This window comes from Ruegeria sp. HKCCD7181 (genome assembly GCF_057221055.1).
Map to the genome: position 1 here is coordinate 1 of NZ_JBWVBC010000003.1, position 452,922 is coordinate 452,922.

At 56.3% G+C, this 452,922-nt stretch carries 432 protein-coding genes, 6 tRNA genes and 5 pseudogenes (1 of these 443 only partly in view); 271 read left to right on the plus strand and 172 right to left on the minus strand.

The window, feature by feature from the left end:
- Positions 1 to 613: 613 nt before the first annotated feature.
- A tRNA-Thr gene (locus AC2TCY_RS06755) sits at positions 614 to 689 on the minus strand.
- 179 nt (positions 690 to 868) lie between these two features.
- On the opposite strand from AC2TCY_RS06755, the gene AC2TCY_RS06760 reads away from it, so the two are divergent.
- The 17 genes from AC2TCY_RS06760 to AC2TCY_RS06840 all read left to right on the plus strand — a co-directional run bounded on the left by AC2TCY_RS06760 (position 869) and on the right by AC2TCY_RS06840 (position 18,923).
- Entirely contained in the window at positions 869 to 1,744 is an 876-nt protein-coding gene (locus AC2TCY_RS06760; RefSeq protein WP_480846376.1) for a hypothetical protein, read from the plus strand.
- Between the two features lie 358 nt (positions 1,745 to 2,102).
- Positions 2,103 to 3,266, plus strand: coding sequence for a putative lipid II flippase FtsW (ftsW, locus tag AC2TCY_RS06765; protein ID WP_480846377.1), 1,164 nt, complete (start codon positions 2,103 to 2,105; stop codon positions 3,264 to 3,266).
- Positions 3,266 to 4,363, plus strand: coding sequence for a UDP-N-acetylglucosamine--N-acetylmuramyl-(pentapeptide) pyrophosphoryl-undecaprenol N-acetylglucosamine transferase (locus AC2TCY_RS06770; RefSeq protein WP_480846378.1), 1,098 nt, complete (start codon positions 3,266 to 3,268; stop codon positions 4,361 to 4,363). Before ftsW ends, AC2TCY_RS06770 begins: the two co-directional genes overlap by 1 nt.
- Positions 4,360 to 5,769: a UDP-N-acetylmuramate--L-alanine ligase gene (gene murC / locus AC2TCY_RS06775; RefSeq protein WP_480846379.1), complete on the plus strand. Its 1,410-nt coding sequence runs from the start codon at positions 4,360 to 4,362 to the stop codon at positions 5,767 to 5,769. Before AC2TCY_RS06770 ends, murC begins: the two co-directional genes overlap by 4 nt.
- Positions 5,770 to 5,848: 79 nt before the next feature.
- Entirely contained in the window at positions 5,849 to 6,097 is a 249-nt protein-coding gene (locus tag AC2TCY_RS06780; RefSeq protein WP_480846380.1) for a DUF2484 family protein, read from the plus strand.
- On the plus strand, positions 6,094 to 6,360 hold the full coding sequence (locus AC2TCY_RS06785) for a DUF2484 family protein (protein ID WP_480846381.1): 267 nt from the start codon (positions 6,094 to 6,096) through the stop codon (positions 6,358 to 6,360). The genes AC2TCY_RS06780 and AC2TCY_RS06785 overlap by 4 nt, the downstream gene beginning before the upstream one ends.
- A gap of 24 nt (positions 6,361 to 6,384) precedes the next feature.
- Complete coding sequence (locus tag AC2TCY_RS06790; RefSeq protein ID WP_480846383.1) at positions 6,385 to 6,678, plus strand: hypothetical protein; 294 nt, start codon at positions 6,385 to 6,387, stop codon at positions 6,676 to 6,678.
- Positions 6,675 to 7,601, plus strand: coding sequence for a UDP-N-acetylmuramate dehydrogenase (gene murB / locus AC2TCY_RS06795; protein WP_480846385.1), 927 nt, complete (start codon positions 6,675 to 6,677; stop codon positions 7,599 to 7,601). Before AC2TCY_RS06790 ends, murB begins: the two co-directional genes overlap by 4 nt.
- A 110-nt stretch (positions 7,602 to 7,711) precedes the next feature.
- Positions 7,712 to 8,629, plus strand: a complete 918-nt coding sequence (locus AC2TCY_RS06800) for a D-alanine--D-alanine ligase (RefSeq protein ID WP_480846386.1) — start codon at positions 7,712 to 7,714, stop codon at positions 8,627 to 8,629.
- Entirely contained in the window at positions 8,617 to 9,624 is a 1,008-nt protein-coding gene (locus AC2TCY_RS06805) for a cell division protein FtsQ/DivIB (protein ID WP_480846387.1), read from the plus strand. Before AC2TCY_RS06800 ends, AC2TCY_RS06805 begins: the two co-directional genes overlap by 13 nt.
- Before the next feature lie 8 nt (positions 9,625 to 9,632).
- Positions 9,633 to 10,967 carry a cell division protein FtsA gene (ftsA, locus tag AC2TCY_RS06810; protein WP_480846388.1) on the plus strand — a complete coding sequence of 445 codons (1,335 nt, stop codon included), beginning with the start codon at positions 9,633 to 9,635 and terminating at the stop codon, positions 10,965 to 10,967.
- Between the two features lie 37 nt (positions 10,968 to 11,004).
- Entirely contained in the window at positions 11,005 to 11,376 is a 372-nt protein-coding gene (locus AC2TCY_RS06815; protein ID WP_480846390.1) for a hypothetical protein, read from the plus strand.
- A gap of 345 nt (positions 11,377 to 11,721) precedes the next feature.
- Positions 11,722 to 13,338, plus strand: a complete 1,617-nt coding sequence (gene ftsZ, locus AC2TCY_RS06820) for a cell division protein FtsZ (protein ID WP_480846391.1) — start codon at positions 11,722 to 11,724, stop codon at positions 13,336 to 13,338.
- Between the two features lie 213 nt (positions 13,339 to 13,551).
- On the plus strand, positions 13,552 to 14,472 hold the full coding sequence (gene lpxC, locus AC2TCY_RS06825) for a UDP-3-O-acyl-N-acetylglucosamine deacetylase (RefSeq protein ID WP_480846392.1): 921 nt from the start codon (positions 13,552 to 13,554) through the stop codon (positions 14,470 to 14,472).
- A gap of 126 nt (positions 14,473 to 14,598) precedes the next feature.
- Positions 14,599 to 15,462 (plus strand): outer membrane protein assembly factor BamD, encoded by an 864-nt coding sequence (locus AC2TCY_RS06830; protein ID WP_480846393.1) that lies wholly within the window; start codon positions 14,599 to 14,601, stop codon positions 15,460 to 15,462.
- A gap of 36 nt (positions 15,463 to 15,498) precedes the next feature.
- Positions 15,499 to 17,148, plus strand: coding sequence for a DNA repair protein RecN (gene recN / locus AC2TCY_RS06835; RefSeq protein ID WP_480846394.1), 1,650 nt, complete (start codon positions 15,499 to 15,501; stop codon positions 17,146 to 17,148).
- Between the two features lie 89 nt (positions 17,149 to 17,237).
- Positions 17,238 to 18,923 (plus strand): chloride channel protein, encoded by a 1,686-nt coding sequence (locus AC2TCY_RS06840; protein WP_480846396.1) that lies wholly within the window; start codon positions 17,238 to 17,240, stop codon positions 18,921 to 18,923.
- Here the strand turns inward: AC2TCY_RS06840 and AC2TCY_RS06845 are convergent, their stop codons facing one another.
- The 7 genes from AC2TCY_RS06845 to pepN all read right to left on the minus strand — a co-directional run bounded on the left by AC2TCY_RS06845 (position 18,924) and on the right by pepN (position 28,302).
- Positions 18,924 to 20,291 (minus strand): DUF3179 domain-containing protein, encoded by a 1,368-nt coding sequence (locus tag AC2TCY_RS06845; protein ID WP_480846397.1) that lies wholly within the window; start codon positions 20,289 to 20,291, stop codon positions 18,924 to 18,926.
- A gap of 128 nt (positions 20,292 to 20,419) precedes the next feature.
- A complete protein-coding gene (locus AC2TCY_RS06850; RefSeq protein ID WP_480846398.1) occupies positions 20,420 to 20,875 on the minus strand; it encodes a DUF4177 domain-containing protein in 456 nt (151 codons plus the stop codon).
- An 80-nt stretch (positions 20,876 to 20,955) separates the two neighbouring features.
- On the minus strand, positions 20,956 to 22,212 hold the full coding sequence (gene pepT / locus AC2TCY_RS06855) for a peptidase T (protein ID WP_480846399.1): 1,257 nt from the start codon (positions 22,210 to 22,212) through the stop codon (positions 20,956 to 20,958).
- Between the two features lie 95 nt (positions 22,213 to 22,307).
- The gene (gatB, locus tag AC2TCY_RS06860) at positions 22,308 to 23,819 is read right to left on the minus strand and encodes an Asp-tRNA(Asn)/Glu-tRNA(Gln) amidotransferase subunit GatB (RefSeq protein ID WP_480846401.1); all 1,512 of its coding nucleotides are present in this window, start codon (positions 23,817 to 23,819) and stop codon (positions 22,308 to 22,310) included.
- A 113-nt stretch (positions 23,820 to 23,932) separates the two neighbouring features.
- Complete coding sequence (locus tag AC2TCY_RS06865; protein WP_480846402.1) at positions 23,933 to 25,114, minus strand: hypothetical protein; 1,182 nt, start codon at positions 25,112 to 25,114, stop codon at positions 23,933 to 23,935.
- Between the two features lie 198 nt (positions 25,115 to 25,312).
- Positions 25,313 to 25,753 carry a hypothetical protein gene (locus AC2TCY_RS06870; protein ID WP_480846403.1) on the minus strand — a complete coding sequence of 147 codons (441 nt, stop codon included), beginning with the start codon at positions 25,751 to 25,753 and terminating at the stop codon, positions 25,313 to 25,315.
- Positions 25,750 to 28,302, minus strand: coding sequence for an aminopeptidase N (gene pepN / locus AC2TCY_RS06875; RefSeq protein ID WP_480846404.1), 2,553 nt, complete (start codon positions 28,300 to 28,302; stop codon positions 25,750 to 25,752). The genes AC2TCY_RS06870 and pepN overlap by 4 nt, the downstream gene beginning before the upstream one ends.
- 213 nt (positions 28,303 to 28,515) lie before the next feature.
- Here pepN and AC2TCY_RS06880 point away from each other — a divergent pair, with 213 nt between their 5' ends.
- The 3 genes from AC2TCY_RS06880 (at position 28,516) to AC2TCY_RS06890 (ending at position 32,578) form a co-directional block, all read left to right on the plus strand.
- On the plus strand, positions 28,516 to 30,648 hold the full coding sequence (locus AC2TCY_RS06880) for a malate synthase G (RefSeq protein ID WP_480846405.1): 2,133 nt from the start codon (positions 28,516 to 28,518) through the stop codon (positions 30,646 to 30,648).
- Between the two features lie 60 nt (positions 30,649 to 30,708).
- Positions 30,709 to 31,134: a GlcG/HbpS family heme-binding protein gene (locus tag AC2TCY_RS06885; RefSeq protein ID WP_480846406.1), complete on the plus strand. Its 426-nt coding sequence runs from the start codon at positions 30,709 to 30,711 to the stop codon at positions 31,132 to 31,134.
- 664 nt (positions 31,135 to 31,798) lie between these two features.
- Positions 31,799 to 32,578 (plus strand): gamma-glutamyl-gamma-aminobutyrate hydrolase family protein, encoded by a 780-nt coding sequence (locus tag AC2TCY_RS06890; protein WP_480846959.1) that lies wholly within the window; start codon positions 31,799 to 31,801, stop codon positions 32,576 to 32,578.
- Positions 32,579 to 32,627: 49 nt separating this feature from the next.
- On the opposite strand, the gene AC2TCY_RS06895 is transcribed toward AC2TCY_RS06890, so the two are convergent.
- Positions 32,628 to 34,868 carry a xanthine dehydrogenase family protein molybdopterin-binding subunit gene (locus tag AC2TCY_RS06895; RefSeq protein WP_480846408.1) on the minus strand — a complete coding sequence of 747 codons (2,241 nt, stop codon included), beginning with the start codon at positions 34,866 to 34,868 and terminating at the stop codon, positions 32,628 to 32,630.
- A 3-nt stretch (positions 34,869 to 34,871) separates the two neighbouring features.
- A complete protein-coding gene (locus AC2TCY_RS06900; protein WP_480846409.1) occupies positions 34,872 to 35,336 on the minus strand; it encodes a (2Fe-2S)-binding protein in 465 nt (154 codons plus the stop codon).
- A gap of 101 nt (positions 35,337 to 35,437) precedes the next feature.
- Here AC2TCY_RS06900 and AC2TCY_RS06905 point away from each other — a divergent pair, with 101 nt between their 5' ends.
- Positions 35,438 to 36,016 (plus strand): TetR/AcrR family transcriptional regulator, encoded by a 579-nt coding sequence (locus AC2TCY_RS06905; protein WP_480846410.1) that lies wholly within the window; start codon positions 35,438 to 35,440, stop codon positions 36,014 to 36,016.
- Here AC2TCY_RS06905 and kynU read toward each other — a convergent pair.
- Positions 36,009 to 37,202, minus strand: coding sequence for a kynureninase (gene kynU / locus AC2TCY_RS06910; RefSeq protein WP_480846412.1), 1,194 nt, complete (start codon positions 37,200 to 37,202; stop codon positions 36,009 to 36,011). The two genes, AC2TCY_RS06905 and kynU, sit on opposite strands and share 8 nt — an antisense overlap.
- A gap of 195 nt (positions 37,203 to 37,397) precedes the next feature.
- On the opposite strand from kynU, the gene AC2TCY_RS06915 reads away from it, so the two are divergent.
- The 6 genes from AC2TCY_RS06915 (at position 37,398) to AC2TCY_RS06940 (ending at position 44,052) form a co-directional block, all read left to right on the plus strand.
- Positions 37,398 to 37,847 carry a methyltransferase family protein gene (locus AC2TCY_RS06915; RefSeq protein ID WP_480846413.1) on the plus strand — a complete coding sequence of 150 codons (450 nt, stop codon included), beginning with the start codon at positions 37,398 to 37,400 and terminating at the stop codon, positions 37,845 to 37,847.
- A gap of 131 nt (positions 37,848 to 37,978) precedes the next feature.
- Entirely contained in the window at positions 37,979 to 39,550 is a 1,572-nt protein-coding gene (locus tag AC2TCY_RS06920; protein ID WP_480846414.1) for a Re/Si-specific NAD(P)(+) transhydrogenase subunit alpha, read from the plus strand.
- A gap of 13 nt (positions 39,551 to 39,563) precedes the next feature.
- Complete coding sequence (locus AC2TCY_RS06925; RefSeq protein WP_480846415.1) at positions 39,564 to 41,018, plus strand: NAD(P)(+) transhydrogenase (Re/Si-specific) subunit beta; 1,455 nt, start codon at positions 39,564 to 39,566, stop codon at positions 41,016 to 41,018.
- A gap of 85 nt (positions 41,019 to 41,103) precedes the next feature.
- Positions 41,104 to 41,460 (plus strand): VOC family protein, encoded by a 357-nt coding sequence (locus tag AC2TCY_RS06930; protein ID WP_480846417.1) that lies wholly within the window; start codon positions 41,104 to 41,106, stop codon positions 41,458 to 41,460.
- A 107-nt stretch (positions 41,461 to 41,567) separates the two neighbouring features.
- Positions 41,568 to 42,845, plus strand: coding sequence for a DUF3422 family protein (locus AC2TCY_RS06935; RefSeq protein WP_480846418.1), 1,278 nt, complete (start codon positions 41,568 to 41,570; stop codon positions 42,843 to 42,845).
- A gap of 70 nt (positions 42,846 to 42,915) precedes the next feature.
- Entirely contained in the window at positions 42,916 to 44,052 is a 1,137-nt protein-coding gene (locus tag AC2TCY_RS06940; RefSeq protein WP_480846419.1) for an MFS transporter, read from the plus strand.
- Positions 44,053 to 44,059: 7 nt separating this feature from the next.
- Here AC2TCY_RS06940 and AC2TCY_RS06945 read toward each other — a convergent pair whose 3' ends face one another.
- From AC2TCY_RS06945 to AC2TCY_RS06955, 3 genes are all read right to left on the minus strand, one after another.
- Positions 44,060 to 45,040, minus strand: coding sequence for an ABC transporter permease (locus AC2TCY_RS06945; protein WP_480846421.1), 981 nt, complete (start codon positions 45,038 to 45,040; stop codon positions 44,060 to 44,062).
- Positions 45,033 to 46,040 carry an ABC transporter permease gene (locus AC2TCY_RS06950; RefSeq protein ID WP_480846423.1) on the minus strand — a complete coding sequence of 336 codons (1,008 nt, stop codon included), beginning with the start codon at positions 46,038 to 46,040 and terminating at the stop codon, positions 45,033 to 45,035. Before AC2TCY_RS06950 ends, AC2TCY_RS06945 begins: the two co-directional genes overlap by 8 nt.
- Before the next feature lie 95 nt (positions 46,041 to 46,135).
- Positions 46,136 to 47,842, minus strand: coding sequence for a peptide ABC transporter substrate-binding protein (locus AC2TCY_RS06955; RefSeq protein WP_480846424.1), 1,707 nt, complete (start codon positions 47,840 to 47,842; stop codon positions 46,136 to 46,138).
- Between the two features lie 286 nt (positions 47,843 to 48,128).
- On the opposite strand from AC2TCY_RS06955, the gene AC2TCY_RS06960 reads away from it, so the two are divergent.
- Genes AC2TCY_RS06960 through AC2TCY_RS06980 form a run of 5 tightly spaced genes read left to right on the plus strand, consistent with a single transcriptional unit; the run spans position 48,129 to position 54,678 of the window.
- The gene (locus AC2TCY_RS06960; protein WP_480846425.1) at positions 48,129 to 49,949 is read left to right on the plus strand and encodes an ABC transporter ATP-binding protein; all 1,821 of its coding nucleotides are present in this window, start codon (positions 48,129 to 48,131) and stop codon (positions 49,947 to 49,949) included.
- Positions 49,950 to 49,954: 5 nt separating this feature from the next.
- Positions 49,955 to 51,121: an acetylornithine deacetylase gene (gene argE / locus AC2TCY_RS06965; protein ID WP_480846426.1), complete on the plus strand. Its 1,167-nt coding sequence runs from the start codon at positions 49,955 to 49,957 to the stop codon at positions 51,119 to 51,121.
- Positions 51,122 to 51,146: 25 nt separating this feature from the next.
- The gene (locus AC2TCY_RS06970; RefSeq protein ID WP_480846427.1) at positions 51,147 to 52,313 is read left to right on the plus strand and encodes a M20 aminoacylase family protein; all 1,167 of its coding nucleotides are present in this window, start codon (positions 51,147 to 51,149) and stop codon (positions 52,311 to 52,313) included.
- A gap of 15 nt (positions 52,314 to 52,328) precedes the next feature.
- Complete coding sequence (locus AC2TCY_RS06975) at positions 52,329 to 53,492, plus strand: M20 aminoacylase family protein (protein ID WP_480846429.1); 1,164 nt, start codon at positions 52,329 to 52,331, stop codon at positions 53,490 to 53,492.
- 22 nt (positions 53,493 to 53,514) lie between these two features.
- The gene (locus AC2TCY_RS06980; RefSeq protein WP_480846430.1) at positions 53,515 to 54,678 is read left to right on the plus strand and encodes a M20 aminoacylase family protein; all 1,164 of its coding nucleotides are present in this window, start codon (positions 53,515 to 53,517) and stop codon (positions 54,676 to 54,678) included.
- A gap of 49 nt (positions 54,679 to 54,727) precedes the next feature.
- On the opposite strand, the gene AC2TCY_RS06985 is transcribed toward AC2TCY_RS06980, so the two are convergent.
- Both AC2TCY_RS06985 and moaA read right to left on the minus strand, forming a co-directional pair.
- Entirely contained in the window at positions 54,728 to 56,053 is a 1,326-nt protein-coding gene (locus AC2TCY_RS06985) for a 3-deoxy-D-manno-octulosonic acid transferase (RefSeq protein ID WP_480846431.1), read from the minus strand.
- Position 56,054: 1 nt separating this feature from the next.
- Positions 56,055 to 57,062: a GTP 3',8-cyclase MoaA gene (gene moaA / locus AC2TCY_RS06990; protein WP_480846432.1), complete on the minus strand. Its 1,008-nt coding sequence runs from the start codon at positions 57,060 to 57,062 to the stop codon at positions 56,055 to 56,057.
- A 90-nt stretch (positions 57,063 to 57,152) separates the two neighbouring features.
- On the opposite strand from moaA, the gene AC2TCY_RS06995 reads away from it, so the two are divergent.
- The gene (locus AC2TCY_RS06995) at positions 57,153 to 57,569 is read left to right on the plus strand and encodes a hypothetical protein (RefSeq protein ID WP_480846433.1); all 417 of its coding nucleotides are present in this window, start codon (positions 57,153 to 57,155) and stop codon (positions 57,567 to 57,569) included.
- Here AC2TCY_RS06995 and AC2TCY_RS07000 read toward each other — a convergent pair.
- From AC2TCY_RS07000 to glmU, 4 genes are read right to left on the minus strand one after another with little or no spacing between them, the layout of a single operon-like run.
- Positions 57,557 to 58,246, minus strand: coding sequence for a DNA alkylation repair protein (locus AC2TCY_RS07000; protein ID WP_480846434.1), 690 nt, complete (start codon positions 58,244 to 58,246; stop codon positions 57,557 to 57,559). The genes AC2TCY_RS06995 and AC2TCY_RS07000 overlap by 13 nt on opposite strands.
- Positions 58,243 to 58,788, minus strand: coding sequence for a pyridoxamine 5'-phosphate oxidase family protein (locus tag AC2TCY_RS07005; RefSeq protein ID WP_480846435.1), 546 nt, complete (start codon positions 58,786 to 58,788; stop codon positions 58,243 to 58,245). Before AC2TCY_RS07005 ends, AC2TCY_RS07000 begins: the two co-directional genes overlap by 4 nt.
- Positions 58,789 to 58,791: 3 nt before the next feature.
- On the minus strand, positions 58,792 to 60,615 hold the full coding sequence (glmS, locus tag AC2TCY_RS07010; protein ID WP_480846437.1) for a glutamine--fructose-6-phosphate transaminase (isomerizing): 1,824 nt from the start codon (positions 60,613 to 60,615) through the stop codon (positions 58,792 to 58,794).
- Positions 60,616 to 60,618: 3 nt separating this feature from the next.
- Positions 60,619 to 61,971 (minus strand): bifunctional UDP-N-acetylglucosamine diphosphorylase/glucosamine-1-phosphate N-acetyltransferase GlmU, encoded by a 1,353-nt coding sequence (glmU, locus tag AC2TCY_RS07015; RefSeq protein ID WP_480846439.1) that lies wholly within the window; start codon positions 61,969 to 61,971, stop codon positions 60,619 to 60,621.
- Between the two features lie 132 nt (positions 61,972 to 62,103).
- Here glmU and AC2TCY_RS07020 point away from each other — a divergent pair, with 132 nt between their 5' ends.
- The 3 genes from AC2TCY_RS07020 to AC2TCY_RS07030 all read left to right on the plus strand — a co-directional run bounded on the left by AC2TCY_RS07020 (position 62,104) and on the right by AC2TCY_RS07030 (position 65,338).
- Positions 62,104 to 62,775: an HAD-IA family hydrolase gene (locus AC2TCY_RS07020; RefSeq protein WP_480846441.1), complete on the plus strand. Its 672-nt coding sequence runs from the start codon at positions 62,104 to 62,106 to the stop codon at positions 62,773 to 62,775.
- 39 nt (positions 62,776 to 62,814) lie between these two features.
- Positions 62,815 to 64,005, plus strand: a complete 1,191-nt coding sequence (locus AC2TCY_RS07025; RefSeq protein ID WP_480846442.1) for a DegT/DnrJ/EryC1/StrS family aminotransferase — start codon at positions 62,815 to 62,817, stop codon at positions 64,003 to 64,005.
- Between the two features lie 169 nt (positions 64,006 to 64,174).
- The gene (locus tag AC2TCY_RS07030) at positions 64,175 to 65,338 is read left to right on the plus strand and encodes an isovaleryl-CoA dehydrogenase (protein WP_480846444.1); all 1,164 of its coding nucleotides are present in this window, start codon (positions 64,175 to 64,177) and stop codon (positions 65,336 to 65,338) included.
- 50 nt (positions 65,339 to 65,388) lie between these two features.
- Here the strand turns inward: AC2TCY_RS07030 and AC2TCY_RS07035 are convergent, their stop codons facing one another.
- Positions 65,389 to 65,994: an OmpW/AlkL family protein gene (locus AC2TCY_RS07035; protein ID WP_480846960.1), complete on the minus strand. Its 606-nt coding sequence runs from the start codon at positions 65,992 to 65,994 to the stop codon at positions 65,389 to 65,391.
- Between the two features lie 136 nt (positions 65,995 to 66,130).
- On the opposite strand from AC2TCY_RS07035, the gene AC2TCY_RS07040 reads away from it, so the two are divergent.
- The 33 genes from AC2TCY_RS07040 (at position 66,131) to AC2TCY_RS07200 (ending at position 95,383) form a co-directional block, all read left to right on the plus strand.
- A complete protein-coding gene (locus AC2TCY_RS07040; RefSeq protein ID WP_480846445.1) occupies positions 66,131 to 67,657 on the plus strand; it encodes an AMP-binding protein in 1,527 nt (508 codons plus the stop codon).
- Positions 67,654 to 68,130, plus strand: a complete 477-nt coding sequence (locus AC2TCY_RS07045) for a hypothetical protein (protein WP_480846447.1) — start codon at positions 67,654 to 67,656, stop codon at positions 68,128 to 68,130. The genes AC2TCY_RS07040 and AC2TCY_RS07045 overlap by 4 nt, the downstream gene beginning before the upstream one ends.
- A 55-nt stretch (positions 68,131 to 68,185) precedes the next feature.
- Entirely contained in the window at positions 68,186 to 69,793 is a 1,608-nt protein-coding gene (locus tag AC2TCY_RS07050) for a carboxyl transferase domain-containing protein (protein WP_480846449.1), read from the plus strand.
- Between the two features lies 1 nt (position 69,794).
- On the plus strand, positions 69,795 to 70,220 hold the full coding sequence (locus AC2TCY_RS07055; protein ID WP_480846450.1) for an ASCH domain-containing protein: 426 nt from the start codon (positions 69,795 to 69,797) through the stop codon (positions 70,218 to 70,220).
- A 6-nt stretch (positions 70,221 to 70,226) separates the two neighbouring features.
- Positions 70,227 to 72,158, plus strand: a complete 1,932-nt coding sequence (locus tag AC2TCY_RS07060; RefSeq protein ID WP_480846452.1) for an acetyl/propionyl/methylcrotonyl-CoA carboxylase subunit alpha — start codon at positions 70,227 to 70,229, stop codon at positions 72,156 to 72,158.
- A 78-nt stretch (positions 72,159 to 72,236) separates the two neighbouring features.
- Positions 72,237 to 73,091 (plus strand): hydroxymethylglutaryl-CoA lyase, encoded by an 855-nt coding sequence (locus AC2TCY_RS07065; RefSeq protein WP_480846453.1) that lies wholly within the window; start codon positions 72,237 to 72,239, stop codon positions 73,089 to 73,091.
- A gap of 9 nt (positions 73,092 to 73,100) precedes the next feature.
- Positions 73,101 to 73,883, plus strand: a complete 783-nt coding sequence (locus tag AC2TCY_RS07070) for a crotonase/enoyl-CoA hydratase family protein (protein ID WP_480846455.1) — start codon at positions 73,101 to 73,103, stop codon at positions 73,881 to 73,883.
- 193 nt (positions 73,884 to 74,076) lie between these two features.
- Complete coding sequence (locus AC2TCY_RS07075; protein ID WP_480846456.1) at positions 74,077 to 74,442, plus strand: NADH-quinone oxidoreductase subunit A; 366 nt, start codon at positions 74,077 to 74,079, stop codon at positions 74,440 to 74,442.
- Entirely contained in the window at positions 74,433 to 74,966 is a 534-nt protein-coding gene (locus tag AC2TCY_RS07080) for a NuoB/complex I 20 kDa subunit family protein (protein ID WP_010442777.1), read from the plus strand. Before AC2TCY_RS07075 ends, AC2TCY_RS07080 begins: the two co-directional genes overlap by 10 nt.
- 11 nt (positions 74,967 to 74,977) lie before the next feature.
- Positions 74,978 to 75,583 (plus strand): NADH-quinone oxidoreductase subunit C, encoded by a 606-nt coding sequence (locus AC2TCY_RS07085; RefSeq protein WP_480846457.1) that lies wholly within the window; start codon positions 74,978 to 74,980, stop codon positions 75,581 to 75,583.
- A complete protein-coding gene (locus AC2TCY_RS07090; RefSeq protein ID WP_480846458.1) occupies positions 75,583 to 75,753 on the plus strand; it encodes a hypothetical protein in 171 nt (56 codons plus the stop codon). The genes AC2TCY_RS07085 and AC2TCY_RS07090 overlap by 1 nt, the downstream gene beginning before the upstream one ends.
- Before the next feature lies 1 nt (position 75,754).
- A complete protein-coding gene (locus AC2TCY_RS07095; RefSeq protein ID WP_475159136.1) occupies positions 75,755 to 75,880 on the plus strand; it encodes a hypothetical protein in 126 nt (41 codons plus the stop codon).
- Positions 75,880 to 77,103 (plus strand): NADH-quinone oxidoreductase subunit D, encoded by a 1,224-nt coding sequence (locus tag AC2TCY_RS07100; RefSeq protein WP_480846460.1) that lies wholly within the window; start codon positions 75,880 to 75,882, stop codon positions 77,101 to 77,103. Before AC2TCY_RS07095 ends, AC2TCY_RS07100 begins: the two co-directional genes overlap by 1 nt.
- Before the next feature lie 53 nt (positions 77,104 to 77,156).
- Positions 77,157 to 77,363, plus strand: a complete 207-nt coding sequence (locus tag AC2TCY_RS07105; protein WP_480846461.1) for a hypothetical protein — start codon at positions 77,157 to 77,159, stop codon at positions 77,361 to 77,363.
- Between the two features lie 29 nt (positions 77,364 to 77,392).
- A complete protein-coding gene (gene nuoE, locus AC2TCY_RS07110) occupies positions 77,393 to 78,493 on the plus strand; it encodes an NADH-quinone oxidoreductase subunit NuoE (RefSeq protein WP_480846463.1) in 1,101 nt (366 codons plus the stop codon).
- Positions 78,494 to 78,525: 32 nt separating this feature from the next.
- Positions 78,526 to 78,753: a DUF5337 domain-containing protein gene (locus AC2TCY_RS07115; RefSeq protein ID WP_480846464.1), complete on the plus strand. Its 228-nt coding sequence runs from the start codon at positions 78,526 to 78,528 to the stop codon at positions 78,751 to 78,753.
- Positions 78,754 to 78,759: 6 nt separating this feature from the next.
- Positions 78,760 to 80,058, plus strand: a complete 1,299-nt coding sequence (gene nuoF, locus AC2TCY_RS07120) for an NADH-quinone oxidoreductase subunit NuoF (protein ID WP_480846465.1) — start codon at positions 78,760 to 78,762, stop codon at positions 80,056 to 80,058.
- Positions 80,059 to 80,063: 5 nt separating this feature from the next.
- Positions 80,064 to 80,480 (plus strand): MAPEG family protein, encoded by a 417-nt coding sequence (locus tag AC2TCY_RS07125; protein WP_480846466.1) that lies wholly within the window; start codon positions 80,064 to 80,066, stop codon positions 80,478 to 80,480.
- A gap of 514 nt (positions 80,481 to 80,994) precedes the next feature.
- Entirely contained in the window at positions 80,995 to 81,399 is a 405-nt protein-coding gene (locus tag AC2TCY_RS07130; RefSeq protein WP_480846467.1) for a DUF5333 domain-containing protein, read from the plus strand.
- Positions 81,400 to 81,402: 3 nt separating this feature from the next.
- Positions 81,403 to 83,424: an NADH-quinone oxidoreductase subunit NuoG gene (gene nuoG, locus AC2TCY_RS07135; RefSeq protein WP_480846468.1), complete on the plus strand. Its 2,022-nt coding sequence runs from the start codon at positions 81,403 to 81,405 to the stop codon at positions 83,422 to 83,424.
- A 71-nt stretch (positions 83,425 to 83,495) separates the two neighbouring features.
- Complete coding sequence (locus tag AC2TCY_RS07140; protein WP_480846469.1) at positions 83,496 to 83,639, plus strand: hypothetical protein; 144 nt, start codon at positions 83,496 to 83,498, stop codon at positions 83,637 to 83,639.
- The gene (gene nuoH / locus AC2TCY_RS07145) at positions 83,632 to 84,669 is read left to right on the plus strand and encodes an NADH-quinone oxidoreductase subunit NuoH (RefSeq protein ID WP_480846470.1); all 1,038 of its coding nucleotides are present in this window, start codon (positions 83,632 to 83,634) and stop codon (positions 84,667 to 84,669) included. Before AC2TCY_RS07140 ends, nuoH begins: the two co-directional genes overlap by 8 nt.
- Before the next feature lies 1 nt (position 84,670).
- Positions 84,671 to 85,165, plus strand: coding sequence for an NADH-quinone oxidoreductase subunit NuoI (nuoI, locus tag AC2TCY_RS07150; RefSeq protein WP_480846471.1), 495 nt, complete (start codon positions 84,671 to 84,673; stop codon positions 85,163 to 85,165).
- Positions 85,162 to 85,572: a carboxymuconolactone decarboxylase family protein gene (locus tag AC2TCY_RS07155; protein WP_480846473.1), complete on the plus strand. Its 411-nt coding sequence runs from the start codon at positions 85,162 to 85,164 to the stop codon at positions 85,570 to 85,572. The genes nuoI and AC2TCY_RS07155 overlap by 4 nt, the downstream gene beginning before the upstream one ends.
- Entirely contained in the window at positions 85,569 to 86,171 is a 603-nt protein-coding gene (locus tag AC2TCY_RS07160) for an NADH-quinone oxidoreductase subunit J (RefSeq protein WP_170400321.1), read from the plus strand. Before AC2TCY_RS07155 ends, AC2TCY_RS07160 begins: the two co-directional genes overlap by 4 nt.
- Positions 86,171 to 86,575 carry a hypothetical protein gene (locus AC2TCY_RS07165; RefSeq protein WP_480846475.1) on the plus strand — a complete coding sequence of 135 codons (405 nt, stop codon included), beginning with the start codon at positions 86,171 to 86,173 and terminating at the stop codon, positions 86,573 to 86,575. The genes AC2TCY_RS07160 and AC2TCY_RS07165 overlap by 1 nt, the downstream gene beginning before the upstream one ends.
- 51 nt (positions 86,576 to 86,626) lie before the next feature.
- Positions 86,627 to 86,932 carry an NADH-quinone oxidoreductase subunit NuoK gene (nuoK, locus tag AC2TCY_RS07170; protein ID WP_005984024.1) on the plus strand — a complete coding sequence of 102 codons (306 nt, stop codon included), beginning with the start codon at positions 86,627 to 86,629 and terminating at the stop codon, positions 86,930 to 86,932.
- A gap of 6 nt (positions 86,933 to 86,938) precedes the next feature.
- A complete protein-coding gene (gene nuoL, locus AC2TCY_RS07175; protein WP_480846476.1) occupies positions 86,939 to 89,125 on the plus strand; it encodes an NADH-quinone oxidoreductase subunit L in 2,187 nt (728 codons plus the stop codon).
- Positions 89,125 to 90,666 carry an NADH-quinone oxidoreductase subunit M gene (locus AC2TCY_RS07180; RefSeq protein ID WP_480846477.1) on the plus strand — a complete coding sequence of 514 codons (1,542 nt, stop codon included), beginning with the start codon at positions 89,125 to 89,127 and terminating at the stop codon, positions 90,664 to 90,666. The genes nuoL and AC2TCY_RS07180 overlap by 1 nt, the downstream gene beginning before the upstream one ends.
- 15 nt (positions 90,667 to 90,681) lie before the next feature.
- Entirely contained in the window at positions 90,682 to 92,124 is a 1,443-nt protein-coding gene (gene nuoN / locus AC2TCY_RS07185) for an NADH-quinone oxidoreductase subunit NuoN (protein WP_480846478.1), read from the plus strand.
- 54 nt (positions 92,125 to 92,178) lie between these two features.
- Positions 92,179 to 92,928 (plus strand): biotin--[acetyl-CoA-carboxylase] ligase, encoded by a 750-nt coding sequence (locus tag AC2TCY_RS07190; RefSeq protein ID WP_480846961.1) that lies wholly within the window; start codon positions 92,179 to 92,181, stop codon positions 92,926 to 92,928.
- 11 nt (positions 92,929 to 92,939) lie between these two features.
- Positions 92,940 to 93,719, plus strand: a complete 780-nt coding sequence (locus tag AC2TCY_RS07195) for a type III pantothenate kinase (protein WP_480846479.1) — start codon at positions 92,940 to 92,942, stop codon at positions 93,717 to 93,719.
- Positions 93,716 to 95,383: a ribonuclease J gene (locus tag AC2TCY_RS07200; RefSeq protein WP_480846480.1), complete on the plus strand. Its 1,668-nt coding sequence runs from the start codon at positions 93,716 to 93,718 to the stop codon at positions 95,381 to 95,383. Before AC2TCY_RS07195 ends, AC2TCY_RS07200 begins: the two co-directional genes overlap by 4 nt.
- Positions 95,384 to 95,387: 4 nt before the next feature.
- Here AC2TCY_RS07200 and AC2TCY_RS07205 read toward each other — a convergent pair whose 3' ends face one another.
- Both AC2TCY_RS07205 and AC2TCY_RS07210 read right to left on the minus strand, forming a co-directional pair.
- Entirely contained in the window at positions 95,388 to 96,089 is a 702-nt protein-coding gene (locus tag AC2TCY_RS07205; protein WP_480846481.1) for an NUDIX hydrolase, read from the minus strand.
- Entirely contained in the window at positions 96,086 to 96,484 is a 399-nt protein-coding gene (locus AC2TCY_RS07210) for a DUF983 domain-containing protein (protein ID WP_480846483.1), read from the minus strand. Before AC2TCY_RS07210 ends, AC2TCY_RS07205 begins: the two co-directional genes overlap by 4 nt.
- A 223-nt stretch (positions 96,485 to 96,707) precedes the next feature.
- On the opposite strand from AC2TCY_RS07210, the gene AC2TCY_RS07215 reads away from it, so the two are divergent.
- Genes AC2TCY_RS07215 through AC2TCY_RS07230 form a run of 4 tightly spaced genes read left to right on the plus strand, consistent with a single transcriptional unit; the run spans position 96,708 to position 98,612 of the window.
- Positions 96,708 to 97,175 (plus strand): EF-hand domain-containing protein, encoded by a 468-nt coding sequence (locus tag AC2TCY_RS07215; RefSeq protein ID WP_480846484.1) that lies wholly within the window; start codon positions 96,708 to 96,710, stop codon positions 97,173 to 97,175.
- 6 nt (positions 97,176 to 97,181) lie between these two features.
- Positions 97,182 to 97,796 carry an RNA polymerase sigma factor gene (locus AC2TCY_RS07220; protein WP_480846485.1) on the plus strand — a complete coding sequence of 205 codons (615 nt, stop codon included), beginning with the start codon at positions 97,182 to 97,184 and terminating at the stop codon, positions 97,794 to 97,796.
- Complete coding sequence (locus AC2TCY_RS07225) at positions 97,789 to 98,142, plus strand: hypothetical protein (RefSeq protein ID WP_480846486.1); 354 nt, start codon at positions 97,789 to 97,791, stop codon at positions 98,140 to 98,142. Before AC2TCY_RS07220 ends, AC2TCY_RS07225 begins: the two co-directional genes overlap by 8 nt.
- Complete coding sequence (locus AC2TCY_RS07230) at positions 98,139 to 98,612, plus strand: periplasmic heavy metal sensor (protein ID WP_480846487.1); 474 nt, start codon at positions 98,139 to 98,141, stop codon at positions 98,610 to 98,612. Before AC2TCY_RS07225 ends, AC2TCY_RS07230 begins: the two co-directional genes overlap by 4 nt.
- A gap of 7 nt (positions 98,613 to 98,619) precedes the next feature.
- On the opposite strand, the gene AC2TCY_RS07235 is transcribed toward AC2TCY_RS07230, so the two are convergent.
- On the minus strand, positions 98,620 to 100,020 hold the full coding sequence (locus tag AC2TCY_RS07235) for a diguanylate cyclase (protein ID WP_480846488.1): 1,401 nt from the start codon (positions 100,018 to 100,020) through the stop codon (positions 98,620 to 98,622).
- A gap of 89 nt (positions 100,021 to 100,109) precedes the next feature.
- On the opposite strand from AC2TCY_RS07235, the gene AC2TCY_RS07240 reads away from it, so the two are divergent.
- From AC2TCY_RS07240 to AC2TCY_RS07260, 5 genes are all read left to right on the plus strand, one after another.
- Positions 100,110 to 100,394 (plus strand): DUF3572 domain-containing protein, encoded by a 285-nt coding sequence (locus tag AC2TCY_RS07240; RefSeq protein WP_480846489.1) that lies wholly within the window; start codon positions 100,110 to 100,112, stop codon positions 100,392 to 100,394.
- Positions 100,395 to 100,413: 19 nt separating this feature from the next.
- The gene (locus tag AC2TCY_RS07245; protein WP_480846490.1) at positions 100,414 to 101,106 is read left to right on the plus strand and encodes an HAD family hydrolase; all 693 of its coding nucleotides are present in this window, start codon (positions 100,414 to 100,416) and stop codon (positions 101,104 to 101,106) included.
- Positions 101,107 to 101,226: 120 nt separating this feature from the next.
- The gene (locus AC2TCY_RS07250) at positions 101,227 to 102,786 is read left to right on the plus strand and encodes a trimethylamine methyltransferase family protein (RefSeq protein ID WP_480846491.1); all 1,560 of its coding nucleotides are present in this window, start codon (positions 101,227 to 101,229) and stop codon (positions 102,784 to 102,786) included.
- A gap of 119 nt (positions 102,787 to 102,905) precedes the next feature.
- A complete protein-coding gene (locus AC2TCY_RS07255) occupies positions 102,906 to 103,493 on the plus strand; it encodes a heme NO-binding domain-containing protein (RefSeq protein WP_480846492.1) in 588 nt (195 codons plus the stop codon).
- Positions 103,490 to 104,482 (plus strand): diguanylate cyclase domain-containing protein, encoded by a 993-nt coding sequence (locus tag AC2TCY_RS07260; RefSeq protein WP_480846493.1) that lies wholly within the window; start codon positions 103,490 to 103,492, stop codon positions 104,480 to 104,482. Before AC2TCY_RS07255 ends, AC2TCY_RS07260 begins: the two co-directional genes overlap by 4 nt.
- Positions 104,483 to 104,497: 15 nt before the next feature.
- Here AC2TCY_RS07260 and AC2TCY_RS07265 read toward each other — a convergent pair whose 3' ends face one another.
- The 8 genes from AC2TCY_RS07265 to AC2TCY_RS07300 form a co-directional block, all read right to left on the minus strand.
- Positions 104,498 to 105,193, minus strand: coding sequence for a CbiX/SirB N-terminal domain-containing protein (locus tag AC2TCY_RS07265; protein ID WP_480846495.1), 696 nt, complete (start codon positions 105,191 to 105,193; stop codon positions 104,498 to 104,500).
- A 76-nt stretch (positions 105,194 to 105,269) separates the two neighbouring features.
- The gene (locus AC2TCY_RS07270) at positions 105,270 to 106,202 is read right to left on the minus strand and encodes an AEC family transporter (protein WP_480846496.1); all 933 of its coding nucleotides are present in this window, start codon (positions 106,200 to 106,202) and stop codon (positions 105,270 to 105,272) included.
- Between the two features lie 59 nt (positions 106,203 to 106,261).
- The gene (locus AC2TCY_RS07275) at positions 106,262 to 107,059 is read right to left on the minus strand and encodes an MBL fold metallo-hydrolase (protein ID WP_480846497.1); all 798 of its coding nucleotides are present in this window, start codon (positions 107,057 to 107,059) and stop codon (positions 106,262 to 106,264) included.
- Positions 107,056 to 107,862, minus strand: a complete 807-nt coding sequence (locus tag AC2TCY_RS07280) for a TatD family hydrolase (protein ID WP_480846499.1) — start codon at positions 107,860 to 107,862, stop codon at positions 107,056 to 107,058. The genes AC2TCY_RS07275 and AC2TCY_RS07280 overlap by 4 nt, the downstream gene beginning before the upstream one ends.
- Positions 107,859 to 108,980, minus strand: coding sequence for a DNA polymerase III subunit delta' (locus AC2TCY_RS07285; RefSeq protein WP_480846501.1), 1,122 nt, complete (start codon positions 108,978 to 108,980; stop codon positions 107,859 to 107,861). The genes AC2TCY_RS07280 and AC2TCY_RS07285 overlap by 4 nt, the downstream gene beginning before the upstream one ends.
- Positions 108,973 to 109,614: a dTMP kinase gene (tmk, locus tag AC2TCY_RS07290; protein WP_480846502.1), complete on the minus strand. Its 642-nt coding sequence runs from the start codon at positions 109,612 to 109,614 to the stop codon at positions 108,973 to 108,975. The genes AC2TCY_RS07285 and tmk overlap by 8 nt, the downstream gene beginning before the upstream one ends.
- Positions 109,611 to 110,777, minus strand: a complete 1,167-nt coding sequence (locus AC2TCY_RS07295) for a D-alanyl-D-alanine carboxypeptidase family protein (RefSeq protein WP_480846503.1) — start codon at positions 110,775 to 110,777, stop codon at positions 109,611 to 109,613. Before AC2TCY_RS07295 ends, tmk begins: the two co-directional genes overlap by 4 nt.
- A 17-nt stretch (positions 110,778 to 110,794) precedes the next feature.
- The gene (locus AC2TCY_RS07300) at positions 110,795 to 112,117 is read right to left on the minus strand and encodes an SPOR domain-containing protein (RefSeq protein ID WP_480846504.1); all 1,323 of its coding nucleotides are present in this window, start codon (positions 112,115 to 112,117) and stop codon (positions 110,795 to 110,797) included.
- A gap of 205 nt (positions 112,118 to 112,322) precedes the next feature.
- Between AC2TCY_RS07300 and AC2TCY_RS07305 the strand changes: the two genes are divergently transcribed.
- Positions 112,323 to 112,412, plus strand: a tRNA-Ser gene (locus tag AC2TCY_RS07305).
- 522 nt (positions 112,413 to 112,934) lie between these two features.
- The gene (locus AC2TCY_RS07310) at positions 112,935 to 113,318 is read left to right on the plus strand and encodes a Rap1a family protein (protein ID WP_480846506.1); all 384 of its coding nucleotides are present in this window, start codon (positions 112,935 to 112,937) and stop codon (positions 113,316 to 113,318) included.
- Between the two features lie 181 nt (positions 113,319 to 113,499).
- Here AC2TCY_RS07310 and AC2TCY_RS07315 read toward each other — a convergent pair whose 3' ends face one another.
- Both AC2TCY_RS07315 and AC2TCY_RS07320 read right to left on the minus strand, forming a co-directional pair.
- Complete coding sequence (locus AC2TCY_RS07315) at positions 113,500 to 114,135, minus strand: LysR substrate-binding domain-containing protein (protein ID WP_480846962.1); 636 nt, start codon at positions 114,133 to 114,135, stop codon at positions 113,500 to 113,502.
- Between the two features lie 45 nt (positions 114,136 to 114,180).
- Positions 114,181 to 114,345 (minus strand): annotated as a pseudogene (locus tag AC2TCY_RS07320) (helix-turn-helix domain-containing protein); the annotation flags it as partial.
- An 86-nt stretch (positions 114,346 to 114,431) separates the two neighbouring features.
- Here AC2TCY_RS07320 and AC2TCY_RS07325 point away from each other — a divergent pair.
- Complete coding sequence (locus AC2TCY_RS07325; protein ID WP_480846508.1) at positions 114,432 to 114,899, plus strand: c-type cytochrome; 468 nt, start codon at positions 114,432 to 114,434, stop codon at positions 114,897 to 114,899.
- A 13-nt stretch (positions 114,900 to 114,912) separates the two neighbouring features.
- Positions 114,913 to 115,800: a c-type cytochrome gene (locus AC2TCY_RS07330; protein WP_480846509.1), complete on the plus strand. Its 888-nt coding sequence runs from the start codon at positions 114,913 to 114,915 to the stop codon at positions 115,798 to 115,800.
- Between the two features lie 555 nt (positions 115,801 to 116,355).
- Here AC2TCY_RS07330 and acnA (AC2TCY_RS07335) read toward each other — a convergent pair.
- The 9 genes from acnA (AC2TCY_RS07335) to AC2TCY_RS07375 all read right to left on the minus strand — a co-directional run bounded on the left by acnA (AC2TCY_RS07335) (position 116,356) and on the right by AC2TCY_RS07375 (position 126,326).
- On the minus strand, positions 116,356 to 118,953 hold the full coding sequence (acnA, locus tag AC2TCY_RS07335; RefSeq protein ID WP_480846511.1) for an aconitate hydratase AcnA: 2,598 nt from the start codon (positions 118,951 to 118,953) through the stop codon (positions 116,356 to 116,358).
- Positions 118,954 to 118,992: 39 nt separating this feature from the next.
- Positions 118,993 to 119,466: a ribonuclease E activity regulator RraA gene (rraA, locus tag AC2TCY_RS07340; protein ID WP_480846512.1), complete on the minus strand. Its 474-nt coding sequence runs from the start codon at positions 119,464 to 119,466 to the stop codon at positions 118,993 to 118,995.
- Positions 119,467 to 119,473: 7 nt separating this feature from the next.
- Complete coding sequence (otnC, locus tag AC2TCY_RS07345; protein WP_480846513.1) at positions 119,474 to 120,112, minus strand: 3-oxo-tetronate 4-phosphate decarboxylase; 639 nt, start codon at positions 120,110 to 120,112, stop codon at positions 119,474 to 119,476.
- A complete protein-coding gene (gene otnK / locus AC2TCY_RS07350) occupies positions 120,109 to 121,386 on the minus strand; it encodes a 3-oxo-tetronate kinase (protein WP_480846514.1) in 1,278 nt (425 codons plus the stop codon). The genes otnC and otnK overlap by 4 nt, the downstream gene beginning before the upstream one ends.
- On the minus strand, positions 121,380 to 122,063 hold the full coding sequence (locus tag AC2TCY_RS07355; RefSeq protein WP_480846515.1) for an aspartate/glutamate racemase family protein: 684 nt from the start codon (positions 122,061 to 122,063) through the stop codon (positions 121,380 to 121,382). Before AC2TCY_RS07355 ends, otnK begins: the two co-directional genes overlap by 7 nt.
- A gap of 90 nt (positions 122,064 to 122,153) precedes the next feature.
- Positions 122,154 to 123,239, minus strand: a complete 1,086-nt coding sequence (locus AC2TCY_RS07360; RefSeq protein WP_480846517.1) for an isocitrate/isopropylmalate dehydrogenase family protein — start codon at positions 123,237 to 123,239, stop codon at positions 122,154 to 122,156.
- A 50-nt stretch (positions 123,240 to 123,289) separates the two neighbouring features.
- Positions 123,290 to 124,831, minus strand: coding sequence for a tripartite tricarboxylate transporter permease (locus tag AC2TCY_RS07365; RefSeq protein ID WP_480846518.1), 1,542 nt, complete (start codon positions 124,829 to 124,831; stop codon positions 123,290 to 123,292).
- A 12-nt stretch (positions 124,832 to 124,843) separates the two neighbouring features.
- Complete coding sequence (locus AC2TCY_RS07370) at positions 124,844 to 125,275, minus strand: tripartite tricarboxylate transporter TctB family protein (protein WP_480846519.1); 432 nt, start codon at positions 125,273 to 125,275, stop codon at positions 124,844 to 124,846.
- Between the two features lie 64 nt (positions 125,276 to 125,339).
- Positions 125,340 to 126,326 (minus strand): Bug family tripartite tricarboxylate transporter substrate binding protein, encoded by a 987-nt coding sequence (locus AC2TCY_RS07375; protein WP_480846520.1) that lies wholly within the window; start codon positions 126,324 to 126,326, stop codon positions 125,340 to 125,342.
- A gap of 393 nt (positions 126,327 to 126,719) precedes the next feature.
- Between AC2TCY_RS07375 and AC2TCY_RS07380 the strand changes: the two genes are divergently transcribed.
- From AC2TCY_RS07380 to AC2TCY_RS07390, 3 genes are all read left to right on the plus strand, one after another.
- A complete protein-coding gene (locus tag AC2TCY_RS07380; RefSeq protein WP_480846521.1) occupies positions 126,720 to 127,661 on the plus strand; it encodes a GntR family transcriptional regulator in 942 nt (313 codons plus the stop codon).
- Positions 127,645 to 128,061 carry a methylglyoxal synthase gene (locus AC2TCY_RS07385; protein ID WP_480846523.1) on the plus strand — a complete coding sequence of 139 codons (417 nt, stop codon included), beginning with the start codon at positions 127,645 to 127,647 and terminating at the stop codon, positions 128,059 to 128,061. The genes AC2TCY_RS07380 and AC2TCY_RS07385 overlap by 17 nt, the downstream gene beginning before the upstream one ends.
- Positions 128,062 to 128,383: 322 nt before the next feature.
- Complete coding sequence (locus AC2TCY_RS07390; protein WP_480846524.1) at positions 128,384 to 128,821, plus strand: hypothetical protein; 438 nt, start codon at positions 128,384 to 128,386, stop codon at positions 128,819 to 128,821.
- Positions 128,822 to 130,223: 1,402 nt separating this feature from the next.
- Here AC2TCY_RS07390 and AC2TCY_RS07395 read toward each other — a convergent pair.
- On the minus strand, positions 130,224 to 131,216 hold the full coding sequence (locus tag AC2TCY_RS07395) for a hypothetical protein (RefSeq protein ID WP_480846525.1): 993 nt from the start codon (positions 131,214 to 131,216) through the stop codon (positions 130,224 to 130,226).
- A gap of 189 nt (positions 131,217 to 131,405) precedes the next feature.
- Here AC2TCY_RS07395 and AC2TCY_RS07400 point away from each other — a divergent pair, with 189 nt between their 5' ends.
- The 3 genes from AC2TCY_RS07400 to AC2TCY_RS07410 are packed head-to-tail and all read left to right on the plus strand — an operon-like array spanning position 131,406 to position 134,004.
- The gene (locus AC2TCY_RS07400) at positions 131,406 to 131,957 is read left to right on the plus strand and encodes a PepSY domain-containing protein (protein WP_480846526.1); all 552 of its coding nucleotides are present in this window, start codon (positions 131,406 to 131,408) and stop codon (positions 131,955 to 131,957) included.
- 50 nt (positions 131,958 to 132,007) lie between these two features.
- Positions 132,008 to 132,655: a response regulator transcription factor gene (locus tag AC2TCY_RS07405; RefSeq protein ID WP_480846527.1), complete on the plus strand. Its 648-nt coding sequence runs from the start codon at positions 132,008 to 132,010 to the stop codon at positions 132,653 to 132,655.
- Positions 132,655 to 134,004, plus strand: a complete 1,350-nt coding sequence (locus AC2TCY_RS07410) for an ATP-binding protein (RefSeq protein ID WP_480846528.1) — start codon at positions 132,655 to 132,657, stop codon at positions 134,002 to 134,004. The genes AC2TCY_RS07405 and AC2TCY_RS07410 overlap by 1 nt, the downstream gene beginning before the upstream one ends.
- A 64-nt stretch (positions 134,005 to 134,068) precedes the next feature.
- Here AC2TCY_RS07410 and AC2TCY_RS07415 read toward each other — a convergent pair whose 3' ends face one another.
- Positions 134,069 to 134,908: a helix-turn-helix transcriptional regulator gene (locus AC2TCY_RS07415; RefSeq protein ID WP_480846530.1), complete on the minus strand. Its 840-nt coding sequence runs from the start codon at positions 134,906 to 134,908 to the stop codon at positions 134,069 to 134,071.
- A 536-nt stretch (positions 134,909 to 135,444) separates the two neighbouring features.
- Between AC2TCY_RS07415 and AC2TCY_RS07420 the strand changes: the two genes are divergently transcribed.
- The 10 genes from AC2TCY_RS07420 (at position 135,445) to AC2TCY_RS07465 (ending at position 146,187) form a co-directional block, all read left to right on the plus strand.
- On the plus strand, positions 135,445 to 135,624 hold the full coding sequence (locus AC2TCY_RS07420; RefSeq protein WP_480846531.1) for a Flp family type IVb pilin: 180 nt from the start codon (positions 135,445 to 135,447) through the stop codon (positions 135,622 to 135,624).
- 137 nt (positions 135,625 to 135,761) lie between these two features.
- Positions 135,762 to 136,721: a Flp pilus assembly protein CpaB gene (cpaB, locus tag AC2TCY_RS07425; protein WP_480846533.1), complete on the plus strand. Its 960-nt coding sequence runs from the start codon at positions 135,762 to 135,764 to the stop codon at positions 136,719 to 136,721.
- 9 nt (positions 136,722 to 136,730) lie between these two features.
- Entirely contained in the window at positions 136,731 to 138,269 is a 1,539-nt protein-coding gene (locus AC2TCY_RS07430) for a TadE/TadG family type IV pilus assembly protein (protein WP_480846535.1), read from the plus strand.
- 15 nt (positions 138,270 to 138,284) lie between these two features.
- Positions 138,285 to 138,782: a TadE/TadG family type IV pilus assembly protein gene (locus AC2TCY_RS07435; RefSeq protein ID WP_480846536.1), complete on the plus strand. Its 498-nt coding sequence runs from the start codon at positions 138,285 to 138,287 to the stop codon at positions 138,780 to 138,782.
- A gap of 50 nt (positions 138,783 to 138,832) precedes the next feature.
- Complete coding sequence (locus AC2TCY_RS07440) at positions 138,833 to 139,426, plus strand: TadE/TadG family type IV pilus assembly protein (protein WP_480846537.1); 594 nt, start codon at positions 138,833 to 138,835, stop codon at positions 139,424 to 139,426.
- Positions 139,426 to 140,652 carry a CpaE/TadZ family protein gene (locus AC2TCY_RS07445; protein ID WP_480846539.1) on the plus strand — a complete coding sequence of 409 codons (1,227 nt, stop codon included), beginning with the start codon at positions 139,426 to 139,428 and terminating at the stop codon, positions 140,650 to 140,652. Before AC2TCY_RS07440 ends, AC2TCY_RS07445 begins: the two co-directional genes overlap by 1 nt.
- A 12-nt stretch (positions 140,653 to 140,664) precedes the next feature.
- A complete protein-coding gene (locus tag AC2TCY_RS07450; protein ID WP_480846540.1) occupies positions 140,665 to 142,056 on the plus strand; it encodes a TadA family conjugal transfer-associated ATPase in 1,392 nt (463 codons plus the stop codon).
- Positions 142,053 to 143,021, plus strand: a complete 969-nt coding sequence (locus tag AC2TCY_RS07455; protein WP_480846541.1) for a type II secretion system F family protein — start codon at positions 142,053 to 142,055, stop codon at positions 143,019 to 143,021. Before AC2TCY_RS07450 ends, AC2TCY_RS07455 begins: the two co-directional genes overlap by 4 nt.
- Before the next feature lie 14 nt (positions 143,022 to 143,035).
- Positions 143,036 to 144,022, plus strand: a complete 987-nt coding sequence (locus AC2TCY_RS07460) for a type II secretion system F family protein (RefSeq protein WP_480846543.1) — start codon at positions 143,036 to 143,038, stop codon at positions 144,020 to 144,022.
- 797 nt (positions 144,023 to 144,819) lie between these two features.
- A complete protein-coding gene (locus tag AC2TCY_RS07465) occupies positions 144,820 to 146,187 on the plus strand; it encodes a sulfatase-like hydrolase/transferase (RefSeq protein WP_480846544.1) in 1,368 nt (455 codons plus the stop codon).
- A gap of 395 nt (positions 146,188 to 146,582) precedes the next feature.
- Here AC2TCY_RS07465 and AC2TCY_RS07470 read toward each other — a convergent pair whose 3' ends face one another.
- The 4 genes from AC2TCY_RS07470 to AC2TCY_RS07485 form a co-directional block, all read right to left on the minus strand.
- Positions 146,583 to 147,182 (minus strand): GNAT family N-acetyltransferase, encoded by a 600-nt coding sequence (locus AC2TCY_RS07470; RefSeq protein WP_480846545.1) that lies wholly within the window; start codon positions 147,180 to 147,182, stop codon positions 146,583 to 146,585.
- 317 nt (positions 147,183 to 147,499) lie between these two features.
- A complete protein-coding gene (locus AC2TCY_RS07475) occupies positions 147,500 to 147,961 on the minus strand; it encodes a CoA-binding protein (protein ID WP_480846547.1) in 462 nt (153 codons plus the stop codon).
- The gene (locus tag AC2TCY_RS07480) at positions 147,962 to 148,330 is read right to left on the minus strand and encodes a 2Fe-2S iron-sulfur cluster-binding protein (RefSeq protein ID WP_480846548.1); all 369 of its coding nucleotides are present in this window, start codon (positions 148,328 to 148,330) and stop codon (positions 147,962 to 147,964) included.
- Positions 148,327 to 149,682, minus strand: coding sequence for a selenium-binding family protein (locus AC2TCY_RS07485; protein ID WP_480846549.1), 1,356 nt, complete (start codon positions 149,680 to 149,682; stop codon positions 148,327 to 148,329). Before AC2TCY_RS07485 ends, AC2TCY_RS07480 begins: the two co-directional genes overlap by 4 nt.
- Positions 149,683 to 150,270: 588 nt before the next feature.
- Here AC2TCY_RS07485 and AC2TCY_RS07490 point away from each other — a divergent pair.
- From AC2TCY_RS07490 to AC2TCY_RS07505, 4 genes are all read left to right on the plus strand, one after another.
- Positions 150,271 to 151,221 (plus strand): ABC transporter substrate-binding protein, encoded by a 951-nt coding sequence (locus AC2TCY_RS07490; RefSeq protein WP_480846550.1) that lies wholly within the window; start codon positions 150,271 to 150,273, stop codon positions 151,219 to 151,221.
- A gap of 83 nt (positions 151,222 to 151,304) precedes the next feature.
- Positions 151,305 to 152,342, plus strand: coding sequence for a quaternary amine ABC transporter ATP-binding protein (locus AC2TCY_RS07495; RefSeq protein ID WP_480846551.1), 1,038 nt, complete (start codon positions 151,305 to 151,307; stop codon positions 152,340 to 152,342).
- Positions 152,335 to 153,924 carry an ABC transporter permease gene (locus tag AC2TCY_RS07500; protein WP_480846553.1) on the plus strand — a complete coding sequence of 530 codons (1,590 nt, stop codon included), beginning with the start codon at positions 152,335 to 152,337 and terminating at the stop codon, positions 153,922 to 153,924. Before AC2TCY_RS07495 ends, AC2TCY_RS07500 begins: the two co-directional genes overlap by 8 nt.
- Before the next feature lie 55 nt (positions 153,925 to 153,979).
- Positions 153,980 to 154,960 (plus strand): arginase family protein, encoded by a 981-nt coding sequence (locus tag AC2TCY_RS07505; protein WP_480846555.1) that lies wholly within the window; start codon positions 153,980 to 153,982, stop codon positions 154,958 to 154,960.
- Here AC2TCY_RS07505 and speB read toward each other — a convergent pair.
- Complete coding sequence (gene speB / locus AC2TCY_RS07510) at positions 154,947 to 155,927, minus strand: agmatinase (RefSeq protein ID WP_480846556.1); 981 nt, start codon at positions 155,925 to 155,927, stop codon at positions 154,947 to 154,949. The two genes, AC2TCY_RS07505 and speB, sit on opposite strands and share 14 nt — an antisense overlap.
- Positions 155,928 to 156,036: 109 nt before the next feature.
- Positions 156,037 to 157,557 (minus strand): trimethylamine methyltransferase family protein, encoded by a 1,521-nt coding sequence (locus AC2TCY_RS07515; protein WP_480846557.1) that lies wholly within the window; start codon positions 157,555 to 157,557, stop codon positions 156,037 to 156,039.
- Positions 157,558 to 157,744: 187 nt separating this feature from the next.
- Between AC2TCY_RS07515 and AC2TCY_RS07520 the strand changes: the two genes are divergently transcribed.
- The 4 genes from AC2TCY_RS07520 to AC2TCY_RS07535 all read left to right on the plus strand — a co-directional run bounded on the left by AC2TCY_RS07520 (position 157,745) and on the right by AC2TCY_RS07535 (position 163,901).
- Positions 157,745 to 160,180 (plus strand): GcvT family protein, encoded by a 2,436-nt coding sequence (locus tag AC2TCY_RS07520; RefSeq protein WP_480846558.1) that lies wholly within the window; start codon positions 157,745 to 157,747, stop codon positions 160,178 to 160,180.
- 137 nt (positions 160,181 to 160,317) lie between these two features.
- Positions 160,318 to 161,304 (plus strand): LysR family transcriptional regulator, encoded by a 987-nt coding sequence (locus AC2TCY_RS07525; RefSeq protein ID WP_480846559.1) that lies wholly within the window; start codon positions 160,318 to 160,320, stop codon positions 161,302 to 161,304.
- A 168-nt stretch (positions 161,305 to 161,472) separates the two neighbouring features.
- Positions 161,473 to 162,777: a histidinol dehydrogenase gene (gene hisD, locus AC2TCY_RS07530; RefSeq protein WP_480846560.1), complete on the plus strand. Its 1,305-nt coding sequence runs from the start codon at positions 161,473 to 161,475 to the stop codon at positions 162,775 to 162,777.
- Between the two features lie 143 nt (positions 162,778 to 162,920).
- Positions 162,921 to 163,901 carry a sterol desaturase family protein gene (locus AC2TCY_RS07535; RefSeq protein ID WP_480846561.1) on the plus strand — a complete coding sequence of 327 codons (981 nt, stop codon included), beginning with the start codon at positions 162,921 to 162,923 and terminating at the stop codon, positions 163,899 to 163,901.
- 62 nt (positions 163,902 to 163,963) lie between these two features.
- Here AC2TCY_RS07535 and AC2TCY_RS07540 read toward each other — a convergent pair whose 3' ends face one another.
- Entirely contained in the window at positions 163,964 to 164,608 is a 645-nt protein-coding gene (locus AC2TCY_RS07540) for a TetR family transcriptional regulator C-terminal domain-containing protein (protein WP_480846562.1), read from the minus strand.
- Between the two features lie 190 nt (positions 164,609 to 164,798).
- On the opposite strand from AC2TCY_RS07540, the gene AC2TCY_RS07545 reads away from it, so the two are divergent.
- The 10 genes and pseudogenes from AC2TCY_RS07545 (at position 164,799) to AC2TCY_RS07590 (ending at position 176,237) form a co-directional block, all read left to right on the plus strand.
- The gene (locus AC2TCY_RS07545; RefSeq protein ID WP_480846563.1) at positions 164,799 to 165,662 is read left to right on the plus strand and encodes an ABC transporter permease; all 864 of its coding nucleotides are present in this window, start codon (positions 164,799 to 164,801) and stop codon (positions 165,660 to 165,662) included.
- Positions 165,659 to 166,453, plus strand: a complete 795-nt coding sequence (locus AC2TCY_RS07550; RefSeq protein ID WP_480846564.1) for an ABC transporter permease — start codon at positions 165,659 to 165,661, stop codon at positions 166,451 to 166,453. The genes AC2TCY_RS07545 and AC2TCY_RS07550 overlap by 4 nt, the downstream gene beginning before the upstream one ends.
- A gap of 20 nt (positions 166,454 to 166,473) precedes the next feature.
- The gene (locus tag AC2TCY_RS07555) at positions 166,474 to 167,574 is read left to right on the plus strand and encodes an ABC transporter ATP-binding protein (RefSeq protein ID WP_480846566.1); all 1,101 of its coding nucleotides are present in this window, start codon (positions 166,474 to 166,476) and stop codon (positions 167,572 to 167,574) included.
- 18 nt (positions 167,575 to 167,592) lie between these two features.
- The gene (locus AC2TCY_RS07560; protein ID WP_480846568.1) at positions 167,593 to 168,648 is read left to right on the plus strand and encodes an ABC transporter substrate-binding protein; all 1,056 of its coding nucleotides are present in this window, start codon (positions 167,593 to 167,595) and stop codon (positions 168,646 to 168,648) included.
- Positions 168,649 to 168,740: 92 nt separating this feature from the next.
- Positions 168,741 to 170,807 carry an FAD-dependent oxidoreductase gene (locus AC2TCY_RS07565; RefSeq protein WP_480846569.1) on the plus strand — a complete coding sequence of 689 codons (2,067 nt, stop codon included), beginning with the start codon at positions 168,741 to 168,743 and terminating at the stop codon, positions 170,805 to 170,807.
- A gap of 8 nt (positions 170,808 to 170,815) precedes the next feature.
- Entirely contained in the window at positions 170,816 to 172,015 is a 1,200-nt protein-coding gene (locus AC2TCY_RS07570) for an aromatic ring-hydroxylating oxygenase subunit alpha (protein WP_480846571.1), read from the plus strand.
- A 25-nt stretch (positions 172,016 to 172,040) separates the two neighbouring features.
- Positions 172,041 to 173,609 carry a trimethylamine methyltransferase family protein gene (locus AC2TCY_RS07575; protein ID WP_480846572.1) on the plus strand — a complete coding sequence of 523 codons (1,569 nt, stop codon included), beginning with the start codon at positions 172,041 to 172,043 and terminating at the stop codon, positions 173,607 to 173,609.
- A 4-nt stretch (positions 173,610 to 173,613) separates the two neighbouring features.
- Positions 173,614 to 174,186, plus strand: a pseudogene (locus AC2TCY_RS07580) (malonyl-CoA decarboxylase domain-containing protein); the annotation flags it as partial.
- Positions 174,187 to 174,191: 5 nt separating this feature from the next.
- Positions 174,192 to 175,706 carry a malonate--CoA ligase gene (locus tag AC2TCY_RS07585; protein ID WP_480846573.1) on the plus strand — a complete coding sequence of 505 codons (1,515 nt, stop codon included), beginning with the start codon at positions 174,192 to 174,194 and terminating at the stop codon, positions 175,704 to 175,706.
- A 123-nt stretch (positions 175,707 to 175,829) separates the two neighbouring features.
- A complete protein-coding gene (locus AC2TCY_RS07590) occupies positions 175,830 to 176,237 on the plus strand; it encodes a universal stress protein (RefSeq protein WP_480846575.1) in 408 nt (135 codons plus the stop codon).
- Positions 176,238 to 176,333: 96 nt separating this feature from the next.
- Here the strand turns inward: AC2TCY_RS07590 and AC2TCY_RS07595 are convergent, their stop codons facing one another.
- Positions 176,334 to 178,724, minus strand: a complete 2,391-nt coding sequence (locus AC2TCY_RS07595; protein ID WP_480846577.1) for a fatty acid cis/trans isomerase — start codon at positions 178,722 to 178,724, stop codon at positions 176,334 to 176,336.
- A gap of 339 nt (positions 178,725 to 179,063) precedes the next feature.
- On the opposite strand from AC2TCY_RS07595, the gene AC2TCY_RS07600 reads away from it, so the two are divergent.
- The 3 genes from AC2TCY_RS07600 (at position 179,064) to AC2TCY_RS07610 (ending at position 182,220) form a co-directional block, all read left to right on the plus strand.
- Positions 179,064 to 180,620, plus strand: coding sequence for a trimethylamine methyltransferase family protein (locus AC2TCY_RS07600; protein ID WP_480846578.1), 1,557 nt, complete (start codon positions 179,064 to 179,066; stop codon positions 180,618 to 180,620).
- 137 nt (positions 180,621 to 180,757) lie between these two features.
- On the plus strand, positions 180,758 to 181,489 hold the full coding sequence (locus tag AC2TCY_RS07605) for an SDR family NAD(P)-dependent oxidoreductase (protein ID WP_480846579.1): 732 nt from the start codon (positions 180,758 to 180,760) through the stop codon (positions 181,487 to 181,489).
- Positions 181,486 to 182,220 carry an SDR family NAD(P)-dependent oxidoreductase gene (locus AC2TCY_RS07610; RefSeq protein ID WP_480846581.1) on the plus strand — a complete coding sequence of 245 codons (735 nt, stop codon included), beginning with the start codon at positions 181,486 to 181,488 and terminating at the stop codon, positions 182,218 to 182,220. The genes AC2TCY_RS07605 and AC2TCY_RS07610 overlap by 4 nt, the downstream gene beginning before the upstream one ends.
- Before the next feature lie 21 nt (positions 182,221 to 182,241).
- On the opposite strand, the gene AC2TCY_RS07615 is transcribed toward AC2TCY_RS07610, so the two are convergent.
- The 4 genes from AC2TCY_RS07615 to AC2TCY_RS07630 are packed head-to-tail and all read right to left on the minus strand — an operon-like array spanning position 182,242 to position 186,716.
- Positions 182,242 to 183,582: an NAD(P)/FAD-dependent oxidoreductase gene (locus tag AC2TCY_RS07615; protein WP_480846583.1), complete on the minus strand. Its 1,341-nt coding sequence runs from the start codon at positions 183,580 to 183,582 to the stop codon at positions 182,242 to 182,244.
- Positions 183,579 to 185,075 (minus strand): aldehyde dehydrogenase, encoded by a 1,497-nt coding sequence (locus AC2TCY_RS07620; protein WP_480846584.1) that lies wholly within the window; start codon positions 185,073 to 185,075, stop codon positions 183,579 to 183,581. The genes AC2TCY_RS07615 and AC2TCY_RS07620 overlap by 4 nt, the downstream gene beginning before the upstream one ends.
- 5 nt (positions 185,076 to 185,080) lie before the next feature.
- Positions 185,081 to 185,998 (minus strand): dihydrodipicolinate synthase family protein, encoded by a 918-nt coding sequence (locus AC2TCY_RS07625; protein ID WP_480846585.1) that lies wholly within the window; start codon positions 185,996 to 185,998, stop codon positions 185,081 to 185,083.
- 7 nt (positions 185,999 to 186,005) lie between these two features.
- Positions 186,006 to 186,716, minus strand: coding sequence for a GntR family transcriptional regulator (locus tag AC2TCY_RS07630; RefSeq protein ID WP_480846587.1), 711 nt, complete (start codon positions 186,714 to 186,716; stop codon positions 186,006 to 186,008).
- 144 nt (positions 186,717 to 186,860) lie between these two features.
- Between AC2TCY_RS07630 and AC2TCY_RS07635 the strand changes: the two genes are divergently transcribed.
- The 4 genes from AC2TCY_RS07635 to AC2TCY_RS07650 all read left to right on the plus strand — a co-directional run bounded on the left by AC2TCY_RS07635 (position 186,861) and on the right by AC2TCY_RS07650 (position 190,953).
- Entirely contained in the window at positions 186,861 to 187,949 is a 1,089-nt protein-coding gene (locus AC2TCY_RS07635; RefSeq protein WP_480846588.1) for a quaternary amine ABC transporter ATP-binding protein, read from the plus strand.
- A gap of 11 nt (positions 187,950 to 187,960) precedes the next feature.
- Complete coding sequence (locus AC2TCY_RS07640) at positions 187,961 to 188,914, plus strand: ABC transporter permease (RefSeq protein ID WP_480846589.1); 954 nt, start codon at positions 187,961 to 187,963, stop codon at positions 188,912 to 188,914.
- A gap of 20 nt (positions 188,915 to 188,934) precedes the next feature.
- Positions 188,935 to 189,924 (plus strand): glycine betaine/L-proline ABC transporter substrate-binding protein ProX, encoded by a 990-nt coding sequence (gene proX / locus AC2TCY_RS07645; RefSeq protein ID WP_480846590.1) that lies wholly within the window; start codon positions 188,935 to 188,937, stop codon positions 189,922 to 189,924.
- 72 nt (positions 189,925 to 189,996) lie between these two features.
- Positions 189,997 to 190,953: a GlxA family transcriptional regulator gene (locus AC2TCY_RS07650; protein WP_480846591.1), complete on the plus strand. Its 957-nt coding sequence runs from the start codon at positions 189,997 to 189,999 to the stop codon at positions 190,951 to 190,953.
- Between the two features lie 245 nt (positions 190,954 to 191,198).
- Here AC2TCY_RS07650 and AC2TCY_RS07655 read toward each other — a convergent pair whose 3' ends face one another.
- Both AC2TCY_RS07655 and AC2TCY_RS07660 read right to left on the minus strand, forming a co-directional pair.
- On the minus strand, positions 191,199 to 192,308 hold the full coding sequence (locus AC2TCY_RS07655; protein ID WP_480846592.1) for a mandelate racemase/muconate lactonizing enzyme family protein: 1,110 nt from the start codon (positions 192,306 to 192,308) through the stop codon (positions 191,199 to 191,201).
- A gap of 116 nt (positions 192,309 to 192,424) precedes the next feature.
- A complete protein-coding gene (locus tag AC2TCY_RS07660) occupies positions 192,425 to 192,631 on the minus strand; it encodes a BCCT family transporter (protein ID WP_480846963.1) in 207 nt (68 codons plus the stop codon).
- A 609-nt stretch (positions 192,632 to 193,240) separates the two neighbouring features.
- On the opposite strand from AC2TCY_RS07660, the gene AC2TCY_RS07665 reads away from it, so the two are divergent.
- The 4 genes from AC2TCY_RS07665 to AC2TCY_RS07680 all read left to right on the plus strand — a co-directional run bounded on the left by AC2TCY_RS07665 (position 193,241) and on the right by AC2TCY_RS07680 (position 197,814).
- Positions 193,241 to 194,365: an extracellular solute-binding protein gene (locus AC2TCY_RS07665; protein ID WP_480846594.1), complete on the plus strand. Its 1,125-nt coding sequence runs from the start codon at positions 193,241 to 193,243 to the stop codon at positions 194,363 to 194,365.
- Between the two features lie 117 nt (positions 194,366 to 194,482).
- On the plus strand, positions 194,483 to 195,595 hold the full coding sequence (locus tag AC2TCY_RS07670; protein WP_480846596.1) for an ABC transporter ATP-binding protein: 1,113 nt from the start codon (positions 194,483 to 194,485) through the stop codon (positions 195,593 to 195,595).
- Positions 195,596 to 195,607: 12 nt separating this feature from the next.
- Positions 195,608 to 196,528: an ABC transporter permease gene (locus AC2TCY_RS07675; protein WP_480846598.1), complete on the plus strand. Its 921-nt coding sequence runs from the start codon at positions 195,608 to 195,610 to the stop codon at positions 196,526 to 196,528.
- Positions 196,525 to 197,814 carry an ABC transporter permease gene (locus AC2TCY_RS07680; protein WP_480846599.1) on the plus strand — a complete coding sequence of 430 codons (1,290 nt, stop codon included), beginning with the start codon at positions 196,525 to 196,527 and terminating at the stop codon, positions 197,812 to 197,814. The genes AC2TCY_RS07675 and AC2TCY_RS07680 overlap by 4 nt, the downstream gene beginning before the upstream one ends.
- A gap of 314 nt (positions 197,815 to 198,128) precedes the next feature.
- Here the strand turns inward: AC2TCY_RS07680 and AC2TCY_RS07685 are convergent.
- The 6 genes from AC2TCY_RS07685 to AC2TCY_RS07710 all read right to left on the minus strand — a co-directional run bounded on the left by AC2TCY_RS07685 (position 198,129) and on the right by AC2TCY_RS07710 (position 202,966).
- Positions 198,129 to 198,203, minus strand: a tRNA-Glu gene (locus tag AC2TCY_RS07685).
- A gap of 24 nt (positions 198,204 to 198,227) precedes the next feature.
- Positions 198,228 to 198,302 (minus strand) — tRNA-Glu (locus AC2TCY_RS07690).
- A 109-nt stretch (positions 198,303 to 198,411) separates the two neighbouring features.
- Positions 198,412 to 200,154, minus strand: coding sequence for a single-stranded-DNA-specific exonuclease RecJ (gene recJ, locus AC2TCY_RS07695; RefSeq protein ID WP_480846601.1), 1,743 nt, complete (start codon positions 200,152 to 200,154; stop codon positions 198,412 to 198,414).
- A gap of 91 nt (positions 200,155 to 200,245) precedes the next feature.
- Positions 200,246 to 201,229, minus strand: a complete 984-nt coding sequence (gene glpX, locus AC2TCY_RS07700; protein WP_480846602.1) for a class II fructose-bisphosphatase — start codon at positions 201,227 to 201,229, stop codon at positions 200,246 to 200,248.
- Positions 201,230 to 201,300: 71 nt separating this feature from the next.
- The gene (locus AC2TCY_RS07705) at positions 201,301 to 202,587 is read right to left on the minus strand and encodes a homoserine dehydrogenase (RefSeq protein ID WP_480846603.1); all 1,287 of its coding nucleotides are present in this window, start codon (positions 202,585 to 202,587) and stop codon (positions 201,301 to 201,303) included.
- Positions 202,588 to 202,717: 130 nt separating this feature from the next.
- Positions 202,718 to 202,966 carry a hypothetical protein gene (locus AC2TCY_RS07710; RefSeq protein ID WP_480846605.1) on the minus strand — a complete coding sequence of 83 codons (249 nt, stop codon included), beginning with the start codon at positions 202,964 to 202,966 and terminating at the stop codon, positions 202,718 to 202,720.
- A gap of 100 nt (positions 202,967 to 203,066) precedes the next feature.
- On the opposite strand from AC2TCY_RS07710, the gene AC2TCY_RS07715 reads away from it, so the two are divergent.
- Positions 203,067 to 203,654 (plus strand): TetR/AcrR family transcriptional regulator, encoded by a 588-nt coding sequence (locus AC2TCY_RS07715; protein ID WP_480846606.1) that lies wholly within the window; start codon positions 203,067 to 203,069, stop codon positions 203,652 to 203,654.
- Between the two features lie 21 nt (positions 203,655 to 203,675).
- On the opposite strand, the gene AC2TCY_RS07720 is transcribed toward AC2TCY_RS07715, so the two are convergent.
- Complete coding sequence (locus AC2TCY_RS07720) at positions 203,676 to 204,587, minus strand: pirin family protein (RefSeq protein WP_480846607.1); 912 nt, start codon at positions 204,585 to 204,587, stop codon at positions 203,676 to 203,678.
- A 149-nt stretch (positions 204,588 to 204,736) separates the two neighbouring features.
- On the opposite strand from AC2TCY_RS07720, the gene AC2TCY_RS07725 reads away from it, so the two are divergent.
- A complete protein-coding gene (locus AC2TCY_RS07725) occupies positions 204,737 to 205,207 on the plus strand; it encodes a hypothetical protein (protein ID WP_480846609.1) in 471 nt (156 codons plus the stop codon).
- Between the two features lie 5 nt (positions 205,208 to 205,212).
- Here the strand turns inward: AC2TCY_RS07725 and AC2TCY_RS07730 are convergent, their stop codons facing one another.
- Genes AC2TCY_RS07730 through AC2TCY_RS07740 form a run of 3 tightly spaced genes read right to left on the minus strand, consistent with a single transcriptional unit; the run spans position 205,213 to position 208,104 of the window.
- On the minus strand, positions 205,213 to 205,809 hold the full coding sequence (locus AC2TCY_RS07730; protein WP_480846610.1) for a TadE/TadG family type IV pilus assembly protein: 597 nt from the start codon (positions 205,807 to 205,809) through the stop codon (positions 205,213 to 205,215).
- Complete coding sequence (locus AC2TCY_RS07735; RefSeq protein ID WP_480846612.1) at positions 205,784 to 206,401, minus strand: TadE/TadG family type IV pilus assembly protein; 618 nt, start codon at positions 206,399 to 206,401, stop codon at positions 205,784 to 205,786. Before AC2TCY_RS07735 ends, AC2TCY_RS07730 begins: the two co-directional genes overlap by 26 nt.
- A complete protein-coding gene (locus AC2TCY_RS07740; RefSeq protein WP_480846613.1) occupies positions 206,398 to 208,104 on the minus strand; it encodes a Tad domain-containing protein in 1,707 nt (568 codons plus the stop codon). The genes AC2TCY_RS07735 and AC2TCY_RS07740 overlap by 4 nt, the downstream gene beginning before the upstream one ends.
- A gap of 423 nt (positions 208,105 to 208,527) precedes the next feature.
- On the opposite strand from AC2TCY_RS07740, the gene AC2TCY_RS07745 reads away from it, so the two are divergent.
- From AC2TCY_RS07745 to rpoD, 8 genes are all read left to right on the plus strand, one after another.
- A complete protein-coding gene (locus AC2TCY_RS07745) occupies positions 208,528 to 209,958 on the plus strand; it encodes a Glu/Leu/Phe/Val family dehydrogenase (RefSeq protein WP_480846614.1) in 1,431 nt (476 codons plus the stop codon).
- An 850-nt stretch (positions 209,959 to 210,808) separates the two neighbouring features.
- Positions 210,809 to 212,062: a sarcosine oxidase subunit beta family protein gene (locus AC2TCY_RS07750; protein WP_480846615.1), complete on the plus strand. Its 1,254-nt coding sequence runs from the start codon at positions 210,809 to 210,811 to the stop codon at positions 212,060 to 212,062.
- A gap of 56 nt (positions 212,063 to 212,118) precedes the next feature.
- The gene (locus tag AC2TCY_RS07755; RefSeq protein WP_480846616.1) at positions 212,119 to 212,382 is read left to right on the plus strand and encodes a sarcosine oxidase subunit delta; all 264 of its coding nucleotides are present in this window, start codon (positions 212,119 to 212,121) and stop codon (positions 212,380 to 212,382) included.
- The gene (locus AC2TCY_RS07760; RefSeq protein WP_480846618.1) at positions 212,379 to 215,312 is read left to right on the plus strand and encodes a sarcosine oxidase subunit alpha family protein; all 2,934 of its coding nucleotides are present in this window, start codon (positions 212,379 to 212,381) and stop codon (positions 215,310 to 215,312) included. The genes AC2TCY_RS07755 and AC2TCY_RS07760 overlap by 4 nt, the downstream gene beginning before the upstream one ends.
- A complete protein-coding gene (locus AC2TCY_RS07765) occupies positions 215,305 to 215,850 on the plus strand; it encodes a sarcosine oxidase subunit gamma (RefSeq protein ID WP_480846619.1) in 546 nt (181 codons plus the stop codon). The genes AC2TCY_RS07760 and AC2TCY_RS07765 overlap by 8 nt, the downstream gene beginning before the upstream one ends.
- Before the next feature lie 34 nt (positions 215,851 to 215,884).
- Complete coding sequence (locus AC2TCY_RS07770) at positions 215,885 to 216,181, plus strand: hypothetical protein (protein ID WP_480846620.1); 297 nt, start codon at positions 215,885 to 215,887, stop codon at positions 216,179 to 216,181.
- A gap of 80 nt (positions 216,182 to 216,261) precedes the next feature.
- Positions 216,262 to 218,211: a DNA primase gene (gene dnaG, locus AC2TCY_RS07775; protein WP_480846621.1), complete on the plus strand. Its 1,950-nt coding sequence runs from the start codon at positions 216,262 to 216,264 to the stop codon at positions 218,209 to 218,211.
- Between the two features lie 113 nt (positions 218,212 to 218,324).
- Positions 218,325 to 220,316 (plus strand): RNA polymerase sigma factor RpoD, encoded by a 1,992-nt coding sequence (gene rpoD, locus AC2TCY_RS07780; RefSeq protein WP_480846622.1) that lies wholly within the window; start codon positions 218,325 to 218,327, stop codon positions 220,314 to 220,316.
- Between the two features lie 189 nt (positions 220,317 to 220,505).
- Here the strand turns inward: rpoD and AC2TCY_RS07785 are convergent, their stop codons facing one another.
- Together AC2TCY_RS07785 and AC2TCY_RS07790 are read right to left on the minus strand one after the other, a co-directional pair.
- Positions 220,506 to 221,498, minus strand: a complete 993-nt coding sequence (locus tag AC2TCY_RS07785; RefSeq protein WP_480846623.1) for a helix-turn-helix domain-containing protein — start codon at positions 221,496 to 221,498, stop codon at positions 220,506 to 220,508.
- Between the two features lie 303 nt (positions 221,499 to 221,801).
- Positions 221,802 to 222,005 (minus strand): hypothetical protein, encoded by a 204-nt coding sequence (locus tag AC2TCY_RS07790; protein ID WP_480846984.1) that lies wholly within the window; start codon positions 222,003 to 222,005, stop codon positions 221,802 to 221,804.
- Between AC2TCY_RS07790 and AC2TCY_RS07795 the strand changes: the two genes are divergently transcribed.
- From AC2TCY_RS07795 to ribD, 6 genes are all read left to right on the plus strand, one after another.
- Positions 221,979 to 222,323 (plus strand): thiol-disulfide oxidoreductase DCC family protein, encoded by a 345-nt coding sequence (locus tag AC2TCY_RS07795; protein WP_480846964.1) that lies wholly within the window; start codon positions 221,979 to 221,981, stop codon positions 222,321 to 222,323. The two genes, AC2TCY_RS07790 and AC2TCY_RS07795, sit on opposite strands and share 27 nt — an antisense overlap.
- On the plus strand, positions 222,313 to 222,873 hold the full coding sequence (locus AC2TCY_RS07800) for a DUF4166 domain-containing protein (protein WP_480846624.1): 561 nt from the start codon (positions 222,313 to 222,315) through the stop codon (positions 222,871 to 222,873). Before AC2TCY_RS07795 ends, AC2TCY_RS07800 begins: the two co-directional genes overlap by 11 nt.
- A gap of 78 nt (positions 222,874 to 222,951) precedes the next feature.
- The gene (locus AC2TCY_RS07805; protein ID WP_480846625.1) at positions 222,952 to 223,347 is read left to right on the plus strand and encodes a hypothetical protein; all 396 of its coding nucleotides are present in this window, start codon (positions 222,952 to 222,954) and stop codon (positions 223,345 to 223,347) included.
- 19 nt (positions 223,348 to 223,366) lie between these two features.
- A complete protein-coding gene (locus AC2TCY_RS07810) occupies positions 223,367 to 223,777 on the plus strand; it encodes a secondary thiamine-phosphate synthase enzyme YjbQ (RefSeq protein WP_480846627.1) in 411 nt (136 codons plus the stop codon).
- A gap of 121 nt (positions 223,778 to 223,898) precedes the next feature.
- The gene (gene nrdR / locus AC2TCY_RS07815) at positions 223,899 to 224,369 is read left to right on the plus strand and encodes a transcriptional regulator NrdR (protein ID WP_480469369.1); all 471 of its coding nucleotides are present in this window, start codon (positions 223,899 to 223,901) and stop codon (positions 224,367 to 224,369) included.
- Positions 224,366 to 225,466: a bifunctional diaminohydroxyphosphoribosylaminopyrimidine deaminase/5-amino-6-(5-phosphoribosylamino)uracil reductase RibD gene (gene ribD / locus AC2TCY_RS07820; protein WP_480846628.1), complete on the plus strand. Its 1,101-nt coding sequence runs from the start codon at positions 224,366 to 224,368 to the stop codon at positions 225,464 to 225,466. The genes nrdR and ribD overlap by 4 nt, the downstream gene beginning before the upstream one ends.
- Here ribD and AC2TCY_RS07825 read toward each other — a convergent pair.
- From AC2TCY_RS07825 to AC2TCY_RS07835, 3 genes are all read right to left on the minus strand, one after another.
- A complete protein-coding gene (locus tag AC2TCY_RS07825; protein WP_480846629.1) occupies positions 225,463 to 227,463 on the minus strand; it encodes a capsular polysaccharide biosynthesis protein in 2,001 nt (666 codons plus the stop codon). The two genes, ribD and AC2TCY_RS07825, sit on opposite strands and share 4 nt — an antisense overlap.
- Before the next feature lie 3 nt (positions 227,464 to 227,466).
- On the minus strand, positions 227,467 to 228,600 hold the full coding sequence (locus AC2TCY_RS07830) for a polysaccharide biosynthesis/export family protein (RefSeq protein WP_480846630.1): 1,134 nt from the start codon (positions 228,598 to 228,600) through the stop codon (positions 227,467 to 227,469).
- A gap of 92 nt (positions 228,601 to 228,692) precedes the next feature.
- Positions 228,693 to 229,991 (minus strand): capsule biosynthesis protein, encoded by a 1,299-nt coding sequence (locus tag AC2TCY_RS07835; protein ID WP_480846631.1) that lies wholly within the window; start codon positions 229,989 to 229,991, stop codon positions 228,693 to 228,695.
- 131 nt (positions 229,992 to 230,122) lie between these two features.
- Between AC2TCY_RS07835 and AC2TCY_RS07840 the strand changes: the two genes are divergently transcribed.
- Positions 230,123 to 230,710 (plus strand): riboflavin synthase, encoded by a 588-nt coding sequence (locus tag AC2TCY_RS07840; RefSeq protein ID WP_480846633.1) that lies wholly within the window; start codon positions 230,123 to 230,125, stop codon positions 230,708 to 230,710.
- Between the two features lie 2 nt (positions 230,711 to 230,712).
- On the opposite strand, the gene AC2TCY_RS07845 is transcribed toward AC2TCY_RS07840, so the two are convergent.
- On the minus strand, positions 230,713 to 231,501 hold the full coding sequence (locus AC2TCY_RS07845) for a phosphatase PAP2 family protein (RefSeq protein ID WP_480846635.1): 789 nt from the start codon (positions 231,499 to 231,501) through the stop codon (positions 230,713 to 230,715).
- A 595-nt stretch (positions 231,502 to 232,096) separates the two neighbouring features.
- Between AC2TCY_RS07845 and ribB the strand changes: the two genes are divergently transcribed.
- The 4 genes from ribB to AC2TCY_RS07865 are packed head-to-tail and all read left to right on the plus strand — an operon-like array spanning position 232,097 to position 234,616.
- On the plus strand, positions 232,097 to 233,218 hold the full coding sequence (gene ribB, locus AC2TCY_RS07850) for a 3,4-dihydroxy-2-butanone-4-phosphate synthase (RefSeq protein WP_480846636.1): 1,122 nt from the start codon (positions 232,097 to 232,099) through the stop codon (positions 233,216 to 233,218).
- Positions 233,219 to 233,220: 2 nt separating this feature from the next.
- Complete coding sequence (locus AC2TCY_RS07855; RefSeq protein WP_480846638.1) at positions 233,221 to 233,772, plus strand: 6,7-dimethyl-8-ribityllumazine synthase; 552 nt, start codon at positions 233,221 to 233,223, stop codon at positions 233,770 to 233,772.
- Positions 233,769 to 234,251 (plus strand): transcription antitermination factor NusB, encoded by a 483-nt coding sequence (gene nusB / locus AC2TCY_RS07860; protein ID WP_480846639.1) that lies wholly within the window; start codon positions 233,769 to 233,771, stop codon positions 234,249 to 234,251. The genes AC2TCY_RS07855 and nusB overlap by 4 nt, the downstream gene beginning before the upstream one ends.
- 59 nt (positions 234,252 to 234,310) lie before the next feature.
- Positions 234,311 to 234,616: a hypothetical protein gene (locus AC2TCY_RS07865; protein WP_480846640.1), complete on the plus strand. Its 306-nt coding sequence runs from the start codon at positions 234,311 to 234,313 to the stop codon at positions 234,614 to 234,616.
- 214 nt (positions 234,617 to 234,830) lie between these two features.
- Here the strand turns inward: AC2TCY_RS07865 and AC2TCY_RS07870 are convergent, their stop codons facing one another.
- Entirely contained in the window at positions 234,831 to 235,256 is a 426-nt protein-coding gene (locus tag AC2TCY_RS07870) for an SRPBCC family protein (RefSeq protein WP_480846641.1), read from the minus strand.
- The gene (locus AC2TCY_RS07875) at positions 235,249 to 235,572 is read right to left on the minus strand and encodes an ArsR/SmtB family transcription factor (protein ID WP_480846642.1); all 324 of its coding nucleotides are present in this window, start codon (positions 235,570 to 235,572) and stop codon (positions 235,249 to 235,251) included. The genes AC2TCY_RS07870 and AC2TCY_RS07875 overlap by 8 nt, the downstream gene beginning before the upstream one ends.
- 115 nt (positions 235,573 to 235,687) lie before the next feature.
- Here AC2TCY_RS07875 and AC2TCY_RS07880 point away from each other — a divergent pair, with 115 nt between their 5' ends.
- Entirely contained in the window at positions 235,688 to 236,119 is a 432-nt protein-coding gene (locus AC2TCY_RS07880; protein ID WP_480846966.1) for an MmcB family DNA repair protein, read from the plus strand.
- Between the two features lie 4 nt (positions 236,120 to 236,123).
- Here the strand turns inward: AC2TCY_RS07880 and AC2TCY_RS07885 are convergent, their stop codons facing one another.
- Positions 236,124 to 236,312 carry a DUF6324 family protein gene (locus tag AC2TCY_RS07885; RefSeq protein ID WP_480846643.1) on the minus strand — a complete coding sequence of 63 codons (189 nt, stop codon included), beginning with the start codon at positions 236,310 to 236,312 and terminating at the stop codon, positions 236,124 to 236,126.
- 78 nt (positions 236,313 to 236,390) lie between these two features.
- Here AC2TCY_RS07885 and AC2TCY_RS07890 point away from each other — a divergent pair, with 78 nt between their 5' ends.
- The 6 genes from AC2TCY_RS07890 to AC2TCY_RS07915 all read left to right on the plus strand — a co-directional run bounded on the left by AC2TCY_RS07890 (position 236,391) and on the right by AC2TCY_RS07915 (position 240,501).
- Entirely contained in the window at positions 236,391 to 236,873 is a 483-nt protein-coding gene (locus AC2TCY_RS07890; RefSeq protein WP_480846644.1) for an N-acetyltransferase family protein, read from the plus strand.
- Between the two features lie 47 nt (positions 236,874 to 236,920).
- Positions 236,921 to 236,997 (plus strand) — tRNA-His (locus AC2TCY_RS07895).
- 87 nt (positions 236,998 to 237,084) lie between these two features.
- On the plus strand, positions 237,085 to 238,104 hold the full coding sequence (gene dusA / locus AC2TCY_RS07900; protein ID WP_480846645.1) for a tRNA dihydrouridine(20/20a) synthase DusA: 1,020 nt from the start codon (positions 237,085 to 237,087) through the stop codon (positions 238,102 to 238,104).
- Between the two features lie 28 nt (positions 238,105 to 238,132).
- The gene (locus AC2TCY_RS07905; RefSeq protein ID WP_480846646.1) at positions 238,133 to 238,957 is read left to right on the plus strand and encodes a sulfite exporter TauE/SafE family protein; all 825 of its coding nucleotides are present in this window, start codon (positions 238,133 to 238,135) and stop codon (positions 238,955 to 238,957) included.
- Positions 238,951 to 239,736 carry a hypothetical protein gene (locus tag AC2TCY_RS07910; protein ID WP_480846647.1) on the plus strand — a complete coding sequence of 262 codons (786 nt, stop codon included), beginning with the start codon at positions 238,951 to 238,953 and terminating at the stop codon, positions 239,734 to 239,736. The genes AC2TCY_RS07905 and AC2TCY_RS07910 overlap by 7 nt, the downstream gene beginning before the upstream one ends.
- Before the next feature lie 36 nt (positions 239,737 to 239,772).
- A complete protein-coding gene (locus AC2TCY_RS07915; protein WP_480846648.1) occupies positions 239,773 to 240,501 on the plus strand; it encodes a SpoIIAA family protein in 729 nt (242 codons plus the stop codon).
- A gap of 581 nt (positions 240,502 to 241,082) precedes the next feature.
- On the opposite strand, the gene AC2TCY_RS07920 is transcribed toward AC2TCY_RS07915, so the two are convergent.
- Genes AC2TCY_RS07920 through ccmI form a run of 3 tightly spaced genes read right to left on the minus strand, consistent with a single transcriptional unit; the run spans position 241,083 to position 243,021 of the window.
- On the minus strand, positions 241,083 to 241,316 hold the full coding sequence (locus AC2TCY_RS07920) for a DUF1289 domain-containing protein (RefSeq protein WP_480846649.1): 234 nt from the start codon (positions 241,314 to 241,316) through the stop codon (positions 241,083 to 241,085).
- A gap of 17 nt (positions 241,317 to 241,333) precedes the next feature.
- Entirely contained in the window at positions 241,334 to 241,798 is a 465-nt protein-coding gene (gene ruvX / locus AC2TCY_RS07925; RefSeq protein ID WP_480846650.1) for a Holliday junction resolvase RuvX, read from the minus strand.
- Positions 241,795 to 243,021: a c-type cytochrome biogenesis protein CcmI gene (gene ccmI / locus AC2TCY_RS07930; protein ID WP_480846651.1), complete on the minus strand. Its 1,227-nt coding sequence runs from the start codon at positions 243,019 to 243,021 to the stop codon at positions 241,795 to 241,797. Before ccmI ends, ruvX begins: the two co-directional genes overlap by 4 nt.
- A 178-nt stretch (positions 243,022 to 243,199) precedes the next feature.
- Here ccmI and AC2TCY_RS07935 point away from each other — a divergent pair, with 178 nt between their 5' ends.
- Entirely contained in the window at positions 243,200 to 244,444 is a 1,245-nt protein-coding gene (locus AC2TCY_RS07935) for a sarcosine oxidase subunit beta family protein (RefSeq protein WP_480846652.1), read from the plus strand.
- Between the two features lie 2 nt (positions 244,445 to 244,446).
- Here the strand turns inward: AC2TCY_RS07935 and AC2TCY_RS07940 are convergent, their stop codons facing one another.
- A complete protein-coding gene (locus AC2TCY_RS07940) occupies positions 244,447 to 244,608 on the minus strand; it encodes a hypothetical protein (protein ID WP_480846654.1) in 162 nt (53 codons plus the stop codon).
- Between the two features lie 50 nt (positions 244,609 to 244,658).
- On the opposite strand from AC2TCY_RS07940, the gene AC2TCY_RS07945 reads away from it, so the two are divergent.
- The 5 genes from AC2TCY_RS07945 to AC2TCY_RS07965 all read left to right on the plus strand — a co-directional run bounded on the left by AC2TCY_RS07945 (position 244,659) and on the right by AC2TCY_RS07965 (position 249,950).
- Positions 244,659 to 244,988 carry a sarcosine oxidase subunit delta gene (locus AC2TCY_RS07945; protein ID WP_480846656.1) on the plus strand — a complete coding sequence of 110 codons (330 nt, stop codon included), beginning with the start codon at positions 244,659 to 244,661 and terminating at the stop codon, positions 244,986 to 244,988.
- Between the two features lie 43 nt (positions 244,989 to 245,031).
- Complete coding sequence (locus tag AC2TCY_RS07950; protein WP_480846658.1) at positions 245,032 to 248,046, plus strand: sarcosine oxidase subunit alpha family protein; 3,015 nt, start codon at positions 245,032 to 245,034, stop codon at positions 248,044 to 248,046.
- Complete coding sequence (locus tag AC2TCY_RS07955; RefSeq protein ID WP_480846659.1) at positions 248,039 to 248,605, plus strand: sarcosine oxidase subunit gamma; 567 nt, start codon at positions 248,039 to 248,041, stop codon at positions 248,603 to 248,605. The genes AC2TCY_RS07950 and AC2TCY_RS07955 overlap by 8 nt, the downstream gene beginning before the upstream one ends.
- 241 nt (positions 248,606 to 248,846) lie before the next feature.
- The gene (locus AC2TCY_RS07960) at positions 248,847 to 249,326 is read left to right on the plus strand and encodes a hypothetical protein (protein WP_480846661.1); all 480 of its coding nucleotides are present in this window, start codon (positions 248,847 to 248,849) and stop codon (positions 249,324 to 249,326) included.
- A gap of 180 nt (positions 249,327 to 249,506) precedes the next feature.
- Positions 249,507 to 249,950, plus strand: a complete 444-nt coding sequence (locus AC2TCY_RS07965) for a hypothetical protein (protein ID WP_480846662.1) — start codon at positions 249,507 to 249,509, stop codon at positions 249,948 to 249,950.
- A 59-nt stretch (positions 249,951 to 250,009) separates the two neighbouring features.
- Here the strand turns inward: AC2TCY_RS07965 and AC2TCY_RS07970 are convergent, their stop codons facing one another.
- Positions 250,010 to 250,771, minus strand: a complete 762-nt coding sequence (locus tag AC2TCY_RS07970) for an FkbM family methyltransferase (RefSeq protein WP_480846663.1) — start codon at positions 250,769 to 250,771, stop codon at positions 250,010 to 250,012.
- Positions 250,772 to 250,872: 101 nt separating this feature from the next.
- Between AC2TCY_RS07970 and AC2TCY_RS07975 the strand changes: the two genes are divergently transcribed.
- Entirely contained in the window at positions 250,873 to 251,472 is a 600-nt protein-coding gene (locus AC2TCY_RS07975; RefSeq protein WP_480846664.1) for a superoxide dismutase, read from the plus strand.
- 282 nt (positions 251,473 to 251,754) lie between these two features.
- Positions 251,755 to 252,207, plus strand: coding sequence for a host attachment family protein (locus AC2TCY_RS07980; RefSeq protein ID WP_480846665.1), 453 nt, complete (start codon positions 251,755 to 251,757; stop codon positions 252,205 to 252,207).
- A 41-nt stretch (positions 252,208 to 252,248) separates the two neighbouring features.
- Here the strand turns inward: AC2TCY_RS07980 and AC2TCY_RS07985 are convergent, their stop codons facing one another.
- Positions 252,249 to 252,800, minus strand: coding sequence for an LOG family protein (locus tag AC2TCY_RS07985; protein ID WP_480846666.1), 552 nt, complete (start codon positions 252,798 to 252,800; stop codon positions 252,249 to 252,251).
- A gap of 126 nt (positions 252,801 to 252,926) precedes the next feature.
- On the opposite strand from AC2TCY_RS07985, the gene AC2TCY_RS07990 reads away from it, so the two are divergent.
- The 4 genes from AC2TCY_RS07990 to AC2TCY_RS08005 all read left to right on the plus strand — a co-directional run bounded on the left by AC2TCY_RS07990 (position 252,927) and on the right by AC2TCY_RS08005 (position 257,152).
- Complete coding sequence (locus tag AC2TCY_RS07990) at positions 252,927 to 254,309, plus strand: LysM peptidoglycan-binding domain-containing protein (RefSeq protein ID WP_480846668.1); 1,383 nt, start codon at positions 252,927 to 252,929, stop codon at positions 254,307 to 254,309.
- A 79-nt stretch (positions 254,310 to 254,388) separates the two neighbouring features.
- Positions 254,389 to 256,194, plus strand: coding sequence for an ABCB family ABC transporter ATP-binding protein/permease (locus tag AC2TCY_RS07995; RefSeq protein ID WP_480846669.1), 1,806 nt, complete (start codon positions 254,389 to 254,391; stop codon positions 256,192 to 256,194).
- A 52-nt stretch (positions 256,195 to 256,246) separates the two neighbouring features.
- Positions 256,247 to 256,654 carry a DUF2147 domain-containing protein gene (locus AC2TCY_RS08000; RefSeq protein ID WP_480846671.1) on the plus strand — a complete coding sequence of 136 codons (408 nt, stop codon included), beginning with the start codon at positions 256,247 to 256,249 and terminating at the stop codon, positions 256,652 to 256,654.
- 174 nt (positions 256,655 to 256,828) lie between these two features.
- On the plus strand, positions 256,829 to 257,152 hold the full coding sequence (locus tag AC2TCY_RS08005; RefSeq protein WP_480846673.1) for a hypothetical protein: 324 nt from the start codon (positions 256,829 to 256,831) through the stop codon (positions 257,150 to 257,152).
- Positions 257,153 to 257,201: 49 nt separating this feature from the next.
- On the opposite strand, the gene AC2TCY_RS08010 is transcribed toward AC2TCY_RS08005, so the two are convergent.
- The gene (locus tag AC2TCY_RS08010) at positions 257,202 to 260,993 is read right to left on the minus strand and encodes an efflux RND transporter permease subunit (RefSeq protein WP_480846674.1); all 3,792 of its coding nucleotides are present in this window, start codon (positions 260,991 to 260,993) and stop codon (positions 257,202 to 257,204) included.
- Positions 260,990 to 262,219, minus strand: coding sequence for an efflux RND transporter periplasmic adaptor subunit (locus AC2TCY_RS08015; RefSeq protein ID WP_480846675.1), 1,230 nt, complete (start codon positions 262,217 to 262,219; stop codon positions 260,990 to 260,992). The genes AC2TCY_RS08010 and AC2TCY_RS08015 overlap by 4 nt, the downstream gene beginning before the upstream one ends.
- A gap of 224 nt (positions 262,220 to 262,443) precedes the next feature.
- Between AC2TCY_RS08015 and AC2TCY_RS08020 the strand changes: the two genes are divergently transcribed.
- The 5 genes from AC2TCY_RS08020 (at position 262,444) to AC2TCY_RS08040 (ending at position 267,804) form a co-directional block, all read left to right on the plus strand.
- Positions 262,444 to 263,115 carry a hypothetical protein gene (locus AC2TCY_RS08020; RefSeq protein WP_480846676.1) on the plus strand — a complete coding sequence of 224 codons (672 nt, stop codon included), beginning with the start codon at positions 262,444 to 262,446 and terminating at the stop codon, positions 263,113 to 263,115.
- A gap of 46 nt (positions 263,116 to 263,161) precedes the next feature.
- A complete protein-coding gene (locus AC2TCY_RS08025; RefSeq protein WP_480846678.1) occupies positions 263,162 to 264,484 on the plus strand; it encodes a PQQ-like beta-propeller repeat protein in 1,323 nt (440 codons plus the stop codon).
- A 48-nt stretch (positions 264,485 to 264,532) separates the two neighbouring features.
- Complete coding sequence (der, locus tag AC2TCY_RS08030; RefSeq protein WP_480846679.1) at positions 264,533 to 265,996, plus strand: ribosome biogenesis GTPase Der; 1,464 nt, start codon at positions 264,533 to 264,535, stop codon at positions 265,994 to 265,996.
- A 164-nt stretch (positions 265,997 to 266,160) separates the two neighbouring features.
- Positions 266,161 to 267,147 (plus strand): fatty acid desaturase, encoded by a 987-nt coding sequence (locus AC2TCY_RS08035; RefSeq protein ID WP_480846680.1) that lies wholly within the window; start codon positions 266,161 to 266,163, stop codon positions 267,145 to 267,147.
- Positions 267,148 to 267,237: 90 nt separating this feature from the next.
- A complete protein-coding gene (locus AC2TCY_RS08040) occupies positions 267,238 to 267,804 on the plus strand; it encodes a helix-hairpin-helix domain-containing protein (RefSeq protein ID WP_480846682.1) in 567 nt (188 codons plus the stop codon).
- A 51-nt stretch (positions 267,805 to 267,855) separates the two neighbouring features.
- On the opposite strand, the gene serS is transcribed toward AC2TCY_RS08040, so the two are convergent.
- Positions 267,856 to 269,151, minus strand: coding sequence for a serine--tRNA ligase (serS, locus tag AC2TCY_RS08045; RefSeq protein ID WP_480846684.1), 1,296 nt, complete (start codon positions 269,149 to 269,151; stop codon positions 267,856 to 267,858).
- An 88-nt stretch (positions 269,152 to 269,239) separates the two neighbouring features.
- Positions 269,240 to 270,901: a mechanosensitive ion channel family protein gene (locus AC2TCY_RS08050; protein ID WP_480846685.1), complete on the minus strand. Its 1,662-nt coding sequence runs from the start codon at positions 270,899 to 270,901 to the stop codon at positions 269,240 to 269,242.
- A 202-nt stretch (positions 270,902 to 271,103) separates the two neighbouring features.
- Here AC2TCY_RS08050 and yajC point away from each other — a divergent pair, with 202 nt between their 5' ends.
- The 10 genes from yajC to AC2TCY_RS08100 all read left to right on the plus strand — a co-directional run bounded on the left by yajC (position 271,104) and on the right by AC2TCY_RS08100 (position 278,011).
- Positions 271,104 to 271,388, plus strand: coding sequence for a preprotein translocase subunit YajC (gene yajC, locus AC2TCY_RS08055; RefSeq protein WP_480846687.1), 285 nt, complete (start codon positions 271,104 to 271,106; stop codon positions 271,386 to 271,388).
- 33 nt (positions 271,389 to 271,421) lie between these two features.
- Positions 271,422 to 273,083: a protein translocase subunit SecD gene (gene secD / locus AC2TCY_RS08060; protein ID WP_480846688.1), complete on the plus strand. Its 1,662-nt coding sequence runs from the start codon at positions 271,422 to 271,424 to the stop codon at positions 273,081 to 273,083.
- A 1-nt stretch (position 273,084) separates the two neighbouring features.
- Entirely contained in the window at positions 273,085 to 274,053 is a 969-nt protein-coding gene (gene secF / locus AC2TCY_RS08065; RefSeq protein WP_480846690.1) for a protein translocase subunit SecF, read from the plus strand.
- Complete coding sequence (locus AC2TCY_RS08070; protein WP_480846692.1) at positions 274,046 to 274,792, plus strand: TSUP family transporter; 747 nt, start codon at positions 274,046 to 274,048, stop codon at positions 274,790 to 274,792. Before secF ends, AC2TCY_RS08070 begins: the two co-directional genes overlap by 8 nt.
- A 9-nt stretch (positions 274,793 to 274,801) precedes the next feature.
- A complete protein-coding gene (locus AC2TCY_RS08075) occupies positions 274,802 to 275,155 on the plus strand; it encodes an Mth938-like domain-containing protein (protein ID WP_480846693.1) in 354 nt (117 codons plus the stop codon).
- Positions 275,156 to 275,222: 67 nt separating this feature from the next.
- On the plus strand, positions 275,223 to 275,837 hold the full coding sequence (gene ccmA, locus AC2TCY_RS08080; protein WP_480846695.1) for a heme ABC exporter ATP-binding protein CcmA: 615 nt from the start codon (positions 275,223 to 275,225) through the stop codon (positions 275,835 to 275,837).
- Positions 275,834 to 276,490, plus strand: a complete 657-nt coding sequence (ccmB, locus tag AC2TCY_RS08085; RefSeq protein WP_480846697.1) for a heme exporter protein CcmB — start codon at positions 275,834 to 275,836, stop codon at positions 276,488 to 276,490. Before ccmA ends, ccmB begins: the two co-directional genes overlap by 4 nt.
- A 60-nt stretch (positions 276,491 to 276,550) precedes the next feature.
- Positions 276,551 to 277,324 (plus strand): heme ABC transporter permease, encoded by a 774-nt coding sequence (locus AC2TCY_RS08090; protein WP_480846698.1) that lies wholly within the window; start codon positions 276,551 to 276,553, stop codon positions 277,322 to 277,324.
- Positions 277,321 to 277,479, plus strand: a complete 159-nt coding sequence (ccmD, locus tag AC2TCY_RS08095) for a heme exporter protein CcmD (RefSeq protein ID WP_480846699.1) — start codon at positions 277,321 to 277,323, stop codon at positions 277,477 to 277,479. Before AC2TCY_RS08090 ends, ccmD begins: the two co-directional genes overlap by 4 nt.
- Positions 277,472 to 278,011, plus strand: coding sequence for a DsbE family thiol:disulfide interchange protein (locus tag AC2TCY_RS08100; protein WP_480846701.1), 540 nt, complete (start codon positions 277,472 to 277,474; stop codon positions 278,009 to 278,011). Before ccmD ends, AC2TCY_RS08100 begins: the two co-directional genes overlap by 8 nt.
- Positions 278,012 to 278,029: 18 nt before the next feature.
- On the opposite strand, the gene AC2TCY_RS08105 is transcribed toward AC2TCY_RS08100, so the two are convergent.
- From AC2TCY_RS08105 to acnA (AC2TCY_RS08115), 3 genes are all read right to left on the minus strand, one after another.
- The gene (locus AC2TCY_RS08105) at positions 278,030 to 278,731 is read right to left on the minus strand and encodes an SDR family NAD(P)-dependent oxidoreductase (protein ID WP_480846967.1); all 702 of its coding nucleotides are present in this window, start codon (positions 278,729 to 278,731) and stop codon (positions 278,030 to 278,032) included.
- A gap of 160 nt (positions 278,732 to 278,891) precedes the next feature.
- Complete coding sequence (locus AC2TCY_RS08110) at positions 278,892 to 280,394, minus strand: BCCT family transporter (RefSeq protein ID WP_480846702.1); 1,503 nt, start codon at positions 280,392 to 280,394, stop codon at positions 278,892 to 278,894.
- Between the two features lie 121 nt (positions 280,395 to 280,515).
- Entirely contained in the window at positions 280,516 to 283,206 is a 2,691-nt protein-coding gene (acnA, locus tag AC2TCY_RS08115) for an aconitate hydratase AcnA (protein WP_480846704.1), read from the minus strand.
- Positions 283,207 to 283,432: 226 nt separating this feature from the next.
- Here acnA (AC2TCY_RS08115) and AC2TCY_RS08120 point away from each other — a divergent pair, with 226 nt between their 5' ends.
- Positions 283,433 to 284,131 carry a DUF1223 domain-containing protein gene (locus AC2TCY_RS08120; RefSeq protein WP_480846705.1) on the plus strand — a complete coding sequence of 233 codons (699 nt, stop codon included), beginning with the start codon at positions 283,433 to 283,435 and terminating at the stop codon, positions 284,129 to 284,131.
- Here the strand turns inward: AC2TCY_RS08120 and AC2TCY_RS08125 are convergent, their stop codons facing one another.
- From AC2TCY_RS08125 to purB, 4 genes are all read right to left on the minus strand, one after another.
- Positions 284,132 to 285,055: a lysophospholipid acyltransferase family protein gene (locus AC2TCY_RS08125; protein WP_480846706.1), complete on the minus strand. Its 924-nt coding sequence runs from the start codon at positions 285,053 to 285,055 to the stop codon at positions 284,132 to 284,134.
- Between the two features lie 96 nt (positions 285,056 to 285,151).
- Positions 285,152 to 286,246 carry a flagellar motor switch protein FliG gene (locus tag AC2TCY_RS08130; protein WP_480846707.1) on the minus strand — a complete coding sequence of 365 codons (1,095 nt, stop codon included), beginning with the start codon at positions 286,244 to 286,246 and terminating at the stop codon, positions 285,152 to 285,154.
- Positions 286,247 to 286,313: 67 nt separating this feature from the next.
- A complete protein-coding gene (locus AC2TCY_RS08135; RefSeq protein ID WP_480846708.1) occupies positions 286,314 to 286,856 on the minus strand; it encodes a tetratricopeptide repeat protein in 543 nt (180 codons plus the stop codon).
- Between the two features lie 377 nt (positions 286,857 to 287,233).
- Positions 287,234 to 288,538 (minus strand): adenylosuccinate lyase, encoded by a 1,305-nt coding sequence (gene purB, locus AC2TCY_RS08140; RefSeq protein ID WP_480846710.1) that lies wholly within the window; start codon positions 288,536 to 288,538, stop codon positions 287,234 to 287,236.
- An 88-nt stretch (positions 288,539 to 288,626) separates the two neighbouring features.
- Here purB and AC2TCY_RS08145 point away from each other — a divergent pair, with 88 nt between their 5' ends.
- From AC2TCY_RS08145 to AC2TCY_RS08165, 5 genes are all read left to right on the plus strand, one after another.
- Positions 288,627 to 288,959 (plus strand): hypothetical protein, encoded by a 333-nt coding sequence (locus AC2TCY_RS08145; protein WP_480846711.1) that lies wholly within the window; start codon positions 288,627 to 288,629, stop codon positions 288,957 to 288,959.
- Positions 288,959 to 289,378, plus strand: a complete 420-nt coding sequence (locus AC2TCY_RS08150; protein ID WP_480846713.1) for a DUF6314 family protein — start codon at positions 288,959 to 288,961, stop codon at positions 289,376 to 289,378. Before AC2TCY_RS08145 ends, AC2TCY_RS08150 begins: the two co-directional genes overlap by 1 nt.
- A 76-nt stretch (positions 289,379 to 289,454) precedes the next feature.
- Positions 289,455 to 290,042: a biotin transporter BioY gene (locus AC2TCY_RS08155; RefSeq protein ID WP_480846715.1), complete on the plus strand. Its 588-nt coding sequence runs from the start codon at positions 289,455 to 289,457 to the stop codon at positions 290,040 to 290,042.
- Positions 290,043 to 290,184: 142 nt separating this feature from the next.
- Positions 290,185 to 290,745, plus strand: a complete 561-nt coding sequence (locus tag AC2TCY_RS08160) for a hypothetical protein (protein ID WP_480846717.1) — start codon at positions 290,185 to 290,187, stop codon at positions 290,743 to 290,745.
- Between the two features lie 10 nt (positions 290,746 to 290,755).
- Positions 290,756 to 291,088 carry a hypothetical protein gene (locus AC2TCY_RS08165; RefSeq protein WP_480846718.1) on the plus strand — a complete coding sequence of 111 codons (333 nt, stop codon included), beginning with the start codon at positions 290,756 to 290,758 and terminating at the stop codon, positions 291,086 to 291,088.
- 43 nt (positions 291,089 to 291,131) lie between these two features.
- Here the strand turns inward: AC2TCY_RS08165 and AC2TCY_RS08170 are convergent, their stop codons facing one another.
- The gene (locus AC2TCY_RS08170) at positions 291,132 to 292,346 is read right to left on the minus strand and encodes a bifunctional alpha/beta hydrolase/OsmC family protein (RefSeq protein WP_480846719.1); all 1,215 of its coding nucleotides are present in this window, start codon (positions 292,344 to 292,346) and stop codon (positions 291,132 to 291,134) included.
- 243 nt (positions 292,347 to 292,589) lie between these two features.
- On the opposite strand from AC2TCY_RS08170, the gene AC2TCY_RS08175 reads away from it, so the two are divergent.
- Positions 292,590 to 292,784, plus strand: a complete 195-nt coding sequence (locus AC2TCY_RS08175) for a hypothetical protein (RefSeq protein ID WP_480846720.1) — start codon at positions 292,590 to 292,592, stop codon at positions 292,782 to 292,784.
- 4 nt (positions 292,785 to 292,788) lie between these two features.
- Here AC2TCY_RS08175 and dddP read toward each other — a convergent pair whose 3' ends face one another.
- The gene (gene dddP, locus AC2TCY_RS08180) at positions 292,789 to 294,132 is read right to left on the minus strand and encodes a dimethylsulfonioproprionate lyase DddP (RefSeq protein ID WP_480846721.1); all 1,344 of its coding nucleotides are present in this window, start codon (positions 294,130 to 294,132) and stop codon (positions 292,789 to 292,791) included.
- A gap of 124 nt (positions 294,133 to 294,256) precedes the next feature.
- Between dddP and AC2TCY_RS08185 the strand changes: the two genes are divergently transcribed.
- Positions 294,257 to 295,000, plus strand: a complete 744-nt coding sequence (locus AC2TCY_RS08185; protein ID WP_480846722.1) for a heme-dependent oxidative N-demethylase family protein — start codon at positions 294,257 to 294,259, stop codon at positions 294,998 to 295,000.
- Positions 295,001 to 295,035: 35 nt separating this feature from the next.
- Here the strand turns inward: AC2TCY_RS08185 and AC2TCY_RS08190 are convergent, their stop codons facing one another.
- From AC2TCY_RS08190 to AC2TCY_RS08210, 5 genes are all read right to left on the minus strand, one after another.
- Complete coding sequence (locus AC2TCY_RS08190; RefSeq protein ID WP_480846723.1) at positions 295,036 to 295,941, minus strand: hypothetical protein; 906 nt, start codon at positions 295,939 to 295,941, stop codon at positions 295,036 to 295,038.
- 198 nt (positions 295,942 to 296,139) lie between these two features.
- On the minus strand, positions 296,140 to 296,934 hold the full coding sequence (locus tag AC2TCY_RS08195) for a lytic murein transglycosylase (protein WP_480846725.1): 795 nt from the start codon (positions 296,932 to 296,934) through the stop codon (positions 296,140 to 296,142).
- Between the two features lie 90 nt (positions 296,935 to 297,024).
- Positions 297,025 to 297,303, minus strand: coding sequence for a hypothetical protein (locus tag AC2TCY_RS08200; RefSeq protein WP_480846726.1), 279 nt, complete (start codon positions 297,301 to 297,303; stop codon positions 297,025 to 297,027).
- A gap of 138 nt (positions 297,304 to 297,441) precedes the next feature.
- Complete coding sequence (gene glnA / locus AC2TCY_RS08205; protein WP_480846727.1) at positions 297,442 to 298,848, minus strand: type I glutamate--ammonia ligase; 1,407 nt, start codon at positions 298,846 to 298,848, stop codon at positions 297,442 to 297,444.
- Positions 298,849 to 298,881: 33 nt separating this feature from the next.
- The gene (locus AC2TCY_RS08210; protein WP_480846729.1) at positions 298,882 to 299,220 is read right to left on the minus strand and encodes a P-II family nitrogen regulator; all 339 of its coding nucleotides are present in this window, start codon (positions 299,218 to 299,220) and stop codon (positions 298,882 to 298,884) included.
- Between the two features lie 168 nt (positions 299,221 to 299,388).
- Between AC2TCY_RS08210 and AC2TCY_RS08215 the strand changes: the two genes are divergently transcribed.
- From AC2TCY_RS08215 to tig, 3 genes are all read left to right on the plus strand, one after another.
- Complete coding sequence (locus AC2TCY_RS08215) at positions 299,389 to 301,044, plus strand: NAD(P)H-hydrate dehydratase (protein ID WP_480846730.1); 1,656 nt, start codon at positions 299,389 to 299,391, stop codon at positions 301,042 to 301,044.
- Positions 301,045 to 301,354: 310 nt separating this feature from the next.
- Entirely contained in the window at positions 301,355 to 302,479 is a 1,125-nt protein-coding gene (locus tag AC2TCY_RS08220) for a porin (RefSeq protein ID WP_480846731.1), read from the plus strand.
- A 183-nt stretch (positions 302,480 to 302,662) separates the two neighbouring features.
- Positions 302,663 to 303,994 (plus strand): trigger factor, encoded by a 1,332-nt coding sequence (tig, locus tag AC2TCY_RS08225; RefSeq protein ID WP_480846733.1) that lies wholly within the window; start codon positions 302,663 to 302,665, stop codon positions 303,992 to 303,994.
- Between the two features lie 102 nt (positions 303,995 to 304,096).
- On the opposite strand, the gene AC2TCY_RS08230 is transcribed toward tig, so the two are convergent.
- The 6 genes from AC2TCY_RS08230 to rpsF all read right to left on the minus strand — a co-directional run bounded on the left by AC2TCY_RS08230 (position 304,097) and on the right by rpsF (position 307,928).
- Complete coding sequence (locus AC2TCY_RS08230) at positions 304,097 to 304,951, minus strand: acyl-homoserine-lactone synthase (protein WP_480846734.1); 855 nt, start codon at positions 304,949 to 304,951, stop codon at positions 304,097 to 304,099.
- A gap of 119 nt (positions 304,952 to 305,070) precedes the next feature.
- Positions 305,071 to 305,772: an autoinducer binding domain-containing protein gene (locus AC2TCY_RS08235; protein ID WP_480846735.1), complete on the minus strand. Its 702-nt coding sequence runs from the start codon at positions 305,770 to 305,772 to the stop codon at positions 305,071 to 305,073.
- A gap of 279 nt (positions 305,773 to 306,051) precedes the next feature.
- Positions 306,052 to 306,537 carry a transglycosylase SLT domain-containing protein gene (locus tag AC2TCY_RS08240; protein WP_480846736.1) on the minus strand — a complete coding sequence of 162 codons (486 nt, stop codon included), beginning with the start codon at positions 306,535 to 306,537 and terminating at the stop codon, positions 306,052 to 306,054.
- A 152-nt stretch (positions 306,538 to 306,689) separates the two neighbouring features.
- Positions 306,690 to 307,307 carry a 50S ribosomal protein L9 gene (gene rplI, locus AC2TCY_RS08245; RefSeq protein WP_480846737.1) on the minus strand — a complete coding sequence of 206 codons (618 nt, stop codon included), beginning with the start codon at positions 307,305 to 307,307 and terminating at the stop codon, positions 306,690 to 306,692.
- A 12-nt stretch (positions 307,308 to 307,319) separates the two neighbouring features.
- Complete coding sequence (gene rpsR, locus AC2TCY_RS08250; RefSeq protein ID WP_005982441.1) at positions 307,320 to 307,547, minus strand: 30S ribosomal protein S18; 228 nt, start codon at positions 307,545 to 307,547, stop codon at positions 307,320 to 307,322.
- Between the two features lie 27 nt (positions 307,548 to 307,574).
- Entirely contained in the window at positions 307,575 to 307,928 is a 354-nt protein-coding gene (gene rpsF, locus AC2TCY_RS08255) for a 30S ribosomal protein S6 (RefSeq protein ID WP_039970775.1), read from the minus strand.
- A 269-nt stretch (positions 307,929 to 308,197) separates the two neighbouring features.
- On the opposite strand from rpsF, the gene AC2TCY_RS08260 reads away from it, so the two are divergent.
- The 3 genes from AC2TCY_RS08260 (at position 308,198) to AC2TCY_RS08270 (ending at position 310,307) form a co-directional block, all read left to right on the plus strand.
- Entirely contained in the window at positions 308,198 to 308,716 is a 519-nt protein-coding gene (locus tag AC2TCY_RS08260) for a hypothetical protein (RefSeq protein WP_480846739.1), read from the plus strand.
- A 35-nt stretch (positions 308,717 to 308,751) separates the two neighbouring features.
- Positions 308,752 to 309,432: a YceI family protein gene (locus AC2TCY_RS08265; RefSeq protein ID WP_480846740.1), complete on the plus strand. Its 681-nt coding sequence runs from the start codon at positions 308,752 to 308,754 to the stop codon at positions 309,430 to 309,432.
- Between the two features lie 290 nt (positions 309,433 to 309,722).
- Positions 309,723 to 310,307, plus strand: a complete 585-nt coding sequence (locus AC2TCY_RS08270) for a YceI family protein (RefSeq protein ID WP_480846741.1) — start codon at positions 309,723 to 309,725, stop codon at positions 310,305 to 310,307.
- Positions 310,308 to 310,363: 56 nt separating this feature from the next.
- Here AC2TCY_RS08270 and AC2TCY_RS08275 read toward each other — a convergent pair whose 3' ends face one another.
- Positions 310,364 to 311,590 carry a cytochrome b/b6 domain-containing protein gene (locus tag AC2TCY_RS08275; RefSeq protein ID WP_480846743.1) on the minus strand — a complete coding sequence of 409 codons (1,227 nt, stop codon included), beginning with the start codon at positions 311,588 to 311,590 and terminating at the stop codon, positions 310,364 to 310,366.
- Between the two features lie 175 nt (positions 311,591 to 311,765).
- On the opposite strand from AC2TCY_RS08275, the gene fabD reads away from it, so the two are divergent.
- The 7 genes from fabD to mltG all read left to right on the plus strand — a co-directional run bounded on the left by fabD (position 311,766) and on the right by mltG (position 318,106).
- Entirely contained in the window at positions 311,766 to 312,704 is a 939-nt protein-coding gene (gene fabD / locus AC2TCY_RS08280) for an ACP S-malonyltransferase (protein WP_480846744.1), read from the plus strand.
- A gap of 42 nt (positions 312,705 to 312,746) precedes the next feature.
- Positions 312,747 to 313,484, plus strand: a complete 738-nt coding sequence (fabG, locus tag AC2TCY_RS08285; RefSeq protein ID WP_480846745.1) for a 3-oxoacyl-[acyl-carrier-protein] reductase — start codon at positions 312,747 to 312,749, stop codon at positions 313,482 to 313,484.
- A 211-nt stretch (positions 313,485 to 313,695) separates the two neighbouring features.
- On the plus strand, positions 313,696 to 313,929 hold the full coding sequence (locus AC2TCY_RS08290; RefSeq protein WP_008756330.1) for an acyl carrier protein: 234 nt from the start codon (positions 313,696 to 313,698) through the stop codon (positions 313,927 to 313,929).
- Between the two features lie 140 nt (positions 313,930 to 314,069).
- On the plus strand, positions 314,070 to 314,609 hold the full coding sequence (locus AC2TCY_RS08295) for a GNAT family N-acetyltransferase (RefSeq protein WP_480846746.1): 540 nt from the start codon (positions 314,070 to 314,072) through the stop codon (positions 314,607 to 314,609).
- A gap of 123 nt (positions 314,610 to 314,732) precedes the next feature.
- The gene (locus AC2TCY_RS08300; protein WP_480846747.1) at positions 314,733 to 315,476 is read left to right on the plus strand and encodes a 1-(5-phosphoribosyl)-5-[(5-phosphoribosylamino)methylideneamino]imidazole-4-carboxamide isomerase; all 744 of its coding nucleotides are present in this window, start codon (positions 314,733 to 314,735) and stop codon (positions 315,474 to 315,476) included.
- A gap of 206 nt (positions 315,477 to 315,682) precedes the next feature.
- On the plus strand, positions 315,683 to 316,948 hold the full coding sequence (fabF, locus tag AC2TCY_RS08305) for a beta-ketoacyl-ACP synthase II (protein ID WP_480846749.1): 1,266 nt from the start codon (positions 315,683 to 315,685) through the stop codon (positions 316,946 to 316,948).
- Complete coding sequence (gene mltG, locus AC2TCY_RS08310) at positions 316,949 to 318,106, plus strand: endolytic transglycosylase MltG (RefSeq protein ID WP_480846750.1); 1,158 nt, start codon at positions 316,949 to 316,951, stop codon at positions 318,104 to 318,106.
- Positions 318,107 to 318,194: 88 nt separating this feature from the next.
- Here mltG and AC2TCY_RS08315 read toward each other — a convergent pair whose 3' ends face one another.
- Together AC2TCY_RS08315 and AC2TCY_RS08320 are read right to left on the minus strand one after the other, a co-directional pair.
- Positions 318,195 to 319,457 (minus strand): DEAD/DEAH box helicase, encoded by a 1,263-nt coding sequence (locus AC2TCY_RS08315; protein WP_480846751.1) that lies wholly within the window; start codon positions 319,455 to 319,457, stop codon positions 318,195 to 318,197.
- A gap of 355 nt (positions 319,458 to 319,812) precedes the next feature.
- Positions 319,813 to 320,370 (minus strand): cytochrome b, encoded by a 558-nt coding sequence (locus AC2TCY_RS08320; RefSeq protein WP_480846753.1) that lies wholly within the window; start codon positions 320,368 to 320,370, stop codon positions 319,813 to 319,815.
- Positions 320,371 to 320,576: 206 nt separating this feature from the next.
- Between AC2TCY_RS08320 and AC2TCY_RS08325 the strand changes: the two genes are divergently transcribed.
- The 20 genes from AC2TCY_RS08325 (at position 320,577) to AC2TCY_RS08420 (ending at position 336,961) form a co-directional block, all read left to right on the plus strand.
- Positions 320,577 to 321,314, plus strand: coding sequence for a LytTR family DNA-binding domain-containing protein (locus AC2TCY_RS08325; protein ID WP_480846755.1), 738 nt, complete (start codon positions 320,577 to 320,579; stop codon positions 321,312 to 321,314).
- Between the two features lie 606 nt (positions 321,315 to 321,920).
- On the plus strand, positions 321,921 to 323,291 hold the full coding sequence (locus AC2TCY_RS08330; protein ID WP_480846968.1) for a DNA-packaging protein: 1,371 nt from the start codon (positions 321,921 to 321,923) through the stop codon (positions 323,289 to 323,291).
- Between the two features lie 91 nt (positions 323,292 to 323,382).
- Positions 323,383 to 323,925, plus strand: a complete 543-nt coding sequence (locus AC2TCY_RS08335; RefSeq protein WP_480846756.1) for an Imm26 family immunity protein — start codon at positions 323,383 to 323,385, stop codon at positions 323,923 to 323,925.
- A gap of 36 nt (positions 323,926 to 323,961) precedes the next feature.
- Positions 323,962 to 324,312: an immunity protein Imm33 domain-containing protein gene (locus tag AC2TCY_RS08340; protein ID WP_480846757.1), complete on the plus strand. Its 351-nt coding sequence runs from the start codon at positions 323,962 to 323,964 to the stop codon at positions 324,310 to 324,312.
- A 103-nt stretch (positions 324,313 to 324,415) separates the two neighbouring features.
- Positions 324,416 to 325,579 (plus strand): phage portal protein, encoded by a 1,164-nt coding sequence (locus tag AC2TCY_RS08345; RefSeq protein ID WP_480846759.1) that lies wholly within the window; start codon positions 324,416 to 324,418, stop codon positions 325,577 to 325,579.
- Positions 325,572 to 325,790: a GTA head formation protein, RCAP_rcc01685 family gene (locus tag AC2TCY_RS08350; RefSeq protein ID WP_480846761.1), complete on the plus strand. Its 219-nt coding sequence runs from the start codon at positions 325,572 to 325,574 to the stop codon at positions 325,788 to 325,790. Before AC2TCY_RS08345 ends, AC2TCY_RS08350 begins: the two co-directional genes overlap by 8 nt.
- Before the next feature lie 26 nt (positions 325,791 to 325,816).
- Positions 325,817 to 326,362: an HK97 family phage prohead protease gene (locus AC2TCY_RS08355; protein ID WP_480846762.1), complete on the plus strand. Its 546-nt coding sequence runs from the start codon at positions 325,817 to 325,819 to the stop codon at positions 326,360 to 326,362.
- 35 nt (positions 326,363 to 326,397) lie between these two features.
- Positions 326,398 to 327,576 carry a phage major capsid protein gene (locus AC2TCY_RS08360; protein WP_480846763.1) on the plus strand — a complete coding sequence of 393 codons (1,179 nt, stop codon included), beginning with the start codon at positions 326,398 to 326,400 and terminating at the stop codon, positions 327,574 to 327,576.
- 175 nt (positions 327,577 to 327,751) lie between these two features.
- A complete protein-coding gene (locus AC2TCY_RS08365) occupies positions 327,752 to 328,351 on the plus strand; it encodes a head-tail connector protein (RefSeq protein WP_480846764.1) in 600 nt (199 codons plus the stop codon).
- Positions 328,348 to 328,686, plus strand: coding sequence for a phage head closure protein (locus tag AC2TCY_RS08370; protein ID WP_480846766.1), 339 nt, complete (start codon positions 328,348 to 328,350; stop codon positions 328,684 to 328,686). The genes AC2TCY_RS08365 and AC2TCY_RS08370 overlap by 4 nt, the downstream gene beginning before the upstream one ends.
- A complete protein-coding gene (locus AC2TCY_RS08375) occupies positions 328,683 to 329,096 on the plus strand; it encodes a DUF3168 domain-containing protein (protein WP_480846767.1) in 414 nt (137 codons plus the stop codon). The genes AC2TCY_RS08370 and AC2TCY_RS08375 overlap by 4 nt, the downstream gene beginning before the upstream one ends.
- Before the next feature lie 20 nt (positions 329,097 to 329,116).
- Positions 329,117 to 329,530 carry a phage major tail protein, TP901-1 family gene (locus tag AC2TCY_RS08380; RefSeq protein ID WP_480846768.1) on the plus strand — a complete coding sequence of 138 codons (414 nt, stop codon included), beginning with the start codon at positions 329,117 to 329,119 and terminating at the stop codon, positions 329,528 to 329,530.
- Positions 329,531 to 329,534: 4 nt separating this feature from the next.
- Entirely contained in the window at positions 329,535 to 329,855 is a 321-nt protein-coding gene (locus AC2TCY_RS08385) for a gene transfer agent family protein (RefSeq protein ID WP_480846769.1), read from the plus strand.
- Positions 329,852 to 330,061: a rcc01693 family protein gene (locus AC2TCY_RS08390; RefSeq protein ID WP_480846770.1), complete on the plus strand. Its 210-nt coding sequence runs from the start codon at positions 329,852 to 329,854 to the stop codon at positions 330,059 to 330,061. The genes AC2TCY_RS08385 and AC2TCY_RS08390 overlap by 4 nt, the downstream gene beginning before the upstream one ends.
- On the plus strand, positions 330,048 to 330,710 hold the full coding sequence (locus AC2TCY_RS08395; protein WP_480846772.1) for a phage tail tape measure protein: 663 nt from the start codon (positions 330,048 to 330,050) through the stop codon (positions 330,708 to 330,710). The genes AC2TCY_RS08390 and AC2TCY_RS08395 overlap by 14 nt, the downstream gene beginning before the upstream one ends.
- Positions 330,711 to 330,725: 15 nt before the next feature.
- Positions 330,726 to 331,358 carry a phage distal tail protein, Rcc01695 family gene (locus AC2TCY_RS08400; RefSeq protein ID WP_480846773.1) on the plus strand — a complete coding sequence of 211 codons (633 nt, stop codon included), beginning with the start codon at positions 330,726 to 330,728 and terminating at the stop codon, positions 331,356 to 331,358.
- A complete protein-coding gene (locus tag AC2TCY_RS08405; protein WP_480846774.1) occupies positions 331,355 to 332,245 on the plus strand; it encodes a DUF2163 domain-containing protein in 891 nt (296 codons plus the stop codon). The genes AC2TCY_RS08400 and AC2TCY_RS08405 overlap by 4 nt, the downstream gene beginning before the upstream one ends.
- Positions 332,242 to 332,688 carry an NlpC/P60 family protein gene (locus AC2TCY_RS08410; RefSeq protein WP_480846776.1) on the plus strand — a complete coding sequence of 149 codons (447 nt, stop codon included), beginning with the start codon at positions 332,242 to 332,244 and terminating at the stop codon, positions 332,686 to 332,688. Before AC2TCY_RS08405 ends, AC2TCY_RS08410 begins: the two co-directional genes overlap by 4 nt.
- Positions 332,688 to 336,656, plus strand: a complete 3,969-nt coding sequence (locus tag AC2TCY_RS08415; protein ID WP_480846778.1) for a baseplate multidomain protein megatron — start codon at positions 332,688 to 332,690, stop codon at positions 336,654 to 336,656. Before AC2TCY_RS08410 ends, AC2TCY_RS08415 begins: the two co-directional genes overlap by 1 nt.
- 8 nt (positions 336,657 to 336,664) lie before the next feature.
- Entirely contained in the window at positions 336,665 to 336,961 is a 297-nt protein-coding gene (locus tag AC2TCY_RS08420) for a DUF7742 family protein (protein ID WP_480846780.1), read from the plus strand.
- Here the strand turns inward: AC2TCY_RS08420 and AC2TCY_RS08425 are convergent.
- Positions 336,942 to 337,280 carry a TraR/DksA family transcriptional regulator gene (locus tag AC2TCY_RS08425; protein ID WP_480846782.1) on the minus strand — a complete coding sequence of 113 codons (339 nt, stop codon included), beginning with the start codon at positions 337,278 to 337,280 and terminating at the stop codon, positions 336,942 to 336,944. The genes AC2TCY_RS08420 and AC2TCY_RS08425 overlap by 20 nt on opposite strands.
- Positions 337,281 to 337,366: 86 nt before the next feature.
- Between AC2TCY_RS08425 and cysE the strand changes: the two genes are divergently transcribed.
- Positions 337,367 to 338,176: a serine O-acetyltransferase gene (gene cysE, locus AC2TCY_RS08430; protein WP_480846783.1), complete on the plus strand. Its 810-nt coding sequence runs from the start codon at positions 337,367 to 337,369 to the stop codon at positions 338,174 to 338,176.
- Between the two features lie 414 nt (positions 338,177 to 338,590).
- Here the strand turns inward: cysE and AC2TCY_RS08435 are convergent, their stop codons facing one another.
- Genes AC2TCY_RS08435 through pdhA form a run of 3 tightly spaced genes read right to left on the minus strand, consistent with a single transcriptional unit; the run spans position 338,591 to position 342,291 of the window.
- Positions 338,591 to 339,898, minus strand: coding sequence for a pyruvate dehydrogenase complex dihydrolipoamide acetyltransferase (locus tag AC2TCY_RS08435; RefSeq protein ID WP_480846785.1), 1,308 nt, complete (start codon positions 339,896 to 339,898; stop codon positions 338,591 to 338,593).
- A gap of 14 nt (positions 339,899 to 339,912) precedes the next feature.
- Positions 339,913 to 341,286: a pyruvate dehydrogenase complex E1 component subunit beta gene (locus AC2TCY_RS08440; RefSeq protein WP_480846786.1), complete on the minus strand. Its 1,374-nt coding sequence runs from the start codon at positions 341,284 to 341,286 to the stop codon at positions 339,913 to 339,915.
- Between the two features lie 15 nt (positions 341,287 to 341,301).
- Entirely contained in the window at positions 341,302 to 342,291 is a 990-nt protein-coding gene (pdhA, locus tag AC2TCY_RS08445; protein ID WP_480846787.1) for a pyruvate dehydrogenase (acetyl-transferring) E1 component subunit alpha, read from the minus strand.
- A 167-nt stretch (positions 342,292 to 342,458) separates the two neighbouring features.
- Here pdhA and AC2TCY_RS08450 point away from each other — a divergent pair, with 167 nt between their 5' ends.
- Positions 342,459 to 343,151, plus strand: coding sequence for a hypothetical protein (locus AC2TCY_RS08450; RefSeq protein WP_480846788.1), 693 nt, complete (start codon positions 342,459 to 342,461; stop codon positions 343,149 to 343,151).
- A 59-nt stretch (positions 343,152 to 343,210) separates the two neighbouring features.
- Here AC2TCY_RS08450 and AC2TCY_RS08455 read toward each other — a convergent pair whose 3' ends face one another.
- On the minus strand, positions 343,211 to 343,510 hold the full coding sequence (locus tag AC2TCY_RS08455; RefSeq protein ID WP_480846790.1) for an FtsB family cell division protein: 300 nt from the start codon (positions 343,508 to 343,510) through the stop codon (positions 343,211 to 343,213).
- Between the two features lie 165 nt (positions 343,511 to 343,675).
- Positions 343,676 to 344,866: a phosphoglycerate kinase gene (locus AC2TCY_RS08460; RefSeq protein WP_480846791.1), complete on the minus strand. Its 1,191-nt coding sequence runs from the start codon at positions 344,864 to 344,866 to the stop codon at positions 343,676 to 343,678.
- Positions 344,867 to 344,999: 133 nt separating this feature from the next.
- Between AC2TCY_RS08460 and AC2TCY_RS08465 the strand changes: the two genes are divergently transcribed.
- Positions 345,000 to 345,506 (plus strand): peptidylprolyl isomerase, encoded by a 507-nt coding sequence (locus tag AC2TCY_RS08465; RefSeq protein ID WP_480846792.1) that lies wholly within the window; start codon positions 345,000 to 345,002, stop codon positions 345,504 to 345,506.
- Complete coding sequence (locus AC2TCY_RS08470) at positions 345,499 to 346,047, plus strand: peptidylprolyl isomerase (RefSeq protein WP_480846794.1); 549 nt, start codon at positions 345,499 to 345,501, stop codon at positions 346,045 to 346,047. The genes AC2TCY_RS08465 and AC2TCY_RS08470 overlap by 8 nt, the downstream gene beginning before the upstream one ends.
- A 46-nt stretch (positions 346,048 to 346,093) precedes the next feature.
- Here the strand turns inward: AC2TCY_RS08470 and aqpZ are convergent, their stop codons facing one another.
- The 7 genes and pseudogenes from aqpZ to AC2TCY_RS08505 form a co-directional block, all read right to left on the minus strand.
- Positions 346,094 to 346,783, minus strand: coding sequence for an aquaporin Z (gene aqpZ / locus AC2TCY_RS08475; RefSeq protein ID WP_480846795.1), 690 nt, complete (start codon positions 346,781 to 346,783; stop codon positions 346,094 to 346,096).
- Positions 346,784 to 347,251: 468 nt separating this feature from the next.
- Positions 347,252 to 348,070, minus strand: a complete 819-nt coding sequence (locus tag AC2TCY_RS08480) for a DUF2189 domain-containing protein (RefSeq protein ID WP_480846797.1) — start codon at positions 348,068 to 348,070, stop codon at positions 347,252 to 347,254.
- A gap of 239 nt (positions 348,071 to 348,309) precedes the next feature.
- Positions 348,310 to 348,810, minus strand: coding sequence for a bactofilin family protein (locus tag AC2TCY_RS08485; protein WP_480846799.1), 501 nt, complete (start codon positions 348,808 to 348,810; stop codon positions 348,310 to 348,312).
- Positions 348,800 to 350,125: a DUF5930 domain-containing protein gene (locus AC2TCY_RS08490; protein WP_480846970.1), complete on the minus strand. Its 1,326-nt coding sequence runs from the start codon at positions 350,123 to 350,125 to the stop codon at positions 348,800 to 348,802. The genes AC2TCY_RS08485 and AC2TCY_RS08490 overlap by 11 nt, the downstream gene beginning before the upstream one ends.
- A 178-nt stretch (positions 350,126 to 350,303) precedes the next feature.
- Positions 350,304 to 350,498: pseudogene (locus AC2TCY_RS08495) on the minus strand (DUF455 family protein); the annotation flags it as partial.
- A 374-nt stretch (positions 350,499 to 350,872) separates the two neighbouring features.
- The gene (locus AC2TCY_RS08500) at positions 350,873 to 351,679 is read right to left on the minus strand and encodes a ferritin-like domain-containing protein (protein WP_480846972.1); all 807 of its coding nucleotides are present in this window, start codon (positions 351,677 to 351,679) and stop codon (positions 350,873 to 350,875) included.
- Between the two features lie 592 nt (positions 351,680 to 352,271).
- Positions 352,272 to 352,529: a helix-turn-helix domain-containing protein gene (locus AC2TCY_RS08505; RefSeq protein WP_480846800.1), complete on the minus strand. Its 258-nt coding sequence runs from the start codon at positions 352,527 to 352,529 to the stop codon at positions 352,272 to 352,274.
- A gap of 137 nt (positions 352,530 to 352,666) precedes the next feature.
- On the opposite strand from AC2TCY_RS08505, the gene AC2TCY_RS08510 reads away from it, so the two are divergent.
- Positions 352,667 to 353,005: a hypothetical protein gene (locus AC2TCY_RS08510; protein WP_480846802.1), complete on the plus strand. Its 339-nt coding sequence runs from the start codon at positions 352,667 to 352,669 to the stop codon at positions 353,003 to 353,005.
- Positions 353,006 to 353,197: 192 nt separating this feature from the next.
- Here AC2TCY_RS08510 and AC2TCY_RS08515 read toward each other — a convergent pair whose 3' ends face one another.
- The 6 genes from AC2TCY_RS08515 to AC2TCY_RS08540 all read right to left on the minus strand — a co-directional run bounded on the left by AC2TCY_RS08515 (position 353,198) and on the right by AC2TCY_RS08540 (position 357,986).
- On the minus strand, positions 353,198 to 353,401 hold the full coding sequence (locus AC2TCY_RS08515; protein ID WP_480846803.1) for a hypothetical protein: 204 nt from the start codon (positions 353,399 to 353,401) through the stop codon (positions 353,198 to 353,200).
- A 469-nt stretch (positions 353,402 to 353,870) separates the two neighbouring features.
- Positions 353,871 to 354,686 carry a hypothetical protein gene (locus AC2TCY_RS08520; RefSeq protein ID WP_480585028.1) on the minus strand — a complete coding sequence of 272 codons (816 nt, stop codon included), beginning with the start codon at positions 354,684 to 354,686 and terminating at the stop codon, positions 353,871 to 353,873.
- 33 nt (positions 354,687 to 354,719) lie between these two features.
- Entirely contained in the window at positions 354,720 to 355,457 is a 738-nt protein-coding gene (locus AC2TCY_RS08525) for a hypothetical protein (protein WP_480593645.1), read from the minus strand.
- Between the two features lie 95 nt (positions 355,458 to 355,552).
- A complete protein-coding gene (locus AC2TCY_RS08530; protein WP_480593643.1) occupies positions 355,553 to 357,226 on the minus strand; it encodes a sulfatase-like hydrolase/transferase in 1,674 nt (557 codons plus the stop codon).
- A 14-nt stretch (positions 357,227 to 357,240) separates the two neighbouring features.
- Entirely contained in the window at positions 357,241 to 357,396 is a 156-nt protein-coding gene (locus AC2TCY_RS08535) for a plasmid mobilization protein (protein ID WP_170680733.1), read from the minus strand.
- A gap of 455 nt (positions 357,397 to 357,851) precedes the next feature.
- Positions 357,852 to 357,986, minus strand: a complete 135-nt coding sequence (locus AC2TCY_RS08540) for a hypothetical protein (RefSeq protein ID WP_480846986.1) — start codon at positions 357,984 to 357,986, stop codon at positions 357,852 to 357,854.
- 192 nt (positions 357,987 to 358,178) lie between these two features.
- Here AC2TCY_RS08540 and AC2TCY_RS08545 point away from each other — a divergent pair, with 192 nt between their 5' ends.
- Positions 358,179 to 358,460 (plus strand): helix-turn-helix domain-containing protein, encoded by a 282-nt coding sequence (locus AC2TCY_RS08545; protein ID WP_480846974.1) that lies wholly within the window; start codon positions 358,179 to 358,181, stop codon positions 358,458 to 358,460.
- A gap of 124 nt (positions 358,461 to 358,584) precedes the next feature.
- On the opposite strand, the pseudogene AC2TCY_RS08550 reads toward AC2TCY_RS08545, so the two are convergent.
- Positions 358,585 to 359,681: pseudogene (locus AC2TCY_RS08550) on the minus strand (IS3 family transposase); the annotation flags it as partial.
- 298 nt (positions 359,682 to 359,979) lie between these two features.
- Entirely contained in the window at positions 359,980 to 361,101 is a 1,122-nt protein-coding gene (locus AC2TCY_RS08555) for a linear amide C-N hydrolase (protein ID WP_480846805.1), read from the minus strand.
- Between the two features lie 481 nt (positions 361,102 to 361,582).
- Between AC2TCY_RS08555 and AC2TCY_RS08560 the strand changes: the two genes are divergently transcribed.
- A complete protein-coding gene (locus AC2TCY_RS08560; RefSeq protein ID WP_480846806.1) occupies positions 361,583 to 362,491 on the plus strand; it encodes an alpha/beta hydrolase in 909 nt (302 codons plus the stop codon).
- Positions 362,492 to 362,707: 216 nt separating this feature from the next.
- On the opposite strand, the gene AC2TCY_RS08565 is transcribed toward AC2TCY_RS08560, so the two are convergent.
- Positions 362,708 to 363,643, minus strand: a complete 936-nt coding sequence (locus AC2TCY_RS08565; protein WP_170519261.1) for a LysR family transcriptional regulator — start codon at positions 363,641 to 363,643, stop codon at positions 362,708 to 362,710.
- 113 nt (positions 363,644 to 363,756) lie between these two features.
- On the opposite strand from AC2TCY_RS08565, the gene AC2TCY_RS08570 reads away from it, so the two are divergent.
- Positions 363,757 to 366,183: a GcvT family protein gene (locus tag AC2TCY_RS08570; RefSeq protein ID WP_480846808.1), complete on the plus strand. Its 2,427-nt coding sequence runs from the start codon at positions 363,757 to 363,759 to the stop codon at positions 366,181 to 366,183.
- Positions 366,180 to 367,733: a trimethylamine methyltransferase family protein gene (locus AC2TCY_RS08575; RefSeq protein ID WP_170519255.1), complete on the plus strand. Its 1,554-nt coding sequence runs from the start codon at positions 366,180 to 366,182 to the stop codon at positions 367,731 to 367,733. Before AC2TCY_RS08570 ends, AC2TCY_RS08575 begins: the two co-directional genes overlap by 4 nt.
- A 248-nt stretch (positions 367,734 to 367,981) precedes the next feature.
- On the opposite strand, the gene AC2TCY_RS08580 is transcribed toward AC2TCY_RS08575, so the two are convergent.
- Both AC2TCY_RS08580 and AC2TCY_RS08585 read right to left on the minus strand, forming a co-directional pair.
- A complete protein-coding gene (locus AC2TCY_RS08580) occupies positions 367,982 to 368,713 on the minus strand; it encodes an NAD-dependent epimerase/dehydratase family protein (protein WP_480846809.1) in 732 nt (243 codons plus the stop codon).
- A 328-nt stretch (positions 368,714 to 369,041) separates the two neighbouring features.
- Positions 369,042 to 370,616 (minus strand): arylsulfatase, encoded by a 1,575-nt coding sequence (locus AC2TCY_RS08585; protein ID WP_480691749.1) that lies wholly within the window; start codon positions 370,614 to 370,616, stop codon positions 369,042 to 369,044.
- 114 nt (positions 370,617 to 370,730) lie between these two features.
- Between AC2TCY_RS08585 and AC2TCY_RS08590 the strand changes: the two genes are divergently transcribed.
- Entirely contained in the window at positions 370,731 to 371,672 is a 942-nt protein-coding gene (locus tag AC2TCY_RS08590; protein WP_480846811.1) for a LysR family transcriptional regulator, read from the plus strand.
- 274 nt (positions 371,673 to 371,946) lie between these two features.
- On the opposite strand, the gene AC2TCY_RS08595 is transcribed toward AC2TCY_RS08590, so the two are convergent.
- Positions 371,947 to 372,810, minus strand: a complete 864-nt coding sequence (locus tag AC2TCY_RS08595) for a LysR family transcriptional regulator (protein ID WP_480846813.1) — start codon at positions 372,808 to 372,810, stop codon at positions 371,947 to 371,949.
- A 116-nt stretch (positions 372,811 to 372,926) separates the two neighbouring features.
- On the opposite strand from AC2TCY_RS08595, the gene AC2TCY_RS08600 reads away from it, so the two are divergent.
- The 6 genes from AC2TCY_RS08600 (at position 372,927) to AC2TCY_RS08625 (ending at position 375,894) form a co-directional block, all read left to right on the plus strand.
- Positions 372,927 to 373,253 (plus strand): DUF2218 domain-containing protein, encoded by a 327-nt coding sequence (locus tag AC2TCY_RS08600; protein WP_480846814.1) that lies wholly within the window; start codon positions 372,927 to 372,929, stop codon positions 373,251 to 373,253.
- A 13-nt stretch (positions 373,254 to 373,266) separates the two neighbouring features.
- Positions 373,267 to 373,737: an ester cyclase gene (locus tag AC2TCY_RS08605; protein WP_171188037.1), complete on the plus strand. Its 471-nt coding sequence runs from the start codon at positions 373,267 to 373,269 to the stop codon at positions 373,735 to 373,737.
- A 64-nt stretch (positions 373,738 to 373,801) separates the two neighbouring features.
- A complete protein-coding gene (locus tag AC2TCY_RS08610; protein WP_480846816.1) occupies positions 373,802 to 374,293 on the plus strand; it encodes a nuclear transport factor 2 family protein in 492 nt (163 codons plus the stop codon).
- A 24-nt stretch (positions 374,294 to 374,317) separates the two neighbouring features.
- Positions 374,318 to 374,860 carry a luciferase domain-containing protein gene (locus tag AC2TCY_RS08615; RefSeq protein WP_480846818.1) on the plus strand — a complete coding sequence of 181 codons (543 nt, stop codon included), beginning with the start codon at positions 374,318 to 374,320 and terminating at the stop codon, positions 374,858 to 374,860.
- Between the two features lie 183 nt (positions 374,861 to 375,043).
- A complete protein-coding gene (locus AC2TCY_RS08620; RefSeq protein WP_480846975.1) occupies positions 375,044 to 375,586 on the plus strand; it encodes a protein-methionine-sulfoxide reductase heme-binding subunit MsrQ in 543 nt (180 codons plus the stop codon).
- A gap of 14 nt (positions 375,587 to 375,600) precedes the next feature.
- A complete protein-coding gene (locus tag AC2TCY_RS08625; RefSeq protein WP_480846819.1) occupies positions 375,601 to 375,894 on the plus strand; it encodes a PepSY domain-containing protein in 294 nt (97 codons plus the stop codon).
- Positions 375,895 to 376,169: 275 nt separating this feature from the next.
- Here the strand turns inward: AC2TCY_RS08625 and AC2TCY_RS08630 are convergent, their stop codons facing one another.
- The gene (locus tag AC2TCY_RS08630; RefSeq protein ID WP_480846821.1) at positions 376,170 to 376,742 is read right to left on the minus strand and encodes a TetR/AcrR family transcriptional regulator; all 573 of its coding nucleotides are present in this window, start codon (positions 376,740 to 376,742) and stop codon (positions 376,170 to 376,172) included.
- A gap of 69 nt (positions 376,743 to 376,811) precedes the next feature.
- Between AC2TCY_RS08630 and AC2TCY_RS08635 the strand changes: the two genes are divergently transcribed.
- The 5 genes from AC2TCY_RS08635 (at position 376,812) to AC2TCY_RS08655 (ending at position 380,225) form a co-directional block, all read left to right on the plus strand.
- Positions 376,812 to 377,693: an oxidoreductase gene (locus AC2TCY_RS08635; protein ID WP_480846822.1), complete on the plus strand. Its 882-nt coding sequence runs from the start codon at positions 376,812 to 376,814 to the stop codon at positions 377,691 to 377,693.
- 52 nt (positions 377,694 to 377,745) lie between these two features.
- Entirely contained in the window at positions 377,746 to 378,549 is an 804-nt protein-coding gene (locus tag AC2TCY_RS08640) for an SDR family NAD(P)-dependent oxidoreductase (protein WP_480846823.1), read from the plus strand.
- 66 nt (positions 378,550 to 378,615) lie between these two features.
- Positions 378,616 to 379,062 (plus strand): hypothetical protein, encoded by a 447-nt coding sequence (locus AC2TCY_RS08645; protein ID WP_480846824.1) that lies wholly within the window; start codon positions 378,616 to 378,618, stop codon positions 379,060 to 379,062.
- A gap of 22 nt (positions 379,063 to 379,084) precedes the next feature.
- The gene (locus tag AC2TCY_RS08650) at positions 379,085 to 379,564 is read left to right on the plus strand and encodes an SRPBCC domain-containing protein (RefSeq protein ID WP_480846825.1); all 480 of its coding nucleotides are present in this window, start codon (positions 379,085 to 379,087) and stop codon (positions 379,562 to 379,564) included.
- The gene (locus AC2TCY_RS08655) at positions 379,554 to 380,225 is read left to right on the plus strand and encodes an NAD-dependent epimerase/dehydratase family protein (RefSeq protein ID WP_480846826.1); all 672 of its coding nucleotides are present in this window, start codon (positions 379,554 to 379,556) and stop codon (positions 380,223 to 380,225) included. The genes AC2TCY_RS08650 and AC2TCY_RS08655 overlap by 11 nt, the downstream gene beginning before the upstream one ends.
- A gap of 297 nt (positions 380,226 to 380,522) precedes the next feature.
- Here the strand turns inward: AC2TCY_RS08655 and AC2TCY_RS08660 are convergent, their stop codons facing one another.
- From AC2TCY_RS08660 to AC2TCY_RS08695, 8 genes are all read right to left on the minus strand, one after another.
- Positions 380,523 to 382,280 carry an adenylate/guanylate cyclase domain-containing protein gene (locus AC2TCY_RS08660; protein ID WP_480846827.1) on the minus strand — a complete coding sequence of 586 codons (1,758 nt, stop codon included), beginning with the start codon at positions 382,278 to 382,280 and terminating at the stop codon, positions 380,523 to 380,525.
- A gap of 690 nt (positions 382,281 to 382,970) precedes the next feature.
- Positions 382,971 to 383,264: a hypothetical protein gene (locus AC2TCY_RS08665; protein ID WP_480846828.1), complete on the minus strand. Its 294-nt coding sequence runs from the start codon at positions 383,262 to 383,264 to the stop codon at positions 382,971 to 382,973.
- Between the two features lie 54 nt (positions 383,265 to 383,318).
- A complete protein-coding gene (locus AC2TCY_RS08670; protein ID WP_480846829.1) occupies positions 383,319 to 384,608 on the minus strand; it encodes an AAA family ATPase in 1,290 nt (429 codons plus the stop codon).
- Between the two features lie 4 nt (positions 384,609 to 384,612).
- A complete protein-coding gene (locus AC2TCY_RS08675) occupies positions 384,613 to 385,110 on the minus strand; it encodes a hypothetical protein (protein ID WP_480846831.1) in 498 nt (165 codons plus the stop codon).
- Positions 385,103 to 385,525: a hypothetical protein gene (locus AC2TCY_RS08680; protein WP_170795806.1), complete on the minus strand. Its 423-nt coding sequence runs from the start codon at positions 385,523 to 385,525 to the stop codon at positions 385,103 to 385,105. Before AC2TCY_RS08680 ends, AC2TCY_RS08675 begins: the two co-directional genes overlap by 8 nt.
- A gap of 17 nt (positions 385,526 to 385,542) precedes the next feature.
- Positions 385,543 to 385,636: transfer RNA gene (locus tag AC2TCY_RS08685), tRNA-Ile, on the minus strand.
- Between the two features lie 380 nt (positions 385,637 to 386,016).
- A complete protein-coding gene (locus AC2TCY_RS08690; protein WP_480846833.1) occupies positions 386,017 to 386,532 on the minus strand; it encodes a hypothetical protein in 516 nt (171 codons plus the stop codon).
- 209 nt (positions 386,533 to 386,741) lie between these two features.
- Entirely contained in the window at positions 386,742 to 386,972 is a 231-nt protein-coding gene (locus AC2TCY_RS08695; RefSeq protein ID WP_480846834.1) for a DUF1192 family protein, read from the minus strand.
- Positions 386,973 to 387,252: 280 nt separating this feature from the next.
- Between AC2TCY_RS08695 and AC2TCY_RS08700 the strand changes: the two genes are divergently transcribed.
- The 4 genes from AC2TCY_RS08700 (at position 387,253) to AC2TCY_RS08715 (ending at position 392,230) form a co-directional block, all read left to right on the plus strand.
- The gene (locus tag AC2TCY_RS08700; protein ID WP_480846835.1) at positions 387,253 to 388,443 is read left to right on the plus strand and encodes an ABC-three component system protein; all 1,191 of its coding nucleotides are present in this window, start codon (positions 387,253 to 387,255) and stop codon (positions 388,441 to 388,443) included.
- A complete protein-coding gene (locus AC2TCY_RS08705; protein WP_480846837.1) occupies positions 388,436 to 388,939 on the plus strand; it encodes a three component ABC system middle component in 504 nt (167 codons plus the stop codon). Before AC2TCY_RS08700 ends, AC2TCY_RS08705 begins: the two co-directional genes overlap by 8 nt.
- Positions 388,940 to 388,956: 17 nt before the next feature.
- Entirely contained in the window at positions 388,957 to 390,870 is a 1,914-nt protein-coding gene (locus tag AC2TCY_RS08710) for a DUF3732 domain-containing protein (RefSeq protein ID WP_480846976.1), read from the plus strand.
- Between the two features lie 256 nt (positions 390,871 to 391,126).
- Positions 391,127 to 392,230, plus strand: a complete 1,104-nt coding sequence (locus AC2TCY_RS08715; RefSeq protein WP_480846838.1) for an RES family NAD+ phosphorylase — start codon at positions 391,127 to 391,129, stop codon at positions 392,228 to 392,230.
- Between the two features lie 418 nt (positions 392,231 to 392,648).
- Here the strand turns inward: AC2TCY_RS08715 and AC2TCY_RS08720 are convergent, their stop codons facing one another.
- Genes AC2TCY_RS08720 through AC2TCY_RS08735 form a run of 4 tightly spaced genes read right to left on the minus strand, consistent with a single transcriptional unit; the run spans position 392,649 to position 398,159 of the window.
- Entirely contained in the window at positions 392,649 to 393,050 is a 402-nt protein-coding gene (locus tag AC2TCY_RS08720; protein ID WP_480846840.1) for a hypothetical protein, read from the minus strand.
- Positions 393,047 to 395,137, minus strand: coding sequence for a hypothetical protein (locus AC2TCY_RS08725; protein WP_480846841.1), 2,091 nt, complete (start codon positions 395,135 to 395,137; stop codon positions 393,047 to 393,049). The genes AC2TCY_RS08720 and AC2TCY_RS08725 overlap by 4 nt, the downstream gene beginning before the upstream one ends.
- A complete protein-coding gene (locus AC2TCY_RS08730; protein WP_480846842.1) occupies positions 395,134 to 396,711 on the minus strand; it encodes a hypothetical protein in 1,578 nt (525 codons plus the stop codon). Before AC2TCY_RS08730 ends, AC2TCY_RS08725 begins: the two co-directional genes overlap by 4 nt.
- Positions 396,708 to 398,159: a tyrosine-type recombinase/integrase gene (locus AC2TCY_RS08735; RefSeq protein WP_480846843.1), complete on the minus strand. Its 1,452-nt coding sequence runs from the start codon at positions 398,157 to 398,159 to the stop codon at positions 396,708 to 396,710. The genes AC2TCY_RS08730 and AC2TCY_RS08735 overlap by 4 nt, the downstream gene beginning before the upstream one ends.
- Before the next feature lie 444 nt (positions 398,160 to 398,603).
- Here AC2TCY_RS08735 and AC2TCY_RS08740 point away from each other — a divergent pair.
- Positions 398,604 to 398,687: pseudogene (locus AC2TCY_RS08740) on the plus strand (AAA family ATPase); the annotation flags it as partial.
- Between the two features lie 484 nt (positions 398,688 to 399,171).
- Here the strand turns inward: AC2TCY_RS08740 and AC2TCY_RS08745 are convergent.
- A complete protein-coding gene (locus AC2TCY_RS08745; protein WP_480846977.1) occupies positions 399,172 to 399,852 on the minus strand; it encodes a ferritin-like domain-containing protein in 681 nt (226 codons plus the stop codon).
- A gap of 89 nt (positions 399,853 to 399,941) precedes the next feature.
- Positions 399,942 to 400,403 (minus strand): peroxiredoxin, encoded by a 462-nt coding sequence (locus AC2TCY_RS08750; protein WP_480846845.1) that lies wholly within the window; start codon positions 400,401 to 400,403, stop codon positions 399,942 to 399,944.
- Between the two features lie 81 nt (positions 400,404 to 400,484).
- On the opposite strand from AC2TCY_RS08750, the gene AC2TCY_RS08755 reads away from it, so the two are divergent.
- The 4 genes from AC2TCY_RS08755 (at position 400,485) to AC2TCY_RS08770 (ending at position 406,995) form a co-directional block, all read left to right on the plus strand.
- Positions 400,485 to 403,838 (plus strand): YhdP family protein, encoded by a 3,354-nt coding sequence (locus tag AC2TCY_RS08755; protein WP_480846846.1) that lies wholly within the window; start codon positions 400,485 to 400,487, stop codon positions 403,836 to 403,838.
- A gap of 44 nt (positions 403,839 to 403,882) precedes the next feature.
- Positions 403,883 to 404,929 carry a tRNA preQ1(34) S-adenosylmethionine ribosyltransferase-isomerase QueA gene (queA, locus tag AC2TCY_RS08760; protein WP_480846979.1) on the plus strand — a complete coding sequence of 349 codons (1,047 nt, stop codon included), beginning with the start codon at positions 403,883 to 403,885 and terminating at the stop codon, positions 404,927 to 404,929.
- Between the two features lie 105 nt (positions 404,930 to 405,034).
- Positions 405,035 to 406,309, plus strand: coding sequence for an MFS transporter (locus tag AC2TCY_RS08765; RefSeq protein ID WP_480846847.1), 1,275 nt, complete (start codon positions 405,035 to 405,037; stop codon positions 406,307 to 406,309).
- A 107-nt stretch (positions 406,310 to 406,416) separates the two neighbouring features.
- Positions 406,417 to 406,995, plus strand: coding sequence for a DUF924 family protein (locus AC2TCY_RS08770; protein ID WP_480846848.1), 579 nt, complete (start codon positions 406,417 to 406,419; stop codon positions 406,993 to 406,995).
- On the opposite strand, the gene AC2TCY_RS08775 is transcribed toward AC2TCY_RS08770, so the two are convergent.
- Positions 406,992 to 407,426, minus strand: a complete 435-nt coding sequence (locus AC2TCY_RS08775; RefSeq protein ID WP_480846849.1) for a hypothetical protein — start codon at positions 407,424 to 407,426, stop codon at positions 406,992 to 406,994. The two genes, AC2TCY_RS08770 and AC2TCY_RS08775, sit on opposite strands and share 4 nt — an antisense overlap.
- A 218-nt stretch (positions 407,427 to 407,644) precedes the next feature.
- On the opposite strand from AC2TCY_RS08775, the gene lpdA reads away from it, so the two are divergent.
- Positions 407,645 to 409,039 (plus strand): dihydrolipoyl dehydrogenase, encoded by a 1,395-nt coding sequence (gene lpdA / locus AC2TCY_RS08780; protein ID WP_480846850.1) that lies wholly within the window; start codon positions 407,645 to 407,647, stop codon positions 409,037 to 409,039.
- A 57-nt stretch (positions 409,040 to 409,096) separates the two neighbouring features.
- Here lpdA and AC2TCY_RS08785 read toward each other — a convergent pair whose 3' ends face one another.
- Complete coding sequence (locus AC2TCY_RS08785) at positions 409,097 to 410,482, minus strand: M20/M25/M40 family metallo-hydrolase (RefSeq protein WP_480846851.1); 1,386 nt, start codon at positions 410,480 to 410,482, stop codon at positions 409,097 to 409,099.
- A gap of 318 nt (positions 410,483 to 410,800) precedes the next feature.
- On the opposite strand from AC2TCY_RS08785, the gene hemA reads away from it, so the two are divergent.
- From hemA to AC2TCY_RS08805, 4 genes are all read left to right on the plus strand, one after another.
- Positions 410,801 to 412,024: a 5-aminolevulinate synthase gene (gene hemA, locus AC2TCY_RS08790; protein ID WP_480846852.1), complete on the plus strand. Its 1,224-nt coding sequence runs from the start codon at positions 410,801 to 410,803 to the stop codon at positions 412,022 to 412,024.
- 129 nt (positions 412,025 to 412,153) lie between these two features.
- Positions 412,154 to 413,368 (plus strand): helix-turn-helix domain-containing protein, encoded by a 1,215-nt coding sequence (locus AC2TCY_RS08795; RefSeq protein WP_480846981.1) that lies wholly within the window; start codon positions 412,154 to 412,156, stop codon positions 413,366 to 413,368.
- A gap of 71 nt (positions 413,369 to 413,439) precedes the next feature.
- On the plus strand, positions 413,440 to 414,561 hold the full coding sequence (gene ispG, locus AC2TCY_RS08800) for a flavodoxin-dependent (E)-4-hydroxy-3-methylbut-2-enyl-diphosphate synthase (RefSeq protein WP_480846853.1): 1,122 nt from the start codon (positions 413,440 to 413,442) through the stop codon (positions 414,559 to 414,561).
- A 101-nt stretch (positions 414,562 to 414,662) separates the two neighbouring features.
- Positions 414,663 to 415,235 (plus strand): hypothetical protein, encoded by a 573-nt coding sequence (locus AC2TCY_RS08805; RefSeq protein ID WP_480846854.1) that lies wholly within the window; start codon positions 414,663 to 414,665, stop codon positions 415,233 to 415,235.
- Positions 415,236 to 415,277: 42 nt separating this feature from the next.
- Here the strand turns inward: AC2TCY_RS08805 and AC2TCY_RS08810 are convergent, their stop codons facing one another.
- Together AC2TCY_RS08810 and AC2TCY_RS08815 are read right to left on the minus strand one after the other, a co-directional pair.
- Positions 415,278 to 416,036 (minus strand): DsbA family protein, encoded by a 759-nt coding sequence (locus tag AC2TCY_RS08810; protein WP_480846855.1) that lies wholly within the window; start codon positions 416,034 to 416,036, stop codon positions 415,278 to 415,280.
- Positions 416,033 to 417,412 carry a M48 family metalloprotease gene (locus AC2TCY_RS08815; protein WP_480846857.1) on the minus strand — a complete coding sequence of 460 codons (1,380 nt, stop codon included), beginning with the start codon at positions 417,410 to 417,412 and terminating at the stop codon, positions 416,033 to 416,035. Before AC2TCY_RS08815 ends, AC2TCY_RS08810 begins: the two co-directional genes overlap by 4 nt.
- On the opposite strand from AC2TCY_RS08815, the gene AC2TCY_RS08820 reads away from it, so the two are divergent.
- From AC2TCY_RS08820 to AC2TCY_RS08830, 3 genes are all read left to right on the plus strand, one after another.
- On the plus strand, positions 417,411 to 418,574 hold the full coding sequence (locus AC2TCY_RS08820; RefSeq protein ID WP_480846858.1) for a pyridoxal phosphate-dependent aminotransferase: 1,164 nt from the start codon (positions 417,411 to 417,413) through the stop codon (positions 418,572 to 418,574). The two genes, AC2TCY_RS08815 and AC2TCY_RS08820, sit on opposite strands and share 2 nt — an antisense overlap.
- A gap of 66 nt (positions 418,575 to 418,640) precedes the next feature.
- A complete protein-coding gene (locus AC2TCY_RS08825) occupies positions 418,641 to 419,861 on the plus strand; it encodes an N-acetylmuramoyl-L-alanine amidase (RefSeq protein ID WP_480846859.1) in 1,221 nt (406 codons plus the stop codon).
- Between the two features lie 95 nt (positions 419,862 to 419,956).
- The gene (locus tag AC2TCY_RS08830) at positions 419,957 to 422,446 is read left to right on the plus strand and encodes a penicillin-binding protein 1A (RefSeq protein ID WP_480846860.1); all 2,490 of its coding nucleotides are present in this window, start codon (positions 419,957 to 419,959) and stop codon (positions 422,444 to 422,446) included.
- Here the strand turns inward: AC2TCY_RS08830 and AC2TCY_RS08835 are convergent.
- Positions 422,440 to 423,273 (minus strand): aminoglycoside phosphotransferase family protein, encoded by an 834-nt coding sequence (locus AC2TCY_RS08835; RefSeq protein WP_480846861.1) that lies wholly within the window; start codon positions 423,271 to 423,273, stop codon positions 422,440 to 422,442. The two genes, AC2TCY_RS08830 and AC2TCY_RS08835, sit on opposite strands and share 7 nt — an antisense overlap.
- A gap of 77 nt (positions 423,274 to 423,350) precedes the next feature.
- Here AC2TCY_RS08835 and prfB point away from each other — a divergent pair, with 77 nt between their 5' ends.
- The 3 genes from prfB to AC2TCY_RS08850 all read left to right on the plus strand — a co-directional run bounded on the left by prfB (position 423,351) and on the right by AC2TCY_RS08850 (position 426,878).
- Positions 423,351 to 424,478, plus strand: coding sequence for a peptide chain release factor 2 (gene prfB, locus AC2TCY_RS08840; protein WP_480846863.1), 1,128 nt, complete (start codon positions 423,351 to 423,353; stop codon positions 424,476 to 424,478).
- Positions 424,479 to 424,669: 191 nt separating this feature from the next.
- Positions 424,670 to 426,067, plus strand: coding sequence for an amidase (locus tag AC2TCY_RS08845; RefSeq protein WP_480846864.1), 1,398 nt, complete (start codon positions 424,670 to 424,672; stop codon positions 426,065 to 426,067).
- A gap of 28 nt (positions 426,068 to 426,095) precedes the next feature.
- The gene (locus AC2TCY_RS08850; protein ID WP_480846865.1) at positions 426,096 to 426,878 is read left to right on the plus strand and encodes a DUF2189 domain-containing protein; all 783 of its coding nucleotides are present in this window, start codon (positions 426,096 to 426,098) and stop codon (positions 426,876 to 426,878) included.
- 16 nt (positions 426,879 to 426,894) lie between these two features.
- Here the strand turns inward: AC2TCY_RS08850 and AC2TCY_RS08855 are convergent, their stop codons facing one another.
- The 3 genes from AC2TCY_RS08855 to AC2TCY_RS08865 form a co-directional block, all read right to left on the minus strand.
- Entirely contained in the window at positions 426,895 to 427,608 is a 714-nt protein-coding gene (locus tag AC2TCY_RS08855) for a helix-turn-helix domain-containing protein (RefSeq protein WP_480846866.1), read from the minus strand.
- A 301-nt stretch (positions 427,609 to 427,909) separates the two neighbouring features.
- Positions 427,910 to 428,470, minus strand: coding sequence for an acetolactate synthase small subunit (gene ilvN / locus AC2TCY_RS08860; RefSeq protein WP_480846867.1), 561 nt, complete (start codon positions 428,468 to 428,470; stop codon positions 427,910 to 427,912).
- Positions 428,471 to 428,534: 64 nt separating this feature from the next.
- Positions 428,535 to 430,286 (minus strand): acetolactate synthase 3 large subunit, encoded by a 1,752-nt coding sequence (locus AC2TCY_RS08865; RefSeq protein WP_480846869.1) that lies wholly within the window; start codon positions 430,284 to 430,286, stop codon positions 428,535 to 428,537.
- A gap of 424 nt (positions 430,287 to 430,710) precedes the next feature.
- On the opposite strand from AC2TCY_RS08865, the gene AC2TCY_RS08870 reads away from it, so the two are divergent.
- Together AC2TCY_RS08870 and AC2TCY_RS08875 are read left to right on the plus strand one after the other, a co-directional pair.
- Positions 430,711 to 431,556: a HalD/BesD family halogenase gene (locus AC2TCY_RS08870; RefSeq protein WP_480846870.1), complete on the plus strand. Its 846-nt coding sequence runs from the start codon at positions 430,711 to 430,713 to the stop codon at positions 431,554 to 431,556.
- A gap of 50 nt (positions 431,557 to 431,606) precedes the next feature.
- Complete coding sequence (locus tag AC2TCY_RS08875; protein ID WP_480846872.1) at positions 431,607 to 431,996, plus strand: bleomycin resistance protein; 390 nt, start codon at positions 431,607 to 431,609, stop codon at positions 431,994 to 431,996.
- Between the two features lie 73 nt (positions 431,997 to 432,069).
- On the opposite strand, the gene AC2TCY_RS08880 is transcribed toward AC2TCY_RS08875, so the two are convergent.
- Together AC2TCY_RS08880 and AC2TCY_RS08885 are read right to left on the minus strand one after the other, a co-directional pair.
- Positions 432,070 to 432,714 (minus strand): response regulator transcription factor, encoded by a 645-nt coding sequence (locus tag AC2TCY_RS08880; protein ID WP_480846873.1) that lies wholly within the window; start codon positions 432,712 to 432,714, stop codon positions 432,070 to 432,072.
- A complete protein-coding gene (locus AC2TCY_RS08885; protein ID WP_480846874.1) occupies positions 432,714 to 434,147 on the minus strand; it encodes a cache domain-containing protein in 1,434 nt (477 codons plus the stop codon). The genes AC2TCY_RS08880 and AC2TCY_RS08885 overlap by 1 nt, the downstream gene beginning before the upstream one ends.
- Before the next feature lie 247 nt (positions 434,148 to 434,394).
- Between AC2TCY_RS08885 and AC2TCY_RS08890 the strand changes: the two genes are divergently transcribed.
- The 3 genes from AC2TCY_RS08890 to AC2TCY_RS08900 all read left to right on the plus strand — a co-directional run bounded on the left by AC2TCY_RS08890 (position 434,395) and on the right by AC2TCY_RS08900 (position 438,896).
- Positions 434,395 to 435,477: a TRAP transporter substrate-binding protein gene (locus AC2TCY_RS08890; RefSeq protein ID WP_480846875.1), complete on the plus strand. Its 1,083-nt coding sequence runs from the start codon at positions 434,395 to 434,397 to the stop codon at positions 435,475 to 435,477.
- Positions 435,478 to 435,597: 120 nt separating this feature from the next.
- Positions 435,598 to 436,524, plus strand: a complete 927-nt coding sequence (locus AC2TCY_RS08895) for a TRAP transporter small permease subunit (protein ID WP_480846876.1) — start codon at positions 435,598 to 435,600, stop codon at positions 436,522 to 436,524.
- Between the two features lie 17 nt (positions 436,525 to 436,541).
- Entirely contained in the window at positions 436,542 to 438,896 is a 2,355-nt protein-coding gene (locus AC2TCY_RS08900; protein ID WP_480846878.1) for a TRAP transporter large permease, read from the plus strand.
- 313 nt (positions 438,897 to 439,209) lie between these two features.
- On the opposite strand, the gene AC2TCY_RS08905 is transcribed toward AC2TCY_RS08900, so the two are convergent.
- The 11 genes from AC2TCY_RS08905 to AC2TCY_RS08955 form a co-directional block, all read right to left on the minus strand.
- Entirely contained in the window at positions 439,210 to 439,611 is a 402-nt protein-coding gene (locus tag AC2TCY_RS08905) for a VOC family protein (protein WP_480846879.1), read from the minus strand.
- On the minus strand, positions 439,608 to 440,429 hold the full coding sequence (locus AC2TCY_RS08910) for an arginyltransferase (RefSeq protein WP_480846881.1): 822 nt from the start codon (positions 440,427 to 440,429) through the stop codon (positions 439,608 to 439,610). Before AC2TCY_RS08910 ends, AC2TCY_RS08905 begins: the two co-directional genes overlap by 4 nt.
- Positions 440,430 to 440,505: 76 nt before the next feature.
- A complete protein-coding gene (locus AC2TCY_RS08915; protein WP_480846883.1) occupies positions 440,506 to 440,937 on the minus strand; it encodes an RDD family protein in 432 nt (143 codons plus the stop codon).
- A 64-nt stretch (positions 440,938 to 441,001) separates the two neighbouring features.
- Positions 441,002 to 441,427: a DUF2852 domain-containing protein gene (locus AC2TCY_RS08920; protein ID WP_480846884.1), complete on the minus strand. Its 426-nt coding sequence runs from the start codon at positions 441,425 to 441,427 to the stop codon at positions 441,002 to 441,004.
- A 243-nt stretch (positions 441,428 to 441,670) separates the two neighbouring features.
- The gene (locus tag AC2TCY_RS08925) at positions 441,671 to 441,982 is read right to left on the minus strand and encodes a hypothetical protein (protein ID WP_480846886.1); all 312 of its coding nucleotides are present in this window, start codon (positions 441,980 to 441,982) and stop codon (positions 441,671 to 441,673) included.
- Positions 441,983 to 442,101: 119 nt separating this feature from the next.
- On the minus strand, positions 442,102 to 444,108 hold the full coding sequence (locus AC2TCY_RS08930; RefSeq protein WP_480846887.1) for a glycosyltransferase: 2,007 nt from the start codon (positions 444,106 to 444,108) through the stop codon (positions 442,102 to 442,104).
- A gap of 53 nt (positions 444,109 to 444,161) precedes the next feature.
- Positions 444,162 to 445,238 (minus strand): glycosyltransferase, encoded by a 1,077-nt coding sequence (locus AC2TCY_RS08935; protein ID WP_480846889.1) that lies wholly within the window; start codon positions 445,236 to 445,238, stop codon positions 444,162 to 444,164.
- Positions 445,239 to 445,249: 11 nt separating this feature from the next.
- Positions 445,250 to 445,573, minus strand: a complete 324-nt coding sequence (locus AC2TCY_RS08940) for a hypothetical protein (RefSeq protein ID WP_480846891.1) — start codon at positions 445,571 to 445,573, stop codon at positions 445,250 to 445,252.
- Between the two features lie 78 nt (positions 445,574 to 445,651).
- Complete coding sequence (locus tag AC2TCY_RS08945) at positions 445,652 to 447,724, minus strand: hypothetical protein (RefSeq protein ID WP_480846892.1); 2,073 nt, start codon at positions 447,722 to 447,724, stop codon at positions 445,652 to 445,654.
- A gap of 549 nt (positions 447,725 to 448,273) precedes the next feature.
- On the minus strand, positions 448,274 to 449,278 hold the full coding sequence (locus tag AC2TCY_RS08950) for a radical SAM protein (RefSeq protein WP_480846893.1): 1,005 nt from the start codon (positions 449,276 to 449,278) through the stop codon (positions 448,274 to 448,276).
- A 585-nt stretch (positions 449,279 to 449,863) separates the two neighbouring features.
- On the minus strand, positions 449,864 to 450,985 hold the full coding sequence (locus AC2TCY_RS08955) for a linear amide C-N hydrolase (protein ID WP_480846894.1): 1,122 nt from the start codon (positions 450,983 to 450,985) through the stop codon (positions 449,864 to 449,866).
- Positions 450,986 to 451,465: 480 nt separating this feature from the next.
- Between AC2TCY_RS08955 and AC2TCY_RS08960 the strand changes: the two genes are divergently transcribed.
- Positions 451,466 to 451,855, plus strand: a complete 390-nt coding sequence (locus AC2TCY_RS08960; RefSeq protein ID WP_480846896.1) for a DUF4440 domain-containing protein — start codon at positions 451,466 to 451,468, stop codon at positions 451,853 to 451,855.
- Positions 451,852 to 452,922, plus strand: the start of a protein-coding gene (locus AC2TCY_RS08965) for a [protein-PII] uridylyltransferase family protein (protein WP_480846897.1). Its footprint extends 1,722 nt past the window's final position; only the first 1,071 of its 2,793 coding nucleotides appear in the window; its start codon is at positions 451,852 to 451,854; the stop codon falls past the right edge of the window. The genes AC2TCY_RS08960 and AC2TCY_RS08965 overlap by 4 nt, the downstream gene beginning before the upstream one ends.

Consider the following 452,922-nt stretch of genomic DNA (forward strand, 5'->3'; position numbering starts at 1 on the left):
GGGAGACCTAACGAGGGTGCCTGTAACGGGAATAGAACACAGCCCCCGGGCACCACTTTTCTCCAAGAAAAGCAATGTGTTGGCGGTGTGGCCGCTGTTGCACCTCGTTGGTTGATTGCCCGAGACGGTACCGGGACTGCGAATTCGCACCTTACTTTCCATTTATTCGATTGCAAGGAAGATGGCTTTGTCCGGAAAGATCGATCAGGCCGTCAGCAACTTGGCCTGATCGTGGAAGGTATCCTATACGCTACTCAACCGGTTCCGGTTGAACAAATTGAATTCCCATCCAGTCGAGTTCTTCTCGCAGCACGTCTGCAAAGAAACCGAGACCATTCAACAAGTCCGCAGGATCCAGAGCGGCGACCCATTTGCAAATTCAACCTTGTGATCGTCGAGCACGCTTAATGTCGTATGAAGCTCCCAATTCAGGCGTCATGCGACACAGGTGTCCGGTGAAGTAAACAAGCCGCCGAATGATACAGATTCTAAACTCAGCAAGGCGTACTGGGGAAGTGTGCACGACTTGTGTGGCAATCTGTGTGACAGTTTTGGGGTTACTCTGCTGAAAACCTACAAAATTTACGATTTTTGGAGGATTTTCTCTTGAAAATGGTGCCCCCACACGGACTCGAACCGCGGACCTACTGATTACAAATCAGTTGCTCTACCAGCTGAGCTATAGGGGCACTTGGCGTGGATTACTGATTCAGCACAGAGTCTGCAAGCCCGAATTTCAGACATTGTTAGCCTCAGACGGATTTTTTTCTAACCCGCTGCCGAACCGCTTTTGGGGGTGCGTTTGACTGCGTTATGCGCAGGCTGTAACTCGGACAGAGACGCTTGAGAAATTGGGGCTAAATCAAACATGCATGTGGCTATTCACGCCGGCGCTTTGTTTACCGATGAGGGGCGGCTCATCAAGCTGCTCCAGGCGAATGCTGCGTTAGTTGGCCAAAATGGCGGTTCATTTTGGGGTCCTCGACGCTACAAGCAGATATTCGGACCGGTTCTGAACGTGCCTGGCGGCGGCGACCCAGAACCCAATACGCTTTCGCGCTTCTTATCGCTCATGCCCGAAGGACGTGCTGTTGATCGGGCGATTCTGTCCTGCGCCGCTTTCATCGGAGAGCAATCGTCGGTTATTGACGGCGGTCAGCTCTATCCTCTGGCCGGTAAACGCATGGCGCATTTGGGCCATCTGTTGGACGGTTTTCCCGTTGAGTTATTTATTAGCTTACGTAATCTCGGCACCTTCATTCCAAGGGTGCTGATGTGGCTTCCCGAGCAGGAACGCCGCAATGTCCTCAGCACAACCGATCTGAGCTGTCTCAGCTGGCTGACCGTGATTGAAGATATTCGTGATCTAGCTCCTGACATCAAAATCACCTTATGGAGTAACGAAGATTCTCCGCTGATTTTGGGTGACATACTGCGTGCCATGGTAGGCTTGCCGGACGACACTCCGTTAACAAACGAGTACGGATTGCTGTCTTCCTTATTGTCGGATTCCGGCAAACACCAGTTGCGTCAGTTGATCGAGCATGAGCCGACACAACGTGGCAAAAAGTTGCGCGATGCGCTGGTCGGAGTTTTTCAGGCGCACGCCTTGCCGGAAGCGATCGAAGAAGAATTGCACTTGCCGGGTTGGAGCGAAGAAATCGTCGAGGCCTTCACTGAGCTTTACGAACAGGACCTGGCGCGTCTGCAGAACATGCCGGACATTCGGTTCCTGAAGCCGTAATGAAGTGGGGCGGAAAACTCGGTCGAGTGACAGTGCGTTCGACGCGCCAATTGGGTGACCGGAGCCTGACTAGAGTTTTGGTGTCGATGCTCATTAACCCTTAACGGCTGACAAAAAAACGAAGCGGCTAGGCCTCATTTCGAAGCGTTACACGTGAAGCGGCTTTGGGCGTACGCTCTGTTTCGATCGGAAGTCTGGCACAACGGCAGGCTGTGATCCTGCGTTGGTCATCCGCGAGGTGGTTGTTTTTTTGCAGGGCTGCTCATTCAAGAAGCTGGCCTGAACGCGAATTTCGCTGTAGACTCTCAATCAGATCCCGAAAACGGGACGTTGACGAGGCAGATAGTGGCGGTATCTCATGACTGAGATGGTGTATGGCGCGGTCCAGAACCAGCGCGGCGAACCGATTCTACCAAAATGGTGGCGGACGATTGATCGCTGGACGATGTCCTGCGTGCTGATCCTGTTTGTCATCGGGCTGTTGCTGGGGCTAGCTTCATCGCCGCCTCTGGCAGGGCGGAACGGGTTCGATCCATTCCACTATGTCGAACGCCAGGCGCTGTTCGGCGGGTTGGCGCTGATTGCTATGCTTCTGACCTCGATGATGTCGCCCACTTTGGTGCGGCGTCTGGCTGTTCTGGGCTTTTTGGCAGCGTTCGTCGCATTGGTTTTCCTACCGATCTTCGGCACCGATTTCGGCAAAGGTGCTGTGCGGTGGTATTCGCTCGGCTTTGCCTCGCTTCAGCCATCGGAATTTCTGAAACCCGGCTTTGTCGTGGTCGCTGCGTGGCTATTGGCTGCGTCGCAAGAGATAAACGGCCCTCCGGGGCGGCTGTGGTCCTTTGCCCTGTGCATGGCCATCGTTGCCATGTTGGTGATGCAGCCCGATTTCGGTCAGGCGTGTTTGATCCTGTTTGGTTGGGGTGTGATGTATTTCGTGGCCGGAGCGCCCATGCTGCTATTGGTCGGTATGGCGGGTTTCGTCGTTCTTGGCGGAATGTTTGCCTATTCGAACTCGGAACACTTTGCCCGGCGTATCGACGGCTTTCTCAATCAGGAGGTCGACCCAACCACCCAACTTGGCTACGCTACAAACGCGATCCGCGAAGGCGGACTGTTCGGTGTCGGCGTGGGTGAAGGGCAGGTGAAATGGTCTTTGCCGGATGCGCACACCGATTTCATCATCGCTGTCGCAGCCGAGGAATACGGCCTGATCTTGGTGCTGATCATCATCGCACTCTATTCGATCATCGTGGTTCGTTCGTTGCTGCGCCTGATGCGGGAACGCGACATGTTCATCCGTCTTGCGGGTACCGGTCTCGCCTGCATGTTCGGTGTTCAGGCGATGATCAATATGGGCGTCGCAGTTCGCCTGCTGCCTGCAAAGGGTATGACACTGCCGTTTGTCAGCTACGGCGGCTCATCCCTGATTGCCGGTGGCATCGCGGTTGGAATGCTGCTGGCGTTTACCCGAAACCGCCCGCAGGGCGAACTTGGCGATATTCTGCGCGGAAGAGGATAATGGGGAAACCTTACCTTTTGATTGCGGCTGGCGGTACCGGGGGCCATATGTTCCCCGCTCAGGCGTTGGCCGAGGCGATGCTTCACAAGGGCTGGCGGGTGCGCCTGTCCACCGATGCGCGTGGTGCGCGTTATACCAGCGGCTTTCCGCATTCCACCGAAATTGTCGAGGCGTCTTCTGCCACCTTCGCGCGCGGCGGGCTGGCTGCAAAGGCGATGGCAGGTCCGAAAATCGCAGCGGGCGTCACCAGCATGGCTTACCAGATGATGCGCGACAGGCCGGACGTGGTTGTAGGGTTTGGCGGTTACCCGTCCATCCCGGCGCTGGGCGCAGCGACCATGCTTAAGATCCCTCGCATGATCCACGAACAGAACGGCGTTCTGGGCCGGGTGAACCAGCTGTTTGCTACCCGCGTCGCGCATGTCGCCTGCGGCGCCTGGCCTACTGACCTGCCCGAAGGCGCGAGTGGCGTTCACACTGGCAACCCGGTGCGCGCCGCAGTATTGGACCGTGCGGCTGCGGGATATATCCCGCCGGGTGAGTATCCGATGTCGATACTGGTGATGGGTGGCTCTCAGGGGGCGCGAATCCTCAGCGACAAGGTGCCCGGCGCCATTGCAGCGTTGCCCGATGGGCTGCGCGCGCATGTCCGCGTTGCCCACCAGGCGCGCGATGAAGATGGCCAGCGTGTCACCGCGTTCTACGCAGATCACGGTATCCTGGCCGAGGTGAAACCTTTCTTTCAGGATGTTCCTCGCCGTATGTCCGAGGCGCAGCTGGTCATCTCCCGCTCGGGTGCTTCCAGTGTCGCCGATATCTCGGTCATCGGTCGCCCGTCGATCCTGATCCCCTTCGCTGCTGCTGCTGGCGATCACCAGACCGCCAATGCACGCGGACTGGTGCAGGCAGGGGGGGCGATCATGATCCCCGAAAACGCGCTTGACGTTCCGGCGCTGACAGAGCAAATCACCGCCGTTCTGACAAACCCCGAAGCCGCACAAAAAATGGCCCATGCCGCCCTGTCGGTCGGGGCGCCCGATGCCACCGAGCGTCTGGTCGCCCTCGTCGAGCAATTGGCGCAGAAGGAGACCACATGAATCCAGCAACCAAACTGCCGCAAGACGTAGGGCCGATTCACTTCGTTGGGATTGGCGGGATCGGGATGTCGGGCATTGCCGAGGTTTTGCTGAATCTGGGCTATCGGGTTCAGGGGTCCGACCTCAAGGCCTCGAAGATCACTGACCGTCTGGGGGGGCTGGGCGCCGAAATTTTCGTGGGGCAAAAAGCCGAGAACCTAAAGAACGCCGCCGTTGTCGTCACTTCGACCGCGATCAAGCCGGGTAACCCGGAACTGGATGAAGCACGCGCGCAGGGCCTGCCGGTTGTCCGCCGTGCCGACATGCTGGCGGAACTGATGCGCCTGCGCTCGAACATCGCCATCGCCGGGACGCATGGCAAGACCACCACGACGACCATGATGGCCGAGTTGATGGTGGCAGGCGATTTTGACCCGACCGTGATCAATGGCGGCATCATCCACGCCTATGGTTCGAATGCGCGAATGGGGCAGGGCGAATGGATGGTGGTCGAGGCTGACGAAAGCGACGGTTCCTTCAACCGCCTGCCAGCCACAATTGCCATCGTTACCAATATCGACCCCGAGCATATGGAGCATTGGGGCGACTTCGATAAGCTGCGCGACGGCTTTCACGAGTTCGTTTCGAACCTGCCGTTCTATGGCCTTGCTGTCTGTTGCACTGACCATGCCGAGGTGCAGGCGCTTGTAGGGCGCATCACAGATCGCCGCGTACGTACCTATGGATTCAACGCGCAAGCCGATGTTCGCGCCGAAAACCTGACGTACAAAGGCGGCGTCGCGCATTTCGACATCCACCTGCAGTATGAAGACAAAATGATTGAAGGCTGCACTTTGCCGATGCCCGGTGATCACAACGTCTCGAACGCTTTGTCGGCTGTGGCCGTTGCTCGTCATCTGGGTATGAAAGCGTCGGAAATCCGCGAGGCGCTGGCAAATTTCGGCGGGGTGAACCGCCGTTTCACCAAGGTCGGCGAGATCGACGGCGTTACCATCATCGACGATTACGGCCACCACCCGGTCGAAATTGCTGCCGTTCTTAAGGCCGCCCGTCAAGCGACAGATGGCCGCGTGATTGCAGTTCACCAGCCGCACCGCTACTCGCGCCTGTCAAATCTGTTTGACGATTTCTGCACCTGCTTCAACGACGCCGACGTTGTGGCTATCGCCGAAGTATTCGCCGCTGGTGAGGATCCGATCGAAGGGGCTGGTCGAGATGACCTCGTGCAAGGGCTTATCCGCCATGGTCATCGCCACGCACGGGCCTTGTTGGATGAAAATGACCTCGAACGCCTCGTACGCGAGCAAGCTCGTCCCGGCGACATGGTTGTTTGTCTCGGTGCCGGTACCATCAGTGCCTGGGCGAATGGGTTGCCTGTGAGATTGCAGAGGAAACAAGCCGTTTGACGTTGTGGGCCATTTGGGTGCACAACTTTGGGATGTGATTTCGCGCTTGCGATAACCAGCAACGGGCTCGGAGGGGCGAATGCAATTATCTGTCGTCTTTTCAGCCCTTTGGGTTATTTTCGCTACCATCGTGGCGATGCTGCCGATGCGCATGCAATTCCCTCCGGGCCTGATTCTGCTGATTTGTGCTCCGGTTCTGATTGTCTGGTTGGGCTATGATTATGGCTGGTTCATCTCGGTTCTGGGCTTCGCCGGTTTTGTCTCGATGTTCCGCAATCCCATCCGGTATTACTGGCGCAAATGGACCGGACGAGAGGTGCCGGAATGAGCTGGTCGATTGCGCTTGCCGGTCTGTGGGGGTTGGTCGCCAACGTGTTGGCGATGATTCCCAGTAAAGACAACCATTGGACCCGCGCCTATTTTCTGATTGCCGTGGGAGTGCCAATTCTGGGATTTGTCACCTATGAGAACGGTCCCTGGATCGGGTTGGTCGTTCTGGCCGCCGGCATGTCTGTGCTGCGTTGGCCGGTGATTTACATGACCCGTTGGACAAAGACGAAAATGCAGGGCATGAAGGCGACCGACAAATAGCTGGCCAGCTTCAGGAGAACCGCCATGGTGAACGCCACCACACTTGCATATTTGCCTCTCATTTCTTTTGTCCTCGGTGCGGGCGCGGGCTTCGTCGCGGGGCGCTGGATCGGTCTACGCGGCCTGTTGTGGTTGATCGGTTTGACTTCGGCGGCTGGTTTGGTCCTGATCGTCATGCTGGCAAGCATTGGAACGGGTGAAGAAGAAAAAGCCTTTGGACCCCTTGTCTGGCTGACCGCCGGTGTCCTTCCCTTCCTGTTCGCCGTAATCATGGGCGGAGTAGGCGGGCGCAGCCTGGCGGCACGGGCGGGCGCATGAACTTGATGCCTACTACGCGCGGTCGCTTGTCCGAGGCGCGAAAGCTGTCGGATATTACATGGCTGCGCGTTGGTGGACCGGCGGATTATCTGTTCCAACCTGCGGACATCGATGATTTGCAAACATTTCTGCGCGCCTTGCCCGACGAAACTCCGGTTTTTCCTATGGGCGTGGGGTCGAATCTTATCGTTCGCGATGGTGGTTTGCGCGCTGTAGTTATCCGCTTGGGGCGCGGGTTCAACGATATCTCGGTTCAGGGTAACACGGTTACCGCAGGCGCTGCCGCGCTGGACGCACATGTGGCGCGCAAGGCGGCGGATGCGGGGGTTGATCTGACTTTTCTGCGCACTATTCCCGGTTCCATTGGCGGAGCGGTTCGAATGAACGCAGGCTGTTATGGCAGCTATACGGCTGATGTTCTGCGCAAGGCGACTATCGTCACGCGGCAAGGAGAGGTCGTGGATCTTGCGCCCGAAGACCTGAACTTCCGCTACCGCCAATCCGACCTGCCAGATGGCGCGGTGTTGATATCGGCCCAGTTCGCCGGCCCTTCAGGCGATCCTGAAGAATTGCACGCCAGAATGGAAGCTCAGTTGAGAAAGCGCGATGAAACCCAGCCAACCAGAGATCGCAGCGCCGGGTCAACTTTCCGCAACCCGGCCGGGTTCTCTTCTACAGGCCGGGCCGATGACGTGCACGACCTCAAGGCATGGAAGGTGATCGACGATGCCGGGATGCGCGGCGCAATCCTGGGCGGCGCGCAGATGAGTGAAAAGCACTCGAATTTCCTGATCAACACCGGCGATGCCTCGGCCGCGGACCTCGAAGGTCTGGGCGAAGAAGTGCGAAAAAAGGTTTACGAAACAAGCGGCATCACGCTAGAGTGGGAAATCATGCGGGTCGGTGATCCGCTGACAGATTGAAGCCCCGACCGTTAGACCAAAAACAGGCAATTCAGGCGACGGATCAAAGGCATAACGCAGTACGGACCACCACATAAGGTCCGGGGACATTGAGGCGCACGAACGTGGGTATGTCGAGCAGGACAAACCCCAAAGTGGCGGTATTGATGGGTGGGCCCTCGGCGGAACGCGAGGTGTCTCTCAGCAGCGGGCGCGAATGCGCAGCCGCCCTCAGGGGAGAAGGCTTTGAAGTGGTCGAGCTGGACGCGGGTCCCGACCTCTATGCACGCCTATTGGATATCAAACCGGATGTGGTTTTCAACGCCCTGCACGGCCGCTGGGGCGAAGATGGCTGTGTGCAGGGTCTGCTGGAATGGATGCGCATTCCGTATACGCATTCCGGGGTTCTGGCCTCAGCGCTCGCCATGGACAAACAGCGCAGCAAGGAAATCTACCAGACAGTAGGTCTGCCGATTGTACCCAGCGTGATCGTTCCCAAGGTCGAAGTGATCGAGGTTCACGTCATGGAGCCGCCCTACGTGGCCAAACCCAACAACGAAGGTTCCAGCGTTGGCATCTATATCGTGCACGAAGGGTCCAATGGTCCGCCACAGCTCTCGGAAGAGATGCCGGATCAGGTGATGGTAGAGAAATATGTTGCAGGCCGCGAACTGACAGTAACGGTGATGGGAGACCGCGCCCTGACCGTGACTGAAATCATGACCGACGGCGGCTGGTACGACTACGACGCCAAATACAAGCCCGGCGGCTCGTGGCACGTGTTGCCTGCCGATATTCCGCAGGACATCTTTGACCGCTGCATGGATTATGCCGTGCGTGCACATGACGCGCTGGGATGCCGGGGTGTCAGTCGAACGGACTACCGCTGGGATGACAGCAAAGGGGCGGGCGGGTTGTTCCTGCTGGAAACCAATACGCAGCCCGGCATGACGCCCACGTCGCTGGCCCCCGAGCAGGCAGCCCATCTGGGCATGACGTTTGGCCAACTCTGCGCCTGGATGGTGGAGGACGCCTCATGCGACCGTTGACCGCCACCCGTGCGCCAGTCATCCACCGGGCCAAACCTCTGGCAGGGCCAGATGCGGATTTCCGGTCGGCTGCAGCGGCAGAGCCTGAGGTGCAACCAAAGTTTCGACTACGCGGAGGCAGGTTGTTCGGTCGTTCGGCTGGGCGATCCGATCCAGCCCCGTCGCGCCTGAGCTATCGGTTCCAGCGTTGGATGCTGACGCCAGGTATTCGGCGAGGATTGAAAATCGGCCTGCCTGTCCTGGTCATGGTATCGGGGATTGGTCTCTACCTGGCGTCGGAAGAGCGGCGCCATGCGCTTGAGGCATATGTGGCCGATATTAAGACCTCGATTCAGGAACGCCCTGAATTCATGGTTAACCTCATGGCAATCGACGGTGCGGGCACCTGGCTCTCGGATGATATCCGCGAAGTTGTTCCGCTGGATTTCCCCGTCAGTTCCTGGGACCTGGATGTCGAGCTGATCCGCGACACGATCACAGGTCTCGACCCAGTGAAATCCGCGACAGTCCGAATACGTCCTGGAGGCATTCTTCAAGTCGATGTTGTCGAGCGGCAACCGGTCATTGTCTGGCGAACTCGCGACGGAATTGAGCTGCTGGACGACACCGGTGCTCATGTAGATCGCGTCGCGTCGCGTGCCGACCACGCGGGCTTGCCGCTGATTGCGGGCAAGGGCGCGGATCAGCATGTTCCGCAGGCGCTTGAGGTTCTGAAGACCGCCAGCAATCTGGGCAGCCGTGTTCGCGGTCTTGTGCGCATTGGCGAACGGCGTTGGGATCTTGTTCTGGATCGCGGTCAGCGCATCATGCTGCCGACCGATCGCCCGGTTCGTGCGTTGGAACGGGTGCTGGCAGTGAACGAAGTACAGAACCTTCTGGAACGCGACGTTGCCGTGGTCGACATGCGGCTCGGGCAACGACCGACAATCAGAATGAACAAAACAGCCAGCGAAGCCTGGTGGAATACAAAAGTTACAGTGGATAACGGGCAATAACGACAATGATGACCGATCTTTATCAGTCCCAACGCGCCATGCGCCAGATGCGCCGGCAGGCGATGCAGCGGGGCGTCGTCGCCATTCTGGATGTTGGCAGCTCGAAGATCGCCTGCCTTGTACTGCGTTTCGATGGCGCAGGTTCGCTGAGCGAGGACAACGCCATCGGTTCGATGGCCGGGCAGACCGGGTTCCGCGTGATCGGTGCGGCAACCACACGGTCGCGTGGCGTGCAGTTCGGCGAAGTCACCGCCATGCAAGAGACCGAACGCGCCATCCGCACCGCACTGCAAGCGGCGCAGAAAATGGCCGATATTCGCGTGGATCATGTCATCGCCTGTTTTTCGGGGGCAAACCCCCGCTCTTACGGGTTGGACGCGCAGGTCGATTTGGAAGGGCAACTGGTTACCGAAGCCGAGGTTGGCCGGGTTCTGAACGCCTGTGATGTGCCGGATTACGGGGTAGGGCGCGAAGTACTGCATGCGCAGCCCGTGAATTTTGCGCTCGACAACCGTTCGGGGCTGACCGACCCGCGCGGGCAGTTGGGGCAGTCGCTGGCGGTGGACATGCACATGCTGACTGTGGACGCTGTTTCGATTCAGAACATCGTCCGCTGTATCAAGCGCTGCGATCTGGAGCTGGCTGGTATTGCGAACTCGGCCTACGTCTCGGGCATCTCGGCGTTGGTCGAGGATGAGCAGGAGCTGGGTGCAGCCTGCATCGACATGGGCGGTGGTACGACCAGCGTGTCGATTTTCATGAAAAAGCACATGATATATGCCGATTGCGTGCGGATGGGTGGCGATCACGTGACCTCGGACATTTCGATGGGGTTGGGTGTTCCAGCTGCGGTGGCCGAGCGGATTAAAACCTTCAACGGCGGTGTTCATGCAACCGGCGCCGACGACCGCGATTTGATCGACATTGGTGGCGACACCGGCGATTGGGAGCACGATCGCCGTACCGTCAGCCGCGCTGAACTGATCGGCATCATGCGTCCCCGTGTCGAGGAAATACTGGAAGAGGTCCGTATCCGACTGGATGCCGCAGGCTTTGACCATATGCCGAGCCAGCAGATCGTCCTGACTGGCGGTGGCAGCCAAATCATGGGTCTTGACGGGTTGGCCAGCCGGATCCTGGGTCAGCGTGTGCGCCTGGGCCGCCCGCTTCGCGTCCATGGCTTGCCGCAATCTGCAACCGGACCCAGCTTTTCGTCGGCTGTCGGTCTGAGCTTGTTTGCAGCGCATCCGCAGGATGAATGGTGGGACTTCGAGATCCCGGTAGATACGTATGCGGCCCGCCCGTTTAAGCGCGCTGTGCGCTGGTTCCGTGACAACTGGTAGGGCGCTTTGCAGAGCTCTGGGAGCATGGCTCGTCGCGATGCCCGCGTTTGCGATGGCTCAGACGGCGATCTCACCAGAAGCGTTTCTGAATGCAGCGGTCGGCAAAACCCTGCAATTCTACGAGGTGCGCAGCGGCGATCTGGTCGGAACCGAAGAATTCCTAAGCCGCACAGTCTCGGTCTGGCGCATGCCGAACCGGGATTGCGTTTATGGTCAGATCACAACGCCGAACGGACAGATCTGCTTTCTCTATGACGATGACCCCGACAGAGTACCCGTCTGCTGGTGGCCATTTCTGCATCAGGATCGCCTGATGGTGCGGCTGGCCACTTTTGCAAACGCAGAGATTCAGGAAGTGCGCAATATCTCAGAGCAGGGGCTAAACTGCCCAAGTGCCCCAATCAGTTAAAGAAATGGGTTGCGGCTGACGGGTTTATCCCTCAAAATATCCACAAGGCCCGCAAGAGGCCCGCGGCAGGACACCGAGCAGTTTTGCGCGATAATCGAAAAACTAAATCACATGACGTGTCGCCTGATCCGTGATGTCGCGACCGCTTGTGTTGTGCCGGGTTAGTGTTGTCCCGCAACATCTGGCGATGAAAGCGAAATGCCGCTGTTTTGCGCCTTAATTCCTCCATATTTTGTGGATTTGCGCGATTTTTGGCGTGACGTTTGGGGATTCGAAATGTAGAATCGAACTTGGATAGGTAAGAAAAACACCGCTTTGGCGGGTCAAAAAACAGGCGGACAGAGCATGACATTGAATCTTTCGATGCCCGGGCACGACGAACTGAAGCCTCGGATTACAGTATTTGGCGTAGGCGGTGCAGGTGGCAACGCCGTCAACAACATGATTGAAAAACAGCTGGACGGCGTCGATTTTGTGGTCGCCAACACTGACGCGCAAGCATTGCAGCAAAGCCAGTCTTCGGCGCGGGTGCAGCTGGGGGTTAAAGTAACCGAAGGTTTGGGCGCAGGTGCGCGACCCACCGTTGGTGCAGCAGCAGCTGAAGAAAGCATCGAGCAGATTGTTGACCACCTTGCTGGCGCGCATATGTGCTTCATCACCGCAGGCATGGGCGGGGGCACTGGTACAGGTGCCGCTCCGATCATCGCACAGGCCGCGCGGGAACTGGGTGTGCTGACTGTTGGTGTTGTGACCAAGCCTTTCCAGTTCGAGGGCGCCAAGCGGATGCGTCAGGCTGAAGATGGGGTCGAGTCGCTGCAAAAGGTTGTCGACACGCTGATCATCATTCCGAACCAGAACCTGTTCCGTCTCGCCAACGAAAAAACCACCTTTACCGAAGCATTCTCGATGGCTGATGACGTTCTGTATCAGGGTGTCAAAGGCGTGACCGATCTGATGGTTCGCCCGGGTCTGATCAATCTCGACTTCGCCGACGTTCGCGCGGTGATGGACGAGATGGGCAAGGCAATGATGGGTACAGGTGAGGCCACCGGTGAAGATCGCGCTGTTCAGGCGGCTGAAAAGGCGATTGCCAACCCGCTGCTGGACGAAATCAGCCTCAAGGGCGCCAAGGGCGTGCTGATCAACATCACCGGTTCGCACGATCTGACCCTGTTCGAACTGGACGAGGCTGCCAACCGTATCCGCGAGGAAGTAGACCCCGAGGCCAACATCATCGTAGGCTCGACGTTGGACACCGTGATGGAAGGCGGCATGCGGGTCTCGGTTGTGGCCACCGGTATCGACGCAAACGAAAAGCACGAAGAAGTGCCGGTCGCCCGCCGCTCGATGTCGGCACCTTTGACGCGTACTGTTTCGGCGGAAGAGACCGCACAGGCAGAGGCTCCAGCTGCTGAGGCCGCTGCATCCGAAGGGGACAGTAACATCGCGCCCTCGCTGTTTGAATCGATCGAAGATGTCGAGTTCAATCCCGGGTGGAGCGATGAGCAGCCCGCAGCCGTTGCGCAGGATGATGATGGCCTGCCGCCGCCGGCCTATCAGCCAGCCGTGGCGGAATTTGAACCGCAGCCAGAAGCTGAACAGGCTGCGCCAGAGAGCTTTGTAGCGCCTCGTGGCCAGTTGCCTGGCACACCGTCCCCCGAAGCGCTTCAGCGTTTGCAGGCAGCAGTAAAGAACGTTCCTGCTGCCCGGGCGCGGATGGCAGCCGAGCAGCCACAAGAACCTGCGGCTCAGCCCGAGCAATCAGCCGAAGATCGCCCCCGTTTCGGGTTCAATCGTCTGATCGACCGGATGACAGGTCACGCGGCGGATACACCGGCTCAGCCAGTGCGCCAGCAACCTTCTTTCCGCCAAGCTGACGCTACGGCACCCGCTCGGGAAGAGGCCGACCCCGAGCAGGATCGCATCGAAATTCCCGCCTTCCTGCGCCGTCAGGCCAACTGATACCGGTCACAAAATCTCATTGAAGGGCTGCCATTTGGCGGCCCTTTCTTGTTGTAAAACAGCCTGTTGGGGGGCGGTAAGCAGGGTTTTGCCGATCTGTTACATGCATGTTTCATTCGGTTACAAAGAGTGAGTTGAGCCTTGGCGCCCTCTTCCTTAGTTGGAGTGCAACACAGCCCGATGAAGGCTGGACACCACTCGCTGAGGTTCACATTGCAACATACGCTCAAATCTTCAGTCACGTTCAATGGCGTCGGGCTGCACAGCGGCAAGCCTGCGACGATGGTTCTGAAACCGGCAGCTGCCGGGCACGGAATCTGGTTCAAACGGACTGATATCGAGCTGGGCAATGCGCTGGTTCCTGCGATCTATGACATAGTCGAACGTACACCGCTTTGTACGCGTTTGGTCAACGATGCGGGTGTTTCGGTGTCGACTGTTGAGCACATCATGGCCGCTCTGGCCGGTTGTGGCATCCACAACGCACTGATCGAGATTGATGGGCCCGAAGTTCCGATCATGGACGGGTCGTCGGTCGAGTTTGTGCGTGGCATTATGGCCAAGGGCGTGCGCCGTCAGGCCACGCCGGTTCTGGCCTACGAGGTCCTCAAACCAGTAATGGTAGAGCGGGAAGGCGCACGAGCCTGGATCGTTCCGTCCGACGGGCTCGAAATCGAATTCCACATCGACTTTGAAGACGATGCCATCGGCAGCCAGACCAAAACGCTGGATATGCGCAACGGAACGTTTGCACGCGAACTATGTGATAGTCGCACCTTCTGCCGTCGCACCGATGTTGAAGCGATGCGCGAAAACGGGCTGGCCCTGGGTGGAACGCTGGACAACGCTGTCGTTGTGCAGGGCGATGAAGTCCTGACCCCCGGTGGGTTCCGCCACGCCGATGAAGCCGTGCGACACAAAATGCTGGACGCTTTGGGCGATCTGTATCTGGCAGGCGGACCGATTCTAGGACGATTTACTGGTGAAAAGTCCGGCCATTCGATGACGAACACCCTGCTGCGCAAGCTGTTCGAAACGCCCGGTGCGGTGCGTCCGGTGCTGTGCACCCCCGAACAGGCTGCACTTTTGCCGGGGCAGGGCCTTGTACGCAGCGAAATTCCACAGGTTGCGTGATCTGATCACCTTGAAAGACAATTGCGTCACAGCGCGCATAAGGCGTTTTGCACCGGAATTTTATGTGCTAGACCAAGGCCCGATCCGGGGCGAACCCCGTTAAGCAAGACGACAAGGATGGGCGGAATGGTTGGCACCAAAGCGGCAGTCAGATTCGCAGGCGCGGTTCTTCTGGCAGCAACTTTGACGGCATGCGGCGGTGCCGGAGGCCTGTTCGGCAACAAGGGCGCCGATCGCACTCAGAACCTCGAAGGGTACACTCCCGAACAGATTTACACACGCGGCGAATACGAGCTGTCACAGAATCGCTCGGATGATGCGGCTTGGTATTTTTCCGAAGTCGAACGTCTGTACCCATATTCCGATTGGGCAAAGCGAGCGCTGATCATGCAGGCGTTTTCGTTCCATGCGGACGGGAACTATGCCGAAAGCCGCGCAGCAGCTCAGCGGTATATTGATTTTTATCCCGCCGATGAAGATGCGGCATATGCCCAGTATCTGCTGGCGCTCAGCTATTATGACCAGATCGATGAGGTCGGGCGCGATCAGGGTCTGACCTTTCAGGCGTTGCAGGCGCTACGCACGGTGATCGAGGTTTATCCCGACAGTGAATATGCAACCTCGTCGGTTCTGAAATTTGACCTGGCCTTTGACCATTTGGCCGGCAAGGAAATGGAAATCGGACGCTACTATCTGCGTCAGGATCACTACACTGCCGCAATCAATCGGTTTCGTGTCGTGGTCGAGGATTTCCAGACGACGTCCCACACAGCCGAGGCGCTCTATCGTCTGATCGAGGCATATCTCTCGCTGGGTCTGGTGGATGAGGCGCAGTCGGCTGGTGCGATTCTGGGTTACAACTACCAATCGTCTGAATGGTACGATGCAGGGTATCAGTTACTGACATCGCGCGGTCTGGACCTCAAGAGCCGCGGTAACAATTGGCTCAGCCAGATCTACCGCCAGACGATCAAAGGTGAGTGGTTGTAATCGCCATGGCTTTTGGCTTGGGACGCTAAAGACCCGATGCTGCGCGCCCTTGATATCCGCGACATGCTGATTATTGACCGGTTGGAACTAACGTTCCAGCCGGGCTTGAACGCTTTGACCGGCGAAACCGGCGCGGGAAAGTCGATCCTTTTGGATTCGCTTGGATTCGTTTTGGGATGGCGCGGTCGCGCCGAATTGGTACGGCAGGGCGCCGCGCAGGGGGAAGTGGTAGCTGAATTCGAGCTGCCTGATGATCACCCTGCTCATGCCGTGCTGGCTGAGGCCGGTTTGCCCGGTGGCGAGGAACTGATCCTGCGCCGCGTCAACACGGCTGAGGGTCGCAAGACCGCCTGGGTCAACGACCGTCGCTGCTCGGGCGAAGTCCTGCGGGCGCTGTCGGAAACTCTGATCGAGTTGCACGGTCAGCATGATGACCGCGGCCTGCTAAACCCGCGCGGCCATCGCGCGATGCTGGACGCATACGCCGAGGCCGAGGATCGACTGGCCACCGTTCGCACAACATGGAACGAAATGTCCCGCACCCGTAAGGCACTTGCCGAGACCGAAGCGGCACTTGCCGCCGTTCGCAGCGAAGAGGAATTCCTGCGCCACGCGGTCGCTGAACTGGATCAACTTGACCCACAGCCAGGCGAAGATGCGGATCTCGACGCGCGCCGCCGCATGATGCAGGGGGCGGAACGTATCCGTGATGATGTTGCTCGGGCGTTTGTCCTTTTGGGTGGCGACGGAGCCGAGGGCGCTTTGGCGGATGCTGTGCGCTGGCTCGAAGGTGTTTCTGACAACGCTAATGGCCAGCTTGAGGACCCAATCGCCGCCCTGGGTCGCGCCCTGATCGAATTGGGCGAGGCACAGGACGGGGTAAACGACTGCCTTCAGGCGCTGGACTTCAACCCGGTGGAACTGGAACAGGCCGAAGAACGCCTGTTTGCAATCCGGGCCCTGGCCCGCAAGCACAATGTAGTCCCGGATGAGCTGGGCACATTTGCCGAAACCCTGCGAAACCGCCTGAGCCGACTTGAGGCCGGCGATGCCGATCTGGTGGAAAAGCGGGCTGCGGTAGAGGCTGCTCAGACAGCGTATAACGATGCTGCGCGGGCCCTCAGCACCGCGCGCCGTCAGGCTGCCGGGCAATTGGATGCCGCCGTCATGGCCGAACTTGCACCGTTGAAAATGGAACGCGCAGTCTTTCAGACGGAACTCACCCCTACCGATCCCGGCCCCGAAGGTACCGATGCCGTCGCCTTCACCGTTGCGACCAACCCGGGCGCGCCCTCTGGGCCGTTAAACAAGATCGCGTCGGGCGGCGAACTCAGCCGCTTTCTGTTGGCGCTCAAAGTTTGCCTGACAGGTGACGACAGCGCCCGGACAATGATTTTTGACGAAATCGATCGTGGCGTTGGTGGTGCGACGGCAGATGCGGTGGGTCGACGGCTGGCGTCGCTGGCTCAGGGCGGGCAGGTGCTGGTGGTGACGCACTCACCACAGGTTGCCGCCCGCGCGGCGCATCATTGGCGCGTTCAGAAACAGGTGGCGAACGGGCAGACATTGTCGACCGTCCTGCCATTGTCGGACGCCGACCGTGTAGATGAAATCGCCCGAATGGTTGCGGGCGACACGATCACCGAACAGGCCCGTGCCGCCGCCCGCGCATTGCTGGACGCTTGAAACCACACCTGCTGCAAAAGCGCGTGATCCGACTTTTCTATGCCCCTCGCGTGGCTTAGTAAGAGGTACGAGATGTCCGAAGGGCTCAGATGACCCAATCCACCCGCACTGTTCTGCGTAATCAGTTCAATCAGGCCATCGCGGCGCTAAAAGACGCGTGGCGGGTTTTGCGACACCGCGGTCCCAGCCAGGTCCAGTTCTGGTTCATTGCGCTGGCCATCGGGGTTGCGGCGGGTTTCATGGCCTTGGGATTCCGAAAAGCCATCGCTGGTCTGCAGGCCTATATCTACGATACCGAAGACATATTGCTGCTGCACAGTCACGCCGAGAAACTACCTTGGATACTGATCCTGATTACTCCCATTATCGGCGGGCTGGTCGTGGGGGTTATCCTGCACAAGTTTACCGATGACGGGCGCGTTCGATCCGTTGCCGACGTGATTGAAGGGTCAGCTCTCACTGACGGTCGGGTCGAAACCAAGGCGGGCATCGCCTCGTTCCTTGCCTCGCTCATAACACTCAGTTCAGGCGGATCGACAGGACGCGAAGGGCCCGTTGTGCATATGGCAGGCGTGATCTCGACCTGGGTTAGCAATCGCATCCATGCAGACGGTATCACCGGGCGCGACCTGTTGGGATGCGCCGTTGCAGCCGCCGTATCGGCCAGTTTCAATGCCCCGATCGCCGGGGCGCTTTTCGCGCTCGAAGTCGTGTTGCGTCACTTCGCCGTGCATGCATTCGCCCCCATCGTCATTGCATCGGTTGCGGGGACCGTGATCAACCGTCTGGCGTACGGCGACGTGACTGAGTTCACGCTGGAAACCCCCGGGTCGCTGCAATTCTATGTCGAGCTACCGGCCTTTCTGATCTTGGGCCTGATCTGCGGACTGGTTTCCCTGCTGCTTATGCGGTCTATCTTTTTCGCTGAAGACATAGGCTCGCATATCCAAAACCGGCTGTCTCTGCCGCGCTGGTTACGCCCTGCAGTGTCGGGGGCCATGCTTGGGCTTCTGGCGATCTGGTTCCCACACATCATCGGCGTTGGGTACGAAACCACAACCCGCGCGCTGGCCGGCGATCTATTGCTGACCACAGCGATACTTTTTGCTGTGGTTAAAACAATAGCAGTGGCCATCACTATGGGCGGGCGCATGGGGGGCGGGGTCTTTTCGCCGTCGCTCATGATCGGCGCACTGACCGGGTTGGCCTTTGGACTAATTGCCACCGGCCTGCTACCGGACGTTTCAGGCACCCACACGCTTTATGCCTTTGCCGGAATGGGGGCCGTGGCGGCGGCAGTGCTGGGCGCGCCAATTTCGACCACACTAATCGTGTTTGAACTGACCGGAGACTGGCAAATCGGTCTGGCCGTCATGGTATCGGTTTCGATGTCCACTGCACTTGCTTCGCGGCTTGTGGACCGTTCATTCTTCCTGACCCAGCTAGAGCGGCGCAACGTTCACCTTGCCGCGGGCCCGCAGGCCTATCTGCTGGCGATGCTGCGCGCGGGCGCGGTAATGCGGCCCATAGGGGATCCGCGTTCGATCACCAAAGACGAGGCGCAAGCGTTGATTGAACAGGGCCTCTGCGTTGAAGCCAGCGCCACGCTTGAAGCCGCCATGCCCTATTTTGACCGAGCGGACGTTCCCTGTATTCCGGTTGTCGTCAGGGACAAAAACGGTGGTGAAGACCCCGTCGGAGCGCTCTTTCATGTCGATGCGCTCAAGGCTTATAACCGGGCGTTGGCGGCGACGGCGGCCGAGGAACACTCGTAATCAATCGCCATAAACGCTTGCAGCATCTCCCAGATAATTGTTCCAGGCAAACCAGTACGAGATGTGGCCAGCGACCCGCGGCAGGCGCACGCCATCCGGGCTAACCAAGGCCCCTTCGGTCACTGTCCAGATTTGACCCACCTCATCCTGCAATCCGTCGGCCGACGCCTCGAACCGGTGCGAGGCGCGTTCATAGGCCCTGACAGTTCGCTTGGACGGATCGCCTATCAGGATCAATGGGCGGCCTGCAATGGCGTCGTTGAGTACCGGCTTGCCCTTGAATACCTCAAGTGGCCACGCTCTGGCGGCCCCGAATTGGCGCACGGCAAAAACGTAATCTTTTTGGCGGTGCGTGGATTGATCGACCAATGCCGGGAACATCAGGTCGTTTGAGGCGAAATAATCCCGGTACACCACGCCAGATCCATAATTGCGTCGATGCCCCGTTTTCAAGGACAACACCTTTGTGCTGGGGTGAGAGGTCTTCCAACTGCCCCATTCGGTGATAACGACCGGGCGCTGATTAAGTTCGATACCGCTGTCAGCCAAAGGGCCAACGACTGGCTTACCGGTATACTGGTTCCACAACGAATGGGTCTCGCGATCGAACATCAACTTGTTGGATCGATAGAGAAACCCGGACGAGCCGAAGATCAACGGCTTCTGCCGCCCAGCCACTTGGGTTTCAAACAGAATGCCCGACCCGCAAAGCGTACAATAGGCCAACGCAACCGGGACGTCGCCGATCACTTCGTTGAACATCTCATGCCAGCCCATAATCCGCAGCGGATAGGCCCGAATATCACCTCTGATCGCTACGCCGAAAACCAAGTCGTCATCTTTCAGATAGGTGGCGGATTTCGCAGAAATCAGCTTAGGATTGTCCAGTGACGGGATGCCATCCTTAGCGACCCCGCCCCATGCGATTTCTTCAAACCGGATCTTCATTCGGTTGCGTTGTAGGTACTCCGGGCGCAGGAAAAGGTCGAAATCCTGATCGATGCCAAGCAGCACTTCACGCTTGAAGGGGATGAGCGACGGATGCGGTACGATCTGTGGGTTGCGCTCTTGCCAAAGCATCCATTCGAACCAGTCTGTTCCCAGGTTCTGGCCTGCCAGCGCGTCCATCACCTTGGCGATGTCGCGCTCGCGCCGCCTGCCGTACCGCATTGCCGTCAGCAGTGCGGGAACCACATCCGGATTGCCGCGCTGGGTCAGGAAGGCCATGCCCGCTTCGAAATCAGCGCGACTACCGAAGAGAGTAGACCGAACGGCTTTGAGTACCGGGTCCTCTTGCGCCCTGAGCCCACCCGGAGAGATGAGACCGGCTCCTAGTAAACCTGCAAATTGGCGACGCGTGACTGACATGGCATCCTCCCAAGGGTTCCATGCCCAGCTTGCACGTTTTTTCGCTCACATTCACACCACAGCCGCGTGACCGTGGCGTGACGGGGCTTGGCTCAGAGCCACAATTGGTTAGTGCTGGGTAAACCCTGTCAGGTTTTTTCGGCTGCGCCCTCATCGTCCTGCGCGTGTTCGCCGCCGGATGATCTAAGCGTCAGAGGTGGGTCTTTCACCTCGGCTGCAATGGGGGCAGGGGCAGTTACCGTAGAATCTGCATCTTCGCTGGCCTCACCCGGCCCGGGGACGGGGCGGACTTGCGGGGCTTCCGCGTCCTCGACCAGATTGTCGGTTGGTTCAAGCTCGGCAACAGCTGGCTCCAGTGCCCGGCGGAACACCAGTACATTGCGCCAATTCACGGCCGATCCGGTTAGGCCAGCGCGTTCCTCGCTGGGCAGCAACTCGGCGCGTTGATATTCCCAGCCGTCCTGACCCATCTTGTTCAGCAGTTGCTCGACCGAGTTGGCGAACCGCCCTTCCGGAGTCTTGACGCCCTTGGCCTTGGTGCCCTTTTGCGGGGCGGGAACAACTTTGTATTCGTAGCGCTGCATCAATAGGTCCTGATTTCCATTTCCCGGCACGTTATCATTTTGTAGCGCAGGTAAAAGCGAACTTCACGTACAGGCGAAATTCAGCCCGCACTGTTGCCGGAACCCTGCGCTGCCTTGCCGATCAGAGACAGGCACAGCTCGGTTGCCAGCGCCATATCCTGCACGGAAATCCACTCCAGCGGTCCGTGAATGCACTGCATGCCCGTGAAGATATTGGGGCAGGGCGTGCCGAATTCGGTTAAACGTGAGCCATCCGTGCCACCGCGGATCGGAACCGAAAGAGGCTCGACTCCCAATTCGCGGCACGCATCACGGGCCAAATCGACCGGTGTCATATCTTTTTCCAACCAATAGCGCATGTTGCGATATTGGTGGTAGACCTCGCAGGAAATCTCGGCACGTGGTTCGGTGGCCTGTACGGCGGCGCAGACCTGTCGCACCAAATCGCCCTGCGCCTCCAGCGCGTCCAGTTCGAAATCGCGCAGGATCAGCTTGATCTCCATCTCGGATGACCCGCCATTCATGTCAGTGACATGAATAAAACCTTCACGTTCGTCAGTCACCTCTGGCGTCATCGTCGCCTGAGGCAGGGTCTGCACGATTTTCGCGGCCAGATGCGCTGCATTAACCATCTTGCCCTTAGCTAGGCCGGGGTGGATCGATACACCGGTAATCCGGATCACCGCACGGTCGGCCGAAAAACTTTCATACTCAATCTCGCCGACTTCGCCGCCATCCAGCGTATAAGCGAAATCTGCACCCAAATCATTGGGTAGTTGCTCGGTCACGCCGCGCCCGATCTCTTCGTCCGGGGTAAAGGCAACGCGAATCGGGCCGTGGGCGCTGTCTTTGTTCTTCAGAAGATGTTGCGCCAGAGTCATCAGGATCGACACTCCCGCCTTGTCGTCAGCGCCCAGCAGGGTGGTGCCTGAGGCGGTAATCAGATCATGCCCCATTTTCTCTGCCAGATAAGGATGATCTTTAGGAGACAGCACCAATTCGGGGTCGTCGGGGAAAGTGATCTCGCCGCCGTTGTAACCCTTGATCACCCGCGGTTTGACCCCGGTTGCATTAAACTGGGGCGCGGTATCCACATGAGCAAGAAACCCGATGGTTGGCCCGGGGGCAGTACCCGGTATGGTCGCCACCACAACGCTGTCACCCGTGATCTCAACGTCCTGTGCGCCCATTTCGGTGAGTTCCTGTTGCAGCAAGTTCAGCATGTCGAGCTGGATTGCACTGCTGGGGGTCGAGGCCGAGGTCTCATCGCTTTGACTGTCGATGGCCGCATAGCGCACCAATCGGGTTTCAAGTTCCTGATCAAATCTGTTCTGCATGATACCTTACCTCTCTGGTGTCGATGAAAGAGCGCAAAAAGAAACGGAGTCAAGCCGATGGCCTGACTCCGAAAAACCCTTCAACGATAAGGGGATTACGACCCCAGCTTTTTGCTGACCAATTCGTTAACGGCCTTCGGGTTCGCCTTGCCGCCGGTGGACTTCATCACCTGACCGACGAACCAACCCGCCAGTTTCGGGTTCACCTTGGCTTTTTCGACCTGGGCCGGGTTGGCGGCGATGATCTCGTCCAGGGCCGCCTCGATCGCGCCAGTGTCGGTCACCTGCTTCATGCCCCGCTCTTCAACGATCTGAGCCGGATCACCGCCTTCTGTGTAAACGATCTCGAACAGGTCCTTGGCAATCTTGCCCGAAATGGCGTCGGATGCGATTAGGTCGATTACGCCACCCAACTGCGCCGGAGATACGGGCGACTCGGTAATGTCGTGGTCTTCCTTCTTCAGACGGCCGAACAACTCGTTGATGACCCAGTTCGCGGCCAGCTTGCCGCTGCGACCCTTGGCGACTTCCTCAAAATACGTGGCCGATTCCACTTCGGCAGTCAGAACCGAGGCGTCATAGTCGGTTAGCCCGAACTCACTGATAAACCGCGCTTTCTTGTCATCTGGCAGCTCTGGCAGCTTGGCGGCGATGTCGTCCACCCATGCTTGTTCGATCTCAAGCGGCAACAGGTCGGGGTCAGGGAAATAGCGGTAGTCATGCGCCTCTTCCTTCGACCGCATTGAGCGTGTCTCGCCTTTGTCCGGATCGTATAGGCGGGTCTCCTGATCTACCTTACCACCGGCTTCGACGATGGCGATCTGGCGACGTGCTTCGACCTCGATGGCCTGCTGGATGAACCGCATCGAGTTCATGTTCTTGATTTCGCAGCGCGTGCCCAGATGCGAGAAATCCTGCGTTTCCTGATACTTCTCGTATGCACCGGGCAAACAGATCGACACGTTCACGTCCGCGCGCAGGTTGCCGTTTTGCATGTTGCCGTCACAGGTGCCCAGATAGCGCAGGATCTGACGCAGCTTGACGATATACGCGGCGGCCTCTTCGGGGCCGCGAATGTCGGGGCGCGAGACGATCTCCATCAGGCAAACGCCCGTGCGGTTCAAATCAACGAAGGACATATGAGGGTCCATATCGTGGATCGATTTACCCGCGTCCTGTTCCATGTGAATGCGTTCGATCCGCACTTTCCGAGCGGTACCGTCACCCATTTCAACCAGTACTTCGCCTTCGCCCACGATGGGGTGGTAGAGCTGGGAAATCTGGTATCCCTGCGGCAGGTCGGGGTAGAAATAGTTCTTGCGGTCAAAGGCCGACTTCAGATTGATGTCCGCCTTCAAGCCCAGACCGGTCCGGACCGCCTGTTCGACGCAATACTCGTTGATCACCGGCAGCATTCCCGGCATCGCCGCGTCCACGAAGGCCACGTTCGAGTTCGGTTCGGCCCCGAATTGGGTCGACGCGCCCGAGAACAGTTTGGCATTGGACGAGACCTGCGCATGCACCTCCATCCCGATTACCAGTTCCCAATCGTGCTTGGCCCCGGCAATGGTTTTGGGTTTGGGCATTTCGTATGTCAGGTCGAGCATGGCGCGCCTCATTTCCGCAGAAGTCTAAGCCTGCGTATTAGGCCCGCCAGACCCAAGGGGCAAGGGGGAATGGGTGCAAATCGTTGAATTCCCACCGCTCAGAAACGGAGCATTCAGTTGCTGGAAAACTGCAACCCAGTGGGCGTGAAGGTTACGCTTTTCCCGCTGCGTAGCTCGTCGCGGAATAGATTGGCAATTGCTCGCATCGCGTCGCGGTGACCTCGTGCGGCGAAACGCTCGGGCGAATGGATGCGGACGCTGTTGTTGAACCCATCTGCTGCGTGGGCCCAGATCAGCGGATGCAGCTCGGTTAGATGATCCCGGATCAACCAGTCGGCGGCTTCACAGATCCGCAATCGAGCGTCATCAGCCTGATCGTTCTGGCCCATATCTTTCTGCAAGGTGATCGCGCAGTAAGCCGCCAACAGGTTGATCATTTGCTGATCCGGACGGCGGGCCACTATGTCTTGCAGACCTTCAAGAAAATACTCGACATCCACGCGTGCACAGGCTTCTGCATCCAGCGCGATCGCATCAAATTGTACCCAAGTATAACCTCCGGCGCCCCAGATACCATGCGTGCGTGCAGCATTCCGCAAGGCCTGAACCTCAAGTTCCTGATAGCCGCCGAACAAGCTGGGCAACAGGTGACTGCCCATAGCACGCATGTGCCGATAGTTGTGCGGATCCAACGCGATCAGGGCCTCAAACTTGTCGGCTACGCGGGTCTGAGCTCGGCTCTGACCTGCAAGAAGGGCGCATTCTGCTGCGGCAATCGCCGGGCTATCCGGTGCGGCGGCGCGGCAAGCGGGAATAAGGGCAGCGGCCCGGTCGAAATGAGCTGCGCAACGCGACCAATGCTGTGGGTGCAACGACGTCTCCCGCGTGGTACCGCGCCATGCCCAGGCCAGATCGATATGCGCAAGCGCGACGACAAGTCCGATCATCGGATCACCTTCATGATCCAACAATTCAGTCTCAAGTTCTGAAATTCCGCATAGCAGGTCATAGTCGATGATAGCGGCGCCTTCGGACAGCGCATGTTCAACGGCCGTCACGACGTCGGCCCGGGCGCCATAGGCCAGCAAGTCGGCAACGGGTTGCCCGCATGGCGCTATTTTGCGCGCCTGATCTGCAGCGTGCATTTCCTGCGACAACTCGGTCCACAAGTCCTGACGAGCCAGATGCCGCCCGCGCTCAATCGCCTGACGACCGACCAGCTCATCCGATCCCGGTTTTGCGACCGGAATGTTGAGCTTTCCATCTTCATAGAGAAGGGCTGCCTCTCTGGGCACTGGTATTTGCGGTACCGCAGAAGGAGCTGAGCCAGAAATGCGGGCAGAAAACGCCCTGATAGACCGAAACATGGCGAAACTCGAACTTGAACAAACTTGTAACCCATCCAGTTTGACCAAAATTCGTGAAAAATTCAAGAAAATGCAGTGTATTCTGCCTGACTTTGGGACAAACCGGCGCCAAAAGGGGGGATCGTTTCAAAATATCAGGAAATGATGGCGCTCTACAGCGAAACCAGCTTCTTGCAGGATGTCCTCAAACTGACGATGCGGTGGAAGTGACTCGTCCGGCAGTCTCACCCTTTTGCCGGACTGAAGGATCGCCGAGACGCGGACGGAAAGATCCCAGCGGGTGTCGAACCTGAACCGATCAATCTCTGACAGGTCAAGCTCTCCTTGCCGGTTGCCGGTGTACCAGTGAATGGTATTGGGGCCCAAGACGAGGCCCGCGCTGGTGTCCCGCGCTATATCTAAAACGGCTGGCAGGGTAGGCAGCGCCAACAGCGCCATCAGCCACCAGGCGGCACCCAGAAATATCACCAATCCGATCAGCACAGCATAAACGAAGATCAGGATCACAACCGTGTAGGATGAGCGATTCCTGCGCGTGTACGTGAACGGGTTCAAATCGTCTGTCATGCGTCCAAAATGCGCGATACCATTTCGGTTGTATCCCGCGACAGGTTTGGAGTTTCCGCAATGCGGGTCAGTTGCTGACGCATAAGCGTCTGCCGGCCCTCATCATATCGTTTCCAAGTCTGGAAAGCGCTGCACATCCGGGCTGTGGTTTGTGGATTTACCGGATCCAGTCGGATCAACCAATCCGCCAGCAAGGCATAGCCCGACCCGTCGCTGCGGTGAAACCCTGCATGGTTCATGGCCAGAGATCCCATCAAAGCCCGGAACCGATTGGGGTTTTTCCAGTTGAAATCCGCATGCTTGGTCAAGTTGCGTGCGATATCCGCAGCAGTCTCCGGGTGGGCCATCGACACCTGCAACGCAAACCACTTGTCCACCACCAACCGATCATGCCGCCATTGCTCAAAAAATGCCGCCAGTTCTGCTTCGCCTTTGCCCGCGCGCAACAGGCAGGACAGGGCCGTCAGCTGCAAGGTCATGTTGTCAGCGTTGGCAAAGCCTTCGGCCGCCTTGACCCCGCCGTCCAACCGAGACGTCAGCGCCAGAGCAGCACTGCCAAGCGCCCGTTTGCCCGATTGCTCGGCGTCAGGGCTGTATGGGGCAGCTACCACTGTTTCACCATGCAGGCGCGGCAACAGATCCTGAACATGCTGCGCTGTGGCTTGACGCAATGTCTCGACCGCGGTCCAGATTGCCATCGGATCCGGCGTTTCGCCCTGTTGATGCAGCTCAGCAGCCAGTTCCGATTGGGTCGGAAGGCCTAGCATCAATGCGCGGTAGGCCGGGTCCAGACCGTCGTCGCGCAAGACAGCTAAAAGCCCCTCCAGATAGTCCGCATTCGGAGCGGTATCCGTAAGGATCATTCCAATCAGCGCGTCCTGCGCCAAGGAGCGTCCGGCTTGCCAACGATTGAACGGATCGGTGTCGTGTGCCAGCAGAAAGGCACGCTCTGCGCTGGACTGATCCTGTTCGAGTATCACGGGCGCCGAGAATTCCCGCAGGATTGACGGCATAGGCTTAGCCGTGAGCCCGGTGAAGGTGAAGCGTTGCTCAGCTTCCGTTAATTCCAGGATTTCAGTTTCGCGTACTTCATCGCCGTTTGCGCCCAGTAACCCCACCGCCACGGGAATCACCTGAGGCAGCTTGTCCGACTGGCCCGGAGTCGGCAGCGTTTTTTGACTGAGTGTTAGCGTATACGTACCGTCGGCCCATTCTTCGGCTACCGACACACGGGGGGTGCCGGACTGGCTGTACCAGCGTTTGAACTGGCTGAGATTGCGGCCCGTGGTATCTTCGAACACTTTCAGCCAGTCTTCGATGGTGCAGGCCTGCCCGTCATGGCGTTCAAAATAGAGATCCAGTGCGCGCGCGTACGCCTCATCGCCCACCAGCCGCTTGAGCATTCCGATAACCTCGGCACCTTTTTCATAGACCGTCGACGTGTAGAAGTTGTTGATTTCCTGAAAACTCTCGGGCCGGACGGGGTGCGACAAGGGGCCGTTATCCTCAGGGAACTGGCGTGCCCGCAAGTCTATCACGTCGTGAATTCGTTTGACCGGGGCCGAACGCATGTCCGAGGTGAATTGGGCATCGCGGAACACGGTCAGCCCTTCTTTCAGGCACAGCTGGAACCAGTCGCGACAGGTGATGCGGTTGCCGGTCCAGTTGTGGAAATACTCATGCGCTATGATCGCTTCGATCCGTTCGAAATTGGCATCGGTCGAGGTTTCAGGGCTGGCGAGAACAGCGGATGAGTTGAAGATGTTCAGCCCCTTGTTCTCCATCGCGCCCATGTTGAAATCGTCGACGGCGACGATGTTGAAGACATCCAGATCGTATTCGCGGCCGTATACGTCCTCGTCCCACTTCATGGACTTTTTTAAGGCTTCCATGCCAAAGGCGCATTTGTTTTCGTCGCCGGGGCGAACCCAGAGGTTCAGTTCAACTTCACGACCAGTGCGTGTAGTGAATTGGCCAGGATGAGTGATCAGTTCACCGGCCACCAACGCAAACAGATAGGCCGGTTTCGGCCATGGGTCGGTCCATTCAGCCCAGCCATTACCGCTGCCCGTAGGGTTCCCGTTCGACAGTAGAACCGGCAGATCACCGTTGATACGCACAGTGAACGTTGACATAACGTCTGGCCGGTCGGGATAGTAAGTGATCTTGCGGAAACCTTCCGCCTCACACTGGGTGCAGTACATGCCGTTCGACATGTATAGCCCTTCGAGCGCGGTGTTGTTGCCGGGATCAATCTCGACCACGGCCTCCCAGACGAAAGGGCCATCTGGGACTTCGACTGTCAGGCCCTTGTCCGTTACTTCGGGTGCAATTTCAGCCTCATCAATCGATGCCCGGATCAGTTTCAGGTCTTCGCCATGCAAAAAGAATGTCTTGTCCGCGGCTTCGGGGTTCGGACGAAAGGCAATGCGGGACGTCACTCGGGTGGCGTTCGGGGCAAGGTCAAACACCAAGTGGACGCTGTCGACCACATAACCGAATGGCGTGTAGTCTTTCAGGAAAATGGTTGTGGGGGCAGCATCGCGCATTGGGGGGCCTCGCATCGGTTGTTGCTGGCGCGACGTTATGGACTCTGGTCCTGGGCTGCAAGCGATGCGGGCGCTTTGGCGTCGGATGGGTGGTTCTTTCGAAATGACCCACGGGAATTTCGCCGAACCGAGATGTGCCGAGTTGCCTATCGGAAATATTCGTCCTAATTGAAGTCCGTATACAGTGGCACACAATCGCGGGAGAAGGCGAAAATGAGCGGCAGAGAAACCCGGAACGGGCTGCAGATTGCCTGGGAGCTGGCGGATTTCATTGAAAACCGGGCATTGCCGGGAACCGGTGTTTCGACCGAGAAAGTCTGGGCTGGTCTAGCGCGCATGGTGGAGGAGCTTGGCCCAAAAAACCGCGAATTGCTGGCAAAACGGGCTGATCTTCAAAGCCGTATCGATGGCTGGCATGTCTCGCACAAGGGACAGAAGCATGACGCCGTCGCATATGAGGCGTTTCTGCGTGACATTGGATATCTGGTCGAGGAGGGCTCGGGTTTCCAGATCGAAACCGCCAATGTCGATCCCGAGATCGCCCTGATACCCGGGCCGCAATTGGTTGTGCCGATCACCAATGCCCGCTTTGCCCTGAATGCTGCAAATGCCCGATGGGGCAGCCTGTATGACGCGCTGTACGGCACTGATGCGATGGGAGACTTTCCTGTGGCCGGTGGTTACGATGCTTCGCGCGGTGCCCGTGTCATTGCGTGGGCCAAGGCATTTCTGGATGAGGCGGTACCATTGGCACGTGGCTCGTGGGCCGATGTCACAGACGTAAGCGTCAACGATGGTGTTTTGACTCCCGCTCTTGTGGATGCTGGCAAGTTCGTTGGTTTTGGTGGCAATGCCGATGCGCCTGAGTTCGTGCTGTTTAAGAATAATGGCTTGCACATTCAGGTCACTATCGATCCGTCCAGCAACATCGGTGCATCCGATCCGGCGGGTATCTCAGATGTACTACTGGAATCAGCGCTGTCCACGATCATGGATTGCGAAGACTCTGTGGCCTGTGTTGATGCTGCCGACAAGGTTGTGGCCTATGACAACTGGTTAGGCCTGATGAAGGGCGATCTGATGGAGGATGTGACCAAAGGCGGCACAACCTTCACCCGCAAGCTTTCAGATGACCTGACATACACAACTGCTGACGGCGCGCCTGCCGCGCTCAAAGGCCGCTCGCTGATGCTGGTGCGGAATGTTGGACACCTGATGACCAACCCTGCGGTTCTTGACAGTGAGGGCAACGAGATCGGCGAGGGGCTGATGGATGCGCTTTGCACAACGCTGATCGCCATGCATGACTTGAAGCATGACGGAGGAAACTCGGTCGCAGGCTCGGTCTATGTTGTGAAACCCAAAATGCACGGGCCCGAGGAAGTCGCGTTCTCGGTCGAAATATTCGATATGGTCGAAGACATACTTGGTCTGCCACGCAACACCGTGAAACTGGGAATCATGGATGAGGAACGCCGGACCTCGGTGAACCTAAAGGAATGCATCCGAGCTGCGAAATCGCGTGTAGCCTTCATCAACACCGGCTTTCTGGACCGGACCGGTGACGAGATTCACACTGCGATGGAAGCCGGTCCGGTGCTGCCCAAGGGCGATATCAAGAACACGCCGTGGATTGCGTCCTATGAGGATCGCAACGTCGATATCGGTCTGGCTTGCGGCCTGAAAGGCAAGGCGCAGATCGGTAAGGGTATGTGGGCGATGCCTGACCGGATGGGCGAAATGCTCGAGGCCAAGATCGGGCATCCTATGTCGGGCGCGACCTGTGCGTGGGTGCCATCTCCGACGGCGGCCACACTGCATGCGACCCACTATCACAAGGTTGACGTTCTGACGCGTCAGAACGAAATCACGGATGGTGGGCCTCGCGGTACGTTGGACGATCTGCTGACCATTCCGCTGCTGGGTGGCCGCAACCTGGGAAGTGATGAGATCACCCGCGAGATCGAGAACAACGCACAGGGCATTTTGGGCTATGTCGTGCGCTGGGTCGATCAGGGTGTTGGTTGTTCGAAAGTGCCGGATCTCAACGATATCGGCCTGATGGAAGACCGCGCAACCTGCCGGATTTCCTCACAGGCGCTGGCCAACTGGCTGCATCACGGAGTGATCAGTCAGGCGCAGGTCATGGAGGCGATGCAAAAAATGGCCGCTGTGGTTGACCGCCAGAATTCTTCGGACCCGGTCTATCGGCCCATGGCGCCGGGTTTCGATGGCATCGCCTTTCAAGCGGCCTGTGATTTGGTGTTCCGAGGCAGGGTACAGCCATCGGGCTATACAGAGCCTGTCCTCCACGCGCGCCGGTTGGAGTTGAAGGCCAGTCAGTGATAGTAGCGGGGCAAGACCCGAGACACTTTGCAAGAACACATCAGGTAGAGGAACACCCACATGGCAGTTTCATTGCGGAAGGCCCGCACCATAATTCGCAAAACCCTTGAAAACGGGCGCGAGAAAGAGCTGAAGCCTTTATCTATCGTCGTGCTGGATGCCGGTGGTCATGTCATCGCATTCGAACGTGAAGACGGCGCGGCCCCGGGGCGGTTCGCAATTGCGCACGGTAAGGCATTTGGCTCGGTCATGCTGGGTATGGCAGGAACGGCGCAAATGCAGCGGGCAGAAGGCCAGGCCTATTTCATGGCAGCCGTGAACGGTGTGTATGGCGGTCAGGTCATACCGGTACCGGGCGGTGTTCTATTGCGCGACCGCAAGGGAGAGGTGATTGGTGCAGTGGGTGTGACAGGTGACACCTCGGACAATGACGCCGCTGCCGCCTTGGCGGGGATCGAGGCCGCAGGATTGACCGGCGAAATCTGAATGCTTGATCAGTTTTAGTCTGCGGTGCGGTTAAACCATGGCCGCGCCGCAACTCGTGACGCAACAGAATTTACAATAACATCGCCAAACATTTCAGCCAGGTGGTGAATGCTTGGAAACAGGAACGCCGGGTCGATGGCCGTATTCAGGGTCAGCGTTGGATGAACAAAACAGTTTTACGTAGATAGCAGAAGGCCAGCCACGCTATCACCGCGTGGAAAGATGGAAGTGCAATAACCTCCACAATGTCCTAAGTCTAATTCACGCCCTGACACTGATTTATCAGTCCGCGCATAGACTCGAAGTAGGTGCAATTTGTGAAAAGCCATAGTGATTTTGCACGTCGAACGGCAGTTTGCGGATCACCGAAAGCCCGGCGCTGAGCGCTAGCCGCCAGATAGAGTTGTCAGCAACAGATCCAGAACTCCAGCCAATAGGACGCGGTCGGGCGCAACAGAGCGGCCCGTCAACACAAGAAATAGGACTGTTGCAAAGTGCCCAATTGGTTCGCCTTTTGCCTCAATAACCGTTTTTGAGGTCATATCTTTGATGCAGTTATGCAGATGTTGAGAAATTCACAGTGCAAGCTGCGTCCACGCACTTTGAAACATCACGCGATTTTGGCATTAAGGTTCGAGCCGTCTCGAAACTGGGAGAGGATTACATAATGCGTCCGATTGTTGGAATAATCGGCAATTCCTACCTGATGAACGATCAGTATCCGACCCATGCGGGCGGAACGATGAATTCGGATGCCGTGTCCAACGTGGCTGATTGTATCCCGTTGTTGATCCCCGCCGATCCGCGTTTTGTCTCGGTTGAGGAGTTGTTGGAGGTCTGCGACGGTTTTCTACTGACCGGTGGTCGCCCCAATGTCCACCCTGAGGAATATGGCGAAGCTGCAACCGCCGCGCATGGCGATTTTGACCGGGCGCGGGATGCCATCACTCTACCACTGGTGCGAGCCTGCGCCCAGCGTGGCCAGCCATTTTTCGGGATTTGCCGTGGATTTCAAGAAGTCAACGTGGCCATGGGGGGAACCCTGTATCCGGAAATCCGCGATCTTCCAGGGCGCCAGAACCACCGCATGCCGCCCGATGGAACGCTGGAAGAGAAATTCGCCCTGCGGCACGTCGTGACCCTGACTGAAGGTGGCGAGTTCCATCGGTTGTTTGGTGCTTGCGAGGTGATGACAAACACGTTGCACGGGCAGGGCATCAAAACCGTTGGACAAAATATCGTCGTCGATGGTCACGCGCCGGACGGGACCCCCGAGGCAATTTATATTAAGGATTCCCCGGGCTTCACCTTGTCTGTGCAATGGCACCCGGAATGGGACGCGGCAAACGACCCCGTGTCTCGCCCGCTGTTCGAGGCCTTCGGTGATGCGGTGCGAGCCTGGGCGAACTGCAGTCGCAAAACACATCTGAAGCGACTGGCTTGACCGCGGCGGAAAGACCGGCCCGCTGGAAAGACCGGTCCTTCGGGCTTCGTTAAACCAGCAAGTTGAACTGCTTGTTCAACGGCAATTTGCGCGCTCGTTCGCCGGTCAAATCGAACAGAGCGTTGCCGAGTGCGGGCATGGATGGCGGCGTGCCCGGCTCGCCAGCGCCCCCCATATGCTTGTTGGTTTCCAGCACGCGGACCTCTGTCATCGGCGTCGAATGCATGCGCAGCGCGTCATAGTCAGGGAAGTTGTACTGCTCGACCTCGTCGTCGGCGAATGTGATCTCGCCGTGGGCGGCGGCGGACAGACCATAGATCATGCCACCGATCATCTGAGCCTCGACTGTGGCTGGATCCAGCGCGAGGCCCATGTCGCATGCGATCCAGGCCTTGTTGATGCGGATTGTTCCGTCCTCATCCACTACCTCGATCACCTGCGCGACAGGTGTGCCGAAGCTGTAGGTCAGCGCCACTCCGCGTCCGACACCATCGGGAGTTTTGCCTGTCCAGCCGGACATCTCTTGCACGGCTTTAAGGCAACCGGCGGATGGGGCGTGTTCATTGCTGGTAAGCTCCAGCCGGAATTCCAGAGGGTCGCGGCCCGCAGCATGGGCCATTTCATCCAGAAATGTCTCGTGGAAGAATCCGTTATGGCTGTTACCGACTGAACGCCAAAAACCAACAGGAACCTGCAAGTCCGCGATATGGCCGCTGATACGGTAGTTCGGCACGGCATAGGGTTGGTTGAATAAGCCCTCGACCAAAACTTTGTCTGGGCCACCACCAGCCATGCCGGTCATCCGTTCAACTGCCTGATGGGTGCAGGACTGCGAGGCGACTTTGCCGTCAATCAGCACAGCCTTTCCGCCCTTGACCGCTCCGCGCATCCGGGCCATCGCGCCGGGGCGGTAGAAGTCATGACGCATGTCCTCTTCGCGGCTCCATGTGGTTTGAACCGGCGTGCCGGGCATCGCCATGGCGACACGGGTTGCGATCACGCCAAAATCAAATTCACCGCGCCGTCCGAATCCACCACCAAGATAGGTGGTGTGCACCTCGACTGCTTCTGTGTCTAGATTTGCAGCACCTGCGATTTTCATTTGCATAAAGGTTGGGGCCTGATTGCCGCCCCAGAATTCCAGTCGGTCGCCCGAGTAAAGCGCTGTGGCGTTCATCGGCTCCATCGTGGCGTGTGCCAGATAGGGAACCGAGTATTCCGCCGTGATTACCGTTGCGCCTTCGGGAAATACCTCGACATCGCCGTCGTCACGCATGGTCGAATTGGGCTCCTCATCGAACGCCTTGGCGATTTGTTCGAACAGACCATCAGTCTCTGGCGGGTAGGGAGCCTCGCCCCAGTCCACGTCAATCGCCTCGACCGCCTGCATTGCCAGCCATGTGTTGCTGGCAATGACTGCGACGCCGGTGCCCAGATCGACAACCTTTTCTACGCCCGGCATCGTCTCCGCTGCGCTGGCATCAAAGCCGTTCATCTGGCCGCCCAGCTTTGGGTTCATGCGGACCGAGGCGAATCTCAGCCCTTCAGGCCGAACGTCAATTCCAAATTCAGCAGTACCAGTCGACTTGCCCGGGATGTCGATGCGCGGCTGAGATTGGCCCAGCAGACGCCAGTTGGCAGGGTCGCGCAGCTCGACCTCGGGCGGTTCGATCTGGCCTGCGGCCTCGGCGAGATCGGTGTACGGGATGCGGGTGCCATCCGGAGCAACCACCGCGCCGTTTTCGGTTTCCAGTTGCGCACGGTCTACGCCCAATTGATCCGCAGCGGCTTGTTTGAGAGTCTCACGTGCGGTGGCGCCAGCCATCCGCATCCGCTCGAACCCATCTTTCATTGACGTCGATCCGCCGGTGACGTGAAGGCTTAGAACCTTGCCGATCACACCCAGAGCCTCGCCCAGATTGTGCTGAAAATCCGAAACGTCATAGCCTTTGTTTGGCAGACCTTCTCCGATCATCGCCGTATTGTAATAGGCCGCGGCCGCCGGGCCATGCAGAACGCGGATCTGGTCGAGTTCGACGTCCAGTTCCTCGGCGATCAGGGCGGCCCAGGTGGTCATCACTCCCTGACCCATTTCCGCACGCGGCGCGAACAAGGTAACGCCCTGCTGATCGATCAGCACAAATGGGCTCAGCGCGGTCTCGCCCTTGCCCGGTTTAAGGGGGTTGGCTGCTGGGCGGGTGACGTAATAAGCGCCAAAAGCAACACCGCCGATAATTGCGGCCGAGCCGATCAGAAAGGTGCGGCGAACGATTTTTCCAATGCGTGCCATGATTCAGACCTCCTTCAGCTTTGCTGCGGCGTCGTGGATGGCGGCGCGGATACGGGGATAGGTGCCGCAGCGGCACAGGTTGCCCTGCATCGCCTCGTCGATCTCGGCATCGGTAGGGGTTGGGTTGTCCGACAGAAGGGCAGCGGCTTGCATGATCTGGCCAGACTGGCAGTAGCCACATTGCGCGACCTGATTATCGACCCAAGCCTTTTGGATTGTGGCCATCGTGTCCGGTGTGCCCAGCCCTTCGATCGTGGTGACGTCACCCCAGACATCGGATAGCGCCACCTGACAAGAGCGCACAGCTTCCCCGTCGATGTGAACAGTGCAGGACCCGCAGGCGGCGACGCCGCAGCCGAATTTCGTACCGGTCAGGCCGACCTCGTCGCGCAGAACCCACAACAGGGGGACATCATCAGGCAGATCGACCTGATGGGCTGTTCCATTGATCTTAAGGGTGGTCGCCATGGCGCACCTCTTTTTGGCTGTGACTGACTGTCTGACATAATTAGCGTAAAGTGTCATTGTGTCAATTGACAAAATAAACAAAAAATGTCAGGGGTTCGACTATGACAAACGTTAGTGAAGATCCCAGACAGGCTGCGATCCTGAATTCGGCATTTCAGGCCTTTGCAACCTACGGTTTTCGAAAAACCTCGATGGATGACATTGCCAAGGGGGCCGGTATGTCGCGGCCTGCTGTTTATCTGCATTACAAGAATAAAGAGGCGATCGTTCGTGAGCTTACCCGGCTGTATTATGGCCAAAAGACCCTTTCAGTGACCGAGGCGCTGGGTGGGGAGGGAACCGTGCCGGAAATTTTGGCACGGGCGATTCAAGTGCAATCCGAGGGTATGGCAGATATTCTGGCCTCCCCTCACGGGCTTGAAATGCTGGACGCCACAAAATCCATGTCTACGGATATTGTCCAGGATGGAGAGGCCAAATTGACAGGCCTTTATGCGGACTGGCTGCGGCGTGAAGATGTCGCCGGCCGCGTGCATCTTCCCGTCGGGCCGGATGAGACGGCCGGGACAATTACTGCGGCTCTAAAGGGGATCAAGATGACAGCCTCAGGAGCCGAGGAATTTGAGCTAAGAATCTCTCAATTGGCGGCGTTGTTGGGCGCCGGGTTGGAGGTCAGGTAACGCGCTGTCGGATTTTGTATTCCGGTTTGTCCCATAGCTTGTTGCCGATGATGTCGGCCAGAATATCGACGGCCTGTTCCACGTCGCTTTCTTCAATATAGAGCGGTGTGAAACCGAACCGCATGATGTCGGGCGCGCGGAAATCCCCGATTACACCGCGTTCAATCAGAGCCTGCATTGCGGCGTAACCTTCTGCAAAGCGGAACGAGATCTGGCTGCCGCGCCGGTGTGGATCGCGCGGGCTGGCCAGCTCCAACTCGGGACAGGCAGCTTCAACTCGGGCGACGAACAGTTCGGTCAGTTCGATGGACTTGGCGCGAATGTCGGCCATATTGGTCATGTCCCAGATGTCCATCGCCGAAGACAACGCTGTCATCTGTATCACCGGTGGAGTACCGACCCGCATCCGTTCAATTCCTGCGCCGGGGCGGTAATCCAGATCAAAAGCAAAAGGCGCCTCATGCCCCAGCCAGCCCGAAAGCGCCGGGCGGACCCGGTCCGTCAGGCGAGGAGCAATATAGATGAATGCAGGCGCCCCTGGCCCACCATTGAGGTACTTGTAAGTACAACCCACGGCAAAATCCGCATTGCAGCCAGACAAGTCCACAGGAATTGCACCGGCAGAGTGCGCCAGGTCCCAAACTGTCACCACGCCATTCGCATGGGCCAGTTCCGTCAGTGCTTTCATGTCATGTATGCGTCCGGAGCGGTAATCAACCTCGGTCAGCATCAAAACGGCCATGTCTTCGGTAATGTGCGAGGCGACATCCTCGGGATTGACCACGCGCAACTCGTAGTCATCCCCCAATGATCGCAACAGCCCGTCGGCCATATAGAGATCGGAAGGAAAATTGCCGTTATCCGACAGCACCACCTTGCGTCCCGGATTCAGTTCCAGCGCCGAAGCGACGGCCTGATAAACCTTGATCGACAATGTGTCGCCAACCACAACGCTGCCCGGTTCCGCCCCGATCAACCGGCCGATCCGGTCGCCGAGCCCAGTAGGGAGAGCCATCCAACCCGCTTTGTTCCAGCCGGTGATCAGCATCTGCCCCCATTCTTGGCTCAGCATGTCCTGAACTTTCGCACCCGCCGCTTTAGGCAAAGGGCCCAGAGAGTTCCCGTCCAGATAAATCATCCCTTCAGGCAGGTCGAACATGGCCTTTGTTTTGCTGAAATCGGTCATGGGGTCTCGCGCGTTTTGTGTAGACAAGTCTGATCTGTCACCGGCGTACCCGATCCTTCTTGGCCTGTCCATCGGTGTGCCGGCCACGGGCTGCGAGTGCTGCGACACCCTGAGCTTTTGCCTTCGCAATCAGAAAGCGGTAGGACATGACACGAAAGCGACATGCTTTGCGAGATTTTGCAACAGGAGGACATCATGCGCCGGATCGATATTCCGCCCGTCTGGTTGATCGGCTTTGCGTTGCTGGCCTGGTTGCAAGGACGCATGTTGCCGCTTGGCTTGTCGCTTGAGGGCGCTGTTACCAACTTGCTCAGCGGGTTGCTTATCGGTGCGGGGATTATTTTGGCAATTATGGCGATTGTCGAATTTCGTCGACATCGCACGACTGTAATCCCGCACGAGACACCTTCGGCCATGGTGCAGTCGGGCATCTACAAGCGCAGCCGAAACCCAATCTATCTGGGCGACGTGCTGATCCTGGCTGGGCTCATACTTCGATTTGATGCGGTATTGTCGCTTGTCCTGATACCCGTATTTGTCTGGGTATTGGAGCGGCGCTTTATCGTGCCGGAAGAGAACCAATTGCGCCGAACATTCCGGGTTGATTTCGCCCGGTACGAACGCCAGACGCGTCGATGGATCTGAAGTTGTGCGAAATTTGACACAACATGGGAATTGCTGCGCTTGCGAAATAATCTTTCGCAAGATACATCGTCTCTGGAACAACAATACCGACGACCTGCGCGAACGGACACGAAATTAAGGAGATCGCACCGGTGAAGATAGGAACACCAAAAGAGGTTTTTGACGGGGAGAACCGGGTTGCGATGACTCCGGATTCAGCGCGTCAATTGCAAAAGCTGGGATATGAATGCTTGATCGAGAAGGGGGCCGGCGCGGCCGCAGGGTTCTCGGATCAAGCCTATGAGGAAGCCGGTGTCGAGGTCATCAAGACCGCCGCGTCGCTTTGGAAGGCTGCAGATATCGTTGCCAAGGTGCGTCAGCCCAACGAAACCGAGCTGAAGCGTCTGACCAAAGGCAAGACGTTGATTTCGTTCTTCAACCCGGCCGGGAATGAAGAGGGAATGGCGCTGGCCAAATCCAAGGGCGCCAATGTGATTGCCATGGAAATGGTCCCGCGCATTTCGCGCGCGCAGAAAATGGATGCGCTGTCTTCCATGGCCAACATCGCGGGTTACCGCGCGGTGATCGAGGCGGGCAACAACTTTGGCCGCTTCTTCACCGGTCAGGTGACGGCTGCTGGCAAGGTGCCTCCTGCCAAGGTGCTGATCGTCGGCGCCGGTGTGGCGGGTCTTGCCGCGATCGGGACGTCCACCTCGCTGGGTGCGATCACCTACGCGTTCGACGTGCGCCCCGAAGTGGCCGAGCAGGTCGAATCCATGGGTGCCGAGTTCGTTTACCTGGACTTTGAAGAGGAACAGCAGGATGGCGCGGCCACCGGTGGCTATGCCAGCGTCCAGTCCGAAGAGTTCCGCAACGCGCAATTGGCCAAGTTCCGCGAACTGGCACCCGAGGTGGACATCGTCATTACCACGGCCCTGATCCCCAACCGCCCGGCACCGAAGCTGTGGCTTGAGGATATGGTCAAAGCGATGAAGCCGGGCTCGGTGATTGTTGACCTTGCAGCCGAGCGCGGCGGCAACGTCGAAGGCACCGTACCGGATGAGAAGGTCGTGACCGACAATGGTGTGACCATCATCGGCTATACGGACTTCCCCAGCCGGATGGCGGCGCAGTCCTCGTCTTTGTATGCGACCAATATCCGGCACATGATGACGGACCTGACGCCCGAAAAGGACGGGCAGGTCAATCATGACATGGAAGACGATGTGATCCGTGGCTCGACCGTGACGTATGAAGGCGAGATCACCTTCCCGCCGCCGCCGCCCAAAGTGCAGGCGATTGCGGCGCAGAAAAAGCCCGAGGTCAAGGAATTGACGGCGGAGGAGAAAAAGGCGCAGGAGATTGCGGCCTTCAAGGCGCAAACCAAGCAACAATTCACTCTGTTGGGTGTCGGCGGCGCGTTGATGCTGCTGGTGGGGCTGATTGCTCCGGCCAGTTTCATGCAGCACTTCATCGTCTTCGTGCTGGCAATCTTTGTGGGCTTCCAGGTGATCTGGAACGTCTCGCATTCGCTGCACACACCGCTGATGGCGATCACCAACGCGATCTCGTCGATCATCATCGTCGGGGCGCTTATGCAGATCGGATCTGGGTCAGTCCTTGTCGTTCTGCTGGCGGCACTGTCGGTCTTCATGGCCGGGATCAACATCTTTGGCGGCTTCCTCGTAACCCGGCGCATGCTTGCCATGTTCCAGAAATCTTAAGGAGGCCGGGCACATGGAATTTGGCTTCACCACTGCCGCCTACGTTGTCGCGGCTGTTCTGTTCATCCTGTCCCTTGGCGGCCTGTCGAACCAGGAAAGCGCCAAGCGCGCGGTCTGGTATGGCATCGTCGGTATGGCGCTTGCGGTTTTTGCCACGCTTGTCGGCCCCGGTGCGGGTCGGTGGCTGCTATCGTTGCTGCTGATCGCAGGCGGTGGCCTGATCGGTCAATACGTGGCGCAGCGGGTGCAGATGACCGAGATGCCGCAGCTTGTGGCGGCTATGCACTCGCTGGTTGGTCTGGCGGCTGTGTTCGTTGGCTACAATGCACATTTTGAGGTCCTGAACGTCGCCGAAATGTTCGCGGTCTCGGATGCATCGAAGGACGTTCTGCTCACGGGTCTCGGAGGGTTTGCCCAACTGATCGCCAAGAAGACCCCGGCCGAAGTGTCGATCCTGCATGTCGAGCTGTTTCTGGGCATCTTCATTGGTGCGATCACCTTTACCGGCTCGGTCGTGGCCTATGGCAAGCTGGCGGGCAAAGTGACCTCGGCGGCGACCAAATTGCCCGGTGGTCACGCGCTGAACGCGGCTGCGGCTGGATTGTCGCTGATCTGCCTGTTCTGGTACACGGCATCGGGCGGCTTCTTCCCGCTGTTCCTGATGACGCTGGCGGCGCTGTTCATCGGTTATCACCTGATCATGGGCATCGGCGGCGCCGACATGCCGGTGGTTGTGTCGATGCTGAACTCGTATTCGGGCTGGGCGGCGGCGGCCATTGGCTTCTCGCTGGGCAATGACCTGCTGATCGTGGTGGGCGCGCTGGTGGGCTCGTCGGGTGCGATCCTGTCTTACATCATGTGCAAGGCGATGAATCGTCACTTTGTCAGCGTGATCCTGGGCGGTTTTGGCGGCCCACAGGGCGAACAGATGGCGGTCGAGGGCGAGCAGATCGCCATCGAAGCAGACGGTGTTGCTGCAGCCCTGAACGACGCTGACAGCATCGTCATCATACCCGGTTATGGCATGGCCGTGGCGCAGGCGCAGCAATCGGTCAGCGAGCTGGTTCGCAAGCTGCGCGCCAAGGGCAAGAATGTCCGCTTTGCGATCCACCCCGTTGCGGGTCGTCTACCCGGCCACATGAACGTGCTGCTGGCCGAGGCGAAGGTGCCGTATGACATCGTTTTGGAAATGGACGAGATCAACGACGACTTCCCGGATACGGATGTGGCGATTGTCATTGGATCGAACGACATCGTGAACCCTGCGGCGCAGGAAGATCCCAACAGCCCCATTGCCGGCATGCCGGTTTTGGAATGCTGGAAGGCAAAGCAGGTCTTCGTGTCCAAGCGCGGTCAGGGCACGGGTTACTCGGGTATCGAAAACCCGCTGTTCTTCAAGGAGAACACGCGCATGTTCTACGGGGACGCAAAAGCCTCGCTTGATAAACTCCTGCCAATGATCGACTGATCTGCGGCATGATCACCAAAGAAAGGCGCTCTATACGGGCGCCTTTCCTGTTTTTGATATACCTTCGGAACACAGGAGGTGGATCATGGAAAAAGTAAACGGCATTGGCGGTCTGTTTTTCCGCACGCGCGACCCCGAAGCGCTGAGCACCTGGTACGAAAAACACCTCGGCGTCAATCACTACGACCCTGTGCCATGGAAGCAGCGTGAGGGGTACACAGTCTTTGCCCCGTTTGCGCAGGACACCGAATATTTCGGACGCAGCGAGCAACAATGGATGATCAATTTCCGGGTTGATGATCTGGCGGCCATGATCTCCCAGTTGGAAGCCGCCGGAATCGCGGTCGAAACCCGCGCCGAATGGGACAGTGAAATTGGAAAGTTCGCCCGCATTCACGATCCCGAGGGAAATCCGATTGAACTCTGGGAGCCAAATCAATGAGATAGCGGGCTTGTATACCGATGTATTCCTGTAAGTGTATGAAATAAAAAGAGAATTGATGTATTGTGCATGTGTCGTATAGTGCGTCGGACGAAGCGGAGCCCTAAATGACGCCAATAGACGACCATCCCCTGCGCTATGCGCTGGCCAATGAACTGCATGCACGGCCTTTCCCGGTGGCGACAATGCCGTGCACGGTGGTTTTTCTGGCGATCAAGAAACCGGAGGCCGCTGCCGCACGGGATCGCCGTGAGGATTTGGAGCACCTGATCAATCTTCTGGATCGTCACGGCGCACAGCACCCTCAGCCGGATGCCACGCACTACGCCGGTCAGATCGGGCGCCATTGGCTGAAGTGGGAGCAGCATACCGAGTTCGTGACCTACACCGCGATTGCCCAGAACGTGAGTGATCGTGCGTTCAACCCGGCCGATTTCGAGGTCTTCCCGCCCGATTGGCTGACGGCCAGTCCGGGCCAGCGGGTCACCTCCGCAATGGTGCGTGTGATAGAACGTGAGGAGGACGAGGTAGTAAAGTCCAAACTGACGGATTGGTTTGAACCGGAAAGCCTCGCCGTCGCCCGTGTGCTGGATGACACCGCCGTTTGCGCCAGCGATTTTCGTATTGATCCGGCGGGACATATGCGCTTTGCACTGTTTGTGAGCGAAGGCACCGGAGAGCGCAGGACCGGGCGGATTGTTCAGCGCCTGTGCGAGATCGAGACCTACAAAGCGATGTCCATGCTGGGTTTTGCGCGTGTTAAACAGCTGATGCCCCGTATCGGAAAGCTGGACGAAAAGCTGACCCGCTTGATGGGGCAGATGACCGATAACTCGGCGCATCCTGACGAACTGTTGCAGGATTTGCTGTCGACATCGATCGAGCTTGAAACTCTTTCAGCCCAATGCTCATTCCGGTTCGGGGCTACGGGCGCTTATGAGGCCATCGTCAACCAGCGGATCGAGGTCCTGCGCGAAGAACGGTTTGAAGGTGGTCAGAACTTCGCCGATTTCATGATGCGCCGCTATGATCCTGCCATCCGCACCGTGAAATCCACGGAACGCCGCCTTCAGGCGCTTTCGGACCGGGCCATTCGAGCGGGAGAGCTGCTGCGAACGCGCGTGGATGTGGAACGCAGTGCGCAGAACCAAGCGTTGCTAGAAAGCATGGACCGACGCGCCGATCTGGCCCTGCGCCTGCAGCATACGGTCGAGGGATTGTCTGTCGTGGCCATCAGCTACTACGCGGTCTCACTGGTCAGCTATCTTCTTTATCCGCTGACCAAAGTGGGGATCAGCAAAGGGATACTGACAGCGGCCGTCACGGTCCCTGTGGTTCTAGGGGTTTGGTACGGAATCCGCCAAATACGCAAGCGGCTGGAATAAGCACCGTTTGCCAAACGCCTTCAAGCCTGTAGAACAGGCCGCGTTTTGGTGAATTCGGTGAGGGCAATCTTTGATCGGTATTTTGGCCGCATGGCGGGCTGTCGCCGCCATGTTCATCCTGAACGGTGCACTGTTTGGTATCTGGGCATCGCGCATTCCCGCCGTGCGTGACCGTCTGGAATTGACACACGAGGCGTTGGGCTATGGCCTGTTGTTCATGGCAGCCGGGGCCGTTTGTTCTTTTCCGATCACCGGGCGACTGACAGACCGCTTCGGCGCAGTAGCCATCACGCGTGCCGTTGCGGTTCTTTACACGTTCTCTCTGGTATTGTTGGCACTGGCTGGAGAGGTCTGGACGTTGGCCGCCTTCTTGTTCGTCTTCGGTGCCTTTCACGGCTCAATGGACGTGGCGATGAACGCCTGGGCGGCAGAGGTCGAGCGAGCCTATGACAAGCCATTGATGTCCTCGTTTCACGCGATGTGGAGCCTTGGGGCAGGGTTGGGGGCGCTCAGCGGGTATGTCGCGGTTCAGATGGGCTTGACGGTTATCCTTCATTTTCTGCTGGCCGGAGGTGTCGTCGTCGGGCTTGCTCTTGCTTTGTCGTGGGTGCGCTGGACGTCAAGGCGCTCTGAACTGTCCAAGGGGTCGGTTTTCGCATTGCCATCCGGCGCCTTGGTTCTGGTCGGGCTTACCGCTCTATGCGGAGCACTTGGCGAAGGCGCCGTCGCGGATTGGAGCGCTATTTTTCTGCGCGATGTTACAGGAGCGGCAGAAAGCATCGCAGCACTGGGCTATGCAATCTTTTCGGTAACGATGGTGGCGTTCCGTCTAGCAGGTGGCGTTGTGATCGCCCGTTTTGGGCCAGCGGCTACGGCCCGGTTCGGTGGTATATGCGCTGCGTTTGGTGTGTTTTGCGTAGTGTCCGCTGCAGCTCCGCATCTGGCGCTGGCTGGATTTGCGTTAATGGGGGTGGGCTATGCCGTGATCATGCCGCTGGCGTTCAGCCGTGCAGCCAGTGATCCGGCGGTCCCGCCGGGGCAGGCAATCGCCAGTGTTGCCACGCTGGGATACGGTGGGTTGCTGATCGGGCCGCCGCTGATCGGGATATTGGCTGAGTTGCTGACCCTGCGACTGGCCTTTGCGGTACTCTTGCCGCTGGCGGTGGTGATCGTGGTGTTAGCCGGCGCGCTGAGGCGCGCCGACTGAGTTTGTTTCAGCGTCCGCGAATGCGCGGGTCCAGCGCGTCGCGCAGACCGTCGCCCAGGTAATTGACGCTCAGCACAGTCAGCGAAATCGCCAACCCGGGCCAGAACACGCGCTCGGGGTATTGCTGCAGGTAGTCGACGCCATCAAACAGCAGGCGGCCCCATGTCGGGAAGTCAGGCGGGAACCCAAGCCCCAAGAAGGACAAAGCGCTTTCAGTGATAATCGCCGTGGCAATGCCCAGCGTTGCGGACACCATGATAGGCGACAGCACGTTGGGCAGGATATGCCGGGTGATGATCTGCGAGTTGCTGGTGCCGATCGAACGGGCGGCCAGCACGAACTCACGCTCCTTGATGGCCAGCACGTCGCCGCGCACAATCCGTGCTGTAGGCATCCACGATGTGATCCCGATGGCGCAAACGATCAGGATGAATATCCCGCGCTCCAACCCGAAGGCCGCAGACAAGGGCTCGCGGAACAGCAGCATCATCACAAGCAGCAGCGGCAACAGGGGCAGGGCCAGGAACAAATCGGTGAGGCGCATTAGCGGACCGTCCAACCGCTTGAAGAACCCGGCCACAACGCCAATGAAAGAGCCTAGGAACAGGGCCAGCAGCATCGCAGTGATACCAACTGAAACCGACGTTTGGCCGCCTGACATCATTCGTGCCATGATATCGCGACCCAGCTGATCGGTACCAAAGGGATGGGCGAGGCTTGGCCCCTGATTGCGTGCCCGGATATCGATCTGTGTTGGATCGATGGTCCACAAGTAAGGCCCCAGATAGACGGCGGCGACGATGAAGATGAACAACACCGCGCCCAGCATCGCGCCCTTATGCGTCTTGAACTGATCCCAAACGTCGCGCCATTGGCTGCGGGGTGGGGTGGCCAGCTCCTCCATCACGTCTGCGGTGGGCAGGGCCGTTGAAGCGGGTGCGAGCCCTTCGTCGGGGACCAGCGTGTCGGTGTGATCCTTATCAGTCATAGCGGATCCTCGGGTCCAGAATGCCATACAGAACGTCTGCGATCAGGTTGAACAGAACGATCAGAACAGCAAAGATGAAGGTCAGGGTTTGCACCATCGGAAGGTCATTGGCCTGAATTGCGCCAATCAACAGTTGACCGATGCCGTTTACCTTGAACACCTGCTCGGTGATGATTGCGCCGCCGAAGATGGCGGGAATACCCAGCGCGATTACGGTCACCACCGGGATCATCGAGTTGCGCAGAACGTGCACCATGACGACGGTATATTCACTCAGCCCCTTGGCGCGGGCGGTGCGGACATAGTCCTGATTGAGGTTATCCAGCATGGACGCCCGCATAAACCGGCTGAGCTGCGCAGTGATCTGAAGGGCCAAAACCATGACAGGCATGATCATCTGTTTCAGCTGCACGACAAAGCTGTCCCAGCTGTTCACAACAAGTGTGGTGTCATAGATCGACGGGAACCAGCCCAGCTGCACCGAAAAGATCACGATCACCAGAACGCCCGAGAAGAACGGCGGCACCGAGAACCCAACCATGGAAACGAATGTCCCCATTTGATCGAACCAGGAGTACTGGCGGTAAGCAGAGTAGATGCCGATGGGAAGGGCGATCAGGATGGCGACCACATAGGCGGTGCCGACAACCCACAGGGTTTGCGGGATACGCTGAACCACGATGTCCATGACGGGCGAGCGGGTCTGCCACGAAATCACACGCAGATCACCTTCTGAGAAGGTTGTGCCGAACATTGCGTCGACCAGCACCTGCGGTTCGATCCAGAAGAACTGCACGATCCATTTCCAGAACCGGATATGCATCGGCTGACCGAGGCCAAGCGCCTCGCGCATCTTCTCTTTGACTTCGGGCGGAACAGTGAGCGGTACCTGCGCCATCGGATCGCCTGGTGCGAGCTCGAGGAGCAGGAAAATGACGAGGCTGATGAACAAGAGCGTCGGAACGGCCAGGATCAGTCGTCTTATAGTGAAGTTGAGCATTAAGAGGCGCCTTTGTATGCGTCTTCTTGTTGGTGGAGTATGCGAAATACCGCGCCCCGAACAAGATCAGGGCGCGGTGTATGCAAGACTAGCGCTTACGAACCGGTTTTGCGATACCAATCAGCAGCGTTCCACAGTTCGCTGTCCCACACGTTCAGAACAACACCACCAAGCGTGTTCGAATGTGCCGACAGACGGCCACGGTGCACCAGCGGGATCATACCGCCGTTTTCAACCATGATGTCATTCAGGCGACGGGCGATTTTCGCACGCTCGTCCGCGCCAGCAGTTTCGGCCAGCTGACCATGCAGCTTGTCGAACTCTTCGTTGCAGAAGCGGCTAATGTTTTCACCCTGCCACTGGCTTTCCGGCTTGGGTGCTTTGTCGCACAGGCCGTTGCCCAGATAGGATTGCGGGTCTGTGCCGTTGAAGGTGTTGGCGTACATCTCAACGTCAGCATAGAACTTCTGGAAGGTGTCAGGCGAACCCGGGTCACCACCGAAGAAGACCGACGCGTTGATGTTGCGCAGCTCGGATTCGATACCGATCTGGCTCCACCATTCTTTGATCAGCGCCTGGAAGTCCTGACGAACAGCGTTGGTCGAGGTCTGATAGACGATCTTCAACGGAACGCCGTCCTTTTCGCGCACACCGTCGCCATCGGAATCAACGATACCTGCATCATCTAGCAGCTTCTTCGCGCCTTCGATGTCCTGTGTGTCACAGGTGAACGTGTCCGAATTAACTGCAGCCGGGGCCGGAACCCAGTTACAGGTGACCTGACCGGCCTGACCATAGCCGATTTCCACCAGCAGCGGACGGTCGATGGCCATCGACATCGCCTTGTAAACCGCAGGATCCGTCAGGAACGGGTGCGGATGCTTGGCAGTCGAACGTTCGCCTTCCGGGAGATCGGATGACGGGTTGGTCTGGTTCAGCATGATACGCTCGACCAGCGGGCCGAAGCCTGCAACCGGAGTACCCTTGCCGCCTTCCTGCATTTGCTGGATTACTTCAGGTGCCAGCTGCAGGTTCCAAGCATAGTCGAACTCGCCAGTTTCCATGACGGCGCGACCCGCCGCAGTTGCATCGCCGCCACCCTTGAAGGTCAGCGTTGCGAAGGCCGGTTTTGCCGGATCGCGGTAGTTTTCGTTGGCCTTCATGGTGATCACGTCGTTCGGCTTGAACTCGGTGACGACAAAGGGTCCGGTGCCGATCGGGTTGAAGTTCTCGGTCGTGCATTCGGGGGCTTTCGCGCCCACGCAGTCAGCGAACTGTGCAGCCTGAATGATCGGGCTTTCACCGCCTACGAAGGGGCCATAGGGGAACGGAGTCGGCGCGTCGAAAGTGACTTTTACGGTCAGATCGTCGACGGCTTCTACATTGGTGACGCCTTCAAATTTGGTAACCTGCGCGCAGCCGCCTTCGGGGTGCATGCAGTAATCGGCCGTAAACTTTACGTCAGCCGAGGTGAACGGCGTGCCATCCGACCAGGTGATTCCCGGAGCGATTTTCCAAGTGATCGAGGTCAGATCTTCGCTGACGCCGCCATTCTCAACCGTCGGAATTTCAGATGCCAGAAATGGCACCATGTTGCCGTCTTGGTCGTAACGGGCCAGAGGCTCGATCACCAGCGAAGCCGATTCCACATCCTTGGTACCGCCTGAAAGAAACGGGTTCAGGATCGAAGGTGCCTGCCAGTAAATGATGCTGACATTGCCGTCCGATCCGCGCTCGGCAAAGGCCATCGGGGCCATAGCCGTGCTGGCGATCGCACCAAGCAAAAGGGTTTTGATTTTCATCATACACTCCATGTTGGACACTTACGTGTCTCGATTATCTCCGCGAGGCCTGCGGACTAGGCGTTGCCGAACTGGGTGGCAAGGTATTGAAAAAAAACGAAAACGAAATTTACGCTTCGTGTTTTCCGCCCTCTCCCAAAAACGGTTACGCGGCGTATCGAAACAGAGTTTCTGAAAATTGCAAGCCTTGCCGCAGCGAAATTCTGCAATGCGTTTGACTTTTCCCGTCTCGCCGCCTTAGCGTTTGGCAACCAAAAAAACATAAGCCGCCAAGGGGAGCGTGCACGTGCTGGATCAGCCAATTGCCCAGATCAAGAAACTACGTGTAGAATTTCAGACAAAGGACGGACCTGTCGTTGGGGTCGAAGACGTCTCCTTTGAGGTACACCCAGGCGAAACCGTTTGTATCGTTGGCGAATCGGGGTCCGGTAAATCGGTATCCTCGCTGTCGCTGATGCGATTGGTCGAGTTCGGCGGCGGCGAAATTGCCGACGGTCAACTGCTGTTTGATCGGCGCGACGGCGAAGAGATGGACCTGTCAAAGGCTGATCAGGATCTGATGAAACAGATTCGCGGTAACGAGATCGGAATGATCTTTCAGGAACCGATGACGGCTTTGAACCCTGTGTTTACGGTCGGCCGGCAACTGACCGAAGGGTTGCGAATCCACAAGGACCTGAACAAAGCTGACGCTGAGGCGCGGGCTCTTGAATTGTTGCGTCAGGTTCGAATCCCCGAGCCCGAGCGGCGTCTGAAGCAGTATCCGCACGAATTGTCCGGTGGGATGCGTCAGCGCGTGGTGATCGCAATGGCGATGGCATGCGAGCCGCGCTTGCTTATTGCGGACGAGCCGACGACGGCGCTCGACGTGACTATTCAGGCCGAGATTCTCGCGTTGATGGACCGCCTCAAGCGCGAAACTGGCACGGCGGTGATGTTTATCACCCACGACATGGCTGTCGTTGCGCAGATGGCTGACCGGGTTGTGGTTATGTTCCGCGGCAACAAGGTCGAAGAGGGGTCGGTCAACGAAATCTTTGAAAATCCGCAGCACGACTACACCAAATCCCTGCTGGCGGCGGTGCCGAAACTGGGCGAGATGCGCGGCAAGGCCGCGCCCGAGCCGATGAAGTTGCTGGGCGTCGAAGGGCAGAATACCGACCCGATCCCCGGCACCGAAGAGGTGCTGCTGACGGTCAAGAACCTGACCACAAGGTTCCCGGTCAAGGGCGGGTTGCTGCGCCGCACCATCTCGAACGTGCATGCGGTTGAGGACGTGTCGTTCACGCTGAACCGGGGTCAGACGTTGAGCCTGGTGGGCGAATCCGGCTGTGGCAAGTCGACGGCGGGTCGTTCGATCCTGCGGCTGGTCGAACCCCTGACGGGTGAGGTCAACCTGGACGGCGTCGATATCATCGGGCTCGATCAAAAGGGGTTGCGGCAGGCGCGGCTCGACATGCAGATGATCTTTCAGGACCCGTTCGCCTCGCTCAATCCGCAGATGCAGCTTATCGATCAGGTGGCCGAGCCGATGCGGAACTATGGCGTTGCGTCTGGCTCCGAATTGCAGGACCGGGTCGCGAACCTGTTCGACAGGGTGCATCTGCCGCGCAGCTTCATGCGCCGCTTCCCGCACGAGATGTCGGGTGGTCAGCGCCAGCGGATCGCCATTGCGCGTGCTCTGGCATTGAACCCCAAGCTGATCATTGCGGATGAGGCGGTCTCGGCGCTGGATGTGTCCGTACAGGCGCAGGTTCTGAACTTGATGATGGAACTGCAATCCGAGCTTGGCCTCAGTTATTTGTTCATCAGTCACGACATGGCCGTGGTCGAGCGAGTCAGCCACTATGTGGGCGTCATGTATCTGGGGCGGATCGTCGAACTGGGGCCACGTGCACGTGTCTTTGAAAACCCACAGCACGCCTATACCCAGGCACTGATGAAGGCGGTTCCGATCGCCGATCCGAACAAACGCAAATCGGAAAAAGATTTGAATTTCAAACCGATCCCGTCGCCTATTCATCCGATCGGATACACGCCGGAGCCATCAAACTACCGCGAAGTCGAGCCGGGCCATTTTATCCTGACCACTGACAGCGGGTATTAATCCCTATGGCAGATCGCCTGTCTCCGCTTGAGATCATGACCAAGCTGATCTCATTCCCAACGGTGAGCCGTGTCAGCAACCTGCCGCTGGTGGATTGGGTCGAGGACTACTTGCGCAGCCACGGGATTGAATCCCACCGCTGGCCGGATCCGGATCAACCGCACAAGGCTGCTCTGTATGCCCATGTCGGCCCTTGGACGGAGGGCGCGGTTGTGTTGTCCGGTCACACTGACGTGGTGCCCATAGACGGTCAGCCATGGGATACGGACCCGTTCGTGGTTACCGAAAAGGACGGCAAGTATTTTGGCCGCGGCACCTGTGACATGAAAGGCTTTGATGCGCTTGCCATCTGGGCTCTGGTCGAGGCACAGCACGCCGGCGTAAAACGCCCTCTGCAATTGGCGCTGAGCTTTGACGAAGAGGTCGGATGCACCGGCGCCCCTCCGATGATCAAGGCAATGCAGGGCGTTGTGCCCAAGGGGTCGGCCGTGATCGTTGGTGAGCCGTCGATGATGAAGGCCGTCACGGGCCACAAAGGTGGCTTTGGCTACGACACGCATGTAGTCGGATTTGAAGTTCATAGCTCGATCATGCATACCGGTGTGAACGCGATCATGGAGGCCGCGCCGCTGATCGACTGGGCAAACGCGCAGAATGTCAAGAACATGGCCGCCGAGCCCAGCGAAATTGCCGCGATTTTCAACCCGCCCTGGACCACGTGCCATGTTGGTATGATCGAAGGAGGCACGGCCCATAACATAACCGCCAAAGACTGTCGGTTCATGATGGATTTCAGGGTGGTTCCGGGTGAAGAAGCCGCCGAATGGCGCACAGCTTACATGGATCGTGTGAAAGCTGCCGAGGTTCGGATGCAGGTCGTCCATCCAGAGGCCCGCATTGAAGTTTCGGAAACCTTTGCGGTGCCCGCATTGGTTCCGGAACAAGATGGTGAGGCAGAGGCACTGGTGCGGTCATTGACTGGCGATAATGCCACGCACGTCGTAAGCTATGGCACGGAGGCTGGCCAGTTTCAGGAGGCCGGGTATTCCGCTGTGATTTGCGGCCCGGGCGATATTGCGCAGGCTCACCAGCCGAATGAGTTCATCACCATCGCGCAATTTAACGAAGGCCAGAAATTCATGGAACGTCTGGTGCAGAGGTTAACTCATTAACCAGAACATCAAGAGGAGATCGAAAATGCCCGTCAAGAACCGGCTTGCCGAAATGCATGGTGAGATCACCAAATGGCGCCGTTATCTGCATGCGCATCCTGAGCTGATGTACGACGTGCACGAGACGGCGGGGTTTGTCGTGGATCGCCTTAAGGAATTCGGGGTTGATGAGATCACTCCTGGCATCGGCCAAACCGGTGTTGTCGCGGTGATCAAAGGCCGCGAAGACACCAAGGGCCGCGTGATCGGCCTGCGAGCCGATATGGACGCACTTCCAATCGAAGAAGCGACCGGGCTGGACTATGCATCGACTGTTTCTGGCAAAATGCATGCCTGCGGGCATGACGGTCATACGTCGATGCTGTTGGGGGCCGCGCAATACCTGGCCGAGACGCGGAATTTTGACGGGACGGTTGTGCTGATCTTTCAACCGGCTGAGGAAGGCGGCGCCGGTGGGTTAGCCATGTGTCAGGACGGTTTGATGGAGCGTTGGGGCATTCAGGAAGTCTATGGTATGCATAATATGCCGGGTATGCCTGTTGGAGAATTTGCGATCCGGCCCGGTGCTCTGCTGGCCTCGTCGGATGAATTCGAGATCGTTGTAACTGGCAAGGGCGGCCACGCGGCGGCACCCCATGATGCAGTTGATACAACGCTTGTTGCGTCTCATATTGTGGTGGCTTTGCAATCGGTTGTGTCGCGAACTGTTGATCCAATCAAGCGTGTCGTGCTGACCGTCGGGACGTTTGAAACCGACAGCGTTGCATCGAATGTCATAGCGCATACCGTTCGGTTGCAGGGCACCGTCAGAACTCTCGATCCCGAATACCGGACTATCGCGGAAGAGCGCGTGCGCCGGATTGCCGAAGATACGGCTTCGGCCTTTGGGGCCTCGGCGCAGATGACATGGACACCCGGTTATCCGGTGACGATGAATTCCGAGACCGAAACCACCTATGCCGCAGAAGCAGCGCAGGCGGTATCTGGCAAGGTCAATGACAGCACCGATCCGATCATGCCCTCAGAAGATTTCGCCTACATGCTTGAAGAACGGCCCGGAGCCTACATCTTTATCGGGAATGGGGACACGGCCATGTGCCACCACCCGGAATACAATTTCGACGACGACGCCATTCCTGCCGGCTGCAGCTGGTTTGCTGAGCTGGTGGAACGACGATTGCCCGTCGCATAAATAAGGGAGAATGCCATGCCGATCAAAAACCGCCTTGCACAGATGCATGAAGAAATAACTGGTTGGCGGCGTGACATTCATCAGCACCCTGAAATCCTATATGACACCCATCGCACCAGCGCGTTGGTGGCCGAAAAGCTGAAAGAGTTCGGATGCGATGAGGTCGTAACCGGGATCGGACGCACTGGTGTCGTAGGCGTGATTAAAGGCAAGACCGATACGCAAAGCCGCGTGATCGGGTTGCGCGCCGATATGGACGCGCTACCGATGCAAGAGCAGACCGGTCTGGACTATGCTTCGAAAACCGAAGGTGCGATGCATGCCTGTGGGCACGACGGCCATACGGCCATGGTTCTCGGGGCTGCGAAGTATCTGGCCGAAACCCGGAATTTCAACGGCACTGCCGTGGTGATCTTTCAGCCCGCCGAGGAAGGCGGAAACGGGGCCGAGGCCATGTGCAAAGATGGCATGATGGATCGTTTCGGCATTCAAGAGGTTTACGCCATGCACAACGTGCCGGGCGTACCCACCGGTCAATTTGCAATTCGGCCTGGTCCATTACTGGCTGCAGCGGATGAGTTCGACGTTCATCTGGAAGGGCGCGGCGGCCACGCGGCGAAACCACACGAAACCGTCGATACAACCGTGATGCTGTCCCAGCTGATCGTTGCGTTGCAGACAATCGTGTCGCGCAATGTTGATCCGATATTGCAGGCGGTACTTTCCGTGACTTCGGTTGAAACTTCGTCCAAAGCTTTCAACGTTATACCGCAGTCGGCGCAGGTTCGGGGTACTGTACGTACCCATTCCAACGAAATGAGGGATCTGATCGAAAAGCGGTTGAACAAGGTCGTGGAAGGGATTGCCAACACCTTTGGCGGCTCTGCCAAGGTAACTTACACGCGCGGCGTTCCCGTCACGATCAATGCCGAAGAGCAGACGGGTTTTGCTGCCGAGGCCGCCGTCTCGGTCGGTGGCAGCTGTGATGAGGCTCCGATGGTGATGGGGGGCGAGGATTTCTCGTTCATGCTGGAAGAACGCCCCGGCGCATTTATTGTGTTGGGTAACGGCGACAGCGCCGGGCTGCACCACCCCGAATACAACTTTAACGACGAGATCATCCCCGTGGGGTGTTCTTGGTTTGCCGAAATGGTCGAGCGCCGGATGCCGGCTGCTTGAGAGATCGCAGGAGAGAGTAGAGATGCCAGTAAAAAACCGCTTTGCCGAATTGCAGGATGAAATCACCGCGTGGCGGCGCGACATACACGAAAACCCCGAGATCCTGTTTGAAACCCATCGCACTAGTGCTTTGGTCGCCGACAAACTGAAAGAGTTCGGCTGTGACGAGGTCGTGACCGGCATTGGCCGCACCGGTGTCGTAGGTGTGATCAAGGGTAAGGCCGACACCAAGGGTAAGGTTGTCGGCCTGCGCGCCGATATGGATGCGTTGCCTATTCATGAGGCAACGGGGCTCGACTATGCCTCAAAAACCGATGGGGCTATGCATGCCTGCGGTCATGACGGACACACAGCGATGCTGCTCGGCGCGGCGAAATACCTGTCGGAGACGCGCAATTTCGACGGGACCGTCGTGGTCATCTTCCAGCCAGCCGAAGAGGGCGGCGGCGGTGGCCGAGAGATGTGCGACGATGGAATGATGGACCGTTGGAACATTCAGGAGGTCTATGGGATGCACAACTGGCCGGGTAAACCAGTTGGCAGTTTCTCGATCCGTCCTGGGTCTTTCTTTGCGGCGACCGATCAGTTCGACATCACGTTCGAGGGGCGGGGCGGTCATGCCGCGAAGCCACATGAGACGGTGGATACGACCGTGATGACTGCTCAGGCGGTTTTGGCGCTTCAGACAATCTCTTCGCGCAATGCAGACCCGATTGATCAGGTGGTGGTGTCGGTAACCTCGTTCGAGACCTCGTCAAAAGCGTTCAACGTCATTCCGCAGACCGTTCAGATCAAGGGTACGGTTCGCACCATGAGCAAAGAGATGCGCGATCTGGCCGAGCAGCGGATCAACGAGATTTGCAATGGTGTCGCCGCAACCTTCGGGGGCACGGTGGATGTGACTTACATTCGTGGCTATCCGGTCATGGTGAACAGCGACGAGCAGACTGAATTTGCAGCTGACGTCGCACGGTCCGTGTCCGGTGATTGCGAAGACGCGCCGCTGGTCATGGGGGGCGAGGATTTCGCCTTCATGCTCGAAGAACGCCCGGGCGCTTACATCCTTGTGGGCAATGGCGATACTGCGATGGTGCACCACCCGGAATATAATTTTAACGACGAAGCGATCCCTGCTGGCTGTAGCTGGTGGGCCGAGATTGTCGAGCAGCGGATGCCGGCAGCCTGATCGAAAGCTTGGATGCGAGGGATCAACCCCTCGCACTCCCTATGACGACTTAGCCACGTGAAGATGGATCTTGCGCGGCGGTAAGGGTCAGCGCCTGACACAGAGTGTCGGTGACCTCATCCAAAGCAGATTTCTGTGTGTTGACGCAGGTCTGTGCCCCATTACGGGCCGCTGCAAGCGCGTTGTTGTCTGATAGCCACAGGGCGATGGCTTCGTTCAGTTCGACTGCCGTGCGCGCTTCGACGGCTCCACCGGTTTCAATCAGCGGGGCAAAGGTTTCGGCGAAGTTGAAATAGCCGGGTCCGGTGATGACGGCGGCCCCAGCCTGTGCGGGCTCAAAGGGGTTGTGGCCGCCGATTTCCTTCAGTGAACCACCTAGAAAAACAATGGGGCATAGGGCATACCAAGTGCCCAATTCACCCAGCGTATCCGCGACGTAAACCTGTGTTTGCGCGGTGATCGGCTGACCTTTGCTTCGCAAGGCGCCAGTCAAAGTCGCATTAGAGATAAGGTCTGTAACCTCGTCCCGACGCTCTGGGTGGCGGGGGATCAGCAGCAGCAGCAGGTCCGGCCAGCGTTTTAGCAGTTCGGCGTGGGCGGCCAGAACGGTTTCTTCCTCGCCAGCGTGGGTCGAACTGGCGATCCAAATCGGACGGCTTGCTATCTGGGACTTGATCTCAGTCAGCGTCGCATCATCGACCGGCAAAGGGTCGGACATGGCCTTGAGGTTGGTTCCGGGGCGCACGCGATCGGCAGGCGCGCCCATACTGAGAAGATTGGCTGCCGTCCTGTCATTCTGTGTCAGAAACACCCGAAATTTGTTCAGAAGAAAGCGCGCGGTCTTGGGTCGTTTCTTCCACCCGGCTACGGATTTCTCCGACAAGCGAGCATTTAGCAATGCCAAAGGCATGTCCCGTTCCGCGCTTTCAACGATCAGCCGTGGCCAGATCTCGCTTTCGACGAATATCCCGGCGTCCGGTTGCCAATGATTCAGAAACCGACGCACAGGGCCCGCAGTATCCAGTGGCGGATACTGATGCCGCGTACGTGGTGGCAACCGTTTTTCGATCAACGCGGCAGAGGTAGGCGTGCCCGAGGTGATCAGAAACTCGGCATCGGACAACCGGTTTCCCAAGCGAGTTATCAAGCTGAGAACAGAGAGGCTTTCTCCGACGCTGGCCGCATGAAACCAGATCAGGCGACCAGTCGGGCGGGGCAGGCTGGCATGGCCAAGCCGTTCTCGTTGACGTTGGGCGGGAACGCCTGCCGTTTCCAACTTTTTGCGAACCGTGCGCCAGACCAGTGGCGACAGTAGAGAAGTTGCCGTGCAATAGGTCTTGTAGATCAGCGTCGGACGCGTGTCCCCTGAGGGCATATCATCCGCCTGTATGGCTCATGTGGCGCGTCATCTGACCATCGACCGCTTGGCGGGAGTAATCGAAATCATGTCCCTTGGGCTTGAGATTGATGGCCGCGCGGATCGCGTGTTCCAGCGGTTCCTCGGTGTTTGGATGATCGCGTAGCGCACCGCGCAGATCGGCCATATCTTCCTGTCCAAGGCACATGTACAGCTCGCCCGTGCAGGTCAGGCGCACGCGGTTGCAGCTTTCGCAGAAATTGTGGGACAGCGGTGTGATGAAGCCGATCTTCTGACCTGTTTCCTCAAGCCGGACGTAGCGCGCAGGACCGCCTGTGCGTTCGGCCAAATCGGTCACGCTATAGTGGTTTTCGTATTCCTTGCGCACATCCTTGAGCGACCAATACTGATCCAGACGGTCTTCGTTTCCGATGTCGCCCATCGGCATAACCTCGATCCAGGTCAGATCCATATCACGCTCGGTACACCATTCGGTTATTCGGGGCAGCTCTTCTTCGTTGAAACCTTTCAACGCCACTGCATTGATCTTAATCCGCAGACCGGCTTTTTGGGCCGCGTCGATGCCATTCAACACCTGTTTCAGACGACCCCAACGGGTGATATTGGCGAACTTGTCTTCGTCCAGCGTATCCAGAGAAACATTCACCCGACGCACCCCGGCGGCATAAAGATCATCCGAGAACCGGTGCAGCTGCGAACCATTGGTGGTCAGCGTCAGCTCTTTCAAAGCGCCACTTTCGAGGTGTCGGGTCATGCTGTTGAAAAACGTCATGATGTTGCGGCGTACCAAGGGCTCGCCCCCGGTGATGCGCAGCTTTTCAACGCCCATGTGGACAAAGGTCGAGCACATGCGGTCAAGCTCTTCCAGCGTCAGCAGGTCTTTCTTCGGCAGAAAGTTCATGTTTTCCGACATGCAATAAACACAGCGGAAATCGCAGCGGTCCGTGACGGAGACGCGGAGATAGGTGATGGCGCGGGCAAACGGGTCGATAAGCGGAGCTGTCATGGCCCATAGGTAAATCGGCAACCCCACCGCGGCAAGAGCGATCTGCGCTTTGGTCTGGTACAGATGGGCGCAGGTCGATAGAAATCGGGCATGAGATATGCGCTGTTGTCACTGATATTTTTGGTTTCGGGCTGCGATGCGGTTCGCTCAACTTCGGATCGGTTGTTCGGCGGCGCCGAACCGCAGCCAGATACCGTGCCTGTGGTGGCCGAGGCTGAACCCCAGGCTCAACCCGTAGTTTCTGCTGAAACCGGCTGGACCGGGGCCCGGAGAACGATTGCTGGGTTGGGTGATCCAAATACGCCCGGCCGCTGGCTGCAAACCCCTTTGGTCGAAAGCGAAATCAACGGTCGAATTGTTGTGCCGAAAACCGGTGCGCAGGCTTACGTAGCCCTGGTCCCGGCACCAGGCCCGGCAGGAGGCGGAAGCCGATTGTCGCTGGACGCGATGCGCGCGTTGTTGCTGCCGTTTGACGAACTGGTCGAGCTTGAAGTTTATTCCAACTGATCGCGCAGGTACTTGCCAGCTTCCTTGCGGGCAAAGGGTTTCATGGCGTCGCCGTACTTATTCAAGAACGAAATCACACGCGCCGGGTCATGTTTGGAAAGCTCGCGTAGCCACCAGGCTATTGATTTTTGAATGAACCAATCCCGGTCGGGGACATAACCTGCTGCCCATTCCAGAATGCGGTCGCGTCGAAGAAGGTCTTCGGGTTTGGGATGGTTCTGCTTGGTCCAGGGCAGGGTGGCAACCAAAGCTGCACGACGGGTCCACATGTGATCCGATCTTGTCCAGGCTTCGACCTGATCCAGACGGGCTGGGTCGGCAGTCAGTCGTTTCTGCATGGCCATGCAGGCGTGATCGGCCACCGCCCAAGCGTCGAAGTCCGGCAGCCAGCTTTGAGTTAAATCCCAGACTGCGTCATCCGGCCTGATCCGTGCCTGTGTCAGTAGCTTGGCAGCAGCCAGTCGACCCTCGTGGATGTTGGTTCGCCACAAGGCCTCGGCCAATGTTACCCGGTCGGGTACCGACAATTCCTGCCGCCATGACTTGGTCAAATCGTTCAGAATCGGGTTTGCGATGCCCAGATAGGAGCGCTTGACCTTGTGATAGGCAGCCATTTGCACAGCGCGTTCCGGGTCGGCATGTGCCTTGATCTGATCCAGATAGCCGTCCGGTATCATTTGACAGGAGCCCCGGTGGGTTTGCCGTCGATGGTATTTTGGTTCTTTTCAACCCAATAGGCCCGGATATCGTCGTCCGACTTGCCATCCACCCATTTCTGCATCGTGTCCCGATCCGATTTGTACTCCATGAACGGCACGGCATAGCCACAGGACGTCTGCACGAGGTCAATCGACATGTCATATATCTGGCGTGCGCTGCGGTGATCAGGGAAATGCTCGGCAAGCTCGGCCCAGCCGTCATCTGTGGTGTGGATCGTCCGTGCGGTCCCATAAGTGCGCAGGATCAGCGGGCGGGTTGTGAATGAGCACCACATCAGGGTCATACGGTTGGTTTCAAGCAAGTGCCCTGCTGTTTCATTTCCACTTCCGGTCAGGTTCATCCAAGCAATTCTGTTCGGTCCCAGAACGCGCAACGAATCCATGCCCTTGGGAGAGATATTGACCCGTCCCTCAGGCCCCGCGGTTCCAACAAAGAACATGTGCTGTTCTTCGATGAACTTACGATGGACACCGTCCAGTTCCGGGAATTGCTTGGCCACCTGTCACTCCACCGTCACGGATTTTGCCAGGTTACGAGGCTGATCCACATCCGTGCCCTTGGCAACAGCGGTGTGATAGGCAAGCAATTGCGCGGGCACTGAATACAGGATCGGGGTCAGGCTTTGGTGGATATGAGGCATTCTTATCGTGCTCCAGACGCCATCCTCGGCCTGTGAGATACCGTCATCATCCGAAACAAGGATCACCTTCCCCTTGCGTGCCATCACCTCCTGCATGTTCGAAACGGTCTTGTCGAAGACGGCGTCGCGCGGGGCCATGACGACGACCGGCATATGCTTGTCAATCAAGGCGATGGGGCCGTGTTTCAATTCGCCGGATGCATAACCTTCGGCGTGTATATAGCTGATTTCTTTCAATTTCAGCGCGCCCTCCATCGCCAACGGGTACATTAGTCCGCGCCCTAGAAACAGGACGTCGCGCGCCTCGGACAAGCGTTGGGCGGATTTCCGGATGGCGGGGTTCTGGTCCAGCGCGGTGTTCAGAACCGAGGGCAATCCGCGCAGGGCTGCGGCGTGATCGGCCAGTTCCTCGTCGGTCAGGGTGCCCCGGTCGGCTGCCGCCTTCAACGCCAGCATCAGCAAAACACTCAGCTGGCAGGTAAATGCCTTGGTCGAAGCGACACCGATCTCAACACCCGCGTGAATCGGCAGCGCGATATCGCTTTCCCGGGCAATCGAGCTTTCGGGGACATTTACGACCGAAACGATCTTGTCCGCTTTGCCTTCGCAGTAGCGCAAGGCTGCTAGTGTATCTGCCGTTTCGCCGGACTGGCTGACGAACAATGCCAGCGTGCGGCCGGGGATCGGGGGTTCACGATAGCGGAACTCGCTGGCGATATCGACCTCGACCGGCATTTTGGCCAGCTGTTCGAACCAGTATTTGGCGGTTAGACAGGCATAGAATGCGGTACCGCAAGCCACCATGGTCAAGCGATCCAACTTAGTGAAGTCCAGATCAGCATCTGGCAACACCACACTGCTGCCTCCGGTCGGCAAGTAGGACCGGATCGCCTCGGCTACAACGACAGGCTGCTCGGCGATTTCCTTTGCCATGAAGTGCTTGTGGCCGCCCTTGTCGGTGCGCGTCTGGTCCAGTTTGATCCGGCGGATTTCGCGGTTGGCGATTTCACCGGCCTCGTTGCGAATTTCCAGCGAAGTGCGTGTCAGAACCGCCCGGTCACCTTCTTCCAGATAGGTGATCCGATCTGTGAGCGGCGCCAGCGCAATCGCATCGGATCCCACGAACATTTCGCCATCGCCGTGACCGACCGCCAGGGGCGATCCCTTGCGTGCTGCAACGATCAGATCGTCCTCACCATCGAACAGAAAGGCCAGCGCGAAGGCTCCGTTCAGACGATCGATTGTTTTGAACGCTGCTTCCACGGGCGACAGACCAGTACGCATATAGTGTTCCGTGAGAAGGGCGACCGTTTCGGTGTCTGTCTCCGTCTTGAAATCGATTCCGTTCTCGGCCAGTTCCTCACGCAATTCTCGGTAGTTCTCGACGATACCATTATGCACCACGGCCACTGGCCCGGCTTTGTGGGGGTGAGCATTGCTGACCGAAGGGGCGCCGTGGGTAGCCCAGCGTGTATGGCCGATGCCGGATTTGCCGGGCAGGGGTTCATGCACCAGCAAATCGCTGAGGTTGACCAGTTTTCCGACAGCGCGCCGCCGCCCGAGCTGGCCTTTGTTGACCGTCGCGATACCTGCACTGTCGTATCCACGGTATTCCAGCCGCTTTAGTGACTCGACCAGAATGGGGGCTGCCTCGTGCTGGCCCAATACGCCTACAATTCCACACATAATTCAGGCTCCTTTGTCGCGGCGAGCCTTTTTCGCCTTTAACATTTCAAACAATTTACGAGCATAACCGGATTTGTTGTCCTGCCGGGCGCGGGCCACGGCAAGGGCATCGGGTTCGACATCCCGCGTCACTACCGTGCCGGTCGCAGTCATTGCGCCGTCTCCCAATGTGACGGGTGCAACCAGCATCGTGTTGGACCCGACAAAGACACCTTCGCCAATGGTTGTTTTGTGTTTCATCACCCCATCGTAGTTGCAGGTGATCGTACCGGCTCCGATATTTGACGCCGCACCAACCGAGGCGTCACCGATATAGCTGAGGTGATTGACCTTGGCGCCTTCGGCAATCTCGGCATTCTTGATTTCGACGAAATTTCCGATGCGTGCGTTTTCAGCCAGTTCCGCACCCGGGCGCAGACGCGCGTAGGGGCCCACAATGGCACCGCGGCTGACATGGCAGCCTTCGAGATGGGAAAAGGCTCGGATCGTTGCACCACTTTCGATGGTTACCCCGGGGCCGAAAACTACGTTAGGTTCGATCACGGTGTCGCGGCCGATGATGGTATCTGCGGCCAAATATACCGTTTCGGGAGCCATCAGAGTTACGCCCAGATCCAGCAGCTCATTGCGTGCCCGGGCCTGGAATACGGCATCGGCAGCAGCGAGGTCTGCCCGCGAATTGATGCCCAGTGTCTGCGCTTCGTCACAGGCGACCGCAGTCACTTTCAACCCGCGATTGCGCGCTATCTCGACCACATCGGTTAGATAGTATTCGCCCGCAGCGTTGTCATTGCTGACCCCGTCGATCAAAGAAAACAACGTTTCGGCATCACACGCCAAAAGGCCCGAGTTGCAGAAGGTTATGGCGCGTTCTTCTTCCGATGCTTCCTTGAACTCGACGATCCGCTCCAGCGCCTCACCATCCATCACTAAGCGGCCGTAACGCGCGGGATCGGCTGCGTTGAACCCCAGAATGACCAGATCGTTTTCAGCCCGGGCCGCGACCATCCGTTCCAGGGTGTCAGGCTGCAAAAACGGGGTGTCGCCATAGAGAACCACGATATCGCCCGAGAACCCCTCCAGCGCTGCGCGGGCTTGGGCGACGGCATGGGCAGTTCCAAGCTGGTCGTCCTGAACCGCAATTTGGGTCGTATCATCTTCGGCGGCGGCCACTTTTCCCACTGCGTCGGCACCGTGTCCGGTAACAATGACGGTGCGTTCAGGCGATAGAACTGCACCGGCGCGCATTGCATGAACCAACATCGGTGCCTGGGCAATTGGGTGCAGAACTTTTGGAATATCCGAATTCATCCTGGTGCCTTTTCCGGCTGCAAGGATGACAAGGGCAATACTCATGAACTCGTTTTCTCTTTTGTTTTGTTGCTGACCGTTTTATCCGCTGGGGGCAAAGTCGCAAGCGGTTCAGCCATCAAAGAAGATTGCCGTTTGCAACAGTACTTGGCGGAAACTCGCCGGAACGGAGGCAGAATGCGTACGGTGATCTTTGATCTCGACGGAACATTGGCGGACACATCGGGCGATTTGTTGGCCGCAGCTAATCACTGTTTCCGGCACATGGGCCATGGCGATGTCCTGAACCGTCCGCAGGACGCGGCGATTGCCCTGCGCGGTGGTAGAATGATGCTGACCCATGGGTTGGAAAGGGTCGGGGCCTATGCAGAAAACACGGTGACAGACTACTACCCCGTGCTGCTTGAGGCTTATGCGCAGGCTATTGACACACACACGCAGTTTTATCCCGGCGCGCTTGAGGCCGTAGATGCTCTGAAGGCCGCAGGGTATGGCGTGGGCATCTGCACCAACAAACCCGAGGCACTGGCTGATCTGCTTTTGACCCGCATGGGGGTGCGCGCGCAATTTTCCTCGTTGGTGGGGGCGGATACCTTGCCGGTGCGCAAGCCAGACCCCGAGCCACTGCGCGAGGCCGCACGGCGGGCTGGCGGGCATCCGGATCATTGCGTGTTGATCGGCGACTCCGACACCGACCGCAACACAGCGCGCGCAGCTGGTGTACCCTCGGTGCTTGTCACATTTGGCCCATCCGGTGAAGATATGGCGGCGCTGGAGCCTGAGGCGTTACTGCATCATTTCGACGATCTTTTGGAAATGGTGCCGGGTCTCATCGGTGTTTCTGCATGATCCCTTGACCCTGCTTCGTAGCAGCTCCAAAACTACGCCATGACCGAGATATTCACGGGTAGCTTTACCCAGCAGGAACCCATTCCCGATGAGTCGATCGAAGCCGCTCTGGCCGTTATGCGCCATGGGCGGTTGCATCGCTACAACGTGGCGCCGGGCGAGTTGGGTGAGACCGCATTGCTGGAACAGGAATTCGCGGCGCAGATGGATGCGAAATACTGCTTGGCCGTGGCGTCGGGTGGGTATGCGCTGGCCACAGCGCTGCGGGCGATAGGCGTGCAGCCCGGCGATCCGGTGCTTACCAACGCTTTTACGTTGGCTCCGGTTCCGGGGGCCATTGCCTCAATTGGGGGCAGGCCGGTTTTTGTCGGAGTCACCGAGGACCTGACGATCGATTTGGACGATCTTGAGGCCAAACTGCCGTTGGCGCGGGTGCTGATGCTCAGCCACATGCGCGGACATTTGTGTGACATGGATCGGTTGATGCAGATCTGCGATGCGGCAGGTGTGGTTGTGATCGAAGATTGCGCGCACACCATGGGCGCAGCTTGGCGCGGGCAGATGTCGGGACGGCAAGGAGCCATCGGTTGCTATTCGTGCCAGACCTACAAACACGTCAATTCTGGCGAAGGCGGCTTGCTGATCACCGATGATGAGGAACTGGCAGCCAAGGCGACCATGCTGTCCGGATCATACATGCTATACGAACGCCATCTTGCAGCACCTGCGCCCGAGGTATTTGAGAGGATCAAATACACCACCCCCAACGTGTCAGGCCGCATGGACAACCTGCGCGCGGCCATTTTACGCCCGCAACTGCGTGATCTCGCCCGGCAGATACGCCGTTGGAATGAGCGATACGTCAAGATCGAGAGTGGACTGCGCGGCACGCCGGGCTTAACGATTGTCGAACGGCCTGAGACCGAGACATATGTCGGATCGTCCATCCAGTTCTTGCTGCTGGACTGGACGAGCGAGCGCATCACCGAAGTGATCCGCCGTTGTGCGGCCCGAGGCGTGGAGCTGAAGTGGTTCGGCGGCGCCGAGCCCAGCGGGTTCACCTCACGCTACGACAGTTGGCGTTATGCGGAGAGTGAGCCCATGCCATCCAGCGACCGTGTGCTGGCGGGAATCATCGATATGCGGGTGCCGCTGACTTTCTCGCTGGAAGATTGTGAGGTGATTGCCCGCATCATTCGGACGGAAGTCGGAGCTGTCTACCAGTCGTAATCCAGCGGAGTGCGCCTGCGGCGCACGCTTTTTTCAATAGGAAATGCCGTCCCTCCGGGGCGGCATTTCTTGTTTGCCCCGCTGGTTCGCCGCAAAGATTGACCGTTTGAGGAATCGCTGTTATTCAGTTATTGAACACTTGTTCATTAAAGTTCAGGGGAGAGCGCGAATGTTCATGGCGACGATGCAATTTGATCTGGGTGAGGACGTCAACGCCCTGCGCGAGATGGTTCACCGCTGGGCGCAAGAGCGGGTCAAGCCAATGGCCGCCGAAATCGATTCCTCGAACGCCTTCCCAAATGAACTATGGAAGGAAATGGGTGATCTTGGCCTGCTGGGTATTACTGTGCCCGAGGAATTTGGCGGCGCGGGCATGTCCTACCTGGCACATACAGTCGCCGTGGAAGAGGTCGCGCGGGCATCGGCCTCGGTTTCGTTATCCTATGGGGCGCATTCGAACCTTTGTGTCAACCAGATCAAGCTGAACGGGTCTGCCGAGCAAAAGCAGAAATACCTGCCGCGCTTGATATCGGGTGAGCATGTGGGTGCGTTGGCTATGTCCGAACCTTCAGCAGGTTCCGATGTCGTGTCGATGAAGCTGCGAGCTGAAAAACGGAATGATCATTACAGGCTGAACGGAAGCAAATACTGGATCACCAATGGTCCAGACGCGGATACGCTTGTGGTTTACGCCAAGACTGATCCGGAAGCTGGTTCCAAGGGGATTACCGCCTTTCTAATCGAGAAAGAAATGAAAGGCTTTTCGACCTCTCCTCATTTCGACAAGCTGGGGATGCGCGGGTCGAACACGGCCGAGCTGATCTTTGAAGATGTCGAAGTGCCATTCGAAAACGTGCTGGGCGAAGAGGGCAGGGGTGTCGCTGTTCTGATGTCCGGTCTGGACTATGAGCGTGTCGTGCTGGCTGGTATCGGAACAGGGATAATGGCTGCCTGTCTGGATGAAGTCATGCCGTACCTCGCCGAACGTAAGCAGTTTGGCAAACCGATCGGTAGTTTCCAGCTAATGCAGGGGAAGATCGCGGATATGTACACCGCGATGAACTCGGCCCGTGCTTACGTTTACGAGGTCGCTAAAGCCTGTGACCGTGGAGATGTCACACGGCAGGATGCGGCGGCGTGCTGCCTTTACGCCTCTGAGCAGGCAATGGTGCAGGCGCATCAGGCTGTTCAGGCCATGGGTGGTGCAGGCTTCCTGTCGGATGCCGCGGTCAGTCGAATTTTTCGGGATGCCAAGCTGATGGAAATTGGCGCGGGGACAAGCGAAATTCGCCGTATGTTGATTGGGCGGGAAATGATGAACAAAGTGCTCTGAATGAAAACGCCTCGCATACGAGGCAACTGCGAGGCGTTTCAATCATAGGATCAGAAGCGATGGACGTAAGACACGCCAATCAGCCACGGATCGATATCGGCTTTGCCGATGTAGTTGCCGTCCAATGTGACGTCCGAGTTGATGTCGAACCAGCGCACGTTGAGGCGCACAGCACCTTTTTCGGTGACCATATAGTCCAGACCAGCCTGCAGCGAGACACCAAACGAGTCATCAACCTTCAGATCGCCCAGAGGAGACTGTTCGTCGAAGAAGATCGTGTAGTTCAGGCCAGCGCCGACATAGGGTTTCCACGCGCTGTTGGTCGGGATGTGATAGTTCAGCGACAGAGTGGGCGGCAGCTGCTTGACGCTGCCCGCGTCGAGGCTGCCGCCAAGGGTGATGTCATGCTCGAAAGGTGTCGCGGCCAACAGCTCGATACCCAGGTTATCGCGGATGAAATACTCGGCGGTGAAGATCGGGCGAGTATCCGAGTCGATGGTGGCTTTTGCCCCAGCCAGTGTGCCGTTGTCGGATTTCGGGTCCAGGTAGCCGACTCCGATGCCGAGGGTCCAGTCTCCCTGCGACTGGGCCAGAGCCGGAGCGGCCAGAGCGACGAGAGCGGAGGACAGGGTCAAAGCGGCGAGCTTATTGGTCATATTCATGCCTTTACTTCTGTTGATGTGGGTTTTGTGCCGGTCAGACGCGCGTCCGACTCTGATCTGCATCAAGAACGCGCGGAATTTTCGCCGCGCTGTGGCGTTGAAAGCGTCATAAAAACAAGGGTTTGTGGTCGTGATTGGCGCTGAGTGCATACCCGGTTTGCGTCAGGCGGGGGGCTGGGACTTGCCAGCACGCCTGAACATGGCGCGCCAATGTCTGAATCAAGCACCTGAACAGGTTGCGCTGATTGATCTCACGTCTTCTCAGATTGTGTCTGTAACGTACGGGCAATTGGCGCGGATGACAGACAGAGTCGCTCAGGCGCTGCTGCGCAAGGTCCAGCCGGGGGACCGGGTAGGTGTTCTGCTCAGCCAGTCTCCGTGGTGTGCCGCGGCGCATCTTGCGATCTGGAAAATCGGTGCGATCTCGGTGCCATTGTTTAAGTTGTTCAAACGTGACGCGCTGGCCTCGCGGGTTGGCGATGCAGGCGCGCGATTGGTTTTGACCGATGCCGAGGGTGCCGCGTTGCTGAGCGATCTGGCGGAACCTTTGCTTGTGGATCAAATCCCAGAGGCTTCTGGTACGGTACCGTTTGTTGACACCGGCCCGGAAGACCCGGCGGTTCTGATATATACGTCGGGGACCACCGGCAGCCCCAAGGGTGCCTTGCACGGGCATCGGGTGTTGACCGGCCACTTGCCGGGCGTGTCGATCAGCCATAACCACCTGCGCGATGGCGATTGCCTCTGGACACCTGCCGATTGGGCTTGGATCGGCGGGCTGTTCGACGTGTTGATGCCGGGTCTGGCGTTCGGCATTCCGGTCGTGGCCGCACGGCTGGAGAAATTCTCGCCTGAGGCCTGCGTTGATGTGATCGAGCAGGGCGGTGTGCGCAACGTGTTCTTCCCTCCGACCGCTCTGCGGATGCTCAAGGCAACGGATCAGTCAATTCCGGGGTTGCGCTCTGTCGCCTCGGGCGGCGAGCCGTTGGGAGCCGAGATGCTGGCCTGGGGCGAACAGGCGTTCGGCCTGACGATCAACGAGTTCTATGGCCAGACGGAATGCAACATGGTCGTGTCCTCCTGCGCCGAGGATTTCCCGGTGCGTCCCGGCTGTATCGGTAAACCGGTTCCGGGGCATGAAGTGGCGGTGATCGACGCGGACGGCCAGAGAACCAACGAGGAGGGCGACGTGGCCATCCGGCGCGGCTCTGCCTCGATGCTGCTGAAATACTGGAACCGGCCCGAGGCAACGGCAGAGAAGTTCCGGGGTGACTGGCTGATCACTGGTGACCGCGGCGTGTGGGAAGGCGACTACCTGCGCTTTGTTGGCCGCGCCGATGACGTGATCACCTCGGCTGGCTATCGCGTCGGCCCGGCGGAGATTGAGGATTGCCTGCTGACCCATCCGGCGGTGGCGACGGTGGGCGTGGTCGGTAAACCCGACCCGCTGCGGACCGAGATCGTCAAGGCTTATGTGGTGCTGAAACCGGGGGCCGAGGCCACGGTCGCGGAGTTACAGGACTGGGTCAAGGACCGTCTTGCGCAGTATTCCTATCCGCGTGAGGTCGCGTTTCTGGAGGAATTGCCGGTGACCGTAACGGGTAAAGTGATCCGGAAGGAATTGAAGGCGCGGGCTAAAAGGGAGGCGAACGAGTGAAAAAGTTTGGCATCGTGGTCGCCATCGCACTTGCGCTCGGTAATTTACCTGCACCGGGTTTTTCAGATGGCCTAGAGGAAGCTTTTTCTTGTTTGAATGAAGCACCGTTCCAACAGGACGCAATCGAGCAGTGCCAAGAGACGTATATTGTGTTTTGCAGGGAGCAAGCCGCGAACACTGTCGATTATGCGCCGCAGACCCAATGTCTTGCTAAACTGTCCGCTCGAATTGAACGCTACGCCGAAAAGGTTGGTGACCAAGCTACATCGAAGCCGGAAGACAGCGCACTGAAAATCCAAAACGCTGCATTTCGTCGAGCCTTTCGAGTTCGGGACGCTGAGTGCGATTTCTTAGCAGAAACATCGCAAACCGAAAGCGACCCCGAGCGTGATCGTTTTTTTTTAGCGCGTTGTAAGTTGGTGGCAAACACGACGGCGTTTTGGGCGATATCGACTCACGGGAGGCTCAAGTGACACTAGCTTGGGAAATAGGAGAGGCAACAATGCTCCGAAGAACGGAAATAAATGCATGAAACTCACATCCAAAGCTATGCCCGCCTCCGAGGGCTTCAAAACAAACCGCGCTGCCCATCTGGACGCGTTGGCGCAAATCTCTGCCGCTGCTGAGGCGGCTCGCATGGGCGGCGGTGAGAAATCCCGGGCGCGTCATGAATCCCGTGGCAAGATGCTGCCCCGGCGTCGGGTGGCGAACCTACTGGACCCGGGCTCTCCGTTCCTTGAAATCGGGGCGACGGCGGCGCATGGGATGTATGGCGATGCAGCCCCCAGTGCCGGCGTCATCGCAGGTATTGGCCGGGTGCAGGGGCGCGAAGTCATGGTGGTCTGCAACGATGCTACCGTGAAGGGCGGCACCTATTACCCGATGACGGTCAAGAAACACTTGCGCGCGCAGGAAGTTGCTGAGGAAAACCACCTGCCTTGTATCTATCTGGTCGACAGTGGCGGCGCGAACCTGCCCAATCAGGATGAGGTCTTCCCGGATCGCGACCACTTTGGCCGCATATTCTTTAATCAGGCGCGGATGAGCGCCAAGGGCATCCCCCAGATCGCGGTGGTCATGGGGTCGTGTACGGCAGGCGGGGCTTATGTTCCGGCCATGTCCGATGTGACGATCATCGTCAAGGAACAGGGCACGATCTTTCTGGCCGGTCCGCCTTTGGTCAAGGCTGCGACCGGTGAGGTTGTCAGTTCCGAAGATCTGGGCGGCGGCGATGTGCACACGCGTTTGTCCGGTGTGGCCGATTATCTGGCCGAGGATGATGCCCACGCGCTGGCGCTGGCGCGTCGTGCCGTCGGGTCGTTGGGCGGAGTCAATTTGAAGCCTACCCTTCAGTTCGAAGCGCCCGAGGACCCGGCCTATGACCCCGACGAAATTCTGGGCGTGGTCCCCGCCGATCTGCGTACGCCATACGATATCCGCGAGGTGATTGCGCGGCTGGTCGATGGCTCTCGTTTCGATGAGTTCAAACCTCGGTTCGGTGAGACTCTGGTGACGGGCTTTGCCCATGTCAAAGGCTGCCCTGTCGGGATCATCGCCAATAATGGCGTGCTTTTTTCCGAGGCCGCCCAGAAGGGCGCGCATTTCGTCGAATTATGCTCGCAGCGCAAGACACCGCTGGTCTTCCTGCAAAACATCACTGGCTTCATGGTCGGGCGGAAATACGAGAACGAAGGTATCGCACGGCATGGGGCCAAGATGGTGACAGCAGTGGCGACAACCTCGGTGCCCAAAATCACCATGTTAGTGGGTGGTTCGTTTGGGGCCGGAAATTACGGCATGGCGGGGCGCGCCTATCAGCCGCGCTTTCTGTGGACCTGGCCAAACTCGCGCATCTCGGTCATGGGTGGCGAGCAGGCGGCTGGCGTTCTGGCCACCGTCAAACGCGACGGGATCGAACGGCAGGGCGGCACCTGGTCCGCCGAGGAAGAGGCCGAATTCAAACGCCCGACGCTGGACATGTTCGAGGAACAGTCCCATCCGCTCTATGCTTCGGCACGGCTATGGGATGACGGCATCATCGACCCGCGCAAAAGCCGCGATGTCCTTGCCCTTTCGCTGAGTGCAGCACTGAACGCCCCGATCGAGGAGACACGTTTCGGCGTGTTCAGGATGTAAGATGAGCGATGCATTGAAAAAGCTGAAAGATCGCTTTCCCGGGGCGCAAACTTTCAAGTTCGGTGACAATCGTGCTTTGTGTGATGAATTGCTGGAACTGGTCCGCGTTGGAAAGAAAACTGCAACGTGTGGCGCGCTCAAGGATTTTTCTGATGGGGATGACGAAATGCCGAAGCCCGGCCGACACGACATCGCGTTGGATTGGGACGACCAGCCTGCTTTGATTATCGAAACGGTCGACGTAACCATCGAAAGATATTGCGATGTATCCGAAGATTTCGCTTTGGCCGAGGGTGAGAATGACACCCTTGACGGTTGGCGCGAAGGACATCGCAGGTATTTCGAGCGAAACGGCGGGTTTGATCCGGAGATGGAACTGGTGTGTGAGCGGTTTCGTCTCGTCGAAGATTTGGCAAGGGAAGGGTGATCGCCAATGTTCAATAAAATCCTGATTGCCAATCGCGGTGAAATTGCCTGTCGCGTCATGGAAAGCGCGCAATCGATGGGTGTCTCCTGCGTCGCAGTTTACTCTGACGCGGATGCTGCGTCGAAACATGTACAGATGGCGGATGAGGCGATCCATATTGGTGGCGCGGCCCCCGCTGAAAGCTATCTGAAGGGCGACGTGATAATTCAGGCCGCGCTAGACACAGGCGCTCAGGCGATCCATCCCGGCTATGGCTTCCTGTCCGAGAACCCGGAATTCGTAGATGCGGTTGAGGCCGCTGGTCTGACATTCATAGGCCCGTCAGCAGATGCGATCCGCAAGATGGGTCTAAAGGATGCCGCCAAGGTTCTTATGGAGCAGGCGGGTGTGCCGGTCGTGCCGGGCTATCACGGAGACAATCAAGACCCCGAGCATCTGTCGGGTGCGGCGGATACCATCGGTTATCCGGTGTTGATCAAGGCCGTAGCGGGCGGTGGCGGCAAGGGGATGCGTCTGGTTGAGCGTCCTCAGGACTTTGCTACGGCCCTCGACAGCGCCCGGGGCGAGGCGAAAACGGCCTTTGGCAACGACGCGGTGCTGGTCGAGAAATATGTCGCCAAGCCGCGCCATATCGAGGTGCAGGTATTTGGCGACGGAACGCACGCGGTGCATTTGTTTGAGCGCGACTGTTCCTTGCAGCGTCGCCATCAGAAAGTAATCGAAGAGGCTCCGGCCCCTGGCATGACGCCAGAGATGCGCGAGGCGATGGGGCAAGCCGGTGTGCGCGCCGCCGAGGCCATTGGCTACAAGGGGGCCGGGACCGTCGAGTTTATCGTTGATGCCTCGGAAGGTTTGCGCCCGGATCGGTTCTGGTTCATGGAAATGAACACGCGCCTTCAGGTGGAACACCCGGTTACCGAGGCCATCACCGGCATTGATCTGGTAGAATGGCAGTTGCGGGTAGCTTCCGGAGAGACTCTGCCGAAACAGCAAGATGAGTTGTCCATAAACGGGCACTCGTTTGAAGCGCGTCTTTATGCTGAAGACGTGCCCAAGGGGTTCCTGCCTGCAACGGGAACGTTAACTCATCTGGCGTTTCCGGCAGAGTGTCGGGCTGATAGCGGCGTGAGAGCGGGTGACACCATCAGTCCCTGGTACGATCCGATGATCGCCAAGGTCACTGTTCATGGACCGACACGTGCAGTAGCGCTGGAATCCCTGAACCGTGTGTTGCAACGTACCGAGGTTGCGGGGACAGTTACAAATCTGGCTTTCCTTGGCGCACTTACGCGGCACGCCGGATTTGCCTTGGGCGATGTTGATACCGGGTTGATTGGTCGGGATCTGGATGGGCTGATTCAGGAACCTCCACAATCTTTGACGGCCTGTGTCGCGGCGGCGATGACAGTGTTGAACCTTATCGAAGTTACTGAAGAGACTGGGTTTTCCTTATGGGCTCCGCTGCATCGTGCTGTGCAACTGCAGAAAGGTGCGGAGATCATCGACCTTGATGTTCAGGTCGATGGACCCAACCGGCAAATTTGGCAAATAGGTACTGAAACGGTACTTGCCGAGCGCAGGGGCACACGCTGGACGGTTGGTGGGGCGCCCATGCCGCCTGTCTCGGTCAGCGGATCCGAGGTTACAGTTTTCGAACACTATGGGCAGGTTTTCGAAGTCATTGACCCGCTCGACAGGGACGCCAGTGCAGCTGGTGACACCAATGTGATCGAGGCCCCTATGCCTGGTTTGGTCAAGGCTGTCTTTGCCTCAGCGGGTCAGTCGGTACAGGAAGGGGATCGGTTGGCAATTCTGGAAGCCATGAAAATGGAGCATTCCCTGATTGCCGCACGCGACGGTGTGGTGGCTGAAGTGTTGGCTGAAGCCGGGGCGCAGGTCGAGGCCGGTGCTGCTCTGGTTCGGTTGGAAGACGAGTGATCTGTTCCGGCGCTGTGTCTCGTGGCACAGTCGGGCCAAAGGTGATGGAAACAAGACAAATCTGGGAGATGCGCAGAAATGGATGAACGGGTCGAGATTTTCGAAGTTGGTCCGCGCGACGGATTGCAGAACGAACAGCGTGAAATCCCGGTGGCCGAGAAAGTGGCGCTTGTGGACTGTCTCAGCCGCGCTGGCTTCAACCGGATCGAAGTCGCAAGTTTCGTGTCTCCTAAATGGGTGCCGCAGATGGCCGGCAGTGCCGAAGTGTTGGCAGGTATCTCTCGTGCAGAGGGCGTGCGATATGCCGCACTGACGCCCAACATGCGGGGATATGAGGACGCGCTTGCGGCCAGAGCGGATGAAATCGCGGTATTCGCGTCTGCGTCCGAAGGGTTTTCCAAGGCCAATATCAACGCGACCATCGCTGAATCCATCGACCGGTTCGTCCCTATCCTGGAGGCTGCCCGGCACATTGATTTGCCGGTTCGGGGCTACGTTTCCTGCGTCACTGATTGTCCCTATGACGGACCAACCGCGCCTGAGAAGGTGGCCGAGGTGGCCGACAGGCTGTTTTCGCTGGGGTGTTATGAAGTATCGCTGGGCGACACGATCGGACAAGGCACGCCTGACAAAGTGGCGCATATGCTGTTGGCCGTAAGAGAACGGATGCCGATGACCCGGCTTGCCGGGCATTTTCACGACACCAACGGCCGAGCCATCGACAATATTGACGCGGCATTGGCCCTGGGCGTGCGGGTATTCGATGCGGCGGTGGGTGGATTGGGCGGATGCCCTTATGCCCCCGGCGCCTCTGGTAACGTCGCGACCGAGACCGTTGCCGCACATTTGGAGCGGTTGGGATATCAGACAGGGCTGGATGCGGCAGTTCTGGAAGAGGCCGCGCAGATGGCGCGGGCCATGCGTCAAGACTGAGGGGCAGGTATGTTCGAAACGATCTCATTGACCACCGACGCGCGCGGTGTAGCGACGCTGACATTGAACCGTCCGGAAAAGCACAACGCGATGTCAGCGCTGATGATTGCCGAGTTGACACAGGCTGCCATTCAGTTGGCCGAAAACGACGCTGTGCGCGTGGTCGTGTTGACCAGCACCGGTAAAAGCTTTTGCGCAGGCGGCGATCTGGGATGGATGCAGGATCAGATGGCCGCTGATCCGGCCACGCGCTTTGTTGAGGCGCGCAAACTGGCCGAGATGCTGAACGCGCTGAACACACTGCCCAAACCTCTGATCGGAGCGCTGCCAGGCAATGCCTTTGGCGGTGGAGTAGGGCTCGCCTCGGTCTGCGACGTGGCAGTGGGTGTCGATACTCTGAAAATGGGCCTGACAGAAACGCGGCTGGGGCTGATCCCGGCGACGATTGGTCCTTACGTCATTGCTCGCATGGGTGAAGCGCTTGCACGAAGGGTGTTTATGTCTGCGCGCCTGTTTGATGCCCACGAGGCGGTAGATCTAGGGCTTCTGGCGCAAGTGGTTCCAGCGTCGGATCTGGACAGTGCGGTTGAAGCTGAAATTCTGCCCTATCTGTCCTGTGCCCCCGGCGCCGTGGCCTCTGCCAAGCAGCTTGTGCAGGCACTAGGTCCGCGCATTGACGACGAAGTGATCGACCACACGATCCGGGCGCTTGTCGACCGTTGGGAAACGGACGAGGCGCAAGAGGGAATCACAGCTTTCTTCGACAAACGAAAACCTGCATGGAATAGTTAGGTTTAACGCTTATTTTCTTGGCTAGGGATTCGCGGAAACTGCGGATTATCAACAATCAATGGCAAGCTCAGAATTAGTCCCCTGCGCGTTTCTGTTCGGTTGACCCTCTGACCCCACACGGATAGAGAATGTCCAGTCAACACGCCAATTGACGGCGCACCCATCCGGGGCATGCGCAGGAAAGGAGCTATTCGTGGAAGACCTGTTGCGGGAATATCTCCCGATCCTGGTGTTTCTGGCCGTTGCTATAGGCCTTGGAATCGTCTTGATTCTAGCGGCTGTGGTGCTTGCCGTCCGCAATCCCGACCCCGAAAAGGTCAGCGCTTATGAATGCGGGTTCAACGCGTTCGATGATGCGCGGATGAAATTCGACGTCCGATTCTATCTGGTTTCGATTCTCTTCATCATCTTCGATCTGGAAATTGCCTTCCTGTTCCCGTGGGCCGTTGGCTTCAAGGACATCAGCGATGTTGGTTTCTGGTCCATGATGGTGTTCCTGGCAGTGCTGACCATCGGCTTTGCCTATGAGTGGAAGAAAGGGGCCCTGGAATGGGAGTGATGACGGGTGCAAACACTGCCGGCGTCGACAAGGAAGTCGCCACCCAGGCCCTGAATGCCGAGCTGCAGGACAAAGGGTTCCTGCTGACTTCGACAGAAGACATTATCAACTGGGCTCGTACCGGCTCGCTGCACTGGATGACTTTTGGTCTGGCGTGCTGCGCGGTTGAAATGATGCACACCTCGATGCCGCGTTACGATGCCGAACGGTTCGGGATCGCGCCGCGCGCGTCCCCGCGCCAATCCGACGTGATGATCGTTGCCGGCACCCTGACCAACAAGATGGCCCCGGCGCTGCGCAAGGTCTACGACCAGATGCCCGAGCCGCGCTACGTGATCTCGATGGGCTCATGTGCCAATGGTGGCGGCTACTATCACTATTCCTATTCCGTTGTGCGCGGCTGTGACCGCGTCGTGCCTGTGGATATTTACGTTCCGGGCTGCCCTCCGACGGCTGAGGCGCTGCTGTATGGTTTGATGCAGCTGCAGCGCAAAATCCGCCGCACCGGCACCATCGTGCGCTGAGGAGAGAGTTGATGAGCGAAGCACTCAAAGAACTTGGCGCACAGCTGGAACTCAAACGAGCCGATTGCGTGCTGTCATGGGATGTGACCCATGGCGAGCTGAACGTGGATGTGGCTCCGTCGAATCTGGTGGAATTCGTCGAATTCCTTAAAACCGACCAAAGCTGCAAGTTCTCATCGCTAGTGGACATCACAGGCGTTGACTATCCTGAACGCGCCAAGCGGTTCGATGTTGTCTATCACTTCCTGTCGATGTACCAGAACCAGCGCATTCGCCTGCGGGTTTCGATCCGCGAGGAAGACATGGTGCCCTCGATCGTCGACGTTCACCCCTCGGCGAACTGGTTCGAGCGCGAGGTGTTCGACATGTTTGGCATCCTGTTCTCGGGTCACCCGGACCTGCGGCGCATCCTGACCGACTATGGCTTCCGCGGCTATCCGCTGCGCAAGGACTTCCCGACAACGGGTTATACCGAGGTCCGCTATGACGAGGCGCAAAAGCGCGTGGTCTACGAACCCGTCAGCCTCGTGCAGGAGTATCGTCAATTTGATTTCATGTCCCCATGGGAAGGTGCGAACTACATTCTGCCGGGGGATGAAAAACAGGAGAGCGATTGATGGGCACGCTGTTTTGGCTGATCTGTGCACTGACGACCATTCCGATGCTGAAGCTGCTACCTCATTTCGGCATAAACAAGTATTGGGCGCTTGCATGTATCGTGCCGATTGGTGTGCCGATCTTGGCCTGGATCATGGCAATGAAGCTGCAAGAGTTAGAGCGACGCTGACATGATGGGTGAACTGATCGTTTTAGGCGCACTGGGCGTCTTGCTTGCGGGGGCTGCTGCGAAAGCGGCCGAAGCCGAAAAGGTCCGGGTTCGGGCTGAGGCGAAAAAGAAAAAACGAGGGCGTTGATGGACGGCTCAAGATACGACGACGGCAGCACGGACGCGCTGAGCGGAGAACAGAAGATCCGCAACTTTAACATCAACTTCGGCCCGCAGCACCCTGCGGCGCACGGGGTTTTGCGTCTGGTTCTCGAGTTGGACGGCGAGATTGTCGAGCGTTGTGATCCGCATATCGGCCTGCTGCACCGCGGTACTGAAAAGCTGATGGAAAGCCGGACGTATCTGCAGAACCTGCCATATTTCGACCGTCTCGATTACGTGGCGCCGATGAATCAGGAACATGCCTGGTGTCTGGCCATCGAAAAGCTGACCGGGGTCGAGGTGCCGCGCCGGGGATCGCTGATCCGGGTGCTGTATTCCGAGATCGGGCGCATCCTGAACCACCTGCTGAACGTGACCACGCAGGCGATGGACGTGGGTGCTCTGACCCCGCCGCTTTGGGGCTTTGAAGAGCGCGAAAAGCTGATGGTGTTCTATGAGCGCGCCTGTGGCGCCCGCCTGCACGCGGCCTATTTCCGCCCCGGCGGCGTGCATCAGGACCTGCCGCCCGAACTGCTGGACGATATCGAGGCGTGGAGCCACGAATTCCCGAATGTGCTCGACGATATCGACGGTCTGCTGACCGAAAACCGCATCTTCAAACAGCGCAACGCTGATATCGGTGTCGTGACCGAAGAAGACATCCAGAAATACGGGTTCTCGGGCGTGATGGTGCGCGGTTCTGGCCTCGCATGGGATTTGCGCCGTGCGCAGCCGTACGAATGCTATGACGAGTTCGAGTTCCAGATCCCCGTCGGCAAGAACGGCGACTGCTATGATCGCTACCTCGTCCGTATGGAAGAGATGCGCCAGTCATTGCTGATCATCCGTCAGGCCATCGCCAAAATCCGCGACTGCCCCGGAGACGTACTGGCACGCGGCAAGATCACCCCGCCGAAACGTTCGGACATGAAGACGTCGATGGAGAGCCTGATCCATCACTTCAAGCTGTACACCGAAGGCTTCCACGTCCCCGCAGGCGAGGTTTATGCCGCCGTCGAGGCTCCCAAGGGAGAGTTCGGCGTCTATCTGGTCGCCGACGGCACCAACAAACCATACCGCGCCAAACTGCGCGCACCCGGTTTCCTGCACCTGCAAGCCATGGACCACGTCGCCGGAGGCCACCAACTGGCCGACGTCGCCGCCATCATCGGCACCATGGATGTTGTGTTTGGGGAGATTGATCGGTGAGAACTCCAAACCAAGTGAATGTCACGACGGGAAGATTGGCTGGGGAATGATGAGTGCTGGAATCTATACTCAATACGCTGCCGGCTTGGGCTTTTCTGGCATTATTGCTGGGGCTTTACCTTCTGGCGGATTGGGGAACGCAGACTATCGTTTATCGGATGACCAAAGAGTTACCCTGGTGGCTTCGGATCGCACTAGGAGTGCCCATAGCGATCGTACTTCTATTGGTAATTGTGCTGGTTTTCAGCATTTTTCTTTGAGCCAGATTCGCACTCGAGAAGGATACTAAATGCTCCGCCGTTTGCATCCCGAACAACCCGAAAGCTTTGTCTTCACCAATGCCAACCAGCAATGGGCCGAAGCGCAGATCACCAAGTACCCCGAGGGGCGCCAGGCCAGCGCGGTCATCCCGCTGCTGTGGCGCGCGCAGGAGCAGGAGGGCTGGCTGAGCCGTCCGGCGATTGAATCCGTCGCCGACATGCTGGGCATGGCCTATATCCGCGTGCTGGAAGTAGCGTCATTCTACTTTATGTTCCAGCTGCAACCGGTTGGTTCCGTGGCGCATATTCAGGTCTGCGGTACGACCTCTTGTATGATCTGCGGCGCCGAGGATCTGATTGCGGTTTGCAAAGAAAAGATCGCTGCCAAACCGCACGAACTGTCCGCTGATGGCAAGCTGAGCTGGGAAGAGGTCGAATGCCTCGGGTCCTGTACCAACGCGCCGATGGCGCAGATCGGCAAGGACTATTACGAGGATCTGACGGCCGAGAGCTTTGGAAAGATCCTTGATGATCTGACGGCAGGCAAAGTGCCGACCCCGGGTCCACAGAACGGGCGTTATGCAGCGGAGCCTCTGAAAGGGCTGAGCAGTCTGGCTGAGCATGAAGCAGGCAAACCTCAGTACAACGCCAGTGTCGAGCTCGCGACTGGTCTGGGCGACACGGTTAAACGTATCGACGGAACTGAAGTTCCGATCCTGACCCCTTGGCTGGGCAAAGACGGACAGGCAGCTGCGACCAAGGCGGCTCCGAAGCCTCCGAAAGCTCCTGCACCAGCGAAACCTGCAGTGAAGCAGGCAGAAGAGGCCAAGGCCGTCAAGGAAGATCAGCCGGAAATACTGACCGCGGCACGGGACGGCAAGGCGGATGACCTCAAGCTGCTGAAAGGTGTGGGTCCGAAGCTGGAACAGACGCTGAACGAGCTGGGCTTCTATCACTATGAACAGATCGCAAAGTGGACACCGGAACAGGTGGCTTGGGTCGATGCGCGGCTGAAGTTCAAAGGTCGAATCGAGCGCGACGGCTGGATCGAACAGGCGGCCAAACTGGCGGCGGGTGAGGAAACCGAATTCGCCAAACGTGCCAAGGAAGACGGCACTTACGAAGATTAAGACGCGATGCCCATCCGGGGCATCTAGGTGAGATGGATAACGACAAGGAACAGGCCATAGCCCGAAAGGGCCGACATATCGGGGTGGTCATCGCTGCGACCATGCTGCTGTGGCTTGCCATGACGTTATTCATCGGCCCCGCGCTAGGGATGCCGGGGCGCTATGCGCTGCTGTTTGATTTTGCCGCTCTGGCAGGATTCATCTATGCGGGCGTCAACATATTTCAACTCTGGCGCATGCGTCAGGATAGCCGAAGGTAACACGCGATGCTGAAGGATCAGGACCGGATCTTCACCAACATCTACGGGATGCACGAGCGCACGCTGAAAGGCGCGCAAGCCCGCGGGCATTGGGACGGCACCGCTGGCCTGATTGGCAACGGGCGTGACTGGATCATCCAGACGATGAAAGACTCGGGTCTGCGCGGTCGCGGCGGCGCGGGTTTCCCGACGGGCTTGAAATGGTCGTTTATGCCCAAGGAAAGTGACGGTCGCCCGGCTTATCTGGTTGTAAACGCGGACGAATCCGAGCCCGGCACCTGCAAAGACCGCGAGATCATGCGCCACGATCCGCATACGCTGATCGAAGGCTGCCTGATCGCGTCTTTCGCGATGAATGCGCATACCTGCTACATCTACCTGCGCGGCGAGTACATCCGCGAGCGTGAGGCGCTGCAAGCTGCGATTGACGAAGCCTATGACGCCGGTCTGCTGGGTAAGAATGCCGCTGGTTCGGGTTGGGATTTCGACCTGTTCCTGCATCACGGGGCGGGTGCCTATATCTGCGGTGAGGAAACCGCGCTGATCGAAAGCCTTGAGGGCAAGAAGGGCATGCCGCGCATGAAGCCGCCGTTCCCGGCAGGTGCGGGGCTGTATGGCTGCCCGACCACGGTGAACAATGTGGAATCGATTGCCGTGGTTCCAACTATCCTACGCCGGGGCGCGGATTGGTTCGCGGGCTTTGGTCGCCAAAACAACGCGGGTACCAAGCTGTTTGCGGTTTCAGGCCACGTGAACAACCCCTGCGTCGTCGAAGAGGCGATGTCGATCTCGTTCGAAGAGCTGATTGAAACCCATTGCGGTGGCATTCGCGGTGGTTGGGACAATTTGCTGGCGGTAATCCCAGGTGGGTCCTCGGTGCCTTGCGTACGCGGTGAGAATATGCGCGATGCGATTTTGGATTTCGATTATCTGCGCAACGATCTGGGATCAGGCCTGGGAACGGCAGCAGTGATCGTGATGGACAAGTCTACGGACATCATCAAGGCGATCTGGCGTTTGTCCAAGTTCTACAAGCATGAAAGCTGCGGCCAGTGCACACCCTGTCGTGAAGGCACCGGCTGGATGATGCGCGTGATGGACCGTCTTGTCCGTGGTGAGGCCGAGCCGGAAGAAATCGACATGCTGTTCGATGTAACCAAACAGGTCGAAGGTCACACGATCTGCGCCCTCGGCGATGCCGCCGCATGGCCGATCCAGGGCCTGATCCGTAATTTCCGGGAAGAAATCGAAGATCGCATCAAGGCCCAGAAGTCGGGCCGTATGGGTGCAATGGCAGCGGAGTAAACCCAATGGAAGTCTACGCCGACTATTCACATGCGATCGCCTCGCTGGTGGTCTTTACACTGATCGTTCTGTTTCTGTCGCCATTCTCGGCGCTGGCGAAGCAAGGTAAAGGTCTGGCACCGGGGGCGACTCCGGATCAGGATTATTCGGAAAAGGCGTATCGTCTCAACCGCGCCTATCTGAACGGCACGGAAACGCTGCCTGCGTTCCTGACAGTGACTTTGGCCGCCATTCTGCTGGGAGCCAGCCCGCTCTGGGTAAACCTGTTGGCATCCATTGCACTGGTAGCGCGCATCGTCATGCTGGTGATCCATTTGCGTGGGCTTGGCGCTCCGCACAGCGGACTGCGCTCGATTTTCTATGTGGTTGGCTGGGCTTGCATGCTGGTTCTCGGGTTGATGGCATTGGTGGCGGCGTTCTGATGACGAGAGTGAACGTTCAATCTCAGCTCTCTTCGCGTCTTTGTACGTCGTTAAAGGGCATGATTGCGGCTAAGCGTGTGACGTTGGTCGGTGCAGCTGCCGTTGTCTCGCTAGTTTCGGCCTGTGGCTCCGCGCCATCCAGTGATCGAGTCCTGTTTGATGGCAAGTCTTTTCGCGCCAGTGCCAAGGCTGTGGACAAGCGGGCAACGCCTGCTGAGTTTCGAGTAACAGTGAGCGGAGTATCGGCATCCTTGGACGGTGCACGCGAAGCTGGCCGATACGAAGGGACAAAATTCTGCATTCAAAATTTCGGCTCGTCCCGTATCGCGTGGTCGGTTGGGCCTGACACCGAACCGCAAAACCTGCGGATTGAAGATGACAAACTGTTATTTGCAGGAACCTGTCGTCGGCCATGAACCGTGTTTCCGCATATCACCGTTTGGCCGGTAGGCTGCTATTGAATAACAGCCCGGTCGCGGCTCGTCTTGAGGAATCCAAGACGAAAGGAAAGCCGATGTCTGCTGTAAAAACGCTCGCGTTAGCCGCAGTGTTAATGGTGCCTGCCGCCGCTGAGGCGAAGCCGCCCTTGAGGAATGTCAAAGAGATCGACAACGAACTCTATTACATCGCCATCGCAAACGAGATTTCAAAGTACTGCCCGTCCATCAGCGGGCGTCGAATGAAGGCGATTGGGGTGATGTGGGGATTACGTTCCAAAGCGAACGATCTGGGCTATTCGGACAAGGAGATCCGGGCTTACGTGGAATCGGACGCCGAGAAGGATCGGATGCGCGCAAAGGGTAAGACTTATCTGGCACAGCACGGCGTAACCTACGAAAATCCTGAAACATTCTGCACGCTGGGTCGGGCAGAGATCGAAAGAAACAGCGCCATTGGCGTGTATTTGAGGGCGAACTAGACGATGTCTGACCTCCGCAAAGTCAATATCGACGGACAGGAAATCGAAGTCGATGGCGCGATGACCCTGATCCAGGCCTGTGAAGAGGCTGGGGTCGAAGTGCCGCGTTTCTGCTATCACGAGCGTCTGTCGATTGCCGGGAACTGCCGGATGTGCCTGGTCGAGGTCGTAGGCGGCCCGCCGAAGCCGGCGGCTTCGTGTGCGATGCAGGTACGTGATCTGCGCCCCGGTCCGGAAGGGCAGGCGCCGGTGGTCAAGACGAACTCACCCATGGTCAAGAAGGCCCGTGAAGGGGTGATGGAGTTCATGCTCATCAACCACCCGCTGGATTGTCCGATTTGCGATCAGGGCGGCGAATGCGACCTTCAGGATCAGGCCATGGCCTATGGCCTGTCTGGTACGCGCTTCAAGGAAGCCAAGCGCGCGGTTGATGACCTGAACCTCGGCCCGCTTGTTTCGACCGCGATGACACGCTGCATTTCCTGCACCCGCTGTGTGCGCTTCACGACCGAGGTGGCCGGTATCGCCCAAATGGGCCAGACCGGGCGTGGCGAGGATGCCGAGATCACCTCGTATCTAAACCAGACGCTCGACTCGAACATGCAGGGAAATATCATCGACTTGTGCCCGGTCGGCGCGCTTACGTCCAAGCCTTATGCCTTTACTGCACGCCCGTGGGAACTGACCAAGACAGAGTCCATCGATGTTATGGATGCCTTGGGTTCCAACATCCGCGTGGACACCAAGGGGCGCGAAGTTATGCGTTTTCTGCCACGCAACCATGACGGCGTGAACGAGGAATGGATCAGCGACAAAACCCGGTTCGTTTGGGACGGTCTGCGTCGTCAGCGGTTGGACCGGCCATATGTGCGCGAAAACGGCAAACTGCGTCCGGCCACATGGCCCGAGGCGTTGACCAAAGCGGCAGACGCGTTGAAAGGGGCCGAAAGGCCAGCAGGGATCGTGGGCGATCTTGCCCCGGTCGAGGCGGCCTTTGCTCTGAAACAAATGATCGAAGGGCAGGGCGGTGTCGTGGAATGCCGTACTGATGGTTCGAAACTGCCAGCGGGCAATCGCGGAGCATATGTGGGGACGGCCGCGATCGAAGATATCGATGCGGCTGAACGTATTCTTCTGATCGGGACCAACCCGCGCGACGAAGCACCGGTCCTCAACGCCCGCATCCGCAAGGCCTGGATCCAGGGGGCCGAAGTGGCTCTGGTCGGGCCCGCCGTAGATTTGACCTATAACTACCATCATGTCGGTGATGACCGCGCAGCGTTGCAAAGTGTCGTCGACATGGGCGGCGATGATGAGATCAAAGGCAAGCGCTCGCTGCTCATCGTCGGGCAGGGTGCTCTGCAAGAGGCCGACGGCGCGGCTGTTCTGGCTGCCGCGCAGGCGATTGCAGCAAAGACCGAAAGTGGCCTGATCGTTCTGCACACCGCTGCTTCACGCGTTGGTGCGATGGATGTCGATGCCACCAACGAAGGGGGCATGGAAGCGGTCAGCGCGGCTGACGTGATCTACAATCTGGGCGCGGACGAAGTCGAAATCGGTGACGGAGCCTTTGTAATCTATCAGGGCAGCCACGGTGATCGGGGGGCACACCGCGCTGACGTGATCCTGCCGGGCGCGGCCTATACCGAAGAAAACGGGTTGTTCGTGAATACCGAAGGTCGCCCGCAACTTGCGATGCGGGCTGGGTTTGCTCCGGGAGAGGCCAAGGAGAACTGGGCGATCCTGCGGGCGTTGTCGGCCGAATTGGGCGCAACACTTCCCTTCGACTCACTGGCGCAGCTTCGGACGGCACTGATCGAGGCAGTGCCTCATCTGGCACGCATCGGCGACGTGACTGAGAACGAGGTGCAGCCCTTGCAGGCCGCGTTACTGGGCAAAGCATCCTTCTGCTACGCGATCAAGGACTTCTATCTGACCAACCCGATTGCCCGTGCATCGCAACTGATGGCCGAGCTTTCGGCGCAGGCCCAGGCCCGCAAAGCCGAAAAGATCGCGGCAGAATGAATCAAACCTGTTTCATATCGCACAGCAGTATGCGCGCCGGATCAGTCGGTGCCGCAGTTGGTGAATTGCTTATGAAACTGAACAAAAAGGGTGGCGTATTGGCAGCGGATGCTGTTTACACCAACGCGCCGACCCAGCCGCAGTTCGCGCAGGCACAAGGCCTTCGCAACGCAAGCGGAAAACGGAATACCCACGGTGTGAGGACCAATGGCTGAATTCTTTAACACCCCAGGCGGAATAGCGATCATCATCCTGGCACAAGTGCTTGCAGTTGTGGCCTTCGTGATGATCTCGCTGTTGTTCCTTGTCTATGGCGACCGCAAAATCTGGGCGGCTGTCCAGATGCGCCGTGGCCCCAATGTCGTGGGCGTCTACGGCATTCTGCAATCGGTGGCGGACGCGCTGAAATATGTGGTCAAGGAAGTGGTCATTCCCGCAGGGGCGGACCGGGCCGTGTTCATTCTGGCCCCGATGACCAGTTTTGTTCTGTCGCTGATCGCCTGGGCAGTTATCCCGTTCAACGATGGCTGGGTGCTGTCCGATCTGAACGTTGCGGTGCTGTATGTTTTCGCTGTCTCGTCATTGGAAGTTTATGGCGTGATTATGGGCGGTTGGGCGTCGAACTCGAAGTACCCTTTCCTTGGCTCACTGCGCTCCGCCGCTCAGATGATCTCATACGAGGTTTCCATCGGTCTGATCATCATCGGTGTCATCATCTCTACCGGGTCGATGAATTTCGGTGCTATTGTAGGTGCTCAGGACACCGGATACGGCTTCTTCGGCTGGTACTGGCTGCCGCATTTCCCGATGGTTTTCCTGTTCTTCATTTCGGCGCTGGCCGAAACCAACCGCCCGCCGTTCGACCTGCCCGAGGCGGAATCGGAACTGGTAGCCGGCTATCAGGTGGAATACTCTGCGACCATGTTCCTGCTGTTCATGGCGGGCGAATACATTGCAATTTTCCTGATGTGCGCTCTGACCACGCTGTTGTTCTTCGGCGGCTGGCTGTCACCCATTCCGGGCCTGCCTGACGGCGTACTGTGGATGGTCGGCAAGATGACCTTCTTCTTCTTCATCTTCGCAATGGTCAAGGCAATTACCCCCCGTTACCGCTATGACCAGCTGATGCGGCTGGGTTGGAAAGTGTTCCTGCCCTTCTCGCTGGCCTGGGTGGTGTTTGTGGCCTTTGCAGCGAAATTCGAATGGTTCTGGGGCATCTTCGCCCGTTGGAGCGTAGGAGGCTGATATGGCAAATATCGATTATACCCGTGCGGCCAAATACTTCCTGCTGCAAGACTTCTGGGTCGGCATGAAGCTGGGGCTGAAATATTTCTTTGCCCCCAAGGCCACCATCAACTATCCGCACGAAAAGGGTCCGCTGTCGCCGCGGTTCCGGGGTGAACACGCGCTGCGTCGTTATCCCAACGGTGAAGAACGCTGCATCGCCTGTAAACTCTGCGAAGCGGTGTGCCCGGCGCAAGCCATCACCATTGACGCCGAACCGCGCGAAGATGGTAGCCGCCGTACAACGCGCTATGACATCGATATGACCAAGTGCATCTATTGCGGCTTCTGTCAGGAGGCTTGCCCGGTTGATGCCATTGTCGAAGGTCCGAACTTCGAATTCGCCACGGAAACCCGGGAAGAGCTGTTCTACGACAAAGAAAAACTGCTCGACAACGGCGAACGCTGGGAAGCTGAGATCGCTCGTAACCTGGAAATGGACGCACCGTACAGATGAGCGATACTCCCAAAAATCCATTTGAGCAGATGCTCCAGCAGGCACAGGAGATGGCCAAGGCAATGAACCCCGGGCTCGAGAATTTCTCGCCCAAGGGGTTCGAGGCGTTGTGGCCGACCATGCCCAAAGAGGTCATGGAAATGATGTTCGGCAACACCGTCAACAAAGACGGGCTGGATGCCAAAACCCGACTGCTGCTGACGCTGGCCGGGCTGACCTGTCAGGGCGCGCAGGCTGATTCCGCCGTACGCCAGACCGTGCGCCACGCCGTTGAGGCGGGGGCCAAGAAACAAGAGATCGTGGAAACGATCGGTCAGATGTCGGTCTTTGCCGGCATCCCGGCCATGACCCGCGCGCTGGAACTGGCGCAAGAGGCCATGGGCGACAACGAGGATGAGGATCAATGACTGTCTTTGCCTTCTACCTGTTTGCCATCAGCGCCATCACCGGCGGGCTGTTCACGGTGATCAGCCGCCAGCCGGTGCACTCGGTGCTGTGGCTGATCCTGGCGTTCCTGTCCTCGGCGGGACTGTTTGTGCTGCTGGGGGCCGAATTCGTCGCGATGCTGCTGATCATCGTCTATGTCGGCGCGGTCGCGGTTCTGTTCCTGTTCGTGGTGATGATGCTGGACGTGGACTTTGCCGAGCTGAAAGCCGAGATGGCGCGCTATATGCCGCTGGCCTTGCTGATCGGTCTGGTGATCCTGATGCAGTTTGTCATGGCCTTTGGCGCATGGGACAGCGCGCAAGGTGCCGCGGCCAATCTGGCGCAGCCGGTCCCGGTTGACCGCCACAACACCGAGGCGCTCGGCGTCATTCTTTATGATCAATACTTCCTTCTGTTCCAACTGGCGGGCCTGATCCTGCTGGTGGCGATGATCGGCGCCATTGTTTTGACGCTGCGCCACCGCAAGGACATCAAGCGTCAGGACATCGTCGGCCAGATGATGCGCGACCCGGCCGAGGCGATGGAGCTGAAGGACGTGAAACCGGGGCAGGGGTTGTGATGCGGTTTGGCGTCATTCTGTTTGCACCAGCCGCCTGGTTGGCGCTTTCCTTTGCAGCGCATGCAGAGGTTACTTTCTATTTTCTTGCAGAAGTTGTCGGATGGGATGAGCAATTCGACAGCCCTGTTTCTATTGGCAAAGACAGCAGTTTTAGCGGGCGTGACAGGATGCTGGTTCCGTATGCGAACCTTCGCGGTTTGGACAGCATTGTACCTGACAAGGAACGACCAAATCTGAATGATTTTTTGGGATTTGATGTTCAATTGTATGAGAGCGCTGTCGAGGAAGGTTACAAGAACAGGTTGCCTTCCACTCCCGAACAATTCCACGAACTTCAAATGAGAAAGCGTTGTGATATCTGGGCTCAAAACGGAATCGCTCCAGAGAGGCTTTGCGATGAATAGCCTTTGTTTTCAGAAGAAACGCTTCTCAAAGACGAAAAGCCGAGGGACGTTATGATCGGACTTGAACACTATCTTACGGTCGCGGCGACGCTGTTCGTCATCGGCATCTTCGGTCTCTTCCTGAACCGCAAGAACGTCATCATCCTGCTGATGAGCATCGAACTGATGCTGTTGGCGGTGAATATCAACCTTGTAGCGTTCTCCAGCTTTCTCGGCGATCTGGTCGGGCAGGTGTTTACGCTGTTCGTGCTGACCGTGGCGGCGGCCGAAGCTGCGATTGGTCTGGCCATTCTGGTCTGCTTCTTCCGCAACCGTGGCACCATCGCGGTTGAAGACGTCAATATGATGAAGGGTTAAGAGAATATGGAAACCACCATCCTCTTTGCCCCGCTGGTGGGCGCGCTGCTCTGCGGGTTCGGTTGGAGATTCATTGGCGAGAAGGCCGCCATGTGGACTGCCACGGGCCTGCTGTTTCTAGCCTGTCTTCTCAGCTGGATCGTGTTCTTCACCTTTGACGGTCACACCCAGCAGATCGAGATCATGCGCTGGATCGAGAGCGGTTCGCTGTCGACAAGCTGGGCCATCCGACTGGACCGCCTGACTGCGATCATGCTGATCGTGGTGACGACCGTCTCGGCGCTCGTGCACCTCTATAGCTTCGGTTACATGGATCACGACCCGCAATGGCGCGAAGGCGAGAGCTATAAGCCGCGTTTCTTTGCCTATCTGTCCTTCTTTACCTTCGCCATGCTGATGCTGGTGACAGCGGACAATCTGGTTCAGATGTTCTTTGGCTGGGAAGGTGTTGGCGTCGCGTCCTACCTTCTGATCGGGTTCTATTACCGTAAACCGTCTGCAAATGCCGCGGCAATCAAAGCCTTCGTTGTCAACCGTGTGGGTGACTTTGGTTTCGCCTTGGGCATCTTCGCGCTGTTTTTCCTGACGGACAGCATCAACCTCTCGGACATTTTCGCATCGGCCCCGACATTGGCCGAGACGCAGCTGACCTTCCTGTGGGGTGAGTGGACCGCGATCGAAGTAATCTGTGTGCTGCTGTTTATCGGTGCGATGGGCAAATCGGCGCAATTGATCCTGCATACGTGGCTTCCGGACGCGATGGAAGGCCCGACACCTGTGTCGGCCCTGATCCACGCCGCGACCATGGTGACCGCGGGTGTCTTCTTGGTCTGCCGCATGTCGCCGCTGATGGAGTTCGCACCTGGTGCGACTGGGTTCATCACCTTCCTTGGCGCGTCGACGGCATTCTTTGCCGCAACCGTGGGTCTGGTCCAGACCGACATTAAACGTGTGATCGCTTATTCGACCTGTTCTCAGCTAGGGTACATGTTCGTCGCGGCTGGCGTTGGCATGTATTCGGCTGCGATGTTCCACCTGCTGACGCACGCGTTCTTCAAGGCGCTGTTGTTCCTTGGGGCAGGCTCGGTGATCCACGCGATGCATCACGAGCAGGAGATGACGGAATACGGCGGGCTGCGTAAGAAGATTCCATATACCTTCTGGGCGATGATGATCGGTACGTTGGCCATTACCGGCGTCGGTATCCCGCTGACCACCTTCGGCTTTGCCGGCTTCCTGTCCAAGGATGCGATCATCGAAAGCGCCTATGCAGGCGGTACGGGGTATGCGTTCTGGATGCTGGTGATCGCGGCGATGTTCACTTCGTTCTACAGCTGGCGCCTGATCTTCCTGACCTTCTACGGTGAAGAACGGGGCGACAAGCATACGCACGAACATGCCCATGAAAGCCCGATGTCCATGCTGGTGCCGCTGGGAGTTCTGTCGCTGGGTGCGATCTTCTCGGGTATGATCTGGTACAGCAACTTCTTTGGCCATGCCGACAAGGTGGGCAAGTTCTACGGCATTCCGATGGCTGAGGCATCGGCTCATGCCGAGGCGGGCGAACACGCAGCGGCTGACACCGGTCATGGTGAGGAGACAGCGCAAGCAGACACTGCTCATGCTGACGATGGGCATGGCGAGACAGCTTCTGCTGGCGATGGGCACGCTGAAACCGCGTCTCACGGTGAAGAAACCTTAAGCGGTGGCGAGCACCATTATGTCTTTGCAGGTCAGCCTGGTGAGGGCGCCTTGTACATAGCGCCGGACAACCATGTGCTCGATGACGCGCACGCGGCTCCGAAATGGGTCAAGGTTTCACCGTTTGTGGCGATGCTGCTGGGCTTTATCGTCGCCTACTGGTTCTACATCGTGAACACCTCGCTGCCGGCACGGCTGGCCGAGAACCAGCGCCCACTGTACCTGTTCCTCAAGAACAAGTGGTATTTTGACGAAATCTACGATGCGATCTTTGTCAAACCGACCTTGGCACTGGGCCGCTTCCTGTGGAAACGCGGAGATGGCGGTACTATTGACGGCTTCCTGAACGGTGTTGCCATGGGCGTCGTACCCTTCTTCACCCGCCTCGCAGGCAAGGCGCAGACGGGCTACATCTTTACTTACGCCTTCTGGATGGTTCTGGGCATCGCAGCCCTGATCACCTGGATGTCGATCGGCGGAGGCGCACACTAATGGACAATATCCTATCTATTGTCACCTTCATCCCCGCCATCGCAGCAGGCATCCTGGCCCTGTTCTTGCATGGCGAGGACGTAGCCGCTCAGCGTAACGCCAAATGGGTGGCGCTGGTTGCGACGACCGTGACCTTTCTGGTCTCGATCGGCATCTATACAGGCTTTGACCCTTCAAACACCGGCTTCCAGATGGTGGAAGAGGGCGAGTGGCTGATGGGCCTGAAATACAAGATGGGCGTGGACGGCATCAGCGTTCTATTCGTTCTTCTGACCACCTTCATCATGCCGCTGACAATTCTGGCCAGCTGGCAGGTCACCGACCGCGTCAAAGAGTACATGATCGCCTTCCTTCTGCTGGAAACGCTGATGCTGGGCGTGTTCATGGCGCTGGATCTGGTGCTGTTCTACCTGTTCTTCGAGGCAGGTCTGATCCCGATGTTCCTGATCATCGGCATCTGGGGTGGCAAAGATCGCATCTACGCCAGCTTCAAGTTCTTCCTTTACACCTTCCTCGGCTCGGTGCTGATGCTGGTGGCGATGGTCGCGATGTATGCGGACGCAGGAACCACGGATATCGAAGCGCTGATGAGCCATCAGTTCTCGTCGGAAGGGTTTAGCGTCCTGGGCATCTATATCGTCGGGGGCATGCAGACGCTGATGTTCCTGGCGTTCTTCGCCTCGTTCGCGGTGAAGATGCCGATGTGGCCCGTGCACACGTGGTTGCCGGATGCGCACGTGCAGGCGCCGACTGCAGGTTCAGTTGTTCTGGCGGCGATCCTGCTGAAAATGGGGGGCTATGGCTTCCTGCGCTTCTCGCTGCCGATGTTCCCGGTGGGCTCGGCGGTGATGACCGATCTGGTGCTGTGGATGTCCGCGATTGCGGTGGTCTACACCTCACTGGTGGCGCTGGTGCAGGAAGACATGAAAAAGTTGATCGCCTATTCCTCGGTGGCTCACATGGGCTTTGTCACCATGGGCATCTTTGCGGCGAACCAGCAGGGTATTGACGGCGCTATCTTCCAGATGCTCAGCCACGGGTTTATCTCTGCAGCGCTCTTCCTGTGTGTTGGCGTGATCTACGACCGGATGCACACCCGCGACATCGAGGCGTATGGCGGTCTGGTCATCCGAATGCCTGCCTATGCGCTGGTATTCATGCTGTTCACCATGGCCAACGTCGGCCTGCCCGGCACATCCGGGTTCATCGGAGAATTCCTGACCCTGATGGGCGCGTTCCAGGTCAACACGTGGGTAACGGCCGTGGCCGCGACCGGCGTGATATTCTCGGCAGGCTACGCTTTGTGGCTGTACCGCCGAGTTGTCTTTGGCGACCTGATCAAGGAAAGCCTGAAAGCCATTACTGACATGAGCTCACGTGAGCGGCTGATCTTTGCGCCGCTGATAGTGATGACGATCCTGCTGGGCGTTTACCCGTCGCTGGTGACCGATGTGATCGGGAATTCGACTACGGCGCTGATTTCGAACTACGACACGGCTCTGGCCGCGGCTGAGGCCGCGAACCAGGTCGCCTCGCATTAAGGGAGCTTTGGAGACATGATCCAGGCTGATCTGATTGTAATCCTGCCGGAAATCGTTCTGGCAATCTATGCGATGGCGGCGCTGATCGGGGCTGTCTACACCACCAAAGACGGGTTGGCGCCTGTTTTGGTTTGGGCAACTGCGGGGCTGATGGCACTGCTTGCGATCTGGATCGCAACAAATGGAGACGGCACAAACGTGGCGTTCAACGGCATGTTCGTGGATGACGGTTTTGCACGGTTTTCCAAAGTTGCGGTCCTGTTGTCTGCGGCCGCCGTTCTGCTCATGAGCCAGGAATACATGGCGCGCCGTGGTCTGCTGCGTTTTGAATACCCGCTGCTCGTGGCGCTGGCAGTTGTCGGTATGATGATGATGGTCAGTGCAGGCGATTTGATGTCACTGTACATGGGCTTGGAACTGCAATCTCTGTCCCTTTACGTGGTAGCCGCATTGCGCCGAGACAGCGCGAAATCGACCGAAGCGGGCCTGAAGTACTTCGTTCTGGGTGCGCTCAGTTCGGGACTGCTGTTATACGGTGCGTCGCTGGTTTACGGCTTTACCGGAACCACGCTGTTCTCAGGCATCATCCAGACAGTGCACCAGGACGACATCTCGATTGGTTTGCTGTTTGGTCTGGTCTTCCTGATCTCGGGACTGGCATTCAAAGTATCCGCCGTACCGTTCCATATGTGGACGCCTGACGTGTACGAGGGATCGCCCACACCAATCACCGCATTCTTTGCCACCGCTCCCAAAGTGGCGGCGATGGCACTGTTCGCCCGTGTGCTGCATGACGCCTTTGGCGGTGTTGTCAAAGACTGGCAACAGGTGATCGTCCTGCTTTCGGTCCTGTCGATGCTATTGGGCGCGGTTGCGGCCATTGGACAGCGCGACATTAAGCGACTGATGGCATTTTCGTCGATTGCCCATATGGGCTATGCGCTGATTGGTCTGGCGGCAGGTACGGAAATGGGCGTCAAGGCGATGCTGATGTACCTCGCGATCTACGTGACCATGAATATCGGCACCTTCGCTTTCATCCTGATGATGGAGCGCGACGGCAAGCCTGTGACGGATATCGACGCCCTGCGGCAGTATTCGAAACGCGACCCAGGCAAAGCTCTGGCCCTTCTGATCCTAATGTTCAGCTTGGCTGGTGTTCCGCCGATGATGGGCTTTTTCGCCAAATTCGGCGTCTGGCAAGCTGGTGTGGATGCGGGTCTGACCGGATTGGTCGTTGTATCGGCCATCGCCTCGGCCATCGGCGCGTTCTACTATTTGCGGATCGTGTTCTACATGTATTTCGGGGCCGAGAACGAAGACCCGATCGAAACCCGGTCATCGCCTGTTCTGTGGGGCGCATTGATGGGATCGGCAGCGCTGATGTTGATCGGTGTATTCTATCAGTTCGGTATCGAAGGCGCGGCCGCGGCCGCGGCGACGACGCTTGTCAACTGATCTTGAATGCTTGCAGAAAAGGGAGGCTCGGTCGCGCGACCGGGCCTTTTTGACATGAGCGATTGGCCATCGGGATACGGCCTGCACGTCTTGCAGGAAGTTGACAGTACCCTTAGCGAAGCCGCACGGATTGCGCCCACAGCCACCGGTCCGGTGTGGATCATGGCGCATCATCAAACGTCGGCGCGTGGGCGACGGGGCAGGGCGTGGGTCAATCCCAAGGGCAACCTTGCGGCTACCTTGTTGATGCGACCCGAAGGGGACCCGGAGCAGGCCGCATTGCGCAGCTTTGTGGCTGCTCTGGCTTTGTTTGACGCCTGTATAGCGGTTACTGGTCGGGCGGCGGGATTGTCCTTGAAATGGCCGAACGACGTTTTGCTGAACGGTGGCAAGCTGGCCGGAATTCTGCTTGAAAGCACCGGTCAGGGGCGAGGTGTTTCGCATCTGGCTATCGGCATTGGCGTCAATCTGACCGAAGCTCCCGGCGCCGATACTGTTGAACCCGGTTCTGTCAGGCCCGTGTCCCTACTGTCAGAAACCGGCGCCCATGTAACCGCCGAGGATTTTCTGACCGAGCTGGCTGCGGCCTATGCCCGGTACGAAACGCAGTTTACCACCTATGGTTTCGAGCCCATCCGAACCGCCTGGTTGTCTCGCGCAGCCCGGTTGGGAGAGGTTATCACCGCTCGTGCCGCCGCGTCGGAGACGGTGGGCACCTTCGAAACGGTGGACGCGAGCGGTAACCTTGTCCTAAACACCGCAAAAGGCCGCGTCAGTATACCAGCGGCGGATGTGTATTTCTGAAGGAGGCGCAGATGCTTCTGGCGATTGATTGCGGCAATACCAATACCGTTTTCTCAATCTGGGATGGCGAGCAATTTCTGTGCACGCTACGCACCTCAACCCATCATTCCCGGACGGCGGACGCCTATTTTACCTGGTATTCGACGTTGGTGAAGCATTACGGGATCGAGGCAGACATCACTGACGTGATCATCTCGTCTACGGTGCCGCGGGTGGTGTTCAATCTGCGAGTGTTTGCTGACAGGTTCTTTGGCTGTCGCCCGCTTGTCGTGGGCAAACCCGAAACACTGCTTCCGTTCAAACCACGCGTGGACGAAGGTACTCAGGTGGGACCGGACCGGCTGGTAAACACCGCCGGCGCGTTCGATCGATTTGGCGGAGATCTGATTGTCGTGGATTTTGGCACTGCCACAACATTTGATGTGGTGGCGCATGACGGTGCCTATGTGGGGGGTGTGATTGCGCCGGGCGTGAACCTGAGCCTTGAGGCGCTGCATCTGGCGGCGGCGGCGCTTCCGCATGTCGACATCTCGAAACCGCAAAAGGTGATTGGCACCAACACGGTCGAATGCATGCAATCCGGTGTGTTCTGGGGCTATGTCGGCCTTGTGCGAGAGATTTGCGACCGTATTAAGGGCGAATCCGGGGTGCCGATGAAAGTAATTTCGACGGGGGGATTGGCGCCGCTTTTTCAGCAGGCCGCCGATCTGTTCGACGCGTTTGAAGACGATCTGACGATGCACGGACTGACCGTGATCCATCGCTATAACAAGGAAAATGGCTCAACATGAGCAATGAACGACTAATCTACCTGCCGCTTGGCGGTGCAGGTGAAATAGGCATGAACGCCTATGTCTATGGCTACGGAAAACCGGGCGAGGAACGGCTGATTCTGGTCGATCTCGGGGTCGCATTCCCGGATATGGACAGCTCTCCCGGTGTTGATTTGATCTTTGCCGATATCACCTGGTTGAAGGAACGTGCTGATCAGCTTGAGGCGATCTTTGTCACGCACGCGCACGAAGACCATGTTGGAGCTGTCGCACATTGCTACCAATCGCTGGGTGCACCGATCTATGCCCGCGCTTTCACGGCCAATATCGCCCGTCGGAAGATGGAGGAACACGGCCACCCGACCGAGGCAGTGCGGACGGCTTCGGCCTGGCCCGAGCAGGTCAAGGCGGGGCCGTTTACCGTTGGCTTCCTGCCCGTTTCACACTCAATTCCTGAAAGCGCGGGTTTGGTCATTGATACGCCTGCGGGCCGTGTCATGCATACGGGCGATTTCAAGCTGGATGCCGAGCCGTTGGTCGGCGAACCGTTTGATCCTGACCTTTGGGCCGAAGTCGCGAAACCCGGCGTCAAAGCGCTGGTTTGTGATAGCACTAATGTGTTCTCGACCCACCCGGGTCGATCGGAATCCGAAGTCGGACCTGAGATTACGAAACTGGTGCAGGAAGCCACCGGCATGGTGATAGCGACCACATTTGCCTCAAACGTGGCGCGGGTAAAAACACTGGCCGAGGCCGGACAACGGGCAGGGCGATCGGTCGTGTTGCTGGGTCGCGCCATGCGACGGATGATCGAAGCCGCGACTGAGACGGGTATCCTGACCGATTTCCCGCGCGTGATCAGCGCGGAAGAGGCCGTGGATGCACCGCGCCATAGCCTGATGCTGATTGTCACCGGCAGTCAGGGTGAGCGCCGCGCAGCAAGTGCGCAGCTTGCCCGCGGTAAATATAGGGGGCTTGAGGCAAAAGAGGGCGACTTGTTCCTGTTCTCCTCCAAAACCATTCCCGGCAACGAGCGCGGCGTGATCCGCATCATGAACCAACTGAGTGAAAAGGGGGTGGATGTTGTCGATGACAGCTCGGGCCTCTATCACGTCTCGGGTCACGCCAACCGACCGGATCTTGAGAGGGTCCATGCGCTGATCGATCCACAGATGGTTGTCCCGATGCACGGTGAACACCGGCACCTGCGCGAGCACGCCAAGCTGGCCGAGGCTGGCGGGCGCACTGGTATCCTCGCTGTGAATGGAACCATGCTGGATCTGACGGGTAACGCGCCGACAGTCGTTGATTATATTGAAACGGGACGGACCTATCTGGATGGAACCGTCCAGATAGGTGCGCTGGACGGCGTTGTCCGGGACCGTATTCGCATGGCGCTGAATGGCCACGTTACGGTCACGGTCATACTGGACGAGGAAGACGAACCGCTGGGTGAACCCTGGTGCGATACGATCGGCCTGCCGGAACTGGGCGGTTCCCGTGCGTCCATCGTTGATATTCTGGAAGAAGATCTGAATCAGTTTCTGATGCGCGCCGACGCGAAGACGTTGCGCGACGACGACAAGCTGGAAGAGGCTCTGCGCCGGATTGTGCGGCAAAGCGTCAAAGTCGAGCTGGGCAAGAAACCCGAAGTCACCGCAGTGATCAGCCGGATGCGGTAATGACTTAACCTTCCTGCGGCATCGGGAATCCCTTTAGCCGCAGGAACAGGCTTGCTTCTTCATTGTTGAGGAAGAAGGGCACGCTCTGTGGCGGTTCATGTTCAGTCGCGCGGGCGGCGATCTCGGCCAGAACCACTTCGGTGATAAAGGGCAGATCGAAATTACGCGCCTCGCGGATTTTCACCCACTGCAGATGGGACAGCTCGTCCGAAGCGTGAGTGAAGTCATCCAGATCGCCCTGTACTGCGTCCGCATCGACCAGAAAGAACCGCGCATCAAAACGACGCGGACGTCCGGGGGGTGTCAGGGCGCGAAAAACAAATTGCAGAGCGTTTGCCGAAGGTACGAAACCCATCGCAGAAAAGCTCTGCCAATCCTCTGGCGCCGCGCCATCCCAACGTCCTGGCTGTCCGAGGATCAGGCCCGTTTCCTCCCATAATTCGCGAATTGCCGCGACCGCCAGCGCGTTCTCCAGGCCGGGATCGGCCCGATCGGACAATCGTTCAAAGCAGACATCCGGCAAAGGGGCTGCCAAAGGAATTTCGGCGTCGGTGGCATCTACTGCGCCGCCAGGGAATACAAACTTGTTCGGCATGAAAGCCGCAGCAGCTCCGCGCTGGCCCATCAGGATCGACGGGTCGTCAAGCCGATCTCGCAGAACGATCACCGTCGCGGCATTACGAATTGCGGTCTTGTCGACGGTCATGCGGCTTTGCCAAACCCGTGCATACGGCGCGCCCATTGGTAGGCCACGACGACGCCTTTCAGGCGGGGCAACAGAAACAGCGACAGGGCCACGCACCCCACAGAGAACCCAATTGCCATGGTCCAGGGGTCCGGTCGCCAATTCACATAAGAAACATGCAGAGCCGGCGCCAGAAGGTGCCCGACAATCAGAATGGTCAGGTAAGCCGGGCCATCATCTGCTCGGTGGTGAAACAACTCCTGCCCGCAATTGGCGCATTCGTCATTCACTTTGAGGTAGCTGTGCAACAGCTTGCCTTCGCCGCAGTTGGGGCATTTGCACCGAAACCCGCGGAGGATCGCAGGTTTTGTCGGACGCTCGTCCTCAAGGGCGGTGTCGATGGTCTGATCTGTCATTTGGATACTCGCGCGTTCAGATCTGGCCGGTATAGCGGTTGACCGACCCTCTGGGAAAGGGGGTGCGTCGCTTTGCGGCGTCTTGGCACGACCATAACAGGATTCAGATCTATTTCGAAAGTAGGGCAAGAAAAATTGAATAGCTGCGACGGAATTCCGTTGGAGCCCCGTTTTAAGAAGTATCAGCAGCGGCACAGAGCCGCTAAATCAAGGGAACATTGTAATGAAAAATGCAACTTTTATCTCGGCTATTGTCCTGACTGCTGTCGCAGTGACCGGCACGTCTGTTCTGGCCAAAGGCCCCAAAGATCGCGAACCTGCCACCTTTCAGGAACTTGATGCAAATGGTGACGGCCAGGTGACCGAGGCTGAGATCACGGCCCACCGTCAAGCAAAGTTTACCTCTGCTGACAAGGATGGCGACGGGCAGCTGAGCCTTGATGAAATGCAGGCGGCTGCACAGGCCAGGGCCAATGAGCGCGTTGCTGCGATGTTTGAAAAATATGACGCCAATCAGGATGGGTTTCTGAGCGATGATGAATTGCCCAAACCGCGTAAGATGTCCAAGATGTTTGAACGTATCGACGCCGATGGAAACGGGTCGATCTCGGAACAGGAATATGCGGATGCAAAGGACCGGATGGGGCGCAAGCACAAGCGGCATGGGAAATCGAACACTGACAGCAACTGATGCAGGATGGAGGACCTGACCTCCTATCCGCCCCATGCGCACGGCGATCTTACTGCCGTGCGGCGGCTCAGCGACGCAGAATTGCTGGGCCGGTTTTCCAATGGTGACGCCTCGGCGGCCCGCTTGCTGACGGATCGGCTGGGACCGCGAAGTTATTCCGTTGCACTGCGGATGCTGGGAAACGCGGCCGAGGCCGAAGATGTCACTCAGGAGGCGATGATGCGGTTGTGGCAAATGGCCCCGGACTGGGTGCCGGGACAGGCGCAGGTTTCCACGTGGCTGTATCGTGTGACGTTGAACCTGTGCGTGGACCTGCGGCGCAAGAAACGACCGGATACGCTCGAGGATGGGCTCGAACCAATCGATACAACGGCGAGCGTCGTTGATCGCATGCAGGACACCGCGCGCAAGGATGCTCTGCAAGTCGCGTTGGAGCAATTGCCCGATCGGCAACGTCAGGCTGTGGTGCTTCGGCATATCGAAGAATTACCCAACCCGGAAATCGCTGGGATCATGGGGATTTCGGTCGAAGCGGTCGAGAGCCTGACGGCGCGGGGGAAACGCTCCTTGGCCACGATTTTGGCAGGGCGACGAGATGAACTGGGGTACGAAAATGGCTGAACATGACGACGAACTGAATCATCTGTTTGCTCAGGCCCGTGAGCATCGTCCGACGCTGCCTGATGCTCTGGCGGTTCGGATCGAAACCGATGCCGAGGCTGTGCGGTTACAGCGTCTTGCGCCTTCAACACGGCCTGCGCGGTCGATCTGGCGACGGGCGTTGGACAATATCGGAGGCTGGCGCGGATTTAGCGGGCTTGCAGCCGCCAGCGCTGCCGGTGTTTGGATCGGGTTTTCGGCGCCGGCGTTTCTGCCTGACCCCGCGAACTATCTGCTCTCGCAAGAGACGACTTTTCTGGTGGCCGACCTGAATTTGGAAGTGGACTATCTGGAGGATACGGAATGAGTGACAACCCTGCACCCAAGCGCAGATGGATGCCGATCCTTCTTGTGCTTTCTCTGGCGGTAAACCTGCTGGTTGTTGGCGTTGTGCTTGGTACCGCTTTGCGGTTCAAAGGCGGTGATAAGGCACGAATTCCACCAGGTTTCGGCCCTGCGCTGTATTACGCATTGCCCAAAGCTGACAAGAAGGCGTTACGTGGGCAGTTGTCAGCGATGCGCAGCAAAGGCTCGCACTCACGGACCCAGGACTTTGGCGCTCTGAGTTCTGCGTTGCGCACCGTGCCCTTTGATCCGGTTGCGGTTGAGGTTTTGCTGGAGCAACAAGCACAGGTGACGGCTGACTTGCAGGATGCACTGCATCAGGAATGGTTGGCCCGTGTGACAGCGATGAGCGATGAAGATCGTCTGGTATACGCCGAAAAGTTGGAAGACGTGGTAAAGCGGGGCCCGCACCGGAAGAAGAAGGATCACTAAATTCCAGTCACGCTGCGCTTTTACGGATTCTAACCTGATTGCGCCCGGCTTGTTTTGCGGCATAAAGCGCCTGATCTGCGGAGCGGATCACTTGCCCGACCGGATCAGCATCGTTCTGCCAAGTCAATTCTGGTGGCTCACAAATTTTAATACCCACGCTGATCGTAATCGGTATCGACGCCGGATTGTTGGGCAGGTGGAACGGTTCGCTGCTGACACAATCACGGATCACGTCGGCCAGCCGCAATGCCTGCTCTTGTGAGGTGTCCGGCAGACCGACCATGAATTCCTCTCCACCTATGCGGGCCACAAAGCCAGCATTGCCAAGGGTGGATTGCAGTCTATTCGCGACCTCGACCAGAACAAGATCGCCGCCGGCATGTCCAAATCGGTCATTGATGGATTTGAAATGGTCCAGGTCTGCTAACATGACAGCAAAACTTTGCCCGGACTGGAGTGATCGGTTCGATATCTGGTCCATGGCGCGCATAGCATAGCGTCGGTTATGCAGGCCGGTTAAGGGATCTGTCAGGGATTCAATTAGCCCTTCGCGCATCGAGGCGCGTAAACGGTCGTCACGCGTTTTGCGTGCAATCAGTGCATCAAGCCGAAGCGAGATTTCTTCTGCGCTGAAACCGCCCATACAAATTGCATTGGCTCCCCGATCCAAAGCCTCGGCGGCGAGGCTGGCGTTGTGATCCTTCAGAACACCGATCAGTACAGTGTGGCGGGTGGCCCCCCGAGATCGAAGATCGGCCAGAACGTTCAGCCCTGTGGCATCGGCTCCAAGTTCAACGACGATCGCATCTGGGGTCGCTCCGGACAGTACACTGTGCAGATTTGGTTGGGTATGGCATGCAATGTCGTGACGGGCCCCGTCGGCCAACGCGTTGCGCCACAGGGCGCCAACTTGGGCGGTTTGGGCAAGAACCGCAACTCGGGCAGCCGTAGGAGGAGCGATCAGTGATGCCGCCGGTTCGCCAAATCCGACGGATTGCGGATCGCCTTTGAACCGCATGTCCTGCCGATCGGCACGGGCCCGCAACAGGCTGCGCACGCGGGCCAAAAGCAGGGTATCCTTGAACGGGTGTGCAAGTACATCGTCCATACCATCCGCTAGCGCCTGAAGCCGCGCCGCCTTGTCGTTTTGCGGCACAATAGCGACAATAGGTACATCCACCAGCGCCGGATTCTTCATCATCAGTTTTTTGACGTCTACAGCAGTTCCGTCTGGCAGGCTGTGCGCGGTCAGCACCAAATCGGGCCGTGTTCGTCGCAACAGCGCCGCCAAGCCATCCAACTTCTCACCTTGAACGACCTGATACCAAGCTGCGGTCAACTGGACCTTGAGCATGATTCGATTGGTCGAAACCCCGTCGAGAACAAGTACGGTACCTTGCACGGACATAGCCATTCACCGTTAGATTGCGCGTGTTGCCAAAGTGTTTATGACTCTGGTTAACAAACCCTTTCCATGTTCCAATCCGAGACCAATTAATGCCGATCTCTGCCAATTCTGCCGAAACGCTTGCCCTTAATGTCCTGACTTGGCTTGTAGAAAATGACGAACTGTTGCCGGTTTTTCTGGGTGCAACAGGGGCTTCGGTACAAGATCTGCGAGATCGAGCAGGAGAGGCAGAGTTCTTGACATCCGTTCTTGATTTTCTGGTGCTTGACGATTCGTGGGTGATCGCTTTTTGTGACGCCAAATCCGTTCCCTATGATCTTCCGGGGCAGGCCCGTGCGATTTTGTCCGGGGAATCGGAGATGCATTGGACCTAATCTGCAGGAGATTTCAGCCATGCCAATTGACGCCCTCGTGTTCGACAAGGACGGCACACTTTTTGAATTTGCTGCAACATGGGGTGCGTTCGGACGGACAGTTGTGCTGTCGCTGGCCGATGGAAACCAGGAAAGGGCGGCAGAAATCGGGCGTGCTATCGGTTTTGATATCGTCGAGGAACGATATGAGACCGATAGTGTAGTCATCGCACAAACTGTTGATGAGATTGCAGAAGTTTTGGTTCCCCACCTGGAAAATCATTCCCATCCGCAGATCGTGGACATCCTCAACAATGCATCCGCCGGGGCGCGACAGGTTCCCGCTGTTCCACTGGCGCCATTTCTTGAAGGATTGCGCAGTGCAGGTCTGAAGCTTGGGGTTGCCACCAACGATGCCGAGATGCCCACGCTCGAGCATTTGGCTTCGGTTGGGATTCAGGACCATTTCGATTTTGTTGCCGGCTACGACAGCGGGCATGGGTTCAAACCCGGACCCGGACAGTTGCTGGCTTTTGCCAATCACGTGGATATCGACCCTGCGCGCATAGCCATGGTCGGGGACAGCCGCCACGATCTTGAGGCTGGAAAGGCAGCAGGTATGGTCACGATCGGAGTTCTGACCGGACTTGCCCCAGCCGAAACGCTGGAGCCATTGGCTGATGTGGTGCTGCCGGATATCGGGCACATACCCGGCTGGTTGTCCGCCCATTAACGTCACGGCATTGAATATCGTCGCTTTGAGCCACAAAAACGACAAAACCTGTCGCATATAGAGCGGCCAGCCGCCATTCTTCGGGGCTTGCTTGTAAAAAAGCAGGAGCCGGAGGACACAATGGCCGACACAAAGACTTCTCGGCGCCGCGGTGGTGGCCGCGCTGGAGCGGCTGCCCGACGTGGCACCACCGTGATCGAACAGATGCCGTGGAATCCACCCGTCAACACTGACCGGCCGACTGAACCTCTGGGCCCCGAGGGGATCGAAGCGATCCACGATGGCGCGATGCGTATTCTCGAAGAGATTGGCATCGAATTCTACAATGAAGAGGCCATCGGTATCTTGCGCGAAGCAGGGTGCACGATCGACGGTGACAATGTTCGTATGGGCCGTGATTTCGTGATGGAGATGGTGGCCAAAGCACCGTCGAGCTTTACGATCACACCGCGTAATCCGGATCGTCAGATTACAATCGGTGGCCGCAACATGTTGTTCGGAAACGTTTCTTCTCCTCCCAATTACTGGGACATGGAGATCGGCAAGAAGGTTCCCGGCAATCGCCGGATGTGCCAGGACCTTCTGAAGCTGACTCAGTATTTCAACTGTATCCACTTTGCTGGCGGTTATCCGGTCGAGCCCGTTGATATCCACGCCAGCATCCGTCACCTGGATGTGCTGTATGACAAGCTGACCTTAACCGACAAGGCCATGCATGCCTACTCGCTTGGCAAGGAGCGTGTCGAAGATGTCATGGAGATGGTGCGCATCGCCGGTGGGTTGAGTCACGAAGAATTCGAGGCCTCACCGCGCCTGTACACAAATATCAACTCGACCTCGCCGCTGAAGCATGATCATCCGATGATTGACGGCTGTCTTCGCCTGGCGCGGCGCGGCCAGGCGATTGTCGTGACTCCCTTTACCTTGGCGGGCGCGATGGCACCGGTGACGATGGCCGGGGCAGTCGCGCAGTCTTTGGCCGAGTCGCTGTGTGCGATTGCTTTGTTTCAATATGTACGCCCGGGTATCCCCTGTGCCGTTGGAACCTTCACGTCCAATGTGGATATGAAATCGGGTGCGCCTGCCTTCGGGACACCCGAGTATATGCGCTCGACCCAGATGACCGGGCAGATGGCCCGTTTTTATGGCTTGCCCATGCGTTCGTCTGGCGTTTGCGCTGCCAACGTACCTGACGGTCAATCGGTCTGGGAGACGTCGAATTCCCTTTGGGCGGCAGTGCAGTCTGGAACCAATATGGTTTACCACGCTGCTGGCTGGCTGGAAGGCGGGCTGATCGCCAGCCCTGAAAAGTTTATCATGGATTGTGAAGTCCTTCAGCAAATACAAAGGTATATGGACCCTGAGTTGGTTGCGACCGGTCCGGACGAGATCGCTCTGGATGCTATCCGTTCGGTCGGTAACGACGGCCATTTCTTCGGCATCCAACACACGCAGGATCGATACAGCACTGCGTTCTACCAGCCATTTCTGAGTGACTGGAAAAACTACGAAGGATGGGAAGCTGCCGGTGGTATCTGGACCGCCGAACGTGCGCATCACATGTTCAAAGAGATCATCGGGAGCTTTGAGGCGCCTCCAATCGACGATGGTATCCGCGAGGAACTGGCCGATTTCGTTGCTCGCCGCAAAGCCGAAGGTGGCGCGCCTACCGATTTCTGAACGGTGATGAAAGTATCGGAGTAAAACAGGGTAGCATTTGCAGCATTTGCCTGTGAATCTTGGGTGTTTGTTAAGATTTTTGAGATCAGATCGAGTGGCAAGCCAATTAGGGGCGAACTATGCACGGTCTGATCAACAGGGCGATACAATCTTTCGTCTGCGCTACGTACGGGCGCCCCTGCTGGCTGCGGGCAACCGAAACAGCAGGTCTCGGGTTTTCAGAGTTTGAGGCGATGCTGGTATATGACGTCGAGATATCAACGCGTGTTCTTGATGCGTTGTGCGCCAATCTGAATCGCCCGCGGGCAGAGTTTCTGGAGGATTTGGGAACTTACCTGGTCTCACATCCCAATATGGAGGATCTGCGCCGGCTTCTGCGATTTGGCGGTGTCACCTACGTTGATTTTCTGCACTCTCTGGACGATTTACCCGATCGTGTCAGGCTCGCGGTCTCTGATCTGGAATTGCCGGCGCTGGAACTGACGGAGAACTCACCAGCGGAATACACATTGTGCTGTTTTCCTGGTCTTCCGGGTTACTCCAGCGTCATGACCGGGGTATTGCGGACGATGGCCGACGACTATGGCGCACTGGTCATGCTGACCCACGACGGATGCCACGGTGAAGTTGAAGTGATTACCATAACTTTGGTGGAAAGTGCTTTCGCCGCAGGTCGCCGCTTCGATCTGGGAGCGCGCAAATCATGATGAAGACGGTCGAACTTGCGACACTTCTGGAAACTCTGTGCCCGATGTTTGTGCTGGTCGACGAAACCGGAAAAATCGAACAGGTTGGGCCGACATTACAGAAATTGCGACCTAAACAGCCGATGACAGGCATGGAATTTCTGGACCTCTTCGAGCTGGTCCGGCCGCGATCCGTGACCACCATGCCCGCATTGATGGCCACAGCAGGTGGAAAGTTGCATCTCAAGTTTCGGGATGAACCGTGTACGGCCCTAAAGGGTTTGATAGCTCCATTGCCGAATTCTGACGGGGCTGTAATCAACCTGTCTTTCGGGATTTCAATTCTGGACGCGGTGCGAGATTACGCCCTGACCAGTGCGGATTTTTCGGGCACCGATTTCGCGATCGAACTGCTCTATCTGGTTGAGGCCAAATCCGCCGCGATGGAGGCGTCACGCTCGCTGAATCTGCGATTGCAGGGGGCCATGCTAGCCGCTGAAGAGCAGGCCTATACTGACACATTGACCGGGCTCAAAAACCGTCGGGCCATGGATCATATTCTGGGACAGCTGATTTCAACAAAGTCGCGCTTTGCACTGATGCATCTGGATCTGGACTACTTCAAGTCGGTGAATGACAAGCTGGGCCATGCAGCGGGTGATTTCGTGCTGCAGGAAGCCGCGCGAATTATGCTCGAGGAAACCCGCAGCGATGATACGGTTGCACGCATTGGCGGGGACGAGTTTGTCTTGATATTCAAGGGCCTGCTGGACTGTGCACAGCTGCGCGGTATAGCTGGGCGGTTAATCGAAAAACTGCGCGTGCCTATGTCATTCGAAGGTGCAACGTGCTCAGTTTCGGCCAGTATCGGTACTGCCTTGTCAACTCAGTTCGAGAACCCCACAGCAGCCGAACTGCTGCATGCAGCTGACCTTGCACTTTATTCTGCAAAGAGGAACGGGCGGTCATGCCATTGCCTGTATTCCGAGCCGTCGGAAGCTCGGCAATAGAACCTCCACTGCAAATCAGAATTTTACGCTATCGGTCAGTTTGTCCGCGATCTGCTTTTGGATCGTTGGCAATTCGCCAACTGCCGGCATGATCAGCCCGGTGAAATTCGCACGCGCCAGTTCCGAGGGGATGTCTTCGAGGACATGCCCGCCGGTACATGCAAAAAACGGGAGACAGATTGCTTTAGCCCCAACGCCCGATGCGGCTTCGGATATCGAGGGCGGCTGTTCTACAAACCCCACGCGGACTCTGCTAAAAGTGATCAGGTGCTTCAACTTCTCTGCAAAATCCATGGCAACAGCAGCAGGGTTCCGGCTGCGCCCAGAACCGTGTGCCGCCAGGACGAGATCGGTCTCTTCTGGCGACCAGCCATGATCCCCCATTGCGCTTTGAAGCGCGCTTGCGACAAGGGTCGGCAAATCTGGGTCAACTCCCAAGGGATCAAGTATCCTGACCGGCCTTGATCCAAGCCGCTTCGGCAGGGCGTTGGTGACAAACCATCCCCGGGCCATGAACAAAGGATAAATTGCCGTGTCCTCTGGCAATCTGTCCAGACAGGTTTCAAGGGCGCCAGGCAATGCCAGCGTTGCGGAGTGAACCGACACCTGAGCCGTCAATGCGTCGACCTTTCCAGCAAAAGCCTCCAAGCTCGCCTCAGCCGGAGCTGGGTCCGATGGTTGACCATGGGCGACAATAACGGCGTGCGGCATATTTGGGGCTCCGGCGGTTTATCCTGCGATAGATGTCGCCTTAGGGGGCAGAGTCAATGTGGGAAACAGATTAGTGTCATCCAAGCAGGGTCAGCCACATCCAGACTGTCATGGTTGAGACGGCGGTACCAATCAAAACGGACGAAGCCGCGACCCGCTTCGCTCGACCGTATATGTTGGCAAAGATGTAGGCGTTGAATCCCGGAGCCATTGCCGCCGTCAACACGCCGGAACGGAACAGGTCTTGCGGAAGTGCGAAGGCCGAGCCCAGCAACCAGACGAGGCTTGGATGTAGAACCAAAGCGACGCAGCAAACAAACATGATAGCCCGCAAATCACCTTCAGGCCGGTACATGACCAGAACACCTCCAAGCGCGAACAGGGCGCCGGGCAAAGCGGCCCGGGTCACTAACCCAAGGGCCTCGTCCACGACTTCAGGTATTCCGATCCCGGACAAGTTAACGGCAAATCCAAGGGCGATACCCACTATCAGCGCGTTTTTGAACATGGCTGTCAGGACCGACCGGGCCATTTGCGCACCACTATGGCCTCTGTTGCGGATCACCTCCATCACGGTGATCCCAAGGCCGTAGCAAAACGGGGAATGGATGGCGAGGATCGCATAGTTTCCGGTCAGGCTTTCAGGCCCGTAGGCGCGTTCCGTGATGGGCAGTCCCAGCAAAACAGAGTTGGAAAACAGGCAACAAAAACCGATAGCCACGCAATCTTCCCACTCGCGGCCAAAAATCAGGCGTGCACCGAGTATTCCAGTGACAAAGCACAGACCGGCAGCCGAGTAGAAGCTGAGCAGAAGGCCAGGGTCGAAACTGGCGCTTAGGTCAAGGTGAGAGATGGCGAGAAACAACAGGCAGGGGATGGCAAAGCCCTGCGTAAACTTCATTAGCCCATCAATGTGAGATTCTTTGAAATATCCCACACGGGTCGAGACATATCCTGCACCGATTACAAGGAAGACAGGCAAAATGACGTTGATCAGGTTTTGAAGCATGTCATTGCCTTATCGTTGAGGACGCTACTGGAAGCACTTCACCCCTGCAAAACAGCGGCTTAAAGTGCCTGCCGGAGCACGAGGCCATCATGCGCAGGAGTGATGTGGTCAGCGGTTTCCGCCGCCACCGCCGCATAGTCCAGATCGATATGCATATTGGTCAACACGGCCTGTTTGGGTCGAAGGCGCTCGATCCACTCCAACGTTTTTTCCAGATGCGCGTGGGTTGGATGAGGAGAGCGGCGCAAGGCGTCGATGACCAAAGTATCCAGACCTGTGAGGTCAGCCCAAGCTTCATCATAAATATCGGAAACATCGGGAAGATAAACGAGGTTGCCCATCTTAAACCCAAGCGCATCGATTGAGCCGTGTTTGACCTTGATCGGGTGAAACGGGATAGGCCCGCCAGGACCGTTTATCTCAAATGGGCCATCCAAGGACTTCAGATCCAGAATTGGCGGATAGGGAGAGCCTTCGGGCTGCACAAAGGCATAGCCGAACCGTGCCAGCAGCTGGTTCTGAGTGTCGCCATCCGCCCAGACCGGCACGCGCGTCTTCATGTTGAAGACGATCATGCGCAGGTCGTCGATACCGTTCGTATGATCGGCATGGGCATGCGTGTAGACGACGCCATCCAAACGTCCAGTACCGGTATCCAATAACTGGCTGCGCATGTCTGGTGAGGTGTCGATTAGGACCGTTGTGGTGCCATCCGGTCCGTCCCGTTCAACCAGCATCGAACAGCGGCGGCGGATATTTTTCGGGTTCTCGGGGTCGCATTCGCCCCAATGCCCACCCAGCCGGGGCACACCGCCAGACGAACCGCAGCCCAGAATAGTACACCGCAACTCGTTCATGCGGCGGCCTTGTATGATGCGGCCTTGGCGAACAGCCGGTCGAAATTGGCCTGCGTCTGCGCCGCAAATTCAGGATAATCGAGGCCGAACACTTCGGCACCTTTACGGGCAGTGTGGGCGGTGAAGGCGGGTTCATTCCGTTTGCCGCGAAAGGGTGGCGGGGCCAGATAAGGGGCGTCGGTTTCAACGAGTATGCGATCGACCGGAGCGTTGGAAAAGATGTCGCGCAGTTCCTGACTTTTTGGAAACGCCGCGATGCCTGACATGGACAGGTAGAAACCCAGATCAAGCGCCGCTCGCGCCAGATCGGCGGAGGACGAAAAGCAATGCATGACGCAGGAATAGGACGCGATCTTGTGTTCCTCCGCCAGAATACGGGCCATATCATCGTCCGCAGCGCGGGCGTGGATGATAAGCGGTAATCCCGTGCGCTGAGCGGCTTCGATATGCACACGAAGCGACTGTTTCTGCACCGACGCGGACTCGGCGGTATAGTGATAATCCAGCCCGGTTTCGCCGATGCCGACAAATTTCGGATGCCGGGCCAGCGCGACAAGTTCATCGACCGTGACCATAGGCTCATCCGCGGCGCTCATTGGATGGGTGCCAGCGGCGTAGAACACTGGGGCGTGGGCTTCGGCGATGGCCCGGACGGAGGGTTCGTTACGCAGCCTAGTGCAGATGGTCACCATGCGGGTCACACCGGCCTCGACAGCGCGGTCAACGATTTGATCCAGCTGCCCTTCGAAATCCGGGAAGTCCAGATGGCAATGGCTGTCAGTGATTTCTGGGGTGGTGTTCATCTGCTCTGACCGGCGGTTTCCTGTATCTTGAACACCGTATCTAGGACCAGAGCGGCAGGGTCAAGGTTCACCGCCTGACCATGTCGCGCGCGGGCTGTGATCGTGGCAGCGACCTCGGCCCAGTGCCTTGCCTGATGCGGCGTGGCAGAGAGGCGTGCCAGAGTTTTGGCCTCGTTGGGGGCAGCCTCGGGGACAGGGGCCGCGCCGGTCGCTCCGGTCAACGCCAACCGGGACAGGGCCACGTCGATCAGCGTTAATAGCAGTTCGAACCGTTCGGCTGCCCCGCGTTGGGCGGCGGCCTCGGCAAGGGCTAGTGCGCGTTGTCGATCCAGACGGGGCAGGGTGCCCAGAATTGCGATCAGTTCGGCGTATATCTCAAGCCCCCCCAAGTTGATCAACCTTACCGCATCGCCCACGGAACCTGCGGCCAATGCGGCCAGATGATCGGTTCGGTCCGGCAAGTCGGTGCCAGTCTGAGCCAGAGCTGTCTGCATATCGTTGCGATCAAGCGGAGATAGCCGCAAAGTACGGCAACGCGACCGGATTGTTGGCAACAGGCGCGAGGGTTGATGCGAAACCAGTAGCAAAGTCGTGCGTGCCGGTGGTTCCTCGAGCATTTTCAGCAGCGCGTTCGCGGCGCTGACATTCATCTCATCCGCAGAATCGACGATCACGACACGCCGACCGCCATCCGCTGATGACAGGCCAAAAAACCGACCGAGCTTGCGGATGTCGTCCACCACAATCTCGCCCCTTAGGCGGCCCTGATCGTTGAGTGACCTTGTGATCGCCGCCAACCCCGGTTCGGCCCCGGCCTGAATGCGGTGCGAAACCGGGTGGTCCGGGTCAATATCCAGCGTCTGAGGCGGCGGCGGTGCCCCGAAAAGGCCTCCATCATCCGATGGCGGTGTCGCCAGTAGAAACCGAGCTATGCGCCACGCAAGTGTCGCCTTTCCGACGCCACGCGGCCCGGTCAGAAGCCAGCCGTGATGTAGTCGATCCGAGTTATAAGCCGTCAGAAACGCATGTTCGGCCGCATCTTGGCCGACAATGCGTTGGGTTTCGCGCGGATGTGGCGCGCCGGGTGCTTGATCCGGGGAAGGGGTGTCGTCACTCATAAACTGTCTGTCGCAAGGCTGTGGTGACGATTTGTGTCACATCCTGCGCGACGCTGTCCATGTTCCGATTGCCGTCGACCACGCGGAACCGGTTGGCAAACTCGTTAGCCAGCGCCAAGAACCCGGCGCGCATCTGTTGTTGCAAGGCCGGTCCGAAATCCTCGAACCTTTCTTCGGCGCCCTGTCGACCTTTGGCACGAGACAGACCGATTTTTGGGTCCATATCGATCAGCAATGTCAGATCCGGCTCGCGTCCGATCATCAGGTTGTGCAATTGATCCACCAGCCCGCGCAAATCCCCGCGTGACAGGCCCTGGTACATTCGGGTGCTGTCAGCAAAACGGTCGCAGATCACAATCTTCCCTTCGGCCAGGGCAGGTTCAATCGTGCGTTCCAGATGGTCACGACGGGCAGCGGTGAACAGGAGAATCTCGGTCTCAGCGGACCAACGATCAGGATCGCCCTGCAGAACGAGGTCGCGTATTTCTTCGGCTCCGGCGGAACCGCCGGGTTCGCGGGTCAGAACCACTGGATGACCCGCATTCCGAAGATGCTCGGCCAGCATCCGAGCCTGCGTGGACTTGCCGGACCCGTCAATGCCTTCGAAGGTCAGAAACAACCCAGATTGCGTCACATCGATTCCAATGGGTTGTTGATGACGTCCTTCAGTACGATACCACCTACAGTCATCATGCGAATGACAAATCCACCCAGTTCCACATCCTGTGCCGCAACCAGCGGGCGGCGGATTTCTGGCAGACCCTCGGGCTGGATAACCAGCTCGGCCAGCTGCTGCCCTTTTCGGACGGGGGCATTGATCGGCCCCTCATAGACTACTTCGGCTTCAATGTCCTTGGCGCCCAGAACGGGGAACAACAGGGTCAGGTCTTCTTGCGGCACCAGCCCCACGGTTTTTTCCGCGCCCATCCAGACTTTGCCCTGTGCTATCGGCTCTTCCGCGTTGGCAACTGTCCTCTCGACAAAATTTCGAAACGACCAGTTAACCACGGCCTCAGCCTCCTCTGCGCGGCGGGCGGTGCTGTCGAGTCCTGAGAGGACAAAGATCACCCGGCGGTCACCCTGTTTGGCCGACCCGACCAGCCCGTATCCGGCCTCCTGAGTATGGCCGGTTTTCAGGCCGTCCGCGCCGATATCCAGTTTCAGAAGCGGGTTTCGATTGCGCGCATTCGAGGGCGCGCGGCCGTCAAACTCGAACGTTTCTTCCGCAAACAAGGGATAGTACTCGGGAAAGTCCGAGATCAACCGGTTTGCCAGAACGGCCAGATCATGCACGGACATCATATGACCAGCAGCTGGCCACCCGTTAGAATTGGCAAAGTTCGAGTTGTTCATACCCATTTGCTGTGCGCGCTGGGTCATGTAACGGGCGAATCCTGCTTCGGTCCCGTCGGGGCTCAGTGCTTCGGCGATGACCACGCAGGCGTCATTGCCGGACAGAACGATAATGCCACGCAGCAGATCTTCGACCCGGACGCGATCCTGCGTGTTCAGGAACATGGTCGAGCCGCCATAGCTCATGGCGTGTTCCGATACCGGCAGGGTTTCATCCAGCGTCAAACGCCCGTCGCGCAATGCTTCGAACGCGACATACAGTGTCATGAGTTTGGACATCGAGGCAGGCGGCAGCGGCTGGTCGGCTTCTTTGGATAGCAAAACTGTGCCGGTTTTCTGATCCATGACATAAGCTGCCCGCGCTTGTGTATCAAAAGCGTGGACGGGCAGCGCCAAAAGGGCCAGCCCGAGGGCCAAAGTAGTGGATCGCAGAGCGGACAGCATTACGTGCCTCCTGTTCTTCAGTTGCTGGCGGTAAACGCGTCGGTAAAGCCAAGGTCTTTTACATCCGACAGGATTGCCTTGCGGTCAGCGCGGGACTTTGCGGGGCCGACCAACACACGCCAGATCGTTTTTCCTTCGGATTGTAGTTCACGAATGTCAGGGGTCATGCCATTCCTGCGAACTTTCTCTGCTGCACTTTTGGCATTGGCCTCGACGCTGAACGTGCCAACCTGAACATAAGGTTTGCTGAGCGACGACGCTGTCGCTGAGCTGGCCGCAGCCGTTGTGGCAACGGCTGTCGGTTCGGCGGCGTCTATGGCTGCGGCTGCTCCGGCAATTGGGTCCAACGGCGTTTCGGTGATTTCGTCAGGGTCTTTCTTTTGCCACCACTTGCGCTTTGCAGGCGTCTCGGCAGGTGCTGTGACCTCAGGATCAGCTAGAGCTGCGGTCGTTGCCACGTCACTTTCGGCCGCAGAAACAGCAGCGGCGCCGGCTGCAGTTCCAGCCGCTACGGCACTGGCACTATTGGCGGCGCTGGCAGTGTCATCGGTTTTCTTCTGCCACCATTTCCGTTTGGCAGGCTTTTCCTCAGCATCAGTTGTTTCGGCAACTTCAGCCGGATCCGATTCGGAGTCGTTGGTCGTTGTTGTCGCGACGGCGGCTCCGGCGGCAGCGCCCGCAACGGCGGCACCAGCCGCTGTCTCACCCGCGCCCTCAGCCGGCTTTTTCTGCCACCATTTGAGCTTTGCGGGCTTTTCTTCGGATTCAGATTCGGCAGCTGCTGCGACATCCGTATCGGTATCTGCCTCTCCATCCGTCGCTTCGCCATCATCGCTAGGTGCGTCCTCGACGGGCGGGGGCGCGATCGTTTCGCGGCGCAAAGCCACCACTTGAATACTTGCCGGGGCACCCGCCAGCATCCCCAGTTCGGCGGCAGCCGACGACGAAACCTGCAACGCTGGGCCGGGCAGATTCCGTTCGCGCCGGAACAGGGCTCCGGTTACTGATTTGTTGTTAGCTGTGTTTTTGATCCGCACACGTTCGGGTTGAGACACGTCCGGGTGGGCGACCCATATGCCACCCAACGACGGTCGCCCGTCCCAAAGCCCGGCTTCGGTCACCTGAAAGACTTCAGGTGCCTCGACGTCCTTCTGTCCGCTGGAAGAAGCTTGCGGAAACAGCTCAATCGCGCCGCCTGTGTCCGCTGTATCGGAAGGTTTTTCCTGGTCAGCGCCGACCGAAGAGTTCAACCCTTCTTCACATCCTGCCAAAGCAGCTATCACCGCAGTCAGAGCAATAAGCCGGTATGGCCCATAGCGTTTGCCAGTCGCTCGATTCATTTCGATATCCCTTGCCTGAAAGGGCCGTATTGGCCGAGCCCCACCGCTTGTCAGCCGGATCTTTTGTCCGGTCTATTGCGGTCTTTCCGATGGATCATAACGCGACCAACTAACCATGGGAAGACCAGCGGTTGCGCTTCGGCAAGATTTCCCCGCTTTATGACTTGCCTCTGGTTGCAACAGCGCTTAGACCCTGCCGTCAAGCGGGGAGGTGGCAGAGTGGTCGAATGCGGCGGTCTTGAAAACCGTTGAACGTGAGAGCGTTCCCAGGGTTCGAATCCCTGTCTCCCCGCCACCTGCACCAGTCTCATTGAAATCGACGTGTTTTCTGGAATTGCAACGCAATTTCCGTGCTTGGTGGGTACGCTCCAATTCCCAGACCATCTGATTGGCTCCAAGAATCCCGCCGTATCGAATTAAAGAAAAAACTTCTTCCTGCAGCGCTCCAAGTGAATGTGAAGTTTGCACAGGTCGGTTAACGTGTAGGTGACACAAATGAGGTCACTGAGGAAAGCCGTCCGCTTGAAATGTGGTAAAAAACAGTAGATTACGGATGTCTTGCGGGCGGGAAAAATGTGTGTGGGTGCGCCAAAGCATCAAGACGAACCGCGATTTTAGACGACGTAGCGTCTCGTGTGAGTGTCCAGAATGGCTTTCTGTATTCTAAATTGATGAGCGTACCGAGATAATCCTGCACCAAACCAAATAGATTGCTACAGCTCACCCCAGATAATGCTTGTTGTTCACAATGTCAGAGAAACAGATAGTAGCAACCAACTTGTTTCTTGAAGTGCGTTCAGCAGCTAAAGAGTGATTGATGAAAAGCCTACTCATCACTGGTCAATTCGCCGCAGTATTCGCATCGCCAGTCATCGCCGATCAATCTTCTGAACTGACGGTTGGAAAAGGTAGGGAGATTTGCCGAAATTACTATGAAAACCGACCATTGGAGGACGCAAAGGATCACAGTGATCTTGGGTTTTGCTTGGGCATCACTCGCGGCGTTTATGTGGTGATGCGAGAGAACTGCAACATTCCCGGTTGCGCCGGACTGCTGACGGTAGGGTCGGGTGGTACAAACAAGTCCATTGTACATTCGTTCTACAAAGGGGCGGACGACAGACCCGATCAGTGGTCGATGCCGTTTACACAGGGATTAGTAGTAGCCTTGATTGAGTCATTTCCCTGCGATCCGGCGTGATCGAATGCGTTCCAGATGCCCAGTGGGCCGGATATACAATTCAAGCTTCGCACAACAAAGCCGCCATTCGGTCAAAATTAGGCAACGACCGCGGCACACCCGGAAGCTGACTCTCAATCACTATATGTTCTTGAAGTATAACATGGGCAAAGCAGACGTCGGGTTTTGTTAAATTGAACGTCTATTCCGCCAGCGCCTGCTGTATCCGGTCGATCAGAGCTTTTTTTACAATAGAAAATCTTGGTGTCTGAGAAATTTCTTCTAACGTTGCAACCCAAAGCGGGACCCTGATATTGGGAACGTCGTTGGCCAAGCGCACCAGACGAGAATCTCTGTCGCCAACGAAATTGGGCAGAAACGTCTTGCCCGCTCCGGAAGCAGCCATCTGCTGAAGGACCAGGAAACTGTCTGCGCCGTTGGTCATCTCATCGGCTTTTACATTTTCTGCCAACCATCTTGCCGGAAGTGAGTATCCCAAGGCCCCATCGAGTTTCATCCACTTTCGGTTGGACTTCCCATCACTGTAGATGCCGAATGAGAGCTCGCCCGCGCATTCTCCGATGAGACCTTCTTCGAGTCTTATCGACGGGCGCACTGCGATGTCAGCGGTTAGTCTGGTCAGATCGTGATGGCTGTTACCACTGAGCAGGGTCAGTTCCAAGTCGGGGTATTGAGTAGAAATCTTGTTCAGAATCTGAGGCAGAATAAGCTGACAAAAGCTGTCAGTGGATGCGATACGTACTTGTCCGGCAGGGGAACGGTTTGCGCCCACAATTGTTCGCCCCAGGGAAAGTACCGCGTCTTCAATACTCTCCATAGCCGAAAGAACTGTCCTGGCTTCGGGGAGCGCTGCGTATCCCGACGGGCTTTTTTGAAAGACTTGGCAGGCGTTTCGTCTCTCGAATGAGGCAACTCTGCGTAACACCGTCGCATGTGTGACGCCCAATGCAGCGGCTGCTGCATTCAGTGATCCATGCCGGCTGACAGCGAGTACGTAGCGAATATCGTCCCAACTCTCATTGTTCATAAATTAACAAGTGACGTCGAATAACAAACAATTACAAGAAAATTCGTTCAAGCTATGCTTTGACGTATTGAACAGGGAGGCACACCATGATGAAGAAATCCGCGATCTTCGCAGCAGGTTTTTTGTCCGTAGCTGTCATTGGGACAGCCATCGCTCATGAAATTGAAAACCCGGCTGTCAAAGCACGAATATCGATTATGCAGCTCAGAGCTTTCAATCTTGCCATTCTTGGCGGTATGGCCAAGGGAGAGACAGAATATGACGCCGAGGCGGCAACACGGGCTGCGAATAATCTGGTCGCTCTGTCGCAGATCGATCAATCTGCAATGTGGCCCGCCGGATCCGACAATGTATCCGACCCGTCCACGCGCGCTCTGCCCGCGATCTGGGAAAACTTCCCGGACGTCGGAGCCAAGGGCCAAGCCTATGCCGACGCGACTGTTGCGATGCAGGCTGCGGCAGGACAAGATGTCGAAGCCCTGAAGGCGGCGATGGGGCAAATCGGCGGAACCTGTTCGGCATGTCACAAAGCTTACAGAGCACCGGAAAACTAAAGGAGTACTAGCTTTGCGGCGTTTTGTTTCTTTCACCGCCGCTGCTGCACTTTTGGTCGGGCTGGCCGGTTTGGTGCTAACCCGACCACAAAGCGTCGACCAGACTCAACTGGACGGGATCTTGCCTGATCTCAAGAGAGGCGAGGCCGTTTTCTATTCAGCGGGGTGCGCGTCCTGCCACTCTGCCCCTGATGCCAGTGGAGAAGAAAAGCTTGTACTCACCGGCGGACGTCGGTTCGAAACAGACTTTGGCACATTCATAGCCCCCAACATATCCAGTGATCCGGAGGCGGGAATTGGCTCTTGGTCTGCTTTTGACTTGGCCAACGCCCTGACCCACGGGACCGGACCCAAAGGGCAGCACTATTACCCGGCCTTTCCTTACACGTCCTATGCCAACATGACGACGGAGGACATCGTATCGCTACGCGCATTTCTCGGTACGCTACCAGCGGTCGTCATTGAAAGTGACGCCCATGAAATTGACTTCCCATTCAACATTCGTCGTGGATTGGGGGCCTGGAAACTGCTCTTCGCAGAGCCTGGTTGGGTGGTTGAGAGCGAACTGACCGACCAACAGATGCGTGGTCGTTATCTGGTCGAAGCACTTGGGCACTGCGCTGAATGTCACACGCCGCGAAACGGTTTGGGAGGCTTGAAACGTGATCTGTGGCTGACAGGTGCGCCAAATCCAAGCGGAAAGGGACGTATCCCCGGCTTGACTGCTGACCAGCTCGACTGGTCCGAGGTAGACATTGCCGAGTATCTGAAATCCGGGTTCACTCCGGACTACGACAGCGCCGGTGGAGAAATGGTCGAAGTGATTGAGAACACGTCGCGTTTAAGCGATGACGACCGTTTGGCAATTGCGGCGTACCTCAAAGCTGTTCCCGTGCAATGAATTGGCATCCGGGTCTGATTAACCAATTTCCTGGCTGTAAATCGAATGTCTAGAGCTTTCCCCTTAGTCTAATAGGCGGAGCCAAGGTCAGCTTCTGGTCACATTCCAGGATTTATGTAACGCAGCTTTCTGCGCATCTCTGCCGTACGTGATCAGCGCAGCAAATGACTCCTATGCTTGCAAAGGCCGTCGGCACGCGGAGGCAGCACCGCCGTGAAGCCGGTTAGCGCATGTTCAGAACATAATCGCTTAGCTTCGTCGAAAAGCTCGGATTTAAAGGTCTGGTTTGGGCTGTGAGCCGCCACCAACGCGATTTGTAGAGAACGCCGGCTTTGAGCCAAAGTGCAGAATGCTGCAGAATGTGCCAATGGCTACGAACTCCGCAAAATTCGACATTGGTTTTATTGAAGACAGCTCATGCTGGGCCTTCGACTAGAACTTCTAATTGCAGCCGTCTTAGGCAGATTTACCTCCGTTCACGCAAAGCAGTTCCATCTCGCATCAACCTATCAGAGTTCGCAAATCGGGTCTGGTCGAGCGGCTTTGCAGGTCGTTTTATTTGTAGTCTTCAAGGGTGAGGCCAAGGATCTTCGACAAGACACCGCCGTGGCGTAGCAAGTCGACCTCTTGAAAGGTACCCACCGCCGCCTTGCAGCGGATCTCGCCGAGCACGCCACCATCGCGCAGCCACTTCACGTTCTTAACCATCCCCGGCACCAGCGTCTCGGGCAGCAGGCTCAGGGCGAAGCGATCCCCAGCACGAATGCCCGCCGTCTCGGGGTCGAACCTGTCGATGATCTGCACGGGCGCCACGCCCATGCCGATCAGGTTGGTGCGGTGAATGCGTTCAAAGCTTTTAGCGACTACGGCGCGGATGTTCAGAAGCGCCACACCCTTGGCGGCCCAGTCGCGGCTTGAGCCCATGCCATATCGGTCACCAGCCAGAATGATCGTAGCCTGTCCCTGATCCGTCAGGGTTTGTGCGGCGTCCGGCAGGGGCAGAACGCGCCCGTCCTCGAGCACGGTCTCAGCTGGGGCCAGCCCCTCTTGCAGGTAGTTCACCGCCAGTTGATTGGTGAAAAGGCCGCGCAGCATGACCTCCCAGTTGCCGCGATAAGCGGCGTAGACATTCATGTCCTTGGGGTCGCCCCCCCGCGCGCGCAGCCATTCGCCCGCCAGACTGGCGGGATCCACCAACCCTGCGGGCGAGATATGGTCGGTAGTCATGTCGTCACCCAGTACCATCAGGGGGGCTGCATGATAATCGCCGAGCCGCGAATGCTGGTGTTCGGCGGTGAATTTCGGCCGTCGTAGGTAGCGCGAGGTCGGCTCCCACGGGAAGCGCGCGCCGTCATGGACCTCGATCCCGTTCCAAGCGTCATTGTCGGCGGCGGCGGCAAAGGCAGTGGACACGTCGGTCTTGCGATAGCCGGCCTTCAATAGCGCCGCGATCTCTGATGTTTCGGGCCAGATGTCACGCAGATAGACCGCCGGACCTTCAATGCTAGTGCCGATCGGGTCGTTCAGAATGTCGCCGATAGTGTCGCCCTTCAGCGCATATGCCACCACCAGAGGTGGCGAGGCCAGAAAGCTCAGGTTCAATTTCGGATGCACCCGGCCCGGGAAGTTTCGATTTCCCGATAGGATCGCGCTGATTGCTTTGCCGTCTTGCAGAGCGGCTTCGATCATCTCGGGCAAGGGACCGGAATTGCCGATGCAGGTGGTGCAGCCATGCCCCACCACATCAAAACCCAGCGCGGACAGATCCGGGATCAACCCCGCGCGTTGCAGGTAATCGCGTGCCGAGGGCGAGCCCGGCGCCATCGAGGTTTTCACCCAGATCGGTACAGTCAGCCCGAGTGCCCGTGCCTTGCGCGCCAGCAGCCCCGCCGCAACCATCATGTAAGGGTCCGAGGTATTGGTGCAGCTGGTGATCGCGGCAATCCCCACCGAGCCATCAGGCACCAGGTCTTCGGCGCGGGGCGCGCGCGACAGCGGACGGTCCAGCGCCGCTTCGATCCGGGCGGCGGCCTGTGCCGGGGCGCAGGTGTCCTGCGGGCGGCGGGGGCCGGAAATGGTCGGGGTAATCGTGGACAGATCAATCTCGATCATCCGGTCGAAACGTGGTGTGCTGTTGGGCTTGAACCACAGGCCCATTGCGCGGAAGGTGGGCTCAATACTGTCGGTCAAGCAGCCAGGCCGCGCGGTGCGCTTCAGATAGGAGACGGTCTCGCCATCCACCGGGAAATACCCGGTTGAGGCACCATATTCCGGTGCCATATTGGCGATTACAGCACGGGCGTCAGCAGAAAGGGTGGACAGGCCGGGGCCGCAGAACTCGACAAAACTGCCGGTGACATCGAGCACCCGCAACCGGTGCGTCACCTCAAGCGCCAGATCTGTGGGCATGGTGCCCTCGGGCAGTTGACCGGTCAGGTTCACGCCCACGACTTCGGGCATGCTCAGCGTCGTGGCTTGGCCGAAAATGACGCTTTCCGCCTCGAGCCCGCCAATCCCCCAGCCCAGAACGCCAATGCCGTTGATCATCGGCGTGTGGCTGTCAGTGCCCAACAGCATGTCGGGATGGGCCCGTCCGTCGGCGCCGATCTCAAGCACCTTTGCCAGTTGTTCAAGGTTGATCGTGTGCATGATTCCGGTGCCCGGCGGATGCACCGTGACCCCATCCATATTCTGCGAGGCCCATTTCATGAATCCATATCGCTCGCCGTTACGCGCGAATTCTTTGCGGGCATTGGCTGAGAATGCCGTCTGCGTGGCATAGAGATCCACCGCCAACGAATGATCAACCGAGACATTGACTGGCAGCTTCGGTGAAAGCACCGCCGGATCGCCCCCCGCTTCGTGCACCGCATCGCGCAACCCGGCAATATCCGCCAGCGCGGGCGTGCAGGTGGTGTCGTGCATCAGGATGCGGTTGGGCATGAACGTGAACTCGAACCCGTCACGCTGCCCCTCCAGCCAAGTATCAAGCGCGCCCAACAGCGCGTCCGACTGGCTGGTTGCGCGCAGGTGGTTTTCGGCCAGAAGACGTAACACAAAGGGCAACCGCTTTAGACGGTCGCCCAGCACATTTGGCAAGTTAGTTACCGTCAGCCGGCGACCCTTTGCATCGATTTCCAACGTGTTAACCATCTTGTCCCCGTTGCGCCCCCGGACGAACCGGAGCCGCACTCACACCAATTTGACCTTGCTATGCAATACTCCATCGGCGTCGCCATAGATCCAGTCGCCCGGCGTAATGGTCACGCCGCCGATGTGAATATCGCAGCCAGCTTTGCCCCAGCCCTCTTTCGCACTTTTCACCGGCGAGGTCGCGAGTGCGAAGACCTGCGTCGCCATCAGCTCGATCTCGGCGCTATCGCGGATGGCGGCGTTGAGAACCAGCCCAGCCCAGCCGTTCTTGATCGCCATCTCCGCAATCATGTCTCCTAGAATGGCAATGCGGGTAGAGCCGCCCCCGTCTACGACCAACACGCGTCCCTCGCCGGGCATTTCCAACTGAGCACGAAGCATCGTGTTGTCTTCAAAACACTTCACGGTCTGCACCGGGGCGGCGAAATGCGGTGCCGTGCCGAAGCGGCGAAACGGCAAGTGAACAAGCGACAGCTTGTCTGCGTGGTCATCAATCAGGTCAGCAGTTTTCATATCGGCCTCACATATTTGAGTATGTTGCTTTCAGGTCGGCCACGTTGGCCTCGCTAAGGAAGCGCGTCTTTTGTCCGCGCAGTGCCACTAGAAGCTTGGCGGTTTCTTCCAGCTCTTCTGCCGCGCACACGGCCGAGAACAGATCCTTGCCCGAAACCACGGGGCCGTGGTTGGCCAGCAGAACTGCGCTATAGGCGCCTTTAAGGTCGCGGATCAGGTCGCCCGATTTCGGGTCGCCCGGCTTGACATAGGGAACCAATTTCACAGTGCCGACACGCATGACAACGTAGGGTGTCAGTGGTGGGATGCAGTCATTGGGATTGGTGTCATCCAAACAGGACAGCGCGGTCGCCCAGGTTGAGTGCAGATGCACCACGGCACCCGCCTGCGGACGGGTTTCATAGAAGGCCTGATGCAGGAACACTTCCTTGGTCGGACGGTCGCCTGCGACATGGCCGCCTTCCAGATCGATCTTGCTGATCCGGTCGGGATCAATCGCGCCCAAAGTAGAATTGGTCGGCGTCATCAAGATGCCATCGGGCAGGCGGGCTGATACGTTGCCCGCCGTCCCGACCGAGAAGCCCCGCGTGAACAGGGACGCACAAAGATCCGACATCTGTTGGCGAAGGTCTGCTTCGGTGCTCATTTCTGCCTCTCCATGATGCGCAACGCTTTGGCGAAGAAGTCCGGTGCGCCAAAGTTGCCCGATTTCAGCGCAAGCGAAATTGGCTGATTGTCACCTAAAGTCAGCACAGGAACGCCGGGATCGATTTCTGCCCCGATGCGCATCGCAGGCGCGCCCAGCTCGCCAGCCACGGCCTGCGCCACCGCGCCCGAGGTTTCACCACCCGCCACAACAATCCGGCGATAGCCGCGCTGCACCAGCGTACGGGCGGTGTCGGCAAACAAAGCGTCCAAAGTCTCGGCCACCGCTTCGCGACCGAACTTGGCCTGAATCTCTTTCACCTCGTCGGGGGCGCCCGAGGAATAGACCAGAGGGGCATTGCCGCTATTCTCGGCGATGAAGCCCAGCAGGGCATCCACGGTTACCGTGCCCTTCATGACGCCGGGTACGTCGATGGCGAAAGTCGGATGAGATTTCTGGTGTTCGGCCAGCTGGCCGCGTGTCGCCCCGGAACACGACCCCGCCAGAATGGCTTCAGGCCCCGATGTGCCCTCGGCGGTGGGGGTGTTGGCTTCGGCCATGCCGCTACGAATGAAGTTGCGCGGAAGGCCCAGAGCGATCCCGGAGCCGCCCGTTACCAAGGGAACGCCTTGAAGTGCCTCGCCGAGGGTTAGTAGGTGCTCGTCCGAGACAGCATCTGCCACAATATACTTCTCGGCGGAATTCGTTATTGCCGCGCGGATCTGTTCAGGTCCAGCCAGAACTATGGACAGCGGTACGTGGCCGACCGCGTTTTTACTTTGCAGACGCAACCAGCGACGCAGGTCGGGATCAGTCATTGGGGTTAGTGGATGGTTCTGCATCCCGCTTTCGCTCAACAAAACGTCACCCACAAACAGATGTCCCTGATAGACCGTGCGTCCGGTGGTCGGAAAGGCCGGGCAGACCACCACACCGTGCGCGTCCAGCACGGCGGTTAGAGCGTCGGCAACTGGGCCGATATTTCCGTCAGGTGTGGAATCGAAGGTCGAGCAGTATTTGAACAGAATCTGCTCGCAGCCCTGATCCAATAGCCAGTTAAGTGCCTCGAGGCTTTCGTGCACCGCATCTTCGACCGGATTCGAGCGTGATTTCAGGCTGACAACCCCGGCGTCGATATCCGGTGCAGCGGGGCCTGTTGGAATGCCGGGATACTGGGCGGTTCTCAAACCTCCTTCGCCGTCAACGCCTTTGGCCAGGGTGTTGGCAACATCGCTGCCACCAGTGAAATCATCTGCGATAACGCCAATTAGCATGTTTGACCCTCTGTATTGTGTTCGATCCGGCGGCGGATTTCTTCAATCGCGGCCTCCGGGCTGGTCAGGACAGGAACGTCAGTGCATGCGCGCACCGCATCCGCAGCGCTGGCCATGGAAAACTGCGCCAACAGGATGACATCAGCATCGGCGATCATGGCAGCAGTGTCGGCAATCAACCGATCATGAGCGCCGTCGTCACCTACCTTTTTGGCGTCCAGCGCGCCCTCGCAAAAGACCGAGGTGATCTGTGCGGTGCTGCCTTTCTCGCGGGCTGCCTCGCGGAACTCATCCTCCATCCCACCGGCGGCGGGGGGGAAGGTGTACAGCATGACGACGCGGTCCCCGTGGGAGAATGCCGCCTCGAACATGGCTTCGTTGGGTTTCATGACGGGAATACTGGCCTCGCGGTTAGCGCGTTCGATGGCGGAACCGAAGGCCGAGCAAGTGAATAGTACGCCATCTGCGTCGGCAGCTTCAGCATAGCGCGACAGATCGATGATCCGGCGTAGTAAGTCACCTGACAGTTCAGCCGATTTCGCACGATCCAACGAAAGACCCTCTTCAAGGATCGAAATCGTCTCGGCTTCCGGCCAAAGCTTCTCGGCAGCGTCCTCGATGGCATCAATCGCGACTTTTGTAGCGTGGATAAGCGCTATGCGGGGCTGGTCAATCATCTTTGCGTCCTGATAAAATCGGCGACACCACAGCGAGAAGGGCGGTGCCGCTGAACAACTGCGGGCAAGAGTTGCCCGAAAGGAAGAACCTCAAGCCGCAACGTTTTCGTGTGCAACGGCATCTGCGACGAGGGAGCCAAAGGCGTCACAGTTTACGGATCCACCCAAGTCACGGGTGCGGTTTTCCGAGACGTCGATCACGGAGTCCACGGCGTCGGCAATTGCCTGACCCGCATCCATCAACTTCTGGATGCCGCGCTGTTCGCCGAGCCAGGTCAGCATCATGGCCGCCGACAGAATCAACGAGGTCGGGTTGGCGACGTTCTGCCCTTGAATATCCGGCGCCGATCCATGTTGCGCCTGAGCACAGCACAGACCGGTTTCAGCGTTGGCATTGATCGACCCGGCCAGACCCAAGGATCCGGACAGTTCCGACGCCAGATCCGAAAGGATATCGCCATAGAAGTTGGTGGCAATCACGACGTCATAGGCCTCGGGTTTACGCACAAGAAGCGCGGCGAAAGCATCAACGATCAGCTCTTCAGTTTCCACCTCGGGGAAATCCTTGGCCACCTCGCGGAAGCAGTCCAGGAACAGCCCGTCGGTCATCAAGAATGAATTCGCCTTGTGGATCGCCGCGACCTTCTTGTTGCGCTGCATCGCCAGCTTGAATGCTTCGCGGCAAATCCGCATCGAGCCGTGGCGGGTGATCTTGCGTACCGAGAGCGCCATGTCGGGATCGGGCATCATCTCGCCCACACCCTTGTACATGTTGCGGTCGGGGTAGAAGCCCTCGGTGGCTTCCCGCATGATCACCAGATCCATACCCGGCGCCTTGTTCGGGATGAAGCTGCGGGTGCGTGCGGGACGGACGTTTGCATAGAGGTCCAGCCCGATGCGGAAGCCAGCCGACACGTTGCGCCCACCTTCGACAACCGGCGGATAGTCCATGTGTGACTGGGTGCCCAGGATCACGCCGTCAAACTCGGTGCGGGCGCGGTCCAGAACCTCCTCCCGCAGGGTGATGCCGTGGTTCTTCAGGCTGGTAAAACCGCTTTCTTCTTCGTGGAAGGTCAGCCCCAGATCAAAGCGTTTGTTTGCAGCTTCGACAACCTCCAGGGTCGCCGCCATGATTTCCGGCCCGATACCATCGCAGGGCAGTGTCATGATACGCATATTAGTCTCCTATGATCGGCCAATTGGCCTAGTTCGTTGAGGGTGTCGGCTTAGTCGCCGACGAATTCTTCTTGATCGCGCGCGGCTTCCATCCGCTTCTTCATGCGACGCCCCATCAGCATGGGCAGCACGAAGCCGGCGATTGCGACAAGCCACAGGATGATGGCCAGGGGACTGCCGACGAGGATGAACCAGTCGCCATCCGAGATCGTCATGGCGCGGCGCAGGTTTACCTCCATCTGGTTGCCCAGGAGGATGCCAAGGATCACGGGCACCAGAGACACGTCGAGTTTACGCAGAACCCAGCCAGCAATCCCGAAGCCCACCATCAGCATCACGTCAAAGGTCGAGCCTGTGATCGAATAGATGCCCACGAAGGAAATCATCGCGACGATCGGCATCAGGATCCGGGTCGGAACCATCAGCACGCGGGTGAAGATGCCTACCAGCGGGATATTCATGGCCAGCAGGATGAAATTTGCTAGGAATAACGAGGCGATCAAGCCCCAGACGATGTCCGGGCTTTTCGAAAACAGCAGCGGACCGGGGGTAATGTTCAACTGCAAAAGGACTGCCAGCAGAACCGCCGTGGTCCCCGAACCCGGTACACCCAGAGCCAACATAGGCACCAGCGCACCGCCAGAGGCCGCGTTGTTGCCCGCTTCAGGTGCTGCGACGCCGCGCGGATCGCCTTTGCCGAAGGTCTTGCCATCGCGATCAACCGCTTGCTTTTCCAGTGAGTAAGCCAGGAACGAGCCCAGCGACGCGCCCGCGCCTGGCAAAACGCCCGAGAAGAAGCCCAGACCCGTACCGCGTACCATCGAGGGGATGCAACGCTTGATCATGCTGAAGTCTGGCATGATCCGGCCAACCTTGGTCGCACCGGCCGAGCCGACAGCGCCGCCGCGGTGATGCTCTAGGAAGATGAACACTTCGCTTAAGGCGAACAGGCCGACGATTGCGATCAGGAAGTCGATGCCGTCATACAGATGTACGTGGTCAAACGTGAAACGCTGCGAGCCGGTCTGGCTGTCACTGCCGATCATGGCGATGCCAAGACCCAGCGCTGCGGCAAATGCCGATTTCGCCTGATTGGTTGACGAGATACCGCCAAGGGTCGCAAAAGCCACCGTGAACAGCACGAAATACTCGGCCGGGCCAAATAGAAGGGCGATCTTCACCAGTTGCGGGGCCAAAACGACCAGACCACAGGTGGCCACGAAGGCACCTACGAACGAGGCAACGCCGGACAGCGACAGGGCTTCTCCCGCCTTGCCCTGCTTGGCCATCGGATAGCCATCAAGACAGGTCATCATCGCTGGTTCGTCGCCGGGAATGTTCAGCAGGATCGAACTGATCCGCCCGCCATACATAGCTCCGTAGTAGACGCTGACCAGAAGGATCAGCGATGCGGTTGGGCCAAGGCCCAACGAGAAGGCGATTGGAATCAAGATCGCTACACCATTGGCCGGGCCAAGACCCGGAAGTGCACCCATCAACGTTCCCAGAAAGCAGCCGATGACCGCCAGCAGCAGGTTCTGCGGGGTGAGTGCGATGGCAAAGCCATCTGCAAGAAGAGACAGAATTTCCATAGGTATCGCTCCTCAGAAACCGAGTGGACCTTTGGCCAAAGCAAGGCCGAGGATCAGGTGGAAAACGACGTAGATACCAACCGAGGTGCAGACCCCTGTCACAAGCGACCAAAGGGGTTGCGTTCCCAGACGCCGCGTCAGGTAAGCCGTTGCGAATACGGTGGAGATCAGGAAGCCGACTTCGGGAAGCGCCCAGCTGTAAGCGAACATGACTGCCGCCGCGAAGACGATTTCGGCAAACTCGCGCATATGCGGCCATTCCGGTTCGTCATCGGGGCGCAGAATGAAATAGAGCGAACAAAGCGCCACGATGGAACCTACGATATAGGGGAACGCACGCGGACCAACCACATCGACCATGAAGCTGTCTTTGATCGTTGACGCGGCCCAGATATAGAAGATGGCAAGCGCCAAACCAAAGCCGCCAAAGATGCGGTCACTCATTTTCTCCTCCCTTTTTTGATGTGTGGTGGGCTGGCCAGTCTATTCGACCAGCCCCGGTGTCGCGTTATTGGATGATGCCAATCTCTTTCGAGAGCTTGGTCACATCTGCGATGCTGCCAGCCACGAAGTTGTGCATATCGTCGCCGAAGTTGTTGAAGGGTGCGATTGCAGCTTCTTCAAGCGTTGCCTGGAAGCCAGGGTCGGCAACCATGGTCTTGATGGCGTTCGACCAGAACTCTTTCGCTTCGTCTGAGGCGCCTGCGGGCATGTAGAGACCACGCCAGTTCGCACCAACGACGTCATAACCAAGCTCTTTTGCGGTGGGGATGTCCGGATAGTTTGCCAGACGTTCGGGTGCCATGATGCCGATGATGCGGATATCACCCGATTCCAAGAAGCCCAGCATTTCCGAGAAGTCACCCGACAGGGCTTCGGTCGCTCCCGAAAGTAGGCCGGTCATTGCTTCGCCGCCGCCGTCAAACGAGACGTATTTCAGCTGCGTGACATCTTCCATTCCTGCTTCGCGTGCCACCAGCATGGGCTTGATGTGGTCGAAGCTGCCAACCGACGAGCCGCCAGCGATACCGACCGAACGCGGATCTTCCAAGATCGCGTCCATCATGTCTTTTAGCGTCTGGAAGGGCGAGTCTGCGCGCACAGCGATGGCGCCATATTCCGCACCGAAGGTCGCCAGAAAGTGTACGTCATCCTGCGTCGCGTCCTCATAGATGCCCTGCGCGATACGTGCGCTGGTCGACATCGACGCTGCAACGATCAGGTTATTGTCTTCATTGCGCTCTTTCGTAACGTGGGCAAAGGCAACACCGCCGCCGCCGCCCGACATATTGGTGACCTGCATCGAATCTTCGATGACACCCAGATCAAAAAGGTATTTGGCGGTTGTACGGCAGATGAAGTCCCAGCCACCACCCGGGTTGGACGGGGCGATGCACTGCGGGCTTTCAGCTTTAAATTCAGCGGATGCGGCGCCTACTCCGGCCAGCAAAGCAACGGTTGCGAAAGCGCTTGCACGCGTAAGTTTCTTGAACACGAGGTGGTCCTCCCATTTTTTCGATGTTCGGTAGCGCGAATCTCGCACTGGCAACATTGATTGCATATCAAGCCACAAAAAGCCAATCTAGATTTGCTTTTGTAACGTTAAAAATTCAAATAATGATCATCATCGGCTTGGTGTCTCCCGGCGATGATATCGTTATACAATTGAAAAAAAACAAAAAAGTACCTATCTACTCAATCTGTAGAGCTAGCCCTGATCTTGTCTCGTGAGCAAAAAACCAATTATTGGCGCGCGTCACCTGGAGAAAAGAGTAGACCTAAATCCAATTTTTTGGTTTTTATAGCTTACAAATCCAGATAACTGGGGGGTTCTCGAAGGTTGGATGCAATCTGAAGAGCAGCACAACACTGTCGAACGGTGATTAGGATGTCAGGACGAACAAGCGAGCTTACAAAGAAGATTTCAAACAGGTTGCTGCATGACATAGTGTCCGGCTCTCTTCTTGCGGGACAGCATGTCAGCGCCCAGCAGGTCGCCGATAGATACGGTGTTTCACGCACGCCAGTGCGTGAGGCTCTGATTCACCTTGAGGACCAGAAGGTGCTCGTCCGGCAGCCAAACCGTGGGTACTTTGTTGCAGACAAAATCCCCTCCAAGATCAATACGACCTTGGCCAATGCGTCACCCGAAGGAAATGAAGACTATCAGATCCTTGCCAATGACTGGTTGACAAACCAGATTCCCGAGGACGTCACAGAATATTTTCTGCGACAGCAATATGGCTGGACCAAAACCAAGGTAAACGACCTTCTGGCGCGGGCGTCCCGGGAAGGCTGGGCCGAACGGAAAGAGGGGTACGGCTGGCGTCTTCTGCCGGTTGCCAAAACCCCAGAAGCTTTCGATCAGATCTATAGATTTCGAATGGCGATCGAACCCACTGCCATGCTCGAACCCACTTTTGAGCTCGATCATAAAGTCTTGGATGAACAGCGGCGAATTCAGGAAGGCATGTTGAACATGGACCTGAACTCTGCACCAGACGAGTCTTTGCTGATGAACGGTTCGCTGTTTCATGAAGAGCTTATCAAACTCTCAGGCAATCCATTTTTCCTGATGTCTCTTCAGAGAGTCAACAGGATGCGCCGCCTGATGGAGTACAGGGCTGAAGTCAATCGCGAACGCTTGATCGAGCAATGCTCTGAACATCTCGAGATCCTGTCACTTCTGGAACGCGGCAATGTTGCCGATGCCTCCTACCGTATGCGCCAGCATCTGAGCGGTGCCTTGAAACGCAAATCGCCACTGGCCTGGAGCTGGGCGGCGGACAACCCAATGGAGACCGAACAAAGCCATGTCACAAGACGCTAGAACTCCGCCCACGATCCGTTCGATGGCGCTGGTTGCGCATGACCAGATGAAAGATCAGATGATCGATTGGGCGAATGCGCATAAACCCGAACTGTCTAGGATGGAGTTGTTCGGCACCGGCACGACCGGCGGGCGTATCGCCAAAGAGACCGGGTTACCGATCTCCTGTTTGAAAAGCGGCCCACTCGGAGGCGATGCCCAGATCGGTGCAATGATTGCCGAGGGGCATTTGGATGCTTTGGTCTTCCTGATCGACCCACTTTCAGCTTTGCCCCATGATGTTGATGTGAAGTCCCTGCTGCGGCTGGCCACTCTTTATAACACTGCTCTGGCCATCAACCCAGCAAGCGCAACATTGATGGTTCGCGCGGCCGGCATTGAAACCGCCGAAACAGCCTGAGGGTTCTTTCTCCGCCCAACCTGCTGAAAATGAATGTCTCCAGCTGGGGCTTTAAGGGGTCATTCAGGCCAATAAAGTCAATGTCGGTTTTGTCCCGCAATGCGGTTACTCACCACAATTCGACGAACGACCGCTCAGAGCCCGAAGCAGACTCCTCGTTGAATTCTGGTACAATCGGCATCAACCATTTTAAGCACTTTTCTTGTGGGAGGGGGCGGCTTTGAAAACCACGGTGATATCATTGATTGTACTTTGCGCTACTTTGGCGGTTACTTACTCGGTTCCCGTATACGGCCAATCCGATAGTGATGAACGCGATGAAATGATCAGAATTCAAAACTCGCTCAGGCTCATTCGTGCGTTCGAGCACGACAGTCGGCATCTCTACTATCTACAAGCCAATGCGATAATCGCTGTCCAAGGCGGTTGGAACGAAGGTGAACTGGCTTATGGCACACGCGCCGACCTATTGGGCGAAGCCGCTGAAAGCCTGCTGCTTCCAAAATTCAAGCGCCTCTCGTCTCGCGTGGGAAGTAACAAGAACCTGAGTGACCAAGAGAAAACGCGATTGTTGGAAGCAGTGGACCATATGTTGCGGGTCGTTGACTTGTCGAACTCAATTGCCGAGGCACTGAACGCAAGCGATTTGGGCTTGGCGATAGAGCTGTACCACGACCAGTCAGTCCCGCTTTTCGAGGCTGTTTGGGCGACGAATTACACTCTGATAAGTGAAGCCGAGAGGCGGCTTCCTCGCCGCTAGATTATCATCTGCCAGCGGCGAACTTCCAAAAAGCCGACCGTAAAGCCAACGGCAGCTTCGTCCGCAAAGCGGTCACTTAAGTACGCATCAGCGAATGGCCGGATCATTGCCATTGATATTCAAACCTATGAAGCCGGCTCGTTGTCAGATTGATCGCAAAGCTCGGATCATATAAACGACCAGTTTTTGTGGGCGTAGTTGAATTCGAGGTCAGAATTGGCCCCTACTCGGTGAATCTTCGCGGTAAGTTCACGGCAAATGCAGGCGAGGCAATCTCGCCATTGTGAGTACCGTTCGGCGTATCATTAGGTTTGATGATAAAATTTATGACCTAAAAATATACCCTTACTGTATTCTTATGTGCTCCGTGTGGGCGCCACTTAGTAACAAAATTCAATACCTTACGGAGATTTTACGATCCCGTTCTACGTGCATGCGAATGCAGGCATATAGCAAACATTGTGCGATTCACGTTTAGTACATCCGAGCAAAATCCAAATCAGCCAGCGTTATCCGTGCGCCGTCTTCCTTATCCAGCCGCAGAAATCGGTTTACATAAACTCAGCGAGTTCTGTGCCTTCTGGCTCACCTTGAATACCGCTTAAAAACGGGCGGGCGTCAAGAAGCGGATGTCGAGCGAAAATCTATTAAAGTTCAGATAGATACGCAACAGAAAGTATGTTGAATACCAGAGCCAGCCCAACCATCCGCATGCAGCGTTATTTGCCTAATACCGCTTTATGTAGGAATCAGGAACCTCATCGGCATCAAAGAAAATTAATACTTTTGAATTACATTTATGCGCCAAATTGTTCGCACACAAATTGCCGTTTGTTGTCAATTTTAGAACAACGTTAACAGAACATGAACAATGTATTCGTTGAGTGTTCAACCGACTTCGTCATACTACCTTTCACCTAACCGAGCGAAACTGGGAACGCTCGGCGACATTGAAGGGGAAACGCATGAACAAGACTGCCATCGAGGTTGCATTGCTTCGTACGCCCGCAATTTTGCAATCCTCGACGAATGCTCGGAGCTGCGAGTTGGTAACTTCAACTAAATCCAATAGTGGTCGCTTCCCTCCGATCGAAAGTGCACTTTTGGCGACAATCCATACCAAGAGTTTGGAAGAGGCATTGAAGGACGGTTGAACCCTAAAATGCATGTCGGTGGTTTTTCGGTTCGTCCTTCCCGGAAAACCAAAAAGTCTAAGCCCGCTCTTTTGACAAGAGCGGGCTTTCCCATGCAGACGTAACAGGATCCGAATACGGACCATAAAGTCAGCGAGATATCCTTGGCCAGTGAGTTGGAACCGACTGGACCAGCCAAATGATCAACGATCGCCTGGCTGGCCCAGCTTGCCTTGCCTCCGTGAGCAGCAGGGCAAAGGTATTAAACGTCAAAGGCCGAGCAGAGATTTCACGGCTGCTTCAACTTCATCTGTCACGGTCTTGTTGGCCGCGTTTTCCAATGCCTCACGCTCTGTGACAGCTTGTCCATCGGCAAGCTCTGTCAGGTCCGCGACCTCGGAAACCGTTTCGTCATACTCAACCGCAGCCTGGTGTTCTTTGGTCAGAGAGTCAGCAGTATCAACTGAATCCTGCAAGTCAGATCTGGCCTGGTCCAGCTCTGCCTCAATGTCAGGGTTGGTCCCCCCGGCATCTTCAAGCGCATTTTCCAATTCAGACACGCGATCCTGTTTGTCCTGCACATCGGACAAGGCCGATTCGAGATCCTGCTCGATTTCCGTGACCGACCGATCGGGCGGTGTCAGACTTTCAAGAAGGGTCTTTTTCTCTTCCAGGTCATCGCGCAATTCATCGCCGATCAAAACCGCATCGCGATAGGCTGCAATGCGACCGACCCGCGAATTCGGCGATGCGTTTGTCAGAGCGCTTTCACTTGCATTTGCAGCGTTCAATGCCCCCAGTTCGGATGGATGCACTCCTAAAAGTGCGGCCATCTTGTTTCCCTTCGGGCGCGCCTCAGTACGAACTGGTTCTTCCAGATCACGCGTGACACGAATCTTTTCCTGTTTCGTTTTTGTTACCTCGGTCCGAGGTTTTTTACCGCCAAAGAGTGTCTTCAGGGAGAACCCGCCACCTTTCGCCCCTTTTGTCCGCGAACCTCCGGCAGCAGAACTCTTGCGATTGGAATTTCCAGCAGCTTTTTGACTTTTGGCTTTGTCTGCACCTTGTCCGCCGGCATTGCCATTGCCGCCGCCGTTGCCATTACCATTGCCGCCGCCGTTGCCCTTTCCGCCTCCATTTCCTTTGCCTTCCTTTGCGAAAGTAACATCAGGAAAAACTAAAGTTCCCACAATCGCGGTCGAGCCTAGCAGGGCTATTGCGATGGCTGCAGCTTTTAACAGGTCTGGTGTCTTGGTATTCATCACAATCCTCGTCAATCAAGCGCATCTGGCTATCGGATTTCTCACGCTGTCAGAGCGCGCTGGAATCAATACCCCACTTTTTTACTTGACCCGATCTTGGTTGAACCCACGCGGAACTGACCGTTCATCATCAGTTCACGTTGCGGTCTGTACATTTACACAACAATTGCACAGTGTAGAGTGCCGAGGATGAAGACTATCTTCGCAATCGTGTTTCTGATTTCCCTACTCCAACCCGGAGAGGGGTATGCGGCTGCGCGTGAGCTAAAGCAATCCGAGCTGCGTAAGGCAACTGCATCCGGTACAGCCATTCGTCTGAAATCTGTTATAAAAGGGGTCGAAAAAGCATTTGGCGGCACCCCTGTCGACGCACGTGCATTCCAGGCGGACAAAGTTTATTATCGTATCCTGGTCAAGAAACCCAACGGCAAAATTGTCAGTGTTATTGTCAATGCGCAAACCGGCGTTGTCGTGCCCAATCGTTCCAGTGTCGGACGCCAGATATCTGAAGCTGCCAAGTCGAATTCAAGCAACTCGGCGAAGGCTACATCGCGCGGAAACTCTGGCAACAAAGGCAATCGCGGCGGCAAGGATAACGGAAACGGCCGTGGCAACGGCGGCGGTAACAGCGGCGGCAACGGCGGCGGTAACAGCGGCGGCAATGGTGGCGGCAATGGTGGCGGCAACGGCGGCGGTAATGGTGGCGGCAACGGCGGCGGTAATGGTGGCGGCAAAAAATGATAGCTGAATTATTGTCAGCAGGTCTATAGTTTCAGAGTATGAGAGTTTTATTGGCGGAAGACGAGCCGCACCTTTGCGGCCAGATCAAAAAGCTGCTGAACGCTGAAGGGCGCGTTGTGGACGTTGTTCACAGCGGTATTGACGCCCTTCACATGGGTTCGACCGAACCGTATGACATGATTATTCTCGATATTGGCTTGCCCGATCGCGACGGTATATCCGTGCTACGTGAATGGCGAGGTGCAGGTGTCAAAACACCGGTGCTGATCCTAACGGCCCGAGATGGCTGGAGTCAGCGCGTTGACGGTCTGGACGCAGGTGCCGACGATTATATGACCAAGCCATTTCATATGGCCGAGCTGGCGGCGCGTGTGCGTGCGATCCTGCGACGCCAAAGTGGGCAACTGAACCCGGTGATCGAGATGGGAGATGTCATTCTGGATACCAGGAACGGACGGGTGACGGCAGATGGGATTCCAGTTGATCTGACTGCTCAGGAAATCGCTGTGCTCACATACCTGGCACATAATGCCGGGCGGATGATCTCAAGAACCGAGTTGTCAGAGCATATATATGAGTATGACGGGGACAGAGATTCAAACACTATTGCCGTATTCATTACCCGCTTGCGCAAGAAACTGGGGTCAGACCTTATCACTACGGTGCGCGGTCGCGGATATATGATTAACTCAGCCTGATGTTGTCACTGCGTCAACGGGCATTGCTGGCGGGAATAGCGACCGGAGCAGTGTCCGTCGGAGTGGGCACGCTCGCGGTTTTTTCTTATATTGACTCCAGAGTATCGGATCGTTTCGACACCACTCTGCTAGAGCGGCACACACAACTTGTCGTTGGCTTAAGTGTAACTACGAATGATCCCGATGCTTTGCGAGATCTGATGTTCGACCCCGCTTATGGATCTCCGTATTCCGGGCGTTATTGGCAAGTCACTGGAAATAACGGTGATGTTTTCACATCCGCATCGCTTTTCGATGAGACCATAGACGAGCCCGAAGGGGATTTGGATGTCCTGACCCTCTGGAACACCCTTGGGCCTGACAACGAAGCAATACGAAGTGCGTATCAGAAAATTACCTACGAAGACGGAACCGTTTGGGGTGTAAGCGTTGCAGAGAGCCAGGCCCAGTTGATCGGAGAACGGCGTGCAGCGCAGCAAAACTTGCTGCCGGTGTTCGGCCTTGTCGGGCTGATTGGAGTTGCCGGTTCACTGTTGCTTATGTCAGTTATTCAGGGACCGCTTCGCCGGTTGCAGACGGATGTGGCCCATCGTTGGGAAACGGATGAGGACCTCAACCCTTCAGATTACCCCGGAGAGGTTTCTCCATTGGTCGATGATCTAAACCAAGTGTTGCGACGCAACCGGGACATTGTATCGGGTTCCCGTAGGCAAGCGGCTGATCTGGCCCACGCTCTGAAAACCCCGGCATCCATCCTGCGGAATGAATTGGTCAACTTTACAGATTTAGGTGTTCAAACCGAAATCGCGAAAGAGGCTCTTGATCGGATTGACACTCAGCTTGGTCGGTCGTTGGCAAGAATGCGGGCGATGAACACGGCGGAGCTCACACATTCGCGAACGGACTTGTCAAACTCCATAAAACGGCTTGTACGATTGTTCACCGTCACGGCGGATAGGGAAAATAAATCGGTTGAAGTCATGTGTGAACCCGATCTTTGGGTTCGAATGGACGCACAGGATATCGAAGAAGTCATGGGCAACGTGTTGGATAACGCCGTCAAATGGTGCGACAAGGTGGTTCGGGTTTCGGCTTGGCGTAGAGAGCAAAGTATTGAGATTCGAATTGAAGACGACGGGCCGGGAATACCGGAAGACTCCCGCAGAGAAGCGCTGCGGTCGGGCGGTCGCCTGGACACATCGGTTGCGGGCAGCGGTTTGGGGTTGGCGATCGTAGTTGACTTGTTGAACGCCTACGGCGCTAAGCTCACATTGGATAGATCGAAAACGCTTGGGGGATTGGAAATTCTTGTGGCGATACCTGCAGGGCCTAATAGAAAATCAATTTAAGGCGCCCCTTCTGAAACTTTGTAAACCCGCCTAGACGGCCTTTCAGCCTTTTCAGAACTTTGCTCTAAACTTTTCCACCTGCAGAGCGCACAGACTCACTTCCAGATTCTGCCTTTCGGTTCAGCAGATGCAGCAACTCGACTTGATTTGAAGCCCCTGTCTTGGAAAATATTGAGCTGAGGTGCGAACGGATTGTTGCCGATCCGACAGACAACGTATCCGAGATCATCTTGACCGTCATTCCTTCTTTCATCATCGCGCACACCCGGAATTCACATCTGCTAAGTTCCGCGGGGTTACGAGGATCAAGGACAGGAACACAGCTATCGCCATTGACCTCATTCAGAAGGTGATTTCGGACCCGCTCAGAATTGGCAGAAACCGAGCCCGGTAATCGTCTGCTCCAACCGGACGCAAGTGTTGAAGCCAATATTATCAATAGATCCAGATCGTGACTTTTGGGTTTATGCCTATAGTGCAATTCAAGATGGTCGACATTCCCACCGCTTGTTTCAAGCGGAACTATTATCACTTCCTCAAAGCCACTTAGCTTTTGATCCTGATAGCTGGGCATCGACACATTTTCTGCAGCTACCATATCTGAAAATTTCCAAACTGAACCGGCTTTCGCGGTAGAAATGCATTCCCCCATAACCAATTCTACTTGCGTTTGGGGTTGCGAAGGCCAAATCTTCCCCTCTTGAATACAGCAGCGGGCAATATGTTTGACTTTCTGGTTCGTTTTTGAAGTTCGTGCAATTAAAGCCGCGTCGGCACTTAGCAAATGAATTAAATGACTGAGGACGCTTGAAAAGGGTTTATTACCACTCAGCGCTTGCATCCATTCCACGACGAAATTCAAGCTACTCTGCGCGTTGGCGCCTTTTGGAAAGCTGACACTCATAACCAATTGACCGTTTACTCAAAAAACTTCAGCCGAACTCGTGCGACCCTCACTACAATCACAAACTTGTTCAGCTATGGTCGCGTCAGCAACTGATTTTATGACCTCTTCCATAGGTCGAAGCACAGCGGGGCGGTCATTGCGATTCTCGCAAGCTATTGTTTAATAATAATTTAACTTGAGCGCAATCTCGGAATACTCTCTTCTAACCTGCTCCTTTTGTCGATTTTATCAACTCAAAGTTAGATCAACTTTCCGTACAATTAGGAGTCCATAATGTCCATTGTTTCTAATTTCAGCGATTCGCTTTGCATTAATAACCCGTTAATGCGAGGTTCACATATTTCTTCTTAAGGATGCTTCATTCACCAACAAAACACTTCATAGCTGCATTACTTTCACTATTGACGGAAGGCGAGTGTATTTGGCGCAATTACGGTGATTGAAGAGCTGCTGCAATAAATGCCTGGCTCGCGTTGCAATATCTCGCAACGCCGAAATCAATCTAACCTTTCGGGGGATACATGACTAAATTCATGAAAAAGTTTGTTAAGAGCGAAAGCGGAGCGGCAATTGTAGAATACGGCCTCGCCCTTTTGGTCGTCGCGTCGATTGCCGTTGGTGCATTCACGTATCTTGGTACACAAACCAACGCCAACGTGACTAGTGCATGTGGCGCATTGGGTAGCGCAACCTGCACCACTACGACACCGTAAAGTGCAGCCTCTTCTTAGCAAGAAAGAATTCTGCGCCGCCGTCAAACTGTAGCGGCGCAGAAGTTACCGCCGGGATTTTCGAGAACGCAGGAATACCGACGTTCCAGAATTTGAAAGCGTAACTTTTGGAGTCAGATATGCGTGTCAGACCAATCATTACAACACTCTTCGGAATTGCAATTGCTTCCGGGTCCGTCTTCCTGGCGAAAGATCACATTCAGTTCAAACCCAAATCCGCCAGTGTGTCGCTGGATGCGGATTTGGTCGAGATTTACGTTGCCAAATCCGAAATAGCCTTTGGCCAGATGATCGAAAAACACCACGTCACGATATACCCTTGGCCGCGCGAGGCTTTACCAGCCGGCGTTTTCACCCAGATCGACGTACTTGTTCCTGAAAGCCGCAAACAGTTGCGCCGCGCAAAGGGCCGTTTTTACCCGGGTGAGGTAATGCTGATGTCCAAAGTTTCGAACTTCGGTGAAAAAGTCACACTGGTTCAGAAACTGGGAGAGAACACCCGCGCCATGGCCATTGAGGTTGATGCGGTTACTGCGGTGGGTGGTTTCGTTACTCCCGGTGATCGCGTGGATATTGTTTTGACGCAAGGCGCACAGATGGAATTGAGCGCCGTAACCATATTGCAAAACATTCGCGTGATCGGCGTGGACCAACAGTCCGAAGAGTTGAGCGATCAGCCCGAAGTCGCCCGCACGATTACGGTTGAGGTGACGCCTGAACAAGGTCAACGCCTGGCACTGGCTCAAAGAGCCGGAACGCTCAACTTGACCCTGAGAACACTGGATGGTGTTGAAGACGAGCCCATGGAAATGGTTCGCTTGCGGGATCTGCTGCAGGAAGAGGGCCCTGTAGAAAAGGTAGAGGCCCAACCAACCGTAAAGTTGCGCCGCGGGACGGAAACCGAAGTTGTAACCATCCAGAGAAAGCGCCCTGAATCCGAGACAACGACAGAATCTGAACCAGTCGGTGGGTTGGAAATTAACAATCAGACGGACGCTCAGCTGGCACCTGCGGTCGTGACGCCCGGCGTCAAACCAAAATCTCGTCCGATCGAAGTCAGCCAGCGTTCCGGGCAGTAAGTCCTCGCCATGTTTACTAAAACGATCATATCCAAATTTGCGAAAGAAGAGTGCGGCACCGTCGCGATCCTCTGGGGCACGGCATTTGTAGCGTTTCTTGGCTTCTTTGCGATCACATTGGATGTCGGCCGCTTAAACTCGACGCATGCGGAACTTCAGTCCTTTGCTGACAATGTGGCTTTGGCCGCAGCTGGTGAGTTGGACGGGCAACCTGATGCGATAACGCGTTCGACGAATGCTGCCGCCAACCTGATCAGCGACAGCCAGACTTTTGCCACGGGATCAACTACCCTTTCGGGGGCGGCTGATTACGCGCTCACGTTCCATTCTGCGCTACCAGCTTCGGATTTGGCCCCGCTCGGTGCGAATGTCACCACGGACCCAAGGAAAGCCAAGTTTGCGCAGGTTGTTCTAACTCCAAAATCGCTCAACATGAGTCTTGCGTCGGCATTGGACAGGCTACTTGGAGGCAGCGGTTTTTCGGCGGCCAGCGTTTCAGCTGAGGCTGTGGCAGGATATTCGAAGGCAGCCTGCGATATCTCACCTCTGATGTTCTGCCTGCCGCCCAACTGGGAGACCACGCTGACTGTAGGCGATCAGATCCTGCTCCGCAGCGGCGGCAATGGCACTGCCTGGGGGCCGGGCAACTTCGGCTTCATTGATCTGGCGACATTTCAAGACACCTCGGGTGTTTGCGCAGATGAGGGCGGCAATAAGCTGGCCTGCCTCATCGCGGCGCAGGACCAGATTACACAATGCATCCTGACCAACGGTCTGGACACGGAGCCCGGTCAGAAAGTCGGCATCACCAATGCTGCGTTCAACGTACGCTTTGACATTTATCGTTCCGTTCTCAACGGAGAGAAAAACAACGTCGATTTTGCCCCAGCACCGAATGTAATTAAAGGGATCGAAAAGAACGGTGGCGGTGCCTGCATTCAAGGTAATGAACAACTGACACCCGATACGATGGCCCTAGGTCGCGATCTGTGTATGAGTGCAGGTACCTGCGGCGGCAACAACCGATTTGGAGACGGCAATTGGAACCGCACAGGCTACCTCAATCAAAACCACGATCTGGCCGACGGCATTGCAGACGGTCTTGGCAGTGATACGCATCTGCCTTCGCTGTCCGGATCGGACACCGTCTTTGCCGGCACGCGGTACGGGATGTACCTCAGGGAAATCGCTTACGGAAACACGAACCCTCATGCAGCACCAAACGCAAACGCCATTCTGAACCCTTCGCTTGCGGAAACCGGCCGCCCAATGTGTTCGAGCCGTATGTCAAACGATCCGGCACGACGCGTTGTGACAGCCGCTGGCGTCGATTGTGCCCAAAACCCCGTGTCTGGTTCGACGAGCGGAGTTCCGGTCACAAAATTTGTCGCCGTGTTCCTGACCGAACCGGTGGGCGATAACGGTGGCTCGCCCCCCAGTTTTGACATCCATGGCGAGGTCGTAGGCTTCCCAGACGTTACTGGCGTCGGCAGCGGCGGCAATGGGTTCGGCGGTATCTTTCGCGACCTCGTACAGTTGTACCGATAAGGGGGGCGTAGTTTTATGAAAATACGCCTGACAACCCCATTCAAACATTTCGCCAAGAATGACGATGGCGCGATCATCGTGGAATTTGGTCTTGTTATGCCAGTCATGTTGCTGATGTTGGCAGTGACATTGGAATCCGCTCGTCTGATGTGGTCATACCAGTCGGTCATCGCGGGCGTTCGGGATGCCAGCCGCTACCTGTCCAGAGTCACGCCAGCCGACATCTGCACGTCAGGTGGCTCTGTCACAGGTCTTACCGCAACGCTAAAAGGCATCGTGGAACAAGACATCAACGGCAACAACCTGTTCCCGTCCAGCATATCCGTAAACTCAGTCACTCCTAGTCTGTCCTGCGTTTCCGGTACCTACCGAATGAACCCGGCCCCTGTAGGCCAGGTCAGTGCAAACATCACTATTCAATTCCCGATGGGTGGCCTCTTGTCGCTCTTCGGCAGCAACGCGTCATCGGTGACGACTGACGTCGCTGATACATCGCGGATTTTTGGTCAATGAAACGTTTGCCAACTATACACACACAATTGCGCCACGTCGGAAAAGGATTCATGCGCGGCCAGGACGGTGGTGTTCTCGTCGAGTTCGCTCTGGTTGTTTCGCTATTTTCTTTCCTGTTTCTGGCGTTGCTGGATTTCGGCCGGCTTTCCTACAGCGGTGTGAACGCTCAAAAAGCCGCGCAATTAGCTGTGCGCCTTGCAGTTGTTCGACCTGCGGCGTGTGCAGGTATTCCTCAAACCCATCAGCGAGGGACGTCTACACTGGCCCCACGTTTCGGTACGTCCTGCAATGCTTCTGCCGGAGTGTGTGCCAACGTTGGAACAATTTCCTGCGCGGGTGTCGCCACGAACGCCACCGCCTCAGAAATCTGGGGTCGCATTAATCCGCTTTTGCCACCTGGCACCACGATCGACGTGATGCAGTTCTCATACGCCTTTGATTCCAATCTGGGCTTTCTGGGTGGCCCTTACACACCCATGGTCACAGTCGAATTGAACCTTAATGATTTTCAGTTCGTGTCACCGCTGGCCGCGCTGGCAAACGCCGCAGGCGCAACCAACAGCACACTATCTTCGACAGCCGGTTACTCCAATTTCAGCGTCTCGCTGCCTGCTGAAGACCTTGCACTAGGAGAGTCAGGATAATGGATCATAACGTTTCCAATCTGAAGTCACATTCGGTCATGCTTGTTTCCGAAAGGGAGGGCATCGCTCAGATTGTCGCTGACGTCTTTCCGCCCGAAAAAAACAACAAGATCACCGAAAACGCGACTTCTTTCCAAGCCTTGAACGGAACTGCCCTTCAACTTGCGTTCAAACATGACTTAGTAATCTTTGAAATCAACCCTGATGATCTGGGTGAAGTGCAAGCTATCGAGGAGTTGCTGGCACATCGCAACGACGACACGCTATTTGTCGCGCTGACACAGAATGACCTTTCGATCACTAAGGCGCGAGAGTTGCTGAAAATTGGCATTGACGAGGTTCTTCCCCTGTCGATTGACGGCGAGGAGCTGAAAGCAACGATCAGCGAAAGATTTAGCGCGCGCACTGTCCCACAAACTTTAGTCCTGGATGGATCATCTGCGCTTGGCAAAGTGATACCGGTGGCGAAATCTCGTGGCGGTGTAGGCGCTTCAACTGTTGCCGTGAATCTTGCGTGCTCGCTGGTGGGCGGAAAAGGATCCATTTTCCGCAAAACCGAAAAAAGTCGAGTCGCCCTGTTGGATTTTGACCTCCAGTTCGGAAACGCAAACGTGTTTCTGGATATCGAAGACAATGGAGGGTTTCTGCAATTCATAGAAAACGCTGAAGAGCCCGACGATCACTTTTTGTCTTCAATACTCCAAAGCCATGCTCTGGGTGTAGATGTTTTGTGCGCGCCTGCTCCGTTGGTTCCGCTTCAGTCGATGCGGCCGGACCTAATCGAAGGTATGCTCGACGTGCTTCAGCGTCGGTACGACTATATTGTGATAGATCTTCCCTGTGCCGTTGTGGAATGGGTCGAACCCATATTCAAGCGCGCGACCCAGCTTGCCTTGGTTACCGAAACAACCGTGCCATGCGTCCGCCAGGCGAGGCGTCTGATCGACTTTTTCCGTGAAGCAAATGTTGGGCTGCCAATGGAAATCATCGTCAACCGCGAGCGGCGGACAATGATCAAGCCAACACATGTTCGCGAAGCCGAGAAGGTGTTGGAAACAAAATTGAAACATTGGTTGCCGGACAACCCGAAGGTGGCCCGCAATTCCGTGGATCTTGGACGTCCGATCGTCGACATGAAACCGCAATCGGATCTGGGAAAAGCGTTGGCAAAGTTGGCTACTGCCTTAATGGCGGACGTACAGCCTGCGGCGACAAAGAACAATTAAAGGGAGATCACCGTGTTCAACGAATATAGATCACGCAGGGCAGCGTCTAAATCGAATGTGCTTACGCTGGAACGGCCAATTGAAAATCTGCCCGAAACCAAGGTGACCCCTGAACCCATAGACACAGATCTGCAGGCTCATCTGGAGCTCAAAAGCCGCCTGCACGGCGAACTTCTTGACCGGCTCAACCTGTCTGTCATCGACAAGGTCGAACGGTCCGAATTGAAGCGCCAGATCGCGTCCCTTGTAACAGGTTTGATCGAGGCTGAACGCCTGCACCTGAAGTCAGAAGCCTTTACTGCACTTGTCGAAGAGCTCATCCACGAAGTCATGGGATTGGGGCCGTTGGAGCCACTGCTGGAAGATCCAACCATCAACGACATCCTCGTCAACTCATACGACAAGGTTTACGTTGAACGCTTTGGTTTACTGGAGCCGTCAACTGTTCGTTTTCGCGACGAACGACACCTGCTGCGGATTATTGACAAGATCGTCAGCAAAGTTGGCCGTCGAATCGATGAATCCCAGCCTTGGGTTGACGCCCGCCTGGAAGACGGCAGCCGGGTCAACGCCATCATTCGGCCTTGTTCAGTCGATGGGCCTGCATTGTCGATCCGCAAATTCTCTCGCAACCCGTTGACAATAAGCCGGCTTGTCGAGCGAAACAGCATGAATGACCAAGCGGCGAAGCTTCTCGAAGCGTTGGTGGAAGCGAGGCTCAATGTTCTTATTTCGGGGGGTACCGGCTCGGGCAAAACGACCATGCTGAACGCCGTTTCATCGTTCATCGATGGCAAACAGCGTATTGTGACAATTGAGGATGCAGCCGAACTGCAGCTTCAGCAAAGCCATGTTGTCCGGCTTGAAACCCGCCCTGCTAATTCAGAGGGGCAGGGCGTTATTACTCAGCGTGATCTTGTCCGTAACGCCCTTCGGATGCGTCCTGATCGCATTATCGTCGGAGAAGTTCGCGGTGCCGAGTGTTTTGATATGCTCCAGGCCATGAATACAGGGCACGACGGGTCTATGACTACCGTTCACGCGAACTCGGCGCGTGATGCTCTGAGCCGGGTCGAACAGATGGTGACAATGCTGGGGGCCGACCTGCCGATAAAAACGATCCGATCTCAAATCGCTTCGGCCATTCATATTGTGTTGCAGCTCAGCCGCCTCAGCGATGGCACCCGCAGAGTCGTCAGCATCTCCGAAATTACGGGCATGGAAGACGACACAATCACAATGCAGGACATATTTGTCTTCAAGCGCCGGGGGAAGTCAGAGAACGGAGAAGTTCTGGGAGAGTTTCTACCCACCGGCATCCGACCGAAATGTTTCGATCAACTGGTTTCAGCCGGAATTGATGTGGACACCAACATGTTTATTCGCGGGGCTATGTCATCATGATCGACTTACAGCCAAACACACTGAATATTCTGATTTATATTGCAATTTTTCTAGGCATATTGCTGGCATATGAGGGGTTGCACCAGCTGCTCTTGCGTAAAGAGACTCTTAGCGAAGCGCGAAACCGCCGCATGAAGATGATTCAAAGCGGCGCCTCAACTGATCAGGTTCTGCAGTTGCTGCGGGATCCCGCAATGGTGGCCGCGGGTGACCGGCCCGGATTGATCGCCCGTTTTCGCCGTCTACTGGTTCAAGCGGGGTTGGCAATTAGCCCCATTTGGGTTGTCTCTGCTGCCGCAATCCTCGCAGCGGCGGTTTTTGTTGGTGCATCCCGCTTCATTGCTCCGGAACTCGCGGCGGCCCTGAGCGCAATTGTCAGCTTGGTCCTGCCGATAATCGTGCTGATTGCCATGAAAGAAAACCGGTCAAAGAAATTGACGAAACAGCTGCCAGATGCCTTGGACCTGATGGCTCGGGGTCTCAAAGTTGGTCACCCCGTGGCCGTAACGGTTGGAAATGTCGCCACGGATCTGCCAGACCCCATCGGCTCGGAATTTGGGTTTATTCAAGATCAGATCAATTATGGCGATGACGTCGCGACCGCCTTTCACGATTTTGCAAAGCGCGTTGGAACCGAGGATGCGAACTATCTTGCAGTCAGTATCGGCATCCAGCATGGGACCGGCGGCAATCTCGCACGAATTCTGGGAATTCTGTCCCAGGTCATCCGTGACCGTCAGATTATGCAGAAGAAAATCAAGGCCATTTCTGCCGAGGGACGTCTGAGCAGCCTCATACTTACGATTTTGCCGGTCATTATTTATCTTTCGATCGAACTTTCCACACCAACTTTCTATGGCGACGTTCGCAGCGACCCGTGGTTTCCGTTTTTTGCCTACGTGATTATCGGCCTGACGATTACTCAAGGGTTGCTCTTGAAGCGGCTCGTCAAATTCAAGTTTTAGAAGCGAGCGGAGATATGGATACCATTCAAAACATTCTGAACGACCAAGGCCTTCCCCCGCAGTTTCTTCTGCTGTCCGGTATAGCTGTTAGCGTTTTCTTTGTTGTCCTGGGTCTTTCGGGCATGACTGCCAGTGACAACACAGCGGCGCGGCGCATGCGCGTTGGGTCAGTTTCACAGGCGCACGGGCAGGACTTTGACCTCATTCAAGGTGATGACAGTGACCCGCATGGTTTGTTCAAGGCATTTGTACCAACGTCGAGACAGGAACGTTCCAAAATCGGAAGGTTGCTGAAACAGGCGGGAATTCAACGAAAGCATGCCATTCGTTCGTTTTATTTCTTCCGTGTGGTTACTGGATTCATCCTTCCGGCAGCTTTCGTAATTGCGTTGGCCTTGCCAATTGAAACGCAAGTTCAACTTGGGATCGCTAGTTATCTGCAAAGTATCACATGGATGACCGCGTTGCAGATCGTGACAGTATTGATGGTTGCTGGGTTTTATGGCCCCGCCCTTTGGCTGCGTTACCGGATTAACAAGCGCCGTCAGGCAATCGAACACAGCCTCCCAAATGCACTGGACCTGTTACAAGTGGCGATAGAGGCCGGGTTGGGATTTGATGCGGCGATGGTCCGCGTGTCGCACGAGCTGGCACATGCGGCCCCGGAAATCTCGCAGGAGTTCTCAATTCTTCAATTGGAACTTCAAGCTGGCAAGGAACGGCAGGTGGCCTTTTTGGACATGGCGGATCGGGTCGGCATTGATGAGGTGAATTCGTTTGCGAATGCGTTTTTGCAGTCCAATCAGTACGGCACCAGCATTTCCGCCTCATTGCGCAGATTTGCGACTGACATGAGGTTGGACCGCGAACTACGGGCGCAAGAAAAGGCCAACCGCCTACCTGTGCAAATGTCAGCCGTAATGGCCATGTGTATGATGCCCGTCTTGTTGTTGATTTGCTTGGCACCAATGTTGATCCGTTGGATTAACATGTTTGGGTGAAGAGCCACAAAGCGACGCTGTTTTGCGTACCGGCAGGATTTCTCGCGCAGCTAATCACACAACGCGTGATTCTCGGTGTTTGTTAGTGGCGAGTGGTTTATCCGACATTGGCCACTTGTCTACCCGCGCTCGGACTTCTCGGCGTCTGCGCCATGGCCGTGGCATTCGGAGGATTTAGATATCGCTTATGCCGATGCTCACCCTCTGAAGTGAGGCTTTCGACATATGGCTCAGCGATCTCCTCACAAGCAGCTCTAAGGCAGATAGCCATTTGTCGCGCAAACTCTTCGGAGACACTCGCATCGCGCACGCCTCTTGAAAGGCAGGTGTAGGCGATCACTATCGAGGTTTACGAACACGATTTTTTTATCCGGAATGATCGCACTTCAACCAAGGCGCAATCAGCCAAACCGCGCGGGTGCTCCCATCGGTTGGCGCGAGCTTGGAACTACCTGACGGGCGCAGCACTTGACTATTACAGGCACTCGGCGATTGAATACATACCGGCAAGGTTTCCTTGCACGATCATTTGCGATGGGTCTTTGGGTTTATTGCGTTTTTCAGCGTCCTGCCTATCACTTGTTAGTTGTGGGATGTGTTTTAGGTATTAGATGTTAAAGCTAACAGTCCTTTTCCTATACTTGGCTTTACCTGCGCTTTTGGTCATAGGGCCGGTCACCAGAAGCGAAGGATTCCGCTGGGCGTTATCGATTGGATTTCTAACTTTTTTCGTACTTTCCACTTTCCGGCCCACATTTGCAGGACGAGTGTTTCAAGTTGGCTTGGGGACGATACTGGTGCTGCTCAATGCAGCGCTTTCAGCATCGTTTATTATACAAGGTACACCTTTTAATGCTGCGTTTTTTGCGCACCTCGATGCATCGACCCTCAAAATCGCCTGGCAAACGCAAGCCATCGGAGTGCTGGCATTTGCCGTTTACGTGCTTGCAGCGCCATTCATAATACTTTGGGCAGGCCGAAACAGAGTAGCAGATAACCTTTTTGACCGGCTCCCGCCCAGACGAACCGTTGTGTTCAAGGCCTGCAGTCTTCTACTTTGTGTTGGCCTTAGCTTTCCGATTTCGGCGATAGCACAACACTATATGAACCAAGGCAAAAGTTCCGAGCGATTAGATGCCACTTTAAGCGAGCTTCAGCGGCAAACCTTACCCGTCAATATCGTAATGTCCGAACGAAAAAACGTGGTGTTGCTTTACCTTGAAAGCCTTGAACAATCCTATTTTGACGAAGCCAGATTCCCCGGCCTTTTACCGGGTCTTTCGAAGCTCCAGAAGGAAGCAATCTCGTTCTCGAATGTGGTTCAGTATCCAGGGACGAGTTGGACGATAGGGGGCTTGGTGGCCAGTCAGTGTGGCATCCCTCTCTTGACCCGCCGAGGTGGGAACTCCGTCCTGGAAAAGGTGGACAATCCCTTCCAAGCATTTGACTGCTTGGCTGAACTCCTCGAAAACGCTGGATATAATACAGCGTTCATTGGTGGTGCCTCCCTGGATTTTGCTGGAAAAGGACGTTTTCTTCGCGACAACGGCTACCAGGTTGCACTGGGTCTGGATGAACTGCCAACCTCGTCCCGCCATAGTTGGGGGATGTTCGATGACGAGCTCTTTGGCCACGCTTGGCAATTGTACGAAGGGTTAACCGAAGACCAATCGCCATTCTTGTTGACTGTTCTGACTTTGGATACCCATCATCCAACGGGGACTCCATCACCAAGTTGCGCACCATATTCGCCGGACGCGTCCTCCATGCTGAACGCTGTACATTGCACGGACCAGTTGGTTCTGGACTTTGTAGAGGCGATCCGGGCGTCCAAGGCAGCGGAAAACACAATCGTGGCGATTTTTTCGGATCATCTCGTGATCGCCGGTGACGTATTGTCTCATTTTGAAGGCATGGAACGCCTTCTGACTTTCCTGTTGCTTGACCCGTCGCGCGACGGTGCGAGCTATTCCGGAAAATCAAGCCATTTTGATGTTGGGCCAACGCTTCTTGAGGCTGCCGGAATGAAAGGGGTCGATTTTACTTTTGGACAATCCCTGCTGACGCACTCGCAGGGTTTCGTGGCAGATCGCAATCTGGTCGAACAAGACATGAAATCGTTTTACGTTGAAATGTTGGTTCAGAACCTGAAGGACGCCAAGTGAAGTCCGGGTTGGGCTCTGAAAACCTTCACATAGTGACAGGTCAGAAGAGACATCGTATGGGCAAGTGCCTGTAATTAGGCTCAGTTCTCTCTATCAAACGTATTGAAAGGCGCCCGCAAGCCTCGCTAGCTATTTTGTAGACAGGCTCAACCCAGTCAGAGTTCCGGAACCTCAACCTGATACCGCAGTTGATCCTATGCTGGGAACCTTTTGTGCCGTTTGCGACGGGTTCCATTCGCTAGTGGCGAACAATGGACGGAGCGCCCAGAATTCGGCCATTCCAGCGCAAACCGGATATAAGTGAGAAGTAATGACTGCTGTGGTCCACTCGCCACAAACCGACTACCGGATTAGAGATCTCGGGCTTGTTTGGGCGACCGCCCAACTTAACACGATTATTGGCCACCCTGTTCCAAACGCCAAACGAGGTTGGCTTTAACCGTCGGCCATTCGGACTGGATGATTGAATAAACGGCAGTGTCGCGAACTGTTCCATTTGCCATGATCATGTTGGATCGCAAAATCCCATCAAGCTTTGCACCGAGCCGTTCGATCGCTCGGCGGCTTTGCATATTGATGAAATGAGTTCGGAATTCGACACAGATGCAACCAAGTTGTTCAAAGGCATGCTGAAGTAGCAACAGCTTGCACTCGGTGTTCAGCGATGTTCTCTGCACGGATTTTCGATACCATGTCGACCCAATTTCCAGCCGGCGATTTGCAGCGTCGATGTTCATATAGGTGGTCATTCCCACGGCGCGACCCGAGGCTTTTTCGATCACTGCGAAAGGGAACATCGAACCTGCCGCGCGCAATGCCAGCCGGCGTTCGATTTCTGCAGGAACATCTTCGGGTTTCGGTACCATCGTGTACCAAAGACGGTGAAGCTCGCCATCCGATGCAGCCTCTGAAAGATCGCTATGATGTCTTTCAGCGAGCGGCTCGACCAAGACGAATTGCCCTTCTGAAGAAAACGGTTCTATCCAATTGGTCATGTCAATATCGTCTCACAGCAAACCCTAAGCTTTCAATAGTACCGGCTACTTGCGTGTACAATCATGAAACACTGCGGCAAGGTGGATTGGGTGTCTGAAGCGCACCAAGGCTCGGCATTGTTGAGCAACTTCGCGGTGCCAAACCCTCGGAAAAATCTGCTCACGCCTTGGGGTATGTTGTTTTTTTTTGAAAAGGATCGCCGCCTCTGTGGCGGCCTTGTCTGATGCTTCCTTTGAGCCTTGATGGCCCTCCATTCTATCCCGTCAAGGCGCGCCCACAGGAGATCTGATAGGAGAACAGTTGCAGACATGCGCTGTCAAATCGCGAGATCAAGGCGTGGTTTCCAGAATGGGCGAAATAGTTCGATCTTGGGGCATCGATCCATGACGACTTTCAGGCCGGCATCCTCAGCCAGCTTGGCTGCGCGGTCGTCGTATACACCGATCTGCGCCCAAAGAACCTTGGCGCCGATTTCAATGGCCTGTTCGGCAATAGCGTAAAGTTCTTCTTTCGGTCGGAAGACCTCGACCATGTCGACAGGGCGGTCAATGTCTCGCAGGGAATGCAGCACCGGGATGCCCCGGATTTCTGTCAACTTCGGATTGGGATTTACCGGGATCATGTCGTAGCCCGTTTCGTGCAGAACTCGCAGTACGCCGTAGCTGAACTTGGTCTTGTCCGCGCTGGCGCCCACCATGGCAATGGTTTTCACCGAGCGCAGGATATCAGACAGGAATTCCTGTGAGTACGCATAGCGATGATCGATGTCGTCGGGCATCTATGTCTCCTTTGGTGTCGCAATATCCGCTTTCAGTTCATGCGGCTCCAGTGGATCGAGAAATGGATTGCGGTACAGTTTGTCGTGACTATCAACACCGATTTCCAGCGTGCAATCCGTCACGGGCCGCGCAATGCATAGCAGAACATAACCCTGCGCGATCTGACGGTTGTTCAGTGCAACCTGTCGGCGTTGATCAACCTCGCCATTCGTCAACTTGGCTGCGCAGGTGATGCAGCCGCCGTATTTGCAGCCATAAGGTAAGTCCACGCCTTGTTCGCGCAATGTATCCAGTAAGGGGCGCTGGGGGGCGACCTCGTAAACAGCACCGCCCCGGTTGGCAATTGTGATGGTGAAGGAATCCGTCACAGCCAGATGTCACTTGTACAATCGCCACCTGGGTAACGGGTCTCGTGGCATCGGCTGGGACCGTTGGGCTCTTTGCCGAAGTCGACGATGAACTCTTCATTGATCTTCATGCCGCCATTTTCAACGTCGCAATCAATTCTCACCATAACTCCGCCTTGCTGGCGGATCTCGGGGTAGAATTGGTTGTCCCACGTCGAAAAAAGCGATGTGGTCACATAGAGCCGTCTGCCGTCCAGTGAAAGCTGAAACATCTGCGGCCCGCCAGCCATCTTTACGCCATTGACCTCGGGTGCTTTGCCCAGCAGTCCTCCCATCCAGACCTGACCAGTAAGTTTCGGATTGTGCGGATCGGTGATGTCGTATTGGCGCATGTCCCCATGCAGCCAGTTGTTTAAATACAAGAACTTGTCATCCATCGACACCAGGATCGCAGACATGACACCCGGCACAGGAATGGGCCACTCGGGGTGAGGTTCATTGTCCACATCAATGATCTTTTCCCACTCCCACTTGCCAGCGTCGGATTTCCAGAAGTGGATCACGTTGGAGCTGAGCGCCGCTCCGCAGAACCCGTGTGTACTGTCAGGATCGTGCAGGAACTTGACTTCCAGTGGGATCAATCCGTCCTCGCCCAAATACATGCTTTCAACCGGGACACGCTTTTCGAAGTCCCAGATGTGCAGCCGCCGCCCGTACTTTAAATGACCGACCTCTTCCAGATCGAAGCCCGGCATGAACGTGTTCGGTGCGGCCCATTCCGAACTGACCATCACGTTGTGCCGCGGCTGGTACCAAAAGTCATAGCCGAAAGGGATGTCGCCCATTGATGCTTCCCACCGACCAACGATCTCGAATTCTTTGTTGAGGTGCAGATACCCACCTGGCGCCTCGCCCTTGGCGTCGCCCAAAAATGAAATAATGATCTCGGACCCCAGACAGTGCACAGTGTGCGGGCCGGAAAGATCAGTCTTTGATTTGATCTCGGCGCCGTCGATCACTTTGTAGAGCCGAGGAGTGCGTGGGTCCGTCGCGGTATCAACCACGTGGATATTATTGGAGCGCACGCCCGGAACCAGCAGGTATCTGCGCGACATAGAGCTGTCATCGTGGCAGGAAGAACAGGCATTCCACCCCATGTGGTGAAGTTCGTCGCCGATCCCTGGCATCTCCAGGCGGTGGATCACCTGTGAAAAGGTCGGGCTGTGCGGATCGGCGTCCACCGTCGCGAGGTAATCCGGCTTTTGAATGCCGGTCCCCGTGTAGATCGCAATTGTATATAGCAGTTTTTCCCGAGGCGCCCTGATTGCCTCCTGTGGGCTTGCATAGCCAGGCCCGCAGCATGCTCCATCCATTTGCTTACCCCCGGTTGAAACCACTAAACTTAACGAAAATCGAAAATAGATTTATCACAAAGTGAGAAAAAAGTACCTAGAGCGCTGGATAGCGATACAGGAAGTCGTCGGTCAGAAAGGTAGGGTGTCGGGGGCTGACACTTGCGCGCCCTGAAGAACTTGAGGTGGAGTAGGGTGTTATCCGGGGACAGGGATAACTGAATGCTTCGATGAACAGGACACGGAGGTTGCGCGGCTGCCGCTACTTCAGGAGAAACCTGACCGGGCGCCGCTCTCCCAATCGGAGCAGTCGGATCCACGCGGGTGTTGACGTCACTCACACGCAAATAAATCTCTAGCATTACGACTTAATCAGACTACTTGTTTCGGCAATGCCGAATGAAAGTTCCGGGAATTCCGCATTCAAAATAATTCATGCATGTCACGCTTGATGCACAAGGCAAACACATGTTTCAATTTTAGTGCTTGAGCGGCGAAACTTTCCGCGAGTCAAATAATTGAGAACCTCAAGGTTTTCAAAAAATTATGCGCAGTGGCTAACACCAATCAACAAAATTGCGCGAAATACGTCCAACATGGAGAATTCACATGAACAAAATTTCGATGCTATTGGGTGGCGCTTCGGTAGTAGTCGCCATGCCGGCAGTGGCTGCCGACATCGTTATCGGCGTGCCGAACTGGGCTTCAGTGAACGCCACCGCGCACATCCTGGAACTCATTATCGAAGAAAACCTCGGTCTTGATGTCGAGCTGCAAAATGGCACGAACCCCATCGTATTTGAGGCCATGGACAGCGGTTCGATGCATGTCCACCCCGAAGTCTGGATGCCAAACCAGCAAAACCTGCACGACACCTATGTCAAAGATAACGGCACTGTTGTCATGAACGAAAACCCGGTTCAGGCCGAGCAGGGCATGTGCGTCCCGACTGCAATCGCAGAGGAATACGATATCAAGTCCATTGATGATCTAAGTGACCCAGACAAGATGGCGATCTTCGACACCGATGGAAACGGTACACCCGAGGTCTGGATCGGCGCACCAGGTTGGGCCTCGACCGTCGTCGAAAAGATCCGAGCCAAGTCATACGGCTATGACCAGATATTCGAGCTGACCGAGTACGAGGAAACTATCGCTTATGCCAACCTGGCCAATGCCACAAAGGCAGGCGAGCCGTGGATCGGCTTCTGCTACAGCCCGCATTATATCTTTGTGACTCAGGATCTGACTGTGCTGGAAGAGCCTGCTCATGATCCGGCTTCCTGGACTATCGTTCAGCCCACAGACGACCCAGACTGGCTGGCAAAATCCGAAGCATCGTCGGCTTGGAACGGCGCAACACTCCACCTTCACTATGCCAAGGAGCTGGAAGAAGCCTATCCTGAGGTCGCTGCTTTGTTCCGCAACTACCAGATGCAAGGCGATGATCTGAGCACCATGGGTAAGGCGCTGGCCGTGGACAACGTGGAAGCCGCGGATTTCGCCCGCCAATGGGTGGATGAAAACGAAGACACTGTGATCGGCTGGTTGACCAACTAAATCACTCATCGGAGGGCCGTCGCGACAGATCGCGGCGGCCCTTTTCTGATCTGCCGGGCGAAACTCCGCCATATGGGGGGCAAATGGACGAACCTGTCGTAAAACTTGATAATGTCTGGAAAATTTTCGGCGCGCGGGCCGAGGAAGCCATGGCAGCAGTTCGGGCCGAAGGCATAGGCAAGCCTGAAGTTCTTGAAAGATTTAATTGTGTCGTCGGCGTGCAGGGCGCGACGTTCGAAGTGCCAAGAGGCGAGATTTTCTGTATCATGGGCCTGTCTGGTTCGGGCAAGTCGACGCTGGTGCGTCACATTAATCGCCTGATCGAGCCGACAGCTGGCCGGATCGAAATTCTGGGGCATGACGTCTCCAAGATTTCCGAGGGCGAACTGCGCCGTATCCGGGCGCAACAGATTGGAATGGTGTTCCAGCATATGGCGCTGATGCCGCACCGCTCGGTTCGCGATAACGTGGCTTATCCGCTGGAAATTAGGAAAGTGTCAAAGTCCAAACGCTGGGCGGTGTCTGATCATGCTCTGGGGCTTGTTGATCTGACTGGTTACGAGGATCGCCTGCCCAAAGAATTGTCCGGTGGTATGCAACAGCGGGTAGGGATTGCCCGTGCGTTGGCGTCGGACCCGGAAATTCTGTTGATGGATGAGCCGTTTTCAGCGCTCGATCCGCTGATCCGGCTACAGTTGCAGGATCAGTTCAAAGCGCTGGTGGCTCAGTTGAAAAAGACCACGTTGTTTATCACTCACGACCTGGACGAAGCTATCCGCATCGGGCACCGCATTGCCATTATGAAAGACGGTGTGATCGTGCAGATCGGCACTCCTGAAGACATCGTGATGAACCCCGCCGACGACTATGTGCGCGAGTTTGTTCAGGGCATATCAAAACTCAAACTGGTTAAGGCGCATTCGATCATGGAGCCTCTCGACAGCTATTCCGGGCCGCTTGAGGGCGCACCGCGCGCGGACGAGGGGGCGGATCTGGATCAGCTGATTGATCTGGCCGTGAATACGGAACTGCCGGTTATCATCACGGATTCAGGCAGCGACGTTGGGGTCGTCACAAAGCCGCGTCTGCTGCGGGGTATCCAGGGGGGCAAAAATGACTGATGCAACAACGGAACTGAAGGTCACAGCCGCCTCGGACATCGAAGTAGACCGCGAGGCGCTGGATCGCTCGATTAACGAATTCGTGGGTCCAAACGGAGACTATTACGTCAAGACATTTCACAAGATTCACGATGCGACCGGCGCCGTTCCCAACACGTTCAATATGTGGGCGGCCTTGTTGGGACCGTTCTGGTCGGCCTCTCGCGCAATCTGGGGAATGTTCTGGACGTTCCTGATCCTCGAAATCATTGCATGGGTTCAGATCGGGCGTGGTGCCTGGGGCAACCCGGGTGCCGATTTCGCAGAACGGGCCGCAGGTCAGCAAGAACGGGCCGCCGAGCTATTGGCGCGCGCGGCGGACTCCACCGAACAGGCTGACATAGATCGCTTTACCAAGCTGGCCGAAAACATACAGAAAGCGGCCGACACAAGTTTGGAGAGAGCGGCGGCCGCTCAGTCCGAAGCCGCGGGCATTCTGATTACCGGCTTGCTGATGCTGTTGGTGTTCAAGCTGGTTCAGGGCTTCTATGCGGATCGCATCTATGAAAAGCAGTATTCGAACTGGCGGATCGACCCTGGCAGCACCGAAAGCGGAAGGTCTACGCGGAATATTGTTTTGGGTGCAATTCTGGTCGCCGCGATTGGGCCATTGATTGTGTACAAGTTCACTGTCAATGCCTCGCTTCCTTTGCTGGATGAGTTTCCAGAGAAAGAAGTCTCCGGGATAATTTTGGGCGAAGGAAACGGAACCCTGTTTTCGGCCTTGGCGAGTTGGATGGAGGCGAAAATCGATGCGGCTGCAGCAGCGGGCGGAGATATTTTCGATGGGATCGTGGCCGGAGTGCGATCGGTTCTGGATGCGCTGACCATTGCTCTGATCGGATCGCCCTGGCCGGTTGTTATGCTGGTGATTTGCGTTACTGCATGGCGCTCGGCGGGGCCACGGGTGGCGATCTTTACTGCATCCTCTTTAGCCTACATCGCATTGCTGGGGTATTGGGACGTGGCGATGGAAACAGTCGCCCTGGTCGGCGCGGCGGTTCTCTTGTGCGTGGTATTCGGTATTCCGCTGGGTATTTGGTTCGGCAAATCCAAACGCGCATATCGCGCAGCGGAACCGGTTTTGGATCTGATGCAAACGCTGCCCGCGTTCGTGTATCTGATCCCGATCATCGCCTTTTTTGGTACCGGGAACCCGCCGGGTATTCTGGCCACCATCATTTTCGGGATGCCTCCGGTTATTCGCCTGACCGCCTTGGGTATGCAAGGCGTGCCCGAAAGCATCAAAGAGGCAGCCGTGGCCTTTGGCGCGTCCAAATGGCAGTTGCTTAAGGATGTCGAAATCCCGTTGGCTCTGCCATCTATCATGACCGGCGTGAACCAGACCATTCTGATGTGCCTGTCCATGGTCGTAATTATCTCGCTGATCGGCGGTGGCGGGCTTGGGAAAGAAATCCTCGAGGCGTTGCAATATGCCGCCAAGGGGCCAGGACTTCTGGGCGGGTTCGCAATTCTATTCCTTGCGATGGTCATGGACCGCATTGTCCAAGGCGCCTTCCGGCGTGAAGACGAGAAAATATGATGGCTTTGGCGCCCCCGGCTTAACCGGGGGCGTTTTTTTGTTGAAGGGGCGAGACATGACCGATCGTTACGAACAGTCCATGATGGATAACCTTTACTGGTGGGGTGTCCCGACATTGTTCCGGTGCCCTCATACCGGACCCGAGGGCAAGGATATCGCTCTGGTCGGCGTGCCGCATTCGACAGGCAACGGCACCACTGAACGCGATCAGCATCTGGGACCTCGGGCTTTGCGGCATGTCTCGGCGGTGCAACGCCGTGTGCATTCGCTGTTTCAGATCGACCCCTGGAACAGCGCAAATATTGCCGATGTCGGGGATGTCCCGTTTCCGCGGGCCAACGATAACGAAGATTGCATTGAACGCATCACGGCCTTTTACAAGGACATAGACACAGCGGGCGCGCGTCCCGTATCAGTCGGTGGAGATCATTCGGTCACCGGCGGGATTGTACAGGCGTTGGGCGGCGGCAATCTTGCTGGTGGCGAGCCCGTCAGCTTTCTGCATCTTGATGCGCATACGGATGTGTTCACCAAGGTTGATCACTTTCTGGGCGCCCGCAAATCAGCGGCGCATTGGGGTGCATATCTGGCCGATCAGGGGCAGGTGGATCCCACGCGGTCCATGCAGATCGGGTTGCGGGGGCACCCGCGCAGTCTGGACTGGCTGCAGCCGTCTTACGACTATGGGTATAATATCGTCACGATGCGAGAATTCCGCCAACGGGGCTTGGCCGACGTTGTTGCGCAAACCCGAGAAGTTCTGGGCGATCGCCCGGTTTACATCACCTTCGATCTGGATTGCCTCGATCCAACCGTAGCGCCAGCTGTTTCCAATCTGGAACCCGGAGAGAAGGGCTTCGATATCAATGAAGCTGTCGGTATCCTGCACGCGGCGCGAGGTTTGAACATTGTTGGCGGCGACGTTGTGTGCATGATGCCAACAAAGGATAGTCCGAACAATATTACGGCCCTGACCGCTGCAGCGGTTATGTTCGAGATGATTTCGATGATCGCTGAAAACGTCAGCGCACGGTAGCCCGTCTCGCATCCACTGCCTGTGCCAGCACGCAGAGCAATTCAAACATCAATGAGATTCCAAGCCACGCTGTGCCGCCGTCGGGATCGAAAGGTGGCGACACCTCGACGAGATCGGCCCCGACGAGGTTCAGCCCTGACATTTTTCGAATGACCTGTTGCGCTTGAAAGCTGTTGGGACCACCGATTTCTGGCGTTCCGGTTCCGGGGGCATAAGTCGGATCGACAAAGTCGATATCGTATGTGCAATAACAGGGGGCCGACCCGACGATCCGCCTGACCTCGGTCATCACGTCGTCGATGCCACGGTCGAACAGCTCTTCTATACGAATGATGCGAATGCCCTGTGCCTCGCCCCACTCGACATCTTCGGTGTTGTAGGCTGTGCCGCGAATGCCGACCTGTACAAAACGTTTCGGGTCAACCAGACCTTCCTCGATCGCGCGACGGAACGGTGTGCCATGGGTGAATTTGTGACCTCCGAAATAGCTGTCGAAAAGGTCTGTATGGCTGTCGAATTGAACCAATCCTAGCGGCCCTGATGAGGCGAGAGCCCGTAAAACCGGCAGCGTTGTCAGGTGGTCGCCGCCCGCAGTCAACGGAGCGATGCCCTGGTCAACCAGTTCCGAGTAAAACGTTGTAACGCGGTCCAACGTGTCCTGAATGTCCACAGGGTTGGGCGCGACGTCCCCCAGATCAGCGCAATTGACCAAAGAGAAGGGGCTGACGCCTGTGATAGGGTTCATAGCCCGGATCATGGTCGAGTAATCACGCAATTGACGGGGCCCGTGCCTTGCGCCGGGGCGGTTGGTCGTGCCCCCATCCCAAGGAATGCCGACGATAGCCAGTTCTACCTCACCATATCGATCATGGTCGGGGTTCAAGCTTGGCAAGCGCATAAAAGTTGGCACACCTGCAAAGCGCGCAAGCTCCATCGCAGAGACCGGTTGAAAGAAGGATTTCGCCATAATGACCTCTGACACCTGGTGTTCGTTGAACTGACACTATCCCCACAGCTCTTGTTCACAAAACGAATGTTGGGAAGGTGTGCCTATACGCGTAACCTTTAGCGAAACGTCAGGTGACAATTCGAAACCGCCTGCGGATTTCAGCATCCTGTTCAGGTGTGAGGTACGCTGGGTGATGAGTATTCAGAATCCCTTTTGCCTGGTCGCGTGCATTTGTCCAAGCATCCTTGGCACCGCTTATTTCCCACGTCCGGGGTTCATTTCGATCCGCCAGAGAAGGGTAGAAATAATCCCGTTCCATCGCGCTGTAGGTATGGGAGCTGCCAAGAAAATGCCCGTCACCTAATACCGATTGGCAAATAGCATCAAATCCGAGGTTTTCTTCGGTCACCTCAATTCCGCGCAGCGCCCGATACGTGTGGGAATGCATCTCATTGTCCAAGACAAATGCCTCGAAGCTGACCCCCAACAAAGAGGCCGTCATCCCCGAACTTTCATAAATCAGATTGCCACCCGCTAACGCAGCGGCCAGTGACGTCGTGCCCTTTTCCACACCGTATTGCGCATCGATCGCCTTGGCATCCGTCATTGAGGCTGCAACACCAGAAGGCAAACCCAACCAGTTAATGATTTGCGCTGAAGCTGCGTTGAGAATTGCGGTTTCGCCACTACCACCTGCAAAGGACCCGGTTCTCAGATCGACGATGAGCGGCCAGTTTGAGAACACCATCGGAAAACCGGGTTCGATCGTGTTGACCATGACAAGGCTTGCCAATGTTTCAGCCAACGATTGAGCCAGAAAGCCGGCCAGAGTTGCGGGCGCCGTTGCCCCGGCTTGTGCAGCTGTGATGCAGGACATCGGAATATTGTGTCGAATGCACTCATAGACAACTTCAACCGCGTCTTCACCGTATCGCAGCGGCGAAATAACCGGGCTGATATGCGCTTTCAAAAACGGGCGTTTGGAAAACTCTCCTGGCCCGCCAGCGGCAATGTCTAAAAGATCCACGATGGGGGCGACGTGTTCGGCCAAAGTGAAAGACGTTGCAACGGGTTTGGTCGTGTTCTTGATCAGCGCGTAAACCGTGTTCACGTCCAAATCGAAAACATCCGGCACATCCGTGGCGATACAGCACCTTGTGAACCAGCTGACGTTGGCCAGAGTGTCTTGCAGGCGGGTGAAATCATGCAGATCAGCCAGGGTCGCAGGTCGATATACTCCTGTGTCCATATCAAGAGTCTGAACTGCGGCACCTCCGGTTCCAAAAAACACACGGTCGCCACCGACCTCGATGGACCGCCTCTCGTCCCGGCCATGCAGCACGAAAGTTTTGGCTGCTGTCTTTACGGAGTTTTTGATCATTGCACGTGGAAAAAGCACCCTGTCCCGTTCTGCTTCAATCGCTCCTGCTGCCAATAGGTCTTTGCGCAACCGATCCGGCACATTGCCCATGCCCAGGGTTTCCAGCAATTTCAGGGCTGTGTCGTAGATCTGCGCAATTTCATCTTCAGTCAGTGGTTTGAACTGACCGCCAATCTGACCTGGCGCGCAAGGATCCACTTCCGGTTTCGCAGCACGTTGCGCGATACGAGCCCGGCGACCGCTTCTCTTGCCTCCTTCAGACGACATCCCTGCTGCGCTCCTGCGTCGATGTTTCTCGCACACTAAAGACAACAAAGTTCGGCCTGCAAAAGTTGCAGTACCATTCTTGAAAACTAAAACCACAGTTTCGATTTTCCAAAACCAGCGAATGTGCCGTTGCTGAGAGGCCGGATTTGTTTCCAAGGTTTGGGCGACGCAGAAGGGAGCGCGCTCGATGAAGTCACGCACAAAAGCCGTTGTCATTGGTGGGGGGATCGCCGGGTGTTCAACACTGTATCATCTGACACAGGAAGGCTGGACTGACGTTGTTCTGGTCGAGCGGAACGAACTGACATCTGGGACGACGTGGCACTCGGCGGCCCAAGTCACCAATTTCGGAATGAACCAGACGATGGTCGGGCTGAAATCCCATTCGATCCGTCTTTACAAGGAACTGGCCGAGGATCCTGATTACCCGATCAATTATCACCACGGCGATGGCGGTATTCGGTTGGCTAACACCGAGGCGCAGATGCAGGGTTACCGCCACTTTGCGTCGATGGCGCGCGGAATGGGTGTGCATTTCGAGGTAATCGACGCCGAGGAATGCGCTCGGCGTCACCCGCTGATTTCCACCAATAACCTGATTGGAGGGCTGTGGGACCCGATGGATGGTGACATAGACCCGGCCCAATTGTGTCAGGCGTTGGCGCGGCGTGCGCGCAAAGCTGGCGCAGAGGTCTATCGCAACACTCCGGTTACCGGCTTGATCCAGCATGACGACGACACCTGGACGGTTCAGACCGGGCATGGGGATATCGACTGCGACGTTGTCGTCAATGCCGGCGGTTACCGCGTCAATGAAATAGGCGCGATGATGGGGGTCCACCATCCGGTCTCGTCGATGGAACATCAGTACTTTCTAACCGAAGAAATTCCCGCCATTCGAGATGCCGATCATCGTATGCCTCTGCTCAGGTGTCCGATCAGCGACTACTATTGTCGGCAGGAAAAGAACGGGTTGCTGGTCGGTTTCTATGAACAGGACTGCAAGACCTGGGGTATGGACGGGATCGATCCGAACTTCGTCAACGCCTTGTGCCCTGACGACCTGGATCGGGTGACAGACGTGCTGGAGGGTGCTTTTGAACGGATGCCTGCGCTGATGGAAGTTGGCATTCACACCGTTGTTAATGGGCCAATTACCTACACAATCGATGGGGCGCCTTTGGTGGGCCCTATCCCCGGCAAGCGAAACGCATTCTGCATTATCGGATTGCGCGCCGGTCTGGGTGAAGGGGGAGGGCACGGATGGCTGCTGGCTCAGCAGATCGTGCATGGGGAGGCCTGTTACGACACGTGGTGCCTTGATCCCAGGCGTTTCACAGGACACGCCAACGTAGAGCTGACAGCGTTGAAGGCCATTGAGGACTACCAGAATGAGTTTCGGTTCCACTTTCCTCACGAACACCGCCCGGCTGGGCGCCCGGCCAAGACGACGCCACTGACGCCGATATTCGCCGCAGCAGGGGCTGAATTTACAGTGATCAACGGGTGGGAGCGCGTCGATTACATTAAACCTCACCCAGACTTTTCGCCTACCTTGGGCTTCGATTTTGACGAAACATTCGATGTCGTGGCGTCCGAAGTACAAAATATTCAATCGAATGTTGGTTTGGCAGAGGTTAACGGGTTTAACCGGATCGAGATTACAGGTCAGGATCGCCACTCGTTCTTGGATCGCATGTTCTGCGGAACGGTGACCAAACGTGACGGTCGGGTAGGGCTTGGCTACCTTTTGAACCATCGCGGCATGGTCAAGTCAGAGGCAACTGTCGCCAACCTGCCTGCCAGCGACCGGGGCCCATCGCGAGTCTGGTACGGGTCCGCAGCTGCCAGCGAATATCACGACATGGATTGGTTGGCGCAGCATTTGAGGCCGGGTGAAGATGTTCAGCTTCGGAGCCTGACCAACGATCAGACGATCCTCGTCCTTGCTGGCCCAAATGCACGCAGAGTGTTGTCGTCCTGTGCGCGGGGAGATTGGTCTGCAGAAGCGTTTCCGTGGCTCAGTGCGCGGGAGTATTTCGTCGGAATTGCACCGGCAACCGTGATGAGCGTCAGTTTTTCTGGCGAGCTGGCCTATGAAATTCACGTTCCAAACGCGTCACTTTATGCGGCTTACTTGGCGCTTGAGGAGGCGGGCAGGGCGTTCGGCCTTCGTCTGTTTGGCGCCAGAGCGGTAGAGTCCATGAGAATGGAGAAGGGATTCCTGCATTGGAAGGCGGATTTGATAACCGAATACGACCCCTTTGAAACGGGTTTGGATCGGTTCGTGCACCTTGAAAAGGGCGATTTTGTGGGACGCACAGCGCTGCAGAAACGGCGTCTGAGCGAGCCCCGAAGGCAGTTGATCACGCTACATGTGGATACTGAGCGGGCGCCTGCGCATCCAGGTGCATCAGTGACAGACGGCAACGATGTCGTTGGAACGGTGACATCCGGTGATTGGGGGCATCGAACCGGGATTAACCTGGCCAACGCATTTGTCGAAAAAACCTACGGTATGGAAGGCAAAAGACTGGAGATCGACTTGTGCGGCGAAATGATTGCAGCAACGGTTATTTCCTCTTCGCCCTATGATCCGAAGATGAAAAGGGTGCGAAGTTAGCTCGTCGACTGCTTATGATTCCGACATCAGTGTGCAGAATTTTGTGGTCAAAAACCTGAGTTCGGCACTGGAAAACCAAGTTTTGCATTGCCGTAGAGCGGTTTCTCTGTTTCGCTTTTTTCGAAAGAGTGGAAACAGTGGGGACCACGCCATTGCAAAAATCTCTGAGCTTACGTTGGCTGGAAGTATTCCAGTTGATCGCCAAGTCCGGGTCCGTTCAAAGGGTGGCCGCTGAAACGGGCTTGTCCATCAGCACCGTTTCAAACCACTTGCGTAGTCTGGAAACTGCGCTGGGCGTCGAATTGGTTGACCATGGTCGTCGCCCAATGGGTTTGACACCGGCCGGTGAAGTGTTTTCCAGGTACGTGCGAGAAGGCCTCACTGTGCTAAAGCGCGGCGAGGCGGAAATTCGCTCTGGCAACTGGCAGCATGCGACTGTTCTGCGGCTGGCTTTGATCGACGATTTCGACAATCAAGTAGCGCCTGAGCTGTTTAGATTTCTTGCCCACGCGTTGCCGAGATGCAATTTTCGCCACTTCACTCGCCCCAGCCATGAAATCATTACCAAGTTGCAGGAACACAAACTGGACGCAGGTGTGGCGACCCAGCCAGTCGGCAGAACCGATGGCTTGGTCGAGTATCCCTTGTTGCGTGACCCTTTCATTGTGATCCTTCCAAAAAGCTTCGAAGGGACGGTTGAGGATGTTCTGTCCCCCGGCGCCGAGTTGCCATTTCTGAGATATTCAAGGGACTACACTATCGGCAAGCAGATCGAGATCCAGCTGACCCGTAGCAAATTTAGTTTGCCAAACAGGTTTGAACTGGAATGCAATCAGTCAATTGTAGGGTTGGTGGCAGAAGGCAGTGGTTGGGCGATTACAACAGCTGCGAGCTTCCGGCGTGCAGAACGATTTCACGGCAGCGTCAATGCGCGGCCCTTTCCCGGGCGAAACTTTGTTCGAACTGTTTCGCTATTCACCACCGACGTGTATCCGATCTCCACATCCCTGCTCATTCACAAAGTGCTAAGAAATTTGATAAAGCAGAACTTCTGCGACCCGATATGCAAGAAATACCGTTGGCTCGAAAACGATTTCCGGACACTGCAGAATGATTTCGAGTGATACGATCCTTAAAATCAAATTCACGCATTTCCAAACTATAGAATAGCCATTCCGTCTTTTTCGAATTCTTTGCCGTGTTTCTTGACCGGTTCGGATTTGCCGCGCTGATTGTCAGCCATGCATATTTGGCGATGATTGGATCAACCTGAGAGGTGATGAGTAACTGGTATGGCGATCACTTACCTAAAACAGGCGAAACCGCCCCCAGTTTCCGAGAGCGCCGACATTCGGGACACCGTTGCTATTATGCTCGCAAATATTGAGCGTGACGGCGAAGACGCGGTGCGTGCTTACTCGGAAAAGCTGGATGGATGGTCTGGCGAGATTGTTTTGCCTGATGAGGCACGCCAAACCGCCTGCGATCGGGTTCCTGAGGACCTCAAACGGGATATCCGTTTCGCCCATGCAAATATTCGTCACTTTGCCGAGGCTCAAATGGCAACGGTTTCGGACTGCGAGATCGAAATTATCCCTGGAATGTTCGCAGGCCAAAAGCAAATCCCCGTGCGCAGCGCGGGATGTTACGTTCCGGGTGGCAGGTACAGCCATGTCGCGAGCGCTTTAATGACAATTACAACGGCTAAAGTTGCTGGGGTTCCCCACATCACCTCCGTATCTCCACCGCGTGACGGACAGGGGATTCCTGACGCCATCATTTATGCGATGGACTTAGCCGGAGCAGATGTGATCCTGAACCTGGGCGGTGTACAGGGGATCGCTGCAATGGCGGGTGGTCTTTTCGGTACAAAGCCAGCCGATATCCTTGTAGGGCCGGGGAATTCGTTCGTGGCCGAAGCCAAGAGAATGCTTTTCGGCAAGGTCGGAATTGATATGTTCGCCGGTCCTACCGATTCACTGGTCATAGCCGACCAGACATCTTCCGTAGAAACGGTTGCTTGGGATCTGGTCAGTCAAGCGGAACATGGGGCTGACAGCCCCGTCTGGTTGGTAAGCACCGATCGTGATGTTGCGATGGGAGTTATTGCGCGCATTCCTGAACTGATTGACAGCTTGCCCGAGCCCAATGCCACTGCGGCACGAATTGCATGGCGTGACAAAGGGGAAGTCATCCTGTGCCATACACGTGAAGAAGCCGCGCAAGTCGCCGACCAATATGCGCCGGAACACCTTCAGGTTCTGGCCGATGACTTGGATTGGTGGCTAAGACGACTGAGAGTTTACGGGTCACTCTTTCTGGGCAAAGAAACGACAGTGTCATTTGGCGACAAGATATCCGGCCCAAATCACGTCTTGCCGACCAGTGGAGCGGCCAGGTACACGGGCGGGCTGTCAGTTCACAAGTTCATAAAAACAGTAACCTGGCAGAGGTGCGATAGCACTGCCTCGCAGGAACTGGCGGCCAGAGCGGCTCGGATCAGCAGGTCGGAGGGGATGGAAGGCCACGCGCGAGCGGCGGAAATGCGCATGGATAGATCTGAAAAAGACCTTCCGAAAGTGGTGTCTCAAAGTTGAAGCAATTGTTTGGGTTGCTGCTTGGTGCCTGGACAAAAGGTCGTGCCGTCTAATTCTTCAGGTCTCTTCAAAGCCACATTCTGTTTTCTTCATCCTCCGAGTCGTGCCACATTAAAGGCGCCAACCATGCCTGGATCGCAGCAATGTCGGAACCCGAACTCAAAGGTTGGAACCATATGCCGGAGGTGCCGCTAAGGGTCTCTCCGCTGTTTAGCTGGCCATTGAAGCCTGTTGAGATCGTGCGCTGGGTTTGGGGCTCATGGCTGCTTATTTCTGAGAAACTGATCATTCTCGGTATCTCTTGCGCCTGCTATTTTTGGTTTAGCCCTTCGTTGGCAGAAACCAAAACGTTCGAGATCGGCTGGATCGCTCAAATCTATGTTCGGAACTTTCTGCTGATCTTCTTTTTAGCCGGAGTTCTTCACTTATGGTTCTACAAATACTCCGCTCAGGGAAATCGGCTAAAATTTGATCCTCGCCCACTGATGGTGAAGGGTAAGCAATTCACTCTTGGCGGCCAGGTTCGCGATAATATGCTGTGGACGCTCGGTTCAGGGGTGTTTTTCTGGACAGCTTACGAAGCGCTGATGTTCTGGTCGATGGCCAACGGCATTGTTCCATCCATCACTTGGGCAGCGAACCCGATCTGGTTTGTAGCGATCTTTCTTCTGATACCACTTTGGGAGAGCTTCTATTTCTACTGGATCCACCGGCTGATCCACTTGCCGTTCTTGTACAAGCATATTCATTCGGTACATCACCGTAACATAAACGTCGGCCCGTGGTCTGGACTATCAATGCATCCTGCGGAACACGCGATTTATCTGGGGTCTGTTCTGATACACTTTTTGGCCGGAGCGCACCCGCTGCACATCATTTTTCACCTGCAATACTATACTTTGACGGCAGTCACGACACATACAGGCTTCGAAGAATTGGTGGTCAAAGATAAAAACCGGCTGGCGCTTGGAACGTTTCATCACCAGATGCATCATCGTTACTTTGAGTGCAATTACGGCTCTCTTGAAATGCCGTGGGACAAGTGGTTCGGGTCGTTCCACGACGGAACTGCGGAGGCCAACGAACGTATGCAAGAGCGTCGTAAGTCGATCTTAAACAAGTAACCGGGTCTTCGGACTTTCATTTAATCCTTCCCCCACTGAACTGGTCCCCAAAACAAAAATCTTTACGGAAGGCGTGATAACGCTCCTTTGGTGTCGAAGTGCTTAGGGAACATTGCGCTCAAAAAGCGAAATACAATTTTTATGGCTTCGGCACGGTCAAATGAATCCGGGTGGAGCAGGTAGTCAGTCCACATTCCTTCCAACATTGCCAAGGTGCCATGGGTAGCGTCACGGGCGACCTGCGATGGTTGGTCGATTTCAGCTTCCTTCGCAATGCGCGCGAAGGCGTTGTAGACCATATTCCGCAGTTTTGCGTCACGCGTGTCTGAAAATGCTGCAATTGTCGCCCTGTTCCGGGCTTCTCCGCGGAATGCGTACCAGATCGACACGCTTTTCTTATTGAGAATGTCTTCACCCAGATCGCCCCGCACGATCATTTCGATATGCTCTTGACCAGTTTGTCCGGTCGTTTCCAGCAAATCGTAAATGCCATTGTAGTACTGCTCAGACGAGTACCGGGCAGCCTCGTCGACAAGGTTATCTTTGCCGCCAAAATGAAGGTGAATCATCCCCCGGGATAACTCTGCTCGCTGAATGATCTCGCTAACCGAAGTTTCCGAAATCCCTTTTTCAGCAACTGAATCGAGTACCGCTTCGATAAGAGACAAGCGGTTTCGCTCTCGTATTTGTTGGCGTTTTCCTGTCATTTCAACCAGCAGTTCTATTTGTTTTCAGTCGTTTAACTTGCGTTCTGGCGGGTTTTGACGAATTGGCCAGCTCCGCCTCTGAAAATATCAGTTGACACAGCTTGCCATAAAATTCCAGATTTAAATGGACGATTGTCCATTTTGTGATGGCGGTCGCCACGCCACCGAAAGCAAAGTTCAGCAGGGAAGCATGGCCGGAGTCTTAAGAAGTGAAACGGGCAAAGGCCTGGCGCTGAGTGCGCCTGCGACGCTGTATGTCGGCCTGCTAGTTGCCGTGCCGCTTTGCATTCTGGTCGCCTACAGTTTCTGGACCCAGACATATGTCGAGGTCGACCGCACACTGACCTGGGCGAACTATCAGGAGGCGTTTACGGACCCCCTGGTTCGCCACCTGATGATCCGATCAGTTGCGATTGCGGGTGCGGTGACTATGGCCACGGTGTGTCTTGCGTATCCGATTGCCTATTTCATCGCGTTTCGGACGCAGAAGAAGACGCTGTGGCTGTTACTGATTACCATTCCATTCTGGAGCAGCTACCTGCTGCGAGTCTTTAGCTGGAAGCTGATTTTAGGGTTCAACGGAGTGATGAACTCAGCCCTGATTTCGATGGGGATGATTCAGGAGCCGCTGACCTTTCTGCTCTACAACGAATTCGCCGTTGTGTTGACGCTTGCGCACGCTTGGGCACCGTTTGCGATCCTGCCGATCTACGTGTCCTTGCAAAAGATCGACCGAAGCCTGCTTGAGGCAGCGACCGATCTCGGCTGCAGTAAGCTTGAGCGGTTTATTCGCGTAACCCTGCCATTGACCGTACCGGGCATCATCGCTGCCAGCCTGATTATCTTTATCCCGACCGTTGGCGACTATGTCACGCCAGCATTGGTCGGCGGCTCTCAGGGCAAGATGGTCGCCAACCTGATCCAGGTACAGTTTGGTGCTGCCAATAATTGGCCTTTGGGCGCAACCTTGTCTCTGCTGGCCATGCTTTGGGTGGGATGTGTCGCGATTTTGTTCGTGGTTGTTGTGACTGCACTGGGCCGGAGGATCAGATGACAAAGGCCATTCGGATCCCCTGGTTGCTGGTCTACGCGGTCGCCTATCTGGTGTTTCTCTACTTGCCGGTTTTGCTGCTGCCGCTGTTTTCGTTCAACGACGGAACTATCGTGGCCTTTCCGCTAAAGGGGTTCACGCTGAAATGGTACGCACAACTCGGTCAGCAGGATACGTTGCTGCAGGCAATGGTGAACTCTCTGATCGTTGGCAGCGTCACGGCCTTAATGGCAACCTCGCTGGGCCTGTTCGCCGCACGCGCCTACGTTCGCTATCGGTTCAAAGGGCGCGAGGTGTCCGAAGGGCTGGTCATGCTCCCGCTGGTCATTCCAGGTATCATCGTCGCCAGTTCAATGCTGGTTTTGTTTATCAGCATCGGGCTGAAGCCCTCGCTGACAACCGTGATCCTTGGCCATGTGTTCGTGGCGCTGCCCTTTTCCGTCTCGATCATGAAATCCGCTTTTGACGATTTCGACCAATCGCTGGAGGAAGCGGCATTTGATCTGGGCGAAAGCGTCATCGGGACATTCCGGCGTGTCACTCTGCCTATTGTGGCACCTGGGATCGTCGCCAGCCTTCTGGTCACGTTCACCGTGTCCTTCGACGAATTTGTTCTGGCCTTCTTCCTGTCCGGCAACAGCCCAACGCTGCCTGTCTATATCTGGAGCCAGATCCGCTTCCCGGCAAAACTGCCCAACACGCTCGCGCTGGGGTCACTGCTTTTGCTGTCCTCCGTCCTGCTGCTGCTGATTGCCGAGTATTTCCGCCGCCGTTCCACCCAATCCTCGGATTGAAGCCAAAGGAAACGAAAAAGATGAGCGAACAGAACATCATCGAAATTCAGGGCGTGGAAAAACGCTTTGGGACCTTCGTAGCTGTGTCCGACCTGAACCTCAGCTTGAAAGAGGGTGAGTTCTTTTCGCTGCTCGGGCCGTCCGGTTGTGGAAAGACAACGGCCTTGCGCATCATCGCGGGTTTCCAGGATCACGAAGAGGGTGAAATCCGGATTGACGGGCGCACGATGGGCGATGTGCCGGCAAACAAGCGCCCCACCAACATGGTATTTCAAAGCTACGCGATCTTTCCGCATCTGAATGTTGGCGACAACGTCGGGTTTGGTCTGCGGAAGACCAAGCTGTCGCAGAAAGAGATCAAGGAACGCATTGCTGAAGCTCTGGATATGGTGGAACTCAGCGGATTACAGGATCGCAAGGCCAATGAGCTGTCGGGCGGGCAGCGGCAGCGCGTGGCTCTGGCCCGCGCGCTCGTCATGCGTCCGAAGGTGCTGTTATTGGATGAACCCCTGTCCGCTCTCGACAAGAACCTGCGCGAAGCGATGCAGTTGGAAATGCGCCGTCTTCAACAAAAACTTGGTATTACCTTCGTCATGGTTACGCACGACCAATATGAGGCGATGACTATGTCAGACCGCATTGGTGTGATGTTTGCCGGTCAGCTAAAGCAGGTCGACAAGCCCGAGGTTCTGTATTCCCAGCCCTGTAACCGCGAGGTTGCATCCTTTATCGGCGGAATGAACTTCCTGAATGCCGAAGTCATATCCGACAATCCCGACACAATTGACGTTGATGTTCAGGGGTTCGGGAAACTGTCGATTGGGGTGAATCCCAACGTTCCGGTACATGACAAAAAACTGCTGGTCGGAATTCGACCCGAACAGTTGGAAATCGCGGCGGAGAAGCCGGATGGGTACGACGCCTATGTCCAGGGTCAGGTGTCGGACGTCGCCTTTTATGGTGAGAGCGTCCACTACTATGTCCGCATAGACGGTCTGGCGGACAGTATCTCGGTCGCCGTCCCAAACTACTTTCACACGGTCGATCACAGCCGCGGCGACACCGTCTGGCTGGGCGTTCAGAACGCCTCGGTGATTGATCTGGGTAAACGTGAATCATGAATTTGTGGGAGGAAAGAAATGAATAAAGCAACACCATTTATGGCGGCAGTGATCGCCACCTTTACGGCAAGCCATGCGCTTGCGAATGCGGCCGACCTGACTGTTTTCGACTGGTCTGGTTACGAGGATCAAGGGTTTTACGGCGATTACGTCGAAAAACACGGCGGTCCGCCCAGCTATACCTATTTCGGCAGCGTGGAAGAGGCGTTTACCAAGCTGCAGTCCGGTTTCGAAGCGGATCTGGCTCATCCCTGCACCGACGCCCTGAGAAAATGGGTTGCGGCGGATCTGATCAAGCCGATCGACACCAGCAAGCTGGAGAATTGGGACAAGCTGATGCCCAAGATCAAAGAGGTCGATGGCATCACGATTGATGGCCAGACCTATATGGTGCCATTTGAGTGGGGCAACACCGGCCTGATTTATCGAACCGACATGATCTCGGCAGATGATGTCTCGTTGCAAATGCTGGCGGATCCAGCACATCAGGGCAAAGTTGCAGTTCCGGATGCCGCATCCAGCGCGTTTGCGATGGCCGCTCTGGCAACCGGGGCTTCCAGCTATACGGATATGAGCGACGAAGAATTCCAGAAGGCCGCTGATTACCTGCGCGCGATCCATCCAAATGTGCGCTTCTACTGGTCGGACGCCGGTCAGCTCGACCAGGCAATCGCCAGCGGTGAGGTGACACTGGGCTGGGGCTGGAACCAGTCCGAACTGAACCTGATCTGGAACGAAACGCCAGCGGTCATGATGCGGGACGTGGACAAGGGAATTGCCACATGGGTTTGTGGGTACGTGCATCTGAAATCTGCCAAGCAGTCGGATGAGCAGGTCTACGACATGCTGAATGCACTGAGTTCAGCCGCAAGTGGCAAATACATCATCGAAAGCTGGGGTTACGCCCATGCCAACGAGGATGCGTTCGCACAGGCAGATCCAGAGCTGATCGAAACTTATGGCTTTGCGGATGTGGACAGCTTCTTTGACGGCAGCTTGTTCTTCGATGCGGTGAACCCCGAGCTTGAAGCCAAGATGCTGAAGGAGTTCGAGCGCATCAAGGCGGGCTTCTAAGTACATCAATCAAAAAAGGCGGGAATGCGTGGGTTGAAATAGCCCTCTCGTTCCCAACGACCAATTCCAATTTTTCTGGAGGATGCGCGGCAATGTCAGGCGCTGACGGATACTCTGTTCTCTTCGAACCTGTGAAAATTGGGCCTGTTACGGCCCGAAACCGGTTCTATCAGGTGCCGCACTGTAACGGCATGGGGCATTTGCGGCCTCAGGCCGAAGCCGCGATGCGGGCGATAAAAGCCGAGGGCGGTTGGGCCGTCGTATCAAATCAAGAAACCGAGATTCATCCCACTTCCGACTTATCCCCCTTTGCCGAGAACCGGCTCTGGGACGAGCGGGACATTCCGGCACTGCGCCTGATGACAGAGGCGGTTCATGCAAAAGGATCGCTGGCAGCCATAGAGTTGGCGCACAATGGCCATCATGCCCAAAACCACCTAAGCCGCGCGCCATTGTTGGCCCCTTCGGAACTGGCCCTGCAAACTGCATACCCAAAGCAGGCCAGAGCGATGGACAAGACGGATATTCGCGAGTTCCGCAAGTGGCACCGCGCCGCCGCGCGGCGCTCACGCGAGGCTGGCTTTGACATTGTGTATGTCTATGCCGGGCATCACATGACGTTATCGCATCATTTTCTGTTGCCTCAGTTCAATGACCGAACCGATGAATATGGCGGCTCGTTGGAGAACCGGGTGCGGCTTACCCGGGAGCTTTTGGAAGAAACCAAAGAAGAAGTCGGAGACGATTGCGCCGTGGCCCTGCGGTTCGCGGTTGATGAAATGTTGGGTTCGGACGGGATGCAGGCACAGGAGGAAGGCCGCGCAGTTGTCGAATTGCTGGCGGAAATTCCTGATCTTTGGGACGTAAACGTTGCCGATTGGAGCAACGACTCGGCAACGACCCGCTTTGAACCGCGCGACGGGTTCCAGACCGCGTATATAGAGTTCGTCAAACAGGTCACCACCAAGCCAGTAGTGGGCGTGGGACGTTTTACTTCACCGGATTTGATGGTCTCTCTGGTCAGAAAGGGTGTGCTTGATTTTATCGGCGCGGCCAGACCATCGATTGCGGACCCGTTTTTGCCTAACAAAATCAAAGACGGTCGCATCGAGGAAATTCGAGAGTGTATCGGCTGTAACATCTGCGTCTCATCCGACTCTTTGGGTATTCCAATTCGGTGCACGCAGAACCCGACGATGGGCGAGGAATGGCGTCGTGGCTGGCACCCCGAGATCATCGAAAGCCGCAAGAAAGAAGACTCTGCCCTTGTTGTCGGCGGCGGGCCCGCTGGTTTGGAATGTGCCATGCAATTGGCACGTCGGGGATACGAAGTGACACTTGCCGAAGCTGGCCCTGATCTGGGCGGGCGCGTTGCTCAGGAATCCGGTCTGACGGGGTTATCTGCCTGGAAGCGGGTTGCCGATCATAGAATCTATGACCTGCAACAGCGTGGCAACGTTCAGCTGTTTACCGATAGCAGACTGTCGGCCAACGAAGTTGTTGAGTTGGGTGTGCCAAATGTCTTTCTGGCAACCGGCGCCAGATGGAGGCGGGACGGTCGCGGAAAGTCTGCCTTTGGTGGCATCACGTTGGAAGAGGGCACAAAAGTTTTGACTCCGGACGACATTATGTCGGGTTCATTACCCGAAGGTGGTCCGGTCATGGTTTACGATGATGACCAGGCTTACCTTGGCGGAGTTCTGGCAGATCACTTGGCCCAGGCCGGTCGGGAAGTCCTGTTTGTGACGCCTGCTTCCATGGTTTCACCGTTCACTGAACTGACCCTGGAACAAACCCGAGTACAGCGCAGCCTTCTGGAAAAAGGCGTTCGATTGATCCTGTCTCACACCTTGGCCAGCGCAGGATCCGGCCGAGCGAAGGTGCAGTGCGCGTACACGAGCCAAACTCAAGTCATTGAGTGCGCCTCGGTACTATTGGTGACGCAACGAATGCGAGAGACCGCACTCTATGATGAGCTTCGTGGCCTGACCGAAAGTCCGCTGACGAAACTGGAGTTAATCGGCGATGCTGCAAACCCCGGCTTGATCGCTGACGCGGTTTATTCTGGTCACATGGCCGCTCGGAATTTCGAACGTGATGCAGTCGAAATCGACCGCGAATTGTTCCGTCGGGAACTCATTTCCCTTGAAACTGTATGAGGTGCGCCGTGCCCAAAGATGACTTGCAAGTGATGCGCGACTTGATGGAAGCGCAGCGTGAAGGGTTCGCGTTGCCACGCCATTTCTATACGTCTCAGGCAGTTTATGAGAATGATATTCGTAAGTTCTGGAACCGGAACTGGATCTGGGTCGGACATGAAAGCCAAATCGCTGAACCGGGCGACTATTTCCTGTTCGATTATGGCCCTGAGTCTGTGATTGTCGTGCGTGATCGCGAAGGCGAAGTTCGTGCACATTTGAACGTTTGCCGCCACCGGGGATCTCGTGTTTGCCTTGAACGGAAAGGCAAGGCGCGAACCTTCATCTGCCCCTATCACGCCTGGACCTTTGACCTGAACGGCAAGCTTCGAAACGGGCGGTCCATGGGTGCGGATTTTGACCCCGGTGAATACGGCCTGTTCCCGGTTCAGGTTAAGATCTTTCAGGGCCTGATATTCATTTGCGTTTCGGAAGACGCTCCACCGCTCGACGTGGCGCTGAACAAACTAGCGCCGCTGTCAAAGCCGTTCGAGTTTGAAAACCTGAGGGTTGCACATGAGGCGTCGTATCCTGTTCCGGCGAACTGGAAACTGGCGCTGGAAAACTATTTGGAATGCTATCACTGCGCACCGTCCCATCAGGATTATTCGCGCAGCCATTCCCTGAAAGATCCTGCGCAGGTTCTGGAGTTCAGCGGGGCACTGCACGAACGGATGGAGGCAGTTGGCCTTCCGCTGGAAGAACTGGATCTGACCGGTGACAACGCTGTTGCGCCCGGTGCCGATGTCTACTGGCGGCGTTACCCGCTGTTCCCTGGTTATATGACTGGCAGCCGGGATGGCTCTCCTCTGGCGGCGCCTCTCGGTGAGTTGAGCGATCATGATGGTGGGGCCACGGATCTGGGGATCGGTACGCTGAACTACTTCCTCGTCTACGCTGATCATATGGTCGGATACCGGTTTGTACCGCGAGATTTGCAGGAGACGGATATTCAGATCGTCTGGTATGTGCGCGGGGATGCTGAAGAGGGGCGCGACTATGACAAGGATGCCCTGACGTGGCTCTGGCATGTCACATCGCTCGATGACGAGAGGATCATCCGGCACAATCAGGAAGGCGTGAATTCCCATCGTTTCGTACCGGGACCGCTGTCTGAAATGGAGTGGAGCCTTCCTGGCTTCTATCGCAATTACTTCAGCATGATCTGACACGCTGAAAATTCGGAGAACGAACATGACAGAGTTAACTCAGCGCAGAACAAGGCGGCGCGGGGGCGGACGTGAAGCGCGGGCAGCGGTGCGGACCAGCAACGCGGCCTCGAAGGCAATCTGGCCAGGTATTCCGGGTGGACGATACAAGCCTCTATCTGACGCGGACATGGCACGCATTCACGAAGCCGCGCTTAGCATTCTGGAACGCACGGGCATCGGAGACCCCACGCAGGAGGTCCTTGATCTCGTGCTACCCAAAGGGGCGATATTGAATGAACATGGCAGGCTTTGTTTTCCCCGGGCGTTGATGGAGGACCTGTTGGCCAAAGCGGCCAGCGAGTTCTATGTGCACGCGCGCGGATCGCGCGCAGGCAAGGATGATATGCACTGCACCAAGGACAAGGTGTATTACGCAAATTCCGGTACAGCTGTAACCACACTCGACGCGCAAACCCGTAGCTACAGGCCGTCAACGCTCAAGGACATCTACGATTTCACCCGTCTGGTTGACCGGCTCGACAACATTCATATGACCGGAGATACAGTTCTGGCGACGGATGTACCGCAGGATTATGAGCATGATATGAGCATGCTCTACGCCATTCTGGCGGGCAGTGAGAAACCGTCCTGCCTGACTTTCCGAACCCGTGAGCACATTCAGGACGCGATCCAAATATTTGATCTCGCGTCAGGTGGCGAGGGTAAGTTCCTTGAAAAGCCGTCTGTCATCTTTGGCGGCTGTCCTATTGTTTCACCGCTCAGGTTCGGGCGGGAAAACCTGGAAATCCTGATCGATACTGCAAAGCTCGGGCTTGTTTGCGACCTCGCCGTACCACCGCAGGCTGGTGCGACGTCACCTGCGCCGTTGGCCGGAACATTGGCACAGGCGGTGGCCGAGACCCTTTCATGTGTAGCGATCGCAAACCTGATCAATCCCGGCACGCCCGTCGTCTTCGCCGCGTGGCCCTTTATCACCGATTTGCGCACCGGGTCGTTTACAGGCGGAAGTGGTGAACAGGCACTGATTTCAGCGGCCGCCATTCAGATGGGCAATTTCTACAATCTGCCGACCAGCGTCGGGTGCGGCATGACGGATTCCAAAATCCCCGATGCGCAATACGGGTTGGAAAAGGCACTTACCTACGCGTTAGCCGCTCATGCCGGGGCCAATCGGCTCTGCGAATTCGGTGGGATGGTTGGAAGCCTGATGGGGTGTAGTTTTGAATCGATGGTCATCGACAATGAAGCAGCTGGCATGATCTCTCGAACGCTTCGCGGTATCGAGGTCAGCGACGAGACTCTGTCGGTTGACGTGATCCATGATTGCGCGATCGATCCCGGGCATTTCCTCGGCAACGCGCAGACGCTGCAATTCATGGAAACGGAGTATGTCTACCCGACGCTCATGGATCGGGAGTTGACCGACACTTGGGAAAAGGCTGGACGGCAGGACATGTTTGAACGGAGCCGTGTAATCGTGGACGACATTTTGTCCAACCACTACCCGAACTATTTTGGCAGCAAGCTGGACGAAGAAGTTCGCTCCAGATTTCCGATCAAATTACTACCAGAAGCGATGCGTCCAATGTGAGTGCGGCATTCCGGGTTCGGTACAGGCATTGCTGGCCGAAGATCGTGACCCAATGCCAGCGGAACAGGCTGATACGGCGGTATTCTATTCCATTTCCAACTGTCAGGCCGGTCTGGCCAGCATTTCGTTTGGCAACTCGCTGATCAAACAAGTGGCCTCGGATCTGGCAGCCGAGCTGTCGGGGCTGAAGACTTTCGTCACCTTGTCGCCCATTCCGGGTCTGACCAAGTGGCTGTCTCAGGAGGGCTATGAATGGGATATCGAAAAGCCTGATCAGGTTAAGGCTCTGGCGGCGCATTACCTGCTGAACGCCAAGGGTAGGGACAACATGCCCTTTGATCCAGTGGCTCGGTTTGACTTGGGTAACGGCGCGCTGGTTCATGCGGTTCATGCCGACGCAGACACATCTGAAAATGGCCGGGCGCAGTTCGGTGGCACCATGGTCAACTATCTGTATGATCTTGCCCGTGTCGGTCAGAACCACGAACAGTTTGCCACCACACGTGAGGTGATTTCCTCACCCGAGATCAAATCCATTGCGGCTTCTGCAACTCTTACCACGACACAAGAAAGGTAACCCTTATGGCCAATCCTCTCTATGACGGTTTGTTCGGTATCCATGCTGGTAGAGCCACACCTTTTTTGCACCTGCTCGACAGGACAATCATTACCCATCAGGATTTCCTGAGCACGGCCGCTCAGATTGCGCATGTGGCCACGCAGTTGGGTTTGAAGCCTGGTGACCGGGTCGCCGCGCAGGTGGAAAAATCACCCGAGGCACTGGCGCTCTATGCTGCTTGTGCGCAGGCCGGTCTGGTGTTTCTGCCACTCAACACGGCTTATACGGTGGAGGAGCTAACTTATTTCATCGAAAACAGCGGCTCGTCCCTGATCGTCTGTGACGCCAAGAACGAAGAGAAACTGGCCTTGGTGGGCGCGCAATTGGGCGCCAAGGTGGAAACCCTGAATGCCGACGGGTCCGGCAGCCTGATGGACCGGGCCGCAGCCATGCCTAATAGCTACGACACGGTGGATCGCGATGGTGATGATCTGGCAGCGTTTCTTTATACTTCCGGCACCACAGGGCGCTCAAAGGGGGCGATGCTGACCCAGAACAATCTGCTGTCAAATGCGAAAACGCTGGTCGAAGAGTGGCGTTTCACATCCGACGACGTGCTGCTGCACGCGCTGCCGATCTTTCATACTCACGGACTTTTTGTGGCTACAAATGTCAGTTTGGTCGCGGGCAGCTGCATCGTTTTCATGCCCAAATTCGATTTGGATGAGGTCATCAGTCATATGTCCCATGCGACGGCGATGATGGGTGTGCCCACATTCTATACCCGACTGCTGGATGACACGCGTTTTACAAGAGAACTGGTCGCCCATATGCGCCTGTTTGTTTCGGGGTCTGCACCCTTGCTGGCTGAAACCCACGTGCAGTTTGAAGGTCGTACAGGTCACCGTATTCTGGAACGATACGGCATGACCGAAACCAACATGAACACCTCGAACCCTTATGACGGGGAACGGCGTGCAGGCACGGTGGGCTTTCCGCTACCTGGGATCGAGCTGCAGGTCTGCGATTCCGACGGCAACGCCTTGCCGCAAGGCGAGATCGGCGAGATCGAAGTGCGCGGTCCGAACGTGTTCAAAGGCTATTGGCAGATGCCGGAGAAAACCGCCGCCGAATTGCGCGAAAATGGCTTCTTCATCACTGGCGATCTGGGTCGGATTGACGACGATGGCTACGTCCACATTGTCGGTCGCAACAAGGATTTGATTATTTCTGGCGGCTACAACATCTATCCCAAAGAAATCGAACTGGTGTTGGATGACCAGCCGGGCGTTCTGGAAAGCGCAGTGGTTGGAGTGCCGCATTCTGATTTTGGTGAAACGGTACTGGGCGTGATCGTTTCCGAGGCGGGCCAGACGCCCGATCTGGATGCTATTATGGTCGCCGTGCGCGACAGCCTCGCGCGGTTCAAGCATCCCCGCGAACTCATCGTGCTGGATGAGCTACCTCGCAACACCATGGGCAAGGTTCAAAAGAATGTGTTGCGCGACCAGTTTAAGGACAGGTTCGTGACTGCATAAATGACACTCCCCGTCCCACGGCCTCTCTCCCGAACAATGCCGTGGGTTACTCTTCAACGGCCTGAAGATGCAGTCGATACATCTATAAGCCGTTGATTTTTCTCTTTTTCAGGAGATCGAAATATGTACCAGAACATCCTGGTTCCGGTTTCTTTTGATGCAGATCGCGATGCAGCAAGCGCAGTTAAAGTTACCCAAGCGCTCTGTCTGGCAGGTGGGAACATCACGCTATTGCACGTTGTCGAACATCCGCCTCAATATACCAGTGACCTGTTGCCAGAGAGGCATCTGGAGCACGCCAAAGCCGTGGTTTCGGAGAAACTGGCTCCTTCGTTGAACGGATTGGCGAACGCCCGGATCGAAATAGTCGAGGGACATACGGCTCGGGGAATTCTGGACTTTGCCGTGTCACGCAACGCCGATTGCATTGTGATCGCGAGCCATCGGCCGGGTCTTCAAGACTGCCTGCTGGGGTCTACAGCTGCTCGCGTCGTGCGGCACGCACATTGTGCTGTTCATGTCGTCAGGTAAGTGGGTGGTGTAGGCATTTGGTATAACGCGCGAATGCAGCGGCGACGTTTCACGGTCGCGCAATGGGATGTTTCTGGATTTGATGCCCGTTTTGGGTCAGTTCGGCTCGTCGTCTGATTTAGGGTCCTTGTACCTGTTGAGGTCCAAAATCCCTGCCTGAATTGGAAAGGTCTGGAAAAAGATCGTGTGGATTTGATCGCTGATGGTCCAGAATTTGGGGCTTGTTCTGCGCACGCCATATTTCGCTACAACCCCCATCCAGTCTTTTTGCGACTGCATAGATTTCAAGTCGCCAATGAATGCACTCAGTTGGTTCTGCCGGATTACGAAATAGAAATTTGGATAGCTCCCGAACAGTCCGGGAATGATGGTTAGAACATCTGATTGCGGCTCGCGGCGTGCCGCTTCGTCGAACAGAAAGGCCACATTCTTGTGGGCCTTGTCGTGCGCAAGTGAGAAGACCTCGGTGGTGCCGTCGTCTTTTTTTATCATAAGAACAGACAGGTCCGGCAGAAATTTCACCCAATCTCCCCTCTGGTCTGCAAGTTTACGCAGCATCGGTTCAATGTCACCGTCATTTGATTGTGGGCAGCTTTCAGTTGCACATCTGTTGATTGGGTCGGCTATTGGCCATAGCTCATTCCCGCGTTCCAGCAGGTTGAGTAAAAACTCCCGTTTTGGGGCGGTCGTTGCGAAGTCGATGGCTGAGGGAAAACTGTCATCGACGCGGCGCTGGTGCCAGTAGGTATGAATGCCGGCAAGAAAGCCTTTGTACCAGTTTTGGTGCATCTCCTGCCGGACTTCCCGCGGCATAAATGTCAGGAACGAATCCTCACTCTCCATACGCAGTTCATCCATGTACAACCGTGTCGCAAGCTGATGCTCGACACGGCCAAAGACATCGTAGCCCGCCACCAGGTCATAGTAGATGCGTTCGAATATCGGATAGTCGATGACCCAGGCGGTTTCGGGAATGCCACCGTGAAATCCGGTCATGGCAGAGGCATTGTCGAAATGGCGAAAAACAGTGATCAGCGCGTTTGGATTAGTGCCGTCTCCATCCCAAATCGCGCTATATCCAAATCCGGTTTCGTGCGCCGGACTGCTCCGGTACCGCGCGTCCCGAAAGTTCAGGTATAGAATCTGGTTCTTGTGCGAAAACGTTTGCAAATCACCCAATAATCCCCGGTCGACCTGGGAGACCGGCAGCTCAAGATAAGCGGCGCCTTCTTCCAGATAACTTGGGTCTGTGACCGAAAGATCAGCATCCGGAGCAAGAAAACTGACCCAGAAACGATCTTCGATCACGTCGACCGCGGTCTGACCATGGCAGACCGGGCCACGGATGAAGCTGCGTACGAAGAACAGCGCGTCGTCTAAAAGAAATTGATAGCGGCTGCGTGCAGGCATCTCGGCAAAGGTGCTGAAGGGGCTACCGCCATCCGCGTCCCCGTAGGATGGCAGGTCTACCAGCGTCCACTCGGGTCCCAGAAACAGCTCCTGAAACCGCGCCATCCGATCCGGCCCAAACTGATAGACCAGATGCTCCTTGTGCACGATTGTCTCGTCAATCAGCTGCAGCCGGTAGAAGAACGGAATACTTCCCGGGTCATCAAAAGGGCGCCGCGTCGCGATAATGTCGATCTCTTCGCCTTGCGGCGTTGAAGAACGTACAAGTTGAAAGAACCGTCTGGGGGAGTCTTCTTGAAAGTGAATTCGGGCGAGAAACAGGTGCTCGTAGATGTACCGGCTCATCAGCTGGCTACGCATATCCCGCCTGTTCAGGAATGCCTCCCATTCTTTGATCTGTTGCCTGATCTCGTCTGGGATTTCGGAAGGCGTCGAAGACGGTAATGCGCCGCTGCCCAACCAGGACATGAGCACTTGATACTCTTTGTCATCAAGCGGAGCCGTCGCATAGGGCATGCCCGCAAGCGGATGGTTCGTGCGAAAGGCGTCGAACTCGTCCGGCGAAGGGCAGACCAGCGGTCGATCAAGCGCAAGCCCGAGTTCTTTTGGGATTGGTGCGTCGGCTGTCAGCCCATTTTCACGGCCGAGTACGAGGGTTTTTTCAAGTAATGTCGATGTGTCTGCAGGCATCGCGGAATACTGGGTAACCGGATGAAACCCAAGGCCCCTCCATTCGGGCACTGTATGAGCGTCAATCCCAAGTCTGGTAGGCTGTGCATCTGACAATCGTTCAGTGTGGTAGATGGCTTCCTTGCTGCCGCCGCGCAACAAGCCGTCAGGCGATGTCAGTTTCAATTGGCACGGCGCATCATAGCAACTGTGGCAGACGACGCAGCGATTATCCAAGATCCTTTTCACGCTGGCCCAACCCTCGTCCGACGGTGACGTGATCGCCGCCGCCGCGTTCGATTCAGCGGGAACAGAACTCGACTGCGCCGAGGTTTCGCCTGAAACGAGTAGCATAACGGCGAAACCCGTTAAGACCGCAAAAACACGAAACGTTCGAGCATTCAGCATCTATGACCCCTGGCCAGCAAACTCTGGGCACACGCATCGGAGCCGGGCGAAACTGCGCCATTAGGCTCGTTTGAGCGTAGCTTAGTCTTTTTTGTAGACCACTCATTTGCAGTTGTCCTCATTCTTTGCGCCCATGGCCAATTCCGGGGCGACCCGGAAGCGCTTGGGTGGCGGGTGCCGGCGACCGGCGCAGACGGCCATACGCTACCGTTGGGATAGGTTTCGGGCAATTCGCTGACCGCTATTCTGGCGAAGTCGCTTTCTGCAACAGCTTTTCGCATTCCTGCATGTGGCACGTCCTGAATTTGGGAAAAATGCTTGGTGAAGGAGACATTGAAAATGAATAGTTCAGCCCCTGCAATCAGAACCCGCGCCGGTGGTCGATCTGCCCGTCGCGCGATCCGGACGGCACCTAAATTCGACATGTTGCCCGGTCTTACCCGCAATATTCCGTATTGCGAGGTGATGGATGGCAGCCAGGTTGAATGTATCGACAGTGCCTCGATGGATATTCTTGAGAATGTCGGCGTTCAGTTTCGCGACCCGATCGCGCTGGAGGACTGGAAAAAGGCGGGTGCCAAGGTAGACGGTGAACTTGTGTATCTGGATCGCGGTCTTGTGCGGGAATTGATTGCCACGATCCCGTCGGATTTCACCTATCATGCCCGCGATTCGAAAAAGAATGTCCGTCTGGGCGGAAAGCACTCGATTTTCGTGCCGATGACCGGCGCTCCCTTCCTGCGGGATCTGGAAGATGTACGCCGCAATCCGATGCTTGACGATTTGGCGATGTTCCACAAGCTGGCGCATATGATGCCCGCGCTGCACAGTTCGGCGCACCACATAGTCGAGCCCTATGATCACCCGATCAGCCAGCGGCATCTGCGCATTACCTATTCGTCGATGAAATACTCGGACAAGACGTTTATGGGCATGACGACTTCGCCCAAGAACGCCGAGGATGTGTTGGACATGTGCGCCATTCTGTTCGGCGAGGAGTTTCTGGAAACCCATCCGGTCACCACCGGCAATTGCAATGGTAACTCACCTTTGGTCTGGGATGAGACCATGCTGGGTGCGATGCGTGCTTTTTGTCGTCGCAATCAGCCGGTCCTGTGCTCGCCCTTCGTATTGGGCGGCGCAAACACGCCTGCATCGGTACCCGCAACCGTGGCGCAGTTGAACGCCGAGGCGCTGTCGGCGCTGGCCTACACACAGGTCATCCGCAAGGGTGCGCCTGCGATTTACGGCCACTATCTGTCGACCGTGTCGATGAAATCCGGTGCGCCCATGGCGGGCACGCCCGAGATTAGCCTGATGAACTTCATGATCGGTCAGATGGCGCGGCATTACGGTGTACCGTGGCGGACGTCGAACACGTTGGGCGGGGCCAAGACCTTCGACGCCCAAGCCGGGTACGAATCCGCCACAACATTACAGGCAGTGGTCCATGCCGGAGCGAACTATATTTGGCACAGCGCGGGATGGAACGAGGCCGGTATGCATTGCTCGGTCGCCAAATTCATTGTTGATGCAGAGCAATGCGCGATGGCTTACCGCATGGCCGAGGGTCCGAAATGGCATGATTTCGATCAGGCCCTTTCGGCGGTACCTGATGTCGGGCCGGGTGGTCACTATCTGGGTCATCCGCACACGCAGGAAAATTTCCAGGAAGCGTTTTTTATGCCCGAACTGTTCGACAACAACTCGATTGAGCAATGGGTAGCCGAAGGCGAAGTGGAGATCACCGAACGTGCTCTGAAACACGCGCGCAAGCTACTGGCCGAGTATGAAGAGCCGAAACTGGATGAAGCCAAAGACGAAGCATTGCTGGACTATATCGCTCGCCGTGAGCGAGAAATCCCAGCGGCAGATGAGCTGAACCAGAACTACTGATCCCTCCCCGAACTTGCCTGCCCAAGAATTTGGGCGGGCTCTTTTCGCAGTGAGGTTCATTAGATGGCTTGGCCGGGCCGGTGTTTCACGGACGAGGTGGCATCCGGTTGGCAGAAAAACAAAAAAGGGGAGGAGACATGGAGCTGGCAGGAAAATCTGCGCTGGTAACCGGAGCGGCCGGTGGCATCGGCGTCTCAATTGTTAAGAAACTACGAGAAGCGGGTGTTCGTGTAGCTGTTGCAGACCGCGCTGTCGACGGGATCGAAGCCGAGGCACAACTGCCCGGGGATTTGCTCGACCAGGGTTACGCGGATGGCTTGCCGCAAGCGGCGGCGGTTTCGCTTGGGGCCCTGGATATTGTGATCAATAACGCAGGTGTAATCTCGCGTGGTCCGGTCACTGATACCTCGGACGCGGACTGGTCGCTGTCCATGGGCGTAAACGTTGAGGCGCCGTTTCGCATTTGCCGTGCCGCAATCCCTATCATGGCTCGCAACGGTGGCGGTGCCATCGTCAATACCGCTTCTTGTTGGGGGTTGAGGCCCGGCGGCAATCACGCGCTCTATTGCATGACCAAGGCAGCCATCGCATCCCTGACACAGTGCATGGGGATGGACCATGCCCATCAGGGTATCCGCATCAACGCAGTCTGCCCGAACGAAGTGAACACTCCGATGTTACGCACAGGGTTCGCAAAACGTGGGTTTGATCCTGATACGGCCGTGGCCGAATTGGGGCAGACGGTTCCTTTGGGCCGTATCGCAGAGCCCGAGGATATTGCCGACGTCATCATGTTTCTGGTGTCGGATGCCTCACGCTATTTATGTGGGTCACTGGTCGAGGTTAACGGAGGGAAACCCGTGTCATGAACAGGTTCGAAGGAAAAACCGCGCTGGTCACAGGCGGACGCAGTGGCATTGGCCGGGCAATTGCGGAGCGATTGAGGCAAGAGGGCGCTCGTGTCTTCACCGCGCAGCGCGGAGCGGATAGCGAATTTGAAGGCATCAAGGCGGATTTGAGCGATCCGAGCAGCCCCTACAATGTTGTTTCTCAGGTCGTTACCGCGGCAGGTGGCCTGGATGTGTTGGTGAACAACGCGGGTATGATGCAGGAAGCTGCTGTCGAGGATATGTCTGTCGAAGATTGGCAACGCAATCTGACAGTCAATCTGACCGCGCCTTTCGTAATGATCAAAGCGGCCCTGCCGTATCTGCGCAAGGCTCGTGGAAGCATCGTCAACATCGGGTCCATAGAGGGGCAGGGTTCAAATCCCGGCCACGCGGCCTACTGCGCGTCAAAGGCCGGTTTGCACGGTTTGACACGGGCGATTGCAGTAGATCATGGGGCCGAAGGGATTCGATGCAACGCGGTTGCGCCGGGGTGGATCGACACGGAACTCAATATGGATTTCATCGACTCCATACCGGATCCGGAAGCGTTCCGCCGAAATATCGGGCGCATTCATCCCGTAGCCCGCACAGGCGCGCCGGAAGAGGTTGCCGCATTGGTGGCATTCCTGGCCGCCGAAGAGTCCAGCTTCATCACGGGGCAAATCTACACAGTCGACGGTGGTCGAATGGCGAAGCTCAGCCTGCCTTGAACTGACCAGAGGACACCCGGACTATTCCTCTCGGGCGCGCCATTCTTTCCATCGCAGAATCATATTGGCACCGATTTCCCGAAACGGTTGCGGCGGCAGGCGTTTCGGCCGTTCCGCCGTCTCGAAAAAGCGGGAGACGGTCGAGCTGTGGCCGCAGGCCAGCTCCGCTGCGGCGATGCCGGTCAGAGTGCCGCGTGCTGTTCCCAACCCGTTCTGAACGCAGCCGGAATAGACGCCGGCCTCTATTTCGCGCGCGACTGACACGCCGTTGAGGCTGAGGCACAGATGCCCGGCCCATTGATATTCCATCTGCGTGCCAGCAAGCTGGGGAAACCGCTGATCGAACTTACGCTGCATAACCTTTGTTGCCCGGGCAAGATCAGCCTGAGAGACCTGCATGCCGGGGCGCAACGTCGCGCAGGTGCGAGTGATGATGCGATTACCACCCTGACCGGTGTCTATCCTCCGCACAGTCGTTCCCATCGGGTCGGAGGGCGTCACACCCCAGCGCGGTTGCCCGCCCAGGCGCGACAGGGCGCTGTTGTCCAGCTCCGGTGTCATCACCGCATAGAGGAACAGCTGCATCAACCGTCCACGTTCAATCCCAAAGCTTTCAAGATGGCCGTTGACAGTTAGCAAGACCGCCCCGGCACTGACCGAGCCGCAATCTGTTTTGACCAGCCAGCTGTCGCCCTGTCTTTCGAATCCGTTTACAGCCGAGTTTTCGCAGATCGCGACGCCATCCCTGGTCAGACCGGCACCCAGCCCGCGAATGTAGCCCGCGGGTTGCAGCATCACGGTACCTGGCGTGTAGAGTCCCGACACATAATGCCGCGATCCGGTCAGCACATGCATTTGCTGCGGGTCCAGCATCTCACTGGTTTCGCCCAACGCGTTCAGGTGTTTGGCGTAGCTTTCATTATGTGCTTGGCCCGCTGCGCTGGCCGCACCGTTCACCTTGCCGACCGGGTCAAAAAAATTCCTGTTGATCTGGTAATCCTCGACCGCGCTACCAGCGAATGAAATGGCCTGACGATTCAGCGCGATCATCGCCTTGTCGTCACCCGTTCCGGAGTAATCCGATGAGGACAAATCATGCGGCAGATCGATCATAAAGCCGGAATTCCGGCCAGCGGCACCTTCCGCCAGTCGTCCGGCCTCCAGAACGACAACTTTGGCGTCAGGTTGCAGTTGTCGCAGGCGGCGGGCGGCGGTCAGACCCGCAAAGCCGCCGCCGACCACCACAAAATCAGCTGTAAGGTTCGTGTCCAGCTCGTTCGCCGGGGGCTGGCTACCCAGAATGGAATTCCAGGCAGCTGGCCCGCGATGGACAGGTTGATGCTTAGCGGTATAGCTACTCAATCCACGGCCTCGTCAGCGTCATCAGACAGATCGATCCAGATGGTTTTCAGCTGAGTGTACTGGTCATGCGCGTGGATCGAGTTGTCGCGACCGCCAAAACCGGACTGCTTGTACCCGCCAAACGGAGTCGTGATGTCTCCCTCGCCAAAACTGTTCACTGTCACGGTCCCGGCCCGCAGGGCGCGGGCGCCGCGAATGGCGCGTTTGGCATTGGCTGTGAAGATCGACGCACAGAGCCCATATTCCGTATCATTGGCGATCTTGATAGCTTCGTCAAAGCCCGAAACTTCGATTACGGACAAGACCGGGCCAAAGATTTCCTCACGCGCCAGGACGGTATCGTTGCCGGGCACTTCGACCACTGTGGCTTCGACAAAGCCATTGTTCGCCTTACCGCCAATTACCACGTTTTCGGCCTGCTCCAGATAGCCGCAGACCTTGTTGTAGTGGCCCTCGCTGACCAACGCGCCCATGCGGGTTTCCGGGTCCAGCGGGTTGCCAATGTTCCATTGCTTGGCATGATGGGTGATGCGCTCCAGCAATTCGGATTTGACGTCCCTATGAACGATCAGGCGTGACGAGGCCGAGCAGTTCTCGCCCATGTTCCAGAAAGCGCCGTTGACGACATGCTGCGCCACACGGTCCAGGTTTTCGGCATCATTCATGACAATGGCTGGGTTCTTGCCGCCCATTTCCAGCACAACTTCCTTGGCGTTGCTTTCTGCCGAATAGATCAGGAAGCGTTTGCCGGTCACGGTCGAGCCTGTGAAGGACACCATGTCAATATCCATATGGCGACCGATAGGCTCACCTACATTGGCGCCTCCGCCGGGCACGACGTTCAGGACACCGCGCGGCAGTCCGGCCTCGATCGCAAGTTCAGCAACGCGCAGGGCGGTCAGGGTGGTTTCCGCCGCTGGTTTCACAACCAGCGAACACCCTGCTGCCAGTGCCGGGCCGATCTTCCACGCCAGCATCAGCAGGGGGAAGTTCCAGGGCAGCACCAAACCAACGACACCGATCGGTTCACGCACTACCATTGCGATATGATCATCGCTGGCCGGAGAGACCTGATCATAGATTTTGTCGATCGCTTCGGCGTGCCATTTCAAGCAATGGATCGTCTCGGGCACATCTACCGTTTCGCAGTCGTAGATGGTCTTACCGCTGTCGAGACTTTCCATCACCGCCAGCTCACGCGCATTGCGAGTCATCAGCTTGCTCAGCCGGATCAGCACATCCTTGCGCTCGGACGGGTGCATCTTGCTCCAGCGACCATCGTCAAACGCCTCGCGCGCCTTTTCGACCGCGAGATCAACATCAGCCGAAGCGCAGGAGGCGATGTCTGTCAGATTTTCGCCAGTGGCGGGGTTAATGGTTTCAAAAGTCTCGCCCGAAATTGCGGGGCGAAAGCCACCGTCGATAAAGGCGCCGGTTGGCAGGTCCAGGCCTGCCGCGATGGATTTGTATTCGTCCTGTGTCAGCAGATCCATGTTTCTTACCCCTCGGCCACAATATCGGCGATTGTCTTTTTCAGCACACGTGTCACCTGTTCCAGCGCGCGCTTGTCGTCTTTGTTCAGGCCCTTCAGCGGCGCCCGCATCGCGCCCGCATCGATCCCATTCATGGTCACGCCATGCTTGATCGTCTGGATGAACTTTCCACCCTGTTCCAGCACCCGCATCAGAGGCATCATTGCGCTCATGATGCGGCGGCCTTTGGCAAAGTTCCCCTCGATCACACATGCGTTGTAAAGAGCGACGTGTTCCCTTGGCAGGAAATTTGAACCACCGCATACCCAGAAGGGCGCGCCCCAGGCAAAGAACTCCAGCGCCTGGTCGTCCATGCCGCATCCCAATTGGATATGCGGATAGTCGCGCGCAAGCAGGTGAACGCGGTTGATATCGCCCGAACTTTCCTTGATCCCGCAGAAGTTCCGGCTGCGTCCGACGCGGTCGAGGAACTCTTCGCCCATCATCGTGCCGGTGCGATGCGGGTAGTTGTACAGCATCACTGGCAAGTCAGCGGCCTTGTCGATTGTCAGCGCGTTCAGCGCGTTTTCCCGGTCGGTCGGTACCGAATAAGGCGGGCTGGCAAGCAGAATTGAATCCGCGCCTAACTCACGAGCACTGGAAGCAAGTGCAACGGAATCCGATGTCAGCATTGCACCTGTACCGACAACCAGTGGAAGGCGACTTTTCAGGCGTTCGTGAGTGAAGCGGGCCAGTTCCAGACGTTCTTCGACAGTCTGAGCATAGTTTTCGCCGGTCGATCCCCCCGAAATCAGGCCATGCACGCCGTTTTCGATCAGGTATTCGATCACGTCACTCAACGCGTCCCAATTGACGGTTCCGTCGTCGTGATAGGGCGTGACGACAGGGGTATAAATCCCCTCAAATCTGAATATCGGGTTCATTCAGTCCTCATGCTGGTTTTGATCGGGGCAGGGCGCCCATCGGGACGTCCAATGCCTCGGGCATTACGAATAGTTCGATCTGGTCGCGGGAAAGGTTCCAATGGTCTTCGGCCAGCTTTGCCGCCGCTGCATCGTCGCGTGCTTCGATTGCGGCAATGATGGCGTCGTGCTGTTGGCTGGCCTCCGACAGGTTTTCCGACATCTCTGCAGATTGCGGGCGGTAAAAGGTCATGCCGATCCGCGAATGGTCGATCAGCAGGCGATAATACGAAGGCAGCAGATAGATATTGCCCGACATCTCACCGGTCACTTCGTGGAAGCGGTTGTTGGCCAGTGCGCGTTCCTCGCCTGAACCGGTGCGCAAGGCGGCTTTGAACGCCTCTTGCGAGTTTTTCAGCTCTTCGATCTGTGCAGGCGTCGCGTTGAGCGCGGCAAGGCGCAGGATAGCGCCATAGATCATCGGCGCTGCCAGGAAGAAGTCGCGCAGCGTCGTATAGGACATCTCGGATACGCGGGCGCTGCGGTTGGTGCGCAGGTCCAGATACCCTTCACCCGCAAGTTCGCGGAAAACCTCGCGCAATGGTGTGCGTGACAAACCAAAGGCCTCGGACAGTTGCGCTTCGTCCAGATCTTCGCCGGGGTTCAGGCGCAACGTCAGGATCGACACCTTCAGGTGCTCTCTCAACTCGTCCTTCCGCTTTTTTGCCTCGTCTTTCATCGCGTGTCCTCATGTTGCGTTTGCCGGGGTGCCAGAATGACGAATCGTGCGGCAAACACAATCGGCGTTCATGTTGTATCTCCGTAAAATACAACTTGTATACAAAAAAAATTTGTGCAGTGTACAGAAAACTGGAGGAGGACGATGCCGGTGGCCAACACCTTGGAAGAACCCGTGATCGATTGCCGAAATCTATGGAAGATCTTTGGAAAACGCGCCGATGAGGCAATGAAAGCCGTTCAGGAGCAAGGGCTTGGAAAGCTCGAAGTTCGGGATCAGTTCAACTGTGTCGTCGGGGTTCAGGACGCGACGTTCACCGTCAATCGTGGCGAAATATTCTGCATCATGGGGCTTTCAGGCTCTGGCAAGTCCACATTGATTCGCCATGTGAACCGGTTGATCGAGCCAACTTCGGGGCAGCTTTTTATCGAAGGGCAGGACGTAAACGCACTGTCAGCCCGCGATTTGCGCGAATTGCGGGCGGAAAAGATCGGCATGGTGTTTCAGAATATGGCGCTGATGCCGCATCGCTCTGTTCTGGATAACGTCTCATTCAGTCAGGAGGTGCGCGGCCACGATGCGCGCGAACGCCGCGAAAACGCGTTGCGCGCCATCGACGCAGTGGATCTGACCGGATGGGATCAGAAATACCCCGACGAACTGTCCGGCGGTATGCAGCAGCGTGTGGGACTGGCACGTGCTATCGCCGCTGATCCGGCCATCCTGTTAATGGACGAGCCATTCTCGGCACTCGACCCGCTGATCCGCCGTCAGTTGCAGGATAAGTTCATGTCGCTGTCGGCTGAGATGAAGAAGACGACACTCTTCATCACACACGATCTGGACGAAGCGATCCGTATCGGTGACCGGATCGCAATCATGAAGGACGGCGCACTGGTTCAAGTCGGCACGCCGGAGGACATCGTGACCAATCCGGCCGACGAATATGTAGCGGATTTCGTCGCGGGCATTTCGAAACTGGAGCTGATCTCGGCCGGCAAGATCATGGAACCGGTCGAGGCCTTTGAACGCCACAGCGGCCCGATCGATGTCAGCGACTGGCCCGAGGCGCGTCCGGATCATTCGCTGGATGACCTGGTGAATCTGTCGATCTCCACTCAACACCCCGTCGTGGTCAAAGCGGACGGCAAGGCCATCGGGATTGTGACCAAGAACGCTCTGCTGCGCGGCATTCAGGGTGACGTGGAAGACGCCAGCAGCCTGAAACACTGAGGACAAAAGACATGGCAGATACGGAATTCAACATTCTCGACCCATTTTCCTCGGTTGATCTGGGACTGGCTGAATCGGCCGACGGCGTGAAGCAATGGGCGATTTCAAATCGCGGGATCATCCAGCCGATCAAGAACTTCTTTAACGACCTGATTGTTGGCATCGACAACGGCCTGAACGCGGTGCCGCCGTTGATCATGCTGCTTTTGCTGGTACTTATCGCGTGGCAGGCCGCGGGCCGGCGGGTCGCTATTCTGGTGGCCATCAGTATGACTGTTCTGGGCTTTTTGTCGCCTAATGCCTGGGGCCTGGCGATGACGACGCTTGCGATCGTCATTTCGGCGGTGATCCTGTGTTTCCTCATCGGCCTGCCGCTTGGCATTCTAGCCGGCAAGAACGATCGGTTCGAAACCGCGATCCGCCCGATTCTGGATACGATGCAGACCATTCCAGCTTTCGTTTATCTGGTGCCGGTGGTCATGCTGATCGGGATCGGCAACGTTTCGGGCGTCATAGTGACGATCATCTTCGCGCTGCCGCCGCTGATCCGTCTGACATCGCTGGGTATTCGTGGTGTCAACGAATCCGTCGTCGAAGCTGCCCGCGCATTTGGGGCCAATCCCCGGCAGATCCTGTTCAAGGTCGAGCTTCCGCTGGCAACGCCCACCATTCTGGCGGGTGTCAATCAGACAATCATGCTGTCGCTGTCGATGGTCGTGATTGCCTCGATGATATCGGTCAAGGGTCTGGGTAACGAAGTGCTGCGCGCAATGGGTCGGTTGGATGCTGGCAAGGCGCTGGTTGGCGGTCTGGGTATCGTGATCCTGGCCATCGTACTTGACCGCATCACGCAGGGCATGGGGCAGTCCGGACGCGAGCGCGGACACCGCCATTGGTGGCAAATCGGCCCGGTGGGCGCGGTGATGCGCCTGTTCGGAAAAGCCGGAACTTCTTCAATCAACTGAACCCCAGGGAGGGAAACCAAATGTTCAAAACCAATGTGATCGCAACCATTGCGGCGACCACGATGCTGACCGGCGTCGCATTTGCAGACGATAATCCGGGCACGGGTGTAACAGTGCGCCCCGTGATGGCGCCCTCGGTCGAGGAAACGTTTCAGCATCGCATCCTGTTCTCGGCGCTGGAAGACTTGGGGTACGAAGTTGCTGACCCGCAGGAAGTTGAATACCAGACCATTCATCTGGCCTTGGGTACCGGTGATGGCGATTTTACTGCGGTACACTGGAACAAGCTGCATGATACATTCTTTCAGGAATCTGGCGGCGACGAGGTTCTGGAGAAAGTTGGAACCCTCATTGAAGGTGCTCTGCAGGGTTATCTGGTCAACAAGTCTGCCTATGATGCAGGCGTCCAGAATCTGGGTGACCTGAAAGACCCCGAAAAAGCCAAGCTGTTCGATGCGGATGGCGACGGTAAGGCCGATCTGGCTGGCTGCGTTCCGGGTTGGGGTTGTGAGCGCGTGATTGAACACCAACTGGACGAGTTCGGCCTGCGCGACTCGATTGGTCACAATCAGGGCTCCTACAACGCCATCATCGCGGACACGATTGCGCGCAACGCGGCAGGCGAAAACGTTCTGTACTACACTTGGACCCCATACTGGGTATCGGGCGCACTGGTGCCGGGCGAGGATGTGGAGTGGCTGGCCGTTCCCTACTCTTCGTTGCCGGATGGAGAGATCGCGGAAACCACCTTTGACGGTAAGGACCTGGGATTTGCGGTCGACAGCATCCGTGTTGTTGCCACGGATGATTTTCTGAACGCCAACCCCGCAGCCGCCAAGCTGTTCGAAATGGCAAAGATCGACATCAACGACATCTCGGCGCAGAACAAGATGGTGTCCGACGGCGAAGACAACTCGGACGACATCGACCGTCACGTCGAGGCCTGGATCGAGACCAACCGCGAGGCTTACGACAGCTGGCTTGATGCGGCGCGCGCTGCCGCTCAATAATGCTAACCAACAGCCAAACACTGATCTGCGCGGGCTGAGGCTCGCGCAGATTCATTCTGAGGAAGGGCGATCATGACCCAGACCCAAACACAGCATTACACCTTCATGCTGGTCGAGGAGTTTTCGCATCTGGCGTTCTCCTGCGCTGTCGAACCCCTGCGTATCGCTAATCTTGTTAGTGGGCGGGAATTGTATAAATGGTCCTTTGCCTCGGAAGCGGGTGAAAAGGCTATCTGTTCGAACGGGTCCGTGACACTGGTACATTCCACGTTCGATGATTTGCCCAAATGCAATCAGGTTTTTGTGTTATCAGGTATTCACATGCGCAATCACGTGTCGCGCACCTTACTCGGCAGTCTGCGCCGTGAACGCGCCAAGGGTACATCAATCGGTGCGCTGTGTTCCGGCGCGTGGGTGCTGGCCGAGGCAGGATTTCTGGACGGCATGCAGGTCGCGATCCACTGGGAATATCATGATGCCTTTATGGAGGCTTTCCCGGAAGTGAACCTTGTTCGCAGTGTTTTTGTTGCGGATGAAAAGCACGTCACGGCGTCGGGCGGCACAGCGACCGCCGATCTGATGCTGCATCTGATCGAGCGCAATCACGGCTATGACCTGTCGATCGCGGTGGCTGATCAGATGGTCTATAACGCGGTGCGCAATGCGACCGCCGAGCAGCGTGTGTCGCTTCAATCGCGAAACGGTATGCGGAACACTCATTTGGCGAAGGCGATTCAGATTATGCATGACCGCATCGACGAACCGGTCTCGCCGTCGGTCATCGCCGAGCAGATCGGGATTTCGACCAGGCAGCTTGAAAGACTGTTTGGTAAGTATTTGAACGCATCGCCGAAAAAGTACTTTATGGAAATGCGACTGGAGCGGGCCCGCAACCTGCTTATTCAGACTGAGGCGTCGGTAACTGATATCGCTTTTGCCTGCGGATTCGAAAGCGCAGGGCATTTTTCACGTGTTTACAGAGCGACGTTTGGCGTAACACCGATGCTTCAAAAGGGGCGACGCGATTGACTTGAAGAGTGCGGCGTACAGCATTGTCGACCAAAGAGTAAACGCCAATAACAGTGGCTGGGTCTTTGCGCCCATGGCGGCAACACGATGCCATTTCGGGACAGCGTCAAAAGGCTGGTTTTCGATGGTGTCTCGCGCCTCCAACTTGTGCAGAGACAGGCTTGACGAAACCGTGGCCTTATTGGGTACTAAGGCCACGAACGCGAGTGCAGTGGCTAAAGTCTCAAGCCGCTCTTTCCACCTGTTCAAAATGAGCCAATAGGCGGGCCAAATAGGGTTTCATCTGGCGTAACACCCAAACCTGGACCTGTCGGTCGCTGTATGTGCCCGCTCTTTATGGAGATACCGTGTTCAGGATCGTAGTTACTGTCGATGTATGGTGCGGCGAGCCAAACACCTTCGAGAAGATCGGGCCTGATCGTTGATCCGATTTGCGTGCAGGCTGCGGCAATGATGTCGCCGCCCCAGCTATCATCACAGGTGTGCGGCAGATTGCGCGCCTCACAAATGTCACGGAACGCACGCATGTTCTGCAGACCACCGATCCGCGTGACTTTCATACCGAACCCGTCAACAAGGCCAGTGCCGGCAGCCGAGATCACGGTGTTCAAGTCAATGCTGTTTTCGTCCATGTAGATTCCATGGCTGACCTGTTGCCGGATTTTCCTGAGATCTTCGACGGTATTGCATGGCTGCTCCATTATGAAAGGGATCTCCGGGCACTCGCGGCTGACCCGCAGCGCATCCCGAGTGGTCCAGCCACGATTGCCATCTACTGCCAACCGCATGCCAGAGCCGCCGACGGTTTCCCAAACCTTTCGGATCGTTTCGATGTCAATCTCGACCGGCCGTCCCCCAACCTTGACTTGCAGGCGTGGGTATCCTTCGGCCAATTTCTCACCCGCCAGCCGGGCTATGTCATCCGGTTCGCCAACGCCGGTGGCATAGTATGATGGTACCTGATCGGTCACAGCCCCGCCCAGTAAGTCGGCGACGCTGATGCCCAATGTCTTGCCGATCAAATCATGGGCTGCGATATCAAGGGCTGCTTTGGCATAGTTGTGCCCATTGAGCAGGCTGTTCATGGTGCGGTTCAGCGCTGCTGGCCAGACTTCCGTACCCACCAGCCCGGCAGCCAGAACTTTCAGCGCAGCACGGGCGCCTTCGGCATGTGCCTCGGCATATGTAGGACCAACAGGGCAGGTTTCCCCCCATCCGACTGTGCCATCGTGAGCAACCAGCTTGACCAGGGTTGTGTCCAATGCATAAACCGCGCCGCTTGCCATAGTGTAGGGGCCATTTTTGACGGGTAGGTCGTGTGCGTAAAGGTGGATTTCTTTGATTTTCAAGTTCATGCGTGATGCCTGCGAATTGATAGCGTTTTGGTTTTTCGTCTTTTCGGTTGGACGATTGCGACCTTTTTCTGACAAAGTCGCAAACGGATCGGGGCGTGATTGCGCGCCCCGAAAGTTCACTCTGCAGCAGCTGGTAGAACGCCGGCTTTTTCTGGTTTTCCGTCCCGATAGAGTGCTTTGGCTAGAGCGGCGCACATCAAGCCCATGACCATAGTAAAGGGCAGGGCGCTGATGACCGTTGTATTTCGCAATGCGTCCATCGGGTTGTTCTCGCCAGCGGCCAGAATCAGAGCCCCGGTGACAGCAGTCAGGCCAGACGCTATGGTTCAACACGTGACAGAGTTGTTATTTGGGCCTTGGCCATAACCTCGGGTCCTTTCACGGCTTATTTCGGGGCGCTTCCTTTCGGCAATCCCTGCCAGTGCACTGAATTGGTCGTTAGACCTTGGCGGTCGAGCATAATTGTCCAGAATGCGTCTGCTTCTAAACGACCGACATTATCGGCATCTTTTCCGCCCTCATCGAACCACTGCTCGTAGCTGCCATTGTCTTGCAATGGGATTTCACAGGTGTGGTCGGGACTGTTGGGAGAGGTGCACTGATTATGTCGTTGCAGAAGTCAGCCACAAATTTCAGCTAAGGTTTCTGTTTTTTTCGCCTTCGAAGATTCCTGGTTCATGTCGACTGGATTGCAGTCCGGGCATTTCGCAGGGCGGCAATTTCACTATATTTGTCAACGTTTGCTCGCTTTTCGGGAGGCTGATCGTGGCCAGTATCTATCCATCTGGCAATAGACTACGGGTGTCTTTCGACCAATCTGGACTTATTGAAAGCTTCCAACTGTCACTTTTGGACTGACAGTTCAGCGGGAAAGGTCTAGCCTGCGAATACCAAAACAAAAAATCAAAAATCCAACAACGGGAGAAACTACAATGGTAACACGAAAAGACTTATCACGGCGGACGTTATTGAAAGGTGCGGGAGCGGCTGCTTTGGCTGCGCCTTTGTATAGCAAGAGCGCGCTGGCCTCTTCGGGCGAGATCAACATTCTGATGTGGTCTGACTATCTGCCGCCTGCGTTTATTCAGGAATTCGAAACTCTTACCGGGATCAAGGTGAACTATACCGGTATTGGTTCGAACGAAGAAATCATCAACAAGATGAAGGCGACAAAGGGTCAGGGCTTTGACATTGTTTCGCCGACCAACAACCGCTCACTTCAGTGGGAGCCTCTGGAACTGCTGCAGCCGTTCGACATGAACAAGGTTCCGATTGATCTGGTGAACCCGGCGATGGCCAAGATCGGCACCGATGCCTGGGACTTTGGTGGCAGCGGTGCGCACTGGCTGCCGCATATCTGGGGTACCGAAGGCATCGCCTATCGCACCGACCTGTGGCTGCCCGAAGGGGACGCGCCGTCTTATGGCGATGTCTGGTCGGAAGAGAACGCCGGCAAGACCATGGGCCGTGCACATTCGATGATGCTGGGCGCAGGCCTTTACATGGAGCGTGCGGGCGAGATGGAGCCGGGCTCGGTCTGGGCTGCTTATGGCGACGAAGACACCATGCGCAAGGTCTGGGGCCAGATCACAGACTGGTGCGTCGAGCGCAAGAGCCGGATCAAGCTGATCTGGAACGACGCTGACACGCAGAAAAACGGTCTGCTGAACGAAGGTGTTGTTGTCGGTCAGACTTGGGATGGCCCACCGCTGGCGCTCAAGTCTGCGGGCGAACCCGTGCATTATCAGGCACCGGTCGAAGGCGCGATGGCCTGGGTCGACGGTATCTCGATGCCGACAGGTGCCGCGAATATCGATCAGGTCTACGCCTTCATCGACTTTGCGTATCAGGCCAAACCCGCCGGTGTCGCGATTGATAGCCACGGCTACAACTCGCCGGTTCTGGGTGCCGACCAGTATTCCGGTGACACCTACAAGAAGAACTTTGCCGAGGCCTATCCGGGTGACTCGCTGGCCAATCTGAACCCATGGCCCGCCGAGGCGCCGTGGTACGCGGAAACGCGGACTGAGTTCGTCAACAAATTCAAGAGCGCCTGATCGCCTTGACATCGGGCCCCTCGCGGATTGCGGGGGGCCAGTTTCCCGCACGCCGTCCCGGCGTGACGGATAGAAATGTGGCGTGGCCTCGGGCCGTGCTCCAGGGAGATACCAAAAATGAGTGCAGGGGTCGGCGTAGATCTGGAGAACCTGTGGATCCGTTTCGGTGATTTTGTCGCCGTGCGTGATGCGAACGTGAATATCAACGGGGGCGATTTCTTTTCGTTCCTTGGCCCCTCGGGATGTGGCAAGACCACGATCCTGCGCGCGGTGTCGGGCTTTTTGGAGCCCAGCGAAGGCAACGTCCTGATCGGTGGAAACAACATGAGAGGGATCGGACCGAACAAACGCCCGACCGCCCTGATCTTTCAGAATCTCGCGCTGTTTCCGCTGATGAAAGTCTGGGAAAACATTACCTTCTCGATGGAGATCAACGGCGCCAGCGCCGCCGAGCGCCGCAGGCGCGCCGATGAGTTGCTGGACATGATCGCGCTGCCCGACCAGGGCGACAAGCTGCCAAGCGAGCTTTCCGGTGGCCAACGCCAACGGGTCGCCATCGCGCGGGCGCTATGTGCCGAACCGGATGTGTTGCTGCTGGATGAACCGCTTTCGGCGCTGGACCTCAAATTGCGCCAGCATATGCGCACCGAGTTGCGCGAAATCCAGAAGCGCGTCGGCATCACGTTCATCTACATCACCCATGACCAGGGTGAGGCCCTGACCATGTCGGACAGTATCGCGGTGATGAAGGCGGGTGTGATCGATCAGATTGCTGATGGCAAGACCATCTACAACGACCCCGCCACTGCCTTTGCGGCCTCATTCGTGGGTGAAAACAACGTGTTCCGCGGCAAGATCAAGCAGGTCATGGGCAACGAGGCACTGATCTCGACCAACCGGTCGGGCGATCTGGTGGCGCGGATCTCCTCTGCCAATCAGGGCAAGATGCGCGAAGGTGACGATGCGATGATGTTCATCCGCCCCGAAGCTCTGGCGATTGCGCCGGACGGTGCGGCCGGAGATCATTTTGTCAGCGCCCGCGTGAACCACGAGGAATTTGAAGGCAACGTCTTCAACATCTTCACCGAAGGCGATGGCGGTAAAGAGATCAAGGTCTCGTTGCCTAACCATGGCCAATCCTTCGAGGATCACACCGGTCAGACCATCACGCTGGAATACGAGGCCCGCAACGCGGTTCTGGTTCCTGCGGGTGAACTGGCCGCGGAATAGGGGATCAGACACATGCCCCGCTTTCTGAAAGAATTCTTCAACCGAAACGGCATCGGCATGGGATCGGCGATCCTGGGTCTTGTCCTGTTCTGGACCATTGGCCTGATCATCCTGCCACAGCTGTCGATGCTGGACTTTTCCTTCCGTCCGAACCTGCCGCCGCCCGAGATCGGCGGGCCCAAGGACGTCTATACGCTGGAGAACTACAAATACCTCGTCTTCGGCCCCGAAGGCGGTGGTCAGGATTACAACACCGTCGATCTGCGGGTGTTCTTCCGCACGCTGCTCGCGGCGGTCTGCGTGACGATCTTCAACCTGATCATCTGCTACCCGATCGCCTATTACCTGGGTCAGACCAAGGGCAATCACATCCGCATCTTCGCGATCATGCTGATCATCCCTTACTGGATCAACGAGATCCTGCGGGCCTTTGCGCTGCGCATCATCTTTGGCGAGACCGGTGTGTTGAACACCCTGTTCATGGGACTGGGGATCTGGGATGTGCCGTTCGACTTCATCCGCAATGACATCGCGCTCTATGCCGGTCTGGGCTATGCCTATATCCTGCTGATGATCTTCCCGATGTACAACGTGATCGAAAGTCTGGACAAAAACCAGATCGAGGCCGCGCGGGATCTGGGTGCGCCCTGGTGGCGGATCCACTGGCGAGTGGTCATACCCTATGCCAAGCCGGGCATCAGCTCGGGGTGTACGATGGTGTTCATGCTGTCTGCCGGGGCGCTGGCCGCGCCGCAGATTCTGGGCGGACCATCGTCCTTGTGGTTCACGCAACTGATCTATCAGCAGTTCAACGACAACAATGATTGGCCGCAGGGGGCCGCCTATGCCATCGTGCTGCTGGTGACCTGTATCCTGTTCGTGCTGGCCGTGATGCGTCTGTTCAAGGTGAATATGGGGGATATCGGGAAATGAACAATTCCTTCCTCCGTATAAGCATCTGGGTCTACCTGGCGATCTTCTTCGCCTATCTGCTGGGCCCGCTGGTGATCATGTCGATCACCGCCTTCAACTCGTCCGGCTTCCCACGGATGAGCCCATGGGAATGTCTGACGTTCGAGTGGTTCGGCGAGCTGTTCCGGGATCAACGCATCCTGAACGGCATCAAGAACTCGGTGATTGTCGGGCTTGGAACGGTGGTCCTGTCGGTGGCGATGGGGCTGGCCGGAGCACTGATGCTGACTCAGATCTGGCCCAGGCTGCGCGCGACCTACTACACGATCATCATCGCGCCGATCCTGATCCCGGGCGTTGTTCTGGGTATCTCGACCCTGGTCTTCTGGGACCGGATCAACCGGATGCTGGGGCTGGGTGCGGACAGCTTCCTGTCAAACGGCATCTTCCTGACGGTGATCGGCCAATCCACCTTTATCGCCAGCTACTGCATGCTGGTTCTGGTGGCGCGGCTGCAGCGCTATGACATCGCGCTGACCGAGGCGGCGCTGGATCTGGGCGCGACCCATGCACAGGCGTTCCGCAAAATCCTGCTGCCGTTCATGCGTCCGGCGATCGCGTCAGCTGCGGTGCTGGCGTTCCTGGCATCGTTCGAGAACTACAACACCACCACCTTCACCTTCGGTGAATACCCGACGCTGACGATCGAACTGGCGCAGAAAGTGCGCTATGGCATCACGCCTGCGATCTCGGCCCTGGCCTTCATCATCGTGGCGTTGACCGTGTTCTTCGCCTTGCTGAACGAAGCCAAGCTGAAGCGTCAGGAACTGGTTGCAACGGCGCGCAAGAACGCCACCGTCGAAGAACTGGCGGGCAAGATCAAACTGCCCAGCTTCTTTGCCGGCAATATGGCAGCGGTTCTTGTGGTCGTGTTTGCAGTGGCGACGATCACCATTGTGGGCACTGCAACGGCCTATAACCCCGGCCAGTGCATCGCCAACGTTCGGGAGGAGAAGCGTCTGGAGGCGGAACAACGCATTCAGGAGCTGCGCCAACAGCGCGAAGAACGCAGGCAGCGCCGCTTTGAAGGTGTGTTCACACCGGATCAACTGCGCCCCGGCACCGAGGAAAAGGACACGCCTGCGCCGACAGAGTCCAACAACTCCGGCTTCGGCAACGTGTTCGCTCCAAACACCTTGGGTGGTGACAACGAAGAAAGCGCCCCGGACACCGATGAACAACCTTCAAACAACGGTGGCTTCGGTGGCGTCTTTGACCCCAACAGCTTGAAGAGTACGGATGAGTAGTTTTCTTCCCTAAAGTTGACAAAGCCCCGGTCTCAGGACCGGGGCTTTTTCTTGCTATGAAGACTGAACCAGACTGTCAGCATTGTTTAGGCCACCCGCCTGGTGCGCATCGGTCTACCGAAGCGATGTGCAAGCACGCGAACCTGAGTGCCGAGCGGACTGCAGTACAGGGCATCTGTGTCGACAAAACGGTAGCTGCTGAGCCAGAAAGACACGATATTCGCCAGACTAAGAAAAACGCGCCACGAATTGCGTATCCGCCGAGAGCGCCAAAGCTCAGAATGCAACGAAAATACAATAATTTACGAGGGAAGTGGTAGCCCGTAGGGGAATCGAACCCCTCTTTCCAGGTTGAAAACCTGGCGTCCTAACCGATAGACGAACGGGCCATTTGGGTCTGGCGCAAGCACAAGTGGTAGCCCGTAGGGGAATCGAACCCCTCTTTCCAGGTTGAAAACCTGGCGTCCTAACCGATAGACGAACGGGCCACGCTGGCTTGTGGAGGGCCTTTTACGGTTTACCTAGCACCCCCGCAAGCCGAAAAACGCAAGGCTGTGAAACTTTTTTGACCCTTTGCTTCTTGTGTGTGCAGGCCTGTCAATTTGCCTCGGCCGCGTCCTCAAGCCGAAGCTGTACTGTCTGCCTTCCACCCCAGGAATTCACCTCGAGCCGACCGGCAAAATGAAACCGGGAGCCGCCGTGATTGGCCAGACGGTTTCCCATCGGACCGTCAAAGGCGCCGAAGGCGATGGCGTCCAGGCCGCTGCTCATCCCATCGGTCAGAGAGAGCTTCAGATGCGACTCGCCCACCCGCTTGGCAAATCGAATTTGCAGATCCGGCAGAGCGTATCGTGGGGCAGGGGCGCCAGCGCCAAAAGGTCCAGCCTGTTCGATCTGCTCAATCAGTTCAACCGTCGCCGCGCCCGGCATCAAAGCTCCGTCAAGTTTCATGTCCGCGGGGCCTCGTTCGCCCGCGCCTTGCTTGGCCAGCAACTCGGACAGGCGGGCCATCGCGGGTTCCAACTGGTCGCGCATCACGGTCAGTCCAGCGGCCATCTTGTGGCCGCCACCCCGAACCAGCAGCCCCTCGGCCGCAAGTCTCTGGATTGACGCGCCCAGGTCAACGCCTGATACGGAGCGACCTGAACCTTTCCCTTCGTCTCCGTCGAAACCAATGACTATCGCCGGACGGTTGGCTGTCTCCTTAAGGCGCGACGCGACAATCCCGACCACGCCTGGGTGCCAGCCCTCACCAGCAGCCCAGACCAATGGGGCGTCCAGCCCGCGTTCTTCGGCCTGTTCCAGCGCGGCAGCGCGCACGGCGTTTTCAATATCCCGCCGCTCGGTATTCAGCGCGTCCAGCTTTTCGGACAGAGCCTGTGCCTCATGCAACGAGTCGGTGCTGAGGAGACGCGCGCCCAGATCGGCCTTACCAATCCGCCCGCCTGCATTCACGCGCGGGCCCAGCAAGAAACCCAGGTGATAGCTGTTGGGCGCTGTATCCATCCGCGCCACGTCTGACAATGCCACAAGACCCGGACGCTGGCGCTGAGCCATCACTTTAAGACCTTGCCGCACCAAGGCGCGGTTGGCCTCGATAAGCGGGGCAACATCGGCCACAGTGGCCAGCGCAACAAGATCCAGAAGGGTCAAAAGGTCAGGGCCTTTGATGCCGTCCTCGCGCAGTTGCCGCCCGGCTTCGACCAGCATTAGGAACACAACGCCAGCGGCACAGAGATAGCCCAGATCGCCGCTTTCATCCTGACGGTTCGGGTTCACCACGGCGACGCAATCGGGCAGGGTTTCCCCGCCAAGGTGGTGATCCAGGACAATGACGTCAGCGCCTTCGGCCGCCGCGATCGGTTCATGACTCAACGTACCGCAATCGACGCAGATGATCAGGTCATGGGCCTCTGCAAGTTCCTTCATGGCAGGGACGTTGGGCCCATACCCTTCGTCAATACGATCCGGCACATACAGCGTCGCCTGTATTCCCATCTGCCGTAGCCAGACCAGCAGCAAGGCTGCCGAGCTGCCGCCGTCGACGTCATAATCAGCGAATACTGCGATCCGTTGCCGCCCGCGTACGGCCTGCAGGAACCGCGAGGCAGCGGTTTCCATGTCTTTCATCGCGCGTGGGTCGGGTAACAGTTCTTTCAGCTTGGGGTCCAGAAACGCGCGCGCCTCCATCGCGGGTACGCCCCGTCGCGCCAGGATCTGACACACTGCGGGAGGTAGATCCGTCTGTTGCGCCATCATATCCGCCGCGCGTTCGATCTCGGGCGCAGGGCCAACCCAGCGCCGCCCTGTCAGGGATTGTTCAACACCCAGAAATGCCACGTCTCACCTCATGTACAAAGGCCGGACCCTTTCGGACCCGGCCTTTTCATCCTGTCACAAATATGCCCGCCAGAGACGGCGATGCAAGTCGTTATGCGTTGTCATGCGACCACATTGGGGTCCGATAGGACATCCGCCGTACCGACCCGGTCTTGGACCGCATCAGCAGCGTTGTCGTCTCGACCCAGCCCGGCTCGCGCTTGATGCGGGGCAGCAGCGAACCACCGGTCACACCTGTCGCTGCGAAAATTACGTCTGCCGTTACCATCTCATCGCGTGAATAGACGCGGTCAAGATCGGTGATACCGGCTTTGGTGGCGCGGCCGCGTTCGTCATCGTTACGGAACAGCAGGCGGCCAAAGATCTGCCCGCCCATGCATTTCAGAGCAGCTGCGGCCAGAACGCCCTCGGGCGCGCCGCCTTGACCCATATACATATCAATGCCGGTCACTTCGCTTTCGGCGCAGTGCATGACGCCGGCCACGTCACCATCGGTGATCAGACGGATCGAGGCACCGGTATCGCGCACTTCGGCGATCATTGCTTCGTGACGCGGGCGCTCCAGAATACAGACAGTGATGTCAGCGGGATCACAATCCTTGGCTTTTGCCAGAGCTTCGACACGTTCGTGCGGGGTCATTTCGAGATTGACGACACCTTCAGGAAAACCCGGTCCGACGGCCAGTTTATCCATGTAGACGTCTGGCGCGTGTAGCATCGAACCGCGCGGGCCCATGGCGATAACGGTCAGCGCGTTGGGCATATCCTTGGCTGTCAGGGTCGTGCCTTCCAGCGGGTCCAGCGCGATGTCCACACCAGGGCCTTTGCCCGTACCGACCTCTTCGCCGATGTAAAGCATTGGGGCTTCGTCGCGTTCACCTTCGCCGATAACGACTACGCCGGCGATGTCCAGCAGGTTCAGCTGTTCGCGCATTGCGTTTACGGCTGCCTGATCAGCGGCCTTCTCATCGCCGCGGCCAACCAGCGAGGCCGAGGCCAGTGCGGCCTGTTCCGCCACCCTTGCCAGCCCCAGAGACAGCAGACGGTCATTAAAATCGATCTTGGCAGCGTTCATATTCCGTAATCCTTTGGTCAGCGAAGACGTTCATTCCGGCATAACCTGCCCGTATGGCAGGCCGCAAGGGCTCAGACTTGTTCGATGCGCAGGGCGACGGGTTCTCCGGCGACCACATCCGTGTCGCGAAGCCCGTCCAGCGCGTGATCCAGGGTCGAGCGCGTGGTTTTGTGGGTTACGATCAGCACGGGCGCGGTGCTCTCCGTGTGGCCGTATTGGCGCATCCGATCGATAGATACACCTGCATCCCCCAAAATCGCCGCCACCTTGGCCAACGCGCCGGGTTTGTCCAGCAAGCCCAACCGCAAATAGTAGGGGGCAGGCAAACCGGTCTGTGCTGGTGGAGCGTCCTGAAGGGATGCGGCGGGTCGCCCGAAAGTTGGAATTTGCAAGCCACGCGCCAAGTCACAGACGTCGCCCATGACGGCACTGGCAGTTGGGCCTTCACCCGCGCCAGGGCCGCGCAGAACGATCTGCTCAACCGAGTCGCCTTCGATCACCACCATATTGGTGCCACCTTCAAGCTGCCCCAGAGGCGAGTCGCTGGGCACCAGACAAGGCTGCATCCGCTGCTCCAACCCACGCGCGGTACGCTGTGCCACGCCCAACAGTTTGATGCGGTAGCCCATATCGGCGGCCTGATGAATGTCGTCCAGGCTGATGTGCTGGATGCCTTCGATCTGGATTCCATCAAAATTCGGCTTGGTTCCGAACGCGATAGACGACAGCAGGGCCAGCTTGTGTGCTGCATCGATGCCGCCAACGTCGAGATTCGGGTCAGCTTCAAGATACCCAAGCTGCGCGCATTCCTCGAACAGAGCGTTGTATCCCAGTTCCTGTGACTGCATCCGGGTCAGGATATAGTTGCAGGTGCCGTTCATTACGCCCATCACGCGGGTGATGTCATTGCCTGCCAGACCTTCGGTCAAAGATTTGATCACGGGGATACCACCGGCGACGGCGGCCTCGAACCGGATGACGCGCCCTGCAGCCTCGGCCTGTTCGGCCAATTCCTGACCGTGGATGGCCAGCAGTGCCTTATTCGCAGTGACCACGTCTTTGCCACTGGACAGCGCGGCCTCTACCGAAGCTTTCGCTGGGCCATTCTCACCGCCCATCAGCTCGACGAAGACGTCGATATCGTCGCGTTTGGCCAGTGCGACAGGATCAGTCTCCCACGCGTAATCGGAAAGATTGATGCCTCGGTCTTTATTTGGATCACGCGCCGACACGGCAACGATTTCTATTGTGCGTCCGGTACGGGCTTGCAGCAGATCGGCATGGCGGCGAACAATTCGAACCACACCTACACCAACGGTTCCCAAACCCGCAATTCCAAGCCGCAGCGCCTGTGTCATTCTGTGGGGTCCTTTCCGCTCGTATGTGCCGAATAAGGCTAGTTGCCCTTTGTCGGGTGCCTTAGCGGGTTCGAGACTTGGGTGCAATCCGTCTGGGGTGCGTTACCACCGGGTTTTCGGCGTACCGCTCTTAATTAGTCTGAGCGTTCTGCAACGCTTTGGCTTTGTTGGCCAGCGCCTCACTGCGATCAGTCAGGTCTTTTTCAACTTCTTCAGCTTCGCTGAGAGGGTCAACTGGCGGGCCCAGGGTGCCATCAAGCGGGATAAGTTCGGGGTAGGGCGCTTTGCGCAACGAAGGCGCCTCGCTGCCTTCCAACTCGGGAATGTCAGTGCACGCGGCACAGATAACCAGCAATGGGATCAATAGCAGAGGCTTCATCACGAGCTTTCGAGTTGTGACCTGTGATCCGTGATGCACCTTTTGCACTTGCGGTTCAAGCGGGGTTCTATCTGAACATCTGTTCATATACAGTGAGTCCATGGCGCGTACTCAGGGTTCACATTCCGATATCACCGGCCCCCGCATCCGCGAGGCGGCGCTTTCTTTGTTTGCCCGGCAGGGGTATGCCGCTGTTTCCATGCGACAAATCGCAAGCGAAGTCGGCGTGCAGGCCGGTGCGCTGTACAATTACACTCCGGATAAGCAGAGCCTTCTGTTTCGCCTGATGCAGAACCATATGCAGGATCTGTTGGCAGCTTATGAGGACCTGGACGGTCAAAAAGACCCGCAGGATGCTCTGCGCCAGTTTGTGAGCTTCCACATCCGCTATCACCTGCAGCGCCCTGACGAAGTGTTTATCGCATATATGGAACTGCGAAACCTGAAACCCGAAAACTTCGCCGAGATCGAAGCGTTGCGCCGCCGTTACGAAGACTCGTTGGAGGACATTCTGCGCCAGGGTCAGCAGACCGGGCAGTTTTCAGTCGCTGACACCAAGATCGCCACTTTGGCGGTCATCGCCATGCTGAACGGTGTCATGACCTGGTATCGATCCGGAGGGCGATTGTCTTTGGACGAAGTTGAGCAGGTCTATTGGGATATGGTGCGCAAATCCGTCACCGCCTGACCGGCAAACGGTGACGATGGTTTAATGTGCGGGACGTATGAACGTGCCATTGCGAAGTTCGCGAAATGCTTGTTCAAGCTCGGTTCGCGTATTCATGACGATCGGGCCGTGCCAGGCCACAGGCTCGTTTATTGGGGCGCCCGAAATCAATAGGAAACGAACGCCTTCGGGCCCGGCTTGTACCGTGATTTCGTCCCCGGTTCCAAAGCGAACCAGCGTCCGGTCGCCGGACATGTCGCGGATGTTGACCTCTTGCCCGGCGATCTCCTTCTCCAAAAGCACACCAGTCGGTTGCGACGCATCCGCAAATGCTGCCTGACCCTGAAAAATATAGGCGAAGGCACGGCGATAGGTATCTATCCGGATAGTCTTTTTCACTCCCGCAGGGATCTGAACATCCAGATACTGAGGATCCGCCGCAATACCGTCAACCGGCCCGGACTTCCCCCAGAATTTCCCGACGATAACGCGGACGGTGGTGCCATCATCATCCGTGACGACAGGAATGTCGGCGCTTTGAACGTCCTGATAGCGAGGGGCGGTCATCTTTTGATCAGACGGCAAGTTACCCCACAACTGAAACCCGTGCATCTGGCCGGTTGCATTCCCATTGGGCATCTCCTGATGCAGAATACCTGACCCCGCAGTCATCCATTGCACATCACCGGCCCCCAGACTGCCGTGATTGCCCAGCGAGTCGCTGTGGTCCACAGTGCCAGACAATACATAGGTGATCGTTTCGATGCCCCGATGCGGGTGCCACGGGAACCCGGCCTGATAATCCTCGGGCCGATCGTTTCTGAAATCATCGAACAACAAAAACGGATCCAGCTCGGACGGATCCTGAAACCCGAACGCGCGATGCAGTTTCACGCCTGCACCTTCCATTGTTGGTACGGCCTGGCGGGTTTCCAGTGTCGGTCTTAGGGACATAACGGCCTCCTGTTTGTCTGGCCGCAATCTATGGCATAGGCAGGTCCGATCAATTTGCGCAAATACACCGGCCTTGTGCAAAGGCGCTCAGACCTCTGTCCTTCGGTCGGCAAAGCGGCTAAGGGAAGAGCGCAATTCGGGAGAGTTTTATGAAAGAAGACGTGCTCGCCAGAGTGGAGGCCTCGACCCCCCGGCGATGGACCGGGGTAGGGATGCTGGCCACTGTTGGAACCCTGGTGATCTATGTCGCTCTGGCGGCGCCGCCGGCATTAGGATGGCAGGTATTTCTGATCGGTGTAGGGGTCGCGTCGTTTTGGCTGGCGCAACGTATGTGGCTGGCCACGCAGGACGCCATTGAACTGACAAAGATCGAGCTACGCACCCGATCCGGTCACGTGATATGCGCCGTCGCGGATATCGAAACCGTCGAGCGCGGCGTTTTCGCGTTCAAACCTTCTAACGGGTTTTTGGTGACGACCCGCACGGCGGGGGCCAAAGCGTGGGCCCCTGGGCTATGGTGGCGCGTGGGGCGTCGAGTTGGTGTTGGCGGCATGACAGCCGCCGCCGAAACCAAATTCATGTCCGAGATTCTGTCGGCGATGTTGGCCGAAAAGGGGTAAGCCTGTCAGCAGGGATCTGATGCGACAATGTTGTCGAAAACCCGAGGGTGTGTGAACACAAAATTGCTCATTGTGAAATCGTCGATCCCGAAGCTGATATTGAACGGTGCGCGGTACTCGTTTGTGGTTTCTACAACGATCATCTTGCCGAAATTGGGCATGGTGGGAAGGCGATCCTTGATGGCCGTAACATCCGCATTCGTCCACTCATTAAATTCTGTACCACGAACACAAGACCACAGAACGTCGTGACTTTTCGAAGCATCCAGATAGGTCAGATACGAAACGCGCATGGACGCCGGGGAGCGCGTCGCGACGATGGCCTCGATCAGATCAAACATCGTGTCGACATACGTCGCGTTCACCATGTTACGCTCGCGCGAAATAACATCTGCTACAGCGAAGGCGGCTTTGATACTGCGGGAACTTTGCCGATAACTGTCGTAAAACGTGTATGACGCGAAAACCGACCAGAACAGCAACGGTAAAATCAATACCGATTCAACTGTGATAATGCCATGTTCCTGGCGAAAAAAGCGTTTGAGAAAGGACCTGCCTTCACGTTTGTTCGCGTGATCAGTTTGTCGCAACTGGTGTGCCACCTGTGGACCCTCCTGCTGGTACGCTCGTCGATCCTCCGAACGGTTCGTGGACAAACACCGTTGTTGCGTGCAGTTCCCACTGACCATCGGGATTTGCACTCGCAAGTTCACCGATCATCGTGAAGCCCCAAACCGGTGCTATTTCAAGACAAGCCCGGATGATCATCAACTCATTCGAGGTGCCTCGGTCAAAATCAACCAGTGCCGGGTCCCGGATATCTACCGGAGTATCCACACAGTAGGGATCAGCCGCGAGCTGGTTTCCGACGCGCGGGTCCACCGACTTCATTTCCAAGGCCAGGTTGGTCGAGCAATCGTCCACAAAATGCGTCCTGGTACAAACCATCGTTTTTAACAGGTCATGCGACCACTCGGTTTCACCTGCAGGCAGGCGGTTCAGGCGGACTTCTCGGATCGTTTCGTCCAGTGCACGCTCTAGGTTCGCATGGTTGAAGGAAAGTAATCCTAAATCGATTCCCGACCAGGCGACCCAAACGAAAAAGGGGAACCAGAACAAAAACTCGATCGTCGACGTGCTTCCGTCTTCGTTGCGACGAAACCTGTGAAACCGTTTCTTAAACGATCCGATCATTGGGTCAGCCTCAGGTTCTGAATGGTCGAACTGATCGAGTCAAACACACCAACGATCTGTGCACCGGTCGCCTCGTAGTAACGCCCATCTTCCACGGCGCAATCCTTGAGCATCTGTTTCACGCCGTAGGGTGCCTCAAAGGCGACGGAGAAGATGAGTACTTCTTGTTCTTCTGCTTTGGCGCAAAGCGATTTCACGCGCGGATCCTTGTTCCACTGGCGTAGTTCGGTCGTGGAATCGGCGTCAAATGTGGATGCGTAAGTGGAACCAAACGCATGCCGAAGCATGTTGTAGATTGCGCCTTTCTCGGTGTGGGCCCAGACATCTGGCCAGTCCAAGCGCTCCACAGAATCGCCGCCCACCGGGTGTTTGATGGTCGTGTTTTTGTCCATACTCTGGCACTGGTTATCATAATAACTGGTGCATTCGTACCGGATATAGTCTGTCCCGTTGGTATGCGCATTATCCTGATAATAATCTCTGGTCCAGCGGCTGTCATCATCCAGCTGAATGGTTATCGGCACGTTTGGCCAGGTCCAGCGATTGTTGTCCTCGTCACGGATTGAATACGTGCCTTCACCTTCATTCCAATAGATCATCGACGCGCCGGCATTGTAAGGAGGGTTCACCTTGTGCTGCCGAGTGTTTTCCCCGTCGGTCATAAGCACCAGTACTTTAAGGGTATCCGAGGTTTTATTGCGTCCTGGACGGGTTGCAAACTCGGTCGGAATGGGGGAGCCACTCTGTTGCAGTTGCGCGATCAGCGGCTGAATGCTGTCGTCCAATAGGGTCAGGCCCCATTTCAGGCCCACATCGATGGATGTCCAGCCACTGGCTTTCATATTGGTGATCTTGTTTTTCAGCGTATCGGCATCCTTTTGTAGGATTGCCATTTCACGCTGGTCGGTCGATGTTTCTTTACGGCAAATATTGCTGCTGACCAGCCTGTCTCTGGATCTGTAGTCGCGGCTGTTATTGTCTCTAAAATGAAGCGTTTGGTTGAGATTGCTGCCCTTGCGGATAATGGTGCCACTATCAGGATCGACGATGTCATAGGAATCGAAATCCATTGTCAAGAAATGGGCGCTTTCGAAATCTATACAATTGGCTACTTCATTCGCGCCGACTGTGTTCAGCGCATTCATAAAGAATGTAGGGACTGAGACCTGTTCGGAATAGGGAATGATCGAAATGGATAGCTTCCCGTCCTCGGATTTCTCGGTCATTTCGTCAATGAAGTCGTTGGCTGCCTTTTGGAGGTTGGTAAGTTTGGTGCCTTCCATGGAACCAGAGACATCCAGAACCAGTGAAATCTCAACATTACCGATGGATTCTTCTGCGACACTGGTAGCCGTGGTGCCCAGCGAGTCGACACCGCTCCACTGCATGAAATGCGTCGGGATATCCATTTCGGCACTGGCCTCGACCCGGCGTTTACCCTGCAATTGGACCGCTGCCGCGCCACATGTTTCCGGATCAACCTTGATTTCGCCAACGATAAACTGGTCGAGGTTCTCTTTGCTCAGGTAGTCCATGACCACGTCTCGGGGGCACAGGTCCTGATCCAAGTCGGCTGCCGCCAGCACGGCGCGATCCAGGGCGTATTGCAGTCTTACTCTTTCGCGGTCGTACCGCATCATGTCTACGGCAAATCCCGCCGCGATAAATACAATAATAAACAGAAACAGCGCCAGAACCGTCATAGAGCCTTCGTCCGAGGCCGCAAACCTTTGGAGGTGCCGCGAGTATGGGTGTGTGCGACGCGAACTAAAAAATTTTGACTTCCAATCAGAGTTATTCATAACGCATTCCTCTGTCGACCGGGTCTTCCGGAACCAGTTCTCTGCAAGGTTAATAAATTAGCCGTGGATCATGGCGAGATTTGGGCGCGAACGTCACTATACTGCTCTTTTTGCGCAATAATCGGCTTTATTGATATTGGTTATTGGTCATTTGTTTCGATTGAATTGACAATCGCGGCCTTTGAAAACCCAGACGACTCACTTAATCGACCGAAACGGGTTATTCATAAAATGATGAAAAAAAGTGCAGTTGTGGTTGCGGCTTCCAATCAGCGGTGCGACAAAAAGTCATGACAAATGTCATTCGCCGACTCGGAGGACTTTATGACCGGCATCAAAGAACCTAGCTTTCGCGAAAGTGTTGATCTGATGTTCAACAGGGCAGCGTCCCTGATGGACCTGCCGCCGGGCCTCGAGGAAAAGATCCGGGTTTGTAACGCGACCTACACGGTGCGTTTCGGTGTGAGGCTGCGAGGGCAGATCCACACGTTCACCGGATACCGATCGGTTCATTCCGAACATATGGAGCCGGTCAAGGGCGGTATCCGTTTTGCGCTTGCCGTGAACCAGGATGAGGTCGAGGCGCTGGCAGCCCTGATGACCTATAAATGTGCGCTGGTCGAAACTCCGTTTGGCGGCTCAAAGGGTGGATTGTGCATTGATCCGCGGCAATACGAAGAACACGAGATGGAGCAGATCACTCGTCGGTTTGCCTATGAACTGGCCAAGCGCGACCTGATCAACCCGTCTCAGAACGTGCCCGCTCCGGATATGGGGACGGGTGAGCGCGAGATGGCCTGGATCGCCGACCAATATGCGCGCATGAACACGACCGATATCAACTCGCGGGCCTGTGTGACCGGCAAGCCGCTGAATGCTGGCGGGATCGCTGGCCGGGTCGAAGCCACAGGCCGGGGCATTCAATACGCGTTGCGGGAATTTTTCCGTCATCCGGAGGATATCAAAAAAGCGGGATTGTCCGGCAAGCTTGATGGAAAACGGATCGTTGTTCAGGGATTGGGTAACGTGGGGTATCACGCCGCAAAGTTCCTGAGCGAGGAAGACGGCTCCCGCATCATCGGGATCATTGAGTGGGACGGTGCCCTTTACAATCCGGATGGCATTGATGTCGAGGCCGTGCGCCAATGGATCGTCAAACATGGCGGGGTAAAGGACTATCCTGACGCGACGCATTCGGCGGACGGCGCTTCTGTCCTCGAATCGGAATGTGACATTCTGATCCCTGCGGCTCTGGAGGGAGTTATAAACCTGACCAATGCAGAGCGGATCAAGGCTCCGTTGATAATCGAGGCAGCGAATGGCCCGGTCACCGCGGGTGCAGACGAAGTGTTGCGCAAAAAAGGTACGGTGATCATCCCCGATATGTATGCCAACGCCGGTGGTGTGACGGTGTCCTATTTCGAATGGGTCAAGAACCTCAGTCACATTCGCTTTGGCCGCATGCAGCGCCGTCAGGAAGAGGCGCGGCATGAATTGATTGTCAGCGAACTGCAACGTCTGGATCGCTATCTGGGCGATGCCTGGTCGATGTCGCCGAACTTCAAAGCCAAGTACCTAAAGGGTGCGGATGAACTGGAGTTGGTGCGCTCGGGTCTCGATGACACGATGCGGATCGCCTACCAATCCATGAGCGAGGTTTGGCATGCTCGCGCAGACGTCGAAGATCTGCGCACGGCCGCATACATAGTCGCCATCGATCGGGTTGCGAAAAGTTATCGCGCCAAGGGTCTCTGACCATTCGTAAATCGGGCAGTCGGGCTATTACCATTGGTCCGACTGCCCAAGATCTGCGTATGCATCATAACGTTGCAGAAGAACCCAAGATGATGAATTTTCCCCAAACTTCGGCGGCCATTTTGGCCGCCCTTTCGTTTCTGGTTGGGGCGTAACAGTTGATGGCCCTGCGATATACTAGGGCGGCACTATACTAGGGCGGCACTGTCCTGGAGGGAGATGAGGAGTTTTCCACCAGCCGTGCATTTATACGCGGAGGTGCCATCAACAGGTTTGAAGACGGCTCCTTTGCCGGTGTTTTAGTCGGCTACGGCGACTGTCCCTAAGTTTCCTGGTTGCTTGGAATTCAACCTTGGGAAGATACTCGCGACATTCGCATAAGCGTTCCATTGCGATGAGTGCTTTCCAATGGCTCAGACGTTTTCGTCTCACCCAATTGCATTGGTACTAAAAAAGTGGTGCTCGCGCGTCCCGTGGGTTTACCTACGGCGTGTTTACGGGGCCGTTGAACCCGAACCTTCAGATTGGTCGGGCATTAGGCGTTTTCTCGACGCAGTTTATTCCAAACCCCGGTATGTCATTGACGGCCTTCGCGGGTGCTGAATTTAACGATGGATTGACCCTGAAAAATGAGGCAGGCCGCGAGATTAGCCAGCAGGGCTATGACACGGTACCGAAACCTGGCGTGGCGTTTCAGCTTCGATTCCCGCCCTTCTGAAAATTCGTAATTCGGGTGGATTTCGTCGCGCAGAGACAAGTCTGAGTCGAAAACAGATGCGGAACGGTTTTGGGACGTTGCTACTGCTGGTCAGAGTTGGTTTGATGCCGACATACCTGCAGGGAGGTTTGAATGCGTTTTTCCGGCTTGCGTGTCCTCAAAGAAGGCCTGACCGGCAACAAAGGTTGGACGCCACACTGGCGTGACCCCGAGCCGAAACCCGAATATGACATCGTCATTATCGGCGGCGGCGGCCATGGTCTGAGCACGGCGTACTATCTGGCCAAGGAGCATGGGCTGACAAATGTAGCTGTTCTGGAGAAAGGTTACATTGGCGGCGGCAATGTCGGGCGCAATACGACCATCGTCCGGGCAAACTATTTTTTGCAAGGAAACTCAGAGTTCTATTCGCATTCGTTGAAGTTATGGGAAGGTCTGGAAGAAGACCTGAACTATAACGTGATGCATTCGCAGCGGGGGATCATCAACCTGTTCCACTCGGACGGCCAGCGCGATGCGGCGGCACGTCGGGGCAACATGATGATCAGCCAGGGCGATGACGCCATCCTGCTGGGCCGTGATGAGCTGCGTGAGATGCTGCCCTATCTGAATTTCAACGACCTGCGGTTTCCACTGTATGGCGGGCTTTACCACCCGCGCGGTGGAACGGCGCGCCACGACGCGGTGGCCTGGGGCTTCGCGCGCGGGGCGGACCAGCGCGGCGTTGATCTAATTCAGAACTGCGAAGTGACAGGAATTGATATCGAAAACGGCGTCGTGCGCGGTGTGCAAACATCTCGCGGTGCGATCCGGGCCAAGAAAGTTGCGATGGTTGTCGCGGGACGATCGGGACAGGTCGCATCTATGGCCGGGATGCGTTTGCCGATCGAAAGTCATGTGCTGCAAGCGTTTGTGACTGAAGGTCTCAAACCTTGCCTCGATCATGTGGTGACCTTTGGCATGGGGCATTTCTATATCAGTCAGTCCGACAAGGGCGGTCTGGTATTTGGCGGCGATCTGGACTTCTATGCCTCATACGCGGCGAGGGGTAACCTGCCCACCGTGGAAAACGTGATGGAGGCCGGAATGGCCCTGATGCCGATGATCGGCAAAGCGCGCGTGCTTCGGTCGTGGGGCGGGATCATGGATATGTCGCCCGATGGCTCTCCGATCATCGATAAAACGGATATAGACGGGCTCTACCTGAACTGCGGCTGGAATTACGGTGGGTTCAAGGCGGTTCCCGGATCAGGAAATGTGTTCGCCCACCTGATTGCGACTGAACAGTATCACGAGAACGCCACGGGCTTCCGTCTGGATCGTTTCCGTACCGGGCGGGGGATTATTGATGAAGAGGGCAAGGGCTCTCAGCACAATCTGCATTGAGGTGGGGCGATGTCGGGTTTGAGGTTTTCTGAACAGATGAAATTGGGGGCGCGGTCATGAGGATCACCTGTCCGAATTGTGGTGAACGGGATCGGCGCGAGTTCTACTATCGAGGCGCTGCGGTGGATCTGGAGAGACCGGCACCTAATGCTGGCACGGAAGCATGGGACGACTTTGTCTATCTGCGTGACAATCCCGCAGGCGCAACGCGTGAGCTTTGGTATCACGAGGGAGGCTGCGGCGCGTGGATTGTCGTCACGCGGGATACCGTCACACACGAAATGCTGGGGGCGCAGCTTGCGTCGGAGGCGCGCTCATGAGGATCGCTGGCAAAGGTCTGATTGACCGCTCTGAAACGGTACCATTTGTCTTTGATGGCGTCAGTTACACCGGATTTCGCGGTGATACGCTGGCCTCAGCCCTATTGGCCAATGATGTACGTCTTATGGGGCGGTCGTTCAAATACCATCGCCCTCGGGGAGTATTGACGGCGGGCAGCGAAGAGCCAAACGCGTTGGTGACCGTTGGCGACGGCGGCGCACAAGATCCGAACGTTCGCGCCACAATGCAGGAGATCTATCCGGGGTTGGACGCACGCAGCCAGAATCGGTGGCCCAGTCTTGGGTTTGATCTGATGTCGATCAATGACCTTGCGGCCCCATTTTTGGGGGCAGGGTTCTATTACAAGACCTTCATGTGGCCCAAAAGCTTCTGGGAAAAGCTCTACGAGCCAGTGATCCGCCGCGCCGCTGGGCTTGGAGCGTTGTCCGGGCAGGACAATACCGACAAGTATGAAAGCGCGTACGCATTCTGCGACCTTCTGGTGATTGGAGCCGGTCCAGCTGGTTTGATGGCCGCGTTGGTCGCAGGTCGCGCCGGAGCGGATGTCATTCTGGCGGATGAGAGCGCCCGCATGGGCGGGCGCCTGTTGGCCGAAACCTATGAGGTTGACGGCAAACCGGGTCATGTCTGGGCAGATGAGGCTCTGGCCGAATTGCGGGCCATGGACAATGTCCGACTGATGAGCCGCACCACAATTGCGGGTGCATATGATCAGGGCACCTTTGCCGCGTTGGAGAGGGTATTGCACCATACGGATCGCCGCCCGAATGGCGCACCGCTCGAGACCTATTGGCGGATCGTGGCAAAGCGGTCCGTTCTGGCAGCAGGTGCTTTGGAGCGTCCGGTGGCGTTTCGCGACAACGACCGGCCGGGGATCATGACTGCCGGTGCTGTGCGGGCCTATTTGAACCGGTGGGGCGTCAGCCCGGGCCGGAATGTGACCGTTTTCGGCAATACCGATGACATTCACCGCACAGCGCGCGATCTGCTGGACGCTGGTATCCATGTCGCCGCCGTGGTTGACAGTCGCCACGACGCGCCTTTGTCAAACGACTATCAGGTACTGCGCGGGGCACTGGTCTGCGGTAGTTCCGGCGGTAAAGGGCTGGAGGCGATCACAGTGCGCCGTGCCAGCGGAGAGGAGCGCATTCACACGGATTGTTTGGCTATGACCGGCGGCTGGAACCCCTCGGTTCATTTGACCTGCCACATGAATGCCCGCCCGACGTGGCAGCGTGATATTGCCGCCTTTGTGCCTACCCAGGGTGCGGTGCCTGGGATGGTTGCCGCTGGGGCATGCAACGGATCTTTCTCGACCGCGTCCTGCCTGCTGGAAGGGATTTCCGCTGCCGAAACCTCGCTGGCCGAGTTGGGAATGAAGGCGCCAAAAGTGGTAGCGCCTGAGGCCGAAGACGTACCTTACGAGATATCCCCTCTCTGGGCGGTGCCCGGTAAAGGGCGGGCCTGGCTGGATTTCCAGAACGACGTCACGGTAAAAGACGTCAAACAGGCTGCGACCGAGAATTTCCGGTCGGTCGAGCATATGAAACGCTATACCACCCAAGGCATGGCGACCGATCAGGGAAAAAACTCGAACGTCGCTGCGCTGGCTATCCTGGCCGATGCAACCGGCCGAGGCATACCGGAAACCGGAACCACGACGTTCCGTCCACCGTATTCCCCCATCGCCATGGCCGCACTGGGGGCAGGGGCCGAGGGCGCCTGTTTTAAGCCGCAACGCTTCACGACTTCTCACAAGGCATCTGTTGCGCGCAAGGCTCCGATGATCGAGGCGGGCTTGTGGTACCGCCCCAGCTATTTCCCACGCAATGGCGAGACGACCTGGCGGCAATCCTGTGACCGTGAGGTCAACATGGTGCGGCAGGCGGTGGGTGTCTGTGATGTTTCGACACTGGGAAAGATCGACATACAAGGGCCGGATGCCGGGGCGTTTCTGGATTTCGTCTACACCAATATGTTCTCGAGCCTGAAAGTGGGGCGTGTCCGCTATGGTCTGATGCTACGCGAGGACGGGTTTGTCATGGACGATGGCACCACCGCGCGGTTGGGTGAAACCCATTTCGTGATGACCACAACCACCGCTGGGGCGGGGGACGTGATGAAACATCTTGAGTTTGTACATCAGGGCCTGCGGCCCGATCTGAATGTTTCATTCACATCGGTGACCGAACAATGGGCGCAGTTCGCAGTTGCTGGACCAAAATCGCGCGAACTGCTGAATGGCATTTTGGACGAACCCATCGACGACGATAACTGGCCGTTCATGGCCTGTGGTCCAGTCGAGCTTCTCGGTGTCCAGGGTCGCCTGTTCAGGATTTCGTTCTCGGGCGAGCATGCCTATGAGATTGCCGTGCCTGCGCGGTACGGTGCCAACCTGTTCGACATTCTGACCGAGCGGGCCGAGGCGCTGGGCGGTGGGTTGTACGGGATGGAAGCGCTGAACGTCCTGCGGATCGAAAAAGGCTTTATCACGCATTCCGAAATCCACGGGCGAACCACGGCTTACGATGTCGGGATGGGCCGGATGGTCTCGCAGAAGAAGGACTGTATCGGCAAAACCATGTCCGAACGACCAGGGCTGGAAGAGCCTGGTCGCGAGCGGCTGGTGGGCCTTAAACCGATTGGTGAAAGCAAGCAGCTGTTGGCCGGCGCGCATCTGTACAACGAAGAGGCTGAGCCCGTGCGGACTAGCGATCAGGGGTACATTACGTCTGTCTGCTATTCGCCAACGCTGGAGACGATGCTGGGGCTCGGTTTTCTTGCCGATGGGCCGGAGCGGTACGGAGAAGTCGTCAAGATGGTGGATCACCTGCGCGGCGTGACGACATTGTGCGAAGTGGTGAACCCGGTCTTCTTTGACCCGGACGGAGGGCGCGTGCGTGGATAATCTAGTTGTCAAATCGCCCTGTGATGGGCTGTTGCCTCTGACCGTCGGCTCTGTGACGTTAACCGAAGTGGATGCGGGCGCGATCCATTCGATCTCGCCATTGGATGGGCAGACAAAGGCCGTGTCCGATATGATGAAGGCCACGCATGGGATGACATACCCGGCAGCAAATCGTGCCACTGGCAAAACGGGTTCACGCGCTGTTTGGTTCGGACATGCTCAGGCGATGCTGATGGGCCCCGTGCCGGATGCGCCTCTGGCCCAACTTGCTGCCATTGTGGATCAGTCTGATGCTTGGGCAGTTGTTCGTCTGGAAGGCGAAGGGGCCGAGGACGTTCTGGCGCGGCTGGTCCCAATCGACGTGCGGGCTATGCATTTCAAGCGCGGCCACACGGCGCGCAGCCTGCTGTTTCACATGACCGCGTCGATTACTCGCGTCGGGGAAAACGCATTTCAAATCATGGTGTTTCGATCCATGGCTGAAACTCTGGTTCACGATTTGAAAAGGGCGATGGAAGGTGTCGCGACACGCAGGTAAGCTGCGCCCAATGAAATGATTCCGGGAGACCCCCATGTTGCGTATCGCAATCGCTGCGGTTTTGCTGGCCACGCCTCTGGCCGCTCAGGAGACCAAAGAGCAGAGCTGCAAGTATCAGTCCGACGTAGTCGCCGCGATCCAGCAGGCGCGGCTTGACCGGGTCAAGGAACGCGACGTGGCGCAGGCGGTAGCTGACACTGGCCCGACCTGGCCTGAGAACTACAATTCGGCAATCCCACTGATCACGCCTTGGGTCTACGAGCAAAAAATGCGCGATGTCCGCAAAAAGGACCTTGGTGCGGCTTGGTTGGAGCTTTGCTTGCAGCAATAATCCACAGCCATGCCATTTCCTTGTGGACAAACGCGCGTCAATGCCTTGGCGCGCGTTGTTGTTTCTGTCAGGTTTGACCTATGTCACTGCCCCCTGGATTTCTGGATGAACTGCGCACCCGGCTGAGCCTGTCTCAGGTCGTGGGTCGTAAAGTCATGTGGGACGCGCGCAAGTCCAACCAGGGCAAGGGCGATATGTGGGCACCTTGTCCATTCCATCATGAAAAGACAGCCTCGTTTCATGTCGACGACCAGAAGGGCTTTTATTATTGCTTCGGCTGCCACGCAAAAGGCGATGCGATCAGCTTTGTGAAGGAGACCGAGAATGTCTCGTTTATCGAGGCGGTCGAGATACTTGCGCGTGAGGCCGGAATGCCAATGCCGGCGCGTGACCCGAAAGCGCAAGAAAAACAGGATCGGCGTTCTCAGTTAGCTGAGGTGATGGAGCAGGCGGTGCAGTTCTTTCGCCTGCAGCTCAAAACCGGGGCGGGGGCGGATGCCCGCGATTACCTGACGCGTCGCGGGCTGAATGCGCAAGCGCTCGACCGGTGGGAGATCGGCTTTGCTCCGGATGGCTGGCAAGGCCTTTGGGATCATCTGCGCGGCAAGAACGTGGTCGAAGATTTGATTCTCGGGGCAGGTCTGGCAAAGCCGTCGAACAAAGGCAAAAAGCCTTACGATACGTTCCGTAATCGAATTATGTACCCGATCCGTGACCCACGCGGACGTTGTATTGCGTTTGGCGGCCGGGCAATGGACCCGAATGACAATGCCAAATATTTAAACTCGCCCGAAACCGAGTTGTTCGACAAAGGTCGTAGCCTTTACAATCAGGGACCGGCCCGTCAGGCGGCGGGCAAAGGCCAGCCACTGATCGTGGCGGAAGGATATATGGACGTGATCGCGCTGGCCGAGGCGGGTTTTGGGGCTTCAGTGGCGCCGCTTGGTACTGCGATCACAGAGCATCAGCTTCAATTGCTCTGGCGTATCTCGGATGAACCAATCATCGCTTTGGACGGCGACACGGCGGGTCTGCGTGCAGCGATGCGGGCTGTGGATCTGGCACTGCCGCTGTTGGAGGCAGGGAAATCTCTGCGCTTTGCTCTGATGCCCGAGGGTAAAGATCCCGACGACCTGCTGCGTGCAGAAGGGGCAGGGTCTGTGCAGGCCGTGCTGGATGGAGCTATCCCGATGGTCAAGTTGCTATGGCAGCGCGAAACCGAAGGGAAGGTTTTTGACAGTCCAGAGCGTAAGGCGGCGTTGGACAAGTCCCTGCGCGAAAAAATCAAGCTGATCCGAGATCCGTCAATTCGCTCGCACTATGGGCAGGAAATCAAGGACCTGCGCTGGCAGCTGTTTCGACCGCAGCGACAGTCTCAGAACAGACCGTGGCAGCCGCGAGGCAAATGGCAGCCCCCTAAACAACCGGCTACACCGGGTGCGCGGACTTCGTTCCTTGCCTCATCCGAGAATGCAGATATCCAGCTGCGCGAGGCGGCTATTCTGGCCATCGCCATCCTTAATCCCAAAGTTGTCGTGCAATTTGAACACCAGCTTGAAGAAATGGAGTGTCAGGACCCGGACCACGCTGCCTTGCGCGACGTTATTCTGCGGCATGCTATCGATGACCCGGACAACCTGAAAGACCACATTGTTCGAACTTTGGGGCCTCAGGCCCTTGAAAATCTGCTGGCCCTTCGCCATGTCGCAGTGATCCCCTGTGTGTTCAAACCAGGCGACGTTGAAAAGGCCGAGATGACGCTGGCCGAGGAACTCGCAAAAATCAAAGCGCTCCGGGGGTTGGATGCTGAGATTGCCGAAGCCGAAGAGGAACTGTCCGATCTGGCGGATGAGGCGTTGACGTACCGGCTGGCTCAGGCCGCCGAGGAACGCAATCGCACCAGCCGCAGCCAGAATGAGGACAGGGCCGTTTTTGACATTGCTGACAATGGCGCGCGAATCAATCGCGACGAGAAAGATGCGTTTAAGGCGATCATGTCAGGCATCAATTTTGAACGGAAACGCCGGTAAGTGGTGTTTTCGTAAGGCACTGGAAAAGAAAAACGGGTAAACGGGTGGCCGAATCACTTCTACGCGCTAATGATTCGGTTCAAACGAATCACCCATCCCTGCAGGAGCATTGAATGGCCGCCAAGGATACGAACGAAGACCGCAAATCCGACGAGCAGGAGCAGGAAATCTCGCTGGACATGAGCCAGGCCAACGTCAAGAAGATGATCGCCGAGGCTCGCGAGAAAGGTTACATCACCTACGACCAGCTCAACCAGGTTCTGCCGCCTGATCAGGTCAGCTCGGAACAGATCGAAGACGTTATGTCGATGCTGTCCGAAATGGGCATCAACATCATCGAAGATGAAGAGGCCGAAGAGGAAGAGAATAAGGGCTCGACCGAACTGGTAACCACCGACACCAACCGCGAGGTTGCCCTGTCGAGTGGACAGACCGAGAAACTAGACCGTACCGATGATCCGGTGCGCATGTATCTGCGTGAAATGGGGTCGGTCGAACTGCTGAGCCGCGAAGGCGAGATTGCTATCGCCAAGCGGATCGAGGCCGGTCGCAACACCATGATTGCCGGGCTGTGCGAAAGCCCGTTGACCTTCCAAGCGATCACCATCTGGCACGACGAATTGTTGTCTGAAGACATTCTGTTGCGCGACGTTATTGATCTGGAAACCACGTTCGGCAACCAGTTGGATGAAGACGGTGACGTCGAAGAACCAGTGGTCGACCCATCGGCAGTTCAGGCTGCTAAACCCGCCAAAGAAGATACCGGCCCTGAATTGGACGCGGACGGAAATCCGATCGCCAGTGACGACGACGATGATGAAGACGATCAGGCCAACATGTCTCTTGCGGCCATGGAAGCCGCACTGAAAGATCAGGTTCTGACCACGCTGGAGCGGATCTCGACAGACTTTTCGATGTTGTCAGAGATGCAGGACAGCCGGATTTCGGCCACGCTGAACGAAGACGGCACTTTCAGCGCGAAGGACGAAGAGACCTATCAGAAGCTACGCGCCGAGATTGTTGAACTGGTGAATGGTCTTCACCTGCACAACAACCGGATCGAGGCTCTGATTGACCAGCTATATGGCATCAACCGTCGTATCATGTCGCTGGACAGCTCAATGGTGAAGCTGGCCGATCAGGCTCGTATTAACCGTCGCGAGTTCATCGATGCCTACCGCGGGCGCGAGCTGGATCCGAACTGGCTGGCCGAAATGGCCGAAAAGCCGGGCCGGGGATGGCAGATGTTCATCGAACGCTCGACCGGGAAGGTCGAGGAACTGCGTAACGACATGGCTCAGGTCGGTCAGTACGTCGGTCTGGATATCCCGGAGTTCCGTCGCATTGTGCAGCAAGTTCAGAAGGGCGAAAAAGAGGCGCGCCAGGCCAAGAAGGAAATGGTCGAAGCCAACCTGCGTCTGGTGATTTCGATCGCCAAAAAGTACACGAACCGCGGTTTGCAATTCCTTGATCTTATTCAGGAAGGTAATATCGGCCTGATGAAGGCGGTGGACAAATTCGAATACCGCCGCGGGTACAAGTTCTCGACCTACGCGACTTGGTGGATTCGCCAGGCAATCACACGCTCGATCGCGGATCAGGCTCGGACCATTCGTATTCCGGTGCATATGATCGAAACGATCAACAAGCTGGTGCGCACCGGTCGCCAGATGCTGCATGAAATCGGCCGCGAGCCGACGCCGGAAGAACTGGCTGAAAAGCTGCAGATGCCGTTGGAGAAGGTTCGCAAGGTGATGAAAATTGCCAAGGAGCCGATCAGCCTCGAAACGCCAATCGGTGACGAGGAAGACAGCCAGCTGGGCGATTTCATCGAGGACAAGAATGCCGTTCTGCCTCTGGACAGCGCCATTCAGGAAAACCTCAAAGAGACCACCACGCGAGTTCTGGCATCGCTTACTCCGCGGGAGGAACGTGTTCTTCGGATGCGCTTTGGCATCGGGATGAACACCGACCACACGCTTGAAGAGGTCGGTCAGCAGTTTAGCGTGACCCGTGAGCGTATCCGCCAGATTGAGGCCAAGGCCTTGCGCAAGCTGAAGCATCCCAGTCGATCGCGCAAGCTGCGGTCTTTCCTGGATCAGTAAGATCAAAGGCGCCTCGGTCGAGGCGCCTTTTTCTTTTGTCCGCTTGGCCGGAGAGCTCACGATGTCCGAACGTGAATTCAATTTGGCGAGAATTCACAAGTCTGGCGTTCAGGAGATTTCTATATCGCGTGTGTCCACTCATGGGACAGGCCGGGGCGAGGTGGCGACACTGTTGACCCCCGGCCACCCTCAACTTCTGGGCAGAGGGTGATCAATCCGTTTTCGAAATGTACTGGGGGCCTGGCCGGTCCAGCGTTTGAATGCCGTGGAAAACGCGGCCTGATCGGCATACCCCAGCGAGTATGAAATCTCGGATAGGGCCATGCCGTTCTTCAGAAATGTCTGGGCGAGGTCACAACGCAGATCCTCGACAATTTCGCGATAGCTGGTGCCTTCGTTTGCCAGACGGCGTGCAAGCGTACGGGGGCTGAGCGCAAGGCTGGCGGCGGCCTCATCGGAGTGCAAGACCTTGCCCGGCATCGAACGTGTTATGAGCCCTTCAATTTGGGCTCGGGTCTTTTCCTTGAGTGAGCGCCGTTCGGTCAGCAACCGCTCGCCATACTCCAACAAATGGGAGCGCAGGCTTGGGTCGTAGGTTGGAATGAGCAGATCAAGCGAAGATAGCGACAGGATGATTTCCATCCTCTCGGCACCAAAGGTGACCGGAAATCCGCCGATCTTTTCGTAATCTCCTACGTGGTGGCCGATTTCATGCTGAAAACGCATTTCGATTGGATGCAGTTTCACCGTTGTCAAAGCACGCATCCGAGCGACAGCGGCAAACAGAAGAAATTCCGTCCGGCGGTGGTATCGAGAAAAACTGGAATCCTTCCAGTCCACCTCGAGAGATGCAGCATTTCCGGCTTCACGCAACCTAAACACCAAGGCCGGATCGATTATCCAGTGGAAGCGCGAGGTGTTTTCGATGACCTGTCTCAGGTCTCGCGAATACTTACTGATATAGGCTGTCACGCTGGATGAGGTGCGGAACTCCAATCCTGCCCGGGCCCCGAAGGTAATATCCTGAACCGCGTCACAGGCATGTCGAACAAACAATGCCTCTTTGTGGGCGCTATAACTTTTGGCTGGCGGGGCGATATCTGCTCGGCTCAGCTCGCAATTGCTCAGAACTTCATCCGTAAGTGCAGGATTGCACGCATATTGATCCAGCGTTCTGGTCAATAATTGAATTCTTGAAATATCAACATCCATCATTCTGTCTGACAGGTAAATTCCTTCCCTTCAAACTTACTTGCAAACGGGTGTTCACTGCCAGCGTTTGTCACTGCAATCGGCGCGTACAGCCAATATTCCAACTCGGTTGTCATCTACTCACAAGGAATTGTCCGTTACCCGAATGAACCGTGTAACGTTGTTTCCTAAATAACCGCTGTTGTCGGGTAAGTGCCTTTTTGGGGATGGGGTCAGAGCCTGATTGAGCGGCCTACCACCCCGTTCGAAATGGTTCCCCGGCACGCCATCTTATCAGCTGTTGATGGTGATCGGACCCGCTGTGTCGCATTGCCGATCGCAGTTTTGCATGCAATGTTTCGAGCGTAAAGCGCGGTAATCACGTGTGAATTCATGCAGCAGACTATCTGTAACCGGAACCTGATCGTCTTTGACGGTGAATGTGTCCTTTGTTCGGGATTCTTCCGTTTCATGCTGCGCCATGACAGGCACAGGCATTTCCGCTTTGCAACTGCGCAGTCCCCGTTAGGACAGCGCCTGTACACCCGCCTCGGTTTGCCGACGAGAGATTTTGAGACCAATCTGGTTATCGTTGATGGGACCGTTCACCAAAGACTGGACGCCTTTGCGGCTGCGATGCAGGCCTTGCCAGGGGCTTGGAAGGCGCTGTCACTGTGCCGATTTCTACCAGAATCTGTGAGAGATCCGCTCTACCGTCTCATTGCGCGCAACAGGTACCGGATATTCGGGCGATATGAGACATGCCTTGTCCCCGACAGCGCGCTCATGTCCCGGTTCGAACCAGATGGATACTGATAACCTGGCAGATCCATTCCTGCGCGCCTTACCGCAATCGGAGACGCTGCTTAAGGCCGTGAAGGACCTGCACAGCCAGCCCTGTCGCTATTCCGGACGATGCTCAATAGTCCGGGGCAGAGGCATCCTCACTGCTTTGGCATTGCGGATCGGAGGGTTCCCTCCGTCAGCAGATGACGTGCCTGTGATTGTGACCGTCCTGAAGGACAAACAACAGTGGGCTTGGACGCGTGAATTCGCGGGCCATCAGACCCGCTCGCGCCTGCGGTGCGATCCGGGTGCTGGTTTGGTGCGTGAAGATATCGGTGGCCTGACAATATGGATGCGACCAGCCCTGTCAGAAGGCAAATTGTCCGTTGAAATAGAGGGTCTTAAACTACTCGGGGTTCCGTGTCCCCGATTTCTGCTGCCACGTTCATCCTCTGTTGAATGGCAGGACGAACATGGTCGGTTTCGGTTCGATATTTCGGCCGAACTGCCAGGTTGGGGGCATCTAATCCGCTATCAGGGATGGTTAACGCGCGATCACGTATTTCAGCACGGGACCTGACTTGATTGTGAGACGTTCTGTCTGGTGGCATGTGGCAAACTAGTTATGCGACAGAGCGAAATAGGAAAGGTATTGGCAATGAAACAGATTCTCTTTTGCGCTATTGCAGCTGTGCTTACGCTGAGCGTTCCTGGTACGGCGACTGCGGCCCGCAACGGGTATCAGACCGAAGCGATCAACAGCACAGATTTCGAAGTCATTCCACGATCTCGCCGCGATACTGACGGGTATTGGTGTGCGGCTGCGGATTTTGCCCGCCGTAATCTGGGTGCGGGCTGGCAGCAAAGAATCTACGTGCTGCGCGGCTATGGTCCCAGTGTGACGACAGGGCGTCGAACGGCCGTTCAGTTTTCGTTGAAAATGCCGGCAAATGTGGCACAGCAAGGCAGTATCACAGCAGGCTTCCAGCCCGGTTACAGCATGTCGGTGCAGGGCGCAAATGGGCGGTGCAACGTTCGCCGGTCCTTCAACTAAGCTATAGGAATAAGGACGGGTGCAAACCGAATTCACGATCCGGACACAGGGCGCAGGGCTGTATGAATTCACCGGCCTTGTGCGGCCGTGGCTGCGCCCTGCCACGGACGGGCTGCTAACGCTTTTTGTGCGTCACACTTCTTGTTCATTGTTGGTCCAGGAAAATGCCGATCCAGAGGTCCAGACTGACCTGCAGGCATTTTTCGACCGACTAGTCCCTCCGTCCAATCACCCTGCAATGTCCTATTTGCGTCATACTTATGAGGGGCCGGATGACATGCCGGCTCATATCAAAGCAGCTATGATGCCAGTGTCTTTGTCGATCCCGGTCACGGGCGGTCAACCGGTTCTGGGCACATGGCAGGGGATTTACCTGTTCGAACATCGCAATGCGCCGCACGCGCGAAAGGTCGCTGCGCATTTCGCCTGACCCCTTTATCTTGCGTTTCAAATTTCCGACTACCCAAACTATAGCGGGTGCCCTATAGTTGTGGATAAGTAAGCCGAAGTGCTTACAACAAGAGGCGGAACTAGGGACGAGGAGACGGCGGATGCGCTGCCCGTTTTGCGGAAATATCGACACTCAGGTCAAGGATTCACGTCCGGCAGAGGATCACGTCGCGATCCGCAGGCGGCGGTTCTGTCCGGCCTGCGGTGGCAGGTTTACCACCTACGAACGGGTACAATTGCGCGACCTTGTCGTGATCAAAACCAACGGAAAACGTGAAGATTTCGACCGGGACAAACTGGAACGCTCGATCCGGATTTCGATGCAGAAAAGGCCCATAGAACCGGATCGGATTGATCAGATGATCTCGGGGATCGTGCGGCGTTTGGAAAGCATGGGCGAAACGGATATTCCGTCTAACAAAATCGGTGAAATCGTAATGGAAGCGCTGGCCCGGATCGATACCGTGGCCTATGTTCGGTTCGCGAGTGTCTACAAAAACTTCCAGGCGGCCGATGATTTCGAGGAGTTCGTCCACGAGTTGCGCCCGCCGCAGCCCACAACGGACGAGTGAGCGAAACAGATAAGCGATACATGGCGCTGGCCCTGTCACTGGGGCGGCGCGGACAGGGGGTGTGCTGGCCCAACCCGTCCGTCGGGTGTGTCATCGTGCGCGATGGCCGCATCATAGGTCGCGGCTGGACGCAGGCGGGCGGGCGCCCTCACGCGGAAACTGAGGCTTTGGCACAGGCAGGTTCTGCCGCTTGGGGAGCAACGGCCTATGTGTCGCTGGAGCCTTGTGCCCACCACGGCAAAACGCCGCCTTGCGCGCAAGCTTTGATTGATGCGGGCGTCGTAAGAGTGGTTTCGGCCATCGAAGACAGCGATCCGCGTGTGGCTGGGCAGGGCTTTGCCATGTTAAACGACGCAGGGATCGAGGTCACAACTGGCGTGCTAGCCGATCAGGCTGCCCGGGATCATGCCGGGTTTTTCCTTAAAACTGAACAGGGCCGTCCCTTTGTAACCTTGAAGCTTGCCAGCAGTTTCGACGGGCGGATCGCGACGGAAACCGGCCACAGCAAGTGGATCACCGGGCCTGAAGCTCGACGCGCTGTTCACGCAATGCGCGCGCGTCATGACGCAGTGATGGTTGGAGCCGGGACCGCAAGGGCAGATGATCCGTCGCTGACCGTGCGGGACATTGGTGTAACGCAGCAGCCCGTGCGGGTTGTCGTGTCGCGCCACCTTGAATTGCCGTTGATGGGACAGCTTGCCCGGACGGCGTCGGATATTCCTGTGTGGCTGTGCCACGGTCTGCACCCGGATGCCGAACGAGCCCGTGCATGGGAGGGGCTGGGTGCTCGACTGCTGCCCTGTGCATTGCAGGATCATCACATAGATCCTGCCGATCTGTTGCACCAGTTGGGGCAGGCCGGGCTGACGCGAGTGTTTTGTGAAGGCGGATCAGCCCTGGCTGCGTCACTGCTGGCCGAGGACCTGGTGGATGAGCTGGTCGGCTTTACCGCGGGGCTGGCTATCGGTGCCGAAGGTTTGCCAGCGGTCGGTGCGCTGGGTCTTGAGAAACTGGACAATTCACCCCGGTTTGATCTTATCGAAACTCAGAATGTTGGGGGTGATATTCTGCATCGATGGGCACGAGCCACGCGCTAGCGCCATAAATGTGAATGGCTCGCCAGAGCGCCCTGCAACTTGGATAGCAATCTGTTCAGGGCGCCGGTCGGTACCGAATACCCTTGGGCCAAACGATCAACGACCACCTCCACTGGGCAGAGTTGCCCTGTGACTGGATCCAGATAGCGGGGATAGTCGATCAAGGTCGCATGAACCAATCCCATCAACGATGGCCGGGCGCCGCGTCTGGCCGGAACTGCACCCAGATCGGTCGTCAGCCCCCATCCGGCATAAAAAGGTGCCCCGAGAGTGGTCACCGGCACGCGACGGAGCAGGGCTTCGAACCCCAGTAGCGATGTCATGGTCCAGACCGCATTCACCTGCGTCAGCAAAGCCGCCGGGTCAGTCTCTCTGACGACAACATCGGCCAGATCGGCCGCGCCGATCCCGCCATCCCGCAAACCGGCTTCCACATCCGGGTGTGGTTTGTAGATCAGTATTGCGTCCGGGTTCGCGTCACGTGTCGCGCGCAGAAGGTCAAGGTTGGTCCGTACGTCACTGGTGCCAGTCAGGATCGACGCGTCATCTTCAACCTGTCCCGGAACAAGAATGCGGTGCCCTTCGGGCAGGGCAGGTGTTGCGCCACCTGTATTGTATTTACTCAGACCCTGCGCCAGCAAATCAGCGACCAAGCGTTCGGCGCGGCGCTGCTGGTCGGGGCGCAGGTTTTCCCGGGCGGCGATCAGGTCTTCCAGCCGGCTTGGTCGGGTGGGGTCGTAATAGATCCCCAAATCATCCGCCACCAACGACATTGGCGGTATTAACCGAGCGCCAAGCCCCCGCGACCGCAGAAAACCGTCCTCGATCCGAACGGCGTCATGCGTATCCTTGGCCCGGCTGGCCCAGACCATGTGCGGCTGTGTTGCGGGCGCTGGTGGCTCGGCTGTGAACCGAACCTTTCGGTACTGCCCGAACATTCGCTGAAGATGCGGTCTTTTCCACAGGCGCATTCCAGAGGCAGTCCAACCTTTGTGGTCCTCGCGCCATGCGCGGGTCTGCGCTTCGAACGTGTCCAGCACTGTTTCGAATTCGCACAGCTGATCGCGGTAAGGATCGTACCAAGTGGGATAAAGGATCATCGCAGCCGCGAAAAGCTGCGCGCGCGTCAGGTTGCGCTGACGGCGGGCGAGCGGGGTTTCATCCTGCGTCAGTCCCCAGCCTGCATAGAATGGCTGCCCAAAGACCCGAGGTTTGTGGCCTGCCAAAATGGCCTCAAACCCCAGTTGCGAGGACAGGGTGTAGACGCCGATCGCCCCCTCAAGAAGGGGCCAGGGGCTGATAGGGGTGTCCAAAACCGATACCCGAGCGTTCAGGTCCTGATCAGAATAATACCCGCCGCGATGACCGGCCAACGTTTCGGGGTGTGACTTGATGACGATCCGTGCACCTGGGTTTTCCTCCTGCGCGATAAACAGCATCTCAAGGAAACGCGCACGGTTACCTCCGCTTGCGGTCACGGCGGCATCGTCCTGCGTTTGATCCACAACCAACACATAGCCGGGATCGGGGGCCGGCAGATCCAGATCAAAAGCAGAGTACTTACTCAGGTGCAGTTCACGCAGTCGCTCGATCCCACCGCGTGCGCGGTCCAATAACACCGTGTTGTCCAATGGATGTGTGGCCAGTAAACGCTCCAGATCAGAGGACGCGGACGGGTCGAAATGCACGCCTGTCTGGTCCAGCAACAGACCCATTGGGGCTTCTCCACTGCGCCCAGGGTGCAGTGACCTGAGGAATGCATCTTCGACGCGCAGTACGGGTACATCCCGTTTTTTGGCAATACCAAGCCCGCGATGCGCGGTTGGGCTATTGCCCCAGACGCCAACTTTGTCGTCCGGCTGAGGCAGGCCAAGACGGATGTCGTACCCGGCCAGAGCAAGAATGCGTCGAACTCGTCGCTGCGTCAGAAATCCGCCATTGTAAACGAAAAGCCGGGAACGTCTGTCCCCGGCTATAGCTTCCTGTTCAGGAAACACGCGTCAACCGCCCGTCAAAGTCGCCACATTCGCAAACGGGGTCAGTCCGCCCGCGATCAGAGAGACCGACTTGGACCACTGCGCATAAGGTGCCTCGGTAACATAGATTGTATCGTCATCGCGGATAACGAAATCACGGGCGATGAAAAGACCATTGGGCGCGGTCAGGTTCAACAGATAGATCACGCGTTGGTCACCCTGAAGGTTCGGCTGCCCCATAACGTTGCGGGCGATGTCCTGACGCTCTTTGCGCAGAACAAAGATACCGGTTGGGTCCGAGGACAGCGACTGCAGGCCACCCACCTGCGCCAAGGCCTCAAGCGCCGACAGATCCTGACTTTCGAACGCTACACGGGATTGCCCGCCCGTAGCCCCTAGCGCGATGTAAGACCGACTGTCTTCTTCTACCAGAATTCGATCTCCACCTCGCAGTGCGATGTCGGTCTCCGGTTTCCGGAACAAGTCTTCGTACCAGATCGTTCCCTTTTTTCCGTTACGGATCACGGTGACCAGCGCAATGTCCGTGGCAACAGACACGCCACCAGCATTGGCCAGCATGCCAGAAAGAGTGCGCGTTGGCTGTTCGATTGGGTAAATGCCTGGGCCACCAATGGTTCCCGTCAGCGACACAGAAGACCCGTTGCCCGCCACCCGGCGTACCTGAACCTGCGGGTCGGGGGTTTGTTCTTCCAGTTTCTTGGAAATCTGGTTGCGCAATTGCTCGGGCGTATTGCCCGCCGCGCGAAGGCGACCGGCGTAGGGGACAAAGATATAGCCCTCGCTGTCGACCTGCACTTCATCCAGTGAAGTGGCACCGCCGGTTTCGCTGGTCAGTAGGCCGTCGTCCACGTTTTCCCAGATCGTGAGCCCAAGAACATCCCCAGGCCTCACTGTATCTGCTGTTACGCTCTGTGCGTTTCGAAAGGATTGAGAGAACCCATAATGCGGTATTGCTGAAGTCGCCTGCGCCACGCGATCATCTACTTCCACTACAAACGCGTTGCCACCGTTTTCGGTAGATCCGGACAGAATTTCAGATTTGTTCGGTCCGGATTTTGGAAGCTGGCACGCCGTCAACAGGCCACAAACAACCACAAGGGACGCTGCCCGTACCCATTGGTTTCGAGATCGCTGCACTGCCGATTTCCCTCAGTCGTCTTTGTTGTGTTTTATTGTTTCGCGTAGGTTACTCGTTTCGCCACACAACTTCCAGCCACAGGTGGCATGCTCTAGCTTACGATTTTCAACTGTGGCGTCATGGTCGCGTTGCCGGCGAGAATGGCTTGGTACGGATCTTGCGACCGCAGCATCATGTCCACTGCCCGTCGCAGCAATTGCCGTCGTCCGCGCCTGGAATAAAACCCGCCGGGAACCTGACTGGTGCTTAGCAAAAAGCGGCGATACTTTTGATAGGCATCGTTGTCCGGTGGGGTAGGGGCCGCAAAAAACGACTCGACTGGCTGTTTTGATACGAACTCGGGCTTGTTGTAGACGGATCGGCCAAAGCTGCGCAAAGGAATACCGCGCCATAAGACCTGTTGGCCGGCTGTCGAGTTAATCGTAACGGCCGAGCTGGCCTGATCCAGCAAACGTGCCAGTTTCCCACCAGGTACATAGTGAATGCGATCTTTGATCCCGTGGGCCCTGGCTGCCTCGCGAACCCTTTTTCGCAAGGGCTCACGATGGTTTTCCAGCGGATGTTCTTTGATCACGAGGCGATGATGCGCCGGAGCGCCGCGTGCAAATCCGGCGATAATTTGTTCGACGAACTCGGCCATGGTGGAATAATCCGAATGCGCCTGGACCGAGCTGTCATGGCCCAATTGCAACAACACGAGGTGATATGGAAACCCGCTTTGGCAAACGCGCGCTGTAGCCCAGCCGCGTTGCAGACGATGAAGGGGCATCAGGGACAAACGCTTGAAGTATAACCTGAATTCTTTTGAGACAGGCAAATCCCTATGGCGTCGAAAATTGCGATAGCGGCCATTCCTGAACAGAACGAACCAGTGATACAGAGCTCCGTAAAAGATGTGTTCTCGCATGTCGCCCCAATGTGAAGGCGGTGGTGGTGTCGGTTCGTCCGAATGCGCCATTGCCTCATTGATCTGATCGACGCTCAGGTCTGTCAGGAGGGAGTTGCCGTTGGATCCGTTGCGTTCATAGGTGACCCACCAAGGGCGCAGGTATCCTTCCTCGAATACATGAATGGTAACGCCTTTGCGTTGGGCGACTTCAACGGCACGGGCATGTATAGGACGTGTGTCACCATAGAGCGCGATATCCGTTACCCCATGGGCGTCTATCAGATCGTTAAGGGTGTCTGACCATTCCTCTAGGCGACCGCGGAACGGGATATAGCTGCTTCGATCAGACCAGAAAGCCTGATCGCCGGCGTTGAACCCGACCCGCAACACGGTCGCGCCCGAAGCCCGCAACATTCGACCCAGGGCGCTGAAAAACGGACCATGCGGTCCCTGAAGAAACAGAAAAACGCGCGCATCTGGTACGGTTTCAAATGGTGGCATGGGGGCTGCTCAAATCTTGTTTATTCCCGAAACTATGCCTGTTTGCGCCATTCCGGGCAAGGCGGGGCTTGCCCGAACGGTCGCTTGGGCTTACCTCGGCTCTGAAACCTAGACGCAAGAGGGTTAATAGAATGTTTACAGGGATCGTTACCGATGTCGGCACCATTGCCGAGCTGGATCAGCAAGGTGATCTGCGCGCGCGGATCACAACCAGCTACGACACGGCAGGCATCGACATCGGCGCGTCTATTGCCAGTGATGGAGTTTGCCTGACCGTCATCGCGTTGGGCGACGATTGGTATGACGTGCAAATCAGCGCCGAGACGGTCTCGAAAACCAATCTCGATGTTTGGAAGGTCGGCAAGCGGGTCAACCTGGAGCGGGCGCTTAAAGTTGGCGACGAATTGGGCGGTCATATCGTTTCGGGGCACGTAGATGGTGTTGCCGAAGTTGTCGCGGTCGAAGACGAGGGAGACAGCACGCGGGTCACGCTACGCGCACCGCAGGATCTGGCACGATTCATCGCCCCCAAAGGGTCTGTTGCGTTGAACGGCACCTCGCTGACGGTCAATGATGTGAATGGTCGCGACTTTGGGATCAACTTTATCCCGCACACCAAAGAGGTCACAACCTGGGGAGAGGTTGCGGTAGGTGATCGGGTGAACCTGGAAATTGACACGTTGGCCCGATATGTGGCGCGTTTGGCCGAAGCCTCTTGACCTCAGGTGGAAGGGCCAAACAGCAATGTCAGCTTTTTGGCCAGCCACCACAGAAAGAGTGCCAGGGCGGTTGATACATAACCATCAACTGCATAGTGCCAGGCCAGATGTACCGATCCAAGCATGATTATGGCCGCAAAAGCGGTCAGCGCCCAGCCCAGCCAGCGGTAATAACTGAATCCGTAAAGGGCCAGCAGGACGCTGCATGCGACATGCATACTTGGCATGGCTGAAATCCCGCGAACAGGGCCGTCGTTGAAATGCCCGTCCAGCAGCAATTGATGCCATTCCAGCGCCCATACGGGGCTGACCTCGTGGGATTTGTGGAGCAGTTCCACAAGTGGAACAAAAGTGTCTCCGAACCCGAAAATATTGTAGTAAACCGGGCCGACCGAAGCGAAAACTGTAGCCAACAGGTTTCCTCCGACAGACCAGCACAATGTAAAAGCCACCAGATATGCCATGCTGCGGTTCGGATCACGACGATCAATGCAGGCGAGACATACCGACATAAAGATCAGAAGGAACCAGACATTGTAGGCCAGGTTGATGAAGGTCGTCACATAGGGTGATCCGAGAACAGGCCAAAGCAGTGTCCACGGGTCATTTCCACCGTGCAGAAACCGGTCCAACTGCGCGAAAATCGGATCCCAGGAATACGGGTTTATGGATGGAATTTCGTCCTTGAGGTAGGAGAATGTGACGATCAAAAGAACGATGCTCAGGTAACCGGCGATCGCATCAGATACGTGTCTCCGATTTGCCAGGATCGCGCGAGCATCAGCAATCATCCAATGAATCGGTTTTGCCGGTTTGGCGATAAAGATTGCAACGGCGAGCCGCCACAGCAGAAAATTAGAAACTATGAGCATAAAGAGTAAGCGCGCAGCCCGCCAGATTTTGGGAGAGACCTCTGCCCAGAACGACATGCCAAGATACAGACTAACTGCGATACCTGCCAAAAGATGAAGGCCCACGACAACAAGCAACAGTCTGTTTCGCCATAGAACTCCAGGCACTCCATAACTGGATGCTGGCAGGTCGGTAGAATTAAACACTGTCAAATTCCTGGAAACGTTTTCTCCTTATCCTAATGGAATGTTTCAGGGATCGGGCGGCCCAAAGGCTGAATTGCGGCGTTTTGTGGGCAAATTCCCGGGCATTGCCGATTGCATTCAACAATGCGTTCTGACCAAACGTTTCGCAACAGGTCTAGAGCGCGCCTAATATCAACCCAATGGCGGCGGCCAGATACGTTCCTTCATTCAGGCTTCCGTTCAGGTTGGAATGTTGCAATCCGGATATTCCCTGTCGCAAGCGGGCTGGTCTTTGCGGGCGTGGTGGTCTATCCCGCCTTGCAAACATGCTCTTGTGAAAGGCTGCCCCATGAGCTTTGAAACCCCCGGACCGGTCGAGGCCGAGCTGCGCGACGCAATCAGCCCGATCGAGGATATCATCGAAGAGGCGCGCAAAGGCCGGATGTATATTCTGGTCGATCACGAAGACCGTGAGAATGAGGGCGATCTGGTGATCGCAGCAGAATTCGCCGACGCGGATGCGATCAATTTCATGGCGACTCACGGTCGCGGTTTGATCTGCCTGCCGATGACCGCCGAACGGATCGACAATCTGGGCCTTCCGATGATGGCGGTGAACAACTCGTCGCGCCATGAAACCGCGTTTACGGTTTCCATCGAAGCGCGCGAGGGTGTCAGCACCGGCATCTCGGCGGCTGATAGGGCACTGACAGTAGCGACTGCGATCAACGAACAAAACACAATGGCGCATATCGCGACACCTGGCCATGTTTTCCCGCTGCGGGCCAAGCGGGGTGGGGTGCTGGTACGCGCGGGCCATACCGAGGCGGCGGTCGATATCTCTCGGCTGGCCGGTTTGAACCCGTCGGGCGTGATATGTGAGATCATGAAAGCTGACGGCACCATGGCGCGCTTGCCGGATTTGGTCGAATTCGCCAAAGAACACGGCATGAAGATCGGCACGATCAGCGACTTGATCTCGTACCGCTCTCGTAACGACAATCTGGTGGTCGAGACCTCGCGCGAGGTTGTGAGTTCGGAATATGGTGGCGAATGGGAGATGCGGATTTTCACTGACCAAACCCACGGCATCGAACATGTGGTTATGATCAAAGGCGATATCACCACGCCCGAACCTGTCCTTACCCGAACCCATGCCCTGCACGAAGCACCTGATATTCTGGGCCTCGGCCCTAAATCGCCGCAGGAACTGCCCCGCGCGATGGAGAAGATCGCCGAAGAAGGGCGCGGCGTGGTCTGCCTGTTCCGCCAGCCCCGAAACTCTCTCTACGCGGCTGAGGATGAAGGCCCGCGGACGATCAAACAAACCGGTCTTGGCGCGCAGATCCTGTCCAAGATGGGTGTTCAGGAACTGGTGCTACTGACCGACGCACCGGAAACGGTATATCTTGGGCTCGACGCCTTTGGCCTGTCCATCGTCGGAACCCGTTCCATTCTCAAGGATGACTGATCGTGGCTGAACAAGACAAACATGGCGTCCTGCCCACGCCGACATTCGATAAACCGGTGAAACTGCTGATCGTTGTGGCACCGTTCTATCGCACCATCGCCGACAATCTGGTAGCGGGTGCAAAAGCCGAGATCGAAGCAGCGGGCGGAACCTGCGAAGTGGTCGAAGTTCCCGGCGCGCTGGAGATCCCAACCGCCATCGCTATGGCTGACCGCCAGTGCAATTTCGACGGTTATGTCGCGCTGGGCTGCGTGATCCGGGGCGAGACTACGCACTATGAAACCGTCTGCAATGATTCCAGCCGGGCAATTCAGCTCATGGGGCTTCAGGGCCTGTGCATCGGCAATGGCATCCTGACTGTGGAAAATGACGATCAGGCAGAAGTCCGCGCCAATCCTGAAAAGATGAATAAAGGAGGCGGCGCGGCCGCTGCGGCCTTGCATCTGATCGCACTCAGCCGTAAGTGGGGCGCTTCGAAAAAGGGCGTCGGTTTCAAGCCGCCGTCCGAGTCCATCCTTGTGGCGGGCGACAGCAACGGATCCACAACCGCATGACTAAGACAGACGCGCCGAAACCGGCCAACCAGAAACGCCTGATGAAATCCGCCGCCCGGCTTTACGCCGTGCAGGCGCTGTTTCAGATGGAACAGTCGGGCCAGACGACCGAGCAGGTCGTGAACGAGTTTCTGGATCACCGGTTTGGCGCCGTCTACGAGGGCGAAGAAATGCTGGACGGTGACCTCTCGGTCTTCCGTAAGCTTGTCGATGATGCGGTGAATTATCAGGCTCCGATCGATCAGATGACCGACCGGGCTCTGGTCGCCAAATGGCCAATCTCGCGCATCGATCCTACCCTGCGCGCGGTATTCCGTGCGGCCGGGGCTGAACTGACCCAAGGCGACACACCGCCCAAAGTCGTGATCACCGAATTTGTCGACGTGGCCCGTGCCTTTTTCCCGGAAGGGAAAGAGCCTAAGTTCGTCAACGCCGTGCTGGATCACATGGCGCGCGAGGCCAAGCCCGAGGCGTTCTGACGCCTTTACCCGGATTAGATATGCGCTAAGCTGAATGTCATCGCGCAAGGAGGTCCACCATGCCCAAACTGATCCGTCTTTATATCACTCAGGTTGCATGGGGCTTTGTCATCTCGGCGGTCTTTGTCGGCGTGCTACTGGCTCTCAATGTTGCGAATCTGCGCTATCTGATCACCGGCTCGGACATCGGGCTTATTGCGCTGTTGATGATCTGGTTCATGAACGGGATCGTTTTTGCCGGGGTGCAGTTCGCCTATGCGATCATGAGCATGGCTGAAAAACCGCAAGGTCCGCGCCGGGGAACACCGGTGGTTCACAGCTTTGAACCCGCTCTGGCAAAGCAGGAAGCCCGCGCAGAGCGCTGAACTTCAAGAAAAAATGTGGCGGGACCGCCAGTCAACCGTGCGGTTTGATTCCCGAGGACCTGTATGTACAGGTGGGCGCCAGGTAATCAGGCCAGGACCTGAACAGAGCCAGCCCCCTCGGAATTGCTTAAGGCCACCAGAATGCTACCATTCACAAGAAGGGCAGAACCCGCCACGCGCCTAAGTAGGGCGTGAAGCGGGTTCGCACAAGGGGTTATGCATCAACAGTTTCGTGCAGAGCAGTGCGCATCTTGCCAAAATGCTCGTCCCAGCCGTTGTCCAGAGCAAGGATCAGGCCAAAAGCCTCGGCGCCCTGTGGCAGGCCTTCGTGCAGCAAGCCAAGCCGAGTGCCACCCGCGACCGGTTCCAGTGTCCATTTGACCACGCTGACAGCATCGCCCATGGGTTTCACAGTAAAGGTATATTCAAGATACTCAGGCCGCCGCGCCGCGCGAACCTCACCCCAGATCAACAGGTCTCCGCTGGTGGTTCCGAACATTTCAAGCTTTTGACCATTCGCCAACCGGCGTTCGGGCTTGTGGAACCACTCAGCCAATCGGTCGGGTTCGGTTAGGTAGTCCCAAACCGTCTCAGGGTCTGCGCGCAAGAAGATTGTCTTTTGCAATACGGCGTCAGTCATTTCTTTTCCTTTCAATTGCGTCTTTCAGATTGGCAAGGCGGTCATCCCAGAACCGGTCGAAGTATTTGAGCCAGTCCAGAACGGGCGCCATTCCCGTTGGTTCCAGTCGGTTGATGCGTTCACGGCCCTTGGCCTCGATTTTGATCAGGCCGCCATCCGACAGAACTGTCAGGTGTTTCTTGACCGCTGCACGGGTCATGTCGAACTGGTTGGTCAGCTGGGCGATGGTCATGTCCTGACCGGCCAGAAAGCGAACGATGTCGCGGCGCGTCGGATCGGCGAGGGCGCGAAATGCGTTTTGAGTTTGTTGATCCATGAGGTCTCTCATATGCAATACCATTCGGTATCATTTAAATAGAATACCAAATGGTATCATGTCAAGTGCGCAGGTGGCCTTGATTTTTGTTCACTAATTGTTCACATTTTCAATCATGACTTTGGAGCTGCAACCCGGACAGAAGCTTGCGCGCGGTGTTTCACGACATCTTGCGTCGCATGGTTATGTTTCAATTGAGGAATTCGTGCCTGCGCGTGGGCTGCGGGTGGATGTGATGGGGCTGGGGCCGAAGGGGGAGATCTGGGTGATCGAATGCAAATCCAGCCGCGCTGACTATCAGTCGGATTCGAAATGGCAGGGCTACCTGGAATGGTGTGATCGGTTTTTCTGGGCCGTGGATACGGAGTTTCCGACCGACCTGCTGCCACCCGAAACCGGCTTGATCATCGCCGACGCTTATGATGCCGAGATTCTACGTATAGGACCGGAAGCCAAACTGGCCCCTGCGCGGCGCAAGAAGATGATTCAGAAATTTGCCGTGGATGCTGCTCGCAGATTGCAGGCTCTGCGAGACCCGCGGGTTTAGGCGTTCAGCCTTTGACCGCGCGCGCAGCCTGTGCCGCGGCGCGAATCTCATCAGCGATTTCCTCAGCCTCTTCGGGATCGAAGTCCATTGGAATCTCGATGCCGGTGCCTTCGATGAAAAGACGCACCATCCCCTGATCTGTAGGACCGATCTGCAGGTTTGCTTCGATGTCGCGTTCGGTATTGATGCCCATATGCGCCTCCGGGGACTGAGCGTTTGTGCTAACGCGCAGTGGGTTGAGAATCAAGCGGCCTATGCGCTCAAATAGGGTATGGACGACATCATAATCAGACAGTTCCGGGCGGATGATGCGCCTTGGCTGATCGAGCGTCACGGAACGCTCTACGCCTGCGACGAAGGGTTTGACGACAGTTTCGCCACATTGGTGGCACGTATTCTCGAAGAATTCGTTGCCAATCATGACCCGAGCCGAGAGCAGGGCTGGATCGCCGAAAGGGCCGGAATCCGGCTGGGGAGCATCTTTTGCGTATCTCAGACTGATCAGATCGCCAAACTTCGGTTGTTTCTGTTAGAGCCGCAGGCGCGCGGGCAGGGGTTGGGGAAACGTCTGCTGACGACATGCATGGCGTTCGCGCGTGAATCTGGATACCATGATATGGTCTTGTGGACGCACGAAAGCCACGCGGCAGCCTGCGCGCTTTATCGAGCGTTCGGATGGCAGTTAATCGACAGCAAACCTGTGCATTCATTTGGGGTCGATCTGGTCGAACAAAGCTGGAGAATTCGGCTTTAATCCTCTTGCAATCCCTGCACACGTTCGCTACATCGCCCCTCACGAGTGCCGCCTTAGCTCAGTTGGTTAGAGCGCTGGATTGTGGATCCAGAGGTCCCCTGTTCAAGCCAGGGAGGCGGTACCATCTTTCCGGGCTAATTTGTTGATTGCATAGGGTCCGCGGATCGATCCGGTGATGGCAACAAACTGCATCTTGAAGGCGCGATGAGACATGCCGGAAGCTAAAACCACAGATATCCAGAAAAGCGCACGCCTGTCCGTTGCTCCGATGATGGATTGGACGGATCGGCATTGCCGGTATTTTCACCGGCTTCTGAGCAACGAGGCACTGCTGTATACTGAAATGGTTACCGCTCCTGCGCTTGTTCGAGGTGGAGCTTTTCACCTGTTGGATCACGATCTGTCGGAGCATCCGGTAGCCTTGCAACTGGGCGGTTCTGACCCGAAAGAGCTGGCTCAGGCCGCCAAGTTGGGTGCGAATGCGGGCTATGACGAAATCAATCTGAACTGTGGGTGCCCGTCGGATAGAGTGCAGTCGGGCACGTTTGGCGCCGTGCTGATGAAAGACCCCGGACGGGTGGCTGAATGCGTCGCGGCGATGCGCGAGGCCGTGGAAATCGAGATCACTGTGAAATGCAGAATCGGTGTTGATGAGCAAGAACCGCAAGAGGTTTTGCCCACCTTCCTCGACGAGATACAGACAGCCGGGTGTCAACGCGTCACCATCCATGCGCGCAAGGCTTGGTTGCAGGGGCTAAGCCCCAAGGAAAACAGAGATATTCCGCCGCTGGACTATGATCTGGTACATCGGATGAAAGTGGCGTTTCCCGACCTTCATATCTCGATCAATGGCGGTATCACATCGCTGGAACAGGCCCGCGCGCATCTGGATGCGGGGTTGGATGGTGTCATGGTCGGACGCGCGGCTTATCACCAACCCACCGACATCTTGGCTGAAGCAGATGTGCAGATATTCGAAACCGGGTGCGCGATAGATCCGATGGACACGGTCCATAAAATGCTGCCCTATATCGAACAGCATATTGCCGAAGGCGGACGTCTGCACCAGATCACCCGGCACATGCTGGGCTTGTTTGCCGGTCGTCCCGGGGCACGTGGTTGGCGCAGAACGTTGTCCGAAGGTGCGGTGCGCGATCATGCGGGTACCGAAGTGGTGTTGCAGGCCCTGGCCTGCGTAGAGCCACTGTCGCAGGTGGACCGCGCCGTTTGACACGGCCTTTGGACGAATTGGGGGGATAATGACCGAGACAATGTTGCTGGCCCAGATGTTGGGCCTTTTGCTTGTGATCGGCGCATTGGCCGGCGTATTGGCCGGCCTCTTGGGTGTTGGCGGTGGGATCGTTTTGGTTCCAGCATTTTTTTATACGTTTCAGACGCTTGGCTATGGCGGGCCGCAACTGATGCAGATGTGCCTGGCGACCTCGCTGGCAACGATTATCGTGACCTCGATTCGGTCTGTGCTTGGTCACAACAAAAAGGGCGCGGTGGATTGGGCCATTCTGCGCGGCTGGGGCCCGGGAATTGCTGTGGGCGCAATTATTGGGGTTCTGGTTGCTTCGGCATTGCGGACTGAGATGCTGCAGGCGTTGTTCGGTATTCTGGGTATGGTGATTGGCGCCTATCTGGGGTTGGGCCGTTCGGAATGGCGTTTGGGCGACGCGATGCCAAAAGGGCTGCGACGGGCCGGGTTGTCCCCGTCGGTTGGGTTCCTGTCAGTGCTGATGGGGATCGGAGGTGGCAGTTTTGGTGTGCCGCTGATGAGCCTCTACAACACGCCAATTCACAGGGCCGTAGCGACAGCCGCCGGGTTTGGAGTGATCATCGCGGTCCCATCGGTTCTAGGTTTTCTGTTCCTCAATATCGCGCCGGAACACCGCCCTCCGTTGACTATCGGGGCGGTCAACCTGGTGGCCTTTGGCATAGTTGTTACGATGACGATGATCACGGCGCCTTGGGGCGTGAAGCTGGCGCACGCGATGGACCCCAAGCCACTGAAGCGCGTGTTTGCTGTTTTCCTGACCCTTGTCGCTCTGAACATGCTGAGAAAGGCGTTTGGATGGTAAACGCTTTTGGGGACCGGGGTTGGGTCAGATTTCCTTATGAGGCGGCGCTGGCCGAATGGGTCGCACATGCGTTACCTGCGGCCCGCGCTTCAGTAACCGATACGGCAAACGCCGAATGGCATGACTGCGAAGGGACATGGTTCATCGGCGTTGACGCTATGGACAATGATGCGCAGGGCAGGGTGGCCAACTCGCCCCCTCTGTCTGGTGCGGCGATTGACTTCGCCGCGCTGCATTACGGCCGGATCGACCTGCACAAGGGGCAAGTTTCGGTGATCTATCCGGGCTATCCCCGGCCCCGTCGGGGAGAATCCGAAGCAGCGTCGCGGTATCGGAGCAAGCGGGACGCGGCCCATGTGGATGGGCTGAAACCCACCGGGCCCGAACGGCGCCGGCAGGTCGATGAACCGCACGCATGGATACTGGGCATTCCTCTGACCAAGGTCAGCGCGGACGCAGCGCCTATGGTTGTTTGGGATGGTAGTCACAAAATTCTGGGCGCGGCATTTCGAAAGGCCCTGGCCGGTGTGCCACGCGATGAATTGGCACGCACCGACATTACTGACATCTATCAGGCCGCACGAAAAGAGGCTTTTGAAGCCTGTCCGCGCATCGAATTACCCGCCCGTCCGGGCGAGGCTTATCTGCTGCATCGCCACTGCCTGCACGGTGTTGCACCCTGGGGTGAGAACGCGACGGCTGGGCCCGACGGACGGATGATCGCCTATTTCCGGCCCGAGTGTCCGGGCGGTGTAGCCGAATGGCTCGAATCCTCGTAACCTCCTGCCATTCTTATGGCTTTGGAGAGATTTTCGATGATTACCGTCCACACGAACTCCGATGGCGCCCTGATCGAGGTTGAATTGTCCGGCGAGGTCACGAGCGCAGATTACGCAGCCACACTGGTCCCCGCGATTGAGGCAGCACTGGAGGATCACGACGCCGTGCGTCTGCTGGCGATCATGATGCCCGAGTTCAAGGGGTACGATCTGGGAGCGGCCTGGTCCGATACCAAACTGGGGCTCAGCCACTGGCGTGGGTTTGACCGTATCGGAGTAGTGGCCGATCAAGGATGGGTCCAGACCAGCATCCGGCTCGCCGCACCGATTCTGCCCTGTCCGGTCCACGTGTTTGGCATGGATGAACTGGAGGAGGCCCGGCGATGGATGCGTGAATCCCTTGGCGCGATCCATGTTACCGATCTGGGCGGGCCGTGTGTCCAGATTAAACTGATGGGCAAGCTGGATTCTGAGGAATACAAACAGGCACATACCGATCTCGATGCCATGCTACGTGACAGGGGCGGGTTTCGACTGTTGATCGACCTGCGGGAGTTTGATGGTTGGCAAGGGCTTACGGCTATGGCCGCGCATTTCCGACTGGCGGCGGGCCATATTGGTATGCTGGATCGGGCGGCGATTGTCGGCGACAAGAACTGGCAAAAAATGGCGCAGCGCATGGCTAGCCACGTTCTGGGTACGCGGACGCAGTATTTCTCTGCCGATGAGTTCGAAAACGCCAAAGCCTGGCTTGCGGCTGGTTGAGCCAGGATAATCAGGAAAGATAAATTGCGACGACGGGTTGGCGCGCTGCGCTCTGGCCTGAAAGGTGTGGCATACCCAAGCGTCGGTGTCAGGGAAGGTCTCTCTCTCCAACCCCAAACTACTCAACAATTGAAGTTGACGTTACGGAAGGCAAAAAACCACTGGTGCCTTTCTTGAATGATTGATCGAAAAGCTTCAATTGTTCGTTTGTCCGCCCTCGGATTTCAAGGGTCAGGCATCGTAACTGTGCCACGTCGCTGTGGGTTGCCACTCACTCACGCTAAAGCACCAGAACTCTTCCCCCCCTCGGAGTTCAGGTCTGACTTGCAGCGACGTTGGTCATACATTTTGGCACCCGAAATGGCACTCAATTCTATTTGGAAACGCATATTCTCAAAAAAGTCGATGGTCCTGCCAATACCATTCGATTTTATATCCGAATCCAAGGAACAGAAGCCGCAACCGACCAATCAGACGGAACTTGTCGAGCTGTTCGGAGCAGAGTTGCGCGCGCATGAAGATCTTCACAACACTTTGACGAAAGATCGGCAGTCAGAAACGCAAAGCTGAATGCGCCGGGCTTACGATCCGTTCAGTCGCGCAGACCGACCGCCGCGGCGTTTGGCCAGACGGGGCTTGCGCACAGCCAAGTCCTGCATGATTTCGGCCCGCTCGGAGCTGTCCATTTTTGACCACCGGGAAATCTCGTCGATGGTGCGGTAACAACCGGTGCAGATGCGTTCGGTCGGGTGGACGACACAGATCTGGATACAAGGGCTTTCGACCTCGTTCCGTTTCCAAACCATGTTTGTCATCAGCGTAATCCGATCCGTTAAAGAAAGCGCAGTCTGTCCAGCGCTCCTTGCAGGATATAGCCAGCCGCAACGTGATCGATAACCTGTCCGCGACGTTTTCGTGTCGTATCCGCCTCCAGAAGTGCTTTTTCTGCAGCTACCGTGCTGAGGCGCTCGTCCCAGAATCCAATCGGCAGATCGGTTAAACGCATTAGATTCCGGGCGAATGCACGGGTCGATTGGCATCGGGGACCTTCCGAGCCGTCCATATTCCGAGGCAGGCCCAGAAGGATGCCGCCGATCTCACGATCAGTCACAATCTCGATCAGGCGGGCAGAATCCAGAGTGAATTTCTTGCGCCTGACAGTCTCCAACGGGCTTGCCACTGTGCGCATCCTATCCGAGACCGCCACACCGATAGTCTTTTCACCCAAATCCAGCCCCATCAAGGCTGTCATCGGGGACAGAGCTGCAGCGAACTCTTCGAACGCGTCGTGGATCATTGTGCGATACCAGCCTGCAATGCGGCAGCATCGATCATCTCGAGTGCGGCAGTATCTCCTGCAAAGACAACCACGGCTTCGTCCCTGATATCAATCGCGCGCTGAGCTTGCCCCAGAACCCCAAGCGCTGCGATCAGGCGCGCCCATTCTTCAGGCGAGCCCCCCTCAGTCGCCAGACGATCTGATAACTGGTCCACCATGCCCTGAATCATCTCTTGTCGTTCTTCCGGGCTCAGATCCGCGGCGGCTTGCATATCGTCCTGCGAAGGTCCAGGCTCGGGTGCGGCGCTCATACTGGGCGCGTTGAAGACGCCTGCACGAAAGGCCAGATCGTCGAGCTGTCCGCGGATCGCTTGAACCCAAGGCGCCCCGGGCGGAGAATCGCGCAAAGTGTCCACCCACACCCGGTAGGCCATATCGGGTCGCCCGATCTGAGCCAGCATCTGGCCCCAATAGTACCGTGCTGGCCCAAGGTTCGGGTCGCGCTCAAGGGCCTGGCGCAGGGCCTCTTCTGCGTCTGGCGAGACGTATCCACCTGCCGCAAGGATCATCATTTCCCCAAGATCGGCATAGGCTTCGGCGGTGGCGGCATCGCCGGACAAGTCGATAACGCGCTGCTGCGCCTCATATCCGGCTTTGAAGTTTCCTGCGTTGGTTTCGTGCTGCGCCAGCAGAACATGGCCCTGCAGGTCGTCAGGACGCTGAGCCACCGTGTCACGCAACTGGGTCAGCAGGGCGGCATAGCTTTCTTCCAACTCTGGCGTCTGGACCGGGGGTGCCAGTCCTTCGGCTTCAGATTGACTGGGACGATTTTCCCGCAATTCTTCAGCCAGTTCCATACGTGCGGACAGCGGCATGTCAGGAAAGCCCGCGGCGCCGAATTGACGATACATGGCCAGCGCACCGCCTATCAGAATGGCAGCCATCACCAGCAACGTAACCAAGGATACCGTTCGCGACGGTCCGGTATCGTCAGATTCGCCGCGCATCTGTGTGTCGGCGGCCAGAATACGACGCGATATTTCAGTACGCACACGATCTGCATCGGCTTTGCCGATCACGCCGCGTGCCAGATCGCGGTCAACACTGGCCAGCTGTTCCCGGTATACATTCAGGTCATAAGAAGCCGTCGGCTTACCTCTCCGGCGACCGCGTAGCATGGAATATCCAAGAAATCCTGTGATCAGTAGTGCAATCAGGAAGATGAGAACCGAGAACGTCATGGTCCCTCCAATATGGTTGCCCTGACTTAGACCTGTCAGCCCGGCGAAAAAAGGGACAAATGGCCGCGAAAGGCGTTCATGTCGCAATAGTGCGATATTGCGACGTTGCATGGCGCGGGTAAAATGCCATCACACTGCATATCTGCGCCCAATCACCGAAGACCGGACGGATTCGCTCATGAAACACTATTCAGCCTTTGCTGTGGCGCGTGAGGCGCTGCGTTATCACACCGGATGGGAGCGCGCCTGGCGTTCGCCCGAGCCGAAGAAACGTTATGACGTCATCATCGTCGGCGCGGGTGGCCACGGTTTGGCAACCGCGTATTATCTGGGCAAAAACTACGGCATCCAGAATGTCGCTGTGATCGAGAAAGGTTGGCTGGGCGGTGGCAACACCGGTCGGAACACGACGATCATCCGCTCCAACTATCTGCAGGACCCCTCGGCGGCGATCTACGAAAAGGCCCGCAGCTTGTACGAAGATCTGAGTCAGGATCTGAACTATAACGTCATGTTCAGCCCCCGCGGCGTGATGATGTTGGCCCAGACCCAGCACGAAATTCGCGGCTATCAGCGTACGGCCCATGCCAACGCGCTGCAGGGGGTAAAGACGGAATGGATCACCCCTGAGCGCGTCAAAGAGCTGGTTCCGATCATCAACCTCGACGGCCCGCGTTATCCGGTGCTGGGCGCACTCTGGCAAGAACGCGGCGGCACTGCCCGTCACGATGCTGTGGCCTGGGGCTATGCCCGGGCGTGTTCCAACATGGGCATGGACATCATCCAGCAATGCGAAGTGACGGGCGTACGTTCGGATAACGGTCGCGTCGTTGGCGTGGATACCACCAGAGGCGCCATCGAGTGCGACAAGCTGGGCATCGTGGTTGCCGGTCATTCCGGTCAGCTGGCCGAAATGGCGGGCTTCCGATTGCCGCTTGAGGCGATTGCATTGCAGGCGCTGGTCTCGGAACCGATCAAACCCTGCATGGACGTGGTCGTCATGGCCAACACCGTGCACGGTTACATGTCTCAGTCCGACAAGGGTGAGATGGTGATCGGCGGCGGCACCGACGGGTTCAACAACTACACCCAGCGCGGTTCGTTCCACCATATCGAGGAAACCGTGCGCGCTCTGGTTGAGACATTCCCGATGATCTCGCGCCTAAAAATGCTGCGCCAGTGGGGCGGCATCGTGGATATGACCGGTGACCGGTCTCCGATCCTGTCAAAAACGCCGCTGGGCGGCTGCTTTATCAACTGTGGTTGGGGCACCGGAGGCTTCAAATCGATCCCGGGCTCGGGCTGGGGAATGGCGCAGCTGATGGCCACAGGTCATTCGCCATTGACCGAAGCCTTCTCACTGGACCGCTTCAAAGAGGGCCGTTTCATCGATGAAAGCGTCGCCGCCGGGGTGGCGCACTGATGTCAGTCTTCGAAACCCATTTCGTGGGCGCTACCCGAGCATCTGGTGGCGGTGGATCGTGGTTCAATGACCTTCTTTTCCTCGGATCGGAAAATGAAAAAGGCGATCAGTCCAAAGACGGCAAGCGTGCCCACGATGGTCAACGCAATGGTCAAAATATCCATGCTCTCAACTTGGGCGTGTGGTCACTAAATTTCAAGCGAGGAGTGGCATCATGCTGATCCTGAATTGCCCCTACTGTGGCGTAGACGCCGAAGAAACTGAACTGTCCGCCGGTGGCGAGGCACACCTGAAGCGTTACGGTCCGGGCTCGTCAGAAGACGAATTCCACGACTATCTGTTCATGCGCGAAAACCCCAAAGGCGTTCATTTCGAACGCTGGCGCCACAGTAATGGCTGCGGCAAGTGGTTCCACGCCGCGCGTTGCACGCAAACGCTCGAAGTGTTCGGAACGTATTCCGCCCAGACCACCGAGCCGCCGCAAGAAATCAAGGACGCAATCACTGCAAAGCGCCCCGGCTGGACGTGGAGAGAGTACGAATGATCCGCGCCGCCATCCATAATTTCGCCTGCGAAAGGTCCGCAACATGAGCACCCGTCTCGCAAAACAAGGCCGGCTGATTGACCGGTCGAAACAGGTCACCTTCACCTTCAACGGCACCTCGATGCAGGGTTATGAAGGCGACACGCTTGCCTCAGCCTTGCTGGCCAACGATCAGATGATGATGGGCCGGTCGTTCAAATACCACCGCCCACGCGGCGTTGTCGCCAGCGGTGCGGAAGAGCCCAACGCCTTAGTCGGTCTGGGGCAGGGCAGCCGGTTCGAGCCGAACCAGCGCGCCACCACGACTGAGTTGTTTAACGGTCTGACGTCAGTTTCGCAGAACCATTGGCCGAACCTGGAGTTTGACATTGGTGCCGTAAACACGGCTTTCGCTCGGTTCTTGCCAGCAGGGTTCTATTACAAGACGTTCATCCACCCAAAGCCGTTCTGGAAGCACGTCTACGAACCGATCATTCGTCAGTCCGCCGGTTTGGGTAAAGCGCCGGACACGGAAACTCTGGATGCGGATACTTATGAACATTTCTATGCCTTCACCGATGTTCTGGTGATCGGCGGTGGTGTCGCTGGTCTGCAAGCTGCCAAGGCGGCGGCGCAATCCGGTGCCAAGGTTCTGCTGATCGAGCAGACCGCGCATTGGGGCGGTCGTGCTCCGGTTGATGGTGGCACCATCAATGACGAGCCTGTGGATAAGTTCGTGGAACAAACTGTTTCCGAATTGGAAGCAATGGACAACGTCACGATGCGTTCGCGGTGCATGGGCGCAGGCGTCTATGACCACGGTTATGTACTGGGCTATGAGCGCCTGAACGATCACAAGCCGGGCACCCAAGGTCCACGTCATCGCTTGTGGCGCATCCGGGCCAAACAGGTCGTCACGGCCACCGGCGCCATCGAGCGTCCGCTGTCCTTTGCGGGCAACGATGTGCCGGGCGTGATGCTGGCCTCAGCCATGCGCGACTATGTCGTGAACTGGGGCGTAACCCCGGGTGAGCGGGTGATTGTCGCAACCAACAACGACGACGCGTATCGAACGGCGATCATCCTCAAACAGGCGGGCGTGGATGTATTGCGTGTTGTTGACGCCCGTGCCGCAGCTGGACCGCTGGCAGAAGAGGCGCGCCAACTGGGTATTCGCGTCGATCCCGGCAAGGCCATAGCCAAGGTCAAAGGTGGCAAGCGCGTCAAGAAGGTTGCGATCTGCAATCAGGAAGGTGTTGGCGGCGCGCGCGAAGAGGTCGAGGCCGATGCCGTCGCCATGTCGGGCGGCTGGTCTCCGGTTGTTCACATGTGGTCCCATTGCGGCGGTAAGCTGATTTGGGATGACGCCAATGCGCATTTCCGCCCTGATCCGTCGCGTCCTCCTTTGGGTGCAGATGGCGAAGGGTTCGTTCTGGCTGCAGGATCCTCGAATGGACCGCTGGCGCTGGGTGACGTCCTCACCGACGCGCACGCGGCGGGTAAAGCTGCAGCGAAGGTCGCCGGCTTCAAGCCCAAAAACACTAAAGCACCGCAAGGCGAAACGTCGGACGAGGCGCCGATGGAAGCTGTCTGGCTGATGCCCGCAAACGCCGAAGTTCAGCTGCGTATGAAATCGTGGCTCGACTTCCAGAACGACGTCAAAGTGTCTGACGTCCAGCTGGCTGCGCGTGAAGGTTACGAGAGCGTCGAACACACCAAGCGATACACCACGCTGGGAATGGCGACTGATCAGGGTAAATTAAGCAACATCAATGGATTAGCTATCCTTGCTGATGCATTGGAATCGGAAATCCCGAAAGTTGGCACCACGACGTTCCGCCCGCCCTACACCCCTATCTCGATGGGTGCGATTGGTGGCGAAGCCCGCGGCGACGTGTTCCAACCGATCCGTCAAACGCCGATGCACAACTGGCACGACAAGAACGGCGCCGATTGGGAGCCGGTCGGTCACTGGCGCCGGACCTATGCCTATGTCCGTCCCGGCGAATCCGTGCATGACGCCGTGAATCGCGAAGTGAAGAACACCCGCGAAAACCTCGGCCTGCTGGACGCCTCGACATTGGGCAAACTGATCGTCAAAGGCCCGGACGCAGGCAAATTCCTGGACATGATGTACACCAACATGATGTCCACGCTGAAGGTCGGCAAATGCCGCTACGGTCTGATGTGCTCGGAGAACGGCTTCCTGATCGACGACGGCGTTGTCGCCCGCATCGACGAAGATACCTGGCTGTGCCACACCACGACCGGCGGGGCAGAGCGCATCCACGGTCACATGGAAGAATGGCTGCAAACCGAATGGTGGGACTGGAAAGTTTATGTTGCCAACGTGACTGAGCAGTACGCTCAGGTCGCCGTGGTCGGTCCTAACGCCCGCAAGGTGTTGGAGAAATTGGGCGGCATGGATGTTTCGAAAGAAGCGCTGCCGTTTATGGAATGGCGCGATGGCAAAATCGGTGAGTTCGATTGCCGCGCTTATCGCATCTCGTTCTCGGGTGAGCTGTCTTATGAAATCGCGGTTCCTGCCAGCCAGGGTCAGGCGTTCTGGGACGCTCTGATGGAGGCAGGCAAAGAGTTCGGTGTCATGCCTTACGGTACCGAATGCCTGCACATCCTGAGGGCCGAGAAGGGCTTTATCATGATCGGGGACGAGACCGACGGCACCGTGATCCCGCAGGATCTAGGGCTGCACTGGGCGCTCTCGAAAAAGAAAGAGGATTACCTTGGCAAACGGGCGCATTCGCGCAGCCATATGGCTGATCCGGAACGCTGGAAACTGGTTGGTCTCGAGACTGTGGATGGATCGGTTATTCCCGACGGTGCTTATGCGGTGGGCGAGGGCGTCAACGCCAATGGTCAGCGCAACATGATCGGGCGTGTGACCTCAACCTACTACTCGGCCAATCTGGGTAAAGGCATCGCCATGGGGCTGGTCAAGCACGGTCCGGACCGGATAGGCGAGATTGTCGAGTTCCCGGGCACCGACGGCAAAACCTACAAAGCCAAGATCGTGGATCCGATCTTCTTCGACAAGGACGGGGAGAAGCAGAATGTCTGAACCCATCAGCGCACTGAACTACGCCAGCTATGACGGTATCGCCAAGGTCGAAGAATGCGGCCTGCAGGGCATGATCACTTTGCGCGGCGACCTTTCGGACAAGGTTCTGGCCAAGGCTGTCAAAGACGCCACTGGAAAGAAAGTCCCGGCCCAGCGCGAAGCTGACGTAGATGGCGACACGGGTGTCTGCTGGATGTCGACCGACGAATTGCTTGTTTTGGTACCATATGCCGAAGTCGAGGCGAAACTGGCCGCAATGACCAACGCGTTGAGCGGTGTTCACGCGCTTGCGGTCAACGTCTCGGACGCGCGCGCCGTGTTTCGTATCTCGGGTAGCAACGCGCGCGAGGTTTTGGGCAAGCTGGCCCCGGTCGAACTGTCGGTTGAAGCATTTCAGCCCGGCCAGATCCGCCGCTCGCGATTGGCGCAAGTTGCGGGTGCGTTCTGGATGGACGATGCCGAGACTTTTCGCGTGGTCTGTTTCCGCTCGACGGCGGACTACGTCTTCAAACTGCTCAGGGTTGCGGCGCAACCGGGCAGTGAGGTCGGATTCTACTGACATTCGTTTCAGGACAAAATGACAAGGCCGCCCGTTAATTCGGGCGGTCCTTTTTCTTTGGTCTGAGAATTCCAGTCTAAACGCCGCTAAAATCTGCCCTTTTAACCGCAGTTCTTAGGAAGCGACGATCTGCCGCGATAACGAGAACTTCACGAATACTTTTCGCGTATTGCGGGCACGAAACGTGCAGCCTATGGTCATTTGAATCTTGATGCGAAATCATAGGAAAATCAATTAGATCATGGGAATACGTAAAGGTTTAGTAGTGGCTCTTGCACTATCTATTGGGATGCCAGTCGCAGTTGTTTCAGAAACGTATAAAGAAAGTTTTGAATGCACATTTGACCGTGGGGTCGCAAAACGGCCGACACCCGTGCGTATTGTGTTTTCGCTGGATGAGTTTGGACGTTCTGCTCTACTGCACGAGGTAGAAATTCCAAAAGTCGCTACAATGGTCGGATCGGGTAAGATCAATAGCAACAGTATCCGCCGACTGTCCTTTACCTGGTCCGGACAGAATTACACGTACAGCGCGGGTGGCCGCAGTTCCTCCTTCAATGGAGCACCAGCGGGGACTGTGGACCTGCGTGAAACCGATTTCACGGTTTTCTTGGATAGACGCACAATGAAGGCGACAACACGCTCAGCAGATTTGAGCGAATTTGTGCCCTTATACGGCAATGCCAAAGGCAGTTGCCGCGAGATTCCTACGCTAAATTAGGAATTAACGGAATACACGCGTGTGAAAACACCATTTGTTGCAGTCGTTTCGGGCCTTGTAGTCACCCCAGATGTCGTGAATTCGAAATCAAACCTCTGCCGCTTCCGCCGCGCGGGACGGGTTCGCGGATGGCAGGTGTGCAGAAATCCCTGCGCCGAAAAAAAACAGGAGAAATAATCAATGAAACTTGGAATTCTTGCCCTGACGCTGGGGCTTTCAGCTGCTGCGGCACAAGCCGAAGTGCGTAATTACGATTGCGAATTGCACAGTATCCAGGCCCAGGGATGGATCCCGCCGCGGGTATTGCTCAGTGTGAATGCAGAAAACAAGCAGGCGCGCGTTATCGATGGCGCGATCATGCAAGCAAATGAACTGGCCGGACGAGACGAAGAAACGCCCATGAATGCCAAGTTTAAGACGACCCGGCCGGGTGAATACCAGATGGCGTGGAAAGTCACGTTGTCGTCAAGTACTACACGGAAATTCCGGGTCGCATATACTGCCAAGCTGGACCCTGGCACCAATAAATTCAGCATGCGCGCCAGTTTCCCGATGGACAATTTGACAAACAAGCCAAAAGGCGTGGGAAACTGCAAGCTGGTCAAGTCACCGTCATTGTTCTAGGGCGTGGGGAATATACCAAGAAAGCTTGTTTTGCGCGCTTTCTTGAGACAGAACAACTTTCAGGCTTTGAACAATAGTGTTCCGTAGGTGTTCAAAGCCTCGTCGGAAAGGAGCTTCTGCGAGTCCACAAGGTCACCGGTTTCGTCATGAACCTCTGAATAAAAAGACAAGCTGTCCAGCAACGCGGTCATTTTCTCACTTCGCTCAGGCCCGGCGAGAAGCGGTGCGTGTAGCGAGAGGTATAGCGTCGGGCGCGTTGTTTTCAGCCAAGGCACAAGGGTTGGCAAAACAAAGAATTCCGCGCCCTCAATATCCATCTTGACCAACGAGATGCCCGACAGGTCATTTACCGCCTCGAACTTATCCCAAGCGATAGTCAATGCATCGGTGCCATGGTCACCATCATGCAGCAAAGAACTGGTGGAATCCCCGGGCTCGCCACGCACCGAGGCCATTCGAGCCACCCCGAACTGATCCGATAGGGCCACGCCAAAGGCCGAAACATTGCTGACATCGTTCAAGTCCAGGTTCCACGCTAGGTGCCGGAATGCAGTTGGGTCGGGCTCAAAACACCATACATGCCGCGCTCGACGAGCTCCGTAAAGAACGGTCGGGCCGATCCACGCGCCGATGTCCAGGTAGTCGTTGTCGGGCGACAGGTACCTGTCCAAAACAGCGAAGGTTTCAGGTTCCCAGGCGCCTGCAGATGCCTTGCGCCAGAATTTCGAATGATAGGGGTCCAGGCGGAACGGCTCACCATTCAGGTTGCCCGCATAGTATCCGCGGGCGCGGTAGAACATCTTGCGCGCCTGTGTCAGCATCGCGGACCTCCGGGTTTTCTTGTCTCGGCTCTTGACCTGCGGCAGTTGCCAAAGCATTTAACCATGGGAACCGCAACTTACATTTTTAACAGGGGGCCGACATGGCTTTTGAACTTCGTGATCTTCCTTATGCACATGACGCGCTGGCAGCCAAGGGTATGTCCGCGGAAACATTGGAATATCACCACGATCTGCACCACAAGGCCTATGTAGACAACGGCAACAAGCTGATCGCCGGAACCGAGTGGGACGGCAAGTCGCTGGAAGAGATCATCGTCGGCACTTACGACGCTAATTCCGTTGCGCAGAACGGTATTTTCAACAACATCAGCCAGCTGTGGAACCACAACCAATTCTGGGAGATGATGGGCCCCGGCGCAGGTGCCATGCCCGGCGAGCTGGAGAAGGCTTTGAACGAAAGCTTCGGTTCGGTTGACGAATTCAAGTCGCAGTTCAGCGCCGCTGGTGCCGGTCAATTCGGCTCGGGCTGGGCTTGGCTGGTCAAGAACGCGGACGGCTCACTGGCTGTGACCAAAACCGAGAACGGCGTGAACCCGCTGTGCTTTGGTCAGACCGCTCTGTTGGGCTGTGACGTGTGGGAGCACTCCTACTACATCGACTTCCGCAACAAGCGACCGGCTTACCTATCGAACTTCCTCGACAATCTGGTGAACTGGGAAAACGTCGCATCGCGGATGTAATTCCTAGACCCGGACAGGGTCTTGCAGGGGCTGCTGGCGGAAACGTCGGCGGCCTTTTTTGTTGCTCGCGGGCACCGGTAAAATCCTGCCGATGAACCAATCTTAATCTTCCGCCTTCTTTGAGTGGCGCCCCGCGATGCCTACCTGTCACCTGCGGGAGGGAGAAACCCGTCAACGAAAAGAACGATCCGGGCGGCGCGCCAGAAACCCCTGTGCGCGCAACAGGTTAGATGTGCCCGAAGGCCGAGGGATAGTCACGTAAATCCAATCAGGGAGATCACAATGGCCGCACTTGAACAGGGAACCTGGGTCATCATAGCCGACGGAGAAAAGGCATTGGTGATGGAGAACATTACTGACGCACAAGACCCCAATCTGGTCGTCGTTTCTGTCGAGGAACCAGATGTTCAGCATACTAAACCCAACGACCGGGCTGGTCGCCGGTATGACGGCGGGCCAAAGCAAAAATCAGCGATCGAAGAAGATACATGGAAAACCCAAGCCAAGTCCCTTTTCGTTCAGGATGTGGCTAACCTTTTGAACCGAAAAGGTTTGAAAGGGGCATACAAACGGCTTGTTCTGGTCGCGAGCCCGCATGTTCTGGGTCTGCTGCGCCGCCGACTGCATACCGAAGTTCTGGCCAAGGTGATTGCCGAAGTTGACAAAACGTTGACCAATCACCCCCTGCACAAGGTCGAAAAGATACTCAGCGCCAGGCTGGCCAGACCTGCCTGACCCAAATCGCAGCGGGCGGCATGGACCGCCCGTTTCCTTTTTCAGGTCAGCATGTCGCGCAGCTTGGACATAGCGGCCTGAGGGGTGTCAACCCAAGTGATGAACTCTGCCAGGGACCCGTCTGCGAAACCCTGATCGATGACATGGTTCAGCAATGTATGTAGGGCATCCCAGTACCCATCGACATTCATCACCAGAATGGGTTTGTCGTGTAGACCCAACTGGCGCCATGTAAGCGCCTCGAACAGCTCATCCAGAGATCCGGGGCCGCCCGGCAGAACCATAACGGCGTCCGCGTTCATGATCATGACCTTCTTGCGCTCGTGCATCGTTTCAGTGACAACGAAACGGGTCAGGTCGGTTTTGCCAACTTCACGTTGCAAGAGGTGCACGGGAATAACGCCGAAGGTGTCTCCACCGGCGGACTGTGCTGCGCGGGCAACTTCCCCCATCAGGCCTACATCGCCGGCACCGTAAACGAGACGCCAACCGTCACCGGCCAAAAGGGTTCCGAACTGTCGGGCGGCTTCGGCATAGGCTGGGTTCGCGCCGTTTCGTGACCCGCAATACACACAGACGGATTTCTGGGACATGGAATGGGGTCTCCGGGCTTGTATTAGAGGTTTTGACCCCTGATAGCGGGATTGATAGGTTGGCTCAACCGTCACGCAGAATGTGTGGAAGTCAAAGCATTTGCGCTGCGGAGTGAAAGGAAAATAATGGACGCCAAGTCTGGAAGCGGAAGCTTCAGTACATTCATCTGGGGGGTGATTGCTGGAATCGTCGCATTGGTCGCAGCAGGTGCGTTGTACCTGAGCGGCATGCTGGGCAGTAATCAGGACACGACCGTGCCATCGAAGGCGGAAGTTGAGTCACCACAATCCACTGACGAGCCTGTATCGGAGACCGGCGATGCGACGTCCGATGCGGCGCAGGATTCCGCGCCAGTGACGGAAGAAACCGCACAAGTGGCGGATGAAACTGCCACCGAGGCAACCGAAACACCTGAAATCCCTGTTGACGAGCCAGCCAGCGACACTGAGACGCCTGAAGTCCAGCCTGCCGACACACAGGCCGTAACTCCTGTTGCGCCTGTTCTGGACCAAATATTCGTCGAAAAGGACGGAAACACTCTCTTGTCCGGCAGCGCCGACCCCGGCTCGGATGTCGATGTGGTGCTGGATGGGGAAACTGTGCACAGCTTTACCGTGGACGAAACGGGCCAGTTCGCCGTGTTTCTTTTGATCCCTTTTGCCGAAACCGCCCGGGGGCTGGTTCTGGAATCGCGGGGCGGAGATCAGCCGGTCCGTTCGGATGACTACCTGATCGCAGCATTGCCCGCGCCTGAACCAGACGCCGCACCAGTTGAAACTGCCGAAGCGACGTCTGTCGAAGAGGCCGAGCCTCAGACTTCTGAAGCCGAACCTGCGGAACCGGAAGTTGCCAGTGCAGCGCCTACAGAGGACACTGAAGAGGCTCCGACCCAGGAACAAGCTGAGAGTACCGCGGAACCTGCGGATACAGCCGAGCCCGAACAGGACCGGCAGGTCGCTATTCTGCGCTCGGGCGAAGAGGGCATCGAACTTGTGCAACCTCCTGCCGTGCAGACCACACCGGCCGAGCAAGTGGAGTTGGACACGATCGGTTATTCGGACGACGGCGATGTCGAACTGACGGGGCGGGTACAGGAAGGTTCAGCTGTCCGCCTTTATCTGAACAACCGTCTGGTAGCCGATGTGTCACCAGCAGAGGACGGTAAGTGGCGCGGTGAGCTCGAAGGTATTGACCCCGGTGTATACACACTGCGCGTTGATGAGGTTGCCACCGACGGGACCGTCGTCAGCCGACTGGAAACGCCGTTCAAACGCGAGCCTGTCGAGTCTCTGCGTATCACCGAAGAGGCAACTGATGATGCTGAGACGCCCGTCGAACCACCAGCTATCAAGGCGGTTACTGTGCAAAAGGGCGATACGCTCTGGGCCATTTCCCGTGAACGGTTTGGTGATGGTATCCTGTACGTCAAGCTGTTCGAAGCCAATCGGGATTCGATCCGTGACCCAGACTTGATCTATCCGGGACAGATTTTCACTATTCCCGAATGAAAATGTTGCCTCTGGCCCAACAGGGTCGGGGGCCTATCTCTGACCGCAGTTAAGGTACGTGATGAGGCGAACAACCCCGATGCATTCTGATGACATGCCTGAACCGGACGAGCGCCGTTCGGGCTGGCGAACCATTCGCAAAGTCGCGCCGTACCTTTGGCCCGACGACGAGCCATGGGTTAAACGCCGTGTGGTGTTGGCCATGGTCATGCTGGTTCTGGCCAAGCTGATCGCCGTCTATACACCGATCCTGTACAAAGGCGCAGTCGACGGGCTGGCGGGTGAGGGCGTGCCGCCGCTGGCGCTGGGTGCCGTCGGGCTGACAGTGGCTTACGGCGTTGCGCGGATGATGACGGTTGGATTTCAGCAGCTGCGCGATGCCCTCTTTGCGCCGGTCGGCCAACGGGCGCTGCGCGCGCTGGCGCTCGAAACCTTTCAGCACATCCACCAGCTGTCGATGCGGTACCACGTATCCCGACGCACTGGCGGTCTGAGCCGGATTATCGAGCGTGGAGTTAAAGGTGTGGAATTCCTGTTGCGCTTCATGCTGTTTTCCATTGGGCCGCTGATCCTGGAGCTGTTGCTGGTTGCGATTATCCTGATGTGGTTGTTCGACGTCTGGTACCTGGTCGTCGTAGCCGTGACCATCGCGCTCTATATCTGGTTTACCTTTGCGGTAACCGAATGGCGCGTGAAGCTGCGGCGCGAAATGAACGATCAGGACACTGAAGCCAATCAACGTGCCATCGACAGCTTGCTGAACTTCGAAACTGTCAAATATTTCAACGCGGAAAAGCGCGAAGCTGAACGGTATGACGTGTCGATGAAAGCCTATGCTGGGGCGGCGTTGAAAACGGCGTATTCGCTGGCTTTCCTGAACTTTGGCCAGTCCATGCTGATCACCGCCGGGTTGGTTGGCGTAATGGTTCTGGCTGCTTTCGGGGTGCAGAATGGGTCGTTGACTGTGGGTGATTTTGTTATGGTCAATGCCTACATGATCCAAATCACCGTGCCGTTGAACTTTCTGGGGACGGTCTACCGTGAAATCCGCCAATCTCTGGTGGATATGGGGCAGATGTTCGACCTTCTTGGTCAGCCTGCGGAGGTCACCGACAAGCCGGGCTCTCCGGACCTGAGCATCAACGGAGGTGAAGTCACGCTGGAAGATGTCCGCTTTGGATATGAGGCGGACCGAGAGATCCTTAAAGGCGTATCCCTGACTGTACCGGCGGGGCAAACTGTTGCCATTGTCGGCGCGACAGGGTCGGGGAAGTCAACCATAGGGCGGCTGTTGTTCCGGTTCTACGACGTGACGGGTGGCGCGTTGAAAATCGACGGGCAGGACGTGCGGGACGTGGCCCAGACCAGCCTGCACGCCTCGATCGGTGTGGTACCGCAGGATACGGTGCTGTTCAATGACACGATCCGCTATAACATCGCTTACGGCCGCGACGGAGCCTCGCAGGCCGATGTGGAAGCTGCCGCTAAGGCGGCCCAAATCCACGATTTTATCTCGTCGCTGCCCGAAGGTTATGAGACCACGGTGGGCGAACGTGGGCTGAAGTTGTCCGGGGGCGAGAAACAGCGCGTAGGCATCGCGCGCACCCTATTGAAGAACCCTCCGATCCTGCTGTTGGACGAGGCGACTTCGGCGTTGGACACGGATACGGAGCAGGACATCAAGGATGCACTGGCCCGTGCCGGCGAGGGGCGGACGGTGATCACGATTGCCCACCGTCTCAGCACTATTGCCGAGGCCGATCAGATTGTCGTTCTGGAACGTGGCGAAATCATCGAACAAGGCACACATGATGAGTTGCTGTTGCGCGAGGGCCGGTACGCACAGCTATGGAGTCGCCAGCAGGCTGACGCTCAGGCGGCCTGATTCAATCCTGCATTTGTGCTATGATCGGACGCGGATCAGCGGAGGACATTTTATGCGCGGATCATTGCAAAGGAAACTTACACTGGCTTTTACAGCCCTGCTACTTAGCTCGGGTCTGGCAGCAGCGGACCCGATCGAAGGCGTCTGGAAAACTGAACCTGATCGCAAGAACCTGATCTCTCATATCAAGATCGCTGCCTGTGGCGACAAGTTCTGTGGACAGATACTCTCGGCCTATGACGCGTCAGGCAAGGAAGTGCAGACGCCAAACATCGGCAAGAAGTTGTTCTGGGATGTGACCAGCGAAGGCGGGGGGAAATATGGCGGCGGTGACTTCTGGGTTCCAATGATCAATGTCGATGTTTCGCCCCAAATGACATTGTCCGGGAATTCTCTCTCCGTACGAGGGTGCGAGCATGTTGTGTGTGCGCATCAGACCTGGACACGCCTGAAACCCTGAGGTTCGGGTTTTCCCGCAACGCGCCGTGTCTCAGGGTGATTTCCGACCAATTATCTGAATCTCTGTCTTAATAAAATTCAAGTTGACCAAACCCAATGGTCGCATATTACCGAAGAACGCTAACCCCAGCACGCAGTCCGCGTGACATGAGGCACGAGTACAAGGGAAAACCTGATGAAGAAATTTTTTGCGGCACCGATGATCGGTGCATTACTTCTGGCGTCCGCGGCCCAGGCCGAAGATCTGGCGTTTTTGCTGGCGAATGAAAGCAGCGCGGACCTGGTGGGGTTCAACGTTTCACCTGCTTCTTCGGACCAATGGGAAGAAAACCTGCTGCAGGGCGATTACATCGCACCGGGATACGAGATCGATGTTCTGATCGCGGATGGGCAAACGACCTGCATCTACGACATCCGAGGGGAGTTTTCTGACGGATCGACAGCTGAAGACTACAGTTTGGATCTGTGCGAACTCGGCGAGTACGTATTCGCAGATTGATCCCAACCCTTTTATTGGAAATGGCGAGCCCTCAGGGCTCGCCATTTTTTTATTCCGCAGCCTTTAACGGATGCGAGGGGGGATCAGAAGGAGGATCGAGTTGTTCCCGATCCGTCTGGTCCTTATCGGTCGGAGCTTCGTCACCATCCCACAGGATTTCCGTGGTTTGCATGTCGCGGGCAGACCTGCCGATTGCCATGTCTTGCGCGATCTTGCTGGCCCGGCCCGCTGTCACGCGTGCCAGCAGTTTGCCCAGCCAGATGGCATATGTGGTCACCCAAACGCGCAACGCCAGGAACGACGGCGTCACGATCAGCGTCAGCACGGTGGCAATGCCCAGACCAAATACAACCGCGGTCGCAAGCTGCTTCCACCACAGCGCGGTGGGGCTGTCGATGGAGTAACCGCCGTTGATGAAGTCCAGTGACAGTCCGAACATCATTGGGGTCAGACCCGCCATCGTGGTCAGCGTGGTCAGCAGAACTGGCCGGATACGCGATTCAGCCGTGCGTATGATCGCTTCTATCCGGGGCATGTAGGTGCTGTATTCCTGGTAGGTATCGATCAGAACAATGTTGTTGTTCACCACGATCCCCGCCAGCGCCACGATGCCGGTACCGGTCATGATGATCGAGAACGGCTGTTGCATGACCATCATCCCGATCAACACCCCGGTCGTGGAAAGCACGACGGCCAGTAGAACCAGAACCGAGTTGTAGAACGAGTTGAACTGCGCCAGCAGGATCACGAACATCAGGCCCAACGCACCCATGAATGCGTTAACCAGGAAGGCACCGGATTCTTCCTGATCCTCCTGATCGCCTGTCCATTCCCAGCTGATGGTGTTGCCAAAGGGATCGCTTTGTAACCATTCCGTCAGCACGGCGATCCGCTCATTTGGGTTGATAAGCGCGAACCGGGCGTCGCCGCTGTCAATGACCGACTGCAGGGCGCCCAGGTTTTCGGCCTCGGTCAGTTGGAACAGCTCATAGTCCTGGCCATCCGCGCTGGTCACAACAGGACCCGTAGCAGTTAAGCCCTCGGCCACTTCACGTACAACAGCCAGTCGCTGTTCGCTGCCATCCGGACCGTCGATCACAACCTTGTTCAACCCGGGTTCAACATCCGCCTTAACATCATAGTAGCGTTGCTGATTCACGCGGTTGATCTCGGCAAGTTTGGGAACCGGCTGACGGCTGACAAAGTTCGACAACGGAACCAACCCGTCCGGCGTGCGCACCTTGAGCGTGTCCAACGTGGACAGAACCCGGTCATTCTCAGGCAGTCGAACGCGGATTTCGATCTCTTCATCCGTGGTGTCCGGACGCATCTCGCCCAGCAGAATGCCGCGCGTCACCAGTTGGACCATAGCGCCGACCGTTGCCACGTCTGCGCCAAAGCGGCCTGCCTTGGCGACGTCAACGTCGATCTGCCAGTCGATGCCTGGAAGGGGCAGGGTGTCTTCGATCTTGATCAGGCCGGGCGTTTGCTCGAACGCTTCACGTGCCGCGGCCGTGGCAGTGTTCAGTTCATCCCAACCTTCACCTTTGATCCTCAGATGCACCGGCTTGGCCGAAGCGGGGCCCTGCTCCAAAGGCAAGATTTCGACCACGATACCGGGCAGCTTGGCCAGTTCCGAGTTCAGCTGATCGATCACGAAATCGCCGTCATAGTCCGGCGCCACAACGTGCCGGTCGAATAGCCCGCCCAGAACCGGTTCCGAGATGTTCGGACGATCTTCCCATGGAATGATTTCGAACTGGACACGACCCACGGTATCGGCCGGAGCCTGTGCACCGCCGTTATTCTGGTTCAGACCGCCTTCGCCGGCAAACGAGAACACGTTGATCACAGCAGGATGTTCAGCGATCACCTGCTCGGCCGCCAGAACCATCTGGTCCTTTTCGGCCAAAGAAATGTTCCCGCGGGCACGGACATAGGCAGTGGCCTGTTCCGGTTCGCTTTCAACGAAGAACTCGACGCCCCGGTTGTTTTCACCATAGGCAGTCATGACCGTGAACACGGCAAAGCCAACCGCTACAAGAGAAACGATCGGCATTATCGGATTGCCGACGAGGAACTTGATGACGTAGCCGAAGGGCGTGTGTTCCTTGGCTGTGTGCACGCGCTCTTCGACATGACGTTCAATCTTGGCGGCGCTCAGGGTCACCGATCCGGCGAAGGCACCGAAGAGGAACAGCAAAGCACCGGCGAGCGAACCTCCGGGCAACAGATAATCCGGATTGAGTGTCTGCATCGCGCCAAGAAAGATCATGTACAATGATGGTGGCACCATGATCGCGCGGACCCACCAAGGCGTGCGCGCACGTAGCCAGACCGATGTATGCTCAAAAACCCGGCTGAGGCGCCCGGACACACCACCCATGACGGGCAGGTAAATCAAGGCAACGATCAGCGAGGCTGAAAGAACAAAGATCAGGGTAACCGGCAGCATGCCCATGAACTCACCCGGTACGCCGGGCCAGAACAGCATGGGCAGGAAGGCACAGAGCGTCGTCGCCGTAGACGACACGATAGGCCAGAACATCCGTTGCGCCGCCTCGACATAGGCGTGCATCGGGCCGACACCCTCTTTGATGCGTTTATCCGCGTATTCCACCACAACGATGGCACCGTCAACCAACATCCCGACGGCCAGAATCAGACCGAACATTACGATGTTCGAAATGCTGACGCCCATCACGGCGAGAAAGGCGAAACACAGCAGGAACGAGGTCGGAATCGCGAAACCAACCAGCAGTGCGGCCCGGGTGCCCAACGAGGCCAGAACCACGATCATCACCAACGCGATGGCTGTCAGAACCGAGCCTTCCAACTGGCTGACCATCGAGCCCACGATGCGGCTCTGGTCGTTCGAAGTGCCGACATCGACTGCGGCCTGCATCTCGGGCGGCCACTTGGTCTGCGCGGTTGCGACGGTTTCCTTAACCAGCGCAACGGTGTCGATAAGGTTAAAACCTTTGCGTTTGACCACCTGCAAAGCCACTGTCGGTTCGCCATCAAAGCGTGCAGTGCCTTCGCGGTCTTCGAATGTGTAATTGATCTGCGCCAGCTCACCCAGTGTTACCACTCGGTCGCCATTGACCTTAATCGGCAAGCCATAGACATCCTGTGCGGTCTTGAAGGATGAGGGGATCTTGACCGAGAATGTGCCTTGCGCTGTTTCCACCTCACCTGCAGCGATCAGTTGGTTGTTGTTTCTAACCACATTGATCAGTTCGTCAGCGGTGACGTTGTAGGCTTCAAGCCGAAGCGGGTCGATCACGACCTCGAGCATCTCGTCGCGGTTTCCGGCAATCCCGGCCTCGAGCACCGCGTCCAGCGCTTCAAGCTCGTCCTGCAAATCCTTGGCAATGCGCGCCATAGTGCGTTCGGGCACGGCGCCGGTCAGGTTGACGATGACGATGGGGAATTCCGAGAAATTGATTTCGGTCAGCGTATATTGCTCGGCCCCATCCGGAAAATCGGCCTGAGCAGTGTTCATTGCATCGCGCACGTCCGCAGTGATGGCCGTTTTGTCCCAGCCAAAATCGAATTCCAGCGCGATCCCCGCATAGCCCTCGGCAGCGGTGGCGGTCATCTCTTTGAGACCGTCCAGATCCGCCAGTTCTGTCTCCATCGGCTTGATCAGCAGGTTCTCACTGTCTTCTGCTGAAATGCCGGGGAATTGAACCGATACGAACAGGGCCGGAATCTCAATATCCGGTTCGCCCTCTTTGGGCAGGTTCACATAGGCGAACCCGCCAACAATCAGCGAAATCGCGATAAACGCAAGGACCATTCGGGCCCGGCCAGCGGCCCAGCTGACTATACCCGTCATTGCGACGCTTCCTGATAGGTGGGCGCAACTGTGACGCCACTTGTTACGAATTCCTGACCGACAACGATGACATCAGCCGTTTCCGGCAAACCGCCAACCCAGACGCCTTCTACCGTGTCACGCAGCAGTTGGATCGGCATGAAATCGACCACATTCCCGGTGCTGACAGTACGAACGCCCAACTTACCTTCATTGTTAAGGGTCAAGGCGGATTGTGGCAGCAGATGAGCCTTCACACCTTCGGCAGCGATCTGAATGTTCGCAGTCTGACCGTCCCGGATCAGCAGTTCAGGGTTTGGAACAGTGATCTCGACTTCGAAAGTGCGGGTGGTTTCATCGGCCGAGCGGCTGAGGAACGTAACGCGCCCCTCGACCTGCAATCCGGTCACCAATTGCGCCGACGCCATCGACCCGACGATGATCCGGTTCACTTCGGTTTCTGGAACAAAGCCCACCAGCTTTATCGGGTTCAGCTGAATGACCGTTGCACAGAGCGATCCGGGCTGCATAAGGCTGCCCAGCTCGGCCGCGTCACTTTCCAGAAGGCCTTTGAATGGCGCTTCGATTGTCAATCGGTCCATTTCCCGCTGGGCAGCTGCAACCGCGGCCTGAGCGGCCTCGATCCCGGCTTGTGTGGCTTCCAGTCCGGCTTCGGCGGATTTGATCCCGGCTTCCGCCGTGCTCATCTCGGCCTCGCTGGATATCCGGCGGGTTTCCGATCCGAATCCGGTTTCCGACAGTTTCCGCGCAGCTTTCAGATTGATTTCGGCCTCGGCCAACCGGGCATGAGATTCGAGCAGTCGGGCCTCGGCCTCGGGCACGCGGCTTTCTGCTTCGAGCAGGGCCGCCTTTGCCTCAGCTAGGCTTGCGGGGCGGGTGCCCGGATCAAGCTCGCACAATAGATCACCCGCTTCGACGAATGTACCTTTGCGTTTGGGTTCCGACAAAACGGTCGATACCGTCTCGGCCAGCACTTCGACCTGCCGGTTCGCTTTGGTCTGACCGCGTAGCTGTACAGCGCTGCCTATTTCGCGCGCAGTCGAACGAAGGGCCACCACACCAATGGCGCTGGGCGCCTGCGTGGATGAGGCGTCAACGGCCTCGGTTGATGTCTCGGCCTGATCGTCGCCACGACCGGCAAATGCAAATAACGCGTCGCGTTCGAACACGAGAAAAAACAATGCAATGATAACCAATACGGCGTTGACAATTGAAATCAAACGCATGTGGTGCCTTTCCAGATATTACGGCCAACCTGACATTGGCATGTGAGCCTTGAAATGGGGTCAGGTTTCCGACTTGTCCATACTAAACTGAATAGTTCGGTTTACTTTTTTTGGCAAGAGCTGCGCCTGTCAGGGCAAATGTGTAAATTCGGGCACTTGGCTTGCCGGAGGCGGCGCGGTATGACATGGCGCTAGAAAGCCAGATACTTAGCCTGGGGGCAGGGATGAGCGACGCCGACAGTTTCATTGAAGAAGTCACCGAAGAGGTGCGCCGCGACCGCATGTATCTGCTGCTGCGCCGTTGGGGCTGGGTCGGCGTTGTCGCTGTAATTGCCATTGTGGGTGGTGCTGCGTTCAACGAATACCGCAAGGCACGCGACGCCGCGCAAGCCGAGGCGCTGGGAGATGCGATTCTATCTTCGCTGGCAGAAAACGACTCTGCTGAACGGGCCGCCAGCTTAGAGGCCGTCGCAACGCTGTCGCCCGGTGGTGAAGCTGTTCTGAATATGCTGCTGTCGGCTTCGCAGATCGAGGCCGGGTCGCAAGAGGAGGCAGTGAGCAGCCTAAACGCTATCGCCACGCAAGGCGATTTGCCGGAGATCTACCGCGCGATTGCTAGCTTCAAGGCGTTGCTGCTGCAAACCGATACGCTGCCGGCCGCGGATCGTCGTCAACAGTTCGAAGCATTGGCCATACCCGGCGCGCCCTTGCGGTTGCTCGCCGAAGAGCAGCTGGCGTTGATCGACGTGGCCGAGGGCGAAACGCAGGCGGCGCTGGATCGGTTGCAGGCTTTGCGACAGGACGCGGAGGCGGGCGTTGATCTGCAGCAACGCGCCGCGCAATTGATCATCGCGTTGGGTGGCAAGCCCGAACCGGTCGCGGGACAGCAAGGCTGATCCGGCGGCAGCAACAGGGAAAAAAGACAGGCGAGTGCGAATAATTATGGTAACAAGACTTTTCTCACGCTTCGGGATGCCCGCTGCTGCGATCGCCTTTACAACGCTGAGTGCCTGTGAGGAACCCGAAGTTATTCTGCCTGGCGCGCGTGAAGACATTCGTGCCGTTGAAGATAATGAACTCGTGGAAACGCGTGGGGCCAAGCCGATCAGCTTGCCAGCGCAAACGCGGAATGCCAATTGGTCACAGAGTCCCGGAACACCTGCGTTCCGCACGACGCACGCGGCGCTCGGCGCTGCGCCGCAACGGATCTGGTCAACACCGATTGGCGCTGGGGATTCGCGTAAACAGCGGATCACAGCCGAACCCGTTATCGCAGGCGGCCTGATTTATACGCTGGATTCTGGTGCGACGGTCACAGCTGTCACGCAACAGGGGCAAGTTGCGTGGAGCACCGGTCTGATCCCACCGACCGAGAAAGACAACCAGGCGACAGGAGGGGGCCTCGCTTATGCAGATGGGGTCCTTTATGTCTCGTCCGGGTTTGGACGCCTGACAGCGCTGGATGCAACGACAGGTGCACAACGCTGGCAAAAACGGTTGAATGCGACAGGCAGCGGCGCGCCAATGGTCAGCAACGGCCTTCTCTATCTGGTGTCCGGGGACGAAACCGGCTGGGCGGTCAACACCAAGGACGGGCGCATCGCGTGGCAGATCGAAGGCACACCCAGTGTTGGTAACGTATTGGGCGCTCCGGCTCCGGTTCTGGCCTCAGATCTCGCGGTTTTTGCTTTTGGATCGGGCGATATCGCGGCCACGTTCCGCAAAGGTGGCATCCGGCGTTGGAACGCATCGGTTGCGGGTGGTCGCCGCGGTCGCGCGGCCGCTCAAGTCGTTGACGTAACCGGCGGGCCGATGGTGGTGGGTAGCTCGATCTATATCGGCAACCACTCCGGTCGCACAGTTGCCTTTGACGCAAGTTCTGGCGAGCGGAACTGGACAGCTGCCGAAGGTGCAGTGGACATGGTTTGGGTCGTGGGAAACAGCGTGTTTCTAATCAGTGACCGCAACCAGCTGGTGCGCCTGAATGCGGCGGACGGCTCGATCGTCTGGACACAGGACCTGCCGGGGTTCGTCAAGGACAAGCCGGGTCGACGGGGCGCGATCTATGCCCATTACGGTCCGATCCTGGCTGGCGGGCGAATTGTCGTAGCCTCGAACGACGGTTACCTGCGCTTCTTCAACCCAGTTGATGGCGCGCTTGTCTATCAGGCAGAAGTACCCGGTGGAGCTACCACCACGCCCGTCGTGGCCGGGCAGACACTGTACGTTGTCTCGACCAAGGGTGATCTACACGCTTTCCGTTGACGACGAGATGCGCTAAATGGCGCGTCTGAGTCTTGAAAGTTGAGTATCATGTCGCTGACCCTCGCCATCGTGGGGCGCCCGAATGTGGGCAAATCCACTCTGTTCAACCGCCTTGTGGGCAAACGTCTGGCATTGGTCGACGACCAGCCCGGCGTGACGCGCGATTTACGCGAAGGCGAAGGGCGTCTGGGCGATCTGCGATTTACCGTGATCGACACTGCGGGGCTTGAGGACGCAACCGATGACAGCCTGCAAGGCCGAATGCGGCGCCTGACCGAGCGTGCGGTGGACATGGCCGACGTATGCCTGTTTATGATCGACGCCCGCGTAGGTCTTACACCGACCGATGAGATGTTCGCCGAAATTCTGCGCAAGCGGTCCAAACATGTGATTCTGGCTGCCAATAAAGCCGAAGGCAATGCAGCGGATGCCGGTGTGCTCGAGGCTTACAACCTGGGTCTTGGGGAGCCGGTACGCCTGTCTGGCGAACATGGCGAGGGGATGACGGACCTCTATTCGCAACTGATGCCTCTGGCCGATGCTGCTGAAGAGCAGGCGGTTGATAATACGCCGGAAACAGATATCGAACTGGACGAAGACGGCGAGGGCGAAACGCCGTTGATATCGGACGCAAAGCCATTGCAGGTTGCCGTCGTTGGACGCCCGAACGCGGGAAAATCCACGCTCATCAACCAGATCATGGGCGAAGACCGGCTGTTGACTGGTCCCGAAGCAGGGATCACCCGCGATGCCATTAGCCTGCGGGTTGATTGGGCGGATCCGGACGGGGAAAGCACGCCAATGCGTATCTTTGATACGGCGGGTATGCGTAAGAAAGCCAAGGTGCAGGAAAAGCTCGAAAAGCTCTCGGTGTCGGACGGGCTGCGTGCCGTCAAATTTGCCGAGGTCGTCGTCGTACTGTTGGATGCAGAGATTCCTTTCGAGCAACAAGACTTGCGCATCGCAGATTTGGCTGAACGTGAGGGTCGCGCCGTAGTCGTCGCCGTAAATAAATGGGACGTCGAAGAGAATAAGCAGGAGAAACTGCGCGATCTCAAAGAATCATTCGAGCGTCTGTTGCCTCAATTGCGTGGCGCGCCGCTGGTCACAGTTTCAGCAAAAACAGGTCGGGGGCTAGAGCGTCTGAGGGCTGCGATCCTGCGGGCCCATGACGTCTGGAACCGTCGCGTGCCGACCGCAGCGCTGAACCGTTGGCTCACCGCCATGCTGGAACAGCACCCGCCTCCAGCCCCTCAGGGCCGCCGGATCAAGCTGCGCTATATGACACAGGCCAAGACCCGACCGCCGGGCTTCGTGGTTATGTGCTCACACCCCGACAAGATGCCGGCCAGCTACTCGCGGTATTTGGTCAATGGTTTGCGCGAGGATTTTGATATGCCCGGCACACCGATCCGGCTGACTTTGCGCGGGCAGGGCGACAAGAACCCGTATAAAGGACGCCGCAAGAAAAACGCCGGCGCACTGGCCAAACATCTCAAGGGCAAGGCGTAACTGCGCTAATTTTCAGCATTTTAGCCGCGGGGGCGTGACAGACCCCCGGCATCGCGTTAGCATTCACGTGTGTGCATTTGTTATGCGCGCGCTGCTTGTTTGCGACCAGTGCGCGCTTCAATTAAAATTGGATTTGTACCAAGCCATCGTGGAGAGAGGCCTGGATGGACCTGAGAGACTATACAAGACAATACGCTGTTCAGGATAACAGGCTGGCAGCGCTGAGTTATTTTGGAACGTTTGCGGTGTATTTCACCTCGCTTGCCTTGGCGATTATTTATGTCGATCGCTGGTACATCATGGTCCCTGTCGGCGTGGTTTTCGCCTTTTCCGCTGTACGCCTTTATGTTCTGCAACACGATTGCGGTCACCACTCTCTGTTCGAGACGCGCCAGCAAAACGAATGGGCTGGTCACGGGTTGTCGCCTTTCACCTTTGCGCCGTTCGAAGTGATGAAGCAAAACCATAACCTGCATCATTCGGGTATCGGGAATCTGGAACACCGCGAAACCGGTGAAATCCATACAATGACACTACGCGAATGGAACGCGGCGGATTGGAAAACGCGTTTGTTCTACAGGCTTTATCGCAACCCATTCATCCTGGTCCCGGCGGGGGCGTTATTTACCTATTTCATCCGTTACCGCTGGCCGAAAAACACGGTTAGGTTCGGGGTAAAGGGTGTATTGCTGCACAACCTGTCGATCGCCGTCTTTCTGGGGCTGCTGTTTTTGATCGCCGGAACCACGGGCATTCTGGTCTGGCTGGTGTTTTCTCTTCTGGGCGGAATGTTGGGTGTGTTCCTCGTCTATTTGCAACACAATTTCGAGGACACCTATTGGGACCGCCGTCCGGACCTGGACCCGAAACTGGCGGCGCTGCAGGGCTCGTCCGCGCTGGATTTTGGCTGGTGGTTCGATAACGCTGTGGCCTGTATCACGTTGCACGACATCCATCACTTCAACGCGCGCATTCCGTCCTACCGGCTGCGTGCATGCCACTATAATCTGCCGCCTGAATACACTCCGCGCCGGATCAAATTCCCCGAGGCCGTGGCGGCTTTGAACCTCAAGCTTTGGGATGAAGACACGAAACGTCTTGTTCCCTTCCCAAAAAAGACGTCGGATCAGCAACTGGCCCGTAGCGGCTGAAGTGACGCAAGCCCGGCGGCTGTACGTTCTTGTGAAAATGAATATGCCACGTACACACGTGGATATGAGGAGACAACGAAAGGACCCGCAATGACCGCAGTAACAAACGTGCGCGGCGTAGGAAAAACGCTGGCACAGGCATTGAGCGCAATTGGCTACAAAACTGCTGAAGATCTGGCCAAAGCGAAGCCCGAGGAACTGGTCAATGTCCCTCGCATCGGTGCCGCAAGAGCTTCTTCTCTGATCGCGGCGGCACAAGAGGCCGCGGGTGCAAAGCCTGTGGTCAAGCCAGCCACACGGCGCGCGCCCGCTCGCAAACCGGCTACGCGAAAACCAGTAGCTCGTCGAACAGCTTCACGGAAAACGGCAGCCGCGCAAAAGGCCGAGGCTGAACGCAAAGCGGCAGAGGAACGCGCGGCGGCTGAACTGGCAGCCGCCGAAGCCAAAGCCAAGAAAAAGGCGAAAGCCAAGGCCAAAGCCGAGAAGGCCGCCAAAAAGAAGTCGGAGATGGAAGCCGCCTTCAAGAAGGCCAAGGAAAAGATCAAAGAAAAGTCCAAGAAAGATAAAAAGGACAAGAAGTCGAAGAAGGACGACAAAAAGAAAACGGACAAAAAGAAGTCGCACGGTAAGAAAGACAAGAAAAAAGCGAAGAAGTAATCCTTCTTCGCCTCGTTCGGTAAAGGTCGGCGCCCTTACGGGCCGCCGGTTTTATTGTGCCAGGGTTCCGTCCAGCTGCAGCGTCAGCTTGCCGCCCAGATAGGGGGACAGAACTTTGGGCAAGGTAACCGTGCCATCCGAGTTCTGACCGTTCTCCAGCACAGCAATCAGGCAGCGCCCAACCGCCAACCCCGAGCCGTTCAGTGTGTGAACATATTCCGGCTTGCCGCCAGCCTCGGGACGGAAACGAGCGTTCATACGGCGGGCCTGAAAATCACCGGTGGTCGAGACCGAGCTGATCTCGCGATAGGTGTTTTGTCCAGGCAGCCACGCCTCGATATCGAAGGTCCTGCGCGCGCCGAATCCCATGTCGCCAGTGCACAGAACAACGGTGCGATAGGGGATACCCATCTGTTCCAGCAGATCCTCGGCGCAGCGCAGCATGCGCTTTTGTTCATCGTCGGATTTGTCTGGATGGGTAACCGACACCATCTCGACCTTTTCGAACTGATGCTGACGCAGCATTCCGGCCGTGTCTTTGCCCGCGCTGCCGGCCTCAGACCTGAAACAGACCGTGTGTGCGGTCTTACGGATGGGCAGGGCAGCTTCGTCCAGAATGTCACCTGCCACCGAATAGGTCAGTGTGACCTCGGAGGTCGGGATCAGCCACCACCCATTCGTTGTTTGATAGCTATCATCGCCGAACTTCGGCAACTTGTCGGTGCCATACATCGCCTCATCGCGGACCAGCACGGGTGTCTGGGTTTCAGTCAGCCCGTTCTTATCGATGTGCGTGTCGAGCATGAATTGCGCCAGCGCACGGTGAATGCGGGCGACGCCTTTGGACAGGTTCACAAAGCGGCTGCCGCTGGTCTTGGCAGCGGTTTCGAAATCCATGGCCGCTGCGACGGCTGGGATGTCGTAGTGCTCTTTCGGCGTAAAATCGAACTCGCGCGGTGTGCCCCAGCGATTGACCTCGACATTGTCATCTTCGTCTGCGCCCTGAGGAACATCATCGGCGGGAAGGTTGGCAATGCGAGCCAGCTGATCGGTTAGCAGAGCGTCCAGATCCTTGGCTTCGGTTTGCATCCGAGCCACTTCGGCCTTTTTCTCAGCCACCAGTGCGCGCAGACGTTCGAACTCGGCCTCGTCGCCGCGCCCTTTGGCGGCACCGACTTCTTTCGACGCTTTGTTCTGTTCAGCTTGCGCAGTTTCAGCGGCAAGAATTTTGGCGCGACGGCTTTCGTCCAGCCGCAGAAGGTCCGACGACACCGGCGCGTCCCCACGGCGCGCAAGGGCGGCGTCGAAGGCATCGGGGTTTTCGCGAATGGCGCGGATGTCGTGCATGTCTCAGATCCTTAAATGCGGGAATCACTAAATCCGCTTATGCACCATCTGGCGGGCAGGGTGTAGCTGCAGGATACGCAAAATATGCTTACTTCCCGGCATCCTCGCCGGAGTTGTGCGCCAAGTGGCCATCCCATGCCTCAGAGGGGATTTTCGGCTCGGGCGGGTCCGCCATGTAGGATGGGGTCATGATCTGAACATTGTTCTCGTTAAACACAGCGACGATATTGCGATGCAGGTCTGACCGGATCTTAGGAATGATGCTGCCGCGGGTTGTGTAGCCGTTGATCTGATAGTTGATCGCGTAATCTGCCAGCGCGGTCCAAAGAACGAAGGGTTCCGGCTTGTTCTTGATCCCCTTTGTCCGACAAGCTGCTTCGATCAGCATTGCCTCAACTTTCTCGGGCGGTTCTTCGTAACCGATCCCCACCGTGGTGTGGAGTAAAAGCCCGCTTCCATCCGTCTTCTTCGAGAAATTGATAACGTCAGAGTTCATCAGCTGTGCGTTGGGTATCGAGATGAGTTCATTCTTGATGGATTTCAGGTGTGTTTCCATCAGCTTGATCTGCACGACGTCACCAATATGATCGCCGATCTGGATTCGATCCCCAATCGAAGTGGATCTGCGGTAGATGACGAAAAGACCGGCCAGCATGTTGCTCACAACGGAGTTCGCACCAAGGGACAGCATCGCGCCCACCAAAATTGTCAGGCCCTGAAACGCGGCGGAGTCCGATCCGGGAATATAGGGTACTGCGAACACCAGTGCGATAAGAATGACTATGACCCGTGCGATATTGAAGGTCGGGTTCACCCAATGTTTTTCAAAGTCGCCCAGATCAAACGTTCCGGCTTCGACTGCGTCAAAGAAAACGCGCATACCCTTGATGACATACATGGTAACCCACGTGATCAAACCCAGCATGATCAGGTTTGGCAGATAGCTGAAGATGCCTTTGGCGATTTGCAGGACCGGTTCGGTCAGATAAGTCAGCAAAATCTGGGCAAAATACCGAGTTTCGGCAAAAGCCAGTAGGATGAAGGACAGGTAATAATAAAACCCTAGAAAGAAGATGGTTAGCAGAAAAAAATTCAGACCGTAGCGGATCAGCGCGGCCATTGCCTCGGCCTGTACAGTTTCGGCCGTAGCGGTTTCGACGTCTTTCAGATACCGCCGAACGAACCGCAAGGTACGCCGTCTGATCCGGCGATGCAGCCATAGGATCACTACGACAAACAAGGCAAATGCAAGCGTCCAACCGGCTGCTTCAATCGCGCCGGACACGCGCGCCTTGTCGGTTCGGTTGGCGCGGTAGGCTTCAATGGATTCCTTGATTGCATTGCCGTGCAACAAACTCAGAACGCTGAGTTCCATTTGGTCCAACTCGGAGTCTGCGTCCGTCACGATCGAGATTCTGGTGCCGTCAGCCAGAATCCGAATTCCAAACTCGGTCTCTTCAAAGGTAATTACTACGGTCTTGGCATCAGAGGCTTCGGCGACTTCAATGATCTTGTTCTGCACATCCTCTGCGCGCTCGGGGGCGGGCAGGGCGCTAGAGCCGCGGAGCTGGAACAGGGTTTCCCCATCCACAATAACCGGGGCCATGAATTCATCCGATTCCTCGGCTTCGGTTTCAGCAATGACAGGGGGCACTTCCTGTGCCGAAACCGGACTGACAAGCCATAACCCCAACGCCAGCGAAGCCAGAAAATAAGACAGCAAAAGGAAAGGCTTGAATGGTTTTGTCATTTGTCCCCCTATGCAGTGACTATACTCAACTTGACTGATGTGCCTAGGACATATCTGCAACGGTTTGCCTGATCCTGCAGGGCCGCAGGGACGCCGCCGCACATTGCGGTGCCGCCTTTGCTTGCAAACGTCTGGTTCAAGGCATAGGTTCCCGCCAAATTTGCGGAGAGCCCTCCGCAACACCAGAACAAAGGAATATCCCATGGAAGGTGGCGCAATCGCCCAGTTTCTCCCGCTGATCCTGATTTTCGCAATCATGTATTTCCTGCTGATCCGACCGCAGCAAAAGAAAATGAAGGAACACAAGGCCATGGTCGACGCGCTGCGTCGTGGAGATCAGGTCGTCACGCAGGGTGGTTTGATCGGCAAGGTCGCCAAGGTCAAAGATGACGGCGAGGTTGAGGTCGAGATTGCAGAGGGCGTCAAGGTGCGCGTTGTTCAGGCAACCATTTCTCAGGTCCTGAACAAGACAGAACCGGCGAAGTAAGTTCGCACTGCAATCCCTTGAAAAGGCAGGGTAATGCTGCAAATTGACACCTGGAAGCGGGTTCTGATCTGGTCGGTCTGTGTGATCGGCCTGCTCATGGCCCTGCCGAATGCGTTTTATACGCGCGTCGAGCAATCGAACGACGCCAAGGCTGCTATCGAGCTTGGTATCGACACCCCCGAAATGCAGGCCGAGGCGGGGCAATGGCCGAACTGGCTGCCGTCGTCACTGGTTAATCTTGGCCTCGATCTTCGGGGCGGCGCGCATCTTTTGGCCGAAGTTCAGGTCGGCGATGTCTACGAATCCCGGATGGAGGCAATGTGGCCTGAAATCCGCGATGCGCTGCGGGACGAACGGGCGACAGTGGGCACCATCCGCAAGCAACCGTCGGACCCGGATGAGATTCGGATCAAAATCAGCCAACCCGAGGGCATGTCACGCGCGCTGGAAGTCGTGCGTGGTCTGGCCCGTCAGGTACAGACCCTGACCGGCGTTGGCGCAACCGATATCGAGGCGCGGGCTGAAGGCGATACGATCGTCGTGCAACTTTCCGAAGCCGAAAAACTGGCATCGGACGACCGCACCGTACGTCAATCGCTGGAGATCGTCCGCCGCCGGATCGATGAGGTAGGCACGCGCGAACCGACCATTCAGCGCCAAGGCACCGATCGTATCCTGATCCAGGTGCCGGGCATCGGAAGTGCAGGTGAGCTGAAAGAGATCATCGGCACCACGGCCCAGCTGACCTTCAACCCGGTCGCCGGGCGTGGCACCGACCCGGACGCCGTACCGGGGATAGGTGAAAAAATTGTACCCTCGATCGACGAAAACGGGGTGTTTTACACGATCGAATCCGCCCCCGTCGTGACCGGTGAGGAATTGGTGGACGCGCAACCCTCGTTTGACCAGAACGGTCGCCCGGCGGTCAGTTTCCGGTTCAATACTTCTGGTGCCCGCAAATTCGGTGATTACACGCTGGATAACATCGGCGCACCTTTTGCCATTGTTCTGGATGACGAAGTGATCTCGGCCCCTGTAATCCAAAGCCATATTCCGGGCGGCTCGGGTATCATCACTGGTAACTTCACTGTCGAGGAAAGCACCAATCTAGCCGTTCTTCTACGTGCCGGTGCCCTGCCTGCGGGGCTGGAATTCCTCGAAGAACGCACCATCGGCCCCGAACTGGGGCAGGACAGTATTGATGCGGGCAAGGTGGCAACCATCGTGGCCTTTGTTGCCGTTTTGACTTTCATGGCACTCAGTTATGGAATGTTCGGTATCTTCGCCAACATTGCGTTGATCATCAATGTGGGCCTGCTGTTTGGTCTGCTGTCGATGATCGGGGCCACGCTGACCCTTCCGGGTATCGCCGGTATCGTTCTGACGGTCGGTATGGCCGTCGATGCAAACGTGCTGATCTTTGAGCGTATCCGAGAAGAACTGAAGTCTGCCAAGGGGCCGGCAAGGGCGATCGAGCTTGGTTATGAAAAGGCATTGTCTGCTATTCTGGATGCCAACGTGACGACCTTCATCACTGCTGTGATCCTGTTTGCGATGGGTAGTGGTCCTGTGCGCGGCTTTGCCATCACTCTGGGCCTGGGCATTCTGACTTCGGTTTTCACTGCGATCTTTGTGACGCGTCTGATAATCGTGATGTGGTTCGAACGCCGCCGACCGAAAATGATCGAGGTTTGACATGAGACTAAAACTCGTACCCGAAAACACCTCGTTCGATTTCTTCAGCCGCTGGAAGATCTGGCTGGGCATTTCCGGTCTGATGATGGTCGTGGCCTTCACGTCTTTCATGCTGCAGGGGCTGAACTTCGGCATCGACTTCCGGGGTGGCACCACAATTCGGACGCAATCCACGCAAGAGATCGATGTCGGCGCGTATCGCGGTGCCATCGCGCCGTTGGAGCTTGGGGACGTGACCATTACCGAGATTTTCGACCCGACCTTTGGTCCGGATGAAAACGTCGCAATGATCCGCATTCAGGCTCAGGAGGGTGCCGAGGCCGTGTCGGCGGCGACAATCGTGGCGGTTGAAGAGGCTCTGACGGTTGCCGCTCCGGATATCGAATTCGTGTCGGTGGAATCAGTAGGCCCCAAGGTTTCGGGTGAATTGATCCAGACAGCCGTCCTTGCCGTGACTTTGGCGATCGGAGCAGTACTGGTCTATATCTGGCTGAGATTCGAATGGCAGTTCGCGTTGGGCGCGGTGGCTGCTTTGGTGCATGACGTGCTTCTGACCATCGGGATCTTTTCCGAGCTGCAGATACGGTTCGATCTTGCCATTATTGCGGCGCTTTTGACTATCGTCGGCTACTCGCTGAACGACACCGTGGTTGTGTTCGACCGCGTGCGCGAGAACTTGCGGAAGTACAAGAAGAAAGACCTCAAAGAGGTCCTGAACATCTCGATCAACGAAACGCTCAGCCGGACTGTGATGACATCGGTTACGACTCTGCTGGCGTTGATCTCGCTTTATGTGCTGGGCGGGGACGTGATCCGCGGATTCGTCTTTGCGATGATCTGGGGCGTGATCATAGGGACATACTCCTCGGTTTTCGTGGCGTCGACGATCCTGCTGTGGCTCGGCGTCAAGCGCGACTGGTCCAAACCGTCGAACACGGCGGGCAACCAGTTTGCCAACGTCGATGCCTGAGTTTTTTGGCCAGCCCCCCTTGGGGCTGGCCTTCATCGCACTCGCCGCGCTCATGGGCGGTCTGGTGCGAGGATTTTCCGGCTTCGGAACGGCACTGATCTTTCTGCCGGTCGCAGGCCAATACCTGAGCCCGTTTAACGCACTAATTGCGCTGACTTTCATGGATATGTTCGGCCCGCTGCCGAACTTGCGCCGCGCATGGAATGATGTCAGCAAGCCCGACCTTGCGCGATTGCTGGTCGGTTGCGCTGTAGTCTTACCGGCTGGGCTGTGGTTGCTAACGCAAGTTTCGCCCGAAGCCTTCCGTTACGCGGTCAGTCTGATCTCGCTGTCCATGGTGTTGATCCTGATCCTCGGTCTGCGCTACCGCGGCGCAGTGTCACGCGGAATGGTTGCCTTCATTGGCGGCGTGGCAGGGTTTTTGGGTGGGATTGCGGGTATCCCTGGTCCAGCGGTTATTCTGTTCTACATGGCGCGTCCACTGCCGGTTGAAGTGATCCGGGCCACCATATTCCTGTTTCTGTTTGCCTTCGATTTTCTGATCCTTGGGTATCTGTCGGGAATGGGTCGCGTAACCCTTGCTGCCGCTGGGCTCGGTCTTTTTCTGGCCATTCCGAATATGGCCGGGAATTGGATGGGCGGGTGGTTGTTCCGACCCGAACGGGAAGGGCTGTACCGGGGCGCTTCATATCTTGCGATTGCGGCAGCGGCCTTGTCCGGCCTGCCGCTTTGGGGCTAGAAGAACCACATGCGATTGAATGAGATCACCTATAACAACGCCGTTCCGATCGACGGCTATGGCCCGGGCTTTTTCCGTATTGGCGGCCAGGTTCATGAGGGGCCTGTCCTGACCGGGCCCACTGGCACCGCCAACTGGGGCGGATACTCTGATCAGGTACCCTTGCTTGATTTGTCCGACCATGTGGATGTTCTGTTCATTGGTACCGGTACGGATCTGTCCCATATCCCAGCGGACCTACGAAACGCACTGGAAGAGGCCGGGGTGGGCGTTGAGACCATGAACTCGCCAGCAGCTTGCCGTACTTATAATGTGCTGTTGTCTGAAGGTCGCCGTATCGCTGCGGCTCTGATACCGGTTTGAGCTACGGGTGCCACCTGCGGCAAATCCGACCTTTTGCCTGTGACAGCAATCGGCTAAGCGGAACCTCATGACACTGACCGTAACCGATCTGGCCATCACCCGTGGCGGCATTCCCGTACTCGAAGCGCTGAACTTTGTCCTGGAGCCGGGCAAGGCCCTGATTTTGCGCGGGCCAAACGGCATCGGAAAAACAACTTTGCTGCGGACTCTGGCGGGGCTGCAGCCACCGTTACAAGGCCGGATTGAGGGTGCCGAGGATCAGATTGCATACGCCTCTCATTCCGATGGGCTAAAGCCCACGCTGACCGTGACCGAGAATCTCACGTTTTGGGCGGCTGTTTTTGGCACAAAAAGCATTCAGCCTGCGCTGGACGCGTTCGATCTGAACGAACTGTCGGACAGGCACGCGGGCAATCTGTCTGCAGGGCAAAAGCGGCGGCTAGGTCTGGCGCGGATGCTGGTGACAGGGCGGCCGATTTGGATGCTGGACGAACCAACGGTTTCGCTCGACCGCAATGCCGTTCAGATGTTCGCAAATGCTGTACGCTCACACTTGGGGCAGGGCGGCTCGGCGCTGATTGCCACCCATATCGACCTCGGGCTGGACGGTGAGGTGCTGGATGTCGGCCACAACAAGGCCAAGCCGAAACCCATCGACGACTTTGACGGAGGTTTCCTGTGATCGCCCTGTTGCTGCGCGACTTGAAACTGGCCTTCCGCGCGGGCGGAGGATTTGGTCTGGGTCTGGCATTTTTCCTGATCGTTACCGTGCTTGTACCGTTCTCGGTTGGTCCGCAATCCTCGCTGCTGTCGACCATCTCGCCGGGTGTGCTGTGGCTGGGCGCGCTTCTGGCCTGCCTGCTGTCGCTGGATCGCCTGCTGGCGCTGGATTGGGAAGATGGATCGCTGGATCTGCTTGCCACCGCCCCTTTGCCGTTGGAATCGGTTGTGACGATCAAGGCGCTGGCCCATTGGCTGACCACCGGCTTGCCGCTGGTCCTGGCCGCTCCGTTTCTAGGCGTGCTGTTGAATTTGCCAGTGCCGGGGTTCTTCTGGTTGGTGATCTCCTTGCTGATCGGCACTCCGGCCATGAGCGTCATCGGTACCTTTGGTGCGGCTCTGACGGTCGGTCTGAAGCGCGGCGGACTGCTGCTTTCTCTTTTGGTTCTGCCCCTTTATGTCCCGACGCTGATCTTTGGTGCCGAGGTCGCCCGTCGCGGTGCTACAGGCATGGAAACGCAAACTCCGTTGCTGATGCTGGCCGGGATCACCGCTGCGACCGTCGCGCTGCTGCCCTTTGCCAGCGCTGCGGTATTGCGCATCAATCTTCGTTAACACGATCAATCTTGACTGAGGTCAATTGAGAACACCACAGAGTCGGACTAGATAAGGCCCATGTCTATCGCAGCCAAAGCCAACGCCCTCTGGGAATACGCCAACCCGAGGAAGTTCCTCGCCACCAGCGAGCGGATACTGCCGTTCTTCTGGATCACTTCTGCCGTCTGTCTGGCTGTGGGGTTGACCTGGGGGTTCTTCTTCACGCCGGACGATTACAAGCAGGGATCGACGGTCAAGATCATCTACCTGCATGTACCTGCGGCACTGATGGCGATCAATTGCTGGCTGATGATGCTGGCGACGTCGCTGGTGTGGCTGGTACGGCGCCATCATGTCAGCGCATTGGCCGCGCGTGCCGCGGCCCCGATCGGTATCGTCATGACCCTGATTGCGTTGGCAACGGGGGCTATCTGGGGCCAGCCAATGTGGGGCACTTGGTGGGCTTGGGATCCACGCCTGACTTCATTCCTGATCCTGTTTTTGTTCTACTTGGGCTATGTCGCGCTTTGGGAAGCCATTGAAGACCCTGATACCGCTGCCGATCTGACTTCGGTCCTGTGTCTTGTCGGCTCGGTCTTTGCTTTGCTCAGCCGTTACGCGGTGAACTTCTGGAATCAGGGCTTGCATCAGGGGGCTTCGGTCATGCGGACCGCCGCAGTGACTGGTGCAGATACCGAGGAAAAGGTTAGCAATATCTACTTCTACCCTCTGCTTCTGTGTATCGTTGGCTTTGTACTGCTGTTCATTGCGCTGGTGTTCTATCGCACCGGCACTGAAATTCGGGCGCGCCGGATCAAGGCGTTGCTTGCACGGGAAAGGGTGAACGCATGATTCCCGATCTGGGCAAATATTCTGACACGGTCCTGTCAGCCTATGGGGCGTCAATCTTACTGCTGATTGCTTTGGTGGTTTTCAGCGTGATGCGAGGTCGCAAGGTTCGGGCAGAGATGGAGAAGGTCGAGCAGAGGATGACTCGCAATGGCTAAGATCTCACCCCTGATGATTGCGCCGCCGCTGATCTTCGGCGCCTTCGCTGTTCTGGCGGGGATCGGTATGTTTCGCGACGATCCGAATTCACTGCCTTCTGCCCGCGAAGGTCAGCCAGCACCGCCGGTGGTCCTGACTGAGTTTGCCGGCAAACCTGGCTTTGATGATGAAACGCTGCGCGATGGCGAGGTAAAGCTGGTCAACTATTGGGCCAGCTGGTGCGCACCATGCAGGGTTGAGCATCCCAACCTTCAGGCGCTGTCGGACGAAGGTATTCCGGTCTATGGCATCAACTACAAGGACAAGTTGGACAATGCCGAGGCCTTCCTGACGGAATTGGGCGACCCCTACCGGGCCATAGGTCGGGATGAAAAAGGCCGCATGGGCCTCGACTGGGGCGTTTACGGCGTTCCGGAAACCTATGTGATCGACGGTGACGGAACGATTATCTTAAGGTTTGCCGGCCCGGTTACACAGCGTGTGATCGAAAATACGATCCGACCAGCTCTGGAGAAAGCTGCGGGCGGCTGACAACCAGCTTTCATTTTCCTACAATCTGTACCCACCCGTTACAGACACAGTCTCGCCTGTAATGAATGCGGCATCGTCCGAGGCTAAGAAGCGGACGACCTTTGCAATGTCGGCGGGCACTCCGGCGCGGCCCAGTGCCGTCTCCGCCACGAACTTGGCCGTCAACTCGTCTGACCGTGGGGCTTCGGGAGTGTTGATAGCTCCGGGTGCGACGGCGTTGACGCGAATACCGTCCGGCCCAAGCTCTTTCGCCATTGCCCGTGTCCAGAGGTTCAGGGCGGCTTTGCTGGCCCCATAAGTGGCTGCGTCCCGCGGCGGCAAAACTGCATTCACGGAGGAAATGCTGACAATAGCCGCGCCCCGTTTCAAATGCGGCAACGCGGCTGACAAAAGTGCAGCCGGGGCCAAAAGGTTCAAGTCCAGAATCTCCCGGTGATCGTCGAACGTGAAATCCTCTTTGGGCGTCATCTTCACAAGACCCGCGTTGTTTACAATTACGTCAACACGCCCGAACCGCTGCAAGGTTTGATCAATCACCGTTTCGGCCTGGTCTGATTGTGTCAGATTAGATCTTATGGGCAAAGTGTCGTCGCTTAGAAGGGCATCCGCTGGAGGCGTGGAATTCCAAGTGAAAACCACGCGGTGATCGCGTTTCAGGTCTTCGACAATTGCGCGACCGATGCCGCGTGATCCGCCAGTGATCAAAGCTACTTTTTCCATGACGGACAAAAGATCGGGAAAACGTTCGGGATTCAATGCTGGTTTTCAGACTTATATCGAAAGCGGTAAGTGCGCTGGCTTCAGCTACCTTCGCAACAGAATCCAGATCATTGCCGCGATGAAGGCAAAGGTTACGAGATTCATCAGGGTATCTGTAAGATCACCGATCAACATCGTGCTTTCCTTCCTCTCGCAGTCCGCGGATCAGGCAAACCATCAGCAGCACCGAGATAAACACAAATGGCAAAGCACCCAGAGAGATCAGGATTTTCACCGAGTCTACAGAACCTGATAGGATCATGGCCACGCTTAGAAGGCCCAGCAATGCGCCCCAGATCAGTCGAACGCGTGGCGGTGGGTTTTCATCTCCTCCGGTCGAAAAGGTGCCTAAGACAAATGCCGCACTCACGACGCTGGTGACAATGAAGAGAAACGCAGCCAGCACCGTCGCCAAGGTCGTAACCAGTGACAGCGGTAGCCGGTCGAGTAGGGCAAAGGTGACACGCTCGATATTCGTCTGTGTCAGGGTCAGCAGCTCACCTGCGCCTTCTAAAGCTTCAAACAAGCCGATCCCTCCGAACGCACCAAACCAGAGTATGGAAAACAACGTCGGAGCGAACAAAACACCGATCACGAATTCGCGTATCGTCCTGCCTCGAGAGATGCGGGCAACAAATACGCCCACGAACGGCCCCCAGGCAATCCACCAGACCATGTAGGTCAACGTCCAGTCGCTGAACCATTTGGCAACGTCATCGCCAAAGAAGGTATAAGTCTGGAACCCTCTGGGAATAACATTGGTAACGTAGTCTCCGAATCCCTGAACGACTGTATTCAATAGGTATTCCGTTGGACCTAGAATCACGGTGTAGGCGACAAGGCTGACAGCGATCAGCATCGCGGCGTTCGACAGGCGCGCCATGCCCTGACCCAGATCGATCATTAGGGCAGGAACATACGCGGCCACCATGGCCACAAATACAGCACCTATCAGAAGTGTGCCGACCGTATCCAACCCGCCCATGACAGCTATGCCATCTGCGACCTGAAACACGCCCATTGCCATCGAGCCGCCGACACCGATGGCAATGGCAACAATTGCCATGAAGTCAGAAAACCACCCGACCCGCTCGGCCCATCGTTCGCCCGGAAACAAGCTTTTAATGGGCGCGCTGACCATCATGCTGGTGCCGCGCCTAAAGCTGAAATACGCAATCGTAAGCGCGGTGGACCCGTAGATCGCCCAAGCGTGTAAACCCCAGTGAAAATTGGTCGCGAGCATGGCTTGCTGTGCAGCTATGAAGTCCGGGGCCTTTGTCGAAATGAAACTGAAGTGGGTCAGTGGCTCTGCCACAGCCCAAAACAGCAGGCCGACGCCCATGCCGGCAGAGAACAACATTGAAATCCATGTAACAGTGGAAAACTCTGGTTCCTCATCGTCCCGGCCAAGGCGAATTTTGCCATAAGGGGAGAAAGCCAAGACCAAACAGCCGATCAGCATACCCGAGGCTGCAAGCATCACGAACCAGCCACGGCTGTGGAAGGTTTGTTGAACGATGCCGTTCGCCCAGGTCACCAAGCTTTGTATGTCCACGACGCCCCATATCCCGATCACTGCAATGACGCTGAGTGAGCAGACCAACAAGGCGTTTGGCTTTTCCATACTATTGATTTTCCGAAGTTAACCTTGCTCGAACACTTTCAGATTTTCGAATGAATGACCAGAAAACAATAAAACCCCCGGCGCGAGACCGGGGGTTTGAACTTGTTGCTATGCCGCCGAATTAAGATGCCTTGGCAAGATTCCGTAGCACGTACTGCAGCACACCGCCGTTTTCGATGTACTCGATTTCGGGCGCGGTATCGATCCGGCATTTCAGGGTGATGGTCTTCTCGGTTCCGTCACCGTAGACGATGGTGCAGGGCACTTCCTGCAGCGGCTCGACCGAGTCCAGACCGTGGATCGAGACTGTTTCGTCGCCTTTCAAGCCCAGCGACTTGCGGGTATCGCCGCCGGTGAATTCGAACGGGATAACGCCCATGCCAACCAGGTTCGAGCGGTGGATACGCTCAAAGCTCTCGGCGATCACAGCCTTGACGCCCAGAAGCGCTGTTCCCTTGGCCGCCCAGTCACGTGAAGACCCGGCGCCATATTGTTCGCCACCAAACACGACCAGCGGAGTGCCGTTGGCCTGATGTGCCATCGAAGCTTCAAAAACCGAGGTCTGCTCGCCATCCGGGCCCTTGGTGTAGCCACCTTCGACACCGTCCAGCATCTCGTTCTTGACACGGATGTTGGCAAAGGTGCCGCGCATCATGACTTCGTGGTTGCCGCGGCGCGAGCCATACGAGTTGAACTCGCGCGGCTGCACTTGGCGCTCGGTCAGGTAATTACCGGCGGGCGTCGTCGTCGCGAAGGAACCAGCGGGCGAAATGTGGTCGGTGGTGATCATGTCGCCCAGGATCAGCAGAACTTTTGCGCCATCGATATTCGAGATGGTGCCCGGCTCGGCCCCCATGCCCTGGAAGTAGGGCGGGTTCTGGATGTATGTCGAGGTCGGCGGCCAGTCATAGGTTTCCTGCTGCGGAACTTCGACTTCTTGCCACTTTTCGTCGCCTTTGAAGACGTCTGCGTATTTCGACCGGAACGCTTCGCGGGTTACGGTCTGTTCGACCAGCTCGGCGACTTCCTGTGTCGTGGGCCAGATGTCTTTCATATAGACGTCGTTGCCATCCTTGTCCTGACCGATCGGTTCCGATGTCAGGTCGATATCCAGCGTACCGGCCAGCGCGTAGACCACGACCAGCGGCGGCGAGGCCAGATAGTTGGCGCGGACGTCTGGCGAGATACGGCCTTCGAAGTTCCGGTTGCCCGACAGAACCGACGTGGCGACCAGATCACCTTCGGCAATGGCTTCCGAGATTTCTTGCTGGATCGGACCCGAGTTGCCGATACAGGTGGTGCAGCCATAGCCGACGAGGTTAAAGCCGATCTTGTCCAGATCCTCCTGCAACCCAGCGGCCTCAAGATAAGCAGACACAACCTGCGATCCGGGCGCCAGCGAGGTTTTCACCCAAGGCTGACGATTCAGACCCAACGCGGCCGCTTTGCGTGCCACCAGGCCTGCACCAATCATCACGTAGGGGTTCGAAGTGTTGGTGCACGAGGTGATCGAGGCGATCACGACCTTGCCCGATTCCATGGTGTAGTCTTCGCCTTTGACAGCGACTTCCTTGCCCATCGGACGCTTGAAGGTCTCTTGCATCTCTTTGGTGAAAGCGGTTTTGGCGTCGGTCAGCGCGACATAGTCCTGCGGGCGTTTCGGGCCCGAGATCGCGGGAACGATGGTGCCCATATCCAGCGAGAGGGTGTCGGTGTAGACCGGTGCGTAATCCGCGCCTCGCCAGAACCCGTTTTCTTTGGCATAGGCTTCGACCAGCGCGATACGGTCTTCGTCGCGGCCGGTATTACGCATGTAGCGCAGCGTTTCGCCATCAATCGGGAAGAAGCCGCAGGTCGCGCCGTATTCCGGTGCCATGTTGGCGATGGTTGCGCGGTCGGCTAGCGGCAGACGGTCCAGGCCTTCGCCGTAGAATTCGACGAATTTGCCGACAACGCCTTTTTCGCGCAGCATTTCCACGACTTTCAGAACCAGGTCCGTGCCTGTGGTGCCTTCGACCAGCGCGCCGGTCAGTTCAAAACCCACAACTTCGGGAATCAACATCGAGATCGGCTGACCCAGCATCGCGGCCTCGGCCTCGATCCCGCCGACACCCCAGCCGAGAACGGCCATACCGTTGACCATCGTGGTGTGGCTGTCGGTGCCGACCAGCGTATCGGGGTAGGCAACTTCGTCCCCGTTCTGGTCCGTATCGGTCCAGACTGTCTGCGCCAGATATTCCAGGTTCACCTGGTGGCAAATACCGGTACCGGGGGGCACAACGCGGAAGTTGTTAAAGGCGTTCTGGCCCCATTTCAGGAACTGATACCGTTCCATGTTGCGTTCGTATTCGCGATCCACGTTCATCTGGAACGCGCGCGGGTTGCCGAACTCGTCGATCATGACCGAGTGGTCGATGACCAGGTCAACCGGGTTCAATGGGTTGATCTTCTGTGCGTCGCCGCCCAGGCCTTTGATCCCGTCACGCATCGCTGCCAGGTCCACAACGGCGGGAACACCGGTGAAGTCCTGCATCAGTACGCGCGCAGGGCGATAAGCGATTTCGCGTGGGTTCTTGCCCCCTTTGGCGCCCCACTCGGCAAACGCCTTGATATCGTCGACCGAGACCGAGAAACCGTCATCCTCGAACCGCAGCATGTTTTCCAACACCACTTTCAGCGCGGCGGGGAGTTTCGAGAAATCACCCAGACCGGCTTCTTGTGCGGCGGGGATCGAATAATAGGAAATGGACTTGCCATTCACGCTCAGGCTGCGGCGTGTCTTGGCGGTATCCTGTCCGACTTTGATGGGCATCTGTGGCCTCCCTCTCAAATGACGTGGAATATGGGATTCGCTGGGGGCTATCTGCATCACCAAAGCCGCTGGTTCAAGGTCCAACAGGCCAGGTGCGGCAATTTTTGTATACCATTGCACACATTTTTTCGTGTGAAGGGCTTAACCGGCCTCAAGAAACCTTGATTGGTGGGTGAGATACTATCAGTTTAGGTATTGGGTATCACCCATCAGGCTGAGTTCAATCATGTTCAAACCCGCCGCAATTGCGCTTGCTTCCCTGTTCCTTGTTCCTGTCGCCCAGGCCGAATCCGACCCGGTAGTGGTTGAGCTGTTTACGTCGCAGGGCTGCTCGTCCTGCCCTCCGGCGGATCGGATCATGCATGATCTGGCCAAGCGCGATGATGTGATCGGTCTGGCGCTGCATGTGGACTATTGGGACTATATCGGTTGGAAGGACGAATATGCCGATCCCGATCACACGAAACGCCAGCGCGCTTATGCGCGCGAAGGGGGGCGTTCGATGATTTACACGCCTCAGATGGTGATCAATGGACAGCAGGACGTTGTGGGTGCCAAGAAACGGGAATTGGACCGGATCATCAACGCGCATTTGACCGCCGCCCCCGAGGCCCAAGTCAACGCAGAACGCACAGGCAATGAAGTTGCCGTCGACGTTATACCTGTCGACCTGCCCGAGGGCGAAGTCTACGACGTACGGATTGTGCAGTATTCACCAATGCGCCACGCTTCGATCCGCCGTGGTGAATTGGCTGGGCACGACCTGGACTACGCCACCGTGGTGGAAAGCTGGCAGATTGCAGGGCAATGGGATGGGATTGCGCCGCAAAGGTTTACGGCCACGCTGTCCCACGATTTTCCTGCTGTTGTTCTGATACAGCGGGCTGGGCACGGGCCGATCGTTGCAGCGGCACGTGTCAGATAGTCAGGGCATGTCTTTGGGATTAACGCCCAGCCCTCTCCAGGATTTCCAGCGCCGATGGATCCAGAACCACTGGCCCATGTGTTTACGAACCATCGTTTCGAGGTCGTCATTGGTGAATTGCGTCATGGTCTTGGGATCGGTATGCGGAACCGGATCGTGCAGAACGATCTCAAAATCGATGCCGTTAGGCTGACGGACAGCATAGCAGGGGATCAGGACAGCCTTGTACTTGATCGCCAATTCCGCGTTCAGAACCGAAGTCACGGCGGGTTTGCCGAAGAATGTCAGTTCCTCGCCACCCTGCGCATGAAGGTCTGACACAATGGCTATAATTCCGCCACTTTTAAGGGTGCGTACCATTTCGACCATGCCCCGGCGGCCCTGTTCAAACATCGGAGAGCCGGTTTTGTAGAAGGCGTCCACGTACATTTCGTTGAAATAAGGATTGGCCATACGGCGATACAAACACCCGATGGGTTCACCACTGCGGGCTTGTAAGGCGACCCGCGCCGCAAGGTAGTGACCGAAATGCGCGGTAATAAACATGACAGGCCGGCCCTCCGCGGCGGCCTTGTCAAACGCCTCGATACCCGGACCTGAAATTTTCGCTTTGGTCTGCCGTTCAATGAACCCTTTGGGCGAAAAATGCTCCATGATCGCGCGGCCCGCGTTGTCCGGTACCGCACGGCAGATGCGTTTGACTTCTTCTTCGGACAGGTCCGGACAAGTGAGTTTCAGGTTGCGCCGCACGCGGGTACGAAATCCGACCACAGGCGCCAGCCACCGCATGATCGCCCCCATTGCAGCGATACGCCGCTCGTAGGGGAGCAGGCTCATACTGCCGATCGCGCCTTTCAGGAACAGATTGGCAATGTAGTATTTTCCAAGCTCAAATCGGCTCAGTTCCGACTTTTCTGCGGGCATGGGGAGGACTCACCAAGTGTTGGGATTTGCGGCACAAGACATACAGTCCCCGCCAGCCGTTCACAAGTGTCCGTAATCTGCCCGTGCCCGCATCGTTCAGTCGGCGCTGTCATCTTCCTCGATCAAGTCGATTGTGCCCTCCTCCAGTAGCGCTCGTATTGTCGCGACGATCTTTGACATGGCGTCTTCAGCGTCAGACCGCTTGACCTTGCCGCGGTCGGACATTTCTTCGCGCAGGTTGTCGGCCATGCGTGTGGACATGTTTGACAGCAAGAAATCGACTGACGCCAAATCATCCTCGGCGCTTGCGCCGGCCAATGCGGTCACCAAAACGGGTTGCTCAATTCCACGCAGGATTGCCGGGACATCGCGCGGTTGAATGCGGTTTGGAATATGGGCGAAGATAAAAATGGATTTGCGAACAGTAGTGGCGAAATCCGTATCCTCTTCATCCAGAGCGGTTAGCAATCCGTCCCTTGTCGTCGCCGCCGACTGGTTCAGGATTGCGCCCACACGTGCGCCTGGACCCTCCTTGAATGCCGGGCTAGGGCGCTGATCCAGTTGGGCAGCCAGAGACCAGCCGATCCGCTCCACGGCTGCCGGCGTTACGTTGGCTGTTTTCGATACCGCATAGGTGATCCGTCGCGCGACGGGGCCGGGCAGATACCCCAGCAGCTTTGCGGCCTTTGCCGTCTCAAGCTTTGAGAGCATTACAGCAGCGACTTCGGTGCATTCGGCCTGCGCCATTTCGGCCAAATCCTCCACCTGTACTTCGCGCAGCCGTTGCCACGGGTCGCCAATTTGCCGAACACCGGCCACTTTGCGCAGCCGTGCTGCTGTCGCCGGCGCGATCTTACCGTTGACCGCGTCCAGCGCGCCTGCAAGTCCGTGGGGAAAGGACAGCCCAACACTGTCCAATGCGTCCGCGAACTCCCGTGCCACTACAGCCAACGTGGCCCGGTCCACCAATCCCATGCGCCCCAATTGGTGCGTCAACTGTTCCTGAAGCGGATCGGGAAGTTCTTCCAGCGGTATGTCCGCGCCCTCGTTCAAAAGCAGCCGTACAATAACAGCTGCTTTTTCTTTGCTGTTCAGCGACCGCGGGACAACCTGAGGCGTGTCGTCTTCATCGCCGACGACCGGGGCCTGTGCGCCCGGCGCCATCTGTACCAATGCGTTCGTATCCTGCATCTGCCTGTCATGCCAAATTGCGCGTTGCAGGCAGATTACAGAGAGTCGGGTAAAGAAACCCTGAACCCTAATAGCTGTAGGTCAGCCCTGTTCGGATCGCTTCGCGGAGGGAAGTTTCGGCCCATGTTCCTTCGCCGCCGCGCGCTTTGATTTCGCGCCACTGCGCAATCGCGAGGTCAGTTTTTCCTTCGGAAACAAAGCCCTGACCCATATAGCTGCGGGCCAGAACATTATCGGGGTTGGCCGTAATGGCGTCTTCATAATACGCATTAGCCAGCGCCAATTCGCCCATTTTCCGATAGGTGAAGCCCCAATAGGTCAACACGCGGTCATCATTCTGATCCATGATGCGCAGGATGTCTTGGGCATGTTCATACTGCCCGGCATAAGCTAGCTCGCGCACGGCGTCATACAATTGCTCTTCGGAGAAATTGGTCTTGTTCGGTTTAACACACCGCCCTCGTGTCTCGTCATAGACGCGGCCAAACAGACATTTTTTGGTGGTGTTGGTCGGTTTTGGCGGGCTGCTGTCTCCGCCGCCTGCGGCATGGGCAATGGGCGCAAAGGCAAAAGCTTGAAGGGCAATTGCTGAAACTAATACAAGACGCATTTTCCTACTCCGTTCTCGGGGCTGCTTTCAGAAGGATAGTGTGATCTTCAAAAAAGCTAACAACCCAATGGTCGCTTTTATTCACAAGTAGGAAAGAAAATTGTCAGCTGTTGGCGATTTTCATGCAGCTTTGGGATTCAGTGTCCCAAAATGTGCCTTCTGCACAGGATTGGGTCTGCTTTGAATGTGCGCTGCAGGCAAATCCAGTCGAAGCTGCAAATACTAAAGCCAATGAGCAGAGTAGAGTTCGGACCATAGTGTTTCTCCTTTGCGGAAAATGCACCTAGAGGGTACCCGATTTTTTCCTATCTGGCAAAGAACAAGGCCTGACCCGCAAATTGCAGCCAGGCCTTGCCGAAATCACTAACAGCTTGGGCTTAATCGCCGAACACGCGCGCGAAAATCGTATCAACGTGCTTGGTATGATAGCCGAGGTCGAACTTTTCTTCGATCTCATCAGCGCTCAGGGCTGCCGTCACATCCGCATCACCCAGCAATTCGGTTTTGAAATCCTTGCCTTCTTCCCAAACTTTCATCGCATTGCGCTGGACCAGACGATACGCATCTTCACGGCTGACACCGGCCTGAGTCAGGGCCAGCAGAACGCGTTGGCTCATGACCAAACCACGGAACTTGTTCATGTTGGCCAGCATGTTTTCAGGGTAAACGACAAGTTTGTCGATGACGGAGGTCAGGCGCGACAAAGCAAAGTCCAGAGTTACGGTGGCGTCGGGGCCGATATTGCGCTCGACCGAGCTGTGGCTGATGTCACGCTCGTGCCACAGGGCCACGTTCTCCATCGCGGGTACGACGGCCATGCGGACCAGACGGGCCAGCCCGGTCAGGTTCTCGGTCAGCACCGGATTGCGCTTGTGCGGCATCGCGGACGAGCCCTTTTGACCTTTCGAGAAGAACTCTTCGGCCTCCAGCACCTCGGTCCGCTGCATGTGCCGGATTTCGATAGCGATATTTTCAATGCTGCTGGAGATGACACCCAGTGTGGCAAAGAAGGCCGCGTGGCGGTCGCGTGGGATCACCTGAGTGCTGATCGGCTCCGGCACTAGCCCCAGCTTGTCGCAGACATGTTCTTCGACCTGCGGATCGATGTTGGCAAATGTGCCGACCGCGCCCGAGATGGCGCCAGTTGCGATCTCGGCACGGGCGTCGCGCATACGGGACAGGTTGCGGTCCATCTCGGCATAGAAGCGGGCGAAAGTCAGGCCCATGGTGGTGGGTTCAGCGTGGATCCCGTGGCTGCGGCCGATCCGGATGGTTTCCTTGTGCTCTATCGCACGGCGCTTGAGCGCGGCCAGTAGTCCTTCGAGATCGGCGATCAGGATATCGGCGGCGCGGGTCAGTTGCACGTTGAAACATGTGTCCAGAACGTCCGAGCTGGTCATGCCCTGATGCACAAAACGGGCCTCGTCGCTGCCCACATGTTCGGCCAGATGGGTCAGGAACGCGATGACGTCGTGCTTGGTAACCGCTTCGATCTCGTCGATACGCGCCACATCGAATTCCACGTCCTTGGCTTTCCACACGGCCTCGGCGTTTTCGCGCGGGATAACTCCCAGATCAGCCATGGCATCGCAGGCATGGGCCTCGATCTCGTACCAGATGCGGAACTTGGTCTCGGGCGACCAGATGGCGACCATTTCAGGGCGGGAATAGCGGGGAATCATTGGCGGCAGCACCTTTTTATGGTTGGGATGAGGCGTTGGCGCGGGGTTTAAACCCGCGGGCACAAGGGAACAAGACGCGAGTGCGGGTATGAGACGGTTTGCCCTGATTTTGTCGATATGGCCGGGATTTCTGGCAGCTGAGGAGTTCCGCACGCTGACCGGCGATGAAATTCTGACAGCGCTGTCTGGTCAGAAACTGGATTACGGCGAAGGCATTTGGCAGACCTTCGACGAGACCATGCTGACGCAATACTTCTCAGGGCGCCCAAGTGCAGGACGATGGGCGGTACGCGAGGATCGGTACTGCTCACTCTGGCCGCCATCGGATCTGTGGGCCTGCTATGACATGCAGCTAAGTGGAGACAAGATCCGGTTCATCGACGACAACGGGGGCACGACCGACGGGACATTCGTCAAGTGATGGCACCGAGAGCACTTGCCGAATTTGCAGGCGATTGGAGCCTCACACGAACCATACGCGACGCCTTTGCCGGGCAGGTGGTTCAGGCTGATGGGCAAGCGGTCCTGCGCGCGTCGGACGACGGGCTTGTCTATGAAGAAGAGGTTACGCTGTACATTCCCAACCAGCCCGCCATGAAAGGTACGCGTAGGTATTTGTGGCGCGACGCCGGGGACGAGATAGCGATCCATTTTGACGACAACCGCTATTTTCACGCGCTGAAACTGGGTGTACCGCATCCGGAAGACCATCATGATTGCCCGCCAGACAGTTATGAGGTGCGGTATGATTTTTCTCGATGGCCGCGATGGAATGTCCGCTGGACGGTGTCAGGACCCAGAAAATCCTATAAAATGGATACGGAGTATGTGCTGCGATAGCGTAATCATCTTGCAGTAAAGGCTGCGACAAGTCATTGCTATCGCAGAATTCGGGTTCGCTGAGGGAGAAAGCACAATGAATGCAAATGTCTTAGCCAATGCAATTGGCCCGCGCGAGGGGACAGCTCTGCGCGTGAAGCAAGCGGTTCTGGTGGCTTTGGGTATCGTTGCCCTGGCCATTGCTGCCAAGATCAAAGTGCCGATGTGGCCGGTTCCGATCACCATGGGCACCTTTGCTGTGCTGACGATCGGCACTGCGTATGGCGCACGTCTGGGTCTGGCAACCATGCTGGGTTACCTGCTGATTGGCGCGTTGGGTTTCGATGTCTTCGCCGGCTCGTCGGCTGAGAAATTTGGTCTGACCTACATGATGGGTGGCACTGGCGGCTACCTTGTTGGTTACCTGATGGCTACCGTTTTGCTGGGTGCCCTGGCTGCGCGAGGCTGGGACCGGTCGGTTGGTAAATTGGCGCTGGCGCTGGTGCTGGCCAATATTCTGATTTACGTGCCGGGTCTGCTGTGGCTGGGCCAGCTCTATGGTTGGGACAAGCCGATCCTGGAATGGGGCCTGACCCCGTTCCTGCTGGGTGATGCGATCAAACTTGCGCTGGCAGCAGTGCTGATCCCCGGCCTTTGGAAACTGGTAGGCGACGCGCGCGCCTGATCCAGCAAAACACGCGCATTCGTAACCCGCGGCCGATGCATTTCGGGCGCGGGTTTTTTTGCTGCCACTCCAATGTCCTGCTGGACAAGGCGTAGACTTGCGGGCCAATCTGGTGCCTGAGAAATGATCAGGTTTTTGAGATATGGATATTTTTTTTAGATCAGCACTCGCCGCGTGCGCTGCGATGTGGCTGGGTGGCGTGGCCCCGTCTTGGGCCGATACACCGGTCACTTATACGGACGAAGGCCGCGCGCTGTTTCGTTTTGTCGTTCCGGATTTTTGGGCGTTGCGAACGGGTGGACCGCGTGAAATCGAGGATACCGAACTGGGCGACCCCAGAGCCGTGGCGCGGGTCATGGGGGTCAGGCCGGTCACTGACGACAATGTTTGGATGGGGTTCGTTTCGCCCTCGGGCGTGGCGAATATCGACGACGGACTGCAATACCTCGGGGATATCGACAAGTTTCTGGTGAAAGAGCCAACCGTGACCGGCACCAGCAACACCCGGATCGGCGGATTGCCTGCACGCGTGATCCGCGGCACCGGCAGCCGGGATGGCCGCGGGATAAATTTTACCGCGACCGTAATCGATTTGCCGCGAAACCGTGTGGCCATTGTTGTCGCTATCCTGCGCGATGGGGCCGATCCGGCCTATGTAGACGACTTGAACGCCGTTTTTGCGTCGTTCCGGTCCGCGCAGTAAGGAGGCTCGGATGACACGCAAATTCCTGAGACGAACTGTTCTGGCACTGGGACTGGGGGCTTCGACGCTAACGCTCTCGGCCTGCGACGGAGTATCAGTGGGTGTTGGCTATGGGTATGACCCGTTTTATGACTCGATGCTGTGGAATGACTATTACCACGACGTAAACGTTGATGTGAATCTTCCCGACCGGCCAGATCGGCCCACTAAGCCTCCCGTGGGTAAACCGCCGGCGCGCCCAACGCCTCCGATCGCGAAGCCGCCGGCACGTCCGCGTCCTCCGGTCGCGCGCCCACCCACAGCCCGACCACCGATCCATCGCCCGGCACCGCGTCGGCGTTAAAAGCAAATGAGCCGCAGATGCGGCCCATTTTTTTGAAGAGAATCTAAGCAATCAGTTCCGTCGTAATATGCGCCGAACCTTCCAAAGTTCGATGCACCGGGCATTTGTCCGCAATTTCCAGCAGCTTGGCTTTCTGGTCCTGATCCAAAGGACCTTCCAGTCGGATTTTGCGACGAAATTGATCCACTTTGCCGTCTCCGTTCATACCTGCATCCTGCGCATGCACCTTGTTGTGACACACATCGACAGTGATCCCGGTCAGGGGCCAGCGTTTACGGCGGGCATACATGCGGATCGTCATGGACGTGCAGGCCCCAAGACCGGATGCGACAAAGCCATAGGGCGACATTCCCCGGTCGGTACCGCCATAGGAGGCGGGTTCGTCTGCAACCGCGTGGTGACGGGGACCCGACTGAATGTCCTGCAGATAGCCGGCAGGGTCGACTTCGGTCACCCGTACAACGCCTTCAGGGGCACCCGGTGGCGGAGCCGGAGGAGAGAGCCTGACATATCGCGATACCCAGGCCGAGATCACCTCGGCGGCATACTCAGCATCTTCGGCACGCGTGATCAGATGATCCGCATCATCAAGGGTCACAAAACTCTTTGGGTGTTTCGCGGCCAGAAAGATGGCGCTGGCGTTGTCGATGCTGACGGTCTCATCCCGTGGCGCATGCAGGATCAAGAGCGCGGCTTTGAGCTCGGCGATAGCTGATTCCAGCGCGGTTCTTGAGATGTCGTCCACGAAGGCCTTTCCAATGCGGAAAGGGCGGCCGCCTAGCATGACCTCAGCGCTGCCTTCCTGTTGGATCTCGGACAGCGCCGCTTCGAAATGATGGGAAACGTGGCTCGGGTCGGCAGGGGCGCCCAGGGTCACGACTGCCTTGACCGACGGTATGCCCGCCCGCGCGCGTAGCACCGCCGCGCCGCCCAGAGAATGACCGATCAGAAGGGCCGGGGGCATGTTCCTGCCAGCTAGGTATTGTGCGGCTGCGATCAGGTCTTCGACATTCGAAGTGAAGGTTGTGTTGGCGAATTCTCCGTCGGAATGGCCAAGCCCGGTGAAATCGAAACGCAGCACCGCAATACCCATTGCAGCCAATCGCGCCGAGATGCGCCGAGCCGCCGGAATATCTTTGGAACAGGTGAAACAATGCGCAAACAACGCCGTAGCAAGAACTGGCCCATCCGGCAAATCAAGTCGCGCGGCAAGCCGATTGCCGTCATGACCGGCAAATGTAGTGCGTTCGGTGGGCATGGCAGTTCCTTACATCTCGGGGTGAGGACAATACTGTGTACATTGGTCGAGCGTCTCAACCCCAATGTAAGAACCGTCACGGTAAGGTGAGCAAAGTACGAGCAACCGGTTGAAGTCGCGTCGGAAGTACCGTTTTCATATCTTCAATATTTGTGATGGAGGGTTAATTAAATATTCGATTTAATTAAGCGATGTGGGCTCTCATGTTAAGGCTGTCCGATTTGTTCAGCCAAGGAGGCCTAAATGGCACATATTGCTTCAGCGCGGCGTATCGCGATTTTGCGCCCGGATCTTCTGGTCATTATTGCGGTGACTGGAATTGTTGGATTTACACTTGGTCAGAATTGGCCGCCAAGCAATTCCACCAAGCATGAAGTAACAGAAACAGTATCCGAGGACTGGCACGGCAACGTACGACGATCGAATTGGTCGAACTGAGGCGTCATGCCAGACCCATCAGCTGTGGATCAAAAGGATATTTGGTCAGGTTTTCATAACCATCCTCGGTGATGAGAACCTGATCTTCCAGCTTGATCGAAAAATCCCCGCCAACTTCACCGACGCAGGCCTCGACACACAGGACCATGCCGGGTTCCAGCGGGTAGTCATACGAGCCCGCGACCGCACTGTCGGGATAGGCGACCAGAGGCCATTCGTCACAGAGGCCCACGCCATGCATCAGGCAGCCGTATTTCTGCGCCTGAAACTTGTCGTCCAGCTTGTGCGCGTTGGCCGTCAGTTCCGGGATCATCACGCCGGGTTTCAACATCTCCATATTGGTCATGATATGCTCGTGTGCGTGCTGCATGGCATAAATCATGTCCGCGCGTGGCTTTTGATCTCCGATCCACCACGTGCGCGAAATATCGATGCAGATGCCGTAAGAGCCGATCAGGTCGGTGTCAAAGGCAACGATTTCGTTCTGTTGCGTGATCCGGGGGCCGCATTCCTGAAACCACGGGTTTGTGCGCTGACCTGAGGCCAGAAGACGGGTTTCGATCCACTCCCCGCCTCGGCGAATGTTTTCAGCGTGCAGAACCGCCCAGATGTCATCCTCAGAGGTTTGTCCGTTGCCCACATTGGCGCGGGCGAACACTTCCATCTCGGCCACAGCCGTTTCACAGGCGTGGTTGGCGCATCGCATGGCCAGGATCTCATCTGGTCCCTTGATGGCGCGGGTTTTTTCGGTCAGCTCTTCGCCTTCCATGATCTCAAAGCCCTGCGCCTCGAGTGCGCGCAGGCCGTGCAGCATGATTTTGTCTACACCCAGCCGCTTGTTACCGCCGCCATGTTCATCGATCAGGGTTCGCACCTCGTTCGAAAAGATATCTGCAGCTACGTCGACCTTGTCGCCGCGATCGAAATAGAACAAGTCAGCGCCCGAGCGTTGCTCGCGCACCAGAGGGTTGAATTTGGATAAGAAGGGCGAGTTCTTGTAATCCCAGATCACCATGTAACCATCGGCGCAAACTAGAACAGCCCGGAACGGGTTATGGGAATTCCAAAGCTGCATGTTCGTGCTGTCGGTTGCGTAACGAATGTTCAGCGGGTCGAACATCAAAAGCCCGCCATAGCCACGATCCACAATTCCTTGGGTCAGTCGTTTCCAGCGATATTCCCGCATGCTTTCAAGGTTCGGCAGGGTCAGGCCAGCTGCGGCCCACTCCGAAAAGGCCAGTTGGGTTGGCCCGATCTCAATTCGGTTGTTGTCGTTCGGAGTTCCGTCGCCGAGCACAGATCCTCGGGTCGGATCAATTTTACGAGTGTCCCTGTAGTGCCGATTCATAGTGGGCCTCCCTGCGTATTACTCCGACCGTGGAGAAACACAGTAACTGCGTCGCGGTGATTTGCGACGGGGCAGTGGTCGCTTTTTGACCGACAATTCAATTGTTGAATGATAGATCAGTACCATGACGACCATTTTGCAGACCGACATCCCCTACGACCCGCTCATTGAACAGAAGTTGCCCGGTATCCAGCCCGCGAACATGGAAACCTGGCTGCATCAAGACGAGGCGTTTGCTGCCCAGATGCAACGGCGCAAGACACTGTTGGAAACGCATCGTGCCGATGTTTTGGCAATGGACCCTTCGTCCAAACCCGCCGCACAGGAGTTGCTGGAAACTGTTTTGCTGCACGCTTATCCGGGGGCCAAAGACCAGGTCACGCGCGCAGACGGTGTTGTAGTTGCCATTGACAGAGACAACCCGCTAGAGACCCTGTGCCTGTTGGTGCAGGAGGATTTTTGCATTCTGCAAAAGCAGGGCGAGGAGCACATCCTGACGGGGGCTATCCTGTGTTTTCCTGCCAGCTGGTGTTTGTCCGAGAAATTCATGCGGCCGCTGATTGGAATCCACCAGCCTGTCGAAAGTTACGATGCCAATATCGCTCGCCGGGTTCAGCGCCTGTTCAATGGTATTCAGCCCGGCCGCCCCATTTGGCGTTTCAATGCGCTCTGGTATCAGGACCCCGAGCTTTTCCAACCACGATGCACCGCAAACCGGCGTGAAATCCGTGATAAGGAATCCGCCCGTTACCTGCGCAGTGAACGGCAAACTCTCTTGCGCTTGCCGCAGACCCAGGCGGTTGTGTTTTCAATTCACACCTATGTTCTGCTGGCAGATCACATGGCCAAAACAGAAAACCCCGCCTGACGGCGGGGCCTCCTAGGAGGGTCTTGGTAATTTGATTACATGCTGATTGCGTTCACCACGCCGGCAATTGCGCCGCTTGTGTTAAGACCGAAGATGGCCATGGTCAAAGCCAGGACCTGAGTGTTAAGCCGGAAATCCTCGCCGCGGATCAGGTTGACAGCGGCCATCGAGATGGCAACAGGGGCCGATACGCTGGCCAATGCGCCTGTCATGCCCCAACTGGTCAGCCGCAGGATGTCGCTTGGTCGCTCATCCTCTAGTTCTGACGGCTCCGAGTCATTCAGCTTCAGGGGCGCCACGGGTTCAGTGCGAAAGGCGATACTCAGCAGTTGATCGTCGGTCAATTGGATGGGACGAGGCTTGGGTTTAGCCATTTCCACGACGTCGGCAACAGCATCAGGAATTTCGAGGCCGGCAAACTGTCCGCTGACCGCACTGAAGATCTGCTTGCGGTCTCTGGGCTTTCGGGGGGCAAGTGTATCGAAGGCACTGAGAAATTGTTCAAGAGTCAGAACCGTATTTGGTGAAAGCCATTCGATCCTCTGGGTCGAACAGATGTCGACCATGCGGTACAGAATCACAACCAGCATCATCTCGGATACTTCAGTATCGTCCAACAGCTCTGACACCGGGGCAATGTTCAAGGTCAAACGGTTACGGGGGCGAGAGGGTGTAGAACGCGTCAGAGTCTTGAGGCCAGCGGCGCGATCCATCCTCTCGTAACGGTCGGTTTCCTCGGTACCCTCCGTCTCCAATGACAGGCGCACCAGATACTGGCTTGAGACGACACTGGCCTCGGATGCGCTGAGCAACGTTTTGCGTTCAACCAGGTGACCGTAGTCTTCTAGCGTGGTTCCAACGATGTCACTGAACCGCTCAAGCGCGCGATCTGCATCGCCGTTGAACTGAAGACCACCATGGTATCTGTGCTTTGCAGTCACAGCGTTTTCCTTTGTGCGTTCACTCTGCAACAGGATGTTATCCAGCGATAAGGGGGAGAATTTGACGAAAATGGAAAAAAAAGAAAATTCGGCACTATTGATTACGTCTTGGAAACCAAAGGAATTAAGGCTTTTCCCATCTACTGTGGCAGCAATGTGGCTAAATCAGGGAGCGACCGTGTTCGAAACCAGATCGAGCTAGTTGTCGATTCGTTGCGCCATTATGGCAATGGACTGCTGATAGACGGTTGCGGCGTTCCACTGTTCTATTACTTTGAAATTCGGTTGCCCCTGTTGATAGCCACGACCCCGTTTCCACCCTTTCTTACGCAAGAAATTTGCAGTTGAGGCTAAAGCATCGGTCATATTGTAGAAATCCACGCGCCGGTCTCCTGTGGCATCCACACCATAGGTTAGCGCATTGCCGGGAAGAAACTGTGTATGACCCAATTCGCCATGTTTTGCCCCTTTTGTTGCCACTGTGATACTGCCCGCATCGACCAGTTTCAGTGCCCCAATTGCATGGGGGACGAAGAACTCGGATCGGCGACAATCATAGGCCAGCGTTGTTATTGCTGAAACAACCTGGCTGTCTCCCATGAAGTTTCCAAAGCCTGTTTCCATACCGTGAATGGCAATCAGAATGCCGGCTGGTACCCCGTATTGGTTTTCCAGCGCAGCGTAGAATTGTGGGTTGGCCGCCTTGCGCTTGCGGCCTTGTGCCACGATCGTATTTGCACCACGTACCTGCATGAACTTGTCCAGCGAGTACTTGAAACTCTTCTGGTTGCGATCCGCTGCAATGGTGCGCGTTGCATATTGCGCCTGCGCTAAGGCTTGCAGCCCCTTTTTCTTGACGCCGGCCTTGCGCGCTTGATTGGAAAAGTCTTTTTTCCACTCCTCAAATCCGCTGCCTGTGTTTCCGCATGGGGCGGCCAGAGCCGAAACAGGCAGGGTAAGTACAAATGCAATAAACAAAGCGATGCGCGACATGAATGTTTTCCTTAGGGCCAGCCAATTCAATTCGGGGCTCGCGTTTAGTTGTGACAACAACAACAAGCGCCCACTCGAAGCGTGTTGTGCTTACAAACCGCGCTGCAAGTCGTCTGCGGTTAATACGGGTTGGATCTCGATTGAGGCGTCCAGAGCAGCAAATAATGGCTCGTTGATGACAGGCATGCGGGCTTGATCGCTTTCTTCAAATATCACGATGCCCATGCGTTTACCGTGCTCCAGCGCAAAGTAGGCTGCTTCTGCGTCGACCTCTTTTACCAGCGCTTCAATCGCTTGTCCCAGCGTTCCGTCCCTTTCAGCCTGATTGCCTTTTTCCACTGGGATCGTGAACTTTAACATAAGGCGCATCGCATTCTCCCTAAGTCCTAAAGTTTGTCGTAGGGTGAAAGGCTCTGACGTTCCGATGTTTCAGTCAAGGCGGGTGCCTGAGGAACAACAAAAGGGCGCCCAAGAGGCGCCCTTTCAATTCTCCGCTAACCCCAAAGTTTAGCAGCTATAGTACATGCCGTACTCAACCGGGTGCGGTGTGTGCTCGTAGGTTTCGACCTCTTCCATCTTCAGCGCGATGTAGCCGTCGATCTGGTCTTTGGTGAACACGTCGCCCTGCAGCAGGAAGTCGTGATCGGATGCCAGAGCTTCCAGCGCTTCGCGCAGCGAGCCGCAAACGGTCGGGATGTCGGCCAGTTCTTCGGCAGGCAGATCGTACAGGTTCTTGTCCATGGCTTCGCCCGGATCGATCTTGTTCTTGATGCCGTCCAGACCGGCCATCAGCAGAGCTGCGAACGCCAGGTAGGGGTTTGCGGCCGGATCGGGGAAGCGAGCCTCAACGCGCTTGGCTTTCGGGCTTTCGGTCCACGGAATACGGACACAACCCGAACGGTTACGAGCCGAGTAGGCGCGCAGAACGGGGGCTTCAAACCCGGGGATCAGACGCTTGTAGCTGTTGGTCGCCGGGTTGGTGAAGGCGTTCAGTGTCTTGGCGTGCTTCAGGATGCCGCCGATGAACCAAATGGCTTCGTCCGACAGGTCAGCGTATTTGTCACCCGCGAACAGAGGCTTGCCGTCTTTCCAGATCGACATGTTCACGTGCATGCCAGTGCCGTTGTCGCCTGCGATCGGCTTCGGCATGAAAGTGGCCGATTTGCCGTAGGCGTGCGCAACGTTGTGGATGACGTACTTGTACTTCTGCAGCTCGTCGGCCTGTTTGGTCAGGCTGTCGAAGATCAAGCCCAGCTCGTGCTGGCACGAAGCAACCTCGTGGTGGTGCTTGTCGACCTTCATGCCCAGACGCTTCATGGTCGACAGCATTTCCGAACGCAGATCCTGCGCTTCGTCGATCGGGTTGACCGGGAAGTAACCGCCCTTGACGCCCGGACGGTGGCCCATGTTGCCCATCTCGTATTCGGTGTCGGTGTTCCACGATGCGTCGGTAGCATCAACTTCGTAGGATACCTTGTTGATGCTGTTTGAAAAACGAACATCGTCGAACAGGAAGAATTCGGCCTCGGGACCCATGTATGCGACGTCACCGATACCGGACGCTTTCAGATAAGCTTCGGCTTTCTGTGCGGTGCCGCGCGGATCACGTTCATAAGCTTCGCCGGTGTCCGGCTCAACAACCGAGCAGTGCACACAGATAGTTTTTTCCGCGTAGAACGGATCGACATAGGCGCTGTCGGTGTCGACCATCAGTTTCATGTCAGATGCTTCAATCGACTTCCAGCCCGCAATGGAGGAGCCGTCAAACATGAAGCCTTCTTCCAGGAAGTCCTCGTCAACCTGGTCGGCCATCAGCGTGACGTGCTGAAGCTTGCCGCGGGGATCAGTAAAGCGAACGTCGACGTATTCGGCGTCTTCGTCCTTGATCAGCTGAAGAACTGCGTCCTTGCTCATTCTCTTTGTTCCTCTGATTTGAAGATGAGTGTGTTACAGCGCGTCCGAACCGGTCTCACCGGTGCGGATGCGGATGGATTGTTCAATAGGCGAGACAAAAATCTTGCCGTCGCCAATCTTGTCGGTCTTGGCGGCCGAGACGATGGCGTCGATGGCGGCATCAACCTGATCGTCGTCCAGAACGACCTCGACTTTCACCTTGGGTAGAAAGTCGACCACGTATTCCGCACCACGATAGAGTTCCGTGTGGCCTTTCTGACGGCCGAAACCTTTAACCTCGATCACGCTGAGGCCCTGGACACCAACGTCCTGCAACGCCTCTTTCACTTCGTCCAGTTTGAACGGCTTGATGATCGCTTCGATCTTCTTCATCCCGGGCTCCTATAACACTTGTCAGGAAGGCACTGATCACGTCTAAGATCGGTCGGCAATCTGATTGCGAAAATGGCGGTATGTGTGTGCCGAGAAAATAGGCGGCAGGTGAAATTTTGATCGACTTGCACAAAAAGTAATCAGAATTGAATCGCTGAGGGATTTGAGATGACGGAATTGCTGACAGCTGCGCAAATGCGGGCCATCGAACAGGCCGCGATTGAGTCCGGTGAGGTGACCGGGCTGGAGCTGATGGAGCGGGCCGGGCAGGGCGTTGTCGAGGCGATATTTGAAGAGTGGCCGGAACTGGCAAAATCTCCTGGCCGAGCCGTGGTTCTGTGCGGGCCGGGAAATAATGGCGGCGACGGCTTTGTTGTCGCGCGGCTGTTGAAAGAACAGGGTTGGGAAGTCGAAGTTTTCTTATATGGTGATCCCGTAAAGCTACCACCGGACGCGCGGACTAATTATGACCGGTGGTCGGAGCGGGGAGTAGTCTCGGATTTGTCCCTGCCTGTGCCAACCGAAAGCGAACTTGCCCTTTTGAAGACACGCGCAGTCCACACGTTCAATTCTGCGGGTCCCGAATTGATATTGGACGCGCTATTCGGGACGGGGCTTACACGTTCGATTGACGGTTTGAAGAACGCTCTCACCAACATCCAGATTTGTTCTGAGGTTCATGCCAATCCTTGGTGGCCGAGGGTCGTTTCAATCGATGTTCCGTCTGGTCTTTGCGCTGATAGCGGCAAGGTGCTGGGGGATGAAGGTGTTTTGGTAGGTGCGAACCTCACAGTTACTTTTCATGGCAAGAAACGCGGACACGTTCTTGGTGAGGGGCCCGAATACTGCGGGAAAACAGCAATTTCGAGCATTGGACTATCGTCTCCTGGGACACCAAGCTCGATTTCGCGGAAGGCTTTGATTGAACGTCATGGCGAAAGAAGGCTGGGCAGGGTGCTCAGTGTTCTAGTGGATGAAAGCCGTTTGTCGCCATATCTCATAAAGGAGCCATTCGAGCACAAATACACCCACGGCCATGCCCTCATCCTCTCGGGTGGTTCCGCGAAAACCGGGGCCGCGCGGCTGGCGGCGCGGGGGGCTTTGCGCATTGGGGCGGGGTTGGTGACCCTGGCGGTGCCTCCGGCCGCTCAGATGGAGGTTGCGGCACTGGTGACGGCCATAATGTTGCAGCGGGTTGAAGGCGCGGATGGCTTGACCGAAATGCTGAAGGATGAGCGGTTGAACGCCCTCTGCCTCGGTCCGGGACTAGGTATAGAACGCGCGCAGGAATTGGTGCCGGCTGCCCTAAGTGCCAAACGAGCAACGGTTCTGGATGCCGACGCGTTGACGGCGTTTGCGGATGATCCGACAGATCTGTTCTCTCAACTCCACGAAAACTGTGTACTTACCCCACATGGGGGAGAGTTCTTGCGCCTGTTCCCGGATATTGCCAAGAAGCTGGCGGCAACACCAACCAAAGGCCCAGCCTATTCCAAGGTGGATGCTACGCGTGAGGCGGCAAAACGGGCAGGGTGCGTGGTGCTGTTCAAAGGCCCGGACACGGTGATTGCAGCGCCGGACGGGCGGTGTTCGATCAACGCGGCGGTGTATGAGCGCGCGGCTCCGTGGCTGGCGACTGCGGGTTCGGGCGATGTGCTGGCAGGCTTTATTGCCGGGCTTCTTGCTCGCGGGTTCAGCCCCATGCGGGCGGCGGAAACAGCGGCCTGGCTGCATGTGGAATGCGCATGTCAGTTTGGGCCGGGCTTGATAGCTGAAGATCTTCCCGAGCAGCTTCCTTTGGTATTCAGGGAACTTGATATCTAGCAATGATCGGCAATTAGTGGCCGATAGCGTGAGAAAGCAGCAAACTTTCGCCGCCGCATCCCGCCAGATGCATAGCGGGTGTTTGCAAGATGCAGAGCTCGGCGTCAGAATTTGCTTGAGCTTGTTGTGAGTCCGAAGGTCGAAAATTGGTAAGCTATTGAAAACAAATTATAAATTTTGTCACTCTGTGGACGGGTTGTGGCGAAAATGCAATGAAGGCGGAACTTGAAGAGGCCATCTCTGGAAACTCAATTATCTGTGAACGATTTGGCAAGTACATAAAAACCCTGAACCATTCATGGTGAACGACATGACAGTGAATTATAAACGAACTTCGATTGCAGCCGTTCTGGCCGCAACGACGGCGATCCCCGCGGCGGCAGAGCTGAAATACGAGAACAACAGCGGCGGATATGTGCTGCTGTATGGTCAGTTGGACCCGGTGATTGTCTCCGTGGATGATGGCGTGCAAACCGAAACACGTCTTTTGGATAATGACCTGTCCAACAGCCGCGTTGGCTTGCGCCTGATGCAGCCCTATGGCAGCAACGAATTCATGTTTCGCTTTGAAAGCGGATTGGGTTTACCAAGTACCGGCACGGCCAACCAGAATGGCACCAATACCAACGGTTGGACCCGTGAGGACATCCGCCATTTGGATTTCTCATTAATGGGTGGGTACGGCAAGTTTTCGGCGGGCCAGGGTAGCATGGCTTCGGATGGAGCTGCTGAAGCTGACTTGTCCTATGTCGGGACCGCCTTGTATTCGTTCACTAGTGATGAAAACGGCGCATTTTTCTATCGCGATCCGAATGGCATGCTGAGTAATATCACTGTCGGCGCCTCTTCCAGCAATTTTGACGGCGGGCGCCGGGGCCGCATTCGTTATGACACGCCTGATTTCAACGGGTTTTCGGGAGCGATTGCCTATGGCCAAAACGTCCTTTCCAGTAGCGACGATGATGACTATTACGACTTAGCCATTTCTTACGGTAATACCTTCGCGAATGGCGTGGAGTTGGCTGCAAGCATCGCCTATGCCGTGCGCGATTTCGACGACGGATCGGGTGAGAGCAGAAATACGATCGGCTCGGCCTCGGTTCTGCTGCCTAGTGGTCTCAGTTTTACAGGAGCCCTAGGTACACGAGACGACACATCCGCGGGTGCTAGTGATCCGGATTATTGGTACACGAAAGTTGCTTACGAGGGGGACTGGATCTCTTGGGGCAAAACCGGCGTTGGTATCGATTATTTTGACGGGTCGGATTTCGAAAACAGCGGTTCCAGCACCAAGTCTTGGGGTATTGCGGTCGTGCAGCGGATCGACAGCATCAATACCGACGCCTATTTGAAATATCGAAACCATGACTTCGATGATACAGTCGACTTTGACAAAAACGAAGCTTGGGTATTGGGCGCACTCTGGAAGTTCTGATCCCCTGATGGAATGATAAAAAACGCCCCGGTCTGATCCGGGGCGTTTTTTTGTTCAAATTGACGGCAAAACAAGGCTGATCCGGCCTTTGCCCCTTGCACGTGGACGGTGGGGCAAATAGAAGGCGTCAAATTTGCCCGGCGCGCCGTTTTGCGCGCCCCGAATCCTATGGGGACTACCATAATGCAGGTTACCGAGACGCTGAACGAAGGTCTGAAACGCGGCTACAACATTGTCGTATCCGCTGCTGAGCTGGACGAGAAGGTCAACGAGAAGCTGACCGAAGCGCAGCCCGAAGTCGAGATGAAGGGTTTCCGTAAAGGCAAGGTGCCAATGGCGCTGCTGAAAAAGCAGTTTGGTCAGCGCCTGTTGGGCGAGGCCATGCAGGAAACCATCGACGGTGCCATGAACAAGCACTTTGAAGACAGCGGCGAGCGCCCCGCGCTGCAGCCCGATGTCAAGATGACCAACGAGGACTGGAAAGAAGGCGACGATGTCGAGGTCGCAATGTCCTATGAGGCGCTGCCGGAGATTCCCGAAGTTGACCTGAAGTCGGTCGAGCTGGAAAAGCTGGTTGTAAAAGCTGACGACGCTGCTGTTGAAGAAGCACTGAACAACCTGGCGGAAACTGCGCAGGATTTCAAAGCACGCCGTAAAGGGTCAAAGGCGAAAGATGGCGATCAAGTCGTGATCGACTTTGTTGGCAAGGTTGACGGCGAAGAGTTTGAAGGTGGCTCGGCTGAAGACTACCCGCTGGTTCTGGGTTCGAACAGCTTCATCCCCGGTTTTGAAGAGCAGCTGGTCGGTGTGAAGGCCGAGGAAGAAAAAGACGTCAACGTCTCCTTCCCCGAGGAATACGGAGCCGAGCATCTGGCCGGTAAAGACGCTGTCTTCAACTGCACCGTGAAAGAAGTGAAGGAGCCAGTCGCCGCCGAGATCAACGACGAACTGGCAACCAAGTTTGGCGCGGAAGATTTGGCAGCCCTGAAGGGTCAGATCTCTGAGCGTCTGGAGGCGGAGTACACCGGTGCGGCGCGTGCGGTAATGAAGCGTGCGCTGCTGGATGCGCTGGACGCCAAAGTATCATTCGACCTGCCGCCGTCGCTGGTTGAGGCAGAGGCCAAGCAGATCGCACATCAGCTTTGGCACGAGGAAAACCCTGAGGTCGAAGGCCACGATCACGATCCGATCGAGCCTACTGAAGAGCACAACAAGCTGGCCGAGCGTCGCGTGCGCCTGGGCTTGCTGCTTGCCGAGTTGGGTCAGAAGGCAGAGGTTGAAGTTACCGATGCCGAGATGACCCAAGCGATCATGAACCAGGCGCGCCAGTACCCTGGTCAGGAACGTCAGTTCTTCGAATTCGTGCAGCAGAATGCCCAGATGCAACAGCAACTGCGGGCACCGATCTTTGAAGACAAGGTTGTCGATTACGTTTTCGAATTGGCTCAGGTCTCGGACAAGGAAGTCAGCAAAGACGACCTGCAAAAAGCCGTTGAGGCACTGGAAGAGGAGTAATCCTCTTCCCGCTCCTAACCTAAGGGGCTTAAAAAGAAGCGGAGCCGCCTGACATTGGGCAGCTCCGCATGGGGTGGCTTTTGTACTTATGAGGTGAGGGGGTCAGGCCTCATGAGCAAAAGCACGGGGGGTTTTTAGCAGAGCGGTCTTCTGCTCTGGCGTGAAAGTGTCAGACAGGGCTTCGATCAGTTTCAGAACAGCCTGTCTTTCGTCTTCGGTTTTCGCGGCGCTCATCTGCTCGACGAAGTACTTCTCGAGATCTGTAAGCGGTTTGTGGTCACGATTTGCGGGGCTTTGCTCGGCTGCTTTCTTGGCTGCGAACAACTCCAGTGCCTTCTCTTCGTCGATGAAGACATCTTCGTGAATTCCAGCGAATTCTCGAACTCCGGAAATGCGTTCTTCCGTACAATCAAGCAATGCAGCGAGGGCCGCGACCTTGCCCATCGGCACCGTCTGTCCAACGTAGTCGTATGGCGCGCAGTTCGATCGCTTGAGAACACGGTCCATGACTGGGTCGATCACGGTAATGATGTCCTTAATACCCGCACTGCGGGCATATTCCAGCGAACCGATCATTAGCTCGCACGTGGCATAGGACACTGAGTTCTTTTCTTTGCCGCGGGTCAGACGCTGCGTGTCTACGCAGAAGCGTGTGGATTCCCACATCGTAGCGCTTCGGATCGGTGCTTCGCCACACAGGATTGCTGAGAAAACATCAGACAACATGTGCGGACCAGTAGTCTGGAGTGCACGCACGGCTGCGACGACATTCCCCCCGTCGTCGAGACCGATCACATATGCAGGATCCAGATGATCGAACTGGTCGATTTCCTTGCCGTCTTCGATATTAACGTCCCAACCGAGACGTCCGCCGAAAACTCTGGCTCTCAATTCGAACATGTCGTCGAGAACCTCGCTGAACAGATGTCTGTTCAACCCGTCAACTACTAAGATCATATCATCCCCCTTCGAGTGGTATGTCGGTGAAATTAACGTTACCGGTTTTCCACAGCGAATCTATTGGGGGATTCCCGTAATCTTGCGCTTTTCAAGCCTCAAATTTGGTGATTTTGGCTTTATCCAGGGTAGATTAGCCCGATTCCGATCGCCCGACCGACCGCCTGAGGCGTCGTCAATGCGTTCAACTTTTCGCGGGAGGAGCGCAAATGCACCTCAACCGTGCGGTGGGAAATCGACAGAATATCTCCGATATCCTGCTGCGATTTACCGGCCGCGGCCCATTGCAATATCTCCAACTCACGGCTGGACAGGGTGGGGTGGTACAACATCCGGCTAAGGGTGTCGGATGTCATGACGTTGTCATGTATGTGTACGGCCAGAGATTGGAGCTCACTGATTACGTTGGGAACCAGTTTCTTCCACTCATCGCGGCTGCAATCGCGCGTCGCGCTCAGCAACCCGATATCGCCATATGGTCCGCGAACTGGAATGGTTATCCCTTGATCCGGGATGCCGAAATCGTGCGCGTCCCGGAAAACTCGTTGAAAATCTTTGCTGCGTTCGAGCCGACTCCAGTCCACGGGCGCAATGCTGCGTTGGCTCATGTGCAATGTCGGGTCGATCAGGTGCAGGCCCTGCTCCTGATAATGCGCTTTCCAGTCATCGCCATAAGTTACATGCCCATGGATGGAACCCGCAGCTGGGTTCATGCCCGCATAGGCAGCGTGGTCCATTTCGAATTTGTCGCAGACCTGCTTAAGGAACTCATCGTAATGAGTATCCTCTTGGGGAAGGGTGCTGAGATCTACAATATCCATAAGGTTAACTACCTAAACCCGACTTAACGGGCGACCCCAATTACGCCAGGACAAACGATCCCACCCACCTAGCGTTGTTTAAAACACCATATTTTCAGTCATATGACAAGAACATGTGGCAAATGTCTGCCTTTTAAGAATCAATGTGCTCTAATTGCACGATTTTTTTGCAGTCATAGCGTGAAATTTAATGCGCGGACACGCCTTGGGTACGGAATTCCGGTATAGGTCCATCTGGTTATGAGTGTGCTTTTAATTCATGTTGCGCACAATTTGAGCTTAATCGGAACTCGACACCAATCCGGTTTCAACCAGCATGCCCCGTTTCTTGGCCTCGGGGTAATAGCCCTTGGCATAGAGGAAAATGGCGCGCTGTTGGTCGCCGTCGGATAGCAGCCAGGCGCCGCGTAAGTATTTTCCCGCGAATTCCAGATTGGTATCAGCGTCCAGCAGCCCCTGAGCGTTGCCGCGATACCCCATGGATCGAGCAGTTGCAGGAAGGACTTGCAGCAGCCCGTAATATGGGCGGTTCACGGCCCAGGGGCGGTGTGTACTTTCGCGGATCGCCAGTTTGTGGACCAATTCCCGCGGAAGTTCATACTCGTCCGCCCACTTGTTAATCGAGGCGCGCAATTCAGGCGTTTCATTGGGATAGAGCGGAGGGTTAAAGTTGTCCGTGCCATCTGATTTGTCAGGCCCACCGCAGGCCGCGAGAGGCGCGATCAGAAATATGGTCAGCAGGCTGCGACGAAGCATATTTGCCATACAATTTCTCCCTATCGTCGATCGGATCATATGCGGGAAACACTTGACTGCAAGCGGAAGGCTTGGTTCTGGCAGAAACTTGCGCGGGATACGTGTATAAAAAAGGCCGCACTGAAACAGCGCGGCCATGGATCACGATATTGCCAGCCCGATTAGGCTTTTGCTTCGTCTTCTGCGGGTGCCTCTTCGGTGACCAGATCATCATCTTCCGAAGCGGCCGAGCCGATGTCGTCGAACAGTTCGGCGATTTCGAACTCAGCAGCGGCTTCTTCTTCTGCGGCCAGCTCCTGGATCGATTTACCCGATGCCTGCAGTTCGGCTTCTTCTTCCGAACGGGCGACGTTCATCTTGATTTCGACCTCAACCTCGGGGTGCAGTTTGACTGCAACCGAGTGCACGCCCAGATCTTTGATCGGAGCAATCAGGATGACCTGTTTCTTGTCGACGGTGAAACCAGCTTCGGTGGCGGCGTCTGCGGCGTCACGCGGAGTGACCGAACCGTACAGAGCGCCGGCATCCGATGCCGAGCGAATCACGATGAACTGCTGACCGTCCAGCTTTTCAGCCAGCGCTTCAGCTTCTTTCTTGGTTTCCAGGTTGCGGGCCTCAAGCTGCGCTTTCTGGGCTTCGAACGACGCGATGTTCGCCTCGGACGCGCTCAGCGCTTTGCCTTGCGGCAGCAGGAAGTTGCGGGCAAAGCCGGGCTTGACGTCAACGACGTCGCCCATCTGTCCCAGTTTCGCAACGCGTTCCAGAAGGATAACTTGCATGTCAGTCTCTCCTTACTTCACGGCGTAGGGCAGCAGGGCGAGGAAGCGGGCGCGCTTGATAGCACGGGCCAGTTCACGCTGCTTTTTCGCCGAAACGGCGGTGATGCGCGAAGGAACGATCTTGCCACGCTCAGAGATGTAGCGCTGCAGCAGACGGGTGTCTTTGTAATCGATCTTCGGCGCGTTGTCGCCCGAGAACGGGCAGACCTTGCGGCGGCGGAAAAATGGTTTTGCGGCCATGGTTTAAGTCCTTTCGTCAGGCGTTGATCAACGGCGCTCGCGGCGGCCTTCGCGCTCATCGCGCTTCTGCATCTGGACCGAGGGGCCCTCGGCATGCTCGTCGACCTTGATGGTCAGAACGCGCATGACATCATCATGCAGGCGCATCAGGCGCTCCATTTCCTGAACGGCGCCAGCGGGGGCGTCGGTCTTCAGGAAAGAATAGTGACCCTTGCGGTTCTTGTTGATCTTGTAGGCCATTGTCTTGACGCCCCAGTACTCGCTGTCGACGACGTTGCCGCCGTTGTCAGCCAGAACGGTGCCGAAATGTTCGACAAGGCTTTCTGCCTGCGCGTTGGACAGATCCTGACGCGCGATCATTACATGCTCATACAGTGGCATGTGCACTCCTGTTTATATCAAGGCGCATTTCAAAGACGGGGCCATCCGGTCCTTCGCGACCCTGCCACGAGAGGCTGCGCGATTCATACGTATTGCGAAGGAAGGCTTCGTATACACGTTTATTCGCCCGGGGCAAGCCCTGCCACATATGCCTTTGAGACGCCGCCCAATTTCCTTCGAGCCGCCCAATTCCTGACGCTTTTCGCCCCGAGGTTGTTCATTAAGCCGGGAGCACCCGGACCATCGGAACCACAGACGGGGCGAGACAAATGGCCGTGACGAATACGAACACATTCAAGCAAGCCGCGCCCGGCGCCGCTTTTGACAAATCCGTACCTGTGCTGATCACATTTGCTCCGAATTGGAAAGCTCGGATGATCCTGTTCCGTGTGATTGGTGCTTTCATGATCGTGTCGGCATTTTCCATGTGGCTGATGCCCGGATCCGTGATGGGGACTGACGTTTGGCCGATCAAACTGGCTGCATCTCTTATGTTCCTGATTGCCGGTGTCAGCTTGCTGACCATTGAAATTCTCGACGATCGTCCTGATGCCTATTTCGACCCGATCCGTCGCGAGGTGCGTATTCTGCAGAAGAATGAAAACGGTCGCCCCCAGACAGTTTTGCGCCGCAGCTATGACTCGCTGGGTGGTGCGCGCTTTGATGAGGGTCAGGTTGAACTGTTCGATGTCGATGGAAGCTTGCTTATGAAATTGCCGCTGGAATCGGCGGATGTCAGCCGAGCGCTGAAAGGGCAATTAAGCCAAAACGTACCGATATTTGCCTAAACTCCGTTCTGTTCAAAAAGGAACAGAGGTTGTTGATGAATATGGCTTGTGTGCCGCCTCTTGGCGGCACATTTTTCTTGTTGAGCAACCCACCCGGTTTGCACAACAAATTTGCGGAGATTGTTATGAGATCCACACTTTTTGCCACCACGTTATTCACCGCCGCGATCTTGGCGCCAACAGTGTTTGCGGAAACCTGGAAATTAGATCCGGGGCACACTGAAGTTCGCGTGTACTACTCCCACGCTGGATTTTCACGGCAATCCATCGAATTTGGTACGGTTGAGGGCGAACTGGAATTTTCAGAAGGTGCTGTTGACGATGCAAAAGCCAATTTCAGCATTCCAGTAAATAGCGTTGTAACCGGGAATGATAAGTTCAATTTGGACATACTGAGCGAACCTTTGTTCAACGAAGCGAACTTCCCGATTGTCCAATTCGTCTCGACTTCGGTTGAACAGACAAGTGACAATACACTGACGGTTGTTGGCGATCTGATAATTAAAGATATTTCGAAGCCGGCAACTTTTGATGTCACCGTTAATGGGTATGGCGATCATCCCGTTGGGCAGTACATTGACTACAACAAAGGCCAGTGGCTGGGCATCACAGCGACCACCATGATCAAGGCCTCGGAGTGGGATATGGGCGCGTTTTTTCCACCCAATGGTGACGAACTCGAGATTGTGATCAACGCGGAACTGAAGGCTCAGTAGTCGATTGAGGTTCGCGCTTCTTTAAGCGGCGTGGACCGAGGAAGTTCCAGCGCAATTCGCTGGCAGCACGTTGTCAATGACATTTCCGCTGCTGTCGGCGGATGTCAGCCGAACATTAAAGCCCAATTGAGCCAAAGCGTAACTACTTTCCCCTAAATTCTACTCTGTTCAAAAAAGAACAGAGGCTGTGACAAAATTGGACTTGTGTGCTGCCACTGCACAGCACATTTACTCTTGAGCAAACCAATAGGGTTGCTCTTAGACACACTTAAAACAAAGCGGAGATTGTCATGAAATCCACCCTTCTTGCTGCTGCTCTTGCCGTGTCGGCGACGTCGGCATTTGCTAGCGCCGAGAAATACGTCCTGGATCCCAGCCACAGCCAAGTCGTCTTCAACTACTCCCATCTGGGTTATTCGACCACAACTGGCATGTTCTCGGGCTTTGAAGGCGAGATCATGTTTGACCAGGAAAACCCCGCTGAGTCGAGCGTGACCGTATCTATGCCTGTCGTCGAGATGATCACAGGCTGGAAGCCGCGCGAGGATCACTTTATGACCGAGGATTTCTTCGGTGCCGCCGAAGGTGATTTGGTTACTTTCACCTCGACTGGAATCGAAGTCACGGGCGAAAACACTGCTAACATCACTGGTGATCTGACGATGAATGGCATCACCAAGTCGGTTGTGTTGGATGCCAAGTTGAATCAGGTGGGTGATCACCCTATGGCTGGAAAGCCTTGGGCGGGCTTTGATGCGACCACGACTTTGGTGCGCAGCGATTTCGACCTGGGCCAGTTTGCACCGTTTGTGAGCGACGAGGTGGAAATCAAGATTTCCATTGAAGCGCAAAAGGACGAAAAAGCCGGTTCATAACTGGTTCATAATAGTAGCTGTGAAGCCGCCGGAGCCAGCAGCTCCGGCGGTTTTTTTTATTTGCCTCTGATTGCGGTCAATTCGACAGAAACTGCAACCGCGAAGGCCAGAGAATCTTCCTTTGGCTGAGATGTCCCGACGTCGAAATCCAAACGATTGAGATCAACAGAACCTGACATGCTTGCCGTGTCGTCTTGCAGGTCGAGTGTGAACGGCAGAATGATGTCCAGCGTTTTGTCGCGGATTGTGAGTGGGCCGCGGGCTTCGTAACCGGTTTCGGTTTTAAAGAGGTCAGCTTTGAACGAAGCGGTCGGGAAACTGGCAACGTCAAAGAAATCAGCGCCCTTGGCCTGATCCGAGACGGTGCCCAAACTCAAAGACCCAATGGAAATGGTGACGTCGACCGAACCCGCCAGGCCGGGGGCGGCCGGGTCTTCGAAGGCAATTGCTGCAGTCCAGTCGGTAAAAGTGCCGGTGACCAGGCTGCCAAGCTGCGTGATAGTGATGGAAAGCGTCCCGTCTTCAACCTTCCAATCAGATTGTACTTCAGTGAGTTCTACAGAGTCACCCGCAGCGTCCGAATGGGGCGACAGAACGCCGATTGACCATCCGCCAGCGATTATCGCTGCCCACGCGGCGACGGCTGCCACAAGCGGAAGGGCAGAGTGTTCTTGCCAAGGCGGCTCGGGCGCGTCTGACCGACCCGGCAACATGCGTCTGAGTGTGCTGTCCTTATCGACCACGTGGTGTTTCAACGCGCCCATGATGTGCAGGACGAGTGAACCGACCAGCACCCAGATGAACAGCCAGTGCAGGCCAGCAGTTACCTCGGACAAATAAGCGGATTTGGGGACGAAAGGCAGGTTCTGACCGAACGGCCACAGGATCGGAGCAAACCCTTCTGCGGAGGCATGGTGGAGCCAACCCGTCAAAGGCACCAGAATAAGCGAGGCATAGAGCATCCAGTGTATCGTTTCGGCGACAAAGGCTTCGGGTTTGTTCTCGGCATTCAGGAGTCCCGGCTTTTGTTGCGTCACCGCCCAGAGTATTCGGGCGAGAGCGACAAAGAAAACTGTCACCCCGACAGTCTTGTGTACCGAAAACAAGCGTGCCGCCCGAGCGATGTCGTCTTCGGTCGTCGGGATGGACGGGTCAAAGACAGCATGGGCCAAGTTTTCGGCGACCCAGCCCAGTGGCAAAGCAGTGATAATCAGCAAAGCGGTCAGCCAGTGGAAGGTCTTAGTTACGCTGCCGTAACTGGAAAGGGTGTTGGTCGAGGCCATTAGGGGAACGCTCCGAGATTCGTTGGGTGTGCTCAACCTAAGGCTGGCGCGAATGGACACAAGTATGAGTGAACGCACAACGTGGGTGCCCATATGCAGAACGCAGGCAGCGCTTGTGCCAGACGGTCAGTCAGTTTACACCCCGCCGCAACCTGACGTCATCCAAGAGGCAACAATGACACGCGCGTTCGTTTTTCCGGGGCAGGGCGCCCAGACCATCGGAATGGGAAAGGCACTGGCCGAGGCATACCCCGCTGCCCAGGCCATTTTTGACGAAGTTGACGAAGCCCTAGGAGAAAACCTGAGCGCACTGATCTGGGACGGCGAAATCGCCGATCTGACTCTTACCCAAAACGCCCAGCCTGCGTTGATGGCCACATCGATGGCCGCGATGCGCGCACTGGAAGCCGAAGGCGTTTCGATCGCGGATGCTGCCTTCGTGGCTGGGCATTCTTTGGGAGAATATTCTGCACTGGCTGCTGCGGGATCGCTATCAGTTGGTGACACGGCTCGCCTGCTGCGAACACGTGGCCAGGCGATGCAAAGCGCAGTACCGGTGGGCGAGGGCGCCATGGCTGCCATACTGGGTCTTGATCTGGATACCGTGCGCATAGTCGCAGAAGAAGCTGCGCAAGGTGAGGTCTGTCAGGCCGCTAACGACAATGACCCGACGCAGGTCGTTGTCTCAGGATCGAAAGCCGCTGTCGAACGCGCAGCTGATATTGCCAAAGAGAAGGGCGCCAAACGGGCGGTAATGCTGCCAGTCAGTGCTCCGTTCCATTGCGCACTGATGCAGCCAGCTGCTGACATGATGGCCGAGGCTTTGGCCGACGTACAGATCAACGCTCCCGCCGTGCCTTTGGTGGCCAATGTTCGGGCCGAAGCTGTTACCGATCCTGATGTGATCCGCACCCTGCTGGTCGAACAAGTTACCGGGTCGGTACGCTGGCGGGAAAGTGTACAGTACATGGGCGCTCAGGGCGTGACTGAAATATGGGAAATCGGTGCCGGTAAGGCCCTGTCAGGCATGATCCGCAAGATCGACCGCGCCATTGCAGGCAAAGCGGTTGGAACACCCGAAGATGTTCAAAAGGCCATTCAGGTCGCAGAGTAAGCACAGAATACGTCTGAAAAGGCGAAATGAGAGGAAAGTCGAATGTTTGATTTGACAGGTAAGAACGCGCTGATTACGGGCGCTTCGGGCGGCATCGGGGGCGATATAGCGCGTGCCCTGCATGGCGCCGGCGCAACGGTTGGGTTGTCTGGTACCCGTGTTGAACCCTTGCAGGCCCTTGCTGACGAACTTGGCGAGCGCGCGCATGTCCTGCCTTGCAATCTGAGCGACCCCGAAGCCGTTGAGGCACTGCCAAAGCAGGCGGTAGCGGCAATGGGTTCTGTTGATATTCTGGTGAACAACGCAGGCATCACCCGGGACAATCTGTTCATGCGCATGTCGGATGACGATTGGCAGAGTGTGATCGACGTGAATATGACGGCCACCATGAAACTGTGCAGGGGCGTCATTCGCGGCATGATGAAGAAGCGCTGGGGCCGGATCGTAAATATCTCGTCGGTTGTTGGCGCGATTGGCAATCCTGGTCAGGCGAACTACGCGGCTTCCAAAGCGGGCGTGGTCGGGTTTTCCAAAGCGCTCGCGCATGAGGTTGCAACTCGGGGAATTACCGTGAACGCGGTGGCTCCGGGCTTTATCACTACGGCGATGACCGAAAAACTGACGGACGAGCAGAAGGCTGGTCTGCTGCAGCAGGTTCCCGCGGGTCGCATGGGTGAGCCGGAAGAAATCGCGGCAGCGGTTATGTATCTGGCCAGCCCCGAAGCGGGATATGTTACCGGAAGCACCTTGCATGTGAATGGCGGCATGGCCATGTTGTAATCGCAGTTCGGGGCAGATGCGAAAGCGTTTGCCTTGAGCGTTGTCTGTGCTATAGGCGGCGCACATGCATAGGGACCGGTCGATTTGGCCGGTTCTCTGATTTCCCGGGTATCCGGGACCCAAACCGCCCGGAACGGGCAAACCAAGGCCACCGTGAGTGGGCGATGGACAGAACCGGGCAAACCGCCCTGATAAGGAATGAGGAATAGACATGAGCGACGTCGCAGATCGCGTTAAAAAGATCGTTGTTGAGCACCTGGGTGTGGAAGAAGACAAGGTTGCGGAAAACGCCTCCTTCATCGACGATCTGGGTGCAGACAGCCTGGACACTGTTGAGCTGGTTATGGCTTTCGAAGAAGAATTCGGCATCGAAATCCCTGATGACGCAGCCGAGACCATCCAGACCTTCGGCGACGCGGTCAAATTCATCAGCGAAGCCTCTTAAGAGCATCGAATCTGATAAAAAGCGGCGCTTCCCAGCAACGGAGGCGCCGTTTTTTTGTGCCTTACCGGAATTTATCCTTGCGTGGTGAACGGGCGGTTCGCACTCTGACCTATGAGGCATAGTTCCGAGCGGGCAAGGGCATGATAAGATCCACCCCGATGATAAATACGGCGCGTCTGACGCTGTGCGCGATGCGGCCCGAGGATTTCGGGCGGTTTGCGGAAATCTGGCGCGACCCTGAGGTTGTGCGCCACGTTGGCGGCATTCCGCGTTCGCGAGGCGAGGCATGGGAATCGTTTCTCCGAAATGCCGGGCATTGGCAGATGACCGGATTCGGACAGTGGGGCGTGGTGCTTCAGTCGAATCGCACGTTGATTGGTCAGGCCGGATTCTTTTATGGAAATCGTGATTTAGGTTCAGACTTCGACTCGCACCCCGAAGCCGGTTGGGTATTCGCCCCCGAAGGGCAGGGGCAGGGATACGGGTACGAGGCCGCAAAAGCCGCACATGACTGGTTTGACAGGGTTATTCCCGGACCTTTGGTGGCGCTGGTCGATACGGCAAACATGCCGTCTCGGAAACTGGCGATCAAACTGGGGTACGAACTTTTACGCGAAACGGAATACAGAGATACACCAGTGCACCTGTTTCGCCGGAACGGTCCACCCGCATTGGTGTGAAACATGTCCCGCGCTGCGATGCCGCAAAATGAACCAACTGTGCCGATCTTATGAGATTCAGGACCAGTTTCTGCATGTATGGTATCTTGAAGTTGCAGAATGATTCAGCGGAGGATTTGGGTCATGATGATTTATCCCACTATGGAGTTGCAGAACGGTCGGTGCGTGACACTGGAAAAAGGCCGTCTGGATGAGGCAATGATCTGGCATGTGGATCCGGTTGAAACAGCGCGCAGCTGGTCTGCAGCGGGTGCCGAATGGATGCACCTGACCGATTTCGATGCGATCGAAGGCCGGGACACCAATGAAGAGCTGGTCGAGGAGATCATTCGCACAGCCGAGATGCCCGTGCAGTTGGCAGGCGGCATGCGCACGCGCGAGCGGATAGAACATTGGATTGATAAGGGCGCTGGGCGTATCGTGGTCGGAACCTTGGCGGCACGCGATCCGCATCTGGTCAAGGAGCTGGCCAAACTCTACCCCGATCAGATCGTTCTGGCTGTTGATGTTTGGCAAGGATACGTGATGACCGAAGGATGGCGCAGCCAGAGCGCGTTTACCGCAGACGCTTTCATCGAAGCCTTCGCGGATGCGCCGTTCTCGGCAATCGTGGTCACGGATATCGACAGCGACATGGAAGATGTTGAGGCGCAGCTGGGCCTGATCTCGGGGTTGGCAGAAAAATCCCGTACACCGGTGATCGCGAGCGGCGTCGTGCGCACGGCGGATGATATTTCCCGGTTGGCGTATATTCCGAACATTTCCGGAGTCATCGTCGGCCGCGCCTTGTTCCGTAAAACACTGACTGTGAACGAAGTTCTGGCAGTTGCGAAATCCGCGCACGAGCCAGTGGCCCAGTTTCAGTAAGGCGGAACAAACAATAGAGAACCGCCCCTTGCCCTTTCCGGCAAGAGGCGGCTTTTTTATTTCCACGAGAATTATTCCTGTACGGGGCCGTCATAGTTGGTTTGAGCAACATGATGCCGGAAGGGATTGTGCCGAAGCTCTTGCCCCCGGACCCCGGGCCGGGGTATGAGCGGTTCTCATAACAGGAAGCAGGCAAGAGGCATTTCATGCGCAGAGTCGTTGTTACCGGTCTGGGATTGGTCACTCCTTTGGCCAGCGGGGTCGAGGAAACCTGGTCACGGCTGCTGGACGGAGAGTCCGGCGCGGGCCCGATTACCCTGTTTGATGCCGAAGCAAGCGGGGTCACCACGACCTATGCCTGCGAAGTGCCGCGGGGAGATGGCACGAACGGTACGTTCAACCCCGACGATTGGATGCCGCCGAAAGAGCAGCGCAAGATCGAAGATTTTATTCTGTATTCGGTTGCCGCGGCCGAGATGGCCTGTAGAGACGCGGGTTGGTTGCCAGAGGACGAAGAAGATCGCCTGCGGACCGGCGTTCTGATTGGATCGGGGATCGGTGGCCTGGGGTCCATTGCCGAAACCGCGAACCTGATCCGCGACAAAGGTCCGCGTCGGGTCTCTCCATTCTTTATTCCGGGCGCACTGATCAATCTGGCCTCGGGGCAGGTGTCAATCCGGTTTGGCTTCAAGGGTCCAAACCACTCGGTCGTGACAGCCTGTTCGACAGGTGCCCATGCCATTGGTGACGCTAGCCGTATCATTCGAGCAGGCGAAGCCGACGTCATGATTGCGGGCGGCGGTGAGGGCTGTATTTGCGAAATCGGGATTGCCGGGTTTAACTCGTGCAAGGCGTTGTCGACCAAATTTGCCGACAATCCGCAGGCAGCCAGCCGTCCTTATGATGTGGATCGCGATGGATTCGTGATGGGCGAAGGGGCCGGCGTTGTGGTTCTTGAAGAATACGAACACGCCAAGGCACGCGGGGCCAAGATTTACGCCGAAGTTCTGGGCTATGGGATGTCGGGCGACGCCTATCACATCACTGCACCGTCCGAAGATGGCGACGGTGCCGAGCGTTCCATGAGGGCCGCACTGCGCAGTGCCGGCCTAGAGCCGACAGATCTGGATTACATTAACGCTCATGGTACTTCCACCATGGCGGATACGATCGAACTGGGAGCGGTAGAACGTCTGTTGGGTGATCATGCCAGCGAGGCGACCATGAGCTCGACCAAGTCGGCAACCGGACACCTGCTGGGTGCCGCGGGGGCCATCGAGGCTATCTTCTCGGTCCTTGCCATTCGTGATCAGGTTGCGCCTCCGACGATCAATCTGGACAACCCTGCGGTTGAAACAGCAATCGATCTGGCACCGAATGCCAAGCGCGAACGTGAGATCAACGTGGCCCTGTCGAACTCGTTTGGGTTTGGCGGCACCAACGCAAGTGTGATCTTCGGAAAGGTAAGCTAAATGTGGCGGGCTCTGGCTTCGAACATGCTGACCATTTTGGTGGTCAGCCTGTTCCTGTTTGGTGGCCTGATCCTGTGGGGGCAGTCGCAGTACAAGGCTGAAGGGCCCTTGGAAACCGCGATCTGTCTGCAGGTGAAAAGCGGATCCAATATGACGCGGGTCAGCCGCGACCTTGAGGATCAGGGGGCCATCAGCAATGCCATGATCTTTCGAATGGCGGCGGATTACGCGGACAAGTCTCAGCAGCTGAAAGCCGGTAGCTTTCTGGTGCGGGAGGGCGCGACCATGGAGCAGATCGTCGAAGAGATTACTCACAGCGGCGCCAGCACCTGCGGAACAGAAATCGAATACCGTATCGGTGTGACCCGAGTACAGACACGCGTACGCGAGTTGGACCCGGCAACGCTAAACTTTGTCGAAATCGCGTCATTTGTTGTTGGGGACGAAGAAGCCCCGGAGATATATGCGGATAAGCGCGGAGCCGCTGATACACGCTATCGCGTTTCCCTGGCGGAAGGTGTCACCAGCTGGCAGGTTGTCGAAGCTTTGAAATCGGTGGAAGTGCTGGAAGGCGAAGTAGCCGAAATCCCGCCCGAGGGGACGCTTGCACCGGATAGCTATGAGGTCACCCCCGGTGAGGATCGAACTGCAATTCTGCAGAACATGGCGCAGAAGCAGCAACTGCGGATCGACGCCGTATGGGAATCTCGTCAGGACGGCCTGCCGATTGAAAGCCCGGAAGAAATGCTGATCCTAGCCTCAATCATCGAGAAGGAAACGGGTGTTCCGGAGGAGCGCGGTCAGGTGGCCAGTGTATTTGTGAACCGCCTGAATCAGGGAATGAAGCTGCAAACAGACCCGACGGTAATCTACGGTGTCACCAAGGGGCAAGGGACCCTGGGACGTGGGTTGCGTAGAAGTGAGCTTCGACGCGCAACACCCTGGAATACATATCTGATCGACGGTTTGCCTCCCACGCCGATTGCGAACCCTGGGTTGGCAAGCCTGCAGGCGGCTGTTGCCCCTGAGGCTACCGATTTTGTGTTCTTTGTCGCTGACGGCACGGGCGGTCATGCTTTTGCGGAAACGCTGCAAGAGCACAACAGGAACGTCGCCAAATGGCGGGAAATCGAGGCTCAGCGGAACTCGGGTAACTGACGCAGGTCCGGTTCGTTCTTTTGCCTACTGGAATTTACTTGGGGTGATCTCTTCGGCAAACGAGCTGCTTGCCGAAGAGACCCAAGTCCTATGCAGCGGAACGACGTCGCGGGCGGCGGCGCTTTGATGGCGCAGGTTGCTGCCCGCCTGAGGCGGCCTTAGGTTTGAACCCGCGCCGGCGGTTGCCTTGATTACGCGCTGGTTTCTTGGCCTCCACAAACTCGGGCATTGTGCCGCTGGCCACTGGGATTTCGATTTTCATCAGCTTCTGGATCTGACGCAGCAAATCGACTTCTTCGGCTGAGCAAAATGCGATGGCTTCGCCTTCCCGTCCGGCGCGGGCGGTGCGGCCGATTCGGTGGACATAATTGTCGGGCACTTCGGGCAGATCGTAGTTGATTACGTAGGCGACGCCGGGGATATCAATCCCGCGTGCTGCCACGTCAGTTGCCACAAGGACGTTGATTTCACCCGCGCGGAAGGCCTTGATTGCACGGTCACGCTGTCCCTGGCTCTTGTTGCCATGGATCGACGCTGCGTTGTAACCGTCGGCTACAAGGCCTTTCATCAGTTTTTCAGCACCGTGTTTGGTGCGCGAGAAGACAAGCGTCAGTGCGTCCATGTCCTGTGACAGGATCTTGCGCAGCTTTTCCGGCTTCCCGGGCTTGCTGACAAAATGGATGGATTGAGTGATTTTGTCTGCGGCCTTGCCCGGAGGTGAAACCTGCACGCGCTGAGGGTTGGTCAGGTAGGCGCGGCTGAGTTCCTCCATCTGTTTGGGCATGGTGGCCGAGAACAACATGGTTTGTCGCGGGGTGCCAAGCTGCGGAGCGATCCTGCGCAGCGCATGAATGAAGCCCATATCCAGCATCTGGTCAGCTTCGTCGAGAACAAGGTGCTTGACCGAGCTGAGGTCAACGGCGCGGCGATCCATCAGGTCGATCAGGCGTCCGGGTGTCGCGACGAGGATATCAGTTCCGCGCGACAGGAACATGATCTGTTTGTTGATCGATTGACCGCCAACAACAGTGGCGACGCGCAGTTTGGTGTCCTTGGTCAGGTTGCGCAGACTATCCGCGATCTGGTTGACCAGTTCGCGGGTGGGCGCAAGGATCAGAGACTTGGCCATTTTGGGCGCGGGTTTGCCGGGTTGGGCCAGCAGGTGATCGATTAATGGCAAGCCAAAGGCCAGTGTTTTTCCGGTCCCCGTTTGGGCCAGGCCAAGGATGTCATGGCCGTTCAGGGCCAGCGGGATGGCCTGGTTCTGGATAGGGGTGGGCTGAGAAAAGTTAGCACGTTTCAGTGCGTCGTTCAGGGCCGGCGCAAGGCCGAGCATGTCGAAGTCGAACAAATAGCATTCCTTTGTAACCCGCTGCCGAAAAAGGGTCAGGGGACAAGAGTGACAGGCCACGCAATGCGCGCGACCAGCAAGGGTTTAGCGAGGCCTCGGAACGTGCAGGCGAACCCTGCATCATCCGGCCGTCGCATCAAGAACCCTGCGTGAATGGGAACTGAAGAAAGTATGAGGCGCTGTGGGGCCGCGCTTGCGGCCCGCCAATGCTCACGCGTCAGCGCCGTGTTGACCGGCACATGAGGCCTAAGCGCGAGAATGTCAAGCTTTAGTGTGAATTACAGGCGCCGACGCTGTTACGCCTGATCCCAGCGATTGACGACCGTATTTGATACATGGCGCCTTTTCTTAGTACTCAGTCTTTTGACCTGTTGCCGAAGGTCATTCTGGAAAGCACATCATGACCGTCTACCAAACGGTGCTTTATTACAGCTGCGACGTGAACGACGGTCAAGGCAAGCATGGAATAGGCGAGCCACTTGTGAAGAAATTCCATCGCATCTTCGAGATTTAACCCCCAGAGGGTTTTCAATGTTGGAAAGACCTTTGGCATAGAAAGACCAAACCACTTTGCTCCATGCCCTCCAAAGTCAATTTCGGCCCAGCCAACAACGATAGTTGCTAAAGGCAGGAGATACAGTCCGAAATGCCCGAAGTGTGATCCTACTTTTTCCCACCGCGCGAACGATACGGGAAGTGGTGGTAGTGCGTTGGTCAATCGGACCACTATACGCACCACCAGCAGCACAAAAAGCGTCACACCGATAGAGATGTGAAGTCGAAACAAAAGTTCCTCGACTGCTGAGTCATCGGGTACCAATGACGTCATCGCAAATCCGCATACCCACATGAAGATGAAGCCGGCGGCCAGAATCCAGTGTAATACTCGTGCTGATAGTGCGTAGCGTTCCATTTTACTTCCGTTAACTAAACTTCGAAGGCCCATTGCCATGAGGCATTGCGAGCTGCCATCGGAGATACGTGAAGTAGCCGGATTGCGCGTAGGCGGCTAGAAAAATTCGCGAACGGTTACTTCTCGACCACTCACGGATCAACTGCTAAATATCAGTGATGAATTTTGTTAGTGTGCAAATTGCTGAACACGGCCGGAGGGCCGTTGTGAACAAGGTGCTTTTGGTCACATTGGTTGGCGCTGGATTCGCGGTAGTCCTCGAGCCCGATCACACAGAAAACCTGCCGTTTCTTGCCGCTTTTGGTTTATGGGCAACTCACATTCTGTTTGCGGCGGCTATTTTTCTAACCGGAGTTTGGGTGCTTGAGAGATGCGGCGCGCGCTCAACTGTTTCGGTTGGTCTTTCAGCATTGGCATTGCCTTTTATTTTTGCACCCATTTCGCTGATTTTGGATTATGGATTTGGACACCCGGATGATGAGCTCGTGGCAGGGGCATCACTGGCCGCGGTTTATTTTGGCGAAGTGGTGGCGGTTGCGCCGGTGACTTTAATCATTGCAGCCATTGTTGCGTTCGCCCTGCACCTGCGCAGCGGCTCTGTCGTGGAAGAGACCTCAGCTTTCCCAGATACCCCATCATTGAGGAGCCTGATCGAAAACGTTCCCCATACATTGGGTGATAACATAATCTGCGTTCACGCTCAGGATCATTATGTTGAAATCATTACCACTGAAGGACGTGCCCTGGTTAACGAAAAATTTGGGTCGTGCGTGGACAGACTAAGGCCTTTAAAGGGAATACAGTGTCACAGATCTCATTGGGTCAGTCTGGACCACGTCAAGGAACTCACCCGATCAGGAAGCGCGTTTCTATGCGTTCTAAGCAACGGAGATGCTGTACCTGTCAGTCGTAGAAGGTACTCTGATTTGAAGAAAAGGTTGTGAGCGCAGATTGTTTCTTTCGCACTTGCATTGTTGTGTTCCGTTTCGGATGAGATGGTTAACGAGCTAGGACATTGAGTGTAGAAGCTTCTTTTTTGGAACCACTCTCATTACTTCTGCTAATACTTTAGTGAAATGGTGGTGTATGGGAACGGTCATCCCTGAGTATTAAAAAAACATTAAAACGTAGTGCGTTACCCGTTGCTTCAGTGTTGCGTTAAACATTGACCTAGCGGGCGATTTCACGTATAAGTTGTGTCATGCTAGAAGAAGTGGGCGACGGCCCCGGGGCGACCCGGTGGCCGTTTTTCGTTTCTCTCGTGCGGAAAAACTCACGCATGAGGTCACAGGCAAACATGACTTTGATTACCCCGGAAGAGCGGATTTCTCAGACGGCTGACTTGTTGCAGTCTCTTGAAAGATCCATTCGCGATCTGCGCCAAGCAGCGGAAGAACTGCGCAGGCAGATTGGAGCCGGGGAGGATGCAGATCTTGCTGGTTCAGCCAAGCAACTCGGGCAGCTGGAGGGGCTGATCCGAAGTTGTCAGAAAGTGGAGACAAGCTTTGTCGAACAACATCACAGACAAGCCGGAATTGCCCAAGGGGGGTATGCGCTCGACCTTGAGCGCGCTCGATTTGAAATCGGGTGCAGGTTGGCTCGCCTCCGCCGATGCTGCGGTGCGGGACAGATTTCTGAGTGAGATCGGGGAGGGGGGGCTGTGTGCCCTCCCTTTCCTGTTCGAATTCTGGGCGTTGCCGCATCAATTGCCGCCCGAAGGTGACTGGCGATCCTGGGTGATCATGGGCGGGCGCGGGGCAGGCAAGACGCGGGCTGGCGCTGAGTGGGTGCGGTCTGTGGTCGAGGGGTCTTTGCCGTTGGATAAGGGGGCGGCGTGTCGTGTGGCCTTGGTTGGTGAGACCTTTGATCAGGTGCGCGATGTGATGATCTTTGGCGATAGTGGGATATTGCAGTGCTCGCCGCCAGATCGGCGACCTGTTTGGAAGGCATCGGAACGGAAACTGGCCTGGCCCAACGGGGCCGAGGCACAGGCGTTTTCGGCGCATGATCCCGAGGGGTTGCGCGGCCCTCAGTTCGATGCGGCTTGGGTGGATGAGATGGCCAAGTGGAAGAAGGCGGGCGAGACCTGGGACATGTTGCAGTTTGCGTTGCGGTTGGGAGAGAGGCCGCGGGTCTGCGTGACCACGACGCCGCGCAACGTGAAGGTTTTGAAGGATTTGTTGGCTTCTCCGTCAACGGTCGAGACCCACGCGCCGACCGAGGCGAACCGGGCCAATCTGGCGGAGTCGTTTCTGGAGGAGGTGCGGGCGCGCTATGCGGGAACGCGGCTGGGGCGGCAGGAGTTGGACGGGGAGCTGCTGTCGGATGCGGAGGGCGCTTTGTGGACGGGCTCGATGCTGGAGGCGGCGCGCTGTGCGCAGGTGCCCGATTTGGATCGGATCGTGGTGGCACTGGACCCGGCGGTGACGGCGGGGTCGGATGCAGATGCCTGTGGGATCGTTGTTGTGGGCGCGCAGGTGCAGGGGCCTCCCAAGGAGTGGCGCGCCTATGTGCTGGCGGATCGGACGGTGCAGGGCGTTGGCCCGGCGGGTTGGGCGCGGGCGGCGATTGATGCGATGGACGAATTCGGGGCCGAGCGGCTGGTGGCCGAGGTCAATCAGGGCGGGCAGTTGGTGGAAGAGGTCGTGCGGCAGGTGGACCCTCTGGTGCCTTATCGGGCGGTACGAGCCTCACGCGGGAAGGTCGCGCGGGCGGAGCCTGTGGCGGCATTGTACGAGCAGGGGCGGGTTTCGCATGTGGCCGGGCTGGACGCGCTGGAGGAACAGATGTGCCAGATGACCGCGCGGGGATTCGAAGGGCAAGGCTCACCCGACCGGGTCGACGCGCTGGTCTGGGCGCTGCATGAGCTGGTTGTGGGACTTGCGGGGGCGTATCGGCGGCCTAGGGTGCGGAGTTTGTGAGTTTGGGGTTCGCGGATATGCGCAGGCACCTTAGATGCATAGAAAGAATTATCATGTTGAAACAATGCTATACCTATGCAAGTCACAACGCATGGAAAACAAGAGTGACCTTCGAGCTCAAAGAGGAAAGCCAACTAAGCGTCAGCGATGGAAAGCGGGCGCCATAGTCGAGATTCCTTTGGGTCATGAATGCTGGGCCTATGGACAGTTGGGCGAAGAGTATTTTGTCGCTGTATTCGAAGGATGCTTTTCCACACAACCTTCAGTAGAAAAGCTGCTTCAACGACCAATCCTGTTCAAGAGCTGTGTCTACCGGGACGTCGTCAGTCGCGGCTATTGGCTCAAAGTTGACCAGGCCGAACCTCGCCAGGACGTCCTGCAAGAAGACTATCGCTTCAAGCAAGACAGGATAACTGGCGCATTATACCTTCATCATTCGGATTTTTCGCATCAGGGGTATGAAAATCCCGCACTTCTTAGTGAGTGTTGTGGATTGGAACCTGCGGCCGTCTGGGAAGCAAGCCACGTTGAAGACAGGATAATTGCGAATCGCGATGGGAAGTTATGCAAATGGGTGGAGAGCCTTGCAATTGACGTTGCCAAAGTTCCCGCTTCTCAGAATGATCTACACTGATTTTTGGTGCGGCATCTCCTCAATAGGCCCAACACTATGAGTTCAGATTTACGAAAACTTCAAAAAGCAGTCTGCAACGAGTTTAATGTAGAACCTTACGCGGCATTCCTCGGCGATAAAGTCGGGATATCACAATCGGCGCTGGACGGAGTGCTCCCACTCAACGGACTTAGACATCCCTACACCTCTGGTACAACTGGTTGGTACTTGTGGGGAGGGGAAGAACTTTCTGATGCAGCCGACTTTTTTAAGCCTCTTCATGTGGGTCACTTACAAGAGCGTTGCAAGCTGAGCTTGAAGTACCTTCTGTTGCCAGCTGGCTGGCGGTTTTTGACCGATGGTTCGTACGAAGATATTTGGTTTGATGCGAGCCTGCTCAATATCTGAACCGTTGCGCACCCCCCGTACGCCCTGTTCCCAAGCCCTAAACTTCTTTCCCTCATAACTCCTTTCAACAAGCCGGGCAGAGCGGCGGCAGAAAGGAGCACAGATGGTATTCGATTTCTTGCGTCGTGGATCGGCTGGGGAAGCGCCCGAGGCTAAGGCGAGCGCGGCGGGGCCGGTGGTTGCGTGGCAGACGGGTGGTCGCGTGGCGTGGAGCCCTCGGGATGCGGTGTCGCTGACGCGGACGGGGTTTTCGGGGAATCCCGTGGGGTTCCGCTCGGTCAAGTTGATTGCCGAGGCGGCGGCGGCTTTGCCCTTGGTCTTGCAAGATCAGGCGCAGCGCTATGAGGTGCATCCGATCCTGAGCCTGATGCGTCGTCCGAATGCGGCGCAGGGGCGTGCGGAGTTGATGGAGGCCTTGTTCGGGCAGTTGCTGCTGTCAGGCAATGCTTATGTCGAGGCGGTGCAGGCCGAGGAGGGCTTGCCGGTTGAGCTCCACATTTTGCGCTCGGACCGGATGAGCGTAGTGCCGGGTACGGATGGGTGGCCCAAGGCGTATGACTACGCGGTCGGTGGCAAAAAGCATCGGTTTGCGGCGGAAAACATCTGTCATATCAAGTCGTTCCACCCGCAGGATGATCATTACGGGTTCTCGCCGATGCAGGCGGCGGCGATGGCGATTGATGTGCATAACAGCGCGTCTCGGTGGTCGAAATCGCTGCTGGACAATGCGGCGCGGCCCTCTGGGGCGCTAGTGTGGAAGGGCGGCGATGGCCATGGGGTGATGGCCGAGGATCAGTTTCGTCGTCTTTCAGATGAGATTGAGCAGAACTATCGCGGGGCGCGCAATGCGGGTCGTCCGATGGTTCTGGAAGGGGGGTTGGATTGGAAGCCGATGGGTTTCTCGCCCTCTGACATGGAGTTTCAAAAGACCAAGGAAGCCGCCGCCCGCGAGATCGCGCTGGCCTTTGGGGTCCCGCCGATGCTGCTGGGGATCCAAGGCGACGCGACCTATTCGAACTATCAGGAGGCCAATCGGGCGTTCTATCGCCTGACCGTGCTGCCCCTGGTGACGCGGGTGGCGGCGGCAGTGTCGGAATGGTTGGCAGGCTTTACCGGCGAGGAATTGATACTGAAACCGGATATGGATCAGGTGCCCGCCTTGGCCGCTGAGCGGGATGCACAATGGGCGCGGGTCAATCGGGCGGAGTTTCTGACGGACGCGGAAAAGCGGTCTCTGCTGGGGCTTCCGGAGCGTTCCGATGTCTGAGGGGTATCCTCCGTTCGACTGCGCGCCGGGCCTGCGTCTGGCCGCGCATGAGCGGGTGGCTGAAATTCAGCACGCACATCTTTGTCGGCGGCTGGATCAGATCGAAGAGATGATGGAGCGACTGGAGCGACGGTTATGGCTGACGGTCTATGGCGTGGCGGCGGTGATATTGGCGCAGGCGTTTCAATCATTCCTTGTAGTAACACCATAAGTTCAGTGGGTTACATGGAGAAGTTTATGGATTTGGAACACAAATTCGCCCGGTTCGGCGATGGATTGTCGGTGACCGAAGATGCGGTGATCGAGGGCTATGCCAGCCTGTTTGGTCACGTCGATCAGGGTAGCGACGTGGTGCAGAAAGGTGCTTATAGCGCCTCGCTGGCTGGGCTGTTGAAGACAGGTCAGCGCGTCAAGATGTTGTGGCAGCACGATCCGGCGCAGCCTATTGGCGTTTGGGACGAGGTGCGTGAGGACGACAAAGGCCTGTGGGTCAAGGGTCGTCTGCTGGAAAGCACTCAGAAGGGCTGTGAGGCGGCCGAGCTGATCCGGGCGGGTGCCATTGACGGGCTGTCGATCGGTTACCGCACCAAGCGGGCTGTGAAGAATGACAAGGGCCAGCGGCTCTTGACCGAACTGGAGCTGTGGGAGGTGTCGTTGGTGACTTTCCCGATGCTGCCCAGTGCGCGGGTGGCGGCGAAGGGTATCGACCCTGATGCCGAAGAGACCCTGCGCAGTATTGCCGAGGTGTTTGACCACGCCCGGCAGGAGCTGGCGCGAACCTAGCGCGCCTCAAACCCACCCCCAAGAAGGAAGAGCTGATGAGCAAGACCGAAACCCCGGCCTTGACCGGAGAGGGTGTGCCCCTGGTTCAGGAGGTGAAGCAGGCGATGACTGGCTTCGTGAATGAATTCAAGAGCCTGAAGGCCGAAGTTAAAACAAAACTGCAACAAACAGAAGAGCGACTGACTATGCTGGATCGTAAATCAACCATCGCGGCACGTCCGCATCTTGCGGCCTCGATCCTAGAGGGCGCGCCGCATCAAAAGGCCTTTGACGCCTATGTGCGTTCTGGTGACGATGATGCACTGCGCGGGCTTGAGATGGAGGCCAAGTCCCTGTCGAGCGCAGTGAATAGCGACGGCGGTTACCTGGTCGATCCGCAGACCGCGGAGATCATCAAGTCGGTGCTGAAGTCCACCGCTTCGATCCGTTCGATTGCGTCGGTGGTGAATGTCGAAGCGAACTCGTTCGATGTGCTGATCGACCATACCGATGTGGGCGCGGGCTGGGCTGACGAAGCTTCGGCAGCAACCGAGACGGCGACCCCTTCGATCGATCGCATCTCGATTGCACTGCATGAGTTAAGTGCATTGCCCAAGGCCTCGCAACGTCTGCTGGATGACAGTGCGTTTGATGTCGAGGGCTGGCTCGCCGGTCGCATCGCTGACAAGTTCGCCCGCGCCGAGGCGGCGGCGTTCATCTCGGGTGATGGCGCGGACAAGCCAAAGGGTATTCTGGATCAGGCCAAGGTGGACAATGACGTCTGGGCTTGGGGCAATCTGGGCTATGTGCCGACCGGTATCGACGGCGGTGTCGATGCGGATGCAATTGTCGATGTGGTCTATGCACTTGGCGCGCAATACCGCGTCAACGGTACCTTCGTGATGAACTCGAAAGTCGCCGGTTTGATCCGCAAGCTGAAGGACAGCGACGGCCGCTTCCTGTGGTCGGACGGTCTGGCCGCCGGTGAGCCTGCGCGTCTGATGGGCTATCCGGTGCTTATCGCCGAGGACATGCCTGATGCGGCGACCAACAGTTTCTCGATTGCTTTTGGCGACTTCCAGGCGGGCTACACTATTGCCGAACGTCCCGATCTGCGCGTGTTGCGTGATCCGTTCAGCGCCAAGCCACATGTCCTGTTCTATGCGACCAAACGTGTCGGCGGCGATGTAAGCGATTTTGCTGCGATCAAGCTGGTGAAATTCGGCACCGCCTAAGCGGTGACGGATCCGGGGCGCGGGGTAACCCGTGCTTCGGGCGGCGGGCGCGGGCCGGGGTGAGATCCCCCGCGTTGTCTAGCTGCTCCCCTCCGTCCGAGCAACGTGGGGCGGCGCGTGCCCGTCAAATTCCAAGGATGCGGCCCGGAGGGGTCCGAGATTGCGGAGTGAATGGATGATGTTGATCGAAGAAACCGCCATCGCGGATGTGGCGCTGCCGGTGGATCAGTTCAAAGCGCATCTGCGGCTGGGCACTGGTTTTGCCGAGGGCGATGTGCAGGACGAGGTACTAAAGGGATTTTTGCGCGCGGCGATTGCGGCGGTTGAAGCCCGCACCGGCAAGGTATTGATCGAACGAGGTTTTTCGTGGAACCTGAACGGCTGGCGCAATCAGTCAGGTGAAGTTCTGCCAGTGGCCCCTGTGACTTCTGTTGATGCGGTGACGCTGACGGATGCGGTGGGTGTCGAGACGGCAGTGGACGCGACCGCGTATCGGTTAGAGCGCGACGGCCAGCGCCCTCGGCTGCTTCCAGTTGGGTCGCGTTTGCCTGCGATAATCACGGGTGGGTCCGTAAAGATCGCCTTTACTGCCGGTATGGCGGCGGATTGGGGTGGTCTACCGGCCGATCTGGGCCAGGCGGTGCTGCTGCTGGCTGCGCACTACTACGAATACCGGGATGAAACCGCGCTGGGGGCTGGCTGCATGCCCTTTGGTGTGACCAGTCTGATCCAGCGTTATCGGATGGTGCGCTTTGGCGCTGGGGTGATGCAATGAGCGGCCCGCGTCTGAACCGCAAGCTCGTACTTGAGGCTCCGATGCGCAGCGCCGACGGCTCGGGCGGGTATACCGAGACATGGGCCGCTCTGGGTACGCTTTGGGCCGAAGTTACCGCGCGTACTGGGACCGAGCGGCAGATTGCGGGTGTTTCAGTGTCGCGCGTTGGGTATCGTATCGTGGTGCGCGGCGCGCCGGAGGGGACCGCGGCTCGGCCAGCGCCAGACCAGCGGTTTCGCGAAGGTGATCGCCTCTTTGTCATTCGGGCCGTCGCAGAACGAGATCCGCGCGGTCGGTACCTGACATGTTTTGCAGATGAAGAGGTGGCGGCATGAGTTATTGTGTCTCGGCTGCCTTGCAAGCGGCAGTGTTTCAAAAACTTTCGGACGATGCGGAGGTAAGCGTCCAGTCCGGCGGAGCGATCTATGACGCCGTGCCCACGGGAACGGTTCCGCAGACCTACGTGACACTGGGTCCGGAGGAGGTGCGAGAAGCCTCTGACCGGTCCGGCGCAGGGGCAGTGCATCGGTTCACAGTATCGGTGGTGTCCGAGACGGCAGGGTTTGGTGCAGCCAAAACGTTGGCCGGAGCCGTTTGTGATGCGTTGGAAAATACCGAGCTGACGTTGAATCGGGGCCGCCTTGTGGGGCTGTGGTTCGAACGTGCTTCTGCTCGACGAACCGGAACCGGCGGCACGATCCGCCAGGTCGACCTGAGATTCCGCGCTCGCGTGGAAGACGACTAAGCAATCATTGGAGAGAGCATATGGGTGCCCAGAACGGTAAGGACCTGCTGGTCAAAGTGGATATGGATGGCTCGGGGCTGTTCGACACCATCGCGGGACTACGCGCCACGCGGATCAGTTTCAACGCTGAAAGTGTCGATGTGACAACGCTGGAAAGCCAGGGCGGTTGGCGTGAACTGCTAACCGGGGCGGGTGTGAAATCGGCCTCTATCTCGGGCTCGGGTGTATTCAAGGACGCTGGTACGGATGAGCGCGCGCGGCAGTTGTTCTTTGACGGTGAGACCCCGGGGTTTCAGGTGATCATACCCGATTTCGGTATCGTTGAAGGGCCGTTCCAAGTGACCGGCATAGAATACGCGGGCTCGCACAACGGCGAGGCCACCTATGAGATGAGCCTGGCCAGCGCCGGTGCCCTGACCTTTACTACGCTGTAAGCCGATGGCCAATCCGTGGACGGGCGAGGTGGCGTTGACCATTGATGGGGAGCGGCGGGTGCTCAAGCTGACTTTGGGCGCTTTGGCGGAATTGGAACAGGAGCTGGGTGAAAGTTCACTGGTTGAATTGGTCCAGCGGTTCGAAGGCGGAAATTTCTCAAGCGGAGACGTGTTGGCACTTATCGTGGCAGGGCTGCGCGGCGGGGGAACGGACGTGACCCGAGCCGATCTTCTGAGCGCGCAGATCGAAGGTGGACCGATCGCGGGCGCACGAGCGGCGGCGGAGTTGCTGGCGCGGGCCTTTATGGTGTCGGGTGGCGCATGAACGGCTTGGACTGGCCCGCTCTAATGCGGGCCGGGCTGGTCGGGCTGAAGCTGACGCCCGATCAGTTTTGGCAGCTGACACCTGCTGAGTTGCAACTGATGCTTGGGCAGGGCGCGGGGATGCCGGTGATGACCCGGGCGGCGCTGGACACCTTGCTGGCGGCCTATCCGGACAAGAGAAAAGGAGAGCGTGATGACGGATCGTGACGGATTGGAAGATCTTCAGGAACGCGGCGAGGCGCTGGGCGACTCGCTGGGCGACGCCGCGAGTATGGCGGCGGCTTTTGATGGGCAAATGAAACGGATCAGCGCTGCGTTTGAAGAGACTGGCAAGGATGTTGCCACGCTGGAGCGCGGCATGTCCGGCGGGTTGCGCAAGGCATTCGATGGCGTGGTGTTGGATGGAATGAACCTGTCGGATGCGCTGGATGTGCTGAAGAACTCGATGATCCGTACCGCCTACTCGGCAGCAATCAAACCGGTGACAGATCATTTCGGCGGGATGTTGGCTGGGGGGATCGGGAGCTTGGTACAGGGACTATTGCCCTTTGCCGACGGCGGCAGTTTTTCACAAGGCCGGGTGATGCCTTTTGCAAATGGTGGGGTAATCAGTGGGCCGACAACCTTTCCCATGCGCGGTGCTACCGGGTTGATGGGTGAAGCCGGGCCCGAGGCGATCATGCCTCTGGCGCGCGGCCCGGACGGCAAGCTGGGTGTGCGCAGTTCGGGCAGAGGCCAGGCGGTGAATGTGGTGATGAACATTTCCACACCTGACGTGCAGGGGTTTCGCCGAAGCCAGGGCCAGATTGCGGCCCAGATGAGCCGCGCCTTGGGGCGCGGCAATCGCAACAGGTAAATCAGGGAGCAGGTCATGAGTTTTCACGAAGTGAGATTTCCCGCCAGTCTGAGTTTCGGCTCGGTCGGGGGGCCGGAACGGCGGACGGAGGTCGTGACGCTGGCAAACGGTTACGAAGAGCGTAACACGCCTTGGGCGCATTCGCGACGCCGCTATGATGCCGGGCTGGGTATGCGGTCGCTGGATGATATCGAAACATTGATCTCATTTTTCGAGGCGCGCCAAGGCCAGATGTTCGGGTTCCGCTGGAAGGACTGGTCGGATTTTAAGTCCGGACTCGCCTCAGGGGATGTCGATATGAGTGATCAGGTCATTGCTCGTGGCGACGGCGCACGGACCGAGTTCCAACTGATCAAGACCTACAGCTCGGGCGGGTTCCGCTATGTGCGGCCGATCGTCAAGCCGGTTTTAGGCACAATCAAGCTGGGGCTGGATCAGGATGAGGTGCGTGAAGGCGTGGACTTCGAAGTCAATTTGAACGCGGGGTTGATCACCTTTGTGACGCCGCCTGCGGAACAGGTCGAGATCACCGCCGGGTTCGAATTCGATGTCCCGGTGCGGTTTGATACCGACAGTATCCAAACCAGCGTTGCCAGTTTTCAGGCCGGTGACGTGCCCAACGTGCCTGTTGTCGAGGTACGGATATGACGAGCGGAAACAAACTGGGCTTGCAGGCTCATTTGCAAACCGGGCTGACCACAACCTGCCGGTGTTGGGCTATCAAACGTACAGACGGGCTGGTGTTCGGGTTCACCGATCATGACCTGGAGTTGTCTTTCGATGGGATCACATTCAAGGCCAGTACCGGCATGACAGCCTCGGCGATAGAGCACGCGACGGGGCTTTCGATCGACAACACCGAGGCTATGGGCGCACTGTCGGACGCCGCCGTGCGAGAAGAGGACATTGAAGCGGGCCGCTTTGACGGCGCCGAGGTACGTGCGTGGCTGGTGAACTGGGCTGATCTGGGCCAGCGCATGTTGCAGTTTCGGGGCTCGATCGGTGAGCTGCGGCGTGGTGGAGGTGCATTTCACGCCGAGTTGCGCGGGCTGACTGACTTGCTGAACCGACCCTTGGGGCGGATTTACCAAAAGCCTTGTACCGCCGTTCTTGGAGACAAAGCGTGCCGGTTCAATACTGATGCTTCTGGATATTGGGTTAAGGCGGATATCGCCGCTGTTTCGGAATCCGGCGGATTGCAATTGATCGGCGCGACGGCTTTTGCTGATGGATGGTTCGATGGGGGCCAGTTGGATGTTTTATCAGGCTCGGCATCTGGCTTGTGGGGGACTATCAAGCGCGACCGTCAGAGCGCGACCGGTCGCGAATTGACCCTCTGGGCCGGGATTGCAGGCGGTTTGGCCTCCGGAGACCGAGTGCGCCTGACTGCGGGGTGTGACAAGCGCATAAACACCTGCCGCTTCAAGTTTGATAACATCCTCAACTTTCAAGGATTCCCCGACCTTCCGGGTGAGGACTGGGTGATGGCAGTACCCAAAAAGGACAACCCGAACAAGGGAGGCAGCAGACGGTGAGCATACTCAGGCAGGATATCGTGGACGAGGCTCGCAACTGGTTGGGGACTCCTTATATTCATCAGGCTTCGGTTCGAGGAGCCGGCGCGGATTGCCTGGGGCTTCTGCGCGGCGTGTGGCGCGAAGTCATCGGTCATGAGCCCGAGGCCGTTCCGGTTTATAGCATGGATTGGTCCGAACCTCAGGGCGAAGAGCGGATGTGGGCCGCAGCGCGCCGACATTTGACCGAAAAACCTATGGCCGATGCGAAATCCGGGGATGTCCTATTGTTCAGGATGCGGGATCACAGTGTTGCAAAGCACTTGGGTATCCTGAGTGATATCAACCCATTGTCACGTTTTATTCACGCTTACTCCCGGCATGGAGTTGTCGAAAATACCCTGAGCGATCCCTGGTGTCGCCGTATCGTCGCCTGTTTCGAATTCCCGTTGGAGGGTTTCTGATGGCTACCATTTTATTATCAGCCGCTGGCGCCGCGATTGGCGGATCAATCGGTGGAACCGTCGCGGGTTTGTCGACTGCAGTCATCGGACGCGCGGTAGGTGCCACCTTGGGCCGTGTTATCGATCAGAGGTTGATGAGCCAGTCCGTCATGGGCGGTGGCAGTGAAGTCGTCGAAACCGGTCGCCTTGACCGGTTCAGGCTGACCGAAACGGGTGAGGGCGCCCCTGTCGCCACCGTATTCGGGCGGATGCGCGTCGGTGGGCAGGTGATCTGGGCCTCAGACTTTCTGGAAACACGAAGCACTTCGACCTCAACCCAGTCAACCGGGGGTGGGAAAGGGTCGCCTAAACCGGCCGAATTGAAAACAACCACGCATAGCTACAGCTATTCGGTTTCGCTGGCCATCGCACTGGGTGCTGGTGAAATCGCGGATGTGTCCCGGATCTGGGCTGATGGCGAAGAATTGGCGCGCACAGACCTAAACATGCGGGTTTATCGGGGCAGAGACAACCAGTTGCCGGACCCGTTGATAGAAACCATCGAAGGTGCCGGTACGGTTCCGGCCTATCGTGGGACCGCCTATGTGGTGATCGAGGATCTGGCGCTGGGCGCCTATGGGAACCGGGTACCGCAGTTTTCCTTTGAGGTGGTGCGTCAAGAACAAAAGGGTCTACCGGATTACGACAGCGCCTTGTCTCGTATCATCAAGGGCGTTGCTCTTATGCCTGGGACCGGAGAGTACGCTTTGGCAAGCACCCAGGTAAACTATACCAAAGGTGCAGGTCGCAGTTGGGCGGCAAATGTCCATTCTCCATCGGGTCAGCCGGATTTGGTCGCTTCGACCCGAGCATTGAATCACGAACTACCAAAATGTGAGGCTACGTCTCTGATCGTGTCATGGTTTGGCAATGACCTGCGATGCGGGCAGTGTCAAATCAAGCCCAAGGTCGAGCGTAAGAGCGAAGATGGAGAGAACATGCCCTGGACCGTATCCGGGGTTTCGCGGGCGGCGGCGCAGGTTGTCAAACGGGAAAATGACCGTCCGATTTATGGGGGAACGCCAGCAGACGCCTCGGTCGTTCAGGCGATCAGGCATCTGAAAGCCAACGGCAAGCGCGTCATGTTCTACCCCTTCATCCTTATGGATCAGATGAAAGGCAATGGCCTTCCCGATCCCTGGTCGAATGCCGACGACCAGCCGCACCTGCCTTGGCGGGGGCGCATCACGCTGAATGCTGCACCTGGTCAATCATGGTCTGTGGATCAAACTGCTGCGGCCGAAGCTCAAGTAGCTGCTTTTTTTGGGGGTTCTCAGGCTACGGATTTTGCTGTGGCGAACGGGTCGGTCACCTATACCGGACCGCAGGAATGGGGGCTGCGCCGGTTCATCCTGCATTATGCGGCACTGTGTAAGGCGGCAGGTGGAGTAGATTCCTTCTGCATAGGGTCCGAGATGCGCGGGCTTACGCAAATCCGCGGGTCAAGCGGATTTCCAGCTGTGTCCCAGTTGAAATCACTGGCGGGTGAAGTGCGAAAACTCCTTGGGTCAAATACCAAAATTGGCTATGCGGCCGATTGGACTGAATATTTCGGTTATCAGCCCAACGATGGCAGTGGGGACCGCTATTTTCACCTGGATGCTCTATGGGCGGATGACAATATCGATTTTGTCGGCATCGACAATTACATGCCCTTGTCCGATTGGCGTGAAGGAGACGACCACCTGGACGCCGACGGCGGGTCGAGATCGCTGTATGATCTGGAATACTTGCGTGGCAACATCGAAGGCGGCGAAGGGTACGACTGGTATTATGCCTCGCCGGAAGAGGCCGATGCGCAGGTCCGAACTCCGATCGAGGATGGCGCCCATGGTGAACCGTGGGTCTGGCGCTATAAGGACATCCGCAACTGGTGGGGCAGCAAGCATCACGAGAGGATCGGCGGTGTCAGACAGAAGACGCCAACTGCGTGGGTTCCTGGCTCCAAACCGATCTGGTTCACTGAACTGGGGTGTGCGGCGATCGACAAGGGCACGAACCAGCCCAACAAGTTTTTGGATCCGAAGTCTTCGGAATCTGCCTTACCTAAACACTCCAACGGGATGCGTGACGACTTTATTCAGGTGCAGTACCTGAAGGCAGTGCTGGGCTACTGGGGCGATCCGCAATTCAATCCGACTTCGGACGTCTACAACGGTCCGATGGTAGATTTGTCGAACGCCTTCGTTTGGGCATGGGATGCGCGCCCGTTTCCGACGTTTCCCAACCTGCGTTCCCAATGGAGCGATGGGGTCAACTATGCACGTGGACATTGGCTGAACGGTCGATCCGGTTCACGCACGCTGGCCTCGGTCGTGACTGAGATCTGCCACGGTGCAGGTGTAACAGAGATTGACGTCTCGGCCTTGTATGGCGTTGTGCGCGGTTACACGATGCAGGATGTCATGGATGCGCGGCAGGCTTTGCAACCGCTGATGCTGCGCTATGGGTTTGACGCGATCGAGCGGGACGGTGTGTTGTTGTTCCGAATGCGTGACGGGAGTGGGGCACTGGATCTGGACCCAGAACAGATCGCTGTCAGTTCGGACATTGAAGGCAATGTAGAGCATCGGCGTGAGGCAGAGGCCGAGATGACGGGACGGGTTCGCCTTCGGTTTGTGCAATCGGATGCAGATCACGATGTAGTCGCTGAAGAGGCTGTATTGCCTGACGACAGGACGCATGCCGTTGCCGTCAATGAAATGCCCTTGTCAATGACACGTGCCGAAGGCCGGCAGACCGTCGAACGTTGGCTGAGTGAGGCCCGGATCTCGCGCGAGACGGCACGATTTGCGCTACCTCCGTCGTTGATGCATGTGGGCGCCGGTGACGTCGTTCGCATCGCCGATACAGGCAAGGGGGCAGGCGGTCTTTACCGCATTGATCGGCTGGAACAGGCTGAGATGCAGTTGGCAGACGCGGTTCGGGTGGAGCCTGCAGTTTATACCCCGTCAGATCCCAAGGACGATGTTCCAGCGACAAAACCCTACATAGCGCCGGTTTCTGTATTGCCGGTGTTTCTGGATCTGCCGTTGATCACCGGCTCAGAAGCTCCGCACGCGCCTTATCTGGCGGTTTCAGCCGACCCATGGCCCGGCAACGTTGCCGTTTTTTCGGCGGCACAGGACGAAAACTATGCGCTAAGCGAAGTAATCGCGGGTCAGGCCGTGATCGGGTTCACCGAAACGCCACTGTGGCGCGCCAGTCCGGGGATCTGGGATGAAGGGGCATCGTTGCGTGTGAACCTGTTGGATGGGGTTCTTGAATCGCACCCTCGCTCGGCCCTTTTGAATGGTGCCAACCTTGCCGCGATTGGGGACGGTACAACCGGCAACTGGGAGGTTTTTCAGTTCGGCGATGCTGTGCTTCAACAACCAGGAGTCTATTCGCTTGGGAACCGGTTACGAGGGCAACTTGGGACCGACGCCATCATGCCGGATGTTTGGCCCGAAGGTTCGTTCTTTGTGCTGCTGGACAGCCGGGTTTATCAGACCGGTCTGCTGCGAACCGAACGGCGCGTAACCAAGCATTACCGTATTGGTCCTGCCACGCGCGGTTACGACGATCCATCCTTCGTACATCAGATTGAGGCCTTTGATGGCAATGGGTTGCGCCCATACGCGCCTGTGCACCTGCGCGTAATGCAGTTTTCGACCGGAGACGATTTTACGTGGACGCGGCGCACGCGGATCGATGGTGATGACTGGAGCGGTCTTGATGTTCCATTGGGCGAGGAAAGCGAATCCTATCTTGTCCGTGTCCTCGCGGCGGAGGGAACGTTGCGCGAACACGTAACCGGTTCCGCGAACTGGCACTATTCGCCAGCAATGAAGGCCGCGGATGGTCTCGGCGGGCCATATGAAATCGCAGTCGCCCAAGTCTCGGCCGCTTATGGACCGGGGCCGTTTGCGAAATTGTCGGTCGGGTGAGTCCCCAAATGCGTCCTGTCTTACATGGAGACGTCAGTGCGGCGGCGCGGGTCTTGATGGCCGCGCCGCAAATGGACCGGGATCGGCTATGCGCTCAAATGATCGCCGAAGCGGAGTTGGCCGATCATTATGTCGCCAATACCGGCCGATTGCATCCAGCCTATGGAAACGGTTCTTTGATGGCCGCGGCCCTCGAACGGGATCTGGCGGACGAGCCTGGTTTCGACGATGTCCAATACTGTCAGTGTTTTGAAACGGTTTTGCGTCACCTTATCCGTTTTCATTCTAGCCAGACGCACAGCTAACACATTTACCGGCCGCCAGGTCCAGCTCCAGTCGACCGTGCGGGATAGGATCTCCGCAATCCTCGCAATACCCGAATTCTCCTTCCTCTATTCGTGTTTGCGCGGCTTTCAGGCGAAGAGTTTCCATATCGCGCCGGGCTTGTTGGGCTTTTGCCATGGCTTGATTCTGTAGCGCGTCCATACGGCTGAGGCGACCCACAGCCTGCTGATCCAATTCAACAACTGATTGAGCCTCTTGCCCCGAGGCGGATTGCGCATCCAGTTCGACCAGCCGATCACTTATGCGGCGCGAAAAATACTGTAGATCAGTCTCGTTCATTTTTTGTTGCATCACACATCAAGGGTTTGCGTTTGGCCTTTTTAGGCCTAGATGGCTATTCTAGGCGCAGGAAAGGATCAAAAGCCATGTTCGAAAAGCGCAGCCACGTGACACCCGTCGACCCCGTTTGGGATCGCATCACCTCTGAGGCCCACGCGGCCGTAGAGAAAGAGCCCCTGATGGGCGGGCTGGTTCACGCCTGTATCCTGCATCATCGCAGCCTTGAGCGCGCTCTTTCTTACAGAGTGTCGGCAAAGCTGAGCTCTAATGAAATGTCGATGATGGTCCTGCGTGAGATTGTGGATGAGGCCTACGCTGATGATTCCAACCTGATTGAGGCCGCGCGTGCTGACCTGATGGCCGTTTATGAGCGCGATCCGGCCTGTCACCGGTTGCTACAGCCGGTACTGTATTTCAAGGGCTACCAGGCAATGCAGGCCTATCGCGTGGCGCATTGGCTGTGGCGCAAGGGCCGGCATGATCTGGCGTATTTCTTCCAAATGCGCTCGTCCGAGATTTTTGGGATCGACATTCACCCGGCTGCAAAAATCGGCAAAGGCATCATGATTGATCACGCCCACTCAATCGTGATCGGTGAAACCGCCGTGGTTGGTGACAATGTCTCAATGTTGCACTCGGTGACGCTGGGTGGGACGGGTAAAGAGGAAGAGCAACGCCATCCCACGATCGGAGATGGTGTTCTGATCGGAGCCGGGGCCAAAGTATTGGGTAATATCGAAGTCGGTAATTGCAGCCGTATTGCGGCAGGGTCGGTAGTTCTGCAGGAAGTGCCCGCCTGTAAGACAGTTGCCGGAATACCAGCCAAGATCGTGGGTGAAGCTGGCTGTGATCAGCCGTCGATTTCCATGGATCACATGCTGGGCAAAAACCAGTAACTGATCTTTTGCATCAATGGCTTGAGCGGTTGTTCTTTTTGGTCACGCCGCTTGAGCCGTCGTTTTTCCCGACTTTGATCTCGCAACTCCACCCGCCTTTCCCGATCAGTCGTTCGCCCCGCAGTCTCGGTTGGGTTGGTTGCTTTAAACGTGGACTATTCGCCAAAATAGCCGTTGAGTTCTGCGTTTTTCTCTACGGTAGATGTGAAGGCCAACAGGAGCATCAGCATTAGGAATTTGACCGCGTTGGCGAAGATCGTGGATCACCTGTGATACAATGAATTGATGTGTATCGAAGGTGGTACGTCCAGAAAATCGACCAAGTATCCGCAGGATCACGTCTGCTCACATAAAGCGGGTGAACAGCTGGACACCCCGAGTGATAACCCGGTGTGCCCAGATTTCAGAAAGCGATTAGGCCAGCATGACCATTGGGTTTTCGAGGTTGTCGACGATCGCCTGCAATAGCTGTGCCCCAAGCGCACCATCGATGACCCGATGATCGACCGACATAGTGACCGACATCACGGTCGCGACGGTCAACTCGCCGTCCTCTCCGACAACGGGTTTCTTGAGGCCTGTGCCAACAGCCAGAATACCTGCGTGCGGCGGGTTCACGATGGCATCGAAGTTGTCGATGCCGAACATGCCCAAGTTGGACACAGCAAAGGTTCCGCCCTGGTATTCATGCGGCGCTAGCTTGCGCTCACGGGCGCGACCGGCAAGGTCTTTCATCTCAGTTGAAAGCGCAGACAGTGACTTGGTGTCGGCATCCTGAAGGACAGGGGTGAACAGGCCACCTTCGATGGCGACCGCAACGGCCACGTCCGAAGGTTTCAGTTGAAGCACTCGATCACCGGCCCAGACTGCATTGCACTCCGGCACCTGCTGCAGCGCGTTGGCAACGGCCTTGATGATGAAGTCGTTGACACTCAGCTTTACGCCGCGCGCTTCCAGTTGTTTGTTCAACTGGCTGCGGAACTTCAGCAGGGCATCCAACTTGATGTCGCGACGCAGGTAGAAATGTGGGATGGTCTGCTTGGCTTCGGACAGTCGCGCCGCGATGGTCTTGCGCATGCCGTCGAGCTTGATCTCCTCATACTCGCGCCCTTCGTACATCCGGGCAACTGCATCAGCCGATGGGCCAGCCGGAACCGCCGTGGCGGGTGCAGCTGCTGCCGCTGCCGCCGCAGGCGCTGCGGCCGGAGCCATTGCCGTCGCGCTTTCGACATCCGCCTTGACGATACGCCCATGCGGGCCAGAGCCGGTGATCTGCGAAAGATCGAGGCCCTTCTGGGCTGCAATGCGACGCGCCAGTGGCGAAGCAAAGATACGTCCGCCATCCGCTTTGACCGGAGCAGCCGGGGCAGGGGCGGGCGCCTCGGATGCCGCTGGTGCGGTAGCCTCGTTGCCCGCGTCGGCAGCAGGAGCCGTTTCCGGTGTTTTGGCTGGTGCTGACGAAATGTCAGCAGCGCTTTCGCCGTCTTCCAACAGAACCGCAATAGCGGTGTTGACCTTGACCCCTTCGGTGCCTTCCGGGATCAGGATCTTGCCGACAACACCTTCGTCAACGGCCTCGAATTCCATCGTGGCCTTGTCGGTTTCGATCTCGGCCAGCAGGTCACCGGAGGAGACGGTGTCACCTTCCTTGACCAGCCATTTGGCGAGCGTACCTTCTTCCATTGTCGGCGAGAGGGCGGGCATCAGAATTTCGGTGGGCATCTGTCTGTCGCTCCTTACCGGTAAGTCACTTGTTTGACGGCAGCGATCACTTCATCGGTGGTCACAAGCGCCAGTTTTTCGAGGTTCGCAGCGTAAGGCATCGGAACGTCCTTGCCAGTGCAGTTGACCACTGGTGCGTCAAGGTAATCGAACGCCTCCTGCATCACGACCGACGAAATGTAGCTGCCGACCGAACCTTGCGGCCAGCCTTCTTCGACGGTCACCAGACGGTTGGTTTTCATCACTGAATTGATGATTGCGCCAGTATCCATCGGGCGGATGGTGCGCAGGTCGATCACCTCGGCGCTTATGCCTTCTTCGGCTAGCCTATCGGCGGCTTCCAACGCGAACTGCATGCCGATGCCAAAGCTGACGATGGTCACATCCGAGCCTTCACGCCAGATACGCGCCTTGCCCAGTGGGACCGTCAGATCATCCACCTGCGGCATGTCGAACGAACGGCCATAGAGGATTTCGTTTTCGAGGAAGATCACCGGATTGGGGTCGCGGATGGCGGATTTCAGCAGGCCCTTGGCGTCAGCTGCCGAATAGGGCGCGACCACTTTGAGACCGGGCACCTGCATAAACCATGCCGTGTAGTCCTGGCTGTGCTGCGCCGCGACGCGGGCAGCGGCGCCGTTGGGGCCACGGAACACGATGGGGCATCCCATCTGCCCGCCGGACATATACAGCGTCTTGGCGGCAGAGTTGATGATCTGATCCATCGCCTGCATGGCGAAGTTGAAAGTCATGAACTCGACAATCGGTTTCAAACCAGCCATGGCGGATCCGACAGCAATACCGGTGAAACCATGCTCGGTGATCGGTGTGTCGATCACGCGCTTGGCGCCGAATTCGTCTAGAAGACCCTGGGAGATTTTGTAAGCGCCCTGATATTCGGCGACTTCTTCGCCCATCAGGTAGACGTCTTCGTCGCCACGCATTTCTTCGGCCATGGCGTCGCGCAGAGCTTCGCGGACGGTCTGTTGTTTCATCTCGGCGTCGACAGGCCAGTCGGGGGAAAGGTCGACCTTGGGCGCGGTTGGCGCTGCCGCGGCAGGAGCGGACGCCTCAACCGCCGCTGGGGCGGCTTCAGCGACCGCTTCGGCTGCGGGCGCAGCCGAAGGCAGGGCCGAAGCGTCTTCGCCTTCTTCGACCAGGATCGCGATGGGGGTGTTGACCTTGACCGCTTCGGTGCCTTCAGCAATCAGGATCTTGCCGACAATACCCTCGTCAACAGCTTCGAACTCCATCGTCGCCTTGTCCGTTTCAATTTCGGCCATGATATCGCCCGAGGATACGGTGTCGCCTTCTTTGACCAGCCATTTGGCCAATGTGCCCTCTTCCATTGTAGGCGAGAGTGCGGGCATGAGAATTTCGGTTGCCATGTCTTAATCGTCCTCTCAGGCGTAGATGTCGGTCCAGAGCTCATCCAGCGACGGCTCGGGGCTTTCTTTCGAGAATTCGGCGGCCTGATTGACGATCTCTTTGATCTCTTTGTCGATCGTCTTCAGATCGTCCTCGGTTGCGTGTTTGCCGGACAATAGCAGTTCGCGTACGTGCTCGATCGGGTCGCTTTGTTCGCGAACCTTCTGCACCTCTTCACGAGTGCGGTATTTGGCCGGATCGGACATTGAATGGCCGCGGTAGCGGTATGTCTTAACTTCCAGAATGTATGGACCCTTGCCTGCGCGGCAGTGCGCAACAGCCTTTTCGCCGGCCTCTTTGACCGCCAGAACGTCCATGCCGTTGACGATTTCGCCGGGGATGCCGAAGGCTTCGCCGCGGTGATAGATGTCTTTGGTCGAGGTCGAGCGCGCCTGCGCGGTGCCCATCGCGTACTGGTTGTTTTCAATCACGAACACCACAGGCAGATCCCACAAGGCGGCCATGTTGAACGTCTCGTAAACCTGACCCTGGTTTGCGGCACCATCGCCGAAATAGGTGAAGGTCACCCGGCCGTTCTCTTTGTACTTATCAGCAAAGGCCAGCCCCGCACCAAGCGGAACTTGCGCGCCTACGATGCCGTGGCCGCCGTAAAAATGCTTCTCTTTCGAGAACATATGCATCGAGCCGCCTTTACCCTTGGACAGACCACCCTCACGCCCGGTGAGTTCAGCCATCACTCCGCCGGGCTCCATGCCGCAGGCCAGCATATGTCCATGATCGCGATAGGAGGTGATGCGCTTGTCGCCGTCTTCAGCAGCGGCTTCTAGGCCTACGACAACGGCTTCCTGCCCGATGTAAAGATGGCAGAAGCCACCAATCAGGCCCATACCATAAAGTTGACCTGCCTTTTCCTCGAATCGGCGGATTAGCAACATCTCGCGGTAGTAGGTTTTGAGTTCTTCCGCAGAAACATTTGGTTTCTTTGTGGTTTTTCGCGCAGCCATCGTGGCGATCTCCCCCTTCCGGACAGATAGTTTAGCGTTAAACTATCTCTTAAAGCATTTCGAGCCGTCTGGCGAGTGAAAATGTGACGCGGCGTCGGTGAACCATTGAACTGGTTCGCTTCCAGCGGTTATGTGTGAAAAGCCAAACCGAGGGAGTGTGGTCGGATATGATAATCCTGCGTGAACCTAAGCTGGTGTTTGTAAAGACGAAAAAGACTGGGGGAACGTCGATTGAAATTGCTCTTGGGAAGCGGTTGCAACCGGGAGATTTTGCGTCGCCGCTGGCGCCGGAAGAAGAGGCACAGCGGCCGGGAAAGCGGCCGATTGTCCGGCAGTCCGTCAGATTGCTGAGAGAGCGGTCAGAAGGCGCCGTTCGCGCGCGACAGCCGCACAATGGAATAAGCGTGGTCAACAATTACCTTTCTGATTTGGCGGAAGGTTGCACAAGCTTCTGTGTTGAGCGCAATCCGTGGGACAAAGCAGTGTCGGCCTTCTATTTCTGGATGCATCAGCGGAGTATGAAGATCACGGCGCCAGATCGTATGTTTGCAAAATTCTGTTCTTCGCAACTGCACTATTTTTCGGACTTCAAGTTGTACGCCGAGAACGGGGAGCTGCGTGTCGATCGCGTTTTGCGATATGAAAACCTGCAGGTCGAAGTTGACGGTCTTCTGGCCGAGCATGGCATCGATGACATCTCGCTTGGGCAGGTGCGCGCCAAGTCGGGTATTCGCAAATCCGACCGATTTGAAATGTTCTACGGTGCCGATTGGGACAGCCGAAATGTCGACCTTGTCGCTGATGTATTTGCGGCAGAAATAGAGATGTTTGGCTATGACTTGCCAAAGGTTATCAAGTAACGCGTCTTCCTGACCGGTCTGATCGTTCTGTTCAGCTTAGTTGAAATCGAATGATGCAGTTACCGAATGACGATCTCATCCGTGCGGATCATACCCAGAACCGAGCGGGCTTGTTGATCCAGAAGATCGAGGTCAAGGTAAGTGTCTGAAAGACGGCGGGTCAGGTTATCCATTCGGGAAATATCGGCATTCAGCTCTGCCAGATCCCGTGACAGGAAATCCCGCTCAGCCGCAATTTCAACCCGGCGGAACAACCCATAGTCGCCTTGAACGGCGGCAAAGGTGAAATAGACGCCCAGCGTGAACGCGATCGAAAAGAAAACAACTGCACCTAGGCCGGGACGATGAGAACGGGTCACTATGTTAACCACCGAATGAAACTGCCTCGAAAACGTGCCCTTTCCGGGCATCTGAATTCACTATGTCACAGGTGATTCGCCTTGTGAATCCCCCGTGACACAAAAAAACCGGCTCAGTGTCAGCGCCAGGAAAAGGACCAAGGCTGAGCGTCTTTTTCAGGTGCTCTATTGGTCCAATGCGGCGACACCGGGGAGGGTTTTACCTTCCATCCACTCAAGAAACGCGCCACCCGCGGTCGAAATATAAGAGAAGTCCTGTGCTGCGCCTGAAGCGTTCAGTGCGGCGACCGTGTCCCCACCGCCCGCGACTGAAACCAGCTGTCCGGCGCGGGTCAATGCGGCTGCTTTTAATGCGGCTGCGTTTGTGGCGGTGTCAAATGGCGTCAGCTCGAAGGCGCCGAGCGGGCCGTTCCAAATGAGCGTTCTGCTGGCTTCGAAGGTCTCGCAGACTGCGGAGATACTTTCCGGGCCTGCATCCAGGATCATACCGTCAGCCGGGCACTGATCCGCCGGCAGAACTTGATGCGGGGCGTTGGCTTCGAATTTCTCCGCCACCACGATGTCCTGCGGTAGCACAATGGTGCAACCTGCCGTTTCAGCTTTGGCCATGATTTCGGATGCTGTATCAGTCATTGCGTGTTCGGCCAGCGATTTGCCGACATCCAAACCTTTGGCGACCAGAAAAGTATTCGCCATTCCACCACCGATTACCAGGTAATCCACTTTCTCGATCAGATTGCCAAGCAGGTCCAGTTTGGTTGATACCTTTGCTCCTCCGACAACGGCGGTGACAGGCCGAATGGGCGATCCAAGCGCGGTCTCGAGCGCGCTCAATTCCTGTTGCATCAGGCGACCAGCACAAGAAGGGAGCAGCCGGGCCACAGCTTCGGTCGAACTGTGGGCTCGGTGCGCAGCGGAAAAGGCGTCATTGCAATAAACGTCACCTAGCTTGGCCATACCCTCAGCCAGCTCTTCGCTGTTTTTGGTTTCCCCGGCGTGAAACCGAGTGTTTTCCAACAGCAGAACTTCGCCGGTGCTAAGTGCGGTGGCGGCAGCTTCGGCCTCGGGGCCTGCGCAATCGGCGGCGAATTTCACCGGTGCGTTGAACGCTGTTTCCAGCGCGGGGATCAATTGCTGCAGAGACATTTCCGGTACGGGTTTTCCGCCGGGCCGGCCAAAATGCGCCAGCAAGATCGGTTTTCCCCCCGCACTTAGGATGTCTTGAATGGTAGGCACGATGCGTTGGATGCGTGTATTGTCGGTTACTTCGCCGTCAGCCACGGGCACATTGATGTCCACGCGTACCAGCACACGCTTGCCGTTCAGATCCATGTCGTCCAGTGATTTCCAGCCCATCGCGCAATCCTTGTGTTTAAAATCCGATTTAGGCGGTTCTTTTCCTGCATTTTGCCTTCAGGTCAATGCGTCACTTGGCATTCGCGCGCCCGGCGCATAGTTAATTGCGCAAGACAAACGACAGGAGGGCCTCATGGCCGAGATCAAAGATCCCGAAAACACAATCATCATCGAGCTGAAAGACGGCAATGTCATCGTCGAGCTGCTTCCGGATGTGGCTCCTCAGCACAGCGCGCGAATGAAAGAGCTGGCGCGTAACGGAGAGTACGACAACGTTGCGTTTCACCGTGTGATCGACGGTTTCATGGCGCAGACCGGCGATGTACAGCACGGCGACATGGAAGACGGATTCAACTTGCGAATGGCAGGCACAGGTGGCTCGTCGTTGCCGAACGTTCCTGCCGAATTTTCTAAGCTGCCGCATGACCGCGGCACCTTGGGTGCTGCGCGCTCGCAAAACCCGGATTCGGCCAACTCGCAATTCTTCATCAACTTTAAAGACAATCATTTCCTGAATGGCCAATACACCGTTTACGGGCGCGTCGTTGAAGGGATGGAGTACGTGGACACAATTACTCGTGGCGAGCCGCCCGCGAGCCCTGACCGCATGGTCAGCGTCAAGGTAGCAGCTGATGTATAAGCTAGCCGCCGCGTTTGCCCTGCTGACCGGTCCGGCATTGGCCACGGGTCTTGAGATCGAGATCGAAGGCGAGGGTGCCAACGGCACCGTCACCGTCGACCTGTTCGAGGAACTTGCGCCCAAACATGTCGAACAGATCACCGCAATTGCTGCGGCGGGTCAGTATGACGGGGTTGTCTTCCACCGTGTAATCGAAGGCTTCATGGCTCAGACCGGTGACGTTGAGTTTGGCCGCCTGGGCGGTGACATGCGTCGTGCCGGGACCGGGGGTTCGGATCGTCCGAACCTGCCTGCCGAGTTCTCGGATTACAATTATGACCGCGGTGTCGTCGGTATGGCGCGCGCTCAGGACCCCGACAGCGCTAACTCGCAGTTCTTCATTATGTTCGAACCGGGTCCATTCCTGAATGGCCAGTACACGGTTGTCGGTCAGGTAACCGACGGTATGGACGTTGTGGACGCGATCAAGAGGGGTGATGGCCCCAACGGCGCGGTCATCGGTCAGCCGGATGCTATGAAAAAGGTCACTGTGACCGAATGAACAAAGGCCCGGCGCACAAATCAGCGCCGGGCTTTTTCGATGGGCGTCAGTCGTCCGGGGACATCACCTTCCAGATGATCGCGCCAACCGCGCCACCGATCAGCGGTGCAATCCAAAACAGCCAGAGCTGCGCCAGCGCCGGACCATCGGCGAACAGGGCCACACCGGTCGAGCGTGCGGGGTTGACGGACGTGTTCGTCACCGGGATCGAGATCAAGTGGATCAGTGTCAGCGCCAGACCGATGGCAATTGGGGCAAATCCTGCAGGGGCCCAATCGGACGTTGCGCCCAGAATGATCAGAATGAAGAACGCCGTCAGGGCAATTTCGATCACCAGTGCCGACGTCAGGGAATAACCTTCGGGCGAGGCATCACCATACCCGTTTGAGGCGAAACTACCGACGCCTTCAAATCCTGGCGCGCCGCTGACGATGACATAAAGCACCAATGCCGCTGCAATCGCGCCAATCACCTGAGCAACCCAATAGGGCAGCAGGTCCTTTGCTGGAAAGCGCCCGCCGATCATCAATCCCAGACTGACTGCTGGGTTGAAATGCCCGCCTGAGATATGACCGACCGCGAAGGCCATAGTCAGTACCGTCAGGCCAAAGGCGAAGGATACGCCCAGCCAACCGATCCCCACATCGGCAACACCCGCCGCCAGTACTGCGCTACCGCAGCCACCCAGAACCAGCCAAAAAGTGCCAAAGAATTCAGCCATGAGTTTTGATGCCATGAAAAGTCCTCCAGAAAACAATGGCTTTTAGGTTAATTCAAAAAGCGATTTTTGTGAAATCGTCTAATATGGGGGAATTCTCATCTTGATGCGTCAAATAAGATCCATCGGCGCACAGCAAGCGTAAGCCAAGCACCTAAAACTTCGTGATGTCGGCATTGAGCTCAATTCGGGCCTAACAAGTCTGCGGTTAACGAGAGCAAAGTGAGCTCGGCGGCGGGTAGGCTTTTCGTTACAATCGAATAGAGGATCAACCCTGCTCCGTCCGGAAAGGAGAATGGAATCCTCTGAAACGTTTGTCCGGGTTATTCCCGCCACCTTCAGAAACGGCGATATACTGTTGTCGCTGATTGCTACCATTGCCTAATTTGGTACACCCGAGGCTTTTTCATCTACGATCCGAAAATTGAGCGTTACGGACCTGAGGGCGAAAACGCACGCAGCTGCTCAAGTTTATGGTTGGATAATTCACCCTTCCGCTGGTGACACGGCCCGCTGATAGAGATGCCATGTGGTGTGACCAAGGATCGGCAGGGTGAAGATCAGGCCCAGAAACGCCGGAACCAGCGACAACAGCATGGTGACCGAGATGATCGCCGCCCAGGTGAGCATGACCACAGGGTTTTCCGAAACGACGCGAATGGACGTGAGCATGGCGGAAACGAAATTGGTTTCCCGGTCGAGCAGCATGGGCATGGCGACGACGGTCACCGTGAACAGGACAGCCGACAGAAATGCGCCGACGCAGGTGCCGATGGCGAGGAAGGTCCAGCCCTGTGGCGTGAAGAGTACGGTGTTCAAAAACCCGTCAAAATCCGAGAAGGATGCATTCTGCAGGGTGATCGCCAGCCAAAGCCGAACCTGATAAATCCACACCCAGAAAATGAACAGGGTGACAAAGGCCATCCAGCCCATTTCGCGCTTGCGTTGATTGGCCATGACGGTGAGGATTTCAGACCAGCCGAAATCCTCTCCTTTCTGCAGTCGACGGGACATTTCATATAGCCCGGCAGCGGCGAAGGGTGCGACCAGAGGAAAGCCTACAATGGCCGGAATGATCATCCAGATCTTGCCGAGCCAGACCAGGCTCCAAACAAACAGGATACCGAAAATCGCATAGAACAGGCCGAAGAAGCCGCTCATAAAGGGACGAGCGAGAAAGTCTGAAAACCCGGCTTTCAGCGACGCGGTAATATCACCGGCGGTCAACCTATTGACCTCGGGCATGGCCCGCTGCTGCGGCGTCTGATTGTCCGGTGGTGTGGAACCCGCGGTCTTGGACGTCATGACACATTCCTCCCAAAACATGGTACCGCACTGGTCCGTTCGCCAACAAACCTAGCGGTGAAACAGACATTCCTCCTTCGCATAAAAGTTTGCATCAGGTGGGGTATAAGGGCAAGGGGGGAGGATGGCAGCCAAGTCCGCAGAGAAGGCATTCCCGCATTTAGATGAACGGACCCAGAAAAAACAACGCCGCAGAAGATCCTGCGACGCTGCTAGCATTATTGCTTTTTCGGTAGGGCTTATTGCTTGACTTCGGCTGCCGGGTTGGCGCCTGCCTTGCCACTGCGGCCCGGGTTCAGAGGGTCATCCTGACGCTGTACAGAACCTTCGAAATGCGCTCCGCTTTCGATTGCGATGGTCTTGTGGATTATGTCACCCTCGACACGCGCGGTTGACGTCAGGCGAACCTTCAGGCCGCGCACTCGGCCAACGATGCGGCCGTTGATGACTACGTCATCGGCGGTGACTTCGCCCTTGATAGTCGCGGTCTCGCCAATGGTCAGAAGATGGGCACGGATGTCGCCTTCGACTGTACCTTCGACCTGAATGTCACCTGACGTCTTGAGATTGCCGGTGATGTGCAGGTCTGAGGACAGAACCGATGCGGGCGGTTTGGGCTTCGGGGCGGTGCTGGCCTTGGGCTCTGCTGCCGCGGGTGCCGTCGGAGTCGCCGGAGCGGCGGGTTTTGCTGCCTCAGTCTCTTTGGGGCCGGGCTCGTTGATTTTGCTCTTAGAAAACATTTCTCGCAGCCTTGATGTAAGTCATTGGGTTAACAGGTTTTCCGTCCACGCGCACTTCGTAGTGCAAATGGGTGCCGGTCGACCGTCCGGTGCTACCCATATCAGCAATATGATCCCCGCGCGAGACCCTTTGGCCGACCTTGACGCGGATCTTGGTGTTATGAGCGTAAAGTGTCTCAATTCCGAAGGCGTGTTTGATTTTCACCAGCCGACCAAATCCGGATTGCCAGCCTGCATGGGAGACGACACCATCGGCGGTTGCAAAGATATCGGTGCCCGACGCGCCAGCGAAATCAGCGCCGTTGTGCATGCGCCTTCCGCCGGTTTTGGGGTCGCGCCGGGTGCCGTAACCGCTGGTGTAACGAACCGCTGCTCGCACCGGGCTGGCGAAGGGGGCTTTTTCCGCAGCGATGCGATAGAGGTTCAGCTGATCCATTTGTTGCAGCAAGGTGTTCGCGCGGATCTCGTCGGGGGTCAGTTCCTCACCGCGCGTGCTGAAGGATAAAGGGGTCAGCGGACCGCCCATACCGCTATATCCACGCCGGACTTCTTCGATGATGCGATCTGTGGGCATGCCTGCACTGCGGAACATTTTGTCCAGCGGCTCGACCGAGATTACCATGGCCTCTTCGATCTGGCGGAAGATTTCCTCGTTTCGCTCCTGCATCAGCCGGATTTCCAGTTCCAGCTCGTCGCGTTGATCCAGGGCGCCTTGTGCGTTGGCGGCGATCTGGTCGCGTTCCAGAGCGGTCCGAGCTAAGGCGTCGGTCATGAACGTCATCTGCTCGGGATTGACCGAGGCTGCCATATAAGAGGCATCCCCGTTCGTTACCTGTTGCAGCACCGCCAGTTTGCCACGGGCCTCTTCGCGCTGTTTCATCGTTGCGCGCAGAGTGGTCTGGATGACCTCGATTCCGGTTTCCAGCTCACGGCGGCGGTTTTCGGATTCCAGCAGCTCGGATTGCATGACCGAGATTTGTTCAAGCGCTGCGTTGAACCGATCATGGGCAGCCAGAGCTTCGGCCGCGCGGGCGTCGCGTTCGCCGGACAGGGTGTTCAGACGTTCCTGATATGTGGCCTGATCGCGCTTTGCCTGTTCCCGAAAATTCCCTGATCCGATGCTGTCCATCAGCAGGATCGCGGTTGCAACGGCCGTCCAACCGACCATGACCGCAACACCCGCGACGGCTGCCACTTGGGTTTCCGAGCTCAGCCGGATGAACCGCGTATCGTTGTCGGATTTCAGGAAAACGCGGCGTTCTGGAAAGTGCCGCTCGAGCAGTGAGTGTAGTTTGATTGCCAGACGTGTTCGCACGCGCCGTACCTCGATAATCCCCATTGTCCGGAGCCGGTCGTGAGTGAGTGGCCGCTCCTTGACGCGATTGCATAAAGGGACGAGGGCGATGGGGCAAGTTTGTTGACCAGTGATACCTCGGAACCACAGTTTTCCCGCGTGAAATCGGCGGGAACTTGCCGAAGGCGCCGTGTGCGGGTCAGTCCAGTCCGGTGCCGGGGGCGGGCATGTCTTCGGTCAGAGGCCAGTAGAAATCAGGCGGTAATCCGGCCTCGGCCCGTTTTTCCTCGTTGAAAGGCGGTTTCAGGGTGCCGTGGAAATAACGCCGAACAAGGGTATGGAATACATCCTTGGGATCTGCATTCTCTCGCCCGCACAGGGACTCGTTATACCAACCAAAATCGATTTTTCATTGTTTTAGTCAGCGCGACCCCCTTGAAAACAATCAATGCATCGAACCGAAATACTTCCACTTCAAAAAGTTCCACGTGCATTATGGAACTTTTTCGCCCCAAAACCCGATCAAAAGTTCCATGTACTTGAGTTCCAGTCTTGATCGAAACGAGGAGAGAAGCGGCAAACAGGAAGAGCATTGGTTTTGACTTGGGCAATTCTTCTGCGTCGCTTGGACGGGATCCCGCAAGCCGAAACGGTCTCGCCCTCGGTGAGTCGGAGCTGTTGCCTGATGAATTGGCGCGAAGGGTGATTACTTGAAGTACGAGGTCCTCAAGCAAAATGCTTCAGTGGCGCAGGCAACTGCCAACTTTCTCAGCGAACATAAGGAGGAAGTTCCTCAGCGAGCGGCCAATAAAAGTCAGGTGGCAATCCGGCATCTGCGCGTTTTTCTTCGTTAAATGGAGGCTTCAAACCTCCTTTGAAATAGCGCTTTACTAGCGCATGGAATACTTCTTTTGGATCACTGTTGTCCCTGCCACAGACGAAGTTAAACCATTTCGCCCCATACGCCACGTGGCTGACTTCCTCACTGTAGATGATTTTGAGGCTTTCAACAGCCGCGGTCTCACCAGCTTTCTCGAAAACGTCTATCATTCCCGGTGTTACATCTAGCCCTCGTGCCTCCAATACCATTGGAACGATGGCTAACCGTCCTTGTAGGTCGTTTGCAGTATCTGATGCCGCGCGCCACATTCCATCATGAGCGGGCAGGGCTCCGTAGTAGCTTCCCATCGTTTCCAGGCAATCACAGATCAGATTGAAGTGTTTTGCTTCGTCGTCTGCGGCTTTCACCCAATCGTCATAAAATCCCATCGGCATCGGCACGTGGGCGAAGCGTGAGATAATATCCCAGTGCAGATCGACGGCATTGAGTTCGATATGAGCGACGGCATGAAGTAGCGCTATTCTTCCTGCTGGAGATCCCGGCTTGCGCTTTGGTACGTCGCGGGGACTGAGCAACTCTGGGTGCTGCGGGCGAGCTGGATGATCTGGTGGAATAGAACACCCGAGTTCAAGAACTTCACCCGTAGTCCGCGCAGTTTTCCAAACCGAAGCGTAGGCTCTTGATTTTGCTGTTTTTGCGTGACCATCCTTCGTGGAGAGCACATCGACCGCCATTGCAGTCAGCGTAGTCGGACGCTGTGTTTCAGCGTCTTTGTCAGTACGGCTAGACAAAGTGTAAATTGCTCCAAGGTCGGTGGAATTAGCAGAGCTTGGCTTTTAACCAAATGGCGCAACAAACTTTCTCAGGTTGCCCGCTATGCCTACTATGGGGCGTAGCCTACGTCCAGATTTCATGTTGCTGCGTGGTGTGAACCATCATGCGCTCCCGATACCAAGGCTGTGTGTCCGCGAGAACGCATATTGAGTGACCGGTTCATTGGAAGATCGGACGGTCGATGAGCCTCGATTATATTTACAAAACGGTCGTTTACACAATTGTCCAGAAGGTTCTTGCTCGTCTAAACGCTTTCGAAATCGTTTACTCAGATTTGTTTTCAATTTTTGACCTTCGCTAGAAATCGTCACGAGCAAAAGCTGCTAGGGTAGATTACTTATGTAGGCACTTAGTCGGATATTGTCCCCAACAAACTTTTGCCACGCCAATCTCCACTACCCGATTATGGGCAACCTGACATCGACATTTCCCCGTGCGACGAACTCGACAAATTGTCCTCTGTCGGACACCGAAACGGGGCATTTAGGTTTATTACCCTTTGGAGTTGGAAATCTCGGCCTCCATTTCCAACACCAATTGGCTCAAGGAAAGACCCAACGCATCACTAAGCCGTTGTAGGGTAGCAAGAGTTGGTTGATGTCGACAGCTTTCCAGCAGGGAGATGTAACGCATGCTTCTACCCGCCATGTGTGCAAGTTCTTCTTGCGAGAGTTTTTGGGCCTGCCTGTGACGTCTCAACACGATTGCGAGCGCGGCTATCATTGGGTCATCGATTCGTTCACGGTCCATAAAAGGACAAAGGGGCCAAAGAGCGGCTTGCGGCTATGAAGTGTACTGTGAATACTGAGTGGAACGGAAAGAAACTCTTTGGGAATGCAGATTCCAAAAAATCTGCTTGATCTGGCTCGTGCAAGGAAAGACGGAACATGTCAAAAAAGTTGTCTGACGATCAGTTCGCTGTGTTAGTCCAAGTTGTTACTGAAAAAGTTTTGGATGCAGTTTCGAGTCACGATGAGCAATCTACTAAAAGCGTAGAAGCAGAATCTCCGACCGTAGTGCGCAAGCGTAACCGCTGGCGCCCAGTATCGCCCTACACAGGCCAGCTTCACTTGAAGGTTTTGCCGGAAGATGAGGAGTGGTTTAAAGAGCTAAGAAGGCAAAACAACGTTCAGAATGGAAAGCTCTTTCATCTTTTCCGTAAGTTCATTGACGACAACGCGTCTATCTGTGCCGCTGAGTTTCAATTGACTGATCGCGTGCCTTGAAAGCGCCAACGAATCTGGAAAATGATGAAATTCACTCACAACCTGTCGTGTGCGAACTCCAATAAAACTGTTTGAAGTGACCAACACACCTGACGATTGCCGAGTTGGTTGCTGAAGTCGAAAGAAGACCACTAATTGCGCTGTTCAATTGCGGGTTAGTGGTCTCGTGGCGGCATACCGGACCCTCTCTAATCAAGGCCCGGAGCTAGAGACCTCGAAGTGGGTATTCACCACACGCAACAAATGCTCAAAGTCACCCTGGACGGCGTCCTCAAGAAAGGCCTGAATTCGTGCTTGCCCTACTCCGGCTTTTTCGGCTGCTATCTGACAACGTGCCAGCACTATAAAAGCGTTGGCGTTTGTTCCGGGCAGGTCGATGGTCGCAAGTTTTTTCATGTCCAATCCTCTTGTAGAATGCCGGGCAACCATTGCAGGTCGAAATTAATCTCAGGTATAAGAATTGGGTACTTTGCCCACGATCCAGAGACTGAAAAAAATATAACAAAACTCGCGATTATGCAGCGTTTGCGCTGTCGGCAGCCAGCCACCCGCTGCATCTGCACATCGGCCAATCGTGAATATTCTGTCAGTGCCAGCCTTAGACCCAAAGTTCAGAATGCTTCCCCACGCTATAAGGTCAGCAATGCGCAGAAAGCGGACTTTGCAAAGTGTAGCAGACTGCTCAAAGCGGGTATTCCTTCCAATAGCAGCGTATGCGGCTTTGAGCTGCGTTCCGCAAATCATTTAAACTGCACAGGACAGCAACATTGAGCCCAGAGTTGCCGATGTGGCAAGTAGCGTGCAACGCGGCAAGGGTTTCAGAAAGAGACATTGAATCTCGCCGATCTACAATCGGGCATACAATCTAAAAGAAATATTTCAGCCCAAAATACGGCCCCTGCTGCGTGACGTCATATGCGAACTCGCCTGAGCTGAGTGTGTCGCTATAATCAATACTGAAATACCGATAGCCGAACGTCAGCGCGACCTTTTCCCAGGGTTGGTAGTCGAATCCCGCGTTGGCCCCAATTTGCAAATCGTTTCCTCCGGCGCCGAAGCCACCCAATTCCAGAGATGCGATAGAGGTCCATTTTTCATTCAAGCGCCACATACCCCTTGCGCCCACGACAGGTTCTATCCAGCCTTCATCGCCCCCCAGAACCGGAAGCGTCATGGGACCAGGGGTTGAAACTGAAATTTCCTGTCGGATCGAATTCAAGCGCGCACCGCCTTGGATATCGACTGCGTATCTTTGATTTTTTCCCCCGTAAGTCCCGTCCGCAACGCGATACGCAGCGAGGATACCAAACCATTTTTGTCGGACGTCAACATTTACATCTGCGTTCAGTGGTCCCGGTAGGCTGGCATCTTGTTCGATGCCGACATAATTCGCATCAACGATGATACCGAAATCACCTTTCCACGCCTCGTATCGGCCTGCTGCTGCAAAATCCAAGACGTCGAGAACATCTCCCAGGCTCAAATCCAACTCAGCGGATTGCCCAGCGACCGTTGAGGTTCCCCGAGTGCGGAGCGGAGTGAACAGATAGAATGATGCGGCGTGACGCCAATTTGCTTCATCCTGTCCCGCGGCAGGCAGGGATTGCGCGACGACGGTCTCTGGGCAGGCCAGGATGGACGCAGAAAACAAAAGGCTGAACAGGGTTCCGGACTTTGGCATAGATGATCTCCACCGAAGTTGATTGAGGATATATTAGTAGTTGAACCGCAGGCCCAGGCCCGCACCTTTGTCGTAAGGGCGGTCGGAACCTATACCGATGAGAAAGTCGGCATAAATCGCTATTCCGGAGCTGAGGTTCTTGCCGATCTGCAACTCTGCGGTCGCTGGCCAAGCATCGTTTTCCCAGTCATATGGCGCTTTGATATCGGCTTTGGCCCAATACCCATCGCCAAACGGTTGCAGCGCAATCAACCGCATTGCGGTCTGGCTGATGTCGGTCGGGCCATTGTACGAAGCAAAATGCTGGAGCAAGGGGATCAGCGTCAGCCCTGATTTTGTGTTTGCAAAGGCGAACCCGCCAAAAGGCGCAATTTGATCGGACCCGGTGCCGATTCCTTTTTCCGGATCGCCAAGGTCCAGTATCCACTCCAGACCAATGGCCGACTTGATGGCCCATGTGTCGTTGAGCGGCCTCTGAGAAGGAAAGTAGATCGCTTTGAGGCTCGCTTTCTCGAAATTAGTGAACCGCGTTCCGGTCACATCTGTTGAGTTGTAGTGCAACTCATATTTCAGTTTCAGATCGGGCCGCAGCATATAGGCACCATCGATAAAGGCGTCCTGCCGATCAGCGCCATTGCCCAGATCAAAATACTGATACCGGATGTCCGTGTTGTTGACTGCGGCCAACGGGTTCGAGGCGTTCTCGTCTGCCATTGAAGGGGTCGCGACGATGCCAGTTGCCAATGCTAGGGCAAGCGCTTGGAGTTTCATACTGTTCCCATGATCTTTGAAGTAGATGTCAAACCCCGCGTTGAGCGCTTCGTTTTGCGGCGCGGGGTTTGCGTTACTCGTATCAGAGTCACCTATTACTCAGGCTGAATGTCCCGCTTGGCGACAAAGGCATCCACCGCTGCGACAGTTTCGGGACGAAGGTTCGCGATACCTTCATAGGGGCGTCCCGTCGCGGCAGGTTGATCGGGGTACATTTCCTTGAATTTCAGGTGGCGGGCAATGATCCGGTTGAACTCATGACCTGCCCACGCGCCGATCTCTGTCGATACGCTCTGTTCTTCGCGAGGATCTCGGAACAGGTTGTAGAACTTGGCCACGATGGCGTTTTCACCTTTGGCCGGAACCTTGAGCTTGATGTGTTCCTTCACCACCTCTTTCAGCGAGTTGATCGAGTAGATCAGAACATGATCTCGGCGCCCATGCGTATCGCCAATGAACATCAGGGACGTCTGATCGACACCGTCAATGATCCGGTCGCGGGGGATGGCATCCATCGCTCCGCCAATACGTGCTATCGACGTGAACAAGTCAGAGATGTGAATGATGTCCGATACTATCGAGTCTCCCTCGATCAGGCCGGGCAGGCGGGCAAACGCGTCCACCCGAACCCCTCCCTCAGAGGTATCGGCCTTGCCGCCGCGGAAGACCAAAGGTGAAAACCCACTGCCGGGAGCATATTTGGTGAAGTGACCGTTATCGCCCATCAAAACGATCAGGGTATTGTCTCTGAGCCCCAGCGTATCGACTTCCTCAAGAATGACGCCGATCCATTCATCCAGCTCTTCCATGCTTTCAACGAATGTACCGCCGTTGGGTGTCGTGAACGCCTCTTTCGTCGTGCGCGTTGTCGACAGAGGGACAAGAGGCCAGTATTGCAGGAAGAACGGTTCATCCCGCTCTGCTAGCAGGCGCAACTGTTCCATCGCTTGTGCCTGATAGCGGATGTTCATTTCATTGTATTTGTCCTGGGTCCATTTCTCACCCGGTTCCATATGGACTTCGCGGACCTCTCCACCAATGACAGCTTCAAGCCCTGTAATCATGTGTCCCGGATCAGGTCGAAACCAATCATCCAGCGTGTACTTGGAATTGTAGTTGTCTTCACCGATGGCCATGGTGATTTCTTCTTTAGCCGCGTCTTCGTTGAAGATGGCCAACTGGCCCTGCTGATGGATCGGAAACGCGGCGTAGTCGAAACCCTGATAAGTCGGCCAGGATTCCTGAATGTCGCCCATGTGCCATTTGCCAACATGCGAGGTATTGTAGCCTACGGATTTCAAAACTTCGGCGAGGGTGACCTCTTCGTCGGCAAGGCCAAAACCTGAAATATCGACGGCAGTATCACCCATCCCATTGCGATACGGCTGGCGACCCGTCATGAAGGCCACGCGCGACGGTGTGCAGGACGGCTCAGTGTACATGCGCGCGAACCGCATGCTTTCCTCTGCCAGCGCGTTGATATTGGGCGTCGAATACCCGCGGATGGCGTTCATCTCGGGCATACCCATGTCGCCAAAGCCCATATCGTCAATCAGGATGTAGAAGATGTTTGGAGGGTTCCCTCCGTTCTTCTCACGAAAATCGGCCAACAGTTGATCAACCTGCGCGTCGTTCTCGACCCAAACGGCCTCGTTTTGCTGCTTAAGTACATAGTACTCCGCATCATGCACGATGTTGCTGTCCTGAGCTGTCGCCGTGAAAGCAGAGCCAGCAAAGGCCAGTGTGGAAAGGAACAGTTTTGATTTCATGAGATACCCCTATTTCATGATTTTTGTGTTTTCAGACCTTCAAGGATCAGGTGATGGCAGTAGGTCGAAAGCGAGAGTTCGCTGTCCTCAGCCTGAGAGCGCAACATCTCTTTTTCGCTCTTGGTAAGCAGTGTTACGACACGTTCAGTGCGCGCTATGTCATCAGGCAAGGATGGGCGTCCAAACCTTTTTTCCCCCGATTTGTCTGCCTTGTCTTGCAATTGCCTAAGCCTACGTTTGCGAGATAACATTGCATGACAATTACGCGAGCTGCTGAATGGACCACATCAAAAAACGATCAGTGGAAGAAAAAACCTGCAACCCAAATACTCTTTTATTGCAGGATCCTTCGCAGTTCCGCGAGCTTTCCCAATGGGATGTCGAATTACGCCAACTCGAAAAAGGAAACATGAATTCGGCGGTATCTGTTTGGGCGGGGACTGGTCTCCAAATGATAGATTTGTCGTTTGACAAAGCCGTGTACCAAACCGGTGTATCTCGCCCCGACATTCTGGCGTTTGGACTACCAGACAAAGGGAGTGTACGGACTTGGCTTAACGGCTACCCCTCAGACACCGCTCTGATGAATTTTGGTAGCGGGGACCCTTTTGAAGGCGTGAGCAATTCAACGCTCACAGGCCTGACCTTTGGCATCGACATCCGAAGGGCGGAACGGGTCGCCGACGATTGCGGCCTTGATATCAGCACTGTGCGAAAAAATGCTTCGCGTTCGTTCGTGGGTGATGCTGGCAGATTTCATTCTCAGATCAAAAACAAAGCACGTTTTCTCATAGGTTCCGAGACAGGCCCCAGCACTGAAGGTGAAGAGAGCGATCTGATCCTAGAGCTTCTGGAAATGCTAGTGAACGATGAGAAATGGAGTGATAGAGGCAACAGCAAGAACAGAACCCGCTTGGCGCAAAAGGCAGTTGAATTCATGCGTGCCCATTTGATGGACAACGTTTCAATTGGAGAAGTATGTGCAGACACCCAAGTATCCGCATGTACTCTTCGTCGCGCATTTCAGGAAACTTTCGGTGTAAGCCCCAAACAGTTTTATCTAAGAGCCCGTCTCGGTGCAGTACGCCATGAATTGGTATCCTGCTCGCCAGATCAGAGTATATCGGACGTCGCAAATTCCTTTGGGTTTTGGCACATGGGGCAGTTTGCACGAGACTACAAGGCATTCTTTGGGGAACTACCGACTCAAACGTTATCCGGCAGAATGAACTGAAACAGAGCTTGGTAGCAGTCTTAGGCGCAAAGTTTATGTTAAGCCATTCTTGTTGCGGAGCCAATGTCAGATTTCCGTGGTTATGACCTGCTCCCCATAGAGTCCGCGTTAATAGGTTAGCTCTGTTCAGGTTTTGGTCTTCCTTTGACCGGTTAGCATATTCTTGTGGCGTCAGACCAGCGAGGCTGGAGTGAGGCCGGTTGTAATTATAGTCGGCGCGCCATGCCGCAATCGTGCGGCGGGCATGGTGCAAAGACGGGAACAGGTGTTCGTTCAGGCATTCCTCGCGCATTCTTCCGTTGAAGCTTTCCACCAAACCGTTCTGCATTGGCTTTCCCGGTGCGATGTAGTGCCAGTCGACCTTGCGGTATTCCTGCCATTTCAGCATCGCGTTGCTGGTCAGCTCAGTTCCGTTGTCTGAGACCACCAGGCAAGGATAGCCACGCAACTCGGCGATCCGATCCAACTCACGGGCGACACGCGCACCGCCGATGGAGGTATCTACCACGGCGGCCAGACATTCTCGGCTGAAGTCATCAATGACGTTCAACACACGGAACCGGCGGCCATCCTCCAGCGCATCCGACATGAAGTCGAGCGACCATCTCTGATTAGGCCCCTGCGGGATCGCCATGGGTGTCCTGGTCCCCACTGCGCGCTTGCGACCGCCGCGTTTACGGACTGTTAACCCTTCTTCGCGGTAGAGGCGGTACAGCTTCTTCCAGTTCACCTCCCAGCCTTCACGCTTCAGCAGGATGTGCAGGCGGCGATATCCGAACCGACGCCGCTCGGACGCCAACTCCTTCATCCTGGCGCGCAACGCGGTGTCGGCAGGACGCTTCGACGTTCGCCGATACACACGCGGATCGACCCCGGCCAGCGCACAAGCGCGTCGTTGATTGTAACCCTTGGTCTTCATTGCCCAGTCCACGGCATTCCTCCTTGAACCAGGCCTCAGAAGTTTTTTCCGAGCATCTCTTTCAGCGTCGCCACATCCATCATCTGCTCAGCCAGCATCTTCTTCAGCTTGGCATTCTCGGATTCCAGCGTCTTCAACCGGCGGGCATCCGATACTTCCATGCCGCCATACTTGGATCGCCATTTGTAGAACGTCGCATCGCTGATACCGTGCTTACGGCACAGTTCCTTCGCACCAAGTCCAGCTTGATGCTCCTTCAGAATGCCAATGATTTGCTCTTCGCTGAAACGGCTTCTCTTCATCGTCTGTCTCCTTCGTTGGAGAACAGGCTAACCTCAAACTGAGGACTTTTTAGGGGAGCAGGTCAGTTAGCGACGCTGAGATATTGGCAGAACGAGGCCTAACTTATCCGCAACACGAGAACTGCAAAGTTGGAATTTGAAGGTCCGCTTCGGGCTGCCTCCAGTCACTGTTGCGAACGGTGGCGAACGCTACTTCGAGCCTAACGCCGCTAATTCGCTGGAGCGGCAAACTCTCTATTCCGAATTTGTATTGGGCCGCAGCCAGCGTTGATACCGCCACGGCCCGCGTAGTATTGTGTCAATTCGTTGGGGTCACATCGACCAAAGTGGGTTCGCGATCACCGCTGGTTTCAAAGACGATCATCTCGTCTCCCATTGCTCCGAAGTCAATCTGCTTCATATCGACCATGTGCACCGTTCGGTCGTACATCGTGTGATAGTAGTAGACGAGGTTCAGGGAGTCCGCAGCGGTCGTGATCTGTGTTGCGCTGTACAGCAGATCGTCCGATTGCACATCGTCTTGAGCACCTTCCGCGGCATCGGCAGGGATATTGAAGTTATCCAAAATGCGGAACGCCTCGCGTACGGTGTCATAGCCACCTTGCGTCTCCCGCGCCGTCTGGGAAAAGGCGACTGCGCGGACAAACCGGGATGGGGGTGTGAAGTCGCCTGGCAGCCCTATCATGCCGCTCCCGGCGCCAAGGGGCGCGAAGGTCACGCCGCTTGCCTCAACTTCCGGAAGCCCGAGGGCCGATAGGTTTACGTAATTGTTTAGGTTGGTCATGTGCCAATCGTAGTTTGGCGAATTAGTGATCACCCCAAGCGGAGCATCGAAAATCGTCAGTTCGCCATCAATGTACTCAACAACGATCCTTCCGCCGAACCGGTCAGCAACCAACATATGAAATGGGAAGGGAAATCCGAGTGTCTCATCCACAACCCCGACGACACGGACATCCGCCAACCCGGTGGCAGCCTCTTCAACCGTCTCAAACTGGGAAAGAACATAGCTAGCGAGCAGATCGCCGGGAATCGTGTTGTCGGCAAGGTCAGGATCGTACTCCTGATACTCAGTAAATCCGGGCAGATAAAACAGTCCGGCGGTCAGTCCAGCTTCGTTGATCCCATCTGCGGGAGCCCCATGATCCAACATGCTGATACCGACCATCCCAAAACGGCCCGTCCAGTTTGCTCCGTCTTGCCCATCTGGCATTTCGCCTGCGGAATACGTGAAACCTCGGGGAATAATGTTGATCTTTGTCTCAAGATCGAACGGCCCCCATTCGGCGGTCCTAGCGCGAACGATGCTTCCATCCTGCCCCGTCAACATGATGCCTGTACATCCCCATGCCATCGATACAGAAGCTACAAAGGCTATGGCTGCTTTTGGCAGTGTCCGAAAAATATAAATTTGACGCATGGTCGTTCTCCAATTGGACTGGTCTCATGAACTCACTCGACCAAGCTACCACACCGGTTCTCAAGTTGGATGAAGTTTGCATGATCTTCAAATAGGCGAGAGAGACCGCCTGTTCCGTCGCTCGGGCTTTGCAAAGTCCGACCCTGAATGTCCGTCTTGGGCTGCCACCAGCCCATCATGCAAGTCGCAGAGAAATGTAACACGAGCCCAGAGCGGAAGTGCAAAAGGCAAACTTTGCAATCTTACGGCGGACGACAAATTCACCCATCACACAAAGGTTGAGTTTTCTCCAGCCGAGCGGTTACGCTCAAAGTCCGTCGCGTAGCAATTGCATGATCTCTTCCAAAGAAAACTTGTCTCAACACTTTAGCGAGGTTCCAAATTGCGTAGGTTTAGCAAATTCAACCGGGGTGCTCTGGCAGTTGGTTTCCTCTTATATTCACTGATTGCTTCACCGCTTGATGCGCAAGAGGTAGTTCCAGTGACCTATTCGCTGGAAGCAGGCGTGGTTTATGGACAGGGGGTCGTGACGAAAGAGGGTAAGAAGGTTTCGCGCGACTTGTGGATGGACATCTATCATCCGACCGAAGCCACAACCACGCCGCGACCCGCTGTAGTCCTCACCTTTGGCGGCGCATTCCATCGCGGCAGTCCGCGGCTTACGTTTCAATCGGGTGGTGCTCAGGATACCTCGATGGGCAATTATTGCCGTCGGTTTGCCGCGCGGGGCTATACGTGCTTTGCAATCGACTATCGGCTGACACCCGAAGGGCCTGTGCCGTCAGGGGAAGGGTATCAAGCAGATTGGATCGCGCCCGACAGTCTGTTGCCTCTATTGCCCCAAGCCAACCATATTCGGGGGACTATGGACCTGCCGCCGCTTGATTTCAGCATCCCCGAACAAGAGAAGACAATGGTTGATGGCGTGATCTCAGCTGCCGAAGACTTGCGCAAAGCGGTGCTGCATATCCGGGAATCCGCTGCCACTTACAGTATCGACCCGAACCGTATTGTGCTTGGCGGGTTTTCCGCAGGCGCAGTGACGTCTTGGAATGTTGCGCATGGCATGGGGGTTCCTGTCTCTGGTGTCTTTCTCCTGTCCGGAACTGACGCCGGGTTTGACGTGAACAAGGCGGTTACAGCTTCGTCAGACAGACCGCCGATCCTCATGTTCATAGGGCAGTATGATCTGCCGGGCGCGTTGTCTTCAGTTCCCCTCCTTGTCGCTCACTACGAAGAAGTCGGTGTGGAGCATGAGTTCGCCTGGGTGCCGGGCTTTGGCCATTTCTATCCTGCTGGCGCAGCCAGTTTGGGCGGCGATGCAGTGAGCATGTCTGTGGAAGGACGGATTACCGAGTTCCTCGAACGTGTCATTGGCACCGGGCAATGACGTCAGGCAATGTCATTCAGAGGCGCTGTCTATGAAAGACGAGACGCAACTTCGTCGGCATCTAGGAATTTGCAAAGTCTACGTTTGAATGTCTTCTTTGGGGCTGCGACTAGCCAATCATGAAAACCGCAGAGTACGGCGGCATAGAGCCCATTTCTACCGATGCTGCGTTGCGCGCGAATTAGCAAGAAGCGGCAATAGCCGCCATTCTGAAAGTCATCTATCGGCAGGTGGAGTTACCAGAAAACGGTTAGCTCCCTCCTTCGAAAACAAGTCTCTCAGGCTTTCAATGAAATATTTCACAACACGGCGTGGATTGTCCGGCAGGTATCCCAGAACAATTTTCAATGGGTCAGCAGGTGGGTCCAATGGTACTTCCACGACTTTTTGCCCTGCATAAGTCTCATGCGTTTTGGGGCGCATATGCAGCAGTGAACACCCAACCCCTGTACCAACCAAACTGCGTACCATTTCGAGTGTTGTCGCTGTGCAGGCGACATGTGGAGCGACATCGGCTGCTTCAAACAACCGGCTGTAATAGTCGCTGATCACAGGCAGATCGAGAAGTACCATGGGTTCGTTGTTCAGATCGGACAAGGAAACGCCGGTTCTGGATGCAAACGCATGCTGCTCCGGAACAAGAAGATATGGAGGCACCTCAATCAGGGTCTCATAGATCACCCCAAGGGCCCCACTTTCAGCAACACAAAGGATCACATCAAATTCACCGGACAGCAGCCCAGCTTGCGCTCTCTGGGTGTCGCATTCGATGAACTTGATGTCGACGCGCAGGTTATCAGTTAGAAGGTCACGCGCGATGGTAGGCAGAAAGGCTGGGGCAACGGGGGCGTAGTACCCGACGCGCAGGGTTCCGATCAATTGTGTTCGCATCTCTGCGCCCTGGCTCATAAGCGCTTCATATTCATCCAGTAGATGTTGGATGCGGGCCATGAGAAGTTTCCCAGTCGATGTGGGGGCAATCCCTTTTGAGCGATGCCGCACTGTCAACTGCAATCCAAAGGCCTCTTCCACCTGGTTGACCGCTGCCAGCACAGCGGATGGTACGACATTCATCTGCTTGGATGCATCGGTAATGCTGCCACTGTTTGCGGCTGCCATGAAGTATCGCAAGGCTTTCAGGCTGGTATCCATGGCTGTTCCTAATTCACTAAATATGAATTTAGTATTTCATATTTTCTGTTTTTCAAAAGATATAATTCGACCGATACTTGGTTTTAGTAGTTTGGAAGTCTTGGAGGTGGCTCATGCAGGACCATGCGCGCGTGGTTGTCGTCGGTGGCGGCGTTGGTGGATTATCCGCGCTCTACCATCTCTGTCAGGAAGGTTGGAGCGATGCTGTCTTGCTGGAACGCAACGAACTGACCAGCGGAACCACCTGGCATTCGGCGGCGCAATGCCCAAGCGTGGCATTCAATCAACTGCTGCTTCTGCTGCGGGACTACACGATCAAACTCTATAAAGAACTGGCCGATGATCCGGCTTATCCGATCAATTACCACCATGCCACCGGCGGTATGCGTTTGCTGACCAATCCCACCCACTTGGATGAGGTGCATCATATCATGTCAGTGGCGAAAGGCTTGGGAATTGACTTTGATCTTCTGGATGCCGCGGAGGCCAAGCGGCGCAACCCTCTTTTGAACACCGATGGGGTGTTGGCCGCGATGTGGGACAAAAAGGACGGTGATATCGATCCCGCGCAGCTATGTCAGGCATTGGCCGCGCGGTCACGCAAAGCCGGGGCCAAAATCCACCGGCACACGCCCGTCACAGCGTTGAAACAACTGCCCAATGGCGAATGGCTGGTCACAACCGGCCAGGGCACAATCACCGCCGAGCATATCGTGGTCGCGGCTGGTTATCGTGCCAATGAAGTCGGCGCGCTGATGGGCATCGAATACCCTGTCATAGCGATGGAACACATGTATTTCTTAACCGAAGACATTCCGGAGCTTGTTGAACGGGAAACCCGCGTGCCCATGGTACGCTGCCCCCGCGACACCTTCTACATGCGACAGGAAAAGAAGGGACTTTTGGTCGGCATCTACGAACATGACTGCAAGACGTTTGGCATGGACGGGATCGATCCGGATTTCGTCAACGCACTTTGCCCGGATGATCTGGACCGCCTTTTGCCAAAGATGGAGCCAATCTTTGAGCGTCTTCCCTGTATGAAAGAGGTCGGCATCAAATCGGTGGTGAACGGGCCGATTACCTATGCATCGGATGCGGGGCCACTGGTGGGCAAACAACCAGGCCTGCGCAACTGCTGGTCCATGATCGGGTTGCGCGTGGGCATCGGCGAAGGCGGCGGTTATGGCAAAATGATCGCACAGATGATCGTACATGGCGAAACCGAATGGGACACATGGCAGCTTGACCCACGTCGGATCACCAGTTTTGCCAACACCGAATACACAGCATTAAAATCCATCGAGGATTACCAGAACGAGTTCCGCTGGCACCTGCCTCATGAGCATCGCCCAGCTGGACGTCCCGCAAAAGCATCGCCGCTCTATCCGGTGCTCAAAGCCAAAGGCGCGGAATTTGGGGTGGTCAATGGCTGGGAGCGCACGGAATTCTACAAACCAGATGCCGAATTCGAGCCAACACATGGCTACGCTTTCCAGAATTGGCACGATGTTGTTGGAGCCGAGATTGAAGCCCTTCGTTCTGGTGTCGGACTGGCTGAGCTTTCGGGTTTCAACCATTACCGCATAACCGGCAGCGGAACGTTGGAATGGCTCAGCAGCCTGACGTGTTCAAAGGTGTCGGACAAAGCAGGCAAGGCTAATCTGTGTTACTTCCTGACGCCAAATGGCAACATCTCAGGCGAAGCGACAATTGTGCCAATGCCGGATGGAAGCATCTTCTACGGCTCTGCCGCGACAGCGGAATACCACGATATGGACTGGCTGAACGAGCGTCTGCCGAAAGGGTCGGATATTCGCATCGAAAGCCGCACCAACACTCACACGATGATGATTATTGCCGGCCCAAAGACTCGTGATCTGCTGAAGGCGGTTTCACCTCGTACAAAATGGGGGCAATCCGACTTTCCCTGGCTCACCGCGCAACGTGTCTTTATCGGCCATGTCGAGGCATTGGCCATCGCCATTAGCTATTCAGGTGAGCAGGCATTCGAACTGCATATACCCAACAGTCAGCTCTATGCCGCCTACGACGTCCTGACTAAGGCAGGCGAAGCGTTTGGCCTCGCGCATTTTGGTATGTTTGCAATTGACTCGATGCGTTTGGAAAAAGGCTATGGCCACTGGAAAGGTGATTTCATCACCGAATTCAATCCGATTGAAGCTGGGCTGCATCGTTTCGTGGATATGAGCAAGGAATTCCCTGGAAAACCGGGACTTCAGGCGCAAATCGAAGCCGGGAACCGTAAAGAACGGGTTATGTTGGAACTCCATAGCAACGTGGGCTCCGCCCAACCGGGCGAGGGTGTATTTGTGAATGGCAGATCGGTCGGCTCCATAACATCAGCGGCCTGGGGTTATCGGACGGGGAAGAACCTTGCCATGGCGTATGTTAATCCGAACCATGCCGAAATCGGCAAGGAACTGGAGGTTCTGCTGATGGGTGAAGCCACCCGAGCCACGGTTCTTCCACAGTGCCAGTTTGATCCTGAAAACACTCTGCCCAGAGGTGTCGCATGACGGAAACTCCCAAACGCCGCACCCGAGCCGGAGGTCGTGCTGCGCGTGTGGCATCGCGCCAGAATCCGGGCGATGAGGTTCCAAATCCAGCCCCTTCCGGTTTGCCCGGCGGTCAATACCGCCCCCTGACCGACACGCAGTGTGCCCAGATCGTCGACGCCGCTTTTACCTTGCTGAGCACTGTCGGCATCGGCGACGTGCCTGAGCAAATCAAGAAGCTGGCAAAAGAGCGTGGATGCGAAATCGATACCGAGGGTCGTGTGCTCTACTCGCGGGGTTTCCTCGAAGACATCATTGATTCGACGCCGAAATCCCTAACCTTGTTTGGCCAAGATCCAAGACATGATTTCGAGGTCAAGAAACAGGATGTCCGCTTTGGCACCGGCGGTGCAGCCGTGCAAACGCTTGACCTGGATACAAGTACGTATCGCCCTTCTACCCTACGCGACCTCTATGACTTTGCCAGACTGGCGGACCAGTTGGACAATATCTGCTGGTTCACCCGCTGTTGCGTGGCCACGGATGTGCCCGACATCTTTGATCTGGATGTCAACACGGCTTACGCCATCGCAAGTGGCACGACAAAGCCCATCGGCAACAGTTTCAGCTTTGGCAGTCATGTAGACGCCTGCATCGAACTCTTCGATATGATTTTGGGCGAGCCCGAAGCCTTTCAGAAGCGCCCATTTTGCAAGGCACATATCTCGCCGATTATCTCTCCCATGCGCTACGGTGAAGACGCCGTTGACGTGGCCGAAGCAGCACTGCGCCACAACATGCCCGTCAACACGATCATCGCCGCCCAATCCGGTGCGACGGCACCAGCGCCGTTGGCGGGGATGTTGGCACAATCGCTTGCTGAAACCCTTGCCGCACTGGTCTTGATTGACTTGTTGAAGCCTGGGCATCCTGTCATCTTCTCCAATTGGCCATTCGTCGTCGACTTACGGACAGGCGCATTCGCCGGTGGTAGCGCAGAAATGGCCATCCTGAATGCTTGCTCTGCTCAGCTGACGAATTCACTTGGTCTGATTTCCGGGGTGGCGGCATCTATGACGGATTCCAAACTGCCCGACGCGCAGGCTGGATATGAGAAGGGTCTGACAACGCTGGCAGCAGGACTGGCCGGTGGAAACCTGATCTATGAATCCGCCGGTATGTTTGGCAGTCTTTTGGGGGTGTCATTTGAGGGATTTGTAATCGACAACGATATCCTCGGCTCGGTTCAACGCATCGTGCGCGGCGTCGAGGTCAATGGTGACACCTTGAACCTGGAGGCCATCGAACATTCCATTCGCACAGAAGGCCACTTTCTGGGAGGTGATCAAACCCTGGCAGCGATGCAGCGCGATTACTTCTATCCATCCCTCAGCGACCGTGAGAGCCCCGACGCGTGGGCCGAGGCGGGTAAGACTGACATGCAAACGCGCGCCCGTGAGCAGGCTCGGCGGCTCCTGAGTCAGCATTTCCCGTCGCATATTGATCGCGCGACAGATGACCTGATCCGGTCCCGATACCAGATTCATCTATCTCCGCAGCATATGCAGTAACTCAGTCAGTTAGATCGCATCCACTTAAAAACTTGCAGCGTGGTATTTAGCTGAGAATTCGGACGCAATGTGCACTTAGGAGACATTGGTTCGCATGCAGCGAACTGGTGCTTTGTCCGCTTCTCGGGATTTGCAAAGTCTAGTTTTGAATGTCTGCTCCGGGCTGCGACCAGCCAATACGCACACCACAAAGAACGGCCACTTTGAGCCCTTTTCGACCATTTCCGCGCTGCCGACGGGCGTCAGCTTTAGGCAGAGGGTATCGGGAAGGTTGAGAAAGCATCGTCCTGCGGCGCGTATCCCAGAACATTGCAGGTTTCAGTCAAATCAAGTCGCTTAAATCGATTGTTGGAGATGCCATGTGCAATGAAACTCCCTTTGATCTCAGCTTGGATGGCGCGATTAATAAGGTGAGTTGCATCCCGATGACTAAGCCACGCGCTGAGATCGCGCTTGGTTTCAAGCGGTGGGCCGTCAGCACGCTCGAACGCCCCTATTCGCAATGAGACACAGGACATACCGTGTCGTGTCGCATAGAGTGAACACAGTGCTTCCCCATAACACTTGGAGACACCGTAGAGATTGGCCGGAGCGATTGCCATCCCCGGCACGATTTGCCGGTCTACAGGGTATCCTTCTATAGTTTGCGCACTGCTGGCGAAGACAAAGCGACTGACCTTTGCTTTACGAGCTGCTTCAATCAAGTAAGTTGTCGCCAAGATATTGGCGGGCAGCACATCGTCAAATTCAGCGTCTGGGTCTGGCACGCCAGCAAGATGCACAACCGCATCCACGCCTTGGCACAATGCGTCAGCGGCATTTACATCAGAAAGATCGGATTGCACAAAGCGATGCGGACCCGAAACGGGTTGCGTGGGTTCCTTCATATCAGTCAGCGCAAACTCATAGCGCTCCTGATACGCGGCAAAAAATGCCTGACCGATCCGACCGGAGGAGCCTGTTACCAAAATCTTCCGCAATTTGTTTCCCCGCAAACGCTACGCCTCGGCGGAAAGTTCTAAAGAGATCACGAGCCAAAGGAAAGCGAACCTTCAGTTAACTTTGTCCTTCGGCAGCAAAGTCCGCATAGCGAGAATTGCAAAGTCGGATTTTGAAGGTCCGCTTCGGGCTGCCTCCAGACATAGGCACGGGAACCAGCGAAGGTCGACTGCGAGCCCAATCTTACCAATGCTGCGCTGGATCCAAATGACAGTCTTGGTGCACAAGCGAACCTTCGTCAGAAGGTGTTCCTCGCGAGTTCTTGTTAGGATCGGGAGGCAAGGATTGGTGCCTCCCGTGAGTTGATTTCTACTGTGACATCCCGCCTTCGGTCGAGATTTGTTCTTCAACATGACCTTGGTTGGTGACGTCCGAACCCCGTGGAGGATAGTCCTTGAACGTAGAAAGGTGGTTTTGAACGATTTTGGCCGCCGGCCCAAATGCCCACATCTTGTTGCCCATCCAGCGGGTATACATCCCGGATTCCTCGGCCGCTTTTTCGTAAGGATCGCGACGCAGGTTGAACAGCAGGGGTGCGTTCAGTTCCTCCTTGGGGCCAGCCCAGCCTTCGGATTGGATCGTGAAATGTGCTTTCCAGTCACCATGGCGTACAGCTTGCAGGTCCGGTCCTTCGTAGTAGATGATCTCGTCCCGGCTGCTCTCGCCCTCACCGGTCAGGAAAGACAGTTGGTTATATCCATCGAGATGCACCTGATAGCCTTCATAGCCTTGCAGCAAGGAGTCCGGCAGATCGCCCGGCCCTCCGGCGGCGGCAACAAGGGTGGGCATCCAGTCAAGACCGGCAAAAATACCGTTACTCACGGTTCCGGCGGGGACTTTTCCGGGCCAGCGAATGATGGCCGGGACGCGGAAACCGCCTTCCCAGGTTGTGCCCTTTTCGCCATGGAACGGTGTTGTTCCACCATCGGGCCAGGTCATGGTTTCGGGGCCGTTATCGGACGTAAAGACAACAATCGTGTTGTCCGAGACACCCAATTCCTCCAATCGCGCCATGACTTTGCCGACGTTGTCATCCAGCTCTTTCATCACGACATCCTGCAAGCCGCGCCCGTCGCCCAGCATGGCCTCGTATTCGGGGCTCAGATGGGTCCAGACATGCGCGCGCGCCGGTGCCATCCAGACAAAGAAAGGCGTATCGCTGTCGACTGCGCGGTAGATGAAGTCCAGCGTGTGGGCTGTCACCTCGTCGTCCAGCGTCTTTTGCCGCTCAGGCGGAGCCGGACCATCGTCGATGATGCGTTGCTTGCCAACCAGACCCCAGCGTGGGTCCACAGTTTCATCGACTGTATCCGTGGCGTACGCGTGAATGATGTTCCGAGGGCCAAATGTGTCGTTGAATTTCTGATCTTTCGGCCAGTCCGGGTCGGATGTGTATTCCATCGCGTTCAGATGGTAGAGCCAACCCCAATATTCATCAAAACCCTTCACCGTCGGCAGGAATTTATTCATATCCCCCAGATGGTTCTTGCCGAATTGACCGGTCGTGTAGCCCAGAGATTTTAGCATGATGGCCAAAGTCGGGTCATTTTCGTTCAGACCTTTTTCAGGGTCTCCGGGCAGGCCGACTGTGTGCATTCCGGTACGAACTGGCAATTGTCCGGTGATAAAGGCTGACCGTCCAGCAGTACAGCTTGGCTGAGCATAATAATCCGTCAAACGCATACCGTCGGCAGCCAGTTGATCAAGATTGGGGGTTTTGATGCTTTTCACGCCCTGATGATAGCTGCCCAGACTGGCCCAGCCGACATCGTCGGCCATGATGACAAGGATATTGGGTTGGTCGGTTCCGGCCAAAACCGGCATGGCAGAGACCGTCGCCGTGGCCAGCGTGGCGGAAACCGCAATAGATCGAAGAATGAACATTATTACCTCTGTGGACGTGGAAGACGATATCGATGGTGGGAATATCGAAGGGTCCATCAGGGATAGCGATTGAGAGTTTCTTGTCGCAACAGAGCTTTACCATGATTTCATATTGTGAAAACTAAAACACAAATCCTGAAACAATTAGACCGTATGATGAACGAAAACGCTTTGACCGCCTTTCTCACATTGGCTGAAACCGGTAGCTTCCAAAACGCCGCTCGTGCGATGGGTGTATCCAACGCGTCCTTGTCCCGCTATGTCGGGCAGGCTGAAGAACACACGGGACTTGTTTTGTTCCATCGCAGCCGAAACAGCAGCACGTTGACACGCGCGGGGCAGGAGTTTTTGCCAATCGCTCAGGCGCTGCGCGAAGACCTGAACCGCTATACGACCCGTGTGGCCGGTTTGCGTGAAACCGGGCCGGGTACTTTGCTGATTGGTTGCGGGCCGTTAACCACAAGAACTTTGATCCTGCCAGTCTTGCGCGCCGTACGAAGGGCAATGCCTGACCTGCGCTTCCGAATTCTGGTGAGTGCCTATGCACGTCCGCTCGACTTATTGCAGGCAGGGGAATTCGACGTGTTCCTTGGCGATCTGACCTACACACCTGAAGCCGAAGATGTCGAGATCATGGTGATGGAGAAACAACCCATCCAGTTTGTTGCTCATCGAGATCATGAGATTCACCAGCGCGGCCCGCAAACCATGGCAGGCATATTCGATTTTCCCTTTGCATCACCCCATCTCCACAAACATTGGAAAGCCGCTTTGACAAAAGCACTTGGTGGCGGTGCCGAGGCTGTCGAAAAGGTCAATGCGCAGCCGCATATCGAATGCGACGACTACAACCTTCTGACTGGACTGCTGGCAGAGCCTGAATTTATCGTTGGAGGGATGCCGGACACATTCGCAGAGCTGACCCGTGCGAAGACCGCAAAACCCGTGTCGATGAAACAGAACCTTACATGGAACATTTGTGCAGCGCGCAAGTCGCAGAACACGTCTGCCGCGGTTGAATTGGTTTGGAATGAACTTGCCAAGTATCGGGCGTGATCGGTGGCGGGAGGCACAGGGAGACCTGTAACTGAAGCATTTTCTGGCCCAAACGTAGGTCGTTTTCTTAGGCCCGGTAGAATTGCCGAAGTTCCGCTTAGGTACCGAGAGTAGCTTTTTGAATGCAATTGACCGACGGCAGCAAAGTCCCGCATCTCGGGATTTGCAAAGTCTAGTTTGGAATGTCCGGTTTGGGCTGTCAGTTCCAATTGACACAGTCTACCAGAAGTACTGGCTGCACTTCTATCGTGGATTTACCGGCCAAATACAAAGCTCAATTCTGATGGTTCTCCGCCAGAAAACGTACAAAGTGCACAGTCAGGTTCTCGCGCCGCGACTGATCTGGCCATACTGCATAAATCCCAAGCGGGCGGAGTTGCCAGTCGGGCAGAAGTCTTACAAAGTTCCCTGATCTCAGGCCGCGTTCGGCCAGATATTGAGGCAACACAGTAACACCAAGGTTCTGTTGCGTCAGATGGTGCAACGCATCGACATTGTCGACTTGAACCTGAGCGTTACCTGCTACTTTCGCGATCTTTCCGTTTTGAGCGATGAACTCAATGGTGTCAGACCGCTGAGCATAACTGATCCAATCCCAGTTCTCTAAATCATCGGGGTGCTTTGGTTCTGGTCGAGAAGCCGCGTAATCAGCGCCAGAGACTAGAGAACGGTCAATTTCACCCAGTTTTCGAGACATCATCGAGCTGTCTTCGAGCCAACCCACTCGAATATTCAAGTCAAACCCGTCATCGATAAGATCCACTGGATGATCGGTAAATGAAAGAGACAACGCCACATGCGGGTGCTGTCTTGCAAACTCACCCATTGTGGTCAAAAGCTCTGACGACGACATGAAAGCCGGTACAGAGACCCGAAGCGCACCAACAGGTTCAAGCGACAGCGCGTTCAACTCATTCAAACCGGTTTCTGCGCTTCGGATCATGTCGACCACACGGGCATAGAACACTCGGCCTTCATTGGTCAGCGCGATCTTGCGTGTTGTGCGATAGAGTAACGTAGCGCCCAGAAAGTTCTCAAGTTCCGTTACCGTTTCGCTGATGCGTGACGGCGCCAGGCCAATACTTTTTGCTGCCGCGCGAAACGAGCCCTCATCCACGACGCGGGCGAAGATAGCCATATGTCTAAGATGCTCAATCATTGTTCGGCCAAACAGAACTATCTTATCGGAATTTAGACAATTTTCATAACAGTGCGGCGAAAATATTTTATGTGCAAGTCAGACGGAGCAAACCGATGCAACTGCACGCGACATTTTTTACTCAACGGGGCGGACGGTATATTGCGGCCTTGTGTCACCATTTCGGTCGTAAGGTTGAAGCATGTTGCGACGAGGATACCGGCTGGGTGAAATTCCCATTTGGTCGATGTGACCTCAACCAAGATGCTTCGGGTCCGCACGTGTTGGTCAGTGCAAGTTCTCAGGCGAACCTAGAACGGGTGGTTCAAGTAGTCACCAATCATCTCGAACGTTTCGCATTCCGTGAAAACCCGGAATTGGAATGGATCCACACCGCGGGAACGCAGCCCGACACCACGAGTGAATTCACCCCTCATCCTTAAATTGGAGCATCACATGACGATCAAAAACCTAGCGCTTTCGGCCGCATTCGTTTCAGTTGCAGGTGGAGCAATGGCGGACGACACCGCGACCGTGCAAAAATTCTATGATTTGCTTAGCAATCCAACGTCACAAGATCACGTGGCAGCCTTTGAGGCGTCAGTCTCTGAAAATTGGGAAAGCATCGGCGACTATTCAGGGTCCAGCAAGTCCAGCGAAGCCTTCCTAGGCCAAATCGGAGGTTTCGGGAAACTGATTCCGGATCTTGAATGGTCTGTACAAGCCATGCATCAGGCCGGGGATTTCGTGACCGTCCGCAGCCGCGCCACCGGTACGCCTGTTGGACCAATGTTTGGTGTCGACGGTGAGGGCCGGAGCTTCGACATCATGACAATCGATATCCACGAATTGAACGACGGCAAGATCATTCGCTCTTACCACGTCGAAGACTGGGCGGGTGCGCTGCAACAACTCGCGGGTCGATAGTCTGACAATCAATTGAGCTCCGGTTCTGAGCAATTGGACAGGACGTCTTGAAGGGAAAATGGACATGGAACGTAGAAATGCTTTGAAGGTTCTGGGGCTCTCTGCTTTGGCAGCCACCCTGGGCAATCAGGTGAATGCCGCTGATGGTGATGCGGACACGCAGTCAAGTTTTGATACCGTGATGGCATTCATGGGCGCTATGGGTAGCGGCGACATGGAGAGCATGGCCAACCTTATGGCCGATGACATGGTATGGCACAACGAAGGTGACACTACATTGCCTTGGGTAGGCGGCGCCGAGGGAAAAGAGGCGATTTTTGAGTTTCTCAGTGTATTCTCGTCAAACTTTGAAACCACAATGTGGGAAAATACCGACGCTTTCGCGTCCGGCGACACTGTCGCGGTTTTCGGTAAGATGAACGGGAAAACGACAAAGTCCGGCAAGGACATCGGCGAGTTTTCCTTCGCGCTTCGCGCCAAGGTTCGCGACGGGCAAGTCGTCTTGTGGCATTGGTTCGAAGACAGTTTCGCGGTCAGCCAAGCCTATCATGGATAAAGCTTGTCAAAAGGAGATTGGATCATGGAAGTTCACCGCCTGATTTGGACAGCTTCCCTTGTTTGCACCTTCGGGGCTTCCCACGCACTGGCCGACATCACGAACTTGCCAATGCGTGAGACACCAATTCCGCGGACAACGGACGGCGTCCCGCATGTTCAGATTGGCGTAAAGCCAGTCCCCGAGTTATCCGAAGCCCTCCTAGGAAAGGTGTCGGAATTGCCTGGTGTTGAGATCAGGCAAACGGTCGTGTCCTTGCCAGGAGCGTTGGGCTTTTGGATCACTGAAGATACAAAGCTGGCCCGACCGGACGTCATCGTCGGCGGTCGCGAGTTTGCCCACATACATCCCGACGGCAGCCTTCATGCGTCCCTGTCACCGGCGCTCGCTAAGATGGCAGCCGAAAAAGGATGGGCCGTCAGCCATCCCTGGGCAGATCAAAGACCAGGTTGGGGCGGCTTTGTCATGATCTTCACGCCGATGAACACGGACGAATTGGAAGTGGTTTTTGATCTGGTCCAGGCATCATACGAGTTTGTGACGGGCCTGGGCTTATCATCAAACTGAATTGACCCTCTGTCCCTACAATCTGAAGTGAAGAATCTAGCCGCGCGAATTTTCGACGGAACACTGTTATTGACACGTTCAAACTAGAACGTGGACGCTCCAACAATGAGGTTCTCAGTGCTTAGGCAAGTATTAAACTCTCGTTACTTTGTTTGGGGTCTTATCGCGCTGCCTTCAGTTCCGATGGTTCTTGCCCTGATATCTGGTCAACCTGGAAGAGAAGGTGAACCTGTTACCGAGCTGCTCCTGCATCCGACTGGTGAATTCTCAGCCCGTTTTCTGATCGTCGCAATGATACTCACGCCGATGCGTATGCTGTTTCCGGCCTCTAGATTCTGGAAATGGATGATGAAACGACGCCGGTATTTTGGAGTGGGTGCGTTTGCCTATGCGGCGTTCCATACCGTTCTCTATCTGTTTGATATGGGTAGTGTTCGGGCCATTCTTGGAGAGGCATTGGCTCTGGGGATTTGGACCGGCTGGCTCGCTTTCTTCGTATTTATACCACTTGCAGTGACCTCCAATGACTGGTCCGTCCGAAGGTTAGGCCCGGCTTGGAAATCGCTCCAACGCTGGGTCTATGTGGCGGCAGTTGCGACGCTGCTGCACTGGATTTTCGTCCACAACAACCTTGGACCTGCACTTGTGCACTTTGTGCCCTTGGCTGGACTCGAAGCGTTCAGAATCTGGAAAAACCTCAGTCGCAGACGCGCACGCGCTGCTTAACGAAAGGACAGCAAATGAAGACGTGGATTCTGGCCATATCGATTGCACTTCCGACAACGGTTCAGGCTACTGGCATGTATCAGTGTGAGCCGGTGGAAGCTGAAAACTGGCTGACTGAAGTGCAACTGACCGAGAAGATCACTGCGGACGGTTGGACCGTGAACCGCATGAAACAGGATGGTGGTTGTTGGGAAGTTTATGGAAGCATGCCAGACGGCAAACGTGTTGAAGCTTATTTCCACCCTTCCACTGGAGAAGTGCGCCTGATCAACCAGAGAGGCACAATTCTCTATCGGGCAGAAAACTGAAGTCATTGGGCAAACCTTGGTGACCCGAGCGCTCAGATACCACCTTTTTGCTACGGGTTGGCATAATCGTTAATCTCGTACGCCTCGATTTAGATGCGTTTGCGATAAAATTTTTGGTATCGGTGAGTTTGTCCTCGGCACACTTCACAAACCTTCCTAACGTCGGCTTTGGGCTGCCTCCAGCCAATTATGCGAGAGGTAGCGACGGTCGACCACGGGTCTATTTTGCCCGATGCCGCGGCGGGCATCGAATTCCACATTGGACATTCTTTGAACTAATTCGCGTTGACTACCTTCAGCACAGAGACGCGGAGTGCATCGAGCAGTTGCACCAAGTGTTTTCTGTTTTTCGCCGTGTATTTTGCCGCCGTCGCAGTGCGTTGGATAAAGTCTGCATATTGGGCCACCGACAAATCCGCAGCCCTAAGGTCATCCGAGAAAGGCTCTAAAATTCGGGCAATAATCTCAGTGTTCCGTTGAGCACCTGCTTCAAGCTCCTCCTGCGAAGAAGCGGTTACGCCCGCAATGATGTCTTCGGCATTCGGCGAGGATTGAAGGACATCGTAGTGCTCAATCACTGTGTGCTGGAAGATCACATCCAATTGCGCACTGAGTCCCGTTGCATTCATTAGCCCGGCCTCAATGTCTACGACAACCTTGTCCGCCATTGATCGGATCGTGGCCTGTAAAACTGCGTCTTTATTGGCGAATGCCTTGTAGAGCGTCTGTCGCGATAACCCTGCTTCTTCCGCAATATCGTTCATGCTTGTCCGCTTAACCCCAAAACGAAGAAAGAGACGGACTGCTGCGTCGAGGATGTGGGCGTCGCGATTTTTCATAAAGGGCATATTGACATTACGTGGATGACTGTCAATATTTACAATCAGTCATCAAATGTAAACTTTGTGGAGCCATTCATGACCACCATTTCCCAAAAAATTGCCATTGTCACCGGAGCCAACAATGGCATCGGATTTGAAACAACAATCGGCATGGCCCAGGCCGGGATCCATGTAGTGATGGCCTGCCGCAATCTCGAAAAAGCAAAAACCGCTCGGGACGACGTGCTGGCACGCGTGCCGTCAGCATCGCTTGATGTGATGCCGCTAAACCTGGGCGATTTTGCCTCCGTCAGAAGCTTTGCCGAGGCGTTCCGCGCGCGCTATGCGAAGCTCGACGTGCTTATCAACAATGCGGGCATCCTGCTTTACACCGCTGAGACGAATGGTGAGGGGATCGAACTGCAATTCGCGACCAATCACCTCGGTCATTTTCTTTTGACGGCGCTGCTGATCGACCTTGTGCCTGACGATCCGGCATCCCGGATCGTCGCGCTTTCAAGCCTCGGGCACAAGGGTGCCACCATCCAGTTTGATGATCTGACCTGTGGCCAGGATGGCGGCATTGCTTATGGTCAGTCGAAACTCGCGAACCTTTTGTTTGGGGACGAGCTAAACCGTCGCCTACGGGCTTCTGGGCGTAGGCAAAAAGCACTGTCCGTCCATCCCGGCGGTTCTGAGTCCGGTCTGTTCCATAACGTTGCCTCGGATCAGCTCGCGCAGATGAAGGCACAAGTTGAACAATTCCTACATTCTCCAGAAGAAGCCGCGAAACCCACCCTGTACGCCGCCCTGTCCACGGATGTTCAAGGAGGCGATTACTACGGCCCCACCGGCCCCCAGGAAATGAGCGGGGAGGTCGGCGTGGCCACCCGCGATCCGATAACCGCGAATATCGAGATTGCTATCCGGCTATGGACCCTGTCCGAAGAGCTTACCGGCCAATCCTTCAAAATCTGACCCCGCCATCCATTCCAGAAGCGACAGTGCAGACCTCCCAAAAGGAAAGATCATGCAAGATTTCGAAAGCAAGACCGTTGTCATCACCGGCTCCGCCTCGGGGATTGGAAAAGAACTCGCCCTCCAGATGGGGCAGGAAGGCGCAAAGGTCGTCATCTGCGGTCGCCGATTGGACCGCGTTCAGGAGGCAGTGGTTGAACTGAAAGCCAATGGGATCAACGCGGCGGGAACAGCCTGTGATGTCGCGGAACGCGACCAAGTAGAAGCGTTGGCAGACTTTGCAGAGGCTGAGTTTGGTCCAGTTGATGTGCTCATCAACAACGCTGGCATTGGCCAGGACCCCACGCCGCTGATCGACATGGATCTGGATCTGTTCCGGCGTATCTATGAGATCAACATATTCGGAACGCTCAATGGAATTCAGGTCTTTGGGCGCAGAATGCTCGACCGCGGAACACCCTGCGCGATCTATAACCTCGGCTCCGAAAACAGTGTCTTCACGGCCGTACCTTCCTCACATGCCTATGTCTCGTCCAAGCATGCCCTTTTAGCCATCACGGAACTTCTGGCCGAAGAGACGCCGGACTTCATGGATGTGGCCCTGATCATGCCCGGATTGGTGGTTTCCGAGATGAGCCAAGGCCTCGGCATGCCGACGGACCAGTTTGTGAGGCGAGTGCTTAATCAGCTAAAAGCCGGTGAATTTTTCGCGGTCAGCCATGCCTACAACAGGGTTCGCATTGATGACCGCTATGGAAAACTCGCGCGCGCCTATGACACCTACGCCCCGCGATACGAAGGCGACATCGAATACGATATCCGCAATTTTCTAGAGAGGTCGGCGGCCGGGGCTTAGGCCCTGCCAGGTAATCTCCCAAGTCACATCAATCATTTGGGAGCCGAGTCTCCGGGACGGTAGATCATGCAAAAAACACTTTCACGCATCTTCAGTTTGTTGTTGATCCTCGCTGCCCTGATCATGCTCAGCTGGGGTCTCTTAGGCTTTCTGGAGTACTTCGCAGGATTTGCCCCGCTGATGCCCCTACAAAACGAGACATTCCCAATTGGCATGCAGACCCTTCATTGGGTTTTGATCACTGTGTCGGGGGCCACGTTCCTTGCCGGTTACACTTTGCGTTGGCGCTACACGCCCATCGCAATGCTTGTGATGTTCACAGCACTTGGCACGATGTGCGCGGTCCAAACCTTCGACATGCTGCAAAACCCAGATCGCTACCGCAACTTCGTGGTGGAGTGCATCAACTACACTCTCATTTCTATCTACCTCTTCCGGTCGCAGCGCATGCGCGACCGGTTCGGGCGGATCACCGTTGAGACGGCGCTCCGCGCCGCGCCTCTAGAGGCTTGAACCGATCAAAAAAGGGAAGATCATGGAAACTGGTAGAACTGAGAAGGTCAGCTTCTCTCATCATAAAATCCACACCGACATCATCATCAACACGGCGCCCGAAGCCGTTTGGGCGGTTCTGACCGATACTGCCAACTACAGCTCCTGGGCTGCGTTCCTTGTGGGAATCGAGGGCCAGATCGCGGACGGTGAAAGCATCAATGTTGCCTTCCAGCTGGACCCCAACAAGGACAAGCTCACACGGATTGATCACACGATCACTGTGGTAGACGGCCACGAGTTCTACTGGGCTGAAAGAGGACCCGGCGGCATCCGCGATAACCACCATTTCAAGGTCGAGGCCGCCGCAGATGGAAAGACCCGGTTCGTGCAATCGGACGAGATCATCGGCGGCATGACTTTCCTGATGGGTGGACGGTTGGCGAAATTGTATCTGGAGGGCTACCAGGCATTTAATCGCGGCCTGAAGGCGGAAGCGGAGCGACGCGACAATGTCGGATGATCCCACCGTAAGAGCTCTCGGGCGCGTTCTGCTTACAGGGGCAACCGGCATGGTCGGGTCATCTGTTCTGGCTGCATTGCTGGAGGAGGAGAGCGTAACAGAGGTTGTTTCTCTTGGGCGGAGATATTCGGGTCGCAATCACGCCAAGCTGACCGAAGTCAGCTTTACGGATTTCGGGAACTCAGACTCATATACCCAGTATCTGACCAGTATCGACACGGTGTTTCATTGTCTGGCAACCTACTCAGCCCGCGTCAGTAGGGAGGCTTATTCCGAGATCACCGTCGATTGGCTGATCAACCTTGTACGGGCTTGTGAGGAAACAACGCCGGAAGCAACATTCTGCCTGTTCTCGGCCCAAGGTGCGCGAGCCGACGGGGGTGGCATGTCGTTTGCTTTGAAAGTCAAAGGTGAAGCTGAGACTGTTTTTTTCGCCTCCCATATCAAACGCAAATTTGCCTTTCGCCCCGGCTACATCGCCCCATCGGAACGAAGAAGATGGAAACCGGTAGACTATCTGTTTGCACCGCTTCAAAGCCTAGCTCCGTCTATCGGCGTGACATCCGATGAACTAGCACAAGCTATGGTTAGAACGGCCATCAACAACGCTAGGTCTTCCGCTCTCCTGGAAAACAGTGAAATGCGAGCTTTATTGGGGTGAATAGCGAATTTCTGGACCTTGAGCGATATCGGCCGCAGGCAAAGCGGTCATTGGTCAATTTGGAGCAACGTCCGCAATGTCTTGGTTTCAGTCTATCACACAAAGTGCGGCGAATGACCGGACAGAGCCCAAAGTGACTGATGCTGCGCAACGAATGTATGGCGGCTTGTGGCGAATAGCTGTCTTATTTGATATTGGGTCCGATCCGATTTACCGTTTGCATATGAAAGCGCTGCGCAAATTCGCGGCAGCCGAAGCAAACTTCTGATCTCTGAAACCCAATACAATACTGCGGCGCTACTCTGGTAGACCGGCCTTTAGCATAGCATCCGCCCAGAACCTGCGCAGTTCGTCAGTCTTGTAGACCATATGGCCAGTATAGGTTTGCACTGAAAATTGAGGATCGATTGAAAGAACTGCGTCTACTGCTTTCGTAGCATTTTCGGTGTCATCAAGATCAGCGTGGATCGCTGCCAAACGGATTTGGCACAACAAGGTGTCAGGCAGGCGGGTTTCCAAGTGCCGGTAAACTGTTCTTGCTTGCTCCAGCTGACCTAACCCGCGATAGGCATCCCCCAAATGGCTGAAATACCAGTCCGGGCTGTAGGGCGACAGCCGAATGGCCTTTCGCATGCTGTTCAGGCTTTCCTCAAATTCACCACAACTATTGTAAGCAATTGCCAGCATGGCATGAGAAATCGAGACGCTGGGTTGCCGTTCGATAGCTTCTTTGCAGAAGGCTTTGGCTTCATCAAAACGAGATTCGTTTGTGAAAATATACCCTTGTAGAGCATAGACATCAGCCGGGACATTTTTCATCGGTAACAATGCGTCGCAGATGGACTGGGCCTCGTCAGTTGACGCCTTCGGATCTTGATGAAACCCAAGGCGGGCACCGACTTGCAACGCCCAGCCGAGGCCCGTTCTGAATGATGAGTTCTCGGGGTCAAGCTCAACTGCTTTCCGGTAGAGCTGAATCGCGGAGAGATTCCCTTCTTTTGTAAATTTGTATTGTTCACTGATGCCACGCATCATCAAATCCCACGCCTCAAAGTCAGGCGCTTGATCAGCCCAAAGCCTGAGCTCTTGTCCGTGTGTAAGGTTGACCGCCAATGATACGGAAATTTCGCGAGTGATTTCATCTTGAACGGTAAAAATGTCTTCAATCTGACGGTCATACCGGTCGGCCCACAAATGCGACCCGGTTTGGCATTCAATAAGCTGCCCGGTGATGCGAACCCGCTGCCCCGCCTTTCGAACACTCCCTTCAAGGGCGAAACGAACACCTAATTCCCGCCCGACCTGTCTTACATCGACCGACCTTCCTTTGTAGGCAAAGGTCGAATTGCGCGCCATCACGATGAGGCCATTGATATGCGACAAGGCAGTGATGATGTCCTCGGTAATTCCGTCCGCGAAGTATTCCTGCTCTGGGTCGCCTGACATGTTTTGAAATGGCAGGACAGCGATTGACGGTTGGTCCGGCAACTCCAACTGCTCACCCGTTAGAACTTCGTAGAACTCAGGTGACAGGCGCGCCGGGTCGAGATCGATGCTGTAGGCGCCGATCCTATGCTCGATGTTTTTTAGATCTTGCTCACCCAGATATCTGAAACTGCCGGAGACCTTTCCTTTGATCTGACGGTGTACATCCTCGGAAATACAGACGCCTCCGGGTTCTGCGATTGCTTCCAATCTTGCGGCCACGTTGACGCCTTCCCCAAAAATATCTGAACCTTCGGAAATCACATCTCCCAGATGAATACCGATCCTCAATTGAATGCGTTGCGCGTGGGCAATGTCAGGTTCTCGGTCCTGCATGGCCCGTTGAATGGCAACAGCGCAATCCGCCGCGTCGACCACACTTGTGAATTCGGCCAACAGACCGTCGCCCATCAGCTTGACAATTCGCCCACTGGAATCGCGTATTTGGGGTTGAACCAATTCAGAAAGCAGAATGTTTAGACGCCGAATCGTGTTTTCTTCATTGCGCCCCATGAGGCGTGAGAAGCCGACGACATCGGCTGCCAATATCGCCGCAAGTTTCCGCTTCACTGTCAGCCCTCCGCGAAAGTTACGTTAGAGGCAATGATCGTCGAGGTCTACATCAGTACCAACGCTTAAGGTTTGCCGCTCCATCGCGTAGGTCTTTGTCAGTTTCTTAAATCGGCTACCAAGGTTCATTACATCGTGAATTCAACATTAGCGATCCAAAACCAAAGATCGCTTTGTGCGGGTTCCTGCACTCCGGAGCAGAGATGCGAATGGCAGCAAAGTCCGCATTTGGGGGTTTGCAAAGCCCACCGTGAAGGTCCGGTTTGGGCTGGTAGCGGCCTATAGCGCACATTTCAGAAAACGGTGGCACTGACCCTAGCTAGAGCTGCTTTGGGGCGAGTTTGTTCCACTCATCCGCGCTCATGCTTTTCCGCGTTAACCCATCCTCTGAGGCGAATTGAGCTGCTTTGAGTAGGAGAAAGGCCACCGTGATGGCATCTACCTCGCAGCGTTTCTCGAATTCTTCGGTAGTCTCATTGGGACCTTCTTCCGACATTGCCACTCCCCTCTGTATCTGACGCTTTCGGGCAATTGGCTAACTTTGCATAATACTTCATCGCCCTCAGAAAACCAGTTCTCGGGCGTGCGAGCGCTTCTTCAGGAGAGGCTCTAATTCTGCAAACAAGCTCGTCTTCCAGCGCGAGTAGTTTGCGATGGTGCAGAAGGACGGGAGACCGGCTCCGGTACTCTTCATTGCTCGTTTTGCTGGGTGTCATCTGACGACACATCCTGCTCTTTGTCAGACGTTGCTTCAATCTCCCGTACAGCCAACTCTGCGATTTTTCGAACCAGATACCAAACGCTGCTGCGGCGTCTGTGCCCCTTGATCCAGCCACTCACATCCTTAGCCGGGATATCGAGATGCGGTGCATCGTCTTCGAATACTCTGACTTTGTAGTCGGAGATATCAGAAAGTCCGGACATGTTTCCAGCCCGGGCTTCCGCGATTGGGGTACGGTTTACATAAACAACAACTCTTAGCATTTTCGTCCTTCCTATTTTGGTGTGTCTGCACGCTTGGGCTCTTTTGGGATCGTCTTAGTTCCACGAGTGATTTTTGCTTTTCTGATGCAGAAGGCCGCGCACGAGCCGTCTCAGAACCCGCACTGATCGGTGCCGCCCATAGGTGCCCACCAAAGCTTCAACATCGCCCAGATCCAGCCGAAAGAACTCAGGCCTCAACCCGAACTCAGCCGAGAATTCATTCACCAGGCTTTGAATGATCGCAGGCAGTTGCTCCTGCGTTGGCGGCGGGATCTCATAGATTGTGCAGCGGCTAAGAAGAGGCGCAGGAACGCCACTCAGATCATTTGCCGTCAGAATCCAACTCACATGTGAGGCATCCACGTCGGCAGCCAGGTACTTCTCTCGATATCTCCTGGCCTCAGAGGGCTCGAGCAGTGCCAAAAGTTCGCCAGTGATATCTCCGTTTCGGCTCGCGTGCGTCTTGTCGATTTCGTCGAGGATGACCACTGGGTTAAGGACCCGTGCCGTTGCCACGGCCTCCGTTACGATCCCTGCATGCGCAGAACTCCATCCGACAGAGAGGCCAAACAAATGGTTCTCCGATTTGCCGCCGACATTTGCGCTCTGCACATAAAGGCCGAGAGCTTTACAGGCTGTCTTTGCAAAAGCCGTTTTGCCAACCCCGGGCTCGCCAACCAGTAGGGTGGGTTGGATATGAAGAATGTCAGATCCGATGCTCCATCGGCACTCGATGTCATGGGCCATCCCTTTGATGACGAAGTTGCAATGAGGGAACCTTTGGGAGACCGCACGAAGCTCGTTCAACTCATTAAGTGAGGCCAGCCGGGCGAATTGATTGCTCCAGGTTGTGAGTTGCTTGATATGTTCTGGCATCTCGTTTCGGAGCGTGCGCGGCAGGTACTCAAAGTCCGCCTTGTCCAGCAGATACCGTGCAGCAGTGGCTTTCTCACTCTCTGCGCGAGAAGCTTCAATGCTCATATCGGCAGCATGACGTTCGGAGATGAGGCACATGACCTCTTTCCAGCGCTTCAGGCTCGCCATCTGTTCCACCGCGTCCTGGGCAAAGACTGTCAGAGTAGGATCGATTTCCCTCAAACGGCTAATTTCGGTCTGCCGCCAGTTCTCGGGCTCATCGCTAAATCTTGCGGTTTCTTCAGATCGTTTATTGATCACCTTCAGAAGATCTTCAGAACTGGCTCTTTCCAAAATCATTTGCTTCACGATTTTCCAGGACGCACGGGAGTTGGCTGCGCTCAAAACAGGGCGGAGGATGTCTGCCTCGTCATGGCAGAAGCCAGCCAGCGCAAAGATTTCATCTTCTTCCCAGGTTGTTCCACTCATCGGGTTACCAACCTTTCGCCACACAGGAAGGACAGCGGTGGCCGGATGCGCCCCAGGCAATTTGGCCGATATAGCCGCAGCTACGACATTGAAGCGCATCTCGCTTGGCACGCGTATTCAAACGCACCGTGGGAAAGGTCTCCATCCGCTCACTGGCCGCCTCGTGCGCGTGCCAACAGCACAGGTTGACATGCCAGGTAGCGATAACCTGAGTTGTAGAGGCGTTTCCGCACCGCTCACAGGACATCTCCGCTTCCTGCATAGCTTGCTGCAACCGCAGTTGAATGAACGTGTCTTCCTGCGTCCCATCCATGTAGATCCGAAGCGAGCCGAATTTCTGCTTGATCTGGCCGACCGAGGGATAGCTTTCCTCACGCCGGTCGCAGTGCTTCTTGATCGCTTCAAAGCACTCAGTGACAATCCGAACCCAGCCCAGATTGTCTTTCCCGAGGTGCTTCTCAACGGAGCCGCGGATGTCATCGTAATCGAAGATTTCACTCATCCGCCGGATCCCCGGTTCTAGGGGGTTGGGATTCTTGAACTGAAGCGATTTCCTCCAGCACAGCAACTAGACGATGCAGGCCTTTTTCTGTCTCTGCCGCCACCGTCGATTTGAGAGCAGAGAAGTGTTCGTCCGGTAAGTCGAACAGGCATTCAGCGACGTTTCGATGATTGATACTGTCAGGATCGAATTCGTGAAAAGGGAATACCAATCGCAGAATGGCGTCTGGAGGAAGACGGCGTCTGTCTTCTTTCCCATCGTCTGAGTACATGCGACCTGTAGCACCATGAAACAGAAGCGTTTCTTTCAGCTCACCAGTCTCGATGCGTGTTTTAATTTCCGATAGAAGCTCGTCGTTGGCGTAGAGCTTCAGGCGTCTTTTCAGGTCTTCATTTGTTTTGGGGTCTTGTGACATGGAATGCCTCCAGAGGTTGGTAGGAGGCGTCGGAATCGAACCGACTCGTGCACTCTAATCTGGAGCTATCACAGGGGTATAAGCCCCGCCCGCATACCAATGCTGCCTCCCGCGTGCTTCGCGTGGGGTATCGACTCAGGTCGATATTCGTTGGCAGTGGATGCGTGTGTATGTCATGGGGCGAAGCTGAACCAGCGTAGGTCATCGTGTCAACACGAAGTATGAAAAACGTCGTGATTCACCGCGTAGTTCCGGGAACTTTCTATCATGGGTTGTGTCAACTACTGCCTCTCGACCGTTTCAGGCACGTATATTTCCCCGTTCAAGGTGAGAATCGGCAGGTGTTTCTGATCTCACCAAGAGCGCCAGAACGTCCGGTTTCTTAATCGGCGCGAACTGGTTTGCAGTTTCCGTGTCTTCTCTGAGGCAGTGGGAGACCGACTCCACATGAGGCGATGAGTTTCGTGAGCGGTGTGGAATCCGCCCAGATCTCACCAGCCTTTTTTCACGCAACTGGGGCACCTCCGCCTGTCATCTGAGCGTTCGATATGTCCAACGTAACCACAGACCGCACAGACGAGGTGCTCGGGTGCGTCCGTCCGGCGGAAATAGCGGCGTTTGTGCTCATTGAACCGCTTGGCCGCTTCTTCATGCGCGCACCAGCAGCATAACGTAATGATCCAGCTTCCTAAATTCTGCGGGCGTGCTGCGTTCCCGCATCTCTCGCAACTCTGGTTTGCTCGGCTGATTGCCGCTGCGACCCAGCCGCGGATGCGTTCATCCTCAGATACCTTGCTGAAGTAGATCCGGAGTTCGCCAAATTTCTCCTTGATTTGGAGTACCTTTGGATATTCGATCCCAAGCTCGTCACTGCGTATTTTGATCTGTTCAAAGAGCTCGGTCACGATCTGCGACCAGCCCAGTAGGGTCTCACCCAATTCGAGCTCAACGCTTTTCTGAATGTTATCGTAGTCGACCACATTGATTGTGGCTTCAGCTTCAGACATTACGTGCCCTCCTGGAATTCCGCCGGTAGGGGTCAGCTCCGATTGGATTCCGGCAGCACTTTGACGGGACAACGGTCTTCGTTTGGAGTGTCAACTGCAAGTTGTAGTATCTATTACTACAGGAAAGTCGCGTTTCTTTGTGCCGGATTTGCAACTGCTTCTCTTCACTCATGACCACAGGAACTATCGGCCGGGCGGGGAGGTTTTTTCTAAAGCGCTTGCTTCTCCTGCCTTTGCTGCTCCAACCGTTCTATCTCGGCTTTCAACAGCGCGATCCTCTGCGATGTCTGATGTTCCGCAATCAGATCGAGGAACATCTTGGTCTTGCCGCCATGCTTCATGCCGTAGCGCTCGTAGACCATGGCGTTAAACTCATCCAGTTTCGCTTTTGGGATCCGGAACTGGATGTGCTCAAAATGTTCAGCCCCTGTTTCTGTCATTGTATCCACCTTTTTCGGCCGACGATACCAGAATGGACCCCTTGGTGTCGCTACCGCATCGGGAACAAACCCCGGCACTCAGTCCGGTTAGCCGCCGAGCACGACAATGAGTGCGCCGTCATGACCGGCGCGACCAATCTAAAGGTTGATCGCACGACACCAGTTTGGGGTTGGCGGCCTTGATCCCTTTGAAAACACTCAATTTGTGCGACAATTGTGCAATGCCTTCAACCTTTACTTGATAACGCCATGTGCTACGATCTACCCAAGAGGGATTAGTTTGACAGATTTAACAAAATACAGCGCTAGCGGCCCAATGGCTGGATACTTGTTTCAGTGCAGACTTGCTTTGCTGCATGGCATGGAACTGATCCGAAAGAACCCAGATGCGGTAATTTCCATTGAGAAATTCGATGACATTGCATTCGAAACCGATAACTTCGCCGATTGTTTGGTTCAAGCCAAGCACCACGTAATACCAAAATCGCTCGGCGATAAGAGCGAAGACGTCTGGAAGACTCTTCTTATTTGGATCGAGGGGGCCCAAAAGGGTGTCTTCGAAGTGATCAAAACAACCTATATGCTGATCACGACAGCGGAGTGCCCGACTGGCTCAGCAATGTCCAATCTACGTGAGGGTGCATCGGAGCAAAACATTGATGCCGCTTACGGTTTGCTAACCATTGCTGCACAAGAATCTACAAGTACCACGACGGATAAAGCGCGCAGCGCCTTTTTGGACATGACGTCAAGCGAAGCAAAGCTGTTGCTTTCGCGCGTGGTAGTCGTAGACAGGCATCCAAATCTGATCGATGTTTCTTCGGATATCGCATCGCACTTTCTTACCTTGGCACCAAACAACCCCGAACTTGCTGCACAGTATCTTGAAGGCTGGTGGCTAAACAGGATTTGCCTCCATTTAATGGGAGAGGACAAGCGAGGTATCCCAGTCCATCACTTAATCCTCAAAGCTCACGAGATTGGAAAGTTGTTCTCGGAAGATGCTTTGCCCTTAGATGACCCATCTAAACTGGACATCAAGGAATATAGTGAAGACGATGAAGCTCGGGTTTTTGTCCGACAGATGAGAGCCATAAAAATTACCGATGGCATGGTGCGAAACGCAACGTCCGATTTTTATCGTGCGTATGCTCAGCGGTCGCGCTGGAGCAGGGAAAACCTTATTCTTGAAGATGAACTCTCCAACTATGACGAGAAGCTCCAAGACGCGTGGCGACGAAAATTCGAGGCGGAGGTTCTATTGAAAGGTGCTGATAGCGAAGAAGCAAAGGTACACTTAGGCAGAAAATTATTCCTCTGGGCAACCCAAGAATCAACACCACTTCGAAACGTTGTGGAAAAGTGGATTACTGCGGGTTCTTATCACGGCCTTGCAGATCGGGATAAAGTCAGGTGGCATCCTGATTACAACAGCGTTGTCGTTGCGGCATCGGAATTAGACAATGCATAAGGCTTGGCGGGACCGTCCGCGCGAAGAGGCATATTCCTTTAATCCTGCGTACCTATCATCTCTCATGTGCGAATTCGTTCGCGAATTTACGAAGGCGAAGCAAGAGACGTGTCCAATTACTTTGGTGTATCTATTTCCGGCCTTGTCCCTGCATCGCCAAACACGAAAACGTTTCCCCAGTCGTACTGTGACGTCGCTTTATGAATGGATTCAGGACAACGAGGACGTCCTGGTCGATCTCCATAGACGCACAAGTGCGCTTATGCCCTTGCTTCGAGATGGTGCAAAATTCGCAATCTATCAAGAAGTTCTTGAATTCAGTGGAGGCCATGGCTTGAAGATAGGACAAAAGAAAGGTCACTTCACACCGTCGTTCTTGAAATCAGCTTCGACTGATTTCAACGAGACCGTTATTTCGACGCGGTTTTTGGCAAAATGGTTTGCTAAATCTGGATCAGAGGCATCGATTCTTTCTGGCTGGGGGGTAAGGCCTTGAGTTTCATAATTCGTGAAATGGTCGTCTACAGTCACTCAGGAGAAGTGCGCCCAATAACTTTTAATTCGAACGGGTTAAATATAATTACAGGAAAGTCGAAAACTGGAAAGTCGGCTATAATAGATATTATCGATTACTGTCTGGGAAGGGGCAGTTACAATGTGGCTGAGGGCGTTATCAGAAAGAAAGTTTCTTGGTTCGGTCTTCATCTTGAAAACGATGGGGATGAAGTTTTTATCGCGCGCGATAATCCCGGAACCGGCGCATCGACAGGTTCTAAAGTTTACTTCAAACGTGGCAAGCTTGAAGAACGCCCTTCGATTGAAGAAATTGAGAAAAACACAACTGAGACCAGCCTAAAAAAGTTCATTACGCAATATTGCGGTATCGTTGAAAACGAACACCGTCCGATTTCTGGCACTCGAGACCCTTTGAGCGCGAACATTTCTCATGCCCTATTTATGTGTTTCCAACCGCAAGGAGTGATCGCGAGAAAAGATCAGCTATTTAATCGGATGGATGATACGTTTCGGGTTCTGGCTTTGCGAGATACACTTCCTTACTTCCTGGGAGCAGTGGATGAAGAGCATTTCCGTTACTTGGCTGAACTTGATGAATTGCGAAAACAGGCTCGACTGTTGGAGGCTCAAAAAGGCAAACAGTTACAGGCCGTAGAAGTGAGCAGATCACGCGTTACACGTTTGGTCAACGATGGGAAACGCGTTGGCTTGATTCCCCAAGACTATCAGGCCGTCGACGATTCCGTTTTTGACTACCTGTCGCAAATTGCGAAAACGGATGTCGAAGAAACCGTTGACTATCAAGACTTCGGTGAAACAATAACTCAGTTGGAAGACGAGAGGAGTGCGATCTGGAATCGTATTGATGAATTGTCAAAGGATCGCTCGGCCACCGAGGCGTTTTTGTCCGCTCAAACCGACTACGGAAGAGAAGTTTCGGAGCAGAAGTCTAGGCTGAGCAGTATTGGAATTTATAAAGAGCAGCTTGGTGACAGAGCGATATGCCCTTTGTGTGCCTCACCTCAGGAAAACCCAACTCCTGATCTTTCAGAAGTAAATGCTGCTCTCGCAAACGTTGATAACCAACTATCGTCCGTACATAAAGAAAGCCCTCATTTGCTGTCACACATTTCTTCTTTGGAAGAGAAGATTCAGGCACTTACCATCGATCTAAGAGAGGTCTCAAAAGAGTTGAGAGCTGCTATATCTTCCGATGAACAGGCACGAGCAGCGCAAGAACAACTCGTTGATAGGGCTCGGTACGTTGGACGTCTGACGAATTTCATCGAAACTGTTTCACCCGAAGAGGATGATGGTTTCGATGAAGCAGAGCTTGATCGTGTAAAGGAGCTTATCGAAACAGTTCTGTCGAAGCTCAAGTCCGAAGAAACGGAATCTAAGATTACGACTTTCTTGGACTTTGTTGGCCAGAAGATGACCGAATACTCCCAGAAGTTAAGCCTAGAGTATCAGGGTAGCTCTCTGAGGCTGGATGCGAAGAAATTGACGGTTGTTGCAAACACCGAAGATGGTCCTATCCCGCTGAACAGAATGGGAAGTGGTGAAAACTGGGTCGGCTATCATGTGTTGGCACACCTTGCACTGCATTGGTGGTTTAGAAAACGTGACAGACCTGTCCCAGCTTTTTTGGTGTTAGATCAGCCAACCCAAGCTTATTATCCGCCTGATGCGCGCCAAGGCTCACTGGACGAGATCAGGATCGATGCCGATAGGCGCGCAGTTCAATCGCTGTTTGAATTGATGCATGAAGCTTGCCAAGAGATAAGCGCACCATTTCAACTCATCGTTTTAGACCATGCACACCTACGACATGAGTGGTTTGAAAGCGCAATCATCGAAGAATGGCGTGGCGACAACGCTCTGATTCCATCACATTGGCCAAGCGCATAAGAAGACGGAAATAGACCTGCGACTAAGACAATTTCAATGAAGACAGAATCCTAACTCGAGTGAATAAGTTCGAGGGAAAATTGTTGCTTTTGTATTAGCAGATTTTAGAAAGACAACCATGTTGATATGCCCGGACTGCTTTGAAAACTCCAGTCTACAAAACCGCATAAAAGAAATCCGGCCGCGTTTTGACGAAGGTCAATGTGAGCAACATCCTAGTAAGAAAGGAGTCCCGATAGAAGAGGTCGCGCGGATTATGGATGAGGTCATAACGAACAACTATTATGTTTCGGGAGTCAACTACTTTGGGGAGCCGACTGGAAGCACCTTAATCGACTTGATTTATGAACTGACAGGCGCCGACCATGACGACGTAGCTACCGCATTGCAGAACGCAATAATCGAAAATGAGTCTTGGTGGCCGAGTGATGGCGACGAACCGTTCTTCTCAGAAGAAAATGGTTATGAACGCATTACAGAAGTCTTTGACGAACATCGGTCGCAAATGTGGGAAGACTTCCGACGGCAAATAGTCGGCAAACAGCGTTTCTTCAATGACAGTGCTCGACGGACATTGTCGGAAATATTCGATGGCTTGCAACTCCTCCGAGATGACCGAAACGAGCCCGCTATCCGTACTCTCGAGCCCGGGAAGTTGACGATCTTTCGAGCAAGACGTGCTAACTCTCTGCGATCACAGGAAACGATCTCTTCCAACATCGCTCAAGAACTCGGGCCTCCACCACCCAGCCTACGAATGCCCGGAAGGATGAACCCATCCGGGATACCTTCTTTCTATGGAGCTTTCGACCTGAAGACCGCATTAGCGGAGTTGCGGCCGGCGGTCGGAGAGACGATTATGGCAGCACAGTTTGATTTTGTGAGGCCAGTGGTTGTCTTGGATACAACAAAATTCGAACGCCCTCCGAAAGCTCTGAACATTTTTGCGAAGACTCACAACAAGCGCCTGAGCCTGTGGGGTTTCATGGCTGAATTCATGAATGAAATTTCCCAACCATGTCTGCCGGGCGATGAGCACTTGGACTACATTCCTACGCAGGTGGTAGCTGAATACTTGGTTCACCTGCATCGTTTCAAACATAACGACCAAGAGAGAACGGTAGAGGGTATTATCTTTCGATCAGCGCAATACAGTGAAGGAAAAAATATCGTCCTTTTCGGTGATGCTACCAAAGTCAAAGCCAGTCAGTCACCCACGACTGGACGTGCCCACCGTAAAAACCGGCGACCTCATACACTTGAGGTAGTCGAGGATAGCCTAACATCCCAGATCATCGAGGGTGTGGAGGTCAGCACCTCCAGCGTTTACACGGGAGCGCATGAAGATGAAGAATTTTGAATGTCGAGGGAGTTGAGACACTAAGCTCTCATCCAACGCAAGAACCAACCTCGGTAAGCGAGTTGTGCAAAAACCTATAAGCGTTAACAATACGCCCTGAAAAACGCTGAGGTCCCAAGTGGGTTCTTCGATTGGTTAGCGTCTAGCGCCACCCGCCATTGAATGCCTCATTGGGTTCCCGAAGGCGTCGAGCAAGGGCGTCAATCGACGCGGCTGTCTGGCGGATTTCCTTTGCGTACTTTGCGAGGAAAGGGCGGACTTCTTCTTTGCGATACAGAGTTTTCCAGTTCAGTTTCGCCTGTTCCAAAATCAGTTATGGCCTCAAGGCACGATCCGAGTTTGGCGACAAGTAATTGTTTTTTTGTTTATCTGATCACTACCTCAAGCGTGGTAATGGCCTCCGTCTTCTTTCTGCGACTCATTTTTTGCGCCTCTCTGGGTAGGTATTCCCAAGTCTGGAGACGTTAAGCGGTTGCTTCATCAAGCGAGGATCAATCCCTTGCGCCACGGCGTTTGACAAGATCACGTCCAATTTCTCTTCGAGTTGAGCGATCTTTTTCTGCTGTTCTTCCATTAATGCGGCGGCGTTTTTTGGTGCCTTTCGGGCCTTCTTACCCTTATCTGTCTCTCTTTTGCGCGAGAAGGTTGCCGCTTTGTCTAGATAGGCCGCATGGATGAGAGGGTGTTTGAACAGCTGCTTAGATGAGATTTTGACAACCTTGGATTCAACTTTGACATGTATTTTGGATCGGGTGATTTCGCCCCTCATTTGACTAATCAGTACCAAAATTTTATCCACTTTTTCGGGCGTAAGCTTCACGTCAAGTTCCCCGTGGTTCGAGAGGTTTCAAGCTCTGCCAGCTTTTTTTCGATGATCCGTTCAGCGTGGCTGAACTCGATCAATGGGCCGAGGTCGGTATTGCGGATCAGAGTCCCTTCGTTAGCTGGATCCATAATGGCCTCAGCGAGTGCTTGGCTACGAGCGTGACTATGTTCGATAGCCTCTATGGTTGTTTCATTGACCCGCATTCCTTTAGCCTGGCGAGCCCGCAGGGTTTCAAGAGATTTCTGATCTCTTTCCGCATCTCTAAGGAGCTGATCAGCGGCTCTTTTGGAACCGCCTAGGCATACCAGCCTAGTGCATGTTCTACAGGCACCAGCTCGGTCGCACGGCTCTTGGTTGAAGCGACGATTGCAATATCCGAATGACGTCGAAAGAAGATACATCTTCAGGTTTGCAGTTTCGTAGGCCGCATTTTCGACATCCGAGTCGTCCACAACCCTGACTGCCGGTAAGTTCTCATCCTCGCCACTGCGCTTTATTTGCTCGACTTGATACAGTTTGTCTGTGTGGTCGTAGTTCCGGTTTTGCATGACGTTCGCACGACCACTCCAGTAGGCTATGTGTGATTGGGGAACGTTGGCGCGTTGAGCCATCGTGTTTAGGTAATGGCGCATTTGGTGTGTAGTGATTTTGGGGTACTTACCGTTCTTTAACCGAATATCGAAACGCTCGAAGATGGAGGGAACCGCAGGGTTAGTGTGGCCACTTTTGTGAAGACTTTCTGGCCTGCCTGACAAGACGAGTTCGACCACACCACTACTTAATGCTTCTATCATGTAAGGCCGTGCCTCAGTATTGTGAGCAAATTGGTTTTTTAAGCAGACGCACAGCGCCTCGGAGTATGCTACCGAAGACAACTCGCTGAGCACAGGCAAGCCGTGGGGTGCTTCCGCCAAGCACTTCTCTTCGATTTGAACAAAGTCGTACACAGCTATGGGTTTTCCGTTTTCGCGGGCCCTGTACTTGGCAGCTAGGATGCGCCTGGACTGAAGCCAAAAATTTCCACCGACACCAAGAAATTCTTCCAGCTCTGAACGTGTGATTTCGCCTGTTGCCCGAACATGCTGAAGATTCGTAGGGACAAAGACTCTGCCAGGGTTCTCCGTCATCCATTTTGCTAACTTGCGCGCTCTCTCAGTATGTTCACAGATCCTTTCGAGTGCCAACTGAGCAACCGGAACCATTTCTTTCGGAACAAATTTAATCATAGGCTTGCCGCCCTTTACTGGCCACCACCTGAGGCCAGCCTTGAAACGACAGTCTTCGTTGAAGGGCACATCTGGGTTGACGTAACCTTCGCCCGGGTTATGCAAAGCCTGAACCTTGGCTGGTAGAATGAAGACTTCCTCCTTTCGAGAGGGGGCACACATCAAAAGTGCGACAATGCCCATAGCGACCTGATCTCGTGGCGTTTTTGCCCGGTAAAAGGCTTCTCCCAAGCATGACACTTCCTCTTCGGTCAGGTTTTTCCGGAGAGAGTCCTCATTCACTCTGCTCCGAAAGCGTTTGTCCTGGAGTTCTGGGTGCCACCAGCTCTTCAAATCATGCGCGATGCCCGCTCCCTCCAACACTCGCGCAATAGATCGCATGGTCTCGGCAGCCTTACGCTTATGGGATTTACTGGCTAACTTGACGACTTTGTTCAGGTCTGACTTTGCTATAAGGTCTGCACGGCCGGGATGTCCTCGACTTTCTAGAACGCGGTCTAAAATGCGGCAGAACTTCACCTTGTGCCTAAAGACATTGGATTTTCTTAATTTTCCTGTTTTTGTAGCGTTTTCTTTGAGTTGAAAGGCGAAGTATGCCTTTGCGAAGTCACCAAACGGCACGTTCATCGCGAACTCGGGATCATTCGCGCGGGACCGCTGTCGATCCGCATGATGGAAACCAACCGTTTCTCTCCTGGAATTCCTTGTCCGCTTTACAAATGCAGTGATGTCCCAAGTGGCACTGTCCCAAACAACATGTCCCTCGACACGGGGGTCAAAGATCGACAGTTTCTTAGCCTTTGCGATGTATTCTTCAACTGAGATTTGCTGTTTCGACCTGAAATGCAAAGTCATTTGGTGCTCTCGTGTTCTTTGCGCGCCTGATGCTGCATTTTTTTAGCCGCTAACACCGCAGCAACGTGCCGATTAAGTTCTCGAGAATATTCGTCATCGCCATGAATTTTGGCTTCTGCCTTTCTACCAGCCAGAAGGCGCAGTAACGGGTCAAGCTCGGAGTCAATTGAGAGATTGAAATGGCGGCAGAGGAAGCATGCATATGGCGCTGCGAGACTTTCCAGCGCGCTGCAACCTCCAGAATCGCATGCACCCAGATCAGGAGCACCGTCAGCCTCGGTTGCTGTAATAATTGCTCCGAATTCGAGGTCGTCGGGTTGCGCTTCGGTCACTTGACCCAAGAACCTGCCTGCGACATGTACCATCTTACCGTCCAGCAGACTACTCATGAGCTGATGATGTCGAGAGGCTAGTTCGATGTAGGCTTCGCAGCTGCCGGGGCTGGTATGATGCATCCATGCCGCGATTTCTTCCGCCGTACATCCTCGCAACGCCATGATTGTCGCGATAGTGTGCCGTTCTCTCATTTGGTTAAACACCATTGGTTCACCAGTTCGAGGGCTTATGATGTTTAATCTTCCAAGAATGGCTTTAAAACGTTCGGAGGCTAGGTTCGCAGTCATGTGACCTTCGTAGCCCGCCTTTGTTTGACCTTTTGAGCGTCGTGCTCTTTTCTTATTAACTGAGCGACAATCAGTAACAAACTCATCAGTCCTCGCGGGAAATAATGGTTTCTCTTGATTCCACTCAGTAGCAGGAATGCCACCGGTTAATCGATCCAGGTAAGCTTCTAAGGCGTGGGTAAACAGCATTGGCGCAGGTCGCTTAGGGCCGTACCTTACGGCTTGGGTTCGCTTCTGCTTTAGGATTTCGAACCGGATAGAGGTCTCCACACCGTGGTGTTTCGGAGTTCTTATGTCCCGAAGTTTCAGGTTGGCATTCATTGAGGCTCGTTGGCCATAGAGGCGGAACGTTTGAACTAGCACATATTGAGCATCATTGATGGCGCCGCTTTCGTAAGCTTCATGGAGTTCGCGATCCACCATCGCGATTTCGCCATCCAAGTAGGGACCCGACTCTGGATCTAGGGTCAGAATATGAACTTTTTCGTTTTCTTTTTTTCGGAAGCCGTCGATTAGTTCAGCCGCATCCGGGGTAATCCCCGGAAATCCAATTTCTTGCCATGAAGAAACAATGTTTCGCATGCTATAATCACTGCCACTCGGATCACCCAATCGGTAAGCGGCAATATCTTTACGGTTGATCCGACCGACCAGGTCGTTGTTTTCGCGCCTGAGCCAGACACAGGGTCGCTTGAAGGCTGTCAACTCTGCAAGAATCGAAGAAGCAAGGTTGGTTTCGAGCCGATAAGCCACCACTTCCTTGAGCGCGTTTTTCATCAATGGCGACAATACCTCAGTACACCATTCAAAATTGAAGGTAGCAACGCTACCAGTTGCGCTCACTTCCCAATAATCAGAAGTGATATCGAAAGTTTCACCATTGGCAGCTCGGCGGATATTGGTTGGGCGCAGTGCTGGAATGCCGTGAGAGCACGGTTTGTGCTTGTTCATTTCTTATCTTTCTTCTTTGTCGCGGCTTCTTCGGCCAACTTTTCGCGGTGATCGAGCAGGCTAATGTACTCACTTGTTTCTGAGCAAATTATGTTGAGGAATTCCGTATCTTTGGCGGCGGCTCGAGCTTCCTGTTCCGCCCAGATCGTTCGGATGCTTTTCGCTGCGCCAATGTGGGACTCTCCTCCGAGATAGCGAGAGATCATGTGAGATGTTTCCGACCACCCAAAGTGATAGGTGAAGACCTTTCGAGCTTCTTCGCCGCTGGTTCCACGTTCGTTTAGAAGCTTGGCCATTTCTCGAGCCTTCTTGTGTCGCATAGGGTGCGGCGTCAGTTTTCGAACTCCAGCTGCTCTGGAGGCGTCTCTGAACACATCGTCAATTGCGGTCTTGGACATGGGCTTGCCATACTCAGCGGGATCACGAGCCAAGTTGACAAACATGAAGGAATTTGAGTTTCGGCCGCTTTGAAAATCGATGTCGTCCCTCGCATCCATCCATTCATCGAGGGTCTCGATCAGCAACGGCGACGCTGTCAAACTGATTTTTCGGTCGAAGGTCTTTGCGTTTGGCTGACGTTTCCTAGGGTCTTCTGGGTCGTTGTGGCGGCGAACGACCTCGATCAAATCATCTTCGCTCTTATAATCTTCGGTCTTCATTTGACCCAACTCGCCAGCGCGCAAACCAAGTTCGGCAAACATCAATAAAATTAGGTAGTTTCGTAGTGCTCGAATTCGGTTCTTAGGCCAAACATCATACGGATTGCATATCGCTAACCATAGGTAAAAGCGGTCAGCAGCTTCCTCATGATCGTATGCCTTGATCCGGCTTTGTGGCATACCTTTGCGAATCTTTCGAAAGTAATGCGCATAACTCCCCGGCGCTGTGTGGTAGCCGCCGTCACTTAGCTTGATCGCTGGTTCCAAGAGTTGTTTGCGACGGCACAGTTTCCGTCCGGATCCTGGACTTGGCTTTTTTCGAAGCAAGCGATTGCCGTATTCGCCGAGCCACTGGAGGTATTCTTCAATACCAATCTGCCGTTGGATTATTGTGCCAGCTTGAACGCTTCGCTCTTCCAGACACCTGGTAAGAAACTTCTGCTCATTCATGGGCAAAACCCACGCCAGCTTACGCAAATCCTGGATTTGAAAATTCAGGAAGTAGTTTAAGTCCGCGACTTGCTCTAAGTTCAGGCATTCTCCATCTAGCATGATGGTGTAAAGGTCGATACCTCGGTGAATTGCCCAAAGTTCGAGAATGGTGATGTGAGACAGTCGAGTGGAAATAGTGTCAGGGGTGTAGTTCCGCTGACGTGTCTCGCTGACAACCCAAGCCCAAGGCCACAGAGCGATGCCGCCATCTTCACGGTAAATCGAAAATCGGGTTTCGCCAGCTCGAGTTTGACTTTGTTTCACAGGTTGTCGGCCTAGTGTTGAAATGGGCTTCAAGGGTTTCTCCGAGGCAGTGGATGGTCTCCAAACGATACTCGAATGGAGGCCAATTTTCAACTTTCTGGTGCTTGTTGCGGCTTAAAATATTTAGCAAGAACAGATACTTAAACTATTCTTGCTCCTTAATGGATAGATGAGGGACTGTTCTTGGTTTTTAAAGATAGAAGAAGAATAGAGAGGCAATGGCGCCCTACGATTGGCTATTCTTGCCACTGAGAGCCCTAAGATTTTTTTCCCGGTCTAAAGCGTTTTTGAGCATTTTCGGCGCCAGTTTTTACCAGCTCTGCGAATCATCGAAGAGGCCCGCAACTGCGAATAATCGAAGAGAACAACCTCAACCACCAAACCAACTTGGAGGCGCGGATCCACGCGGCCTCACCAGGCCGCACGTTTGCACCTATCATCGGCAACAAGGCTTGTACCTGTCACGGTTTGATATCGCTGACCGGAGCCTTTCTCAACAGGCTTACCCATCATGTCAGAATTCTTGAGATGAACGGTGACAACTATAGCCTGACGCAAAGCGGGCAAAACAGCTCAAAGACAATTCTTAAAATGGAATTTCGATTGGTCCTGACGGACCAAGGCACCTCGGCACACGCCAGCTATTTGGAGAGCGCGCGTGCCAAGGTGCCAGTCACTCTGAAATGGCCGGGTATTGCGCCTCCCAGTGGTCGGAAAACATACCGCCGTTGGCTGTCCAATAATGAAAGCGTCTGAAGTAGTTGAGACCATCTGAGTCTCCGTCCGTGACTGTAAGTTAAATCTAGTCAGCAACGAGCACCTAACTAAGTGGCATCAAGTGCTGTCGGTCATTTTTGATCCCAGAACGTACAATCTTGTAAAGCATTGTAATCATTGGTTTTATGTGGGCGCTGCGTATGTGTATGTGGGCACACTTCGAAAGTTCCATCCGAAAAATACTTGTTCTGTAATCCCAAGTGATGGAGCAAGTCTTTTGAAGAGAGAAACTGACCTGATGAAAATTTTTTTAATAATTTACAAAGATTTAGGTGCTCGAAGCTTCCTCTGGAACGAAATGGTTGGCATATAAATGGAACCACTTGGACCCATAGGCCACATGCCCAACTTCTTCGGCATATATGACCTCAAGCGCGGCGACGGCATCGTCCTCCTTGGCCTTTCGAAAGATATCGATCATGCCGGGCGTGACATCCAGTCCGCGGGCTTCCAGCACCATCGGTACAACGGCCAGACGACCCATCAGGTCATGGGCCGTGTCCTCGGCGGCGCGCCACATGCCCGCATGAGCGGGCAGGGCGCCATAATGGCTGCCCAATTGCTCCAGACAATTGCAGACCATCTCGAAATGGCGCGATTCCTCTTCGGCGCATTTAACCCAATCATCATAGAAACCGATGGGCATGGGCACATGACCAAAGCGGGCGATAATGTCCCAATGCAGATCGACTGCATTCAGTTCGATATGGGCCACCGCGTGCAGCAATGCGATCCGTCCAGCCTCGGTGCCCGGTCGCCGTTTGGGCACGTCTCGCGGCGACAGCAGCTCGGGCTTGTCCGGACGAGCAGGGGACGGCGGTGGCATCGCGACGCCGATTTCGATCTCGGGCTGCGCGCCACTACGAGCGGCGAACCACTGCGACGCGTATTGCTTGGACAAGGCGATTTTGGCCCGCCCGACTGCAGTTGTCAGAACCTCGGTCGCCATTTGGGTCAGTGTTTTGGGCAAGGGTTCTCTCCGCCAATCCTAAATTTCGACGCGGCATAAACCGGATGGCGACCAGGGTCGAGGGGCGGTCACAGCTCGCGCACAGCTTCAAGCACTTCGTCAACATGGCCGGGCACTTTTACCTTGCGCCAGGCGCGGGCAATGCGGCCTTTGGCGTCGATCAGGAAAGTGGATCGCTCTATCCCCATAGACTTGCGACCATACATGTTCTTTTCCACCCACACCCCGTAGTCCTCGCACACGGTCGAGCTTTCGTCGGACAGAAGCGGCGTTGTCAAACCGTGCTTGGCGACGAACTTGTCGTGTTTAGCCACGCTGTCGCGCGAGATACCGAAAACGTGAGCGCCCGCGTCGGCAAAGGATTGAAGTTGCTCCGAGAAACCAATGGATTCCTTGGTACAGCCCGGCGTATCATCGCGGGGATAGAAAAACAGAACAACAGACTGGCCACGCAGTTCTGACAAGGTTACTTGGCCGCCACCGTCGCGAGGCAATGTGAAATCGGGGGCGATGTCAGAAACGTCAGGCATATGTGAACTCCGGCTGAGAAAATTAACGGTTGCCCGGTATCATAGGGCGCCATGGGCATGTTGAAAGACAGGGATTGCAAATTGGCCCAGCCAGAACAACAGCAAGGCGAAAAGACCGGCAAGAGACCCCGCCGGTCGCGCCGCCGATCCGCTGTGTTGTGGAGCATGCGCGGTTTCTTTGTTTTGGTGTTTCTGGCCGTGCTGACCGCGTTCATGGTGGTCGGCCAGCGGATGCATGCACCAGTCTGGCTGCGTGATCGGGTCGAATCGCGACTTGATCAGGCCCTGGGTGGGGTTCAGATCAGATTTGGCGATGTCAGTTTCATCATCCACGAAGGATGGCGACCACGTCTGAGGCTAACCGACGTGCGCATTAGCGACGCGGCGGGCCAGCAGATCGCCGAGGTGTCTGATTTGCGCGCCAGCCTCGCGATGCGACCGCTTTTGCGCGGTCACGTCCGACCCAAGCGCATCATCCTGCAGGGCGCTCAAATCGCATTGACCCGCGGAATGGATGGCGCGCTGTCGCTGACTGTTGGGACCGATAGTGCGCCTGTCGGTCAGGCCCCCAACCTTGCACAATTGATCGAGACGTCGGACGAAGTATTCAAGTCACCAGCCTTGTCGGCGCTTACGTCGGTCGAGCTGGACGCAATTACGCTGGACTATCAGGACCTGCGACAGGGGCGATCCTGGATTCTGGACGGGGGGCACATCCTGGCCACCCGCACCGCGCAACAAGTACGTTTGGCCACAGGGTTTTCGGTATTGGCTGGCCGAGATTATGTCAGTGGGATTGAAGCAAATTACACCAGCGCTGTGGATAGTTCGTCAGCCGAGTTCGGGGTGACGATCACCGACCTTCCGGCCGAAGACATTGCGGGGCACAGTCCCGCTCTTGCTTGGATGCAGGTGCTCAGGACGCCGATTTCGGGTGCGCTACGCGGAAGTGTCGACGCCGAAGGGGCCTTGGGCCCGGTTTTCGCCACGCTGAATCTTGGTGCAGGTGCCGTACAACCGACGCCGGAAACGCTGCCGATCAAATTCGAGGCGGCCCGTACCTATTTCACCTACGACCCATCTCAACAGGTTTTGGATTTCAACGAGGTTTCGGTCGATTCCGCATGGGGGACCGTTCAGGCCGAGGGAAAGGCTTTTCTTCAAGGCGTTCAAGCCGGTGGGCTTGAAAGCATGTCAGGTCAGTTTCGCTTCAGCGCAATCCAAATCAACCCGGCAGATTTGTTTCCCGAAGCACTGAATCTGACGCGGGCTGATGTGGATTTCCAGATGAAGCTGGCACCATTCCGGGTGCGTCTGGGGCAGATGACGGTAGAAGATGGCGAGCACGGCTTGCGCCTGAGCGGAGAACTTGCTGGCCTGCGTGAAGGGTGGGCAGCAAGAATTGACGCGCAGATTGGCCAGATGCCGTCAGATCAAGTGTTGCTATACTGGCCAGAACGGCTGGCCCCCAAGCCTCGCAAATGGGTGACCGAGAATATCCTTCAGGGCAACCTCTCCGATCTGGACTTTGCATTGCGTCTGAAGCCGGGCACCAAGCCGGATATTTACGCGGATTTCGAATTTTCTGACACCAAAGTCAGATTCGCCAAGACCTTGCCTCCGATTGAACAGGCACAGGGGCAGGCCAGTTTGCTCAACCGCCGTTTTACGGTGACCGCGCAAAAGGGAATTGTGATCGCCGATCAGGGCGGGGCCGTTGATGCCGCGGGCACGTCATTTATTATTCCGGACACGAGTATCAAGAAAACAACCCCCGGAATCGCCAGGGTACAAGCCAAGGGCAGCGTGACGGCTGCTTTGTCCCTGCTGGATCGCCCGCCTCTGCAGTTGTTGACCAAGGCAAAACTGCCGGTGGAACTGGCTGACGGTCAGGTAAAGCTGATAGGAACGCTGTCGCTGCCTTTGATCAAGGGTCTGAAACTGGAAGACACCCGGTTCCACTTTGTTGGCGACCTGGCCGATCTCGACAGTGACAAGCTGGTGCCCGGTTTCGAAGTCAGCGCCGACCGATTGCAACTGACTGGAGACCAAACGCAGGTCAAAATTGATGGCGACGGTCTGTTCGGCGAAGTGCCGGTGCAGGCAAAATGGACCCAGCCCATCGGAGGGGACACACCGCAGCGAAGCCAATTGACCGGGCAGATTGAGTTTTCGCCCAGGCTGATGGATCAGATCAACGCAGGATTGCCCCAGGGCATGCTGACCGGGCAGGCAGTGGCAGAATTTGACTTGGGTATCGGGGCCAGTGAACCGCTCAGCCTGACAGCACAGACTGATCTGGTCGGTGTCGCGCTCGCGATACCGGAATTGGGCTGGCGAAAACCGGAAAGCAGAGCTGGAACTATGACGGCCAAGGCCACGTTGGGCGCGCAGCTAAGTGTGGATGAACTGCGGATCGACGCCGCCGGGCTGCGAAGCAACGCAACGATCTCGTTTCGTGATGGTGCGTTTGACCGGGTACGTTTCAGCTCGTTCGAGTTGGGGAACTGGCTGGCCGTGCCCGCCGAGCTAATTGGCCGCGGAGCCAACGTTCCAGATATCCGTGTGCTGGGCGGTGTGCTGAACCTGGCCAAGGCGACTTTTGGCAGCGGAGGAGGAAGCGGGGCCGGGCCGGGGCCAAAGCTGGATGTTAATTTGGACCGGTTGCAGGTTACGGAAACAGTCGCGCTGACTGGTTTGAACGGATCGTTCCAGACAACTGGCGGCCTGACCGGCGCGTTTAGCGCACAGGTCAATGGCGGCGCTCCTATTCAGGGGCAGGTCACGCCACGGGGCGGGCGAAGCGCAGTTGGGTTGACCTCGGTGGACGCGGGCGCTGTTCTGCGTTCGGCGGGAGTCATAACACAAGCCCGCAAGGGTACACTGGACTTGCGGCTGGAGCCAGCGGCTGCACCGGGAAACTACGATGTGGATCTTACAATCCGAAACACCCGGATCAAGGATGCTCCGGCTATGGCCGCGCTGCTGAATGCGATCAGCCTTGTTGGGCTGTTAGATGAAATGGCAGGTCAGGGTATCTTTTTCTCGGCCATTGAAAGCAAAATGCGCATCACCCCAACTGAAATCAAAGTACTCAGCGGCAGCGCGGTTGGCCCGTCGATGGGGCTGTCTTTTGATGGAACGGTCAACACTGTGGCTGGGACACTGAACCTGCGAGGCGCGATTTCCCCTATCTACCTGCTGAATGCCGTCGGCAGTGTTCTGAGTCGCAAGGGCGAGGGTGTTTTTGCCTTTAATTATACTTTGACCGGTCCACTGGCCAATCCTCAGGTCTCGGTCAATCCACTGTCGGGGCTGGCACCGCTGTTTTTGCGGAACCTGATGCGTGCCCCGGCGCCGACAGTTTCGGACGGGCCCAATGCCGCCCCGGATAAACCCAACCCTGCCGTCCAAACGCGTGGTGAAGATCGGTGAGCTGAGCTGTGGCCGAATCTGTCTTGCCCATGTATGGCGCGCGCATGAAACTGAGTGATTTCGATTTCCACCTGCCCGAGGACTTAATCGCCACGCGGCCAGCTACACCGCGTTCCTCTGCACGCCTCTTGGTTTCGCAGGGGGATGAAATTCGCGATCAGCATGTGTTTGACCTGCCTGAATGGCTGCGTCCGGGTGATCGTCTTGTTCTGAACGATACGCGGGTCATTCCCGCGCGGCTGAGTGGCCGGCGCCATCGGTACAGCGCGCAAGGTCCGGTATCGGCCGCGATCGAAGCTACCCTGTTGGACCCACAGGCCGACGGCACCTGGGCTGCGCTGATCAAACCGCTTAAAAAAGTCAAACCCGGAGAAGAGATTGAGTTCTCTGATCAACTCAGCGCCCGGCTTGAAAGGGTCGAGGATGGACAGGCCCATCTGCGGTTCAACCTCACGGGCGATGATTTTGATTGCGCGCTGGAACAGGCCGGTGCCATGCCTCTACCGCCATATATCGCGGCAAAGCGGCCTGCAGACGATCAGGACAAAACCGATTACCAGACCATATGGGCGCTCAATTCAGGTGCAGTGGCGGCACCAACTGCTTCTTTGCATTTCGACGAGAAGCTGATGCAGGCACTTTCAGCCCGTGGCGTAGAATTTACACATGTCACGCTGCATGTTGGCGCAGGAACCTTTCTGCCGGTCAAAGTCGAAGATGTGGCCACGCACAAGATGCACGCGGAGTGGGGCCGTGTTAGCGAACAGGCGGCCGAAGAAATTCGGACGACCAAAGCTGCCGGTGGACGTGTCATCCCCGTGGGTACCACCGCGCTGCGCCTGATCGAAAGCGCTGCACGAAGTGGCTGCATTCAGCCTTGGGAAGGGGATACCGACATATTCATCTACCCTGGCTTTGAGTTCCATGTGACAGATGCCTTGATGACCAATTTCCACCTGCCGAAATCAACGCTCTTGATGTTGGTATCGGCCTTGATGGGGCAAGATCGGGTCAAGGTTATCTATGACCATGCCATCGCACAAAAATACCGTTTCTTCTCTTATGGAGATGCGTCGCTTTTGATGCCTTGAAGGCCGTGTTCCAAGGATCGCGTCACTACAATGTCGTAGACAAGCGCGACCAAAGGGTTTTTTGATCGCAAGACGTATAACACGTCGGCAATTCCGGGTGGCAATATGCTTCAGGTTCTCTCCAGCGCTTGGGCGCTTCTTCTTGGTATGGGATTGCTGATGGTCGGCAACGGCCTGCAGGGTACGCTGTTGGGTGTACGCGGCGAGATTGAGGGCTTCTCGACCCTCCAGATGTCGTTTGTGATGTCCGCCTATTTCCTCGGGTTCCTCGGCGGATCGCGCCTTGCACCCGAGATGATCCGGCGCGTCGGGCATGTTCGGGTGTTTGCCGCGCTGGCTTCGTTCATTTCAGCAGTGATGATCATGTATCCGATGCTGACAGATCCGATCGCTTGGTCCTTGGGGCGCGTCATAATCGGTTTCTGCTTCTCTGGCGTGTATGTGACGGCAGAAAGCTGGCTGAACAACGCGGCCAGCAATGAAAACCGGGGCCAGGCTCTGTCGCTTTACATGATCGTTCAGATGACCGGCGTCGTCAGCGCGCAGGCGTTGATGTTGGTGGGCGATCCGGCAGGCTATGAAACCTTCGTGATCGCCTCGATCCTAGTTTCAGTCTCGTTCGCGCCGATTCTTCTGTCGATCTCGCCGACGCCGGCGTTTGACACGACCAAACCGATGACATTGCGGCAATTGATGAATGCCTCGCCCCTTGGATGCGTTGGCATGTTCCTGTTGGGCGGAGTGTTCTCGGCGCAGTTCGGGATGGCTGCTGTTTACGGTGCTCAGGCGGGCCTGTCCGTGGCCGAAATTTCAATCTTCGTCGCTTCATTCTATATTGGAGCTTTGGTGCTGCAATATCCGCTGGGTTGGTTTTCAGATCGGATGGATCGTCGGATCCTGATCCTTTTGGCTGCTGGGCTGGGCGGTCTGAGCGCTCTTGTCGGTATGGTGTTTGGCGTCACGCTTCCGGTTCTTTTGATCGTGGCATTTTTTATCGGTGGGATGTCCAACCCGCTTTATTCGCTGTTGATCGCCTATACCAATGACTACCTTGAATACGAAGATATGGCCGCGGCCTCGGGTGGTTTGGTGTTCATCAACGGCCTTGGCGCTATCGCGGGCCCCCTGATCACCGGTTGGTTGATGGGAGGTGCGGTATTTGGGCCACAGGGTTTCTTCCTGTTCATTGCCACGCTGATGTTCGCGGTTGCGGCTTACGCGGCCTATCGAATGACCCAGCGTGCCTATGTCGTTGTTGACGAAACGGCTTCAATTGCACCTATTTACGCAACATCGTCTCCAGTTGCGCTTGAAGTCGCGCAGGAGGTTGTGATCGAAGCCGCCCAGGATGAAGCAGAAGTAACGCAAGAATCCGCCTGAGCGCCGGATTTATTTCGCGTGTGTTGCAATATGTTACTGTAACAGTTCTGTAAAACAGACTTTACTGACGTTACGTCCCTGGGGAGGGCAATTACGGAGTGAAGGGCATGGTAGGTCCTGAAAGAGTATTGAGTTTTTGGTTAGATGAGGTTGGCCCCGAGGGGTGGTATTTGCAGGATGAAGCGCTGGATGCGCAAATCCGCGATCAGTTCTTCGAGACTTGGAAAGCGGCATGCCAGGGCCGGTTCTCGCTCTGGTTAACGTATCCCAGCGGAGCGCTGGCGTATATCATCCTCATGGATCAGTTTCCACGCAACATGTTCCGAGGCAACAAGCAAGCCTTCGCGTCTGACAAAGCTGCTTTGGCGGCTGCGAAATGCGCGGTCGACAAGGGCTGGGACTTAAAGATTGACGAGCCAGCACGGCAGTTCTTTTACTTGCCGATGATGCACTCGGAAAATCTCTGCGATCAGGAGCGCTGTGTCCGACTGATGTGCGAGAGGATGCCGAATGACGGTGCAGGCAACTTGCTGCATGCCCGCGCGCATCGCGAAATAATCCGGCAGTTCGGCAGGTTTCCCTATCGCAACGACGCGCTTGAGCGCCCGACCACCGAGCATGAGGCCGCCTTTGTCAGTAGTGGCGGTTATGGTTCGACTGTGCGGGCTTTGCAGACTGCCGGCTAGATTGCCGGCTCACACCCTCGAATAGCCAGAACCTGTTCTGTTACCGTCTCAGCCGAGGTGGTGACGGCATAATTGATCAGGTCTTCCGGGTTGTCCACGAGGTCGGCAAGACGAGATTGCGTGGACGCCAGTTTTACCTCTAGCTCTTTCAGACTTTTGGTAACTTCTTCCAGCTTTCCGCGCGACACGAAATCAAGCGCACCATCTTTTTGACGAATGGCAGTGAGATCGCTTCGGATGCCTTCCAGTTCACCCCGAATACCTTGAACTTGGATTCTAACTGGATTGATCTCCTGCAGATTTTCCGCAAACCCGGATTGTATGTTTTCCACCGATTGGGCGAGCTTCCACCCCAGAAACAGGCAAAGCGCCAATAGGATCAGAGTTGCGTTTAGAAGCGCGAGCAGAAGATCCTTGAGTGTCTTGGCCATGATTTGCCTCTCTTTAATCAATGACTTGAAAAAAACCGGGCGGGTCCGGAGGCCTCGGTTGTAGCCTTTGGCGCGAGGCGGGTATAGGCTGAATTCAGCCCAATTGAAGTCAAATGTCCCTGCGTCACTTATGTCGCGCGCGGTCATGTTGATGCGCGATACAAAATAGTTTAATGGTAAACTAGTTTTTTTAACCCGACTTGCGCCGAGAGGTACACATGGCTGCACAATCCTTTGATCTGATCGTAATCGGGGCAGGCCCCGGCGGCTATGTCGCTGCTATCCGCGCGGCCCAGCTGGGCCTGAAAACAGCCGTGGTCGAGCGTGAACACCTCGGCGGCATCTGCCTGAACTGGGGCTGTATCCCAACGAAGGCATTGCTGCGTTCGTCCGAGGTGTTTCACCTGATGGAACGTGCCAAGGACTTTGGCTTGAAAGCTGATAAGGTCGGATATGATCTGGACGCAGTGGTCAAGCGGTCCCGCGGTGTTGCGGCGCAATTGTCGGGCGGCATCGGCCATCTTCTGAAGAAAAACAAAGTGACCGTGGTGATGGGTGAGGCAACGATCCCGGCCAAGGGTAAGGTCAGCGTCAAGACCGACAAGGGAACCGAAGAGCTGGCAGCCAAGAATATCGTTCTGGCTACTGGGGCGAGAGCGCGCGAGTTGCCGGGGCTTGAAGCTGATGGCGATCTTGTCTGGACTTACAAGCACGCATTGCAGCCGCCGCGTATGCCGAAGAAACTGCTTGTCATCGGCTCGGGCGCGATCGGAATTGAATTCGCCAGCTTCTACAATACGCTCGGCGCTGACACGACGGTCGTCGAAGTGATGGACCGCGTGCTGCCTGTCGAAGATGCCGAAATCAGCGCTCTGGCCAAAAAGGCTTTCACCAAGCAGGGCATGACCATCATGGAAAAAGCGATGGTCAAGCAACTGGACCGCGCCAAGGGCAAGGTCACGGCACATATCGAGGTGAAAGGCAAAGTTGAGAAGCACGACTTTGACACGGTAATCTCGGCTGTTGGAATCGTGGGCAATGTCGAAAATCTCGGGCTTGAGGCCTTGGGTGTGAAACTTGACCGGACTCACGTGGTCACAGATGAGTTCTGCCGGACTGGCGTTGAGGGTTTGTATGCCATCGGCGATATCGCAGGCGCGCCCTGGTTGGCGCACAAGGCGAGCCATGAAGGTGTCATGGTGGCTGAACTGATTGCGGGCAAACATGCCCATCCTGTCAAACCCGAAAGCATTGCAGGCTGTACCTATTGTCAGCCGCAGGTTGCCTCAGTCGGGTATTCCGAAGCCAAAGCCAAGGAGCTGGGGTATGATATTAAGGTCGGCCGCTTCCCGTTCATTGGCAATGGCAAAGCCATCGCACTGGGCGAGCCGGAAGGCATGATCAAGACCGTGTTTGACGCCAAGACCGGCGAATTGCTTGGTGCGCATATGATCGGTGCAGAAGTAACTGAGTTGATACAGGGCTATGTGGTTGGCCGCCAGTTGGAGACCACGGAAGAAGACCTGATGAATACAGTTTTCCCACACCCGACCTTGTCGGAAATGATGCACGAAAGCGTTTTGGACGCTTACGGCAAGGTCATCCACATGTAAGGGAAGGGGCTGACCCAAAGGTTAAAGGCACCGCCGAACAGGCGGTGCCTTTTTTCGTTACCGGCTCAGTGCATCAAGAATACGCGCCCAGGATCGGATGCCCTTGTGGAAACTTTTCACATCGTATTTCTCGTTGGGCGAGTGGATAGCGTCGTCCTCGTTGGCGTAACCGACCAACATGGAATCCAGCCCCAGAACGCTGTCAAAATAGCCGACCACGGGGATTGATCCGCCCATGCCGGTAAAGACCGCTTCGCGATCCCATTCGTCGGACAAGGCTCCGCGCGCGGCTTCGAATTCGGGACGGTCGAGGTTCATGACCGAGGCCGGTGAGCCCTCAAGGTCGTTGTCCCATTCGATGGTTGCATCCGGTGAGAGACGGTCTTCGACGTGTTTCCGGATTTTGTCTCGCAGAGCGTCCGGGTCCATATCGCCAACCAGGCGGCAGGTGATCTTGCAATGCGCCAACGATGGGATCACCGTTTTTGATCCCGCGCCGTTATAGCCCCCCCAAAGGCCGTTTACCTCGAGCGTGGGGCGCGCCCATTGTTGTTCGAGCGTAGAATACCCTTTTTCGCCGTGGGGCTGGGTGTAGCCGACTGAGTTCAGATAGTCAGATTCGTCAAAACCGCAGTTTTCCCACTGCTTCAGCTGCTCGGCGGGCACTTCGTGCACGCCCTCGTAAAACCCTTCGACGGCGACGCGACCTGTTTCTTCGTCATAGAACGAGGCAACGATGCGCGATAGTTCCCGAAGAGGGTTCAGGCCAGGGCCACCGTAGTGGCCGGAATGCAGATCGATGCGTGGGCCCTGAATGGTGAATTCGTCTTTGAGCATTCCGCGCAACTGCGCGGCAATAGAAGGCACGCCACGCGACACCATCGAAGTGTCGCAAACCAGCGCCAGATCCGCCTTCAATTCGTCCGCGTTCTCTTTCAGGAACGGAACCAGCGAGGGCGAACCGGATTCTTCTTCTCCCTCGAAGAAAAAGGTGATGCGGCAAGGCAATTTTCCATGAATGGCTTTCCAGGCCCGGCAAGCTTCGACGAAGGTCATCAGCTGGCCTTTGTCGTCGGACGAACCGCGCCCGCGAATGACTCGTCCATGTTTGGTGTCTTCCAGCGCCGGATCAAACGGGTCACGATTCCACAGGTCCAACGGGTCAACAGGCTGAACGTCATAGTGCCCATAAAACAGAAAATGTGGGCCGTCGCTGTCCTCTCCGACATGACCCACAACCATTGGATGGCCCGGAGTCACGCGCTTTTCCGCTGCAATGCCAATGCTTTGCAGATCAGCTACCAGCCAGTCTGCGGCTGCGTCGACATTGTCCTTAAAGGCCGGGTCGGTCGAAATGGATGGGATACGCAGAAACTCCATCAACCGGTCGATGGAAGTGGTCAGATCGGTATCGATCCGGCTCAGAACAGCGTCTAGCGACATGGGAAGACTCCTGGAAATGTGGTAATCTGGGGCGAACCTATCAGGGTCTGCGATGTCGTCCAGCCCGATCGTGCGTGTTTCCACGTGCAGATTGAGGGTAGGGGACTGCGTCGTTTCCCCACGTCTGAGTGCCGTAACTTCACTTGTCTGGGTGTGCGCAAAGAGATATTTGATGCAAATCAATGATGCGCGCGTTTCAGGGACATAGAAAACAGACCCAGAGGAACGCAAAGTTGCTGTCGTGGACAGACCCGCGAAATGTGACGAAAAAGGCGCCTGGCTGCCGCGAACAGAGGCCGGGCAATCAAGGAGGGTCCGTTGGACTATAGTGCTCAGCTCGATACAGCGATCGCCAGGCTGCATGAAGAAGGACGTTACCGGACCTTTATCGATATCGAACGTCGCAACGGTCATTTCCCGCATGCGGTGCGGACGTGCCCGGATGGCTCGCAGCAGAACATCACCGTGTGGTGTGGCAATGATTATCTGGGTATGGGACAGAACCCCGTTGTTCTGAACGCCATGCACGAGGCGGTTGATGCCGCCGGCGCAGGTTCGGGTGGTACACGCAACATCTCGGGCACCACTGTGTATCACAAACGGCTTGAGGCCGAACTGGCCGATCTGCATGGCAAGGAAGCTGCGCTGCTATTCACCAGCGCATATATTGCCAACGACGCAACCCTGAGCACGTTGCCGAAACTGTTCCCTGGCCTGATCATCTATTCGGACGCATTGAACCACGCTTCGATGATCGAAGGCGTTCGCCGCAATGGCGGGGCCAAACGTATCTTCCGTCACAATGACGTCGCTCATCTGCGCGAGCTGCTGGAAGCCGACGATCCGGCCGCACCCAAACTGATTGCGTTTGAGTCGATCTACTCGATGGATGGCGATTTCGGCCCGATCGAAGAGATTTGTGATTTGGCCGACGAATTCGGTGCGCTGACCTATATCGACGAAGTTCATGCCGTCGGCATGTACGGTCCGCGCGGCGGCGGTGTTACCGAGCGGGACCAACTGGCCCATCGTATCGACATCATCAACGGTACGCTGGCAAAGGCGTACGGCGTGATGGGTGGCTATATCGCGGCCAGTGCCAAAATGTGCGATGCCGTTCGATCCTATGCGCCTGGTTTCATTTTCACCACTTCGCTGCCGCCGGCCGTTGCGGCAGGTGCGGCGGCCTCGGTTGCTTTCCTGAAGACAGCACCTGAGTTGCGGGAACAGCACCAGACACAGGCCAAAATCCTCAAATTGCGCCTCAAGGGTATGGGGCTGCCGTTGATCGACCACGGCAGCCACATCGTACCCGTGATCGTTGGCAATCCGGTGCACACCAAGAAACTGAGCGACATGCTGCTGGATGACTATGGCATCTACGTTCAGCCGATCAATTTCCCAACTGTCCCGCGTGGGACTGAGCGTCTGAGGTTCACCCCGTCACCAGTTCATGGACCCGACGAAATGAACCGTCTGGTGGAGGCGATGGACGAACTTTGGTCACATTGTGCGCTAAATCGCGCCGAACTTGCCGGATAACCTAACGCCAAAGTGTGCAACGCGTTTATCGCGTGTTAAGCTTACGCTAACAAAAGTAGCGGACGAATCATCATGGGTATGATTCGCCGTTGGCGTGTAACACGCGGCAGGCAGAATGGGGCAGCAGGAATGATTGGGCGCAGATCACAGCGCGATTCCGACGAAGACACTGACGTCAGACCCAAAGGGTTCGACGATTATGAGGTGCGGCTTGGCGATGTAATGCGCGGCGAGCGCGCAACCATGGGTAAATCGCTGCTGGACGTCCAGCGCGAGTTGCGGATCAAAGCCAACTATATCGCCGCCATCGAAAATGCCGACCCTGACGCGTTTGACACGCCCGGTTTCATCGCCGGGTATGTTCGTTCTTATGCTCGCTATCTGGGGATGAACCCAGACGAGACGTTCGCCACCTTCTGTCAGGAAAGCGGGTTTGAAGTTGCTCACGGCATGTCGGCGGAGGCTTCGGTTGTTCGAAAGAACATCGGCGATCCGCTGGCTCGTGGCCCAATGGGGCGGGACCCTTTTACTTCGCCTAACACTCCTTTCATTCCCGGCAAGGAATCTCTGGTCAGCCAGATAGAACCGCGGGCGATCGGTTCCTCTCTGGTACTGCTCGCCGTGATCGGCGGTATTGGTTACGGTGGCTGGTCGGTTCTGAACCGGATACAGCAGGTTCAAGTCAGCCCGGTGGAACAAGCGCCGGTTGTTCTGACAGATTTGGACCCGCTGGATGCGGCCCGGACACAGCCAGATGGGGTCGAAACTGCCCGCGCAGATACGCCAAGCGCCGAGGCGTTAGATCGTCTGTACCGCCCGCAGGCGTTGGATGTACCGGTTTTGGTTGCCCGCGACGCGCCGATATCCACTTTGGACCCGCGCACTGTCGGAACGTTCCGTCCACCTGAACCGCCTCGGGTTCAAGTGGCTGAAGTCCACACGGTGGAGCGCCCCGCGCTTCCGCAGGTGGTTGAAAAAATTGACACCACTTTGAAAATCGTGGCCGTCAGCCCGGCTTGGATGCGCGTCACGGCAGCGGACGGCAGTGTCATATTCGAAGGCACACTGGGCACGGTCGAGCAGGGCAGCGTGTTTGAAGTGCCTCTGACGGAAGAACCGCCGCAACTGCGCGCCGGGGCATCGGGTTCGGTTTATTTCTCGATGAACGGCGAACATTACGGCCCGGCTGGTGCGCCTGGTACTGTGGCTAAGGGAGTTGTCCTTTCCAAAGACGCCGTTTCCGATACTTATGACGTGGCCGATCTTGAGGCCGACCAGAACAGCGCGCTCAAGCAATTGGTGGCTGAACTTCAGACACAGGCGACAGAAGAGCCCGCCGAGTGATCTAGCCATTGCGGTAATCCGGTTGCCGAACTATCTAAAGCAGCAACTCAGGCAGACGCGGATCCGTCCTTATGTCCCTCAATCACGTGCGCCCTTGGCGCGACATTTATCGCCGTAAATCGCGCCAGATCATGGTTGGCGACGTGCCCGTCGGTGGCGACGCGCCCATCGCAGTTCAGACCATGACCAACACGCTGACCACCGATGTCGCCGCGACTGTGGCGCAGGTGCAGGCTGCGGCCGAGGCGGGTGCTGATATTGTGCGGGTATCCGTCCCCGACGAAGCTTCTGCCAAAGCCCTGAAAGAGATTGTGCGCGAAAGCCCTGTGCCTATCGTGGCCGACATTCATTTCCACTATCGCCGCGGGATCGAAGCTGCCGAGGCAGGGGCCGCCTGCCTGCGGATCAACCCGGGAAATATCGGCGACGAAAGACGGGTGAAAGAGGTCATTCAAGCCGCGCGTGACCACAACTGCTCGATCCGTATTGGCGTGAACGCGGGTAGTCTGGAAAAACACCTGCTCGAGAAATACGGCGAGCCATGCCCCGAAGCGATGGTCGAAAGCGGGCTGGAACATATCCGGATCCTTGAGGACAACGACTTTCATAACTTCAAGATCAGCGTAAAAGCCAGCGACGTATTCCTGTCGGCTGCCGCTTATCAAGGCATCGCCGAGGCAACGGATGCACCGATTCATCTGGGTATTACGGAAGCCGGCGGCCTGGTCTCGGGTACCATCAAATCCGCCATCGGCTTGGGTAACCTGCTGTGGATGGGGATCGGCGACACGATCCGCGTCAGCCTGTCCGCCGATCCGGTCGAAGAGGTCAAAGTCGGGTTCGAAATCCTGAAATCGCTGGGGCTGCGGCATCGCGGCGTGAACATCATCTCGTGCCCGTCCTGCGCACGGCAGGGGTTCGACGTGATCAAGACGGTCGAAGCTCTGGAGCTTCGTCTGGAACACATCAAGACGCCAATGAGCCTTTCGATCATCGGTTGCGTGGTGAACGGACCGGGCGAGGCGCTAATGACAGATGTGGGCTTTACAGGCGGCGGGGCTGGATCCGGCATGGTTTATCTGGCCGGTAAGGCAAGTCACAAGATGTCGAACGATCAGATGATCGAGCATATTGTCGAAGAGGTCGAGAAAAAAGCGGCCGAGCTGGATGCATCTGCTGAGGCCGCTGAGTAAGGTTCTAAGACAATCTTCTAAGTCCATTGCAATCCGCCATTTTCTGGCCTGATTTGCCGTTAGTAGTGGCGGTATTGATATGGACTCCAGGAGCAGAAAACTTGAATTTCAAAGCAATTGGCGCTGTTTTATTGGTCGCCGCATTGGCAGGATGCGGCAGCCCTTCGAATGAGTATGACAAACGGCCGGGCTTTCTAAGTGTCCCGGTCCCACCGTCGACCCAGGGTACGCAACTTGGTTACATGTCCGTGCATGTGAGCGGGTATAATGAAAGCGGTACGACAACGCGTGCCGATGTGCGGATTAGCCCAGGCGGGACAGGCAAACCACGGGGCCGCTTAACACCGATTATGAACGTTGATCCGCAACTGGCCTCTCGGGTTGCCGTATCTTTCCATGACGGTCAGGATTCGAAGGCGGCTTTTGCGTTTGCAAAACAGGTTGCACGGGCAACCTATTGCCCGTCGGGCCCGGTTACGGAAAACACCGGAATCCGGAAGTATTCCAAGCCTGAAGACTTGCAAGCCATCCTGGCAGAAAGTCAGCGGCAGGGCCGCGATGTCATACCCGCAGGTATGAAGGGGGAGGCCATCCCTGCGACTCACTTCAGAAGAGACGGCACTCCAACATGGGTTGTTTCAATGAAATGCAACGCTCCGTATCCTTACGAATAAGGAATGAAAGCGAAAAGGGGCGGTCTGACCGCCCCTTGCTAATCAACCCTGCTCAGCTCGTACACCGTCTGCGATCTGCTGCATCTGATCGGCGGGCAGAAAGCCGCGCAGCATCTCGGTGCCCAGAACAAACGAGGGCGTGCCGGAAATCCGCATCTTCTGCGCCAGCGCACGGGTTTGGGCGATCTCTTCCGTCACCGCATCACTGTCCATTGCTGCGATGATGGCATCGCTGTCCAGTCCCAAGCCGTCGGAAATACGGCGCAGAGTTACTTCGGTCGGTTCGCCGCTGAACTCCAGAAGCGCATCATGCACCTGCTTATAGGCGTCATCACCGGCAACCTGTTTGGTCGCAATGGCAAAGCGCGCAGACGCAACCGAAGCTTCACCGAGGATCGGCAACTCCTTGATCACCAGTCGGATATTGCCGTCTGATGCCAACAGATTGGCGACTTCGGGAACCGCGCGCCGACAATAACCGCAGCGATAATCCATGAACTCTACCAGAGTGATATCGCCATCGGGGTTGCCGCCGACCCAGCTGTAGCCGTCATTGAACAGCTCATCGGCGTTAGCCGAGACGAGTTCCTTGTCGACATGTGCTTCAGCAGCGGCATTGCGCTCTTCCAGAATGTTGATCGCCTCGATGATCACTTCGGGGTTTTCCAGAAGGTATTCCCGCACCTGAGCACCAAATTCGGCCTTTTCAGCATCGGTCATTGCATTCAGATCCAGCGCCTGAACCGGGCCGGATATCAAGGAAAGCCCTAGCAGGGCAGGTGCAACTTGTCTGAGGATCATTTCCGTTTCCTTTTCTTTTTCGCCCGCTCCGAGGCAATCAGGACGTCCTGCGCCCTTTGCCACCCCGGAGACCCTTCGGGCAACTGCCCGACGGCACGTCTTGCATGAATGCCCGCATCCGCCAGACGGCCCTGCAAAGCATAACGTTCTGCGGTGACGGCCGAGGCCATCCCGTTGTTACCCACTTGCGCATAGGCCGAGCCCAGATCGCGCATCAGTCTTGCGTTTCGGTAATCCCTTGCGCGCGCTTTTTCAAGCACTTGCAGGGCTTTGTTCGTCTGCCCTCCAACCAGCAGCGCGCGACCATAACCCGCCAGGATGAGGGGGTCGTTCGGAGCCATCTCGACAGCTTTGCCATACGCGTCAATTGCCTCTTTCAACCGACGATTTTCCAGTAGAATCTGGCCCTTTAAATCATAATAGAACGGATCGTCAGGGCGTATCGCCAGAGCTTCGTCAATGGCGGCGCGGGCGCGTGCAAGGTCGCGATTCTGATGATGGGCAGAAGCCTCGCGCATAAGACGGATGTCTCGGTCCTTTTCTTCGGCGGCGCGGCGCAATGTCCAGCCAGGCGTGCGCAAAAACGCGGACAGCTTTCCCTTGACGCGCGCAAACCAATAGTCGGCGTTCGGGTTCTGTTTAGCCTGATCGCCGAATTCATCCAGAAACGCCTCGGCGGCGCGCAGGCGTTCCCGGCTGGTTGGATGCGAGCGCATATAGGGGTCTTGATCGGCTGCGCTCAGCAGCTCCTGACCGGCAAATTTTCTGTGCAGATTGACCATGCCCTGCGGGGAAATATCGGCCCAGCGAAGATAACTGGCGGCGCTGCGATCGGCCGATGCCTCTTCAGCCCGTGTATGACCCAGAAAGCTGCGCAAGGCAGAGGCGGTCGTGCCAGCGGCGATGCCAGCGGCAGCTTCTCCGCTGCCTGCCGCAGCTGCAATGAGCGCCAAAGCGGTGCCAAGCTGGGCTTTGCGTTGGGCTACGCGCAAGTTTTCTGCCCGCCGGGCCAGATGGCCGTTGGCGATATGGGCCGCTTCGTGAGCGATGACAGCTTGCAGCATTTCGGGGGATTCGACGGTTAGAATCAGCCCGTAGTTCACATAGATCGTGTTGTAATCGATAACGAAGGCGTTGAATGTGCTGTCATTGACCACCAGAACCCTTACTCGGTTGGTGTTCAGGCCCGCTGCCCGCAACACGGGAAACGCCAGTTCCCGCAGGCCGTGTTCAATGTCCGGGTCTCGGATCAGGCTTTGCGCGCCGGCCTGCATCACACTGACTAGCCACGCCAAAGCAACCAGCAACAGGGCCGGGATTGACGCCAGCCTTGATACGCGTTCAAAAGCCATGCCAGCAACATGGGAGATGGGCATGAGAAACTCAACCCGGTCCGACGTCGATCCCTTCATCGTGATGGACGTGATGGAGGCCGCGCGCCAAGCCGAAGAAGCCGGTCGTCACATCATCCATATGGAAGTTGGTCAGCCCGGAACCGGTGCACCAAAGGGCGCTGTTCAGGCTCTGGCGAAAGAGATGGAGCAAGGCCCGTTGGGCTATACCGTCGCTCTGGGCCTGCCGGCCCTGCGGCAACGGATCGCACGGCTTTATGGCGAGTGGTATGACGTCGATCTGAACCCCGAGAGGGTGGTGATCACGCCGGGCTCGTCCGGAGGGTTTCTGCTGACCTTCACGGCGTTGTTCGATAGTGGCGACCGCGTCGGCATCGGCGCGCCCGGTTACCCCTCGTACCGGCAAATTCTCAGGGCGTTGGGGCTGGAACCTGTAGACCTGCCCACTGCGCCCGAGAACCGCTTGCAACCCGTTCCGGCCGATTTCGAAGGGCTCGATCTGCAGGGTCTGATGGTTGCTTCGCCCGCAAACCCAACTGGAACGATGCTGAATCGCAAGGCGATGGGGGCCTTGATCGAAGTCGCACACGGGCAGGGCGCCTCGTTCATCAGTGACGAGATTTACCATGGCCTCGAATATGAGGCCAAAGCCGTGACGGCGCTGGAGCTGACCGATGAATGCTACGTGATCAACTCATTCTCGAAATACTTCTCGATGACCGGGTGGCGCGTAGGCTGGATGGTAGTGCCCGAAGATCAGGTGCGTGTGGTCGAACGCATCGCCCAAAACATGTTTATCTGTGCGCCTCACGCCAGTCAGGTGGCGGCGCTGGCTGCAATGGATTGCGAAAAAGAGTTGCAGGCCAATATGGATGTCTACCGCAAGAACCGCAAACTGATGCTGGACGGATTGCCGAAAGCCGGGTTCACCAATATCGCGCCGCCGGACGGCGCATTCTACGTCTATGCTGACGTGTCCGACCTGACCAATGATAGTCGCGCGTTTGCTGCCGAGATTCTGGACAAGGCCGGCGTCGCTGTCACGCCGGGGCTTGATTTTGACCCCCTGCGTGGCCATACGACCCTTCGCTTTTCTTATGCCCGTGCGACCGTGGATATCGAAGATGGGCTAGAGCGGCTGCGTCGTTTTATGGCCGAGCGCGGCGCGATTGCAGAACAGGTGTAAGGCGTTCACAAACATTGTCGGGTGCTGTAGTCTTACGCGCAAACGATCTCGGGAAAACTTGAGGCCATGAGCAGGATTTTCTTTGCACTCGCGCTGGTCTGGGCGCTGTCTGGTGCTGCACTTGCGCAGGACTTCAGTGCACTTGCGCGCATTCTTCCTGATCAGAGCCGTATCACGGAACAGGGGCGCTCGGGCGTGCGGGTTGATCTTGGCCTCAGCCAAGGGGTGCCATACCGGATCTTTACGCTGCGTGACCCGTACAGAATGGTTTTGGATTTTCAGGAAGTTGACTGGTCCGGTCTGAAACGGGAAGCGTTTTTGCAAACAAACCGCATCAGTGGGGTTCAGTTTGGCGCGTATGTGCCGGGGTGGTCCCGGCTGGTATTGGAACTGGGCGCTCCGTTGGCCGTTGATACTGCCGACATGCGCATCAACGCATCAACCGGCGCTGCCCATTTGTCGCTGACTTTGAAGGGCACCGACTTCGACACCTTCTCGGCCAACGCCGGTGCGCCACGCCAAGCAGGTTGGGATTTACCTGAGCCGTCTGTGACATTAGCAGCCCCACAAACAGAGGGTTTTCGACCGCTTCGTGTTATGCTGGATCCCGGACATGGCGGCATCGATCCGGGGGCCGAAGTAACCGGCACCGATGAGAAGACGTTGATGCTGGTTTTCGCGCGTGAACTGCGTGAAAGGCTTTTGCGTGCGGGTGGTTATGACGTGGTCCTGACACGAAATGACGACCAGTTTGTGTCTCTGGAACGCCGCATCGCACTGGCGCATCGGGCGGGTGCGGACGTGTTCATCTCGTTGCACGCGGATTCTCTGTCCGAAGGGCGGGCACATGGCGCGGCAGTTTATACCTTGTCGGATGAGGCCTCGGATGTGGCCAGTTTGAAACTGTCCGAGCGCCATGATCGTGGTGATCTGATCGCAGGCATTGACCTGAGCGGTTCTGATGATCAGGTGGCAGATGTACTGCTGGATATGGCGCGTCAGGAAACCAAACCGAGAACCGATGCGTTAGCAGAGGCTGTTGCAAATGGGATGGCGCAGAAAGGCGGGCCAATGAACAGCCGCCCGTTGCGTACCGCGTCTTTTTCGGTTCTCAAGGCCGCAGATATCCCTTCGATCCTGGTTGAACTTGGATTTTTGTCCAGCCCCAGAGATCTGCAAAACATTCAGAACCCCGAATGGCGCGCCTTGATGGCGCAGGGTATTTATGACGGACTAGAGCGGTGGCGACAGGATGATCTTGTCAATCGGTCCCTGATTGGCCAGTGACCCTGCGGCGCAAAATGGCTAATATGAGCCGTGGTGTTTTGACCCGGCGGGGGTGCGCCCCTATATAGGCGGCACCGCGAAGAAAAGGCAGTAACGTGATCCGGTTCATTCTTTCGATTTTCGGGGCTATTTTCAGCCTCGTAACCTTGGGTATTTTCATGGCGGCCCTGACTGTGGGTGCCGTGTTCTGGATGTACGGGCGCGATCTGCCCAGCCACGAGTCGCTGGCGCAGTACAAACCGCCGACTATCAGCCGGATCTATTCGGGCGAGGGTCAGCTGATTGACGAATTTGCGCAGGAACGCCGTCTGTTCACCCCGGCCGAGGAAATCCCTGATCTTGTCAAGGAAGCGTTTATCTCGGCTGAAGACAAAAACTTCTACACCCATCAGGGTTACGATCCGCGCGGGATTATTGCCGCCGGTGTCGAAGCGGTGAAATCCAAAGGCGAGAACGTCCGGGGCGCGTCCACGATCACGCAACAGGTGATGAAGAACTTCTTGCTGTCAGGTGACCGTCAGGCCGAGCGCAAGATCAAGGAAATCATCCTCGCTACACGGCTAGAGGACACGTTGGACAAGGAACAGATTCTCGAACTCTACATGAACGAGATTTTCCTGGGTCAGAACTCCTATGGCGTGACAGCCGCTGCGCAGACATATTTCAACAAGACTTTGCAGGAACTGGCCCCGCATGAGGCCGCGACGTTGGCCGCGATGCCCAAAGCACCGTCGAACTATCACCCTGTTTACGAAAAGGACCGTTTGCTGGCGCGCCGTAACTATGTTCTGCGTGAAATGAACCAGAACGGTTATATCGATCAGGCAACTTTTGAGACCGAGGTCGAAATGCCTTTGCGCTCGGTCCAGAACGGCGATTTCGAGAGCTTCCGCACCGCCCTTCCTCCACGCGATTATTTCACTGACGAAATCCGCCGGCAACTGAGCGAAGATTTTGGCGAGGGTGAGTTCTTTACCGGCGGTTTTACCGTCCGCGCTTCGGTCGACGAAGAAATGCAGGTTGAGGCCGCGCTGGCTCTGCGCGAGGCACTGCAGAAATACGACCGTTCGCGCGGCAAATGGCGCGGTACCGGTGAGGTGATTCCCGAAGAAAAGCTTGCCGATGAAACACAGTGGCGCGAAACACTGTCCATTATGGATATCCCGCGCGACGTGGTGTTACCGACCCGATGGTATCCGGCGGTTGTGCTGAACGTGGCTGATAATCAGCTGACAGTTGGAATCGAAGATGGCCCTGCAGACGGGATAATCCCACGGGCGGACATAAAATGGATGCAGGGTGATTTTGCTGCCAACTTCAAACGCGGTGACGTCATTCTGGTCGTCGCCGGTGAAGAGGGCCAATGGTCCGCGCGTCAGATTCCCGAAGTGCAGGGCGGTTTCGTGGCAATGGACGTGAACTCGGGCCGTGTTCTGGCGATGCAGGGTGGGTTCTCGTACCAGGACACTGTGTTCAACCGTGCCACACAGGCGCAACGCCAGCCGGGTTCGAGCTTTAAGCCCTTTGTCTACGCCGCAGCGCTGGACAGCGGGTATAGCCCGGCAACAATTGTTGTGGACGCCCCGATCGAGGTAAACACGCCTCAGGGTTTGTGGCGGCCCAAGAACTCATCGAATAAATTCTACGGCCCGACACCCCTGCGCACCGGGATCGAACAGTCGCGAAACCTGATGACTATTCGTCTGGCGCAAGAGGTCACGATGCCTGTTGTTGCCGGGTACGCTGAACGGTTTGGTGTATATGACCGGATGGGCGCGTTCCTTGCCAACTCGCTGGGATCCGAAGAGACGACACTATACAAAATGGTGGCCGCCTATGCGATGTTCGCCAATGGCGGTGAGCGGGTCGAGCCAACTCTGGTCGACCGTATTCAGGATCGGTTTGGAAAGACCATTTATCGCCATGACGACCGTCAGTGCCTGAATTGTAACTCCAACTGGCTGGAACCGGATGAGGCCCCGACCATTGAAACAAACCGCAGTCAGGTTATGGACGCGATCACCGCGTATCAGCTGACCTCGATGATGAAGGGGGTAGTCGACCGAGGAACCGCATCGAGTGTGGTCAATCTGCCGGTTCCAACAGCGGGTAAAACAGGTACGACCAACGAATCCAAGGATGCGTGGTTCATCGGTTTCACCTCCAATATCGTGGCTGGGTGCTACATCGGATATGATCGTCCACGCCCGATGGGTCGGGGCGCTTATGGCGGTACGATGTGCGGGCCTGTGTTCCAGAGCTTTATGGAAAAAGCAGTCGAGAAATATGGTGGCGGTCCGTTTGATGTGCCCCCGGGTGGGCATTTTATCAAGATCGATCGCTTCAGTGGTGCACGCCTGCCGCAGGACGCTGCTGGTGATTATGTAGTGGCTGAGTATTTCCGCGACGGTGTAGACGGATTCATCGACCGCGTCTTCGACGGTGGATTTGCGATGGGGTCGGACTTGCCGTTGTTCGAAGAGGTCAGCAATTCTGGCCGTCAGGTAACCACGTCTACGGGCGATACGATCACGGTTGGCCCCAACGCAAGCCAGGGTGACCTGCAAGGCGGCGGACTTTACTGATCGGCGATGCTTAGCAGCAGATGGAGAAGGTCGGCCTCGCTGTCATCTGTGATGGGGCCGATTGACCGCCAATAGATCGACAACGCACATTTGGCGGCAGCCCACTGCGTCAGTCGAGACATAGGGACCTCCATCGCGTTGGAATACAGTGCTAGGCAATGCGCAATTTGTTCTGGTCGACGAACCAGTTCCGGCATACCTTTTGGATGCCGAATTGCGTTAGCCAGTTCGAAAGCCGGGTCGCCATAATACCCTTTTGCGTCAATGATTTTCGGACCGTTGCCTGTCAGAATAACGTTGTCAGGATGCAGGTCACCGTGCAGCGCGGTTTTGCGTTTCTGACTGTCCAGAAGTTTCTGAGCCAAGTCTGCGCTTTGCCGCATGCCCCGCGCCAATGATGTTGAGCAGTTATCTGCAAAGGTCGCGGTGAAAAGTGGCGCGAAGACTTGTTTCAGGGGTTTCAATTCATGTGAGTTGGAAATGGGCTTTCTGTGAAGTCGGTGCGCGCACTGTGCCATAAGTTTCACTGCCTGGTCGGGCGCACCGTTTCGCGCCACATCTCCCAATGTAGGACCTTCCAGCCATTCCATGAGTACGGCGTTGTCTGTCTCGGCTATGATCCTGACTGCACCGCGGTCTTGCCACGCGTCCAATAGATGAGTGCCGGCGGCTTCGTTGCCACGATCCGCCCGGCGATAAAGTTTGAGTGCCGCGTAGTTTCCTTCAGCAGTAGTCACTTTCCACACGCGCGCGTGCCCGGCGTCAGCAACCTGCGAGAGGCGGGTCAAGCCCCACTTGTCCAGAATCTCGCAAGGTACGTTTTGCATTCGCGTCTCAGTCGTCTTGTGGTGGCCCGCACCTCTTGCTATCACGCAGGCCTGATTGAGCAAGTTGGGACCTGACCATGCGCGCCGAAACCCAAAACACCGTGGCGGAAATTGAAAAGTCGCTGGAGCTTCTGGCGCAGCGTATGGACTATGAAACCGCCCCCCACCGGTTGGAGGAATTCAACGCGCGTGTCGAAGACCCGAACCTGTGGGACAGCCCAGAGAATGCACAGAAACTGATGCGTGACCGCCAGTTGCTGGTGGATGCCATCGAAACCTATGAAGCCATCAAGACTGATCTGAACGACAATATCGAACTGATTGAACTGGGCGAGATGGAAGAGGACGAAGAGGTCGTCCAGGACGCCGAGGACGCCATCAGGAAGTTGCAGGCGAAGGCCGCGAAGAAAGAGCTTGAGGCGCTTCTGGACGGAGAAGCCGACGGAAACGACACGTTCCTCGAGATCAACTCGGGTGCTGGTGGCACCGAGAGCTGCGACTGGGCTTCGATGTTGGCGCGGATGTATGTGCGTTGGGCCGAGAAAAAAGGGTATGCCGTCGAGCTGCAATCCGAGACGGCGGGTGAAGAAGCGGGGATCAAATCCGCAGCCTACAAGATTTCTGGCCATAACGCCTATGGCTGGCTGAAATCAGAAAGCGGCGTGCACCGCCTGGTGAGAATATCGCCTTTTGACTCGGCCGCGAAACGTCACACGTCCTTCAGCTCGGTCTGGGTATATCCTGTTGTGGACGACAATATCGAGATTGAGGTCAATCCAGCAGATATTCGTGTAGATACGTATCGGTCCTCCGGTGCCGGTGGTCAGCACGTGAATACCACGGATTCGGCGGTTCGGATCACGCACATCCCGACCGGGATCGTGGTGACATCGTCCGAGAAATCCCAGCACCAGAACCGCGATATTGCCATGAAAGCCCTGAAATCGCGCCTGTACCAGCAAGAGCTGGATCGCCGGAACGCCGAGATCAACGCCGCGCACGAAGCCAAGGGCGACGCGGGATGGGGCAACCAGATTCGCTCCTATGTATTGCAGCCCTACCAGATGGTGAAGGACCTGCGGACCAATCACGAAACCTCGGACACCAAGGGTGTTCTGGACGGCGATCTGGACGGGTTCATGGCTGCGACCTTGGCATTGAACGTGGCTGGAAAAAGCCGGTCCGAAGCGCAAGGCGACGGATAATCCTCGATTGCCTGAGTGAGCGTCTGTCTCCTCTGACAGATACTCCTCCGGGGTATTTGGGGCCAGATGGCGCTGATCCCGGATACACAAGGCAAATTCGGAAAAGATACATTCAAACAGTGGGTTTAAATGGTGCGAGGCCTTGGCTAGGCTGAACCGCGAAAGCATGAGCTTGCGCGAATGAGAGCCTGATGGACCTGACCCAAATTTCTGCCGAGAATCTGCTGGCCGATTTGTCTTCCGGGCGTGTCTCGGCAGTTGATGTGATGCGTGCCACCCTGGAGCGGATCGGTGCGGTGAACGGCCGGGTCAACGCCATTGTCGCCTTGCGCGATCAGGACGAACTTGTGGCCGAAGCGCAAAGGGCAGATGCTGAGCCCAAACGGCGCGCGCTGCATGGGCTGCCCATCGCGGTCAAGGATTTGGTTAATGTGGCCGGGATCGCTTCGACGCAAGGATCGCCGTTGTTTCGCGATCACGTCCCGCAGAAAGACGATCTGCTGGCCGCGCGATTGCGGGCAGCGGGGGCTATTCTGATCGGCAAAACCAATACGCCCGAATTTGGACTGGGCTCGCACACATTCAACCTGGTCTACGGCGAAACACGCAACCCCTATGATCCGAAGCGGTCTTGTGGCGGGTCATCCGGAGGGGCGGCGGTTGCGCTAGCGACAGGGATGCTGGCACTGGCCGATGGTTCGGACATGATGGGCAGTTTGCGTAATCCCGCGGCCTGGAACAACGTCTATGGATTCCGGCCCAGTTGGGGAAAGATTCCGTCAGAGCCCGTAGGGGACGGGTTCCTGCACCAGTTATCAACGCTGGGACCAATGGCGCGTAGTCCAACTGATATCGGAATTCTGCTGGACGTGATGTCCGGGCCGGACCCGCGTCAACCATTGCCCGTTCCGTACCAACCGGTAGCGCCGGTAAAGGCCACCGACCTGAGAGGGCTGCGTATTGGTTGGCTTGCGGATTGGGGCGGGGCCATTCCGTTCGAGGCCGGTATCCTCGATCTCTGCCGACAGTCGCTGGATGTTCTGGAAGATCTTGGCGCGCGTGTTGAGGCCGTGCCACCTCCGTTCGAGGCCGAACGGATTTGGGACAGCTGGATTACTTTGCGGTCGTGGAGTGTCGCGACCGGGCTGCAACCTCTGGCCGACCGAATGGCGGCACTGAAGGACACTGCGCAATGGGAACTGTCGAGGGGTTTGGCGCTGAGCGCGATGGATGTTCATCACGCCAGTGTCACAAGATCAGAGTGGTTTCGGCGTGCGGCTGAGCTGTTTCGAAGTTATGATGCTCTGATCCTGCCGAGTGCGCAGGTCTGGCCCTTTGCGATAGAGACACCGTTTCCGACTGAGATCGCGGGTACCGCGATGGACACCTATCACCGTTGGATGCAGGTTGTGACGCCGGTCAGCTTGTTGGGTTTGCCCAGTTTGTCGATGCCGGTGGGTTTCGGAAGTAACAGCTTACCGATGGGAATGCAGGTCTTTGGCCCGCGCGGCGCAGATGCGCAAGTATTGTCAATTGGCGCTACCTATCACGAGGCAACAGGCTGGCCGCAAAAAAGACCGGCTGCATGAAACAGACGTAGGGGAGGAGAGACTACAAATGGATAAACCCTTTGGCGTGCCGACGCTGAAACCCGTCGATACGGGCATGTTGAAAGAAGCGCTGCGTCGCGCTTGGAGCGATTTTCGCCGCGCGCCGGTGTTTGGCCTGTTGTTCGCCGGATTCTACGTTCTCGCCGGATGGCTGATGGCTTGGATTACCGTGCAAACCGGTACCTCGTTCTGGTTGGTTCTGGCTGCAATCGGGTTCCCTTTGATCGGACCTTTTGCCGCCGTCGGGCTATACGAGGTGTCGCACCGTCTGGAACAGGGCGAACCACTGGATTTCGGAGCGATATTCGGTGTGGTCGTTCAGCAAGGCCGCAGGCAATTACCCTCGATCTGTGCAATCATCGTAGTGATGTTTTTGTTCTGGTTCTTTCTGGGACACATGATCTTTGCCCTTTTCATGGGCCTGTCGACGATGACGAACGTTTCATCTTCGCTCGAAGTCTATTTGACCCCAAATGGACTGACCATGCTGGCGGTGGGCACTGTTGTAGGGGCGGTGTTTGCCCTTGTTCTCTACATGATTTCCGTTCTCTCGATACCAATGTTGCTGGATCGGGAACTGGATTTCGTAACAGCGATGATCTCCAGTTATGCCTATGTCAGTGCCAATATGCGCGTGATGCTAATGTGGGGCGTGTTTATCGCAGTGGCGACGTTTCTGGCCATGATCCCCTGGTTTCTGGGATTGCTGATCGTACTGCCTTTGTTAGGGCACGCCAGTTGGCACCTTTATCGTCAGATAACCGACAACGAAGGGCCGGACTCTGCCTGAACGTCGAATGAAACTGTCAGCTTGGCGCGCGCGGTACCGCGCGCGCAAGACGCAAAATGGCTTGGGTGTCGTTATTCAGGTGCCGCAGGATTATCTGCTTGGGTTTTGGGGGCGTGGACGCGCTTTCGAACAGGTTGACGATGTAGCCGGCCCATTCTTCTTTTCCGTTCTTCGGGGACACATTAATCATTCGGCTGTTCTGTGCGTCGCGGCGAGATATCAAGGCATAAACCTGCGTTCCGTTGCTTGACATAATGCCCTGGATCTCGCGCTCTTTCGCGGGCGATGCGGGTAAATGAGCACTTGGCTCAAAGCTGCGAAGCAGGGTTGTGTGTCCCACTTTGCGCACGAACAGCAACCGGTGTTCCGCCCCATCCGGAATCTGTGGGTCAGACTCTGTTGCATGATAAAACCCTGGCGAAAGAGGCATTTCGTTATGGGTCGTCAAATATTTGTCTAGCGTGTCAGCGGCAGGGTGGTTGTCCGCCTGTTCAATCTCATTCAGAGGCTTCAGCAGAATTCGGGCGTCGACCTCAAAAAAGCAACAGATGCGATCCAGCACGTCCGGCCGCGGAAAGCTTTCACCTGCAAGGTAGCGATTGAATTGCGTGCGGTTGATGCCAAGCTGGCGGCATAGTGCCGAGACGGTTGGATAAGTTGAAGCCAGCTGCCTGAGATTTGCACCGAACATGTTTCGCAATTCTGCCGGGCTGCGGGTGGTGTCGGTCATGTCTGTCCCAGGTTGTTTGAAGTTTTAGGAAAACACGACCGCGATGGTCCAAAAACCAAGCGACAGCCTAAATCGTAATGATGACCCCAACGAAGGGTCCGAGTATAGCGTTGCGTCAATTAGGCTAGCGCGCAAAACGGCAAACGCAATAGGCTTTATCCTGTTTTGCATGATCTTTTTCACGCGTTGCTATCCAAGACACAGGACCGCACAGGATTGCAATTTGTATCGGAGCAGTCCGCCGCGTTCGGAACGGAATTGCCCCGCTTGAGCACAGTGACAAGCGGGGCGCTCTTTGACTTCAGTCGCCCCGGAGGAGGGCCGCAACACCGGTCCGGGCGATTTCCGCCAGACCCAGCGGGCGCATCAGATCGGCAAAGGCGTCGATCTTGTCCGGTGCGCCGGTGATTTCAAAGATGAACGAATTCAGTGTGCTGTCGACCACGTTGGCACGGAAGATATCGGCCAGCCGCAACGCTTCGACGCGTTTTTCGCCTTCGCCGACGACCTTGATGATAGCCAGTTCGCGTTCGACCGCAGATCCTTCGACCGTCAGGTCGTGCACGTCACGCACCGATACGATACGACCCACCTGCGCTTTGATCTGCTCGATCACTTGCGGTGTTCCGGTTGTGACAATGGTGATGCGGCTGAGATGGCCGGTGTGATCGACCTCAGCCACGGTCAGGCTTTCGATATTGTAACCACGGCCCGAGAACAGCCCGATCACACGGGCCAGGACACCCGGTTCGTTTTCGACCAATACGGCAATCGTGTGACGCTCCTGCACGTCCGAGAAGGTCGGACGTAGGTTATAGGCCGAATGGCGGGTGGAGCCTTTTTTGATATGTAGGGCAGACATTTATGTCCCTTTCGTCATCCTGAGGTGTCAGGCGCTCGGGGCGCCCGACGAAATTCGATACTTGTCAGACCAGAACTGCGCCGCCGGCCTGGATAACACCTTGTGTCTCCGCCTCGCCCAGCAGCATCTCGTTATGGGCCTTGCCTGACGGGATCATCGGGAAACAGTTCTCGTGCTTTTCGACCAGACAGTCAAAGATCACCGGACCGTCGTAATTGATCATCTCCATAATCGCGTCGTCCAGATCGGCGGGGTCGCTGACCATGATGCCCTTGGCGCCAAACGCTTCTGCGAGCTTGACGAAATCGGGCAGGGCCTCGGACCACGATTGAGAGTACCGTTCGCCATGCAGCAGCTCCTGCCACTGGCGGACCATGCCAAGGCGTTCGTTGTTCAGGATGAACTGTTTCACCGGCAGGCGATACTGAACGGCGGTGCCCATTTCCTGCATGTTCATCAGCCACGAAGCCTCACCGGCCACGTTGATCACTAGCGCATCCGGGTGCGCCATCTGCACACCGATCGAGGCCGGAGTGCCATAGCCCATCGTACCCAGCCCTCCGGATGTCATCCAGCGGTTGGGGTCTTCGAACCCAAGATACTGCGCCGCCCACATCTGATGCTGACCGACTTCGGTCGTAACATAGCGGTCGTGCTTCTTGGTCAACTCCTCAAGACGTTGCAGCGCGTATTGCGGTTTGATCGTCTTGTCACTGTTGGTGTAGGCGAGGCAGTTCACCTTGCGCCATTCACCGATCTGGTTCTGCCATTGTTTCACCGCAGCCGCATTGGTCTTACGACCTCGCGCTTTCCAGACTTTAAGGATGTCTTCAAGCACATGGGCCACATCGCCAACAATCGGGATGTCCACGCGGATCACTTTGTTGATCGAGGACGGGTCGATATCGACATGCGCCTTTTTTGAGTTCGGTGAGAATGCATCGATCCGACCTGTGATGCGGTCGTCGAACCGCGCACCGATATTGATCATCAGATCGCAGTCATGCATCGCCAGATTGGCCTCGTAAAGACCGTGCATTCCCAGCATTCCCAGCCAGTTCTCTCCTGACGCTGGGTAGGCACCCAATCCCATCAGGGTCGAAGTGATCGGAAAGCCCGTCGAGTCCACCAATTCCCGCAGCAGTTGGCTGGCCGCCGGACCTGAATTGATGACACCACCGCCTGTATAGAAAACAGGTTTCTTCGCGGTTTCGATGGCTGCAACCAATTCGGTTATCTCTTCCAAATCACCTTTCAAAACTGGTTGGTAGTGCGAGGTCGAGGGTTTAGGTGAACTGTATTCGCCCGTAGCGAACTGAACGTCCTTGGGAATGTCGACCAGTACCGGTCCAGGGCGACCCGAAGTGGCGACGTGAAACGCCTCGTGCAGTGTGGCCGACAACGAATCCGTGTCTTTTACCAGCCAATTATGCTTGGTGCAGGGGCGGGTGATGCCAACGGTGTCGGCCTCCTGAAACGCATCCGAGCCGATCATGAAGGTGGGGACCTGTCCGGTCAAAACCACAATCGGGATCGAATCCAGTAACGCATCTGTCAGGCCGGTCACCGCATTGGTCGCGCCGGGACCAGAGGTCACAAGCGCAACACCGGGTTTGCCGGTGGACCGGGCATAACCCTCGGCTGCGTGAACGGCACCCTGTTCGTGACGCACCAGAATGTGGCGAATGTCGTTTTGCAGAAAGATCTCATCATAGATCGGTAGGACGGCGCCACCGGGGTATCCGAATACCGTGTCCACACCCTGATCCTTGAGGGCCTGAACTACCATCTTTGCGCCGGTCATCTCACGTGTCATCTGCTTTGCTCCGTTCGCGACATGTGTCTTGCGTTTAGCATAAAAAAAGCCCCCGAGGTTTTCGGAGGCGCATGGGTTCGATTATGGTTTACCGTTACCGGCCCATGCGCGTGGTTCCTACGATTACGACTAGCGTTCTCATCGCCAGAGGCTCCTTTTTGCTTGGCAGGGACCTTATGAGCGAGGGAAAGGGGCGTCAACAGGCAATTGACTAAATTTCATGACCTGAATGGTGAATTCTGCGACATTTTATTGCGCAAAATGACGCATGCCGGGAACTTCCGGGAAAATGTGGCTAAAAACGATGGCTTGGAGCCGAAATCTGACTTGTCAGATTGCGTCAATCCAATGTCCGAAATGGACCAGAGAGGTATCTTCGAGTGAGGCAGGCTGAACCTGTTGGTGCAGAACAGGGAGGCAGACCATGTTGCAGGATCTGGTGGATCTGGGAAAGTATCCGATCGATCGTCCGGACTCGTGGGGATATGAGCAGTTGATCCGGGATCTCCGGCGGGAACTGGACGAGGATGGCTGCGCGGTTCTGCCTGGGTTCGCGCATGAAGAGGGGTTGAGACACCTTCTGCGAGAGGCCGATGCCGTCGCGCCCAAAGCGCATCGCTCTTTTAACCGGACAAACGCGTATTTCACGAAGGACGATCCGCGCTTTGGAATTGGTCACCCGATCCGGCGCTTCTACGACCGCTCGAACGCGTTTGTGCCAGCAGATCATTTTAAAAAGACGGGACCTCTGCGCCGGATCTACGAGTATCCGGGGTTCCTGCCATTTATCCGTACGGCTTTGGACGAGCCCGAAGACCGTTTCTTTCGCTACGATGATCCGCTGGCCGACGTGATCATAAATGTGGTGGAGGAGGGGCAGGGCTTTCCCTGGCATTTCGACACCAACAACTACACGGTGACGCTGGCTATTCAGAACGGAGAGGAGGGCGGGGATTTCGAGTACGCGCCTAACCTGCGCAGTGCAGAGGATGAGAATTTCGGAGCGGTCACCGCAGTCCTGGACGGAGGTATGGCGAATGTGCGGCGTCTGGAATTGCAACCGGGCGACCTGCAGATTTTCAAGGGTCGGTATTCCTTGCACCGGGTGGCGCCGGTTACTGGTGAACGCAATCGATATGTCGGTATCTTTTCCTTCGTCGAGACCGAAGGCATGTGTGGAGGTGTCGAGCGTACCAAGCAGCTGTATGGCCGAGTGTTGCCACATCACTATGAACGAGAGGGGCGGCGGAAAGATAGGCTGCTGGATTGATTTGGGTGAACATGTAGACTGAAGTCTGTTCAGACCGGAGGACGCCGTTCATGTCACGTATCTTGCAACTGACGCCATTTGTCCTGTGTTCTTCGTTGCAGAAGCAGATTGATTTCTACTGCAACCGCTTAGGGTTCTCTTGCGGGTTTCGACAAGAAAACTACGCTTATCTGTCATGCGGAGCGGTTGCTATTCGGTTATTGGAGTGCCCTCCGCGCGAAGACGGGCGGCCATTGGGAGACAATCAGTCATTCTATGTGGACGTTGACGGTATTGATGCGCTGTACGCCGAACTGAAACCAGGTTTGACCGATTTGCCCGAGGGGCGGGTGCGACCACCCTTTGACCAACCTTATCAGCAGCGCGAGTTTCATGTGATCGACGAGGACGGGACATTGGTCTTTTTCGGCGAAGACATCAGGCCGCGCGGTGAAGGGTAGGGCTCCCGCCCGTCGTCGATGCGCCTTACGGCGCAGCTTCTCCGGTTGGGCCCGGCAGCGCTGCGCGCTGCGATTAAAAACTGTGACCGGTGCCTTGCAGTACGCCGTGTTCCATCGCGTAACGGGTTAGGCCGGCCGTCGAAGAGATGCCCAGTTTACGTTTGATGTTCTTGCGATGGGTTTCAACGGTACGAACCGAGATATCCAGGGTTCTGGCGACCTCTTTGTTGGATTTGCCCTGCGCCAGTTCCAGCAGGATTGTCTGTTCCCGCCCGGTCAGAGCCTCACGGGTGTCGCCTTGCTTGGGTTCTAGTGAGCCGCTGGCGCCGGTGCACAGATATTGCTCGCCCCGCATCACGGCGTCGATGGCCTGTTTGATCTCATCCGTGGGCACGTCTTTAAGCACATATCCCTTGGCACCATGGCTGAGCGCAGTTGATATGTATTCCGGGCTGTCATGCATGGAAAGGATCAGAATTCGGGTCGCAGGCAGGCGTTCCAAGATGATCTCGGTTGCACTCAGCCCGCCCAGACCGGGCATGTTCAGATCCATCAGTATCACGTCGGGATGCAGACGCGTCGCCTGATCGACAGCATCCTGTCCGCTGGAGAGAGTGCCGACCACCTCAATCTCGTCGTAGATTTCCAACAGGGATTGAATACCTTCGGCAACCATCGGGTGGTCATCGACGATGAGGACACGGATCGTATCGGGCATCAGGAACCGGCCTTTCGCTTCGGTGTTGCGCCTTCCTGCGGCGAGAGCATGCGGCTGAGCGGCAGGCTGACCTCGATCACGGTTCCGCTGCGCGTGCCGCGAGATGACAGAATGCGCAGCGACCCGTCAAGTTGTTCGATGCGTTCCTGCATATTGCGCAATCCGATCCCGGCGCTGACTTGGCCCGGTTCGCTGCGCAGTCCGCGGCCATTGTCGGTAATCCGCATGGTGGCACCTTTTTTGTGACCTCGCAGGTCGATTGTAACGTGAGTTGCGCCGGAATGGCGTTCAATATTGGTCAAAGCTTCTTGGGCAATTCGATACAAGGCAATCTTGCTGTCCTGATCCAACCGGTTGCGAAACACGACGGTCGAGAACTCGGTTTCGATCCCGGTGCGCTCGCGGAAATCGTCCGTCAGTGCCTTGAGGGCCGGGCCGAGGCCCAGATCATCCAGAACGCCCGGGCGCAGGTCGCGGCTGATACGGCGGACCTCGGTGATTGCTGTGCCCAGATTGTCGATCCCTTTTTCCAGTGGAGCTTGCGCACCTGTTTCATCGCCACCTGAAAGGCGGCGGCGCGCATTATCCAGCGCGTAGCGCACACCGACGAGGATTTGACTGATGCCGTCATGCAATTCACGCGCCACACGGCCACGCTCTTCTTCCTGCGTATCGAATACCCGTTGGGTCAATTCCTTTAGCTTTGCGTCCGCCAGCCTGCGTTCGCGGATGTTCAGCATCATGCCCGAGGCGAACACAACCAGCACCGCAGCCAAAACGATTCCGCCGATATAGAGGAATGTGCGCTGCACCCGTGCCTCAACTTCGGCCCGTGCGTTGGCAACCGTTGCGACGATGTCGTCGATGAACACTCCGGTTCCGACGGCCCACCGCCAGTCCTGCAGACCGACCACATAGGCGATCATCTGTGCCTCTTCCCCGGTCGAAGGTTTTTGCCACATGAAACTGTGCCAGCCTGCGCCCTGACGTGCCAGACGAACGAACTCGTTAACAACCGGTGTGCCATCGCTGTCGGTGAGATCGACCCAGTTGCGGTTGATGAATTCAGTCTGACGGGGGCTGACGAGATTGGTGCCGTCATAGTCGTAGACAAAGAAGAAGCCGTCTTTACCATAGATCATCGCCGACAGAATCTGAGTGACCAAGTTCTTTGCTTCGTCATCATTTGGTGCTGCACGGCCGTAGATATAGGCAAAACCGTTGCGCGCCTGAGTTACGTAGTTGCGCAGCTCGTCCTTTTTCGCTTCGATCAGGCGGCGTTCGAGGGCCTGAATCTCACGCTCAGTCGTAGCGCGGGCTTCGTAAGCAACCACCACGGCAATTGCCGCTACCGCCGCAAGCAGCGGGATTGCTGCCACCAACGACAATTTTTGCGCGTAGGTCAGTGAGACAAGGTTGCGAATTCCGCCCATGATCGAATCGATACGCAAGACAGGAAGGAATTGCAAAAAGAATGGGGGGGACAAAGCCCACTGACGCGATTTTTTCGAGAAACAAAGGAAAAATCCGGTCAGATATTCTGTCCAAGCCCGAGAAATGCGGCCCCCCTACGTAGTACTAGGTATTCACATTCCCTTGAGTGTCATTACGCTGACGCTCATTCGAAACGACTAACCCGGACAGTCCCGGGCACTGAAAATGGAGGGGAGGAACACTCACATGGATCGTCGTTCATTTCTGAAAACTTCTGCGATTGGTGGTTCGGCTGCCGCTGCAACCGCATTGGCGGCACCGGCTTATGCACAAGGCAAGCGCACGCTGACCATGGTTACGTCATGGGGCCGGGGCCTTGCGGGCGTGTTTGACAGCGCGCAGCGTTGTGCGGACAGCATCACCGCGATGTCTGACGGCAACCTGACTGTTGATATCAAGGCCGCAGGCGAGCTGGTTGGCGCGTTTGAAGTATTCGACGCTGTGTCGTCGGGCCAGGCAGACATGTACCACGCGGCTGACTACTACTTTGTCGGTCAGCACCCTGGCTATGCCTTCTTCACCGCTGTTCCGTTCGGCATGACCGCTCAGGAAATGGTCAACTGGTACTACCAGGATGGCGGCATGGAGCTGCATGACGAACTGGGCCAGATCTTTGGTCTGAAGTCGTTCCTGGCCGGTAACACCGGCGCGCAGGCAGGCGGCTGGTACTCAAAAGAGATCAACAGCCCCGAAGATTTCAACGGTCTGAAGTTCCGTATGCCGGGTCTGGGCGGTAAAGCTCTGGGTAAACTGGGTGCTTCGGTTCAGAACATTCCGGGCTCAGAAGTGTATCAGGCGCTGTCGTCTGGTGCGATTGACGGAACCGAGTGGATCGGTCCGTGGGCGGACGAAAAAGCCGGCTTCCAGGAAATCACCAAGGTTTACTACACCGCTGGTTTCCACGAGCCGAATGCGGGTCTGTCGCTGGCAACCAACCGCGACGTGTTCGAAAGCCTGACACCTGCCCAGCAGAAGATCATCGAGATCGCAGCAGGCGAGTGCCACCAGTGGAACCTGTCGCAATTCCTGGCCAACAACGGTGCCGCACTGCAGCGCCTGCAGTCGGGTGGTGTCAAAGTCATGGAATTCCCGGACAGCGTATGGGATGCCTTCGGTGCGGCCAGCCAGGAAGTGCTGAACGAGAACATGGGCGACGAGCTGTTCAAGAAAATCCACGATAGCGCAGTGGCATCGTCGACGTCGTCGGCGGGATGGCTGGACCTGTCTTCGGGCGTCTACACCACGCAGCGTAACCGCGTACGCGGTTAACAGCCAAGAAAATCCATCATTTGGTTTCCCCGCACATGCGGGGGAACCTTTCCTGTTGCAAATGCGCGGTTCGGACAAATCCGCTATAATCAGCATTGTAACTGACGATCCGGGGACAACATGCAGGACGATAACGGTATCTCCTTCTTCGGCGCCCTGTGGAACGGACTTGTTTGGTTCGTTCAGAACATCGCCGAAGCCTTTTACAATTTCGGATACGCCATCACGCATCCGCAGCTCTGGCTGGACTGGTCGGACAAAGAATCCATCATGCGCTTTGTCTATTATGGCGGATCGGTCGAATTCTTCTTTGTCATCTTCACGCTGTTTCTGGTTCTGACCGCCATTGGTCTTTACTACCGGAACTTCATGTGGGGCATGGTGCGAGTCCTTGAAGGGTTCGCCAACACGACCGGGCGTTTCTTTGCCTGGGCCGGGTTGCTGATGGTGGTCCAGCAGATCGTGATCGTGTTCATGCAGCGCGTGTTTGCCCGGCCTGATATGTCGTTCGGGTTCGGCATCCCTCTGCAGATGGACATCAGCTGGTATGCCGAGGAACTGAAGCTTTATAACGCCATGGTCGTGTGCCTGTGCTGTACCTACACATTTGTACAGGGCGGCCATGTACGGGTTGACCTGATCTATGCCGGGATCAGCCACCGGGCCAAGCGCGTGGTCGACATGCTGGGCGCGTTGCTGTTCATGATGCCGATGGCGGTGCTGACCTGGATGTACGGCTGGTACTTCATGTGGCGGCACCTGATCGTGCCGAAACCCTCGGCCAGTGATACTTTGGACCGTCTGGTGATGAAGTCCCGCGCATTGCGCTGGAACGTCGAAACCATCGGGTTCAGCCCCAACGGATTCAACGGCTACTTCCTGTTCAAGATTCTGCTCGTCGCCTTTGCCGCGATGGTGTTCCTGCATGCGATAGCGTTCCTGTACCGCTCGTATCTGGAATATGTGGAAGGATCTGAAAGCGTTGGAAAGTACCTCGACAAGGACAGCCTTGGCGAGGGTGAAGAAGCCTACGAAGGCGCACATTAAGGACGGAGACCAAGACAATGCTATTCGGACTTGATGGCGTCGAGATAGGCCTCATTATCGTATTTTTCTGCCTTTTCGGAGGCATCCTTTCCGGCTTTCCGGTGGCCTTTGCTATCGGTGGAGCAGGAATCATCTCCTTCGGGATAATCGCGGCGTTGGACAGTGCCGGGCTTCTGGTGCATCAGGCGATCGACACCGGGTCGCAGCTGTATCGTGATCTGGTGAATACCGGCGTGAAACCCGACACCATATCCGTGTTCCGATACCCGGATCTACCGAGGATCGCCGAGCCGGTATTCGTTTCTGGCTGGGAAACCGCGCTGGACCGCAACGTATCCTTCATCGTGAACCGCATGAACGAGCGTGTTCTGGCCGGGCAATCCATCGAAACCCTCCTGGCGGTTCTGATGTTCGTTCTGATGGGCATCACGCTGGAGCGTTCGAAGATTGCAAACGACCTGCTGACTACGATGGCGCGCGTCTTTGGCCCGTTGCCGGGTGGTTTGGCGGTGTCCATCGTGGTTGTGGGCGCGTTTCTTGCGGCCTCAACCGGGATCGTTGGAGCGACCGTGGTGACAATGGGCCTGCTGGCTTTGCCGACCATGCTGAGGAACAACTACTCGCCTGAACTTGCTACAGGTGTGATCGCGGCCTCGGGGACATTGGGACAGATCATCCCGCCCTCCATCGTTATCGTTCTTCTGGGTACACTGGCAGGTGACCTCTATTCGACTGCTCAGGAAACCCGCGCGGTTGATGCCGGTTGCACCGACGCGTTGACATACCTGGGTGAGCCCGCTGTTGTTTCGGTCGGCACGCTGTTCCAGGCGGCGCTGCTGCCGGGAATTATGCTGGCGTTGCTCTATGCCCTTTATGCTTTCGGCTATGCTTTGCTGAACCCGGACAAAGCGCCGGCGGTCGAGTTGTCCGGTGGCAGTGGCGAACCCATCACCCGCGGCGAGGGCCTGACATGGCTGCTTGGCGTTCCGGTCGCGCTGATCGTCGGCGTGGTCCTGATGGGCAGTGCTGGTGTAATCGGTAGCCAAAACATAACGGTTTCGGCGTTTTCCGATGTTTCGCAGAGTGCTTCGTTGCGTACGAACGTGTCAGCCGAGTGTAAGGCCTCGATGATCGATCTGCACGGACAGTCCGCCTGGGATCAGGCCGTTGTCGAGCAAGAGGCCATTGATGCTGCAGGTGGCGCGTCACAGGCACAGCGGCTGAGCGAAGAGGAACTGACCGCTGCCCGCGACGCAAAGATTGCTGCAGCCGCTCCTATCGGGACTGGTGTGGCCGTAATTGTCGTCCTGTTGGGGCTGACGCTGGCATTGGGACGGGGGATCGCGCCCTCGCGTCCGACGCAGCCGTTAGTCCTTGGCACAATCGGTCTGTTGCTGATGCTGCTGGTGGATGTGTTGCTGATTGGGCCAACGACCTCGTCCGGGCTGACCTTCGTGTTGCTTGCGGCGCCGTTTGCTCTGGCCATCTACGGCTGCAGAGAGGCGGCCGCCCGCTGTGCAACCAATGATCTTATCCGGGTGGTGTTCCCACCGCTGGTCCTGATCATCGCGGTGCTGGGTTCGATCCTTGGCGGCGTGACCAACCCGACACCGGCGGCGGCGCTGGGAGCGGGCGGGGCCATCATGCTGGCGGCCTATCGCAAGCTGCAGGATCAGGGTCGGTCCGGCAAAGTGATCATCTGGTCGACCTTCGCGGTTATCATCGCCCTGCTGATGGGTGTGAACTTTGACCTGCGCGTTAATCAGGGGAACGTAAGCTTCGAGACCTGGATTGCATTTGGTATCGCCTATTCGGCCTATCTCTATGCGCTGTTTGGCCTGTTGTTCGGCTGCTGGGTCCTGTTCTCCAGTGGCGTTCTGACTCCGGTTGTGCGCGAAACGGCCAAGGTGACCTCGATGGTGTTCACCATCCTGATCGGGTCGCAGCTGTTGAACCTCGTGGTGATTTCCTTTGGGGGCGAGCACTATATCCAGCAGTTCCTCAAGAGCTTTGATAACGAGTTCACGGTCTTCCTGATCGTGATGCTGGTGCTGTTCATTCTTGGCTTTGTGCTGGATTTCCTTGAGATCATCTACATCGTGATCCCCATCGTGGGCCCGGTGATCTATGGCGGTTCGTTCGATCCGAAATGGGTCACGATCATGGTGGCAGTGAACCTGCAGACCTCGTTCCTGACGCCACCTTTCGGCTTTGCGCTATTCTATCTGCGCGGGGTTGCACCAAAGGAAGTGACAACTGGGCATATCTATCGTGGGATCGTTCCATTTGTGTTCATTCAGGTAGTGGGTATTGCGATCCTGTGGTTCTTCCCGACGATCGTGACCATTGTTCCGGACCTGATTCCGAACTGATCTGGCGCCTTGTGGGCTAAAGCCTCTGACGTAAAAAAGGAATGGCCCGCAGCTTTGCTGCGGGCCATTCCTTTTTGGTCATTTGTTCCACACAGGTAGAACCTTGGGCTTCTCAACCCTCAAGCGATGGTCTCTGCTGCACAATTGCGGGCCAATTCCAGCGCGGGCCGGAAGCCCAATCCAACACTTCAACCAGTTACGTTAGCCTGTTTCCCCGAATGATCGGGAATGTCGGAGAGTGTTCAGTGCTGCATTATCTATCGTTTGGGAGAATGCCGACGCAGATTGAAACGGAGTTGCCGCCGAGAAAACCTCAACTGAATTGGATAAGATCCCAGCGATTTCCAAAGGGGTCCCGCCACACAGCGACGATGCCATAAGGTTCGTGCCGTGGGTCTTCTTCAAAGATCACGCCCGCAGTCAGCATAGCAGCGTGGTCTCGTTGGAAGTCATCGGTCTCAAGGAAGAACCCGACACGTCCTCCGGTTTGATTTCCAATGGCGGCTTTCTGATCCGCACCGTCAGCGGTCGCCAACAAAAGCGACGTTCCCTCTGAACCCGGAGGTGTCACACGCACCCAGCGTTTTCCATCTCCAAGGTCGATATCCTGCGTCAGAGAAAAACTGAGAACCTTCGTATAAAACGAAATCGCAGCGTCGTAGTCTGGCACCACGATGGTGATGGCGTGCAAACTCTGCCGAATGTTGTTTGTCATTTGGTAGGGCGTCTGTCGGGCAGTTGAATGCCAGCTACCTGTTCCGCGATGGGTTGGGTGGACAGCGGATGATGCGTAATATCGGCTAGTTTGTCAGGGTTGCTGACCGGGCGCCACTCGTTGCGCATAAATACTTCAAGGCCCGCGAATTTCGCCTTGTATCCCATCTTGGGGCTGCCCGGTACCCAATACCCAAGGTAAACGTAGGGCAGGCCAGCTTCTCGCGCGATTTCGATGTGGTCCAAAATCATGTATGTGCCCAGCGAGTTTTGCTGCAACGCGGGATCGTAAAACGAGTAGACCATGCTAAGACCGTCATCCAGTACATCGGTCAGGCTGACGGCAATCAGGTTACCGGTGTCCGGGTCGGCATATTCAACCACGCGACTGCGGATCGGCGTTTCTTCGATCATGGCGGCAAATTCGAACACGTCCATGTCGGCCATACCGCCATCGGCGTGGCGGGCGTCCAGATAGCTGCGGAACAATTCGAACTGGTCGTCCGTGGCCCAAGGCGACGTCGCGCGCCGCTGCAGGTAGGAATTGCGCTTTACCGCGCGCTTCTGGCTTTTGCTCGGTGAGAACTTTGAGACGTCCAGCCGCGCGGACAGACAGGCAGAGCACTCGCTGCAAGACGGGCGATAGAGTACGTTCTGCGAGCGTCGAAATCCTTGTTGCGACAGGGAATTGTTCAGCTGATCGGCGCCATCGCCCTGAAGAGCTGTGAATAGTTTACGCTCCATCCTGCCCTCAAGGTAAGGGCAGGGCTGGGGTGCCGTCACATAGAACTGTGGTGCTATTGGCAGCGTGTGTCGCATGTAGTTCCCGTGTTTCCTGGAACCGAATGATAGCAATGGTTCCGGGACCCGCCAAGTGATTCACGCAATCGGGATCTCAGGCGCGCTGGTTGATCATTACGGTTCCCAGGAATGCGTCCGTCAGACCCTGACAGCGGGCGCTGGTCAACATCATGATGACCGAGATGATTTGGATGACCGGAAATGCCATGCTGACAAAGTATCCGGCTGTGTGGGCGACTGCCTTACCGGTATCCATTCGGGCGCCGAAGGCGTCACGCAGTTCGATGCCCATGAACCGCATGCCTAAGGTGGCGGATCCGTTTGCGATGGTGACAACGCGATAGACGAAACTGACGACAGCGTAGATCAGGGCCAGAATGAAAAAGCCCATACCGAAAGTCAGCAGGATCGCCACAGTACAGAGCAGCGAAATAAAGGCGATGTCGAATAGCCAGGCGAAAAATCTTTTGGTCGCAACGGATTGATAGAATTCCGGCTGAATGTCGGGGTCGGGCAAATGGGTCATGAACGAAGTCCGGGTGATGATCTTGGACACCCTGTCCCGACTGCCGGGACAGGGCAAGTTCGTATCAGGCGCGCTCGCCGTTTTCGGCGTCGTCGTCGCTGTTCTCACGGGCGCGGTCTTCCATGAACTGGTCGAACTCGGCCTTGTCCTTGGCCTCACGCAGGCGGCGCAGGAAGGACTCGAAATCCTGTTGTTCGCGCTCCAGACGAGCCAACGTATCGGCCTTGTAGGCGTCAAATGCACTGTTGCCGGACGGCTTCATTGCGCTCATGTGGCTGTGCCAGGATTTGCGGCGGCTGCAGGATTTGCTGAACATGCGTTTGCTCCAGATCATGTAGGCCAGAAATGCAAGACCAATGGGCCAGAAGAAGATAAAGCCAAGGACCATGGCGGCGATCCAGGCACCTTTGCCTTTACTGTCAAGCCAGGCTTCGGCACGGTAAAGCCACCCCGGACTTGAAGGGACGGCGGTGTCGGACAATGCGGTCATTTTGGATCTCCGGGTTGATGTAAATTGCGTTCACATTGTCTAGATGGGGCAGCTCTCGCGATCTTGCAAGGGGTAATGTGAAAAAGATTTACATTTTGTCCTCGATAGCGATTGGCTTTGGAAGAGCATGCAGAGAGCAGAATTGGTCACATCCAAACACTACGAAGACGCAGTACCTGCTTCGCCCGGATTCATTTGACATCATCGTTCCGGCAAGGGTTCTTTCAGCGCGGCCAGAGTTTGCTAACTTAAAAGGCTAATTTCGTGCCCGTCGATGATTATCGCAAGATCCCAGAATTTTCTGATTTCCTCTTCAGCGGCCTGCGCCGCCGGTTGTTCATCGGGAACGCGTTCAATACGGAAACCGAACTGTTCAAATCCGCAAAAATCCACTCGGCTTAAAATTATCGGAAACACATCTCTTTCTATAGCGGCAGCGGCCAGAAACCTGGCGACTTTGCAAACAGAGTTCGGCGGTTCAAATATCCTGACACCGATGTGTGTGTGGCCAACCGGTTCGTGGTCCCAAAGTGCGATTGACGGCGTCAGGTTCATTTGGGGAAACACAACTTTCCCACATGGCCGGGCTTTCTGATTGTCGTAAATCAGATCGTCCAGATGGGCAGGTCGTTCTGGTGACGTTCTACTGAGAATTTTGAACCAATTGTTTTCCGTCATTTGCTGTGCCTGGTCTCGGCTATTAATTCAGCCGCCTTCGATACTCCCGCTTCCGGTAACTCAATTTTACTCAATGCTGATCGAAAGATTTCCACACCGCCGTAACCCAAGCAATCTGATAGGGTCCGCTCCAATTTCATGAATTCTCTTTCGGTGATCGTAGCGCAAAGATCACGGTCAGACAAAGCTCTGGCGCGTCGCTCTTGGTCGTCCAAATAAGGTGCCGATTGTGGGATCAAGATCGCAGGAAATTTGTGGTAGAGGATTTCGTGGACCGAATTGTAACCCGCCGCCGATATGACCAAATCTGCAGCGGCGCACAGCGACGTAGCCTCTAAAGTTTGAACCACTCGGGTGTTTTTCCAGCCAAACGCAGCAGGTTGGACCTTGCTTCCGGGCCAAGTGACAATCAGATGCAGGCAGTCGGATCGAGCTTCTAGAATCCCGGATATTGCTTGCAATTGCGCGGATCTTTCCGAAGCTACTCCGCCACCTAACATGCTGACGACTAATTGCCTAAAGTTCTGCCCCAATCGTTCGGCCAGACGCGCCCTGAGACGCTCGCGCTCTTCTTCGGATTGAGCCAATTCGCGAAAAATGGGGCCGACGTTATGTACGTGTTCGCCATAACTGTAGGCGTCATTGAGCTCTTCAAAGGCCTCCGTCGGTACAATGACCCGATCGAACACGCTTTCACGTTGAAGCATGCCTATTCTTGATCGGCCTTTGGGCCATAAGCCCCGCCGAATCCAAACTGCCGACAATCGGTGCTCAAGGATAACCCGGTAGACTGAATCGAAAACATAACCGCCGTCAAAAACCAACATGTCATTTTCTTGAAGCGCGGCACCCAGACGGCGATAGGTCAAGATGTCATTGGCGTTGGAATGGTCGTTCAGATCGGTTCGCGCGACAAGCGGAATGCAATCTATGCCTTCGCGTCTGACAAGCGGTACGCAACTGGGAAAGGCAGCGAACGTTGATGGCATATCGTCTGGTAGGGCTTTGGCGATAATGGCGCATCGTTGTGCGTGCCCTAAGCCCACACCATTCGTAGGCAAGAAAATGGTTTTTTGTTCCGTCCGCACGGGTTGGTGCTTTTTTGCAGTGAGGCCCGCTGCGGTTTCCAGACGAGAAATGTCTACTGTATGCAGCCACTGAGATTTTGATGCCTGTTCCGCTATGTGGGGAATGTTTCCAAGCACTTTCCCCATGAGATACCCATCCAAAGCAAATAGTGTCTTGGGCCCAAGCAATGCAGGCGCGCCAGATGACATGAGGACTTCATCCTCGGTGCAATCAATGGCTACGCCTCCGGCAGCCATCAGCTCGACCGCAAGCGCCGCCATGCGAATGCCGGCGATGCCGTGTCCGAACATCGCTAGAATATCTGTCGAATTGGCCAGTGTAAGAGGCGAGAGATCAGTATAAAGAATCGTGGGCAAATCGTGAAAAAGTGACGATTTTATTGCCTCGTTCTGTGCCCCGCTTACAACGAGTTTCAAATTGTAGCTACCTTGGGTACTCATCCGAGACAGGCAAGACAACGTTTCGGGGCCGTCCAATTCCATTGAACCTAAGACAATCGTAACAGTTGCAGTCTCGCCAGCTGGCCGTGAAACCGGCCGAACTTCAGAGACCAAGGGACTGACGGCTGACGGTAGCATCGGTCGGGGCTGGAAATCTGTGAGGTCGATTACGTCGGCTTCGCGCCCAAGTGCATATGCCAGGCGTGCTTTGGCACCTATGTAACTCTGCTGAGACTTGAAGCGGCCCATGGCGATCACCGGAATATCCGCATCAAGCTGCATTTGCCTTAGGGAAGCAAGGAGGAGGTCGTCGATTTCCTCAGCGCCGAGGATAAAGATAGTTTCCGCTTTATGCTCTGCAGGATCGACAAGGAATTTGGCCGCCTCGTAAATTCTGCCACGCCCTGCATCATCGGGCAAATACTCGGCTCCTATGCAGGTATTGAAACCGCGCGCTGAAAGTTGCTCGGCCAAAATCAATTGCGCGTCGAACGATCGTAACGAACGCGAACCGGCCTCAATATAGATCATTTCGATACCCCGCTGTCAGCGGCCAGAACACTGGAAAGCATCAATCTGAAGTTTTGCACGGAAAAGCGTTCCAGAGCCGATTGTGACCTGGAAACCTGCGTGTGGTATTGGCGCGGGTGAGCAACAAGGTTGGATATTATCCCGTCAACTTCCGCCGGGTGACAGGTTAGAACAGCATCACCGAAAGTCTTCCCGGTATTGGAATCGGTAAGAACCACCTTGCCGGCGGCAAGTGCTTCGGCAATCACGCGCCCAAAACTCTCCTGCCAAGTTGGCGCTGTAAAATAAACGTAAAAATCTATCATTCCAAAAAACTCGTCAACACTAATGGAATCAAATGGTAGCATGTTCCAATGTGTGCGAAGAACACCGGCATCCAACAATGCATCCGCACCGAGAATGATATTGCACTGAGAATGCTTCGGAAAACACCTATCAAGGTCGGCAAGAGTGGGAAATTTTTCAAACCCTGGTCGCGAATGTCTCCCGCGGCGGTCCTTTGGTTTCTCGCACGTATCGCATACTACGGCAGGACATATGTTGAACCAGTCAGTGTCGAGAACTTCCCAATGTCGCGCTTCGGGAGATTTGGACAACCAACTTTCTACGGTCTTTCGGTTATACGGCGAAATTGGTGCGAGCGATTTCCTTAGCGCAAGCGTTGATACATCAATCTGACCGAGACAGTTTGCTACGTCGAAACCTTCTTCCCCGCCCGGTCGCAGAAAGTTCTCATGCGTAACAATCATCAATTCCCGAGCGAAAATTCTAGCGTCCAACGAGTCCTGAAACTTCAGGAAAGACGGATTATGGAGGATAACAATATCTGCACTTATCCTCGATGCGTCCCAAACCAGCGGAATTCGCAACTCGTCGAGCACCTGCCGCAGCACGGGCGCCACATGTTGGTTTTCACCGAATGTCGTGGAAGTTATTGCGTGCACAACAACTTGCCCAAACTCCACTGCAACACTCAATTCTGCGGCGACCGCCGCAGAGGTGCCGCCTGAGAACCTAGGCTCAATAACATAGGCAATCTTGGGTCGATCCGAGCAACTGATGGCGTGAAGCACGGACATTGGTTTTAGTGTTGCAACGAGCTGGAAATTGATGAGTTATCAACTGCCGTGTCATCTGGATTGGCTTGTGCTCCAGAGGCATAGCCAAAATCCAGATTCCCACCTGACGCAGCTTCATAAAAGTTGCGTAGCTCTAGCGACAATTCATCTTCACCCAAGAGTAATTCCGGATTTTTTTCGAGGTAAGAATAGAGCGATTGGGTGTCATTATTAGATAAAAACTGATCTATGTTCAGAAGATGTTCAAGCGTGACCTCGGCGCGCGCGCCTTGCGACGCCGTTAAAAACAGTAGGGCAGTAACAATGCCGATGAGTCTGCTATCAGTCATCTGTAAAAACCGGAACGCTATCTATTAACTTTACCACAGATTGTCTCAATCCTTCGCTGTTAAAATTATACAGAGGAGTCACGGGCTCGTTGTTGCCCTGAGTTTCTTTAAAACCTGACTTCTTAGTTGATTTGTTTGGTTGCCAGCGGAAACGCTACGACTACTTCTTTTCGCTTTTGGTTTGGCTGAGGATTTTCCAGAGCCTTCTCCAGCCAACCATAACTCTACTATCCCGCTTGGGGTCTTGGAATTTGAACCGGTGAAGTCCCGCAACAAAGCGCCAGCGGCTTCTGCCAGGGCGGCTGCTTTTGCGGCGTCCTGCCTATGGTAGAACCGAACATTGGATTGCTTTATCCCAAAGCCAACGCGTGCTGTTCCACTTAGAGCGTGACCTGAAGTTGTTAGTCCAGCTACGACAGAGTCCACAGCATCCGCCGAGACGCTGGTAGGTGCAAACAGCCTGAATTCCGCGCCTTCACCGCGAGAGATTGTTTCCAGTGTTTCGATGCCCTCGCCAAGCGGTACTGCAGCAGCCTTTGGCTCTGACGGCCTTGACCGCGGCTTCAATTGACGCGGTTGTGTGATCGCCGAATAAAGCGCCAGATCTTCAGGTTGAACCAAGGGGTCGGATGAGACTGTCCTCAACTCACTTTCAACCGGTTCTGACGAAAAAGGCACGTGCGGTTGATCTGCCAGATCAAGAACGGCCACGGTATCTGCAGTGGGAAGGTCTGAACTTGCGGCGATGACATTCAATCCACGTGGTTTAGGCTGATACGCCATAGCTTGCTTCGGCAATGACCCGCGTTCGTCCCAAGATGCAATCGGGGCAGGAGGTGTTAGAGAGGCTGGTTGAAACGACACGTCAAGCGGGCGCGGTGGGGGAGCGCTCGCAGCGACTAAAATAACAGTAGGATCAGTGTTTGCCGCAGCTCCGTCAGACAGGGCGATTGCCGTACCAAAAAATTCTGGCGTAATTGGATACCATACGAAATTTCTGTTCGCCTCTTGTTGAGGCCGAAGGCTGGAGACTTCCGTTGACAGCGAAGGTTGTTCGAGTGCCGGAACACTTGATCGAACACTGGGAGCGGACAGTAACACTACTGGTTCAATGACTTCAGGATCCATTGTCAGACTCGACAGAGGGGGCGTTAGCGAAGCAAAACTGTTTAAATCTTCGGTTGCTACCGAATTGGCGCCAGGTGAGGGCGATCTTGGTGCCGCGCCGGAAGCTTCGGGTAACAAAATCGTTTCACTTTCCTCAACCTTCGGCACGACAGGTTGCAGAACATTCGGCTGTACGAATTCCTCGCCTTGCAATGCGGCGGTTTCAGCTGTCTCTGCGCCCGTGATCCCCAATCCGATACTTTCACGCAGGCCCCACGAACCCCATCCTGAAGAAACAAAATAGATCGAAGACGAAGCGATCACACCGATGACACATCCAATGGCAACCGAGCCCAACCGAACCCTGGGTGATCGTTGCTGCTCTGCCAGATTCTTAAAAAGCTTTTTGCGAAGGCCGTTAGCAGCCTCCGTGGTGGATAGTTTTGTACGTAATCTCGATCTTTTTGGATCGCCTTTGACGCGTTTTACTTTGTCGTTCTTGGTGAGTATACTGCGGCGCTGCGATCGCCCGGTGATCTTGTTTTCGCGTACCTTTGTTGTCGGGGTGTGATTTGGCTCAGGCCCGGTGTGCTCGGGGTTTTTCTGACCGGTCCCGGACAGTTTTTTGTCTTGGCCTTGGGCTTTCGAAGGATCAGCGGATTTTCCCGCCGCGTTGCCGCCGACACTGTCGTTCTGGGCGCCATCGGCGCCACTCGGCAAGAAGTCTTCCGAATCACCAGTGCGACGCGCAAGCACCGCCTCTCTCTGATGCCGAGCTTCTTCAAGTCGATCTAGCCAAGTCTTTGGCGCCGGGGGGCGCTTTCTTGTGGTTGATTGGTCTTGTTTGTTGGGGCCCGATGCGGGCTCTTGAGTTTCTTCGCGCTTTCGACCACGTGCGGCAAGATTTTTTTCGCGCTGTATCCGAGCGTTTTCAAGCATCTCCTGCCAGTCAGGGGATTGTAAGAAATCATAGACTTCCGACACTTCATCGGCGTCTTTTTTGGCAACTTCAGGTAGCGTTCTTGCGTCGCTAGCCTTTGTCATGAGTTCCCCCCGAACTGGCCGCTGAAATTTGCTTTACGCTGTTGTAATCCGGTCAAGCCGAATACACTTCCGAGCGCCGAAAATTCAAAGATTAATCACCCTTAGACTATAAAATTGACTGCTCGAAGACAAGTAAGCCGGCGCTGGCGGATGCGTTCAAACTGTTCTGAATAAGAACGGGATAGCGTTTCATTGCCCAGCAAAACGACCGTCAGTCAGCTAAAAGCAGTGCGGTTGGCGTTGGAGGGATTCTCCTGAGGGCCGGGATGCGCTTCGCAATGGAATGGACCGTAATCTGATGCAGAACAGCGCCAATCAGTTTAGGTGTATCGCAGTAGGGCTAATCTGATCGGTCGCGGCCTCTGAAAGACCGCTTTTCTTGATCATCCATTTTCGCAACAGCATCAGCATTGCTGTTTTGTCTCTCAACTCACCGCATTTTGGCGACAATCATTACTCTTGATTGCCGATTGTTCGTCATTTCGAGCCCTCCTGAATCAATACACTGCGGCGGACCAAGACAGTTCAGGAAGCTCATACGGCCATTCTCTATTCCCACTTTGCGCGCGAAATCAGGATGTCAGCTACGCAAGAGCAAGTGTCGCGCGTGCATATTACTGAATCCTCTGGCAGGGTAATCTCTCGTCCGATTTCACCAATGCGTCCGCCTACACCGCACACTGCACGGTTCACAAACCCTTCGCCGGTTATCCTCAATGACTCTTTGCCCGCCTCACAGGTCCAACCGCGCCAGCGGTTTTCGGATCTGAGAATAAAAGCATTGGCTCGAAGTTCTTCCCGCGTACCGTCTGCACTTTGACGGGCCATTATTCCACGCGGATGGCGCAGCTGCCCATTCGAGCCGGGTGGCGTGGACATCCGCTCTTGCATCTTGGTGATCTGGGTTTCGCTGTAGGGATAGAGAGCGTGCCCGAACCCTACACGCAACGGCTTCATCACAATTCCGATGTGCGGAAAATCAGCACCAAGGTTACGGGCCACATCATAGCTCTCATCGAACCGATCCGGCAGCATTGTGATATTGACCTGAACGTGAATGACTTCCGACAAAATCTCGATGACCCGGTGCACATGCGCAAATTCAGCTTCTTCCAGATGGAAAGTCAGGATTAGGGAATCCAACTTGTCGCGAATGGCTTGCCAGAAACGTTCCGTTCGGGACCCGTTGGAAATCAAACTTACTTTCATATCGTGTGTGCGGGCGGCACCCAATATCTCTTTGATTTTTGGGTGAAGAGTTGGTTCGCCCCCAGTGAACTGCAACCAAACACGTTTACCTAAACCGGCCTGATAGTGCTCTTGCAAGGCTTCAATCATGCCCACAACGTCGCTCAGGCTTTGCCACCCTTTCGTTCCGTCATGTAGTGCGGGAGGGCAATAGCTGCATGCGTAGTTGCAGCGATTGCCGAGCATCCAATCTACTAAGACAACGTTTTTGTGAATTTTATCAGCATGTTCGATCCATTCCAGAGGTCGCACTTGCGTCTCTGACACTGGGTCAATTGCTTTTTTAGAATTGTTCGTCGACCGCATCAGAAGCGTACCTGCTTAAGCTAGTTGGCGAATTTCTGAATTTCCGAATGCCCGTTGTTCGCCCGTCATTGGTCTCTGATAGCTGCTGCTGCACCGTACACCTAATCGCCATTAGGGTTGATGAACCCGCAAGAACTACAGTTTTCAAGGCCAGAACCACTCTCTCAGGACAATTCGCAAACGTCAGTTTAGAGCATTACAGCTCAGGCACCTTAGGCCAAATAGCCGAACCGAGCAATATTCGCCTCGAGGCGCTGGAAAACGACTAAGAGCCAGTCTCTGCAAGGGCAGCGATTCTGTTTCGTGCACCACCAAATGATCGCGCCATTTGGCAAAGGCAGCTTCGGTATGCTGGAATAGCGCTTAATCACGCTCTTACGACGAGCCGCTTCTGCGTCTGACCCTGCCGGTTCCTAGATTCCCGGGAGCGTTGAAGGCAGAACTGATCAAACAAGCAATTGCCCAAATCTTCGACGAAGTTGTAGCCGGTTTCCGCCTTGCTCTGGGCGGGGGGGCTTCACCCCTCAAAGAATGTTCAGGATCCGCCTCAGCCCTCTGTTTGGCGGACCCCGTGCAATTCCGCCCTTAGTTGGAAGGTGTCATATCGACGATTGTTGGTTCACGATCCCCGCTCGTGGAAAAGCTGACCATCTCACTTCCCATTGCCCCAAAGTCGATTTGTTTGAGATCCACCATGTGAACCGTCCGGTCGAACATTGTGTGGTAGTAGTAAGTAAGGTTTTGGGAGTCGCTGGCGGCCGTGATCTGAGTTGCGCTGTAAAGCAAATCGTCAGATTGAACATCGTCCTCTGCGCCTTCGGCGGCATCCGGTGGAATATTGAAATTGTCCAGAATTCGGAATGCTTCACGAACGGTATCATAGCCCCCCTCGGTCTCACGGGCTGTTTGCGAGAAAGCTACAGCGCGGACAAAACGCGATGGCGGTGTAAAGTCTCCTGGAAGACCAATCATGCCGCTGCCCGCGCCCAGAGGTGCAAATGTCACCCCACTGACTTCGACTTGGGGAACACCGATTGCGGACAGGTTGACGAAATTGTTGAGGTTCGTCATGTGCCAGTCGTATGTCGGCGAGTTTGTAATCACACCCAGCGGCGCGTCGAAAACGGTTAACTCACCATTGATGTATTCGACTACGATCCGGTCGCCGAAGCGGTCTGCCACCAGCATGTGCAACGGGAAGGGGAAGCCGAGTGTCTCATCGACGACACCGACGACTCGAACGCCCTCAAGCCCGGCACGGACTTCTTCCACCGTTTCGAACTTGGACAGAACATAGCCGGCCAATAGATCGCCCGGGATCGAATTGTCGGCCTGCTCGGGATCATAGGCCTGATACTCAGTGAACCCGGGCAGATAGAACAGGCCTGCTGTAAGGCCTGCTTCGTTGATCCCATCGGCAGGTGCGCCATGATCCAGCATGCTGATACCGACCACACCAAACCGACCGTTCCACGACGCTCCCTCTTGTCCGTCCGGCATCTCTCCGGCGCTGTACTCAAAGTCACGCGGAACGATGTTTATCTTGGTTTGCAAGTCGAACGGTCCCCACTCGGCAGTTCTTGCACGGATGATACTTCCGTCCGAGCCGGTCAGCATGATCCCAGTGCATGCCCAAGCCATCGAGACTGAAGCAATCAGCGCGACACCGGCCCTGGCAGCCATCTTGAGGGTTTGGTTTATTTTCATAATGTTTCTCCGCGTTTGATAGTTGAAATCCAATACTGAACTCTTGCACGACGGCTCAATCTCAACGGAATATGCCGGATGAGAACCTAACACATGTCGTAGCCCACGCTGAGATACCGTACGGTGCCACAGCCAGCTTTTCCAGCAGGCGATTTCTTCGTACCGCGCTTAGCCAAGCGTTGCCGTCTTGTGTCGCGAATTACCCAGTACCACGAGCAAATGTCCGTTTTGCCCACATGTGCACAGCAAGGGGCAACCAGCGTGAACCTGAAACGAACGCTAGCTTTGTGTCGTGTTTTTCTCGGCAACTTCGAAAAGGTCAGTTTTAACTGCGTTTGAAAGCCACTAGAGTCTGGGTGCACGAAGTTACGGAGATGCATTTGAACCAATGCCAATAATACCCACCCACATTCTTACAAGGCTATTTGGCCGGTTCCGGGTTACCGAATGAGCAATTTTCCAATTACACGGGACCACCAAATGCAAGATACTGAAATCGTAAAATCTCCGACACTTGATGAAATCCTGTCATTGGAAAAACAGGTCTGGGCCGCTCTGGTTGATGGTAACGCCCAAGCGGATCGTTCGCTGCTCAGCCCGGATTTTCTAGGGGTTTATCCAACCGGTTTTGCCAATCGCGACGATCATGTAGGGCAGTTCGCTGACGCGCCGACCATGGCGAAATTCGAACTCAGCGAGGTTAAATTGCGGGTCCTGACAACCGACGTTGTTCTTTTGTCTTATCGGGCCGAATACCTTCGTCCCGGTGCGTCCGGCTGGGAGACGATGTTGATTTCTTCCTTGTGGGAACGGCGCCATGACGTCTGGGTCAACAGTTTCAGCCAGGACACGCCGCTGGAGGCGAAATGACCAATCCTCTTGCGATCCTCCGTACTCCGCGCGCTTTTGATCCGTCACTCGGGGATGAAACGCGCGCCTCGGTGCCGGATGTCACTCCCGAGCAGGCCGAGTTAATCGCCGGGACGGCTGGGTCCAGCCCATATTTGAAAGGGCTGATCGACATAGAGCGGGAATGGCTGCCAGAGGCGATGCACCAACCCGATCAAGCCCTGGCAGATGTAATGGGAACCGTACGCGCCCTGCCACCGGACCAGATGAAGCCGGGATTGCGGAAGGCCAAGCGGCGGTTGGCTTTGTTGACGGCACTGGCGGATCTGGCAGGGGCATGGCCGCTTGAAAAGGTGACTGCGGCGTTAACGGATTTTGGTGCGCTGGCTGCGGATGTTGCCGCCAAAGCCGAGATCGCGGCGCTGATCCGGCGCGGCAAGCTGCCGGGGATGACGGAATGCGACGTAGATACCGCTGCCGGCATGATCATTCTCGCGATGGGTAAGATGGGCGCACACGAGCTGAATTACAGCTCGGACATAGACCTGATCGTGCTGTTTGACGAAACGCGGTTCGATCCGGATGATTTTTACGAGGCGCGGCAAGGCATGGTCCGGGCGACGCGCAATTTCTGCGCAACGCTCAGCGATAAAACGGCTGATGGCTATGTATTTCGAACTGACCTGCGTTTGCGTCCGGACCCGGCCGTGACCCCGGTCTGCATGGCGGCTGAGGCGGCCGAGCGGTACTATGAAAGCCTAGGCCGAACATGGGAGAGGGCGGCTTACATCAAGGCGCGACCCTGTGCAGGAGACATTTCGGCGGGGCAGCGGTTTCTGGAAACATTGCGCCCGTTCATCTGGCGGCGGCATCTGGATTTCGCCGCCATTCAGGACGCCCACGACATGCGTCTGCGTATCCGTGAAAACAAGGGAACTGGCGGCGCCTTGTCCATCCCCGGTCACGACATGAAGCTGGGGCAGGGCGGTATTCGCGAGATCGAGTTCTTTACCCAAACGCGGCAATTGATCGCCGGCGGGCGCGACACCGACCTACGCGTGCGCGGGACTGTGACGGGCCTTGCGGCG

What these genes read in the sequence shown, in the direction of transcription:
- AC2TCY_RS06760 (WP_480846376.1), top strand. Translation starts at nt 869, where the DNA reads ATGCATGTGGCTATTCACGCCGGCGCTTTGTTTACCGATGAGGGGCGG.
- ftsW (WP_480846377.1), top strand. Translation starts at nt 2,103, where the DNA reads ATGACTGAGATGGTGTATGGCGCGGTCCAGAACCAGCGCGGCGAACCG.
- AC2TCY_RS06770 (WP_480846378.1), top strand. Translation starts at nt 3,266, where the DNA reads ATGGGGAAACCTTACCTTTTGATTGCGGCTGGCGGTACCGGGGGCCAT.
- murC (WP_480846379.1), top strand. Translation starts at nt 4,360, where the DNA reads ATGAATCCAGCAACCAAACTGCCGCAAGACGTAGGGCCGATTCACTTC.
- AC2TCY_RS06780 (WP_480846380.1), top strand. Translation starts at nt 5,849, where the DNA reads ATGCAATTATCTGTCGTCTTTTCAGCCCTTTGGGTTATTTTCGCTACC.
- AC2TCY_RS06785 (WP_480846381.1), top strand. Translation starts at nt 6,094, where the DNA reads ATGAGCTGGTCGATTGCGCTTGCCGGTCTGTGGGGGTTGGTCGCCAAC.
- AC2TCY_RS06790 (WP_480846383.1), top strand. Translation starts at nt 6,385, where the DNA reads ATGGTGAACGCCACCACACTTGCATATTTGCCTCTCATTTCTTTTGTC.
- murB (WP_480846385.1), top strand. Translation starts at nt 6,675, where the DNA reads ATGAACTTGATGCCTACTACGCGCGGTCGCTTGTCCGAGGCGCGAAAG.
- AC2TCY_RS06800 (WP_480846386.1), top strand. Translation starts at nt 7,712, where the DNA reads ATGTCGAGCAGGACAAACCCCAAAGTGGCGGTATTGATGGGTGGGCCC.
- AC2TCY_RS06805 (WP_480846387.1), top strand. Translation starts at nt 8,617, where the DNA reads ATGCGACCGTTGACCGCCACCCGTGCGCCAGTCATCCACCGGGCCAAA.
- ftsA (WP_480846388.1), top strand. Translation starts at nt 9,633, where the DNA reads ATGACCGATCTTTATCAGTCCCAACGCGCCATGCGCCAGATGCGCCGG.
- AC2TCY_RS06815 (WP_480846390.1), top strand. Translation starts at nt 11,005, where the DNA reads ATGCCCGCGTTTGCGATGGCTCAGACGGCGATCTCACCAGAAGCGTTT.
- ftsZ (WP_480846391.1), top strand. Translation starts at nt 11,722, where the DNA reads ATGACATTGAATCTTTCGATGCCCGGGCACGACGAACTGAAGCCTCGG.
- AC2TCY_RS06830 (WP_480846393.1), top strand. Translation starts at nt 14,599, where the DNA reads ATGGTTGGCACCAAAGCGGCAGTCAGATTCGCAGGCGCGGTTCTTCTG.
- recN (WP_480846394.1), top strand. Translation starts at nt 15,499, where the DNA reads ATGCTGCGCGCCCTTGATATCCGCGACATGCTGATTATTGACCGGTTG.
- AC2TCY_RS06840 (WP_480846396.1), top strand. Translation starts at nt 17,238, where the DNA reads ATGACCCAATCCACCCGCACTGTTCTGCGTAATCAGTTCAATCAGGCC.
- AC2TCY_RS06845 (WP_480846397.1), bottom strand. Translation starts at nt 20,291, where the DNA reads ATGTCAGTCACGCGTCGCCAATTTGCAGGTTTACTAGGAGCCGGTCTC.
- AC2TCY_RS06850 (WP_480846398.1), bottom strand. Translation starts at nt 20,875, where the DNA reads ATGCAGCGCTACGAATACAAAGTTGTTCCCGCCCCGCAAAAGGGCACC.
- pepT (WP_480846399.1), bottom strand. Translation starts at nt 22,212, where the DNA reads ATGCAGAACAGATTTGATCAGGAACTTGAAACCCGATTGGTGCGCTAT.
- gatB (WP_480846401.1), bottom strand. Translation starts at nt 23,819, where the DNA reads ATGCTCGACCTGACATACGAAATGCCCAAACCCAAAACCATTGCCGGG.
- AC2TCY_RS06870 (WP_480846403.1), bottom strand. Translation starts at nt 25,753, where the DNA reads ATGACAGACGATTTGAACCCGTTCACGTACACGCGCAGGAATCGCTCA.
- pepN (WP_480846404.1), bottom strand. Translation starts at nt 28,302, where the DNA reads ATGCGCGATGCTGCCCCCACAACCATTTTCCTGAAAGACTACACGCCA.
- AC2TCY_RS06880 (WP_480846405.1), top strand. Translation starts at nt 28,516, where the DNA reads ATGAGCGGCAGAGAAACCCGGAACGGGCTGCAGATTGCCTGGGAGCTG.
- AC2TCY_RS06885 (WP_480846406.1), top strand. Translation starts at nt 30,709, where the DNA reads ATGGCAGTTTCATTGCGGAAGGCCCGCACCATAATTCGCAAAACCCTT.
- AC2TCY_RS06895 (WP_480846408.1), bottom strand. Translation starts at nt 34,868, where the DNA reads ATGGCACGCATTGGAAAAATCGTTCGCCGCACCTTTCTGATCGGCTCG.
- AC2TCY_RS06900 (WP_480846409.1), bottom strand. Translation starts at nt 35,336, where the DNA reads ATGGCGACCACCCTTAAGATCAATGGAACAGCCCATCAGGTCGATCTG.
- AC2TCY_RS06905 (WP_480846410.1), top strand. Translation starts at nt 35,438, where the DNA reads ATGACAAACGTTAGTGAAGATCCCAGACAGGCTGCGATCCTGAATTCG.
- kynU (WP_480846412.1), bottom strand. Translation starts at nt 37,202, where the DNA reads ATGACCGATTTCAGCAAAACAAAGGCCATGTTCGACCTGCCTGAAGGG.
- AC2TCY_RS06915 (WP_480846413.1), top strand. Translation starts at nt 37,398, where the DNA reads ATGCGCCGGATCGATATTCCGCCCGTCTGGTTGATCGGCTTTGCGTTG.
- AC2TCY_RS06925 (WP_480846415.1), top strand. Translation starts at nt 39,564, where the DNA reads ATGGAATTTGGCTTCACCACTGCCGCCTACGTTGTCGCGGCTGTTCTG.
- AC2TCY_RS06930 (WP_480846417.1), top strand. Translation starts at nt 41,104, where the DNA reads ATGGAAAAAGTAAACGGCATTGGCGGTCTGTTTTTCCGCACGCGCGAC.
- AC2TCY_RS06935 (WP_480846418.1), top strand. Translation starts at nt 41,568, where the DNA reads ATGACGCCAATAGACGACCATCCCCTGCGCTATGCGCTGGCCAATGAA.
- AC2TCY_RS06945 (WP_480846421.1), bottom strand. Translation starts at nt 45,040, where the DNA reads ATGACTGATAAGGATCACACCGACACGCTGGTCCCCGACGAAGGGCTC.
- AC2TCY_RS06950 (WP_480846423.1), bottom strand. Translation starts at nt 46,040, where the DNA reads ATGCTCAACTTCACTATAAGACGACTGATCCTGGCCGTTCCGACGCTC.
- AC2TCY_RS06955 (WP_480846424.1), bottom strand. Translation starts at nt 47,842, where the DNA reads ATGAAAATCAAAACCCTTTTGCTTGGTGCGATCGCCAGCACGGCTATG.
- argE (WP_480846426.1), top strand. Translation starts at nt 49,955, where the DNA reads ATGGCAGATCGCCTGTCTCCGCTTGAGATCATGACCAAGCTGATCTCA.
- AC2TCY_RS06970 (WP_480846427.1), top strand. Translation starts at nt 51,147, where the DNA reads ATGCCCGTCAAGAACCGGCTTGCCGAAATGCATGGTGAGATCACCAAA.
- AC2TCY_RS06975 (WP_480846429.1), top strand. Translation starts at nt 52,329, where the DNA reads ATGCCGATCAAAAACCGCCTTGCACAGATGCATGAAGAAATAACTGGT.
- AC2TCY_RS06980 (WP_480846430.1), top strand. Translation starts at nt 53,515, where the DNA reads ATGCCAGTAAAAAACCGCTTTGCCGAATTGCAGGATGAAATCACCGCG.
- AC2TCY_RS06985 (WP_480846431.1), bottom strand. Translation starts at nt 56,053, where the DNA reads ATGCCCTCAGGGGACACGCGTCCGACGCTGATCTACAAGACCTATTGC.
- moaA (WP_480846432.1), bottom strand. Translation starts at nt 57,062, where the DNA reads ATGACAGCTCCGCTTATCGACCCGTTTGCCCGCGCCATCACCTATCTC.
- AC2TCY_RS06995 (WP_480846433.1), top strand. Translation starts at nt 57,153, where the DNA reads ATGAGATATGCGCTGTTGTCACTGATATTTTTGGTTTCGGGCTGCGAT.
- AC2TCY_RS07000 (WP_480846434.1), bottom strand. Translation starts at nt 58,246, where the DNA reads ATGATACCGGACGGCTATCTGGATCAGATCAAGGCACATGCCGACCCG.
- glmS (WP_480846437.1), bottom strand. Translation starts at nt 60,615, where the DNA reads ATGTGTGGAATTGTAGGCGTATTGGGCCAGCACGAGGCAGCCCCCATT.
- glmU (WP_480846439.1), bottom strand. Translation starts at nt 61,971, where the DNA reads ATGAGTATTGCCCTTGTCATCCTTGCAGCCGGAAAAGGCACCAGGATG.
- AC2TCY_RS07020 (WP_480846441.1), top strand. Translation starts at nt 62,104, where the DNA reads ATGCGTACGGTGATCTTTGATCTCGACGGAACATTGGCGGACACATCG.
- AC2TCY_RS07025 (WP_480846442.1), top strand. Translation starts at nt 62,815, where the DNA reads ATGACCGAGATATTCACGGGTAGCTTTACCCAGCAGGAACCCATTCCC.
- AC2TCY_RS07030 (WP_480846444.1), top strand. Translation starts at nt 64,175, where the DNA reads ATGTTCATGGCGACGATGCAATTTGATCTGGGTGAGGACGTCAACGCC.
- AC2TCY_RS07035 (WP_480846960.1), bottom strand. Translation starts at nt 65,994, where the DNA reads ATGACCAATAAGCTCGCCGCTTTGACCCTGTCCTCCGCTCTCGTCGCT.
- AC2TCY_RS07050 (WP_480846449.1), top strand. Translation starts at nt 68,186, where the DNA reads ATGAAACTCACATCCAAAGCTATGCCCGCCTCCGAGGGCTTCAAAACA.
- AC2TCY_RS07055 (WP_480846450.1), top strand. Translation starts at nt 69,795, where the DNA reads ATGAGCGATGCATTGAAAAAGCTGAAAGATCGCTTTCCCGGGGCGCAA.
- AC2TCY_RS07060 (WP_480846452.1), top strand. Translation starts at nt 70,227, where the DNA reads ATGTTCAATAAAATCCTGATTGCCAATCGCGGTGAAATTGCCTGTCGC.
- AC2TCY_RS07065 (WP_480846453.1), top strand. Translation starts at nt 72,237, where the DNA reads ATGGATGAACGGGTCGAGATTTTCGAAGTTGGTCCGCGCGACGGATTG.
- AC2TCY_RS07070 (WP_480846455.1), top strand. Translation starts at nt 73,101, where the DNA reads ATGTTCGAAACGATCTCATTGACCACCGACGCGCGCGGTGTAGCGACG.
- AC2TCY_RS07080 (WP_010442777.1), top strand. Translation starts at nt 74,433, where the DNA reads ATGGGAGTGATGACGGGTGCAAACACTGCCGGCGTCGACAAGGAAGTC.
- AC2TCY_RS07085 (WP_480846457.1), top strand. Translation starts at nt 74,978, where the DNA reads ATGAGCGAAGCACTCAAAGAACTTGGCGCACAGCTGGAACTCAAACGA.
- AC2TCY_RS07090 (WP_480846458.1), top strand. Translation starts at nt 75,583, where the DNA reads ATGGGCACGCTGTTTTGGCTGATCTGTGCACTGACGACCATTCCGATG.
- AC2TCY_RS07095 (WP_475159136.1), top strand. Translation starts at nt 75,755, where the DNA reads ATGATGGGTGAACTGATCGTTTTAGGCGCACTGGGCGTCTTGCTTGCG.
- AC2TCY_RS07100 (WP_480846460.1), top strand. Translation starts at nt 75,880, where the DNA reads ATGGACGGCTCAAGATACGACGACGGCAGCACGGACGCGCTGAGCGGA.
- nuoE (WP_480846463.1), top strand. Translation starts at nt 77,393, where the DNA reads ATGCTCCGCCGTTTGCATCCCGAACAACCCGAAAGCTTTGTCTTCACC.
- AC2TCY_RS07115 (WP_480846464.1), top strand. Translation starts at nt 78,526, where the DNA reads ATGGATAACGACAAGGAACAGGCCATAGCCCGAAAGGGCCGACATATC.
- nuoF (WP_480846465.1), top strand. Translation starts at nt 78,760, where the DNA reads ATGCTGAAGGATCAGGACCGGATCTTCACCAACATCTACGGGATGCAC.
- AC2TCY_RS07125 (WP_480846466.1), top strand. Translation starts at nt 80,064, where the DNA reads ATGGAAGTCTACGCCGACTATTCACATGCGATCGCCTCGCTGGTGGTC.
- AC2TCY_RS07130 (WP_480846467.1), top strand. Translation starts at nt 80,995, where the DNA reads ATGTCTGCTGTAAAAACGCTCGCGTTAGCCGCAGTGTTAATGGTGCCT.
- nuoG (WP_480846468.1), top strand. Translation starts at nt 81,403, where the DNA reads ATGTCTGACCTCCGCAAAGTCAATATCGACGGACAGGAAATCGAAGTC.
- AC2TCY_RS07140 (WP_480846469.1), top strand. Translation starts at nt 83,496, where the DNA reads ATGAAACTGAACAAAAAGGGTGGCGTATTGGCAGCGGATGCTGTTTAC.
- nuoH (WP_480846470.1), top strand. Translation starts at nt 83,632, where the DNA reads ATGGCTGAATTCTTTAACACCCCAGGCGGAATAGCGATCATCATCCTG.
- nuoI (WP_480846471.1), top strand. Translation starts at nt 84,671, where the DNA reads ATGGCAAATATCGATTATACCCGTGCGGCCAAATACTTCCTGCTGCAA.
- AC2TCY_RS07155 (WP_480846473.1), top strand. Translation starts at nt 85,162, where the DNA reads ATGAGCGATACTCCCAAAAATCCATTTGAGCAGATGCTCCAGCAGGCA.
- AC2TCY_RS07160 (WP_170400321.1), top strand. Translation starts at nt 85,569, where the DNA reads ATGACTGTCTTTGCCTTCTACCTGTTTGCCATCAGCGCCATCACCGGC.
- AC2TCY_RS07165 (WP_480846475.1), top strand. Translation starts at nt 86,171, where the DNA reads ATGCGGTTTGGCGTCATTCTGTTTGCACCAGCCGCCTGGTTGGCGCTT.
- nuoK (WP_005984024.1), top strand. Translation starts at nt 86,627, where the DNA reads ATGATCGGACTTGAACACTATCTTACGGTCGCGGCGACGCTGTTCGTC.
- nuoL (WP_480846476.1), top strand. Translation starts at nt 86,939, where the DNA reads ATGGAAACCACCATCCTCTTTGCCCCGCTGGTGGGCGCGCTGCTCTGC.
- AC2TCY_RS07180 (WP_480846477.1), top strand. Translation starts at nt 89,125, where the DNA reads ATGGACAATATCCTATCTATTGTCACCTTCATCCCCGCCATCGCAGCA.
- nuoN (WP_480846478.1), top strand. Translation starts at nt 90,682, where the DNA reads ATGATCCAGGCTGATCTGATTGTAATCCTGCCGGAAATCGTTCTGGCA.
- AC2TCY_RS07190 (WP_480846961.1), top strand. Translation starts at nt 92,179, where the DNA reads ATGAGCGATTGGCCATCGGGATACGGCCTGCACGTCTTGCAGGAAGTT.
- AC2TCY_RS07195 (WP_480846479.1), top strand. Translation starts at nt 92,940, where the DNA reads ATGCTTCTGGCGATTGATTGCGGCAATACCAATACCGTTTTCTCAATC.
- AC2TCY_RS07200 (WP_480846480.1), top strand. Translation starts at nt 93,716, where the DNA reads ATGAGCAATGAACGACTAATCTACCTGCCGCTTGGCGGTGCAGGTGAA.
- AC2TCY_RS07205 (WP_480846481.1), bottom strand. Translation starts at nt 96,089, where the DNA reads ATGACCGTCGACAAGACCGCAATTCGTAATGCCGCGACGGTGATCGTT.
- AC2TCY_RS07210 (WP_480846483.1), bottom strand. Translation starts at nt 96,484, where the DNA reads ATGACAGATCAGACCATCGACACCGCCCTTGAGGACGAGCGTCCGACA.
- AC2TCY_RS07215 (WP_480846484.1), top strand. Translation starts at nt 96,708, where the DNA reads ATGAAAAATGCAACTTTTATCTCGGCTATTGTCCTGACTGCTGTCGCA.
- AC2TCY_RS07220 (WP_480846485.1), top strand. Translation starts at nt 97,182, where the DNA reads ATGGAGGACCTGACCTCCTATCCGCCCCATGCGCACGGCGATCTTACT.
- AC2TCY_RS07225 (WP_480846486.1), top strand. Translation starts at nt 97,789, where the DNA reads ATGGCTGAACATGACGACGAACTGAATCATCTGTTTGCTCAGGCCCGT.
- AC2TCY_RS07230 (WP_480846487.1), top strand. Translation starts at nt 98,139, where the DNA reads ATGAGTGACAACCCTGCACCCAAGCGCAGATGGATGCCGATCCTTCTT.
- AC2TCY_RS07235 (WP_480846488.1), bottom strand. Translation starts at nt 100,020, where the DNA reads ATGTCCGTGCAAGGTACCGTACTTGTTCTCGACGGGGTTTCGACCAAT.
- AC2TCY_RS07240 (WP_480846489.1), top strand. Translation starts at nt 100,110, where the DNA reads ATGCCGATCTCTGCCAATTCTGCCGAAACGCTTGCCCTTAATGTCCTG.
- AC2TCY_RS07245 (WP_480846490.1), top strand. Translation starts at nt 100,414, where the DNA reads ATGCCAATTGACGCCCTCGTGTTCGACAAGGACGGCACACTTTTTGAA.
- AC2TCY_RS07250 (WP_480846491.1), top strand. Translation starts at nt 101,227, where the DNA reads ATGGCCGACACAAAGACTTCTCGGCGCCGCGGTGGTGGCCGCGCTGGA.
- AC2TCY_RS07255 (WP_480846492.1), top strand. Translation starts at nt 102,906, where the DNA reads ATGCACGGTCTGATCAACAGGGCGATACAATCTTTCGTCTGCGCTACG.
- AC2TCY_RS07260 (WP_480846493.1), top strand. Translation starts at nt 103,490, where the DNA reads ATGATGAAGACGGTCGAACTTGCGACACTTCTGGAAACTCTGTGCCCG.
- AC2TCY_RS07265 (WP_480846495.1), bottom strand. Translation starts at nt 105,193, where the DNA reads ATGCCGCACGCCGTTATTGTCGCCCATGGTCAACCATCGGACCCAGCT.
- AC2TCY_RS07270 (WP_480846496.1), bottom strand. Translation starts at nt 106,202, where the DNA reads ATGCTTCAAAACCTGATCAACGTCATTTTGCCTGTCTTCCTTGTAATC.
- AC2TCY_RS07275 (WP_480846497.1), bottom strand. Translation starts at nt 107,059, where the DNA reads ATGAACGAGTTGCGGTGTACTATTCTGGGCTGCGGTTCGTCTGGCGGT.
- AC2TCY_RS07280 (WP_480846499.1), bottom strand. Translation starts at nt 107,862, where the DNA reads ATGAACACCACCCCAGAAATCACTGACAGCCATTGCCATCTGGACTTC.
- AC2TCY_RS07285 (WP_480846501.1), bottom strand. Translation starts at nt 108,980, where the DNA reads ATGAGTGACGACACCCCTTCCCCGGATCAAGCACCCGGCGCGCCACAT.
- AC2TCY_RS07295 (WP_480846503.1), bottom strand. Translation starts at nt 110,777, where the DNA reads ATGCTGTCCGCTCTGCGATCCACTACTTTGGCCCTCGGGCTGGCCCTT.
- AC2TCY_RS07300 (WP_480846504.1), bottom strand. Translation starts at nt 112,117, where the DNA reads ATGAATCGAGCGACTGGCAAACGCTATGGGCCATACCGGCTTATTGCT.
- AC2TCY_RS07310 (WP_480846506.1), top strand. Translation starts at nt 112,935, where the DNA reads ATGAAAAGCCTACTCATCACTGGTCAATTCGCCGCAGTATTCGCATCG.
- AC2TCY_RS07315 (WP_480846962.1), bottom strand. Translation starts at nt 114,135, where the DNA reads ATGGAGAGTATTGAAGACGCGGTACTTTCCCTGGGGCGAACAATTGTG.
- AC2TCY_RS07325 (WP_480846508.1), top strand. Translation starts at nt 114,432, where the DNA reads ATGATGAAGAAATCCGCGATCTTCGCAGCAGGTTTTTTGTCCGTAGCT.
- acnA (WP_480846511.1), bottom strand. Translation starts at nt 118,953, where the DNA reads ATGGTTAACACGTTGGAAATCGATGCAAAGGGTCGCCGGCTGACGGTA.
- rraA (WP_480846512.1), bottom strand. Translation starts at nt 119,466, where the DNA reads ATGAAAACTGCTGACCTGATTGATGACCACGCAGACAAGCTGTCGCTT.
- otnC (WP_480846513.1), bottom strand. Translation starts at nt 120,112, where the DNA reads ATGAGCACCGAAGCAGACCTTCGCCAACAGATGTCGGATCTTTGTGCG.
- otnK (WP_480846514.1), bottom strand. Translation starts at nt 121,386, where the DNA reads ATGCTAATTGGCGTTATCGCAGATGATTTCACTGGTGGCAGCGATGTT.
- AC2TCY_RS07355 (WP_480846515.1), bottom strand. Translation starts at nt 122,063, where the DNA reads ATGATTGACCAGCCCCGCATAGCGCTTATCCACGCTACAAAAGTCGCG.
- AC2TCY_RS07360 (WP_480846517.1), bottom strand. Translation starts at nt 123,239, where the DNA reads ATGCGTATCATGACACTGCCCTGCGATGGTATCGGGCCGGAAATCATG.
- AC2TCY_RS07365 (WP_480846518.1), bottom strand. Translation starts at nt 124,831, where the DNA reads ATGGAAATTCTGTCTCTTCTTGCAGATGGCTTTGCCATCGCACTCACC.
- AC2TCY_RS07370 (WP_480846519.1), bottom strand. Translation starts at nt 125,275, where the DNA reads ATGAGTGACCGCATCTTTGGCGGCTTTGGTTTGGCGCTTGCCATCTTC.
- AC2TCY_RS07380 (WP_480846521.1), top strand. Translation starts at nt 126,720, where the DNA reads ATGTCAGGACGAACAAGCGAGCTTACAAAGAAGATTTCAAACAGGTTG.
- AC2TCY_RS07385 (WP_480846523.1), top strand. Translation starts at nt 127,645, where the DNA reads ATGTCACAAGACGCTAGAACTCCGCCCACGATCCGTTCGATGGCGCTG.
- AC2TCY_RS07390 (WP_480846524.1), top strand. Translation starts at nt 128,384, where the DNA reads ATGATCAGAATTCAAAACTCGCTCAGGCTCATTCGTGCGTTCGAGCAC.
- AC2TCY_RS07395 (WP_480846525.1), bottom strand. Translation starts at nt 131,216, where the DNA reads ATGAATACCAAGACACCAGACCTGTTAAAAGCTGCAGCCATCGCAATA.
- AC2TCY_RS07400 (WP_480846526.1), top strand. Translation starts at nt 131,406, where the DNA reads ATGAAGACTATCTTCGCAATCGTGTTTCTGATTTCCCTACTCCAACCC.
- AC2TCY_RS07410 (WP_480846528.1), top strand. Translation starts at nt 132,655, where the DNA reads ATGTTGTCACTGCGTCAACGGGCATTGCTGGCGGGAATAGCGACCGGA.
- AC2TCY_RS07415 (WP_480846530.1), bottom strand. Translation starts at nt 134,908, where the DNA reads ATGAGTGTCAGCTTTCCAAAAGGCGCCAACGCGCAGAGTAGCTTGAAT.
- AC2TCY_RS07420 (WP_480846531.1), top strand. Translation starts at nt 135,445, where the DNA reads ATGAAAAAGTTTGTTAAGAGCGAAAGCGGAGCGGCAATTGTAGAATAC.
- cpaB (WP_480846533.1), top strand. Translation starts at nt 135,762, where the DNA reads ATGCGTGTCAGACCAATCATTACAACACTCTTCGGAATTGCAATTGCT.
- AC2TCY_RS07430 (WP_480846535.1), top strand. Translation starts at nt 136,731, where the DNA reads ATGTTTACTAAAACGATCATATCCAAATTTGCGAAAGAAGAGTGCGGC.
- AC2TCY_RS07435 (WP_480846536.1), top strand. Translation starts at nt 138,285, where the DNA reads ATGAAAATACGCCTGACAACCCCATTCAAACATTTCGCCAAGAATGAC.
- AC2TCY_RS07440 (WP_480846537.1), top strand. Translation starts at nt 138,833, where the DNA reads ATGCGCGGCCAGGACGGTGGTGTTCTCGTCGAGTTCGCTCTGGTTGTT.
- AC2TCY_RS07445 (WP_480846539.1), top strand. Translation starts at nt 139,426, where the DNA reads ATGGATCATAACGTTTCCAATCTGAAGTCACATTCGGTCATGCTTGTT.
- AC2TCY_RS07455 (WP_480846541.1), top strand. Translation starts at nt 142,053, where the DNA reads ATGATCGACTTACAGCCAAACACACTGAATATTCTGATTTATATTGCA.
- AC2TCY_RS07460 (WP_480846543.1), top strand. Translation starts at nt 143,036, where the DNA reads ATGGATACCATTCAAAACATTCTGAACGACCAAGGCCTTCCCCCGCAG.
- AC2TCY_RS07470 (WP_480846545.1), bottom strand. Translation starts at nt 147,182, where the DNA reads ATGACCAATTGGATAGAACCGTTTTCTTCAGAAGGGCAATTCGTCTTG.
- AC2TCY_RS07475 (WP_480846547.1), bottom strand. Translation starts at nt 147,961, where the DNA reads ATGCCCGACGACATCGATCATCGCTATGCGTACTCACAGGAATTCCTG.
- AC2TCY_RS07485 (WP_480846549.1), bottom strand. Translation starts at nt 149,682, where the DNA reads ATGGATGGAGCATGCTGCGGGCCTGGCTATGCAAGCCCACAGGAGGCA.
- AC2TCY_RS07490 (WP_480846550.1), top strand. Translation starts at nt 150,271, where the DNA reads ATGAACAAAATTTCGATGCTATTGGGTGGCGCTTCGGTAGTAGTCGCC.
- AC2TCY_RS07495 (WP_480846551.1), top strand. Translation starts at nt 151,305, where the DNA reads ATGGACGAACCTGTCGTAAAACTTGATAATGTCTGGAAAATTTTCGGC.
- AC2TCY_RS07500 (WP_480846553.1), top strand. Translation starts at nt 152,335, where the DNA reads ATGACTGATGCAACAACGGAACTGAAGGTCACAGCCGCCTCGGACATC.
- AC2TCY_RS07505 (WP_480846555.1), top strand. Translation starts at nt 153,980, where the DNA reads ATGACCGATCGTTACGAACAGTCCATGATGGATAACCTTTACTGGTGG.
- speB (WP_480846556.1), bottom strand. Translation starts at nt 155,927, where the DNA reads ATGGCGAAATCCTTCTTTCAACCGGTCTCTGCGATGGAGCTTGCGCGC.
- AC2TCY_RS07515 (WP_480846557.1), bottom strand. Translation starts at nt 157,557, where the DNA reads ATGTCGTCTGAAGGAGGCAAGAGAAGCGGTCGCCGGGCTCGTATCGCG.
- AC2TCY_RS07520 (WP_480846558.1), top strand. Translation starts at nt 157,745, where the DNA reads ATGAAGTCACGCACAAAAGCCGTTGTCATTGGTGGGGGGATCGCCGGG.
- hisD (WP_480846560.1), top strand. Translation starts at nt 161,473, where the DNA reads ATGGCGATCACTTACCTAAAACAGGCGAAACCGCCCCCAGTTTCCGAG.
- AC2TCY_RS07535 (WP_480846561.1), top strand. Translation starts at nt 162,921, where the DNA reads ATGTCGGAACCCGAACTCAAAGGTTGGAACCATATGCCGGAGGTGCCG.
- AC2TCY_RS07540 (WP_480846562.1), bottom strand. Translation starts at nt 164,608, where the DNA reads ATGACAGGAAAACGCCAACAAATACGAGAGCGAAACCGCTTGTCTCTT.
- AC2TCY_RS07545 (WP_480846563.1), top strand. Translation starts at nt 164,799, where the DNA reads ATGGCCGGAGTCTTAAGAAGTGAAACGGGCAAAGGCCTGGCGCTGAGT.
- AC2TCY_RS07550 (WP_480846564.1), top strand. Translation starts at nt 165,659, where the DNA reads ATGACAAAGGCCATTCGGATCCCCTGGTTGCTGGTCTACGCGGTCGCC.
- AC2TCY_RS07555 (WP_480846566.1), top strand. Translation starts at nt 166,474, where the DNA reads ATGAGCGAACAGAACATCATCGAAATTCAGGGCGTGGAAAAACGCTTT.
- AC2TCY_RS07560 (WP_480846568.1), top strand. Translation starts at nt 167,593, where the DNA reads ATGAATAAAGCAACACCATTTATGGCGGCAGTGATCGCCACCTTTACG.
- AC2TCY_RS07565 (WP_480846569.1), top strand. Translation starts at nt 168,741, where the DNA reads ATGTCAGGCGCTGACGGATACTCTGTTCTCTTCGAACCTGTGAAAATT.
- AC2TCY_RS07575 (WP_480846572.1), top strand. Translation starts at nt 172,041, where the DNA reads ATGACAGAGTTAACTCAGCGCAGAACAAGGCGGCGCGGGGGCGGACGT.
- AC2TCY_RS07585 (WP_480846573.1), top strand. Translation starts at nt 174,192, where the DNA reads ATGGCCAATCCTCTCTATGACGGTTTGTTCGGTATCCATGCTGGTAGA.
- AC2TCY_RS07590 (WP_480846575.1), top strand. Translation starts at nt 175,830, where the DNA reads ATGTACCAGAACATCCTGGTTCCGGTTTCTTTTGATGCAGATCGCGAT.
- AC2TCY_RS07595 (WP_480846577.1), bottom strand. Translation starts at nt 178,724, where the DNA reads ATGCTGAATGCTCGAACGTTTCGTGTTTTTGCGGTCTTAACGGGTTTC.
- AC2TCY_RS07600 (WP_480846578.1), top strand. Translation starts at nt 179,064, where the DNA reads ATGAATAGTTCAGCCCCTGCAATCAGAACCCGCGCCGGTGGTCGATCT.
- AC2TCY_RS07605 (WP_480846579.1), top strand. Translation starts at nt 180,758, where the DNA reads ATGGAGCTGGCAGGAAAATCTGCGCTGGTAACCGGAGCGGCCGGTGGC.
- AC2TCY_RS07610 (WP_480846581.1), top strand. Translation starts at nt 181,486, where the DNA reads ATGAACAGGTTCGAAGGAAAAACCGCGCTGGTCACAGGCGGACGCAGT.
- AC2TCY_RS07620 (WP_480846584.1), bottom strand. Translation starts at nt 185,075, where the DNA reads ATGGATCTGCTGACACAGGACGAATACAAATCCATCGCGGCAGGCCTG.
- AC2TCY_RS07625 (WP_480846585.1), bottom strand. Translation starts at nt 185,998, where the DNA reads ATGAACCCGATATTCAGATTTGAGGGGATTTATACCCCTGTCGTCACG.
- AC2TCY_RS07630 (WP_480846587.1), bottom strand. Translation starts at nt 186,716, where the DNA reads ATGAAAGACGAGGCAAAAAAGCGGAAGGACGAGTTGAGAGAGCACCTG.
- AC2TCY_RS07635 (WP_480846588.1), top strand. Translation starts at nt 186,861, where the DNA reads ATGCCGGTGGCCAACACCTTGGAAGAACCCGTGATCGATTGCCGAAAT.
- AC2TCY_RS07640 (WP_480846589.1), top strand. Translation starts at nt 187,961, where the DNA reads ATGGCAGATACGGAATTCAACATTCTCGACCCATTTTCCTCGGTTGAT.
- proX (WP_480846590.1), top strand. Translation starts at nt 188,935, where the DNA reads ATGTTCAAAACCAATGTGATCGCAACCATTGCGGCGACCACGATGCTG.
- AC2TCY_RS07650 (WP_480846591.1), top strand. Translation starts at nt 189,997, where the DNA reads ATGACCCAGACCCAAACACAGCATTACACCTTCATGCTGGTCGAGGAG.
- AC2TCY_RS07655 (WP_480846592.1), bottom strand. Translation starts at nt 192,308, where the DNA reads ATGAACTTGAAAATCAAAGAAATCCACCTTTACGCACACGACCTACCC.
- AC2TCY_RS07665 (WP_480846594.1), top strand. Translation starts at nt 193,241, where the DNA reads ATGGTAACACGAAAAGACTTATCACGGCGGACGTTATTGAAAGGTGCG.
- AC2TCY_RS07670 (WP_480846596.1), top strand. Translation starts at nt 194,483, where the DNA reads ATGAGTGCAGGGGTCGGCGTAGATCTGGAGAACCTGTGGATCCGTTTC.
- AC2TCY_RS07675 (WP_480846598.1), top strand. Translation starts at nt 195,608, where the DNA reads ATGCCCCGCTTTCTGAAAGAATTCTTCAACCGAAACGGCATCGGCATG.
- AC2TCY_RS07680 (WP_480846599.1), top strand. Translation starts at nt 196,525, where the DNA reads ATGAACAATTCCTTCCTCCGTATAAGCATCTGGGTCTACCTGGCGATC.
- glpX (WP_480846602.1), bottom strand. Translation starts at nt 201,229, where the DNA reads ATGAACGCTGCCAAGATCGATTTTAATGACCGTCTGCTGTCTCTGGGG.
- AC2TCY_RS07705 (WP_480846603.1), bottom strand. Translation starts at nt 202,587, where the DNA reads ATGACACAGGCGCTGCGGCTTGGAATTGCGGGTTTGGGAACCGTTGGT.
- AC2TCY_RS07710 (WP_480846605.1), bottom strand. Translation starts at nt 202,966, where the DNA reads ATGAAGCCTCTGCTATTGATCCCATTGCTGGTTATCTGTGCCGCGTGC.
- AC2TCY_RS07715 (WP_480846606.1), top strand. Translation starts at nt 203,067, where the DNA reads ATGGCGCGTACTCAGGGTTCACATTCCGATATCACCGGCCCCCGCATC.
- AC2TCY_RS07720 (WP_480846607.1), bottom strand. Translation starts at nt 204,587, where the DNA reads ATGTCCCTAAGACCGACACTGGAAACCCGCCAGGCCGTACCAACAATG.
- AC2TCY_RS07725 (WP_480846609.1), top strand. Translation starts at nt 204,737, where the DNA reads ATGAAAGAAGACGTGCTCGCCAGAGTGGAGGCCTCGACCCCCCGGCGA.
- AC2TCY_RS07735 (WP_480846612.1), bottom strand. Translation starts at nt 206,401, where the DNA reads ATGATCGGATCGTTTAAGAAACGGTTTCACAGGTTTCGTCGCAACGAA.
- AC2TCY_RS07740 (WP_480846613.1), bottom strand. Translation starts at nt 208,104, where the DNA reads ATGACGGTTCTGGCGCTGTTTCTGTTTATTATTGTATTTATCGCGGCG.
- AC2TCY_RS07745 (WP_480846614.1), top strand. Translation starts at nt 208,528, where the DNA reads ATGACCGGCATCAAAGAACCTAGCTTTCGCGAAAGTGTTGATCTGATG.
- AC2TCY_RS07750 (WP_480846615.1), top strand. Translation starts at nt 210,809, where the DNA reads ATGCGTTTTTCCGGCTTGCGTGTCCTCAAAGAAGGCCTGACCGGCAAC.
- AC2TCY_RS07755 (WP_480846616.1), top strand. Translation starts at nt 212,119, where the DNA reads ATGAGGATCACCTGTCCGAATTGTGGTGAACGGGATCGGCGCGAGTTC.
- AC2TCY_RS07760 (WP_480846618.1), top strand. Translation starts at nt 212,379, where the DNA reads ATGAGGATCGCTGGCAAAGGTCTGATTGACCGCTCTGAAACGGTACCA.
- AC2TCY_RS07770 (WP_480846620.1), top strand. Translation starts at nt 215,885, where the DNA reads ATGTTGCGTATCGCAATCGCTGCGGTTTTGCTGGCCACGCCTCTGGCC.
- dnaG (WP_480846621.1), top strand. Translation starts at nt 216,262, where the DNA reads ATGTCACTGCCCCCTGGATTTCTGGATGAACTGCGCACCCGGCTGAGC.
- rpoD (WP_480846622.1), top strand. Translation starts at nt 218,325, where the DNA reads ATGGCCGCCAAGGATACGAACGAAGACCGCAAATCCGACGAGCAGGAG.
- AC2TCY_RS07795 (WP_480846964.1), top strand. Translation starts at nt 221,979, where the DNA reads ATGCTGCGCCATGACAGGCACAGGCATTTCCGCTTTGCAACTGCGCAG.
- AC2TCY_RS07790 (WP_480846984.1), bottom strand. Translation starts at nt 222,005, where the DNA reads ATGCCTGTGCCTGTCATGGCGCAGCATGAAACGGAAGAATCCCGAACA.
- AC2TCY_RS07800 (WP_480846624.1), top strand. Translation starts at nt 222,313, where the DNA reads ATGGATACTGATAACCTGGCAGATCCATTCCTGCGCGCCTTACCGCAA.
- AC2TCY_RS07805 (WP_480846625.1), top strand. Translation starts at nt 222,952, where the DNA reads ATGAAACAGATTCTCTTTTGCGCTATTGCAGCTGTGCTTACGCTGAGC.
- nrdR (WP_480469369.1), top strand. Translation starts at nt 223,899, where the DNA reads ATGCGCTGCCCGTTTTGCGGAAATATCGACACTCAGGTCAAGGATTCA.
- AC2TCY_RS07835 (WP_480846631.1), bottom strand. Translation starts at nt 229,991, where the DNA reads ATGCCACCATTTGAAACCGTACCAGATGCGCGCGTTTTTCTGTTTCTT.
- AC2TCY_RS07840 (WP_480846633.1), top strand. Translation starts at nt 230,123, where the DNA reads ATGTTTACAGGGATCGTTACCGATGTCGGCACCATTGCCGAGCTGGAT.
- AC2TCY_RS07845 (WP_480846635.1), bottom strand. Translation starts at nt 231,501, where the DNA reads ATGATTGCTGATGCTCGCGCGATCCTGGCAAATCGGAGACACGTATCT.
- ribB (WP_480846636.1), top strand. Translation starts at nt 232,097, where the DNA reads ATGAGCTTTGAAACCCCCGGACCGGTCGAGGCCGAGCTGCGCGACGCA.
- nusB (WP_480846639.1), top strand. Translation starts at nt 233,769, where the DNA reads ATGACTAAGACAGACGCGCCGAAACCGGCCAACCAGAAACGCCTGATG.
- AC2TCY_RS07865 (WP_480846640.1), top strand. Translation starts at nt 234,311, where the DNA reads ATGCCCAAACTGATCCGTCTTTATATCACTCAGGTTGCATGGGGCTTT.
- AC2TCY_RS07870 (WP_480846641.1), bottom strand. Translation starts at nt 235,256, where the DNA reads ATGACTGACGCCGTATTGCAAAAGACAATCTTCTTGCGCGCAGACCCT.
- AC2TCY_RS07875 (WP_480846642.1), bottom strand. Translation starts at nt 235,572, where the DNA reads ATGGATCAACAAACTCAAAACGCATTTCGCGCCCTCGCCGATCCGACG.
- AC2TCY_RS07880 (WP_480846966.1), top strand. Translation starts at nt 235,688, where the DNA reads ATGACTTTGGAGCTGCAACCCGGACAGAAGCTTGCGCGCGGTGTTTCA.
- AC2TCY_RS07885 (WP_480846643.1), bottom strand. Translation starts at nt 236,312, where the DNA reads ATGGGCATCAATACCGAACGCGACATCGAAGCAAACCTGCAGATCGGT.
- AC2TCY_RS07890 (WP_480846644.1), top strand. Translation starts at nt 236,391, where the DNA reads ATGGACGACATCATAATCAGACAGTTCCGGGCGGATGATGCGCCTTGG.
- dusA (WP_480846645.1), top strand. Translation starts at nt 237,085, where the DNA reads ATGCCGGAAGCTAAAACCACAGATATCCAGAAAAGCGCACGCCTGTCC.
- AC2TCY_RS07905 (WP_480846646.1), top strand. Translation starts at nt 238,133, where the DNA reads ATGACCGAGACAATGTTGCTGGCCCAGATGTTGGGCCTTTTGCTTGTG.
- AC2TCY_RS07910 (WP_480846647.1), top strand. Translation starts at nt 238,951, where the DNA reads ATGGTAAACGCTTTTGGGGACCGGGGTTGGGTCAGATTTCCTTATGAG.
- AC2TCY_RS07915 (WP_480846648.1), top strand. Translation starts at nt 239,773, where the DNA reads ATGATTACCGTCCACACGAACTCCGATGGCGCCCTGATCGAGGTTGAA.
- AC2TCY_RS07920 (WP_480846649.1), bottom strand. Translation starts at nt 241,316, where the DNA reads ATGACAAACATGGTTTGGAAACGGAACGAGGTCGAAAGCCCTTGTATC.
- ruvX (WP_480846650.1), bottom strand. Translation starts at nt 241,798, where the DNA reads ATGATCCACGACGCGTTCGAAGAGTTCGCTGCAGCTCTGTCCCCGATG.
- ccmI (WP_480846651.1), bottom strand. Translation starts at nt 243,021, where the DNA reads ATGACGTTCTCGGTTCTCATCTTCCTGATTGCACTACTGATCACAGGA.
- AC2TCY_RS07935 (WP_480846652.1), top strand. Translation starts at nt 243,200, where the DNA reads ATGAAACACTATTCAGCCTTTGCTGTGGCGCGTGAGGCGCTGCGTTAT.
- AC2TCY_RS07940 (WP_480846654.1), bottom strand. Translation starts at nt 244,608, where the DNA reads ATGGATATTTTGACCATTGCGTTGACCATCGTGGGCACGCTTGCCGTC.
- AC2TCY_RS07945 (WP_480846656.1), top strand. Translation starts at nt 244,659, where the DNA reads ATGCTGATCCTGAATTGCCCCTACTGTGGCGTAGACGCCGAAGAAACT.
- AC2TCY_RS07950 (WP_480846658.1), top strand. Translation starts at nt 245,032, where the DNA reads ATGAGCACCCGTCTCGCAAAACAAGGCCGGCTGATTGACCGGTCGAAA.
- AC2TCY_RS07955 (WP_480846659.1), top strand. Translation starts at nt 248,039, where the DNA reads ATGTCTGAACCCATCAGCGCACTGAACTACGCCAGCTATGACGGTATC.
- AC2TCY_RS07960 (WP_480846661.1), top strand. Translation starts at nt 248,847, where the DNA reads ATGGGAATACGTAAAGGTTTAGTAGTGGCTCTTGCACTATCTATTGGG.
- AC2TCY_RS07965 (WP_480846662.1), top strand. Translation starts at nt 249,507, where the DNA reads ATGAAACTTGGAATTCTTGCCCTGACGCTGGGGCTTTCAGCTGCTGCG.
- AC2TCY_RS07970 (WP_480846663.1), bottom strand. Translation starts at nt 250,771, where the DNA reads ATGCTGACACAGGCGCGCAAGATGTTCTACCGCGCCCGCGGATACTAT.
- AC2TCY_RS07975 (WP_480846664.1), top strand. Translation starts at nt 250,873, where the DNA reads ATGGCTTTTGAACTTCGTGATCTTCCTTATGCACATGACGCGCTGGCA.
- AC2TCY_RS07980 (WP_480846665.1), top strand. Translation starts at nt 251,755, where the DNA reads ATGGCCGCACTTGAACAGGGAACCTGGGTCATCATAGCCGACGGAGAA.
- AC2TCY_RS07985 (WP_480846666.1), bottom strand. Translation starts at nt 252,800, where the DNA reads ATGTCCCAGAAATCCGTCTGTGTGTATTGCGGGTCACGAAACGGCGCG.
- AC2TCY_RS07990 (WP_480846668.1), top strand. Translation starts at nt 252,927, where the DNA reads ATGGACGCCAAGTCTGGAAGCGGAAGCTTCAGTACATTCATCTGGGGG.
- AC2TCY_RS07995 (WP_480846669.1), top strand. Translation starts at nt 254,389, where the DNA reads ATGCATTCTGATGACATGCCTGAACCGGACGAGCGCCGTTCGGGCTGG.
- AC2TCY_RS08000 (WP_480846671.1), top strand. Translation starts at nt 256,247, where the DNA reads ATGCGCGGATCATTGCAAAGGAAACTTACACTGGCTTTTACAGCCCTG.
- AC2TCY_RS08005 (WP_480846673.1), top strand. Translation starts at nt 256,829, where the DNA reads ATGAAGAAATTTTTTGCGGCACCGATGATCGGTGCATTACTTCTGGCG.
- AC2TCY_RS08010 (WP_480846674.1), bottom strand. Translation starts at nt 260,993, where the DNA reads ATGACGGGTATAGTCAGCTGGGCCGCTGGCCGGGCCCGAATGGTCCTT.
- AC2TCY_RS08015 (WP_480846675.1), bottom strand. Translation starts at nt 262,219, where the DNA reads ATGCGTTTGATTTCAATTGTCAACGCCGTATTGGTTATCATTGCATTG.
- AC2TCY_RS08020 (WP_480846676.1), top strand. Translation starts at nt 262,444, where the DNA reads ATGAGCGACGCCGACAGTTTCATTGAAGAAGTCACCGAAGAGGTGCGC.
- AC2TCY_RS08025 (WP_480846678.1), top strand. Translation starts at nt 263,162, where the DNA reads ATGGTAACAAGACTTTTCTCACGCTTCGGGATGCCCGCTGCTGCGATC.
- der (WP_480846679.1), top strand. Translation starts at nt 264,533, where the DNA reads ATGTCGCTGACCCTCGCCATCGTGGGGCGCCCGAATGTGGGCAAATCC.
- AC2TCY_RS08035 (WP_480846680.1), top strand. Translation starts at nt 266,161, where the DNA reads ATGGACCTGAGAGACTATACAAGACAATACGCTGTTCAGGATAACAGG.
- AC2TCY_RS08040 (WP_480846682.1), top strand. Translation starts at nt 267,238, where the DNA reads ATGACCGCAGTAACAAACGTGCGCGGCGTAGGAAAAACGCTGGCACAG.
- serS (WP_480846684.1), bottom strand. Translation starts at nt 269,151, where the DNA reads ATGCACGACATCCGCGCCATTCGCGAAAACCCCGATGCCTTCGACGCC.
- AC2TCY_RS08050 (WP_480846685.1), bottom strand. Translation starts at nt 270,901, where the DNA reads ATGACAAAACCATTCAAGCCTTTCCTTTTGCTGTCTTATTTTCTGGCT.
- yajC (WP_480846687.1), top strand. Translation starts at nt 271,104, where the DNA reads ATGGAAGGTGGCGCAATCGCCCAGTTTCTCCCGCTGATCCTGATTTTC.
- secD (WP_480846688.1), top strand. Translation starts at nt 271,422, where the DNA reads ATGCTGCAAATTGACACCTGGAAGCGGGTTCTGATCTGGTCGGTCTGT.
- secF (WP_480846690.1), top strand. Translation starts at nt 273,085, where the DNA reads ATGAGACTAAAACTCGTACCCGAAAACACCTCGTTCGATTTCTTCAGC.
- AC2TCY_RS08070 (WP_480846692.1), top strand. Translation starts at nt 274,046, where the DNA reads ATGCCTGAGTTTTTTGGCCAGCCCCCCTTGGGGCTGGCCTTCATCGCA.
- AC2TCY_RS08075 (WP_480846693.1), top strand. Translation starts at nt 274,802, where the DNA reads ATGCGATTGAATGAGATCACCTATAACAACGCCGTTCCGATCGACGGC.
- ccmA (WP_480846695.1), top strand. Translation starts at nt 275,223, where the DNA reads ATGACACTGACCGTAACCGATCTGGCCATCACCCGTGGCGGCATTCCC.
- AC2TCY_RS08090 (WP_480846698.1), top strand. Translation starts at nt 276,551, where the DNA reads ATGTCTATCGCAGCCAAAGCCAACGCCCTCTGGGAATACGCCAACCCG.
- ccmD (WP_480846699.1), top strand. Translation starts at nt 277,321, where the DNA reads ATGATTCCCGATCTGGGCAAATATTCTGACACGGTCCTGTCAGCCTAT.
- AC2TCY_RS08100 (WP_480846701.1), top strand. Translation starts at nt 277,472, where the DNA reads ATGGCTAAGATCTCACCCCTGATGATTGCGCCGCCGCTGATCTTCGGC.
- AC2TCY_RS08105 (WP_480846967.1), bottom strand. Translation starts at nt 278,731, where the DNA reads ATGGAAAAAGTAGCTTTGATCACTGGCGGATCACGCGGCATCGGTCGC.
- AC2TCY_RS08110 (WP_480846702.1), bottom strand. Translation starts at nt 280,394, where the DNA reads ATGGAAAAGCCAAACGCCTTGTTGGTCTGCTCACTCAGCGTCATTGCA.
- acnA (WP_480846704.1), bottom strand. Translation starts at nt 283,206, where the DNA reads ATGCCCATCAAAGTCGGACAGGATACCGCCAAGACACGCCGCAGCCTG.
- AC2TCY_RS08120 (WP_480846705.1), top strand. Translation starts at nt 283,433, where the DNA reads ATGTTCAAACCCGCCGCAATTGCGCTTGCTTCCCTGTTCCTTGTTCCT.
- AC2TCY_RS08125 (WP_480846706.1), bottom strand. Translation starts at nt 285,055, where the DNA reads ATGCCCGCAGAAAAGTCGGAACTGAGCCGATTTGAGCTTGGAAAATAC.
- AC2TCY_RS08130 (WP_480846707.1), bottom strand. Translation starts at nt 286,246, where the DNA reads ATGCAGGATACGAACGCATTGGTACAGATGGCGCCGGGCGCACAGGCC.
- AC2TCY_RS08135 (WP_480846708.1), bottom strand. Translation starts at nt 286,856, where the DNA reads ATGCGTCTTGTATTAGTTTCAGCAATTGCCCTTCAAGCTTTTGCCTTT.
- purB (WP_480846710.1), bottom strand. Translation starts at nt 288,538, where the DNA reads ATGATTCCCCGCTATTCCCGCCCTGAAATGGTCGCCATCTGGTCGCCC.
- AC2TCY_RS08145 (WP_480846711.1), top strand. Translation starts at nt 288,627, where the DNA reads ATGAGACGGTTTGCCCTGATTTTGTCGATATGGCCGGGATTTCTGGCA.
- AC2TCY_RS08150 (WP_480846713.1), top strand. Translation starts at nt 288,959, where the DNA reads ATGGCACCGAGAGCACTTGCCGAATTTGCAGGCGATTGGAGCCTCACA.
- AC2TCY_RS08155 (WP_480846715.1), top strand. Translation starts at nt 289,455, where the DNA reads ATGAATGCAAATGTCTTAGCCAATGCAATTGGCCCGCGCGAGGGGACA.
- AC2TCY_RS08160 (WP_480846717.1), top strand. Translation starts at nt 290,185, where the DNA reads ATGGATATTTTTTTTAGATCAGCACTCGCCGCGTGCGCTGCGATGTGG.
- AC2TCY_RS08165 (WP_480846718.1), top strand. Translation starts at nt 290,756, where the DNA reads ATGACACGCAAATTCCTGAGACGAACTGTTCTGGCACTGGGACTGGGG.
- AC2TCY_RS08170 (WP_480846719.1), bottom strand. Translation starts at nt 292,346, where the DNA reads ATGCCCACCGAACGCACTACATTTGCCGGTCATGACGGCAATCGGCTT.
- AC2TCY_RS08175 (WP_480846720.1), top strand. Translation starts at nt 292,590, where the DNA reads ATGGCACATATTGCTTCAGCGCGGCGTATCGCGATTTTGCGCCCGGAT.
- dddP (WP_480846721.1), bottom strand. Translation starts at nt 294,132, where the DNA reads ATGAATCGGCACTACAGGGACACTCGTAAAATTGATCCGACCCGAGGA.
- AC2TCY_RS08185 (WP_480846722.1), top strand. Translation starts at nt 294,257, where the DNA reads ATGACGACCATTTTGCAGACCGACATCCCCTACGACCCGCTCATTGAA.
- AC2TCY_RS08195 (WP_480846725.1), bottom strand. Translation starts at nt 296,934, where the DNA reads ATGTCGCGCATCGCTTTGTTTATTGCATTTGTACTTACCCTGCCTGTT.
- AC2TCY_RS08200 (WP_480846726.1), bottom strand. Translation starts at nt 297,303, where the DNA reads ATGCGCCTTATGTTAAAGTTCACGATCCCAGTGGAAAAAGGCAATCAG.
- glnA (WP_480846727.1), bottom strand. Translation starts at nt 298,848, where the DNA reads ATGAGCAAGGACGCAGTTCTTCAGCTGATCAAGGACGAAGACGCCGAA.
- AC2TCY_RS08210 (WP_480846729.1), bottom strand. Translation starts at nt 299,220, where the DNA reads ATGAAGAAGATCGAAGCGATCATCAAGCCGTTCAAACTGGACGAAGTG.
- AC2TCY_RS08215 (WP_480846730.1), top strand. Translation starts at nt 299,389, where the DNA reads ATGACGGAATTGCTGACAGCTGCGCAAATGCGGGCCATCGAACAGGCC.
- AC2TCY_RS08220 (WP_480846731.1), top strand. Translation starts at nt 301,355, where the DNA reads ATGACAGTGAATTATAAACGAACTTCGATTGCAGCCGTTCTGGCCGCA.
- tig (WP_480846733.1), top strand. Translation starts at nt 302,663, where the DNA reads ATGCAGGTTACCGAGACGCTGAACGAAGGTCTGAAACGCGGCTACAAC.
- AC2TCY_RS08230 (WP_480846734.1), bottom strand. Translation starts at nt 304,951, where the DNA reads ATGATCTTAGTAGTTGACGGGTTGAACAGACATCTGTTCAGCGAGGTT.
- AC2TCY_RS08235 (WP_480846735.1), bottom strand. Translation starts at nt 305,772, where the DNA reads ATGGATATTGTAGATCTCAGCACCCTTCCCCAAGAGGATACTCATTAC.
- AC2TCY_RS08240 (WP_480846736.1), bottom strand. Translation starts at nt 306,537, where the DNA reads ATGGCAAATATGCTTCGTCGCAGCCTGCTGACCATATTTCTGATCGCG.
- rplI (WP_480846737.1), bottom strand. Translation starts at nt 307,307, where the DNA reads ATGCAAGTTATCCTTCTGGAACGCGTTGCGAAACTGGGACAGATGGGC.
- rpsR (WP_005982441.1), bottom strand. Translation starts at nt 307,547, where the DNA reads ATGGCCGCAAAACCATTTTTCCGCCGCCGCAAGGTCTGCCCGTTCTCG.
- rpsF (WP_039970775.1), bottom strand. Translation starts at nt 307,928, where the DNA reads ATGCCACTGTATGAGCATGTAATGATCGCGCGTCAGGATCTGTCCAAC.
- AC2TCY_RS08260 (WP_480846739.1), top strand. Translation starts at nt 308,198, where the DNA reads ATGGCCGTGACGAATACGAACACATTCAAGCAAGCCGCGCCCGGCGCC.
- AC2TCY_RS08265 (WP_480846740.1), top strand. Translation starts at nt 308,752, where the DNA reads ATGAATATGGCTTGTGTGCCGCCTCTTGGCGGCACATTTTTCTTGTTG.
- AC2TCY_RS08270 (WP_480846741.1), top strand. Translation starts at nt 309,723, where the DNA reads ATGAAATCCACCCTTCTTGCTGCTGCTCTTGCCGTGTCGGCGACGTCG.
- AC2TCY_RS08275 (WP_480846743.1), bottom strand. Translation starts at nt 311,590, where the DNA reads ATGGCCTCGACCAACACCCTTTCCAGTTACGGCAGCGTAACTAAGACC.
- fabD (WP_480846744.1), top strand. Translation starts at nt 311,766, where the DNA reads ATGACACGCGCGTTCGTTTTTCCGGGGCAGGGCGCCCAGACCATCGGA.
- fabG (WP_480846745.1), top strand. Translation starts at nt 312,747, where the DNA reads ATGTTTGATTTGACAGGTAAGAACGCGCTGATTACGGGCGCTTCGGGC.
- AC2TCY_RS08290 (WP_008756330.1), top strand. Translation starts at nt 313,696, where the DNA reads ATGAGCGACGTCGCAGATCGCGTTAAAAAGATCGTTGTTGAGCACCTG.
- AC2TCY_RS08295 (WP_480846746.1), top strand. Translation starts at nt 314,070, where the DNA reads ATGATAAGATCCACCCCGATGATAAATACGGCGCGTCTGACGCTGTGC.
- AC2TCY_RS08300 (WP_480846747.1), top strand. Translation starts at nt 314,733, where the DNA reads ATGATGATTTATCCCACTATGGAGTTGCAGAACGGTCGGTGCGTGACA.
- fabF (WP_480846749.1), top strand. Translation starts at nt 315,683, where the DNA reads ATGCGCAGAGTCGTTGTTACCGGTCTGGGATTGGTCACTCCTTTGGCC.
- mltG (WP_480846750.1), top strand. Translation starts at nt 316,949, where the DNA reads ATGTGGCGGGCTCTGGCTTCGAACATGCTGACCATTTTGGTGGTCAGC.
- AC2TCY_RS08320 (WP_480846753.1), bottom strand. Translation starts at nt 320,370, where the DNA reads ATGGAACGCTACGCACTATCAGCACGAGTATTACACTGGATTCTGGCC.
- AC2TCY_RS08330 (WP_480846968.1), top strand. Translation starts at nt 321,921, where the DNA reads ATGCGCTCGACCTTGAGCGCGCTCGATTTGAAATCGGGTGCAGGTTGG.
- AC2TCY_RS08335 (WP_480846756.1), top strand. Translation starts at nt 323,383, where the DNA reads ATGGAAAACAAGAGTGACCTTCGAGCTCAAAGAGGAAAGCCAACTAAG.
- AC2TCY_RS08340 (WP_480846757.1), top strand. Translation starts at nt 323,962, where the DNA reads ATGAGTTCAGATTTACGAAAACTTCAAAAAGCAGTCTGCAACGAGTTT.
- AC2TCY_RS08345 (WP_480846759.1), top strand. Translation starts at nt 324,416, where the DNA reads ATGGTATTCGATTTCTTGCGTCGTGGATCGGCTGGGGAAGCGCCCGAG.
- AC2TCY_RS08350 (WP_480846761.1), top strand. Translation starts at nt 325,572, where the DNA reads ATGTCTGAGGGGTATCCTCCGTTCGACTGCGCGCCGGGCCTGCGTCTG.
- AC2TCY_RS08355 (WP_480846762.1), top strand. Translation starts at nt 325,817, where the DNA reads ATGGATTTGGAACACAAATTCGCCCGGTTCGGCGATGGATTGTCGGTG.
- AC2TCY_RS08360 (WP_480846763.1), top strand. Translation starts at nt 326,398, where the DNA reads ATGAGCAAGACCGAAACCCCGGCCTTGACCGGAGAGGGTGTGCCCCTG.
- AC2TCY_RS08365 (WP_480846764.1), top strand. Translation starts at nt 327,752, where the DNA reads ATGATGTTGATCGAAGAAACCGCCATCGCGGATGTGGCGCTGCCGGTG.
- AC2TCY_RS08370 (WP_480846766.1), top strand. Translation starts at nt 328,348, where the DNA reads ATGAGCGGCCCGCGTCTGAACCGCAAGCTCGTACTTGAGGCTCCGATG.
- AC2TCY_RS08375 (WP_480846767.1), top strand. Translation starts at nt 328,683, where the DNA reads ATGAGTTATTGTGTCTCGGCTGCCTTGCAAGCGGCAGTGTTTCAAAAA.
- AC2TCY_RS08380 (WP_480846768.1), top strand. Translation starts at nt 329,117, where the DNA reads ATGGGTGCCCAGAACGGTAAGGACCTGCTGGTCAAAGTGGATATGGAT.
- AC2TCY_RS08385 (WP_480846769.1), top strand. Translation starts at nt 329,535, where the DNA reads ATGGCCAATCCGTGGACGGGCGAGGTGGCGTTGACCATTGATGGGGAG.
- AC2TCY_RS08390 (WP_480846770.1), top strand. Translation starts at nt 329,852, where the DNA reads ATGAACGGCTTGGACTGGCCCGCTCTAATGCGGGCCGGGCTGGTCGGG.
- AC2TCY_RS08395 (WP_480846772.1), top strand. Translation starts at nt 330,048, where the DNA reads ATGACGGATCGTGACGGATTGGAAGATCTTCAGGAACGCGGCGAGGCG.
- AC2TCY_RS08400 (WP_480846773.1), top strand. Translation starts at nt 330,726, where the DNA reads ATGAGTTTTCACGAAGTGAGATTTCCCGCCAGTCTGAGTTTCGGCTCG.
- AC2TCY_RS08405 (WP_480846774.1), top strand. Translation starts at nt 331,355, where the DNA reads ATGACGAGCGGAAACAAACTGGGCTTGCAGGCTCATTTGCAAACCGGG.
- AC2TCY_RS08415 (WP_480846778.1), top strand. Translation starts at nt 332,688, where the DNA reads ATGGCTACCATTTTATTATCAGCCGCTGGCGCCGCGATTGGCGGATCA.
- AC2TCY_RS08420 (WP_480846780.1), top strand. Translation starts at nt 336,665, where the DNA reads ATGCGTCCTGTCTTACATGGAGACGTCAGTGCGGCGGCGCGGGTCTTG.
- AC2TCY_RS08425 (WP_480846782.1), bottom strand. Translation starts at nt 337,280, where the DNA reads ATGAACGAGACTGATCTACAGTATTTTTCGCGCCGCATAAGTGATCGG.
- cysE (WP_480846783.1), top strand. Translation starts at nt 337,367, where the DNA reads ATGTTCGAAAAGCGCAGCCACGTGACACCCGTCGACCCCGTTTGGGAT.
- AC2TCY_RS08435 (WP_480846785.1), bottom strand. Translation starts at nt 339,898, where the DNA reads ATGCCCACCGAAATTCTGATGCCCGCCCTCTCGCCGACAATGGAAGAA.
- AC2TCY_RS08440 (WP_480846786.1), bottom strand. Translation starts at nt 341,286, where the DNA reads ATGGCAACCGAAATTCTCATGCCCGCACTCTCGCCTACAATGGAAGAG.
- pdhA (WP_480846787.1), bottom strand. Translation starts at nt 342,291, where the DNA reads ATGGCTGCGCGAAAAACCACAAAGAAACCAAATGTTTCTGCGGAAGAA.
- AC2TCY_RS08450 (WP_480846788.1), top strand. Translation starts at nt 342,459, where the DNA reads ATGATAATCCTGCGTGAACCTAAGCTGGTGTTTGTAAAGACGAAAAAG.
- AC2TCY_RS08460 (WP_480846791.1), bottom strand. Translation starts at nt 344,866, where the DNA reads ATGGGCTGGAAATCACTGGACGACATGGATCTGAACGGCAAGCGTGTG.
- AC2TCY_RS08465 (WP_480846792.1), top strand. Translation starts at nt 345,000, where the DNA reads ATGGCCGAGATCAAAGATCCCGAAAACACAATCATCATCGAGCTGAAA.
- AC2TCY_RS08470 (WP_480846794.1), top strand. Translation starts at nt 345,499, where the DNA reads ATGTATAAGCTAGCCGCCGCGTTTGCCCTGCTGACCGGTCCGGCATTG.
- aqpZ (WP_480846795.1), bottom strand. Translation starts at nt 346,783, where the DNA reads ATGGCATCAAAACTCATGGCTGAATTCTTTGGCACTTTTTGGCTGGTT.
- AC2TCY_RS08480 (WP_480846797.1), bottom strand. Translation starts at nt 348,070, where the DNA reads ATGACGTCCAAGACCGCGGGTTCCACACCACCGGACAATCAGACGCCG.
- AC2TCY_RS08485 (WP_480846799.1), bottom strand. Translation starts at nt 348,810, where the DNA reads ATGTTTTCTAAGAGCAAAATCAACGAGCCCGGCCCCAAAGAGACTGAG.
- AC2TCY_RS08500 (WP_480846972.1), bottom strand. Translation starts at nt 351,679, where the DNA reads ATGGCGGTCGATGTGCTCTCCACGAAGGATGGTCACGCAAAAACAGCA.
- AC2TCY_RS08505 (WP_480846800.1), bottom strand. Translation starts at nt 352,529, where the DNA reads ATGGACCGTGAACGAATCGATGACCCAATGATAGCCGCGCTCGCAATC.
- AC2TCY_RS08510 (WP_480846802.1), top strand. Translation starts at nt 352,667, where the DNA reads ATGTCAAAAAAGTTGTCTGACGATCAGTTCGCTGTGTTAGTCCAAGTT.
- AC2TCY_RS08515 (WP_480846803.1), bottom strand. Translation starts at nt 353,401, where the DNA reads ATGAAAAAACTTGCGACCATCGACCTGCCCGGAACAAACGCCAACGCT.
- AC2TCY_RS08520 (WP_480585028.1), bottom strand. Translation starts at nt 354,686, where the DNA reads ATGCCAAAGTCCGGAACCCTGTTCAGCCTTTTGTTTTCTGCGTCCATC.
- AC2TCY_RS08525 (WP_480593645.1), bottom strand. Translation starts at nt 355,457, where the DNA reads ATGAAACTCCAAGCGCTTGCCCTAGCATTGGCAACTGGCATCGTCGCG.
- AC2TCY_RS08530 (WP_480593643.1), bottom strand. Translation starts at nt 357,226, where the DNA reads ATGAAATCAAAACTGTTCCTTTCCACACTGGCCTTTGCTGGCTCTGCT.
- AC2TCY_RS08540 (WP_480846986.1), bottom strand. Translation starts at nt 357,986, where the DNA reads ATGAAATCTGCCAGCATCACCCACGAACGAACGCGAAGCATTTTTTCG.
- AC2TCY_RS08545 (WP_480846974.1), top strand. Translation starts at nt 358,179, where the DNA reads ATGGACAACGTTTCAATTGGAGAAGTATGTGCAGACACCCAAGTATCC.
- AC2TCY_RS08555 (WP_480846805.1), bottom strand. Translation starts at nt 361,101, where the DNA reads ATGCGTCAAATTTATATTTTTCGGACACTGCCAAAAGCAGCCATAGCC.
- AC2TCY_RS08565 (WP_170519261.1), bottom strand. Translation starts at nt 363,643, where the DNA reads ATGGATACCAGCCTGAAAGCCTTGCGATACTTCATGGCAGCCGCAAAC.
- AC2TCY_RS08570 (WP_480846808.1), top strand. Translation starts at nt 363,757, where the DNA reads ATGCAGGACCATGCGCGCGTGGTTGTCGTCGGTGGCGGCGTTGGTGGA.
- AC2TCY_RS08575 (WP_170519255.1), top strand. Translation starts at nt 366,180, where the DNA reads ATGACGGAAACTCCCAAACGCCGCACCCGAGCCGGAGGTCGTGCTGCG.
- AC2TCY_RS08585 (WP_480691749.1), bottom strand. Translation starts at nt 370,616, where the DNA reads ATGTTCATTCTTCGATCTATTGCGGTTTCCGCCACGCTGGCCACGGCG.
- AC2TCY_RS08595 (WP_480846813.1), bottom strand. Translation starts at nt 372,810, where the DNA reads ATGGCTATCTTCGCCCGCGTCGTGGATGAGGGCTCGTTTCGCGCGGCA.
- AC2TCY_RS08600 (WP_480846814.1), top strand. Translation starts at nt 372,927, where the DNA reads ATGCAACTGCACGCGACATTTTTTACTCAACGGGGCGGACGGTATATT.
- AC2TCY_RS08605 (WP_171188037.1), top strand. Translation starts at nt 373,267, where the DNA reads ATGACGATCAAAAACCTAGCGCTTTCGGCCGCATTCGTTTCAGTTGCA.
- AC2TCY_RS08610 (WP_480846816.1), top strand. Translation starts at nt 373,802, where the DNA reads ATGGAACGTAGAAATGCTTTGAAGGTTCTGGGGCTCTCTGCTTTGGCA.
- AC2TCY_RS08615 (WP_480846818.1), top strand. Translation starts at nt 374,318, where the DNA reads ATGGAAGTTCACCGCCTGATTTGGACAGCTTCCCTTGTTTGCACCTTC.
- AC2TCY_RS08620 (WP_480846975.1), top strand. Translation starts at nt 375,044, where the DNA reads ATGGTTCTTGCCCTGATATCTGGTCAACCTGGAAGAGAAGGTGAACCT.
- AC2TCY_RS08625 (WP_480846819.1), top strand. Translation starts at nt 375,601, where the DNA reads ATGAAGACGTGGATTCTGGCCATATCGATTGCACTTCCGACAACGGTT.
- AC2TCY_RS08630 (WP_480846821.1), bottom strand. Translation starts at nt 376,742, where the DNA reads ATGCCCTTTATGAAAAATCGCGACGCCCACATCCTCGACGCAGCAGTC.
- AC2TCY_RS08635 (WP_480846822.1), top strand. Translation starts at nt 376,812, where the DNA reads ATGACCACCATTTCCCAAAAAATTGCCATTGTCACCGGAGCCAACAAT.
- AC2TCY_RS08640 (WP_480846823.1), top strand. Translation starts at nt 377,746, where the DNA reads ATGCAAGATTTCGAAAGCAAGACCGTTGTCATCACCGGCTCCGCCTCG.
- AC2TCY_RS08645 (WP_480846824.1), top strand. Translation starts at nt 378,616, where the DNA reads ATGCAAAAAACACTTTCACGCATCTTCAGTTTGTTGTTGATCCTCGCT.
- AC2TCY_RS08650 (WP_480846825.1), top strand. Translation starts at nt 379,085, where the DNA reads ATGGAAACTGGTAGAACTGAGAAGGTCAGCTTCTCTCATCATAAAATC.
- AC2TCY_RS08655 (WP_480846826.1), top strand. Translation starts at nt 379,554, where the DNA reads ATGTCGGATGATCCCACCGTAAGAGCTCTCGGGCGCGTTCTGCTTACA.
- AC2TCY_RS08665 (WP_480846828.1), bottom strand. Translation starts at nt 383,264, where the DNA reads ATGCTAAGAGTTGTTGTTTATGTAAACCGTACCCCAATCGCGGAAGCC.
- AC2TCY_RS08670 (WP_480846829.1), bottom strand. Translation starts at nt 384,608, where the DNA reads ATGAGTGGAACAACCTGGGAAGAAGATGAAATCTTTGCGCTGGCTGGC.
- AC2TCY_RS08675 (WP_480846831.1), bottom strand. Translation starts at nt 385,110, where the DNA reads ATGAGTGAAATCTTCGATTACGATGACATCCGCGGCTCCGTTGAGAAG.
- AC2TCY_RS08680 (WP_170795806.1), bottom strand. Translation starts at nt 385,525, where the DNA reads ATGTCACAAGACCCCAAAACAAATGAAGACCTGAAAAGACGCCTGAAG.
- AC2TCY_RS08690 (WP_480846833.1), bottom strand. Translation starts at nt 386,532, where the DNA reads ATGTCTGAAGCTGAAGCCACAATCAATGTGGTCGACTACGATAACATT.
- AC2TCY_RS08695 (WP_480846834.1), bottom strand. Translation starts at nt 386,972, where the DNA reads ATGACAGAAACAGGGGCTGAACATTTTGAGCACATCCAGTTCCGGATC.
- AC2TCY_RS08705 (WP_480846837.1), top strand. Translation starts at nt 388,436, where the DNA reads ATGCATAAGGCTTGGCGGGACCGTCCGCGCGAAGAGGCATATTCCTTT.
- AC2TCY_RS08710 (WP_480846976.1), top strand. Translation starts at nt 388,957, where the DNA reads ATGGTCGTCTACAGTCACTCAGGAGAAGTGCGCCCAATAACTTTTAAT.
- AC2TCY_RS08715 (WP_480846838.1), top strand. Translation starts at nt 391,127, where the DNA reads ATGGATGAGGTCATAACGAACAACTATTATGTTTCGGGAGTCAACTAC.
- AC2TCY_RS08725 (WP_480846841.1), bottom strand. Translation starts at nt 395,137, where the DNA reads ATGACTTTGCATTTCAGGTCGAAACAGCAAATCTCAGTTGAAGAATAC.
- AC2TCY_RS08730 (WP_480846842.1), bottom strand. Translation starts at nt 396,711, where the DNA reads ATGAACAAGCACAAACCGTGCTCTCACGGCATTCCAGCACTGCGCCCA.
- AC2TCY_RS08745 (WP_480846977.1), bottom strand. Translation starts at nt 399,852, where the DNA reads ATGGCGACCGAGGTTCTGACAACTGCAGTCGGGCGGGCCAAAATCGCC.
- AC2TCY_RS08750 (WP_480846845.1), bottom strand. Translation starts at nt 400,403, where the DNA reads ATGCCTGACGTTTCTGACATCGCCCCCGATTTCACATTGCCTCGCGAC.
- queA (WP_480846979.1), top strand. Translation starts at nt 403,883, where the DNA reads ATGAAACTGAGTGATTTCGATTTCCACCTGCCCGAGGACTTAATCGCC.
- AC2TCY_RS08765 (WP_480846847.1), top strand. Translation starts at nt 405,035, where the DNA reads ATGCTTCAGGTTCTCTCCAGCGCTTGGGCGCTTCTTCTTGGTATGGGA.
- AC2TCY_RS08770 (WP_480846848.1), top strand. Translation starts at nt 406,417, where the DNA reads ATGGTAGGTCCTGAAAGAGTATTGAGTTTTTGGTTAGATGAGGTTGGC.
- AC2TCY_RS08775 (WP_480846849.1), bottom strand. Translation starts at nt 407,426, where the DNA reads ATGGCCAAGACACTCAAGGATCTTCTGCTCGCGCTTCTAAACGCAACT.
- lpdA (WP_480846850.1), top strand. Translation starts at nt 407,645, where the DNA reads ATGGCTGCACAATCCTTTGATCTGATCGTAATCGGGGCAGGCCCCGGC.
- AC2TCY_RS08785 (WP_480846851.1), bottom strand. Translation starts at nt 410,482, where the DNA reads ATGTCGCTAGACGCTGTTCTGAGCCGGATCGATACCGATCTGACCACT.
- AC2TCY_RS08795 (WP_480846981.1), top strand. Translation starts at nt 412,154, where the DNA reads ATGATTGGGCGCAGATCACAGCGCGATTCCGACGAAGACACTGACGTC.
- ispG (WP_480846853.1), top strand. Translation starts at nt 413,440, where the DNA reads ATGTCCCTCAATCACGTGCGCCCTTGGCGCGACATTTATCGCCGTAAA.
- AC2TCY_RS08810 (WP_480846855.1), bottom strand. Translation starts at nt 416,036, where the DNA reads ATGATCCTCAGACAAGTTGCACCTGCCCTGCTAGGGCTTTCCTTGATA.
- AC2TCY_RS08820 (WP_480846858.1), top strand. Translation starts at nt 417,411, where the DNA reads ATGAGAAACTCAACCCGGTCCGACGTCGATCCCTTCATCGTGATGGAC.
- AC2TCY_RS08815 (WP_480846857.1), bottom strand. Translation starts at nt 417,412, where the DNA reads ATGCCCATCTCCCATGTTGCTGGCATGGCTTTTGAACGCGTATCAAGG.
- AC2TCY_RS08825 (WP_480846859.1), top strand. Translation starts at nt 418,641, where the DNA reads ATGAGCAGGATTTTCTTTGCACTCGCGCTGGTCTGGGCGCTGTCTGGT.
- AC2TCY_RS08835 (WP_480846861.1), bottom strand. Translation starts at nt 423,273, where the DNA reads ATGCAAAACGTACCTTGCGAGATTCTGGACAAGTGGGGCTTGACCCGC.
- prfB (WP_480846863.1), top strand. Translation starts at nt 423,351, where the DNA reads ATGCGCGCCGAAACCCAAAACACCGTGGCGGAAATTGAAAAGTCGCTG.
- AC2TCY_RS08845 (WP_480846864.1), top strand. Translation starts at nt 424,670, where the DNA reads ATGGACCTGACCCAAATTTCTGCCGAGAATCTGCTGGCCGATTTGTCT.
- AC2TCY_RS08850 (WP_480846865.1), top strand. Translation starts at nt 426,096, where the DNA reads ATGGATAAACCCTTTGGCGTGCCGACGCTGAAACCCGTCGATACGGGC.
- AC2TCY_RS08855 (WP_480846866.1), bottom strand. Translation starts at nt 427,608, where the DNA reads ATGACCGACACCACCCGCAGCCCGGCAGAATTGCGAAACATGTTCGGT.
- ilvN (WP_480846867.1), bottom strand. Translation starts at nt 428,470, where the DNA reads ATGTCTGCCCTACATATCAAAAAAGGCTCCACCCGCCATTCGGCCTAT.
- AC2TCY_RS08865 (WP_480846869.1), bottom strand. Translation starts at nt 430,286, where the DNA reads ATGACACGTGAGATGACCGGCGCAAAGATGGTAGTTCAGGCCCTCAAG.
- AC2TCY_RS08870 (WP_480846870.1), top strand. Translation starts at nt 430,711, where the DNA reads ATGTTGCAGGATCTGGTGGATCTGGGAAAGTATCCGATCGATCGTCCG.
- AC2TCY_RS08875 (WP_480846872.1), top strand. Translation starts at nt 431,607, where the DNA reads ATGTCACGTATCTTGCAACTGACGCCATTTGTCCTGTGTTCTTCGTTG.
- AC2TCY_RS08880 (WP_480846873.1), bottom strand. Translation starts at nt 432,714, where the DNA reads ATGCCCGATACGATCCGTGTCCTCATCGTCGATGACCACCCGATGGTT.
- AC2TCY_RS08885 (WP_480846874.1), bottom strand. Translation starts at nt 434,147, where the DNA reads ATGGGCGGAATTCGCAACCTTGTCTCACTGACCTACGCGCAAAAATTG.
- AC2TCY_RS08890 (WP_480846875.1), top strand. Translation starts at nt 434,395, where the DNA reads ATGGATCGTCGTTCATTTCTGAAAACTTCTGCGATTGGTGGTTCGGCT.
- AC2TCY_RS08895 (WP_480846876.1), top strand. Translation starts at nt 435,598, where the DNA reads ATGCAGGACGATAACGGTATCTCCTTCTTCGGCGCCCTGTGGAACGGA.
- AC2TCY_RS08900 (WP_480846878.1), top strand. Translation starts at nt 436,542, where the DNA reads ATGCTATTCGGACTTGATGGCGTCGAGATAGGCCTCATTATCGTATTT.
- AC2TCY_RS08905 (WP_480846879.1), bottom strand. Translation starts at nt 439,611, where the DNA reads ATGACAAACAACATTCGGCAGAGTTTGCACGCCATCACCATCGTGGTG.
- AC2TCY_RS08910 (WP_480846881.1), bottom strand. Translation starts at nt 440,429, where the DNA reads ATGCGACACACGCTGCCAATAGCACCACAGTTCTATGTGACGGCACCC.
- AC2TCY_RS08915 (WP_480846883.1), bottom strand. Translation starts at nt 440,937, where the DNA reads ATGACCCATTTGCCCGACCCCGACATTCAGCCGGAATTCTATCAATCC.
- AC2TCY_RS08920 (WP_480846884.1), bottom strand. Translation starts at nt 441,427, where the DNA reads ATGACCGCATTGTCCGACACCGCCGTCCCTTCAAGTCCGGGGTGGCTT.
- AC2TCY_RS08925 (WP_480846886.1), bottom strand. Translation starts at nt 441,982, where the DNA reads ATGAACCTGACGCCGTCAATCGCACTTTGGGACCACGAACCGGTTGGC.
- AC2TCY_RS08940 (WP_480846891.1), bottom strand. Translation starts at nt 445,573, where the DNA reads ATGACTGATAGCAGACTCATCGGCATTGTTACTGCCCTACTGTTTTTA.
- AC2TCY_RS08945 (WP_480846892.1), bottom strand. Translation starts at nt 447,724, where the DNA reads ATGACAAAGGCTAGCGACGCAAGAACGCTACCTGAAGTTGCCAAAAAA.
- AC2TCY_RS08950 (WP_480846893.1), bottom strand. Translation starts at nt 449,278, where the DNA reads ATGCGGTCGACGAACAATTCTAAAAAAGCAATTGACCCAGTGTCAGAG.
- AC2TCY_RS08955 (WP_480846894.1), bottom strand. Translation starts at nt 450,985, where the DNA reads ATGAAAATAAACCAAACCCTCAAGATGGCTGCCAGGGCCGGTGTCGCG.
- AC2TCY_RS08960 (WP_480846896.1), top strand. Translation starts at nt 451,466, where the DNA reads ATGCAAGATACTGAAATCGTAAAATCTCCGACACTTGATGAAATCCTG.